The organism is Acidithiobacillus acidisediminis (genome assembly GCF_023277115.1).
Classification (GTDB): Bacteria; Pseudomonadota; Gammaproteobacteria; order Acidithiobacillales; family Acidithiobacillaceae; genus Igneacidithiobacillus; species Igneacidithiobacillus acidisediminis.
On sequence record NZ_JALQCS010000001.1, the window covers coordinates 1,020,006 to 1,473,439 of the forward strand.

The 453,434-nt window shown below is 58.2% G+C and carries 434 protein-coding genes, 11 tRNA genes, 3 rRNA genes, 2 pseudogenes, 1 riboswitch and 1 other annotated feature (1 of these 452 only partly in view); of the genes and pseudogenes, 264 read left to right on the forward strand and 186 right to left on the reverse strand.

The genetic code is table 11. The annotated features are described in order from the left end of the window. Positions 1-245 precede the first annotated feature (245 nt). From rpmB to dcd, 10 genes are all read left to right on the forward strand, one after another. Entirely contained in the window at positions 246-482 is a 237-nt protein-coding gene (gene rpmB, locus M5D89_RS05235) for a 50S ribosomal protein L28 (RefSeq protein ID WP_248884792.1), read from the forward strand. Positions 483-493: 11 nt separating this feature from the next. Then, positions 494-649, forward strand: coding sequence for a 50S ribosomal protein L33 (rpmG, locus tag M5D89_RS05240; RefSeq protein ID WP_248884793.1), 156 nt, complete (start codon positions 494-496; stop codon positions 647-649). A 58-nt stretch (positions 650-707) separates the two neighbouring features. Further along, positions 708-1,763, forward strand: a complete 1,056-nt coding sequence (gene hrcA, locus M5D89_RS05245) for a heat-inducible transcriptional repressor HrcA (protein WP_248884794.1) — start codon at positions 708-710, stop codon at positions 1,761-1,763. 55 nt (positions 1,764-1,818) lie between these two features. Further along, the gene (locus tag M5D89_RS05250) at positions 1,819-2,343 is read left to right on the forward strand and encodes a nucleotide exchange factor GrpE (RefSeq protein WP_248884795.1); all 525 of its coding nucleotides are present in this window, start codon (positions 1,819-1,821) and stop codon (positions 2,341-2,343) included. Positions 2,344-2,387: 44 nt separating this feature from the next. Then, complete coding sequence (gene dnaK, locus M5D89_RS05255) at positions 2,388-4,295, forward strand: molecular chaperone DnaK (protein ID WP_248884796.1); 1,908 nt, start codon at positions 2,388-2,390, stop codon at positions 4,293-4,295. A gap of 66 nt (positions 4,296-4,361) precedes the next feature. Then, positions 4,362-5,486: a molecular chaperone DnaJ gene (gene dnaJ / locus M5D89_RS05260; RefSeq protein WP_248884797.1), complete on the forward strand. Its 1,125-nt coding sequence runs from the start codon at positions 4,362-4,364 to the stop codon at positions 5,484-5,486. 1 nt (position 5,487) lies between these two features. Then, the gene (gene dapB, locus M5D89_RS05265) at positions 5,488-6,312 is read left to right on the forward strand and encodes a 4-hydroxy-tetrahydrodipicolinate reductase (protein ID WP_248884798.1); all 825 of its coding nucleotides are present in this window, start codon (positions 5,488-5,490) and stop codon (positions 6,310-6,312) included. Positions 6,313-6,342: 30 nt separating this feature from the next. Next, entirely contained in the window at positions 6,343-6,648 is a 306-nt protein-coding gene (locus tag M5D89_RS05270) for an antibiotic biosynthesis monooxygenase family protein (protein ID WP_248884799.1), read from the forward strand. Between the two features lie 39 nt (positions 6,649-6,687). Continuing rightward, a complete protein-coding gene (apbC, locus tag M5D89_RS05275; protein WP_248884800.1) occupies positions 6,688-7,764 on the forward strand; it encodes an iron-sulfur cluster carrier protein ApbC in 1,077 nt (358 codons plus the stop codon). Between the two features lie 11 nt (positions 7,765-7,775). Continuing rightward, entirely contained in the window at positions 7,776-8,342 is a 567-nt protein-coding gene (gene dcd, locus M5D89_RS05280; protein ID WP_248884801.1) for a dCTP deaminase, read from the forward strand. A 73-nt stretch (positions 8,343-8,415) separates the two neighbouring features. On the opposite strand, the gene fic is transcribed toward dcd, so the two are convergent. The 4 genes from fic to coaBC all read right to left on the reverse strand — a co-directional run bounded on the left by fic (position 8,416) and on the right by coaBC (position 11,388). After that, a complete protein-coding gene (gene fic / locus M5D89_RS05285) occupies positions 8,416-9,021 on the reverse strand; it encodes a protein adenylyltransferase Fic (RefSeq protein ID WP_248884802.1) in 606 nt (201 codons plus the stop codon). 124 nt (positions 9,022-9,145) lie between these two features. Next, positions 9,146-9,715, reverse strand: coding sequence for a YqhA family protein (locus M5D89_RS05290; protein ID WP_248884803.1), 570 nt, complete (start codon positions 9,713-9,715; stop codon positions 9,146-9,148). 7 nt (positions 9,716-9,722) lie between these two features. Next, positions 9,723-10,175 (reverse strand): dUTP diphosphatase, encoded by a 453-nt coding sequence (gene dut / locus M5D89_RS05295; protein ID WP_248884804.1) that lies wholly within the window; start codon positions 10,173-10,175, stop codon positions 9,723-9,725. Then, the gene (coaBC, locus tag M5D89_RS05300; protein WP_248884805.1) at positions 10,168-11,388 is read right to left on the reverse strand and encodes a bifunctional phosphopantothenoylcysteine decarboxylase/phosphopantothenate--cysteine ligase CoaBC; all 1,221 of its coding nucleotides are present in this window, start codon (positions 11,386-11,388) and stop codon (positions 10,168-10,170) included. Before coaBC ends, dut begins: the two co-directional genes overlap by 8 nt. A 55-nt stretch (positions 11,389-11,443) precedes the next feature. Between coaBC and radC the strand changes: the two genes are divergently transcribed. The 7 genes from radC (at position 11,444) to M5D89_RS05335 (ending at position 15,168) form a co-directional block, all read left to right on the forward strand. Next, positions 11,444-12,118: a RadC family protein gene (radC, locus tag M5D89_RS05305; protein WP_248884806.1), complete on the forward strand. Its 675-nt coding sequence runs from the start codon at positions 11,444-11,446 to the stop codon at positions 12,116-12,118. Continuing rightward, complete coding sequence (locus M5D89_RS05310; RefSeq protein ID WP_248884807.1) at positions 12,115-12,498, forward strand: diacylglycerol kinase; 384 nt, start codon at positions 12,115-12,117, stop codon at positions 12,496-12,498. The genes radC and M5D89_RS05310 overlap by 4 nt, the downstream gene beginning before the upstream one ends. A 44-nt stretch (positions 12,499-12,542) precedes the next feature. Then, entirely contained in the window at positions 12,543-12,896 is a 354-nt protein-coding gene (locus tag M5D89_RS05315) for a hypothetical protein (protein WP_248884808.1), read from the forward strand. A 33-nt stretch (positions 12,897-12,929) separates the two neighbouring features. After that, on the forward strand, positions 12,930-13,295 hold the full coding sequence (locus tag M5D89_RS05320; protein ID WP_248884809.1) for a YtxH domain-containing protein: 366 nt from the start codon (positions 12,930-12,932) through the stop codon (positions 13,293-13,295). A 96-nt stretch (positions 13,296-13,391) separates the two neighbouring features. Continuing rightward, positions 13,392-13,769: a DsrE family protein gene (locus tag M5D89_RS05325; RefSeq protein ID WP_248884810.1), complete on the forward strand. Its 378-nt coding sequence runs from the start codon at positions 13,392-13,394 to the stop codon at positions 13,767-13,769. 9 nt (positions 13,770-13,778) lie between these two features. Next, entirely contained in the window at positions 13,779-14,336 is a 558-nt protein-coding gene (locus M5D89_RS05330) for a hypoxanthine-guanine phosphoribosyltransferase (RefSeq protein ID WP_248884811.1), read from the forward strand. Further along, positions 14,329-15,168, forward strand: coding sequence for an S-methyl-5'-thioinosine phosphorylase (locus tag M5D89_RS05335; protein ID WP_248884812.1), 840 nt, complete (start codon positions 14,329-14,331; stop codon positions 15,166-15,168). The genes M5D89_RS05330 and M5D89_RS05335 overlap by 8 nt, the downstream gene beginning before the upstream one ends. 36 nt (positions 15,169-15,204) lie before the next feature. Here the strand turns inward: M5D89_RS05335 and gorA are convergent, their stop codons facing one another. The 4 genes from gorA to mfd all read right to left on the reverse strand — a co-directional run bounded on the left by gorA (position 15,205) and on the right by mfd (position 22,007). Then, a complete protein-coding gene (gorA, locus tag M5D89_RS05340; protein ID WP_248884813.1) occupies positions 15,205-16,563 on the reverse strand; it encodes a glutathione-disulfide reductase in 1,359 nt (452 codons plus the stop codon). Between the two features lie 50 nt (positions 16,564-16,613). Beyond that, the gene (locus M5D89_RS05345) at positions 16,614-17,357 is read right to left on the reverse strand and encodes a glutathione peroxidase (RefSeq protein ID WP_248884814.1); all 744 of its coding nucleotides are present in this window, start codon (positions 17,355-17,357) and stop codon (positions 16,614-16,616) included. Between the two features lie 85 nt (positions 17,358-17,442). Further along, positions 17,443-18,555 carry a phosphoserine phosphatase SerB gene (gene serB, locus M5D89_RS05350; protein ID WP_248884815.1) on the reverse strand — a complete coding sequence of 371 codons (1,113 nt, stop codon included), beginning with the start codon at positions 18,553-18,555 and terminating at the stop codon, positions 17,443-17,445. 2 nt (positions 18,556-18,557) lie between these two features. Next, a complete protein-coding gene (gene mfd, locus M5D89_RS05355; protein WP_248886439.1) occupies positions 18,558-22,007 on the reverse strand; it encodes a transcription-repair coupling factor in 3,450 nt (1,149 codons plus the stop codon). Positions 22,008-22,120: 113 nt separating this feature from the next. On the opposite strand from mfd, the gene ispD reads away from it, so the two are divergent. From ispD to M5D89_RS05375, 4 genes are all read left to right on the forward strand, one after another. Continuing rightward, positions 22,121-22,828 carry a 2-C-methyl-D-erythritol 4-phosphate cytidylyltransferase gene (ispD, locus tag M5D89_RS05360; protein ID WP_248884816.1) on the forward strand — a complete coding sequence of 236 codons (708 nt, stop codon included), beginning with the start codon at positions 22,121-22,123 and terminating at the stop codon, positions 22,826-22,828. Positions 22,829-22,837: 9 nt separating this feature from the next. Beyond that, positions 22,838-23,317, forward strand: coding sequence for a 2-C-methyl-D-erythritol 2,4-cyclodiphosphate synthase (gene ispF / locus M5D89_RS05365; protein WP_248884817.1), 480 nt, complete (start codon positions 22,838-22,840; stop codon positions 23,315-23,317). Continuing rightward, positions 23,310-24,371, forward strand: a complete 1,062-nt coding sequence (gene truD / locus M5D89_RS05370) for a tRNA pseudouridine(13) synthase TruD (protein ID WP_248884818.1) — start codon at positions 23,310-23,312, stop codon at positions 24,369-24,371. Before ispF ends, truD begins: the two co-directional genes overlap by 8 nt. An 83-nt stretch (positions 24,372-24,454) precedes the next feature. Next, the gene (locus M5D89_RS05375) at positions 24,455-24,895 is read left to right on the forward strand and encodes a heavy metal-responsive transcriptional regulator (protein ID WP_248884819.1); all 441 of its coding nucleotides are present in this window, start codon (positions 24,455-24,457) and stop codon (positions 24,893-24,895) included. 6 nt (positions 24,896-24,901) lie between these two features. Here M5D89_RS05375 and M5D89_RS05380 read toward each other — a convergent pair whose 3' ends face one another. From M5D89_RS05380 to M5D89_RS05410, 8 genes are all read right to left on the reverse strand, one after another. Next, the gene (locus M5D89_RS05380) at positions 24,902-25,483 is read right to left on the reverse strand and encodes a Smr/MutS family protein (RefSeq protein WP_248884820.1); all 582 of its coding nucleotides are present in this window, start codon (positions 25,481-25,483) and stop codon (positions 24,902-24,904) included. A gap of 3 nt (positions 25,484-25,486) precedes the next feature. Continuing rightward, on the reverse strand, positions 25,487-26,437 hold the full coding sequence (gene trxB / locus M5D89_RS05385; protein ID WP_248884821.1) for a thioredoxin-disulfide reductase: 951 nt from the start codon (positions 26,435-26,437) through the stop codon (positions 25,487-25,489). Between the two features lie 114 nt (positions 26,438-26,551). After that, complete coding sequence (locus M5D89_RS05390; RefSeq protein ID WP_248884822.1) at positions 26,552-27,742, reverse strand: carbohydrate porin; 1,191 nt, start codon at positions 27,740-27,742, stop codon at positions 26,552-26,554. 79 nt (positions 27,743-27,821) lie between these two features. Next, positions 27,822-28,064, reverse strand: a complete 243-nt coding sequence (gene brnA, locus M5D89_RS05395) for a type II toxin-antitoxin system BrnA family antitoxin (protein ID WP_248884823.1) — start codon at positions 28,062-28,064, stop codon at positions 27,822-27,824. Further along, positions 28,054-28,317: a BrnT family toxin gene (locus M5D89_RS14415; protein WP_348550656.1), complete on the reverse strand. Its 264-nt coding sequence runs from the start codon at positions 28,315-28,317 to the stop codon at positions 28,054-28,056. Before M5D89_RS14415 ends, brnA begins: the two co-directional genes overlap by 11 nt. Positions 28,318-28,564: 247 nt before the next feature. After that, on the reverse strand, positions 28,565-28,753 hold the full coding sequence (locus M5D89_RS05400; RefSeq protein ID WP_248884824.1) for a PIN domain-containing protein: 189 nt from the start codon (positions 28,751-28,753) through the stop codon (positions 28,565-28,567). A 385-nt stretch (positions 28,754-29,138) separates the two neighbouring features. Next, a complete protein-coding gene (locus M5D89_RS05405) occupies positions 29,139-29,417 on the reverse strand; it encodes a type II toxin-antitoxin system PemK/MazF family toxin (RefSeq protein ID WP_248884825.1) in 279 nt (92 codons plus the stop codon). Between the two features lie 46 nt (positions 29,418-29,463). Continuing rightward, positions 29,464-29,700: a hypothetical protein gene (locus M5D89_RS05410; protein ID WP_248884826.1), complete on the reverse strand. Its 237-nt coding sequence runs from the start codon at positions 29,698-29,700 to the stop codon at positions 29,464-29,466. Positions 29,701-29,844: 144 nt separating this feature from the next. On the opposite strand from M5D89_RS05410, the gene M5D89_RS05415 reads away from it, so the two are divergent. Continuing rightward, positions 29,845-29,985, forward strand: a complete 141-nt coding sequence (locus M5D89_RS05415; RefSeq protein ID WP_248884827.1) for a hypothetical protein — start codon at positions 29,845-29,847, stop codon at positions 29,983-29,985. 692 nt (positions 29,986-30,677) lie between these two features. Here M5D89_RS05415 and M5D89_RS05420 read toward each other — a convergent pair. The 3 genes from M5D89_RS05420 to M5D89_RS05430 all read right to left on the reverse strand — a co-directional run bounded on the left by M5D89_RS05420 (position 30,678) and on the right by M5D89_RS05430 (position 33,225). Beyond that, positions 30,678-31,580 (reverse strand): hypothetical protein, encoded by a 903-nt coding sequence (locus M5D89_RS05420; protein ID WP_248884828.1) that lies wholly within the window; start codon positions 31,578-31,580, stop codon positions 30,678-30,680. 234 nt (positions 31,581-31,814) lie between these two features. Beyond that, on the reverse strand, positions 31,815-32,894 hold the full coding sequence (locus tag M5D89_RS05425) for an APC family permease (RefSeq protein ID WP_248884829.1): 1,080 nt from the start codon (positions 32,892-32,894) through the stop codon (positions 31,815-31,817). A 136-nt stretch (positions 32,895-33,030) separates the two neighbouring features. Continuing rightward, positions 33,031-33,225, reverse strand: coding sequence for a hypothetical protein (locus tag M5D89_RS05430; protein ID WP_248884830.1), 195 nt, complete (start codon positions 33,223-33,225; stop codon positions 33,031-33,033). A gap of 226 nt (positions 33,226-33,451) precedes the next feature. On the opposite strand from M5D89_RS05430, the gene M5D89_RS05435 reads away from it, so the two are divergent. From M5D89_RS05435 to M5D89_RS05535, 21 genes are all read left to right on the forward strand, one after another. Continuing rightward, entirely contained in the window at positions 33,452-35,716 is a 2,265-nt protein-coding gene (locus M5D89_RS05435) for a DNA translocase FtsK (RefSeq protein ID WP_283102961.1), read from the forward strand. Further along, a complete protein-coding gene (gene lolA / locus M5D89_RS05440; protein ID WP_248884832.1) occupies positions 35,709-36,368 on the forward strand; it encodes an outer membrane lipoprotein periplasmic chaperone LolA in 660 nt (219 codons plus the stop codon). Before M5D89_RS05435 ends, lolA begins: the two co-directional genes overlap by 8 nt. An 11-nt stretch (positions 36,369-36,379) precedes the next feature. Then, entirely contained in the window at positions 36,380-37,480 is a 1,101-nt protein-coding gene (locus M5D89_RS05445) for an OmpP1/FadL family transporter (RefSeq protein ID WP_248884833.1), read from the forward strand. 50 nt (positions 37,481-37,530) lie between these two features. Then, the gene (locus M5D89_RS05450; RefSeq protein ID WP_248884834.1) at positions 37,531-38,790 is read left to right on the forward strand and encodes a replication-associated recombination protein A; all 1,260 of its coding nucleotides are present in this window, start codon (positions 37,531-37,533) and stop codon (positions 38,788-38,790) included. A gap of 2 nt (positions 38,791-38,792) precedes the next feature. Next, a complete protein-coding gene (gene serS, locus M5D89_RS05455; RefSeq protein WP_248884835.1) occupies positions 38,793-40,067 on the forward strand; it encodes a serine--tRNA ligase in 1,275 nt (424 codons plus the stop codon). Then, positions 40,060-40,293, forward strand: a complete 234-nt coding sequence (locus M5D89_RS05460; RefSeq protein ID WP_248884836.1) for a Rho-binding antiterminator — start codon at positions 40,060-40,062, stop codon at positions 40,291-40,293. The genes serS and M5D89_RS05460 overlap by 8 nt, the downstream gene beginning before the upstream one ends. Then, entirely contained in the window at positions 40,277-41,299 is a 1,023-nt protein-coding gene (locus M5D89_RS05465; protein WP_248884837.1) for a L,D-transpeptidase family protein, read from the forward strand. Before M5D89_RS05460 ends, M5D89_RS05465 begins: the two co-directional genes overlap by 17 nt. A gap of 127 nt (positions 41,300-41,426) precedes the next feature. Next, a tRNA-Met gene (locus M5D89_RS05470) sits at positions 41,427-41,503 on the forward strand. A gap of 162 nt (positions 41,504-41,665) precedes the next feature. Further along, positions 41,666-43,201, forward strand: a 16S ribosomal RNA gene (locus tag M5D89_RS05475). 49 nt (positions 43,202-43,250) lie between these two features. After that, positions 43,251-43,327, forward strand: a tRNA-Ile gene (locus tag M5D89_RS05480). Positions 43,328-43,330: 3 nt separating this feature from the next. Beyond that, positions 43,331-43,406, forward strand: a tRNA-Ala gene (locus M5D89_RS05485). 217 nt (positions 43,407-43,623) lie between these two features. Continuing rightward, a 23S ribosomal RNA gene (locus M5D89_RS05490) occupies positions 43,624-46,508 on the forward strand. A 58-nt stretch (positions 46,509-46,566) separates the two neighbouring features. Next, positions 46,567-46,682: ribosomal RNA gene (gene rrf / locus M5D89_RS05495) — 5S ribosomal RNA — on the forward strand. The 16S, 23S and 5S rRNA genes sit together here with 3 tRNA genes alongside, the layout of an rRNA operon. A gap of 117 nt (positions 46,683-46,799) precedes the next feature. Beyond that, entirely contained in the window at positions 46,800-47,246 is a 447-nt protein-coding gene (gene rimP / locus M5D89_RS05500) for a ribosome maturation factor RimP (RefSeq protein WP_248884838.1), read from the forward strand. A 31-nt stretch (positions 47,247-47,277) separates the two neighbouring features. Further along, positions 47,278-48,759: a transcription termination factor NusA gene (gene nusA / locus M5D89_RS05505; protein ID WP_248884839.1), complete on the forward strand. Its 1,482-nt coding sequence runs from the start codon at positions 47,278-47,280 to the stop codon at positions 48,757-48,759. A 56-nt stretch (positions 48,760-48,815) separates the two neighbouring features. Beyond that, on the forward strand, positions 48,816-51,437 hold the full coding sequence (gene infB, locus M5D89_RS05510; RefSeq protein WP_248884840.1) for a translation initiation factor IF-2: 2,622 nt from the start codon (positions 48,816-48,818) through the stop codon (positions 51,435-51,437). Between the two features lie 16 nt (positions 51,438-51,453). Then, complete coding sequence (locus tag M5D89_RS05515; RefSeq protein WP_248884841.1) at positions 51,454-51,831, forward strand: ribosome-binding factor A; 378 nt, start codon at positions 51,454-51,456, stop codon at positions 51,829-51,831. Beyond that, positions 51,828-52,712 (forward strand): tRNA pseudouridine(55) synthase TruB, encoded by an 885-nt coding sequence (gene truB / locus M5D89_RS05520; RefSeq protein ID WP_248884842.1) that lies wholly within the window; start codon positions 51,828-51,830, stop codon positions 52,710-52,712. The genes M5D89_RS05515 and truB overlap by 4 nt, the downstream gene beginning before the upstream one ends. A gap of 38 nt (positions 52,713-52,750) precedes the next feature. Then, positions 52,751-53,020, forward strand: a complete 270-nt coding sequence (gene rpsO / locus M5D89_RS05525; protein ID WP_248884843.1) for a 30S ribosomal protein S15 — start codon at positions 52,751-52,753, stop codon at positions 53,018-53,020. A 35-nt stretch (positions 53,021-53,055) separates the two neighbouring features. Next, positions 53,056-55,128: a polyribonucleotide nucleotidyltransferase gene (gene pnp, locus M5D89_RS05530; RefSeq protein ID WP_248886440.1), complete on the forward strand. Its 2,073-nt coding sequence runs from the start codon at positions 53,056-53,058 to the stop codon at positions 55,126-55,128. Between the two features lie 49 nt (positions 55,129-55,177). Next, entirely contained in the window at positions 55,178-56,407 is a 1,230-nt protein-coding gene (locus M5D89_RS05535; protein ID WP_248884844.1) for a M16 family metallopeptidase, read from the forward strand. Position 56,408: 1 nt separating this feature from the next. Here M5D89_RS05535 and gloB read toward each other — a convergent pair whose 3' ends face one another. Beyond that, the gene (gloB, locus tag M5D89_RS05540; RefSeq protein ID WP_248884845.1) at positions 56,409-57,155 is read right to left on the reverse strand and encodes a hydroxyacylglutathione hydrolase; all 747 of its coding nucleotides are present in this window, start codon (positions 57,153-57,155) and stop codon (positions 56,409-56,411) included. Positions 57,156-57,218: 63 nt separating this feature from the next. Between gloB and M5D89_RS05545 the strand changes: the two genes are divergently transcribed. From M5D89_RS05545 to dnaQ, 3 genes are read left to right on the forward strand one after another with little or no spacing between them, the layout of a single operon-like run. After that, a complete protein-coding gene (locus tag M5D89_RS05545; RefSeq protein ID WP_248884846.1) occupies positions 57,219-57,989 on the forward strand; it encodes a class I SAM-dependent methyltransferase in 771 nt (256 codons plus the stop codon). Beyond that, the gene (rnhA, locus tag M5D89_RS05550) at positions 57,982-58,464 is read left to right on the forward strand and encodes a ribonuclease HI (protein ID WP_248884847.1); all 483 of its coding nucleotides are present in this window, start codon (positions 57,982-57,984) and stop codon (positions 58,462-58,464) included. Before M5D89_RS05545 ends, rnhA begins: the two co-directional genes overlap by 8 nt. Next, complete coding sequence (dnaQ, locus tag M5D89_RS05555) at positions 58,461-59,153, forward strand: DNA polymerase III subunit epsilon (protein WP_248884848.1); 693 nt, start codon at positions 58,461-58,463, stop codon at positions 59,151-59,153. Before rnhA ends, dnaQ begins: the two co-directional genes overlap by 4 nt. Here the strand turns inward: dnaQ and gloA are convergent. The 7 genes from gloA to M5D89_RS05590 all read right to left on the reverse strand — a co-directional run bounded on the left by gloA (position 59,150) and on the right by M5D89_RS05590 (position 65,434). Continuing rightward, positions 59,150-59,545, reverse strand: a complete 396-nt coding sequence (gloA, locus tag M5D89_RS05560; protein ID WP_248884849.1) for a lactoylglutathione lyase — start codon at positions 59,543-59,545, stop codon at positions 59,150-59,152. The genes dnaQ and gloA overlap by 4 nt on opposite strands. A 12-nt stretch (positions 59,546-59,557) precedes the next feature. Next, entirely contained in the window at positions 59,558-60,757 is a 1,200-nt protein-coding gene (locus tag M5D89_RS05565; RefSeq protein WP_248884850.1) for an argininosuccinate synthase, read from the reverse strand. 2 nt (positions 60,758-60,759) lie between these two features. Further along, complete coding sequence (argF, locus tag M5D89_RS05570; protein WP_248884851.1) at positions 60,760-61,695, reverse strand: ornithine carbamoyltransferase; 936 nt, start codon at positions 61,693-61,695, stop codon at positions 60,760-60,762. Continuing rightward, entirely contained in the window at positions 61,692-62,858 is a 1,167-nt protein-coding gene (locus tag M5D89_RS05575; RefSeq protein WP_248884852.1) for an aspartate aminotransferase family protein, read from the reverse strand. The genes argF and M5D89_RS05575 overlap by 4 nt, the downstream gene beginning before the upstream one ends. Beyond that, positions 62,858-64,081 carry an aspartate kinase gene (locus M5D89_RS05580; RefSeq protein ID WP_248884853.1) on the reverse strand — a complete coding sequence of 408 codons (1,224 nt, stop codon included), beginning with the start codon at positions 64,079-64,081 and terminating at the stop codon, positions 62,858-62,860. Before M5D89_RS05580 ends, M5D89_RS05575 begins: the two co-directional genes overlap by 1 nt. Before the next feature lie 74 nt (positions 64,082-64,155). Next, positions 64,156-64,932, reverse strand: a complete 777-nt coding sequence (locus M5D89_RS05585) for a UDP-2,3-diacylglucosamine diphosphatase (RefSeq protein WP_248884854.1) — start codon at positions 64,930-64,932, stop codon at positions 64,156-64,158. A 1-nt stretch (position 64,933) separates the two neighbouring features. Beyond that, entirely contained in the window at positions 64,934-65,434 is a 501-nt protein-coding gene (locus M5D89_RS05590) for a peptidylprolyl isomerase (protein ID WP_248884855.1), read from the reverse strand. 132 nt (positions 65,435-65,566) lie between these two features. Between M5D89_RS05590 and M5D89_RS05595 the strand changes: the two genes are divergently transcribed. Together M5D89_RS05595 and M5D89_RS05600 are read left to right on the forward strand one after the other, a co-directional pair. Further along, a complete protein-coding gene (locus M5D89_RS05595; RefSeq protein WP_248884856.1) occupies positions 65,567-65,839 on the forward strand; it encodes a hypothetical protein in 273 nt (90 codons plus the stop codon). 38 nt (positions 65,840-65,877) lie between these two features. Continuing rightward, positions 65,878-66,468, forward strand: coding sequence for a TonB-dependent receptor (locus tag M5D89_RS05600; protein ID WP_248884857.1), 591 nt, complete (start codon positions 65,878-65,880; stop codon positions 66,466-66,468). Positions 66,469-66,487: 19 nt separating this feature from the next. On the opposite strand, the gene M5D89_RS05605 is transcribed toward M5D89_RS05600, so the two are convergent. Continuing rightward, entirely contained in the window at positions 66,488-66,697 is a 210-nt protein-coding gene (locus M5D89_RS05605; RefSeq protein WP_248884858.1) for a YgaP family membrane protein, read from the reverse strand. 396 nt (positions 66,698-67,093) lie between these two features. Here M5D89_RS05605 and M5D89_RS05610 point away from each other — a divergent pair, with 396 nt between their 5' ends. Both M5D89_RS05610 and M5D89_RS05615 read left to right on the forward strand, forming a co-directional pair. Next, positions 67,094-67,339 carry a hypothetical protein gene (locus M5D89_RS05610; protein ID WP_248884859.1) on the forward strand — a complete coding sequence of 82 codons (246 nt, stop codon included), beginning with the start codon at positions 67,094-67,096 and terminating at the stop codon, positions 67,337-67,339. Between the two features lie 76 nt (positions 67,340-67,415). Next, complete coding sequence (locus tag M5D89_RS05615) at positions 67,416-67,574, forward strand: hypothetical protein (RefSeq protein WP_248884860.1); 159 nt, start codon at positions 67,416-67,418, stop codon at positions 67,572-67,574. A gap of 64 nt (positions 67,575-67,638) precedes the next feature. Here M5D89_RS05615 and M5D89_RS05620 read toward each other — a convergent pair whose 3' ends face one another. Both M5D89_RS05620 and M5D89_RS05625 read right to left on the reverse strand, forming a co-directional pair. Continuing rightward, on the reverse strand, positions 67,639-69,222 hold the full coding sequence (locus tag M5D89_RS05620; protein WP_248884861.1) for an APC family permease: 1,584 nt from the start codon (positions 69,220-69,222) through the stop codon (positions 67,639-67,641). A gap of 426 nt (positions 69,223-69,648) precedes the next feature. Next, positions 69,649-70,695, reverse strand: coding sequence for an IS630 family transposase (locus tag M5D89_RS05625; RefSeq protein ID WP_248884388.1), 1,047 nt, complete (start codon positions 70,693-70,695; stop codon positions 69,649-69,651). A gap of 83 nt (positions 70,696-70,778) precedes the next feature. Between M5D89_RS05625 and M5D89_RS05630 the strand changes: the two genes are divergently transcribed. Genes M5D89_RS05630 through M5D89_RS05715 form a run of 18 tightly spaced genes read left to right on the forward strand, consistent with a single transcriptional unit; the run spans position 70,779 to position 87,686 of the window. Beyond that, positions 70,779-71,426 carry a MotA/TolQ/ExbB proton channel family protein gene (locus M5D89_RS05630; RefSeq protein ID WP_248886441.1) on the forward strand — a complete coding sequence of 216 codons (648 nt, stop codon included), beginning with the start codon at positions 70,779-70,781 and terminating at the stop codon, positions 71,424-71,426. 11 nt (positions 71,427-71,437) lie between these two features. Then, positions 71,438-71,836, forward strand: coding sequence for an ExbD/TolR family protein (locus M5D89_RS05635; protein ID WP_248884191.1), 399 nt, complete (start codon positions 71,438-71,440; stop codon positions 71,834-71,836). Positions 71,837-71,868: 32 nt separating this feature from the next. After that, positions 71,869-72,624, forward strand: coding sequence for an energy transducer TonB family protein (locus M5D89_RS05640; protein WP_248884862.1), 756 nt, complete (start codon positions 71,869-71,871; stop codon positions 72,622-72,624). An 18-nt stretch (positions 72,625-72,642) separates the two neighbouring features. Beyond that, positions 72,643-74,031 (forward strand): purine-cytosine permease family protein, encoded by a 1,389-nt coding sequence (locus tag M5D89_RS05645; protein WP_248884863.1) that lies wholly within the window; start codon positions 72,643-72,645, stop codon positions 74,029-74,031. Then, positions 74,028-75,281 (forward strand): amidohydrolase family protein, encoded by a 1,254-nt coding sequence (locus tag M5D89_RS05650; protein ID WP_248884864.1) that lies wholly within the window; start codon positions 74,028-74,030, stop codon positions 75,279-75,281. The genes M5D89_RS05645 and M5D89_RS05650 overlap by 4 nt, the downstream gene beginning before the upstream one ends. Further along, on the forward strand, positions 75,278-76,288 hold the full coding sequence (locus M5D89_RS05655; protein WP_248884865.1) for an adenosine deaminase: 1,011 nt from the start codon (positions 75,278-75,280) through the stop codon (positions 76,286-76,288). The genes M5D89_RS05650 and M5D89_RS05655 overlap by 4 nt, the downstream gene beginning before the upstream one ends. Positions 76,289-76,313: 25 nt before the next feature. Further along, positions 76,314-77,312 carry a phosphorylase family protein gene (locus M5D89_RS05660; protein WP_248884866.1) on the forward strand — a complete coding sequence of 333 codons (999 nt, stop codon included), beginning with the start codon at positions 76,314-76,316 and terminating at the stop codon, positions 77,310-77,312. A gap of 8 nt (positions 77,313-77,320) precedes the next feature. Further along, positions 77,321-79,561 (forward strand): xanthine dehydrogenase family protein molybdopterin-binding subunit, encoded by a 2,241-nt coding sequence (locus tag M5D89_RS05665; protein WP_248884867.1) that lies wholly within the window; start codon positions 77,321-77,323, stop codon positions 79,559-79,561. After that, positions 79,558-80,010 carry a (2Fe-2S)-binding protein gene (locus M5D89_RS05670; RefSeq protein WP_248884868.1) on the forward strand — a complete coding sequence of 151 codons (453 nt, stop codon included), beginning with the start codon at positions 79,558-79,560 and terminating at the stop codon, positions 80,008-80,010. Before M5D89_RS05665 ends, M5D89_RS05670 begins: the two co-directional genes overlap by 4 nt. Next, on the forward strand, positions 80,010-80,867 hold the full coding sequence (locus M5D89_RS05675; protein ID WP_248884869.1) for an FAD binding domain-containing protein: 858 nt from the start codon (positions 80,010-80,012) through the stop codon (positions 80,865-80,867). Before M5D89_RS05670 ends, M5D89_RS05675 begins: the two co-directional genes overlap by 1 nt. Positions 80,868-80,870: 3 nt before the next feature. Then, positions 80,871-81,446 (forward strand): ureidoglycolate lyase, encoded by a 576-nt coding sequence (locus M5D89_RS05680; protein ID WP_248884870.1) that lies wholly within the window; start codon positions 80,871-80,873, stop codon positions 81,444-81,446. Between the two features lie 9 nt (positions 81,447-81,455). After that, a complete protein-coding gene (atzD, locus tag M5D89_RS05685) occupies positions 81,456-82,538 on the forward strand; it encodes a cyanuric acid amidohydrolase (RefSeq protein WP_248884871.1) in 1,083 nt (360 codons plus the stop codon). After that, positions 82,535-83,497 (forward strand): XdhC family protein, encoded by a 963-nt coding sequence (locus M5D89_RS05690; protein ID WP_248884872.1) that lies wholly within the window; start codon positions 82,535-82,537, stop codon positions 83,495-83,497. Before atzD ends, M5D89_RS05690 begins: the two co-directional genes overlap by 4 nt. After that, entirely contained in the window at positions 83,472-83,669 is a 198-nt protein-coding gene (locus M5D89_RS05695) for a DUF4089 domain-containing protein (RefSeq protein ID WP_248884873.1), read from the forward strand. The genes M5D89_RS05690 and M5D89_RS05695 overlap by 26 nt, the downstream gene beginning before the upstream one ends. An 11-nt stretch (positions 83,670-83,680) precedes the next feature. Further along, a complete protein-coding gene (locus M5D89_RS05700) occupies positions 83,681-85,057 on the forward strand; it encodes an AtzE family amidohydrolase (RefSeq protein WP_248884874.1) in 1,377 nt (458 codons plus the stop codon). Between the two features lie 10 nt (positions 85,058-85,067). Continuing rightward, positions 85,068-85,454: an oxalurate catabolism protein HpxZ gene (gene hpxZ, locus M5D89_RS05705; protein WP_248884875.1), complete on the forward strand. Its 387-nt coding sequence runs from the start codon at positions 85,068-85,070 to the stop codon at positions 85,452-85,454. Between the two features lie 16 nt (positions 85,455-85,470). Then, positions 85,471-86,067 carry an NTP transferase domain-containing protein gene (locus M5D89_RS05710; RefSeq protein ID WP_248886442.1) on the forward strand — a complete coding sequence of 199 codons (597 nt, stop codon included), beginning with the start codon at positions 85,471-85,473 and terminating at the stop codon, positions 86,065-86,067. After that, positions 86,064-87,686, forward strand: coding sequence for a gamma-glutamyltransferase family protein (locus M5D89_RS05715; protein WP_248884876.1), 1,623 nt, complete (start codon positions 86,064-86,066; stop codon positions 87,684-87,686). Before M5D89_RS05710 ends, M5D89_RS05715 begins: the two co-directional genes overlap by 4 nt. Here the strand turns inward: M5D89_RS05715 and M5D89_RS05720 are convergent. Beyond that, entirely contained in the window at positions 87,683-88,591 is a 909-nt protein-coding gene (locus M5D89_RS05720; RefSeq protein ID WP_248884877.1) for a LysR family transcriptional regulator, read from the reverse strand. The two genes, M5D89_RS05715 and M5D89_RS05720, sit on opposite strands and share 4 nt — an antisense overlap. 241 nt (positions 88,592-88,832) lie before the next feature. Here M5D89_RS05720 and M5D89_RS05725 point away from each other — a divergent pair, with 241 nt between their 5' ends. Continuing rightward, entirely contained in the window at positions 88,833-91,157 is a 2,325-nt protein-coding gene (locus M5D89_RS05725; RefSeq protein ID WP_248884878.1) for a TonB-dependent receptor, read from the forward strand. Between the two features lie 158 nt (positions 91,158-91,315). Here M5D89_RS05725 and aptA read toward each other — a convergent pair whose 3' ends face one another. Beyond that, positions 91,316-92,626: an omega-aminotransferase AptA gene (gene aptA / locus M5D89_RS05730; protein ID WP_248884879.1), complete on the reverse strand. Its 1,311-nt coding sequence runs from the start codon at positions 92,624-92,626 to the stop codon at positions 91,316-91,318. A gap of 248 nt (positions 92,627-92,874) precedes the next feature. Here aptA and M5D89_RS05735 point away from each other — a divergent pair, with 248 nt between their 5' ends. The 10 genes from M5D89_RS05735 (at position 92,875) to M5D89_RS05785 (ending at position 105,972) form a co-directional block, all read left to right on the forward strand. Further along, positions 92,875-93,840, forward strand: a complete 966-nt coding sequence (locus M5D89_RS05735; RefSeq protein ID WP_248884880.1) for a nitrilase-related carbon-nitrogen hydrolase — start codon at positions 92,875-92,877, stop codon at positions 93,838-93,840. A gap of 27 nt (positions 93,841-93,867) precedes the next feature. After that, entirely contained in the window at positions 93,868-95,181 is a 1,314-nt protein-coding gene (locus tag M5D89_RS05745; protein WP_283102963.1) for an FAD-dependent oxidoreductase, read from the forward strand. After that, positions 95,181-96,506: an NAD-dependent dihydropyrimidine dehydrogenase subunit PreA gene (gene preA, locus M5D89_RS05750; RefSeq protein WP_248884881.1), complete on the forward strand. Its 1,326-nt coding sequence runs from the start codon at positions 95,181-95,183 to the stop codon at positions 96,504-96,506. The genes M5D89_RS05745 and preA overlap by 1 nt, the downstream gene beginning before the upstream one ends. Before the next feature lie 3 nt (positions 96,507-96,509). After that, on the forward strand, positions 96,510-97,979 hold the full coding sequence (hydA, locus tag M5D89_RS05755) for a dihydropyrimidinase (protein WP_248884882.1): 1,470 nt from the start codon (positions 96,510-96,512) through the stop codon (positions 97,977-97,979). 2 nt (positions 97,980-97,981) lie between these two features. Continuing rightward, positions 97,982-99,496 carry an NCS1 family nucleobase:cation symporter-1 gene (locus M5D89_RS05760; protein WP_248884883.1) on the forward strand — a complete coding sequence of 505 codons (1,515 nt, stop codon included), beginning with the start codon at positions 97,982-97,984 and terminating at the stop codon, positions 99,494-99,496. Further along, positions 99,489-100,868: a purine-cytosine permease family protein gene (locus M5D89_RS05765; protein WP_248884884.1), complete on the forward strand. Its 1,380-nt coding sequence runs from the start codon at positions 99,489-99,491 to the stop codon at positions 100,866-100,868. Before M5D89_RS05760 ends, M5D89_RS05765 begins: the two co-directional genes overlap by 8 nt. Next, the gene (gene cdd / locus M5D89_RS05770; protein WP_248884885.1) at positions 100,865-101,329 is read left to right on the forward strand and encodes a cytidine deaminase; all 465 of its coding nucleotides are present in this window, start codon (positions 100,865-100,867) and stop codon (positions 101,327-101,329) included. The genes M5D89_RS05765 and cdd overlap by 4 nt, the downstream gene beginning before the upstream one ends. Continuing rightward, entirely contained in the window at positions 101,326-102,171 is an 846-nt protein-coding gene (locus tag M5D89_RS05775; RefSeq protein WP_248884886.1) for a CmcJ/NvfI family oxidoreductase, read from the forward strand. The genes cdd and M5D89_RS05775 overlap by 4 nt, the downstream gene beginning before the upstream one ends. A gap of 319 nt (positions 102,172-102,490) precedes the next feature. Further along, positions 102,491-104,827 (forward strand): TonB-dependent receptor, encoded by a 2,337-nt coding sequence (locus M5D89_RS05780; RefSeq protein ID WP_248884887.1) that lies wholly within the window; start codon positions 102,491-102,493, stop codon positions 104,825-104,827. A 44-nt stretch (positions 104,828-104,871) separates the two neighbouring features. Further along, positions 104,872-105,972: a phosphorylase family protein gene (locus M5D89_RS05785; RefSeq protein ID WP_248884888.1), complete on the forward strand. Its 1,101-nt coding sequence runs from the start codon at positions 104,872-104,874 to the stop codon at positions 105,970-105,972. A 93-nt stretch (positions 105,973-106,065) separates the two neighbouring features. Here M5D89_RS05785 and M5D89_RS05790 read toward each other — a convergent pair whose 3' ends face one another. After that, a complete protein-coding gene (locus M5D89_RS05790; RefSeq protein WP_248884889.1) occupies positions 106,066-108,852 on the reverse strand; it encodes a bifunctional YncE family protein/alkaline phosphatase family protein in 2,787 nt (928 codons plus the stop codon). A gap of 141 nt (positions 108,853-108,993) precedes the next feature. On the opposite strand from M5D89_RS05790, the gene M5D89_RS05795 reads away from it, so the two are divergent. Both M5D89_RS05795 and M5D89_RS05800 read left to right on the forward strand, forming a co-directional pair. Next, complete coding sequence (locus tag M5D89_RS05795) at positions 108,994-109,206, forward strand: hypothetical protein (protein ID WP_248884890.1); 213 nt, start codon at positions 108,994-108,996, stop codon at positions 109,204-109,206. A gap of 510 nt (positions 109,207-109,716) precedes the next feature. Next, a complete protein-coding gene (locus M5D89_RS05800) occupies positions 109,717-110,022 on the forward strand; it encodes an Lpp/OprI family alanine-zipper lipoprotein (RefSeq protein ID WP_248884891.1) in 306 nt (101 codons plus the stop codon). Positions 110,023-110,078: 56 nt separating this feature from the next. Here the strand turns inward: M5D89_RS05800 and M5D89_RS05805 are convergent, their stop codons facing one another. The 6 genes from M5D89_RS05805 to glgA form a co-directional block, all read right to left on the reverse strand. Then, positions 110,079-110,984, reverse strand: a complete 906-nt coding sequence (locus tag M5D89_RS05805; RefSeq protein WP_248884892.1) for a L,D-transpeptidase family protein — start codon at positions 110,982-110,984, stop codon at positions 110,079-110,081. Between the two features lie 57 nt (positions 110,985-111,041). Next, positions 111,042-112,073 carry a histidine kinase gene (locus tag M5D89_RS05810; protein WP_248884893.1) on the reverse strand — a complete coding sequence of 344 codons (1,032 nt, stop codon included), beginning with the start codon at positions 112,071-112,073 and terminating at the stop codon, positions 111,042-111,044. Continuing rightward, positions 112,066-112,701, reverse strand: coding sequence for an endonuclease III (nth, locus tag M5D89_RS05815; protein ID WP_248884894.1), 636 nt, complete (start codon positions 112,699-112,701; stop codon positions 112,066-112,068). The genes M5D89_RS05810 and nth overlap by 8 nt, the downstream gene beginning before the upstream one ends. A 31-nt stretch (positions 112,702-112,732) precedes the next feature. Next, positions 112,733-113,155: a hypothetical protein gene (locus M5D89_RS05820; RefSeq protein WP_248884895.1), complete on the reverse strand. Its 423-nt coding sequence runs from the start codon at positions 113,153-113,155 to the stop codon at positions 112,733-112,735. Positions 113,156-113,230: 75 nt separating this feature from the next. After that, positions 113,231-114,622 carry an MBL fold metallo-hydrolase RNA specificity domain-containing protein gene (locus M5D89_RS05825; RefSeq protein ID WP_248884896.1) on the reverse strand — a complete coding sequence of 464 codons (1,392 nt, stop codon included), beginning with the start codon at positions 114,620-114,622 and terminating at the stop codon, positions 113,231-113,233. 34 nt (positions 114,623-114,656) lie between these two features. Beyond that, positions 114,657-116,156, reverse strand: a complete 1,500-nt coding sequence (glgA, locus tag M5D89_RS05830; protein ID WP_248884897.1) for a glycogen synthase GlgA — start codon at positions 116,154-116,156, stop codon at positions 114,657-114,659. 67 nt (positions 116,157-116,223) lie between these two features. On the opposite strand from glgA, the gene M5D89_RS05835 reads away from it, so the two are divergent. Beyond that, positions 116,224-116,799, forward strand: coding sequence for a 3-deoxy-D-manno-octulosonic acid transferase (locus M5D89_RS05835; protein WP_248884898.1), 576 nt, complete (start codon positions 116,224-116,226; stop codon positions 116,797-116,799). 7 nt (positions 116,800-116,806) lie between these two features. Here M5D89_RS05835 and M5D89_RS05840 read toward each other — a convergent pair whose 3' ends face one another. From M5D89_RS05840 to M5D89_RS05870, 7 genes are all read right to left on the reverse strand, one after another. Next, positions 116,807-117,316, reverse strand: coding sequence for a hypothetical protein (locus M5D89_RS05840; RefSeq protein WP_248884899.1), 510 nt, complete (start codon positions 117,314-117,316; stop codon positions 116,807-116,809). Beyond that, entirely contained in the window at positions 117,316-117,651 is a 336-nt protein-coding gene (locus M5D89_RS05845; protein WP_248884900.1) for a DUF3579 domain-containing protein, read from the reverse strand. The genes M5D89_RS05840 and M5D89_RS05845 overlap by 1 nt, the downstream gene beginning before the upstream one ends. An 88-nt stretch (positions 117,652-117,739) precedes the next feature. Beyond that, positions 117,740-118,627 (reverse strand): UTP--glucose-1-phosphate uridylyltransferase GalU, encoded by an 888-nt coding sequence (gene galU, locus M5D89_RS05850; RefSeq protein ID WP_248884901.1) that lies wholly within the window; start codon positions 118,625-118,627, stop codon positions 117,740-117,742. 31 nt (positions 118,628-118,658) lie between these two features. Beyond that, positions 118,659-119,315, reverse strand: coding sequence for a DUF502 domain-containing protein (locus M5D89_RS05855; RefSeq protein ID WP_248884902.1), 657 nt, complete (start codon positions 119,313-119,315; stop codon positions 118,659-118,661). A gap of 64 nt (positions 119,316-119,379) precedes the next feature. Then, positions 119,380-120,786, reverse strand: a complete 1,407-nt coding sequence (locus M5D89_RS05860) for a sigma-54-dependent transcriptional regulator (protein ID WP_248884903.1) — start codon at positions 120,784-120,786, stop codon at positions 119,380-119,382. Next, positions 120,783-121,265: a hypothetical protein gene (locus M5D89_RS05865; RefSeq protein ID WP_248884904.1), complete on the reverse strand. Its 483-nt coding sequence runs from the start codon at positions 121,263-121,265 to the stop codon at positions 120,783-120,785. Before M5D89_RS05865 ends, M5D89_RS05860 begins: the two co-directional genes overlap by 4 nt. Continuing rightward, on the reverse strand, positions 121,265-122,701 hold the full coding sequence (locus M5D89_RS05870) for a sensor histidine kinase (protein WP_248884905.1): 1,437 nt from the start codon (positions 122,699-122,701) through the stop codon (positions 121,265-121,267). The genes M5D89_RS05865 and M5D89_RS05870 overlap by 1 nt, the downstream gene beginning before the upstream one ends. A gap of 201 nt (positions 122,702-122,902) precedes the next feature. On the opposite strand from M5D89_RS05870, the gene M5D89_RS05875 reads away from it, so the two are divergent. Beyond that, positions 122,903-123,415 carry a hypothetical protein gene (locus tag M5D89_RS05875; RefSeq protein ID WP_248884906.1) on the forward strand — a complete coding sequence of 171 codons (513 nt, stop codon included), beginning with the start codon at positions 122,903-122,905 and terminating at the stop codon, positions 123,413-123,415. Here the strand turns inward: M5D89_RS05875 and recN are convergent. Genes recN through M5D89_RS05890 form a run of 3 tightly spaced genes read right to left on the reverse strand, consistent with a single transcriptional unit; the run spans position 123,383 to position 126,347 of the window. Continuing rightward, positions 123,383-125,077 (reverse strand): DNA repair protein RecN, encoded by a 1,695-nt coding sequence (gene recN / locus M5D89_RS05880; protein WP_248884907.1) that lies wholly within the window; start codon positions 125,075-125,077, stop codon positions 123,383-123,385. The genes M5D89_RS05875 and recN overlap by 33 nt on opposite strands. Next, on the reverse strand, positions 125,077-125,952 hold the full coding sequence (locus tag M5D89_RS05885) for an NAD(+)/NADH kinase (RefSeq protein WP_248884908.1): 876 nt from the start codon (positions 125,950-125,952) through the stop codon (positions 125,077-125,079). The genes recN and M5D89_RS05885 overlap by 1 nt, the downstream gene beginning before the upstream one ends. Positions 125,953-125,975: 23 nt before the next feature. Then, a complete protein-coding gene (locus M5D89_RS05890) occupies positions 125,976-126,347 on the reverse strand; it encodes a superinfection immunity protein (RefSeq protein ID WP_248884909.1) in 372 nt (123 codons plus the stop codon). A gap of 162 nt (positions 126,348-126,509) precedes the next feature. On the opposite strand from M5D89_RS05890, the gene M5D89_RS05895 reads away from it, so the two are divergent. Further along, entirely contained in the window at positions 126,510-127,415 is a 906-nt protein-coding gene (locus M5D89_RS05895; RefSeq protein WP_248884910.1) for a uracil-DNA glycosylase, read from the forward strand. Here M5D89_RS05895 and M5D89_RS05900 read toward each other — a convergent pair. Further along, positions 127,364-128,305, reverse strand: a complete 942-nt coding sequence (locus M5D89_RS05900) for an NAD-dependent epimerase/dehydratase family protein (protein WP_248884911.1) — start codon at positions 128,303-128,305, stop codon at positions 127,364-127,366. The two genes, M5D89_RS05895 and M5D89_RS05900, sit on opposite strands and share 52 nt — an antisense overlap. Further along, entirely contained in the window at positions 128,302-129,387 is a 1,086-nt protein-coding gene (locus M5D89_RS05905) for an LLM class flavin-dependent oxidoreductase (RefSeq protein WP_248884912.1), read from the reverse strand. The genes M5D89_RS05900 and M5D89_RS05905 overlap by 4 nt, the downstream gene beginning before the upstream one ends. 15 nt (positions 129,388-129,402) lie before the next feature. Here M5D89_RS05905 and M5D89_RS05910 point away from each other — a divergent pair, with 15 nt between their 5' ends. Continuing rightward, positions 129,403-129,645 carry a hypothetical protein gene (locus tag M5D89_RS05910; protein WP_248884913.1) on the forward strand — a complete coding sequence of 81 codons (243 nt, stop codon included), beginning with the start codon at positions 129,403-129,405 and terminating at the stop codon, positions 129,643-129,645. 14 nt (positions 129,646-129,659) lie between these two features. Here the strand turns inward: M5D89_RS05910 and orn are convergent, their stop codons facing one another. Next, a complete protein-coding gene (orn, locus tag M5D89_RS05915) occupies positions 129,660-130,241 on the reverse strand; it encodes an oligoribonuclease (RefSeq protein WP_248884914.1) in 582 nt (193 codons plus the stop codon). A gap of 613 nt (positions 130,242-130,854) precedes the next feature. On the opposite strand from orn, the gene M5D89_RS05920 reads away from it, so the two are divergent. Continuing rightward, the gene (locus tag M5D89_RS05920; RefSeq protein ID WP_248884915.1) at positions 130,855-131,547 is read left to right on the forward strand and encodes a response regulator; all 693 of its coding nucleotides are present in this window, start codon (positions 130,855-130,857) and stop codon (positions 131,545-131,547) included. Here M5D89_RS05920 and M5D89_RS05925 read toward each other — a convergent pair. The 5 genes from M5D89_RS05925 to M5D89_RS05945 all read right to left on the reverse strand — a co-directional run bounded on the left by M5D89_RS05925 (position 131,532) and on the right by M5D89_RS05945 (position 137,014). Further along, on the reverse strand, positions 131,532-132,908 hold the full coding sequence (locus M5D89_RS05925) for an alkaline phosphatase D family protein (protein WP_248884916.1): 1,377 nt from the start codon (positions 132,906-132,908) through the stop codon (positions 131,532-131,534). The two genes, M5D89_RS05920 and M5D89_RS05925, sit on opposite strands and share 16 nt — an antisense overlap. Positions 132,909-132,940: 32 nt before the next feature. After that, complete coding sequence (locus M5D89_RS05930) at positions 132,941-133,669, reverse strand: TonB family protein (RefSeq protein WP_248884917.1); 729 nt, start codon at positions 133,667-133,669, stop codon at positions 132,941-132,943. After that, positions 133,666-134,064, reverse strand: a complete 399-nt coding sequence (locus M5D89_RS05935) for an ExbD/TolR family protein (RefSeq protein ID WP_248884918.1) — start codon at positions 134,062-134,064, stop codon at positions 133,666-133,668. The genes M5D89_RS05930 and M5D89_RS05935 overlap by 4 nt, the downstream gene beginning before the upstream one ends. A gap of 3 nt (positions 134,065-134,067) precedes the next feature. After that, positions 134,068-134,745: a MotA/TolQ/ExbB proton channel family protein gene (locus M5D89_RS05940; RefSeq protein WP_248884919.1), complete on the reverse strand. Its 678-nt coding sequence runs from the start codon at positions 134,743-134,745 to the stop codon at positions 134,068-134,070. A gap of 70 nt (positions 134,746-134,815) precedes the next feature. Continuing rightward, a complete protein-coding gene (locus M5D89_RS05945; protein WP_248884920.1) occupies positions 134,816-137,014 on the reverse strand; it encodes a TonB-dependent receptor in 2,199 nt (732 codons plus the stop codon). Between the two features lie 211 nt (positions 137,015-137,225). On the opposite strand from M5D89_RS05945, the gene M5D89_RS05950 reads away from it, so the two are divergent. The 9 genes from M5D89_RS05950 (at position 137,226) to M5D89_RS05990 (ending at position 145,459) form a co-directional block, all read left to right on the forward strand. Further along, the gene (locus M5D89_RS05950; RefSeq protein ID WP_248884921.1) at positions 137,226-137,768 is read left to right on the forward strand and encodes a Slp family lipoprotein; all 543 of its coding nucleotides are present in this window, start codon (positions 137,226-137,228) and stop codon (positions 137,766-137,768) included. A gap of 61 nt (positions 137,769-137,829) precedes the next feature. After that, on the forward strand, positions 137,830-138,690 hold the full coding sequence (locus tag M5D89_RS05955; protein WP_248884922.1) for a YicC/YloC family endoribonuclease: 861 nt from the start codon (positions 137,830-137,832) through the stop codon (positions 138,688-138,690). 2 nt (positions 138,691-138,692) lie between these two features. Then, on the forward strand, positions 138,693-139,325 hold the full coding sequence (gmk, locus tag M5D89_RS05960) for a guanylate kinase (RefSeq protein ID WP_248884923.1): 633 nt from the start codon (positions 138,693-138,695) through the stop codon (positions 139,323-139,325). Positions 139,326-139,352: 27 nt separating this feature from the next. Further along, positions 139,353-139,628, forward strand: coding sequence for a DNA-directed RNA polymerase subunit omega (rpoZ, locus tag M5D89_RS05965; protein WP_248884924.1), 276 nt, complete (start codon positions 139,353-139,355; stop codon positions 139,626-139,628). After that, positions 139,612-141,879 (forward strand): RelA/SpoT family protein, encoded by a 2,268-nt coding sequence (locus M5D89_RS05970; RefSeq protein ID WP_248884925.1) that lies wholly within the window; start codon positions 139,612-139,614, stop codon positions 141,877-141,879. The genes rpoZ and M5D89_RS05970 overlap by 17 nt, the downstream gene beginning before the upstream one ends. Positions 141,880-141,896: 17 nt before the next feature. Further along, positions 141,897-142,298: a Rid family detoxifying hydrolase gene (locus M5D89_RS05975; protein WP_248884926.1), complete on the forward strand. Its 402-nt coding sequence runs from the start codon at positions 141,897-141,899 to the stop codon at positions 142,296-142,298. Next, a complete protein-coding gene (locus tag M5D89_RS05980) occupies positions 142,285-142,497 on the forward strand; it encodes a DUF1858 domain-containing protein (RefSeq protein ID WP_248884927.1) in 213 nt (70 codons plus the stop codon). The genes M5D89_RS05975 and M5D89_RS05980 overlap by 14 nt, the downstream gene beginning before the upstream one ends. A 9-nt stretch (positions 142,498-142,506) precedes the next feature. After that, positions 142,507-144,570: an ATP-dependent DNA helicase RecG gene (gene recG / locus M5D89_RS05985; RefSeq protein WP_248884928.1), complete on the forward strand. Its 2,064-nt coding sequence runs from the start codon at positions 142,507-142,509 to the stop codon at positions 144,568-144,570. A 79-nt stretch (positions 144,571-144,649) separates the two neighbouring features. After that, the gene (locus tag M5D89_RS05990; RefSeq protein ID WP_248884929.1) at positions 144,650-145,459 is read left to right on the forward strand and encodes a L,D-transpeptidase family protein; all 810 of its coding nucleotides are present in this window, start codon (positions 144,650-144,652) and stop codon (positions 145,457-145,459) included. A gap of 5 nt (positions 145,460-145,464) precedes the next feature. On the opposite strand, the gene M5D89_RS05995 is transcribed toward M5D89_RS05990, so the two are convergent. From M5D89_RS05995 to M5D89_RS06010, 4 genes are all read right to left on the reverse strand, one after another. Further along, positions 145,465-146,766 (reverse strand): sensor domain-containing diguanylate cyclase, encoded by a 1,302-nt coding sequence (locus M5D89_RS05995; RefSeq protein ID WP_248884930.1) that lies wholly within the window; start codon positions 146,764-146,766, stop codon positions 145,465-145,467. A 111-nt stretch (positions 146,767-146,877) separates the two neighbouring features. Next, positions 146,878-148,185, reverse strand: a complete 1,308-nt coding sequence (gene hemG, locus M5D89_RS06000) for a protoporphyrinogen oxidase (RefSeq protein ID WP_248884931.1) — start codon at positions 148,183-148,185, stop codon at positions 146,878-146,880. Positions 148,186-148,188: 3 nt separating this feature from the next. Further along, positions 148,189-149,244, reverse strand: a complete 1,056-nt coding sequence (locus M5D89_RS06005) for an AI-2E family transporter (protein WP_248884932.1) — start codon at positions 149,242-149,244, stop codon at positions 148,189-148,191. A 52-nt stretch (positions 149,245-149,296) separates the two neighbouring features. Then, positions 149,297-150,022 carry a hypothetical protein gene (locus M5D89_RS06010; RefSeq protein ID WP_248884933.1) on the reverse strand — a complete coding sequence of 242 codons (726 nt, stop codon included), beginning with the start codon at positions 150,020-150,022 and terminating at the stop codon, positions 149,297-149,299. A gap of 84 nt (positions 150,023-150,106) precedes the next feature. Here M5D89_RS06010 and M5D89_RS06015 point away from each other — a divergent pair, with 84 nt between their 5' ends. From M5D89_RS06015 to rlmB, 4 genes are all read left to right on the forward strand, one after another. After that, the gene (locus M5D89_RS06015; RefSeq protein ID WP_248884934.1) at positions 150,107-150,982 is read left to right on the forward strand and encodes a PHP domain-containing protein; all 876 of its coding nucleotides are present in this window, start codon (positions 150,107-150,109) and stop codon (positions 150,980-150,982) included. Positions 150,983-150,989: 7 nt separating this feature from the next. After that, positions 150,990-152,060: an AI-2E family transporter gene (locus tag M5D89_RS06020; RefSeq protein WP_248884935.1), complete on the forward strand. Its 1,071-nt coding sequence runs from the start codon at positions 150,990-150,992 to the stop codon at positions 152,058-152,060. 17 nt (positions 152,061-152,077) lie between these two features. Continuing rightward, complete coding sequence (locus M5D89_RS06025; RefSeq protein ID WP_248884936.1) at positions 152,078-152,494, forward strand: hypothetical protein; 417 nt, start codon at positions 152,078-152,080, stop codon at positions 152,492-152,494. A 68-nt stretch (positions 152,495-152,562) separates the two neighbouring features. Then, positions 152,563-153,300 carry a 23S rRNA (guanosine(2251)-2'-O)-methyltransferase RlmB gene (rlmB, locus tag M5D89_RS06030; protein WP_248884937.1) on the forward strand — a complete coding sequence of 246 codons (738 nt, stop codon included), beginning with the start codon at positions 152,563-152,565 and terminating at the stop codon, positions 153,298-153,300. A gap of 10 nt (positions 153,301-153,310) precedes the next feature. Here the strand turns inward: rlmB and M5D89_RS06035 are convergent, their stop codons facing one another. Together M5D89_RS06035 and htpG are read right to left on the reverse strand one after the other, a co-directional pair. Beyond that, on the reverse strand, positions 153,311-153,823 hold the full coding sequence (locus tag M5D89_RS06035) for a hypothetical protein (protein WP_248884938.1): 513 nt from the start codon (positions 153,821-153,823) through the stop codon (positions 153,311-153,313). A gap of 15 nt (positions 153,824-153,838) precedes the next feature. Continuing rightward, positions 153,839-155,728 carry a molecular chaperone HtpG gene (gene htpG, locus M5D89_RS06040; RefSeq protein ID WP_248884939.1) on the reverse strand — a complete coding sequence of 630 codons (1,890 nt, stop codon included), beginning with the start codon at positions 155,726-155,728 and terminating at the stop codon, positions 153,839-153,841. Between the two features lie 375 nt (positions 155,729-156,103). Between htpG and M5D89_RS06045 the strand changes: the two genes are divergently transcribed. The 6 genes from M5D89_RS06045 (at position 156,104) to M5D89_RS06070 (ending at position 165,493) form a co-directional block, all read left to right on the forward strand. Continuing rightward, the gene (locus M5D89_RS06045) at positions 156,104-157,294 is read left to right on the forward strand and encodes an ammonium transporter (protein ID WP_248884940.1); all 1,191 of its coding nucleotides are present in this window, start codon (positions 156,104-156,106) and stop codon (positions 157,292-157,294) included. A 181-nt stretch (positions 157,295-157,475) separates the two neighbouring features. Then, on the forward strand, positions 157,476-158,648 hold the full coding sequence (locus tag M5D89_RS06050; protein ID WP_248884941.1) for an outer membrane beta-barrel protein: 1,173 nt from the start codon (positions 157,476-157,478) through the stop codon (positions 158,646-158,648). 125 nt (positions 158,649-158,773) lie between these two features. Then, positions 158,774-159,511: a proteasome-type protease gene (locus tag M5D89_RS06055; protein WP_248884942.1), complete on the forward strand. Its 738-nt coding sequence runs from the start codon at positions 158,774-158,776 to the stop codon at positions 159,509-159,511. Between the two features lie 161 nt (positions 159,512-159,672). Beyond that, positions 159,673-161,121, forward strand: coding sequence for a circularly permuted type 2 ATP-grasp protein (locus tag M5D89_RS06060; RefSeq protein ID WP_248884943.1), 1,449 nt, complete (start codon positions 159,673-159,675; stop codon positions 161,119-161,121). Further along, a complete protein-coding gene (locus M5D89_RS06065; RefSeq protein ID WP_248884944.1) occupies positions 161,121-162,113 on the forward strand; it encodes an alpha-E domain-containing protein in 993 nt (330 codons plus the stop codon). The genes M5D89_RS06060 and M5D89_RS06065 overlap by 1 nt, the downstream gene beginning before the upstream one ends. Before the next feature lie 11 nt (positions 162,114-162,124). After that, on the forward strand, positions 162,125-165,493 hold the full coding sequence (locus tag M5D89_RS06070) for a transglutaminase family protein (protein ID WP_248884945.1): 3,369 nt from the start codon (positions 162,125-162,127) through the stop codon (positions 165,491-165,493). A 23-nt stretch (positions 165,494-165,516) separates the two neighbouring features. On the opposite strand, the gene M5D89_RS06075 is transcribed toward M5D89_RS06070, so the two are convergent. After that, on the reverse strand, positions 165,517-166,491 hold the full coding sequence (locus M5D89_RS06075; RefSeq protein WP_248884946.1) for a PDC sensor domain-containing protein: 975 nt from the start codon (positions 166,489-166,491) through the stop codon (positions 165,517-165,519). Between the two features lie 273 nt (positions 166,492-166,764). On the opposite strand from M5D89_RS06075, the gene glnL reads away from it, so the two are divergent. Further along, on the forward strand, positions 166,765-167,856 hold the full coding sequence (glnL, locus tag M5D89_RS06080) for a nitrogen regulation protein NR(II) (RefSeq protein ID WP_248884947.1): 1,092 nt from the start codon (positions 166,765-166,767) through the stop codon (positions 167,854-167,856). Further along, positions 167,853-169,301 carry a nitrogen regulation protein NR(I) gene (ntrC, locus tag M5D89_RS06085; protein WP_248884948.1) on the forward strand — a complete coding sequence of 483 codons (1,449 nt, stop codon included), beginning with the start codon at positions 167,853-167,855 and terminating at the stop codon, positions 169,299-169,301. The genes glnL and ntrC overlap by 4 nt, the downstream gene beginning before the upstream one ends. Before the next feature lie 60 nt (positions 169,302-169,361). Here the strand turns inward: ntrC and glnA are convergent, their stop codons facing one another. After that, positions 169,362-170,777, reverse strand: coding sequence for a glutamate--ammonia ligase (glnA, locus tag M5D89_RS06090; protein ID WP_248884949.1), 1,416 nt, complete (start codon positions 170,775-170,777; stop codon positions 169,362-169,364). A gap of 469 nt (positions 170,778-171,246) precedes the next feature. Between glnA and glnK the strand changes: the two genes are divergently transcribed. From glnK to M5D89_RS06110, 4 genes are all read left to right on the forward strand, one after another. Beyond that, positions 171,247-171,585, forward strand: coding sequence for a P-II family nitrogen regulator (gene glnK / locus M5D89_RS06095; RefSeq protein WP_248884950.1), 339 nt, complete (start codon positions 171,247-171,249; stop codon positions 171,583-171,585). A 51-nt stretch (positions 171,586-171,636) separates the two neighbouring features. Then, positions 171,637-172,941, forward strand: coding sequence for an ammonium transporter (locus M5D89_RS06100; protein WP_248884951.1), 1,305 nt, complete (start codon positions 171,637-171,639; stop codon positions 172,939-172,941). A gap of 72 nt (positions 172,942-173,013) precedes the next feature. After that, positions 173,014-173,736: a type 1 glutamine amidotransferase gene (locus M5D89_RS06105; RefSeq protein WP_248884952.1), complete on the forward strand. Its 723-nt coding sequence runs from the start codon at positions 173,014-173,016 to the stop codon at positions 173,734-173,736. After that, entirely contained in the window at positions 173,733-174,077 is a 345-nt protein-coding gene (locus M5D89_RS06110; RefSeq protein ID WP_248884953.1) for a P-II family nitrogen regulator, read from the forward strand. The genes M5D89_RS06105 and M5D89_RS06110 overlap by 4 nt, the downstream gene beginning before the upstream one ends. Positions 174,078-174,081: 4 nt before the next feature. Here the strand turns inward: M5D89_RS06110 and M5D89_RS06115 are convergent, their stop codons facing one another. Together M5D89_RS06115 and pmbA are read right to left on the reverse strand one after the other, a co-directional pair. Then, positions 174,082-175,464, reverse strand: coding sequence for an APC family permease (locus tag M5D89_RS06115; protein ID WP_248884954.1), 1,383 nt, complete (start codon positions 175,462-175,464; stop codon positions 174,082-174,084). Positions 175,465-175,472: 8 nt separating this feature from the next. Further along, positions 175,473-176,801 (reverse strand): metalloprotease PmbA, encoded by a 1,329-nt coding sequence (gene pmbA, locus M5D89_RS06120; protein WP_248884955.1) that lies wholly within the window; start codon positions 176,799-176,801, stop codon positions 175,473-175,475. A 133-nt stretch (positions 176,802-176,934) separates the two neighbouring features. Between pmbA and leuC the strand changes: the two genes are divergently transcribed. The 4 genes from leuC to M5D89_RS06140 are packed head-to-tail and all read left to right on the forward strand — an operon-like array spanning position 176,935 to position 179,416. Then, positions 176,935-178,344, forward strand: coding sequence for a 3-isopropylmalate dehydratase large subunit (gene leuC, locus M5D89_RS06125; RefSeq protein WP_248884956.1), 1,410 nt, complete (start codon positions 176,935-176,937; stop codon positions 178,342-178,344). Beyond that, positions 178,341-178,490: a hypothetical protein gene (locus M5D89_RS06130; protein ID WP_248884957.1), complete on the forward strand. Its 150-nt coding sequence runs from the start codon at positions 178,341-178,343 to the stop codon at positions 178,488-178,490. Before leuC ends, M5D89_RS06130 begins: the two co-directional genes overlap by 4 nt. 1 nt (position 178,491) lies before the next feature. Further along, positions 178,492-179,121 carry a 3-isopropylmalate dehydratase small subunit gene (gene leuD, locus M5D89_RS06135; protein WP_248884958.1) on the forward strand — a complete coding sequence of 210 codons (630 nt, stop codon included), beginning with the start codon at positions 178,492-178,494 and terminating at the stop codon, positions 179,119-179,121. Beyond that, positions 179,114-179,416 (forward strand): hypothetical protein, encoded by a 303-nt coding sequence (locus M5D89_RS06140; RefSeq protein ID WP_248884959.1) that lies wholly within the window; start codon positions 179,114-179,116, stop codon positions 179,414-179,416. Before leuD ends, M5D89_RS06140 begins: the two co-directional genes overlap by 8 nt. 9 nt (positions 179,417-179,425) lie before the next feature. Here the strand turns inward: M5D89_RS06140 and pdxH are convergent, their stop codons facing one another. From pdxH to M5D89_RS06155, 3 genes are read right to left on the reverse strand one after another with little or no spacing between them, the layout of a single operon-like run. After that, positions 179,426-180,073: a pyridoxamine 5'-phosphate oxidase gene (pdxH, locus tag M5D89_RS06145; RefSeq protein ID WP_248884960.1), complete on the reverse strand. Its 648-nt coding sequence runs from the start codon at positions 180,071-180,073 to the stop codon at positions 179,426-179,428. Between the two features lie 9 nt (positions 180,074-180,082). Next, positions 180,083-180,751, reverse strand: coding sequence for a ribose-5-phosphate isomerase RpiA (gene rpiA, locus M5D89_RS06150; protein WP_248884961.1), 669 nt, complete (start codon positions 180,749-180,751; stop codon positions 180,083-180,085). Further along, positions 180,741-181,490 carry a DJ-1/PfpI family protein gene (locus M5D89_RS06155; RefSeq protein WP_248884962.1) on the reverse strand — a complete coding sequence of 250 codons (750 nt, stop codon included), beginning with the start codon at positions 181,488-181,490 and terminating at the stop codon, positions 180,741-180,743. Before M5D89_RS06155 ends, rpiA begins: the two co-directional genes overlap by 11 nt. 470 nt (positions 181,491-181,960) lie before the next feature. On the opposite strand from M5D89_RS06155, the gene M5D89_RS06160 reads away from it, so the two are divergent. From M5D89_RS06160 to M5D89_RS06190, 7 genes are read left to right on the forward strand one after another with little or no spacing between them, the layout of a single operon-like run. Beyond that, positions 181,961-182,920, forward strand: a complete 960-nt coding sequence (locus M5D89_RS06160) for a ubiquinol oxidase subunit II (RefSeq protein ID WP_248884963.1) — start codon at positions 181,961-181,963, stop codon at positions 182,918-182,920. Positions 182,921-182,942: 22 nt separating this feature from the next. Then, on the forward strand, positions 182,943-185,084 hold the full coding sequence (locus tag M5D89_RS06165; protein ID WP_248884964.1) for a cbb3-type cytochrome c oxidase subunit I: 2,142 nt from the start codon (positions 182,943-182,945) through the stop codon (positions 185,082-185,084). A gap of 52 nt (positions 185,085-185,136) precedes the next feature. Next, a complete protein-coding gene (locus M5D89_RS06170) occupies positions 185,137-185,769 on the forward strand; it encodes a cytochrome c oxidase subunit 3 (RefSeq protein ID WP_248884965.1) in 633 nt (210 codons plus the stop codon). Then, complete coding sequence (locus tag M5D89_RS06175; RefSeq protein WP_248884966.1) at positions 185,766-186,122, forward strand: cytochrome o ubiquinol oxidase subunit IV; 357 nt, start codon at positions 185,766-185,768, stop codon at positions 186,120-186,122. The genes M5D89_RS06170 and M5D89_RS06175 overlap by 4 nt, the downstream gene beginning before the upstream one ends. A gap of 19 nt (positions 186,123-186,141) precedes the next feature. After that, positions 186,142-187,086 (forward strand): cytochrome C oxidase assembly protein, encoded by a 945-nt coding sequence (locus tag M5D89_RS06180; protein WP_248884967.1) that lies wholly within the window; start codon positions 186,142-186,144, stop codon positions 187,084-187,086. Between the two features lie 12 nt (positions 187,087-187,098). Beyond that, a complete protein-coding gene (locus tag M5D89_RS06185; RefSeq protein ID WP_248884968.1) occupies positions 187,099-188,040 on the forward strand; it encodes a heme o synthase in 942 nt (313 codons plus the stop codon). 37 nt (positions 188,041-188,077) lie between these two features. Then, entirely contained in the window at positions 188,078-189,268 is a 1,191-nt protein-coding gene (locus tag M5D89_RS06190; protein ID WP_248884969.1) for an MFS transporter, read from the forward strand. 3 nt (positions 189,269-189,271) lie between these two features. Here the strand turns inward: M5D89_RS06190 and M5D89_RS06195 are convergent, their stop codons facing one another. Genes M5D89_RS06195 through carA form a run of 4 tightly spaced genes read right to left on the reverse strand, consistent with a single transcriptional unit; the run spans position 189,272 to position 194,962 of the window. Next, the gene (locus M5D89_RS06195; protein WP_248884970.1) at positions 189,272-190,111 is read right to left on the reverse strand and encodes an undecaprenyl-diphosphate phosphatase; all 840 of its coding nucleotides are present in this window, start codon (positions 190,109-190,111) and stop codon (positions 189,272-189,274) included. Positions 190,112-190,120: 9 nt separating this feature from the next. After that, a complete protein-coding gene (gene greA, locus M5D89_RS06200; RefSeq protein WP_248884971.1) occupies positions 190,121-190,597 on the reverse strand; it encodes a transcription elongation factor GreA in 477 nt (158 codons plus the stop codon). Further along, positions 190,597-193,830: a carbamoyl-phosphate synthase large subunit gene (carB, locus tag M5D89_RS06205; protein WP_248884972.1), complete on the reverse strand. Its 3,234-nt coding sequence runs from the start codon at positions 193,828-193,830 to the stop codon at positions 190,597-190,599. The genes greA and carB overlap by 1 nt, the downstream gene beginning before the upstream one ends. After that, the gene (gene carA, locus M5D89_RS06210) at positions 193,817-194,962 is read right to left on the reverse strand and encodes a glutamine-hydrolyzing carbamoyl-phosphate synthase small subunit (RefSeq protein ID WP_248884973.1); all 1,146 of its coding nucleotides are present in this window, start codon (positions 194,960-194,962) and stop codon (positions 193,817-193,819) included. Before carA ends, carB begins: the two co-directional genes overlap by 14 nt. 185 nt (positions 194,963-195,147) lie before the next feature. Here carA and M5D89_RS06215 point away from each other — a divergent pair, with 185 nt between their 5' ends. From M5D89_RS06215 to M5D89_RS06275, 13 genes are all read left to right on the forward strand, one after another. Then, positions 195,148-195,657: a YceD family protein gene (locus M5D89_RS06215; RefSeq protein WP_248884974.1), complete on the forward strand. Its 510-nt coding sequence runs from the start codon at positions 195,148-195,150 to the stop codon at positions 195,655-195,657. A gap of 22 nt (positions 195,658-195,679) precedes the next feature. After that, positions 195,680-195,823, forward strand: a complete 144-nt coding sequence (rpmF, locus tag M5D89_RS06220; protein ID WP_248886443.1) for a 50S ribosomal protein L32 — start codon at positions 195,680-195,682, stop codon at positions 195,821-195,823. Then, a complete protein-coding gene (gene plsX / locus M5D89_RS06225; RefSeq protein ID WP_346347707.1) occupies positions 195,772-196,872 on the forward strand; it encodes a phosphate acyltransferase PlsX in 1,101 nt (366 codons plus the stop codon). The genes rpmF and plsX overlap by 52 nt, the downstream gene beginning before the upstream one ends. Next, positions 196,872-197,807: a beta-ketoacyl-ACP synthase III gene (locus M5D89_RS06230; RefSeq protein WP_248884975.1), complete on the forward strand. Its 936-nt coding sequence runs from the start codon at positions 196,872-196,874 to the stop codon at positions 197,805-197,807. Before plsX ends, M5D89_RS06230 begins: the two co-directional genes overlap by 1 nt. 35 nt (positions 197,808-197,842) lie before the next feature. Next, positions 197,843-198,778 carry an ACP S-malonyltransferase gene (gene fabD, locus M5D89_RS06235; protein ID WP_248884976.1) on the forward strand — a complete coding sequence of 312 codons (936 nt, stop codon included), beginning with the start codon at positions 197,843-197,845 and terminating at the stop codon, positions 198,776-198,778. Continuing rightward, on the forward strand, positions 198,778-199,518 hold the full coding sequence (gene fabG, locus M5D89_RS06240) for a 3-oxoacyl-ACP reductase FabG (RefSeq protein WP_248884977.1): 741 nt from the start codon (positions 198,778-198,780) through the stop codon (positions 199,516-199,518). Before fabD ends, fabG begins: the two co-directional genes overlap by 1 nt. A gap of 81 nt (positions 199,519-199,599) precedes the next feature. Continuing rightward, entirely contained in the window at positions 199,600-199,848 is a 249-nt protein-coding gene (acpP, locus tag M5D89_RS06245; RefSeq protein WP_215873220.1) for an acyl carrier protein, read from the forward strand. Positions 199,849-199,881: 33 nt separating this feature from the next. Continuing rightward, positions 199,882-201,123: a beta-ketoacyl-ACP synthase II gene (gene fabF, locus M5D89_RS06250; RefSeq protein ID WP_248884978.1), complete on the forward strand. Its 1,242-nt coding sequence runs from the start codon at positions 199,882-199,884 to the stop codon at positions 201,121-201,123. A 6-nt stretch (positions 201,124-201,129) separates the two neighbouring features. Beyond that, positions 201,130-201,993, forward strand: coding sequence for an aminotransferase class IV (locus M5D89_RS06255; RefSeq protein WP_248884979.1), 864 nt, complete (start codon positions 201,130-201,132; stop codon positions 201,991-201,993). Next, entirely contained in the window at positions 201,990-202,994 is a 1,005-nt protein-coding gene (gene mltG / locus M5D89_RS06260) for an endolytic transglycosylase MltG (RefSeq protein ID WP_248884980.1), read from the forward strand. The genes M5D89_RS06255 and mltG overlap by 4 nt, the downstream gene beginning before the upstream one ends. Further along, on the forward strand, positions 202,991-203,635 hold the full coding sequence (gene tmk, locus M5D89_RS06265; protein ID WP_248884981.1) for a dTMP kinase: 645 nt from the start codon (positions 202,991-202,993) through the stop codon (positions 203,633-203,635). The genes mltG and tmk overlap by 4 nt, the downstream gene beginning before the upstream one ends. After that, entirely contained in the window at positions 203,628-204,593 is a 966-nt protein-coding gene (locus tag M5D89_RS06270) for a DNA polymerase III subunit delta' (protein WP_248884982.1), read from the forward strand. The genes tmk and M5D89_RS06270 overlap by 8 nt, the downstream gene beginning before the upstream one ends. After that, on the forward strand, positions 204,590-204,940 hold the full coding sequence (locus M5D89_RS06275; protein ID WP_248884983.1) for a PilZ domain-containing protein: 351 nt from the start codon (positions 204,590-204,592) through the stop codon (positions 204,938-204,940). The genes M5D89_RS06270 and M5D89_RS06275 overlap by 4 nt, the downstream gene beginning before the upstream one ends. 7 nt (positions 204,941-204,947) lie before the next feature. Here M5D89_RS06275 and M5D89_RS06280 read toward each other — a convergent pair whose 3' ends face one another. Both M5D89_RS06280 and M5D89_RS06285 read right to left on the reverse strand, forming a co-directional pair. Further along, a complete protein-coding gene (locus M5D89_RS06280) occupies positions 204,948-205,235 on the reverse strand; it encodes a type II toxin-antitoxin system RelE family toxin (protein ID WP_248884984.1) in 288 nt (95 codons plus the stop codon). Beyond that, positions 205,225-205,470 (reverse strand): type II toxin-antitoxin system Phd/YefM family antitoxin, encoded by a 246-nt coding sequence (locus M5D89_RS06285; protein WP_248884985.1) that lies wholly within the window; start codon positions 205,468-205,470, stop codon positions 205,225-205,227. Before M5D89_RS06285 ends, M5D89_RS06280 begins: the two co-directional genes overlap by 11 nt. Positions 205,471-205,669: 199 nt before the next feature. Between M5D89_RS06285 and M5D89_RS06290 the strand changes: the two genes are divergently transcribed. The 3 genes from M5D89_RS06290 (at position 205,670) to M5D89_RS06300 (ending at position 206,906) form a co-directional block, all read left to right on the forward strand. Continuing rightward, positions 205,670-205,760 (forward strand) — tRNA-Ser (locus M5D89_RS06290). After that, positions 205,733-206,440 carry a uracil-DNA glycosylase family protein gene (locus M5D89_RS06295; protein ID WP_248884986.1) on the forward strand — a complete coding sequence of 236 codons (708 nt, stop codon included), beginning with the start codon at positions 205,733-205,735 and terminating at the stop codon, positions 206,438-206,440. The genes M5D89_RS06290 and M5D89_RS06295 overlap by 28 nt, the downstream gene beginning before the upstream one ends. Positions 206,441-206,495: 55 nt before the next feature. Next, a complete protein-coding gene (locus M5D89_RS06300; protein WP_248884987.1) occupies positions 206,496-206,906 on the forward strand; it encodes a group III truncated hemoglobin in 411 nt (136 codons plus the stop codon). Here M5D89_RS06300 and ilvA read toward each other — a convergent pair. From ilvA to M5D89_RS06325, 5 genes are all read right to left on the reverse strand, one after another. Then, a complete protein-coding gene (gene ilvA, locus M5D89_RS06305) occupies positions 206,877-208,445 on the reverse strand; it encodes a threonine ammonia-lyase, biosynthetic (protein WP_248884988.1) in 1,569 nt (522 codons plus the stop codon). The genes M5D89_RS06300 and ilvA overlap by 30 nt on opposite strands. Further along, complete coding sequence (locus tag M5D89_RS06310) at positions 208,442-208,834, reverse strand: winged helix-turn-helix domain-containing protein (protein WP_248884989.1); 393 nt, start codon at positions 208,832-208,834, stop codon at positions 208,442-208,444. Before M5D89_RS06310 ends, ilvA begins: the two co-directional genes overlap by 4 nt. Then, complete coding sequence (locus tag M5D89_RS06315) at positions 208,821-209,777, reverse strand: YheT family hydrolase (protein ID WP_248884990.1); 957 nt, start codon at positions 209,775-209,777, stop codon at positions 208,821-208,823. Before M5D89_RS06315 ends, M5D89_RS06310 begins: the two co-directional genes overlap by 14 nt. Next, a complete protein-coding gene (locus M5D89_RS06320) occupies positions 209,774-209,983 on the reverse strand; it encodes a (2Fe-2S)-binding protein (RefSeq protein WP_248884991.1) in 210 nt (69 codons plus the stop codon). Before M5D89_RS06320 ends, M5D89_RS06315 begins: the two co-directional genes overlap by 4 nt. A gap of 27 nt (positions 209,984-210,010) precedes the next feature. Beyond that, a tRNA-Leu gene (locus tag M5D89_RS06325) sits at positions 210,011-210,095 on the reverse strand. 52 nt (positions 210,096-210,147) lie between these two features. On the opposite strand from M5D89_RS06325, the gene M5D89_RS06330 reads away from it, so the two are divergent. Then, the gene (locus M5D89_RS06330; protein WP_248884992.1) at positions 210,148-210,750 is read left to right on the forward strand and encodes a nucleotidyltransferase; all 603 of its coding nucleotides are present in this window, start codon (positions 210,148-210,150) and stop codon (positions 210,748-210,750) included. A 28-nt stretch (positions 210,751-210,778) separates the two neighbouring features. On the opposite strand, the gene M5D89_RS06335 is transcribed toward M5D89_RS06330, so the two are convergent. The 12 genes and pseudogenes from M5D89_RS06335 to M5D89_RS06390 all read right to left on the reverse strand — a co-directional run bounded on the left by M5D89_RS06335 (position 210,779) and on the right by M5D89_RS06390 (position 226,762). Further along, positions 210,779-211,849, reverse strand: a complete 1,071-nt coding sequence (locus M5D89_RS06335; RefSeq protein WP_248884993.1) for an alkene reductase — start codon at positions 211,847-211,849, stop codon at positions 210,779-210,781. Between the two features lie 137 nt (positions 211,850-211,986). Next, entirely contained in the window at positions 211,987-213,297 is a 1,311-nt protein-coding gene (locus M5D89_RS06340; protein WP_248884994.1) for a sensor domain-containing diguanylate cyclase, read from the reverse strand. A gap of 534 nt (positions 213,298-213,831) precedes the next feature. Continuing rightward, positions 213,832-214,059, reverse strand: a pseudogene (locus M5D89_RS06345) (transposase domain-containing protein); the annotation flags it as partial. A 92-nt stretch (positions 214,060-214,151) separates the two neighbouring features. Continuing rightward, positions 214,152-215,747, reverse strand: a complete 1,596-nt coding sequence (tnpC, locus tag M5D89_RS06350; RefSeq protein WP_248884013.1) for an IS66 family transposase — start codon at positions 215,745-215,747, stop codon at positions 214,152-214,154. A 50-nt stretch (positions 215,748-215,797) separates the two neighbouring features. Then, a complete protein-coding gene (gene tnpB, locus M5D89_RS06355; protein ID WP_248884014.1) occupies positions 215,798-216,151 on the reverse strand; it encodes an IS66 family insertion sequence element accessory protein TnpB in 354 nt (117 codons plus the stop codon). A gap of 3 nt (positions 216,152-216,154) precedes the next feature. Beyond that, a complete protein-coding gene (tnpA, locus tag M5D89_RS06360; protein ID WP_248884015.1) occupies positions 216,155-216,484 on the reverse strand; it encodes an IS66 family insertion sequence element accessory protein TnpA in 330 nt (109 codons plus the stop codon). 379 nt (positions 216,485-216,863) lie between these two features. Further along, positions 216,864-218,402, reverse strand: a complete 1,539-nt coding sequence (locus M5D89_RS06365; protein WP_248884995.1) for a hypothetical protein — start codon at positions 218,400-218,402, stop codon at positions 216,864-216,866. Positions 218,403-218,791: 389 nt separating this feature from the next. Continuing rightward, positions 218,792-219,082 (reverse strand): DUF2283 domain-containing protein, encoded by a 291-nt coding sequence (locus tag M5D89_RS06370; protein WP_248884996.1) that lies wholly within the window; start codon positions 219,080-219,082, stop codon positions 218,792-218,794. A gap of 167 nt (positions 219,083-219,249) precedes the next feature. Further along, positions 219,250-220,248 (reverse strand): hypothetical protein, encoded by a 999-nt coding sequence (locus M5D89_RS06375; RefSeq protein WP_248884997.1) that lies wholly within the window; start codon positions 220,246-220,248, stop codon positions 219,250-219,252. A 308-nt stretch (positions 220,249-220,556) separates the two neighbouring features. Beyond that, entirely contained in the window at positions 220,557-225,428 is a 4,872-nt protein-coding gene (locus M5D89_RS06380) for a DEAD/DEAH box helicase (protein ID WP_248884998.1), read from the reverse strand. A gap of 124 nt (positions 225,429-225,552) precedes the next feature. Further along, a complete protein-coding gene (locus M5D89_RS06385; protein WP_248884999.1) occupies positions 225,553-226,575 on the reverse strand; it encodes a site-specific integrase in 1,023 nt (340 codons plus the stop codon). Between the two features lie 111 nt (positions 226,576-226,686). Next, positions 226,687-226,762 (reverse strand) — tRNA-Asn (locus tag M5D89_RS06390). A 196-nt stretch (positions 226,763-226,958) separates the two neighbouring features. Here M5D89_RS06390 and dsbD point away from each other — a divergent pair. Further along, positions 226,959-228,812, forward strand: coding sequence for a protein-disulfide reductase DsbD (dsbD, locus tag M5D89_RS06395; protein ID WP_248885000.1), 1,854 nt, complete (start codon positions 226,959-226,961; stop codon positions 228,810-228,812). 12 nt (positions 228,813-228,824) lie between these two features. Here the strand turns inward: dsbD and M5D89_RS06400 are convergent, their stop codons facing one another. From M5D89_RS06400 to glnE, 3 genes are read right to left on the reverse strand one after another with little or no spacing between them, the layout of a single operon-like run. Continuing rightward, positions 228,825-229,061 (reverse strand): zinc-finger domain-containing protein, encoded by a 237-nt coding sequence (locus tag M5D89_RS06400; protein ID WP_248885001.1) that lies wholly within the window; start codon positions 229,059-229,061, stop codon positions 228,825-228,827. Then, on the reverse strand, positions 229,051-229,974 hold the full coding sequence (locus tag M5D89_RS06405; RefSeq protein WP_248885002.1) for a branched-chain amino acid transaminase: 924 nt from the start codon (positions 229,972-229,974) through the stop codon (positions 229,051-229,053). Before M5D89_RS06405 ends, M5D89_RS06400 begins: the two co-directional genes overlap by 11 nt. 3 nt (positions 229,975-229,977) lie before the next feature. Next, positions 229,978-232,794 (reverse strand): bifunctional [glutamate--ammonia ligase]-adenylyl-L-tyrosine phosphorylase/[glutamate--ammonia-ligase] adenylyltransferase, encoded by a 2,817-nt coding sequence (glnE, locus tag M5D89_RS06410; RefSeq protein WP_248885003.1) that lies wholly within the window; start codon positions 232,792-232,794, stop codon positions 229,978-229,980. 92 nt (positions 232,795-232,886) lie between these two features. On the opposite strand from glnE, the gene M5D89_RS06415 reads away from it, so the two are divergent. Both M5D89_RS06415 and M5D89_RS06420 read left to right on the forward strand, forming a co-directional pair. Then, a tRNA-Leu gene (locus M5D89_RS06415) sits at positions 232,887-232,973 on the forward strand. Between the two features lie 66 nt (positions 232,974-233,039). Next, positions 233,040-233,549, forward strand: coding sequence for a DUF3568 family protein (locus tag M5D89_RS06420; protein ID WP_248885004.1), 510 nt, complete (start codon positions 233,040-233,042; stop codon positions 233,547-233,549). A 9-nt stretch (positions 233,550-233,558) separates the two neighbouring features. Here M5D89_RS06420 and M5D89_RS06425 read toward each other — a convergent pair whose 3' ends face one another. From M5D89_RS06425 to M5D89_RS06450, 6 genes are all read right to left on the reverse strand, one after another. Then, a complete protein-coding gene (locus tag M5D89_RS06425) occupies positions 233,559-234,638 on the reverse strand; it encodes a quinone-dependent dihydroorotate dehydrogenase (RefSeq protein ID WP_248885005.1) in 1,080 nt (359 codons plus the stop codon). Beyond that, positions 234,635-235,525, reverse strand: a complete 891-nt coding sequence (hemF, locus tag M5D89_RS06430) for an oxygen-dependent coproporphyrinogen oxidase (RefSeq protein WP_248885006.1) — start codon at positions 235,523-235,525, stop codon at positions 234,635-234,637. Before hemF ends, M5D89_RS06425 begins: the two co-directional genes overlap by 4 nt. Further along, positions 235,525-236,088, reverse strand: a complete 564-nt coding sequence (locus M5D89_RS06435) for an L-threonylcarbamoyladenylate synthase (protein WP_248885007.1) — start codon at positions 236,086-236,088, stop codon at positions 235,525-235,527. Before M5D89_RS06435 ends, hemF begins: the two co-directional genes overlap by 1 nt. Positions 236,089-236,102: 14 nt before the next feature. After that, entirely contained in the window at positions 236,103-237,362 is a 1,260-nt protein-coding gene (gene purD / locus M5D89_RS06440; RefSeq protein WP_248885008.1) for a phosphoribosylamine--glycine ligase, read from the reverse strand. Positions 237,363-237,375: 13 nt separating this feature from the next. Continuing rightward, a complete protein-coding gene (purH, locus tag M5D89_RS06445) occupies positions 237,376-238,947 on the reverse strand; it encodes a bifunctional phosphoribosylaminoimidazolecarboxamide formyltransferase/IMP cyclohydrolase (RefSeq protein WP_248885009.1) in 1,572 nt (523 codons plus the stop codon). Between the two features lie 320 nt (positions 238,948-239,267). Beyond that, positions 239,268-240,533, reverse strand: coding sequence for an alpha/beta hydrolase family protein (locus M5D89_RS06450; protein ID WP_248885010.1), 1,266 nt, complete (start codon positions 240,531-240,533; stop codon positions 239,268-239,270). 172 nt (positions 240,534-240,705) lie between these two features. Between M5D89_RS06450 and M5D89_RS06455 the strand changes: the two genes are divergently transcribed. Genes M5D89_RS06455 through M5D89_RS06470 form a run of 4 tightly spaced genes read left to right on the forward strand, consistent with a single transcriptional unit; the run spans position 240,706 to position 244,924 of the window. After that, entirely contained in the window at positions 240,706-241,284 is a 579-nt protein-coding gene (locus M5D89_RS06455) for a phosphoribosyltransferase family protein (RefSeq protein WP_248885011.1), read from the forward strand. After that, the gene (sat, locus tag M5D89_RS06460) at positions 241,281-242,927 is read left to right on the forward strand and encodes a sulfate adenylyltransferase (protein WP_248885012.1); all 1,647 of its coding nucleotides are present in this window, start codon (positions 241,281-241,283) and stop codon (positions 242,925-242,927) included. The genes M5D89_RS06455 and sat overlap by 4 nt, the downstream gene beginning before the upstream one ends. Positions 242,928-242,930: 3 nt before the next feature. Beyond that, positions 242,931-244,424, forward strand: a complete 1,494-nt coding sequence (locus M5D89_RS06465) for an NFACT RNA binding domain-containing protein (protein ID WP_248885013.1) — start codon at positions 242,931-242,933, stop codon at positions 244,422-244,424. Then, positions 244,421-244,924, forward strand: coding sequence for a GNAT family N-acetyltransferase (locus tag M5D89_RS06470; protein ID WP_248885014.1), 504 nt, complete (start codon positions 244,421-244,423; stop codon positions 244,922-244,924). Before M5D89_RS06465 ends, M5D89_RS06470 begins: the two co-directional genes overlap by 4 nt. A 2-nt stretch (positions 244,925-244,926) precedes the next feature. On the opposite strand, the gene M5D89_RS06475 is transcribed toward M5D89_RS06470, so the two are convergent. Beyond that, positions 244,927-245,016 (reverse strand) — tRNA-Ser (locus tag M5D89_RS06475). A 131-nt stretch (positions 245,017-245,147) separates the two neighbouring features. Here M5D89_RS06475 and M5D89_RS06480 point away from each other — a divergent pair. After that, positions 245,148-245,420, forward strand: coding sequence for a hypothetical protein (locus tag M5D89_RS06480; protein WP_248885015.1), 273 nt, complete (start codon positions 245,148-245,150; stop codon positions 245,418-245,420). A gap of 3 nt (positions 245,421-245,423) precedes the next feature. Here M5D89_RS06480 and M5D89_RS06485 read toward each other — a convergent pair whose 3' ends face one another. The 11 genes from M5D89_RS06485 to M5D89_RS06535 all read right to left on the reverse strand — a co-directional run bounded on the left by M5D89_RS06485 (position 245,424) and on the right by M5D89_RS06535 (position 257,517). After that, a complete protein-coding gene (locus M5D89_RS06485; protein ID WP_248885016.1) occupies positions 245,424-246,035 on the reverse strand; it encodes a class II aldolase/adducin family protein in 612 nt (203 codons plus the stop codon). A 5-nt stretch (positions 246,036-246,040) separates the two neighbouring features. Continuing rightward, complete coding sequence (locus tag M5D89_RS06490) at positions 246,041-246,427, reverse strand: Smr/MutS family protein (protein ID WP_248885017.1); 387 nt, start codon at positions 246,425-246,427, stop codon at positions 246,041-246,043. Further along, complete coding sequence (locus M5D89_RS06495) at positions 246,411-247,085, reverse strand: DUF1275 family protein (protein ID WP_248885018.1); 675 nt, start codon at positions 247,083-247,085, stop codon at positions 246,411-246,413. Before M5D89_RS06495 ends, M5D89_RS06490 begins: the two co-directional genes overlap by 17 nt. Then, the gene (locus M5D89_RS06500; RefSeq protein WP_248885019.1) at positions 247,082-250,909 is read right to left on the reverse strand and encodes a DUF3683 domain-containing protein; all 3,828 of its coding nucleotides are present in this window, start codon (positions 250,907-250,909) and stop codon (positions 247,082-247,084) included. Before M5D89_RS06500 ends, M5D89_RS06495 begins: the two co-directional genes overlap by 4 nt. Beyond that, entirely contained in the window at positions 250,906-251,739 is an 834-nt protein-coding gene (gene panC, locus M5D89_RS06505; protein ID WP_248885020.1) for a pantoate--beta-alanine ligase, read from the reverse strand. The genes M5D89_RS06500 and panC overlap by 4 nt, the downstream gene beginning before the upstream one ends. After that, a complete protein-coding gene (gene panB, locus M5D89_RS06510; RefSeq protein WP_248885021.1) occupies positions 251,739-252,524 on the reverse strand; it encodes a 3-methyl-2-oxobutanoate hydroxymethyltransferase in 786 nt (261 codons plus the stop codon). Before panB ends, panC begins: the two co-directional genes overlap by 1 nt. Continuing rightward, positions 252,521-253,114, reverse strand: coding sequence for a deoxynucleoside kinase (locus tag M5D89_RS06515; RefSeq protein ID WP_248885022.1), 594 nt, complete (start codon positions 253,112-253,114; stop codon positions 252,521-252,523). Before M5D89_RS06515 ends, panB begins: the two co-directional genes overlap by 4 nt. Continuing rightward, positions 253,108-253,659: a 2-amino-4-hydroxy-6-hydroxymethyldihydropteridine diphosphokinase gene (folK, locus tag M5D89_RS06520; RefSeq protein ID WP_248885023.1), complete on the reverse strand. Its 552-nt coding sequence runs from the start codon at positions 253,657-253,659 to the stop codon at positions 253,108-253,110. Before folK ends, M5D89_RS06515 begins: the two co-directional genes overlap by 7 nt. Then, positions 253,629-254,903: a tRNA nucleotidyltransferase/poly(A) polymerase family protein gene (locus M5D89_RS06525; protein ID WP_248885024.1), complete on the reverse strand. Its 1,275-nt coding sequence runs from the start codon at positions 254,901-254,903 to the stop codon at positions 253,629-253,631. The genes folK and M5D89_RS06525 overlap by 31 nt, the downstream gene beginning before the upstream one ends. A 12-nt stretch (positions 254,904-254,915) precedes the next feature. Then, positions 254,916-256,361, reverse strand: a complete 1,446-nt coding sequence (gene pcnB, locus M5D89_RS06530; protein ID WP_248885025.1) for a polynucleotide adenylyltransferase PcnB — start codon at positions 256,359-256,361, stop codon at positions 254,916-254,918. Positions 256,362-256,446: 85 nt separating this feature from the next. Further along, complete coding sequence (locus tag M5D89_RS06535) at positions 256,447-257,517, reverse strand: AbrB family transcriptional regulator (protein WP_248885026.1); 1,071 nt, start codon at positions 257,515-257,517, stop codon at positions 256,447-256,449. Between the two features lie 164 nt (positions 257,518-257,681). On the opposite strand from M5D89_RS06535, the gene guaB reads away from it, so the two are divergent. From guaB to thiC, 3 genes are all read left to right on the forward strand, one after another. After that, complete coding sequence (gene guaB, locus M5D89_RS06540) at positions 257,682-259,142, forward strand: IMP dehydrogenase (protein ID WP_248885027.1); 1,461 nt, start codon at positions 257,682-257,684, stop codon at positions 259,140-259,142. Positions 259,143-259,148: 6 nt separating this feature from the next. Next, positions 259,149-260,756 carry a glutamine-hydrolyzing GMP synthase gene (guaA, locus tag M5D89_RS06545; RefSeq protein ID WP_248885028.1) on the forward strand — a complete coding sequence of 536 codons (1,608 nt, stop codon included), beginning with the start codon at positions 259,149-259,151 and terminating at the stop codon, positions 260,754-260,756. 506 nt (positions 260,757-261,262) lie between these two features. After that, positions 261,263-261,356, forward strand: a riboswitch (TPP riboswitch). 26 nt (positions 261,357-261,382) lie between these two features. Next, on the forward strand, positions 261,383-263,239 hold the full coding sequence (gene thiC / locus M5D89_RS06550) for a phosphomethylpyrimidine synthase ThiC (RefSeq protein ID WP_248885029.1): 1,857 nt from the start codon (positions 261,383-261,385) through the stop codon (positions 263,237-263,239). A gap of 7 nt (positions 263,240-263,246) precedes the next feature. Here the strand turns inward: thiC and M5D89_RS06555 are convergent, their stop codons facing one another. From M5D89_RS06555 to M5D89_RS06575, 5 genes are all read right to left on the reverse strand, one after another. Continuing rightward, the gene (locus tag M5D89_RS06555; RefSeq protein ID WP_248885030.1) at positions 263,247-263,708 is read right to left on the reverse strand and encodes a hypothetical protein; all 462 of its coding nucleotides are present in this window, start codon (positions 263,706-263,708) and stop codon (positions 263,247-263,249) included. A 173-nt stretch (positions 263,709-263,881) separates the two neighbouring features. Further along, positions 263,882-264,085: a hypothetical protein gene (locus tag M5D89_RS06560; RefSeq protein ID WP_248885031.1), complete on the reverse strand. Its 204-nt coding sequence runs from the start codon at positions 264,083-264,085 to the stop codon at positions 263,882-263,884. Between the two features lie 14 nt (positions 264,086-264,099). Then, complete coding sequence (cydB, locus tag M5D89_RS06565; protein WP_248885032.1) at positions 264,100-265,233, reverse strand: cytochrome d ubiquinol oxidase subunit II; 1,134 nt, start codon at positions 265,231-265,233, stop codon at positions 264,100-264,102. 45 nt (positions 265,234-265,278) lie between these two features. Continuing rightward, on the reverse strand, positions 265,279-266,910 hold the full coding sequence (locus tag M5D89_RS06570) for a cytochrome ubiquinol oxidase subunit I (RefSeq protein ID WP_248885033.1): 1,632 nt from the start codon (positions 266,908-266,910) through the stop codon (positions 265,279-265,281). Positions 266,911-266,920: 10 nt separating this feature from the next. Then, positions 266,921-267,673, reverse strand: coding sequence for an MBL fold metallo-hydrolase (locus tag M5D89_RS06575; RefSeq protein ID WP_248885034.1), 753 nt, complete (start codon positions 267,671-267,673; stop codon positions 266,921-266,923). Between the two features lie 172 nt (positions 267,674-267,845). On the opposite strand from M5D89_RS06575, the gene M5D89_RS06580 reads away from it, so the two are divergent. Then, complete coding sequence (locus M5D89_RS06580; protein WP_248885035.1) at positions 267,846-269,162, forward strand: sigma-54 interaction domain-containing protein; 1,317 nt, start codon at positions 267,846-267,848, stop codon at positions 269,160-269,162. Continuing rightward, complete coding sequence (locus M5D89_RS06585) at positions 269,155-269,847, forward strand: alpha/beta hydrolase (protein WP_248885036.1); 693 nt, start codon at positions 269,155-269,157, stop codon at positions 269,845-269,847. Before M5D89_RS06580 ends, M5D89_RS06585 begins: the two co-directional genes overlap by 8 nt. Here the strand turns inward: M5D89_RS06585 and M5D89_RS06590 are convergent. After that, the gene (locus M5D89_RS06590; RefSeq protein WP_248885037.1) at positions 269,844-271,250 is read right to left on the reverse strand and encodes a dihydrolipoyl dehydrogenase family protein; all 1,407 of its coding nucleotides are present in this window, start codon (positions 271,248-271,250) and stop codon (positions 269,844-269,846) included. The genes M5D89_RS06585 and M5D89_RS06590 overlap by 4 nt on opposite strands. Positions 271,251-271,395: 145 nt before the next feature. Here M5D89_RS06590 and M5D89_RS06595 point away from each other — a divergent pair, with 145 nt between their 5' ends. Genes M5D89_RS06595 through M5D89_RS06605 form a run of 3 tightly spaced genes read left to right on the forward strand, consistent with a single transcriptional unit; the run spans position 271,396 to position 273,616 of the window. Further along, a complete protein-coding gene (locus tag M5D89_RS06595; RefSeq protein WP_248885038.1) occupies positions 271,396-271,935 on the forward strand; it encodes a universal stress protein in 540 nt (179 codons plus the stop codon). A gap of 2 nt (positions 271,936-271,937) precedes the next feature. Beyond that, a complete protein-coding gene (locus tag M5D89_RS06600; RefSeq protein WP_248885039.1) occupies positions 271,938-272,846 on the forward strand; it encodes a sulfite exporter TauE/SafE family protein in 909 nt (302 codons plus the stop codon). Continuing rightward, a complete protein-coding gene (locus tag M5D89_RS06605) occupies positions 272,846-273,616 on the forward strand; it encodes a TIGR02186 family protein (RefSeq protein ID WP_248885040.1) in 771 nt (256 codons plus the stop codon). The genes M5D89_RS06600 and M5D89_RS06605 overlap by 1 nt, the downstream gene beginning before the upstream one ends. A gap of 56 nt (positions 273,617-273,672) precedes the next feature. Here the strand turns inward: M5D89_RS06605 and M5D89_RS06610 are convergent, their stop codons facing one another. From M5D89_RS06610 to M5D89_RS06630, 5 genes are all read right to left on the reverse strand, one after another. Continuing rightward, positions 273,673-274,761 carry a cytochrome d ubiquinol oxidase subunit II gene (locus tag M5D89_RS06610; RefSeq protein ID WP_248885041.1) on the reverse strand — a complete coding sequence of 363 codons (1,089 nt, stop codon included), beginning with the start codon at positions 274,759-274,761 and terminating at the stop codon, positions 273,673-273,675. 51 nt (positions 274,762-274,812) lie between these two features. Further along, positions 274,813-276,255, reverse strand: a complete 1,443-nt coding sequence (locus tag M5D89_RS06615) for a cytochrome ubiquinol oxidase subunit I (protein WP_248885042.1) — start codon at positions 276,253-276,255, stop codon at positions 274,813-274,815. 202 nt (positions 276,256-276,457) lie between these two features. Then, entirely contained in the window at positions 276,458-276,943 is a 486-nt protein-coding gene (locus M5D89_RS06620; protein WP_248885043.1) for a hypothetical protein, read from the reverse strand. Positions 276,944-277,003: 60 nt separating this feature from the next. Continuing rightward, positions 277,004-278,878 (reverse strand): chloride channel protein, encoded by a 1,875-nt coding sequence (locus M5D89_RS06625; protein WP_248885044.1) that lies wholly within the window; start codon positions 278,876-278,878, stop codon positions 277,004-277,006. 6 nt (positions 278,879-278,884) lie between these two features. Continuing rightward, on the reverse strand, positions 278,885-280,264 hold the full coding sequence (locus tag M5D89_RS06630) for an MFS transporter (RefSeq protein ID WP_248885045.1): 1,380 nt from the start codon (positions 280,262-280,264) through the stop codon (positions 278,885-278,887). A gap of 215 nt (positions 280,265-280,479) precedes the next feature. Between M5D89_RS06630 and M5D89_RS06635 the strand changes: the two genes are divergently transcribed. Beyond that, entirely contained in the window at positions 280,480-281,385 is a 906-nt protein-coding gene (locus M5D89_RS06635; protein WP_248885046.1) for a LysR substrate-binding domain-containing protein, read from the forward strand. Between the two features lie 21 nt (positions 281,386-281,406). Here M5D89_RS06635 and M5D89_RS06640 read toward each other — a convergent pair whose 3' ends face one another. The 5 genes from M5D89_RS06640 to M5D89_RS06660 form a co-directional block, all read right to left on the reverse strand. Then, positions 281,407-282,816 carry a chloride channel protein gene (locus tag M5D89_RS06640; RefSeq protein ID WP_248885047.1) on the reverse strand — a complete coding sequence of 470 codons (1,410 nt, stop codon included), beginning with the start codon at positions 282,814-282,816 and terminating at the stop codon, positions 281,407-281,409. A gap of 7 nt (positions 282,817-282,823) precedes the next feature. Continuing rightward, positions 282,824-283,597, reverse strand: coding sequence for a competence/damage-inducible protein A (locus M5D89_RS06645; protein ID WP_248885048.1), 774 nt, complete (start codon positions 283,595-283,597; stop codon positions 282,824-282,826). Further along, positions 283,594-284,253, reverse strand: a complete 660-nt coding sequence (gene purN, locus M5D89_RS06650) for a phosphoribosylglycinamide formyltransferase (protein WP_248885049.1) — start codon at positions 284,251-284,253, stop codon at positions 283,594-283,596. Before purN ends, M5D89_RS06645 begins: the two co-directional genes overlap by 4 nt. Then, positions 284,246-285,280 (reverse strand): phosphoribosylformylglycinamidine cyclo-ligase, encoded by a 1,035-nt coding sequence (purM, locus tag M5D89_RS06655; protein ID WP_248885050.1) that lies wholly within the window; start codon positions 285,278-285,280, stop codon positions 284,246-284,248. The genes purN and purM overlap by 8 nt, the downstream gene beginning before the upstream one ends. 111 nt (positions 285,281-285,391) lie before the next feature. Beyond that, entirely contained in the window at positions 285,392-286,009 is a 618-nt protein-coding gene (locus tag M5D89_RS06660; protein WP_248885051.1) for a superoxide dismutase, read from the reverse strand. Positions 286,010-286,179: 170 nt separating this feature from the next. Here M5D89_RS06660 and M5D89_RS06665 point away from each other — a divergent pair, with 170 nt between their 5' ends. The 3 genes from M5D89_RS06665 to M5D89_RS06675 are packed head-to-tail and all read left to right on the forward strand — an operon-like array spanning position 286,180 to position 288,450. Continuing rightward, positions 286,180-286,869, forward strand: coding sequence for a hypothetical protein (locus tag M5D89_RS06665; RefSeq protein WP_248885052.1), 690 nt, complete (start codon positions 286,180-286,182; stop codon positions 286,867-286,869). After that, complete coding sequence (locus M5D89_RS06670; protein ID WP_283102966.1) at positions 286,862-287,764, forward strand: YihY/virulence factor BrkB family protein; 903 nt, start codon at positions 286,862-286,864, stop codon at positions 287,762-287,764. Before M5D89_RS06665 ends, M5D89_RS06670 begins: the two co-directional genes overlap by 8 nt. A gap of 23 nt (positions 287,765-287,787) precedes the next feature. Further along, entirely contained in the window at positions 287,788-288,450 is a 663-nt protein-coding gene (locus M5D89_RS06675) for a hypothetical protein (RefSeq protein WP_248885054.1), read from the forward strand. A 44-nt stretch (positions 288,451-288,494) separates the two neighbouring features. On the opposite strand, the gene ccsB is transcribed toward M5D89_RS06675, so the two are convergent. From ccsB to M5D89_RS06745, 14 genes are all read right to left on the reverse strand, one after another. Next, entirely contained in the window at positions 288,495-289,673 is a 1,179-nt protein-coding gene (gene ccsB, locus M5D89_RS06680) for a c-type cytochrome biogenesis protein CcsB (RefSeq protein ID WP_248885055.1), read from the reverse strand. Positions 289,674-289,685: 12 nt separating this feature from the next. After that, a complete protein-coding gene (gene soxA / locus M5D89_RS06685) occupies positions 289,686-290,558 on the reverse strand; it encodes a sulfur oxidation c-type cytochrome SoxA (protein WP_248885056.1) in 873 nt (290 codons plus the stop codon). Positions 290,559-290,581: 23 nt separating this feature from the next. Beyond that, a complete protein-coding gene (gene soxX / locus M5D89_RS06690) occupies positions 290,582-290,947 on the reverse strand; it encodes a sulfur oxidation c-type cytochrome SoxX (RefSeq protein WP_248885057.1) in 366 nt (121 codons plus the stop codon). Positions 290,948-290,968: 21 nt separating this feature from the next. Further along, on the reverse strand, positions 290,969-292,783 hold the full coding sequence (locus M5D89_RS06695; protein WP_248885058.1) for a cytochrome c biogenesis protein ResB: 1,815 nt from the start codon (positions 292,781-292,783) through the stop codon (positions 290,969-290,971). Then, positions 292,752-293,498, reverse strand: a complete 747-nt coding sequence (locus tag M5D89_RS06700) for a DUF2339 domain-containing protein (protein ID WP_248885059.1) — start codon at positions 293,496-293,498, stop codon at positions 292,752-292,754. Before M5D89_RS06700 ends, M5D89_RS06695 begins: the two co-directional genes overlap by 32 nt. Positions 293,499-293,510: 12 nt before the next feature. Next, positions 293,511-295,247: a thiosulfohydrolase SoxB gene (soxB, locus tag M5D89_RS06705; RefSeq protein ID WP_248885060.1), complete on the reverse strand. Its 1,737-nt coding sequence runs from the start codon at positions 295,245-295,247 to the stop codon at positions 293,511-293,513. A gap of 72 nt (positions 295,248-295,319) precedes the next feature. Next, positions 295,320-295,838: a DUF302 domain-containing protein gene (locus M5D89_RS06710; protein WP_248885061.1), complete on the reverse strand. Its 519-nt coding sequence runs from the start codon at positions 295,836-295,838 to the stop codon at positions 295,320-295,322. Between the two features lie 246 nt (positions 295,839-296,084). Further along, positions 296,085-296,375, reverse strand: a complete 291-nt coding sequence (locus M5D89_RS06715; RefSeq protein ID WP_248885062.1) for a high-potential iron-sulfur protein — start codon at positions 296,373-296,375, stop codon at positions 296,085-296,087. Positions 296,376-296,449: 74 nt separating this feature from the next. Beyond that, positions 296,450-297,277 carry a carboxylating nicotinate-nucleotide diphosphorylase gene (gene nadC / locus M5D89_RS06720; RefSeq protein WP_248885063.1) on the reverse strand — a complete coding sequence of 276 codons (828 nt, stop codon included), beginning with the start codon at positions 297,275-297,277 and terminating at the stop codon, positions 296,450-296,452. Then, a complete protein-coding gene (gene nhaA / locus M5D89_RS06725; RefSeq protein WP_248885064.1) occupies positions 297,264-298,643 on the reverse strand; it encodes a Na+/H+ antiporter NhaA in 1,380 nt (459 codons plus the stop codon). The genes nadC and nhaA overlap by 14 nt, the downstream gene beginning before the upstream one ends. A 15-nt stretch (positions 298,644-298,658) precedes the next feature. After that, positions 298,659-301,478 carry a valine--tRNA ligase gene (locus M5D89_RS06730; RefSeq protein WP_248885065.1) on the reverse strand — a complete coding sequence of 940 codons (2,820 nt, stop codon included), beginning with the start codon at positions 301,476-301,478 and terminating at the stop codon, positions 298,659-298,661. A 10-nt stretch (positions 301,479-301,488) separates the two neighbouring features. Beyond that, entirely contained in the window at positions 301,489-302,490 is a 1,002-nt protein-coding gene (locus M5D89_RS06735; RefSeq protein WP_248885066.1) for a DUF2339 domain-containing protein, read from the reverse strand. A 12-nt stretch (positions 302,491-302,502) separates the two neighbouring features. Continuing rightward, complete coding sequence (locus M5D89_RS06740; RefSeq protein WP_248885067.1) at positions 302,503-302,937, reverse strand: DNA polymerase III subunit chi; 435 nt, start codon at positions 302,935-302,937, stop codon at positions 302,503-302,505. A 9-nt stretch (positions 302,938-302,946) separates the two neighbouring features. After that, positions 302,947-304,449: a leucyl aminopeptidase gene (locus M5D89_RS06745; protein WP_248885068.1), complete on the reverse strand. Its 1,503-nt coding sequence runs from the start codon at positions 304,447-304,449 to the stop codon at positions 302,947-302,949. A 95-nt stretch (positions 304,450-304,544) separates the two neighbouring features. Here M5D89_RS06745 and lptF point away from each other — a divergent pair, with 95 nt between their 5' ends. The 3 genes from lptF (at position 304,545) to M5D89_RS06760 (ending at position 308,805) form a co-directional block, all read left to right on the forward strand. Beyond that, positions 304,545-305,687, forward strand: coding sequence for an LPS export ABC transporter permease LptF (lptF, locus tag M5D89_RS06750; protein ID WP_248885069.1), 1,143 nt, complete (start codon positions 304,545-304,547; stop codon positions 305,685-305,687). Beyond that, positions 305,684-306,754: an LPS export ABC transporter permease LptG gene (lptG, locus tag M5D89_RS06755; RefSeq protein ID WP_248885070.1), complete on the forward strand. Its 1,071-nt coding sequence runs from the start codon at positions 305,684-305,686 to the stop codon at positions 306,752-306,754. The genes lptF and lptG overlap by 4 nt, the downstream gene beginning before the upstream one ends. A 95-nt stretch (positions 306,755-306,849) precedes the next feature. Beyond that, complete coding sequence (locus M5D89_RS06760; RefSeq protein ID WP_248885071.1) at positions 306,850-308,805, forward strand: dynamin family protein; 1,956 nt, start codon at positions 306,850-306,852, stop codon at positions 308,803-308,805. A gap of 25 nt (positions 308,806-308,830) precedes the next feature. Here M5D89_RS06760 and M5D89_RS06765 read toward each other — a convergent pair whose 3' ends face one another. Genes M5D89_RS06765 through M5D89_RS06800 form a run of 8 tightly spaced genes read right to left on the reverse strand, consistent with a single transcriptional unit; the run spans position 308,831 to position 314,234 of the window. Then, on the reverse strand, positions 308,831-309,166 hold the full coding sequence (locus M5D89_RS06765) for a hypothetical protein (protein ID WP_248885072.1): 336 nt from the start codon (positions 309,164-309,166) through the stop codon (positions 308,831-308,833). Between the two features lie 13 nt (positions 309,167-309,179). Continuing rightward, a complete protein-coding gene (locus M5D89_RS06770; RefSeq protein ID WP_248885073.1) occupies positions 309,180-309,854 on the reverse strand; it encodes a glutathione S-transferase family protein in 675 nt (224 codons plus the stop codon). Continuing rightward, on the reverse strand, positions 309,847-310,305 hold the full coding sequence (locus M5D89_RS06775; protein ID WP_248885074.1) for an EVE domain-containing protein: 459 nt from the start codon (positions 310,303-310,305) through the stop codon (positions 309,847-309,849). The genes M5D89_RS06770 and M5D89_RS06775 overlap by 8 nt, the downstream gene beginning before the upstream one ends. A gap of 3 nt (positions 310,306-310,308) precedes the next feature. Next, complete coding sequence (gene cyaY, locus M5D89_RS06780; protein ID WP_248885075.1) at positions 310,309-310,626, reverse strand: iron donor protein CyaY; 318 nt, start codon at positions 310,624-310,626, stop codon at positions 310,309-310,311. Positions 310,627-310,636: 10 nt separating this feature from the next. Beyond that, a complete protein-coding gene (recQ, locus tag M5D89_RS06785; RefSeq protein WP_248885076.1) occupies positions 310,637-312,172 on the reverse strand; it encodes a DNA helicase RecQ in 1,536 nt (511 codons plus the stop codon). Positions 312,173-312,200: 28 nt separating this feature from the next. Continuing rightward, positions 312,201-313,010 (reverse strand): hypothetical protein, encoded by an 810-nt coding sequence (locus M5D89_RS06790; protein WP_248885077.1) that lies wholly within the window; start codon positions 313,008-313,010, stop codon positions 312,201-312,203. Beyond that, positions 313,003-313,884 (reverse strand): symmetrical bis(5'-nucleosyl)-tetraphosphatase, encoded by an 882-nt coding sequence (locus tag M5D89_RS06795; RefSeq protein WP_248885078.1) that lies wholly within the window; start codon positions 313,882-313,884, stop codon positions 313,003-313,005. Before M5D89_RS06795 ends, M5D89_RS06790 begins: the two co-directional genes overlap by 8 nt. Further along, complete coding sequence (locus M5D89_RS06800) at positions 313,881-314,234, reverse strand: DsrE family protein (RefSeq protein WP_248885079.1); 354 nt, start codon at positions 314,232-314,234, stop codon at positions 313,881-313,883. Before M5D89_RS06800 ends, M5D89_RS06795 begins: the two co-directional genes overlap by 4 nt. 129 nt (positions 314,235-314,363) lie before the next feature. On the opposite strand from M5D89_RS06800, the gene secB reads away from it, so the two are divergent. The 20 genes from secB (at position 314,364) to gatB (ending at position 337,224) form a co-directional block, all read left to right on the forward strand. After that, a complete protein-coding gene (secB, locus tag M5D89_RS06805) occupies positions 314,364-314,813 on the forward strand; it encodes a protein-export chaperone SecB (protein ID WP_248886445.1) in 450 nt (149 codons plus the stop codon). A 6-nt stretch (positions 314,814-314,819) separates the two neighbouring features. Next, positions 314,820-315,806, forward strand: a complete 987-nt coding sequence (locus M5D89_RS06810; protein WP_248885080.1) for an NAD(P)H-dependent glycerol-3-phosphate dehydrogenase — start codon at positions 314,820-314,822, stop codon at positions 315,804-315,806. Positions 315,807-315,808: 2 nt separating this feature from the next. Further along, positions 315,809-317,269 carry a sensor histidine kinase gene (locus tag M5D89_RS06815; RefSeq protein WP_248885081.1) on the forward strand — a complete coding sequence of 487 codons (1,461 nt, stop codon included), beginning with the start codon at positions 315,809-315,811 and terminating at the stop codon, positions 317,267-317,269. Further along, positions 317,262-318,668 carry a sigma-54-dependent transcriptional regulator gene (locus M5D89_RS06820; RefSeq protein ID WP_248885082.1) on the forward strand — a complete coding sequence of 469 codons (1,407 nt, stop codon included), beginning with the start codon at positions 317,262-317,264 and terminating at the stop codon, positions 318,666-318,668. The genes M5D89_RS06815 and M5D89_RS06820 overlap by 8 nt, the downstream gene beginning before the upstream one ends. A 68-nt stretch (positions 318,669-318,736) precedes the next feature. Then, a complete protein-coding gene (locus M5D89_RS06825; protein WP_248885083.1) occupies positions 318,737-319,801 on the forward strand; it encodes a phytoene/squalene synthase family protein in 1,065 nt (354 codons plus the stop codon). After that, positions 319,795-321,717, forward strand: a complete 1,923-nt coding sequence (gene shc / locus M5D89_RS06830; RefSeq protein ID WP_248885084.1) for a squalene--hopene cyclase — start codon at positions 319,795-319,797, stop codon at positions 321,715-321,717. Before M5D89_RS06825 ends, shc begins: the two co-directional genes overlap by 7 nt. An 8-nt stretch (positions 321,718-321,725) precedes the next feature. Next, positions 321,726-322,403 (forward strand): phosphorylase family protein, encoded by a 678-nt coding sequence (locus M5D89_RS06835; protein ID WP_248885085.1) that lies wholly within the window; start codon positions 321,726-321,728, stop codon positions 322,401-322,403. Then, complete coding sequence (gene hpnA / locus M5D89_RS06840; protein ID WP_248885086.1) at positions 322,391-323,383, forward strand: hopanoid-associated sugar epimerase; 993 nt, start codon at positions 322,391-322,393, stop codon at positions 323,381-323,383. The genes M5D89_RS06835 and hpnA overlap by 13 nt, the downstream gene beginning before the upstream one ends. Then, positions 323,346-324,515 (forward strand): bacteriohopanetetrol glucosamine biosynthesis glycosyltransferase HpnI, encoded by a 1,170-nt coding sequence (gene hpnI, locus M5D89_RS06845; RefSeq protein ID WP_248885087.1) that lies wholly within the window; start codon positions 323,346-323,348, stop codon positions 324,513-324,515. The genes hpnA and hpnI overlap by 38 nt, the downstream gene beginning before the upstream one ends. Continuing rightward, complete coding sequence (gene hpnJ, locus M5D89_RS06850) at positions 324,512-325,939, forward strand: hopanoid biosynthesis associated radical SAM protein HpnJ (protein ID WP_248885088.1); 1,428 nt, start codon at positions 324,512-324,514, stop codon at positions 325,937-325,939. The genes hpnI and hpnJ overlap by 4 nt, the downstream gene beginning before the upstream one ends. Before the next feature lie 2 nt (positions 325,940-325,941). Next, positions 325,942-326,811: a hopanoid biosynthesis-associated protein HpnK gene (gene hpnK, locus M5D89_RS06855; RefSeq protein WP_248885089.1), complete on the forward strand. Its 870-nt coding sequence runs from the start codon at positions 325,942-325,944 to the stop codon at positions 326,809-326,811. Next, the gene (locus M5D89_RS06860; protein ID WP_248885090.1) at positions 326,792-329,488 is read left to right on the forward strand and encodes an MMPL family transporter; all 2,697 of its coding nucleotides are present in this window, start codon (positions 326,792-326,794) and stop codon (positions 329,486-329,488) included. The genes hpnK and M5D89_RS06860 overlap by 20 nt, the downstream gene beginning before the upstream one ends. Then, positions 329,475-330,518, forward strand: a complete 1,044-nt coding sequence (locus M5D89_RS06865; protein WP_248885091.1) for a lysylphosphatidylglycerol synthase domain-containing protein — start codon at positions 329,475-329,477, stop codon at positions 330,516-330,518. Before M5D89_RS06860 ends, M5D89_RS06865 begins: the two co-directional genes overlap by 14 nt. Further along, positions 330,515-331,357: a ferritin-like domain-containing protein gene (locus M5D89_RS06870; RefSeq protein ID WP_248885092.1), complete on the forward strand. Its 843-nt coding sequence runs from the start codon at positions 330,515-330,517 to the stop codon at positions 331,355-331,357. Before M5D89_RS06865 ends, M5D89_RS06870 begins: the two co-directional genes overlap by 4 nt. Positions 331,358-331,458: 101 nt before the next feature. After that, entirely contained in the window at positions 331,459-332,562 is a 1,104-nt protein-coding gene (gene hpnH / locus M5D89_RS06875) for an adenosyl-hopene transferase HpnH (protein WP_248885093.1), read from the forward strand. A 30-nt stretch (positions 332,563-332,592) separates the two neighbouring features. Further along, positions 332,593-333,249, forward strand: a complete 657-nt coding sequence (locus M5D89_RS06880; protein WP_248885094.1) for an ABC transporter substrate-binding protein — start codon at positions 332,593-332,595, stop codon at positions 333,247-333,249. Next, positions 333,246-334,019 (forward strand): MlaA family lipoprotein, encoded by a 774-nt coding sequence (locus tag M5D89_RS06885; protein WP_346347708.1) that lies wholly within the window; start codon positions 333,246-333,248, stop codon positions 334,017-334,019. Before M5D89_RS06880 ends, M5D89_RS06885 begins: the two co-directional genes overlap by 4 nt. Next, positions 334,016-334,315: an Asp-tRNA(Asn)/Glu-tRNA(Gln) amidotransferase subunit GatC gene (gene gatC / locus M5D89_RS06890; protein WP_248885095.1), complete on the forward strand. Its 300-nt coding sequence runs from the start codon at positions 334,016-334,018 to the stop codon at positions 334,313-334,315. Before M5D89_RS06885 ends, gatC begins: the two co-directional genes overlap by 4 nt. 9 nt (positions 334,316-334,324) lie before the next feature. Next, entirely contained in the window at positions 334,325-335,797 is a 1,473-nt protein-coding gene (gatA, locus tag M5D89_RS06895) for an Asp-tRNA(Asn)/Glu-tRNA(Gln) amidotransferase subunit GatA (protein ID WP_248885096.1), read from the forward strand. Next, positions 335,794-337,224 carry an Asp-tRNA(Asn)/Glu-tRNA(Gln) amidotransferase subunit GatB gene (gene gatB, locus M5D89_RS06900; protein ID WP_248885097.1) on the forward strand — a complete coding sequence of 477 codons (1,431 nt, stop codon included), beginning with the start codon at positions 335,794-335,796 and terminating at the stop codon, positions 337,222-337,224. The genes gatA and gatB overlap by 4 nt, the downstream gene beginning before the upstream one ends. A 64-nt stretch (positions 337,225-337,288) precedes the next feature. Here gatB and M5D89_RS06905 read toward each other — a convergent pair whose 3' ends face one another. From M5D89_RS06905 to pilM, 10 genes are all read right to left on the reverse strand, one after another. Continuing rightward, on the reverse strand, positions 337,289-337,792 hold the full coding sequence (locus tag M5D89_RS06905) for an SCP2 sterol-binding domain-containing protein (RefSeq protein WP_248885098.1): 504 nt from the start codon (positions 337,790-337,792) through the stop codon (positions 337,289-337,291). A gap of 137 nt (positions 337,793-337,929) precedes the next feature. Beyond that, positions 337,930-339,078 carry a deoxyguanosinetriphosphate triphosphohydrolase gene (locus M5D89_RS06910; RefSeq protein ID WP_248885099.1) on the reverse strand — a complete coding sequence of 383 codons (1,149 nt, stop codon included), beginning with the start codon at positions 339,076-339,078 and terminating at the stop codon, positions 337,930-337,932. 2 nt (positions 339,079-339,080) lie between these two features. Next, positions 339,081-339,887, reverse strand: coding sequence for an FAD-dependent thymidylate synthase (thyX, locus tag M5D89_RS06915; protein ID WP_248885100.1), 807 nt, complete (start codon positions 339,885-339,887; stop codon positions 339,081-339,083). Positions 339,888-339,890: 3 nt separating this feature from the next. Continuing rightward, the gene (gene aroB, locus M5D89_RS06920) at positions 339,891-340,973 is read right to left on the reverse strand and encodes a 3-dehydroquinate synthase (RefSeq protein ID WP_248885101.1); all 1,083 of its coding nucleotides are present in this window, start codon (positions 340,971-340,973) and stop codon (positions 339,891-339,893) included. Positions 340,974-341,045: 72 nt separating this feature from the next. Beyond that, positions 341,046-341,573: a shikimate kinase gene (locus M5D89_RS06925; RefSeq protein WP_248885102.1), complete on the reverse strand. Its 528-nt coding sequence runs from the start codon at positions 341,571-341,573 to the stop codon at positions 341,046-341,048. Beyond that, complete coding sequence (locus M5D89_RS06930) at positions 341,560-343,890, reverse strand: type IV pilus secretin PilQ (RefSeq protein WP_248885103.1); 2,331 nt, start codon at positions 343,888-343,890, stop codon at positions 341,560-341,562. The genes M5D89_RS06925 and M5D89_RS06930 overlap by 14 nt, the downstream gene beginning before the upstream one ends. A 5-nt stretch (positions 343,891-343,895) precedes the next feature. Then, positions 343,896-344,447: a pilus assembly protein PilP gene (locus tag M5D89_RS06935; protein ID WP_248885104.1), complete on the reverse strand. Its 552-nt coding sequence runs from the start codon at positions 344,445-344,447 to the stop codon at positions 343,896-343,898. Further along, positions 344,444-345,088 carry a type IV pilus inner membrane component PilO gene (locus M5D89_RS06940; RefSeq protein WP_248885105.1) on the reverse strand — a complete coding sequence of 215 codons (645 nt, stop codon included), beginning with the start codon at positions 345,086-345,088 and terminating at the stop codon, positions 344,444-344,446. The genes M5D89_RS06935 and M5D89_RS06940 overlap by 4 nt, the downstream gene beginning before the upstream one ends. 4 nt (positions 345,089-345,092) lie before the next feature. Continuing rightward, positions 345,093-345,650 carry a PilN domain-containing protein gene (locus M5D89_RS06945; RefSeq protein WP_248885106.1) on the reverse strand — a complete coding sequence of 186 codons (558 nt, stop codon included), beginning with the start codon at positions 345,648-345,650 and terminating at the stop codon, positions 345,093-345,095. Beyond that, the gene (gene pilM / locus M5D89_RS06950; protein ID WP_248885107.1) at positions 345,647-346,681 is read right to left on the reverse strand and encodes a type IV pilus assembly protein PilM; all 1,035 of its coding nucleotides are present in this window, start codon (positions 346,679-346,681) and stop codon (positions 345,647-345,649) included. The genes M5D89_RS06945 and pilM overlap by 4 nt, the downstream gene beginning before the upstream one ends. A 209-nt stretch (positions 346,682-346,890) precedes the next feature. Between pilM and tadA the strand changes: the two genes are divergently transcribed. From tadA to pssA, 9 genes are all read left to right on the forward strand, one after another. Next, on the forward strand, positions 346,891-347,367 hold the full coding sequence (tadA, locus tag M5D89_RS06955) for a tRNA adenosine(34) deaminase TadA (RefSeq protein ID WP_248885108.1): 477 nt from the start codon (positions 346,891-346,893) through the stop codon (positions 347,365-347,367). Further along, a complete protein-coding gene (locus M5D89_RS06960) occupies positions 347,364-347,795 on the forward strand; it encodes a secondary thiamine-phosphate synthase enzyme YjbQ (RefSeq protein ID WP_248885109.1) in 432 nt (143 codons plus the stop codon). The genes tadA and M5D89_RS06960 overlap by 4 nt, the downstream gene beginning before the upstream one ends. After that, entirely contained in the window at positions 347,792-348,232 is a 441-nt protein-coding gene (locus M5D89_RS06965) for a hypothetical protein (RefSeq protein WP_248885110.1), read from the forward strand. The genes M5D89_RS06960 and M5D89_RS06965 overlap by 4 nt, the downstream gene beginning before the upstream one ends. Beyond that, positions 348,232-349,770 carry an endonuclease MutS2 gene (locus M5D89_RS06970; protein WP_248885111.1) on the forward strand — a complete coding sequence of 513 codons (1,539 nt, stop codon included), beginning with the start codon at positions 348,232-348,234 and terminating at the stop codon, positions 349,768-349,770. Before M5D89_RS06965 ends, M5D89_RS06970 begins: the two co-directional genes overlap by 1 nt. 99 nt (positions 349,771-349,869) lie before the next feature. Next, the gene (gene ilvB / locus M5D89_RS06975; protein ID WP_248885112.1) at positions 349,870-351,615 is read left to right on the forward strand and encodes a biosynthetic-type acetolactate synthase large subunit; all 1,746 of its coding nucleotides are present in this window, start codon (positions 349,870-349,872) and stop codon (positions 351,613-351,615) included. 4 nt (positions 351,616-351,619) lie between these two features. Beyond that, positions 351,620-352,108, forward strand: a complete 489-nt coding sequence (gene ilvN, locus M5D89_RS06980) for an acetolactate synthase small subunit (RefSeq protein ID WP_248885113.1) — start codon at positions 351,620-351,622, stop codon at positions 352,106-352,108. Positions 352,109-352,135: 27 nt separating this feature from the next. After that, the gene (ilvC, locus tag M5D89_RS06985) at positions 352,136-353,152 is read left to right on the forward strand and encodes a ketol-acid reductoisomerase (protein ID WP_248885114.1); all 1,017 of its coding nucleotides are present in this window, start codon (positions 352,136-352,138) and stop codon (positions 353,150-353,152) included. A gap of 97 nt (positions 353,153-353,249) precedes the next feature. Further along, positions 353,250-353,912: a phosphatidylserine decarboxylase gene (locus tag M5D89_RS06990; RefSeq protein WP_248885115.1), complete on the forward strand. Its 663-nt coding sequence runs from the start codon at positions 353,250-353,252 to the stop codon at positions 353,910-353,912. Next, positions 353,909-354,652, forward strand: coding sequence for a CDP-diacylglycerol--serine O-phosphatidyltransferase (gene pssA / locus M5D89_RS06995; protein WP_248885116.1), 744 nt, complete (start codon positions 353,909-353,911; stop codon positions 354,650-354,652). Before M5D89_RS06990 ends, pssA begins: the two co-directional genes overlap by 4 nt. Here pssA and M5D89_RS07000 read toward each other — a convergent pair. The 6 genes from M5D89_RS07000 to M5D89_RS07025 are packed head-to-tail and all read right to left on the reverse strand — an operon-like array spanning position 354,649 to position 359,904. Continuing rightward, positions 354,649-355,302: a YidH family protein gene (locus M5D89_RS07000; protein ID WP_248885117.1), complete on the reverse strand. Its 654-nt coding sequence runs from the start codon at positions 355,300-355,302 to the stop codon at positions 354,649-354,651. The genes pssA and M5D89_RS07000 overlap by 4 nt on opposite strands. 17 nt (positions 355,303-355,319) lie before the next feature. After that, positions 355,320-356,834, reverse strand: coding sequence for a YifB family Mg chelatase-like AAA ATPase (locus M5D89_RS07005; RefSeq protein WP_248885118.1), 1,515 nt, complete (start codon positions 356,832-356,834; stop codon positions 355,320-355,322). Positions 356,835-356,837: 3 nt separating this feature from the next. Further along, positions 356,838-357,086 (reverse strand): accessory factor UbiK family protein, encoded by a 249-nt coding sequence (locus M5D89_RS07010; protein ID WP_248885119.1) that lies wholly within the window; start codon positions 357,084-357,086, stop codon positions 356,838-356,840. A gap of 10 nt (positions 357,087-357,096) precedes the next feature. Next, the gene (locus M5D89_RS07015; protein ID WP_248885120.1) at positions 357,097-358,278 is read right to left on the reverse strand and encodes an FAD-dependent monooxygenase; all 1,182 of its coding nucleotides are present in this window, start codon (positions 358,276-358,278) and stop codon (positions 357,097-357,099) included. Continuing rightward, positions 358,268-359,491: an FAD-dependent monooxygenase gene (locus tag M5D89_RS07020; protein ID WP_248885121.1), complete on the reverse strand. Its 1,224-nt coding sequence runs from the start codon at positions 359,489-359,491 to the stop codon at positions 358,268-358,270. Before M5D89_RS07020 ends, M5D89_RS07015 begins: the two co-directional genes overlap by 11 nt. 50 nt (positions 359,492-359,541) lie before the next feature. Next, complete coding sequence (locus M5D89_RS07025; RefSeq protein WP_248885122.1) at positions 359,542-359,904, reverse strand: DsrE family protein; 363 nt, start codon at positions 359,902-359,904, stop codon at positions 359,542-359,544. Positions 359,905-360,037: 133 nt separating this feature from the next. Here M5D89_RS07025 and M5D89_RS07030 point away from each other — a divergent pair, with 133 nt between their 5' ends. The 4 genes from M5D89_RS07030 to M5D89_RS07045 are packed head-to-tail and all read left to right on the forward strand — an operon-like array spanning position 360,038 to position 363,014. Continuing rightward, complete coding sequence (locus M5D89_RS07030; protein WP_248885123.1) at positions 360,038-360,640, forward strand: peroxiredoxin; 603 nt, start codon at positions 360,038-360,040, stop codon at positions 360,638-360,640. A 51-nt stretch (positions 360,641-360,691) separates the two neighbouring features. Then, the gene (locus M5D89_RS07035; RefSeq protein WP_248885124.1) at positions 360,692-361,354 is read left to right on the forward strand and encodes a YidH family protein; all 663 of its coding nucleotides are present in this window, start codon (positions 360,692-360,694) and stop codon (positions 361,352-361,354) included. A gap of 14 nt (positions 361,355-361,368) precedes the next feature. Further along, complete coding sequence (gene dusA / locus M5D89_RS07040; RefSeq protein ID WP_248885125.1) at positions 361,369-362,385, forward strand: tRNA dihydrouridine(20/20a) synthase DusA; 1,017 nt, start codon at positions 361,369-361,371, stop codon at positions 362,383-362,385. Beyond that, a complete protein-coding gene (locus M5D89_RS07045) occupies positions 362,382-363,014 on the forward strand; it encodes an HAD-IB family hydrolase (protein WP_248885126.1) in 633 nt (210 codons plus the stop codon). The genes dusA and M5D89_RS07045 overlap by 4 nt, the downstream gene beginning before the upstream one ends. A gap of 5 nt (positions 363,015-363,019) precedes the next feature. Here M5D89_RS07045 and M5D89_RS07050 read toward each other — a convergent pair whose 3' ends face one another. After that, the gene (locus tag M5D89_RS07050) at positions 363,020-363,922 is read right to left on the reverse strand and encodes a LysR family transcriptional regulator (protein WP_248885127.1); all 903 of its coding nucleotides are present in this window, start codon (positions 363,920-363,922) and stop codon (positions 363,020-363,022) included. Positions 363,923-364,046: 124 nt separating this feature from the next. On the opposite strand from M5D89_RS07050, the gene M5D89_RS07055 reads away from it, so the two are divergent. The 19 genes from M5D89_RS07055 to M5D89_RS07145 all read left to right on the forward strand — a co-directional run bounded on the left by M5D89_RS07055 (position 364,047) and on the right by M5D89_RS07145 (position 382,402). Beyond that, positions 364,047-365,465, forward strand: a complete 1,419-nt coding sequence (locus tag M5D89_RS07055; RefSeq protein WP_248885128.1) for a form I ribulose bisphosphate carboxylase large subunit — start codon at positions 364,047-364,049, stop codon at positions 365,463-365,465. A gap of 39 nt (positions 365,466-365,504) precedes the next feature. Then, positions 365,505-365,837, forward strand: coding sequence for a ribulose bisphosphate carboxylase small subunit (locus M5D89_RS07060; protein WP_248885129.1), 333 nt, complete (start codon positions 365,505-365,507; stop codon positions 365,835-365,837). Between the two features lie 61 nt (positions 365,838-365,898). After that, a complete protein-coding gene (locus M5D89_RS07065) occupies positions 365,899-368,391 on the forward strand; it encodes a CsoS2 family carboxysome shell protein (RefSeq protein WP_248885130.1) in 2,493 nt (830 codons plus the stop codon). 11 nt (positions 368,392-368,402) lie between these two features. After that, positions 368,403-369,965 carry a carboxysome shell carbonic anhydrase gene (locus tag M5D89_RS07070; protein WP_248885131.1) on the forward strand — a complete coding sequence of 521 codons (1,563 nt, stop codon included), beginning with the start codon at positions 368,403-368,405 and terminating at the stop codon, positions 369,963-369,965. Continuing rightward, a complete protein-coding gene (gene csoS4, locus M5D89_RS07075; RefSeq protein ID WP_248885132.1) occupies positions 369,962-370,213 on the forward strand; it encodes an alpha-carboxysome shell vertex protein CsoS4 in 252 nt (83 codons plus the stop codon). Before M5D89_RS07070 ends, csoS4 begins: the two co-directional genes overlap by 4 nt. 10 nt (positions 370,214-370,223) lie before the next feature. After that, positions 370,224-370,460, forward strand: a complete 237-nt coding sequence (locus M5D89_RS07080; protein WP_248885133.1) for a carboxysome peptide B — start codon at positions 370,224-370,226, stop codon at positions 370,458-370,460. Between the two features lie 36 nt (positions 370,461-370,496). After that, positions 370,497-370,793, forward strand: a complete 297-nt coding sequence (gene csoS1 / locus M5D89_RS07085; protein WP_004871256.1) for an alpha-carboxysome major shell protein CsoS1 — start codon at positions 370,497-370,499, stop codon at positions 370,791-370,793. A 58-nt stretch (positions 370,794-370,851) separates the two neighbouring features. Beyond that, the gene (gene csoS1 / locus M5D89_RS07090; RefSeq protein ID WP_004871256.1) at positions 370,852-371,148 is read left to right on the forward strand and encodes an alpha-carboxysome major shell protein CsoS1; all 297 of its coding nucleotides are present in this window, start codon (positions 370,852-370,854) and stop codon (positions 371,146-371,148) included. A 75-nt stretch (positions 371,149-371,223) separates the two neighbouring features. Further along, positions 371,224-371,562 carry an alpha-carboxysome major shell protein CsoS1 gene (gene csoS1 / locus M5D89_RS07095; protein WP_248885134.1) on the forward strand — a complete coding sequence of 113 codons (339 nt, stop codon included), beginning with the start codon at positions 371,224-371,226 and terminating at the stop codon, positions 371,560-371,562. A 15-nt stretch (positions 371,563-371,577) separates the two neighbouring features. Then, positions 371,578-372,024 (forward strand): ferritin-like domain-containing protein, encoded by a 447-nt coding sequence (locus tag M5D89_RS07100; protein WP_248885135.1) that lies wholly within the window; start codon positions 371,578-371,580, stop codon positions 372,022-372,024. Then, a complete protein-coding gene (locus tag M5D89_RS07105; RefSeq protein ID WP_248885136.1) occupies positions 372,014-372,292 on the forward strand; it encodes a 4a-hydroxytetrahydrobiopterin dehydratase family protein in 279 nt (92 codons plus the stop codon). Before M5D89_RS07100 ends, M5D89_RS07105 begins: the two co-directional genes overlap by 11 nt. 3 nt (positions 372,293-372,295) lie before the next feature. Beyond that, positions 372,296-372,919, forward strand: a complete 624-nt coding sequence (parA, locus tag M5D89_RS07110; protein WP_248885137.1) for a ParA family partition ATPase — start codon at positions 372,296-372,298, stop codon at positions 372,917-372,919. Continuing rightward, positions 372,916-373,137, forward strand: a complete 222-nt coding sequence (locus M5D89_RS07115; protein ID WP_248885138.1) for a hypothetical protein — start codon at positions 372,916-372,918, stop codon at positions 373,135-373,137. The genes parA and M5D89_RS07115 overlap by 4 nt, the downstream gene beginning before the upstream one ends. Before the next feature lie 84 nt (positions 373,138-373,221). Beyond that, positions 373,222-375,576 carry a nitric oxide reductase activation protein NorD gene (locus tag M5D89_RS07120; protein WP_248885139.1) on the forward strand — a complete coding sequence of 785 codons (2,355 nt, stop codon included), beginning with the start codon at positions 373,222-373,224 and terminating at the stop codon, positions 375,574-375,576. Positions 375,577-375,655: 79 nt separating this feature from the next. Next, positions 375,656-377,344, forward strand: a complete 1,689-nt coding sequence (locus tag M5D89_RS07125) for a proton-conducting transporter transmembrane domain-containing protein (RefSeq protein WP_248885140.1) — start codon at positions 375,656-375,658, stop codon at positions 377,342-377,344. Between the two features lie 4 nt (positions 377,345-377,348). Next, entirely contained in the window at positions 377,349-378,125 is a 777-nt protein-coding gene (locus M5D89_RS07130; RefSeq protein WP_248885141.1) for a hypothetical protein, read from the forward strand. Continuing rightward, positions 378,110-381,262: a putative inorganic carbon transporter subunit DabA gene (locus M5D89_RS07135; RefSeq protein WP_248885142.1), complete on the forward strand. Its 3,153-nt coding sequence runs from the start codon at positions 378,110-378,112 to the stop codon at positions 381,260-381,262. The genes M5D89_RS07130 and M5D89_RS07135 overlap by 16 nt, the downstream gene beginning before the upstream one ends. Further along, positions 381,259-381,585 (forward strand): P-II family nitrogen regulator, encoded by a 327-nt coding sequence (locus tag M5D89_RS07140; protein ID WP_248885143.1) that lies wholly within the window; start codon positions 381,259-381,261, stop codon positions 381,583-381,585. Before M5D89_RS07135 ends, M5D89_RS07140 begins: the two co-directional genes overlap by 4 nt. 13 nt (positions 381,586-381,598) lie before the next feature. Continuing rightward, positions 381,599-382,402, forward strand: coding sequence for an AAA family ATPase (locus M5D89_RS07145; protein ID WP_248885144.1), 804 nt, complete (start codon positions 381,599-381,601; stop codon positions 382,400-382,402). 58 nt (positions 382,403-382,460) lie between these two features. Here the strand turns inward: M5D89_RS07145 and M5D89_RS07150 are convergent, their stop codons facing one another. The 4 genes from M5D89_RS07150 to M5D89_RS07165 all read right to left on the reverse strand — a co-directional run bounded on the left by M5D89_RS07150 (position 382,461) and on the right by M5D89_RS07165 (position 385,216). Beyond that, a complete protein-coding gene (locus tag M5D89_RS07150) occupies positions 382,461-383,024 on the reverse strand; it encodes an NUDIX hydrolase (protein WP_248885145.1) in 564 nt (187 codons plus the stop codon). A 2-nt stretch (positions 383,025-383,026) separates the two neighbouring features. Beyond that, positions 383,027-383,641, reverse strand: coding sequence for a BMC domain-containing protein (locus M5D89_RS07155; RefSeq protein ID WP_248885146.1), 615 nt, complete (start codon positions 383,639-383,641; stop codon positions 383,027-383,029). Positions 383,642-383,734: 93 nt separating this feature from the next. Further along, positions 383,735-384,337: an NAD(P)H:quinone oxidoreductase gene (wrbA, locus tag M5D89_RS07160; RefSeq protein ID WP_248885147.1), complete on the reverse strand. Its 603-nt coding sequence runs from the start codon at positions 384,335-384,337 to the stop codon at positions 383,735-383,737. Between the two features lie 27 nt (positions 384,338-384,364). Further along, positions 384,365-385,216 (reverse strand): pirin family protein, encoded by an 852-nt coding sequence (locus M5D89_RS07165; RefSeq protein WP_248885148.1) that lies wholly within the window; start codon positions 385,214-385,216, stop codon positions 384,365-384,367. 91 nt (positions 385,217-385,307) lie between these two features. On the opposite strand from M5D89_RS07165, the gene M5D89_RS07170 reads away from it, so the two are divergent. The 3 genes from M5D89_RS07170 to M5D89_RS07180 all read left to right on the forward strand — a co-directional run bounded on the left by M5D89_RS07170 (position 385,308) and on the right by M5D89_RS07180 (position 388,079). Continuing rightward, positions 385,308-385,652 (forward strand): winged helix-turn-helix transcriptional regulator, encoded by a 345-nt coding sequence (locus M5D89_RS07170; RefSeq protein ID WP_248885149.1) that lies wholly within the window; start codon positions 385,308-385,310, stop codon positions 385,650-385,652. Between the two features lie 98 nt (positions 385,653-385,750). Then, positions 385,751-386,419, forward strand: coding sequence for a putative quorum-sensing-regulated virulence factor (locus M5D89_RS07175; protein WP_248885150.1), 669 nt, complete (start codon positions 385,751-385,753; stop codon positions 386,417-386,419). Between the two features lie 31 nt (positions 386,420-386,450). Beyond that, positions 386,451-388,079, forward strand: a complete 1,629-nt coding sequence (locus tag M5D89_RS07180) for a cation:proton antiporter (protein ID WP_248885151.1) — start codon at positions 386,451-386,453, stop codon at positions 388,077-388,079. Positions 388,080-388,316: 237 nt separating this feature from the next. On the opposite strand, the gene M5D89_RS07185 is transcribed toward M5D89_RS07180, so the two are convergent. Further along, positions 388,317-389,786 (reverse strand): cytochrome ubiquinol oxidase subunit I, encoded by a 1,470-nt coding sequence (locus M5D89_RS07185; protein ID WP_248885152.1) that lies wholly within the window; start codon positions 389,784-389,786, stop codon positions 388,317-388,319. A 143-nt stretch (positions 389,787-389,929) separates the two neighbouring features. Here M5D89_RS07185 and M5D89_RS07190 point away from each other — a divergent pair, with 143 nt between their 5' ends. From M5D89_RS07190 to M5D89_RS07200, 3 genes are all read left to right on the forward strand, one after another. Continuing rightward, on the forward strand, positions 389,930-390,976 hold the full coding sequence (locus M5D89_RS07190) for an IS630 family transposase (RefSeq protein WP_248884388.1): 1,047 nt from the start codon (positions 389,930-389,932) through the stop codon (positions 390,974-390,976). 206 nt (positions 390,977-391,182) lie between these two features. Beyond that, positions 391,183-391,710 (forward strand): TlpA family protein disulfide reductase, encoded by a 528-nt coding sequence (locus tag M5D89_RS07195; protein WP_248885153.1) that lies wholly within the window; start codon positions 391,183-391,185, stop codon positions 391,708-391,710. Between the two features lie 12 nt (positions 391,711-391,722). After that, entirely contained in the window at positions 391,723-393,036 is a 1,314-nt protein-coding gene (locus tag M5D89_RS07200) for a sensor histidine kinase (RefSeq protein ID WP_248885154.1), read from the forward strand. Positions 393,037-393,044: 8 nt separating this feature from the next. Here M5D89_RS07200 and M5D89_RS07205 read toward each other — a convergent pair whose 3' ends face one another. The 3 genes from M5D89_RS07205 to gnd form a co-directional block, all read right to left on the reverse strand. Beyond that, entirely contained in the window at positions 393,045-393,338 is a 294-nt protein-coding gene (locus M5D89_RS07205; protein ID WP_248885155.1) for an ArsR/SmtB family transcription factor, read from the reverse strand. A gap of 200 nt (positions 393,339-393,538) precedes the next feature. Then, positions 393,539-395,005: a glucose-6-phosphate dehydrogenase gene (gene zwf, locus M5D89_RS07210; RefSeq protein ID WP_248885156.1), complete on the reverse strand. Its 1,467-nt coding sequence runs from the start codon at positions 395,003-395,005 to the stop codon at positions 393,539-393,541. Continuing rightward, positions 395,002-395,925, reverse strand: a complete 924-nt coding sequence (gene gnd / locus M5D89_RS07215; RefSeq protein WP_248885157.1) for a phosphogluconate dehydrogenase (NAD(+)-dependent, decarboxylating) — start codon at positions 395,923-395,925, stop codon at positions 395,002-395,004. Before gnd ends, zwf begins: the two co-directional genes overlap by 4 nt. 78 nt (positions 395,926-396,003) lie before the next feature. Between gnd and purT the strand changes: the two genes are divergently transcribed. Then, positions 396,004-397,200: a formate-dependent phosphoribosylglycinamide formyltransferase gene (purT, locus tag M5D89_RS07220; RefSeq protein WP_248885158.1), complete on the forward strand. Its 1,197-nt coding sequence runs from the start codon at positions 396,004-396,006 to the stop codon at positions 397,198-397,200. 22 nt (positions 397,201-397,222) lie between these two features. On the opposite strand, the gene fghA is transcribed toward purT, so the two are convergent. Together fghA and M5D89_RS07230 are read right to left on the reverse strand one after the other, a co-directional pair. Continuing rightward, complete coding sequence (gene fghA / locus M5D89_RS07225; protein WP_248885159.1) at positions 397,223-398,083, reverse strand: S-formylglutathione hydrolase; 861 nt, start codon at positions 398,081-398,083, stop codon at positions 397,223-397,225. An 8-nt stretch (positions 398,084-398,091) separates the two neighbouring features. Further along, positions 398,092-399,201, reverse strand: a complete 1,110-nt coding sequence (locus M5D89_RS07230; RefSeq protein ID WP_248885160.1) for an S-(hydroxymethyl)glutathione dehydrogenase/class III alcohol dehydrogenase — start codon at positions 399,199-399,201, stop codon at positions 398,092-398,094. A gap of 195 nt (positions 399,202-399,396) precedes the next feature. Here M5D89_RS07230 and M5D89_RS07235 point away from each other — a divergent pair, with 195 nt between their 5' ends. From M5D89_RS07235 to M5D89_RS07245, 3 genes are all read left to right on the forward strand, one after another. Next, complete coding sequence (locus tag M5D89_RS07235; RefSeq protein ID WP_248885161.1) at positions 399,397-400,413, forward strand: potassium channel beta subunit family protein; 1,017 nt, start codon at positions 399,397-399,399, stop codon at positions 400,411-400,413. 691 nt (positions 400,414-401,104) lie between these two features. Then, positions 401,105-401,374 (forward strand): BrnT family toxin, encoded by a 270-nt coding sequence (locus tag M5D89_RS07240; RefSeq protein ID WP_248885162.1) that lies wholly within the window; start codon positions 401,105-401,107, stop codon positions 401,372-401,374. Next, on the forward strand, positions 401,358-401,648 hold the full coding sequence (locus M5D89_RS07245; RefSeq protein WP_248885163.1) for a BrnA antitoxin family protein: 291 nt from the start codon (positions 401,358-401,360) through the stop codon (positions 401,646-401,648). The genes M5D89_RS07240 and M5D89_RS07245 overlap by 17 nt, the downstream gene beginning before the upstream one ends. Positions 401,649-401,877: 229 nt before the next feature. Here the strand turns inward: M5D89_RS07245 and M5D89_RS07250 are convergent. Next, positions 401,878-402,758 (reverse strand): annotated as a pseudogene (locus M5D89_RS07250) (IS3 family transposase); the annotation flags it as partial. After that, positions 402,358-402,474 (reverse strand) — a sequence feature (AL1L pseudoknot). It overlaps the preceding pseudogene by 117 nt. Here M5D89_RS07250 and M5D89_RS07255 point away from each other — a divergent pair. Next, a complete protein-coding gene (locus tag M5D89_RS07255) occupies positions 402,736-403,755 on the forward strand; it encodes a hypothetical protein (RefSeq protein WP_248885164.1) in 1,020 nt (339 codons plus the stop codon). The pseudogene M5D89_RS07250 and the gene M5D89_RS07255 sit on opposite strands and share 23 nt — an antisense overlap. A 58-nt stretch (positions 403,756-403,813) precedes the next feature. Here the strand turns inward: M5D89_RS07255 and M5D89_RS07260 are convergent, their stop codons facing one another. Further along, positions 403,814-404,080: a hypothetical protein gene (locus M5D89_RS07260; protein ID WP_248885165.1), complete on the reverse strand. Its 267-nt coding sequence runs from the start codon at positions 404,078-404,080 to the stop codon at positions 403,814-403,816. Between the two features lie 75 nt (positions 404,081-404,155). Here M5D89_RS07260 and M5D89_RS07265 point away from each other — a divergent pair, with 75 nt between their 5' ends. Further along, on the forward strand, positions 404,156-404,347 hold the full coding sequence (locus tag M5D89_RS07265; protein WP_248885166.1) for a hypothetical protein: 192 nt from the start codon (positions 404,156-404,158) through the stop codon (positions 404,345-404,347). A gap of 570 nt (positions 404,348-404,917) precedes the next feature. Here the strand turns inward: M5D89_RS07265 and M5D89_RS07270 are convergent. Both M5D89_RS07270 and M5D89_RS07275 read right to left on the reverse strand, forming a co-directional pair. Then, positions 404,918-404,993 (reverse strand) — tRNA-Thr (locus M5D89_RS07270). Positions 404,994-405,038: 45 nt separating this feature from the next. Next, positions 405,039-406,289, reverse strand: coding sequence for a class I SAM-dependent rRNA methyltransferase (locus tag M5D89_RS07275; protein ID WP_248885167.1), 1,251 nt, complete (start codon positions 406,287-406,289; stop codon positions 405,039-405,041). 93 nt (positions 406,290-406,382) lie between these two features. Here M5D89_RS07275 and mtnA point away from each other — a divergent pair, with 93 nt between their 5' ends. The 23 genes from mtnA to M5D89_RS07390 all read left to right on the forward strand — a co-directional run bounded on the left by mtnA (position 406,383) and on the right by M5D89_RS07390 (position 431,014). After that, on the forward strand, positions 406,383-407,414 hold the full coding sequence (gene mtnA, locus M5D89_RS07280) for an S-methyl-5-thioribose-1-phosphate isomerase (protein ID WP_248885168.1): 1,032 nt from the start codon (positions 406,383-406,385) through the stop codon (positions 407,412-407,414). Between the two features lie 66 nt (positions 407,415-407,480). After that, entirely contained in the window at positions 407,481-410,024 is a 2,544-nt protein-coding gene (gene gyrA, locus M5D89_RS07285; protein ID WP_248885169.1) for a DNA gyrase subunit A, read from the forward strand. Then, positions 410,024-411,109: a 3-phosphoserine/phosphohydroxythreonine transaminase gene (gene serC, locus M5D89_RS07290; RefSeq protein WP_248885170.1), complete on the forward strand. Its 1,086-nt coding sequence runs from the start codon at positions 410,024-410,026 to the stop codon at positions 411,107-411,109. Before gyrA ends, serC begins: the two co-directional genes overlap by 1 nt. Beyond that, on the forward strand, positions 411,063-412,187 hold the full coding sequence (pheA, locus tag M5D89_RS07295) for a prephenate dehydratase (RefSeq protein ID WP_248885171.1): 1,125 nt from the start codon (positions 411,063-411,065) through the stop codon (positions 412,185-412,187). The genes serC and pheA overlap by 47 nt, the downstream gene beginning before the upstream one ends. Further along, complete coding sequence (gene hisC / locus M5D89_RS07300) at positions 412,187-413,278, forward strand: histidinol-phosphate transaminase (protein ID WP_248885172.1); 1,092 nt, start codon at positions 412,187-412,189, stop codon at positions 413,276-413,278. The genes pheA and hisC overlap by 1 nt, the downstream gene beginning before the upstream one ends. Positions 413,279-413,281: 3 nt before the next feature. Next, on the forward strand, positions 413,282-414,298 hold the full coding sequence (gene aroF, locus M5D89_RS07305; protein ID WP_248885173.1) for a 3-deoxy-7-phosphoheptulonate synthase: 1,017 nt from the start codon (positions 413,282-413,284) through the stop codon (positions 414,296-414,298). Position 414,299: 1 nt separating this feature from the next. Further along, the gene (locus M5D89_RS07310; RefSeq protein ID WP_248885174.1) at positions 414,300-415,178 is read left to right on the forward strand and encodes a prephenate dehydrogenase; all 879 of its coding nucleotides are present in this window, start codon (positions 414,300-414,302) and stop codon (positions 415,176-415,178) included. An 8-nt stretch (positions 415,179-415,186) separates the two neighbouring features. Continuing rightward, positions 415,187-416,482: a 3-phosphoshikimate 1-carboxyvinyltransferase gene (gene aroA, locus M5D89_RS07315; protein WP_248885175.1), complete on the forward strand. Its 1,296-nt coding sequence runs from the start codon at positions 415,187-415,189 to the stop codon at positions 416,480-416,482. Continuing rightward, on the forward strand, positions 416,479-417,186 hold the full coding sequence (gene cmk / locus M5D89_RS07320) for a (d)CMP kinase (protein ID WP_248885176.1): 708 nt from the start codon (positions 416,479-416,481) through the stop codon (positions 417,184-417,186). Before aroA ends, cmk begins: the two co-directional genes overlap by 4 nt. Before the next feature lie 59 nt (positions 417,187-417,245). Next, the gene (gene rpsA / locus M5D89_RS07325) at positions 417,246-418,958 is read left to right on the forward strand and encodes a 30S ribosomal protein S1 (protein ID WP_248885177.1); all 1,713 of its coding nucleotides are present in this window, start codon (positions 417,246-417,248) and stop codon (positions 418,956-418,958) included. Between the two features lie 76 nt (positions 418,959-419,034). Then, positions 419,035-419,331, forward strand: coding sequence for an integration host factor subunit beta (locus tag M5D89_RS07330; protein ID WP_248885178.1), 297 nt, complete (start codon positions 419,035-419,037; stop codon positions 419,329-419,331). A 16-nt stretch (positions 419,332-419,347) separates the two neighbouring features. Further along, a complete protein-coding gene (locus M5D89_RS07335) occupies positions 419,348-420,484 on the forward strand; it encodes a tetratricopeptide repeat protein (RefSeq protein ID WP_248885179.1) in 1,137 nt (378 codons plus the stop codon). Then, positions 420,481-421,182, forward strand: coding sequence for an orotidine-5'-phosphate decarboxylase (gene pyrF, locus M5D89_RS07340; protein WP_248885180.1), 702 nt, complete (start codon positions 420,481-420,483; stop codon positions 421,180-421,182). Before M5D89_RS07335 ends, pyrF begins: the two co-directional genes overlap by 4 nt. Positions 421,183-421,210: 28 nt before the next feature. Continuing rightward, positions 421,211-421,816 (forward strand): orotate phosphoribosyltransferase, encoded by a 606-nt coding sequence (pyrE, locus tag M5D89_RS07345; RefSeq protein WP_248885181.1) that lies wholly within the window; start codon positions 421,211-421,213, stop codon positions 421,814-421,816. Positions 421,817-421,890: 74 nt separating this feature from the next. Continuing rightward, a complete protein-coding gene (tig, locus tag M5D89_RS07350; RefSeq protein ID WP_248885182.1) occupies positions 421,891-423,171 on the forward strand; it encodes a trigger factor in 1,281 nt (426 codons plus the stop codon). Between the two features lie 31 nt (positions 423,172-423,202). Beyond that, positions 423,203-423,847 carry an ATP-dependent Clp endopeptidase proteolytic subunit ClpP gene (gene clpP / locus M5D89_RS07355; protein WP_283102969.1) on the forward strand — a complete coding sequence of 215 codons (645 nt, stop codon included), beginning with the start codon at positions 423,203-423,205 and terminating at the stop codon, positions 423,845-423,847. Positions 423,848-423,867: 20 nt separating this feature from the next. Further along, the gene (gene clpX, locus M5D89_RS07360) at positions 423,868-425,142 is read left to right on the forward strand and encodes an ATP-dependent Clp protease ATP-binding subunit ClpX (protein WP_248885183.1); all 1,275 of its coding nucleotides are present in this window, start codon (positions 423,868-423,870) and stop codon (positions 425,140-425,142) included. Between the two features lie 127 nt (positions 425,143-425,269). Beyond that, positions 425,270-427,678 (forward strand): endopeptidase La, encoded by a 2,409-nt coding sequence (gene lon / locus M5D89_RS07365; RefSeq protein WP_248885184.1) that lies wholly within the window; start codon positions 425,270-425,272, stop codon positions 427,676-427,678. Positions 427,679-427,818: 140 nt separating this feature from the next. Beyond that, positions 427,819-428,091, forward strand: coding sequence for an HU family DNA-binding protein (locus M5D89_RS07370; protein WP_283102970.1), 273 nt, complete (start codon positions 427,819-427,821; stop codon positions 428,089-428,091). 11 nt (positions 428,092-428,102) lie between these two features. Continuing rightward, positions 428,103-428,178, forward strand: a tRNA-Val gene (locus M5D89_RS07375). 10 nt (positions 428,179-428,188) lie between these two features. Further along, a tRNA-Asp gene (locus M5D89_RS07380) sits at positions 428,189-428,265 on the forward strand. 83 nt (positions 428,266-428,348) lie between these two features. Continuing rightward, the gene (locus M5D89_RS07385) at positions 428,349-429,854 is read left to right on the forward strand and encodes a peptidylprolyl isomerase (protein ID WP_248885185.1); all 1,506 of its coding nucleotides are present in this window, start codon (positions 428,349-428,351) and stop codon (positions 429,852-429,854) included. Positions 429,855-429,964: 110 nt separating this feature from the next. Then, positions 429,965-431,014 carry an NAD(P)-dependent alcohol dehydrogenase gene (locus M5D89_RS07390; protein ID WP_346347709.1) on the forward strand — a complete coding sequence of 350 codons (1,050 nt, stop codon included), beginning with the start codon at positions 429,965-429,967 and terminating at the stop codon, positions 431,012-431,014. Between the two features lie 56 nt (positions 431,015-431,070). Here the strand turns inward: M5D89_RS07390 and M5D89_RS07395 are convergent, their stop codons facing one another. Then, the gene (locus tag M5D89_RS07395; protein WP_248885187.1) at positions 431,071-431,499 is read right to left on the reverse strand and encodes a DUF3617 domain-containing protein; all 429 of its coding nucleotides are present in this window, start codon (positions 431,497-431,499) and stop codon (positions 431,071-431,073) included. A gap of 133 nt (positions 431,500-431,632) precedes the next feature. Between M5D89_RS07395 and pyrG the strand changes: the two genes are divergently transcribed. From pyrG to M5D89_RS07415, 4 genes are read left to right on the forward strand one after another with little or no spacing between them, the layout of a single operon-like run. Then, positions 431,633-433,267, forward strand: a complete 1,635-nt coding sequence (gene pyrG, locus M5D89_RS07400; RefSeq protein ID WP_248885188.1) for a CTP synthase — start codon at positions 431,633-431,635, stop codon at positions 433,265-433,267. Continuing rightward, complete coding sequence (gene kdsA / locus M5D89_RS07405; RefSeq protein WP_248885189.1) at positions 433,267-434,115, forward strand: 3-deoxy-8-phosphooctulonate synthase; 849 nt, start codon at positions 433,267-433,269, stop codon at positions 434,113-434,115. The genes pyrG and kdsA overlap by 1 nt, the downstream gene beginning before the upstream one ends. Next, on the forward strand, positions 434,112-435,392 hold the full coding sequence (gene eno / locus M5D89_RS07410; protein WP_248885190.1) for a phosphopyruvate hydratase: 1,281 nt from the start codon (positions 434,112-434,114) through the stop codon (positions 435,390-435,392). The genes kdsA and eno overlap by 4 nt, the downstream gene beginning before the upstream one ends. 42 nt (positions 435,393-435,434) lie before the next feature. Next, positions 435,435-435,791 (forward strand): FtsB family cell division protein, encoded by a 357-nt coding sequence (locus M5D89_RS07415; RefSeq protein WP_248885191.1) that lies wholly within the window; start codon positions 435,435-435,437, stop codon positions 435,789-435,791. Positions 435,792-435,864: 73 nt separating this feature from the next. Here the strand turns inward: M5D89_RS07415 and efp are convergent, their stop codons facing one another. Further along, entirely contained in the window at positions 435,865-436,425 is a 561-nt protein-coding gene (gene efp, locus M5D89_RS07420) for an elongation factor P (protein WP_248885192.1), read from the reverse strand. Between the two features lie 101 nt (positions 436,426-436,526). Here efp and M5D89_RS07425 point away from each other — a divergent pair, with 101 nt between their 5' ends. The 11 genes from M5D89_RS07425 (at position 436,527) to M5D89_RS07475 (ending at position 453,357) form a co-directional block, all read left to right on the forward strand. After that, on the forward strand, positions 436,527-436,814 hold the full coding sequence (locus tag M5D89_RS07425) for a gamma-butyrobetaine hydroxylase family protein (RefSeq protein WP_248885193.1): 288 nt from the start codon (positions 436,527-436,529) through the stop codon (positions 436,812-436,814). Then, positions 436,795-438,672 (forward strand): excinuclease ABC subunit UvrC, encoded by a 1,878-nt coding sequence (uvrC, locus tag M5D89_RS07430; protein WP_248885194.1) that lies wholly within the window; start codon positions 436,795-436,797, stop codon positions 438,670-438,672. Before M5D89_RS07425 ends, uvrC begins: the two co-directional genes overlap by 20 nt. Further along, a complete protein-coding gene (pgsA, locus tag M5D89_RS07435) occupies positions 438,669-439,250 on the forward strand; it encodes a CDP-diacylglycerol--glycerol-3-phosphate 3-phosphatidyltransferase (protein WP_248885195.1) in 582 nt (193 codons plus the stop codon). Before uvrC ends, pgsA begins: the two co-directional genes overlap by 4 nt. Position 439,251: 1 nt before the next feature. After that, complete coding sequence (gene recC / locus M5D89_RS07440) at positions 439,252-442,641, forward strand: exodeoxyribonuclease V subunit gamma (protein WP_248885196.1); 3,390 nt, start codon at positions 439,252-439,254, stop codon at positions 442,639-442,641. Then, on the forward strand, positions 442,638-446,222 hold the full coding sequence (recB, locus tag M5D89_RS07445) for an exodeoxyribonuclease V subunit beta (RefSeq protein ID WP_248885197.1): 3,585 nt from the start codon (positions 442,638-442,640) through the stop codon (positions 446,220-446,222). Before recC ends, recB begins: the two co-directional genes overlap by 4 nt. Further along, positions 446,219-448,183 carry an exodeoxyribonuclease V subunit alpha gene (recD, locus tag M5D89_RS07450; RefSeq protein ID WP_248885198.1) on the forward strand — a complete coding sequence of 655 codons (1,965 nt, stop codon included), beginning with the start codon at positions 446,219-446,221 and terminating at the stop codon, positions 448,181-448,183. The genes recB and recD overlap by 4 nt, the downstream gene beginning before the upstream one ends. After that, positions 448,176-448,631 (forward strand): DUF3429 domain-containing protein, encoded by a 456-nt coding sequence (locus M5D89_RS07455; protein WP_248885199.1) that lies wholly within the window; start codon positions 448,176-448,178, stop codon positions 448,629-448,631. Before recD ends, M5D89_RS07455 begins: the two co-directional genes overlap by 8 nt. A gap of 247 nt (positions 448,632-448,878) precedes the next feature. Next, on the forward strand, positions 448,879-450,405 hold the full coding sequence (locus tag M5D89_RS07460; RefSeq protein ID WP_248885200.1) for an OpgD/OpgG family glucan biosynthesis protein: 1,527 nt from the start codon (positions 448,879-448,881) through the stop codon (positions 450,403-450,405). Between the two features lies 1 nt (position 450,406). Next, entirely contained in the window at positions 450,407-450,901 is a 495-nt protein-coding gene (locus M5D89_RS07465; protein ID WP_248885201.1) for a hypothetical protein, read from the forward strand. Further along, positions 450,898-452,943: a glucans biosynthesis glucosyltransferase MdoH gene (gene mdoH / locus M5D89_RS07470; protein WP_248885202.1), complete on the forward strand. Its 2,046-nt coding sequence runs from the start codon at positions 450,898-450,900 to the stop codon at positions 452,941-452,943. The genes M5D89_RS07465 and mdoH overlap by 4 nt, the downstream gene beginning before the upstream one ends. Before the next feature lie 12 nt (positions 452,944-452,955). Next, positions 452,956-453,357, forward strand: a complete 402-nt coding sequence (locus M5D89_RS07475) for a tetratricopeptide repeat protein (RefSeq protein ID WP_248885203.1) — start codon at positions 452,956-452,958, stop codon at positions 453,355-453,357. A gap of 23 nt (positions 453,358-453,380) precedes the next feature. Here the strand turns inward: M5D89_RS07475 and M5D89_RS07480 are convergent, their stop codons facing one another. Continuing rightward, on the reverse strand, positions 453,381-453,434 hold the end of the coding sequence (locus M5D89_RS07480) for a complex I NDUFA9 subunit family protein (RefSeq protein WP_248885204.1). Its footprint extends 993 nt past the window's final position; the window shows 54 of its 1,047 coding nt (coding positions 994-1,047); the start codon falls outside the window, past its right edge — the gene reads right to left on this strand; the stop codon is at positions 453,381-453,383.

The window sequence follows — 453,434 nt, forward strand, 5'->3', positions numbered from 1 at the left end:
CTTCTTCAATGCCAAGTACTACAGTTCGGCGGATCTCTACCCGGGTTCGGCGAGCCAAGGTGCGCATTTCGTTTTAGTGTTGCTCTGCCGGCCCAGCGTGACCTTGGCGAGCCCCCCGATAGCCCTGAGCACACCGCCAACCTCGGCGCCGCTGCTGATGCCTATCTGCATGGCTGCTGCCCAGCCCTGGCATTCCGCCATCAAATCATGGTATAAAGCGCCTCTTTTCGTAGGGGATGGTAGTCATGTCCAGAGTTTGCAAGGTGACGGGCAAGAAGCCCATGGCGGGGAACAATGTCTCCCACGCCAACAACAAGACGCGGCGGCGTTTTCTGCCGAATCTGCAGTATAAGCGTTTCTGGGTGGAGAGCGAGAAGCGTTGGGTGCGCCTGCGGGTGAGCACGCAAGGGATCCGCACCATCGACAAGAAAGGCATCGATGTGGTCCTGGCGGACCTGCGTGCCGCTGGCGAGAAAATCTGAGGGGTTGAGCGATGCGTGACAAAATCAAGCTGGTCTCGACGGCGGGTACGGGACACTTTTACACCACGACCAAGAACAAGAAGACGACCCCGGACAAGCTCGAGTTCGTCAAATACGATCCCAAGGCGCGCAAGCATGTCGCCTATCGGGAAGACAAAATCAAGTAATCCTCTGGCCTCTTGGCACTCTCTGCGCTAGAGTGCCAAGAAGACGCCCGGAGTGGGCGTGTCCTGGAGCGATCATACGATGGATGCGCGTGCCCGTCATTTACTGAAGTCCTTGATTGAGCAGCATATCAGCAGCGGCCAGCCCGTGGGCAGCCGCCAGCTGGCGCGAGATGCGGGTTTGGCAATCAGTCCGGCTACCGTGCGCAACGTGATTGCCGATCTTGAGGACGAGGGTTACGTCATCTCGCCGCACACCTCGGCAGGACGGATACCTACCTCCAGCGGTTACCGCTTTTTCGTCGACTCGCTGATTCATGTGGCACACCTATCCGGGGCCTCTCGGCGGGTACTCTTGCAGCGCATTGGCGCGCGGGCACCAGATGCCGAGGAGGTCCTCCATGCGGCAACCGAGGCCCTCTCGGAGATGACGCGCATGGTGGGCTTCATCCGGGTGCCCAAACGGGCGACACAGACGCTGCGCCATGTCGATTTCATCGCGTTACGTGAACGGGAAGTCCTTGCCATCTTTGTCACCGATAAAGGCGAGGTCGAAAACCGCCTGATCCGTGTGGAAGAACCCCTCAGCGCCTCTGCCCTGACGCAGGCTGCCAATCGCTTCAACGCCAGTTACGGCGGACGCCCCTTGCAGGAAGTCATGGCGCTGCTGGACGAAGACCTACGGCAGTCGCGCAAGGAAATGGACGAGATCTTGCGCAGTGCCATGGAGCTCGGGCGAGAGATGCTTGCTGCCGACCAGGAACGCATGCTCATCGAGGGCGAGCTGCAACTCTTGGATCTACCAGATTTTTCCGCCAGTGAGCGTCTGCGTGAATTGCTTTCCGTGGTGCGCCAGAAACGTGAGCTGGTCATGCTCCTGGATCAGAGTATGCGCGGCAGCGATGTGCGCCTGTTCATTGGTGGTGAATCGGGCTTTGCGCCATTGAGCGATTTCACCCTGATTTCTGCCCCCTATCAGATTGATGGCGAGCCGGTGGGGGTGATCGGCGTGCTCGGTCCCATGCGGATGCCCTATCAAGAGATCATCCCCTTGGTGGATGGCACCGCGCGCTTGCTTGGGCAGGCCCTGTCTCACAGCGAAATGCTTCCCTCTTGAAATGGCTCTGCCCCCGCCCCATCTATGGGTGGGACGAAGCTGGAGGAAGTGCCCCATGAGTGACGAAATAGAGCAGGATTCACAGGCTACGGAAGCTATGGCAGAAGAAGGTAAAAACGCTGAGGATACGGATTGGCAAGCTGAGGCGGAGAAATTTCGCAACGAGTATTTACGTTCGCTGGCCGACATGGAAAACCTGCGCAAGCGCATGGAAAAACAGATGGATGATGCCCGCAATTACGCCGTAGAGCGATTTGCCCGCGAGCTATTGCCAGTTGTTGATAGTCTGGAAATGGCGCTGGCGACGCCGAGTGGTGATGACGATGCGATGGTGCAGTTTCGGCAGGGTATCGAAAACACGTTGCATCTCTTCAGCGGCGCCCTGAGCAAGGCAGGGGTGCGTGAGGTGGAGGTTGAAAATGGGCGCTTTGATCCCAATCTGCATCAGGCGATCGCCATGGTCGAGCAGGACGGCGAGGCCAACCGCATCCTCGCGGTACACCAGAAAGGATATTTGATTCACGATCGTTTGTTGCGACCGAGCATGGTCTCGGTTTCCAAGGCCGCCAAGTCGCAATGAACGGTGCGAGAAACGAACGTTTTGATAATTCAGGAGATTGAACAATGGCAAAAGTGATTGGTATCGATTTGGGAACCACCAATTCCTGTGTCGCGGTGATGGAAGGGGACAAGGTCAAGGTGATCGAAAACAGCGAAGGCAAGCGCACTACGCCTTCCATCATTGCCTTCAGCGAGGACGGTGAGGTTTTGGTCGGCGAGTCCGCAAAGCGGCAGGCGGTTACCAATCCAGAAAACACCATTTACGAGGTCAAGCGGCTGATTGGGCGCAAGTTTGACGATGCGGAAGTACAGAAGGACATGAAACACGTCCCCTATAAAATCGTCAAATCCGACAATGGCGACGCTTGGGTGGAAGCGCGCGGCAAGACCTATTCGCCGCAACAGATTTCTGCCTACATCCTGCAGAAGATGAAAAAGACTGCGGAAGATTATCTCGGCGAGACGGTCAGCGAAGCGGTAATTACCGTGCCAGCCTACTTCAACGACGCGCAACGGCAGGCAACCAAGGATGCCGGACGTATCGCTGGTCTGGAAGTGAAGCGCATCATCAACGAGCCGACAGCGGCAGCGCTCGCCTTCGGTGAGGACAAAAATCCTGGCGACAGCAAGATTGCGGTCTATGATCTCGGTGGAGGGACCTTTGATATTTCGATCATCGAGATTGCCGAAATGGACGGCGAGCATCAGTTTGAGGTGCTCTCCACCAACGGCGACACCTTCCTCGGTGGTGGTGATTTCGACAACCGGGTGATCAATTACCTGGCGGATTCCTTCAAGGCCGAGGCCGGAATCGACCTGCGCAATGATCGACTGGCCATGCAGCGCCTAAAGGAAGCCGCGGAGAAGGCGAAGATCGAACTGTCTTCTTCCGCGCAGACCGATGTCAATCTGCCCTTCATCACGGCGGATCAGTCTGGTCCGAAGCATCTCAACATGAAGCTGACCCGGGCCAAGCTGGAGTCCTTGGTTGAGGATCTGATCGATCGCAGCATGACGCCCTGCAAGGTGGCGATGAAGGATGCTGATCTTTCTTCCAGCCAGATCACGGACGTGATTTTGGTGGGTGGTCAGACCCGCATGCCCAAGGTGCAGGACAAGGTCAAGGATTTCTTCAGCAAGGAGCCACGCAAGGACGTCAACCCCGACGAGGCGGTGGCCATTGGCGCTGCGGTGCAGGGCGCGGTGCTGTCCGGCGACAAGAAAGACGTCCTGCTCATGGACGTGACCCCCTTGTCCCTTGGCATCGAAACCTTGGGCGGCGTGATGACCAAGCTGATCGAGAAGAACACCACGATCCCGACGCGCAAGTCGCAGGTCTTCTCTACGGCAGAAGATAACCAGTCGGCAGTAACGGTGCATGTGCTACAGGGCGAGCGGGAGCTGGCGCGAGACAACAAGTCTCTTGCACGCTTCGACTTGGCGGATATCCGTCCGGCCCCCCGTGGCATGCCCCAGATCGAAGTCACCTTCGACATCGATGCCAACGGGATCCTGCATGTTTCGGCCAAGGACAAGGAGACCAACAAGGAGCAGTCGATCAAGATTACGGCTAGCTCCGGTCTCTCCGAAGCAGAGATCCAACGCATGATCAAGGAGGCCGAGGCGAATGCCGCCGACGACAAGAAGGCGCGAGCCTTGATCGAGGCGCGGAACGAAGCCGATGGCAGTATACACGGTGCACGTAAGGCCCTGAGCGAACACAGTTCCGCGCCAGCGGAGATACGCAGTAAGGTGGAAGGCGCCGTAACTGCGGCGGAGGAAGCCGTGAAAGGCGAGGATGCCGAGGCCATCAAGGGCGCCGTGGCGACTCTGATGGCAGCCATGTCGGAGTTGCTGCAGCATGCCGGTCCTGCGGGGCAGGGTGGCCCCGGTGAGGCTGCCGGTCCTGGCGCGCAGAGCAAGGACGATGACGTGGTCGAGGCCGAGTTCGAAGAGGTCGACAAGAAGTAAGGCAACGATCGGTATGGGAGGGCAGGGGTAACCCCCTGCCCTTGCCTGTTTCTGGAAATGGAAGCAATGAGCAAACGTGATTACTACGAAATTCTAGAGGTTTCCCGCAGCGTCGATGATGGGGAGTTGAAGAAATCCTATCGGCGTCTGGCTATGCGCTATCACCCGGATCGGAATCCTGATGACAGTTCTGCGGAAGAGCGCTTCAAGGAGATCAGTGAGGCCTATGAGGTTCTTTCTGATCCGCAGAAGCGCCGCGCCTACGACCAGTTTGGTCATGCCGGCGTGCAGGGCGGTGGCGGTGGTGGTGCGGGCTTCGGTGGGGCCGGCGGTTTTGGGGATATCTTCGGCGATATCTTCGAGCAGTTCACCCGCGGTGGGTTTGGCTTTCAACAGGATCCCGGCCGTGGCAGCGATTTGCGCTATCGCCTCGAACTCAGCCTAGAAGAAGCCGCAGCCGGTAAGGCGGTAGAGCTCGAGATCCCCAGTTCGGTGGTCTGTGAGTCCTGCCAGGGCACTGGCGCGGAACCAGGCAGTGAGGTCGAAGACTGCCGCACCTGCGGCGGCCACGGTCAGGTGCGGATGGCGCAGGGCTTCTTCTCTGTGACTCGTCCCTGCCCCAACTGCGGCGGCAGTGGTAAAGTGGTGAAAAGCCCCTGCAAGTCCTGTAAGGGACAGGGGCGAGTGCGTAAGAACCGCCTTGTCGAAGTAAAAATCCCGGCGGGTGTCGATACCGGTGATCGTATTCGTCTGAGTGGCGAAGGTGAGGCCGGTGAGCGCGGTGCCCCGCCGGGAGACCTTTACGTCGAAATCCAGGTACGGCCGCACAGTCTCTTTGAACGGGACGGGGACGATCTCCACTGTGCCGTACCCGTCAGCTTTACGACCCTGGCTCTGGGTGGCGAGCTCGAGGTACCAACCCTGACGGGTCGCGTCAAGGTGCAGATCCCTGCCGGTACCCAGTCGGGCAAGGTATTTCTTCTGCGTGGCAAGGGAATCCAGGGAGTCCGCAGTCGTATGGCTGGTGATCTCCATTGTCGGGTACAGGTCGAGGTGCCGATCAAGCTCAATGAACGACAGCGGGAACTGCTCCAGGAGTTTGCCGCCGAAACTGGCGAGGCTGCCCAGCATCCGCAGCAGGAAAGCTGGTGGGCCAAGGCCAAGGATTTCTTTGAGCGCATGGGGAATTGAGATGACGATTCGGGTGGCGGTGGCGGCAGCGGCGGGCAAGATGGGTAAGGCGATTATTGCCGCCCTGGCGGAGCAAAGCGATCTGCAACTGGTTGCCGCCCTGGGTCGACCGGGCGCGCCTTATCTGGGCGAGGACGCAGGTCGCCTCGCGGGAATCGCGGATCTTGGCGTGCCCCTCAGCGAACAGCTGCTCGAAGCACTCACCCAGGCAGATGTCCTCATTGATTTCAGTCCGGCCGATGCCGCCTTGTGCTATTTGCGCGCTGCGGCACAATCGGGTTGCCCGGTCGTTCTCGGCAGTACTGGATTCAGCGCCGATCAGGAGCGAGAGATCCGGGAACTCAGTACCAAAATCCCGCTGCTTGTCGCCCCAAATATGAGTGTTGGGATTAACGTCCTGCTCGCCATTCTGCCCAAGGTGGTCGCTACCCTCGGTGAAGAATACGATATCGAGATCCTGGAGGCGCACCATAGTCAAAAGCGGGATGCGCCCTCGGGTACGGCCCTTGCCCTGGGTCGAGCGGTAGCAGCTGGTCGCAACACCGATCTCGAGGCGTTGGCCTGTTGGGATCGCAATGGTGTCTCAGGGCCGCGCGGCAAGGGTACTATTGGTTTTGCCAGCCTGCGCGCTGCCGATGTCGTGGGAGAGCATAGCGTCTGGCTGGCTGGCGCCGGAGAGCGGCTGGAACTCACCCACCGCGCCAGCAGTCGGCGCAACTTTGCCGAGGGCGCCTTGCGGGCCGCGCGCTGGGTGCAGGGGCGCACACCGGGATGGTATGACATGCAGGATGTCCTTGGTCTGCGCAGCGCTGCTGCCGTAGAATAGGCATATTATCGCAAGCTACTGGAGGCGAAGATGCAATACGTGGTAGCCAACCGAGTGCCGGTGAAACCCGATTTTCGCAGCGAGTTTGAAGAGCGCTTTCGCCGCCGGGCCGGAGAGGTCGAGAAGCAGGCTGGGTTCGTGCGCATGGAAATCCTGCGCCCCGTGAATGAGGACGGCTTGTACGTGGTTCTCACCCACTGGGAAAACAAGGCTGCTTTCGAGGCCTGGGTACGGAGTGACGATTTCAAGGCAGCACACCAAAATCCCCTACCCAAAGAAGCCTTTGGTGAAGGTGGTGGTCTGGAGCAGCACGAGGTAATCATCGCCGCTGGTTGATGCCTGCGGCGCGCGCGAGAACGGAGGGGGCGAAGTCCCATGGCAGAGTTACAGAAGCAACAGGTCGAGCAGGCCCTTGCGCAGATTCAGGATCCCTATCTGGGCAAGGATCTCGCCAGCGCCGGGGTGCTCAAGTCCGTTGAAGGGCAGCAGATCCGGATCGAATTGCCCTATCCCGCTCAAGGCGTCGCAAAGCAGGTCGCTGAGGAAATTGCGGCAGCGGTGCAGAAGCTTGCTGGTCAGCGGCCGCAAGTGGAAGTTGGACAGCATATTCGTACCCACCAGGCCCAGCGGGGCGTGAAATTGCTGGACGGCATCAAGAACATCATTGCCGTGGCCTCGGGCAAGGGCGGTGTCGGAAAGTCCACGACCTCGGTCAATCTGGCTTTGGCCTTGGCCCAGGAAGGGGCCACGGTTGGGATGCTCGACGCCGACATCTACGGCCCCAGCCAGCCGCGCATGCTCGGCATTGAAGGCAAGCCCACCAGCAAAGACGGCAAGAAGATGGAGCCCATGGAAGGCCATGGCATTAAGGCGATGTCCATCGGCTTCTTGATCGATGAAGAGACGCCCATGGTCTGGCGCGGCCCCATGGTCATGCAGGCCTTGGAGCAATTGCTGTCGGATACCCGTTGGGGCGAGCTGGATTATCTGGTTATCGACCTGCCCCCGGGCACCGGTGACACCCAGCTCACCCTAGCCCAGAAGGTGCCGGTCTCGGGCGCGGTCATTGTCACCACACCCCAGGATATTGCCTTGTTGGATGCCCGCAAAGGCCTGAAGATGTTCGAGAAGGTGGGCGTACCCATCCTCGGGGTCATCGAAAATATGAGCTTCTACATCTGCCCCAAGTGTGGCAACGAGGATGATATTTTTGGCCATGGGGGGGGGGCTGCCATGGCCGAGCAGTATGGCGTGGAGTTCCTGGGTGCGGTGCCCCTGGATCGGCGTATCCGCGACGAGGCCGACAATGGTGCGCCGACCGTGGTGGCAGCGCCCGATTCGCAACTGGCCAAGATCTATCGGGAGCTGGCCCGGCATGTGGCCGGACGCATTGCCTTGCAGGCGGTGGACCACAGCCACAAGTTCCCCAAGATCGTCATCGAAAACCGCTAGGAGAGCCCAGCATGGCCATCAAGTCCGACCGCTGGATCCGGCGCATGGCCGAAGAGCAGGGGATGATCGAACCGTTCTCATCGCAGCAGGTGCGGCAGGCGGAAGGGCATCCCATCATTTCCTATGGGCTCTCTTCCTATGGGTACGACATCCGTTGTGCGGGGGAATTCAAGGTCTTTACCAATGTGCGCAGTGCCATTGTTGACCCCAAGAACTTCAGCGAGGATTCCTTTGTAGAGTTCACCGGCGACACCTGCGTCATCCCCCCCAATTCCTTCGCCCTGGCGCGCACGGTGGAATATTTCCGCATTCCCCGGAATGTGCTCACCATCTGCCTGGGCAAGTCCACCTACGCCCGTTGCGGCATCATCGTCAATGTCACCCCCTTTGAACCGGAGTGGGAAGGCTACGTGACCCTGGAGTTCTCCAATACCACTCCGCTACCGGCCAAGATCTACGCCAATGAGGGAGTTGCCCAGGTGCTCTTCTTCGAATCGGATGAGGTCTGCGAGGTGTCCTACGCCGACCGCAAGGGCAAATACCAAGGCCAGCATGGGGTGACCTTGCCCCGGGCGTAAGGGGCGCTTCGGGTTGTTTTATCGAACTGCAAGGGGTTGGTTTTAGGGCAGTTCCGCGCGCCCTCTCGGCATCCTACAAGTCCTCCACCCGGTATTTGCTATAGCCCTCGTAGTAATAGCTGATGTCGATGCCTTTCATGAACAATTCCCGGTCATGGATTTTGTCCGTCAGGGCGGCCTTGAGCAGGTGCTTGATTTCCACATCCTTGACCACGCTGCGCTCCATGGCCGAAAGGTAGTCCGCCTTGTCCACGGCGTTCCAGTCGATCACGCGCTGGATTTCTTTCTTGAGGATCAGGTCCAGCCAGATGCGGGTGGCGCGGCCATTGCCCTCGCGGAACGGGTGGGCGATGTTCATCTCAACATATTTTTCGATGACCTGCTCAAAGCTGCTTTGGGGCATGGCGCTGATGTGTTCCAGCGCTTGCGGCAAGTACATGCGCGGGGCAAAGCGAAAATTGCCTTTGGCGAGGTTCACGTCGCGCATTTCCCCCGCAAATGCGTAAATGTCGCCGAACAGATAGGCATGAATCTGTGCCAGCCCTTGGAAGGTGCCGACTTCGATGCGCTCAATGTCGCCGCTTTCAAATAGCTGCTTGGCCTTTTGTTTGCTGATTTTTTCTTCGGCTTTGTTCAGTGCGATCTGGTCGATGAGGTTTAGTTTGTTGGGCAAGACCATGTTGCGCTCCTTACTGTGCCTGCTCACACGCACTCAACCCAGAAATCGCCCGCCATAGCATGTGGCCCGAAGGTGCATCATCGTGCCGCAAGGGAGGGGCTTGGCAAATACTTGCCCTCGCCGCTCAGTGCCTACCCTCTTCTTCCGAGGGCTCCGAGTGGCCTTCCTTGGCGTGGCTACCCCGGTGGGTGAGGTAAAGGGCCAGGGATACCAGCGCGATACCCAGGGCCAGATAGAGCAGGTCCAGAAAGTTGGCCACGTGCATGGACAGGGAGCGCTCGAAGAAACTCACCACCAGAATCATCAGGATGACTTTGGCGAGGCGGTCCTTGAGGTCATCCAGGCTGCGGATGAAGAGCACTCGGGAGCCCTTGCTCTGGCCGGCAATATCGATCTTGCTGATGAAGAGTTCGTACAGACCCAAGGAAAAGATCAGCAGGATGGTGGCCAGCAGGTATCCGTCCACAATGCTGACGGCGTGCGCCACCACTTCCAGATGATAGGCGTTGCGGGCCTCGCCGCTTAGGCTGGGGTCGGCATAGGCAAAGATGTGGGCCACCAGATGCCAGGCATCCACCGAGGTCATGAAGAAGACCGCAAAACCCACCAGCAGGCTGGCGACCACCGCCAGCAGCACCACGAACCGGCTGTTCCACAATAGCCACTCGAAGAGGTGCTCGATTTTTTCGCCCATTGTATCCTCAGTGTTTCCCGGTACTGCCAAAACCACCCTCACCCCGTTGCGAGGCCACGAATTGCTCCACCACCTGGATTGCAGGGCGGAAGACTGGCACCAGGATCATCTGGGCGATGCGCTCTCCCACAACAATCTGGAAGGGCGCAGTGCCCCGATTCCAGAGCGAGACCTTGAGGGGTCCTTGGTAGTCGGCATCGATCAAGCCCACCAGATTGCCTAAGACCAAGCCCTTGTGCCCCAAGCCTGAACGGGGCAGGAGCAGGGCAGTGACCCCGGGGTCGCCAATGTGCATGGCAAAGCCCGCCGAGATCAGGCTGGCCTCGCCGGGCGCAAGCTCCAGGGGGGCGTCGATACAGGCGCGCAGGTCCATGCCGGCGGCTGCAGCGCTGGCGTAATGGGGCAAGGGCCATTCCTGACCCAGGCGATGATCCAGGATGCGGATCTGGAGGCTATTCATGTGTTTGGGCTCCCGAGGGTTCCAGCCAGGTGACCAGATGATGCATGAGTCGCCGAGCCAGGTCGAGCTTGGGACCGCTTTCCAGCAGCACCTGACGATCTCCTCCGTGCAGGCTGCAGGCATTGTCGTCACCGCCCATGGCCCCTGCCCGCAAGTCATTGACGGCAGCCAGATCGGCCCCTTTGGCGTAGAGCTTGGTCACGGCCCTGACGCCGTCCCCATGGGTCTCGGCGGCAAAGGCGAGAATATGGCGGGGCCGATGGGGCGAGTGGGCGAGGGTGTGGACGATGTCGGGATTGGGTAGCAGGGCGAGTTGGTCGGGGAGGGTGGTCTTGCCCTGTTTCTCGGCCAAGGTCTCGGCAGGACGATGATCGGCGACCGCCGCGTTGGCGATGAAGAGATCCACGGGGCTGGTCATCACCACCTGCTCGCAGGCGGCCAGCATCTCCCGCGCGGAATCGACCCTGATCCGCTGCACACCCGTCGGGCAGGGCAGGGCGGTGGGGCCGCTCACCAGAATGACCGTGGCCCCTAGCTCGGCGGCTGCTTGGGCCAGGGCATAGCCTTGCTTGCCGCTCGCCCGATTGCTCAGACCACGCACCGGGTCCCAGGCCTCCCAGGTGGGCCCAGCGCTGACCAATACGCGCCAGCCTGCCCAGGGATGAGGGGCCAAGGCAAGGCGCAGCTGATCGACGATATCCGGCAGATCCAGAAGACGCCCGGCGCCGGTCTCGCCGCAAGCCAGATCACCACGATCCGGACCGAGAATCGTCGCCCCATCCTCCAGCAACTGCCGCACATGACGCTGGGTGGCGGGGTGTTCCCACATGGCGGTATTCATGGCCGGAGCCAGAAACAGGGGCGCACGATTGGCCAAGGCGATGGTGCTGGGTAGATCGTCAGCCAGCCCGAGTGCTAGACGCGCCAGGCCATTCGCCGAAATCGGGGCATAGAGCACCGCATCCGCCCAGCGCGCCAGGGCGATGTGATCCATTGCCGCCTCCTCACTGGGAGAGAAGAGCGACTGCCGCACCGGTTGTCCGCTCACGGCCTGCAGTGCCAGAGGCGCGACAAAGTCGCCGGCGTGTTGGCTGAGGGCAATGCGCAGTTCCGCCCCGCACTGGCGCAATTGACGCACCAGCTCCGGCGTCTTGTACGCGGCAATGCTGCCGCCAATGAGGAGAAGGATCTTTTTGCCCGCGAGTGGGTCCATGCTGCTTCGCTTTGCAGTACAATTCAGAGCGTAGAATACGAAAAAGAGGGAGCATATGGCTATTTCCGATTGGCCCGCAGCGGAACGGCCGCGGGAGCGTTTGTTGGCAAAGGGGGCGGAGAGTCTGTCCGATGCGGAATTGTTGGCCATCTTTTTGCGGGTAGGCGTGCGCGGAAAAAGTGCCGTCGAATTGGCGCGCGATCTGCTGCAGCGTTTTGGCGGCTTGCGCGGGCTGTTGACGGCGCGGCAATCGGTCTTTTGTGCGGAGCACGGTTTGGGTAATGCCAAATTCGCGCAGTTGCAGGCCGTCCTGGAAATGGCGCGTCGTCATCTCGCAGAGGGCTGGAGTCGCGGTGACGCGCTGGACTCGCCCCGCCGCGTGGCGGAATACCTGCGTTCCACGCTGCGCGACCGGGGGCGGGAGGTCTTTGCCGTGCTCTTCCTCGATCAACGGCACCGCGTACTGCGTTTTGAGGAAATGTTCCAGGGTACTATCGACAGTACCAGTGTCCATATCCGCGAGGTCGTCAAACGGGCGCTGGAACTCAATGCTGCGGCGCTGATCGTTGCCCACAATCATCCCTCGGGGGTGGCGGAGCCGAGTGTGGCCGATCGTCAGCTTACGCGCCGCCTGGAGGAAGCCTTAACACTGCTCGAACTCCGTCTCCTCGATCATTTCATCATTGGCGATGGCGAGCCCTTATCCCTGCGCGAGGCCGGGGGCTGGTGACGAAAAATGCGGCGCTTTGGCAGCGTGGGCGCTATGCCCTGGCGGGTCTGACCCGCGCCATTCGCGCCGAGGCGAGCTTTCGTACAGAACTCGGCGCGGTCTTGCTGGGGATCGCATTGCTGGTTTTTACCCAGGCGCCGGTGTTCTGGTGGGCGCTGTTGATCTTGCTGATGGCCGCGATCCTCGCCACGGAATTGCTGAATACCGCCATCGAAACCCTGGCTGACCGGGTCAATCCAGAGCTGGATCCCTTGATCGGACGGGCCAAGGACCTTGGGGCTGCGGCCGTTTTCGTGCTCAGTGTCGCAGCAATTTTGCTCGCCCTTTGTTTGCTTTGGGCCTACTTCCACGGGGCGGGCGGTTTTGCGCCTACTACCTGATCCGTTTATAGTGAAGAGAAAGTTTTTTGGGGACGACGCAAGGTATGGGTATCAACACCTCTCTGACCATCATTGCCATTGTGGCGGTCATCGCGTTATTGATCTTGGCGGCGGTCGCTGGGGTTGTCGTCCGTACCTTTCTGCGCTTGGAGCGCGTTCTTGCGCGAGTCGAGCAGGACATGGCGCCATTGCTCTTCGACGTCAAGGTGTTGCTCGGTGAGCTGCAGAAAATCGTGCGCAGTGGGGGGAAGGAGATGCAGCGCGTGGAAGCTACCCTACGTTATGTCGATCGGGAGCTACGCGACAGCATTGATACCCTCACCCTGCCGGTGCAGGAATTTGGACTTTGGGTGCGGGCGTTGCGCGCAGGATGGCGTTATTTCGTCCGGCGTCGGTAGGTTCCCCGTTTTCGCAACCGAGTGGAGGTGCAGATGAAAAATTCAGCGACAGGGTTTGTGATGGGTGTTTTGGTGGGAGCGGCGGCTGGGGTTTTGTTGGCGCCTGCCAGTGGCGCAGAGACGCGCGGCGACTTGCGGCGCCGCATGCAGCAGGGTAAAGAGCAATTGCGGGAGCTGGAAACCTTGGCGGAAGAACGTATCGTTCGCCTGCTCGACGAGATTCAGGAGAAAAGTCAGCAGCTGCTGGCCGCTGGTGGGGAGCTGATGGAGGCGAAGCGGCAAGACCTGCAAGAGGCCATCCAGGTAGCCAAACGCGCTTTGGCGGAAGAGCGCGAGATCATGTTGCGATCCCGCCGCGAGCGCCGGCTCGAAGAGGAAGTTGAGGATTCCGTGGATTGATCGTGCAGTTTTTTATGCGGTAATCAATCAAATCATGGTGCAAGGGGCGCTCAGCGTCGCTAAGATACCGCCAGTCTTCTGTCAAGGAGTAGTACAATGGCTGATAAATTGCTGATGGTTATGGTCAACACCGATCCTTCCAACCCGCAGGAGCTGGGTGCGCCTTTCTTCCAGGCTACAGTCGCGGCGGCGATGGACTTTGAGGTCGAGGTCGTTCTGACCGCTCGTGCCGGTGAACTGGCCAAGAAGGGTGTGGCCGAGAACATGCACGTCATGCCGGGTAGCCCCAAGAGTGTGCATGACTTCATCAAGGATGCCCACGAGGCTGGTGTGAAATTCTTCGTCTGCACCCCCACCCTGGAACTTTGGGATTGCACCAAGGAAGACCTGATCCCCGAGGTGTCTGACGTGGTCGGTGGCGCTTATGTTATCGAGCAGGCCATGGACGACGATGTCGTCACCTTCACCTACTAAGTTGAGATCATGACGCCGACCCATCTGGGCCCCGCTGAGCAGTTGTTCAGCGCGGAGGCGGTTCACGCGGCCATCCAACGGATGGCCGTTGCTATTAATGCCGACCTCGAACCCTTGGTGCCGCACCGGCCGGTCGTGGTACTCACGGTGCTTTCCGGTGCCATTGTGATCGTCGGCCAACTGCTTCCTCTGCTGCATTTTCCTCTGCACCTCGATTGTGTGCAGGTGAGCCGCTATGGCGACAAGACGCGTGGAGGCGACCTGCTGTGGCGTTTGACGCCGCGGGAAAATCTCCTGGATGCCACGGTGCTCATTGTCGATGACATCCTGGATGAGGGCGTGACCTTGCTTGCGTTGCAGGACTACTGCCTTAGCCAAGGGGCGGCGGCGGTGCATACGGCAGTGATGGTGCGCAAGGAGCGTGAACGTGCACGGGAAGTGCCGGTGGATTACGTCGGCCTCGAGGTTCCGGATCGCTTTGTCTTTGGCTTTGGACTGGATGCCCGCGGCCTGGGACGCAATGCCCCAGGGATCTTTGCTCTGATCGAGGAGGACGCCCATGGGTAGCGTCGGTATTATCGGCGGCAGCGGACTCACCAAACTGAAAAATCTGCAGATTCGTCACCGCCGGATCATTCGCACCCCTTTTGGTGAGGCGTCTGGTCCGCTCACTTTTGGTGTACTCAATGGTCAGGAGGTGGTCTTCCTCGCCCGCCATGGTTATGGCCACACCATTCCACCGCATCGAGTCAACTACCGTGCCAATATTTGGGCTCTGCACCACGTCGGTGTCAGTCATGTGATTGCAGTGACGGCCGTAGGCGGGATCACTGCAGCCATGCAGTCTGGCGTCTTGCTGGCCCCGGATCAGCTGATCGACTACACCCATGGCCGACCGAGCACCTTCTTCGAGGGAGGGGAGGCGCAGCAGGTGATCCATATCGATTTCTCTGCGCCCTATTGTGCAAATGTCCGCGCGCGTTTGCGGCAGGGCGCCGCGACCGCCGGCATTGCCCTCCATGACGGCGGTACCTATGCTGCCACGCAGGGGCCGCGTTTGGAGACTGCGGCAGAGATCCTTCGCATCGAGCGTGATGGTGGCGATGTGGTCGGCATGACTGGCTGTCCTGAAGCCGTGCTCGCGCGCGAGATCGGGCTTTGTTATGCCCCCTTGTCGCTGGTCGTGAACCCCGCTGCCGGCAAATCGGCTAAACCGATCACTATGGCGGGAATCGACGCGGTGATGCATGAGGGCATGGTGCGGGTGCGCAGTGTGCTGGCAGCGGCGGTCCCGCTCCTGCAGGACTGCCCTCCTTGCAATTGCACTACAGCCGTAGGCCCCGAGGCGGCCAAGGCCTTGCACAGAGCGCCGCTGGCTAAGGCGAGCGCACAATACTGAAGGGGGATCGGCGCCGCCCCGTTCGGGCGCGCCGACTCAGCGCATCGTCACCAACTCTTCTGCACTGGTGGGGTGGATAGCGATGGTGTCATCAAAGTCCCGCTTGCGTGCCCCCATCCGGATCGCCACGGCGAAGCCCTGCAGCATTTCATCCACGCCATCGCCAATGGCATGCAGGCCAACGATGCGTTCGTCATGACCGACCGTGATCAGTTTCATGGCCGTGCGTTCTGGTTCTGTCTGAAAGGCGCGCAGTAGTGGGACGAAACGGCTCTGGTAGCACTTCACCTGCTCATCTCCGTACTGCTCCCGCGCTTCGATCTCGCTGAGTCCCACGGTAGCGATGGGCGGATGACTGAAGATGACGGTGGGCGTGAGCTTACTGTCCAGATGACGCTCGGTCTGTCCCCCAAAAAGGCGGTCCGCCAGGCGTCGTCCCGCGGCAATGGCGACGGGCGTCAGGGCAGGGGCACGGGTAATGTCGCCCAGCGCATAGATATCCTCGACGGCGGTATTCTGATACTGGTCGACGGCAATATAGCCGTCGGTATCTCTTTCCAGCCCGACTAGGTCGAGTCCGAGGTCGTTGGTCTGGGGGCGGCGGCCGATAGCCCAGATCACCGCATCGAGACCGCCGAGGAAGTCGCCCTGGGCGAAATCCAGACGCAGATCGTTTTCGTCTCGGATCAGACGGGCGACCTGGCGCTGGGCAAGGAGGTTGATACCCTGCCCCTGCATGGATTCCATGAGATGCTCGCGCAGCATGGGCTCGAAGCCATGGAGAAAGTGATTGCGGCGCATCACCAACGACACGTCACTGCCCAGGGCGCGAAATACGCCGGCAAGCTCCACGGCGATATATCCAGCGCCAACCACGGCCACTCTGCGCGGCTGTTGCTCCAGGGCAAAGAAGCCGTCGGAGTCGAGCCCAAGTTCCGCGCCGGGAATTTCCGGCCAGATGGGCGCTCCGCCGGTGGCCAATAGAATCTTCGGCGCGCGGAGTACGGTTTCGCTATCCACGCTGACTTGCTTGGCGCCTAGCAGGCGTCCGTGTCCGCGAAAAAGCTGCACCTGATTGTGCTGCAAGCCCTCGGCATAGCGGCCATTGAGGCGCTGGATGTAGGCATCTCGTCGCTCTTTCAGTTGCGCCCAGGAGAAATCCCAGGCATCTCCGGCAAAACCATAGCCTTGGGCCAGCTCATGGCTCGCCGCCAGATTGGCAGCATTCCAGAAGAGTTTCTTGGGCACGCAGCCGACGTTGACACAGGTACCACCGAGCGGTCCTTTCGCCACCAGCGCGACGCGTGCGCCGTAGGAGGCGGCGCGATTGGCGCTGGCAATACCCCCGCTGCCGCCGCCAATGACAATCAGATCAAAATCTTGGGTTGCGATCATCGGTCTGTCTCCCGGCGGTGCCGGTATGGCACCGCCACAGTGGAAGGTTTTCAGTGGCCTGCAAGATGCTTGGCGAGATCATCGGCACCACCAATATGTTTGCCGCCAATGAAGACCTGCGGCACGGTGGAGCGCCCACTGACCGCACGTACCGTGCGCGAACTGATCCCTGTACCCATGCCGGTATGGACCTCTTCATAGGGAAGATTGCGTTCTTGCAGCAGGGCCTTGGCGCGGGCGCAATGCGGACAGCCTTCCCGGGTGAACAGGGTAATGAACTCCGGATCTCTGGCGTTGGGATTGATGTAGCGTAGCATGGTGTCAGCGTCGGAGACCTCGAAGGGGTCACCGGGCTTGTCGGGCTCGATGAACATCTTCTCGACCACACCATCCTTCACCAGCATCGAGTAACGCCAGGAGCGGCGACCAAAACCCAGGTCAGCCTTGTCCACCAACATGCCCATCCCAGCAGTAAACTCGGCATTGCCATCGGGAATCAGGCGCACGTTCTCCACCGCCAGCTCCTTTGCCCAGGCTTCCATAACGAAAGCATCATTCACAGAGACACACAGAATGCTGTCGACTCCATTTTCCCGTAGCACGGGTGCGAGTTCGTTGTAACGTGGCAGATGGCTGGAAGAGCAGGTTGGGGTAAAGGCCCCCGGCAGGGAGAAGACCACGACGGTCTTGCCGGCAAACAGTTCTTTCGTGCTGACGTCCTTCCATTGGTTGTTCTCGCGGGTGCGAAACGTGACTTGGGGTACGGCCTTTCCTTCCATATTGGAGAGTTTCATAGCGTTGTCCTTTCTGGCATCATCAACATTGATGATGCCTTAGTTTAGACATTGTCTAAAAAATGCGCAAGCACAGTCCTACTGCTCAGGCGATGCCGAGAAAACTTGCCGCCACTTCCAGCCCACCCTGACGAATCTGGTAATTGGCTTGGGCACGCACCGTCGCCTTGGCGTGATACGCGATACCGACACCGGCCTTGCGGATCATGGGCAGATCGTTGGCGCCGTCGCCGATAGCTACACAGTGGCTGGCGTCGGTGCCCGCCGCTATGGCGAGCAGGTCGAGGATATCGGCCTTGGCATTGGCATCGATGATATCGCCGATGACCTCGCCGGTGATCTTGCCGTCGCGAATATCGAGTTGATTGGCGAAGGCGTAATCCAAGTCTAACGCCTCTTGCACATGGCGGGTAAACTGGGTGAAGCCGCCGGAAACCACGGCGGTCTCCATGCCGGCGCGCTTTGCCGCGGCGACCAGTTCGCGGGCGCCCGGACTGAACTGCAGTCGTTCCCGAATCACGGCATCGATGGCGGTCACCGGTGTGCCGGCCAGCAGGCGTACCCGCTCCTTCAGGGAGCTGCGAAAATCCAGCTCGCCGGACATGGAGCGCTCGGTGATGGCGGCGATCTTATTTTTCAGTCCGAGATGTGCGCCGAGTTCATCAATGCATTCGATCGCAATGAGGGTAGAGTCCATGTCGCTGATCAATAAACGAAACTGGCCACTCTCCCAATTTGGGGTCAGAGCTACGTCGACGGGGAGTGCTTCGAGTGCTTCGATCAGCTCGTGATTGCTGAGGGCCAGGGTTCCGGATCCCCCCCAGATTTCCAGGACGAGTGCATTACCCTGGGCAAGCTGTACACGCCCTGGTAGGAAGCCGCGCAATTGCAGGCCGGTCAGCGCGCGACGCAAGGCAACGGCGCCTAGCTTGCCACGCAAGACCAGGCGCAGAGGCTCTTCCGCCTCTGCTGCCGGTCCCCAGAGGACCTCCCGCTCCTGTGCCACCCCCTGCCGCGCCAGTTCTTCGAGGAAGGGGTGCAGGGCGGCGAAATCTGCCGGCAGGCGCCAGGTCTGCAACCAGGTGCCAAGGATCTCCCGTTGTTCGATTTCGCCGCTGACAATTTGCCCCATGCTGGCAGGCAAGGGCATGCGCCCTTGGGCCGCGGGGCTGAGGATGGCAAGACGGGTAGCCGGCATAGTCACTCCCTGGTACTGCGGGCGGAAAGGTCATCAATCACGGCAAGCAGGGCTTCGCAACGCTGCTGCCCGGCAGGAAAATCACGACGAATGCGCAAGCGATCCTGCCCCTCCAACTGATAGGTCTGGGATTCCTTTTGAATCTTGGCGATCAGGCGTTCGACTGGCAGATGATGTTGTTGCGCCAAGGTCAGACGGGCACCTTGGGGGCCCGCATCGATGGCGGCAATGCCGAGCTGCGCAGCGATGATGCGTAGATGGGTCTGACAGAGCAGGGTCCGCACAGCATCGGGAACCGGACCAAAGCGGTCTACCATTTCCACCAGGATCTCGCCGATCCCCACCACCTGACGCAGATTGGCAAGACGCTTGTACAGCTGCAGCCGTAACTGCACGTCGGGTAGATAGTCGGCGGGAATGAGTGCTGGGGTATTGAGATGGATTTGCGGGCCTTCCGCCTGCTTCTCCGCCAAGCTGTGGGGGTCCTTGCCAGCGCGGATGGCCGCTACGGCATCATTCAGCCATTCCATGAAGAGGGTAAAGCCTACTTCATCCATGTGGCCACTTTGGGCATCACCCAGAAGCTCACCCGCGCCGCGAATCTCCAGGTCATGGCTCGCAAGAGCAAATCCTACCCCCAGCTCTTCCAGGGACTGGATGGCATCGAGACGACGCTTGGCGTCGTCGGTCATCGCCCGAGGATCGGGGGTGAAGAGGTAACAGTATGCGCGCTGATGCCCGCGGCCCACGCGCCCGCGCAACTGGTGCAACTGGGCCAGACCAAAGCGGTCGGCGCGATCGATGAGCATGGTATTGGCGTGCGGATTGTCGATACCCGACTCGATGATGGTGGTACAGAGCAGCAGATCGAAGCGCTGGTGATAAAAATCTAGCATCACCGCTTCGAGCTCCGCCTCCGCCATCTGTCCGTGGGCGATACGGATGCGCGCCTCGGGAAGCAGTCGTTGCAGGATCTTGGCACTACGCTCGATGTCGCGAACCTCATTGTGCAGATAATAAATCTGTCCGCCGCGATGGAGCTCGCGCTGACAGGCCTCGCGGGTGATTTCCTCGGCAAATTCCTGTACGAAGGTACGCACCGGCTGGCGCCGCTGCGGCGGTGTGGCGATCAGCGACAGGTCGCGCAGACCGGCCAGAGACAGATTCAGGGTGCGGGGAATGGGCGTGGCAGTCAGGGTCAGGACATCCACCGCGCTGCGCAGGGCCTTGATCTTTTCCTTGTGGCGCACGCCAAAACGATGTTCTTCATCGAGGATCAAGAGCCCCAGGTCGGCAAACCGTACGTCGCCCTGGAGGAGACGATGGGTGCCAATGAGGATCTGAATCTTTCCCGCCGCGCTGTCTTCCAGGATGGCGCTACGCTCCTTGCCCTTCTGAAAGCGCGAGAGCACGGCAACGCGAATGGGCAGACCGGCAAAGCGGTCGCGAAAGTTCTCGAAGTGTTGCTGGGCGAGGAGGGTGGTGGGTACGAGTACCGCCACCTGTGCGCCGGCATGGGCGACCAGGAATGCGGCGCGCAAGGCAACCTCCGTCTTGCCGAAGCCAACATCACCACAGACCAATCGATCCATGGGGTGCGGACGCTGTAGATCACTCAGTACCGCATCGATGGCGGCCTGCTGATCTGGCGTTTCCTCAAAGGGAAAGCGGGAGACGAAATCCCAATAAGCGTCATCGGGTGCGGGAAAGGCGCGACCGGCATGGGCGGCGCGGCGGGCGTAGAGATCCAGTAGTTCACTGGCGGCATCGATAGCCTTTTGCCGTGCCTTGGCCTTGGCCTTGCTCCAGCGGCTGTTGCCCAGGCGGGATAATTCCACCTCCTCGGAATTGCCAACAAAGCGACTGACGCGATCGAGTTGCTCGACGGGGACGTAAACCTTGGCATCCCCGGCGTAGGCAATGCTCATGTATTCGTTCACGTCCCCTTGCGCCGCAAAGGGGGTGTCCAAGGCCAGGAATCGACCGACGCCATAATCCTCGTGCACGACGACGTCGCCAGGCTGCAGTTCGCCCAGATCGCGGAGCAGATTCTCCATGCTGCGCTGTCGCGCGCGACCGCCACGGCGCTGGGCGAAGACCCGATCCCCAAAGATCTGCGCCTCGGAAATCAGCGCCAGGTCGATGCGTCCGCGCTGGCTATGCAGCAGGCCACGCTCTAGGGGTGCCACGGCGAGGCGCACTCGTGCTTCGCCACTACGGAGCTCTGACCAGTCTCGTATCCGCTGGTGCACAAAACCGAGCCGCTGCAAATGCTCGCCCAAGGCCTCGGCGCGTCCCGCAGACTCCGCCGCGACCACCACCCGCGCCTCCGCCGGCAAGTCCTGCAAAAACCGTTCGAGTCCGCGCAGGGGATTTTCGTTGCTGCCCTGCAAGGAGGGAGGTGCCAAGAAACCCTGGGCGCCTCCTTCTGCCTGGTCCTGGAGCACGATCTGCGGATAGGCCGCCATGCGCTCCTGCCAGCTCTGCGCATCCAGCAGCAGCTCATCCGGACCCAGGATGGGATGGGTCCGATCGCTGGAGCGTTCCGCAAAACGCTCCGCCCAATCCTCGCGCAAGCGCTGGGTCGCCGCGAGGAGTCCGCTACTCTGCACGACGATGGTATCGCGCGGCAGGTAATGGCTGAGGTCTCCACAGGCCTCGTAGAACAGGGGGAGATATTGTTCCGCACCGGCCGGGACCTGATTGCGGCTGGCCGCACGATAGACCTCCGCCTGCTGCGGGTCACCACTGAAACGGGCGCGGAACTGGGCGCGAAAGCGTTGTAGATCCTCATGGGAGGTGGGGATTTCCCGCGCCGGGAGCAATTCGACCCGCTCTACCTTATCCAGGCTGCGTTGCGACTCTGGATCGAAGGCGCGGATGCTGTCGATGCTGTCACCAAATAATTCAATGCGGTAGGGGAGGGGGCTGCCACTGGGAAAAATATCGATGATGCCGCCACGCCAGGCAATTTCCCCCGCCTCCGATACCTCGCTGACAGTTTGGTAGCCGGCGTCGATGGCGCGTTGCCGGAAGCTGTCCAAGTCCAGGCTTGCCCCAACGTGCAACCACAGGGCGTGGCGGTCGAGGTGACTCGGGGGGGGGAGGAGCTGCAAGGCAGCGGCCATGGGGGCGATGATCAAACTGCGCCATTGCGGCATGCTCGCCAGGGCAGCTAGCCGCGCGGTACTGATCTCCGCCGGTGGATTCATCCGATCGTAGGGCAGCACCTCACGGTCAGGAAAGACCAGGGGGCTGGGCAAATCCGCCGCAAAAAACTGCCATTCGCGCTGCCATTCTTCAATCTCTCGACTCGCGCCAACGAGCAAGAGTATTGGGCGCTGCCACTGGCGCTGTAGCGCTGCAAGCAGCAGCGTCTGGGCAGCGCCGGGAGTGGAAGGGAGAGCCGTTGTTTTTCCGGGTTGTGGGACCAGTGACCCGAGCCAATCCATCAGCAAGATGTGAGATCCTTGATTGCGGAAGCGCACAGTCTATGCAGGGGCGAAGAAAACTGCAAAAGTCGAGACGACTCAGGTATGCTCTGGCAGCAGCCAGGAGAAAGACTATGGAGCAAGTTTGGGCGTTGATCCCTGCCGGTGGCCGCGGGCAGCGCTTTGGTGGGGCAGTTGCCAAGCAATATTTGCAGCTACAGGGGCGCCCGGTCTTGGCGCATGCCCTGCAGCCTTTCTTGGGCGAAGCCCGTATTCGCGGCGTGCAGCTCGTTTTGCCCGGTGACGATCTGGCAACGGGGGCGTGGCACGAGTTGCTCGGGGCGCAAAGCGAGACCTTCTTGCCTCCCGTCGTTGGCGGCGCGGAGCGCCAGGACTCCGTGCGCAATGGCTTGCTCGCCTTACTCGAACAGGGCGCGCTGCCTGCCGATTGGGTTCTGGTCCACGATGCCGCACGCCCCTGTTTGCAACGGGCCGATCTGCACGCCCTCCTAGATGCCCTGCCAACAGCGAGTCAAGGGGCTTTGCTGGCCGTGCCGGTGGCGGATACCTTGAAGCGGGCAGAGGGTGATCACGCGGTGGCGACAGTGGATCGGCGCCAGCTCTGGCGCGCGCTCACCCCCCAGGCCTTCCCCATCGGTGCCCTGCTCGAGGCCCTCGATGCGGCGCGACAGCAGGCCATAACCATCACCGACGAAGCCTCGGCCCTGGAACGCCGCGGCTGGCGCCCGCGCCTAGTGCTGGGGCATGCCGACAACATCAAGATCACCTACCCTGAGGATCTGCCCCTGGCCGAGGCCATCCTCGCCGTCCGCAAGGCATAGGAGAAGAGCATGGATTTTCGCATTGGACAGGGTTTTGATGTGCATGCCTTGGTGGCGGACCGCCCCTTGATCCTTGGTGGCGTAGAGGTGCCTTACGCCCTGGGTCTGGCAGGACACTCCGATGCCGATGTCCTCATCCATGCCATTTGCGACGCCCTGTTGGGCGCTTTGGCCCTGGGCGACATTGGCAAGCATTTTCCCGATACCGATCCGCGCTACGCCGGTGCCGATTCCCGCGTCTTGTTGCGCCATTGTCGGACACTCGTGGGCAAGCAGGGGTATCGGATTGCGAATGTCGATAGCACCCTGATTTGTCAGCGGCCCAAATTGGCCCCCCATATTCCGCAAATGCGCGAATACCTGGCTGCCGATCTGGAACTCCCCATTGCCGCTATGAGTGTCAAGGCGACGACAACGGAACAGCTGGGCTTTGCCGGTCGGGGGGAAGGTATCGCCGCGCAAGCCATCTGCCTCGTGCAACGTGGCTGAGCTACCGGAACGCCTTTACCCGCCGCTTGGGCTAGAACGCCCCTCGGCCCGGTTCCACCCCTCTCCGAGCCATTTTTTCGTCGAAGAAGTCCTTCCCTTTGCCGCCGATGGGGAGGGAGACCATGCTTGGCTCTGGGTAGAGAAAACGCAGCGGAATACCGAAGAAGTGGCACGTCTGCTGGCGCGTTTTGCGGGTGTTGCGGCACGGGACGTGGGCTATGCCGGCTTGAAGGATTATCACGCCACTACGCGGCAAGCGTTCACCATCCCCCTGCTGGGTCAGCCAGAGCCGGATTGGGCGCGGTTTGATGACCGTGGCGTGTCTCTGCTCGCCGTCAGTCGCCATCGGCGAAAACTGCGCCGCGGCGTCCATCGTGGCAATCGCTTTCGCGTGCATCTGCAGGGCGCCGGGGATCCCTCGCATTGGGAGGCCGCATTCACGCTACTCCAGCGTCAGGGCTTCCCCAATTATTTTGGGTCACAACGCTTTGGTCGCGACAATTTGCAGGCGGCGGGGAGGATGCTCCGAAGCGGCCGCCGCGGGCGTATGCCCCATCATCTGCGCGCATTGTTCTGGTCTGCGGCGCGATCCGCATTGTTCAATCTTGTGTTGACGGAGCGGGTATGCCGCGGCGACTGGACACAGATCCTGCCGGGGGAGTTGGTCCAGCTGGCGGGAACCCATAGTCAGTTTCTTGCCCAGGCGGAGGAGCTGGCGTCTTTGCAGGAACGTGCCGATGCCTGGGATCTGCATCCTACCGGGCCGTTACCGGGTCGGGGTGGCAGTCAGCCGCAGGGGCAGGCCGCCGAGCTGGAGCAGCAGGTTTTGGACGCTTGGTCGGGTACCGAGGATTCTCCGGGCAACGGTAGCGCCTGGGCCGAAGCCTTGGCGGCGCAGGGGTTGGACGCCGCCCGTCGCGCCTTGCGCTGTCGCCCCGAGGAGGTCGTTGTGCAGGAGGCCCAGGAGAGGGAGATGGTGTTGGAGTTTTTTCTGCCCCAAGGTTCCTACGCCACCGTCCTGCTCGAGGCGATGGGGGTCGAGATCGTTTCGTGATCCAAAGCCCTTGTTCCGAATAAGTACATACTTTACGATAAACTACTACCGAAATGTAGAATGATCTGCTGGGAAGGGAGACTATGAAAAACCACGTGACCATTGGGCGTTTGGCGCGCGAGGCGGGGCTGGCAGCCGAGACCCTGCGCTATTATGAACGAATCGGCCTGATTCAGCCGATACAGCGTACACAATCCAACTATCGTCTCTATGACGATGAGGCGGAGGCGCGCCTGCGTTTTATCCGCCGGGCGCAGAACCTGGGCTTTTCCCTCGCGGAGGTGAAGGAATTGCTCGACATCAGCGGCCGGCCGGAGAACGACATGGGCGCGGTGAAGCAAATTGCCGAAGGCAAGATTGTGGATATCGAGGAAAAGATCGCCGACTTGCAGCGCATGCGCTCAGCTTTACAGCGTGTCAGTGAGCGTTGTCCTGGGCACGGCTCGGTCGAGGGTTGCCCGATTCTTGCCTCCCTTGCGGGCGTGGAGAACGACACCGCTGTGCTCCAAGCGCAAGCGCGCTAAGCCCAGCTAGTCGCGCGGCTCGCCGAGCAGGACGCGCAGAGCCCCCGAGCCCCCTTCGGTGGGGCGGGCCGGGGCAAACGCCAGCACTTCGCGGTGGCGCTGCAGCCAGTGCCCAACCAGGCGCTTCAGCACGGGTACCTGGCCCGGGGAACCATAGCCTTTGCCATGCACGATCCGTACACAGGTCCAGCGCTGGCGGCGCGCCTCCAGCAGGAATCCGCCAACCGCCGCACGGGCCTCGTCCGCTCGCAATCCGTGCAGATCGAGATCGGCCTGAATACGGATCTTGCCGCGGCGAAGATCGCGCAGCCGCCTTTCTGGCAGGCCAGGGCGCAAATAGATCCACTCGTCCCCGGTCCACCAATCGCTTTCCTCCTCATGGCCCCTGGCGAGATCAGCGAGCACCGCGAGATCGTCGGCCAAGGTAGATTGTGCTACCGGTCGCGGGGGGGGCGGGCGTGAAGGCGGTGCAGGCGCCGCAAGGGGATGAACATCCCCTACAGCGGCACGAAATTCAGCGCGCTCCTCTTCCCCCAGGAGTGGCCCAAGTGGCCCCTGCTGCTGCGAGTGCTTGCGACGCTGTGGCACGCATCAGTCGCTGGCCTGCTCCAGCCAGCGCTCCGCGTCGAGGGCTGCCATGCAGCCGGTACCGGCACTGGTCACCGCCTGCCGGTAGACGTGATCCTGCACATCACCCGCGGCAAACACGCCTTCTAGACTGGTCATGGTGGCAAAGCCTTCGCGGCCGCCCTTGGTGATCAGGTAGCCCGTCTCATCCATCTCCAATTGGCCTTGAAAGAGCTGGGTGTTGGGTTGATGACCAATGGCAATGAACACGCCCGTCAGGGCGATGTCCTGGGTGTTGTCATCGGTAGTGGAGCGCAGGCGCAGACCGGTGACCCCGGATTTGTCCCCCAGCACTTCTTCCACCGCATGATTCCACAGAATCTTGACGTTTTCCTTGGCAAAGAGCTTATCTTGCAGGATTTTTTCGGCGCGGAACTTGTCCCGTCGATGCACTACCGTCACGGTCTTGACGATATTGCTGAGGTAGAGGGCCTCTTCGACGGCAGTATTGCCACCGCCCACCACGGCCACATCCTGATTCCGATAGAAAAACCCATCACAGGTGGCGCAGGCCGAGACCCCCTTGCCGCGCAGCTGGGTTTCGCTCTCCAGGCCCAGATACTTGGCCGAGGCGCCCGTGGCGAGGATCAAGGCGTCACAGGTGTAGGTGGCCTGATCGCCACGCAGGCGGAATGGCCGCTGCTGGAGGTCTGCCTCCTGAATGTGATCGAAGACGATTTCCGTATCGAAGCGGCGTGCCTGTTTTTCCAATTCCGCCATCAAATCCGGGCCCATGACGCCATCGGCGGCACCCGGCCAATTGTCGACGTCTGTGGTGGTCATGAGCTGACCGCCGGGCTCCATGCCCTGGATCAAGACCGGATGAAGATTGGCGCGGGCGGCATAGATGGCGGCCGTGTAGCCCGCCGGACCGGACCCGAGAATCAACAGACGACTGTGTTTGGCTTCGGACATCCCTGCGCTCCTGCAATAGTTTGGCTGTTGTCTAGGATAGCAGCTTGCCTACCCGTCTGTCAGAGTCTCCTGTCAGAGTCCGACGGCGGAGAACGCCCCTTTGCTACGCGCCGATCAACCGCGCAGGGCGTAGCGCCAACTGAGACGAACGATGGCTACCAGGGCGTTGGGCAGCCTGCTGCTAGCGGCATTGGCGCCGGGGTTGACGATATATTGCAGGTCCGGGGCAATAGAGAGCCCGTACAGAAGCGGCTGCTTCCAGTTGATTTCCAAGCTGGTTTCTGCACCACTATCGCGCTGCCAGGCACGGGCCATGCCCAGGCTGAGGGTGCTGCCCGGAGAGGTGGGCAGAAAATGGCGCAGGCGTAGTCCGGCCCCCAAATAGGTATGGATGGGTGACACGGCGGCGGTGTTGGGGGCTGAGCCAGCCTGCACAAAGGCCCCCCAATCTGTCCCGGCGCTCTTCCAGCGGTACTCGCCAACGCCATAGAAGCCGCCTTGGCTGGGCGTAGCCCCGATGGCAATGTCCTGACTCAGATAGGGACCGTGCACCTGGCTGTAGTAGCCTCCGGCCTTCACGGTAAGCTGTCCTGGCCCAAGAGGCAGCGCCTCGTCCACTTCGCCATAGCTGATGACCCCATCACTCCCCCAGGGGCGTCGGAACGGATGCACCCCATCGGCACCAAAGACCCCTGCCAGGATGGTCGTCCCGCCCCAATGGCGAGCGACCATGAGCCCCAAGCTCGAGTACGGGTAGGTGGGGGTATAGGCAATATTGCCGGAGATGATGGGATTAATGCCCTGAGAAGGGTTAAACAGTTCCTCTGCCACGCCGATATCATCGAAATAATCATTGGGATTGATGAGGCCGATGCGCGCTGTGTAAGTGCCTAAGGTCTGGCGATAATAGGCTTTATACAAGCGGGTTACATGGGCGTAGGCGGTGGTAAGGTTGGAAACCCCCTGTACATCGCCCACATACAGGCCATCGGGGTTGCCACTGTTGGCCACCAAGCCTTCCACCAGGAAGAGCCCACCCGGCCACCAATCCGCCTTGCCCGTGTGCAGCGCCAAGGCGCCCTTCCACAGCCCCGCCGCCGTGCTGCCCTGAGCAAGGCCCCCGCTCAGGTTCGAGACGCTTTCCATATCCAGGTGATTGACGAGGGAGAGCCCCTGCTCCCAGGGTTGATGGGCGATCTCGGGGATGGAACGACCACTCGATGTTGCCCAGGCGTCATGGCTACCGAGCAGGCAGAGAAAAAGTGAGGCGGCGCGTAGTGCGGTGATCCGCGATGCATTGGGCATGGTCAGGCCTTTGGCGGTTTTCGCGAACAGTTGGCGGAGCGATGCTGGAGGACACCCTGGGTCTTCGGGCCGCTGATTTTCAACTTGAATGGGAGTTTGAGCGCAAACTTTCCAGCCGCTCGGCAAGCCACACCTTGATAATGGACTGTCGCGTTACGCCAAGCCTTCCGGCCTCACGATCCAGTGACTCAATCATCCAGGTAGGGAAATCCACATTAACGCGCCTCTGCTCCTGCATTACCCGTCTGCCCTTGGATAAATCCAGCGCAGAGGTAATATCCATTCCCTCGTCAAACTGCTCATCAAATAGTTTAGCTTTCATAGAGTGCAACCTCCTCGGTGCGTGAGCGGCGAACAGAAATGATTCGAATATTTGTCCCTCTATAGGTAATTACGGCTGACCAATGCTTTTCATGAATCAGTCCAATCACGAGGTATCTCGGCTCATCCTCTGTCTTTGCTGGAATCTCCAAAAGTCTTGGGTCATCCCATAAGACCTGAGCATCGTCAAAGCTGATGCCATGCTTAAGAAGATTGACCTGACTTTTCGTCTCGTCAAATTCAAAGGTGATCATGGTATAAAAAATATACCATGACTAACGGGGAGGCAAGCTGGGAGGGCCAAAATCGTGCAAGGATGCAGGCTATCAGCGGGCAAGCATCGTGCGTTGATGGGGCGCCACAGCCCGAGCACAAAGCGCAAATCTTCCTCCACCCGTTGCATTGCTGGCTAGGGCAGTGCCTTTTCGCGCATGCTACTCGTCGTGCGTCCACATACAGAGCACCTTGACGACATGCTCAGGCTCCAGACTGCATAGACAACTAATCCGGGCTTAGGCATTCAACACTGGTCAGTTGCTCGATGGTGGCCTGCCGGAACCATGGTAACTCGGAAAACGGCAAAGCGAGCAGCGCATCGAGGAACGCAACCGCATCTTCGACGGGCGTAGGCACCTGGATGATCTTGGGACTGGTCACCAGCCGCAGAAAGCTGGCGAGCACTATGGGCATCAGTGTGAAAAGTGCGCCCGTGCTTGCGCTTCCCAGTGACTCTTCAAGCCATTTGCGCGCGGTCAGATGATGCGGTTAATCGGTACGCGACGCCGCCCCCAAGACGTTGACGTCAGGCGCCATCGTCCAGGGCCTTGAGTAGGGAATTATTGCTTAGTGGATCCACCCCTACCACCAAGCCGCCGCGGCCTTTGAAGACAGGCAAACGGACTCTTTCGGGTTTCACCGCCCCCGATCTGGCGCGCAAATGACCCAAGCACTCTTGGCGCGCTGGGCATTCACTGGCGGGGACACCGCCGAGCAGTTTGGTTCTGATGCCTAAAGTCCAAGTTCAGGGGCGGCTCCGCCGATGGCAGAGTCGTCCCCTGGAACTTGTCGTTGGGGGTCACAGGCCAAGTACCAGCCTCAAGCCCTCTTCAACTTGGCGCATAGCCTGCCCCGGAAGGGCGCGCACACGCTCAGTGAGAAAAGAGCGATCAATGGTCAACAACTGAGACACATTGACGACGGATGGCTTGGAGAGGCCGGAGTCTGACTTGCCAATCCGGACATTGCCCGGCGCTTCAGCCAGCGCGAGGTTCGACGTGACCACTGCCACGATGACCGTGGCAATACGGCTCTCATTAAACGGGTTGGATTGAATGACAAGTACCGGACGACGCATGCCCGGCCCGGAACCCGCTGGCGCGGGTAAGGATGCCCACCAGACCTCACCACGCTTCATGGCTGATGGACTGAATCTGCGCCTGAGCTAAATCACTGTCCACTTGTGAGGACTCTGAGCCATAGACCGCGTTCAGCTTGGCCGTAACAGCGGTAGCTCCCCGAGAACCCAGGTACGCCGAAAGCGCCTCGGCATAAAGCTGACTGCGCGACATCTTCAACTGGTGAGCAAGTTGCTCAGCGGCATTGAAGACCGTGTCTGGGAGAGAGATCGCAACCTTCATACTGCAACGGTATCACTAAAGTATGACCGCCACAACAATGACACCCAACGCTTGAGTTAAGCGGCGTGCGGTACGCGCGTCCGCTTGGACGAGTAGTTAGGTTCCTTGCCGGCTGATGGGCGAGGGCGAACTGACTTTGCCTTGATGGATGTTGGCACAGTCACTGGCGTTACCGAAGTAGAGGAAGCGATTTCCGCTCGTAAGTTCGAAGAGGTAGTCGCCTTCCTGCGCGTACTGCGCCGGCGGAATGATCTGCTGGGCCTGCGACAAAGTAACGTCGGCTAGTCGCGTGATTCTCTCCGCATCCGATGCCGAGATGAGCTGAGGATGGGAGGGCGTGCCGTACGACCAGCCCAAATATCCGTTGTGGACGAAGAAGTCTGCCATTGAGACCTAACGTTTGACGTTGGGGGCGGCCGAAGCCGCAAGCGAAGGGAACCGCAAGTGCAGCTTGCGGACGTCCCTCTCGACGGAATTTTGGGCGGCGCGACACTAAAAGCACGCAATATAAACATAGCATTCGAGGCCCGATGCATCTTTGCCGCCAGAGCTACGTAAGTAGCTTTTATCCCTCTTCTCGGGGTGGTACTTTTCGTATCGTCTGGATTTTTTGTCAGAAACACAGAGCTCAAACAACCCTTGCTCAACTTCAAGTGCAGTTGTGTAGTCGAGCTCGGCTGCGATTACAAAGACGTGTGGAATCTCAATGCCAATATAGCTTCTTCTACGGTTTTCAAGCGTGCTAGTATAGCCAACTAAAAACGTCGTTACCTGCGGAGAAGAAATAACTATATCAATATCCGCCAGGCACCTTTGAATCAAATTTGATGTACGTCTGTTCATAGGTTATTAGGACAGGGGCCTTTGTTTTGAATGTGATGCCCAACGTTCGCGGTTACCGGCGGGCTTGGGAGACGCGCCATAATCACGTTGACCAAGACCGTCCGTGTTGAGCGCGTTGTTATGTGCTTCTATGTTCACAAACCCAACTCGTTGGCGATGACTGTGATTTCATTCTTGAAATAGCCGTCTAGCACAATGTTTTGTTTCGACGGTCGCTCTTTTTGTGCCCAGGTTGTGAACTCAGCTCCCGCAGTTTTTCCACTGCAATAGACGACACGCGCGCCAGTCTTGGCCAACGGCTCCCAGATATGTTGGTCGTGTGGGCGCACACGGATTCCGACGACCACAACGGTTGCGGCAGAATTAATCAAATCACGATAGCGCTGCCGTTGAGACGCGATGAAATTGGCCCCACTCGTGGTCGCTTTACTTGGCTCAAAGTAACTCATTACCGGAGGAAACGCGTCCTGTGTAATCCGTTTTTGAAATTCATGGGGATTCGAGATAGCACGAACGGGACCGTTCGTAGTTACGTTCATTCCGGCAAATGATACTGCGCCAGCAGCCCCCGTGACTGAGTCGCAAAACAAGTGGCAGCACCCGTGAGGAAAACAAATTTCCAGATCGTATCCCGGCTTTGAGGGCGAACCGACAACCGGCCGCAAGCCAACATTGGAGACACACTGCTCGAGAAGTCTTTCATAATTTAACGTGCAGATTGCTCCGCTCCAGCCTGCCGCCTTAATTTTTTGTGCAAGGCCGACATATGTATTGGTGTTTCTTGCTTGCCAGTTAAAAAAGAAAGCAGCCATTGCGCGTTGCAGCACAGGCAATGAGTGGCTACGAGTCTTATTGAGCTCAACCATTCCTGCCTCGAAATCGCCGCTAAATAAGCTATGCAATGCCATAGGCAGCGTCCCCCACCCATGAGGATTGAATTTTCTCAATTCGTCAAAGAGTGCTCCTCCTAAAGGAGGTGTGTCACTCGTATCTGATCCGTAACTGGCGCCCGCTCCCAACACCAATAGTGTGCTCATTCGCGATCTCCAGTTTTCGGCACATAACGTCAATTATACTGTACCATAAAGCCATGTAACATCATTTTAAGCGGTCTATCAAGAGAGAGCGAGCATGACAACAAGCCGGTTGCGCGTCAAAGATCTGGATTTTGAGCGTCGTGAAATTGTGATCGGTAAGCAAAACCCAACAGGGATACTCTCACCGCTATCCCCGCCGCCCCCGCCTGCATTACAGCGGGAATAAGATGCCCCTTACCCCCTATCCGCCGTCCCCAACTCCCGCGCCCGCTCAGGCGTAATCTGCCGTGCCCGGATCCAGGCGTAGACCACTGCGGGTACCAGGGCGAGCAGCCACAGGGCCACGGACCAATCCAGCGGATACACAAAAGGCAGCAAGGACTCCCAGAGTACCCACCAGAAGAGCAGGGTGGCGATGATGGGCAAAACAAAATGGAAGAATGGGCGCGGGGCGAACTTTTCCTTGCCGCGGGGCAGGCGCATCAGGGCGATGTTCATCAGGGTGTGGACGGTCACCAGGCCAATGAGTACGGCGGTGGTCATCACGTTGAAGCCATTGCTGGCACCAAAGCAGCCCCCAAAGACCAGGGCCAGGGCCAGAGCGAGGAGGGCCAGGGCATTGATGGCGCTTTGGGGTGCACGTTGGCCGTTTACCTGGGCAAAGCGGGTGTGTAAAAGCTGATCGCGGCCGATGGCAAAAAGCACCCGCGCAGAAGAATTGAGCAGGACGATGCCGTCGGCCATGGCGCTGTTCAGGGCCAGGATCACCAGCGCCGCTGCCCCCCACAGGCCCAGATAGCGATGAAAGACCACCACCCCGGGGGCGCCATTCTGGGCAAAGGCGTGCATGTCATTCATTCCCCAGCCCACGGTCAGGGCATAAGCCGAAAGGATCAGCGCTGCCCCGACCAGGGTCAGGGAGGCCAACGCCGCCTTGCCGATCACCCGTCCTTGCTGGGTGCGCACACCCCGCGCCTCTTCCCCCAAGGGGGTATGACTGCCCACGCCAGTGAAACTGGTGATCGCAAAGATCATCCCCATGGCTACCCCCTTGAAGCCCACATCCCCTGGGCTGAAGGGCAACCAGGGATGGACGGGTGCCGCCTTGGCGATAATGAATAAAGAACTGCCGACCAAAAACAGGATTTCCATCAGGCTGGTGAGGGCGACGGTGCGAATGCTCGGACGAATCCCCGCCACACTCAGCAACCACGGCACCCCAATGAAAAAGAGGATGCTGGCTACCCAAAACCAGGCGGGCAGGGCAAAACCCAGGCTGCGCACCAGGCCCGGCAGGAACACGCCCCCCAACATAGACCGGGATCGCCCCCACGCTCAGGGTCTGATAGAAAATGACCAAAAAACCCGTAGTGATGGCCGCCCGTGGCCCCAGGCCCGCCGCCACGAAGCTGTAATAGCCCCCCGCCGAGTCGCGATGCTTGGTCAGGTGTTAGATGGTATTCACCTCGATGAACATCAGCAGAAAGGCCGCCACGTAAGACAGGGGCATGGCGACCAGGGCAAAGGCGGCACCAGCGGTCATGAAGGCCACCACGTCGCAGGTGGGGGCCACGCCTGAAATGCTCTGTCCGACGAGGCCCCAGAAACTTACCACATCCGTTTTCAACTGGTGTGCTTGCGGCATGATTTATCTCAATATGCAACTTTGTTGCATCAATTCTCGCGGCATCCATAAACAATGTCAGATGCTGTGTGACCATGCCCTATATGTTCATAAAAACGAAATAAGATGAAGGAGTTCCATGGTTTTTCTGGTTTATTTTCTTGACAGGGTGTCAGCGCTCCTTTAGCGTGCGCCTATGGCTAGAACTGCTGCTCCCTCGCGTCCCGCCAAAGTGGCTGGGCCACAGTTGAAACGATCACTGCCCTGGAAAAGCGAGATTGCCCTCGTACTCCTCCTGGTCTTTGCCTTGTTCGCAGCGATTTCTGTCATCAGCTTTCATCCCTTGGATCCGAGTTGGTTCAACAGTGGTCGTGGAGAGCCCGTAAAAAATTGGGGCGGCGAACTTGGGGCAGAGCTGGCGGCTTTCCTGGTGCAGATCATGGGGATTGCGGCTTGGCTCTTCCCCTTCGCACTGCTCGGATTCTGTTGGACCTGGTTGCGTCGTCTTCATTTTCAGCACCCTCTACCGCGTTTGCGCATCCTGGGGGGTGCGCTATTCCTACCGATTTTCAGTGTGCTGCTGGCTTTTCTTTGGCCCCTGTTTTGGTGGCCGATCAAGGGGCAAAGCCCCGGCGGCATCATTGGTGCCGGCCTGTCACAGCTTCTGGCGCCGCTGATTGGTTCCGTGGGCAGCGTTCTTGTCTTCCTTGCGCTGCTGCTATTCAGCATCGCGCTGCTCACCCGCTCCAGTCCTAGACAATGGCTCAGTGCCCTGGGAAATGCCCGTTTGCCGCATGTGTCGATGCCACGCATTCCCTCCTGGCGCCGCACCCGACCTACCTCTCCGCTGGGGAAACCTGCGCCGGCTCCCCAGCTGGACCCCGCTGCCTCTGCGCCTGCTGTCCCCCTGGTGACGGAAGCGCCTACAGCTCCTCCGCCAGCACCCAAAAAAGGCAACCCCTCGCCCGCCAAAGGCATGGCAAAAACGAACAAGGACCAGTTGTCGTTTCCTGCGCCCGTCGGCCCGCCCCGTGCCGATGGCCTGCCGGATCTTGGTTTGCTCGATGCTCCAGAACTGGATGATCCGGCCCTGACGCCCTCCGCGGAGGAACTTGCTGCTCGCTCTCGCTTTCTCGAAGAAAAATTTGCCGATTTCGGTGTCAGTGCGCAGGTAGTTGCGGCCCACCCGGGACCGGTCATCACCCGCTACGAGATCGAGCCTGCGGCTGGCGTCAAGGTGAGTCAGGTGGCAGGCTTGAGCAAGGATCTGGCGCGGGTGCTCACGGCGCGGGTACGCGTGGTGGAGGCCATCCCAGGCAAGGCAACCATGGGCATCGAGGTGCCCAATCCCAAGCGCCGGGTCGTGCGGTTGTCGGAAATTCTTGGCAGTAGCGCTTTTGCGCACAGCAAGAGCCTTCTCACCCTGGCCCTGGGGCAGGACATTGGTGGGCAACCCATCGTCGCAGATCTGGCGCGCATGCCGCATCTTCTGGTGGCGGGAACCACCGGCGCTGGCAAGTCTGTTGGCGTCAATGCCATGATTCTCAGTGTTCTTTATAAGGCCACGGCACAGGAGGTCCGCCTCATCCTGGTGGACCCGAAGATGCTCGAACTCTCGGTCTACGAGGGGATCCCGCATCTTCTCGCCCCTGTCGTTACCGACATGCAGGAAGCGGCCAATGCCCTGCGCTGGTGCGTTGCGGAAATGGAGCGACGCTACAAGTGGATGGCCCATGCCGGGGTGCGCAACCTAGCTGGCTACAATCAAAAGATCCGCGAGGCCGACGCGCGCGGCGAGACCCTTCCCGGCCCGGACAAGGATTTCAATGACGAACCCATCGCCATGCGTCCACTTCCGGCTATTGTGGTGGTCATCGACGAATTTGCCGATCTGATGATGGTGGTGGGAAAGCAGGTCGAGACCCTGATCACCCGTCTCGCCCAGAAGGCACGCGCGGCGGGGCTACACTTGATCATGGCGACCCAGCGCCCCTCGGTAGATGTAATCACGGGGCTGATCAAGGCCAATATTCCCACCCGCATCGCCTTCCAGGTCTCCTCCCGCATTGATTCCCGCACCATTCTCGACCAAATGGGCGCGGAAACCTTGCTGGGGCAGGGGGATATGCTGTACCTGCCCCCAGGTAGCGGTTACCCACTGCGCGTGCATGGGGCGTATGTGAGTGACGACGAGGTGCATCGGGTGGTCGAAAGCCTGCGGCAGTTGGGGGCACCAGAGTATGACGAAGATATTCTTGCCGGTGTTGGGGACGATGTGGGTTCGGGCGAGAATGGGGATAGCGATGCGGAAAGCGATCCCCTCTACGATCAAGCCGTGGCTATCGTAACCACTAGTCGCAAGGCGAGCATCTCTTATGTGCAGCGCCAGCTCAAAGTTGGTTATAATCGGGCAGCTCGAATGATCGAGGAAATGGAGAGGGTAGGCATCGTTGGCCCCTTGCAAAGTAATGGTAGTCGAGAGGTATACGCCGCTGCGCCGCCGCGTGACTAAGCTGCTGAAGCATGGCTGTGCCGCATTGGCGTTGCTTGGTCTTGGCAGTCTCGGGGCGGTGACGCCAGCCTGGGCAGCCACTGCGACCAGCGCCGCCGCCGTGATGCAGAAGTTTTTCCAGACCAGCAAGACCATCAGCGCCGATTTCCAGCAAGAGGTCGTCAATCACGGCGGCGTTGTGATGCAGCGTGCCCAGGGGCAGCTGTGGATCGAACGGCCCGGACGCTTCCGCTGGAACTATGCCGGCAAAAACGGGCAAATGATCGTGTCGGATGGCCAGCAAGTTTGGCTCTACGAACCGGCGCTGCAGCAAGTCACGGTGCAGCCCCTGGGCAAAGTTTTGGGCAGTACGCCAGCAGCCCTGATTGCCGGGCGTGATGTGCTGCCTGCCGATTTTCAAATCAGTTCCCTGCCAGCCAAGGATGGCCTGCAATGGGTCCTGCTCACCCCCAAGAAAGGGCAGAGCCAAGGCTTCACGTCGATCCGGATGGGTTTCGACGCCGCAGGGCAGTTGCGTGACATGCGCATGGAAGATGCCTTCCAGCAGGAAACCGTGCTGCACTTCGATCATGTGCGCGTCAATGTGCCCATTGCCAGCAAGACCTTTCATTTTACTCCGCCTGCCGGGGTAGACGTTCTTAAAAACCCCTGAGTGGAGTTCTCATGCGTAAGACCGCCCTGTTTCTGAGTCTGACCGGTATCCTTGCTTGTACGGCCAGCGTTCCGGCCCTTGCTAATGCCTTCTCTGTGCCTACTGGCGCTGCGGCCTTGTCCGAGGCGCAAGCGGTAGTTGCCGATGCCCAGCCGGTGAGCAACTACTCCTACAACCCCGCTGGCATGGCATTTTTTGCTGGCAATCGCGCCGCCTTTGAGGTGCTGGCGCAGCGACCCTCCTATAACTACTCTGGTCCGGACGGCAGTACTGGCGGCGAAACAAAGACCAATATTCTGGCGGATCTGTACTTCACCCATCGCTTTGACAGCGTGCCCCTGGCCCTGGGGATTGGTATTACCTCGCCCTATATCCTCCACAACGCCTGGGCGCCCAACACCCTTTCTCCGACCAATCCATATCTCCAGAGCCAGTTACGCATCATCGACATCAACCCCAGTGTGGCCTATCTGGTGCTGCCGGATCTCAGCGTTGCCGTTGGTCTGGATTATTACCAAAGCACTGGCGGACATTTTGGGCCGATTTCAGCAGATGGCGGTGGGGTAGGTGGACGTGTTGGTCTGCTCTACAGCACCGAGGGTTACAATATTGGCCTGAGCTATATTTCCCCCGCCAGCATCAGCGCCGGGGGCGGCAAGATCGAGTTGCCGGGCAAGGTTCAGGCGGGATTCCGCTATCGTTGGACGCCCTCCTTTGCGACCGAGCTCGATGTTGACTGGACGGACTGGAAAAATGCCCAGCTCCCTTACTACGGCAATCTTGGCTGGAAATCGGCGCTAGCCTACCGTGTAGGCTTGAGTTATCACCTCAACCAGGATCTGGAGATTCGTGGCGGTATTGCCCATGAAGACAGCCCTGCGGGCACCCAGGCGGTGCAGCTTGCGGCGCCAGCCACCGCTTCCAATCTCGCCTCCTTTGGTCTGGGAATCGGTCTTGGACCTTGGCACTACGATATCGGCGCTGCCTACGCGTTATCTGGTTCTGCCTCGGGCGCGGCATTCTCCATTCCGGATACCAGCACTGTGGTTCCAGCAGGTAGCTACAAGGCGAGCAACTTCACCTTCGGCGTGGCCATCGCCCGCAGTTTCTGAGGACTCATCCAACAACAGCCATGAGCCAGCGGCGTCCTTTGGCTGCGCGTATGCGGCCAAGCAGGCTCCAAGATTTCGTTGGTCAACCGGCGTTATTGGGTCCACAGGGTAGCCTGCGTGCCATTCTGGATGGTGGTGCCTTACCGTCGCTGATCCTGTGGGGACCGCCCGGCTGCGGCAAGACAACTCTGGCCAGGCTTCTGGCGGAGCAGGAAGATGCCCAATTTCTCACCCTCTCCGCCGTCGAGAGTGGAGTCAAGGACTTGCGCGCCGTGGCGGAACAGGCGCGACGGCTACGCGACCGGGGGCAGGGAACGGTCCTGTTCGTCGACGAAATCCATCGTTTCAATCGGGCCCAGCAGGATGCCTTGCTCCCCTATGTGGAGGAGGGGCTTTTCACCTTGATCGGTGCGACCACGGAGAACCCCAGCTTTGCCTTGGCCTCGGCACTGTTGTCGCGGGCCCGGGTGCAGGTACTCCAACCCCTGGATACGGCCGCCTTGACTGAAATTCTCGACCACGCGCTGACGGATGTGGAGAATGGCGTCGGCGCCCAAAAGCTCCCCCTCGCTCCGGATGCGCGGAGCTTGCTCCTGGCAGCGGCGGATGGTGATGCCAGGCGCTTGCTCGGCATGCTCGAAATGGCCGTTGACGCCTGTAAGGAAAAAGAAATTACCGTTGCGCACGTGCAACAGGCTATCGGACAAAGCTGGCGCCAATTCGACAAAGGCGGTGAGCAGTTCTACGACCAGATCTCCGCCTTTCACAAATCCCTGCGCGGTTCCGACCCCAATGCGGCCCTGTACTGGCTGGCACGGATGATTGATGGTGGCGCCGATCCCCTCTACCTGGCCCGCCGCATGGTGCGCATGGCCAGCGAAGACGTTGGCCTCGCGGACCCCCGTGCCCTGCAGATCGCCATTGCGGCGCGGGATGCCTACCAGTTCCTCGGCAGCCCCGAGGGAGAGTTGGCCCTGGCCGAGGCGGCGGTCTATCTCGCCAGCGCTCCCAAGAGCAATCGCATCGAGCTGGCCTGGAATGGGGTGCGGGCGCAGGTGCGTCGGGAAGGCAGTCGCCCCGTCCCCCTGCATCTGCGCAATGCCCCGACCAAGCTCATGAAAGCGCTGGATTACGGCAAGGAATATCAATACGATCACGATTTTCCCGACGCTATCGCGCCGATGCAGAGTTATCTGCCTACGGGGATGGCAGCGGAACCCTGGTATACCCCAGCAGATCGGGGCTTTGAACAGACCATGACGGAGCGCCTGCGCTGGATCGCGGCGCACCGCAAGCAGCGCGGAGACTGAAGATGCTCGACCCCAATTGGCTACGCACCCAGACCGTAGAGGTCGCCAATCGCTTGGCGCGACGGGGCTATGAGCTGGACGCGAATCGCTTGTATCAGCTCGACCAGCGGCGCAAGGCCCTGCAGGTGGAACTCGAAGACCTCCGTAACCAGCGCAATACCGTGTCCAAGGAAATCGGCCTCGCTCGCCGCGAGCAGCGCGATACCACCGCGGAGCAGGCCCGCGCCAGCGAGATTGGCCAACGGGTGAGCGAGGCAGAGACAGCGCTCGCTGAGGTTCTTGCCGATTGGGACACCTGGGTACGTAGCCTGCCCAACGTCCCCGCCGACGACGTGCCCGACGGGCGCGACGAAAGCGACAATGTCTGTCAGCGGACCTGGGGATCGCAAACGGTCTTTCCCTTCCCCGTCCAAGACCATGTGGATATCGGCAGCCGCCTGGGCATCCTGGATTTTGCTGCCGGTGCCAAGCTCGCTGGTGCCCGATTTGTGGTCCTGCGCGGCGACGGTGCGCGTCTGGAACGGGCCCTTGCCCAGTTCATGCTCGATCTGCACACCCGGGAGCATGGCTATGAAGAAATCGCGCCGCCCTATCTAGCCAACCCCCAGTCCCTTTTCGGCACCGGACAGTTGCCCAAATTCGAGGAAGACCTGTTTGCCCTGCGCAATGATGACTACTACCTGATCCCCACCGCTGAGGTTCCCCTCACCAACCTCCTGCGCGACGAGATCGTCAGCGATCTGCCGCGCAAGTTTTGCGCCCATACCCCCTGTTTTCGCCGCGAAGCCGGCTCGGCAGGGCGGGATACCCGCGGTATGATCCGCCAGCACCAGTTCGATAAAGTCGAACTCGTTCAAATTGTGCGCCCCGAGGACGCCGTCCAGGCCCACGAGGAACTCACCGCCCAAGCCGAAAAGGTGCTGCAGTTATTAGAGCTGCCCTATCGGGTCATGCTTCTCTGTGCCGGTGACATGGGCTTTTCCGCGACCAAGACCTACGACCTTGAAGTCTGGTTGCCGAGTCAAAACTGTTATCGCGAAATCAGCTCCTGCAGCAACTTCGGTGCCTTTCAGGCGCGTCGCCTGCAGTTGCGCTATCGCGATGCCGACGGTAAGCCGCAGCTGGCCCACACCCTGAATGGCTCTGCCCTGGCGGTGGGCCGTACCCTGGTGGCCTTGCTGGAAAACCATCAACAGGCCGATGGCCGGGTGCGGATCCCTGAGGCCCTGCGCCCCTATCTGGGCGGGCAAGCCTATCTTGAGCCCCGGAGTGTATGATTCCCCTTATGTGCCGGTCAGCTGTGCTTTGCATAGCGAGCTGGAACTCGCGGCCCTGCGTCGTCGGCCGATCACTCTGCGCCTGCGGGACGGTAGCTCGCGGCGGGGGACCATTGCCGATGTCTGGACGGAGGCGGGCCGGGAATGGTTACGCCTGCATAGCGCAGGCGCGGAAGAAATTCTGGATTTGACGATGGTGGAGCGTGTCGATGCAGTGGAAAACTAAGATCATCCTGGCGGCAACCATGCTGCTGGGGGCCAGCGGTCCCGCTTGGGCGGCGGAATTCCCCCTCCCCCCTGCCGGCAGCAACATGGTGGGCCAGATCCAAGTGGTCTTGGCGCGGCATCAGGACACCCTTCTCGATATCGCCCGCCACTATGACGTGGGCTATAACGAAATCCGCGCCGCGAACCCTGGGGTGGATCCCTGGTTGCCGGGTGCCGGCACTCGGGTGGTCATACCGACCCAATATATTCTGCCATCCGTGCCGTGGAAGGGCATCGTCATCGATATCCCCGCCCGTCGCCTTTATTACTTTCCCACCGATCAGAAGGTCGTTTACACCTTCCCCATTGGCATCTTCCGTCCCAAATGGCCTGATCCCCTGGGGACGACCAAGATTATCGCCAGGGTCAAGAATCCGAGCTGGACCGTACCCAAAAACATCCAGGAGGAGCACGCCAAGGCTGGCGAGCCAATCCCCGCCTACTTCCCGCCCGGACCAGACAACCCCATGGGAGAGCTGGCTCTGGAAACAGGTTGGTCGCAGATCTACATTCACGGCACCAACAAGCCTTGGGGGGTGGGCATGCGGGTAAGCCATGGTTGCTTCCATGTCTACCCCGAAAACGAGGTCCAGCTCTTCCAGATGGTCAAGGTGGGCACCCCAGTCACCAGTATCGATGCACCGTATCTGGTTGGCAGCAGCGGCAACGGCCACCTCTATCTACAGAGTTTTGCGCCCATCGAAGCCTACGCAAGCAAGGACTCGCCACAGCAGCGGGCAGTGAACGCCATCGTGCAGTACCAGAAAAGCATGACAAGCCCGGTGGTCGTCAATTGGCAACGGGTCATCGACCTCGTGCAAAAGCCGGATACGATTCCCACGCCTATTGATGTCTCCGCCCCCAGCTTGAGCCAAGTAATAGCCGGCTTGCCGGCAAAGCCTTACGCCTTTGCGCCCTATGGCGACAACGCCAATCAGGCCACACCACCGGGGGCGTTAAAATAGGGCTTGCAAAGGGGGGGCGAGGTCAGTATAGTTCGCCTCCTCGGCAGCAAATAAGCGCTGACGAGGTCGGAACCAGGGAGTGAAGATTGACTTCTGATTCTGAGTCGAAGTAGGATATAGGACCCGGTGCGGGGTGGAGCAGCCAGGCAGCTCGTCGGGCTCATAACCCGAAGGTCGTAGGTTCAAATCCTACCCCCGCTACCAATATTTGCGGTACACAGTTTTGTTCTTTCCCAACCGAGTGGAGATGTGTGGGGTTTAGGCCCTAAGCGTTGTGCGGATTTTTGATTTGGGAGTATCGAGTGTGAGCTTGGTGCGATCTGATCAGGGGTTTGCATGGCGTGAAGTTTTGAGAATTGTTGGATTGAACGTAAGAGTTTGATCCTGGCTCAGATTGAACGCTGGCGGCATGCCTAACACATGCAAGTCGAACGGCAGCACGGGCTTCGGCCTGGTGGCGAGTGGCGGACGGGTGAGTAAAGCGTAGGAACCTATCCTTTTGTGGGGGACAACCCAGGGAAACTTGGGCTAATACCGCATAAGTCCTGAGGGAGAAAGCGGGGGATCTTCGGACCTCGTGCTGAGGGAGGGGCCTACGTCCGATTAGCTAGTTGGTAGGGTAAAGGCCTACCAAGGCGACGATCGGTAGCTGGTCTGAGAGGACGATCAGCCACACTGGGACTGAGACACGGCCCAGACTCCTACGGGAGGCAGCAGTGGGGAATTTTTCGCAATGGGGGCAACCCTGACGAAGCAATGCCGCGTGAATGAAGAAGGCCTTCGGGTTGTAAAGTTCTTTCGTGGGAGACGAAAAGGCAAGCGCTAATATCGTTTGCTGTTGACGTGAACCCAAGAAGAAGCACCGGCTAACTCCGTGCCAGCAGCCGCGGTAATACGGAGGGTGCGAGCGTTAATCGGAATCACTGGGCGTAAAGGGCGCGTAGGCGGTTAGTTACGTCTGCCGTGAAATCCCCGGGCTCAACCTGGGAATGGCGGTGGAAACGGGCTGACTAGAGTATGGGAGAGGGTGATGGAATTCCAGGTGTAGCGGTGAAATGCGTAGAGATCTGGAGGAACATCAGTGGCGAAGGCGGTCACCTGGCCCAATACTGACGCTGAGGCGCGAAAGCGTGGGGAGCAAACAGGATTAGATACCCTGGTAGTCCACGCCCTAAACGATGGATACTAGATGTTTGGTGCCTTAGGTGCTGAGTGTCGTAGCTAACGTGATAAGTATCCCGCCTGGGAAGTACGGCCGCAAGGTTAAAACTCAAAGGAATTGACGGGGGCCCGCACAAGCGGTGGAGCATGTGGTTTAATTCGATGCAACGCGCAGAACCTTACCTGGGCTTGACATGGTAGGAATCCTGCAGAGATGCGGGAGTGCCTTCGGGAACCTACACACAGGTGCTGCATGGCTGTCGTCAGCTCGTGTCGTGAGATGTTGGGTTAAGTCCCGCAACGAGCGCAACCCTTGTTCCTAGTTGCCAGCGGTTCGGCCGGGCACTCTAGGGAGACTGCCGGTGACAAACCGGAGGAAGGTGGGGATGACGTCAAGTCCTCATGGCCTTTATGTCCAGGGCTACACACGTGCTACAATGGCGCGTACAGAGGGAAGCGAGACCGCGAGGTGGAGCAGACCCCAGAAAGCGCGCCGTAGTTCGGATTGCAGTCTGCAACTCGACTGCATGAAGTCGGAATCGCTAGTAATCGCGGATCAGCATGCCGCGGTGAATACGTTCCCGGGCCTTGTACACACCGCCCGTCACACCATGGGAGTGGATTGTACCAGAAGCAGCTAGCCTAACCTTCGGGGGGGCGGTTACCACGGTATGGTTCATGACTGGGGTGAAGTCGTAACAAGGTAGCCGTAGGGGAACCTGCGGCTGGATCACCTCCTTTAAAGAGACAGGGTACTAGACCCCACACACGCCACTCGGTAGAGAGACTTGGGCCTATAGCTCAGCTGGCTAGAGCACACGACTGATAATCGTGAGGTCAGTGGTTCGAGTCCACTTGGGCCCACCAAATGGGGCTGTAGCTCAGCTGGGAGAGCACCTGCTTTGCAAGCAGGGGGTCACCGGTTCGATCCCGGTCAGCTCCACCAGATTGCTGGTGGGGAGATCTATCCCGAGAGGGGTAGATAGGAGTAGGGAAGGGTAGAGGGAGAGAAGTAGGGTAGGTAGTGGAGAAGAGATGGATTGTCTCTTGTGCACTGCGTACCGGAAGGTGCGAAGTATTGTTCTTTTACAACAGAAGAAGGGAAGGCCCGTTGCCAGGTTCTGGGACTTGGTAGCGATTCTGCAAGGTATTGCGGGATATATGGTCAAGTGAATAAGGGCATACGGTGGATGCCTTGGCGGAAACAGGCGATGAAGGACGTGGATACCTGCGAAAAGCCTCGGGGAGTTGGTAAACGAGCTGTGATCCGAGGATGTCCGAATGGGGAAACCCGGCCCGTAAGGGTCATTGCTGATGGAATACATAGAGTCAGCAAAGCGAACGCGGTGAACTGAAACATCTCAGTAGCTGCAGGAACAGAAATCAACCGAGATTCCCGTAGTAGCGGCGAGCGAACCGGGAGCAGCCATCATGATTTAGCAAGAGGCCTAGGAGAACGACCTGGAAAGGTTGGCCGTAGTGGGTGATAGCCCCGTATCCGAAAGGTTTTTTGTGGAACTAGGCATGAGAGAAGTAGGGCGGGACACGTGGAATCCTGTCTGAAGATGGGGGGACCATCCTCCAAGGCTAAATACTCGTTTCCGACCGATAGTGAACCAGTACCGTGAGGGAAAGGCGAAAAGAACCCCGGAGAGGGGAGTGAAATAGATCCTGAAACCGTATGCCTACAAGCAGTGGGAGCCCCTTAGGGGGTGACTGCGTACCTTTTGTATCATGGGTCAGCGACTTACTTTCTGTGGCGAGCTTAACCGAAGAGGGGAGGCGTAGGGAAACCGAGTCTGAATAGGGCGACAGTCGCAGGGAGTAGACCCGAAACCGGACGATCTATCCATGGTCAGGATGAAGGTGGGGTAATACCTACTGGAGGTCCGAACCCACGCCCGTTGAAAAGGTCGGGGATGAACTGTGGATAGGAGTGAAAGGCTAAACAAGTCCGGAGATAGCTGGTTCTCCTCGAAAGCTATTGAGGTAGCGCGTCGCATATAACTGCCGGGGGTAGAGCACTGTTACGGCTAGGGGGCTGTCACGGCTTACCAAACCGTTGCAAACTCCGAATACCGGCAAGTTGAGTGCGGCAGACAGACGGCGGGTGCTAACGTCCGTCGTCAAGAGGGATGAAAACCCAGACCGCCAGCTAAGGTCCCCAAATATGGCTCAGTGGGAAACGATGTGGGAAGGCACAGACAGCTAGGAGGTTGGCTTAGAAGCAGCCACCCTTTAAAGAAAGCGTAATAGCTCACTAGTCGAGTCGGCCTGCGCGGAAGATTTACCGGGGCTCAAGCCATATACCGAAGCTGCGGGTGCACTTTTAGGAGTGCGCGGTAGAGGAGCGTTCGGTAAGCCAGTGAAGGTGCATCGGAAGGTGTGCTGGAGGTATCCGAAGTGCGAATGCTGACATGAGTAGCGATAAAGGGTGTGAAAACCACCCTCGCCGTAAGCCCAAGGGTTCCTGCGTCAAGTCAATCTGCGCAGGGTGAGTCGGCCCCTAAGGCGAGGCCGAGAGGCGTAGCTGATGGGAGATCGGTTAATATTCCGATACTGTGGTTCGATGCGATGGGAGGACGGAGAAAGGTAGCGTATCCGGGTGTTGGACGTCCCGGTGTAAGCGTGTAGGCAGGCTCTTTAGGCAAATCCGGAGAGTCAATGCCAAGGCGTGATGCCGATCTTCTACGGAAGAGAAGTACGTGAACCTACGCTTCCAGGAAAAGTCTCTAAGCTTCAGTCGAATCATAACCGTACCCCAAACCGACACAGGTGGGCAGGAAGAAAATTCCCAGGCGCTTGAGAGACCTCGGGTGAAGGAACTCGGCAAATTGACACCGTAACTTCGGAAGAAGGTGTGCCCTGGTAGGTTGTAGTCCCTTGCGGACGAAGGCCGAGAGGGTCGCAGAGAATCGGTGGCTGCAACTGTTTAACAAAAACACAGGGCTCTGCAAAGACGAAAGTCGACGTATAGGGTCTGACGCCTGCCCGGTGCCGGAAGGTTAAGTGAGGGGGTGCAAGCTCTTGATCGAAGCCCCGGTAAACGGCGGCCGTAACTATAACGGTCCTAAGGTAGCGAAATTCCTTGTCGGGTAAGTTCCGACCTGCACGAATGGCGTAATGATGGCCACACTGTCTCCACCCGAGACTCAGCGAAGTTGAAATCGCTGTGAAGATACAGCGTTCCCGTGGCAAGACGGAAAGACCCCGTGCACCTTTACTACAGCTTAGCATGGGATTTTGAGATGACTTGTGTAGGATAGGTGGGAGGCGTTGAAGCGCGGACGCTAGTTTGCGTGGAGCCGACCTTGAAATACCACCCTGGTGATCTTGGGATTCTAACCTCGATCCGTGATCCGGATCAGGGACAGTGTTTGGTGGGTAGTTTGACTGGGGCGGTCTCCTCCCAAAGAGTAACGGAGGAGTACGAAGGTACCCTCAGCGCGGTCGGAAATCGCGCAGTGAGTGCAAAGGCACAAGGGTGCTTGACTGCGAGACAGACAAGTCGAGCAGGTGCGAAAGCAGGTCTTAGTGATCCGGTGGTTCTGTATGGAAGGGCCATCGCTCAACGGATAAAAGGTACGCCGGGGATAACAGGCTGATTCCCCCCAAGAGTTCACATCGACGGGGGAGTTTGGCACCTCGATGTCGGCTCATCGCATCCTGGGGCTGTAGCCGGTCCCAAGGGTATGGCTGTTCGCCATTTAAAGCGGTACGCGAGCTGGGTTCAGAACGTCGTGAGACAGTTCGGTCCCTATCTGCCATGGGCGTTGGAGATTTGCGGGGAGCTGCTCCTAGTACGAGAGGACCGGAGTGGACGTACCTCTGGTGTTCCGGTTGTTCTGCCAAGGGCATTGCCGGGTAGCTATGTACGGACGGGATAACCGCTGAAAGCATCTAAGCGGGAAGCCCACCCCAAGATGAGATCTCCCGGGGCATAAGCCCCCTGAAGGGCCGTCGCAGACGACGACGTTGATAGGCAGGGTGTGTACGCACAGCAATGTGTTCAGCTAACCTGTACTAATCGCCCGTGTGGCTTGACCATATATCACCCCAATACCTTCCCTTCCCTTCTTCTCGCCCACAAGGCAAAGTTCCCTTTGTCTGGCGGCCATAGCGCAGTGGTACCACCCCTTCCCATCCCGAACAGGACCGTGAAACGCTGCAGCGCCTATGATAGTGGGGGGCCTCCCCCCGCGAAAGTCGGTCACCGCCAGACGCCTATACCCAACAACCCCAGCTCCGCTAGCTGGGGTTGTCTTTTTGCAGCGCGCTGCGTACAATCGCGCAAAAAGTGGGCCAGGTGCCCACTTTTTGTTTCTGGAAGGTTGCTGTCTTGGATAATCGACTCGCGGAAGGTATTGAAATGCAGGTAAGCGCGATGGGCTGTGAGCTCGTCGACGTGCGTTTGCTGCGTTCTGGGCGGCAGATCACGCTGCAGATCTTTATCGATAAAGAGGGCGGCGTAGACATTGACGATTGTGCGGCGGTTAGCCGCCAAGTCAGCGTCTGGCTCGATGTGGAAAATCCAATTCAAGGTGCCTATCGACTCGAGGTTTCCAGTCCGGGGCTTGATCGACCGTTGATCAAGATGACCGATTATCAGCGCTTTCTGGGTTCGGAAGCAGAATTGGAGTTGCACTCCCTGGTAGAGGGGCGACGGCGTTGGCGCGGCATTTTACTTGCCGCGACTCCCGAGTCGGTGCAATTGGCGACGGAGTTTGGCGAACGGACGTTTTCATACAGTGCCATACACCGTGCCAAATTGGTGCCGCAATGGTAATGGCAAGAGTGTTGCGTGAGGGAATCACAGGATGAGTCGGGAACTTCTATATCTGGCTGACGCCGTTGCACATGAAAAGGAAGTGGATCGGGAGGTGATCTTCCAGGCCCTGGAGGCCTCGTTGGTGTCCGCGTCCAAGAAAAAATACGGCCAGGATTGGGATATCAGTGTGGAACTGGACCGCAAGACCGGAGATTACCTGACCAAGCGTTGGTGGATGGTGCTGGCCGATGAGGAAGAAAAGGACATTCCGGACCAGCAGCTGCATTTGCAAGAGGCGCTCGCCAAGGACCCCGCGGCTCAGGTTGGGGAAAAGATCTGTGAGGAGCTTCCCGCGGTAGAGTTTGGCCGTATCGCAGCGCAGAGTGCGAAGCAGGTGATCTTTCAGCGGGTACGCGATGCAGAGCGGGATCGGATCGTGGCCGATTATGCGTTCCGCCAAGGGGAGATCATCAGCGGATTGGTCAAGCGGATGGACAAGGGCAATGCCATTGTCGATATGGGCCGCGCTGAGGCAATTTTGCCCCGTGATGAAATGATTCCGCGCGAGGCGATACGGCCAGGTGATCGGATTCGTGCTTATTTGAAGGAAGTGCGGCGGGTACAGAAAGGCCCACAGCTTTTTCTGTCGCGCACCGCACCGGAGCTGCTGCTGAAACTCTTCGCACAGGAGGTGCCGGAGATCGCCAATGGCATGATCGACCTCATGGGGGCGGCGCGTGACCCAGGACTGCGTGCCAAGATGGCAGTGCGTTCCAATGAGCCGCGCGTGGATCCGGTCGGCGCCTGTGTGGGCATGCGGGGCAATCGGGTGCAAACCGTAGTCAACGAATTGCGCGGGGAGCGGGTCGATATCATCGTCTGGTCGGCGGATCCGGCCACTTTCGTGATCAACGCGCTATCCCCTGCCGAGGTGTCGAGCATCATCGTTGATGAAAACACCCACAGCATGGATGTGGTCGTGGACGAAGAACAGCTGTCTCTGGCCATTGGCCGAGGTGGGCAAAATGTCCGTTTGGCCAGTCAGCTCACGGGCTGGACGATCAATATCCTGACCCAGGATGAGGCACGGCAAAAACGCGAAGAGGAAGACTCACGTTTTCAGCAGGAGTTCGTCAACGAGCTGGATATCGAGGCGGATTTGGCATTGCTCTTGGTGGAAGAGGGATTTACCTCGCTGGAAGAAATTGCCTATGTACCTGCGGCAGAGATGCTCGAGATTGAAGGCTTGGACGAAGAATTGGTGACGGAATTGCGGCGGCGCGCCCGTGATCGCTTGCTGAGCAAGGCGATTGCACAGGAAGAACAGGTGCATTTGAGCGAGCCGGCAGAGGACCTCCTGCAGCTTCCTGGCATGGATGATGCCCTGGCCCATCAATTGGCCGCCAAGGGAATTGCGACAGCCGAAGATTTGGCAGAATTGGCAGTAGACGAACTGGAGGAAATGGTGGCGGTCGGCAGCGAGCGCGCCAAATCCCTGATCATGGCGGCGCGTGCGCCTTGGTTTTCTTGAGTAACCGCAGAATGAGACCAGGGCAGGCGCGGCAGCAAGTGGAGGGATGACAGAATATGACGGTTACAGTTGCGGGTTTTGCGAAGGAGCTGCATTTAACCAGTGAACGGTTATTGGAGCAGTTTCAGGCGGCAGGGATTGCCAAAAATACGGCGCAGGATAAGGTGACGGAAGACGACAAGCAAAAATTGCTTGGTTTTCTGCGCGGCTCGGCAGACAAGGCCACCCCGCAACGGATCACTCTCAACCGTACCAGCACCAGCGAGATCAAGCAGAATGTCGGTGCGGGCAAGTCGCGTACCGTGCAGGTGGAAGTGCGGCGGAAGCGCACCTATGTGAAGCGGGAGACGGTGGCGACAGAGCTTGGAGAGGAGGCGGCGGAGGTCGCCACAAATCTTCCTGAGGTGTCCGCGCCCGAAGTTGCAACGCCTGGTAGGGTGGAAGAACTGCCCGTCAGCGCTGTGGAGCCGAGTGCTGAGCCGGTAGCCCTGGCATCGGAAACAGGGGTGACGGAGCCAGAACCAGCGGAGCAGAACGCGGCTGCCGAGACTTCGGCCGGTACGCCGGAGCCTGCTTCGAGTGAGCGGGCGCCAGTGCCGCCGCGCGTGCCCACCGGCGCGGCTGCGGAGCGCGAGTCGGTCAAGCGATCAGCGGTGCCGCGCGATACGGGAGGGGAGCGTCGTCGGCCGATGGCGGAAAGAGGCAGTGCTGCACCGACGCGCCCCGCTCCTGCCCCTGCCCCCAGTGCTGTTCCGGCAGGCAAGAAAAAGGCCGCCCCAGGTCGACGCGATGAAGAGGATTGGCGGAGTCGACGTTCTGGCGGGCGACGCGATGAGCGTAGCGCCGATGCTGCCTTGCGGCGCCGTCGCAACGAGAAGAAATCGAGCGCCAGCGCAGCCGGGGATTTCAACGCAGCACCGGTCATTCGCGAGGTAGCCATCCCGGAAACCATTACGGTTGGAGAGCTCGCCAGCCGCATGGCGGTAAAGGCCAGTGAACTGATCAAGGTCATGTTCAAAATGGGGGTGGTGGCGACCATCAACCAGGTCATCGACCAGGACACCGCGGCCATTGTCGTCGAGGAGATGGGGCACAAGGTCAAGATGGTGACAGTCTCCAGTCCGGAAGCACTTCTCACGGAGGAGGTATCACCGGAAGAGGCGGTGATGGTGCGGCGTCCGCCGGTAGTCACGGTCATGGGGCACGTCGACCATGGCAAGACCTCGTTGCTGGATCGGATTCGTTCCACCCAGGTGGCCAGCGGCGAAGCGGGTGGCATCACCCAGCATATTGGCGCCTACCACGTCCAGACGCCCAAGGGGATGATTACGTTCCTCGATACTCCTGGGCATGAGGCATTTACGGCCATGCGTGCCCGGGGGGCGCAGGCTACCGATGTGGTGGTGCTGGTCGTGGCTGCAGATGACGGTGTCATGCCGCAGACGGTTGAGGCGATCCATCATGCCAAGGCGGCAAATGTCCCCATGGTGGTGGCCGTAAACAAGATCGACAAGCCGGGGGTCGACCCGGATCGGATTCGTCAGGAACTGTCGCAACACGATGTGCTCCCCGAGGAGTGGGGTGGCGAAACCCAGTTCATCAATGTCTCGGCAAAGCAGGGATTGCATATCGACACGCTGCTGGACGCGATTCTTCTGCAGGCGGAAATGCTCGATCTCGAGGTGCAGAGCAATGGCCCGGCCAAGGGCCTGGTCATCGAGTCTCGCCTTGATCGTGGCCGAGGCGCCGTGGCCACGGTATTGGTGCGCCAGGGCACGCTGCATGCTGGTGATATCGTTCTGGCCGGGGCGCAGTATGGGCGTGTACGCGCCCTGGTCGATGACAGTGGCGCCCAGGTGGAGGCGGTCGGACCGGGCCTGCCCGCAGAGATACTCGGTTTGAGCGATGTGCCGCAGGCAGGCGATGAAGTGCTGGTGATGGCGGACGAACGCAAGGCGCGAGAAGTGGCCCTGTTTCGCCAAGGCAAGTTCCGCGATGTACGACTGGCAAAGAGTGCGAAGGGTAGTCTGGAAAGTCTTTTCGAGGCCGCCAGCGAAGGCGAGGTGCAGCAGCTCAACCTGCTGATCAAGACCGACGTGCAAGGGTCCGCTGAAGCATTGCGTTCTACCCTGGAAGGTCTCAGCACCAACGATGTGCGGGTGCAGGTGATCCATTCCGGTGTGGGTGGCATCACGGAGTCCGATGTGAATCTGGCCAATGCCTCGGGGGCGGTAATCATTGGCTTCAACGTGCGGGCAGAGGCGCAGGCGCGGCGCTTGATCGAGCAAAGTGGCGTCGATGTGCGCTACCACAGTGTCATCTACGATGCGGTGGATGAGGTCAAGGCGGCCATGACGGGCATGTTGGCGCCAGAGATTCGGGAGCAGATTCTGGGGCATGCCGAGGTGCGCGAAACCTTCCGCGTACCCCGGGTGGGTACCATTGCAGGTTGTATGATTACCGACGGCATTGTACGGCGTAATGCGAAGGTCCGGGTGATTCGTCAATCGGTGGTCATCCACACCGGTGACATGGACTCGTTGCGCCGTTTCAAAGACGATGCACGCGAGGTGCGCGAGGGATTCGAGTGTGGTATCGGGGTGCGTAACTACAATGACATCAAGGTCGGAGACGTGATCGAAGCTTTTGAAACCGTTGAAGTCGCGCGTACCCTCTGAGTCGAGATCTTTGTCGATGCAGCCGCAACGCAGTTATCCCCGCAGCGACCGGATCGCACAGCTCTTGCAAACAGAGATCGCTGCGTTGCTGCCGCGCTTGCATGGGCTGGCCGGAATCGGGTTGCTGCCGAGCATTACCGAACTCCGTCTGGCGCCAGACCTGCGCCAGGCGACGGTGCTCTTCTCGTTGATGGATGGTCCCAGCCGCGCCGAGGCAGTCCGCCAACGCTTGCAGGAAGAGGCAGGGGAGATGCGCCAGATTCTCGGGAAAAAGCTGCACTTGCGGCGGATTCCACCGTTGCATTTTGTCTACGACGTGCGTTTTGACCGCGATGCGGAGATGGCAGATTTGCTCGCCCATCTACCACCAGCCCCACCCGAGGTGGACGCGTGAGCCCTTGCGTAGATGGAATACTTCTGCTCGACAAGGCAGAGGGGATCAGCTCCAACGCGGCGTTGCAGCGTGCGAAGAGAATCCTTGGCGTCCGCAAGGCCGGACACGCTGGTACCCTGGATCCCTTTGCAACGGGCCTGCTGATTTTGCTTTTTGGACAGGCCACCAAGGTGTCGAACTATCTGCTGAATGCGGATAAGCAGTACCGTGCAACCCTGCGCTTGGGGGAAGAGACCAATACCGGTGATCGGGAGGGGGAGATCGTCTTTCGTGCGCCGGTCCAATTTGATCAACAACAGCTGGACGCGGCGCTGACGCAATTTCGTGGCCGCATCTCGCAGATTCCGCCGATGTTCTCGGCCATCAAGCGGGATGGCCAGCCGCTTTATCGTCTGGCCCGCAAGGGGCTGGAGGTAGAGCGTGAAGCGCGCAGTGTCGAGATCTTTTCTCTGGAGCTCGTTGCCTGGCGCGGGAAGGAGTTGATCCTCGACATCCATTGTTCCAAGGGTACCTATGTACGAAGTCTGGCGCAGGATCTGGGGCGGGTGCTGGGCTGTGGCGCGCACATTCGCGCATTGCGCCGTACCCGCTCCGGCAGCTTTTCCATCGCCGCAGCACATACCCTGGAGGGACTGGCTACCCTGCACGAGGCGAGAGAGTGCCCGTTGCAGGCGATGGATCTGGCGTTACAGGATTTACCGGCGGTGACCTTGACGGAAAACACCGCCTATTATGTGCGACAAGGCCAGGGGGTGGTGATTGCCCATGCTCCTCCCCCTGGCCAGATTCGCCTCTATGGACCGCAGGCACAGTTTCTGGGTCTGGGAGAGGTGATGGAAGACGGGAAGGTGGCGCCACGTCGCCTGATGGGCGTAAACTAGGAATATTTTCCAGATTGCTTGCGTAGGAGAAGTACAAGATGTCCCTGACTCGTGAAGTGAAGTCCGAGGTGGTCAAATCATACGCCACCCACCCCAGCGATACCGGTTCGCCGGAGGTACAAGTTGCATTGCTGACCACCCGCATTGAAGGGCTCTCCGAGCACTTCAAGGCGCATCATCATGATCACCATTCCCGTCAGGGTTTGTTGAAGATGGTTGGGCAGCGTCGCAAGCTTTTGGATTATCTCAAGAAGAATGACTATGAGCGCTACCGCTCTTTGATTGAGCGATTGGGCCTGCGGAAGTAATCCATTAGCGTCGAGGAGAGAGTCTCTTGAGCATCGTGCGGAAGGAAGTGCAGTACGGGGGCCGTATACTGGTCCTGGAAACGGGACGGATGGCTCGCCAAGCCGATGGTGCGGTGTTGGTCAGCAGTGGTGACAGCGTGGTTTTGGTCACGGCAGTGGGACGACGAGAGCTCAAACCCGGACAGGATTTCTTTCCGCTCACGGTCAACTATCAAGAAAAGACGTATGCAGCCGGCAAGATCCCTGGTGGTTTTTTCAAACGGGAGGGACGGCCGTCAGAGAAGGAGACACTGACCTCCCGCTTGATTGACCGCCCCATTCGGCCGCTCTTCCCCAAGGGCTTCATGCACGAGGTGCAGGTCATTGCCACGGTGCTGTCCGTGGATGGCGAGCAGGATCCGGACATCCTTGCCATGATCGGTGCTTCAGCGTCTTTGGCCATTTCTGGCATCCCCTTCGACGGTCCGATCGGTGCGGCGCGGGTGGGATACCATAGTGGGGAATATCTGTTGAACCCGAGCTTCGCCGAACTCGAGTCCTCGGAGCTTGATCTGGTGGTGGCGGGGACCGAATCCGCGGTGCTGATGGTGGAGTCCGAAGCCAAGGGGTTGTCGGAAGCGACGATGCTGGAAGCGGTGATGTTCGGTCATCGCAGTTTTCAGCCCGTGATTGCCGCGATCAACGACTTGGCGGCAGCCGCCGGGAAGCCGCGTTGGGATTGGCAGGCGCCGGCCAAGGACGCAGCATTGCATGCTGCGGTCGTCGAGAAGGCGCAGGAAGGTCTGCAGGCAGCCTATCAGCTGATGGAAAAGCAGGCGCGCAGCAAGCGCTTGGACGAGGTTCGAGCCGCTGTGGTCCAGGACTTGGCGGCTGAGGATGCGGAGCGCGCTGACGCGGTGCGGCGAGCCTTGAAGTCCATCGAGACCGAGATCGTCCGTGGACGCGTGCTGGATGGCGCACCGCGGATCGACGGTCGCGATCGCTTCACGGTGCGCCCAATCAGCATCGAAGTCGGCGTGTTGCCGCGGACCCACGGTTCAGCGCTCTTTACGCGTGGCGAAACGCAGGCACTGGTGACCGCGACTCTGGGGACCAAGAGTGACGAACAGATTATCGACGCCCTGCAGGGCGAAAGCCGTGATCGTTTCCTGTTGCATTACAATTTCCCCCCCTTTTCTACTGGCGAAACGGGCATGGTGGGTTCGCCCAAGCGGCGCGAGGTTGGCCATGGGCGCTTGGCCAAACGGGCAATTGCTGCGGTCTTGCCGGCGGATTCCGAATTTCCCTACAGCTTGCGCGTGGTCTCGGAAATCCTGGAATCGAATGGCTCCTCCAGTATGGCCTCGGTCTGTGGCGCGTCTCTGGCGCTGATGGATGCTGGCGTGCCGCTGCGCGCTCCCGTTGCGGGTGTCGCCATGGGACTCATTAAAGAAGGAGAGCGCTTTGCGGTTCTGACCGATATTCTGGGTGATGAAGATCATCTGGGTGATATGGACTTCAAGGTGGCGGGCAGCGAAACTGGGGTCACTGCCCTGCAGATGGATATCAAGATTCAGGGGATCACCCGGGAAATCATGGCGCAGGCCTTGGAGCAAGCCAAGGCCGGACGCTTGCATATTCTGGGTTTGATGAAGTCGATTCTCGATCATGGTCGCGAAACACTGTCGCAGCATGCCCCGCGCATCATTACCATCCACATCAACCCCGACCGTATCCGCGACGTCATTGGGCCGGGGGGCAAGATCATTCGCGCCTTGACGGAAGAGACGGGTGCTACCATCGATATTCAGGATGATGGTGTGGTGACCATCGCCTCTGTGGATGGTGCGTCCGGGGAAGCTGCCAAGCGTCGCATCGAATTGCTGACCGCCGATGTCGAAGTCGGGATGATCTACGATGGTAAGGTGGCAAAGATCATGGACTTTGGTGCCTTTGTCACCATTTTGCCAGGGCGCGACGGCTTACTGCATATCTCCCAGATCAGCTCTGAGCGGGTCAATGATGTCCACGATTATGTCAAGGAAGGACAGACGGTGCGGGTTAAGGTGCTGGAGGTCGATCGCCAGGGCAAGATCAAGCTCAGCATGAAGGATATTCCCCAATCCTGAGCCTTCTTTCCTTTCTCCCGCTGTGCGGCTTCAGCGGGAATATTGCTTGATGGCCAGCGAACCTATTGTCCTCGGCGCACTCGGCAACGGTGTCCGCTTCGTCAGCGAGCGGGTGCCGGGGCGTCAACAGGTCGCTTTGTCCATCACCCTGCTGCGCGGTAGTCGTCAGCAGCAGGTGGATGAAAACGGCCTGGCCCATCTCCTCGAACATATGCTCTTCAAGGGCTCCGCGTCTTACTCGGCAGCGGAGATCAATCGTCAGGGAGAGCGTCTGGGCGGCACGCTCAATGCGTTCACCGATCGGGAGTCCATTACCCTGCATCTGACGGTCCTCGCTGAGGATCTCGAGGCCGCTTTCCTCCTGCTGGTCGAACTCCTGCTACGGCCCACCTTGGTCGCGGCGGAACTCGCCCTGGAGCGGGCAGTGGTGGCGCAAGAAGCAGCCATGGCGGCGGAGGACCTGGAAGATTGGCTGCAGGAAACGGTGACCGCTGCATTCTGGGGCGAGCACCCCCTGGCCTGGCCGGTCCTCGGTAAGCCGGGCCTGATCCGTCGTGTCAGTGCGCGTCGCCTACGCGCTTTCCATGCCGAGTACTTGGCAGCGGCCCCTATCCTGATTGCAGCGGTAGGGGCGGTCGATGCGCGATGCTTTGAAGACTTGGTAAAACGATATTTTGCGGATCTACCAGAGCGGCGGGAAAATCCCCTTGCGCCACCGCCTAGCCCCCACTATGGACAAAAGAAACGCCGCCATTCTCAGGCACGTCAGACCCATCTGCTGTGGATGACGCGGGCGAGTGCCTTTGCTGATGCGGAACACCTCACAGAGCTTTTTGCCAATCACATCCTTGGCGCCGGAATGGCGTCACGCTTGTTTCAGGAACTGCGCGAAAGTCGTGGGCTGGCGTATCAGACCTATTCGCAACTTGAGGCCCTCAGTGATACCGGGGAATGGAGCCTCTATGCTGCAGTCCCAGCAGAAAGGCAAAGGGAAGCGCAGACAGCCATTGCCGCTATTCTGCAAGAATTGGCAGAACAGGGACCGAGTGCGGAGGAGATGCAGTGGGGCCGCGATGGTTTGCGCAAACAATGGTTGCTGGGGCAGGAGGATCTCGAGACGCGCATGGCGCGTCTGGTGCGGCAGCTCGGCCAAGCTGGACGTTTGCGCCCGGAGGCAGAGATGCTAACGCGCTTGGCGGAAATATCTGCGGATGATCTACGCAGAACCTTCGCACGGGTATGGCAGGAGCGTCTGGAGTGGACGCTGTTGCCCGCCTGAGTCAATGAAATCCATCTTTCCAACGCCGCAGGGCCGCAAACACCGCAACGGGTAATTCATCGCGAGCACCGTGGGCGCGGGCGCTCGCGATGACCTGCGACTGATCGCAGCGCAGAAAGGGATTGCTGACGCGCTCATCGGCGAGGCTGCTGGGCAGGCTGGGTTGTCCGGTACTACGGATTTGATCGACCTTGGCGATGCGTTGGGCCAGGGCAGGGTTGTCTGGCTCCACGGCAGCCGCGAAGCGCAGATTGCTCTGGGTGTACTCATGGGCACAGCAGACCTGAGTAGCGTCGGGGAGGGCCGCAAGTTTTTGCAGGCTGTGGTACATCATCTCTGGATCGCCTTCAAAGATTCGGCCGCAGCCCCCGGCAAAGAGGGTGTCGCCGCAGAAGAGGGTGCTCTGCCAAAGATAGGCGATGTGGTCCAGGGTATGTCCCGGCACTTCGAGCACCCCCACCCTTTCCCCATCGATGGTGTACTCGCCCTCACCCAGGGGATGACTGAGCTCCGGAATCTGCTTGCCATGCCCGTAGACCGGCACGGCATACTCCTGCACCAAGCGACGTACGCCGCCTACATGATCGGCATGGTGATGAGTGCACAGGATGGCGGTGGGACGGAGTTGTTCTTGCTGTAAATGGGCGAGCACGGGTTCGGCGTCGCCGGGATCGATAATCCAGACGGCACGACCGGTCTGTAGCAGGTAAATGTAATTGTTCTGAAAGGCGGATATGAGGGTCAGCAAACTGGGCTCCGGTCCCATCTCGGGGTAACATGGCTCCCATGATCAAAGCACAGCTCGGTCCTCATGCCTAGGGGGGCTCTTCGCTCTTCCCTGCGCCAGCGGCGGGCAGCACTCTGGTGGACGGGGCGCAGCGGACGCCTCCTGCTGGAGCGGGCGGCGGGTATCTTGCCCCCTTGGCTTGGGCGCCTCCATGCCGATGCGGTGTTGCAGTTGGGGCAGCCAGTGTTCTGGAGTCCGGCGCCGTCGGATAATACCTGGGTGCTCTTGAATGACGGCTTTGTCTGCGCCGCTGAAGGCTATCTGCAGGTCTATGGCCGTTGCGATACCCTGCCTTTTGCCAACCTCCGTTTTGACCTGATTATTGTCCCTTTCTGTTTGACGCGAATGCCGGATACCCGGCAGATTTTGGAGGAATGCTGGCGGGTGTTGCGTCCCGAGGGGCACATCCTGATCATGGACTTCAACCCCAGTGGCAGTTTGGGGATGTTGCGGCGTTGGCATATCTGGCGTCGCGATCGCAGCTGGCCCTGGCGCCAGCCCTTTTTGCCGGTGACTCAATTACGCCGTTTGCTGGAAGGCATAGGTTTTACGCTCCGCCAAGGGCGCTATTTCCAATATACCTTCCCTGGCCTCGGCCATAGCGCTCAATGGATGGAGTTGGTGGGCGATCGCTGGTGGCCGGCGGGGGCGAATGCCTATATCCTCCTGGCGCAGAAACGGGAGCAAAGCCCGACCTTGGTCGGTGCGCTACCAGCGCGCAAGAAAAAGTCCTTGCGCAAGCTGGCGACGGCCCCGGCGAACCTGCACCTGGTCAAGGAATCCCGGCATGACTGAAACATTAGCGCCTTTGCGATTGATTACCGATGGTGCCTGTCGTGGCAATCCGGGCCCGGGCGCCTGGGGCGCTTGGTTGCGGCTGGGGGAGCGGGAGCGGGTGCTGTGGGGGTATACCCCACAGACTACCAATAATCGCATGGAACTGGGGGCCGCTCTGCAGGGCTTGGCGGCCCTGAAACGATCCAGTGCGATCCTGGTACGCTCGGACTCGCAATACCTCATCAAGGGCATGACCGAATGGTTGCCGGGCTGGCAAAAGCGTGCTTGGCGATCGGCGGGTGGGGCGGCCGTCAAAAATATAGAGATCTGGCAGGCCTTGGCGCAGCTTGCGCAGCAGCACGAGATTCGCTGGGAATGGGTACGGGGGCATGCGGGTGATCCCGAAAATGAGGCGGTCGATGCCCTGATCAATCGCGTCTTGGATCGCTACGCCGGCAATCGCGAGGAGCAGCAAGGGGAGGGATGGTTATGAGGCAGATCGTGCTGGATACGGAAACCACGGGACTGGATCCCGGCAAGGGACATCGTATCATTGAAATCGGTGCGGTAGAGATCGTGGATCGGCGCCTCACGGGCAACAATTATCACGTCTACCTCAACCCCGAACGTCCCTGCGACCCGGATGCCGTGCGGATTCACGGCTTGACCGACGAATTCCTCCAGGACAAGCCCTTATTCGCGGATTTGATGGAGGAGTTTCTGGGCTATGTGGGGAACGACGAACTGATCATCCACAATGCCCCTTTCGATCTGGGCTTCTTTGCCGCTGAGCTGCGACTTCAGCAACGGGATCAGCTGAAGAATCCCGTTTATGACTCCCTGGTGGAGGCACGTCGCCGCTTTCCCGGGCAGAAAAATGACCTGAATAGCCTGTGCCGGCGCTTTGCCGTGGATAACAGTCAACGCGCCTTGCACGGCGCGCTCCTGGACTGCGAGCTCTTGGCGGATGTCTATCTGGCGATGACTGGGGGGCAGGTCGATATGGGCTTGTCGGACGCCCCGGAGCGGGTGACTGCGCGCCCAGGTGCCGTGGTCAACCTACCGCAACGGCCAGCGGGACGGCTGCGGGTGATTTCTGCTACCGCCGAGGAGATGGCGGCGCACACGGCCTATCTGCAGCAGATGGGCAATGCGCTGTGGCAAGAAGGTGCGGAGACCTAAGCGCTGCGGGTCTTGTGCTCGATGAGTTCGATGCGGTAGCCGTCGGGGTCTTCGACAAAGGCGATGACGGTGCTGCCGTGCTTCATGGGGCCGGCCTCGCGCACCACCCGGCCGCCGCGCTCGCGGATCTGGGCACAGGCAGCAGCGGCATCGTCCACCTCGATGGCGATGTGCCCGAAGGCCTCGCCCAGATCATAGTGATCGACGCCCCAATTGTAGGTCAGCTCGATGACCGCGCCGCGATCTTCCTCCTCGTATCCCACGAAGGCGAGGGTAAACTTGCCTTCGGGATAGTCCTTGCGACGCAGGACGCGCATCCCCAGCACTTCGGTGTAAAAGGCGAGGGAACGGTCAAGATTCCCCACCCGGAGCATAGTATGTAAAATTCGCATGAAGTTGACCTCCTAGCCTTGCAGGCGTTTCTCGATGCGTAGGCGCAGGGCGTTGAGCTTGATGAAGCCTTCGGCATCCTGCTGATGATAAGCGCCGGCATCGTCTTCAAAGGTGGCGATGCGCGGGTCAAAAAGGCTTTCTTCGGACTTGCGCCCGACAACGCTGCAGGTCCCCTTGTACAACTTGAGACGCACCACACCGTTGACCAGGCGCTGGGTCTGGTCGATCAGGCTCTGCAGGGCGCGGCGCTCGGGGCTCCACCAGTAGCCGTTATAGATGATGCTGGCATAGCGCGGCATGAGTTCGTCTTTGAGATGGGCGGCCTCACGGTCGAGGGTAATGGATTCGATGGCGCGGTGCGCGCGGAGCAGGATGGTCCCGCCGGGGGTCTCATAGCAACCGCGGGATTTCATGCCCACGTAGCGATTCTCGACGATGTCCAGACGACCGATGCCGTGTTCGCCGCCGATGGTATTGAGGTGGGCGAGGAGGGCGGCGGGGGGCAAGGCCTCCCCATCGATGGCAATGGGATCGCCATGGGCAAACTGGATTTCGATGTAGCGTGCTTGATTCGGGGCTTGTTCCGGGGCCGTCGTCCAGCGCCACATGGCGTCTTCGGCCTCGGCCCAGGGGTCCTCCAGAATGCCGCCTTCATAGGAAATATGCAGTAGATTGGCATCCATGGAGTAGGGCGATTTCTTGCCGTGGCGTTCGATGGGGATGCCATGTTGCTCGGCATAGGCCAGGAGTTTTTCCCGCGAAGTGAGATCCCACTCCCGCCAGGGGGCAATGACCTGAATCTTCGGGTCCAAGGCATAGGCACCGAGCTCAAAACGCACCTGATCATTGCCCTTGCCCGTCGCGCCGTGGGCGACGGCATCGGCACCCACCTCGGCGGCAATCTCCACCATGCGCTTGGCAATCAAGGGCCGCGCAATGGAGGTCCCGAGCAAGTACTCCCCTTCATATAGGGTATTGGCACGGAACATGGGGAAGACGTAATCGCGCACGAATTCCTGGCGCAGGTCGTCGATGAAGATTTCCTTGGCACCGAGTTGGGTCGCCTTGCGTCGCGCTGGCTCTAGTTCCTCCCCTTGGCCGATGTCGGCAGTGAAGGTGACCACGTCACACTGGTATTGGTCCTGCAACCACTTGAGGATGACCGAGGTATCCAATCCGCCGGAATAGGCGAGTACGACTTTCTTGACCATATTCAGACTCCTTGCTGGGTGAGGGGCCCATAGCCCGCCAGGAATTCCATGAGTGCCTTTTGGGCGTGCAAACGATTTTCCGCCTCTTCCCATACCAGGGAGTGAGGCCCGTCGATGATTTCCGCCGTGACCTCTTCACCCCGATGGGCGGGCAGGCAATGCATGAAGACTGCGCCGGTCTTGGCCTGGGACATGAGCTTCGCATTCACCTGGAAGGAGGCGAAGCGGGCCCGTCGCTCGGCATTCTCTGCCTCTTGTCCCATGCTGGTCCAGACGTCTGTGACGACAAGATCCACCCCGTCGACTGCTGCCTCTGCGTCGCTGAAGACGGTGCTATGGCTACCATTTTCCTCCCATGCCTGGTGGCTGGGTTGGAAGCCCTCCGGCGCCGCGATTCGCAGCTCAAAATCGAGAATTTGCGCTGCTTCCATCCAGGATCTGGCCATGTTATTGGCGCCATCTCCAACAAAAGCCACCTTGCGCCCCTGCAGACCGCCCCAGAGCTCCAGCGCCGTCATCAGATCGGCAAGGAGCTGGCAGGGGTGATGATCATCACTCAGGCCATTGATGACGGGTGCGCGGCTGGCGCTGGCGAAGCTTTCCAATCCGGCATGGGAAAAGGTGCGGATCATGATGAGATCGACCATACGCGACAGGACCCGTGCGGTATCCTCGATGCTTTCCCCACGCCCCAGCTGGGTATCGCGCGGGGAGAGAAAAAGGGCGTGCCCTCCCAGTTGGGCCATGCCGGTTTCGAAGGAGACGCGGGTACGGGTCGAGGATTTCTCGAAGATCATCGCCAGGGTGCGTTGGACGAGGGGAACGTAGTGCTCACCCGCGCGCAGCATGCGTTTGAGTTCGATGGCCCGCGCTAGGAGTGCCTCGAGTTCGCTGCGGGAGAGATCCTGCAGACGCAGAAAATGACGCACGAGCTTCATGCTTCCTCCCGCAACAGATCGACCAGAGTATCGACCAAGAGCTCGACATCTGCAGCAGAGAAAATCAGGGGCGGCAGCAAACGGATGACTCGCCCTGCGGTAACATTTAGCAGTACGCCAGCATGCAGGGCACGACGCACAAAATCCTGCGGCTCCTCGCGCAAGACCACGCCGACCATCAGGCCAAGTCCGCGGACCTCTTCGACCGCCGGGTTCCCGGCCAAGCGCTCGCGCAAGCGCTGTTGCAGCAGATTGCCCATGGCCGCTGCCTGCGCCGGAATCTTCTCGGCCTCCATGGTCTGTAGCACGGCCCGGGCAGCGGCACAAACCAGGGGACCGCCGCCAAAGGTGCTGCCATGTTTGCCGGGGCCGAAGAGCTCGGCAGCGGTCTGGCGGGCGACGATCGCCCCAATGGGAACGCCGTTGCCGAGGCCTTTGGCGAGGCAAAGCACATCGGGGAGAAGTCCTTCCTCGTGCTGATAGGCAAAGAACTGCCCAGTACGCCCAACACCGGTCTGTACCTCATCACAAATCAATAGCGCTCGATGCGTGTCGCAGAGCGCTCGGAGCCCGCGCAGAAAGCCGACGGGCGCTGGTCGAACCCCGCCCTCTCCCTGTACCGGCTCGACGAGCACGGCGACAATATCCGGGTCGGCCGCAAGCATCCCGGTGACGGTGTCCAGGTCACCATAGGGAGCGCGGACAAAACCCGGCAACAGGGGCGCAAAGCCCTCCTGGATCTTGCGGTTGGCTGTGGCCGTGAGTGCGGCCAGGGTACGACCATGAAAGGCCTGAGTGAAAACCAGAATCTTGGGCTCGGCGATACCCTGGGCATGACCATGCAGACGGGCCATTTTGATCGCTGCCTCGTTGGCCTCGGCACCACTGTTGCAAAAGAAAGCGGCATCCAGGCCACTCAGGCGACAAAGGTCGTCGCTCAGGGCAAGCTGTTCGGGGACTTGATAGAGGTTGGAAGTATGCAAGAGCTTGCCCGCCTGTTCCTGCAGGGCAAGCGTTACAGCAGGATGGCAGTGGCCCAAACCACAAACGGCAATGCCTGCGAGGGCATCGAGATATTTGCGTCCCTGCTCGTCATACAACCAAACGCCCTCGCCGCGCACAAAGGCAACGGGCAGGCGCGCGTAATTGTTCATCAGCGCCATCAGGAATCCGCCTCTTCCAGACCGAAGGTGGCATGCAGGGCACGCACGGCCAGCTCCAGATATTTCTCGGCAATGACCACGGAGATCTTGATTTCCGAGGTGGAGATCATCTGAATGTTGATGTTTTCCTGGGCCAGCGCAGCGAACATGCTGCTGGCAATGCCGGCGTGGGATCGCATGCCCACCCCCACCGCCGAGACCTTGACGATGCCGGTATCGCCGCGCACGTCCTCGGCCCCGAGGTCCCGCGCCACGCCGCGCAGGATGTCCATGGCGCGCGCGAAGTCGTTGCGCTCTACGGTAAAGGTAAAGTCGGTTTTGCCAGCCTCGGAAATGTTCTGCAGGATCACGTCCACGTTGATGTTGGCCGCCGAGATCGGGCCAAGAATGGCATGGGCAATGCCAGGCTTGTCTGGGACACCAACAACGGTCACTTTGGCTTCATTGCGGGAGAAGGCGATGCCTGAGACGCGGGGAGCTTCCATACAGTTTTCCTCACTGGTAACGAGGGTGCCCGGTCCATCCTGAAAGGAGGACAGAACGCGTACCGGCACCCGGTAATTCATGGCAAATTCCACCGAACGAGTCTGCAGGACCTTGGCCCCGAGACTCGCCATCTCTAGCATCTCCTCATAGGTGATGCGATTGAGGCGGCGGGCCTTGCCTTCTACCCGTGGATCGGTGGTGTAAATACCATCGACATCGGTATAAATGGCGCACTCATCAGCTTGCAGCGCCGCGGCCAGGGCAACAGCCGTGGTGTCGGAGCCGCCGCGACCGAGGGTGGTAATGTCGCCATTGGCGGTGACGCCTTGAAATCCCGCAACGATGACGACCTGCCCGGCAGCCAGAGCGGTACGCAGCCGACGACCATCAATGCGCTCGATACGTGCCTTATTGTGCGCCGTGTCGGTCTCGATGGGTACCTGTGTTCCGGTCAGGGACAACGCCGCTTGGCCGCGGCTGTGCAGCGCCATGGCCAGGAGGGCGATGGTAACCTGTTCGCCAGTGCTGAGCAGCGTGTCGAGCTCGCGCGGGTGGGGTTGCGCATCGATCGCTTGCGCCAACTTGAGCAAGCGGTCGGTCTCGCCGGACATGGCGGAGACCACCACCACCACCTCGTGGCCTGCTGCCCGGGTTGCCAGAACCCGCTCTGCTACCGCCTGAATTCGTTCGATAGTGCCGACGGAAGTGCCGCCAAATTTCTGTACGATGAGCGCCATATGCTGTGGAATGCCGTCAAAGAGCGAATGATAAAGGGAGAAAACCGGACTGTATAGGCCGAGGCTGCGCTCGTTCAGCTTGCAACGGGATAATGCCAGAGCCGACAACTCCCTGCAGGGGAACAGCGCAGAAGTGTCGCACCGCTCTCTTGCCAATCGCTGAGAACAAAGCGGTGGGCGTGGAGTTCCGGGATCTCCTCGTCGATGGGCTGGTGGGTGTGACCATGAATCAAAATGCGGTAAGGGGCGCTGGTGCTGGCGAAAAGGCCTTCGCCGCGCAGGGCCGCTCGGATCCCTGCCGTCGTCGCCTGGGTAATTGCTGCTGATTTCTTGCGCAGTTCGCGGTGGCTACCCTGGCGGAGTTGGCGCCCCAGGGTCAGCAGCGCGCCATAGGGAAGCATGCGCAAGAAGGACAGCACAAAGGGGTTACGGATGACTCGCCGAAAGCGCAGATAGCGTACATCGTTGGTACAGAGCAGGTCGCCATGGGTGAGCACCATGCCGCCGGGCAAGATCATCGGGTCGGCTAGAGGCCGAAGATCAAAAGCCCGCAATGTGGCCGGTGCCAGGGCAAAATCACGATTGCCGGTCATGACCCAGACGCGGATACCCCTTCGGGTCAGGGCGCGCAGCGCCGTGAGTACCTGAAGTTGCGGCTCTTCCTGGGCCTGCTGCCGATGCACCCAAAAATCGAAGAGATCGCCCAGAATACAGAGGTCCGTGACCTCTGCCGGGATGTCCTGGCAAAAGCGCAGAAAAAGTGCGGTAAGCTCTGGCCGTTGCGGACCGAGATGGAGGTCGGAGAGGCAAAGCAAGTCGCCTTGCCGCTCTGCCAGCGCTTGCGGGGTCAACTCAGGCGATGCGCTCTGCGCTTTCGATGATAACGGCTTCCTTGGGTACATCTTGATGCATCCCGTGGTTGCCGGTGGCGACTTTGGCGATCGCATCGACCACGTCCATACCTGCAGTCACCTTGCCAAAGACGGCATAACCCCAACCGCTGCCCGACGGGGAACGGAAATTGAGAAAATCATTGTCGACCAGATTGATAAAAAATTGGGCCGTGGCGGAGTGAGGATCGTTGGTCCGCGCCATGGCCAGGGTGCCGCGCTCATTTTTCAAACCATTGTCCGCTTCATTTTGAATGTTGTCCGCAGTGGGCTTCTGCTGCATCTTCTCGGTGAAGCCACCGCCCTGAATCATGAAACCGGGAATCACGCGATGAAAGATGGTGCCATTGAAGAAACCGTCGTCCACGTAATGCAAGAAGTTGGCGACGGTCTTTGGTGCCTTCTCTGAGTCCAATTCGATTTGGATATCGCCATGATTGGTATGCAGTACCACCTGTTCCATGATCAGCTCCTGACGTTGGTGAAATTGCTACTCAGGGTAGGCGGCTCCCAAAGATTTGTCGAGCACCTCTTGCGGATATGGCCCCTGCCCATTAATATTTGCAACAAAGTTGCAAATATGGGGGCGAAATTCGTGCTACGGAAAGGGCAAAAATGGCGGTGGACATCTTTGGCAGGGTTCTGCCTCGCGATTTCCGCGCAGGCCGAAGACCTGGGCAGTGTGCATGCCCACGCGACAAGCAATACCGGGGTGGACGCCCTCGGTATGCCCCTGGCGAATGGCACGAGCAGCGCCTGGCAGCTCAGTGCCGAGCAGGTTGCTCGGCTCGCCGGTCCCGGTGGGGCAAACCCGGAAGCAGCGCTCGGGTTTTTGCCTGGGGTCAGCTACAACGCCCCTGATGCTTGAATCTTGCGAATATCCAATCACCAAACAAAGGGCTACGGGTGCGTGGCGAGAGCGCTCAGCATGCCGCTGGCGACCTGGTCGAGGGCTTGCCCCTAGCGGCTGGGCTCTCTGGTCCGGGGCAGTGGCTCGTCGATCAGGAAGACATCCGCAGGGTAAATTTTTATGCGGGTGCCGTGCCTGCAGCTGTCCCGGCGCCGGGCAGTATCGCAGGGGTGGTCGATAGTCAGATACGCTGGCCCCGGGGAGAAAGCCAATGGCAGGTACAGCAGAGTGTGGGTAGCCAGTACTTCAGCCGCAGCTTTCTGCGCTGGGACAGCCCACGCCTGCCCGGCGCTTCCTCCTTGTTTCTCTCCGGCAGTTTTACCCGTGCGAATCTCTGGCGCAGCTGGGGCGAAGCTCCTGCAGGCCGAAAAAATTTTGCGTTGGGCTGGGAGCAACCCTATTCCAGCGGCCTAGTGCGCCTGTTTTATACCCATGGCGACTACCAGAGCGACAACTACCGGCCCCTTACCTGGTCCCAGACGCGGGATTTGGTCCGATATGGGCGCTTTGGCTACGATCGCACTCCGAGTGCCGCCTTACGATCGATACTGGTACGAACTTTTATCCCCTGGCACTGCGCACCGTAGTGCTGACGCTGAACTGGCGTTATAGCTGAGAGCCGCGTTTTTCCTTGCGTTTTCGCAGAAAGGTGTAGACGGGGCAGTAGCCAGTTGCGGCGGTAGCGATCAGGAGCAGGCCAGAAAACGTCCACTCCTTGTAGGGGAAAGGATTGAAGAAGTAGATGGCGACGATGATGACGCCAAAGTACAGGCGCAGCCAGCGCTCAATGGGCTGCATGTTCGGCTGGATCCACATGGCATGCCTCTCAATAAGGACCTGTGTATGGGATAATATAAAATCTCGCGATGGCAAACGCAATGCCTTTGCGGAAAATTTTTGAACTATCTTTATTTCATATATATTTTTTATCAAAAAAATTAATACAATTAAAATATTTTATCTTTTTATCATAATAAAATCATAAAATTTTAATAATACTGTAACACATTCGTTTTAGCGTAGATTGTACAACTATTGATCCCTCGGAGAGGGTTTTGCAAAATTATTTTTATAAAAAAATTTCCTCGGGGGATAATTTGCCAATTTTTCGCATAGAATAGGAAAATATCATGCTGCGCAACCAACGTTATCACCCATTATATTTCGCGCTTTTGACCAGTAGCGTTTGCTTCTTGCCCCCAGCGCTCGCGCATGCTGCACCACGCTACCTGCCATGATTTCGTAGCGATTCAGCCTACGGCCAAGCCCAGTGCCAGCGTCGGCATCAGCTACGGCAGCAACAGTTTCAAAAACGTTCGCTTTGATCTGCGCACGGGGAATGTGGACGGTTTCAGCGCGGTATTGGCTGGGGGCGTCAGCTCTCTGGCAACGATTTCATTGGCTGCCTGCGGATGCCACCCTACTCAGCCCCACTGGCACGGTTCTGCAGAGCGATAGCTACGCCTGATACTTCAAGCTACGCAAGCATTTCCACCACGGTGATGACAGTTTTGGTGCCTATCTGGTCAAGGGAGTGGCCTACAAGCCCTGCGACATCCCCGTATTCGTCACAGTCAGGCGACCATTAACGGTAGCAGTAGCGGATACCTATGGGCCCAGCACCAAGGGCGATCTGATTGGCCTGCCCGGCGCGCCGCGTACGGTCTATGCCAGCCTGACGGCTAATTTTTAACGGACAGGCATAGTGCAAAATTGCCCACGAAAACTTTCGTGGGCAGTTTTTTGTTGTCAGCTTCTTAGAGCTGAATCCCTTCTTCCGCCATGGTACTGAAGTAATCCGCCACACGCCCATCGGGGACCGTGACCTTCAGCGCCCAGACCATGCTGACCAAGGCGAGGATCGCCACCCAAAGCATCGACCAGAAGAACCCAATGTCTCCCGTACCCCCGAGCACCTTGGGGCCAAAATACGATAAGAGCCACAGCCCAATAAAATAAGGGAAGATCCAGGTGATGTTATAAAAACCAGACATTCCCGACTCGGAACCGCGAACTAGGCGCACGATTCCGTAAACGATCAGCACCGCAAAAAGCACGGCAAAAATATACGTCAGAGCCTGGAATCCGCCCCAATATGCAACCAAGGACGAGAGCACAAAAGCGACGGGCGCGATGACTTGGGCACCCCATAAACGGAATGGGCGCTGGAGATCTGGCACCGAACGACGCAGCTGCAAGAGCACGATGGGTCCAATACCATAGGTGATGACCGAAATGGTGGTAATGAAGCCCACCAGTTTCTGCCAGGATGGGAAGGGTAGAAAATACAGACAGCCAATGACATAGGCGACAATGACGCCTACCCAAGGAACGCCCGTTGGACTGATGCGGGTAAAGATCTTGGGCCCCGCCTTCACCTCACCGTTGGCAACGACTGCGCGGGCTGCCGAGGTGGCATAGACCAGCGCTGTACCCCCAGGGGAGATCAAGGCATCAGCGTAGATCAGCACCGCCAACCAGCCGATCCCCAGGAGCATGGCGATGGCCGCGAAGGGTCCGAAGAGTCCAGCGAAATTGAGCTTCTGCCAACCCTGCGCAACCTGATCTGGTGGCATGGCAACGAGAAACGCCCATTGCAAGCCCACATAAATGATGGCGCCAACAACGATAGCGCCGATTACTGCGGCAGGAATGTGGCGTCCCGGATGCTTTGCCTCACCGCCCAGTTCAATGGCCTGACGAAATCCAAGGTAACTGAAGACAATGCCCGAGGAGGCCACGGCTACGAACATACCGTGGAAACTGCTGGTCCAGTGCAATATGTGGAGGTTTTCCGGGTGGTAGCTCTGGCTCACCAAGACAATGATGGTGAGGATGGGGATGGCGAGCTTCCACCAGCCAAGGCCGGAAAAAATCGTAGCCACCCGACGAATACCGAGAAAGTTCAGCAGGAACATGACGCCGAGCAGCAAAACCGCGGCAATCAGCCCCCAACCGCTGAGCAGGCCCGTGTTGCCGCGCAGAAGGCCAGGAATATAGTTGTTCGCGTAGGTCAGTACCGCCACCACCTCCACGGGAGCGATGGCGATGTAGAACATGAACAGCAACCACGCCCAGATCTTCCCCAACAAATTGCCATGGACGACATTGGCGATGTGCGCCGCCGCCCCGGCACGGGGAAAGAGCGGCCCCACCTCGGCGTAGGTGAGGCCGAGGAGCAGGATGGTTAATGCGCCAATTGCCCAAGAACCAATACTCAAAGGTCCCGCCACGCGTGCTGCATCCAAGGGTCCAAATAGCCAGCCTGAGCCGATGATGCCGCCCAAACTGGCAAAGATGAGTCCAGAAAAACCGACTTCCCGTTTTAACCTTGAGGACATGGACAATTCTTCCTTACCGTAGCGCCCGCGACTCGTGCCTGTGAAAGCCTTCTTGGGATAGATTTTCCGATTGCCGCTTGTGTCAGCAAGCAGATACAGAAAGGATGCAAGGAGGAGATAGTGCCAGTCAACAACAAGCGCAGAGATTCAGTAGGTTCAATAGCGTTGATAAAAACTGAACATTTATCCAATAAAAAAGCACTTTTCTTGCAACGCTATACGGCTATTATAGGCCCATCTGCTACTCAACGTTCATTTTTGGTTCAATGACGCACCTAATTGGTGCATGAAGTAAGGGATGGTTGCGAGGATTGCTGGCAGGCGTGGTGGCACGGTGATTGCTCAACGGAAAGCGGTACGGCCTGATTCGACATGGAAGGGAATCGCATGACATTTGCGTACATTGTTCATTTATTAACCAGGCCCTTAAATATCCAACATAGCGTAACGAGCGGCAGGGTGATGGAAATAGCGAGAGACCTTCTCCGGCAGGAGACAGAGACCATTCATGAAGGCCATGGCCTTTGCCAAGAGGGTGGTTTTGTCTGTGCTCATAGGCCCGTTGCGTAGGGCCGTTTTGAAATCCCGGTTGAGGTATTCATCCGGGTTGGACTCTGGCGCATAAGGCGGCAGAAACACGAGCTCAATGCGGTCCTTCTTATCGGCCAGCCAGGCCGTTACCACCTTGGCGTGATGCACCCGTAAGTTGTCGACGATCAGGAAGATCTTCTGTTCGGCATGGCGGATCAGCTTTTCCAGGAAGGCGATGAAACGCTCGGTGTTGATGCTGCCCTCCACCATCTCAAAGGCAAGTTCTCCGCGCGGTGAGATCGCCGATATCATGGACAGACTGGTCCATCGTGCTGGATGTTCGAGGAGCGGCGTCTGGCCTTGGGGCGCATATCCACGCACCCAATGGGCGTCCTCTTTGACGGCCGTTTCGTCGCCCCAGTACAGCACTGCACCCTCGCGCAGGGCGCGCGCTCGGACTTGGGGATAATCCACTTCCAGCCATTGGCGCACTGCTTCTGGGTTCTGCTCCATCGCTCGCTTGACCGGACGCTGGGGCGTAAAACCCCAGCGCTTGAGGTACTTGCCTACCAGGCGCACCTGCAGATCTATCCCAAAGCGATCCCGGATCAATTGCCGGATGGCCGGCCGGGTCCAGAGGGCAAAAGGCATTTGCAACTGCCGCGGATCCCGTTGCACGATCTGATCCCGAACCCAGGCTTCCGCAGCCAACGTCAATCTGCGACAGGCCCCTACAGGACGCCCTCGCGGCCGTTCATCAAGGCTTTTGCCCCCCTCTCGTTTGGCTTGCGCCAACCACCCGCGAATGGTCGAGGGATGGGCGCCAGAGACCTTGGCCAGGTCTTCCACCCGCATACCAGACTGCTGGCGTAGCCGCAGCACCATCTGCCGAAGCAGATTCCGCCCCTCTACCGTCAACTTGCGCACATCTATCCGTTCCATACTCGCTATTCTACCATAGATAAGTCGGATATTTATGGGCCTGGTTAATAGCAAACTACTCGGACGGAGTTTTGTATCTTCTGATGGCCCTGCTCGCCATTGAGCTTGCGGTGATCTTTGATCGCTTCTGGTTTTTGCGCAACGCAATGGCGAAGGGAAGAAAGATCTTATGGTTGGTCTCGAACCGGGGTAAGCTGCGGCGGCCCGATCTGGAAGAGCTTGCCGATATGGCAAAGGGTTTACCGGAAGAGTCCTTGGTTGGCGTAGCACTGCGTCACTTCAATCTGGTTCATCATTATGGCAGCGCGCGCGGTGAGGCCTTTGCCAATCGTTTGGACGAAGCCATCTTCCTGACCACCCCCAGTCTGGATAAGCGCCTGTGGGTACTGGATACGATTGTTACCTTGGCACCGCTGCTGGGACTCTTTGGCACGATTCTGGGAATGTTTCATGCTTTCAGTATCTTGGCTACACCGGATCACGCGCCAAGCTCTGTTACCGGGGGTGTGGCGGATGCATTGATTGCGACAGCATCAGGGCTTGCCATCGCCATGATTGGATTGATCAGCTTCAATGCCTTCAACAACGCTATCGATAAGACGATCTTTCAGTTGGAGTCGCTCAAAGTCGTGTTGATGAACCGTCTGGATGGTGCCCCGGTCGTGTTGGAAGAGTCAGCGCCCAGTTCAGCGAATGCGCACCCCATCGCAGAAACGGCTGCGCACGCGTAAGGAGAGATCGTATGCTTCCGACCCGTCGACCCCGCAAGAAAGGCCGGGTAGAAATTATCCCGATGATCGACGTCATGCTGTTTTTGCTGGTGTTCTTCATCATGATCACGCTCCAGATGATCACCGATAAGGGGCTCAAATTACAGCTTCCCAGCTCCAGCCAGGCGAAGGAGCTGCCGCATCCCCACTTTGTACTGAATATCCTCAAAGATGGGGCGGTAGAGGTAAAGGGTAAGAAAATGGATTTGTCGGGATTGACTGGTTTCCTATCCGCGGATGGAGACGTGGCCCATACCCAGGTCACCATTGCCGCTGACAAATTGGTGCCCTTCAAAGACTTTGTGCATGTGATGGATGCCTGTCAGAAGGCGGGCGTAACGGCCATCGGCATCGCCACGAAAGAAACGTGATCCGATCCCAGGCCCTTGAGGAGAATCACGCAATGGCTAGTGCAGTCGTGAACACCATTCTGCCGCCGGATCCCGAGCAAGGGAGTCATCGTTTTGCTACCGCCCTGATTGCTGGGGTTATCGTCGAGATGGCTTTGATTGGTGCCTTGGTCTGGTATGGAGAGACCCATCCCGCGCATCCTGTTCCGCCGCCTAAGAAACACGTCATGGCGGTACAAATGGTGACGCTTCCCCCGCCTCCGAAGGTGGTTCCGAAGCCGGTCGTCAAACCGACCCCACCGAAACCGATACCTCCCAAGCCGGTTATCCATCATACCCCTCCGCCCCCACCGGCCCCGCACCCCAAGATGGTGGTACCCCCGAAGCCAGTACCGACCCCGCCAGCGCCACCGGTGAAGATGGCTCCACCGCCTAAACCGGTGCTGCCACCCAAGCTGGCAACCCCTCCGGCGCCGCCACCGCCACCGCCGTTATCGGCGGCAGAGCGGGTGGACCTGATGGGGCAGTATGTAGCGGAACTGCGTCCGCTCATTCAGAACCAGCTGCATGTCCCTGCCGAATTGCGCGCCATGGGACTCTCTGGGACAGCGACGGTGGAGTTTGAGGTATCACCCAGCGGTCAGGTGTTGTGGGCCAAGGTGATCAAGCCGAGCCCGTTGAGTGCGGTGAACCGGGCTGCCGTGGCAGCGGTCAAGAGCGGAAACTTCCCGGCGTTTCTGAAAAAGATGCCGAAACAGAATACGGTATTCGAGATCCCTATCGAGGTCGGCGCAGACTCGGGGTCGTAACCTGCCAAGAGGTGATGTATGACAGATGTCCATTCGCTGTCTCCGACGCTAGATGACGAAAGAACAGCATTACCTGGTGGAGTAGGCCTGATCTGGCTCGCAGCAACCATGACCGCATCAACTCTACCGTTGGGAGCTCTCATCATTGCTCTGTTTCCGCGCGCGGATTTTCTGTTGGTACTGATCTTGGCGTCACTGTTTTTTGTGACGGTTGGTCTCATCAGTTTGCCGGGATTCCAATTGGGAATTCCCACCATGGCGATATCTGCACGATTGTTCGGTTCATCTTTTAACCGATTGATATCAATCAGTAATTGGTTCTCCCAAGTAGGATGGCAGGCTGTGGTATTAGTCTTGGTGGTTTTCGTGATTCGTAGCCTGTTGGAGTATCTCCATCTCGCTCAGGGAACGACGGCATTAGCCCTGGCAATTGTGTTGAGTGTTCTAGCCAACTTTGTCATTCCAGTGATTGGCTATTCGGCAATCGTCAAGGTGCAAAGTTTTTCAGCCGTCATCATGGGTTGCTTTGCTCTCTATATACTTTGGCACCTACATGGCTTTTCCCTGCTGTGGACAGAATCGTATGCGTCCCATCATGGCTCTTGGCTACAGACGTTTGCGGCACTCTCCTTAGCCCTGATGGGAGGGGCACTTTCGTGGACTATGTTCGCTGCTGATTATTCCCGCTACCTTGCCCGCAGCAGTAAGCCCGTAGCCGTGTTTCTTTGGCCCGCCTTGGGTGGCGGAGTTGGTGGGGCGCTGATTCTTTGGTTGGCGTTTTCCCTGTACTTTACGGGTGGGATAAAGATAAATGCTGGCGGACTCTCCATAGCAGCAAAGGGCATGGCTTCTCCAGTGCTATATCTGGCCTTCTGTATTTTTGCCATTCTTGGATTGTTGGCTTCTAATTTTTTGAATTCCTATAGTTCTGCCTTTAGTTTGGCGGTAACTTTGGGAAGGGATTTGAACCGTAAATATGTGACGTTACTGGACGCCGTACTTGCCTCACTGCTGGCTTTTTATGTTCTATTTGTGGCGCCATCCTTCTTCGACGCATTCCAGACCTTCCTGGATCTGTTGATCATCATTGCCGCACCTTGGACTGGCGTCGTCTGTAGTGCAATTGTTCTGCGCGCGGATTCAAGCTTGGTCGAGGGGATTAAGTCTCCAGCGTATGGGAGGATTGCCATTTTGCTCCTAGGTGTGATGGCGACCATTCTGTTCTCCAATAATCCCTTATGGGAAGGCTGGGGGGCGCGGATTCTTGCCAATAATGATATTTCACCGCTGATCGGCTTCGGATTGGGTTTGCTGCTTGAGACAGTGCACCAGCTCGCAGTTCGCCGTAAATTGGTGAAAATGACAGGGAAGATTGCTGTTGCTGATGCGCTAGTGGAGCACCCATGACTGGCGACCGCGCCATCACGATATACCGGGCAGCGATTCTTAATCCGCAAGATTCTCAATCCTGGGAATATTGGCGAGACGGCGCCTGTGTAGTGCAGAATGCTCACATAATCGCTTGTGGTAACGCGCCGGCAATATTACAGCGCTACCCTAATGCGCAGATTGAAGAGCTGGAAGGTGTTCTGGTGCCGGGATTTGTCGATCTCCATTGTCACTGGGTTCAGCACGCTGTGCAGGGTGCCTACAGCGGAGAATTGCTGCAGTGGTTACAGGAGCATATCTGGCCAGAGGAAGGGCGTTTTACCGATGAAAATCGGGCACGCAACCATGCGAGAACTTTCTATGCAGATATGCTCCGTGCAGGGACAGTGATGGGGATGAGCTTCTCCAGCGTGCATATTGGCGCAACGAAAATTGCGATTACAGAGATGCGTGGTGATTGGATCATTGGAAACGCACTGATGGCGGTGAATGCGCCAGAGTATCTTACTAAGCACAGTGGGCACGAGCAGAACGTCCTGCAGAATGTCATGGGTGAAATTGACAGGAAACATTATGCAGTAACTCCGCGCTTTGCACCAAATATGCGCGAGAAAGACTTGCAGGTAGCAGGAAAAATCGCATATGACCATGGACTATTTGTGCAAACACATCTCGCAGAAAGTCGCGCGGAAACGCGCTGGGTGAAAGAGCTCTTTCCCGAGGCAGAGAGCTATACGGATGTTTATGATCGGGCAGGATTGCTTGGACCTCGTAGTATTCTCGCCCATGCTATAGAAATGACGGATGCCGAGTGGCGGTGTCTTGCCAGTCGCGGCGCGTGGGTAGCGCATTGCCCCAGCAGTAACGAAGCACTGGATAATGCGAGGATGCCTCTCGAAAAGTTGCGCCAATTTACTATTCCCTGGGCGCTTGCCTCCGATATCGGCGGCGGTCCTAGTCACAGTATGTTACATGTGCTGCAACGTTTTTTCGCCCTGCATGAGAAAGCGGGTGTGCGGGTAAGCCCAGAAGAAGGGCTATTCCGTGCCACTCTTGCTGGCGCTCATGCCATGGGTCGGATGGACGTTGCCGGAAACTTCATGCCAGGGAAACGGGCAGATTTCATCTTGATGCCAGAAAAGCCTCATCCAGGTCACGTTGAAGCGTGGTTTCGAGATCTTTGCCGTGGTGAGCCAGCTGATTTGGAAGTGCGGCCATTGGCTACCTGGCTCGGTGGAGAGCGAATTCAGATGTTGGGAGAGTTATGAACGCTATAGAAAAAGAGAAATTTCTGAAGATGCCAAAGGTGGAACTGCACCTGCACTTGGAAGGCACTCTGGAACCTGAGATGTTGCTCGCTCTGGCGAAAAAAAATCATGTTGACCTGCCCTATAAGACTACAGAGTCGATACGTGCAGCATATCAATTTTCTGATCTGCAAAGTTTTCTTGATCTCTACTATTTTGCTACTCAATGTTTGCGGACAGAGGAAGACTTTTACGATCTGGCCCTGGCCTATCTACATCGGTGCAAAGAGGAAAATATCCTGTATACAGAGATGTTCTTCGACCCGCAAACACATCTGGCGCATGGTGTGCCTCTGCCTGTGGTAATGGCTGGGATCTCCTCTGCACGGGCACATGCAGAGCGAGAATGGGGGGTCGGTTCGGCGCTTATTCTTTGTTTTGAACGCGATCGACCTGCTGCGGATACGGTATCGATTCTAGAGGAGGCGGAAAAAATTGGTGGGATCGTTGGTATTGGGCTGGATTCTGCGGAGAAAAATAATCCTCCGGTAAAGTTCAAGGAGACGTTTTCAGCGGCGCGTTGTTTGGGGTTGCACAGGGTGGCTCATGCGGGAGAGGAAGGGCCACCGGCTTATATTGTTGAGGCCCTTGATATCCTTGATGTCGAGAGAATTGATCATGGCGTACGCGCCTTGGAGTCTCCTGGGTTGGTGGCGCGGTTGGTCGACGAGCAGATTCCGCTGACGGTCTGTCCATTTTCGAACGTTTCCTTGGGAGGATTTCCTGCGCTCTCCAATCACAATGTCGGGAAGTTGCTGGGTGAGGGGTTGAAGGTCACTATTAACTCTGATGATCCGGCATATTTTGGTGGCTATCTCACGTCTAATATTGTGGATACGTGGAGTGCGCTGGATCTCAGTTGGGAACAGGCAGTGCTAGTGCAGAAAAATGCGATCGACGCCAGTTTTACAACACCGCAAGAGAAGCGGCGTATGCAGCAAAAACTTGAAGAATATCTCACTTTCTAAAGAATGTATTGATACAAGGACCATAATGATGAAGAAAAGAGCGATTATGTTGTGCACGTCGGTTATTGTCGCTGCACTGATTCCTGCTTTTGCGGTTGCGCGGGAAACAGTGGTATATTCGCCAAAAGTGATTGTGTTAACAGCATTTCCACCAGAATGGCACGCCTGGACAAAGCTGAGCCCGTATCATTATCGTACGATGCAGGTGGCTGGGTTGATACGCCCGCTTATTTGTAGCAAGGATCGCGTCTGCGTTACCGAAACTGGCGAAGGAGAAATTAACGCTGCGGTGTCAGTTACCAGTATTGTCAAAGACGCCCAGCTTGATGTTCGCAAGACCATCTTTATCCGCAGCGGAATTGCCGGCGGAGTGGATCAACCCGATTCTCCCCTGGGTAGTGTATATATCAATGATTGGATCATTTCCTGGGCATTTGGTCATCATTATCTATCGGACCAGAAAAAATTGGCGTGGTCACCTCCAGGTTGCAATAATTACGCGAAGGAATATAGCAAACCATCTGATTGTACAAACTACTCTCAGAATTCTCTGGAAAACCTCGCCTATCGGATCAATCCCCGGCTTTTGGCAATGGCAGTGGGCGCTGCGAGCGCAGTTAAACTAGGCAATGATTCTGCTGCAATTGGTTTGGATGATAGATTTCACTTGCAAAAGCAGCCAAAAGTGCTGGTGGGTGCGACGATCACCGGAGATGACTTCTGGATAGGAAAGGAGAATCAGGAAATTGCGCAGAAAATCGTGAAAATGTATACGCAGGGCACTGGAAGATATACCAACACGGCGATGGAAGATCTTGGCGATATTTCTGCCTTATCGCGCTTTGGGTTGGCTAAAAATTATCTTTCTGTTCGTGGGATATCTGACATCGATGTGCCGCCTCCAGGGGAAACGGAGGAGAGCATCTGGGCGAAAGGTGATCTCTACGCTGGTGAGCTAGCAGAGAAGAACGCGGTAATTGTTACGCAGGCGATCATTACTAAAATCTTGCTACAGAAAGATTGAGCTGAGCCATGACGAAGAAATGCGAGCCTGCCCGCCGCGACGCGCGGGAAAAGATCTTGGGGCAAGCGATCTACGTGGATGATCTGCAGCCTGCAGAGGCCTTATACGGTGCGACGATTCGGACGCGCTTGCCGGGAGGCTTGGTGGAAGCGGTGCATTTTGCGAAGGATTGGGATTGGTCGGAATACCTTATTGTCAGGGCCAGCGACATCCCAGGAAAAAACGCCGTGAAATTCATCGAGGATGATCAACCAATCCTGGTGGATAAGCAGTATCGACATGCTGGAGAGCCCGTTTTGTTGCTGGCGCATCCGGATCGGGAACGGTTGCATGCAGCGTTGTCCCAGATTCACCTAGACGAGCGCGCCGGCCCGGAACCCGTCTGGGATATCGATGCAGCCTTGATGACTGACAGGCCGGTCATTCCCCAGAATACCTACACGGACTATCTACTGCAGAAAGGGGATCTGGCCGCGGGTGACGAAGAGTGTGACTGTGTCATAGAACTGCGCGCTGAGACGCCGGCGCAGGAGCAGTTGTACATCGAACCGCAAGGGATGATTGCGAAGGTCATGTCCGATGGGCGGATGCGCGTAGAGGGCTCGATGCAGTGCCCCTATTATGTGCTTGACGCCCTGCGCCAGTGCCTCGGATGGGAGGAGAAGCGAGTCCAGGTCGTGCAGACGACTACTGGCGGTGCCTTCGGCGGTAAGGAAGATTATCCATCGGTCATTGCCTGTCATGCCGCTCTGTTGGCGCTCAAGGCGCAAGGTCGACCGGTGAAACTGGTCTATGAGCGCGGCGAGGATCTACGGGTCACCCCTAAGCGGCATCCGTCGCGCACTCTGATCCGCCTGGGCGCCACCCGAGATGGCGAGTTACGTTTGATTGATATGGATTTTGCCATTGATGGCGGGTCCTACCGTACCCTGAGTCCGGTGGTCTTATCCCGTGGGGTGATCCATGCCGCCGGACCCTACCATTGCCCGAACATCCGCGTGCGAGGACGGGCGGTGTTCACTAATCATCCGCCTTTTGGCGCCTTCCGCGGGTTTGGTGCGCCCCAGAGCATCTTTGCCATCGAGATCGCCATGGATCGTCTCGCGGCAAAACTGGGAATGGATCCCGCCGTGTTGCGACGGAAGAATCTTCTCCGGCCAGGGCTTACCAGTGCCACCAGTGATCGGCAGAGTCACGATTGTTTTGCCGAAGAGGTGCTCGACATTGCCTTGCTGCGCAGTCGATATCAGGAGAAGAAAACCGCCTACGAAACATGGAACGCAGGTGCTGGCAACACGCGTCGGGGCATTGGCTTGGCTTGTTTTGCCCACGGCGCAGGTTTTACGGGTAATGGAGAGCTGTACCTTGCCTCTCGACTCAGTCTCGCCCTGCAGCCTGATGGGACGGTGGAGATTCTCTGCTCCAATACTGAAATGGGGCAAGGCGCTGCTACGACGCTGTGCCAAGTCGCAGCGGAGGCCCTCGGCGTTCCGTTGGATTTTATTCACTTTCCTGCCGTAGATACGAGTCGGGTTCCCAATTCTGGACCAACGGTAGCCTCACGGACCTGTATGGTGGTGGGTGGCTTGGTTTCGGCCGCTGCCCAGAAACTCCGGCATGCCTTGGAGGACCGTGGGCTGGATCTTGCGCATTTCGCAGCAGAGCCGTATGTCGAGAGTTGTGCCGCACTCTGCGCCGAGCATGGTGGAGAATGGCGTATCACCGAGACCTATCAGGCTCCCACCGGGATGGTCTGGGACGAGAAGCACTTCCAGGGTCGTGCCTATGCCAGTTTTGCCTGGGCCTGTTATGTGGCGGAAATCGAGGTGGACGTGACGACGCTGGAAACCCGCTTGTTACATTTCACGGCGGTGCAAGAAATTGGCAAGGCGGTACATGCACAGATCGCACAGGGACAGATTGAAGGGGGTGTGGTGCAGGGGATTGGTTGGGCCCTGTTCGAGGACATAGTCTGGAACGATAAGGGGATCATGGCTAATGATCGCCTGACAAACTACATCATTCCGACCTCTGCAGACATTCCGGAAATCGACGTCGTTTTTTTGGAAAAGGGATTGGGTGCCGGGCCCGATGGTGCCAAGGGCATTGGTGAATTGCCTATGGATGGCCCCGCGCCGGCCATTGTCAATGCGCTGCATCATGCCTTGGGTGTGGCACCCTCCCGGATTCCTGCGTCACCAGAGCGACTGCTCGAAGCTTTGGAGATCGCGGCGGAGGAACAATCATGAGTATCGAATTTATCTTGAACGGGAAGCCCGTTTGCTCCCAGTCTCCGGCACCAACTCGCCTACTGGATGTGCTCCGCGAAGAATTTGCTCTGACCGGCAGCAAGGAGGGATGCGGCGAGGGGGAGTGTGGTGCCTGCGCCGTGCGCATTGACGGCGAATTGGTGAACAGCTGTTTGGTGCCCATTGGTCAATTACCTGGTGCCAGGGTGCAAACGATTGAAGGGGTGTCCGCAGAATCGCCCCTGGTGCGCAGTTTCGCTCGCTGTGGAGCCACGCAGTGTGGCATATGCACGCCAGGGATGATGTTGGCGGCACAAGCCCTGTTGGAGACCTGTCCCACCCCGACCTTACCAGAGATTCGTTGGGCGCTTAGCGGTAATCTTTGCCGCTGCACCGGCTATGGGCGTATCTACGAAGCCGTGGCGGAAGCCGCGCAGGAGATGGCCTGATGGGTGACTGGTATCGTCCCAGTAGTCTTGCGGCTGCAGTTGAATTTCTCCGCCAACATCCAGGGCAGCCGCAGATCATCCAGGGTGGCACCGACGTCATGGTCGGGCGCGGTAGTGGCTTGGATGGTGCAGAAGATTGGCTGGATCTCAGTGGTATCGCAGAGTTGCGGGAATACTGTGAAGCTAGCGATGGCAGTTTGCGTATTGGTGCGGGTGTCTCGCTCTCCCAATTACAGGCGGACGCGCGGGTACGGAGGAAATGGCCCAATCTCGCATCTTCGGCGTCCCAAACTGGTGCGCCGGCAATTCAGAATCGTGCCACCTTGGGGGGGAATGTCTGTAATGCGTCACCAGCGGCAGATAACGCTCCCGCGTTGCTGGCCTATGATGCCGAATTGGAAATTATTGGTCCGCAAGGGCGCCGAAGTTTGCCCTACCGGGACTTTCATCTGGATTACCGGCGCACGGCCTTGGGGCCCGCGGAACTGCTTGCCCGAATTCGACTACATCCCATACCCGCGGATTTCTGTCATTACTATCGTAAGGTAGGCACTCGTGCTGCCCAGGCCATTGCCAAGGTGGGGCTGGCTGCGGTGATTCAATGGACAGAAGCCGGTGTTATCGCCGAAGCCCGTTTTGCTTTTTCCAGCGTTTCTGCCACGCCAAAGTTGGCGGTGCATCTTGCGCACGCATTGGCTGGAAAAACTAGAGAGCAGATCTCGATGCAGAGCATTCAGAATGCATTGATCCAGGATATTGCGCCGTTATCGGATATCCGTTCCAGCGATACCTATCGCCGGGAAATTGCCGGGCGCTTGGTTTGGGAGGCGTTGCATACGCCCATTACGCAGGAGTGAATCATGGAAGTCATGGAGCAGCAAATCGTTAATGTGCCTTTGGTGGATGCCAGCGAGGATGCGTTGAAGGATTATGGGGTGATGATTTCGGAAAAGGTCTTTTCCCCTGGGCTGACCATCCCCTTTTATCAGGGAAGCGTAGAGGAAGGACAAAATCTCGATTTTGTCTATACCGGACGCGCAGTGGTGCGGACGGCACGCATTTCCCATCGTAGTCCCGAAATTACCTGGTTAGAGCGGCATCAGGCCATGAGCCAAATCTTTGTTGGCTTGGGGGCTTCTCCTTTTGTCATGGTGCTTGGCAAGCCTAATCACTTGCAGGGAGAGTCTGTTCCGCAACTGGAGAGTGTGAAGGCTTTCCGTATCCCCGCCGGGCATGGCGTGATGATACACGTGGGGACGTGGCACGATTTCCCTATGGCCTTTGATGGTCAGCCGGTGACCGTGCTTACCATGAACTCCGACGAGGTGGTGACCGCGTTAGCCTCTGCAGAATCCGCCGATGAAATGGACACTGGGGATGTCTACAAAATCGACATCCAGCGGCGCACGGGTAAGGTACTGCGGGTTCCTTTCTGAGGTTCATCCATGCGTAGCCAGGTTCATCGTTTCTTCCCCACCAATCCTGCGGATGTCAGCGGTCTCGCGATCGCGATTGCCGCAGGGGAAGTCCGGCCACAGCAGATCGTCGCTATCCTGGGCAAGACCGAGGGCAATGGTGCCATCAACGATTTCAGTCGGGGATTGGCGATCATGGCCTTGGGTCGCTTGCTTGGACCGCTTCTGGACTGCCCGGCTGAAGAAATAGAAGACCGCATTGTCCTCTCCTTCTCCGGTGGCACGGAAGGGGTGACCTGTCCGCATTACCTAGTGTTGACTGTGGATGAAACCCCCGCTTCGGCTGGGGAAAAGGGCCTGGCTCTGGCAGTGGGGCATACCCGTTCATTCGCCCCGGAAGAGGCAGGCCGTCTGCCGATGATTCTTGAAACCGCCCGGGTAGTGCGGGCATTGCAAGCACAACTTGAGGTTGATGCCGAGGATGTGCATCTGGTGCAGATCAAGGGGGCCATTCCGCCGCTGCCGGCTGATGTGGAGCAGCGTGGGCCGCGAGAGTGGCGTTGCGACATGGCTTGGTCACGGGGGGCATCAGCACTGGGGGTAGCGTTGGCTCTCGGCGAACTGTCTGGCGATGCCCTGCACGACGATATGATCAATCGGGATTGGTCGCAGTATTCGACTCGCGCGAGTGTGTCTGCGAAGCCAGCACTGCTGCGCTCGGAAATCTGCCTCTTTGCGAATGCCCCAGGCTGGGTTGCGGATCTGCAGATTGCGCACGGGGTGATGCGCGACATTCTGGATGTCGGCGCGATCTACCCGATATTGGCAGAGTTGGGCCTGGAGCCTGTCCATGGCCAGTTGCCCTCAGACGCTAGCGCCCGTGTCCTGGGCGCCTTTGCCAAGTCCGATGCCGATCCACGCGGCGTTGTCCGTGGTCGCCGGCATACCATGTGGACCGACGGAGATATCTCTGACATGCGTCATTCCCGCAGTGTCGTTTCCAGCCTCTTGGCTGGGGTGTTGGGGGAATCGGCGATCTATGTCTCCACCCGTGCCGAGCACCAGGGTCCGTTAGGTGGTGGCCCTGTTGCCATCATTGCGAGAACGTCATGAGCTCCGACGCACAATCCGTTATGCCCGTCGTCGTTTGGGAGGCACTGGTCACCGAGGTCTATGGTTCGGCACCGACACGGGTGGGTGCGCAACTACTGCTGCACCGGGATGGACGAATTGCTGGCAATCTCGGTGGAGGTCATTTGGAACATAGCGTTCGGCAAGCGCTGGAAAGGACGCGGTCTGTGCCGCCTTGGTGGCAACAGCGCTTTGTTCTTGGCGGTGAGAATGACCAATGCTGTGGGGGCGTGGTCGATGTCGCTCTGGTACAGGTGCCGGGGGAGCTTGCGCCCTTGTACCGGCCAGGAGCGAGCCGTTGGTATCAGCGGCAAGAAGGCCGATTGCAGCTTCGTGGCGGTGAGAGTGATGATGCGGTGTTGGGATCACCACAGCCAGTAAAAGCGATTTCCAGTTCGCCGACGTGGAGTATGGAAACCGAAATATTCCTGATGCCCAGTCCACAGCGACAGGCGCTGTGGATTTTTGGGGCAGGCCATGTCGGGCGTGCCATCGCGGCGCTCGCCCCGGGGCTCGACTTCGCCGTAACGGTGTTCGATGAGCGGGAAGAATGGCTGGACCCAAGTGTCTTTCCACGCGATGTAGGCTTGTGCCGGGACTGGGAACTGACGAGTTTGCCCAAGCCCAGAAAAGAGACGGCAGTCCTGATCTTGACCTACAGCCATGCTCTGGACTTCGCCTTATTGCGACACTTTTCTTGTATGCGCCTGGCCTATCTCGGGGTGATTGCCAGCAAATCCAAGGCGGCACGTTTTCGTCATGCCGCCCAGCGCGAGGGTTGGGCCTTGTCTCCCGTATTACATATGCCTATGGGCTTGCCCGGCATGGGTAAGGCACCCGCAGAGATCGCCGTTAGCGTGCTTGGAGAGCTATTGCAGCTCCGTCACCACACTCGACAGAAAAAGGAAAAGGAACATGTCCGATTACAAGATCCCGCCTGAAGAACTGGACCGTTACTTGCAGGAGATGGGTGCCGTCGTGGGTTTATCAATTGCAGAAGAGTATATGGCCGGAGTGAAAAAATACCTGCAGATATCCTTGCGGATGGCAGAAGCTCTGCAAGCTGCACCGTTACAGATGGAAGATGATTTCGCTCCCATCTTCCGCGCTTGAAGGAGCTTGCTATGGACTGGACAAGTGCCGCGGAAATTGCGGAGAAGGTGCGTGCTGGTATCTGGAGCGCAAGTGCTGTTGTCGAAGAAACTCTGGCGCGGATTGCCCGAAAGAATCCTGAGCTCAACGCGTTTACTTTGGTAACCGCAGAAAGGGCGCGTGAGGAAGCAGCGCGGATCGATCAGTTGCTAGCCTCAGGAAAAAACCCCGGACCATTGGCGGGGGTCCCCTTTGCCGTAAAAAACCTCTTCGACATCCAAGGGAAAGTAACCTTGGCCGGCTCCAAAATCAATCGCGATCTTCCGCCAGCAGTCGCGGATGCTACCCTGATTCAACGGTTGTCCTCAGCGGGGGCGATCCTGGTGGGAGCCCTGAATATGGGCGAGTATGCCTACGACTTTACCGGTGAAAACCTGCATTATGGCCCTTCACGCAACCCGCACGACTTACGTCGCATGAGTGGGGGTTCCAGTGGTGGCAGTGGTTCTGCCGTTGGTGGCAGACTGGTACCTCTAGCGCTAGGTTCGGACACCAACGGCTCTATCCGTGTGCCTTCCTCCCTGTGTGGCGTCTTTGGCCTCAAGCCCACCTACGGGCGTTTATCGCGTGGCGGTAGTTTTCCTTTTTGCCCTAGTCTGGACCACGTCGGGCCTATGGCGCGCACCGCGCAAGATTTGGCGCTGGCCTACGATGCCCTGCAAGGTTCTGACGATCGGGATTCCGCCCAAGTAGATCGTCCAGTCGAACCGGTGGGCACGTTGGCAACGGAACTGGCGCCTGATCTGCGCATTGCCATGTTGGGTGGGTATTTTGTGCAGCAAGGGACGGATGCCTCGCGGGAGGCCTTGGGACAGGTGGCGGATGCATTGGGCGTTCAGACATCCATCGAGATTCCAGAGGTGGCAATGGCCCGTGCAGCGGCATACGTGATTACCAATGCCGAAAGCAGCACGCTGCACCTGCCCAATCTGCGAACCCGTCCTGCGGATTACGACCCGGACGTGCGCGACCGCATGCTCGCTGGCGCACTATTACCTGCGACGGCCTACCTGCAGGCACAACGGGTGCGAGCCCGTTTCCAGAAGATCGTCGGGGAGATCTTTACCCAGTACGACATCCTTCTTGCCCCCTCAACCCCGATGACCGCTCCGCTGGTTGGGCAGAAAACCATGCAGCTTGATGGCGAAGAAATGCTGGTGCGCCCGCACTTGGGACTCTATACGCAACCGTTTTCGTTCGTGGGGTTACCAGTGGTCAGTGTGCCGGTGTCGGGATCGTTGCCCATCGGGGTGCAAATCATTGCCGCGCCCTGGCAGGAAGCCAAGGCGTTACAGGTGGCCCAGGTATTGGAGGACCGTGGTTTTGTCAGTGCTGTACCGCAATTCTAAGGAGAATGTCATGCAATCGCTAAAAATCAATCTTCCGAATGTGCATGCCGAGGTACTGGCGGCTTTTGAGCGCTATGAGAGAGCGCTGGTAGAGAATGATGTGGAAGTGCTGGACGAGATCTTTTGGGATTCTGAGCATACCCTGCGCTATGGAATCGCCGAGAATCTGTATGGCTATCCCGCCATTGCAGCGTTTCGGGCGAGTCGGCCGGGACAGGCGTTACAGCGACGATTGGTAAATACGGTGATTACCACCTATGGCGAAGATTTTGCTACCGCTAATACGGAATTCCTGCGAGACGCGGTACATGGGCGGCAGAGTCAAACCTGGATGCGTACCCCCGTGGGCTGGCGGGTGGTGGCAGCCCACGTTAGTCTGATGCCAAAGGGTTCGTGATCTGCTTCCCGCAGTCATCCTTGCTGCCGGGCGTTCCCAGCGCTCCGGGCGCGTCCATAAGTCCTGCCGTCGGGTTCCCGGTAGCCGTTGGACCTGGTTGGAGGACCAGGTGCGGCGGTTGCACTGGGCAGGCTTTGCACCTATACGGGTGATTGCTGGCCAAAGATCTCGGCGTTTATGGCGTTGCTGCCGATTGCGGGTACACCGCCGGGTGAACTTCCAAGCGGCACGGCTTGGGCCGTTTTCTTCGGTACGCCTGGCGGCTGATACTGCAGCGACCGCAGTACTGTTAGTACAGAGTGATACCCAGCTGCCAGCAAATACCGAATTACGACGCTTGCGCAGGGCCTTGCATATTTCTTCCGTCATGGCAGCGCGCTTGGTGGATCAGCATGGGCACGGCGGGCATCCGGTACTGATCGCAAAGGTTTTGGCCCAACAAATACGTGCCGCTGGGGAGGGTGAGCGCTTGGACAAGTTGTTGCAGTCTTTGCCGGGTGCCGCCTTGGCCAATCTTCCCACTCGACGCTTTCGTAGTTTTCCGCGTCTGAATGACGCGCAGGGGTGGAATAAGGCGAGAGCGCAATTGCGGGTGTGGGCGCGGCGCTCATGATGCTTTTGGCACAGGGAAGGCAGGGGCTGGTTACGGCGCCCCATGCCCTGGCGGCAGAGGCTGGTGCACAGGCTTTGGCGGGGGGTGCCAACGCCATAGAAGCGGCGATCGTCGTGTCTGCAACGTTGTCCGTTGTCTATCCGCACATGACGGGTTTGGGCGGCGATGCGTTCTGGCTGGTTTCCGATGGCAGGATGTCCTTTGTACGAGGCTTGCTTGCCGCCGGTCCGTCAGGTCTCGCCTACGACGCGAAGGTCTTTCATGCGCACGGGCTGCGTAACATTCCCTTTCGCGGGGCCCTATCCGCAATGACCGTGCCCGGTATGTTGCGTGGCTGGGAGATGGCACAGACCTTTTCCCAGACCCATTGGGATGGTTCTCTCGATTGGTCTGCACTCCTGGCGCCTGCACATGATCTTGCAGCACGAGGGTTTCCTGTCAGCCCAAATCAGGATCGAACCCTGCGGCAGTATCGTCATGATCTCGAGGCCGATGCGGAGTTCTGTGCGCAATATCTTCCCCAAGGAAGGCTGCCGCGAGCGGGGGAGATCTTCTGTCAGCCTGCCTTGGCGCGGACCCTCACGCGCCTGATGGATGAGGGGCCGGCCAGTTTTTATGCCGGAGAGTTGGCCCAAGAAATGATAGCGGGCTTGCGCGCCAAAGGGAGCCTGTTAGATCTGCAAGATCTGGAGCATTTCCGTGCCGAATGGGTAGAGCCATTGCAATTACCCTTTGCCGACGGGATTTTATACAACCTTCCACCGCCTAGCCAGGGCATTGCCTCGTTGATGATTGCGGGGATCATGGAGCGATTGGGTTTGGCGGCCGTCGACCCCTTGGGTGCGGAACTGGTGCATGGCGCGGTGGAGGCCACGCGGCGTGTTTTTCCCGTGCGGGATCAAGTGGTACATGATCCTCGCCGAGCTTCAGCATCCTCTTGGCATGAACTGTTAGAGGGCAATTATCTAGATCTACAAGCGGAGGAAATCCGCAATGGACTTATCCCCCTATTGCCTGCCTGGCAGCCTGGGTTGGGGGATACGACTTGGTTTGCCGTCGTCGATGGCCAAGGTCGTGTAGCGAGCGTTATCCAGAGTCTCTATCACGAGTTTGGTAGTGGGATCGTGGCCGGCAAATCTGGTGTACTGTGGAATAATCGTGGCTGCGCTTTTACGCTCGATCCCGATAGCCCACGCGCTTTGCTGCCGGGTATGCGGCCCTTTCATACGCTAAACCCTGCGCTTTATGGCCGCGCTGGGCGGGTGCACATGGCTTATGGGAGCATGGGGGGGGATGGTCAGCCGCAGACCCAAGCGGCGCTCCTATTCCGGCATCTGCACCAGGGGCTAACGCCAGCAGAGGCCGTAGATGCGCCCCGCTGGCTCTTGGGACGCACCTGGGGGAATCCCGTCACCGCGCTGCGGCTCGAGTCGCGCTATGATCAAAATGTTTGCAAACGCCTGGAACAATGGGGGCACACCCTGCAGCTCGTGCCCAATTATAGCGATTTGATGGGGCATGCCGGCATTTTACGTGCTCTGCAGGATGGCAGCTGGATAGGGGCCGCGGACCCACGCAGTGATGGTGGTGTCGCTGGGCCAGGGGCAATCCCCACCTAGTCTTCCATATACATACTTTCCATTTCCTGAATGACCAAATGCGAAAACTGCGCTGCGGGAACCGAAAGCCCCCGATTGCGAAGTTGTGCGCAGATGATGGGCACGGGATGAATCTCCCGTGCATTGATTGGACGAAAGAGCAGGGAGTTCGAATTTTCTCTTTGATACCGTCCTGTGGAAAGCACAAAGCCAATTTGATCGGTCCCGTGGAGTAATCCCCGCATTACCTCATAGGAGTTGGTTTCTGCAGCAATCCTGACGTCTCTCCCCAAGTGATGCAGGGCGCCTTCCAGCATCTCGCGCGTGGTCAAGCCAGTTGACGGAAGCACTAGAGGATACTGTAGGCAATCGCTAAGACGTATTGAGCCTATCTTTGCCAACGGATGATTTTTGTCCATGGCCGCGAGCAATGGCTGTTTCACCACTGCCAAATCAAATACATCCGGATGTTTGGGGGGCGCGATAATGATGGCGAGATCGACGTCAAAGCTGAGTAGATGTTGCATGGCAACTTCATGCTGAGCCACTCTGATCAAGAAGGAGATCCCCGGATGCCGCGCACGAAACAGGCGCACCACGCTGGGGACGAAATCTGTCGCCAACGCAGGGCTCACAGCGATAGCCACCTGACCCTGCTGCATTCCCTGTAAACGGTGGATCTCGGATTGGACGCGCTGACTCTCCGCAATATGGTGGCGGATGTAGTTGACATAGATCTCACCGGCAGCCGTCAACCGCATTCCTCGCGCGTGGCGCTCGAAGATCGGGGTGCCCAGTTCTTCTTCCAGGTCCTGTAGACGCCGATCCAGGGCAGAAGCCGTGACGTAGAGCTTGTCTGCGGCCCGCCGCACAGAACCCTCGCGGACGATCGCATCAATGTACTGAAAGAGTCGAAGATGGCGCATGCGTAAACCGTTCGATAAGTTGCAACAGATGGGAACAAAAATAGCACTTTTTGTCCATTCTACCTAATTGTATCGTTACCATAAGTAAATGATCGATGCACGATAATAGTGCGTATAGTTTTTGTGCGCACATTTATGGTGCGAAAAATAGTTTGCCAGGGATAGATAAAGGGCTTGTTTCCAGTATGTTTTCGGCATGAATATTGCTAAGCCTAGAAATATGAAAAACAGGAGAAGACTGATGTGTAAAAATCGCCAGTTTACATTGAGGCTGAGTGTGTTAGCAGCTCTCTCGATAACTACTGTGTTACCACAATTAGCATTGGCAACGGTTGACGGGAAAGGTGTTGGTAAGGTTTACGAAATTCAAGGCGTAAAAAAGAATCTGTTGCGTATGGTCGATAAGGCAGCCTTGACCCATGTCAAGCCCGTTTATGGTGCTGAAACGGCGCTGATCCCCAAAGAGTTCATCAAGGGGCAGGAATCTACACAGAACGCGTCGACGATACTGAGTTTTGTACCAGGTATCAACGCAACTAGCACCAATCCGATTGGCGTCAAGACCCACATCTCGGTCCGCGGCTTTTCGCAGACCCAGGTCGGTTATACCTTTGATAATTTGCCGATTGCCGATCTATTCAATGGTGGGTTGTCGGGCGGCAATAATAACTATGCGGATTTGACCAACTTGATCCCGGTGACCTTGGGCGAGACTTCTGGCATCCGAGTCACCTACGGTACACCAGCCCCTGACATCAACTCGGTAGGTGCCATTGGCGGCAACATCGATTATCTGCCGCGGATGCCGGGCAAAGAGCTTTACGGCATGGTCTTTGGTGGCTATGGATCCTTTGCAACCTTGAACTATGGCGCGGAGGTCAACACGGGGGCTAAGGCAGGATACGGGAACCTCTTCGCCCGCTTCTCGTCACGACAGACCGATGGCTACCTGCACGGCGCCCACGATCGTCAATACTCCTACTATGCTGCCTATGATCTGCCGGAAATCTCTCCCACATCGAAATGGTCGCTGATTTTTCTGCTGAACAAGAATCAGGGCGCGACGCCGGCCCGAATGCCCACAGCGCTTCTGGACCAATATGGTCGCTATTATCAATGGCCGAGCAGTTTTACCTATTCCAATAGCAAGACTGAACACATGATGGCGGTGTTACAGAACAAAACCTTGCTCTCAGCAGACACTGTTCTAGGGGTGAAGGCCTTCTATGCGTTTTCCAATTCTGATCGCCTGGAGTATGTCAATCCCAATGCGAGCTCGCCCTACAATAGCTTTGTGACTTTTTACCTCAATCCAGCACAAACGGTCTGTCAGTATTCGGGTAATGATTTCATGGGTAACAGCTCGGCAGCTTGCCAAGCGCAAACCATCAATGGCGATAATTACCATAGCTATACTTATGAAACCAACACGTTCGGTGTGAATCCCTCGGTGCATTGGTTTCAGCACTATGTGGACCTCAAAGCCGGTGGTTTGGCCATGATTTCGACCTATCATTCTCAGGACTTTGTATACGGCTCTCCCGACGTGCCAAAGATATCTGGCTATAATGATCTTTGGAATGAGCATGGTTGGCGCATGTATAGCAAGTTATATGCGCAGGCAAAGATCAAGCCAGTATCCTCGGTGGCAATTACGCCAGGATTGAAATATGAAACAATGTATACGCATCTCAATGATGTTCCTGGATACTACTATTCGGTTGGCGCAAGCAGCGGGCGTAGCTATAGTGAACTGAGTCCCTATCTGGGAGTAGAATATAAACCCATACCCTCGGTAAAGCTGTTTGCTGATTATGCTGTCGGCTACAAATATCCGAATATTACCGCGTTCTATTCTGCCGACAGTAATGCTACTACGACTAGCCCTTCCACCCCAGTAACCATTAAACCAGAGCGGGTGAACACCTATCAGTTTGGTGCCCAATATCATCATGGTCCGGTGGAAGTAAGCGTTTCATTCTATCGCTCGGACTTTGTGCACACGTTTAGCTCATACTATGACACGACGACCGGACTGACTTATGAATACAACATTGGCTCGTCACAATATCAGGGCATCAATATCGCGACCCAGGTGGCCTTGGATCGCTATGTTTCTCTCTATGGCAACTACTCCCTGCAAAACGCCCAATACACCAGTAATTCTTCCAGTCAGTACGGGGTATCGACGAGCATTGGTGAGCCGCGTCCCAACACGCCCACCTACTTGGCGGGTATGGGGGTTCTGGCGCACTATGCTGGTACCAAGGGACGGCTTTATGCGAATCTGGTTGGGCCACAATATATTGAGGCGAGTACTGGTGCACCAACTGGGTATAGTATGCCCGCCTACGCAACCATGAGCTTCAACCTATCACACGAGTTTCCGGTGCATGAGGACGGCATTGACGACGTGACCCTGAGCCTCACTGGGGTGAATCTCTTGAATTCTGATGCGTATGTCATGGAAAAGCAGTTTGCTTACACCACCGGCACGGGAAATTATATTGAGGCCGAACCGATGATGCCAAGATCCTTCTTCGGCACTGTGCAAGTGAAATTCTAAAGGAAATTTACGCATACCCATTTGCCCTGGTTGTACAATGCGGCCAGGGCTACCCTCTTAGCTAGCGTGAGGCAGTGAAATTTCTCTGGCATCTGCTTTGTGGCTGCCCCAAGGTTTCTCACGGAGCTATGCATGGCGCGACGATGGAAATGCCTCCGTCAGTCGATGGTTTTCAGGACCTGCCGGAGCGTGGTTTGTATCCTGTCCAAATGCCCCGATTCGAGAATGAGCGGGGGAGATAGGGCAATGGTGTCTCCGGTCGCCCGGATCAGCAAGCCGGCGTCAAAGGCTTGCACTAACGCCGCATGGCCGCGTTCCCCTGGTTTCCCTGATCGCGGTTCTAGTTCGATGGCGGCCATGAGACCTAGGTTGCGGATATCTACCACATGGGGGAGCCCGGCTAGACTATGCACCATCGCTGCAAAGGATGGTGCCATTTGTGCGCCGCGAGTGAAGAGTCCCTCATTCTCATAGATGTCTAGGGTAGCCAAGCCTGCTGCGCAGGCGAGAGGATGCCCGGAATACGTATAGCCGTGAAAGAACTCTATTTGTTCGGCTGGCCCAGTCATCATGGTGTCGTGAATGGCGTTGCTGACAAAGACGGCACCCATGGGTACGGCGGCATTCGTCAATCCCTTGGCCGTCGTGAAGATATCAGGCACCACGTCAAAGAACTGGCTCGCGAATGGGGTTCCCAGACGCCCAAAGCCGGTAATGACTTCATCAAAGATGAGCAGAATGCCGTGCGCTGTGCAAATCTCCCGCAGGCGTTGTAGGTAGCCTGCGGGCGGGACGATGACCCCGACAGACCCTGCTACCGGCTCAATGATAACTGCGGCAATCCGTTCGGCGCCATGGTGACGGATCAGGGACTCCAAGGCGTCGGCCTGCTCCACACTATACGGTGGCATTCCTCGGCAGAAACGGTTGCGCTCTTGATCCAGGGTATGCGGCAGGTGGTCGACCCGCAGCAGGTTTCCAAAGGCGCGGCGGTTGTTGGGTAATCCGCCAACCGAAATTCCGCCAAAACCTACGCCATGGTAGGCCTTATCCCGGCCAATGAGTAGGGTTCGGTCTCCCTCTCCTCGCGCGTAGTGATAGGCGAGGGCGATCTTGAGAGCGGTATCGGCAGACTCAGACCCCGAATTGGTGAAAAAGACATGGTCAAGCCCCGCTGGAGTTTGCTGAATCAATCGCTCCGCAAAAGCGAAGGGGAGGGGATGTCCGATCTGGAAGGTGGGCGCAAAATCCATCTCTCTGCTTTGCTTGATGATGGCCTGCTGAATTTCCTGTCTACAGTGACCCGCGTTGACACACCAGAGGCCGGAGGTTGCGTCAAGAATTTCGCGCCCCTCGGTGTCCCAATAGAACATCCCTTTGGCACGTGCCAAGAGTCGGGGTTCTGCCTTGAACTGGCGGTTGGCGGTAAAAGGCATCCAGAAGGCATCGAACTGGGTTTCGGCAGTCATGGGTAAACGTGAGGTAGTGAGGATATTAAAAGGACGCAAGTAGTGTGCCTAAGTGATCCCGGTATTCTGATTACCGGCGAAATCTATGTCCGCACCAATTATGTGCATTCAATTTGGTGCAGATGCATTATTGTCGTGCGCGTCACCGTGAGGATCCGTATAAAAAATGTTCACACTATTACCAGTTTTATGAAACGGATAACTTCTGATTGTTGAGCCTATTCCTGTAACCTGTCACTGATTCCTATATGTGTTTGTATCTGGTCCCTGATATTTTTGATGGCATGAAGCTTGCCTGTTTGAACTTCAAAACAGATTATGAATTTCATTGCAAGGAAATCTCTATGGGTAGAGTAGTCAAAGCAGCTCTGATACAGGCCGCGCAGCCTGCAAACGCAGCAGAAATGACGCCTGCAGCGATCAAAGCAGAAATGGTGGGTCGGCATTTGCAGCATATAGAGGCAGCGGCTGCTCAGGGTGCGCAGGTGCTGTGCATGCAGGAGCTCTTTTATGGCCCATACTTCTGTCCCAGTCAGGATATTGCATGGTACTCGTTGACGGAGCTAGTTCCTGATGGACCTACCATAAAACTCATGCAGGAATATGCCAAAAAATATTCTATGGTTCTGGTGGTTCCGGTGTATGAATGGGAAATGGCCGGCGTTTACTATAATACGGCGGCAGTGATTGATGCGGATGGGAGTTATCTTGGGAAATATCGCAAGACCCATATCCCTCAAGTGCAAGGTTTTTGGGAAAAATTCTTTTTTCGGCCCGGGAACTTGGGATATCCCGTATTTCAGACGGCTTACGGAAAAGTTGGAGTGTACATTTGTTATGACCGACACTTTCCCGAAGGCGCGCGAGCACTGGGTCTGCACGGGGCGGAGATGGTGTTCAACCCTTCAGCGACGGTCGCAGGGCTGTCGGAGTATCTCTGGAAGCTGGAACAGCCTGCCCATGCGGCAGCAAATGGTTATTTTGTGGGTGCGATCAACCGGATTGGTACGGAAGCACCATGGAATATTGGGGAATTTTATGGACAAAGTTATTTCGCGAATCCCCGTGGACAGATTTTTTCCCAAGCCAGTCGAGACCAGGAAGAAGTGCTCGTGGCAGAGCTAGATTTGGACCAAATCAGAGAGGTACGTGATCTCTGGCAATTCTATCGCGACCGGCGCCCAGACCTGTATGGCCCATTGTGCGAACCTTGAGGACTAGATGGTATGGAGTGGAGTGCATTGACCGATCAGGCTGTAGCAGAGCGCCTTCGCGGAATGGAGCAAGTCCTGAGTCAGGAAGACTTGCCGGTGGAGGCGGAGCGGTGTTTTTACTGCTACGATGCTCCTTGTACGCAAGCGTGTCCGGCCGAGATCGATATTCCTGCCTTTATTCGCGCGTTGGCTGTCGAGCAGCCCGAGCGAGCCGCCGACATCATTCTGCGCGAAAACCCGCTGGGGATGAGTTGTGCTCGTGTTTGTCCGGTGGAGACGCTCTGTGAAAATGTGTGCGTGCGCTTGACTGATGCGGGGGGCGCGGTACGTATCGGTCTTTTGCAGCGTGCAGCAATGGCGGCATGGACGCCAAGGGCTAAAGAACGTCCACATCCTCTAGGTCAGCGGGTTGCGGTGGTAGGTGCTGGACCCGCCGGAATGACAGCTGCCAGGCTACTTGCTGAAGCGGGGGTGCAGGTCACCGTGTCGGATGCTGCGGGCCACCCGGGAGGTTTGAATGAGACCGGTATCGCGGCCTATAAAATGCTCGATGATGCCGCGCAGAAAGAAGCATCCTGGTTGCTGGACCATCCATCTATCGAATTTGTACGAGGGATCGCGTTGGGTTCGGATTTCACCTTGGCCTCCCTGCGTCAGCAATACCGAGCGGTGATTTTGGCGATTGGTCTGGCAGGGCAGCGACAATTGCGGATCCCTGGGGAGGACCTCCCCGGCGTATTGGCAGCAGTCCCGTTCATCGCTGCGATGCGGCGAGGTGAGGCCGTTCCGGTTGGTAAGAAAGTGGCGGTAATCGGAGGAGGGATGACGGCCATCGATATCGCTATCCAGATCCGACTCCTTGGTGCGGAAGAGGTGCATATCTGCTACCGGCGCGGCATCGAAGATATGGGAGCGAGCGCCCATGAGCGACAATTGGCGCAGGCACAGGGTGTGCTGATCCATCCGGGTCTACGGCCTTTGGAGGTTCGGCAGGCAGCAGATGGGGGCCTAGAGTTGATCATGGAGCCCCTGCGTGCAGGGGCCGAGGGTGCTTGGATTCCTGCGGGTAAGCCGGAGTGTTGGCAGGTCGATCAAATCTTCACCGCCATAGGCCAGTGCCTGGATCGCGGCGCCTGGGTGGAGGATGCAGAGCTCATGTCTCTGGCCTTGGACGCGCATGGTAAGATTGCTGTCGATGACGCAGGGCGTAGCAGTCTTCCCGATGTCTGGGCAGTAGGCGACTGCGCCGGGCGCAGCAGCGACCTCACCGTGCAGGCCGTCGCTGATGCCAAGAGAGCCGTGGTTTCCATACTGTCCGACTGGAAGCAGGAGGCCGCCTGATGGTATCCCTGCAGAGCACCTTCGCGGGCATTTCCTCCCTGAACCCCTTTTGGCTTGCTTCGGCTCCGCCGACCGATCGTGAGGTGAATGTCGAACGTGCCTTTGCCGCGGGCTGGGGCGGGGTGGTCTGGAAAACCTTGGGTATCGATCCACCCGTCGTCAACGTCAACGGCCCTCGGTATGGTTTTTGGCGCGGTGACAATCAGCGCGTGCAGGGGTTCAACAACATTGAACTGATCAGCGATCGGGCAATCGGTATCAATCTGGAAGAAATTGCCCGCGTCAAGGCGCGTTGGCCAGATCGCGCCTTGGTCGTGTCGGTGATGTTTCCCCTGGAGGAAGCGCATTGGGCGCGCTGGTTACCGGAAATCGAGGCCACAGGCGCGGACGGGATCGAATTGAATCTCGGCTGCCCGCACGGCATGTCAGAACGTGGCATGGGGTCGGCGATGGGGCAAGCACCACAATTGGTAGAGTCGGTGACCCGCATGGCCAAGCGGCACACCTCGCTGCCGGTGATTGTGAAGCTGACGCCCAATGTCACCGATATCACCTGGAGCGCAGCCGCAGCGAAGTCTGCCGGGGCAGACGCTGTGTCCTTGATCAACACCGTCAATTCTTTGATGGGCGTAGATCTGGATACCTTGGCGCCAACCCCCACGATTGACGGCAAGGGTACGCATGGAGGCTATTGTGGGCCGGGAGTAAAGCCTATTGCCCTGCACATGGTCGCCGAGATTGCCAGCTCTCCGAACCTGAGCGACCTGCCGATTTCCGGTATCGGTGGCGTAAGCAATTGGTCTGACGCAGCTGAGTTCCTTGTTCTTGGCGCTGGGAATGTGCAGGTTTGTACGGCAGCCATGCTCTATGGCTTCCGCATCATCGAGGACCTAGCGGAAGGCTTGGCAACGTGGATGGAGGGGAAGGGATATGGCACTTTGGCAGAGGTACAGGGGCGGGCGGTAGCCAATGTCAGTGACTGGAACCGTCTAAATCTGAACTATGTGACCAAGGCCGAGATTGATGCAGATCGTTGCATTGGCTGTGGCCGCTGCTTCATTGCCTGTGAGGACACTTCCCATCAGGCCATTATGCGTTCACCGCGTGCAAAGAATTATCAGGTCAAGCCAGAGGACTGTGTAGGCTGCAATCTTTGTGTTGCGGTTTGTCCAGTCCCGGGCTGTATCAGTATGTTGCCAATGCGCGCGGGGGTGGTGGACCCACGCACGGGATCGCTGGTATCTCTAGAGCCGTTGAACTGGACAGAGCACCCCAATAATCCTCTTCGGGGCAGTAGTGTCTCTCCTTTTCGGCTGGAGGAATAGCTGATGTCTCTGTTGATCAAAAATGGCACAGTAGTCAATGCGGACCGCAGTTTCAGCGCGGACGTGCTGTGTGAGGGTGGGAGAATCGTGGCCGTAGAGCCAGGCTTATCGACGCTGGGTATAGAGACCGTCATCGACGCTCGGGGACAGTTGGTCATGCCGGGCGGAATCGATCCCCACACCCATATGCAGCTGCCCTTCATGGGCACAGTAGCGAGTGAAGATTTCTACTCTGGCACGGCCGCGGCCTTGGCAGGCGGCACGACGATGATCATCGATTTTGTCATTCCCAGCCCGGGCGAACGCCTGCTCGATGCCTACCATAAGTGGCGGCAATGGGCGGAAAAAAGTTGCTGCGATTATTCCTTTCACGTCGCGGTAACGTGGTGGGATGAATCCGTGTACGACGATATGGGCACCCTGGTTCGCGACTGGGGGGTCAATAGCTTCAAGCATTTTATGGCCTATAAGGGCGCCATCATGGCCGATGATGGCGTGCTCACCCAAAGTTTCCCCCGTGCCCTGGAATTGGGGGCCTTGCCCACGGTCCATGCGGAAAATGGCGAACTGGTGGACTATCTACAAAAATTGCTCTTGAAGAAGGGCATCGTGGGCCCTGAGGGACATCCCCAATCCCGCCCACCCAAAGTGGAAGGCGAAGCGGCGCAGCGGGTCATCCAGATCGCCAGCATTCTGGGGGTGCCCCTGTATCTGGTGCATAATTCCGTCATAGAGTCCGTGGACGCCATAGCTGCTGCAAGGCGTCAGGGACAACGGGTATTTGGCGAATGCCTCACCCAACATCTCCTGATCGATGAGTCCGTCTATTACGATCGGGACTGGGGCCGCGCTGCCGCCCACGTCATGAGCCCGCCATTCCGCCCGCGGGCGCACCAAGAGGCACTCTGGGACGCCCTGTCCGGCGGTGTGCTGCAGACCACGGCAACGGACCACTGTTGCTTTTGTGGCGAGCAAAAGGCCATGGGGCGAGAGGACTTTGCCAAAATCCCCAACGGCACGGGGGGGGTAGAGGACCGCATGGCGGTGCTGTGGCACCACGGCGTCAACATGGGTCGTCTATCGCCGAATGACTTTGTGGCCCTCACATCCAGCAACGCAGCGCGGATTTTTAATCTCTATCCCCGCAAAGGGGTAGTGCAGCCAGGCGCGGATGCCGATCTGGTCGTCTGGGATCCGAGCCTACGACGCACGATTCGCGCCGAGACCCAACACCAGCGGGTCGATTTCAATGTCTTTGAGGGCATGGAAGTCACCGGTGGCCCAGCGTACACCGTGAGCAATGGTCAAATGGCCTGTGCCGACGGAAAGCTATTGGCAACCGCAGGTGCCGGTAGGTACGTGGATCGGCCCGCGTTTCCGGCCTATATGGAAGCCCAACGGCGCCAGAATGAACGGCATCCCATGCGTTCCGTGGCGCGTTCAACTGCTGCCAGTTCGGCATGGAGACCATGACCATGGCTACGGATACGCCGGCAACCCAGGGGGCGATCGCCGTTCCCGAGGGGGCAGATTGGGAGGCTTTGTGCGCGGAGGCGGAACAGTCGCCTTTGTACAATGGGGACTTGGCGCCGATTCCCCAGTCGCGGCGTAGCTGGGGCACCTGGAACTACACGGCCCTCTGGATCAGTATGTCCGCAGCCTTGACCAATTACACCCTGGCCTCGGGTTTGATGGCAGCGGGTATGCTTTGGTGGCAGGCGCTGATCACCATCACCTTGGGCAATCTGATTGTATTGGTCCCGATGTTGTTGAACGCCTGGGTGGGGGTGCGCTTTGGCATCCCTTTCCCGGTGTTTGTGCGCGCTGCCTTTGGCACCGAGGGCGCCAAGGTCGCGGCCATGGCCCGCGGGCTGGTGGGCTGTGGCTGGTTTGGTATCCAGACCTGGCTCGGTGGTTTGGCATTGTCCACGCTCCTGGGGCATTTCTGGGCGGCGTGGGGAGGCGTTGCGGGCCATGAATTTCTGGCCTTTGGGGCATTTTGGCTGGTGCAGATGGCCATCGTTTCCCGTGGCATGGGGGCGATCAAGCGCTTTGAAAGTGGTGCAGCGCCGATTCTTCTGTTTTTGTTGTTGGCCTTGATGATTTGGGCGCTCAGTGTTGGACCTGGCTTTCTCGCCACGCTTCAGGCATCCACCCAATTATCTGCGCCGTCGTCTTACACGTTTTGGGAGCTGTTCTGGCCAGGCCTCGCCGCCAACGTGGGGAATTGGGCGACTCTGAGTCTGAACATTCCCGATTTTACCCGCTACGCCACCTCCCAGCGCGCCCAGTTGATTGGCCAGTCTATTGGCTTGCCCCTAGGAATGATGGGCACGAGTTTTGTCGGATTGTTTGTCACTGCGGCTGCCCTTGGCGTTTTTCATCAGGCCTTGTGGAACCCCATCGAACTGATTCCCCATATCACCCATAACGGACTGCTCTTGCTCCTCGCCCTTGGTGTCATCCTGCTGGCTCAGACCAGCATCAACATGGGCGCCAATGTAGTTTCCCCTTCTAACGACTTTTCCAACCTGGCGCCGCGCTGGATCAGTTTCCGCATGGGCGGATGGATGACGGGTATCGTGGGAATCTTGATGTGCCCATGGCTTTTGATGGAGCATGCGGGCGCCTACATTTTTACTTGGCTGGCGGGATATGGGAGTTTACTGGGCGCGATTGCTGGGGTGATGATTGCGGACTATTGGTTATGGCGTAGGCAGGATCTGATGCTTAGAGAACTGTACCGGGTGCAGAGCTCCTACGGCCGGTGGAACTGGCCAGCGTTCGTCGCCATGGCGGTGGCCATTTTGCCCTTGATCCCCGGATTCCTGACCGCAGCCGGGACCCCCGGCGGTATCGTCAAAAACCCCGATTTTCTGGATCGTATCTATACCTATGGCTGGTTATGGACCTTTGGGGTAGCGGGAGTAGGCTACCTTATCCTGCAGCTGGGCCGCCGCCGTCGGGCACCACGGAGGCAGTATGCCTGATTCCGTGCACAGGACTCCGCCTCCGGTAGAAATCACCCAAGTAGAGAGTTTCGGCGTCGCACCCGTGCCCGATGCATACCGCAACATGGGCCCGGGGATGCTCTTCCTCATCTGGGCACTGGCTTCCGCCTCGGCAACCACGCCAGTGATCGGGCTCCTCCTCAAAAATGTGGGTTTAACCCATTTTGTCTATTTGGTCCTTCTCGCAACGGCGGTGGGTTTTCTGCCGGGGTTGCTGCTAGCCCACATGGGACGCCAGGTGCCCATCATCTCCATGATCATGGCCCGGCGCACCTTTGGCATGGCCGGTGCTACCCTCATGGCGCTCCTGTATACCGTTGTTGGTGCCGGGTGGTTTGGCTTGAATACCGATGTGGGCGGCCGGATTCTGGATAGTCTGTTTCCGGGGTACGGTCTCACCTGGTACCTGTTGCTAGGGGCGCTACAGATCGGTCTGGTTTTTTTTGGTATGGAAGTCCTGGAAAAGTTTTATAAATATACGGCAGTACTGTTTTTGCTCTGCTACGCCGTGCTCACCTGGTATCTGTTTTCTCGCTACGCGTTTACCTTGCCCGTAGCCGACGGCGCGGTCCCTTGGGGCCGAGACATTGATCTGATTCTCAGTTTCAGTCTATTGGCGTGGGCCTACGACTTCCCTACGGTCACTCGATTCTGTACGCCTTGGGTTCCTGGCGAGGCCATGTCTCGCTCTCTACAGTATGCGGCCATGCCCGCTTTGGGCGTCATGTCCGCGGTCTTGTTCATGGGCATTTTGGGTCTGGTGGCCTTAGAGATGACCGGTGATTGGAATATCGCTTTGCTGGGCAAAGAGTTGCCCGTGTGGGGAGAAATCTCGGCGGTGGGCGTTATCCTCGCCATTGCCCACACCAACGCCATGAACCTCTACCCGGCAGTGACCAAACTCTTGGCCGTCGTCAATGTTGCCGAACGCCAGAGCCCGGCGTGGCTGCAGCCCCTAGTAGTGATCAGTTTGGGATGTTTTTCTACCTTGCTGGCCATACTTGGTATTCTGAATGTTATCGAGGGGTTCCTGAACGTCTTGGGCGAATTATTGTTTCCCTTTACCTTCATCTTGGTGGTTGATTGGTTTCATGGGCGTTACTACCGCATGCCTGCAGCCCAGTTTTATCCCGGTGGGAGGGGCGCACCCAAGGTCTGGTCCTGGCCGGCCTTGTGGGCCCTATTCGCCCTGCTGTTGGCCATTGGCATGGATCAGATGGTGGGAGCCTGGATTCCGGCATCCTGGCAGCCTGCCTTGCCCTGGCAAGTATTGTCTGCCCTATTGGCGGCGTTGCTCTATGGTGCAGGATTGCTCTTGTGGGGTAAAACGTGGACTTGGGAGGTAGCATGACGCGAGCGCCATCTCCTGCGGGGCCATTATCACCTGTGGCACCCGAACAATTGATCGCACTGCGCCGAGCCGCCTCACAGGCACTGGAACGCGCCTATGCGCCTTATTCCCGTTACCGAGTGGGTGCCGCGCTACTCACCAAAACCGGAGACATTGTCCCTGGCGCTAATGTGGAAAATGCCGCCTATCCCTCCGGCCTCTGTGCTGAGGCCTCCGCTATTGGTCACCTGGTCGCAACTTTGGGGGTCATGCCCTTGCGTGCTGCTTTCATCGTCTGCCAAGGCGACAAACCCGCCTGGCCTTGTGGTAGCTGCCGTCAGCGCCTCAACGAGTTCGCTCTCCCGGAGCTATGGATTTTTACCGCTACCTGGGAAGGGCCAGTGGAAGGGGCTGCCTTTTCGAGCTTGTTCCCCCATAGTTTCGGTCCCCAGAATCTGGGTCGGGCGGAACTCGGTCAATGATCAAGACGCTTGCGGCCCCTATTCGAGGTTACCTACCCTCGGATTATCCTCATGATGTCTACCAGTCTCCCACCGACAATTTTCATTGCACAGAAATGCTGAGCGTGCCGTGCCGGGTGCGCGACGCCCGCGAAGATCTCCACCGCTCCTCCACATCCTCGCTCCTTGAGCAATCGGGCTTTACCTTGGCATCGGGCAGACGGGTAGAGTATGGGCAGGCGGACTTCCAGGCAAAGACCTTCCGTGATGCCTGTGAGGTGGTGGAATCCCTGCTACCGAGCACGATGCACACCCTGTTTGCACAGTCCCAATATATGACCCTGCGGCGGTCCCAGGAGGGCGGCGTTGTGCCGTGCCTGCATGCAGATTACAGCCGATCCGCCGAAGAGTACTGGCGTACCCTGGCGTGTTTCACCAGCCTCGATAACGCCAATGCATGGAAGGAGCGTTTTGCCTGTGCTGACGTTCGCGCCTATCAGGTCTTCAATGTGTGGAGGGTATTGCAGCCGGATTACGACGACTTCATGCCCTTGGGGATGGTAAGCAGGGAGAGCGTCGTCTCGCGGGATATTGTCCTTGGGCGGGAAGCATTGCCGGGCAGTCCAGATGGTCAACTCAGCAATTTTTTACGCCTGCGTTATTCCGCGGACCATGACTGGTGCTATTTTTCGTCTATGCGGGACGATGAAATGATCGTCTTTCAATCCTTTTCTCTCGATAAGGACCCCTCCGTCCCGGTCACCGCAGGCTGCTTTCACGCTGCGGTGGATAATTCTGAGGCATCTTTCCGCCGCCCGAGCCGGATCAGCTGCGAATATCGGATTGGGGTTTTTCTGAGCTAGGGGTCATAGACTGTCATGGCTAAGGCCTGATGCCTGGGTTGTGGGAACAGTTCTTCGATCCATCAAAAGTCAAGATCCAAAATAAACACGCCCATGTACTATATGATATAGACTTTCTGGTTCTCGGCTATTGCAGTTACTGTTGCACTTTTTGAATCTCTAATAGGAAAAAAAAGCACTTTAATTCCATCCTTCTATTGTTGTTTACTGGCCACAGTAAAAGTAGCGCGGGTACCGATGTAGGAGAATGTGATATCTCCGGGGCCAGAGCGGTCCTTTGAATATGGGAGTTTATTGTGAACTATTGGAGGGAGACGAAATGAAAAGAAGTGCTCGGAAGTGTGGGCGTAGACTGCGACAGAACTATTTATTAACGGCGCTGTGGTCGGCGCTTCCCTTGGTCTATGTAGGCCAGGTAATGGCAGCCGACGTAGCCCCGGTGGTGCCAGTGACGGCAACTGCAGAAAGTACTGCGGTGGTAACGAATATCCAAGGGGTAAAGCGTATTGCTCCGCCGGAGAAAGCAGTCACCTCAGTCAACAAGAAAACGGTAGAACATGCCTCTCCAGCACAGAACTTTCAGTCAGTATTGAAGCATGTGCCAGGAATGAATGTCATCTCCCAGGGGCCGGGAAATCTTTCTGCCACTGATAACGAATTTACGTACCAAGGGTTCACCAGCAGTCAGATGGCCTCTAACTTTGACGGGGTACCGATCATCAATACCTTTCGTGGTGGTGCGGGGGGCACTGGTAGTGACCACGCCTACACGCCGCTGACCATGGGCCAGATCTCTACGGTCAAGGTCTACAGCGGTGCCAATCAGCCATCACAAAATGGTATCAATTCACTTGGCGGAACGATTTCTTATGAGCCGGCACTGCCGACCGAAGACTTCTATGTGGACATGAACGCCTCGGGTGGAAAGTATGGATATCGCGGAGGAAACTATACTTCTGGATTCGCGGTGAATTCTGGTGCATTGCCGGGCACTGGAACGGAAATGTTGTTCAAGTACTCCTATACCCATGCCCCCAGTTTTCTGAATAATATTTACGCGGATATTAATTCCTACTATGCTGCTGTCGTACAGCCCTATAACAATGGCTTGTCGCAGATCAAGTTGGTAGCGGTATACAACAATGAACAGGCACGTCAACCGTCTTTGGTGCCGCTCGCACTGATCAGCAAATATGGTCGCTCCTATCAGGCGCCGCTGGGTGTGGCATACAGTGCTACGCACACCCACGCACTGAATGTAATTATGTCCTGGAAGAGTCTCCTTAACGAATACATGATGGCCAAAACCAAAGTGTTCATTCAGCAACAGGCAGCAAATCGGACTTCATTCACCAATGCTGCCTACTATAATCCGAGCCATTACGGCTATGCCTTCTATCAAGGCTACCCAGTAGGAACCAATCTGGAGCCTTGGGCCTCCCCGCCATCACAGAACAATAGCTACGATCCTGCTGCATTGTTTGGCTCTGGCATCAATGGTACTCAGTACCATAATTATATTGACGATATTCAGAGTGTCGGCTTCCTGCCTTCCGTATCAATATTTGCGCCGCACAATACGGTAGAGTTGGGTGCTATGGTAGACTATAGTCAAGATCATAGCGCTGAATATTGGTATGGCAGTAGTCCAGTGCCCAACATCGATGGATATAACAATGCTTGGGACGAGCACGATACCAGAAATTACAATTATGTCTATCTGCAGGATAACATTGACCTCCTTGACGGCAAGTTGCATGTTTATCCTGGGGTGAAGTATAACATCGTCAGCACTGGTTGTGATGATGTGACTGGCTATTACTATACCTATGGTGGCCATGTGGACAACACCTACTACTTTTGGGAGCCGTCTCTTGGCTTTTCATATACGCCCATCCATGACGTCAACCTATTCTTTAGTGTAGGTAAGACCAATAAAGTCCCCAACATCAGCGCGTATTACTCGGCGATTGGTGTCAGTCCCACTCCAGCCGCGATTAGTGTAAAGCCGGAAGGGGATATCAGCTATGACTTCGGTGCGCGATATTCAGGACCCTACTTCTCCGGCAGTCTGTCCTTCTTTCGTAGAAACTTCAGTAACATCTTCAGCGAGTATTATGACTCGGCGACGGGCCAAACCTTTGAATACAATAATGGCTCTGCCCTGTATCAAGGTGTGACCTTGGGGTTGGATATTCCTGTAGAAGATCATGTGGGGTTGTTTGGTTCGTATAACTATACCAGCGCCAAATATGCCACATTATCCGTGGGCACCAATGGCACCTCGTATCCAGGGGAGTATCGCCCCTACGTGCCTACTTACACGGCGTCGGCGGGAGTGAAGTATCAGAGTGGTGGTCTGTATGCAGCGCTTACCGGGCACTTTGTTGGTCGCCAATATATGGCCACCAACAAGGGCCAGACCATTGGGCTGACGTTGCCAGCCTATGACACCTTGGACTTTTCTGCATCTTATGAGTTACCAGTGCATTGGCAAATGATCAAATCGGTCAAATTGGGGCTGTATGCGGATAATATCCTCAATAACAATTATCTGGTCTACGCCGAGCAGGTGCTGAAGCCATTCTCTTACCTCCAGGGTCAGGCAGGGGCACCCGTTTTTGTTGGTGGGAATGTCAGCGTGCGTTTTGATTGAGCCTGGGCATACCGCGGTGATCTACTAGTAGGTAGGGAGAGGAGATGGTCCTCTCCCTTTTTTCGGAGCGCGCGATGATTAAAAAATGGTTGGTGATTGGAGTGCGTGTTGGCGTTGGGGTGGGACTTGTCTGTGGGGTAGTGGATTCTGCGCTAGCAAAGGATGGGGTAGCGAATGTTGCCGCAGTGAATCTTCCGATCAGATCATTCTCTTCACCCACTGTCGGGATCATGCTCCCGAGCAGTCCTGACACCTATTCCCAGTATGTCCAGGTGATGAAGGGCACGCAATACTATAAAATCGGCCTATTCACTTATGCAACAGGAAAAATAGACGGCGTCGCGGTTGTGCTATCGTCACCGCCTCCGATTGGCAGTTTTAGCATGACGGCTATAGACACCTACTTGATGGAAACAACGTTTCGTCCAAAGATGCTCATCGATCCAGGCACGGCAGGTTCCCATCTACCGATGCTGACCATGGGCGATGTGGTCATTGGCGCCAGGGTAGTGAATTTCAGTAATTACATGACTACAGCGGCGGGTAAGGTCGTCCCAGGGCAGTTTACAGCGTTGGTTAGCGATAAAGAGGGATACAAAGACGGTAATCCTAACCCGGAATATCTATATAGCGCGCCACGATTAGTCGCCATGGCGTACCGGGCGGCGAACTCGGTTGCACAATTTACGCCATCTGCCATCTTACACGCCAAAGACGGACGCCGTCCCTGGATCATGGAATATGGCACTCAGGGATCGGGCGCCGCGTGGTTGCGGAACGTGGATGCTATCAGGGCAAGTACGGAGGTATTTCATGAGGTGGATGAGGCCGGGAATTATCCCATCGCATTGGTGTCGTCGTTGACGAAGACGCCTTTTGTGGAGATCCATACCATATCCGATGCGGCAATGAATGTACCGACAAAGATGGATGGCTATTTTCATCGTTGTTCCGTTTATGCCCAGGAGCGTTCCAATCGCATTGTGTTGCAGATGATAAAGGAAATGGCGCATGACAAAGCGGAGACCCAAGGAGGGGACATTGGCGGATACGCTAATCCGTACCCCCGTGGGGTCTTCAAACAAGCCGTGGTGGCGCCCAAGGAAGTACAGGACTGGACCAAAAAGAATGGCGTCCTTCGTTGACGTTCGCCACGGCCTTCCGGCAAGACGCCGTTAGCTCGCACGCTGTTTGCCGCCCGGGAATGCAGCGCACATGGCGCTAGCATTCCCGATGGATTACTCCACTTCTCCCGCCTGATAAGCCGCCAATGGTGCATGATGCGCCTTGGCGAGCTTGTGCAGATACGTCATCACGTGATGGTAGCTCTTGTCCCCCTCACTGCCAATCCATTCCTGACGCATCTGCTCAGGCCCAGGCACCTTGAGTAAGGCGGTTGGGGAATAGCTCTCGCCCTTCGCTGGAGGGGGAAGACTCGCTCCCGTTTGGGTTTGATGCTCCACAAACCAGTGCTTTACCCAGTTGGGGGAAAGATAGTGACCAGTGGCACCGGCCTCTCGACGCATGAGGGTGTAGTTGTCACAGGTCCCTGGATTGAAAGCCAGGGGAACTTGCATGGGCAGCATGGGGACCTCTGCATCATCGGGATGCCGGCGCCAAATGCCTGCAAACACCGAGGCATTCTGATCCCACTGAGACATGGGCGGGAGCCCAAAGATTGCTTCTGTCGTTTTCAGAATATTGACCTGGGAGTAGCGGCGGGTTTCCAGATGGCCGCGCTTGACCCAGGGCCCCAGTGCCACGGCAAAGGTGCGATGGGCGTTGATGTGATCCGCACCCGATTGCGCGTCATCTTCGGTGAGGAACACCACCATATGTTTCCACTCTGGAGTGGTGGAGAGATAGTGCACGAACTCTGCCGTAGCATGATCGTTGTTGGCGACATAATAATCCGGCGTGTAGTAGCAGGGCTGCCGACCCGCTGTATGGTCATCGGGTAGCCAGATGTAGACAAAATGTGGGAAGGCCTTGCCCGGATGGGCCTTGAGCCAGGAGATTGCCTTTTTCGCGCGATAGGTATCGAGAATCATGCGGTCCCAGCCGGGGAAGCTGGTAGCCAAGTGGGTCTTCATGGCAGCGGAGATATTGCCCGCCTCAGAGCGTGACACAAATTCCCCAAAGTCTTCAAAGGGGATATGGTGCTGCAGCAGGTCATTGAAAATGAATAGTCTCCCTGGATAGCTGATCCACGGGTTCGACCACTTACCCAGGGCCGACAGATTGTCGTAGATGGCATAGGGATTATCCACCCCTTGAGGTATGCCCCCAGTCCCTGTAGCGCCCCCAGGTACCAGGGATTGTGTCCAGCCAGGATTGGCCACCAGACCTCGGCCGGAATAGTACTCTGGCCAGGTCCGCTGGACGAAGTCGGAATCTGAGGCCGCCGTGGTCCACTGATGACCTTGTGCTGTTACTTCACCATCCGCCATGAAGTTCACGAACAAGGTGTCATGTTTTGCCCAGGAGAAGAGATTGGGCAGTTCCTTGGGATGATAGAGCGCTAACTGCGGATCGGCGCGCGCGCCGGCGGGTTGGTAGTCTCCCAGGTCCTCGTCAAAGGTCTTATTCTCGCGCAAGATGAAGACCACATAGCGAATGTGCTGACGCAAGAAATGGGTGACTTTGACGTCGGCTTCATGACGCGCAGTGCGTTGTGCCGTGGTAAATCCATCATTATGCAGCGCGGTTTCTGTCCATGCGGGTAGGTGTGCAGAAAGATCCTGCAGCGATACCTGTTGGATGAGCCCATCCATCATATCGCCCACCCACTGGTGTTCCACATTGGGCCCAGACCCCAGGCCTTTGGCGGCCGCAATATATAGTGTCCCCTGATGTTCAGTGAGCGCCGTGGGATACCAACCCGTGGGGATCAAGCCGAGTGGCTTGCCACTATGCAAATCGAAGACCGCAACATCATCATTGCCGGCGTTTGCCACGAAGACTCGGTCATGCCAAACCATCACGTCGTCGGGATAACTTCCGGGAGGGGCATCGGGGTAGGGGCTGTCGTTCAGATAGCCGGTGGTTTTCAGCGTCTGAGTATCTACGCGTGCCACACGGTCCACGTTGGCAAGCGCGACGAGTACGTCTGGCGTACCTGGAACCGCCGCCAATGCCGTGGGATGCACACCCGCCCCACGGTTATTCGGGCCCGTATCCGGCCCCACCGACACCGTACCGACCAGCTTCCAGGCCGCTCGATCAATGACCGCGACCGCATTGCCTCCCCAGAGACTGACCACCAACCTGCTTCCACCGTCTGCCAGGCATACGGCAAATGGGTAGGGACCGACGTTCAAATAGGTGGTCTGTCCCGTGACCAGATCAATCCTGGCCAGGCTGTTGGCCAGCATGCCGGTCACATACGCATAGTGCTCGTGCGGACTCAGCACCACCGCGTCCGGGTAGAAGAGCTTTGGCTTTCCGTTGTCATGACTCTGATACTCATAGGGGTATTGGTCTTTGGGGAAAGACTGCCACTCGAGTGGATAGCGATGGATGACGGTGAAGTGTTTCCCCCGCTCTTGCAAGGCCAATACATCGTCGCTGAAGCCTCCGGCTACGTACACTCGCCCATCCTTCCCCGTGGCCAAGCCCTGGAAAAAGCTTTGATGACCAATGCTGGTGGTACCGGGTAAAGCCGTTTTCTTATCGACATCGCCTTTGAAGCCCACCGCCTGTCCGAGCTTTTTCAGGGTCTGCCCATCATACAGGGTGACCGCTTGGGTCCGGGTGGCGCCATTGTTCAAGGTAAGTACATCATGCCCTAGGGCCTGAATGTCGGTGACAAAGTTGGGCGCGCCATTGATGCTTCCCACTGGCGACACAATCCGGCCCGTGGGTAGGACGTGAGTATAGTCGCCTTCGTTGGCAGCGGTCAGCTCTACCGCGGCGGTCACATCGCGGGTGTTTTCTGCAGCCGTGTAGGCATGGGCACTCTGTGGCAAGATCCACGGCAGTGCGGCAAACAGGGATAGCCAAAGAGTACGTGTTCTAAATTTCATAGTTATATTTGTCCTCTATGTTGTGAAGGTATCCATTCTACTTGATGCCGCCCAGCATCGAGCAGATTGTCGTTTTATAAATGGCTCAAAAGCGTTCCCAATCAGAGGCGAAGCTCATCCGGACAGTCCATGCAGAGTGACATGGGCTACACTACATGGGAAGCGCCTCAGCGTGAAGGGTACAGCATGGCTATGAACCGCATCCAATTTCAGCTGAGTCTGGTGATGACGGAGTTTTTTGAGGATTACAGCACTGGGGCAAAGCCGCTCTGCGGTACCATGGGTTGCTCGCTGATTCAAGGAGTTTTGTGCGGGGCCTGCTGGCACTGGACCTCCCTGATGGCGGGCATCTAAATGCAAGCCATATCCGAACGAGAGGACCGCAATACGCTTAGCGGTCAGTGGCGAAAGATGTGCCCACTAAGCGACGCTTATCACCGTGTACAAGCTGTATCTACCTATTCGGAGTCCTGATGGTGAGTTCCTGAGTTATTCTCGTGCGCCGTGGTAATGGCCGATGACCAGAAGACGCTCCACCACACCCTCATCCGACAGACCAGCAGGGGAATCTATAGGACGCCCAGCGGCGAAAAACTTGCAGAGATTATGCCCAAAACTAGAGCAAGGCATCAGGATTATCATTGGCTTATAGGATTCTCGCGCACGACTCGGTATCAAGTGAAGGCTTTGTCGTGAGATGATTCCGTACTTAGTTGAGCTTTGTGACATTTTTCGCATAAAATGTCGGCACGGAATGTCTTGGCAGGCTCTGTGGGTCCGTAAGGACGCGCGCGGGGGCAGTCCAGGCGCCGGTGTTTTGGATTTATTTTTGCTCGTTATTCCACCCGAAATGAGGAGACCGTTATGAGCAAGCTGACCACCACGTTGAAAGTTGCTGCCCTGATTCTGCCATTAGGTCTGGCTGGTTGTGCCACCAATTCTGATTTGGCCAAGGTTTCTGCCAAGGCAGATGCGGCACAGTCTACCGCCAACGAGGCCCTGGCCAAGGCCAATGCCGCTCAGAATACTGCCAATGATGCCCTGAGCAAGGCGAATGCCGCGCAGAGCACCGCTGACCAGGCGATGAGCACCGCCAATGCCGCCAACCAGAAGGCTGAAGAGGCCAATGAGAAGGTGGAGCGGATGTTCAAGAAGGCGATGATGAAGTAAGGCTTTCCCCTGCGGAAAAGCAAAGTAACCCCGCCAACGCGGGGTTTTTTCATGTCTTATCCCGGATTCGGCGAAGCGATGGCGACCAGGGTAGGCACGCCATCAGCCGTTTCGTAGATCTTTGCAGCCTGTTCCCAAGACACCTGTAAGCCCGCCGGGACCGTCTTCTCCAACCAGGTATGAAATTTGGTCAGCTGAGCCGCGCCGTTGGGCTGGAGCGCCGGGAACACTTGCAAATAGTAGTGCCCATCTCGATGTCCCCACAACCAGGGTTGGTCGACAACCTGGACCCGAGTGCCTGGATGCACCTGCGCAAACAAGACTTTGATATCTTGTGGCAATAGGCGAATGCAGCCGTGGCTGACGCGCATCCCCACGCCAAAGGGCTTATTGGTTCCGTGGATCAGATATCCCGGCCAAGCCAATCGTAGTGCATACTGTCCGAGGGGATTATCGGGGCCCGCCGCTACCACAGCGGGTAGGGGATCACCCGCTTCCGCGTGCTCTGCGCGCACGCTCGCCGGCGGTGTCCAGGTGGGATTGGGTACTTTGGCGACAATCTGCGTGCTCCCCACAGGCGTATTCCAACCCTCGCGGCCAACGCCAATCGGGAAAGTCTGTACCTCTTTGCCGTTTGGAGGATAGTAAAAGAGGCGCATGGCGGGAAGATTGATGACGATGCCCTGTCGGCGTGCGTCCGGCAAGATGTACTCGCTGGGCAAGAGTACGCTAGCGCCAGCCTGCGGCAACCAAGCATCTACGTGAGGATTGGCAAGACGCAGGGCGTCATAACCGATATCATTGTTCCGCGCGATCTCTGCCAGGGTATCTTCGCGATTGGCGGTAGTGTAACGGATGACGCCGACGAGAGTATTGCTGCCCGTCGGCAGGGGATAGATAACCGCACGCGCAAGACCCGCGTAGCCAACCAGCAGAAGTAATAAGCACCCACCCAGTCGCATTTTTCCTCCAGCATGATCGGTAGTTTGCCATCATCAGGTGCTGGTACAAAGCGCAGTTCACGATTGCTGATAGAACAGATCAAAGACGGTGCTGAAGCGGTTTAGGTGAGCCTTTCCTGTCCCATGAGAGACTTCCGCCTGGCCATAACTACCCAGAACGGGACAGCGGGGAAACTGTTCTTTCCACAAAAACCAATCGCTTTCGGCTGGCGCGAAAAAGCCATCGCCACGCCCGACCGAGCTGCTGATCCAGGCGAAGGCAGGTTCATCCGCGTCTGCCAGTAGCGCTCTGGTATCACGTCGGGCCGCCTCGGGATTGCGCCAGGCGAGAAAGATCTGTGCTGCTGGGTGCAGTGGACGTTCGAGCCATAAACCGCTGCGGTTGACGTCGGTGGCGACGATCTGCAGATAGCGTCGACCGTTCTTGGCATCCTCCTCACCAATCAAGAGGCGGTCCAGGGGGAGGCGACGGAATTCACGCAAAGCGAAAGGGATATGGCGTGCGAGGAGAGGAAGCGCAGAGTAGCGCTCCAGTTGCAACAGCAGGGCCCCTTCTTGACGATAGTGCGGGAACAGGGGAGTCAAAGGGCTGATTCCGGACGAACAGAATTGGCGATGTTGTAGCGGGCCGAGAAAGGTGCTGCGCAGGAAGGGAACGCTTTTCCGGTACTGCCAGAACCAGGAATTATTGACCGCGACGCTCCCGAGGTCCGCGCTAGCGCTGTGCAGCTCCCCATCTTCCAGGAGGCGCGGTATGGTCCAAAGCAGCTCAGCGACCCCGCGCCTGCCCAGTCCGCTCGGTGGGCTCAGTAGGAGGACGGCACAGCCTGGCTGGCCGAGACAATGACCGGCGTCACTGAGGATCCCCGGGAAAGAGCCTGCACAAATCTGCACGCAAGACAGACGCAGTGCCAGCCGTTCCAGCGCCGCTGATGGTGCCGGTAGCTGCGCCGGACTGAAGGCAATCAGCGCAGCACTGATCGGTCTGCCCGCCGCCTTTTTCTGGGCCTGTGATAGCGCCGCATCGAGAAGTTGTTCTGCAGTCCGATTTCCTGTCGCAAAGCCGGACCAAGCCAAGGCTTCAGGCAATGGTCTTTTCCGGCCAGGTGCAGCAATGTCGCAAGACACAATCGGTACAGTGCGGCCGGCGCGCGGTACAGGTATAGCGCCCATGCAGAATCAGCAAATGGTGCGCATCCTGTAGGTATGTTTCCGGTACGACCTGCACGAGGCGATCCTCGACCGCGCGGGGGGTCTTCCCAGGAGCAATGCCGGTTCGGTTGGCGACGCGAAAGATGTGGGTATCGACGGCAATGGTTGGCTCGGCAAAAATTGTATTGAGAACGACATTTGCCGTCTTGCGGCCTACCCCGGGTAATGATTCCAATGCTGCCCGATCGTGCGGAACCTCCCCCCCATACTCGCGCAACAGAATTCCCGCCAAGGCATGGACGTTCCGCGCCTTGGTGTTGAAAAGCCCAAGATGACGAATATGTTCGCGAATTTTTTCTTCGCCCAGGTCCCACAGGCTTTGGGCATCGGGTGCCGCCGAAAAGAGACTTGCGGTACAGAGATTTACGGTTCGATCCGTGCTCTGCGCCGAGAGGACGACGGCGACCAGGAGTTGAAAAGGGGAATTGTAGTGCAATTCTGTGCGTGGCTCGGGAATCGCTGCCCGCAAGGCAGAAAAGCAACGCTCGATCGTCTCCTGGTCCATGGAAAATCCCGCGTGAGCGGGACGACCGCCATCAGACGTGCCGGTAGCGGCCGATTTCTGGGGCCTCAGGGCGAGGGTGTTGAGCACAGACAGCGTCGGCTGCCTTCACCCACTCGTGATGTTCCTCCTCCAGGGCATGCAGGGCATCATGGTCCATTTTGGGGAAGATCGCGCCTTTGATGAATTCGCCGAGATCCAGCAGTCGGGTGGCGATGGCATAGCCATGCAGATGGAAATCATGATCTGCATGGGTGCCGAAGTGGAAATGTTCACCGGTGAACAACACCCCCTTGCTGGCTTTCAGATCGGGATCGTTAAGAACGTAGTTCTTGGTCCATTCGTACCACGCTTCAAAGTATTTTTCTTGCGCCTCCAGACTCCAGTCATGCGCCTCGAAAAAGGCATAGACGGAAACGCGGTTGGCTTTGCCGGAGAACGGAAAATGACCTGCCATGGACTGCTCCTGTGTGCGAGGAAAAACTGCGCCAGTATAGACGCGAAGACCCTTTGTCGGATAGTCAAGGTTTTTTTAGAGGGAATAATGATCTCCAATGACCGGGCAGTGATAAGGCAAGTCGCGCTCGCGCAGGATTTTGGCGATACCCTCGCGGCCATTGTCCTCGCCATGGACCAAAAACGTGTGTCTGGGGCGTTGTTCCGCCCCATACCAGTGCAATAATTCGTCGTGGTCGGCATGGGCGGAAAAGCCACCAATGGTATGGATCTTGGCGCGCACCTGAATTTCTTCGCCGAAGATATGCACCGTCTTGGCGCCGTCGATGATGCGTCGCGCCAGGGTCCCCTGGGCGGCGTAACCAACGAAGATGACACTGCTGTCGGCCCGCCACAGATTGTGCTTGAGATGGTGGGTGACGCGCCCGCCACTGGCCATGCCCGAGCCCGCCATGATCACCGCTCCCCCATGAATCTGGTTGATCTGCATGGATTCTGCGGTCTCACGGGTGAAGTGGAGATTGGGTAGGGCAAAGGGATCCGTGCCATGATGCAAAATCTGCCCCGTACTGTCGTTGAAACACTCCGGATGGCGGCGAAAGATCTCCGTCGCAGAGATTGCCATGGGGGAGTCGAGAAACACCGGCAATTGTTTGGGAAGTTCTCCGGCTTCGGTCATCTCGCGCAGGAAATAGAGCAGGTCTTGGGCCCGTTCCAGGGCGAAAGTGGGGATGATGGCATTCCCACCACGTTGTAGCGTATCCAGAATGGCGTCACGCAGTTCTCCGATGGAGGGCTGCATGGCCTTGTGCAGTCGATCACCATAGGTGCACTCCATCACCACGACATCTGCCATCGGCGCGGGGCTGGGGCTACGGATGATCGGCTTGCCGACATTGCCAAGATCGCCGGAAAAGACGAAGCGCTGGTGCTTGCCATTTTCTTCCGCATCGATAAAGACCCAGGCAGAACCGAGGATGTGTCCGGCATCGCCAAAGCGGACCCGGATGCCTGGGCAGAGCTCGATCTCCTTATCGTACTGGGCGAGGCGTCCAAAGTGATCCATCGCATCGAGGACATCCTGCATCTCGTATAAAGGAACTTGCTCTGCCTCGCCGTGCCGGGCGCCCCGGCGATTGGCGCGTTTTGCCTCTTCCGCAGCTAGACCGGCGGAGTCCAGCATGACCAGTCGCGCGAGATCGCGGGTGGCGGAAGTGCACAGGATTTCGCCGCGAAAGCCCCGATTGACGAGAAGGGGGATACGGCCACAGTGATCCAAGTGGGCGTGGGTGAGGAGCAGGAAGTCTATGGCGGCGGGATCGAATCCGAAATCCGCAGCATTTTCCTTGCCGATATCCCCTTCCCCTTGAAAAATACCGCAATCGACCAAGATTTGGCGGGCGCCTATTTGTAGGTGATGGCAGGAACCCGTGACGCCCCCCGCCGCGCCGTGAAAGGATATTTCCATGATCCGTACTCCTCGTTGTTGTCGTATATTTTGATCATGCGCTCGGCTGGAGTTGTCTGTAAAGGGCCGCATATTCCTGCGCTGCGCGCTGCCAGCCATAGTCGCCGGTGATACCGCGACGTTGCAGCTCCTGCCAATGCCCGCGGTGCTGAAAATGACGCAGGGCACGGTATACAGCATCACGCAGGGCGCCAAGTTCGGCAGGTGCAAAGACGAAGCCATTGCCCCTGCGCGCATCCTGGTCAACGTCGCGCACGGTGTCGGTCAACCCGCCGGTCGCGTGCACAATAGGTGGACTCCCATAGCGTAGGCTGAACATCTGGTTGAGGCCGCAGGGCTCAAAACGCGATGGCATGAGAAAGGCATCGATACCGGCTTCGATCCGGTGCGCCAGTCCTTCATCAAAGCCGATGTGGACAGCAAACTGGCCTGGATGTGCATGGGCCAGTCGCCTCGCTTCGTCTTGATAGTGTATCTCCCCACTGCCGAGCAGGACGACCTGGATGCGTTCCCGTAGGAGTTCCGGGAGGAGTTGCAGGATCAGATCCGTACCTTTCTGATCCACCAATCGGCTGATTACCCCCAACAAAAATACGTCTGAATCTGGATAAAGGCCGAGTTGGCTCTGCAATGCACTTTTGCAGCGCGCCTTACCGCCAAGATTTTCTGCGTCATAGTGGGCGATCAGATAGGGATCGGCGGCAGGATTCCAGCGCCGATCATCAATCCCGTTGAGAATGCCGGTCAATACGCCACTACGTGCTTGCAGTAGGCCGGTGAGTCCCATGCCAAAGGCTTCCGTCTGAATTTCCTGCGCGTAGCGCGGGCTCACCGTGCTCAGCGCATCGGCATAAACGAGACCGGCCTTGAGGAAGGAGAAGCTGCCATAGAGTTCGGTACCCTCCGGATGGAAGTCGGCCGCGGGCAGGTGCAAGGAACCCAGGAGGGTGGGTGGGAAACGCCCTTGATAGGCCAAATTGTGGATACTGAGCAAGGTTGCTGGTCGCGGCGCACCGATGCGACCTTCCAGTGCCAATAAGTACGGCGCGAGAGCAGCCTGCCAGTCGTGAGCGTGCAGCAGATCCATCCGACCTGGCAAAAAGCTGATCCGCCCCTGTGCCAGCTCGACGCCCATGCGGTTGAGGTAGGCATAGCGCATGGCATTGTCGGGCCAATCCTGACCATAAACATCCTGATAGATGCCGCCCCGCTCATAGAAGCCCGGCTCCCGCAGAAATAGGGTCTGCGGCTCACCCCGCAAACTCCACAGCTCACCCTGACGGTCGGTATAGGGTGGCGTGAAGCTGCCGAGATATTGCAATTGCTGCAGTTCCGGTTTGCCGTAGTAGGGCTGCAAGACCCAGGTTTCGATGCCGAGCGCTCGCAACTGTCCCGGAAGAGCACCGATAACGTCGCCGAGCCCCCCGGTCTTCGAGTAGGGAGACATTTCCGACGCAAGAAAGAGAACCCGCACGTTGCGCTCCTGGACCACAAAAATTGTGGTAAAAATAACACCACCGGCGACGCGCGCCAATTTTGAAAGTTCCCGATGCCTGCCGTAGTATGCCGGAAACCCATGCTCGACTGCGGAGAAGATGGCAATGGAAGTCTGTGAGCGCTTCAAGGAGTTTCGTGAGAGAAATCGTTGTGTCGTGTACTTCCCCAACACGCACAACGAGGAAGAGCCGGAGGCCTACAGTACCTTTCTTGCGCTGATGCGCGTGCAGATGGGGATCATGATCCTCGCTCCCGATCGCGAAGAGCGCTTCGAGCCGGTCTATCGTGACGCCCTCAAATACCATTTGCAGACGATCCGCCACAGTCGTTTGTTCACCAGCTACGTTCCGATCAAGACTCGGGTGTATTTTGTCGAGACGATTGCAATGCGCGATGCATTTTACGCCTGCGCAGATTTTTGTGTTCCCGGAGGTACGTTGATGGGGGGCGCGGTAGATTTAGAAAGCCCCATCCGGGCCGGTTGTCCCCTGCTTCTCGGGCCGAGGATGCCCGATACCGCAGAGCGGCGCGGTCTTTTGGAGGCAGGCGCAGCGCGGTATGCCAAAACCAGTGAAGAGATGGTCGAGCAGGCACGCGATTGGCTCAAGGATCCGGCAAGCGCCCGCGAGGTGGCTGCCAAGGCACAAAGCTGGTGGCGCGCCCAAGGCCGTGCCCTATAGTGCTTGCTTAACGGGTTGGGTTGCTGTCGACCTGAAACGGATACAACGACTCATAAAAATTGTCCATCGCCGCGCCCTGGGTATCGTAGCCGGTCACCTGAATGCGACCATCTTTGACTTGCAGGTAGACGTGGCAGGCCCGCGCGCTGGCATTGCTGGGCGCCGCACCGAAGAGAAAAGCCGGACCCCCAGCCCCACAGGCGGGCGCTACGGCAGCGCGGTTCCACTCGCGCAATAAGGCTTGGCTCCACCGTTCTGCATTGCTGCCTACCCAGAGGGCGCGGTAGTTTGCCCAGGCCGAGCGGGTATCTCCACGGATGGCGGGATCCGCTTGCAGCTCCATCTGCCGTTGATGCAGAAAATCCATGGCGCGCAGCGCAAGGCTGAGGTTGTTCCGTACGCTGTCCTGAGCCCGAATGACCTTCCAGCTCAGCACCGCGGCAAAGAGCCCATAGAGGCCAATGATGGCGAAGAGCAATAGTGCGAAGCGACGGCGAGCGACGATGCCGGGTATCATCAGACCGGGCGCCGGGAATCGTTCTTCTCGCGCTTGGCGGCATTTTCAGCAGCGCGGCGCTCGGCCAAGGTGCCCAGCTCGTAATGAATCATCAGGCGATTTTCCTTGGCAAAATGGAGAATTTCCTTGTATGCCTCTGGACGGAGCTGCTCCAAGGCCTCATCCATGATGATCGCGGCATTGCCATTGATGGTGGCTGGCTCGATCATCGGCAAATAGTGGATCTTGTGGTCACTGCCAAAGTGGGCGAGCCCCACACCCTCGATGAGCATCTGTGCCCAAGCCGAGGGGCGGAACTTGCCACCCTGGTCATTGACTCCCTCGATGATGATCATGGCGCCCCCTTTCTCTTCAGCGCGCCATAGCATAACCCAAGAGCTGCCGGAGCGGAAAAGACGAGCACGGACATGGATTCCGAGGATCTCAATCCTCGCCGTCCGGCCCTTTGCCGTAGCTGCTGAGGTACTGCGCGAAGGCCGTGCCAATTTCTGGGTGGCACAGGGCAAAATTCACCGTCGCCTGCAAATATCCCAGTTTGTCTCCACAATCGAAGCGCTGGCCGCTGAAGCGATAGGCCAGGACCTGACGCTCGCTGAGCAGTTTGGCGATGCCATCGGTGAGCTGGATCTCACCGCCCGCCCCGGTCGCAGTATTTTCGAGAAAGTGGAAGATCCGCGCCGGCAAGATATAGCGCCCGACGACACCGAGATTCGATGGCGCCTCCTCCGGTTTGGGCTTCTCCACGATACGACTGACCTGGTAGATCTGCTCGTCCCAGGCGCGGGCTTCGACTACACCATAGCGGGTACTGTGTTCATAAGGGATTTCCTCGACCCCGAGGATGCCAGCCTGGTACCGGTCATGCTGTTCCACCATCTGTGCCAGCACCGGTTGATCGGCCAGCATGAGATCGTCAGCCAACAGCACGGCAAAGGGCTCGTCCCCCACCACTGGACGCGCCATGGAGACGGCATGACCCAGCCCCAGAGGATAGGGCTGACGCAGGTGAATGATGCTGACATTGCTGGGAACAATGGCGCGAACCTGCTCAAGCAGTGCGTTTTTGCCCTTCTTCTCCAGCTCGACCTCGAGCTCATAGGAAACGTCGAAGTGGTCGGCAATGGCGCGTTTGCCACGTCCGGTGATGAAGATCATCTGATCACAGCCGGCAGCAATCGCTTCTTCTACCGCATACTGGATCAGCGGCTTATCGACTACCGGTAACATTTCTTTGGGGCTGGCCTTGGTGGCAGGTAGAAATCGCGTGCCCAGGCCCGCTACTGGAAAGACCGCCTTACGTACACGATCCATGTTTCTGCACTCCCATTGGTTGAGAAATTAGTTACCCGAGCTCTGAGTGGCCTGGGTTAAGGGATTTTTCGCGGCTCGCGCGACCGCTGCCAACCCCCCCCGCCATGGCAAAGCGGAGCGCTTGCTGTGGGCTGAGGTCAGGCAGCGGAATGATCTTGCTGCGCGGCACTACACAGGTAAACCCACCAACGCCATAGCTCATCGGAATGAATACCGCGACACAGTCCTCGCCCGCAATTGTCGGCAGTTCCGGCAGATGATCCCGAGTGATCAGGCCCACCAGATAGCCCATGTCGCCTTCCTGACGCAGTAGCACGGCGCTGCGAAACCCCCGCTCTTTTCCACCGAAAAGGAGTTCGACGGTTTCCTGTATGGTGCTGTAGATGCTGTGCAGGACGGGAATCCGTTCCAGCAGCGCGTTCAGGCGCTCAAAGATCCATGCGGTAAGCACATGGGAGGCGAGAAACCCAACCGCAAAGATACAAAGCAAGGTCAAGACAATCCCGAGTCCCGGGATGTCCATGCCAAAGATGGCCTGAATAGGGGCGGCAAAGATGCTATCCACCCAGCCGCCAACCATCAACACGACATAGATGGTAAGACCAATGGGCAAGGAGATGAGCAGACCCTGAATGAACCAGCGGCGAGGGTGCCAGTGCCGCTGCGGGGTCAGCTTCGGTTTGGGCATTGGCAGCATAGCGTTGATGTGGCCTCAGTCAGCAACATAGAAAGAAGTATACGCGCGACCGCCCCTAAAGATCACCCTCGGCGATGCCTCGGCTTTCCTCATCCCCCTTGAAGTCCTCCGGGCGCAACTGATGTTTGCGCATCAGTTTGTACAAATCAGTGCGATGACGCCCGGCAATCCTCGCGGCACGAGAGATGTTGCCAGCCGTACTGCGCAGTAACTGTTGCAAATAATCACGCTCAAAATTGGCCTTCGCATCCTGCAGTTGTGCGAAAGTGGGAGGGGTCGCAGCGCGTCCGGTACCGGGGATGCTCGCGGCGGAAATCCAGTCCGTGGTGCTTAATGCAATGGCTTGAATAACGGCATTTTCCAGCTCGCGCACATTGCCCGGCCAGGCGCGTTGCAACAGTTTGTCCAGGGCTTCGGAGGTAAAACCCTGAATATCTCGACCCAGGCGGGCTGCTTCGCGGTCGAGGAAATGCTGTGCGAGGAGCAGGATATCCTCGGGTCTTTCCGCGAGGCTGGGTACCCGAAGGGGAATGACGTGCAAGCGATAGTAGAGATCTTCGCGGAATTGCCCTGCCGCGAGGAGGGCGTGAATGTCCTGATGGGTAGCGCTGATGATCCTTAGGTCGACCGGGTATTCCTCGCGTCCGCCCACCGGACGTACCTTGGCCTCCTGCAGCACCCGCAGCAATTTGACCTGGAGAGGAAGCGGCAGGTCCGCCACTTCATCGAGAAAGAGGGTTCCGCCGTGCGCGCTCCGTAACAAACCGGGGTGGTCAGAGATCGCCCCGGTGAAGGACCCCTTTACATGACCGAAGAGCTCACTTTCGGCGACATCGGCGGCAATCGCGCCACAGTTGATCGCCATAAATGGCCCGTCCTTGCGTAAGCTGGCCGCATGGATGGCGCGTGCTACGCGCTCTTTGCCGGCGCCGCTCTCGCCAGATAGAAAGATACTGGCTGGGGTCGCGGCAACGCGTGCCACATCGTCCATCAGCGCAGCCATGGCGCGACTTCGATAGAGAAGAGAGCGGCTTGCTTGCTGCCGCAGTGTTTCCCGCAGCTGTCGGCTTTCCTGCTTGCTTTGCCATTGCTCCAGGGCTGCCTGCACCAGCTCCTGCAATTCCTCATGCCGAAACGGCTTGGCAAGGTAGCCGAAGGCATTGGCGCGCATGGCGGCAACAGCATTGGGGATGCTACCGTGCGCGGTCAGCAGCAAAACCGGTAGTTCTGGATCCAGCTCCCGAACCCGCTCGAGGAGTTCCATCCCGTCAATCTCTGGCATGCGCAGGTCGGTAATCAGCAAATCCGGCAGGCTGATTTCAAGCTGCTCCAAAAGGGCTGCTGGGTGAGCAAAGCTTTGCACCTGATGCCCCTCGCTTTCCAGCCATAATCCCAGGACGCGCAAAAAATCTGGATCATCATCTACCACGTAGATCGTGGCCAAGGGCGGCTCTTCCCTCATGGTGCTTTCTCTCCCAGACTTTTTTTGGCTTCGGAGTGCAAGAGGGAGTTCAGCTGCGCAAGCTTCTCCTGGTGTGCTGCATTTTCCGCCTTTAGCTGCTGTAGTTGTGCCCGGAGTGTAGCGGTACTGGCGCTATGCTGTCCGTTTGGAGAGGATGGGCGTGCCGCGAGCTTGAGCCAGGAGGCGGTCAATCTGCGCCAGGGTTCGATTTGCGTGGCCAACGCCGGATTTTGCGCTGCCAGATTCAACTCGGAATTTGCCGCCGCAACGCTCGTGCGCGTCAGGATGGGTTGCTCTAGATACTGACGCGCCAAGGCCAGGTGAATCTTCCCGCAGGCGAGTGAGCCTGCCGCACCGCAGTCAGCGAGGGCCTGCAATAAGGGTTGTGCCTTGCGGGGCTGCGTTGCGGGCAAACGCTGTACACACCCGCTTAGCAACAGACTGAAACAGAGGAGATAGAGCGCATGGCGTCTGAGCATCAGGTATCACCATAAGGCAGCCAGAATTCTGCCACTAGGCCAGGGTTGCTGTTGCGTACAAAAATTTTGCCCCCTTGCGCCTCGACCAGTTCGCGTGCGATGGGCAGGCCCAGGCCCGTACCCTTGCTCAGGTAGCCCTTTTCCTGCACCTGAAAAAATTCCTCGAATACCCTTTCCAGCAATGGCTCGGGAATCCCCTTGCCATAGTCGCGCACGGAAAAGTGTACGCCGTTTGTGCCATCCTCGACAGAAATCTGAATGGGCCCTGCTCCTGGCGCATACTTGCAGGCATTGGTAACCAGATTGCTGAAAATCTGGAGGAGGCGCTGCGGGTCGGCCCGTACTTTTCGCTGCGTGTGGCAGCGGATCTCGAGCTGCTGGTTTTTCTGCGCCAGGTAACTGCGAAAGCGTAGTTCAAATTCTCGTAACAAGGCATCGGGATCAAGCGCCTCTATATGACAATCGAGGTTGCGTGCACGCAAGGCATGCAGATCGAGCATTTCCTGAATGGCGAGGAACAGCTCCTGCATTTGCCGGGTAATGATTTCGAGGATTTCCTTTTGGCGCTGATCCAGCGTTCCAAATCGTTCACTGAGGAGCAGATCTGCGCCGGAACGGGCGGAGGCCAGTGGGGTCTTTAGCTCATGGGAAATCTGACTGAGAAAGACGTGACGTGATTTTTCCTCTTCCTCCAGGCGCTCCTGCATCAGGGAAATGCTCTTCGCCATGGCGCGCAATTCTGGTGGTCCCCTTTCGGCAACCAAGGCGCTTTTCCCGGCAGCGATGTCGTCCAAGGCCGCGCGTATGGCCAGCATGGGACGGGTGAGACTGACCTTTACGCGCCAGCTTACCAGTGCGGCAAGGATTGCGCTCAGTAAGACCAAGGCCAACATGAGCCAGGTAGCCTGTTGTCGAGCGATCTCGACCTGCTTCGCTTCGTGTTGAAAGAGCTGTTGTAAGTCGTCGTTCAGCTTGTCCAGTTGGGTATCGAGCACGCCCTGCTGCGGCTGGAGCGGTTTCGGGCTGGCTTGCAGAAGTGCCTGTAGTTGCCCTTGCACAGCGCGAACATCGGCCTCGATCTGGGGATACGGTCCCAGTTTTGGTTGCAGACGATTGAGCTGACTGAGCTCCTGCTGCAGCAGATGCAGGGCGGCTTCTCGATACCCTTGTTGTGGCAATACCTCGGCCAAACGTTCATAAAATTCGGCTTGCTGCTGCAACGCGCTGATCTGCAGCGCATCCCGTTGTAGCGGAATGGCTACTTGGAGCAGGGTGTCACTACTTTTCTGCAGGGTATGTACCGCGTGGAGCGCAAAAATACTGATTGCCGTCACCCCGATGACGATGAGGAGTGCGAACCAGAGCACTCGCCGCAGCAAGGAACCGCGCGGCAGGTTACCATCGTCAATCGCTGCCGATGGGAAGGGGCTAGACATCCGACGGATGTCATGGATGGCTGCAAAAGGTCGCATGCCTGACAGTCTATCGCGTCGCGGCATTTTCGCTACTGTAGCCATTTGACCACGGTGGGCGCGACGTTCGGAGGGCTAAGCTGCCGATTTGGCGAGCCCCGCGCTTTTGGCATGTCGATTGCATTAGAAAAAACGAATATTCTGATACACGCCAGGAGCTCTGCCATGCATTTATTGGTTCTTCAGAAACCGGGATATCCTCACCGCTATGCATTGATTTCCCGTGAGGGCGAGCTGCTGTTGCTCGATTTCCATCAGGAGACCTTGGAAGAGGATTTGGATACGGCTTTAGCTGTCGTCGCGGAACCAGGTCGAGTGTTGATTCTGCAGACGCACTCGGACCCCGCCTTGCAAGAGGCACGGGAGCGTCTACATCTGCTTTTGCCAGAGGCTGACAGTCTTGTGCCAGAGGATGATCTGTCTGCCTTGGCACCACGTCGCTTTGGCCGGCATGGGCTCCAGATCCTGCCGATGGGCTTTGGTTTCTGGGGCTACGCACTGGGGAATTACCTTTTCCTGGGGAGTGTGCGGGATCGAACTGGGCGCTGGCGCGGCGATGCGGAGGGCAGCAAGCTGGTCGCGCAGCACGGGGCAGAGCGACAGCGTCTATGGGCTTTCCCTGCTACTGCGGAAAAGGTGATCGACTTAGCGCTTCTGCGTGCTCGCCGCGCTGCCTGAGCTGTGGGCGGCATCGTCGAGGAGCTTGCGTGCCGCGCTACGCAGCCGGGCATCGATTTCGCTTCCTCCCAACATGCGGGCAATCTCGTTCGTCCGCTCGTCTGGGGGTAGGAGGCGTAGTTGGCTTTCGGTCTGCCCATCACGCACGATTTTTTCCACATGCAGATGCTGGTGTCCTTGCGCCGCGACCTGGGGCAAGTGGGTTACGCACAAGACCTGATGGGTTTTGCCCAATTGGCGCAAGAGCTTGCCGATGCGCTCGGCTACCGCACCGCCGACGCCCACATCGACCTCGTCAAAGATCAAGGTCTCGACCTCATCGAGCTTGAGCAACACTTGCAGGGCGAGGCTGATGCGCGCCAGTTCACCGCCGGAGGCCACCATGGTCAAAGGCTGCGCCGGATGCCCTGGATTCACGGAGATCCAGATTTCCAGGTGATCCCATCCGCTGCTTGACCAGTGCCTTTCCTCCGCCTGGGTACGCAGGCGTAGTTCGACGATTGCATGTTGCATACCCAGGGCGCGTACCTGTTCCTGCACGGCTGCAGCCAATCGCGGAGCTGCGTCTTGGCGTGCCCTACTAAGGATTTCGGCCTGCTGCTGATATTGCGCCAGACAATGACGCAGGAGTTCAGCGGCGGCGGCCAGGGGATCTCCGGCGCCACGGTCCGAGCCAAATTCTGCTGCCAGTTGCGCCTGCAAGGCGAGGAGGCCGTCCATGTCGGTGCGATGTTTGCGTTGCAGATCCTGTAGTTCCTGCAGACGGCGCGCGACTTGCGCAAGGCGTTCTGGTTCTGCCTCCAAATGGTGCAGATAGTTGCGTAGTTCTTCGATCGCCTCGCTCATCTGGATTTCCGCGGCTTGGAGGAGCTCCATGCTGTTCGTTAGCTGAGGATCCTTCTGTGCTGCTTGGCCAACGCCTCGCTGTGCCTCCCCCAGACGCAGCAAAGCACCGCCTTCTTCATCCAAAGCTACGAGGGCGGTGTCCACCCCCGCACGAATCTGTTCAACCGCCGCAAGGCGACGCTCTTCCTCTTGCAGTTCTTCCCATTCTCCCGGACGCAGAGCGACACGTTGCAATTCCTGGTGGAGAAATTCCCGCCACTCGCGCTGCGCGGCGTGGTCGGCTTGTGCACTACGGCGCTGCTCCCAATCCTGCCGTGCCTCCCGCCAAGCACGCCAATGCTGCCCTACGACAGCAAGCTGTTCTCCACTGTTGGCAAAGCGGTCGAGAAGGGCGAGCTGCCGCTCGGGTTTGAGCAACTGCAGGTGGGCATGCTGGCCAAGGATGTCGAGTAATAGCGTGCCCAGCTCGCGCGCCTGCTGACTGCTGATGGCGCGACCATTCAGGAAGAGGCGACTGCGCCCCTGGAGTGGGAGAAGGCGACGAACAATGATCTGCTCCTCCATCTCGAAACCTTGTTTGTTCAGCCACTGCTCTGTTTGAACCGTCCCTGCAAAGATGCCTATGATTTCTGCCTGCTCGGCACCATGCCGCACCATCTGTGGCGTGCCCTTATCCCCCATGAGCAAGGAAATCGCATCGATGAGGATGGATTTCCCCGCACCGGTTTCTCCGGTAAGCACGGTGAGCCCTTCATGAAACGCAATGTCGAGCTGACGAATCAGCGCAAAGTCCCGTATCTGTAGGTCTAGTAACATCAATCCTCGCCGGGGGGTTCGGCCCAATGCAGTTTGCCACGGAGTATGGCAAAGAAGTCCTGTTCCTGAGGATGAATGAACAGCGCCTCGCAATCGGCGCGATGCACATGGATTTCGTCGCCCGTAACCATGGGAAAGGAGCTGTGGCTATCGAGACTGAGGGCAGCGGGGTAACGGGCAGTGATCAATTTGAAACGCAGCGGTAAGTGATCCGGAAGTACGATTGGTCGCGTGCTCAAGGTGTGGGGGCAGATCGGGACGAGCAGTAAGGCGCGTAGCTCGGGCGTAAGAATCGGGCCGCCAGCGGAGAGGGCGTAAGCGGTGGAACCCGTGGGAGTGGAAAGGATCAGGCCATCTGCTCGCTCGGTATACAGTTGGCGGCCATCCAGTTGTACGCCGAGTTCAATCATGCTCTCGCCGCAGCCCTTGTGGACGAAGACCTCGTTCAATGCCAGGCCGGCACCGACCAAGCTTCCCTCGCGCCACAGCTCGGCGTGCAGAACGCTGCGTCGATCCTCCACGTAGGCACCCTGGAGAATGGGCGGGAGCGTCTTGATGATGTCCTGCAAAGAGATGTCCGCCAGGAACCCGAGACGTCCCATATTAATGCCCAGGATGGGTACGTTGCGCCCCGCAAGCTCCCGCGCCGTGCTGAGCAGTGTGCCGTCACCCCCCAGAGTGATTACCAGATCACCCGGCAATGCTTCATCCAGGGAACAAAAGGCGGGAGTCTCGAGAAAATCCTGCTGATGGCGGACGTCGACTCGTAGATCGCAGCCCCAGTGCTGCAGCTGAGTGGCCAGCTGGCGCAGGGCGGGAACCACCCCACTATCGCGATATTTTCCCAGCAAAAAGATGCGCGCGAAAGACGCCATGGGGTTCCTCTTGGTGTGTGCTGCTATGGTAACCCATGGCCGCAATGCGCGCAGTAGCGATCATCGGGAGCGACGGTCTGACCACAACGGGAGCAATAGGCTACCACAGTAGTCGCCGTCGTCGGTGGGCTCGGCAGGGGAGCCGCTACCGGGGCGGACGGCGCAACGGACCCTTGCTGGGACCCTCTTTTTTCATCAAGCAGCGCCCAGATGAGCGAGCCCAGCCAGCCCAAGAGACTCCAACCCAAAAACAGGTTCAGCAAGAAGATGGCCAGAAAATTACGCGCGGAACGAGAATAGGCGATGACACTAGGAATGAAATAAATGGCCACGCCTACGGTGATTGCGGCGATTACCGCAATCATCATCATGGATCCGAAGAATAGGTGGTCCATATGTCCTCCACGCCACATGCCTTGATTATTTCACAAGCGGAGGGATCCGGCGACACAGCAGAACGACACACGCAATGGGCAGGGATTCCCGGATCTTGGGGTGCAGACCGGAGGACATCCGGGGGCCTTCTTCGGAATCCCCAGAGCGACTATCATCGGACAATGGCCAACAAAATTCTTACCCCCGCACAGATTGCCTATCTGCAGCTCCTGGATGTGCCTGTCCCGGAGGGACTCGCGACTCGGGCCTTGCCCGCCACCCTGCAGCAGAAAGAGGCAGCAGCGACCAGGAAGCGCAGCGCAGATCTATCGTCGGTAGATTTCATGGCAGACATCCCAGTGCTCTCGGCGGAGGCGCCACTGGCGGAGGAGCCCTCCCGGCATAACGATCTAACGAAAGGTAAATCCTCATCTGAAATTCTGGTGCCACCATCCCCCGGCGAATCGTCACAGCAGGAGCGAGCGGAACGCATTTCGCGCATGGACTGGCCTCTGCTCGAGGCCAGTATTCACGCCTGTCGAGCCTGTAGTTTGGGCGAAAGTCGTCAGCATGCCGTTGTCGGGGCGGGGACGCGCCCCGGCCCGTGGCTCTTCGTCGGAGAGGCGCCTGGGGCGGAAGAAGACCGCCGCGGCGAGGCCTTTGTGGGGCGTGGGGGACAGTTGCTCGACGCCATGTTGGGGGCTATGGGCCTCAGCCGGCAAGAGCAGGTCTACATCGCCAATGTACTGAAATGCCGTCCGCCGCAGAATCGTGATCCGCTGGGACCCGAGGTGCACGCCTGCCTCCCTTTTTTGCAACGGCAGATCGCCTTGTTGCAGCCACGGATCATTGTTGCTCTGGGGCGTTTCGCCGCACAAAGCCTGTTACAGAACGCGGAGCCCTTGGCGAATCTGCGTGGTACCGTCCAACGCTATGATTCGATTCCGCTGATTGTGACCTACCATCCCGCTTATCTCCTGCGCAATCCCATCGAAAAACGCAAGGTGTGGGAGGATCTGAAGCTTGCCCTGCAAACTTATGCCGATTTGCCGCAGGGTAGAGAGGCCAGCGCCTCGGCCACGGAGTAGCGCGGCTGCCAAGCAAGCTCTTCCTTTGCCCGGCTGCAGTCCACCAGCAAAGGGTATTCGAGGCCAAGAAGCCAGCCAGGGTCACCCAATCGCCGGGTGAAGGGACGCAGGCGCTGGTGTAGCCAATGGATTTGCCGCGGGCTAATCGGGAGTTGTCTTCGGCGCGGAATCTGTGACCAGGGTATGGGGTCATCCGCAGCAATATTGAAGCTGCCAGTGGCGCGCTTCTCCCAAGCTGTCAGTATCGCCGTGGCTGCATCGTCCTCGTGCAGACATTGGATCAGCAGATCGGGATCGCGCAACCGCAGTCCCCAGGGGGCGCAGGCAATGGCATTGACCAAAGGTTGGGCTTGTGACCCGACAATGGCGTGTAGCCGTAATCGGCTCAGATGCATCCTTGGGTTAGCCGTCGCAAATTGCTGCATCAGCCGTTCCACTGCCGCCTTGTCTTCGGCGTAGGCAAAGCCTGGCGGAGGACGCAGCGGTTGCTCCTCTCGGATCACCCTTGGATTGTCTGGCCAGGCCCCATACGCGGCAACGCTGCTGCTATAGACAAAGGTCTTGACCTGAGCGTGCGCGGCCGCAACCAGGAGACGTTGCGTACCGTGGCGATTGATCGCCGCCATCTCCTGGCGCCAGCGTCTTTCTGGACCCAATCGTGGGCTGAGTACGACAAAGGCAAGGTGAATGACGCTGTCGACACCGGCCAGTAACTCGCCCCAATTGCAGTCCCGTAGATCGCCCTGTCGCCAATGCAGACGTGGATGTTGCGTGGTGCCGGTCACGCGATCGAAGGCAAGGACCTCTGGTGCCGATGGATGGGCGAGGAGTTTGGGCAGCACAACGCTGGCAGTATGCCCGGCAGCGCCCGTGAGCAAGACGCGGCTCATGCTGCGTCGGCGCGATGCTCTGCCAAGCTGGGCAAGACCTCCTCGGCCAAGAGTTGTAGCGAACGCCGGGTGACGACAGAGGAAACCATACCCGCGCCTACTGCCAAGAGGAGACGATCCACCCCGGCGCGGGCATAGCGCGCCAGGCCTTTGCGGCATTGCTCTGGGTTGCCGACCACCACCATGCCCATGCTCTCCAGGAGGCGCAGACTGAGTCCGCGGCGCAGCAAGGGCTCAAGAAAAGCGAGGCGATGGTAGTATTCGTAGCTTTCACGAAGTTGCGCCAGTACCGGTCGGGTCTGGTCCAGCAGGCGCTGGTAGTACCAGGTGAATCCCTCGGCCAGATGACGGGCCTCGGCGGCATCTTCCAGGCAGAGGCAGCCAATGGTCATGGCGAAACGCGGATTGAAGCTCGAGCTCTGGGCCTGTGGGCTTTCCCGAACAGCGCGCCGATAGGCCTTCAGATCCTGTTTGATCAGGAACCAGGGTTTGAAGGGCCCGCTCAAGACGCCAATACCTTCTTGCGCGGCCCAGCGAAAGGTTTGTGGGCTGACTGCAGCAACCCAGAGCGGCGGGTGTGGTCGTTGCACGGGTTTGGGCAGGATGTCGATGTCATCGAGCTGGTAGAGGGTACCTTGATGCTGGACGGGCCCCGACCCGGCAGCGCGCAAAATCGCCAATCCCTCCTGCAGATGCAGACGACTGTCGGCCATCTCGGCGCCGAAGATCTGGTATTCCCGTGGTGAAAAACCGCGACCGATGCCCACGTCCAGGCGGCCATTGCTTAGCAGGTCCAGCACGGCAACGCGCTCGGCAACCCGCACCGCATGGTTATAAGGGAGAGCGATCACTGCGTGGCCGAGGCGCAGGCGCTGAGTGCGCTGGCTGGCTGCGGCAAGAAACAGTTCCGGTGCACTGGAATGGGAGTATTCCCGCATGAAATGATGTTCCACCAGCCAGGCACCATGAAAGCCGAGCTCGTCCGCCAGAGCGAGTTCATCCAGGGTTTCGTGGTATACTTGCGCCTCGCTACGAGGAAGGTGGGCGGGTACCGCCAATTCGTAGAAGAGATCCACCTGCATGATTCGGGAGACTCCATGTCTGCACACACGCCACGGCAAATTGTCGAGCGCCTGGAAATTGCCATCCTAACATCAGAGCAGATGCGCCTGCACTGGGTCGATGAGCGGGATCAAACCCACTACATGAGTGTTGTCTTGCCCCTGAGCTTTGAAGAAGGCGAGCACGCCGACTTCCTGCACTGCCGAGTGCTGGAGGATAACGTAGAGCTGCGCGTGCGCGTAGATCTCATCCAGAATCTTCCGACACCCGTCAAGTAAAGTCTTTCGTGCTCTCACACGAAATCTGTACTTCCTTCGTCTTCTTCCCACTCCGGTCCGCGCAAAAGGACCTGACGATAGTGACGCAGTTCCGCAAGCGATTCACGAATATCACTCAAAGCTTCGTGGCGTTCTGATTTCTGGAATCGTGCAAGCTTGGGATACCAGCGCGCACTCAGTTCCTTCAAGGTTGAGACATCGATCAGCCGATAGTGGAAAAATCGCTCCAAGCGCGGCATGTGCTGCGCGAGAAAGCGACGATCCTGGCAGACACTGTTACCACACAGGGGGGAAGTTCCGGGTGTGACGTGGGCCTGAAGGAAATCTAAGGTTTGGGTTTCCACGGCGGCAAGATCCAGGCGACTGGCGCGGACACGCTCGATCAATCCAGAGGCCCCATGGGTGCGCTGATTCCAGTCATCCATCGCGCGTAGCACGGTTTCGTCATGGTGTACTGCTAGGACTGGACCTTCACAGATAACCCGTAAGTCGTTATCGGTAACGATACTCGCAATTTCGAGGATGTGATCCTGTTGGGGGTGGAGACCCGTCATCTCGAGGTCAATCCAGACTAAGCGTTGACTCTTGGGATCCATCAGCTCTCCTCATTGGCGATGCTATATGGTAGCATGAGGATGCGCGGACAAAAAAAGACGGGCGAGTGCCCGTCTAATAGCCGCAAAACAACCGCTACAAACTTTTTGGCTTGCAGGTCTGTGCCTGTTTGCCGTGATTCTTACGCTCCGTCATCATCGTGAGGCTTGGGTAGATCGCCTTCCTTGTTGGTTAGATTGCCAGAGTAATGTTTCCAGAATATTTCCGGTTGTAGGGTCCTGGAAACCGGCTAGAGCCGACAAAAAAAGACGGGCGAATGCCCGTCTAATAGCCGCAAAACAACCGCTACAAACTTTTTGGCTTGCAGGTCTAGGCCTGTTTGCCGTGATTCTTACGCTCCGTCATCATCGTGAGGCTTGGGTAGATCGCCTTCGTTGTTGAGAAGGTTGCCAGAGTAATGTTTCCAGAATATTTCCATTTGAAGTGTCTTGGATACCGGCGTGGAGCTGAAAAAAAAAGACGGGTGAAGACCCGTCTAATAGCCGCAAAACAAGCAATTGGAGAGGCTGACAAGCATCTGTCGGCGCGTCCACTGGTCTGGATTCTACAAGACAATTGTTTCAAAATTGTTTCCAGGGCTTCTTGGGGCGGATTATGGCGGTTGTGCTTATCGTTGATGACGATCTGCGATTGGCGCAGATGTTGAAGGACTTTCTGGAGAAAGAGGGGTTTGCTGTCCAACTGGCCGGTAACGGTGCTGAAATGTGGCGGCAGCTGGCTCACGGTGAGATCGACCTCATTGTGCTGGATTGGATGCTTCCGGGCGGCAAGGATGGCATAGCGCTCATCAAAGAACTTCGCGCCAAGAAAGCGCCGCCGGTGTTGATGCTATCGGCGCGAGGGGATGACGATGATCGCATTGTCGGGCTGGAGAGTGGGGTGGATGATTACCTTCCCAAGCCGTTCAATGCTCGCGAACTGTTGGCTCGCTTACGGGCGCTCTTGCGTCGCCAGGGGCGGGAGGAGCCAAGCCCCTCTCAGCAATTTGGCCGTTTTCGCCTGGATTTTACCAAGCGACGCTTATTTGCCGATGGTCAGGAAATGGAGCTCAATCCTGCCGAGATGGAGCTTTTGCTCGTTTTTGCCCAACGACCACGGCGTATCTTGAGTCGTGATACCCTGTTGCAAGTTCTAGGTGGTGAAGAAGATGGTCGTTTTGATCGCAGTATTGATGTGCGTGTCACCCGTCTGCGCAAGATCATAGAAGATAATCCCAAGCAGCCCCGCTTCCTACTTACGGAACGCGGGGCGGGGTATCGCTTTGAACCGGATCAGACAGTCCCGTAACCCAAGTCTTGGCCAGTGATGCGCTGCGTCCACAGCACCTGACCGCGGGTATTCTTGCAGGTTACGAGCAGGTCCCGGTCCCGGCCATGCCCCTGAAAATCGAGACTGCAATAGTTTCTTTGTTCTACCAGGGTGCCCGGCACCCGCCAAGGATTGTGATCGCCTTTGGCGGGGCCGGAGTTGAGGGGGGAACTGGTGATTTCCCACAGAGGGTAATCATGCTTGCCGCTGTAGCGCGGACGTTCCCGTCGCATGAGTTCACTGATGTGGCGATCCCCTGACAGAAAGAGAACGCCGGGGATGCGGGTATTCTGCAGCCAGTCGAGAAACTCCTGACGCTCTTCAGTATAGAGGTTCCATCCTTCGTAGGCGTCATCATCATTGAGCATCTGGCCCCCGGCGGCGATGATCTTGAAGCGCGCATGGGAGTCGAGTAGGGCGTTTTTTAACCACGCCATCTGAGCGGGGCCAAACATGACCTTTTGGGCCGACTCTGGGCTGGCGTCGGCACTTCGATACCAGCGATCGTCGAGCAGGAAGAAATCGGCGTCATACAGGCTGTACTGAGTGAACACGCCGGGTGTGCCGGGCAGGCCGAAACTGGGATTGGGCCAGTAGTGCTGGAACAACTGCCGGGCCGCTGCCTTGAAAACAAAGCTGCTGTCACTGTCGTTGGGGCCGTAGTCGTGATCGTCCCAGATGGCGATCTGCGCGGTGCTGTTGAGAAAGCCCTGCAAAGGCGCAAAGGCCCGGTCAGACCAGTAGCGCAGGGCCATCCCGGCGGGGCTATCTAGGTCGCCCTCGCGGAAATACAGATTGTCCCCCAACCAGACCATGAGTGCGGCCTGCTCAGCAGTCATGGCTTGGTAGATCTCGTAGCCACCGCCGTAGGCCTTACCGGGACGGTCATAGGGTGCGTCGTTGATGTAGGCGCAGGAGCCCGTCAGGACTTTGAAGTCCGGGGCGGGTTTGCGCCAGCGCCATAGTTCTGGGGTCCAGACCACTGGTCCGGGTTCCGGAAGGGCTGTGCCGTCCAGCAAGACCTGAGTGTGATAGCGTGTTCCTGGCTTCAGGTTGTTCAAGCTCAGGGTGGCGGTGAAGAAGTCCTCGGCCAGGGTCTGTACCGGCGTGGTCAGTTGACGTGCGGAGTCCCCCTCGGCGTAGTAGGCGATCTGTACCTGGGCCGGACCTTGGGTCTGTAGCCAGACCGTACCAGAACGACCCGTCGGATAGCCCATCATGGGGCCGGCGTGGAGTGACTTGGTCTTGCCTTGGGCCAGCAGGACCTCGGGCCAACTGACCCCGGCCAGACCGCCCAGGAGAGCGGACTGCTGTAGAAATCGGCGACGAGTAATGGACATGGGTGCTCCCTCTAGTTGTTGATATGTGGGTATTACGAGTCGTGGAGTACGAATGCGACCCAGACTTGCAGGTCGAAACTTTTGCCTTGCAGGCCCGCCGGTACGGGGGGCAACTTGGCTTGGCGCACGGCGGCGAGGGCCGCAGCATTGAAGTCATCGAGGCTGCCTTTCTGGACGATGCTCACCCGGGAGACCCGTCCGTCTTGTAAATAAAAGCGCACCAGGACCTTGCCACTCTGTCCCAGCATCCGCGCGGCCTCCGGGAAGTGGACTGCCGCCTGGATGGCGCCTTTGACTTGAACCAGGTAATCCGCCTTGACCGCAGCACTCACCGGCGGCGGGCTGGGTGGTGGCGTTTCCTTGACCGGAGGTGGTGGTGGGGCTTGTACCGGACTGGGCAGGGGGCTCGGCGGTGTCACCGTCTTGATCGGTGCCAGCGTGGGCCGTGGAACCGGGCGCACTATGGGTCTCGAGGTAGGCTTGGGCGCCACCTGCCGTGGCGGTGTCGGGGTCGGCTTGGGCTTGGGGGGTGCTGGCGGCAAAGGTTTGGGAGGCTCTGGCTGCACCAGCTGTAGGGTCATGGGCGGCAGCGCCGGTGGCGGAGGCGGAGTGCTCCGGTTGCTCTCCCAGAGCAAGAGGCCAATCAGGGCCGCCTCGGCCACCAGCGCCAGCATCAAGGCAGGTTTCCCCTTGCTGGGCTGGCGACCATCCTGGATCAGTTGCCCCAAGTCCTGAAGGGGCAGGGGAGGGACGGCGTTCATGGTTGGGCTTCTGCTTTGGCAGCCAAACCGATGGCCGTGACCCCTGCAGCGCGGCAGGCGTCCATGACCTTGACCAGGGCTTGGATGTCGGCGTTCTTGCTGGCAGCGATGGTGACCTGGGTATTCGCCGGATCTTGGGCATGCAGTGTTGCCGTGAGGGCGCTGAGGCTGATGGCTTTGCCATCCAGATCTACCTCCCCAGCCCCATGGAGGTTGAGGACGACTTTGGGCTTGGGCAGGGCCTGGGCGGTGCCGGAGCCTGGCATGTTGGCGGGTAGGCCGCGATCGGGGATCATGTGGATCGTGATCATGATAAAGAAGATCAACAGGAACAGCATGATATCGATCATGGGAATGATCTCTACCCGTCCCTTGCGCACTTCCAGATACTGCATGGCTCAGGCCTCCTGGGCGGCGTGGTAGACCGGCTTGGCCGAACTAATTTCTAGGGCCTGCTGATGGCTCAGTCCTTCCAGACGATTCACCAGCATGGTCCGTAGGGTTTCCATCTGATGCACCACCAGGCGCATACGATTGTGCAGACCGTTGAAAGTGACCAGGCCGATGATGGCAATGACCAGACCCGCTGCGGTGGCCAAGAGGGCCTCGGCCACGTTACCGGTGATCGCAGTCGGGTTGTTACTGACGTTGTTCAACACCTGGAAGGCATGGAACATGCCGACGATCGTGCCCAGGAGCCCGAGAAGGGGCGCCAAGGTGATGGTGGTGTCGAGGATCCAGAGGCCACGGTCCAAGGTAGGCACCTGTCGCATGACGACTTCCTGCAGGACTTCCGACAAGCGGCCGCTGTCCTGAATCTGGGGGTAGCGCAGGGGCACCTCCAGCAACGGTTTGAAGGGGGCGGGGGTGCTCTCGGCCAGGGGGCTCAGGCTGGATGGACGCAGATCCGGCAGACTATCCAAGGCTTGGGCCGTTTGTTCGCCCAGATGGGTCATGCGGTTCAGGTACAGAAAGCGCTCAAAGCTGACCCAGAGCACAATGAGCAAGAGAATGGGCATGATGAACAGGATGCCCCCGGAATGAGCGGCAATTTGGGCGAGTTGGGAAAAATTCATGAGCAGACCTCAAATGTTGGGACCGCCCGAAGGCGGCCAATGTGCCAAAGGTGTAGATAACGGCCAGGGATCAGAAGGTCGCATCCAGGCTGGCGTAGACGTTGAAGGGAAGGTTCAGCTTTTGGTACGGATTGCTACTGCTACCGGAGTAGCTGACGATGTAGCTCCGATCAAACAGGTTGTTCAGGTTCAGGGCCGTCGTCACCTTCTTGAAGCCCAGGGTGTTGCTGAGGGGGGCATTGTTGAAGGTGTAGCGCAGGCTCATGTTGCTGTAGAAGCGACTGCCCAGGGGCAGGAAGCTACTCCCAAGGCTATAGTAGGAATTACCCATTTCGTGGAAGGAAATGGTGCCCTGGAATCCATGGTACCGGCCGATAAACCCTAGCGCTTCCGTGTGGTGTGGTGCATAGGGGAAGGGCTGGCCCGCCGAAGTCAGCCGGGCATCCAAGATGCCAACGTTGGCGTACGCGCTGAAGATATCATTCAGTACCACGTTATTCTGCCAGCTAATGCCCTGGTTGATGGCCTTGCCCGCATTGGCCAGCACGCTCTGGTTGAAAGATCCCACCTGAATTGTGGTGCTGAGAATGTAGTTGCTAAAGTCCACCCGGAAGGCCTGGAGCTGGGAAGACCACGGGCCAAGTTCCCAGTTGGTGCCCACACTGTAGGTTTTGGCCCGTTGGGGCTGGAGATTGGCGTTGTAGGTGCCAGTGTAGAACTGATTGTATCCGGGTGGATTGCTGTTCTCACTATAATTCACATAGGCATGCCAATTGGGCAGGATACGCAGGTTGGCGCCCACGGAGGGCAGAACCGAGCTGAAATTGACGTCGAATTGTCCTGGTCTGCCCCGCGCCAGGGCCACGTCATCGACAAAGCTTCGGCTTACATAGAGATACTTGAGGCCAGCAGTCAGTTTCAGCGCATCGATCGGTTTGTAGTTCAGCACCAAGAAAGGTTCATAGGTGTTGGTGACCACCGGCTCGTAGTAGCTGGAACCCAAGTACACGTTGCTCATGCTGAGATAGCGAGAATCGTGCAAGGTGTTGTTGTGGTTGAACCAGAAACCGATCTCGCTGTCTACCGGCCCCAAGGGCACCAAGATCTTGGCAATATTTCCCCAGCGATGGGTATTGTTGACGCTGTTGCGCAACAGCACTTGGCCGCTGGCCGGACGCACCGTAGCGATGGTGTCATTGGGCGTCAGAACCGTCTGGCTGTAGGTGGTCGCACCGGCGCCAAAGCCGTTACCGTAGTAGTAGTAGAATTGATCAGAAAAGTGGACGCGCCCCAGGTGGCCCTCATATTTGGCATAGCCCAGCCAGTTCAGATAATTGTTGTAGTTGAAGCCCGAATAGTTAGTGTTCACCGTGCCATTCGGGTTATACAGGTTGCTGGTATAGCTGTTGTAATCCCGACCAAACTGATCGATCTGCTGCGCCGTAGCGCCGTTGTAGTAATTGAAGCGCTGATTGTTCTGGGTGAAGAACAGGGTCAGGTTACCGGGGCCAACCTGGGTAATGGACTTGAAAAGAAACTGTGACTGAATGGCGCCGTTGTTTTGAAAATACCCGTCCCGCTGGGTCTGATTGACGTAGATCCAGGCCGAAGTGGGGGCGAAATTCTTGGCAAAGAGGCCGGTGTTGATCAGGCCGCCATAATTGTATTTACCAAAGGATCCTGCTCCGACAATGGGCCGGACGATGGGGAAGGGCGAAGGCTTGAGACTGTAGGTGGCGAAGGCACCACCAAAGGCCGCCAACCCCGGCAGGGCCGCCGATTCCGCACCCGGGTAGTACTTGGCCCCAGACACCAGCACCGAGGGGATGAACTCGTTGGTGTAATAGGTGTAGCTGTCGTTGTCGTTGAGGGGAATGCCATCCAGAGTAAAATTGATCAGGGACTTACTGAAACCATTGATGTAGACGTCATCGCCGTCCATGCTGTCGCCGCTGCTGACCACCACGGCGTTGGGCAGGGTGTTGAGTACCTGGGTGTAGGAGTCCGTCGGGCTGATCATCTGGAACTGGCCCTTGGTGATTTCCGTCTCCTGATTGGTGGCGGTCTTGTTAAACTTCTGTACCCGTTGGATGTCTTCCTTGGGTGTGTGGCCGACGTTGAGATTGGGCGCGCTACCAAAGAAGCCGGTGCTGCTGCTGGCGCTGCCCGTTACGGTACCAAGAGATTGCGTGTCCGCGTGGGCACTGAGCTGGGATAACGCGCTGAGGGCTGCTGCTAGAGATAACAGCAAGGGTTTGTTACTTCTCATCGATACGCTCCTATCAAAAATGGGCCGGGCTGTTTGCGGCTCCTGGGCGGCCTGCTTTGGGCGAACCCTCATCAGAGCAGAATATTAGCAAAGATTTGTTACACTTTTATGAACATTTGGTTACGATTTCGTGACATTGTGGAGTCGTGTCCATGCTCTGGGACCTGAGTTATACTATTGATGTTCTTGGTTTCTGCAGGTTGGAGGCGATATGCGATTCGCGAAACTGACGTTTGCACTGGTCTTTCCATTTGGTCTTTCTGCTTGTGCCACCATGTCTCCCGTTGCTGGTACCTTCCCCCCCATCACTCCGCGTCAGGCGCAGACTGGGGCAGAAAACGGGAAACTCGTGCGTTGGGGTGGGGAGCTGATCCAGACAGAGCCGGAAGCGCAGCAAACCTGTTTTACGGTACTCGGCTTTCCATTGCGCAAGGATGGTCGCCCGATCTTGGGGCGCGAAGCGGCAGATGTGGGGCGCTTCATTGCCTGTGCGCCGGGTTTCTACGATCCAACGCTGTATGCGGCAGGGCGAGAAATGACATTCATTGGCACGATCCAGGGTACCGTGCGCAAAAAAATAGGCGGCTTCACTTATCCTTACCCGCGTCTCAGTGCCAGTCAGGCGTATCTGTGGCCCTTGCCTGAGCCCGAGCCGCAGAGGAGTACGGTCGTCATCGGTGGGGGCTGGGGCTGGGGCTGGCCAGGTTATTACGGCCCGTTCGGGCCTCGCTTCGGCTGGGCTTATCCCTGGTAAACTGGTCCGTGTTGCGCATCTCGCCTCGTGCTAAACTGAATTTTTTGTGGTCGGAGCGAGAATGATTCGGAGCATGACCGGCTATGCCCAAGTCGCGGGAAGCGGGGCGAATACCGACAGGATTTGGGAGCTTCGGGCAGTAAATCACCGCCATCTCGAGGTGGTTTTGCATATTCCCGATAGCATCCTGGCCATCGAAGGTGAGATCCGTCGGCGGGTCAGCCAGGTGATCAAACGCGGGCGGGTGGAACTTTGGTTGCGGCAAAATTCCTCGGAAGAAGACGCCGGCATCTCTGCGAATCTTGCCTTGCTGCAGCAACTGCGCGGCACCATGGAAACGGTTTCGGAAATTTGGGGTAGCCCTCTCGCGCAACTGAGTCCGCTTGATCTGCTGCGGTGGCCTGGAGTACTGCAGGCCAGTAGGCAAGAGCTGCAGCCAGAGCCACTTTTGGCGCTCCTCGATCAGGGATTGAGGGTGCTGCAAGAATCGCGGGAACGGGAAGGAAGCGCTCTGGCGGAAATCTTGCTACAGAAGATCCAAGCGATGGAGAAGATTCTCGCCTCGCTACGCGCGCGGTTACCTGCCCTAGAGGGCAAGCTGGTGGAACGTTTGGACCGGCGGCTGAGCGAATTGCAGCAGCAGGTAGATCCCGGACGTTGGGAGCAGGAACTGGTGTTTTATCTGCACCGCCAAGACATTGCGGAAGAAATGGAGCGTCTCAGTACGCATTTGGTGGAACTGCGCCAGGTATTGCAGCGAGACGAACCAGTGGGTCGGCGCCTCGATTTTCTGGTGCAGGAGTGCAATCGTGAGGCGAATACCTTGGGTTCCAAGGCGGGCGACCAAGAAGTCAGTCAGGCGGCCATCGAGCTCAAAGTTCTGGTTGAGCAGATTCGCGAACAGGTTCAGAACGTGGAGTGATCATGACGGAACGCGCCCATCATGCTGGTATTTTGTGGATTGTTTCGGCGCCCAGTGGCGCTGGCAAAACGAGTCTTTCGCATGCCTTGGTGCGGGAAACGGCCACACTACGCAGCTCGGTGTCTTTCACTACCCGCCCGCCACGCCCAGGGGAGGTGGATGGACAGGATTATCATTTTATTTCCGAGGCACAATTTGTTGCCATGGCGGAACGGGGGGAGTTTCTGGAGCACGCCCAGGTGCACGGCAATCGCTATGGTACGGGCGAATCCTGGGTCAAAAAACAGTTGTTTGCCGGAACCGACTGCCTCTTGGAAATTGACTGGCAAGGCGCGCGTTTGGTGCGCGAGCGCCTGCCCGAGCACACTGTGAGCATCTTCATTCTGCCTCCTTCGTTGCAAGCGCTGTCGGAACGGCTGCGGGGAAGAGGGCAGGATAGCGATGCAGTGATCGCCAAACGACTGGCGGCGGCGCGGGAAGAACTGCTACATTACGACGAGTTCGACTACTTGGTAGTGAATGAAGACTTTCCGTGCGCCTTGGCGGATTTGCGCTCTGTTGTCCGTGCCGAACACCTGCGGCGTAACCGTCAGCAGCATACCGAGCACGCACGTCTGCGCGAGCTTCTGGCGTGATCATGTTTTGCAGAGAGGAAGTGCCGTATGGCCCGTATTACCGTAGAAGATTGTTTGTCCCAAGTCGACAATCGTTTTGAGTTGACCCTGGTGGCAGCGCGTCGCGCACGTCAATTGGCTGGCGGTGCGCAACCATCGTTGCCAGTGGGACGGGATAAGAATACCGTACTCGCGCTGCGTGAGATTGCCGCGGGTAATGTGACGCGCGCGATTCTGGATGAGCCGGTCCCGCCGCCGCTGGCCAGTTTCCCTGGCGCTTCGCGTCGTGAGCTCACAGGTGTTGAGGATGTCGGCAGCGACTGAGCTCAGTGCTCGTGCTGACTCCGTAGTACTTGCGGAGGCGGCGGAGGTTCTGCACCTGTCACCAGTGGCGCCGTCTCTCGGCGATCCTTGCGCGCCCCTGCGTCTGTTACTGCAGCGATACCTACCGCCGGAAGATGTAGAGAAGGCTCGGGAAGCGTATGAGCTGGCGGCGGCGGCACATCGCGGACAGAAACGGCGCAGTGGCGAGCCTTATATCCACCACCCCGTTGCGGTGGCTTGTATCCTGGCGGAGCTGCAACTGGACGTGGCGACGATTCAGGCGGCGTTGCTCCATGATGTCATTGAAGATTGTGGCATCAGTAAGGAGGAACTGACCGAACATTTCGGTGCCGAAGTTACGGAAATGGTCGATGGGGTCAGCAAGCTCGGCCAGGTGCGTTTCGAGACTCGGGAAGAGGCGCAGGCGGAGAATTTTCGCAAGATGTTTCTTGCGATGTCGCGGGACATTCGTGTGGTCCTCATCAAGCTCGCCGACCGCTTGCACAACATGCGTACCATGGGCGTTATGGCGGCCGACAAGCGGCGGCGCATCTCCCGCGAAACGCTGGATATCTATGCCCCAATTGCGCAACGGTTGGGTATTCACGCAATCCGCATCGAGTTGGAGGAGTTGGCCTTCTCCCATCTCTATCCCAAGCGCTGGCATGCCCTAAACCAGGCGATCAAGGCCGCACGTGGTCATCGCAAGGAGGCAGTGCAAAAAATTGGGCAGTTGATTGCCGAGCGTTTACGTCAAGAGGCCATCCACGCCGAGGTAAGTGGGCGCGAGAAACACGTTTACAGCATTTATCGCAAAATGCAGCGCAAGGGCTTGCCCTTCTCTGCCATCCACGATCTCCATGCCTTTCGCATCATCGTTGACGATGTCGATACCTGTTACCGGGTCTTGGGCATTGTGCATAGTTTGTTCCGACCGATTCCAGGACGCTTCAAGGATTATATTGCTATTCCCAAATCCAACGGCTATCAGTCTCTGCACACCATTCTGCTGGGGCCCTTTGGGCATCCGGTAGAAGTACAGATTCGGACGGAGGACATGCATCGGGTGGCCGAGGCGGGGGTTGCGGCACACTGGCTCTACAAAAGCGGCATTCAGAAGGCTCATGCGGAAGCGCAAGCGCGGGCCTGGATCCAACGTTTGTTGGAGTTGCAGGCGCAAGGCGGGGATTCCCAGGAATTTCTGGAGAGCCTGAAAATGGATCTCTTCCCCGACGAGGTCTATGTTTTCACCCCCAAAGGAAAAATTTTGGGCTTGCCGCGTGGGGCAACGGCAATCGATTTTGCCTATGCCGTGCATAGTGATATCGGCAATCGCGCCGTGGCGGCAAAAATCAACGAGATTTATGTGCCGCTGCGCAGCATTCTCGATAATGGGGACAAAGTCGAGGTCATCACCGCCGAGTCTGCCCACCCCCAGGCCGGTTGGCTGGAAGTGGTGGTTACCGCCAAGGCACGTGCCAACATTCGCTCGTATCTCAAGACCATACAGCGCGGGGATGCAGAACAGTTGGGCCAAAATCTCCTCGACAAGGCCTTGCACAGCCTAGGCACATCCATCGACGCATTGACGGAGGAGCAATTTCACCGGGTATATGCCACTTTTCAGGTCGAGGATCGCGCTGCGCTCCTAGTGGCCATTGGCATTGGCCAGGTGATTCCCCTGGTCGTGGCGCAAAAGCTTGTCCCCGAAGAAGAGCGTGGGCGCCTGGCACAAACGGCGCGGCGCCTGGGTCAGGCGGTCAGTTCTCTGCTGCCGGGGCGTCCTGGACGCGAGGGCGAGCACATTCAGCCATTGCTGATTCGTGGTACCGAGGGCATGCCGGTAACCCTCGCCCGTTGTTGCCGTCCTATCCCCGGCGACCCGATCCTGGGTTTCATCACCGCAGGCAAGGGCATCGTGGTGCATACCCACGACTGTCACAACATCCGCGAGTGGCGCAAGCGCCGAGATCGCTGGGTGGACGTCCAGTGGGATCCCGATGTCCACGCGGAGTTTCCCGTCCTGGTGCGGGTGGTGGCGGAGAGTGGGCGCGGGGTTCTGGCACGCGTTGCAACCCATATAGCCCAGGCCGATGCCAATATCGATCATGTCGATATCGAGCCCCAGGATGGACTCTACACCGGCATCACTTTTACCATCAGCGTGCGGGATCGGGACCATCTGGCACAGGTGGTACGTAGCTTGCGCTCCCTGCCTTCGGTATCGCGAGTGCAGCGTGTAAAAGGATGATCAGTCAGGAGAGTCTTATGCCAAGAGCAGTGCACAGCGCCGACGCCCCCCAGGCCATTGGGGCGTATAGTCAAGCCATGATCCATGGGGATCTTTTATATCTCTCGGGCCAGATTCCCATCGACCCAAGCACGGGCGATTTGGTGGAAGGAGATTTTGCGGCGCAGATGCAGCAGGTGCTCGACAACCTGCAGGCGGTTTGTGTTGCTGCCGGCACGGATCTGCGCCGGGCCGTGAAATTGCAGGTCTACCTGAGTGATCTACGTAATTTTGCCACCGTGAATGCGCTCATGGAGCAGTTTTTTACGCCGCCCTATCCGGCGCGGGCGGCGCTGCAGGTGGCGGCGCTACCGCGTGCTGCAGCCGTCGAGATCGATGGCATTGTCGCGCTGCGCGAGACGGGAAATGCTACCGACTGATTTACACCAGCCCATACGCGTGCTGTTGGCACAATACCCAGAGCTACGCAGCTTGCTGGAGGAGCGCGGCATTCACTGCAGTGAATGCTTCATTGCCGAGCGGGAAACTTTGCTCGGCGTGGCTACCATGCATCACATCGATTTACAGGCCTTGCTCAGGGACTGGGACGCGCGCCGTACTGCCGAGACCAGCCACTAGTCCTTGCGCATGGCTGCTGGGTCGAGATCCGTAAAACCGGTACGCCTGCAGGACCCCCTTACTGCCTTGCCCGGTATCGGGCCTGCCCTTGCCACATGCATGGGCGCGCTGGGCTTGGAGCGAATAGAAGACCTGCTCTTTCATCTCCCCTTGCGTTTTCAGGATCGACGCCACTTGCTGCCCCTGAACGCCCTGCGGCCCGGAATGGAGTGCGCGACGGTCGGTGAGATCGTCGATCTACAACGTCAGCAAGGGCGGCGAGAACAATGGTTGCTGCTGCTGGGGGATGGTGTCGCAGCACCGTTGACCTTGCGCTTCTTCCATCTGAGCCCGGCGCTCCGGCAGCAATGGCAGCGAGGACGTCGACTCTGGTGTTTCGGGGAGTTGCGCGCGGGCGCACGCGGTGTAGAGATGGTGCATCCAGAGTGGCAACTTGCGGATCGCAACGATTTTCGTCTCCCCGAGCATCTCACGCCGTTTTATCCCAGCACGCAGGGCATGAACCAACAACAATGGCGGCGTTTTGCGGGAATGGCGTTAGCGCTCGTTGAAGAATTGCGCGATCCGCTGCAAGAATTGCTACCCGGCTGGCCGACGCTGGCGGATAGCATTCGCTATCTCCATCAGGGTGGGCAGCGGGCGCCTGCAGCGAGCGATCGGGAATGGCAACGCGTTGCCCTTGATGAACTGCTGGCTCATCATCTGGCCTTGCGGCGCGAGCGCCATCGTCTTGATGTCCAACGAGGGATCTCTTGCCATCCCGATCCGGTTCTTTGGCAGCGTTTGCGTGGACATCTACCGTTTACCCCCACGGCGGCGCAGGAGCGAGTCATTGCCGAGGCCGTTCATGATCTCGCCGGCACCCGTCCCATGCGACGCCTGCTGCAGGGAGATGTCGGGTCGGGCAAGACCCTGGTTGCTGCCGCAGTCCTCTTGCACGCGGTGGCCGCTGGCATGCAGGTGGCAGTGATGGCACCGACGGAGATTCTCGCCCTGCAGTTACATGAGCGCTTGAGCAGCTGGATGCAGTTGCTGGATCTGCCAGTAGGCTTGTTGCTGGGCAGCCAGGGGGCGCGGCAGCGACGGGAAGTTTTGACGGCGCTGCGGGACGGCAGCATGACCATTGTCTGTGGTACGCAGGCACTCTTTCAGGAAGGGGTGGAGTTCTCCCATTTGGGGCTGGTCATTGTCGATGAGCAACATCGATTTGGGGTTGAGCAGCGGCGGCGACTTCTGGAGAAGGGGATTGTGCCCCATCTGCTGGTGATGACGGCTACACCGATCCCGCGTACCTTGGCGATGACCTTGCATGCCGATCTCGATCTTTCCACGATCGACTCCCTTCCGCCCGGCCGCCAGCCGATCGAGACTCTAGTCTTGGCGGATGAGCGGCGAGAAGAACTCATTGGGCGTTTGCATCATTTGCTGGAGGCGGGCCGTCAGATCTACTGGGTGTGTCCGCTCATCGAAGAGTCTGAGCTGCTGCAGCTTCAGGCAGCGGAGGCGAGCTATGCGGAGCTGCAGGTCGCGCTCCCTGCTACGGCTATTGCCCTGTTGCACGGGCGTCAGCGAAGTGAAGAAAAGGCGGAGATCATGGCAGCCTTTCGTCGTGGCGACGTGCGAGTTCTGGTGGCGACGACGGTGATCGAGGTTGGTGTGGATGTGCCGAACGCCTCGGTGATGGTGATCGAAAACGCCGAACGCCTCGGGCTGGCGCAGTTGCATCAGTTGCGCGGTAGGGTAGGGCGCGGAGCGGAGGCTAGCCTTTGCATTCTCCTCTATCACGGGCCGCTCTCGGTCAAGGCGCGGGAAAGACTACAGATCCTGCGGGAGTCGCAGGATGGCTTCGTGATTGCCCGCAAAGACCTGGAAATGCGTGGGCCGGGTGAGTTTCTGGGTATACGGCAAAGCGGCGAGCGACAATTGCGCGTTGCGGACTTTCTCCGCGATGAGGCGCTGATGGCGATGCTTCCTGAACTGGCAGCCACATTGGAGCGCTCCTCTCCGACCATGTGCGAGATCTTAGTGCAGCGCTGGTTGGGTAGCGCCAGCGCCTATGCGGGCGTGGCATAAAAGTCGCCCAGAAATCATGGATCTCTAGTAATATATTAGGGTATTATGCGAGCCATTACGGCATGGTGAGGAAGTCGGTGTGAAATATTGGCAGCCCTGGCTTGCGGCCCTGATCGGCGTTGCGTTATTGGGTGGTTGTGCTGCCCCTATGCCACCCAGCCAAGTCCATTCAGTAGCGTATTACGCCGCGAGAATTCCGCCACCACCTGCATATGCCCCCGCCGCAACAACGGCACCCACGCAATCTGCCGTGCCGCAAAACACTACCATACACATTGTGATCAATGCCGATCAACGTACCTTGAGTCTATATCGAGGTTCTACCCTGTTGACTGCGTATCCAGTAGCCATTGGTTTCGGTGGATCGGCTCCACGTCGCATTCGCGGTGACGACAAAACTCCCCTCGGTCATTATCATATTGGTTACGTGCGCTGGGGGACGCAGTATGGTCCATTCATGCTGCTGACCTATCCCAATCGCCAAGATGCGGAATGGGGCTTGCAGCAAGGGATCATTACCCATCTACAATACCAGAAAATTATCCAGGCAATCGATCATGGCGAAGTGCCGCCGCAGAATACCCCATTGGGTGGATATATCGGTATTCACGGTATGGGACCAAGCTTTTCTTTCGATCGTTCGGCTAAGGTTTTCCCCGGTCGCTGGACGGCGGGTTGTGTCGCTCTATCTAACCATGATGCGCAAAATATTGCGGAATTGGTCGAGCCTGGAACACCCGTAGAGATTGTCGGCAAAGTGGCGAGCTATGCCGAGCAGATTGGGCAAAGCCGACGTCTTGCCTTTCAATATCGACATGTAGCTGATCATGGGTGGGAATCTGCTGCCCCTCTCCAGGGGAAGGTGGCCAAGGGATCCCCCGCCGAGTAAGTCGTCTACGGTTCGCTGAGAGTCGCGATTTCCTGAAACCAGCAAATGCGGTTCCGTCCCGCGGTTTTCGCACGGTATAGTGCTTCATCGGCACGAGACAGGATCGCTGATCCCGATTCGTCGTTGGTATCCATTAAGGTCGCACCAATGCTGACGGTTACCTGCGTCATGGTTTGAGGATTGATGCGCACAGGATTGCTCGCCACTTTTTCGAGGATCCGCTGTGCCAGTAGGCTGGTATTCGTTGCCGAGGAATCTTCACAAATCAACAGAAATTCCTCTCCACCCAAACGACCAAAATGATCGGTGTTGCGCAACTCACTCTGCACGACGTGGGCGAACTCTCGTAGTACCTGGTCTCCAGCCAAATGACCATGCTGATCGTTGATGCGTTTGAAATGATCCAGATCCAGGATACATACCGCAGTATCACGCCCGTGGCGCTGATGGCGTGAAATTCTTTTATCCAACTCTTCCAGGCTATAACGGCGATTCGAGATACCCGTGAGTTCGTCGCGACTGGCCAATTGCTCGAGTTTCCGTTCTAGTTGCCGACGTTGGGTAATATCCCGCCAGATTCCTTCGAGACCAGCATATTGTCCGGTTTCATCCAGGAGAATGGTGCTGCTGATGGAGATATCGATGATCCGTCCGTCTCGACAACGCATTTGTCCCGGGAAGTCGCGCACATATCCCTGTTTTTTGATGGTCTCGATAAGGGCATCGCGATCCGTCTGATCGGGATAGAAGGCCGAGGCAAGTTGACCGACAATCTCACTTTGCTGATAGCCCAGAACATTGACCACCGACGGGCTGACGTAGCGCGTAATGCCTTCTACATCGGTACGGTAAAAAACGTCCTGCATGGTGTGCATCAGATGCTGAAATTGCTCATCGCTCTGCCGTAGCCGTTCTTCCATGGCACAACGTTCGGTCATGTCGAGGAAGGTCGCGATCAGGCCGATTTGTCCTTCTACCCGCACGGTTCGGCTGGTGAGCGCAATCACCCGCACCTGATGGCGCTGGGTGTAGATGCGAAACTCGGTGGGCGGATTGATGACATTGCCTGCCTCTGCTCGTCGGATGCGGGCTACGACTCGCTCTTGATCGAGCGGATAGATGAATTCATGGACAGAGTGTCCCAATACTCGCTCGGGATGATCGGCTTCAAAAATTCCCAAAGCGACGGCATTAGCATAAAGAATGAGATCTGCGGCGAAGATCACCACGGCCGTGGGCAGAGAATCAAATGCTTCGCACTCTTCCGGCGTGAGTGATGGAATCGGTGTGGGAATGATCTCTCCCATGGCTTTGCACAGCCCTCCCCCCAGTTAGCCGGCCTCTCGGACCAGATCGATCGTATTTTTCGAGATTATCGTGGTCTCGCTTAATCAGCGTCAATAGGTATGCATAATTTGCTAATATGCTGATTGTGCTGTATCCAATCCATTGCGGATGCAGTCTCCCAAGGCGATGCCACCGCGCCAATTTCCCAATAGAGAGACTCCGGGCCAATCGCGCGCGGTTACAGCATCGATTGCAGCAATGCGGTCTGCATGGCCGAGATGATACTGTGGAATGGCGCGGGGCCAGATTTGCACTCGTTGGAACGTGGGTTCGCCATCAATACCAAGGATAGGGGAGAGATCGTTCAAGGCTTGGGCAACGAGCTGATCTTCCCTCGGGAGTTTTTCCTGTGCTCCCCCCAGGAATACCGTGAGCAACACCTGCCCCGAGGGCGCGCGCGCAGGAAAGAGCGTGGAAGAAAAGAGGGCGCCCAGGGTAGGGATCTGTAAACGGCGGGGAATGAGGAGGCCGAAACCATCCAGGGGATGTTGAATCTGCTGTCGCGCGAAGCCCAGCGCCAAGGTGGCTACCTGCGGATAGGCAATTTCCGCAAGCCGAGCGTGCAAATCTCGCGCATCCGCCGGTGTGATGCGCAGAATGGCGTCAGTTGGCAGGCAAAGGAATAGACGCTGCGTTTCCCACCCGCCGGTCGTACTCGTGACATGCCAGCCATTCGCTGTTCGCTGAATCGCCGTAACGGCGCTGTTACAGTGCAGATTCCCGCCCAGCTCTTTGGCAATGGCGCGCGGGAGATCCTGCATGCCGCCAGCAAAGGAGATCAGTCGACTCTTCAGTGACGCCTTTTTGCGTCGCAGACCGGCAAGCAGCAGTGATCCGTGCTCTTGCTCCATTTGTGCCAGGCGGGGAAGGCTGGCTGGCAGAGATAATTGCTCGGGATCCCCGGCAAAAACGCCGGAAACAAAGGGGTCGACCATCCAGTCGAGTACTTCCGGACCCAGGCGACGGCGCACGAATGTCGCAACGGACTCCTCTGTTTGCGCGCGGGCGCGAAATGGTTCACCGAGCAGACGCAGGCGTGCGCGTGCTGACAAAAGACTGCCGCCGAGCAGGGCTTTAGGGCCAAGCGCTACCGGCTGATGCCGTCGGTTGAGAACAAAACGACGGCGTGCAAGCGGGTTGGCGCGGATTTCTTCGAGTGGAAGTGTCTGTAGCAGTGCGTCTACTTGCGCGTCGCGGACCAGCAGCGTGTTTGGGCCGAGGTCATACAGGAACCCCTCTTCTCTGCGACTGCGGATATTTCCACCGGCTTCGTCGCGCGCCTCCAGAACTCGATAGTCCTTCCCTTGTTCTTGTAAACGGAGGGCCAGACTGAGGCCAGTAATGCCGGCCCCGACGATGAGGTTTTTCACGGATTCCATGGCTTAGTTCTCCACAGGCATCTCTGCGCCGTAGGAGCGACTGCGGAGATACCAACGATGGGCATGACGCAGCAGGGCAAGGAGGATGGCCGTGACCGGAAGCGCAATAAGCAGGCCAACAAAGCCAAAAAGCTGTCCGCCGGCAAGCACGGCAAAAATGACCAGCACCGGGTGCAAACCAATGCGATCACCAACCAGGATGGGAATGAAGAGGGTGCTCTCGAGGATTTGCCCGATGCCGTATACCACCCAGACTTCCACGATGGATAGGAAAGCGCCGCCCTGAATGTACATGGCCAGACTGGCAATCAGGATGCCGCTAGCGAAGCCCAGATAGGGAACAAAGCTCAGTAGGCCGGAAAGCAGCCCGATGAGTAGTGCAGTCTTCAAGCCGACAACGCTGAGGCCGATGGCGTAGGTGCTGCCCAGGGCAAGCATGTCGAGGAGTTGCCCGCGCAGGAAGGCCATCAGCATCTGATTGGAATCTGCGGCCAACTGGCGGACCAGAACGAGGCGCTGGCGTGGGATAAGCTCGTCGATACGGCGCAACAGATGTGGCCAGTCGCGCATCAGGTAGAAGGTGATCACGGGAATCAATAAAAAATTCATCAGGATCGACAGGACGCCAGACCCAGAAATGAGGGCTACCTGCAGGCTGTTGCTGGCCCAATGGGTAAGTTTGCTGGCATTCTTACTGGCATAGGCGGTGAGCGTCTGGGTATCGAGAGGAATACCAAAACGCTGGGAGATCTCTGGTAGCCATTGGCTTTGCAATAGCTCGGCATACTGCCGGATATAATTGATGGCAATGAGGGTCTGGGCGCGTACGACGGGTAGTAGGGCGATGACGATGGCGGCGACCAGAAATATGGCCAGGAGAAAGACCAGGGTCGTGCCCACGCTGCGCCCGATGTGCCAGCGTTGCAGCCGGGTGACCAGTGGATTACCCAGGTAGGCGAGAACCCCCGCAATCAGGAAGGGAGAGAGAATGGGTCCCAGAAGGTAGAGTAGCCAGAGCAGGAAGGCGAGGCCAAGCCAGGGGAGGAAACGTTGCGCCACGCCTTAGTCGCTCCGGGAGACAGGGGTTTGCAGACGATAGTGGCCGCAGGATTCAGTGCAGATTATGGGCACTGCCTTCTGCCGCCTCCAGCATCACCTGACGAACCTCCGGGCTATAGTCGCCCTGCAGGACCTGTTGCCGACCCTCCTGAAAGAATAGCTGCGCGTCCGCGGGCAAAAACCTTTGCATTGCCGCGAAGGCCTTGCGCATGAGCTCGGGGTCCTGTGCGCGGGTAGCGGTGATGCCCCAGTTGAACAAGAGAATACGCCAGGGCCGCTGTGGGTCGTTGCTCTCCAGATCCGCGCCGTAATCGCCTTCGGCAGCCTCTACGACCGCACCCATTAGACGCGCCAGGTTGGCGAGCGCGGTCGGCTCGCGTTCTCCATTGGCGAGCACCGCGAGGCCATTGACCACCGGGTCGAGGGTATGAATGGGCTGTTGCTCCTGCACCAGCCAGGCGGCAATGCTGACGCTGACCACCTCCAACGCCGCCTTGCTTTTTCGCTCGCCCAAGCGATCGGCCCAAGTCGCCAAATCCATCAGCAGGCCAATGGTCAAATCGCCAATGCGCTCTGCCTCGTCTTCGGGCAGCGAGGGATCCCAGTCGGCCGTATCTTTTTCCAATACGGCAAAGAGCTGGCGCAGGGCGTCGACGAGCTGGGGCGGAGTGACCTGTTCGCCCGTGGCAATGTTGCTTTCCGCAAAACGGACGAGGAGCGACTGCACCTGTTGTTCAAAGCGGGCTTTGGCGCTGCTGATATCGGCGAGGGATGCCAAGGCGAATTTCCTTGAAGTGCCAAAATTGGCCTTTGATGGTATCATGAAAACTTTGCCGAGCAAGGCAGAGTGTTGGGAGTTTCCATGCCACAGTCCACCCCCCCGCGATCGTTGGTTGATCTGCACATGCATTCCCTGCACTCCGATGGCAGTATGCCGGTGAAAGAGTTGGTGGCGCGGGTTGCGCGGCGGGGCGTGGCACTTATGGCGCTGACGGATCATGACAATACCGCCGGCATTGCGAGTGCGGCGCAGGAAGCGGACCGACACGGAATCGATTTCATTCCTGGGGTAGAAATATCGAGCGAATGGAACGGCATCGGTATCCACATCGTTGGCCTGGGCATCGACATCGAGAATGCAAATCTACAAGCCGGCTTGGACAAGATCATGGAGTTTCGTGACTGGCGTGCGGCGGAGATCAGCCGCTTGCTGGAGACGGCAGGAATTCCGGGGGCCGAGCAGGGTGCCCGCGAACTGGCGGGTAGCCGCATGGTGGGGCGTACCCATTTTGCGCGTTGGCTGAAGGATTCCGGCCATTGCCGTGACAACGGCGAAGCCTTTCAGCGTTGGCTGGGACGAGGACAGGTTGCCTATGTGCCGAGTGACTGGATTCCCATGGTCGAGGCCGTATCCTGGATACGTCAAGCGGGGGGCATTGCGGTGGTTGCCCATCCTGGTCGCTACAAATTGAGTGCAGACCGTCTACGCACGCTATTTACAGAGTTTCGTGCGGCGGGGGGAGGGGCCATCGAGGTCAGTTCTGGCTCACAGGCGGCGGCAGACCGTGAGCATCTCGGAAAGTTGGCCCAACAATTGGACCTGGCCGCTTCTTTGGGTTCTGATTTTCACGGGCCAGATATTGGGCACGCCGAGATTGGGCAGCTCGCCCCCCTGCCCGATGCCGTGCAACCGGTTTGGGAGTGCCTTGGGCACTCTATCCCGCACGACAAGCACTAGTTCGCCCATGCCCCCGATGCGGGAAAAGATCCGTTTTGCCAACTGGGGGACGATCGTTCTGCTTGTCGTCTACCTTGGGGCGTTGTATACCCTGAGCCCTTATGCTGGCCCCCTGCTCATGGGTGCGGTGCTCGCTACGGTCGGGTGGCCTTGGCAGCTGCGTCTGGAACGCTCCTTGCACCTACCGCGGTGGTTGGCCTCCCTCCTTCATGCCTTGGCCTGGATGGCGGTCATCATCATCCCTGCGGTTCTGGTGGTGGAGTCCATCCTCCCTGAGTTGTTGCGCGTCGTCGCCCGCTGGCAATCCGGCGCACCGCTTTTGGGGGTGCCGCGGGAATTGCAGGCCATTCCCTACCTGGGAAAATGGCTGGCGGATCATTTGCGGGTGTTGAATGGAGCGCATCTCGCTCATTTCCTGAGCGATCATGAGGCGATGATCACCAGCTCTCTGGGTCAGCTCTGGTTTTTTGTTCTGCACACGTTCTTTGTTGCCCTGACCGTTTTTGCTATCAGTCTGCACGGGCGGCGTTTGGGGGAGGTGCTGCATCTCAGCGCGAGTCAGCTCTGGGGCGCGGAGCGCGGTGATCGCTTTCTCTTGGCGGCGCGTGAGGCGACGCGATCGGTCCTCATTGGGCTGATTGGGGTGGGCGTCATCGAAGGCTTGCTGATCGGTGTCGCTTACGCGATTGCTGGCCTCAGCACCTGGCCGCTGTGGATGGTGGTGACGGCTTTGTTGTCCCCTATCCCTTTTGGTGCGACGGTGGTAGTCGCCGCCGCAACCTTGTGGTTGATTTTTGGTGGCCATTGGTTGGCGGGTCTGGTGGTATTGGGCTGGGGGTTTTTCGTCATCACCCTTGCGGACCTCGTCATTCGTCCATTGCTGACGGGATCACAGAGTCAGGCGCCGTTCTTCCTGGTATTTTTCAGTATTCTTGGCGGGGCTGCGGCCTTTGGCTTGATTGGATTGATCATCGGCCCTATCTTGGTACTGTTGGCGCGCGGGGTATGGCTGGCGTGGGAACGCCGGGTGTTGCTCGAGCGCGGAACTGGGGGTGGGGCGGTGCGTTCTAAGTCTTGAACTTGTGGAGGTGCGGAATGGATTACCAGATGTTTGATCAGCAGTACAATCAGATTGCCCAGGCGACCCAGAACAATATTCAGGGTCTGCAGCAGGTGGCGCAAAAGGTCCAGGCGACGGTTCCGGACTCTACGCAAGCGCGCGATCTGATTCTGGAATTGCGGAATATGGCGATGAATCTACAGGGCCAGCAGCAAAATGTGAATTTCCTGTTGCAGCAGATGGGGCAGCGTATTCAGCAGCTGGAGATGCAGATGCAACAGATGGGTGGGCAGCCAGGGATGAACCCCAATATGGCGCAGCGCCCCTGGAATGCGCCGGCGCAAGGCGGCATGGGCGGCGGTTTCATGGGCAACGTCATGACGGGTCTGGGGTTGGGCGCGGGCTTTGCGGTGGCAGACAATATTGTTGACGATATCTTCAATATGTTCTGACCGACTGCATTGTGATCGGAGTGCGGCGGCCTGATCGGGCCGCCGTTTTTGTTGGCCCGGGAGGTAAAGTGGCAGAGGAATGGATCTATGGGTTCCACGCAGTCGAAGCGGCGCTAAACGCGGGGGAAGTAGAGCGTCTGTGGTTGGCGCAGGAACGTGCGAATGATGTCCGTCTGCAAAGCATCCGCCATCTTGCGGAGAGGCGGGGGATTGTACTGGAAATCGAGCCCGCGCAAGCTCTGGCACGGCGTTGTCGCAGCGAGCAGCATCAAGGGGTGCTGGCGCGCGCCTTGCCGGCCTCGCCGCGAGACTGGCAGGCCTTTGCAGCGCAGTTGCCGGCGGATGCCCTTCTCCTCATGCTCGATGGGGTTACCGATCCGCACAACTTGGGGGCCTGTTTGCGCAGCGCCGAGGCCGCCGGCGTGAATGCAGTCCTTCTGCCTAAAGACAATGCCTGTGCTATTACCGCGGCGGTACGCAAAGCGGCAGCAGGTGCGGCTTCACGGGTGCCGGTGTTCTTCCTGACCAATCTTGCCCGCAGCCTAGCAGACTTACAGAAGCGAAATTTTTGGGTGGCCGGGTTGGCTGGAGAGAGTGAGCAGAGCGTCTATGCAGCAGATCTGCGCGGTCCCCTGGTACTGGTGCTGGGGAGTGAAGAAAAAGGGATGCGCCGCTTGATCCGGGAGCATTGTGACTATCTCCTGCGCATCCCCATGCAGGGACAGATCGAAAGCCTGAATGTCTCTGTCGCTACGGCGATCGTGCTCTTCGAAGCTCGGCGTCAGCGGGACAACAGGGTGCAATAAGGCGAGAGGCTCAGCGTCTCTGAGGAATTGGCGTGTCGGTAAGCGCTGCGGCGAGTTGGGTGTCATAATCGGGAACCCGCTCCCTAGCCCAGTTCTCGATATGCTGCCTGCCATCCGCACGGGCCTTTTCGGTATTTAGGCTGCGGAATTGCCAAATGGCCATCCAGAAACAGAGGGTGGCAATTCCTGCATCGGCCAAACGCAGCGTTGATGGAAGACGCAGCCGAATCAACGCGATGTCGAACAGTAAACAAAGGAGCAGAGCGATGGCGGTAATCCACCATCGCTTTCTGCGCTTGGGCATGCTCGCCTTGCCCAGCTCCCGTGCCAAAATTGCCCGGCGTTGCCCGATAGGTTGTCGCGCCAGTTCGGGAGAAAGCAGTACCGCGCCGGTAAGTGGTTCCTGCAAGCCGAGAGCGTTTTCCGCTAGGGTGCTATACCACACGGGAGTGTGCGTGTCCCCGAGGCTGTCACGCAAGGCCAACAGCGGTGGATCGCGGTAGAGAAGTTCCCGTGGCAGCATGTCAGCACCCCAATCTCAATTCGCCAGGGCCAGCATCAGCTGGTTCAGGCGGGCGACGAAACTGGCGGGATCTTCGAGCTGCCCGCCCTCGGCGAGGATGGCCTGGTCCAGCAAGAGTGCGGACCATTCGCCAAAACGGGTATCATCTGCCTCTTTTTCGATCCGTGCCAACATCGGATGCCGTGGGTTGATCTCCAGAGTCGGTTTGCTGCTCGGCATCTCATGCCCGGCTTGTTTAAGCAACTGCTGCATGTACAGCGCCATGTCGCGCTCGCCCAAGACGATACACGAAGGGGAGTTGGTCAGTCGCTGCGAAACGCGCACGGTATCTACCCGATCGCCCAGCGCCTTCTTGATCCGCTCAACCACACCTTCAGCCGCTTTCTCCGTCTCTGCCTGCTCCTTCTTCTCTTCCTCGCTTTCAATCTGGCCGAGGTCGAGGTCGCCCTTTGCTGCGGAAACCAGACTCTTCCCATCGAATTCATGGAGATGACTGGTGAGCCATTCGTCCACCCGATCGCTGAGCAGGAGCACTTCGATACCTTTTTTGCGCAGGAGTTCGAGCTGTGGGCTGTTTTTGGCTGCCAGGAAAGAATCGGCGGTAATGTAATAAATCTTGTCCTGGCCCTCTTTCATACGGCTGACATAATCCGTCAACGAAACGTTTTGCACGTCGGTATCACTGTGGGTACTGGCAAAGCGTAGCAATTTGGCGATCTGCTCGCGGTTGCCGAAGTCCTCGCCCGGCCCTTCCTTCAAGACTCGGCCGAATTCTGTCCAGAATGTCTGATATTTTTCGGGCTCCTTCGCCGCGATGTCTTCCAGCAGCCCGAGAACGCGTTTGCTGGCACCCGAGCGCATCTGCTCGATGGTGCGGTTGCCCTGCAGGATCTCTCGCGACACGTTCAACGGTAGGTCGCTGGAATCGATCACGCCGCGCACGAAGCGCAGATAGCGCGGCATCAGCTGCTCGGCATCATCCATGATGAAGACCCGCTGTACATACAGCTTGATGCCGTGGGTCTGCTTCTGGTCCCAGAGATCGAAGGGCGCCTTGCTCGGGATATAGAGCAGGGAGGTGTATTCCAGCCGTCCCTCGACGCGGTTGTGTACCCACGCCAGGGGTTCACCAAAATCGTGGCTGACGTGCTGATAAAATTCCTGGTATTCCTCGTTACTGATTTCGCCTTTCGGACGTTGCCAGAGCGCCGAGGCCTTGTTGACGGTCTCCCACTCATCGCCGGGCTTGCCATCGTCACCGAGCTTGCGCATGCGGATCGGTAGCGGAATATGGTCAGAATATTTGCTGATAATGGAGCGTAGCCGCCAGGAGTTGAGCAGATCTTGCCGTTCCTCTTCGCGCAGATGGAGAACAATCTCTGTGCCGCGCCCCGGGAGCTCGATGGTTTCGAGGGTATAGGCGCCGGTGCCATCGGATTCCCAACGCACGCCATGCTCCTTGCCCATGCCGGCGCGGCGGGTACTCAGGGTAACACGTTCGGCGACGATGAAAGCGGAATAGAAGCCCACACCAAACTGGCCAATCAGCTGCGCATCCTTGGCTTGGTCGCCGCTCAGGCGGGAAAAAAATTCCCGCGTCCCCGACTTGGCAATAGTGCCGATGTTGGCGATGACCTCATCACGATCCATGCCGATGCCGTTGTCGCGGACAGTGATCGTGCTGGCATCCTGATCGAACGTCACATCAACCTGCAGATCGCTCCCGCCCTCCAGCAGGGCAGGGTCGGAAAGGGCCTCGAAGCGCAGTTTGTCGCAGGCATCCGAGGCGTTGGAAAGGAGTTCGCGGAGGAAGATTTCCTTGTTGGAATAGAGGGAGTGGATCATCAGCTGCAGAAGCTGGTTCACTTCCGCTTGGAATTGCATTGTTTCTTTTGAGGTAGTCATGCCTTCTCCTGAATTTGGTACACGCCGCATCGTGACCTTACGCAGGGCGAAGATGGGGATAGTAGAGAAAAAAATCAAGAATAGGCGGAAAGGTCTTCCCTTCCGTTTCGCACTGTTTTGGTGCGTGCGCGGGTGATCAGGTTCCCGAACCGCCGCGCGCTTGGCCATCTGCATTGGGCCCGTTCTTTGCTTATAAGTTTCCATCCAGTTGGGAGCTAGGCCAACTGGACAATCCAATACATAGTTTAAGGAGCGTATATGACACGAAAGGGAGCCATGAGGGCAGCGGCATTGACTGCCTCTCTTACATTTTTTGCCAGTCCCTGGGCCTGGGCGGATGCTGCACCCCCTTTCAAAGGCGGGGATACGGCCTGGATGCTGACCTCTACCGCGCTAGTCCTCCTGATGACCATCCCGGGTTTGGCCCTATTTTACGGTGGCATGGTTCGGCGCAAAAACGTTTTGGCGACAGCGGCACAAAGCTTTGCAGTAACCGCATTGATCTCGGTATTGTGGATGTTCTTTGGCTACTCACTAGCCTTCACGCCGGGGAATGCCTTTATTGGTGGCACCAGTCGATTCTTTTTGCAGGGCTTGGGGTTAGACAGCTTCAATCCACTTGCACCGACAATCCCGGAATCGGTCTACATGACCTTTCAGATGACCTTTGCCATCATTACCCCAGCCCTCATCGTCGGCGCCTTTGCGGAGCGGATGAAGTTCTCTGCCTTGCTGTGGTTCACGGGTCTATGGTCGCTACTGGTCTATGCTCCCATTGCGCACATGGTCTGGGGGCCGGGCGGCTGGCTCGGCGGCGACGGCGTCCTCGATTATGCCGGTGGCACGGTGGTGCACATCAATGCCGGTATTGCGGGTCTGGTCGCGGCCTTGGTGATCGGCAAGCGCGTTGGTTATCGGCATGATGTGATGCATCCGAGCAATCTTCTTTTCACCTTGATGGGGGCAGCGATGCTCTGGGTCGGTTGGTTTGGCTTCAATGCCGGTTCTGCGGTGGCAGCGAGTGATCGTGCGGGTATGGCGATGGCGGTGACGCAGATCGCAACAGCGGCAGCGGCGCTTGCTTGGACCTTTGTCGAGTGGTGGGCGCGCGGCAAGCCGACGGTGCTCGGGATGAGCTCGGGCGCGGTGGCGGGTCTGGTGGCTATCACCCCCGCCTCAGGCTTTGTCGGGCCCGTGGGCAGCTTGTGGATCGGCATTGCGGCTGGCGTCGGTTGTTTCTGGGCCTCGGTGTATGTGAAGAACTGGCTGAATTACGATGACTCTTTGGATGCCTTTGGCGTCCATGCGGTAGGCGGCATAATTGGGGCGCTGCTGACGGGGGTCTTTGCCGTGGCGGCGATCGGTGGCACGGCAGGGGTGCTGGAAGGCAATCTGCACCAGTTGTGGATTCAGGCAACGGGTGTCGGGATCACGATCGCCTATGATGCGGTGGTGAGCTGGATTCTGCTGAAGTTGATCGACTGGACCGTCGGCCTGCGCGTGAGCGAGGACGCGGAACGCGAGGGCTTGGATGTCAGCCAGCACGGGGAGCAGCTCTATATGTAAGCATCAGAGGAGTTTCTCGTGGCCCCGGCAAGTCCGGGGCTTTTTGCACCATTATAATGCAATGGGAGATAAAATGGTGCAGATCATGAGGCGATGTGGCAGGTATATCCCAATATTTCCAGGCACGATTTCTGCAGAGGGCAGATTGCAGTCTCACAATATCGTATCTGGAGCGTATGCAATGAATCAAAATCCTTCTTCTGTGAAGAAATCACTGACTTCCGCGGTGGTGGCTCTGACTGGAATTTTCGCTGCTGAAGAATTACAGGCGGCGCCGCTCAGTCTGCCCGCAGCACTGCAAATTGATGCGGGTCCGATCGGCAAGCTCAACTTGCAGGGCGCAGCGAGTGCCTACGGAATGTGGCAAGACAACGCCTTTCCCGGTTCTGGAACGCCGGGCAACAAAGCCGCCTCTGCGGACATCAGCAATGGTTTGGTGATGCTGTCCAAGACAGACGGGATGCTCCAATTTGCCGTGCAGGCCGGGGCCTATAATGTGATCACCCTGGGGGCCCCATTTGCTTCTACGGGTACCTTTACCCAGAACACCTTTGGGGCGCTGCCCACGGCCTATGTCGAGTTTGCACCGACGGATCATTTTAACATCCAAGTGGGTAAGCTTTTTACCCTGATTGGAGCGGAATATACCTTCTCCTATCAGAACTGGAATATCAACCGCGGGCTCCTATGGGGACAGGAGAATGCTGTCAATAAGGGCGTACAGTTGAACTATACGGCTGGGCCGGTGACGGCAGCTCTGTCGTGGAATGATGGCTTCTATTCCAACCGCTTCAACTGGGTAACGGGCATGTTGACTTGGGCAGTCAACAAGAAAAATAGCGTATTTCTGCAAGCAGGGGGAAATCTCGGCCATACCGACTACGTGCACGAGAGCCTTGCCACGGCGCCTCTGCAGAACAATGAGACCATCGCCGTTGCGGGTTACACCTACACGGGCGACACCTTGGTGCTCACCCCCTATCTGCAATATACCTCGGTTCCTGCCAGTGCCATTCAGGCGCTGGGGGCAGGCAGCAAGCGCACGAGCACCCTTGGTGCGGCGGTGCTGGCTGACTACAGCTTCAGCGATACGATGTCCCTCGCTGGTCGGGTAGAGTACATCAGCAACTCCGGCAATCTTACCGATGGGTCCGCCAATCTCACCGGCTTTGGTCCTGGATCGCACGCCTGGTCGTTGACGGTAACGCCCACCTACCAAAAGGGGAGCTATTTTGCTCGTGCCGAGCTGGCCTATGTGGCTGCCAGCATGGCGGCGGATACCGGAATTTTCGGGCGCAGTGGCCTGAATCAAAGCCAGCTTCGTGGAATGGTGGAGACCGGCTTCTTGTTCTAGGCCGCTTCAGAAAATGCCGCCCCCCGTGTTTGGGGGGTCGGCACGCATCATCGGCAGGCTTCCCACGCGGCGGCAACTACGCCACTATTAGGCACCACCGATGCTTGAGCCGAGGGGACCGCGAGATGACCTACTGTCTGGCCATCCATGTAGACGAAGGGCTGGTGTTTTGTTCCGATTCGCGGACCAACGCCGGCACCGATCACGTCAATGTTTATTCCAAGATGCACGACTTTATCAAGGCGGGCGAACGTTACTTTTGTCTGCTATCGTCCGGGAATTTGGCCACCACCCAGGTGGTGGTGCAGCGGCTGCGTCAGGATCTCGAGACGCCCGCGGCACGGAGCCTGTGGACGGTACAGAATCTGGCGGAAGCGGCGGATTATGTGGGATGGGTGAATGCCGATACACAACGGGTACAGTCCAGCCGGGATACCGCCAATACCATTTTTGAGGCCAGCTTCATTCTTGGCGGACAGATTGCGGGCGAGGAGCCGGGGATCTATCTCATCTATCCCCAGGGGAACTATATCCACGAGTCTGCGGATCACCCCTTTTTGCAGGTTGGCGAGATCAAGTATGGCAAGCCGATCCTGGATCGGGTGGTGCAGTCGGGTATTTCTCTCGAAGTGGCCGCGCGTTGCGCCTTGGTTTCCATGAACTCGACCATTCGCAGCAATCTGACCGTGGGGCCGCCGGTGCAGTTGGCGCTCTATCGCAATCATGCTCTCGACAAGGGAGAGTGTCTCAGTTTGGCCGAAGACGACCCCTTCTATCGCGGTATTGCGGATGGTTGGAGTGCTGGTTTGGCGCGTGCCCTAGACGAACTACCGCATTTTGATTGGGAGCAATCGCCCCCCTGAGTGATGCACCAAATTGGTTCCTGATCGCCCAATAATCGTGCATAACGTCTGGGGTTCTGTGGTGTTTCCCGAGGACCGCGCTCGGCATGGGCCTTGCTACGGTTTTTCCAAGGGTTGGATAACAACCTCGCGACGGAGCAAAACCCGTAAGGGAGACAGGCATGCAGAAGATACTCTATGCGTACCCGAAAGGAAGCTCATACGATGAGCTTTTGACGGCAGCAGGAAAACCGCGCCCGGTAGCCCGCGCGGTCTTGGAGCATTTGGAAAAGCTCGGTCCCGAGGCCCTTCGACAGCGGCAAGAGACAGCGGATGCAGGCATCCGCGCCATGGGGATCACCTTCACCGTGTACAGCGAAGCGGGCAACATCGACCGCTCCTGGCCCTTCGATATCGTGCCGCGCACCATGTCGGCGCGGGAATGGGCGCGAATCGACGCTGGATTACGACAGCGTTTGCAGGCGCTCAACCATTTCATCGACGACATCTACAACGAGCAACGCATTCTCACAGATGGCGTGTTTCCGCGGGAGATCCTGGAAGGATCGCGCAATTTCCGCGCTGCTTGCCGTGGCGTTCATCCGCCTTTCGGGGCGTGGGCCAACATTTGTGGTAGCGATTTGGTGCGCGATGCGGATGGCACGGTCTATGTCTTGGAAGACAACCTGCGCGTTCCGTCTGGCGTGTCCTACATGCTGGAGAATCGGGAAATCATGAAGCGGCTCTTCCCGGAAATCTTTGCCCTGTGCTCCATTCTGCCCGTGGATGACTATCCCGCCCAATTGGCCAGTATGCTCGGCGACCTGAGTCCGCGAGCGGGGGATCGTCCAGTCATTGCGGTGTTGACGCCGGGCATCTACAACTCTGCCTATTTTGAACACAGTTATTTGGCACAACAGATGGGCGCTTATCTGGCGGAAGGCACAGACTTTTTCGTGGATTCGGAAGATCGGGTGTTCTTGCGTACCATCTCCGGATTATTACAGGTGGACGTGATCTATCGCCGGGTGGATGACGACTTCCTGGATCCCGAGGTGTTTCGCGATGACTCGGTGATCGGCGTTCCTGGTCTGATGCGTGCCTGGAAGCGCGGCAACGTGGCTATTGCCAATGCCCCGGGTACCGGGGTGGCCGATGATAAGGTCGTTTATGCCTTTGTGCCGGATTTCATCCGTTATTACCTCAAGGAAGAGCCCATTCTGCCGAATGTCCCGACCTACCTGTGCATGCGGGAAACCGACCGGGAATATGTCCTCGCCCATCTCGATGAGTTGGTGGTGAAGCCAGCGAATGAATCGGGCGGCTACGGCATGCTCATCGGTCCGCGCGCCAGCACTGAGGAGCGGCAACGCTTTGCTGAGCGCATTTGCGACGATCCACGCAATTACATCGCCCAGCCCACCCTTTCCCTGTCCACGGCCCCGACCTTGATCGGAGACCATCTGGAACCGCGTCATCTCGACCTGCGCCCATTCATTTTGCAGGGCAAGGAGAGCTATGTGACGACGGGTGGGCTGACCCGAGTTGCCATGAATGCGGGTTCGTTGGTTGTCAACAGCTCGCAGGGCGGTGGCAGTAAGGATACCTGGATTGTCGAGGAGGATGACTGATGCTCTCGCGTGTCGCAGAAAATTTGTACTGGATGGCTCGTTACCTGGAGCGGGCTGAGGATTTGGGGCGCTTCATCAATTCCGCCACTTTGTTATTGCTCGACTTGCCCTTGGGTACGCGTTTTGGCTGGGATATTCTCCTGCAGGTCACGGGTGAAGCGGAGCGCTTTCAAAAGTACCATGGGCAGCCAGCAGAAGCATCGATCATGCGTTTTCTGATTTCGGATAGTCGCAATCCTAGTTCGCTGCTCTCTTGTGTGCATCAGGCTCGGGAAAACTGTCGTACCTTTCGCGATCTCTTGCCGGGAGAGTTTTGGGAGCGCATCAACTCGCTCTTTCTCTATGTGCAGGACGGTCTGGAAAAGGACGATATTGCCGGTGACCGGCGCGCCCGTCTGGATTTTCTCGGACAGGTCATCGCCCGTCGCCATGCCTTGGTAGGATTGCTGGTGGGCAGCATGAGCCAAAATGCGGCGTATCAGTTCATCAAGCTGGGACGCAATATTGAGCGTGCGGATATGGGCTCGCGTATCATCGATGTCGTCAGTGCGGTAATTCCTCCCGAGGATCAGGGAATGCGCAAAACGGTGTACCAAAGTCTCTGGGTGGGTGTGTTGCGTGCCATGAGCGCCCTGGAGATGTACCGGCAGCATGTGGGCGTGCAGATTCGTTCCGGGCGTGCAGTGGAGTTTTTGCTGCGCGACAGCAAATGTCCGCGGAGTGTGCGTAGTTGCCTAGCGGATATGGAATTGGGACTGGCCTACCTGCCGAATGCCGGAATCCCCGCCGAGGCCTTGCGGCGTACCCGTCGGCGTCTCGATCAGTTGCAGCTCAAGGAGTTGTCGCCGGCAGTGCTGCATGAGTACTTGGATCAGGTACAAAAGGATTTGGGCGTGCTCCATAGCAGTATCGAAAATGCCTATTTCCGCATTCGCGAAGATAAGGCACCTTATCCGCATCCCTCGTCGCACCGCTTTGCCATGCAGGCCTGAGGAGCGCACTGATGGCCATCCAGGTTGCCCTGTCGCATATCACGGAATATCACTTTGACCGCCGTGTCGGGATGGCCCCGCACCTGATTCGTTTACGTCCAGCACCCCATTGTCGTACACCGATTCTGGCGTACTCGCTGCAGATCGAGCCCGAACCCCATTTTTTGCATTGGCAACAAGATCCCTTCGGCAATTACCTGGCCCGCTTGACCTTTCCCGAGCCGGCGCGGCATTTTCGGGTTGCGGTAGAACTCATTGCCGAAATGGTGGCCATCAACCCCTTCGACTTCTTTCTCGAGGAGTCGGCAGAGCACTACCCGTTTCAGTACGACGCCGAAACTTTGGCTTCTCTGCGCCCCTATCTGGAACGCGAGCAGGCCGGCCCCCAGTTGCGCAACTGGTTGGCAGAAGTGCCACGGACGCGGCGCCATACCGTCGATTTTTTGGTGGATCTGAATCAACGGGTGCAGCGCGATATCGGCTACCGAATTCGCATGGAGCCAGGAATACAGGCTTGCGACGAAACCTTGGAGCTGGCCTCGGGCTCATGCCGGGATAGTGCCTGGCTCCTGGTACAAATCCTGCGCCACCTGGGTTTGGCGGCACGCTTCGTATCGGGGTATCTGGTGCAACTCGTTGCCGATGAGAAGCCGATCGAGGGACCGGCTGGACCCAGTACGGACTTCACCGACCTGCATGCCTGGGCGGAAGTCTATCTTCCTGGTGCTGGCTGGGTGGGTCTCGATCCCACCTCCGGCCTCTTCGCTGGGGAAGGACACATTCCTCTTGCCTGCACGCCAAGCCCCAGCGATGCGGCGCCCATTACTGGGGCCGTCGATCCCTGCGAAGTGGAATTTTCCTTTCGGAATGAAGTGCGGCGGATTCACGAAGATCCACGTGTCACCTTACCGTACGACGAGGCGACTTGGGCGGATATTGTTGCACTCGGACACAAGGTCGATGCGGATTTGCAGCGCCTCGATATGCGCCTGACCCAAGGCGGGGAACCGACCTTCGTTGCGGTGGATGACATGGATGCACCGGAATGGAACACCGCTGCGCTCGGACGAGAAAAGCGGGCACGCGCCGAGGAACTTTTACAGCGCCTGGCGAACGCCTTCGCGCCTGGGGCACTGTTTCACACCGGGCAGGGCAAGTGGTACCCCGGGGAACCCTTGCCACGCTGGGCATTGAGTTGTTTTTGGCGGGTGGATGGCGCGCCGATCTGGCGGCGACCGCAGTTGCAGTGGCAGCCGGGGAGCAAGTCTACGGGACACCCTGGCGATGCAGGGCGGTTTGCGGAAGTCCTGACCCAGCGCCTGGGCTTGTCCGCGGAAGTACTGAGTCCTGCGTATGAGGATCCCTTATACCAGCTCTGGCGCGAGGCACAACAACCTACTGATGTCGATTGGTTGCAGGTAGAGGGCCTCGATGACCCCGCGGCGCGCAACGAATTGGCGATTGCCCTGTCACGGGGTTTACGCTCACCAGCAGGTTTTGTCTTGCCGCTGGCCTGGGATTGGCGCAAAAACGCCTGGCATAGTGCCCCTTGGGTCTTTCGCCGCGGCGCCCTGTTCTTGCTTCCCGGCAATTCTCCTCTGGGCTTGCGTCTTCCCTTGCAAGGGTTGCCGTGGACTGCGGAACAGGAAATTCAACCAGAGCCAGACCCATTTGCAGAGCATCCTCCCTTGTCTGCCGATATTCATGGCGAAGTCGAGGCACGCTATTCCAGCTGGACGCAGGCCCAAGTGCCGCAACCAGCACCCGCCGATTTGCCGATGCCCAGCAAAGTCTGGGTCGAAGTACCCCATACGGCCCTGGCCATCGAGTGGCGGGACGGCGGACTGAATGTATTCCTACCCCCCTTGGTTGTTCTCGAACACTATCTCGAACTGGTGGCGGCGATCGAGGGGACGGCAGCAGAATTGGACTTGTCCGTGCGCATCGAGGGTTATCCGCCGCCCAAGGATGCCCGTCTGCGCAGCTTTGCCGTCACGCCAGACCCGGGGGTAATCGAGGTCAACATCCATCCCTCGGCGAGCTGGGACGAACTACAGGAGAAAACAGAACGCCTTTTTGCGGAGGCACGGCTGTGTCGTCTCAGCGCAGAAAAATTCATGCTCGACGGTCGCCATACCGGTACCGGTGGCGGCAATCACATGACCTTGGGGGCCGCGCGGGCCGAGGATAGCCCTTTCCTGCGGCGTCCGGACCTGTTGGGCTCCATGCTACGCTACTGGCAGAACCACCCGACCCTGTCCTACTTCTTCAGCGGCCTCTTCATTGGCCCGACTTCTCAGGCGCCGCGGGTGGACGAAGGGCGAGATACGGCTCTGTATGAACTGGAGATTGCCCTGTCACAGCTCCCTACCGGAGAGAGCCTCGCGCCTTGGCGAGTGGATCGCTTGCTGCGTAATTTTCTGGTGGACCTCACCGGTAACACCCACCGCGCCGAGTTTTGTATCGACAAACTCTATTCCCCAGATTCGGCCTCTGGTCGTCTCGGACTTTTGGAGCTGCGTGCCTTTGAAATGCCGCCGCACCCGCGCATGGCATTGCTGCAGAGTCTGCTGGTTCGCGCCCTGCTTGCCCGCTTTTGGCAGATCCCCTATCGCGGGCGTCTACAACGCTGGGGCACCAGCTTGTATGACCGCTGGATGTTGCCGCATTTTCTCTGGGAAGATCTGCGCGAGGTCTGCGAGGAGTTAGGAGAAGCTGGATACCCCTTGGCTTCGGAATGGTTCGCCCCCTTTTTGGAGTTCCGTTTCCCGGTATTGGGCCGGGTACGTATTCGTGGTGTGGAGATCGAGTTGCGCATGGCGTTGGAACCCTGGCCGGTCCTGGGCGAAGAGACAACGGGGCAAGGCACGGCGCGCTTCGTGGATGCTTCGCTGGAGCGCCTGCAGGTGCGGGTTACGGGGCTGGCGCGGGAGCGCTTTGTATTGCTCTGCAACGGACGTCGGATACCACTACAGGACACCGGCACCCAAGGAGAGGCCGTGGCCGGGGTGCGCTATCGAGCCTGGCAGCCGGCCTCAGCCTTGCACCCGGAGTTGCCCACCCATGTGCCACTGGTCTTTGACCTGGTCGATACCTGGAACGGGCGCTCTATCGGTGGCTGTACCTACCGTGTCTCGCATCCTGGCGGGCGAAATTACGAGCGCTTCCCGGTGAATGCCTATGAGGCCGAGGGGCGGCGCATCGTCCGTTTTGAGCCCATGGGCTTCACCCAGGGTCCCTTGTTGCCGCCACCAGAGCGCGGTGGTCTGCGCGAATTTTATCCCCATGGTAGTCCCCTCGGGCCTCTGCAACCGCCTCCAGAAGCCCCCAACCCCGAGTATCCCTGCACCCTGGACCTGCGTCGTTCCTTATCCCGATAGGGCGCGCAGAGCGGGGCGACAAGTCATTGTCCCTGCTTGCGCCTATCGGTATTCGATCTCTCGATAAAATTTTGACGCCGTTGGTCCAGCAGGATGCTTTCGGCGCGTGCACCTAGGTAGACGTAGCCACCCAGGGCAGTGATCAGGGCTGCGGTGGCAAGGAGCAGCAGCACTGGCAACCAGAGCTGCTGCGGGCGATCGAGGACAAACTTGAATACCAGCATTAAGCCCTCGATAGATACAGCAATGACGATGGCAGCAATAAAGCGGGTGAGGGTACGACGTGTACTGCTGTGGCGACGCACATCCTTGCGCAGCAAGACCTCCTCTTCGAGGATCGTTTTGGCGAGATCAAAGACGGCCAGTGCCAGGGTAAACAGAATCGTGGCCTGAAAGGGTGCGGCAAAGTCGCTGAGGGGATTTTGCCACTGCCATAGCCCACGTAACGCGACCAAACCATGCAGGCCCAGGGATGCACTGACGAATAGCAGGCCGCACGAAAAAAGTGCATAAAAGGCCTTGAAAAAGGGCTCAAAGATGCGCCGGGTATCGTCCTCCTGCAAAAGAGACAGGGCCCGATCCAATTCGCTGTCGGCAACCACGATGCCCAATAACTCTCCATCACCGTCGTAAACCGGTATCGCGACGGTGATGCACAGACGATTGGTAGCCAGAGACAGATAGGGCTCAGTCATAATCGGGCCATTGGCGCTGCGGGCCAGACGATAGTAGGGGCGATGGCTCCGATCACTGCCATCGCCGCTGCGGGCGCTCCGCAGGCGGCTGCAAACGACATTGTCACCGAGCTGCACGCCATCGGCATCAAGAAGATACAGGAGGTCGAGGAAGCGGTGCCGGTGCATGAGATGTGCCAACGTTTGCCGTTGATGGGCAGCGTTTTGTCGAAAAAGTTCCGGGCTGGCTATGGTTTCTACTGCTCCCACGAGAAGAATGTGCAGCTCACGCTGCGATTCATGGAACTGTTCAAAACGATTCATGGCGAGGACCTCTTTCCACGGACCCAAAACGAGTAAGCAATGCGCGCGCCGTTCTTTGGCACAATATCTGCTAGATATACACTGATCATAGTCATGGTCACTCCTCCTCGAATGACTCGGCGGCCTAGGCCGCCATTTTTATGGGCAATCTGCCATCAGGCTCCGGTTTGCCCTATCATGGTGCGCGAGAAGCCCCTAGAATGTGCAAAAATCCGATAGCTTTATTGGCATAGGCTTTGCTCGAGTCCAGTAAACAGGAAATGGGAAGACCTTGTGATTCCGATCAAACGTTCGAAAAAAAAACCTGCGGCTCCAGATCTGCTGGCCACTCTGGATGGGCTGGATGCGGCCGTATTACTTTTGTCGCTGGAGGGAGAGATTGTCTACCTCAATTCCAGCGCCGAAAATCTGCTGCAAATCAGTGCCAGTGTTTGTCTTGGAGAGCGCCTGGAATCCTTCTGTGCAACCCTGGCGGACGAAAGTCTGGCGACCATTCTCCAGGACGCTCGCCGTGCCGGGACGGTGGTGAGCCGTCATGCCCTGGCTCTCCGTGTGGCAGATGGTGGTCGCGTGGTCGTGGACCTGCTCTGCAATGGCCTGAATACGGGGAGTCATTGGGTGCTGGAACTGCGACCCGTGGAGGCCTCCCTGCGTCGGGTAGAAGAGGAAATGCAAGACCGAGTCTTTGAAGCGGCGCAAGAAATGCTTGCTGGCCTGGCGCACGAAATCAAGAATCCTCTGGGAGGCTTGCGTGGTGCAGCGCAACTGTTAGAGAGAGAACTACCCACGCCGGAGCTGCAGGAATACACCCGTATCATTTTGCATGAAGTGGATCGCCTGCGGCGTCTGGTCGACCGCTTGCGGGGTGACAAGGCAGCACCACAAAGGCGCATGGTGAATATTCATGAAGTACTGGAACATGTGCGCCGTCTACTACAGGTGAACTTGCCCACGGGAGTGGCGCTGCGCTTTGATTACGATCTATCGATACCGGAATTCCAGGCGGATCCAGAGCAACTGGTGCAAGTGTTTCTGAATCTTTTGCGGAATGCCCGTCAAGCCTTGGCCGGCCAGGGAAATATCCTCATCCGCACCCGTGTCGAGCGCTTTGTGAATCTGCAGCAGCGCCTGTATCGCCTGGTATTGCGCGTAGACATTGCCGATGACGGTCCGGGCATCCCCGAGGAGCTGTTACCGCGCATTTTCTTGCCCCTGGTGACCAGCCGTGCCGAGGGGATGGGGATGGGTTTGGCGATTGTCCAGAACCTGGTACGCGCCCACGGTGGTACGGTGCATTGTCGCTCCGTGCCGGGAGATACGGTCTTCTCCATACGCTTGCCTTTGTCTGATGGAGGTATCGCATGAATTCGGCAGTCTGGGTCATCGACGATGATCCTTCGATACGCTGGGTGTTGGAAAAGGCCTTGCAAAAGGCAGAGATTTCGGTGCGCAGTTTTGCTGACGCCGACCTCGCCCTGCGTGCCATGGGACGCGAACGGCCGGCCGCGGTAATCAGTGACTTGCGTATGCCCGGCCTCGATGGTCTGGGATTCTTGCAGGAGATTCAGCAGCGCCATCCGCAGCTACCTGTCATCATCATCACCGCGCATTCGGACCTGGAAAATGCCGTGGCCGCCTTTCAAGGTGGAGCCTTTGAGTACCTCGCCAAGCCCTTTGACATTGATGATGCGGTTGCTTTGGTGCAACGTGCCCTGACGGTGGAAGCGGCTCATGCCAGCGAACCGGATGCAGGATTTGACCGGCGCGATACGGAAATTATCGGGGAATCACCGGCGATGCAGGAGGTGTACCGGGCGATTGGGCGTCTCTCGCGCTCCAGCATCAATGTCCTGATCTTGGGGGAGTCGGGTTCCGGCAAGGAGCTGGTGGCCCGGGCGCTGCATCGCCATAGTCCCCGCGCCAGTGGCCCGTTCGTCGCCATCAATACCGCCGCGATTCCCGCAGAACTCCTGGAATCCGAGTTGTTCGGGCATGAAAAGGGCGCCTTCACGGGCGCGGTGCAGATGCGTAAGGGCCGTTTTGAGCAGGCCACGGGTGGTACCCTGTTTCTCGACGAAATTGGCGATATGCCTGCCGCCCTGCAAACCCGGCTGTTGCGGGTCTTATCTGATGGTACCTACTACCGGGTAGGTGGACACGCATCCATCCGCGCCGACGTCCGGATCCTGGCGGCGACGCACCAGGACTTGCCGGCCAAGGTGCGGGATGGCAGTTTCCGCGAGGATCTCTATCACCGCCTGAATGTGATTTCTGTCCATATTCCCCCCCTGCGGGAACGCCGTTCCGATATTCCGCGGCTGGCGCGCTATTTCCTTCATCGCGCCGCCGAAAATCTTGGGGTAGAAGTCCGTAGTTTGAGTCCCGAGGCCGATGCACGCATGCGCGCTTGGTCTTGGCCGGGGAATGTGCGGCAGCTGGAAAATACCTGCCGCTGGATTACTGTGATGGCGCCCAGTCAGCGCGTGGAGCTGGGCGATTTGCCGGCCGAACTTCTTGCCGACAGTGCTACGGACGAAGGAATTTCCGAGACGCATTCTCCGGCTGCGGAATCTAGTGCAGGGCCAGCAGTCGTGATGGCAGATTGGCGTCAACTGCTATTAAAGGAGGCAGAAGAACGCCTCCATGCTGGTGATAGTGGGGTGCTGGATGCCTTGTTGCCAGACTTCGAGCGTGTGCTGCTGCAAGCCGCCCTCAACGCGAGCCGTGGACATAAGCAAGTGGCGGCGGAACGCCTGGGTTGGGGGCGGAATACGATCGCCCGCAAGATGCGTTCTCTTGGGATGGAATGACTCCGTGCACAAAAAAGCCCGGGCGAACCCGGGCAATGACGACGGAGGTTAAAACACTGTTCAAAGACTGTAATACATCTGATATTCGACCGGGTGGGTGGTGACGCGCAGGGCCTGAACTTCGGCCCACTTCACCTCCAGATAGCCTGCCAGCCAGTCGGGGGTAAAGACCCCGCCCTTCATCAAGAACTCATGATCGGCCTCCAGGGCACGCAGGGCCTCTTCCAAGGAAGCGGCCACGCCGGGGATCTGCTCCTGCTCTTCCGCCGGTAGGTCATAGAGGTTCTTGTCCATGGCATCTCCAGGGTGGATCTTGTTCTGGATGCCATCCAGGCCCGCCATCATCATCGCCGCAAAGGCCAGATAGGGGTTGGCGGTGGAGTCGGGGAAACGCACCTCGATGCGCCGCGCCTTGGGATTGCTCACATAGGGGATGCGGATGGAGGCAGAGCGGTTCTTGGCCGAGTAGGCGAGCAGCACCGGGGCCTCGAAATGGGGCACCAAGCGCTTGTAGCTGTTGGTGCTGGGGTTGGTCAGGGCATTGATGGCCTTGGCGTGCTTGATGATGCCGCCGATGTAGTACAGGGCCAGCTCGGACAGGCCACCGTAGGCGTCACCGGTAAACAGGTTCTTGCCGTCCTTGGCCAGGGACTGATGCACGTGCATGCCGCTGCCGTTGTCACCAACAATGGGCTTGGGCATGAAGGTGGCGGTCTGCCCATAGGCGGCGGCGACGTTGTGGATTACGTATTTGAGGATCTGCACCTCATCGGCCTTGCGGGTGAGGGTGTTGAAGCTGACACCGATCTCATGCTGGCCAGCAGTGGCGACTTCGTGATGGTGCACCTCGACGGTCAGACCCATCTCTTCCAGGGCCAGGCACATGGCCGAACGCAGGTCTTGGGCGGAGTCGACGGGGGGCACGGGGAAGTAGCCGCCCTTGACGCCCGGGCGATGGCCCATGTTGCCGGACTCGTATTCCTTGCCCGAGTTCCAGGCAGCCTCTTCGGCATCCACCTTGTAGCCACAGCCACTCATATCGATGTGCCAGGTGACGGAATCAAAGACGAAGAATTCATTCTCGGGGCCAAAGTAGGCGGTATCGGCAATGCCCGTACTCTTCAGATAGGCCTCGGCACGCTTGGCCACGGAGCGGGGGTCGCGCTCATAGCCCTGGCCGGTGGCGGGCTCGATGACGTCGCAACGGATGTTGAGGGTGACCTCGTCGGTAAAGGGGTCCAGCACCGCGCTCTCCGCCTCGGGCATGAGGATCATGTCCGACTCGTTGATACCCTTCCAGCCGGTAATGGAGGAGCCATCGAACATCTTGCCTTCGACAAAGGTCTTTTCTTCGATGGTGTGGGCAGGCACCGAGACATGCTGCTCCTTGCCCTTGGTGTCCGTAAAACGGAAATCAATGAACTTTACGTCTTTGTCTTGAATGAGTTGTAAAACTTCTGCTGGGCTCAACCCCATGTGTCGCACTCCTCGGTTCTGTGGATTCTCCCTGTAGGAGCAAGCAGATTGTGTGCCATCCAAAGTGCGCAGCAATTTCGCGACGGACAGCCCTTTGATATCCCAAAATAGTGCAAAACAGGACATGATCGCATCATTATAGTGCATAGCTTGGAAAGAACGCTTATTTATTGAACATTATTGATTATTTAAGATATTGATTATAAAACATAAATTGTCATGGCATAAATTCTGCAATGGCGGCCTCAGCTTTCCACAACCTACTGACAGGAGGTAACCGCAATGAAAACCCGGAAAAAACGTGGAACCTCTCTGCAGCCATTGCTTGCAGCCCCGGTCGTTTCTGTCAGCTCGAACTCCTCCTCAGCGCTATCTGATGACTGGGCAGGGCGGCCTGACGACGAGTCAGCTGTGCGGTGTGTGGAAAATGGAGTTTCTTTTCTGAGGGCAATCACAAGGGAGTAGAGGTATGAAACTCGTCACGGCAATCATCAAGCCGTTCAAACTGGATGATGTTCGGGAGGCGCTTTCCGAGGTCGGTATCCAGGGATTGACGGTAACGGAAGTTAAAGGGTTTGGTCGCCAGAAGGGCCACACAGAGTTGTATCGTGGGGCAGAGTATGTGGTGGATTTTCTGCCCAAGGTAAAAATTGAAACGGTGATCAAGGACGAGTTTCTCGACATCGCGATCGAAGCCATCGCCAAGGGTGCCAAAACCGGCAAGATCGGTGACGGCAAGATCTTTGTCTCCGAGATCAGTCAGGCCATTCGCATTCGTACCGGTGAGACCGGCGACGAAGCCCTCTGATTTCCACAATACCAGTTTGCTTTCAAAACACCGTTACAAAGGAGAAGTCTTATGTCTGTGTCCTGGTTAAATACCGGTGACAATGCCTGGCAGCTTACGGCGGCAACCATCGTCGGCCTGCAGAGTGTTCCCGGGCTTGTCGTGCTCTATGCTGGCATTGTCAAGAAAAAATGGGCGGTAAATTCCGCGTTCATGGCATTTTATGCGTTCGCAGCGGTGCTGATTGCTTGGGTGCTCTGGGCCTACAATATGGGCTTTGGGCATGAATGGTTCCCCTTCGTGGGTCTGCCACATCCCATCATTAGTATGCAGGATGAACTCACCCAGGCGTTGTTGCCGACATCGAACACCACGGCTGCTTTTCCCATGTCTACCATGGTGTATTTTCAGTTCGTTTTTGCAGCGATCACCTTGGTGATCATGGCGGGTGCTTTTCTTGGGCGGATGAGCTTCAAGGCGTGGATGATTTTCGTGCCCCTATGGCTCACCTTTTCCTATACCGTGGGTGCCTTCAGCCTCTGGGGTGGTGGTTTTCTTTCCACCTTGGGAGTCATTGACTACTCCGGTGGTTATGTGATCCATCTCTCCGCGGGTATCGCTGGTTTTGTCGGTGCTGCAGTGATCGGTCCGCGTTTGGCTCGTGATCGGGAAAATTTTCAGCCCAACAACGTGCTGCTGATGTTGGTGGGTGCCGGTATCCTCTGGCTGGGCTGGAATGGTTTCAACGGCGGCGATCCCTATGCTGCTAGCCGTGACGCTGGTGCCGCGGTGCTCAATACCAATCTGACCACGGCAGTGAGTGTCATTGTCTGGACCATCATGGATATCTTCTACTTCAAGAAGCCTTCGGTAATCGGTGCGGTGCAGGGCATGATCACCGGCCTTGTCGCCATCACTCCGGCAGCGGGTGTAGTGGACGGCTGGGGCGCCATTGCCATCGGTATCGCTTCCGGTATCATCCCGTGGATCAGTATGAACATCGTCGGCAAGACGGCGTTATTCCGTAAGGTGGACGACACCCTGGGCGTATTCCACACCCACGCGGTGGCGGGCGTGCTCGGCGGTATCATGGTCGGCATCTTTGCAACTAAGGAGGGTTGCGCAGCCTTTGCGTTGACCACTCCTGGCGGAGCGATTGATGGAAACTGGCATCAGGTCTGGTTGCAGATCATCGGTGCGGCGTTCATTATCGGTTTGAACATCGTTGTTACCTACGTCCTGCTGAAGCTCATCAGCTTGGTAGTTCCGCTGCGCATGAGTGAGGAGGAGCTCATGGTGGGTGATGATGCGGTCCATGGTGAAGAGGCCTATGCCTTCTTTGGCGAAGGGGAACGTCATCCGGTGCTCGGCGACTAACGAGTCGTTTGCGGATAGTGGTTCCAACGGCGGCCTCCGGGCCGCCGTTTGTATTCCAGAGAGAGAAAACGCATGACAGCGATTTTGGTTTTGCAACATCATCCCGATGAGGGGCTTGCAACCCTGGCTACCTTGTTGGCGGCCCGTGGCCACGCGGTTGATCTGCGGAAACTCTATCAGGGCGATTCGCTGCCAGGCAGCATGATTGCTCATGCAGCATTGATTCTGATGGGCGGCCCGATGAGTGTGTATGACGAAGCGGAGTATCCCTGGTTAGCCAGAGAGAAGAGCTTGATTCGTGCCGCCGCTCGGGATGGATGCCCTATTTTGGGGCATTGTCTTGGCGCGCAACTCATCACTGTTGCCCTCGGTGGAAAGGTGGAAAGCAATCCTTCGGGATTGGAGCTGGGTTGGTGGCCGGTGTCCTTGACCGCAGCGGGGCAGATTTATTGGCCGGAGATGCGGCGGGAATTCCCCCTATTTCATTGGCATGGCGAACACTGCGTGACGCTTCCCGCCGGTGCAGATGTCTTGGCGCTGAATGATGCAACGCCAGTCCAGGCCTTTGCGATTGGTAGCCAGATTCTTGCCCTGCAGGCGCACCCGGAGGTGACGGCGGAACAGGTGCGGCAATGGAGCAGCGATAACGCCGCTGATCTGACAGCCGGAGGAGAGTATGTGCAAACAGTGCCAACCATGCTGCATGCCCTCGATCAGGCTTGCGCCCAACTTGCAGTCACGGCGACGGCGTTGTACGGTCCCTGGCTAAAGCAGATCGAGAGACAAGATGGATGAGTAGCGCAAGCTCTTGGGTACGAATCACGGCGATCATTCGTCCACAGCGCATGGATCAGGTCTGTGACGCTCTTGCTGTGCTCGGAGTGAGTGGCGTGACGGTAATCGATGTAGACGGGATTGGCCAACAACTGGGCTATTCCACCTTACGCAGTGGCGCCTGGTATCAGTCGCGGAGCCATCCCAAGGTGCAGATTGAAACCGTCGTGGCAGAGGGGCAAGCCGGGCAGGTGCTTGCGCTGATTCGGGAGCAGGCCGCGACTGGCGAAATGGGCGATGGCAAGATGTGGATGGAGCCCGTTGTGGGTATTGTCGGGATTCGCGCGGAAGAAGAGGGCTGATTTCCTACTCTACCGATGGCTGGAGCTGGTCGCTGATGATGGCCTGTAGCCGCGCCGGCTGAAAACGCGCCCAATATAGCCCCAAAGCCGTGCTGAACAGCACCATCGCCAGGAAGAAAACGATCGTTGCCCCAATTCTGCCGCTCGGGAAGGGAACCACGGTTCCGTAAAATACTGCACCCAACAACGGTAGACTGATGAGTGTGATGACTAAGCTGAGCCAGCGCAAGCTGACCCTGCTGCGGAAGAGATAGCGCAGAGCGGCGAGATTGCTCAAGGCGTAGAGTAGGACAAAGCCCAGCGCGGTGAAGGTGCCGAAGATATCGATCAGATCCAGAACCGAGGCGTGGGTCAACCAGAACAGCAGAATGCTCGCCAGCACCAAGGTGGCGAGTAAGCGCAATGCGGCAATGGGCGTGCCATAGCGCGGATGCTGCCGGGCCAGCGTTACCGGCAAGACGCGGTGGGCAGCCATGCTCAACAGAATACGGGAGATGCTGTTGAAAGTCGCAATACTCGCCGAGAAAGCGGCGGTCGCCATGGCGAGATCCACCAGGATGCCCAGCCAAGGTTCTCCCATCGCGCTCGCGATGGCATTCAGGGGTGTCGAAGCGTTGCCCAAGGGTTGTCCCAAACGTTGGAATGCTAGGGTCTCGGTGTAGGCCAGAAAAACGAAAAAGACGGCGACGAGAATCACTGCCCAGCGCATCATGCCCGGGATGGCTTCGGGTTTCTTTGCCTCCGCTGCCAAATTTCCGGCCGTCTCGAACCCGCCATAGGCGAGCAAGGACAGTACCAGGGCGCTGAGTAGGGAAGGGGGTTGCAGGTGTTGAAACTGCCATTGCTGCGGATCGCTGATGCCAAAATGGGCCAGGGTAAGGATGGCAATGAGGAGAATGCAAGCGATGGAGAACCACTCCACCCACAGTCCCCAGCGCGCCGAAATCTCCACCCCGCGCCGCGCCAACGAGAAGGCAATCGCCAGGGTAGCTAGGGCAAAGAGATCAAGCAGATGCGCGCTGCCAGACCAGATGCTGTGCACGGCAGTATCGAGGAAGAGACCACAGAGCAGTGGGGCACCGAGCAGGGCACCACCGTAACCCAGAATCATGGTGAAGCCCGCTACCAAGCCGGCGACCGGATGCAGTGCCTTGGCAAGATAAAAGAATAGTGAGCCGGGGGAAGGAAAATGCCGCGCCAGGATACCCAGTTGGATCGCGACCAGCCACATGACGATCCCGACCAGGGCATAAGCCAGCCAAGTGAAGGGGCCACCATGCGCGGCGACCAAGGCAATGGTCACGGCGGGCATGGCCGAGGGGGTGATATTGGCCACGGCATGGCCCCACACCTCGCGGGTGTCTACCCGCCGGGAAGCGCTGGTCATTAAAGGTCTTAGTTGCCGGCGATGGTCATGTTATCGATGAGGATAGAGGGGCTACCGGTCCCGCCTTGAATCAGGAGATCACTGCCAATGGCAGCGAAGCCCTGAAACATCTCGCGCAGATTGCCGGCAATCGTGATTTCCTCCACCGGATATTGAATCTCTCCGTTTTCCACCCAGAACCCAGCGGCGCCACGGGAGTAATCCCCCGTCACGCCATTGACACCAAAACCGATCAGCTCGGTGACAAAGAGTCCGCGTCCCATCTGCCGGAGCAGAGCGTCGAGATCGTCCGATCCCGGTGCAAGGGTGAGATTGTGCGCACCGCCGGCATTGCCGGTGCTTTGCAGTCCCAACTTGCGGGCGCTGTACACATCCAGCAGGTACGATTGCAGGACCCCATCGCGGATCAGGTCCCGATTCTGCGTGGCAACCCCATCGCCATCAAAGCTGGCGCTGGACAGTCCACGGCGCCGCAACGGCTCTTCGTAAATGTGCACCTGTTTGGGGAAGAGAGTTTGCCCAAGGCTGTCCTGAAGAAAGCTTGCCTTTCGATAGAGGCTGCCACCGCTGATAGCTTGCGCAAAATGCCCCAGCAAGCTGGAGGCGATCTGGTTTTCGAACAGAACCGGCGCCGTGCAAGTGCCAATTTTTCGCGCACCAAGGCGACGCACGGTACGTTCGGCACAGATTCGGCCAATTTCCTCCGCGCTGGCGAGATCCTCATGCCGGCGGGCCACATCATACCAGTAGTCTCGTTGCATGCCCTGTACGTCTTCGGCAATGACCGAGCAGGATAGGCTGTGGCGTGAACCCTGACTGCGTCCAAGGAAGCCCAGACTATTGGCATAGACACTGAGGCCCTCGCCGGTGCCGATGCTGGCGCCCTCGGAATTGGTGATGCGGGGATCGGCAGCTCGCGCCACCTCTTCACAGCGGCGCGCGAGTGCTGCCGCTGCATCGGGATCAATGTCCCAGGGATGGTAGAGGTCGAGATCCGGAAATTCCTTGGCCAACAGAGCAGGATCTGCGAGCCCGGCATAGGAGTCCGGTGCGGTATGGCGAGCAATGTTCAAGGCGGCCTCGACGGTCTCGGTCAGCGCCGTGGGGGAAAAATCTGAACTGGAGGCTGAGCCCTTGCGATCTCCCAGATACACGGTGACACCGACACTCTTGTCGCGATGATATTCTACCGACTCCACCTCGCCGAGACGCACGCTCAGGGACAAGCCCTTGCCACTGCTTGCGCCCACTTCTGCGGCACTTGCGCCGCGCGCCTTGGCGATCTCCAGACATTGCTGCGCAACGTTACTGAGTTCTTGCGCTTCGCTGCTGCTCATGGGCTGTCCTTTTCTGTCACTCTGCGATCCTACCATCTTAAACGCTGCGGCAGCTGCGGGGAAAGCCGTGCCTTTTCGCCCGCAGCCAAAACGGCGTAGTATGTCGTCGGAAATCGGTAAAGGCTAGGCAGACATGGCAGGACAAACCCTCTACGACAAGCTCTGGGAACAGCACCGCATCCTTAGTGAAGAGGACGGGCGTACGTTGCTCTACATCGATCGACAGCTGCTGCACGAAGTCACCAGTCCGCAGGCCTTTGCTGGCCTGCGTGCCGCGGGGCGCAAGGTCTGGCGCGTGGACGCGAACATCGCCACTGCCGACCATAACGTGCCGACTACCGACCGGGCGGCTGGAATCGCCGATGAAACCTCTCGTCTGCAGGTCGAGACCCTGGATCGCAACTGCGCGGAGTTCGGAATCGAAGAGTTTGGCATGCTCGATCGACGCCAGGGGATCGTCCACGTGATTGCGCCGGAGCAGGGGCTGACCTTGCCCGGTATGACCGTGGTGTGTGGGGATTCCCATACCGCTACCCACGGTGCTCTGGGGGCACTGGCCTTTGGTATCGGTACCACCGAGGTTGAGCATGTGCTCGCCACCCAGTGCCTGTGGGCGCGCAAGTCGAAGAATATGCGGATCTGGGTTGATGGAACGTTGCCCGTGGGGGTGAGCGCCAAGGATCTGGTGCTGGCCATTATCGGCAAGATGGGCACCGCGGGAGGCACGGGTCATGCCATCGAGTTTGCCGGTCCGGTGGTCGAGGCGCTCAGTGTCGAAGGGCGGATGACCGTCTGCAACATGGCCATCGAAGCTGGCGCACGGTCGGGAATGGTCGCCCCTGACGAGGTGACTTTCGCCTATCTGCAGGGTCGGCCTTATGCCCCAGAGGGCGAAGATTGGCAGCGTGCCGTAGCCTTCTGGCGTAGCCTGCACACGGATGCCGACGCGGTTTTTGATCGCGAGCTGCGTATCGACGCTAGTACCCTCGTGCCGCAGGTGAGCTGGGGCACCAGCCCAGAGATGGTGCTCGGGATTGATGCCCGTGTTCCCGATCCGGTCAATGCCCCAGATCCCGTGCGTCAGGAGGCCTGGACTCGTGCCTTGGCCTATATGGATCTGCGTCCCGGCACGGCCATCAGCGAGATCCCCATCGACAAGGTATTCATTGGCTCCTGCACCAATGCGCGCATCGAGGACCTGCGGGCAGCTGCGGCGGTGTTGCGCGGCAAGCGCAAGGCAGACTCCGTCAAGGCAGTATTGGTGGTCCCGGGTTCGGGCCTGGTGAAACAACAGGCCGAGGCCGAAGGGCTGGATCAGGTTTTTCTCGCTGCGGGCTTTGAGTGGCGGGAACCGGGCTGCTCCATGTGCTTGGCCATGAACGCCGATCGCCTGGAGCCGGGGGAGCGCTGTGCCGCGACCTCCAACCGCAATTTCGAGGGCCGCCAGGGAGCGGGTGGGCGCACCCATCTGGTCAGTCCGGCCATGGCCGCAGCGGCCGCCGTGGCAGGGCATTTCGTCGACGTACGGCAGTGGGACGCGTGAACACCCGTCTCCTCCTTTTGCGAGCCGCCTTGCTGCTCTTCAGTTGTGGGCTGACGGAGTTGGGTGCCCTTGCTGCGACGCGGGCCGCCGCCAATGAAGTCGCTGGCGTCGAGTATGTCGTTCTCAAGCGTTTGGAGAAGTCCTGAGATGCAAGCTTTTACTGTGGTCGATTCGCTTTTGATCCCCCTTGATCGGGCCAATGTCGATACCGATGCCATCATCCCCAAACAATTCCTGAAGACCATCGAGCGCCAGGGTTTGGGCAAGTTTCTTTTTTTCGACTGGCGCTATCGCAATGGCGACCTCCTCGATCCGAACCCCGATTTTGTCCTGAATGACCCCCAGTTGCAGGGTGCCCAGGTTCTTCTGGCACAGCAGAATTTTGGCTGTGGCTCGAGCCGCGAGCATGCGCCTTGGGCGTTGGCGGACTATGGGATTCGCGCGGTGATTGCGCCGAGTTTTGCCGACATCTTCGCCAATAATTGCGTACAAAATGGGATCCTGCTCATTAGCCTGGAGCAGGCCCAGATCGACGCCCTTTTTGCGGCTACGCAGCGGACACCTTTGCGGGTACATATCGACCTTGCGGCGCAGGAGCTACGCAGCGACGATGGGCAGCGCTACGCTTTTACGATTGCGCCGGGGGCTAAACACAAACTCCTGCATGGCCTTGATGATATTCAGATGACACTGGCGCACGCTGCTGCCATTCGCGATTACGAAGCGCAACGCCAACAAGAAATGCCGTGGTTGTTTCGCGAGGTACACCATGGCTGAGCATGAGGATTCTGGGCTGCCGCCCTTGGCACCGAATGCGCAGATTATCGAAGGGCGGACGCGTCGTGGAAAGGCGTGTCGGGTCGTGGACAATACCGGCACCGTGGCTCTAGAAGAGTTGCAAAATCTGTTACAGGATCTGATTGAACAAGACCAGTTCCAGCCACTGGGTTTGAGTATGACCGGCGGCAATACCATTCAGATCGGTGCGCCGCAGACCGCCCACGTGCAGTTGGGCAGCGATCTTTATCGCCTGATTGTGGTCGATTATGAGGCCCGCATCGAAGGCTTTTGAGACTTTGTCTCAAGGCATCAGGCGTTGGATGTGCCAGGTATGTCCGGCTGCCACATAGGCAAAGCGGTCGTGCAGACGATTGCTGCGGCCTTGCCAGAATTCAAAGCGAATAGGGGATAGACGATAACCGCACCATGCCGGATTGCGGGGCACGTACCCGTCGGCATAGCGGGTAGCGAGATCTGCGACGCGCGCCTCCAGGCTCGCGCGATCGGCAATTTCCTGACTCTGTTCCGACGCCGCCGCAGCCAGGCGGCTGCCGACCGGGCGCTGGCGAAAGTAGCTCTCCGCGTCCTCGTCTGGGAGACGGCTCACGGCCCCCTCCAGACGGAGCTGGCGATCGAGTTCCGGCCAGTAAAAGACCACCGCGGCATGGGGATTTTCATCCAGCTGATGGCCCTTTTGGCTGCGGCTATCGCTGTACCAACAGATTCCGCGGGAATCGAAGTGCTTCAGCAGTACAAAACGGACACTGGGGTGGCCATCGGCGCCCGCCGTCGCCAGGGCCATGGCGGTGGGATCGAAGTTGCCGGCCGCCGCGGCCTGTTCCAGCCAGATCTGCATTTGCTGCCAGGGATCGGCGGCGAGATCCGTGCGCGTCAGGATACCGGCACGAAAATCTCGGCGGGTGGCGCGATGGTCGATCTCGCCGTCCATGTCTGTCTCCTACTGCTGCGCGTTACTACGGCGAATGACGCCGTCCGGACTGCCCAGGATCACCACATCGGCGCGCCGCCAGGCGAAGATGCCATTGTCGAGAACCCCAGGGATGCTATTGATTTTGCTCTCCATGGCCGCTGGGTCGGTCAGGTCCAGACCAACAACATCAAGAATCACATTGCCGTTGTCGCTGGTGAAGCCCATCCGCAGGCTGGGATTGCCACCCAGTTTTACCAACTGCCGGGCCACGAAGCTCCGCGCAAAGGGCAGGACCTCGACAGGCAGAGGAAAGCTTCCCAGTTTGCCGTGATCCTTGGAATGATCGGCAATGCAGATGAAACGCCGCGCCGCGGAAGCAACGATCTTTTCCCGGGTAAGGGCGCCACCGCCACCCTTGATGAGTCGGAAGTGCGGGTCGATTTCATCAGCACCATCCACATACACCGGAATGTCGCCGGTGTCGTTCAGATCGAGCACCCGCAGCCCCAAAGTTTTGAGCCGTTCTGCCGTGCCCAGGCTGGAGGGTACGTAGCCCTCAACAGCGATCTTGGCGCGCCCCAGAGCATCTATGAAGTGGTTGCTGGTTGAACCGGTGCCAACACCAACAACCATGCCGGGTTGGATGTAATCGAGTGCCGCCTCGGCAGCCATGCGCTTCAGTGCATCAGTATCCATGTCTACTTCCTCTATGACGACGATTTTCTTCCAGGCTCTCGAGAAACGCCCGCGCCAGAGGAAGGGCAGAGGCAGGATTCTGACCACTGAAAAGGGTGCGATCCTTACAGACCTGCGCCTGCCAAGGTTCACCGTGTAGCACCTGAAAGGCATTGGCACGCAACCGTTCTTCCAAGTGGTAGGGCCAGCGTCCCGCAAGACTGGTCTGCTCTTCCTCCAGCTTCTGAAAGCAGCTTACCTGAAAGCCAGCAAAAGGGCGATCCTGGCTTGCTGCGGGGCGGGCGAGAAGGGCAGCCGCGCCATGGCAGAGGGTGGCCACGGGAATCTGTCGATCGCGACAATGCTGCAGCAGGGTGCCAACCGTCTCGGATTCGGGCAGGTCCATCAAAGGTCCATTGCCGCCGGGCACGAACACCCCGCGCAGGGCTGGCAGCAGAGGGGCAATCTTGTGCAGTGAAATGGGGCTGTCCAAGGGGATGGCGGCGGACTCTAGCGCTAAGTGCCGTTGCTTTTCGGAATCACCCTGGAGGTTTTCCAGGTCGAGACTTTGCGGATCAATGCTGGCCGGGGCACCTTCGGGGCTAAGGAAAAGAACAGGCCAGCCAGCGGCGCGGAATTCCGTCCACGGAATCAACAATTCCTCCGCCCAGATGCCAGTGGCAATGGCGGTGCCATCGGCAAGGCGCAACGATGTTGCGCTGCTCAGGAGGATGGCGAGAAAGGGTTGCGTTGCTAGCATAACTCCAGTATACCAAAATTATGGATATTAAAAAATACAATGTTGTATTTTTTCCTAAAATAAATATTGTTGTAAGGATAATGTTTTTCCTACTGATTCTTTCGTTCTACCTATTCGCCCAGAAAAATAGAAAAATTACATATTAGAAAGTACTAACGTAATTATATAGTGTTTTTAGAAAATTCAGTCCTCTAATAGATACTGCGTATTCCCAAAAATATTTGAAGTCTCTATCTATTGCTTCCGGCTTTGCCCTGGCATACCTTTAACGCCGGTGAAAAGAATCTGTTAAAAATACAATATTGTATGAATACCGGCTTGAATCGCTCGCAGTTGCTGTTTTGGTCAGAGCAGATCCGTTTTTCGGCAGGGGCGAAAAGGGGAGTGCCTCTCCGAAGGTTTGGGTGTCGTCCGCTATTGCGGTGACAGAAAGAATGCGGAACTAGGAATCCGTCAGGGAGAAAGTAGTCATGTTCAATAAACAAGCAAAACAACTGGCATTATGGGGAGGTGGCACGCTGGCAGCTCTGTGGGCTGGCATTGCCAATGCCGGTATTTTTTGGATCTTTGATCCGCAGGGCAAGATGGCCGCTACCAATCTGCGCTATATGGTCATCGACGTGGTGGTCATGGGGGCCATCGTGGGTCTTACCGCGCTGTTGGTGATTTGGTTCATGTGGAAATACTCCAAGGGCAAGAATCGGGGCAAGTATGATGCTCATTGGTCACACTCCAACACCCTGGAGGTGGTGGTGTGGGGGATCCCGATCATCGCGGTGGGCTTTCTATCCTACTTTGCGGTCAAGGGAACCTTTGAGATCAATCCCTACAACCCGACGGTCATCACCAAGCATATGGCGCCCAAGGGTGATCCAGTGGATGTTGATGTGATCGCCACCGATTGGCAGTGGCTCTTTGTCTATCCGCAGTATCACATGGCCGTTGCCAACGAGTTGGTCTTGCCGGTGCACACGCCGGTGTTTTTTCGTTTGACATCGACGGCCGTAACCTCGGGTTTCTTCATTCCGCAGTTGGTGGGGATGATCGACGTGATGCCTGGAATGCGCACGAAAAATGCCCTGGAGAGCGACCGCATTGGCGTCTATCAGGGTATTGCCTCCGATTACGCTGGCGCTGGTACTTCCTGGATGACCTTCCCCACCAAGATGGTCAGCAAAGGAGATTTCCAAAGCTGGGTGAGCAAGGTACAGGCTTCGCCGAAGACCATGACCTATGCCAGTTTCAACCGCTTTGCCGAGCCCTATATCAACGTACATCACCGCATTGTGTATTTCTCGCATGTGGAAGATGGGATCTTTGATCATCTGATGATGGAAGTGATGGATGGCAAGACTTGGCCGTTGCCGCCGGCAATGACGGAAAACATGGTGGCTTACCTGCAAAAGCAAGCCGCAGAGCAGCGCGACTAGGAAAAAAGGAGAGGTGACGCAAATGCTCGTTCAAGTGCCTGGGGGCTGGAACCCCATACTGGGGAGACTGGCCATAGACCAGATCCCCTATACGAACCCGATTATCGCGCCACTCTTTGTGGCCGTGGTCATCGGTGGAATCATCATCTTGGGACTCATCACCTATTACCAGAAATGGGGATATCTCTGGAAAGAGTGGTTGACCACCGTCGATCACAAAAAGCTCGGGGTGATGTATATCATCCTCGGTTTGGTGATGCTGTTCCGTGGCTTTGTTGACGGACTCATGATTCGTACCCAGCAAGTCTGGGCCAACGGGCCGCAGTCCTCCGGTGTTTTTGGTGCCGTGCATGGTTACCTGACGCCATTCCATTTTGGACAGGTCTACAGTGCCCATGGCCTGATCATGATCCTGCTCGCGGCCACGCCGTTGCTGGTCGGCTTCATGAATATCATCGTGCCGATTCAGATTGGTGCGCGGGATATGGCCTATCCCTATCTCAATGCCTTAGGTCTGTGGATCACCGCGGCAGCCGTCGGCTTGATCATGATCTCTCTCTTCGTCGGTGACTTTGCGCACAACGGTTGGTTTGGTTACGCACCGATCTTTGAACTGCAATACAGTCCCGGTGTGGGGGTTGATTACTGGATCTGGACCCTGGAACTGACCGCCTTGGGTACGACGCTGGGTGGTATCAACCTGATTGCCACCATCGTCAAGATGCGTGCCCCTGGTATGACCTGGTTCAAGCTGCCAATTTTCACCTGGGCCAGCCTGTCCGCCAACATCATTGCCTTGACTTCCTTTCCGGCTTTGCAGGTAGCGCTTTTTCTGGTTGCCTGTGACCGCTACTTTGGCTCGCATTTCTTTACGGCGGGCTTTGGCGGCAACTTGATGTTGTACACCAATCTATTCTGGATCTGGGGTCACCCGGAGGTGTACTTCGTGATTCTGCCGGCCTTCGGCATGATGTCGGAAATCTTCCCTGCCTTCAGTGAGAAGCCGCTGTTCGGTTACATCACGATGGTGGCGGCGAGCTTCGCCATTGCCGGCGTATCGTGGCTGGTATGGTTGCACCACTTCTTTACCATGGGTGCCGGTCCCGACGTCAACAGTGCCTTCAGTGTGGCAACCATGCTGGTGGGCATTCCTACTGGTGTGAAGGTCTTCAACTGGGCCTTTACCATGTACCGCGGCCGCATCACTTATACCGCCGCCATGCTCTGGGCCATCGGTGCGTTGTTCCTGCTCTTGATTGGTGGCTTGACCGGTATGATGTTGGCGATTCCTGCCATCAACTACATGGTGCACAACAGCGTCTTTGTGATTGCGCACTTCCACTGCATGTTGCTGACGATCGTCTATGCCATCTTTGGCGCAGTGATCTTCTGGTTTCCCAAGGTCTTTGGTTTCAAGCTCGATGAGTTCTGGGCTAAGACCATGTTCTGGCTCTTCACTGGTGGCACGGCGCTGGTTTTCGTGCCGATGTACATGCTCGGCTTCATGGGCGAGACGCGGCGCCTCGATTACGTCTTCAACACCGCGTGGCATCCCTATCTGCTCACGGAAGAGATCGGTATCGCCGTCTACTGTCTGTCGGTGGTGGCCTTTTTCGTGCTGCTTTACGTGAGTATTCGCGATCGGGTGAAGAACCGTGTGGGCCAGGATGCCTGGGGAACTTCGCGTTCTCTGGAATGGGTGACCCATTCGCCGGTGCCGTTCTACAACTTTGCCGTGACGCCGCATGTCAATGCGCGTGATGAATTGGCTTGGCGCCGTCACAACGGCATCAATGAAGCGCAACCGACGCAATATGTCGACATCCACATGCCGAACAACACTGGCGTGGCAATCTATATTGGCGCTTTGACCTTCGTCTTGGGCTTTGCCCTGACTTGGCGGGTCTGGTGGCTCTGCCTGTTGAGCCTGCTGGCCATCATCGTGCTGATGATCGTCCGTTCCTGGCGTGGTGATCCGGGGTACATCGTCACCGCTGCAGAGTTGGAGCAGATGGAGCGCAAGGCCATGCAGCGCCAGCAGCAGGTGGAGGGACATCTTCCCCATGCTGGTGGACAGCATGCAATACCCGGCGGGGCAATGGCCTATGAGGGGCAATCCGTTCGCCCCCTGGGTACGCCACCGAGTACTGGGGATCAGCACTGAGAGGATTGTGGGCGTGGCCCATGCCACGCCCCTGACAAGAGGATTTGCTAAGATGAGTGCACACAATTCACCCGATCCAAAGACAGCGGTGCTGTGGGATACCCACTATCACGGTCATGACGTGATCTCTACGCGGAGCTTTGGCTATTTTCTGTATCTATTGAGCGACGGCATGCTTTTTGCGACCTTGTTCGCGGCGTACGGCGTGCTGAGCTATTCCCACAGTTATTTCAATGGCCCGACACCAGCGGATTTTGTTCATCCCTGGTACACCTTTACCCAGACCGTGGCGCTCTTCCTGAGCGTGTTGGCTTATGGCATGGGCATGAGCGCAGTCAAAAAGGGGAACAAGGCTGGTCTCATGAACGGTTTGGTTGCTGCCTTCGTACTGGGGGCGATTTTTCTGGGTCTCGACATTCACGACATGATGGACCTTGCCGCCCATGGCATCACCGTGCAAACCAGTGGCGGTACCTCGGCCTTCATCGTTCTGACGCAAGTCCATGCTGCCCACATCTTTTTTGGCTTGATATGGATTCTGGTGATGATGACCCAGATCGTGGGTAAAGGTTTTACCATCGAAACGGTGGGGCGTTTGCTGAGCTTGCGCATGTTCTGGCATCTGCAGGCCATCATCTGGGTCTTTGTCTATGTCTTCGTATATCTGTGGGGATACATGTCATGAGTCATGGTCACGACAATCCGATCTTGCACCCGGAAGTACAGATGTCGAGTACGCGGGGATATTTTACCGGCTTCCTGATTTCCTTGTTGTTGATGCTGGCGGCGACGGCAATGGTCTCTTCCCACGCCTTTCCGCCGTTTGGTCTCCTTTTGGTGATTACGGTTTGCGCCGCCATTGCCATCATCGCGCAGATCTACTTTTTGCTGCATCTTGATGTCTCGGAGCACAACATCTGGAATACGGTGTCGTTGGTGCTCTTTATTCCGTTATTCATCATTACCATTGGCTTGACCTGGTGGATGTTCTCGCAGCTGTACCTGCGCACCATGCCAATGATGCCAGGAATGCACTAGAGGTATTCGGGAGGGATTGATGTCTACTGCTATTGAGAATGGTCGGGTCGGGTCGCTGGGGCAGGAGAATATCCCGCACGCGGTAGAACCGGAGATGACCCCCTTCGTACGGGTCATTGGCAAGCTGATTGGGCTGGCCCTATTGGCAGCCATCGTGGCTGGGGTAATTGAAGGGATGCGCAGCAGCGGCGGCGTGGTTGACGCCCTGGTGCGCGCCCTCTCTACCACCGAGGTCGGTTTTGCCATGGTGCTCATTCTCCTAGGGAGTCTGGTCGAAGGCTTTGGCTATGGCCTGTCTCTCGGGACCAAATGGCCCTACACGCGGAACATCGTCATTCTGATGTTACGCAGCGATCCCGAGGCTGCGCATCGGGTGGTCGCCACCTTGGTGGGTTTGCTAGCCTTGGCCTTGGCGATTCTGGCACCGGGCGTGAACACCCTTTCCGGCCTGGGACTCATTGTCGTGACTGCGCTGTTTGGCATGGGCACGCTCTATGTCCTAGCCGGCAAGGCCCCTTCCCTGGTTCATGGAACCCATGGGCTGCTCGCCTACGGGGTCTTTTTGATTTATCTCGTCAATCTGGCCTATCCGGGCATGAATTTCTGGACTTATCTCGGTTCCATAGGGGCATTGCATGCGCTTTTACTGGCGGTCTTCCTGGGTGGAATGACCACGGGCCAGCGTGGTTTCGGTCAGGCTATTGGCGCGTTTGTGAGTCCGCAGAAGGCCTCGCAGTGGACCGTTGCGGCACATGTTTCTGCGGCACTACTGTTGGTCGCGACTTTGGGCTGGTATATGCCGGCTTTCCCCGTCGCGTTTTATCTGGCGGTGATCCAGGTCGCCGTTGGCTTCCTGTTGTTCCATTCGGTCAATCTCAAGCCCAAGGATCCAGGGATCCTGGTGGCCTTCCATCAAGGCATGGTGCTCTCCATGAGCCTCGCCATCGTCTTGGTCTGGCGTTAAGGAATTACAGTCATGGCGAAATCTCTCGGTGAGTCCTCCCCCCTTCTATTGCCCAGCCCGGGTTCCGCGCTGCAATTGCTGCGCGATCTTTGGGTCCTGGCCAAGGCGCGGGTAGTCTCCTTGTTGGTCTTTACCGCCGCGGTGGGAGAACTGCTCGCGCCGGGAGGTATCCAGCACTGGCCGGCGGCCATTGCCGGGCTGGTCGGCATCGCCCTCGCCGGTGGCGCTGGCGGGGTCTTGAATCAGATCGTCGAACCCGAACTCGACCAGCACATGCGGCGCACCCATCGGCGTCCCCTGGCGGAAGGTCGAATTGGTCGCCACGGTGCCATCCTTTATGCCCTGCTTCTGCTGGCCGTGGCGGTGACGGTGTTGTGGATTTGGACCAACCCGCTGACACTGGCCCTTACGCTGTTGGGTACGGTCGGCTACGGTGTGGTCTATACCCTCTACCTCAAACCAAGCACTCCGTGGAATATCGTTTGGGGGGGGCTCGCCGGTGCCTTGCCTCCCCTGATCGGGTGGACGGCAGTCACCGGTTCCATGGCCGCCTTGCCCCTGCTTCTGGTGGCGCTGATCTTTGTCTGGACTCCAGCCCACTTCTGGCCACTGGCCATCTACTGCCGTCGTGACTACGCCAAGGCCTGCATCCCCATGCTGCCGGTAACGCACGGTGTGGACCGTACGCGTCGAGAAGTTCTCCTCTACGCCGTGGCAACCTGGATCGTCAGTCTGGTGCCTGCCTTTCTGAATCACGACTGGATCTATGGCGGTATCGCCTGGATAGCCGGTGCCTGGTTCGTCGGCATGGCCCTACGCCTGCGCAAGCTACCCGAAGGGACGGAGATGGATCTGTACGCGCGAAAGATGTTTGCCTTCTCCATCACCTATCTCTTCTTGCTCTTCACCGCCCTGCTGCTGGGCAAGGTCGTGATGGCGTATGGCCTCCTCTAAAGCCTCCGGTCGGCGTGCCCGCCCTGCGGGCCCGCCAATGACCAGCCGTGAAAAGAAAGCCGTTTTTGGCTTGAGCTTTATTTATATGACGCGAATGCTCGGGCTATTCATGTTGATGCCCGTGCTTGCCCTCGATGCCCACGCCATGCGCGACAGCACACCGTTTTTGCTGGGACTGGCAGTAGGAATTTATGGCTTGGCGCAGGCGATGTTACAGTTTCCCTTTGGGAGCGCCTCGGATCGCTTTGGTCGCAAACCCGTACTGATTTTCGGTCTTCTGCTCTTTATCCTCGGTTCCGTACTTGGCGCAGTCACGGATAACATCTGGGGTGTGGTGCTGGCCCGTGTGCTGCAAGGAGCCGGGGCCGTGTCCTCGGTCTTATTGGCCACAGCGGGAGATCTCACCGATGATGCCCATCGCACCAAGGCAATGGCAGCGATTGGCGGGAGTATTTCCGTTGCCTACGTGCTGGGCATGGCGTTGGGACCAATCATCTATGGCATCGCCGGCCTTGCGGCAGTGTTTTGGGGGGCCGCAGTCCTCGGCGCACTGGCATTTCTACCGTTACTGTTGGTGATTCCGCAGATCCCGGAGGGACAGCAGCGGCGCATGGGCTCCTTCCGTGATGCCTTGCGCATATTCGCGCATCCGGCGGTGCAGGCAGCGAGTGTTGGTATTTTTATCCTGCAAATGGTTCTGGGCGCGAGCTTTGTGGTGCTTTCGCCGGAACTGCTGCGGGCCATGGGGGTGACCCAGGGTGCCATTTGGGAGGTCTATCTCCCCGTCATGTTCGGCGGCATTGTGGTCATGCTCTACCCTGTTATCTATGCCGAAAAACACAAGCAACATCGGCGCATGCTCGCTATTAGTGGGGTGACGATTGCCATTGGTGCCCTGCTGATGGGACTCTTTGCAGGTTTTTTTTGGCCAGTTGGCATCGCTGCCATTATCTTTTTTGGCGGCTATAACATAGCCTCCGCCATCCTGCCCTCCATGATGAGCCGATCTACCGCTCCAGAGCAGCGTGGGGCAGCCAGCGGTGTCTATTCCCTGATGCAGTTTCTCGGCATTTTCGCTGGCGGGGTAGTGGGCGGATGGGGTTTGGGCTGGATTGGGGTACAGGGGGTTTTCTATATCCTGGCAGTGGTTGGAATCGCCCTGGCTCTCCAAAGCACGATGGCTGGGGGTGCAGTAGGAAAATTGCTGGCGGCGGAAGAACGTTCCTGAGCGTTACAGGCCACCATTGCCCACAATCAGTGCAAAGATGCCAAAGAGAATACAGTAGATTCCGAAAGGCCGTAGTGCCTTGATTTCGTGTTGATGAAAATAGCGCATCAGGAACCAAACGGAAAACCAGGCAAAGATGGCGGAGATGACGCCGGCGATGATAATGACGCCCAAAAGTCCATGCTGCAGATGTTGATGCACCAATTTAGGAACTTCGAGTAGGCCAGCAGCGCCGATGATTGGGGTTGCCAGCAAGAAGGAAAAGCGCGCTGAATTGGCGTAGTCGAGCCCTACGCCAATACCGGCAACGAGGGTTGCGCCAGAGCGGGAAAAGCCAGGAATCAGCGCCAAAGATTGTGCGAAACCGATGACCAAGGCGCGCTGCCAGCTCAGTTTTTCGAGGTTGTGGCTCGGTTCCCGGGCACGCAGACGATCCCCCCAGATGAGCAGAATGCCATTGACCATCAGGGCCACGGCAGCAAAGCTGAAGCCACCGAAGAGGTCCTTGATTCGATGCGCAAGGGCAAGACCCAGGAGTCCAGCGGGAATGCTTGCCAGTACCAGGAGCCAGAGCAGCCTAGTCTCAGCGCTGCGTGGCCGTCCCCGATCGCGCAGAAAGGCACCAAGCAGTGAAACCCAGTCGCGCCAAAAAAAGCTGAGTAATGCCGCCAACGTACCGAGGTGTAAGACAACGATAAAGGGCAAAAACCAGGAGGCATCGCGATTGATGGGCCAGCGGAAGATGGCCGGCACGAGAATGCTATGCCCGAGACTGGAGATCGGGAAAAGCTCGGTAACGCCTTGCAACGCCGCAAGGAAAAACAGATAAAAATGATGGACCATGGATGCGGCTCAGAGATAGCGAACGCTGAGAATGCTATATTCTCTGGTTCCGCCGGGGGCGTTGACTTCGATGCTGTCGCCTTCGTGTTTACCGATCAGGGCACGGGCGACAGGAGAGCTGATGGAGATCTTGTTTTCCTTGATGTCCGCCTCCGCATCACCGACGATCTGATAGGTAATGGCCTGCCCTTCCTCATCCTCGAGCTCTACCGTGGCCCCAAAGACGATGCGATCGCCAGCATTGAGAGACTTGGGATCAATGATTTGCGCGCGCGCGATGAAGTCCTCGATCTCCCGAATCCGTCCCTCGATAAAACCCTGTTGTTCCTTCGCCGCGTCATATTCGGCGTTTTCGGAGAGGTCGCCCTTGGCCCTTGCTTCGGCAATGGCCTCGATCACCGCAGGACGATCTTTGCTTTTGAGGCGTTGTAACTCTTCACGCAAACGTTGGGCGCCGACGACGGTCATCGGGATTTTATCACTCATTACACTGATCTCCGGGAAGGGGACTGGCTAGCCAGATCCTGCAAACAAACAACGCTACGTTCTTGGCTCAGCAGTACACTCAGAGCCGCGGCACCCGCCGTGGCGCCGGCCAAGGTGGTGTAGTAGGTGAGCCCCATCTGCAGGGCGGCACGACGGATGCTGAAGGAGTCGCGCACCGACTGCCGCTCATCGACGGTATTGATGATGATCTGTACTTTGCCATTCTTGATGGCATCGACGATGTGGGGGCGGCCTTCCGTCACCTTGTTGACTGCCGCGACCTCCAGGCCGGCTTGCTCGAGGTACTTGGCAGTGCCGCGCGTGGCGATCAAGGTAAAGCCCAGGCGATGCAGCTCTCGTGCTACGGTGATGATGCCTTCCTTGTCCGCATCGCGCACGCTCAAAAAGACCGTGCCTTGGCGCGGAAGGTGCTCCCCTGCAGCAATCTGTGCCTTGAGGAAGGCCTCGCCAAAACTGCTGCCGATGCCCATGACCTCGCCAGTGGATTTCATCTCTGGACCCAACAGCACATCAACACCGGGAAATTTGAGGAAAGGAAAGACCGCTTCCTTGACGCTGAAGTGCTGACCCAAGGTGATTTCTTCCACGCCCTGTTCTGCCAGGGTTTTGCCCGCCATGCAGCGCGCGGCAATCTTCGCCAACGGAATGCCCGCCGCCTTGGAGACGAAGGGCACCGTGCGAGACGCACGCGGGTTCACTTCCAGTACAAAAATATCTGCTCCCTGGACAGCGAATTGGCAGTTCATCAGACCCACTACGCCGAGCGCCTTGCCCAATGCCTCGGTTTGCTGCCGCAGTCGGGTCTGTATCTCCATGGGTAGGGAGTAGGGGGGTAAGCAGCAGGCAGAGTCACCACTATGGACGCCGGCTTGCTCAATGTGCTCCATGATGCCCGCAACGAGCACGCGCTGCCCATCGGCCACGGCGTCGATATCCACTTCCAAGGCATTGTTCAGGAAACGATCGAGCAGCACCGGCTGATCCTCGGAAACGCGCACGGCTTCCTGCATGTAGCGCTCCAGATCATCCTCAGCATAGACGATCCGCATGGCGCGGCCACCGAGTACGTAGGAGGGACGCACGACCAGCGGATAACCCAGGGCGCGGGCGTGTTGCAGGGCCTCGCTGCCACTCCGGGCAATGGCGTTTTCTGGCTGGCGCAGTTGCAGGCGCTGCAACAACTGCTGAAAGCGTTCTCGGTCCTCGGCCAGATCGATGGAGTCGGGGCTGGTACCAATGATCGGCACCCCCGCCGCAGCGAGGTCGTTGGCGAGCTTGAGTGGGGTTTGGCCCCCAAACTGGACGATGACCCCCTCGGGACGCTCGACGTGGATGATTTCCAGCACATCCTCCAAGGTGAGCGGCTCGAAATAGAGTCGATCGGAGGTGTCATAGTCCGTCGATACCGTTTCCGGATTGCAGTTGACCATGATGCTTTCGTAGCCATCCTCACGCATGGCCATAGCCGCATGCACACAACAATAATCGAACTCGATCCCTTGGCCGATGCGGTTGGGTCCACCCCCAAGAATCACGATTTTCTTGCGGGTGCTGGGCTTCGCCTCGCACTCGTCTTCATAGGTAGAGTAGAGGTAGGGGGTAGGCGAGTGAAACTCTGCTGCACAGGTGTCCACCCGCTTGTATACGGGGCGGATGCCGAGTTTCTGGCGATGCTCTCGTAGCGCCGACTCGCGGCAGCCAAGCAGTTGCGCCAGGCGTCGATCGGAGAAGCCCAGGCGCTTGAGGCGACGTAGCGTGAGTTTGTCGAGACTGGCGAGGGCGAGGCCACGCAAGCCATTTTCGGTTTCCACCAGCTCGGCAATCTGTTCGAGAAACCAGGGATCGATCTGGGTCAATTCCTGTACCTGGGCGAGGCTCCAACCGCGGCGGAACGCATCGGCAACTTGCCAGAGGCGCTCGGGGCCAGGGTTGCGCAAGGCCTGCTCCATCTGCGCCGCATCCAGGTCCTTACTGCTGTCCAGCTCATTCAGGCCATCCATCCCCGTTTCCAGCCCGCGCAGGGCTTTCTGCAGGGACTCTTGGAAGCTGCGGCCCATAGCCATGACCTCACCCACCGATTTCATCTGGGTAGTGAGATGGGCGTCGGCATCGGGAAATTTCTCGAAGGCAAAGCGGGGAATCTTCGTCACCACATAGTCGATGCTGGGTTCGAAGCTGGCAGGTGTTGCCTGGGTGATGTCGTTGCGCAGTTCATCGAGGGTGTAGCCCAGCGCCAGTTTGGCCGCTACCTTGGCGATGGGAAAACCCGTCGCCTTGGAGGCCAGCGCGGAGGAACGGGACACCCGTGGATTCATTTCGATGACCAGTTGCCGCCCGTTGCGCGGGTTGACGGCAAACTGCACATTCGAGCCCCCGGTGTCGACGCCGATGCGCCGCAACACGGCAATGGAAGCGTCGCGCATGACCTGATATTCGCGATCCGTCAGGGTCTGAGCCGGTGCCACGGTGATGGAGTCACCGGTATGAACCCCCATGGGATCCAGGTTTTCGATCGAGCAGATGATGATGCAGTTGTCGGCACGGTCACGCACCACTTCCATCTCGAACTCTTTCCAGCCGATCACCGACTCTTCGATCAAGACTTCGTGGGTGGGGCTGGCATCCAGCCCGCGGGTGACGATTTCTTCAAACTCTTCGCGATTATAGGCGACGCCTCCACCGGTGCCGCCGAGGGTGAAAGAGGGGCGAATGATCACTGGGTAGCCAATGTTTTCAGCAATTTCCCGCGCCTCGTCGAGGTGGTGGGCAAAGGCGGAGCGCGCGACCTCCAGGCCAATCTCTTCCATGGCCTTTTTGAACAGACCGCGATCTTCGGCCTCGCGGATGGCGGCGATACTGGCGCCAATCAGCTGCACGCCGAAACGATCGAGCACCCCTTCACGATGCAAGTCCAACGCGCAGTTCAGGGCAGTCTGGCCTCCCATGGTGGGGAGGATGGCGTCGGGTCGTTCCCGTTCGATGATGCGGGCAACGGTCTCCCATTCCACCGGCTCGATGTAGACCGCATCTGCAGTCTGTGGATCGGTCATGATGGTGGCGGGATTCGAGTTGACCAGGATGACCCGGCACCCTTCCTCGCGCAGGGCCTTGCATGCCTGCACACCGGAATAATCGAACTCGCAGGCCTGGCCAATGACAATGGGGCCGGCACCGATGATCAGCACACTCCGTAGATCTTCACGCCGAGGCATGGGTTTCCCTCCTGGCGAAATGGGCAACGAACTCATCAAATATGACACTGGCGTCATGTGGACCCGGCCCGGCTTCCGGATGTCCCTGAAAAGAGAATGCCGGAAGCTGGCGATGGCGCATCCCCTGCAAACTGCCGTCGAAGAGAGATACATGGGTGACTTCGACACTGTCTGGCAGACTCTCTGCACGAACGGCAAAACCATGATTCTGACTGGTGATCAGTACGCGACCACTGCGCAGATCTCGTACCGGATGATTGGCGCCGTGGTGACCAAACTTCATTTTTTGCGTCTCGCCACCGAGGGCAAGTCCGAGTAGTTGATGGCCGAGGCAGAGCCCAAAGGTGGGCATCCCCGACTCGACCACCGTACGCAGGGTATCTTGTGCCTGCGTCAAGGCGGCGGGATCGCCGGGGCCATTGCTGAACAATACACCATCGGCATCCAGCGCCAGGATTTCGGCTGCGCTGCTGTTCGGCGGCAACACGGTGACGCGGCAGCCCCGATCGGCCAGGAGGCGCAGGATGTTGCGCTTGGCACCAAAATCCATGACCAGCACATGATGCTTCTTCTCTGTTGCTGGCTCTTGGCTGATGTAGCCGTGCTCGGGGGCTGGGCTGCCTTGTCGCCATTCCTGTTGCTGACCGTCGGTCACCTCGGCGATGAGATCGGCGCCCTCCAAGCCGGGAAAGGCGCGAGCCGCGGCCAGCACAGTGTCGACGCAGATGGATGTACCGACCGCAAGGGCGCCATTCTGTGCGCCATGTTCGCGCAAGTGCCGCGTGAGGGCTCGGGTGTCGAATTCCGCCATGCCGGGTATGCCATGCCGTTGTAGATAGTCGTTGAGGTCTTCCTGGGCGCGCCAACAGCTGGCAGCCCGGGGTAGAGTGCGTACGAGCAGCCCGGCGCAGAATATTTCTCGCCCCTCCGCATCTTCTGCATTGACGCCAACATTGCCGATATGGGGATAGGTCAGGGTAACGATCTGCCCGCGGTAGGAGGGATCGGTCAAGATTTCCTGGTATCCCGACATTGCCGTGTTGAAGCAAACCTCACCCGCCCGTAAGCCGGCGGCGCCAAAGCCTGCACCATGAAAGATACGGCCATCGGCCAATGCCAGGACTGCGTCCAAAATCCACCTCGAAATTGCCAGAGAGAAGATGCAAAAAATGGGAGGGCAGAGGCCTCCCATCTACTTTTTCTATTCTAGATAACCCGGCATAATCGGGTCAAACGCAGCGAGTTCCGATCCATCCAAGGCGACTATGCGATGATATACTTTACTCTCGCCGCCGGGCTCGGTAATATGCCGCCCTCATGACTGCGGCGCGCGCTTCCACCTTATTGATTTCCCGAGTGTCTACCACGGGAGAGCGATTGCATGGAGAGCCGGATTTTGGCGCCTGGCTGCGCTTGCAGCAGGCCGTGCAGCGGCTGGATTCGGTAACGGTCGATCTGCAATTGGAACGCCGCGGGCGGGTCGTGCTCGCAGATGGAGTACTGCGTATTCGGGGACTCTTGCGCTGTGAGCGCTGTCTGGGTGCCATGCCCTGGGAGCTTCGGCAAGACATCCAGGTGGGGATCGCCGAAGTGGAAGCGACCTTGGCAGCCGTAGATGCGCAGCGGGAAGTGGTGCTGGCGCCGGGAGGTACCCTGGCCCTGCAGGAATGGTTGGAAGAAGAGGCGCTGTTGGCACTGCCGCTCCTGCCGCGTTGTGCGGAGTGGACCTCCGGCGCTTGCCCGGTTTCGGGGGTCGAGGTGCCGAGCCTCGATACAAGTCCGTATTTGTTGATGGAGAAGCGAGATCATGGCAGTTCCCCAGAGTAAAACATCCAAATCTAAGCGCGACATGCGTCGGGCCCACGATTTTCTGACAGCGACCAACCGGTCGACCTGTGATCATTGCGGAGCGAGCAAGCTGCCGCATCACGTCTGTCCGGAGTGCGGCTACTACAAGGGCCGCGAAATGGTACGGAAGTCCGTCGACGCCTGAAGCGCTTTCCGGACGCCAACAAGTTGCCGCAGATTGCCGTCGATGCCATGAGTGGCGACTCAGGACCGCGCACGGTCCTGCGTGCCCTCGTTGGCCTCATCAAGGACTATCCCGATGTGCAGTTCCGCCTCGTTGGTGACGAGGCCGTTCTGCGTTCGGAGCTGCAGCGCAGCCGTTTGAAAGGATCCGCACAGATCCAGATCCAGCACGCCAGTCAGGTGGTGGCGATGGACGAGGCGCCCTCGCAGGCGCTGCGCGGCAAGCGCGATTCCTCCATGCACGTGGCCATCGGTCTGTTGCGGGATGGTCACGTGGACGCCGTGGTCAGCGCTGGCAATACCGGCGCGCTAATGGCCATGGGCAAGGTCTTCCTGCGCACCATCCCGGGGATCGATCGGCCGGCTATTGCGGCCTTTCTACCTACCCAGCACGGTCGGGTCCTGGTCCTGGATTTGGGCGCAAATGTAGATTGTCACCCGGAACATCTCCTCCAGTTTGCCGTCATGGGCGCGATCCTTTTTGCCCAGGTGACGGGCACGGCTAAGCCGCGGGTGGGTCTGCTCAATATTGGCTCTGAGGAAATCAAGGGCAACGAACTGGTGAAGGCGGCCAACGTTCTGCTGCGCCAGAGTCACCTGAATTTTGTCGGTAACGTCGAGGGCTCGCAGGTATACCAAGGCGGCTGTGACGTGCTGGTCTGTGATGGCTTTGTTGGCAATGTCTTTCTCAAGACCTCCGAGGGCTTGGCGGCAATGGTGCGCCAGGAACTGCGCGCCAGCTACACGCGCAGCACCTACGGGCGTCTGGCCTATCTCATCAATCGTCCTATTTTGCAGCAGCTCCGCCGTCGCCTCGATTCACGGCAGTATAATGGTGCCACCCTGCTCGGTCTCAACGGGATCATCATCAAAAGTCACGGCAACGCCGATCGCTTGGCTTTCGCTCGCGCTGTGGAAGTAGCCATTGCCGAGGCACGCCATCGCCTTACCTTGGAGATTGCTAAGGTAGTGCAAGACGATCTGGCCCAAGTGATTCGCAACAGCGCCTGATGCCAAAATATAGTCAACTCATCGCTACCGGCTCCTACTTGCCGGAGAGGGTGCTCGATAACCACGAATTGAGTGGCTGGGTCGACACCAGCGACGAGTGGATCGTTGCCCGAACGGGTATTCATCAGCGGCATCTGGCGGCAGAAGGGCAGGGCAGCGTCGATATGGCCACCCGGGCGGCGGAACGTGCCCTTTTGGCCGCAGGACTCAAGGCTTCAGACATCGATCTCATCATTGTCGCGACGACGACACCGGATCAGATTTTCCCCAGTACCGCGTGTCTGGTGCAGGCGCGCCTGGGGAATCAGGGCGCGGCCGCCTTTGATGTGCAAGCGGTGTGTACGGGGTTCATTTATGCCCTCGCCACTGCCGATCAGTTTTTGCGCAATGGGTCGGCGAAAAAGGCCTTGGTGATCGGGGTCGAGACCATGTCCCGCATTGTCGACTGGCAGGACCGCAGCACCTGTATCCTCTTCGGCGATGGCGCGGGCGCAGTTATTCTCAGTGCAGGAGAGAGCCCAGGGATCCTTTCTACGCACCTGCATGCGGATGGGCGGTACGCCGAGCTTCTGCAGGTACCGGAGGCCGAGAGTCATCTGCAGATGCAGGGAAATGCCGTCTTTCGCATGGCGGTGCGTACTTTAGGGGAAATCGTGCAGGAAACCTTGCTTGCCAATGGCCTGCAGGGTAGTGATATTGACTGGCTGGTGCCGCATCAGGCCAACATTCGCATCATTCAGGCGACGGCAGAAAAATTGGGTCTGCCGATGGATCGGGTTGTGCTAACTGTCGGTGAGCATGGCAATGTCTCCGCGGCGTCTGTGCCGTTGGCCTTGGATAGTGCCGTGCAACGTTTCCGCCCTGGGCAGTTGCTCCTGCTCGAGGCCTTCGGCGGTGGTTTTACCTGGGGCTCGGCCCTGCTACGCTGGGTCTGAGCGCCAAGCCAACTAATGAATGCAAGGAGATTGCAGTGCAGGGTTCCATAGCCTTTGTTTTTCCGGGTCAAGGGTCACAATCGATCGGGATGCTCGCTGCCATCAGCGCCAGTCGTCCGGTACTGCGCGAGGTGTTTACCGAGGCCTCGGATCTGCTGCACCGGGATCTCTGGCAACTGGCGCAGGAAGGCCCCGTCGAGGAACTGAATCAGACCCGATGGACACAACCCCTCATGCTTACGGCAGGTTACGCAGTGTTCCGCGCCTGGGAGGAAGAGGGCGGTTCCGCCCCGGACTTCGTCGCCGGTCACTCCTTGGGTGAGTATACCGCGCTGGTGGTGGCAGGCAGTCTGGATTTTTCCGATGCCTTACACCTCGTTGCCCGTCGCGGTGCGCTGATGCAGGATGCTGTCCCCGAGGGCGCTGGGGCGATGGCCGCCGTCCTTGGCATTGCCGAGGAAGATCTGCGTGCCCTGTGCCAGCGCGAGGCGCAGGGAGAGGTACTGGAGCTGGCCAATCTCAACGCCCCGGGACAGATCGTCGTGGCCGGCCAGCGCGCCGCAGTCGAGCGACTCAGTGAGCGGGCCAAGGATGCCGGTGCCAAGAAGGTGGTTCTGCTACCGGTCAGTGTGCCCAGTCACTGTTCCCTGATGACCGAGGCGGCAGAAGCCTTTGCTGCCGATCTTGCCCAGGTAGAGATTCGCAGTCCCAATATGCTCCTGGTACAGAATGTCGATGCACAAAGTCATCGCGACCCTGCCGCCATTCGTGAGGCTTTGCGACGGCAGATATTCTCGCCCGTGCGCTGGACCGAAAGCATTCGCTTCCTCGCCCGTCAGGGCGCCACTACCTTTGTCGAAATGGGGCCGGGTAAGGTCTTGTCCGGGCTCGGAAAACGGATTGAGCCCAGTCTGCGTATGCTGTCCTTGGATGACGAAAAGAGCTTCGTCATGGCCCTGGAAGATCTCTAATGCGTTCGGCAATGGATGGTCAGGTGGTGTTGATAACCGGTGGCAGCCGCGGGATTGGTGCGGCTCTTGTCGAGGAATTTCTCTCCCGTGGGGCCCGGGTAGCGGCCACTGCAACCAGTGAGTCGGGTGCTGCGGCATTATCTGCCAAGATTGCTGCGCAGGGGCGGGGTTATGTCTTGGACGTCACCGACGATGCGGCCATGGACGCGACGCTGGCGCAGATTCGTGGCGATCTGGGTGCGCCCAGTATCCTGATCAACAACGCTGGCATCACCCGCGATCAGTTGCTGCTGCGGATGAAGGATGAAGATTGGGATCGCGTGCTGCATACCAACTTGCGCGCCGTCTATCGCCTCAGTCGGCTTTGTGTGCGGGATATGATCAAAGCACAGTATGGGCGTATCGTCAGCATCACTTCGGTGGTAGGAATGATGGGCAATGCCGGGCAGAGCAATTACGCAGCGGCCAAGGCCGGCGTCATGGGCTTCAGTCGCGCCCTGGCGCGCGAAGTGGCGGGGCGTGGAGTGACCGTCAATTGTGTGGCGCCGGGCTTCATCGCCACGGATATGACCGCCGCCTTGAGCGACAGCCAGCGCGAGCACCTGCTGGCGCAAATCCCCGCCGCGCGCTTGGGCACAGGGCAGGATGTGGCGGCCGCCGTGGCCTTCCTGGCATCCGCCGAGGCTGGCTATATTACCGGTGAGACCCTGCAGGTGAATGGTGGTTTGTGGATGGGCTGAGTCTCTTTACCTTTACAGGACCGCGCTAGCTGTGGTCCAATTCCGCCGAAAATAATTTTTACCAACTGAGGAGTTTCTCCCATGGATGATATCGCAGCACGTGTGAAAAAAGTGGTCGTCGAGCAGTTGGGTGTGAACGAAGACGAAGTCACCAATGAGGCTTCCTTTGCCGATGATCTGGGTGCCGATTCCTTGGATAATGTTGAATTGGTAATGGCTCTGGAAGAAGAGTTCGACTGCGAAATCCCAGACGAAGAAGCAGAAAAGATTTCCACGGTGCAGCAGGCGATCGATTACGTCAGTGCGCACCTGCCCAAGCAGGATGCCTAAGATTATCCGATCGTTGGGTGTGGAGTATCTTCTTTGAAAAGACGCGTTGTAGTGACCGGCCTGGGAATTGTTTCTCCCGTCGGGATTGGTGTACCCAGCTCCTGGGACAGCATCGTTCATGGCCGGAGCGGTATTGCTCGGGTTACGCGCATCGACCCAGAGCCCTATGCCTCGCAAATTGCTGGTGAGGTGAAAGGCTTTGATGTCGGCCAATATTTGCCGGTCAAAGAAGCGCGCAAGATGGAGCCGTTCATTCATTACGGCCTTGCCGCTGCCATGGAAGCGATGGAAGATTCGGGGCTCAAAATCACGCCAGAAATCGCCGAACGCGTTGGTGTCTCCATTGGCAGTGGCATTGGTGGATTGCCGGGAATCGAAGCCGAGCACTCGGTGGTTATGGAAAGTGGGCCACGACGGATCTCCCCCTTCTTCATTCCTCGTTGTATCGTCAACATGGTTTCCGGCCATGTGTCGATCCTCTACGGCGCGAAAGGCCCGAATATTGCTATGGCGACGGCCTGTTCTACGGCAACGCATTCCATTGGCGATGCGGCACGGCTCATCGAGTACGGCGATGCCGATGTGATGATTGCAGGCGGTGCCGAGGCTGCCATCAGCCCGTTGGGCCTGGGCGGTTTTTCTGCGGCGCGCGCCCTGTCGACCCGCAATGATTCACCGGAGCAGGCCAGTCGGCCCTGGGACGCAGAGCGGGACGGCTTCGTGTTGGCCGAGGGTGCTGGCATTCTCGTCCTGGAAGAGCTCGATTTTGCCCGCCGTCGTGGTGCCAAGATCTACGCCGAGGTGGTTGGGTATGGCATGAGTGCCGACGCCTATCATATGACCCAACCAGCCAATGGTGGGGAAGGTGCTGCACGCTGCATGCAGGTAGCCCTGCGCAATGCGGGTTTGCCTACCGATGCAGTGGACTATATCAATGCGCATGGTACCTCCACACCGCTCGGCGATCTTGCAGAGACGGAGGCGGTGAAGGCTGTTTTTGGACCCCATGCCAAGCGCATCGCCATGAGTTCCACCAAGTCCATGACGGGCCATTTGCTTGGGGCAGCTGGGGGTATCGAGGCAGTCTTTACGACCTTGGCGATGCATCAGGGCATCCTGCCACCCACCATCAATCTGGAGCAGCCTGGTGAGGGCTGTGATCTGGATTATGTCCCCAATGTGGCGCGCCATCAGGCCATCGATGTGGCGTTGAGCAACTCTTTCGGTTTCGGCGGTACCAACAGCACCCTCGTGTTTCGCAAGTTCCACGACTGAGGGCCCGTGGCGGTCCTTGCTTGCAGCGTCGACGGTATTCTGCAGGACCCTGCGGCTGTCGACTCCCTGGCACGGGCAACCCAATACGGCGATGGTCTCTTCGAAACCATCGCCGTCATTGCTTTACGGCCCCTCTTTTGGGCAGAACATTTGCGGCGTTTGCGGCAGGGAGCAACTGCCCTGGGGATGGCCCTACCAGACGATCATTCCTTGACCTGCCTGTGGCAGGACCTGCTTGCGAGCCTTCCCGCAACCAACCCCCATCAGCGGCTCGTGTTGAAAATTTTGTGCGTGCGAAGCGAGGGACAGGGCTATGCGACGCCGCAGCGGAGCGCCGCAACGCTGTTATTCCTCCTGCAGGATTGGCCATTGCGCCCCAAGCGTTATTGGCAGGAAGGTGTCTGTGCCGGCCTTTCTGCGGTCCCGCTGCAGTGTGGAGAGGAGTATCTGACCGTAAAGACCCTTAACCGTCTCAATCAGATCATGGCATGGCGTGCCCTACCGGAAGAGTGGCAGGAGGCCGTGCTCTGTGACCAGGCTGGCAATTTGCGCGAAGGCATCCAGAGTAATCTGTGCTGGCGCATTGGCGACCGGTTGCTGACCCCGGATTTACAGGACGGCGGGATTGCCGGCATTCAGTTGGGCGCTATCCTGCAACAGGCCCGGTCCTGGGGCCTGACGGTGGAAGTGGTACGAGAGCCTGCCGAGGCGCTAGAGCGAGCGGAAGAGATCCTTTTTTGCAATAGCCTGATTTGCTCCTGGCCAGTGCGGCGGTGGCAGGAGCGTGATCTTCCCGGCGCGCAGGGTAGTCTGGCGCAGCGTCTGGCTGGGTGGGGACAGCAACTCGGGCTGTTTCCGGAGATGGCGTGAGAAGATGGCTGTTGCGGGGCATCTTGCTCCTGCTGTTTACCGTCCTGGCATTGCTCGGCTGGGCGTTGTGGGCATTGTATTATCCCATCTCCCTGCCCGCCGCTGGAGTCACGGTTCCCATCCGCTTGGGTGCGAGCGTCGACGTCAGTATGCGTGCCCTGCAGCGCGAGGGGCTGCTGCCCTCTCCGATGCTATTTCGCTTGCTGTGGCAGATCGATGGACGCCCGCCACTGCGGGCAGGCCTGTATGTATTCCGCGGTCGGGTCGGTATGGCCGCTGTGCTCTCGGTCCTGCGTTCGGGCAAATCCCAACCTCTCACCTTTACCATCATCCCCGGGATGGATTTGCAGCAGGTCTACCAACGACTGCGCAGCTCCCCATATCTGGAGCACGGGGGCTTGCCGCCACCAGCGCAGTTGCCCCACTTTCTGGGTGGCTTGGCAGATGCCCACGGTAGCGCCGAAGGTTGTCTTTTGCCGCAAAGTTACCGCTATGTTCCTGGCGAACCCGCTATCACCTTGTTGCGGCAAGCGGCCCAGGGGATGACTCTGGAATTGACCCGGGCGTGGCAGGGCCGCGCCGCAGATTTACCGTTACGGAATGTCTACCAGGCACTGATTCTCGCCTCCATCGTGCAGCGAGAGGGGGCACCGTTGGCGCAGCAAGAGCGTATCGCCGCCGTGTTTCTGAATCGCCTGCAGGCGGGCATGCCCCTGCAATCCGACCCCACCGTCATCTACGCCCTGGGGAAAGCCTACACAGGCCACCTGCAGCCGCAGCAAATGCAAGTACCAAGCCCCTACAATACGTACCTGCATGCGGGTTTGCCGCCCACGCCCATCGCCATGCCTTCGCTCCAGGCGCTGCAGGCGGTTCTCCATCCCGCCCCCAGCAGTGACCTGTACTTCATCGCCAAAGGCAGCGAATATCATTACTCTAAGGGCTTTACCGAGCATCAGCAGCAGATTCAGCGCTATCTCCAGCCGAGTACGAAACAATGACCACAGAAACGGGATATTTCATTACCCTCGAGGGGATCGAGGGGGCCGGAAAAAGTACCGTCTTGCCCTACTTGGCAGAGCAGATCCACGCCCTCGGTTACCAGGTGGAGCGCAGTCGGGAGCCGGGTGGTGGCCCTCTGGGGGAGGCCCTGCGCAGTATCTTTCTCGACCCGGACCTGCAGCTTGATGTCGAAGAAGAGCTGCTCCTACTTTATGCGGGGCGCCGCAATCACTTGCGCCAACGGATCTTGCCGACCTTGGCGGCAGGTAAGGTATTGCTCTGTGATCGCTTTGAAGATTCTACCATTGCCTACCAGGGCGGTGGCCGAGGATTCCCCCTCAGTCGCATCGTTGAACTCTCGCGTTGGGCGGAGATTTCTCGCCAACCGGATCTGACCTTTTGGCTCGATCTCGCCCCCGAACTGGCTGCAGAGCGCATCCGGGAGAGGCGTCCCGACCGCCTGGAACGGGAAAGCATCGATTTTTTTCGCCGCGCGCAGGCAGCCTTTGCCGCCCGTGCCGCAGAGGAGCCGCAGCGTTTTTATCGTGTCGACGCGAGTCTGCCGCTGCCTCAAGTGGAGATGCAGCTGCGCCAAGGACTGCGAGATCGAATTCCAGCCATCAATGGGAAAGATGGATAGCAACGCCAGACAATATTTTCGTCCGCCGCCTTGGCTTGCCGCGAGTCGCGCGCAGGGGCTGTCGCAATCCGTGCTCGTGGAAGGCAGCGCCGATAGCTTGAGCGCGCTGTGGACAGCGCAACTCGTACGCTTATGGTTGTGTCATGAGAGTGGTGCGCAGTCCTGTGGTCACTGTCTCTCCTGCCATCTGCTCGAGGCCGGAAATCATCCTGACTACCTCGAACTGGTAGCCAAAAATGGCAAGACCTTGGGTATCGAACAGGTCCGCGAAGGTATCGATTTTCTTGCGTACACCCCTCAGTCGGGGCCGTTGCGCGTGCTGCGTGTCCTCGCTGCCGAGCAGATGAGTACAGCGGCGGCGAATGCCCTGCTCAAGGGTTTGGAGGAGCCACCGCCACGTGCGCGGATCCTGTTGTTGAGTGGCAGCCCATCTCGACTGCTACCGACGATTCGCTCGCGTTGCCAACGCCTTGGCGCGCCGATCGCCGATGTCGCCGCTTGTGCCGATTATCTGCGCAATAGGGGGGTCAAGGAAGAAGATGTTTCCCTGCTTGCCCAGCACTACGCAGATCGGCCGGCGCGTGCCCTGGAGCTCGCTGGCAGCGAGATCTGGGGCGAAGTTCCGGGGTTGCAGCGGGTCTTGCTCCCTGCTGTCCCGCGTACGGAACAGATTTGGCCGTTGGTGGCAAAGTGGGGCAAGGAGGAAGAGCGGATTCTATGGCTCCGCGACACCATGCTGGACTTGTATCGAGACATTTTTCGACTACAACAAGGACTGACGGCGCAATATTTTCCGACTGGCTTGCCGGCCTGGATTGCGGCACGTGCGGCTGGGGAGTTGTGGCTAGACTATCAGGCGTGGCTACAGCTGGCGACGGATCTCAGACAGAATCTGCAGATCCCCATGCGGTTGGAACGCCTGCTGTGGCGCTGGTATTTTGGAGGCAAAGATCAATGAGTACGATGGATCCTGCAGCTCGTGCACTCTCGGTCGTATTGCGCGATGCCGAATCGGTGCAACGCTATTTCCTGCCGCAGGTGCGCGGCGGCGGCATTCTGGTGGAGACGCCCAATCTGTTGCCCATGGGCGCGGACGTGCTGCTCATGATCACTTTGCCCGACAACGGTCAGCGTACCCCGTTGCAGGGCAAGGTGATCTGGATCATGCCCAAGGACAACCGCGATGGTCATCCGCCGTCCATGGGCATTCGTTTCACCAATGACCGCTCCGGTGTGCTTACGCGGATCCAGAGTATTGTCAGCAGCCTTCCCAAAGGGCAAAAACGCGAAATCCTGGCTTTTTGAGACACGTTCACTTCATCCGCCCCTTGGCTTTGCGATATACCGCGCTGTCTTCCCGCTTGCCCACGGCCACGACGGCCACCACGACTCGCTCGTCGAATACCCGATACACTAGCCGGTAGCCGGCGGCGCGCAGTTTGATCTTGTAGCAGTCAGGCATGCCCGAGAGACGGGCAGATTCGACGCGGGGGTTTTCCAGCCGCTCCCGTAGTTTGACCTTGAATTGCTCGTGCAGGGTGTGGTCGAGCTTCTTCCATTCCTTCCAGGCGGTTTCCTGAAATTCGAGGCTATAGCTCATCGAGGCTGACTCGGACGGTGGGCTCGCTCTCGCGTTCCTTCACTAGCATGGCCAGTTCGATGTCGTCGAGCCTCTCCATCATGGCCTCAAAAGCGGCGGCGGGTACCAGATAGGCGGCAGGCCGGTTATGGTTGAGGACGGCGACGGGAAAGCCATCTGCCTCTTCAATGACAGCTGTGGGATTCCTCTTGAGTTCACTGATGCTGACGGATGCGTTGGTGTAAAGTAGTTCCATGGAGCGCTCCTACGTAAGAAAGCTTTAATTAGTGCTTATTTCTGGTCATTATTTGTATCATGCCGCAAGGTGCTGGTTCAACTTATCGATGAAAATTCTGCTCCGTGCTGCGGGTGGTAGATATTCAAGTATGTGCAGCATAATCGCCAACCTGTTTTGATTGCCTGCAATGGGCAACTGGGCTACACTTCAGCCCTCCGGAGAGGTGACCGAGCGGCCGAAGGTGCAGCACTGGAAATGCTGTGTACTCCAAAAGGGTACCGTGGGTTCGAATCCCACTCTCTCCGCCAGTTCCAGCCACATCGGCCAATGTCTGCATATGAACAATCCCCTTTTTGTTGTCCAAGACCAGTACCTGCAAGATGATGCCTTTGCCAGTCTTCTGCAGGAGCGTGGCATTACGATGCTGCGGGAGTTTCTGCCGTATCGGCCCATAGCGGAGCAATTCTGGCAGCAATATGTTCCCGAGCCTCTGCCCCAAACCGTGATCGTAGGACTCAACCCGGGACGCCTGGGCGCGGGCTTGACGGGCATTCCTCTGCTGGATTTTCGTAGCCTGGCGAATTTGCTCCCGGATACCCAGCTGCCGCGCAACGAGACGGAGCCCTCGGCCAATTTTTTTCATCGCGTGGTACAGAACATTGGTGCCGAAAAGTTCTATCGCGAATTCTATGTCAGCAACGTCTCTGCCGTGGGCTATGTGCGGGACAACAAAAACTGCAACTATCCCGACCTGCCGGATGCCGCCCAGCGGATTATCGAGCAGCGCTTTCTCGATGAAATGGCCGTACTGGCTCCCAAGCGTATCATCGCCCTGGGGCGTGAGGTCGAGGCCACGGTTCGGCGATTATTTTCCGGTGGATCGGTAACCATCTCCCATCTCCCGCATCCATCCTGGATCATGACTTATCGCCTGCGTGAGGCGCAGTCCTGGGTGCGCCGTTACACGCAGATGCTCACGCAAGGCTAGGTGGCAGCGCCCTAGCGGGGTATCATCTGCTTTTCTGATGAAGTGAGAGGCCGTCATGGCTGACGAATTGCCCGTCCTTCCTGCCAAGCGCAAACTGGAGCCTCTTTGCCAAAAGATCGGCCTCCCCACCATCCGCGTGGTGGTGGATGATTTTTATGATCGTATTCAACGGCATCCTACCTTGGCCGAGCCCTTTGGCATTGTGGGCGATTGGACCCTGCACAAGGAACGTCTCACCCATTATTGGTGGACCGTGATGGGCGGTTTGCCCTACCAGGATTTTCGCTACGCCCTGGGTGACAAGCATGCGCCAGTTGGGGTGACGAACGCCTTGGTGGATGACTGGCTGCAGCTCTTTCACGAAACCTTGCTCGATCATCTCGACGCTGATTTGGCACAGCGCTGGCATGGCCTGGCACGCGGTATCGGGGAGTCGCTACGCCTGATGTTCGCCCGCGACATGTAGGCGCGGCTCACGCTCTTCTCCGGGTTCGAGAAAGAAACGATAGGCGGGGTTTTCCGTCTCTTCGGCATAGGGAAGCCCCAGGCCTTGTAGCATCGCTTCAAACTCCCGCGCGTCGCTGTTGGGCACCTCGAAGCCAGCAAGGACGCGATCGAAGTCGACGCCATTATTGCGATAATGGAAGAGACTGATGTTCCAGCGCCCACCAATCTTGGCGAGAAACTCCATCAGGGCGCCCGGGCGCTCGGGAAACTCAAAGCGGAAGATGCGCTCATGACGGGCGAGCAGGGCATGACCACCCACCATGTGGCGGATATGCAATTTGCCCATCTCATCGTCGCTGAGGTCGAGGGCGGTGTGGCCCAGCTGTTGTAGGCCGTGCAAGAGCCGTTTGGCATCTTCTCGATCCTGCACCGCTACTCCGACAAAGATTTGTGCCTCGTCACGCCGATGCAAACGATAGTTGAATTCGGTGATGACCCGCTGGCCACCGATTGCGGCACAAAAGGCCTGAAATGCGCCAGGACGCTCAGGTATGGTGACGGCAAAGAGGGCCTCCCGCGCCTCGCCAATTTCGGCCCGTTCCGCAATGAAGCGCAAGCGGTCGAAATTCATGTTGGCACCTGACAGAATGGCGGCCCAGGCCCCGTGTTTCTCCTGCGTCGACTCTTCCATCGCCAGGCGTTTCAATCCGGCTACGGCCAGCGCCCCGGCAGGCTCCATTACTGTGCGGGTTTCGTCAAAGACGTCCTTGATGGCGGCGCAGATTTCATCGTTGCTTACCCGTACAACCTGATCGACATATTTTCGACACAGGGCGAAGGTATGCTCGCCTACGCGCCGCACCGCGACCCCATCGGCAAAGATCCCCACTTGCTCGAGTTCGATGCGTTCGTCTGCCTGTAAAGATTGGTACATGGCGTCTGCTTCAAAGGGCTCGACGCCAATGATGCGGATTTCTGGAACGATGCTTTTGAGATAGGCGGCTACGCCAGCAATCAGTCCGCCTCCCCCCACGGGCACGAAGACGGCACCCAGTCCCGTTCCGCGCTGACGCAACAGCTCGGCCCCTACGGTGCCCTGACCGGCAATCACCAGGGGGTCGTCAAAGGGATGGATGAAAACCATCCCTGTCTCGGCTATGAGCTGCTGGCAATGGGCCTGGGCATCGGAGTAGCTGTCGCCATGCAAAATGACTTCCGCGCCTAAGGCACGCACCGCCCGCACCTTGATTTCGGGAGTCGTGCGGGGCATGACGATCACCGCCTGAATTCCCAAGAACTGGGCGCTGCGGGCCACGCCCTGGGCATGGTTGCCAGCACTGGCAGCGATCACGCCCCGCTGACGTTCCTCGGCGCTGAGCTGGGCAATACGGTTGTAAGCACCGCGGATCTTAAAGCTGAATACTGGCTGCAGGTCCTCGCGTTTGAACAGCACCTCTCTTCCAAGCCGCGCGCTCAGCTTGGGTGCAGCCTCTAGAGGAGTCTCTCGAGCGACGTCATAGACTCGGCTACAGAGAATCTCGCGTAGGAGGCCCTTCATTCTGGCGTGCCGTGGCTGGGGGGAAGGGGGCCATCAGGGCGCAACCACTGGCGGAATCGGGCGATATCCTCGGCCAGCGCGGTGTTGGCCTTTTCTTCCATGGCTTCGTAATGGGCGAGGACTTCCTTGCCCAGCTCCGTCAGATAGGCGCCACCGCCACGGGTGCCGCCGGTCGCGGTGCCCACCAAAGGGCCAACGAAGGATCGATTCATGGTGTCCACCAGGAGCCAAGCCCGGCGATAGCTCATGTTCATTGCCCGCGCTGCTGCGGAAATCGAGCCTTTCTCCGCAATGCGTTGCAACAGTTCTGCCTTACCGGGTCCAATGGCAATGGCCTCTGCAAGCAAGATCCGCAGGCGCGGCGCGATGACGTGACTATGCTTCTGCATGGGGTTCTTCTCCCTGAAAAAATCGCAGGATCTGTGCTGGTAACCAGCGCGTTCGTCCGGGAAACCTGCCCTGCACATAGGCAACATGACCACCATACTGGGTAAAGCAGGCATGCACTGCCTTACTTCGCGGCCATTTCTCGACTGCGTCTATGGGTACGATAGGATCATTGCGACTATTGATCAACAAGGAGCGTACGGTGATGCGCTGTAGACCGGGCCCGGAGGAACTCTGTTGCCAGTAACTCATGGCATCAGAAAAGCCATGCACTGGTGCGGTGAAGGCATCGTCGAAGGCCCGCAGGGTCTTGGCGCGATGCACCGCAGACCAGTCTACGAGCTGTGGAAAGCGGCGCGCGTAGCGTCCCATTTGGCGTTGCAGGGTGTGAACGAAATACCAGTCATAGAAACGTTGTTGGGCAATGTGAGCAGCCGTGGCGATGAGATCCACGGGTGCGCAGACTGCTGCCGCACCGGTCAGCAGCGGTGGGCGGTCTTCCCCCAGATACTTGAGGAGGGCATTCCCGCCCAGGGATACCCCGACGGCATAGAGTGGGCGGGCGGGGGAGGCAAGGCGCTCGATGATCCAGGCAATTTCATCGCTGTCGCCGGCGTGGTAGGCGCGCGGAAGCAGATTATCAATGCCGCCACAGCCACGAAAATTGACAAAACAGCCGCCCCAGCCACGGTGTTGGAGCGCGGCGCCAAGCGACAGGGCGTAATGTCCGCGGCTGCTACTCCCGAGACCGTGGAATAACACGAGTAGCGGGGCTTCAGGATTGGCGTCGATCCAATCAACGGCAATCCGATCCTGATCTGGTGTGGACCAGATTTCCCGCCGCAGAGAAACCTTTTCGCGCAGAGAAAAGAATGGGGCCCAGAGGGTTTCCGCGTCGCCGCTAGGCAGCCAAACCGGGGACGCGAAAGAGCAGGGGAGGCTCAATCTTCGATATAGGCGTCATGCGCCCGGAGGTATTGCTCCAATTCCTCTATACAGCTGCCACAGCCGCTACCGCAGCCAGCATGTACCATCAGAAGTTCCATGAACGGCAATGGTTGCGCCTGCTGGCGCTCGAGAATTTCCTGGAAGGTGGCCGCCGAACAGCAACAATAGGGGCTGTCATCGACTTCCTGAGCTTCAGCTGACATTCTGCACGCTTACCTCAAACAATAAAGTGGTGCGAAGAGGGAGACTCGAACTCCCACGCCTTGCGGCGCTGGAACCTAAATCCAGTGCGTCTACCAATTCCGCCATCCTCGCGTCTGCGGTATCTTATCGCCTAGGGGCTTTCCGGACAACGACGGAGTCAAGCATGGCCAAGTCTCCACAACGCCTGCGGCGCCTGCTGGCAGTAGAAGCAGCCAGAATCATGGTCGATGAGGCCGTAGGGGATTTTCGTAGTGCCAAGGAGAAGGCCGCACGGCGTCTGGGGGTAGAGGCGCAGCAGCACTGGCCCAGCAATACGGAAATTCATGATGAACTTCAGGCCCGTCTGCAGTTGTTCCATGCTGATACTCAGCCTTTGGCCCTGCGCCGCTTGCGGGAACTCGCCTTGCAGGCGATGCAGTGGCTGCAAGAATTTCAGCCTAGGCTCGTCGGCCCGGTGTGGGAGGGTGACGCGACTGAGCATAGCAAGATCACCCTGCATTTATTTGCGGATGCGCCGGAATCGGTGCTGTTCTTTCTGTTGGATGCGCAGGTCGAATACGAGGAGGGCTGGCAGCGGTTGCGATTTGGCGATGCGCAGCCGCAGGACTACCCCAGCTTTCAGTTAGAATACGAAGGGGTTCCCTTGCGTCTTGTCGTCTTTGCCTTGGATGAGGATCGTCGCAGTCCCGCCTCACCCCGGGATGGCAAGCCTTTGCCGCGGGGTGGAATCACGCAGCTACGGCGCCTCTTGGCAGAGACGCCCTAACTGGTGAAGTCCCTATCGAGGGGCGGCCTCAAATCGCTAGAGTAGGATAGTCCGTGTAGCCCTCTGGCCCAGGCGTATAAAAAGTGGCCGGGTTGGGCTCATTGAGCGCCGACCCCTTGCGGATGCGCGCGGGTAGATCGGGATTGGCCAAAAAGGAGGTACCAAAGGCGACGGCATCGACTAAGCCTTCTGCGACAGCCGTTTCGGCCTCCGCCGGGCTGTAGCCCATGTTGGCGATGAGATTGCCTTGATAGTGCTTACGCACCGGGCCCAACACATCCGCCTGCTGCTTGCCATAGAAATCGGCACGCATCAGATGCACAAAGGCCAGATGCCGATCATTGAGCGTCTCGGCCAACCAAGTGTAGAGCCCGACGGGATCACTATCCTGCATGTCGTTGAAACTGTTGAGGGGCGAGAAGCGCACACCCACCCGATCCGCGCCGATGGCCGCGCTGACCGCGTCCAAGACCTCAAAAAGGAAGCGGGCCCGGGCCTCGCGATTGCCGCCGTACGGGGCTTGCCGCTGGTTACTGCCGTCGCGCAAAAACTCATCGATGAGATAACCGTTGGCGGCATGTACTTCGACCATATCGAAGCCTGCCTCCCTGGCATTGCGCGCAGCCTGCGCAAAGCCAGCAACGATGGCGGGAATTTCGGCATCCTGCAAAGCTCGCGGCACGGTATATGACTGCTTCCCTTTGGGGGTGTGGACTTCTTCGCCGGAGATAGCAATGGCGCTGGGAGCGACGGGGATCGCGCCGTCATTGAGGTCAGGATGGCAGGCCCGCCCACCGTGCCAGATCTGCAAGGCGATTTTGCCGCCAGCGGCATGCACGGCATCGGTGGTTAGGCGCCAACCGGCAATCTGTGCAGGGGAATAGATGCCCGGCTCGTGCCAAAAGGCCGAGTTGCCCGGCAGGATCATGGTCGCCTCAGCGATGATCAGGCCTGCGCTCGCGCGTTGGGCATAGTACTCTGCCATCAGAGGCGTGGGCACATGCTCTCCCTCGGCGCGGCAACGAGTGAGGGGGGCCATCAGAACGCGGTTGTTGATCTCTACGGCACCGAGGCGTAGGGGAGTAAATAAGTCGGTCACGGTCGCTCCTTTGCATGTCCAGAATGTCGCGAATGAGAATACCGACCGGTCAGTCGGTTTGCAACCGGTTCACTCTGATCCTGTATCGAGTGATCCTAAGTTTGACGACGAAAGCTGGCAATTTTGTGATCGTCTGCTCAGTCGTATATCACAAGACAAGAACCGCCATGTTTCTTTGCTTGATATAAAGCCTGATCTGCTCTTGCCAGGGCGGTATTCAAGGGGTGATCTTCGGACGTTAAAAATGTGGCACCAATGCTGGCGGAGATATTTATTTGTACGTCGCCTCTGAGCCGTAAGCTTTTCGATCTAAGCTCGCTTAACATTCTTTCAAGGAGAGGCTGAGCTGTAGATTTATCAATACTTTGCAATATGATAGAGAATTCGTCTCCTCCTAAGCGACCAAATATATCTGTTTCTCGTAGATTACGCTTAAAAATCTCAGTAAAAATTTTTAGAATTTTGTCTCCGCTTAAATGCCCAAAATCATCGTTAATTTGCTTGAATTTGTCGAGGTCTACTATCGCTAGTATGGAGGTTTCAGGGTGTCTTTTTAACTTCTTTACGCACATTTCTGCATTGCGGAGAAACTCCCTACGATTGAATATCCCAGTAAGCTCGTCTGTTGCAGCAAGAAGCTGTAAATTTTCCTTCATTGAATTCTGTTCTGTTACATCGCGGAAGACACCCTCCACGCCAATGACATTATTTTCGCTGTCATAAATTGCCCTGCTTGATATTTCTACCGAAACCGGATAACCGGATTTATGTTTGAGGTCAACTTGGAAATCTTTTATTTCTCCATCTCGAGCTATTCGTGCAACTACTTCTTCTCTTTTGTTGGGGTCAACATAAAAACTTGCTGCAGGAAGACCCAGGACATCCTCTGGCTTGTATCCCAGCATTTTAGTTACAGCTGGACCGACGAGAGTGAGTCGTTTTTCTTTGTCTGTTCGATAGAATACATCGAGCATGTTTTCGAAAAGACTCTGGTAGTTGCGGTCTGATTCGAGCTCTGATCGGTGTATGCCGTTAGTGATATCTGTTCCGCTCGCAATGGCAAATTCTTGACCATTTACTGTGATGAGCATGCTTGTGGATAGAATTCTCTTGGATCTTTTCTTTAGGGTAGTTATGCGTGTCAGGGATGGAGGATTTGCCAGTTTATTCGGTCCAAGAATTTCTAGTCTCGTCAGCACACGTCCATGGTCCAAAGGGTGGATGAACGTGGTAATATCCTGCCCCAATAAATCCATGGTCGTCTCGGCATCGAATAGCCCTACTGCGGCAGGGTTCACGTAGATAAATCTTCTTTTGTAGGTCACTACATGGGGCAGAGGATGTTGATCGAGTAGATTAACCATGGTGATCTGGGCTACCAGGTCTTGTATTTCTGCTTGCGAAAGGAGGGCTGGGATTACATCATTATCATTGTGTTCTTTAAACATCTGATGTTTTCCTCTACAAGCCTATTGCAGTTACTGGCGTGATCACCAAAAGTCTGGTTTAAAGGTAAGACAAATTGTGCCCACTTCTCCGTGAGCATTTGAGATGTCTAAGTGTTTCTGTACAGAGGACGCCTTCGCCAATCATGCTGAGCTTGCTCCTATCGTCATGAGTCCCTCCTACCTTTGGGCGACTGCCGCCTGTGAAGTTGCCTTCACAGTTTTTCCTTATACGTGTTGATAGCAGCTTTTCGGCGCTCGGTAAACCCTTGCGTCAGGTTCACGCAGCGTCGCGAAATTAAAAATAAAAGCGTTTAGAATATTCTTCTAACCATCTGATTTATCGTGATCACTAGGGCGTGGTTGAAGCTCGTGCTCAGTGATCAATGGTGCGGAAATGAGAAACAAAAAAAGGTTCGGGAATCATCCCAAACCTTTGGTGTTTTGTAACCGGTCTCTCAGCGGCGTTCTTCCCCCCTCCATTGGCATGAGGCAGGATGGCTTATTGCCTGGTCGGGATTGAGGTGGGCGGTGGAATCAGCGGTGTTGCTGGAAGCGGTGCAGATCGGAGCGCAGGGGTGCCTGGGCAAAGTGCTCTTTCCACAGACGAGGGGTGAGTTGGGCCACGTCCTTGGCCGGATGCTGACCGACCCGCTGCAGGACGTCTACGAGATAATCGTAGGGATCGATCCCCTGCAGGCGGCAGGTACTGAGCAGACTCTGGATGATACCGAGATGCTCTGCACCAAGTTCAGTCCAGCAGAAGGTAACCGGTCTCTCAGCGGCGTTCTTCCCCCCTCCATTGGCATGAGGCAGGATGGCTTATTGCCTGGTCGGGATTGAGGTGGGCGGTGGAATCAGCGGTGTTGCTGGAAGCGGTGCAGATCGGAGCGCAGGGGTGCCTGGGCAAAGTGCTCTTTCCACAGACGAGGGGTGAGTTGGGCCACGTCCTTGGCCGGATGCTGACCGACCCGCTGCAGGACGTCTACGAGATAATCGTAGGGATCGATCCCCTGCAGGCGGCAGGTACTGAGCAGACTCTGGATGATACCGAGATGCTCTGCACCAAGTTCAGTCCAGCAGAAGAGCCAGTTTTTTCTCCCCAAGGGAATGGGTCGGATCTGGCACTCGATGTGGTTGGTGTCGATGGGCACGTCAGGTTCTTCCAGAAAGACCTGCAGCGGCCCCTTGCGACTGTGGACGTAGGCGAGGGCCTTGGTGAAGGGATTGCTGGGTAGCAAGGCCGTATCCGTCAGCTGCTGTTCGACCCAAGTGAAGAACTGGGCGACCCGGGGGCGGCTATGGGTATAGCGATAGTGCCGCTTGTCCGCACCGCTCAATCCTTGGCTGCGAATCTCATCTTCGACGCGATAGAACGCCCGGATCTGCTCCAGGGCCTCGGCCACCCTTTCCGGGGCGTGGGCCTCGGCACGCACGAACTCCCGTCGGCTGTGGGCCCAGCACTGGGCATGGATCAGCCCCGCGTTTTCTTTCTGGAAGCGGGCATAAGCGGCATAGCCATCGCTCAGGAGCACCGTACCCGGCGCCAAGGGGCCCAAGAGCTCCCGGATGTGGATGGTGCCCCGGCTTTCGGCATAGGGAAAGCAGATCTCCTGGGCATCGCCAAAGACCGGCCAGAAGTACCCTTGGTGCATCTTGCCCTTTTCCCGGCGTCCCGCCTTGATGGGGGTCTCGTCCATAGTCAGCACGCGAGACTGGCGAATGCTCTCAAACTGGGCCGTATAGATGGGGGACAGGAGCAGAATGGACCGTTGCACGAGATCGGTGAGCCAAGAGCGACTGACCCGCAGGCCTTGGGCCACCATCCGCTGATGCTGCCGATAGAGCGGCAAGTGGTACAGGAACTTATCCGTCAGGATTCCCGCCAGCAGGCTGACATCGGCCCGGCTGCCGTCCAGAACCCCCATGGGAGCCGGGGCGGTGTGCAGGGTCTCCGATTCCCGGAGCTTGACCACCGGCCGCTCGTATTTGAGGACGACATAGCTGCCTGGCCGCTGGGCCAGGCGGTAGCTGACCTTGGTATCGATGATCTCGCAGGCGTCGGGATCGAGGCCTGCGATCTCGGGAGCCGGGAGGGTGATGGTTTCGGTAGGTACCCGGCTCTCATCGAAGAAGGGCAGGCTTTCGGCCCGATCTTCCGGCCGTTTGGGCGCGGCGCGAGTATGGGCGGCGACGATACGAAGAGGCGCAGGTGCGACTTCCGCCGGAGAAAACTCCTGACCGAGACTCAGCTGCTCGACCGGAGGCGGAGGGACGCGCCGTTCGCTCTTCTGGCCGAAGAACTGCTGGCGGAACCAATCGAGCTGGCTTTGGAGCCCTTGGATTTGGGCTTCAAATTTCTTGTGGATGGTGGCATTGATCTCGACCTGCAGCTGCCAGGCAGCGAGGGCTTCGGGGTAGTTTCTGGGGGTGGGAGATTCTGCCAAATCCATAGCAGAATCATAACACTAACTGCTTAATATCGCAAGCATTTCAGCGGGTTTCAGGAGAATTTTTCTCCGTTTTGGTGCCGATAACGGCGCCTTTTTTGGACGCCATCGATGCCCTCCAACAGGAGTTTGAGACCGGTCCAGTCGATCTCCGCTTTGGGGGGATGCCGCCACGACCAAAAGCCACCCCGCTCCAGGCGCTTGGCCCAGAGACAGTATCCCGTTCGATCCCAATACAGCACCTTCATCTGGGTCGCCCTGCGATTCACGAAGACGAAGCAATGCCCGGACAGGGGATCCTGGGCGAAGGTCGGATGCACCAAGGCCGAGAGCCCGTCGAAGGACTTACGCATGTCCACCGGCACCCGGCAAAGAAAGACCCGGATGCGTCCTTCCGGAAAGAACATCCCTCAGCCTCGCCGAATCGAGAGGACGCAGCCACCCCCCAGGTCGAGGCGAATCTCCAGGGGCAGCGCCCGCGCTGCAGATGGTGGCACAGCACCCAGGCCCAATTCCACGAAGGCAGGAGCCATCGCCTCCCCATCATCCCCGGGAGCTACCACGCCACCGCTCTCCAGGCGCAGGCGACGCCGCCAATAATAAAACTGCGGCAGGGACAGTCCGTGTTCTGCGCAGAACTGTCGGGCAGAAAGGCCACAAGCCTCGTATTCCTGCATCCGTTGCTGCCAGACCTCCGTCCGGGCCTGAACCTTGCCGCTATCTTCTGGGGTGTTTTCCATGACGCCAATCCTTTACAAGAACGATGGCGCCATGCTGGGCAATGCCTGCTCAGAAGGGAAGAACGCCGGTCAGAGATCGCTTACGCCCGTCGGATGATGCAGTGGTGGCGGTCCTGGCGTTTTGTCTGGCAAGAGATCGAGGCGGGCTTGTGTCCGTAAACTCATCTTTTTTGGATTTTGTCCGGAAACCTCAGATCGCCCCCTGCAAACACTGGGCGCGCAGGCCTCTGTTTCCGTGTCCGGCAAACGGTCGTTTGGGGGACCAACGTTGGTGTTGCGCTTGATTCCTGAGCCGGCCAAGGAATTAAAAATAGACTAACAATATACTTGCTTGGGCGCTAATTATGTCGCACCGTACAGATTAAAAGTTTGTAACTGTCTACAACAGACCTGCTGGCGGGATCTTGTCGAGTAAGTGTTTCAGATTAGGAAACATATCAGCCCAAGTCTCCTGAAATAGCAGACGGTATGGGATTTTGACATTCGGAAATTCTTCAAAAGCCAATCTGCTTAGCTTAAATAACCTATATTTATTGACATTATTGCTTGTACAGAAACACCTGATGCCAAGATGCGAAATTGCTTGTCCAGCCTTCTCAAACTCTGCTATCGATACAATGAAAAATGGGGTGCTCTCTATTAGTTTAGTAGACATCTGAAAACTCAGAAGTTTTTCTTTCACGGACTCTATAAGATACATTTCAACAACAGGCGTTGAAATATACCAATCTTCGTAGGTGATAATAAAAGGATAGTTTTGAAGATGATTAAAATTCCATTTTGTTTTCCCTGAGATGGCATCATCAATATTCCTATATAATTGAACAACTGCATCTGCAAGCTCTTCGAAAGACTTTTTTACCGCATTCCCGTTAGCGAGTTCTTTAGCCTCATGGCGGAGACGGCGTGTTTTACACTCGATGAATAAATTGCCCGTGTCGTCGCTAATAATCCAGTCGACACCATGCTTTATCTGCCCTTTCACGTTGTAAGGATGCTCACCCGAAACTCGAAATTTGTCTTTTGGAAAAATATTAGTTATTACCTTGCCGACATAATGCTCAAATGCTTTCCCATACTGTGCGCCGGTAGACCCATTACCAATTCTTAGATCATAAAAAAGGCCCTCTGTAATTCTCCTTGAGAGCAATTCCGGAAGCGGACACCAAAGTGTATTGCCATTATCTAATTGAAGATCAATTAAAGGATATGCCTCCAAAGGATTCCATGTATAAGGCCAGCCTTGGTCATATCTTTGCACTCTAGTTATTTCATTTCTAATTTCCTTAATAGTCTTTGATGTCATTTTGAAAAAATTGTCGCGCACTTCAGGCCTAATACCAAGCACCGAATAGTCTTGTTTGCTATTTATATCTATTCGATCCTTTGTAATTCCGCCTACCGTTAGGGCGATGGCGGTCATATCAGTCATTGATATCCCTGTTTCTTTATAAAAGGTATTGCATAGATCGTGATCGCTGTAGATATGGTACGCACGAAAAATGCGCGCTTGATCTAAGCTATGTTGCCAACGGGCCTGTTGGTGCGCTAGCAGGAAAAGTTCTTGCATTGCCCTATCGGCAGATTTTATTGTGCGCGCTGATATTCCTTCTGTGCACTTTCTAAGCTTGTTAATATATTTTACGAGGCCATCTGCAGTTGATAGTGTATTTTTGGTTCCATTTGCATGGAGCAGTATTTCGCGACAAAGAATGTGAAGTTCCCATATATAAATCTCAAAAGAGGGGCGTCCTGGTCCAAAAACTGTCGACAGCTTTATAACTCCAGAGACATCTGCATACTTTTGGTATTCCCAACAGCTTTTTAGAGATGAAGGCAGCGCCAGTTCTCGGATCGCATTTCTAAATGGCTTGTATAGATCGAATATATCGATCGCTTGGCTGGGCTGGATATCCATGACTTCTTGGGGCTACGATGTAACGCATCTATGTGAACGTATTTATATAATCATAGTCCTCTCAGGGATGCAACCAAAGATTCTCTTCCATTGCAAAAACGCCCCCGACCATGTGCTTCGAATCCCCGAGTTGGCTCTAGAGTGGAAAAAGACCTATGTTGCAAAAAAATGATGCCTAATTCGAACGTTAGATTAGGAACATTTTCAAGCTTGAAGTGCATTACCGGATAATGCAAGACAAAATGTACTATTTTGTCTCGTGGGCCGCAGCCCGTCTCCCGCTAATCTACTGATTATCCTACCCCCCGGCAAGGCCAAAAGCTGAGGAAGATGAGACATTACGGTGAAGGCGCTCATTTTCTGCAGCTCCCCTGGCATGATATCCGTCATCATCCGTATGTGTATTCTATGGACTGTGGCATGGCTCCAGACTTCGAGGCTTGCAGGATCTCAATGCCGCTGGCATTTCCTTCTTTGTCATAGTCCAGGATGACGCCTGGGTGGGCCTCATCACCTTCCATGACCTTCTGGTCACTGAGGCGCATAGTCAGGGTGTCGGTCTCTGGGTCGTAACGCACTTTCATGATGGCCTCCAGCACTTGGCGATTTTGCTCGTCCTGTATACGGTGATACTGCATCACCAAGTCCAGGACCTCTTCTGTGATGCCGCGCTCTTCCATCTCTTCATCGATGTTTGCAAAGTCATATGGTGGTCGGCCCGCCCGCAACCTCTCGAAAGATATCTTTTATTAGTGCCCCCCCCAGAGCCCAAGCCAAGGAAGGCCAAAGCGGCAGCAAAACGGCCACAATCAACAGCGCCTTTCTCACCTTGGCAAACGAGTGCATTTCACCCTCCGGCGACGGTTAGTGGCTTGGGTTCTGGATACAGATGGGTTTTTCCCTCTTTCCAGACAGCGGCCTGATTCTTTTGGTGGTAAATCACCATCCAGCCTTGTAGCTGAGCCTGGTGTGCCTGAATCCAGGCGGGTGCATTGAATTCAGGAGAGATCTTGTACTCGATCGTGGCAAGAGCCATGAACGGGTACTTTGGATCCTCGTTGTTTACCACATAGAACGGATCATCGGGTTTCTTCCAGGGCTGAACCGTCCAGTTCAGCCAATAGGGTGCAATCTTGGGTTTGTCAGCGATGTTCTGCCAATTCGGGAGCCAAACCAGCATGGCGTCTGCTCCATCGTTCCATAGCCCGTCCTTGATTCGGTAGGTGGATCCATCAAAGGTTCCACGGTCCCAGCCAACCAAGTGCAGGTCGGAGAGTTCAACAGACTTTCTGGCCAAATGGACGACCTGCAAGTACGAGTTATGCTTCACCTTGTAGTATCTGGCAATCCACAATATCTGGCCGTCATTGAACCGCTTGGCAAGATGATCGTAATCTCCTGGGACCGGATTGATCTTGGGCGCGTTATTCCCAGATCCGAGGCTAAATAACATCCCAACGCCGAACAACGCTGGAGATCCGGCGCCTATCAGCGCGTTTTCTCCGGCCCACATCCCAAGGCTGGACCACTGTTTCATCGCATCCTGCACGGTTGCATTGACCGACACGTTCGTCGATTGATGATGTTCCTGCATGTCATAGGCATACAATGCTGCCGGCCCAGAAAAGCGCAAGTCAAAGACAGGAGCACAGGCGTTCAGGCTATCTTTCGGGCAATCGTGGGCCGTGACAGTTCCGTGGTACAAAATCTTCTTGAGCTTTGCGGACTCAATAGGGGTCTTTGAGTGATACTGTACCGGACCTAGCTGCTCCGTAGACATGCAGCCGGACAATCCCGGCAAAATAGCCAAGGACAGTGCCACAAATAAAATTCTTTTTCGATTCATGATTCTTGCTCATTCCCATTATGGCGGCGTACTCGTAGCCATAGTCGAATCTATCGCCTCTGGTGTCAAGTTAGAGTTTGTCAGGCCTGTCGGATGATCAATCTGCCCAGGGGTATACATGGCCGTTCCAGCGGTATTTCAACCAGCGATATTGGGTTGGTCAATCTTGATTTATGACACGATAATTCGACCAAGAATGGCTATGGCAAAAAGACGATTATATTCAAGCTAGGTTTGTAAAGTTCTGCTTTCTAATCCAAACAACTCTTACCAGAGAGATCAACTAAAATCGAAACATCCGGTCTGTCCTAGACAGTCTGCAAATCTCCGCTGGCTGAAACTGATACTGAAGGTGGTGGCAGATGCTTCACAACCTGCATGGTTTCCACACTTACCCGCACTATCCGCTTGATTAGATCCACGATATAGCGCGGGTTCCCGATCTCTTCCAGCATGAGATTGGGATCGTTGACGATTCCGCTGGCTTTGTCCACGCGCACGGAAAAGCGCTCCATGATCCATTCCAGGGCGCTTTTGCCGTTCACTATGTAGCGGTAGGCTTCTTCTGGAATGCCAGCGAGGGTCAGTGCGTCACTATAGACGATCCGGTCCCGCTCGCCCTTCTTGGGAAAGTGGATCTTCTCTACCGTGTAATCACCGTCTTTCCCCTTGGCCCAGACTTCTTCCAACGGCCACGGCTCTGCCTGCTCATAGCCCAAGTGCAGATCCATGAGCGTCTTGCCCGCGGTGCTGAAGGCCCAGAAGTCCGGTGTAAACGGAATCCGGGGGATCATCTTTTTCAGGTCATTGGCATACTGTTCCCGGTACCCCGGCGAGTGCAGCAGGCCATAGACGTAGGTGAATAGGTCCAGCTTTGTTATGGACTGGTCCTGATAGTGCTCCTGGAAGGTCTGTAGCGCCCAATCGGTGATTGCGTCGCGACGAATGTATCCGTCGGCGTCTGGCTCACCCAAATCTACGGGCGCATCTTCGTCAAAAAGGCCATGCTGCCCCTTCTGAACGGGCTGAAGTCGCTTGCGAGCTTCCTCTACCGTTTCGTACCAGTAGAGGGGGAAGCATTGGACGTTTGCAAATAACTGATATTCAGGGATAAATTTGATGGAAAGGCAAGAAAAATCCTTGCTTACTCCCGTTCCAGTCAAGGAAATAACTACGTTTTCCTGCCGTTCGTTGGGAAAAATTCGGGGAATCTGGAGAACTCTCTCGTTGAAAGAGCGATTGAAATATAACCATTGCCGACTAAATGGACGATACATTCCCATTCGCAATGAATCTTCTTCAAATACGTGACGCTTTCTGCGAGACAAATCAGTTTTAAGATTCACGGACCAACTAATCTTTTCTGGATCGTCGCAAATGATCTCTTCGACCTTTGGCCATGACACCTTCGGAAGACCATTGCATGCCTTGGTATAACGTGCCACATCTGCATTATAGACCTCAATCATGTCCTGCATATTTTCAGCAAGCTGCGCGCGGCTTTGATTATATGCCCATGCGTCACGATTCGTAACCAAGCCTCTGGAATAAATAGAAAATACCGCTTTTTCGGTCAGCGTTTTATCTCCCAAGGGAATGAAATCACCAAAGCTGTCACTACGTTGGCCTACCCAGTCACCCTGCTCATTGGGCACCAGTTGTTGCCAGTCCAATCGCTGGATACTGACCGCACGCCGGAGACTGTCGAGTTTGGCTTCCCGGCTCTGGTAGTCGCCAATGTCGTGATACCGTAACTCACAAGGCCCTTGGTGCTGGGGATCCTTGATCAGCAACGTAATGGCAACGGGGGTGCGGGAGCCTATACCAAAAATCCCGTCCCCTTCCATGCGGCGCTGCTCTCCTGAAGTCCTCGCATTCCCACGCAGATTGCAGACATAGATGGTGCTGTATTCACCCGTCAGGCACTTGCGCATCCCGTCCATACTGTTCGCATCAATGAATGATCCGTTGGTAACAAAGGCTACAACGCCCCGATCCCCGATCCGGTCACTGGCCCATCGCATCGCCCGGATATAGCTGTCGTACAGACTATTCACCAGTTTCGCAGAGGACTGCTTGGCGTAAGTTGTTGTAATTCGGTCATCCAACACGGGATAGTCCAAATTCTGGTTATTATCATTCTCACTTTTCTGCCCAGATGAGTAGGGCGGATTCCCCACAATCACCCGAATGGGTAGCTTCTTTTGCCGCTCCACTCGTTCGGAATTGCGCCGGAAATACTCACTGTCCAACAGGTTGCCATGCTCCGGTTCTCCCATCTGAAAGGTGTCCGTGAGCACTATGCCGTCAAAGGGCTGGTATTGCCCGGTTCGCGCATGGTAGGCGCTTTCAATGTTGATTGCGGCAATGTAGTAGGCCAGTAGTACCAGTTCATTCGCGTGGATCTCTCCCGCGTACTTGCGGGCCAGGTTTTCTTGATTGATCAGGTCCGTTTGCAGCAGGCGGCTGATAAAGGTGCCAGTGCCGGTGAAGGGGTCGAGAATCTGCACATCATCACTGTTCAGGTCTTCGTCAAAATGCTCTTGTAGAGCCACCTTGACGCTGTGGAGAATGAAGTCCACCACCTCGACGGGGGTGTAAACAATTCCCAGGCGGTCAGCAATGCGCGGAAAGGCCGCCTTGAAAAAGGTGTCGTACAAATTGCGGATCAGGTCCTGGCGGGACTCGTCACTCTTGGCGAGCGATACCCGCTTTGCCACATCCTTGTAGAAACGATCCAGCTTGTCGGCCTCGCTGTCTACCTCGTGCTTGTCCAGCACCTCAAGGATCCGCTGCATGGCCTGAGATACCGGATTCTCCTGCGAAAAGGACTGGTCCCCAAAGAGTGCGTCGAAAATGGGCCGCGTCAGCAGGTGCTGGGCCAGCATGTCGACCGCCTCCGACTCCGAAATGCCGCTATTCAGGTTCTTGCGAATGGCCTTGAGGAAGGCATTGAACGCTGTCCGCCCCTCACGTTTCTCGATCAGCAGCTCAATCCGCAAAGTGATCTGCTCGGCAATCTTGGCAACATCCTGCGCCCAACTGGCCCAATACTCCGTATCGCCCAGGTGTTTGGGTACCACGGCATAGAGCGAATCGCGGATCTGGTCCACGGGCAGAGCGGGCAGCTCAATCTCCCCCTGTCCGTCGCCCAGGTTGCTGTCTCGTTTTTTGCGCTCCTTACGCGAGCCGCCGCTGCCGTCCATTATCGTCATACGCTTTTGGTATTCGGACTTGTCTACCAGTCTTTCGTCATGGGCACGCAACGCCTTCAGAATCTTCCAGACCGACTTGAAACGGGGATCCTTGTCGATATAGGCGTCATAACTGGCAATGTTCTCTGCCGGGATCGCAATGGGCAAAATGACGTAGCCAAATTCCTTCCCTTCGGCCTTGCGCATGACGCGGCCTACGGCCTGCACAATGTCCACCATCGAGTCTCGGGCGTCGAAGAAAATCACGGCGTCCAGTGCGGGCACGTCCACGCCTTCGGACAGGCAACGGGCGTTGGTCAGCACATGGCAGGCGCCTTCTTCGGGTTCTGCCTTGAGCCAGTCCAGCAACTCCAACCGCTTGCCCATTCCCATGCCACCGTCCACATGGCGCAGTTGGGCATCCAGCACACCCTGTTCATCCTCGTCCGCTGCCAGCGATACCACAGAGGAAAAGGCGTCCCGCAGTTGTTCAGATGCCTTGATACTCTGAGAGAATGCCACTGCGCGCTTCATAGCCGTTCCCGCCACGGGCTCTGCCATTTCGGTGCCGTCGATCACCCGGATATCCTGATTCGCCAGCCCTTTCCAGGCACCAATGATTCGCGTCGCAAACTCGGTCTTGATCGCCTTTTTGTCGTCGAGTTTATAGGCCGCATTGTACTCATTGGCGACATCGGCCATGGCTTCCTCGCGCACTGCCACCAGTACCACCTTGTATTCCGCAAGAATCCCCCGGCTGGCCGCTTCCCCAAAGCTCAAGACGTGAAACTCTGGGCCATAGATCTGTTCGTCATCCATGGAGTAGAGGACTGCTTCGTGCTTGTCGGCCTTGCTCTTGGTTTTCTCGGTGTAAATCCTGGGAGTGGCCGTCATGTAGAGCCGCTTGCTGGCTCGTAGCAGATCATTCCGGTGTACCTTGACGAAATCGGACGCCTGACTTTCCTTTCCTTTCTCCGTCAGGCCCGTAGTGCGGTGCGCTTCGTCGCAGACCACCAGGTCAAAGTCCGGGAGCCCGGCCAGTTGCTGGGCCTCGATCACCTTTTGAATTGACTGATAGGTGGAGAAGATCACCCGCCGGCGATCCGCGCGCGTACCCAAGACCGCCTGTGCAATCTTTTTGGGGTCCGTGGTGGCGGGATAAGCCAGATCCGCCGTGCGGATATCTTCTTCTTCCTGGCCGACCTGACTGTCCGAGCACACCACAAAGGCGGTGATCGAGGGATTGGCCTGGACGCACCACTCCCGCAGCGTCTGGGATACCAGCGTGATGGAGGGCGCGAGGAACAACACCAGTCCTGTCTCTGGCACCATTTGCTGCATGATCTGCAAGCTGGTGAAGGTCTTGCCCGTCCCACAAGCCATAATGAGCTTGCCTCGATCATTCTTCTGGAAGCCCTGCAAAACATCCTGAATGGCCTCCCGCTGGTGTGACCGTGCAGACTTGCCCGACACCCGCGTCAGCGTGCCCGGTTCTTCCCAGGTGAATTGGCTCCAGTCAATCGGTGCCAATTCCAGGTCGCGTAGATACAGCACACCCAAGTTTGGCAGGTCGGTCAGGGCTTCCTCTGCCTGCTTCCCAAGTACGTCCTGGGTGGCAACAAAGAGCCGATACACAAAGGACTTTTCCTCACCATCCACCGAAAAGGTGCGCTGGGAGTCGTGGGTAAACTTGGCGATTTCTTCCTTATGGATTCGGGAATCTGCGTCATAAAACTTGCACTGCACCGCCCAATAGTCCCCGTCGAAGGTCTTGGCGACCAGATCTATGCCAATATTGTCCGTGGGCCAGTGCTCAGGACGATCAGGCCAGTCGGGATAGCGCCAAACCTGCTCTAGCTGGTCCGCATAGAGGGGATCGGTCTGCAGGTAGGCCACCATGAATCGCTCGAAAAGGACGCCCTTGTGGTGCTCGTTGAGAGCGTGAGATTTAAGGGAGACCAGCCATTCATGGACGGTGTTGGGCATTTTTAATTGCTCCTATAGATATATACAGAAGATTTGTCCGCCAAAGATGCTGCTGAACCAACCAATTCTGCCATTTCGCACTCCAGCCAGATTGTACAGGTAACGGAATAGCAAAATGGCGACTTCAACCCAGCAACTTGGCCAAGTCCTCCGCCTTCAGATGCGTGTACCGCTTGAGCATCTGCAAGGTCTTGTGTCCAGTGATGGCCGCAACCTGCATGGGGTTGAGACCCTTCTCAAAGAACCGGCTGGTGGCCTCGTGGCGCAGGTCGTGAAAGGTCAGGCCCTCGATGCCGGCGCGTTCGCGGGCTCGGGTGTAGGCGAGTTTCACGCAAGCATTATAGTTGGTTGGGAACACACGCCCATCCACGGAGCGGGGCAAGTCCTTGAGCACAGCCACGGCAGCAGGTGACAGAGGCACGTCCCGCGCCGATCCGTTTTTGGTTTCCGGCAGGTGTGCAACGCGCTTACTTAGATCCACATGCTTCCAGAGCAGACCGGGGCTATCCTCCGTCGCAACAATCTCCCCGGCGCGCATGGCGGTCTCAAGGGCAAAGCGCACCACGGGCGAGAGCCACTGGTTGCGGGATTGGACACAGGCTTCCAGTAGCCGCGCCTCTTCATTTCCGACCAACCGACGATCCCGACCCTGAGGCAGTTTGGGCTTGCGCACAAATTCAACGGGATTGGATAGGTTGCTCATGCCCCACTCAGTCCGGGCGATATTATAAAGATGAGAGAGCACGGCCAGGTGCAGGCGGATGGTGTTGGCGCTTTTGCCTTCCGCTTCCATATCCTTGATGGCGGCCGCAACTTCTTTGCCACCAATCCGCGAGAGAGAGATGCGGGCAAGAGCACGAGACTGCCACTGATGAATTTTCGCGAGTTCTGACCCCTGTTCTTTTTTGGTAATGGTCACTTCATCAGCATACTTCTGAAACGCTTCGCCCAGGGTGGTGCGGTCTGAGTCGCTAGTGTCGCGCCAACTGCCGCGCTCCATATCAGACTCGGTTGCTTTGGCCCATGCCTGAGCTTCGGCCTTGGCCCGGAATGTTTTGATCTGTTGTGGGTAGCCCTGCTTGCGGATCCGCACTTGCCAGCCAATGCGGACGCCCTGATCGTCTTTGCGCTCTGAGATCGTTGCCATGCGGCACTCCCTGCGACACTGGAAAGTGGGCTCAGTGTCGCGCCAGTGGAGCGATAAATCAACTTGGCAAAGAAAAAGGCCCTAGACTTTCGCCTAAGACCTTGATTTTTCTGGCTCCCCGGGACAGGCTCGAACTGCCGACCTAGTGATTAACAGTCACCCGCTCTACCGACTGAGCTACCGGGGAAAAGTCGGCGTAGCATACCGACGCCCGCGGTGGGCGTCAACTTTTGTTCATACACATTTTCCGTCTTGATGGTGCAGTTCCCCTGCAGTCTGGAGGGGCGATCTGCTACGCTCTTCGCCCACAGATGCTGGGTAGTTGGTCCGAGTATTGCTGGGTTATGGTCATGGATGATGCAGATAGGCAGCGGGGGAAGGATATGAGTCACACAGGATCAGATGCTTACGGACGTTTGCGGCAGGGCATCGATCGCCATCTCCTGTTTGTTGCGCTGTGCCTATTGGCGCTGTGCTGGCTTTCGCTGGGCAGCGCTTGGGCAAGCTCTTTCCTGCCCGCGGATCAAGCGTTTCAATTTTCTGCCCAAAGTGGCGGTCCTGGCCGCCTGGCGCTGCAATGGAAGGTTGCGCCGGGATATCATTTGTATCGCTCAATGGTCCATGTGCAGTTGGCCCCAAGCAATGTGCAAATGGGCAAATTGCAGTTGCCTGCGGGTACGCTGCTGGATGACCCGGCCTTTGGCAAGGTGCAGGTGTTGGAGGGAGATAATCGGATCCTCCTGCCGTATACCGTGCAGGGCAAGATGCCGCAGAAGATCGAGGTGACCAGCACGTTTCAGGGCTGTGCAAATGCCGGCGTCTGCTATCCACAACAGAAAAAGACCATTGCTGTTTCCCTCGCCGCACAGCCTCTGGTAGAGCGCGCGCCTCTGGCTTCGACGAGTACCGCGGCGTCGCCCGCGCCATCCTCGCCGCAGCCGAGCCTGCTGCCGCCTGCGAGCAATGCCGCATCCCTGGCCCATGGGCTGCAGGAGCGCTTCGGCTGGACCTTGGTCCTCTTCTTTATCTCCGGCTTGGGGTTGGCTTTTACCCCCTGCGTTTTTCCGATGATCCCGATTTTGTCGGGAATCATCGTCGGGCAGAAGGAGCGTCCCAATCGTAGCCGCGCTTTTGCGCTGTCCCTGGCGTATGTTCTCGGGATGGCCTTGACCTATACCATTGCCGGTATTGCAGCCGCCCTGACCGGGGCTTACCTGCAGGCCTTCTTCCAGAGCCCCTGGGTCATCGGCGCCTTCGCCCTGATTTTTGTTCTTCTCGCCTTGTCGATGTTTGGTTTTTATGAGTTGCAGGTTCCGAGCGCGATACAAACCCGCTTGTCGCGCCTGGGCAAAGGTGGACATCTCTTCAGTAGCTTTGTAATGGGGATTCTTTCTGCCCTGATCGTGGGCCCCTGCGTCGCTGCCCCCCTAGCGGGAGGGCTACTCTTTGTGTCCCAAACCGGCAATGTCTTGCTGGGTGCCCTGGCGCTATTCGCATTGAGTATGGGGATGGGTGTGCCGCTGTTATTGATTGGGACCTCTGCCGGCCAGTTTTTGCCCAAAGCTGGGCCATGGATGGACGGCATCAAGGCGATCTTTGGGGTCCTCATGTTGGGCGTGGCGATCTGGTTTTTGAGCCGTATTCTACCCGGATCCGTTACCCTGCTGCTCTGGGCCTTGCTCGCAATTTTTTCCGGTATCTATCTGCGTGCCCTGGAACCGGCGGGCAATAGCGGCTGGACGTTGTTTCGCAAGGCCCTGGGGGTCGCCCTGCTGGCCTACGGTTTGGTGATGGGGGTGGGGGCTTTGCAAGGGCAGGAATACCCGCTCCATCCATTACCCACTCTGAATCTGAGCGGAGCTGCGCCGGCGCAGCAGGCCACTTTGTCGTTTCAGGTCGTAAAAACCCCGGCGGCTCTGGCTGCTGCCTTGCAGGCGGCGCAGGGCAAGCCAGTGCTCATAGACTATTGGGCGAAGTGGTGCGTGGAATGTGCGCGCATGGATCAGATCGCCTTCCGTGATCCGCGCGTGCAAAAGGCCCTGGGCGATTATGTGCTGATTCGGGTGGATGTGACCGCCAGCGACGCGGATAGTCAGAAGCTTTTGAAGCGCTATCACTTGGCTGGACCGCCAGCCTTCATCCATATTCGTAAGGATGGGAAGGTGGCCGCGGTGCAGGAAGGTTATCTGGGACCCGATGCCTTCCTACACTGGTTGGCAGTAGACTCCGCTACCTGACGGTAGCGGTGCTCAGTGCCCGCCCGTTTTTACTAGCGGGCCGCCCTTCAAGAGATAGAGCGTGCCGCAATAGGGGCAGCGCGCTTCACCGGTTTCCTCGATCTTCAAGAACACCCGCGGGTGCCCGTTCCAAGCCCCGCCATGGGGGCGGGGGCACGCTAGCGGCAATTCCTTGGGATCGATTTCCACGTAGCTCTGGGCGCAGCAATGAATGCTGTGGGAATCATCGCTCGCGGCTTTAGTCGACATAGTGCAGCCATTCGGGGTGATCATCGCGGCGTCCGGCCACGGTATCGAAGTAGCGTTGTTGCAATGCCTCGGTGATGGGGCCGCGACGACCGTTGCCGATCTTGCGGTCATCGATCTCGCGGATGGGCGTAACCTCTGCGGCCGTGCCGGTAAAAAAGGCCTCGTCGGCGATATAGAACTCATCGCGGGTCAGTTGTTTCTCGACGATGGGAATTCCGGCATCGCGGGCAAAGCGCAGGATGGTATCGCGGGTGATTCCCTCCAGGGCGCTGGTCAAGGTCGGCGTGTAGAGAGTCCCGTCGCGTACCATGAAGACGTTTTCTCCCGAGCCTTCAGCGACATAGCCCTCGCGATCCAGGAGCAGGGCCTCGTCATAGCCGCCATTGTGCGCCTCGCGGTGGGCGAGCATGGAGTTCATGTAGTTGCCGCTGGCTTTGGCCTTGCACAAATGGATGTTGACATGATGGCGGCTGAAGGAGCTGACCTTGACGCGAATGCCGCGTTCCAGGGCTTCTTGCCCCAGATAACTGCCCCAGGGCCAGGCGGCGATCAAGCCATGGACCTTGAGGCCCTTGGCCGCCAGGCCCATGCCCTCAGAGCCGTAAAAGAACAGCGGGCGAATATAGGCGGATTCGAGGCCGTTGGCCCGGATAACTTCCTTGGTCGCGGCGTTGATTTCCTCAATCGTAAAGGGCACGTCCATTTGCAGGATCTTAGCGCTGTTGAAGAGGCGCTTGGTATGTTCAGGCAGTCGGAAGATTGCCGCTCCGCGCTCGGTGGCGTAGGCGCGCTCCCCTTCAAAACAGCCCAGACCATAATGCAGGCTGTGGGTAAGGCCATGCACCGTGGCCTCGCGCCAAGGAACGAGCTTGCCATCCAGCCAAATGAAACCATCGCGATCTGCCATCGACATCGTTTACTCCTCAATGGGCCCCAGGCCCAGTCGTGTTGTCCATTTCTGCACCTGCAGGGCGGCTCGGTGTAGTGCTGCAGCTTGCGGATCTTGCTTCTCCACCACGGGCGCTTGCAAGCGCAACCAGCGTCGATTCTCGACAGCGCGCAACAAACGCCAGGCACTCTCCAACTGCTCCACTGCAGATGCATCCCATAGGCCCAGTCGTCCCAGTGCCAAGATTCCTTCCCGCGTGCCCTGATGCTGCAGTAGCGCAGGATTCTCCGCAGAAAGAGAAAGAATAGCAAACTGGACGAGAAATTCGATATCCACCAAGGCGCCAGGGCTCTGTTTGAGATGGAACTGATCTTTCGCTACGGGCTTGTCGCGTAGGATGCGCTGGCGCATGGTGCGAACTTCCTCGACAAGGGTTTCGCGATTGCGGCGGCGGCAGAGGATTTCCTGCCGGAGCTGGGAAAACGCCTGTCCCAAGGCCGCGCTACCGGCAAGAAAGCGGGCGCGGGTAAGGGCCTGATGCTCCCAGGTCCAGGCCGAATCGCGCTGATAGCTGCGAAATGCGGAGAGCGAGCTGACCAGCGGCCCGGACTGTCCGCTCGGGCGCAGACGCATATCGATCTCGTACAGGGTCCCGGCGCGGGTGAGTACACTCAGAATGTGAATCAATTTTTGACCCAAACGGGCAAACCAGGCGGGTGCGGAGAGCGGAATGCGCCCGTTGCTCTCGAGTTCTGCAGGCGCATCATACAGAAAGACCAGATCGAGGTCCGAGGCCAATCCCATTTCCCGTCCCCCAAGCTTGCCGTAGGCAATGACCGCAAAGGGTGGCTCGGCAAAACCGGGCAGGGCGCCATGTTGCGGGAGCATGGCGGCGATGGCCCAGGGGAGGGCGCGTTGCAGGCAAAAGCTGGCCAGGTCGCTGAGTTCTGGCAATAGTTCGGTTACTTCTCTTTTGCCGGCCCAGAATTCACTGGCCAAGAGCAATAATTCGGTATTCTTGAAGCGGCGCAACAAGTCCATCCGCTCTTCGAGATCGTGCTCGTGGTCCTCCTCGCTGCTGAAGATCTGCGGCCAGTCGCGCGCGGCGGCGGAACGCTGGCAGAGGAGATCCTCGAGCAGGGAAGGGAAGCGGATGAGCTCTTGCGTCAGCCAGGGGCTTTCCAGGTACTCTTCGAGGCGACTGAGCCAATGCGGGTTTTCGGCCAGCAGCGCGAGATATTGCGCTTGGCCGAGGAGGGCATCGAGCAGATGCAGGTAATGCTGCAGCAGCTCTGCGGCGGAGGCCTGGGCCAGTCGTCGCAGAATGGCGGGCATCAGAACATCGAGCCGCGCCTGTCCGCGTCGCGAAAGCTGCAGGACTCTTCGGCTGCGGGCAAAACTCCGCAGGTTGCGCCAGTTTTCCTCGGGATCTCTCTTGCCAATGAGCCGTGACCAGCCCTCTGGCATCTTCTCGTCGATGGCATCGCGGGCGGTCAGCCAGGCAATTTGCGCTGGGTCTTTCGCTTCTGCTGTGGATGGTGTCGGAAGCACATGCTGAAAGAGCGCATGTACCTGCGCCCGGCCCCGTTTGATTTCTTCCTGCAAGTCCTCGGGGCTTGCGTACTCCAGGGCGCAGGTCAAACGCAGCCAGCCCAGAGCGTCCTGGGGCAAGATCTGGGTTTGCCGATCCTCCACCATTTGCAGCGCATGCTCCACCCGCCGCCAGAGGCGGTAATAGTGTCGCAGCGTCTCCACCTGTTCCTCCTCCAGGAGACCCGCTGCCGCGATCTGATCGAGGGTACATAGGGTGTTGCGCTCGCGCAGCAGAGGCAGGCGACCGCCGTGGATCAGCTGTAGGGATTGGACGATGAACTCGATTTCGCGGATCCCGCCCAATCCCTTCTTGATATCCTGACTGGCTTGACCCTGCTCGGCGTCCATCAGGGCCTTGACGCGACGTAAGCCAGCGAGGGCGGTGAAGTCGAGATAGCGACGATATAAAAAGGGTTGCAGGCGTTCCCATAGGGCCTCGCCAAAGGCAATATCGCCAACGACGGTGCGCGCCTTGAGCAGGGCATAGCGCTCCCAGCTGCGGCCATGGCGATGATAATACTGTTCCAGTGCCTCCGCCGTGACGCAGAGGGGGCCAGCGTCGCCAAAGGGGCGTAACCGCATGTCGACGCGAAAGACAAAACCTTCGGCGCGCAGCTCTGCCAGGGCACGAATCAACCATTGCCCAAGACGCTGGAAGTAGCTGCCATTGTCGAGGGGTAGGGGGCCATCGGTATCGCCGGCGGCACCGTAGACGAAGAGCAGGTCGATGTCCGACGAGAGATTGAGTTCTTTCCCGCCCAGCTTGCCCATCGCAAACACCACGAAAGGAACTTCCTTTCCCTGCTCATCCCGCGGGTGGCCATGACGTTTACTCAACCTTTCCTGCCCATAGGCGAGGGCCGCCGTAAGGGTCTCTTCGGCCAGTTGGGTGAGATACTGCAGGGTATCGTCCAAGGCAGCGGGCCCGCGCAGATCTTGCCAGACGATCTGCAACCATCGGTCCTGGCGGTAGCGGCGCAGCGAGATCAGAAAATCCTCTTCGCCCATTTCGATGTCCCAGCGGAGAGGGGTGGCTGGTGCGATCATCTTGCCCAGCATGCGGGTGTCCTGCTGCAAACAGCGTCGGGCAAAGGGGCTGGCAACGAGTAGGCGCCACAGTCGCCGTTGTTCTGCCTGCCCCATATCTTGTCCCTGCGCTGCGAGCTGCGCATGGGATTGAGTGACTTGTGCCGCCTCTTCTGGAAACGCGTCTAGCTGGGCGAGACAATGCGGGCGAACGACGTTGGGCATGAGCGGTCTCCGCAGCTTGGGCTACCTGCAATGATACGCAGATGTTTTGCGCTTGTAAGGTTTGGGCTGCTCTTGTTAGAATCGAAGAATTAGCCGGGATGGCGGAATTGGTAGACGCGCCGGACTCAAAATCCGGTGGTGGTGACACCGTGTCGGTTCGACTCCGACTCTCGGTACCATCAGTGTAAAGAACCCGGGCTTCCGGGTTTTTTTGCGGCGGCTCGGCCGTCAATGGAGAAGGAATCTTGCAAACACGGATACCGTATCGTTGGCTGGCCCTGGCTTCCTTGTTGGCAGCCGCCCCTCTCAGTGGTTGTGTAGCATTGCTTGGTGCCGGCGCAGGAGCTGGCGGCGTCGCCTACGTAGAGAATGGCGGGGTAGCCAACTATTACGCCTATTATCCGGTGAGTGTGGCGCGCGCCAGTTCGGCTGCCCAGGCAGCCTTTTCTCAGGTGGGGATCCGCTATGAGGGCATGATCCAGAAAAGTCCACAGGAGATCCTGATCGAGGGCAGCGATGCCCAGGGACAGCGCGTCAAGGTGACCATCCACTCGATGGCTACGGATGTTAGTAAGGTCAATATTCGTGTCGGCACCCTTGGTGATCGCAAGGTCTCTCTGGCCTTCCAGCAGGCCCTTTCCAACCAGCTCGGCATACAGCCGAGCAGTCAGGAACCCGCCGCGGTGCAGCCGCCGGCGCCCACAGCTCCTGCGCCCGCCGCAGCGCCAGAGCAACAGACCATTCCGTTGCAGTAGACTCCGCGCTCAGGCGGAGCCTTGACCGATGGCGGCGCCCAGGTCGGTAAATCCATCGCGCCGCAGCAAGTTCGCGAGCTGCTCGGGGAAATCGCGTAACAGCGCGCTGCCACCCCAGATCCAACCGCTATACAGCTGCACCAAGCTGGCTCCCGCCAGGATCTTGGCATAGGCATCCGCAGCCGAGAAAATGCCGCCGACCCCGATGATGGGTAAGGCACCTGCGCTGGCGCGAAACAGTTCGCTCACGATGCGGGTGGACAGATCGCGCAAGGGGGCACCACTCAGGCCGCCACTTTCCTGCGGATGCGGCCAGCCGGCTGGACGGGAGAGGGTGGTATTCCCGGCGATGAAGCCATCGAGCAATCCTGGCTTGGCTTGGGCAAGTTCGCCCAGGGCAACGACTTCCTCGCCCTCCAGGTCGGGGGCAATCTTGAGCAGCAAGGGAAGATGATCGGCGTTGTTCTGCTGCTGTAGCGCGCGCAGCTGCTGGAGCAGCGGACGTAGAACCTCAAGCTGTTGCAGGCGTCGAAGCCCCGGCGTGTTGGGCGAGCTGACGTTGACCACTAAATAATCGGCATAGGGTGCCAGACAGCGCAGGACCGCCGCGTAGTCCTGCGCGGCATCCTCCATGGGCGTGTCCTTGTTCTTGCCAAGGTTGATGCCGACGGGGATCGATTGAGAACCCGCGCGGCGGAGATTCTCCGCGACCTGCTCCATGCCCGCACTGGGAAAGCCCAGGCGATTGATTACCGCCTTTTCGTGCGGATAGCGAAACAGCCGCGGTTGCGGGTTGCCGGGCTGGGCGCGGGGGGTGACTGTGCCAATCTCGACGAAGGCGAAGCCCATTGCTGAGAGGGTGGGCAGGGCACGGGCGTCCTTGTCAAAGCCCGCGGCAAGACCGAGGGGGTGGTGAAAGCGTAATCCCCAAATTTCTTGCTGGAGCATGGGATCAATAGGCCGTGCAGGCCACAGATGGCTGCGTGTGCGCGGCATGCGTGCCAGGACTTCGAGGTTATGTAAAGTCCATTCATGCGCCCGCTCGGGATCCGTTTGGAACAGAACCCTGCGTAGCAGTGTCTCGATCATGCCCAGTCTCTTGGGGTCAGAAATTCTTCTTTCAGTCTCGCTTCCGGGCTGCCTGGTTCGCCCTGCCAGTCATATTCCCAGGCGGCAAGGGGGGGCAGGGACATGAGAATGCTCTCGGTGCGTCCCCCGGACTGCAGGCCAAAAAGGGTACCGCGATCGTAGACCAGGTTGAATTCGACATAGCGTCCGCGCCGCAGCAACTGAAACTGACGCTCTCGCCCACCATAGGGCAGGTCGCGGCGGCGCGCCGCGATGGGCAGATAGCTGGGCAAAAAGCTCTGCGCTACATCTTCCCAGAAGGCCTGGAGTGCCTTGCCGTCTCCCTGTAGGTCGTCGAAAAAGATCCCGCCCACACCGCGCATTTCGTTGCGGTGACGAATGGTGAAATAGGTATCGCACCAGTCCTTGAAGCGCGGGTAATATGCTGGATCGTGGCGGTCACAGGCGCTTTTCAGTGTGCTATGGAAGTGCTGGGCATCCTCAGCAAAGCCGTAGATCGGCGTCAGGTCGGCGCCACCGCCAAACCACCAGACTTCACCCGCCTGAAAAAAACGATAATTCATGTGCACGATGGGTACGTAGGGATTGCGAGGATGCAGGACCAGAGACACCCCCAGGGCGTGAAAGGGCTTCCCCGCAATCTGGGGACGGGTGGCGGTGGCGGAGGCCGGTAGTTGGGTGCCTTGAACACGGGAGAAATTGACCCCGCCTTTCTCGAAAAGATCCCCCTCGGCGATCACCCGGGTGCGGCCACCACCTCCCTCAGTGCGTTCCCAGCGGTCTTCGTGAAACTGCGCGACACCATCTGCGGCGGCAAGTTGGTCACAGATCTGGTCTTGTAGTTGCAGTAAAAAATGTTCCAATTCATCCAGCTTTGGCACAGTCATCAGCCACTCCTGAGTAATTTGCCGCTGCGAGCATCGAGAATGCGGCTTGGACGCCGTTGTCCACCCAATCGAGCTGGGAGTACGGTCACCCGGCCACCAAAATATCTTAGCACTTGGCGCAGAGAGCGCGCCGGTTTTTTCCCCGCCGGATTGGCGCTGGTAGAGACGATGGCAGCGCCAAAACCGGCACTGAGGCGGCATACCCCGGGATGGGCGCTGACGCGCATGGCAATGCCGCGGTGCCGGCCGCGAATCCAGCTCGGGCAGCGCGCCCGCGCGGGCAGGACCAAGGTCGTACCGGGCCAGTACTGTGCCGGATCGAGGCATAGGGGAATGTCACGCTGCCAATAGTCGTAGGTATGTCGCTGGTGGCCCGTGATGAGCAGAACGCCCTTTTTTTGTGGGCGTCTTTTCAGGCGCAGGATCTTGCGGAAGGCACGTCGCTGTCGTGGATCGCAGCCTAGACCCCAGACCCCTTCCGTGGGATAGGCCAGAACCCCGCCCCGCCGTAGGCAGGAGACGGCTCGACGCAGGGCGCGGCGGCGTGGCTGGCGCGGCAACATGTCCCCGCGTCCTCCTAGCTACGACTCCGCGCCCGCCAGCCGATGTCCTTGCGCAGCTGCTGGCCCGGCCAGTGAATACCCGCTGCCAAGTCATAGGCGCGCTGCTGGGCATGGGCAACACTGGCTCCCAGCGCAGTCACACCCAGCACGCGCCCTCCCGCCGTAACGATGTCGCCATCGCGAGTGGCGGTGCCGGCATGGAAAATCTTGGTGTGTTCCGCTTCGTGGACAGGAAGACCGAGAATAGGGCTACCACTGCGCACGGCTTCGGGATAGCCAGGTGCGGCGAGCACAACACACAGCGCGGTGCGAGGATCCCAGTCGAGGGTGGTTGGTAAGGGATCCGCCAGGGCTGCCGCCCGTAGGACCGGGTACAGGTCGGAGCGTAACCGCAACAGCAGCGGCTGGGTCTCCGGGTCACCCAGTCGGCAGTTGAATTCCAGAACCTTTGGCCCGTCTCGGGTGATCATCAGGCCGGCGTAGAGAAAACCGCGAAAACTCAGCCCCTCCGCCTGTAGCGCGCGTGCCATGGGTTGCATCACTTCCCGCCGCACTCGCTCGTTCATGGCGGTGTCGAGAATAGGGGCGGGCGAATAGGCACCCATGCCACCGGTATTTGGTCCTTGATCACCGTCACCCAAGCGCTTGTGATCCTGAGAACCGGCCAGGGGCAGCACCTGTCCCTCACTGAGGATGGCAATGAAACTGGCCTCTTCCCCTTCGAGAAACTCCTCCAGTAGTACGGGGCCCCAGGCAAGGAAGCGGGCGAGGGCCTCCTCGGCCTCCGCACGGGTAGCAGCGATTACGACGCCCTTGCCACTGGCAAGTCCGTCTGCTTTGACGACAATGGGTAGAGCGCAGCTCTGGAGAAACTGGCGCCCGGCCTCAAGGGAGGTGAAACGACCATAGGCGGCAGTGGGAATGCCGTGGCGCTCCATGAATTCCTTGGCAAAGGCCTTGCTGCCTTCCAGGCGTGCCGCCGCCGCGTTCGGCCCAAAAACGGAAATACCACTGCGTCGTAAGGCATCGGACACGCCGGTCACGAGGGGGGCCTCCGGTCCGATCACGACCAAGGCAATCCGTTCTGCGTGGGCGGCGCTGATCAGCGTCGAGCTATCCAGAGGGGAAAGGGGCAAATTGCGACATTTGTCTTCCTGGGCCGTACCCGGATTGCCCGGCACACAGAGCACTTCTTCTATCGCAGGGGATTGCGCAAGTTTCCAAGCGATAGCGTGTTCCCGCCCGCCGCTACCGAGCACCATGACCTTACTCATCCTTTGCGTCTCCCTACCCATGACGGAAATGCCGGACTCCGGTGAAGATCATGGCAATGCCTTGCTCATTGGCACTGGCAATGACCTCCTCGTCACGAATCGAGCCGCCGGGTTGAATGATGGCCTTGACCCCAGTGGCTCCTGCCGCATCGACACCGTCGCGAAAAGGAAAGAAGGCATCGGAGGCGAGGGCCGCACCCTGCAGGGAAAAGCCCAGTTCTTCCGCCTTCGCTGCACCACAGCGGGCGGCGTCAACGCGGCTCATTTGTCCGGCGCCCACCCCTAGGGTGCGGCCTGCGGCAGCATAGACAATGGCGTTAGAACGGACATGTTTGGCCACTTTCCAGGCAAAGCGTAGATCCCGGCGCTCTTCTGCCGTGGGCTGCCGTTCGCTGACCACGCGCCAGAGTGTTTCGTCTTCCACCAGATCATCAAAATCCTGCAGCAGGAGCCCGCCGCGGACGCGCTTGAGATCCCACCCTGCTGCCTGCTGCTGCGTTTCCAACCCGCCGTAGGCCAGAACCCGTAGGTTCTTTTTCCGCGCCAGGGTAGTGGCAGCCTCGGCTTCTACCTGCGGTGCCAGAATGACCTCGATGAACGACTCGCTCATCACTTGCGCCAGTGCCGCAGTGATCGGGCGGTTGCAGGCAATCACGCTGCCAAAGGCCGAAACCGGATCGGCAGACCACGCTCGGGCAAAGGCATCGGCAATGTCCTGGCCGATAGCGGTGCCGCACGGATTCCCATGTTTGATGATGGCACAGGCGGGTTCGGCAAACTCCCGCACGAGATTGATCGCCGCATCACTGTCGCTGAGGTTGTTGTAGGAAAGTTCTTTGCCCTGCAGTTGCTGTGCCTGTGCCAGGCCCGACGGACTTGCATCGGCATAGAAAGCGGCGCGCTGATGAGGATTCTCGCCATAGCGCAGGGTCTGTTGCTGTTCCAGTTGCAAGGTCAGGATGCGCGGGAAATCATCGGGCTCTTCCAGATTGTCCAGATGGCGCGACAGGTGATTCGCGATCAGGCCATCGTAGCGCGCCGTGTGGGCGAAGACTTTGGCTGCCAACTGAAAGCGTAGCTTGGCGCCGACGCCGCCGCGACTCTGTTCCATCTCTCGTAGCACGGCTTCGTAGTCTGCGGGGTCAACCACGACGGTGACTCCTTGCCAGTTTTTCGCCCCGGCACGCAGCATCGTCGGCCCGCCGATATCGATCTGTTCGATGGCGTCCTCCAGACGCACGTCCGGCTGCGCGATCGTCGCCTCGAAGGGGTAGAGATTCACGCAGAGAAGATCGATCGGAGGGATTCCTTGTTGCCGCATGTCTTCTTCGTGTTTGGGATCGTCGCGGCGGGCCAGCAGTCCGCCGTGGATCTTCGGATGCAGGGTTTTCAGGCGCCCTTCGAGCATCTCCGGGAAACCCGTGTAGTCAGCGACTTCGATCACCGCCAACCCCGCTTCGCGCAGCAGGCGCGCCGTACCGCCGGTAGACAGCAGTTCGACATGATGATGCGCAAGTCCTTGCGCAAACGCGATCACGCCTTCTTTATCGGAAACGCTGATGAGAGCTCGCCTGATGCCGCCCATATGACCTCTTGCCTATCGAATAGCCCCCGGGGCTGAAATAAAAAAGGTACGATCAGGAATTCCTGTCGTACCCAAACCTCCTGATGGAGGGAGCGTTACGTCTACGTTGCCGGCAGCAACGTAATGGACGAATGTTATACCCATTGCACAAGATCTGCAACAGCGTTTGGCGGCGTGCTGCCATTTAGCGGATCTGATGGCGCCTTTGCCGAATCGAGAGAGCGCTGTCCCCGTCTGGGTCCAACCTCACGAACGCGGGCGAGCGGTTCCTCTACCCAACTCCCAACGCTACTCGGCGATGGCTGCTAGAGGGGAGGAATCTAGCTGTCCAATTCATCAAACCACTCGCTCCAACCCTTCGCTGCACGGGCAAAGGTTCCTCGATGAGTGGCATCTGGTCCCGCTGAAACCGCCGTGACCTGGTTGTTACCCATCCCCGTCTGATAAAAACTGGCCAGTTTGCCCAGACCAACTGGGATAGCCTCATCAGCCTCGCCGTAATAGTTTCGTGTCGGGGTTTCTATTACCCAACGATAGACCTGATTCTGGTGAATCAGACGGCCAAATTCGGAGCGGAGGAAATAATTGGGATTGAAATATTCTGGGCGGATCAGGCGATGTAAGTCTGTCGGTATGTCATGCACGCTGAAGGGCTTTCTCTCGTAGGCTTTTCTGCACACCTCAATATACTGAGGGTTCAAGAACGACTCTGCGAGCCCTGGCGCACTGTAGTAATTCTCGTACGCGAAGGCCGACAAAATGAAGATGGAGTTGAGCCAGAATGCATCGTTGGGTCGCGGAAAATCCAGAAATCCGCTCATGGCCATGAACAAATCCACTGGGGCGCTAGCCGTGGATGCTGCCCTCACGGCGACGCCATCGCTCTGCAAGCGTTCCAATAGTCCCATGGTCACAAAGCCCCCCTCTGACCAGCCGGTCAGGTATAGTCCAGTGGTGTTGGTCTGCAGCTGTTCCAAAACTGCCCGGGCAGCATGAATCATGTCCACCGTTGCCTGCTGTTGACTGCCCAGTACCAGAAAACTCTCGGGCGCATCAGATAAGCCCATCCCAAAATAATCGGCACCGATCAGCACATCACCGCGTCCCGCAAAAGCGGCGATCATCAATTGAGTTTCTGGTGATTCATCAGGAAAGGAGGGGACCTGATGTTTGCCATACACAGTACCGTGCTGGTAGGAGATTAGTCGTCTTTTGCCATGGACATCTTGCGGAATCGCAATCAGCCCAGAAGCCATTATAGGCCTGTTGTTTTGCTCAGGTATTACAGAAGGATATTGTATGCGGAAGAGATCCACCCCATTCCGGGCGGCTGGGTAGTCCACAGGAAAGCCAGTGAAAGCTGGCGTATCAACCTTGAGGATATGATTCAATCGGCTCACGTCCCAGTGGTCGATGTGCTGGAATTGCACCTGGCGCAGAATATGAGCGTGCGCATTGCTACTGTCTTTGGCGGAAGCGTATGCGGAAGGGATGAGGCTGGTGGCAACCGTCGCACCCACAAGGGCGGATATTTTAGTTAAAAATGAGCGCCGACTGAAGCGTTGTTGTGTGAGAGGAATGTTCATGATCTGATCCTTTGAGGGTGTGAGATTTTATGCGTAGAAATAGCCAGGTTCGTAATCTGGGTATTTGCAGATAGTTGAATCTTTCCTGCAGTCAAGACAACCGTGCCGGAAATCTTGGGAACTGCGTGGAACCGTGGCACACTATTGCCCCTTCGAAGAGGACGGTCTAGTTATGCAGAAGCAGAGTTCCTTGGTGCAGACAACACATCCCCTGCGGATTGGCGCAGTGCAACGCGATTTGCCGCTCTTCGCGGTCGCTCCAGATCTGGCCATTGCGGTGCTGAATATCCTGGGTGATACGGAGCTTTGCGAGGCGGCAGCCGATGCCTTGGCGGAGGAGCTCCGGGCGCACGACTTCACCGCCCTGGTGACCGCCGAAGCGAAGAGTATCCCCCTGGCCTATGCCCTTTCCCTGCGGGTCAAGAAGCCCTATGTAGTGTTGCGTAAGAACTATAAGTCGTACATGGGGGAGGCTTTGCAGGCCTCGACCCTCTCCATTACCACGGGAAAGCCGCAGACCCTATATCTCGACGCCAAGGATCGAGTTCTGCTCGAGGGCAATTCGGTGATTCTGGTCGATGACGTAATCAGTACCGGCTCCACGCTGGGCGCCATGCGCAGTCTGATGCAGGAAGCGCAGGCCCGCATTGCGGCCGTGGCCACCATTTGCACGGAAGGGGAGCAGCCTGATCTGCCGGAACCCTTGCTGAGCCTGGCGCATCTACCGCTGTTTCCTCTGCAATCGTCATGAGCACCGCTGCTGTGGTCCATCTAATGTCGGCGCGGCAGCGCTGTGACCTGGAGCTGCTGCTTAGTGGCGCCTTTGCCCCGCTCACGGGTTTCATGGATCAGGCCACCTGGCAGTCGGTACTCAGTCAAATGCGCCTGCCCAATGGCACGCTCTGGCCGATGCCCATCACCTTGGAAGTCGGCGAGGATTTGGCCCAACGCCTGCAAGTGGGTGATGAATTGCGCCTGGACCGGGAGGATGGCACACCCCTGGCGCGCTTGTGCGTGGCCGAGTGCTACCGTCCAGATCGGCGGCAGGAGGCGTTATTGGTCTATGGCAGTGATGACCGGCGTCATCCTGGGGTGGCACAAATTCTTGACCTGCCAGCATGGAATGTTGCCGGTACGGTACAGGTCTGGGAGGAGGGCGCACTGCGGCGGGCGGCGGCGGTAGAGTTTCCGCCGGAGTATCGTTACCCGGAAGAATTGCGCGCCTTTGCCGCCGGGCGGCCCTTGCTCGCCTTCCAAACCCGGAATCCCCTGCATCACGCCCATATTGCCATTACCCGAGCGGCAATGTCCGAGTTGGGGGAAGAGGCGCGCTTGTTGCTGCATCCCGCCATCGGCCCGACCAAGCCGGGGGATGTGGACGCGGCGGCCAGGATGCGTGCCTATCGTGCGGTGTTGCCGCAGTATCCCGAAGGGCGAGTGTTGCTCGCGCCCCTGCCGTTGGCCATGCGCATGGCCGGTCCGCGTGAGGCGCTGTGGCATGCCTTGATTCGTCGCAATCATGGCGCGACGCATTTTGTGGTGGGTCGTGCCCATGCCGATCCTGGGCATCCGGAGCATGGTAGCTGGTACTCTCCCTTTGCCGCCCAAGAGTTACTGGAAGAAAAGCGGGATGAACTGGGGATCACGCCGGTGCTTCTGCCCGAGTATGCCTATTCACCCCAACGACGCGCCTACGTACCGCGGGCGCAGGCCAATGGCGAGCGCCTATCCGATCTATCAGGCACGGAACTGCGCCGCCGTTTGGCCGCCAACGAAGAAATTCCTGATTGGTTTTCCCCGCCCGAGGTAGTACATATTCTGCGCCAAGCCTATCGGGGTGCGGATCGCCGCGGACTGGTGGTCTGGTTCACCGGGCTTTCTGCCAGTGGCAAGAGCACCTTGGCAGGGATGTTGGCGCGGCGTCTGGAAAGCAAAGACTCCCGCGCGGTAACCCTGCTCGACGGGGACGTCGTGCGGCGTTTTCTATCCAAGGGCCTGGGTTTCAGTCGCGAGGACCGTGACGAGAACATTCGCCGTATCGGTTTTGTCGCGAGTCTGGTCGCTCGGCATGGCGGTATCGCCCTGGTCGCAGCTATCTCGCCTTATCGCGGTGCGCGCGCTGAGGCCAGACGTTTGGTGGAGGAAGCCGGCGGTCTCTTTGTGGAAGTGCATGTGGCAACGCCGCTAACGGTTTGTGCGGAACGTGACCCCAAAGGGCTCTATGCCCGGGCACAGCGCGGCGAGATCGCACACTTTACTGGAGTTAGTGATCCCTACGAAGAGCCAGAGACCCCGGAGCTACGACTGGATACCAGCCAGATTGTTGATGCTGAAGCTTTGGCTACCCTCTGGAACTATCTGTTGACGGCTGGGGTGTTGCGCAGCGAGGGCTGATCGGTGGATAGCCTACAGCTATATTCCGTTGCACGTTGCCTGGAAGAAAGCTTCGCTGGGCAAATGCTCCGCGGTACGGAAGTTCAGCAAGGCGTAGCGGTCCTCTATTTCCCTCGCGGCCGCTTGTATCTTGCGTACCAACACACGCCGGTGGGTCTGTTCTGGGCCGATGCGCTTGCGCAGGTGCCCAAACCTGCCGGATCGGCTGCGATTCTCGGGCAGAAACTCCGGGGTTTTCGTCTCGTTTCCCTGGAGCTTCCTTGGGCTGACCGCATTCTGCGTCTACGCTTTGCCCAAACGGGTCTGGACCGGCAGGAAAAGAGCTGGAGCTTACTGGCAGAGTGTTTTGGCGCTCGTGCCGCGATTCTTCTGCTGGACGATGAGGAGCGGATTCACTGGGCATCGCGCTGGGATACGCTGGAACAGGATCCAGCGCGGATCTTGCCCCAGGCATCCTACCAGCCACCGCCCAAAACGCAGTCCTGGGAGGATCTTCCTAATCTTCTGCTATTGCTCCATCCCAAACAGCGTGAACGCTTTGGAGACGGCGCGCTGGAACAGATCGCGGCGCTTCTGCAGGGCCCCTCCTGCCAGCCCTGGTGGCAGGGTGGTGTGGGAGCAGAGCCCTATCCGCTGCGGTTCGATGTGGGTGCCGTGGTGATTCCGATCGCCGAGGCAGTGCGCTGGCGAGCGCCAGTGGCTAGAGTGCCACGAGGGCAGCAAACGGCCTCTGCCGTTGGGGCGCGAGAGCAGGAGGCGCAACGCCTGCGCCGACGCCAACAGCGCCTGTGGGAAGATTTGGCCAAGTGGCAGGATGCGCAGACCGAGGAGGCACGCCGGTATGCCGCTGCCCTTTTTGCGTCACCCGATCGGGTGCACTCTGGCGGAATACTGCTTCTGCCGGAATATCGCAGCGATGGCGTGGGAGAGATCGAATTGGCCATTCCCGCAGGCAAATATCTGCACGCCTATGCGCAGGAGTTGATGAGGCGAGCGCAGCGCGCAGAGCGGGCGCGACAGCGGATAGGGGACGAATTGGCGAGGGTGGATGCGGCTCTGAGGCATTTGCCGGAGCAGGACATTGCGCCTGGGGTTGCGACGGAATCGAGTGGCAAGCCGAGGAGTCGCAGGCCAGTAGGGATCGAAGAACGCGAAGTGGATGGTTTTAACATTCTCTGGGGCAAGAATGCCCGCGCCAATGATTATCTGAGTTTTCGCCTGGGGCAGCCCCATGATCTGTGGCTGCATGTACAGGATCTGCACGGCAGTCACGTACTGATTCGGCGACAGAATCCCCAGCAGGACGTGCCTGCCGAGGTCCTGCGCCAAGCGGCAGAAATTGCCCTGCAGCATAGCGCGTCGCAGTCCTTGAGCGCCGAGGTGGATTGGACAGAACTGCGTAATGTCAGTCGCCATCCGCAAGGGGGCGCAGGTCGGGTACTATACCGTCGATTTCAGACGCTGCGTGTGCGGCGACCCGGGAGCACAAGGAATTGAGTCAGCATCGGTTACGTTTGGCTGTCGCGGAGGATCTGGCGCAAATTGTCGCAATCTATAACTCCACCATCGCCTCCGGCGTCGTGACGGCGGATACAGAGTCCGTCTCCGTAGCGAGCCGGAGGGCTTGGCTGGAAGGACACGATGCAGCGCGCCGACCGGTGTGGGTAATGGAAGAGGAAGAGCGTATTTGTGCTTGGATGAGCTTTTCCGATTTCTATGGTCGGCCGGCCTACCGTCACACGGTGGAACTGGCCATTTATGTCCGTGAAGACCAGCGGGGGAAGGGTTTGGGATCGGCGTTGCTGCAATACGCCATGGAGCGCGCGCCGCATTTCGCGGTCACGACCTTGCTCGCGTTTGTTTTTGCCGAGAACCGCGCGAGTGTGCGCCTCTTTGAGAAATTTGGTTTCTCGCGGTGGGGACATTTGCCCGCCGTTGCCGAGATCCAAGCCCAATCCAGAGACTTATTGATCTTGGGGCGAAAGATACCGGCGTAATCTGGCGGAGGCGGTGAGATTCGAACTCACGAGGGGCGTGAACCCCTGCCGGTTTTCAAGACCGGTGCATTCAACCGCTCTGCCACACCTCCGGGGCGCCCAGTGTACGAAAAATCTCGCTGCCGGGGAATCTCGTCTTCTGGTCTTATGGCGGGGATCCTGGATTCCGCGGATGCTTCCTGCGTATGATTGCGCAATTCCCATGCTTACCGCCGGAGGCCCTGTGTTTATTGTCAAGGTGTTGTTTTCCAGTGCCAATGAGATGCAACAGGCACTGCAGAAGATCGAACAGGAACTGGCCGAGTTGCAGTCGGCGCCGGAAGAAATGCAATCGGCGCTGCAGCTGTTGCTGAGTGAAAAGCCCCGGATGGAAGCCGCAGAGTTTGCAGAAAAGCCTGCCATTGCCGCCATCTACGGCGGTTTTGATCCGCGGGCCGCGGCGATCGCCGAGGCGGCGTTATTGGAAGCTGGCGCCCTGGAAGTGATCCAGGAATAAGGACTAGCTGGCCGGCGCGCGGGCGATCGCACGCAGTAGGGCTTCGCCACACGAATTTGCGTTCTGGCCGGCTGCCAGAATCCCATCCTCGTGACCGGTCATGCAGAGTACTAGGGGGAGTGGGGCATTGCTGGCGAGATCCTGCACCGCCAACGCCATCTCCGGCGTCCCATACTCGACGCCCGCGGGAGTGCGCGGCAGATCCTGTGCGGCCGCGCGTCGCCAGAGTTCTGGGATGTGGACGTGGAATACCCAGTGAATATCGGGGCGCCTGTCGTAGAGGGCAGCATGGCTCATGGACTCCGAAGAAGGAGCGACGGGTCCGCGTGCCCAGACCGTGTTGGCGGCAATGTCCCAGCGCTCCACCAGACTGTAGTGCTCTCTCCCGAGCTGTTGTAACTCCCCCGTCTGGGTGCCACTGATCCAGAACCCCTCGGCACAACGTCGACTCAAGTTGCCAAAGCCAATTCCACCATAGCGCCGGGGATCGGCGCCGATGCCGCCAATGGCGCGCAGGCGCGTTCGCCAGAGTTCGAGCTCGCGGAAGGTCTCTGGCAGGGCGGGATCACTCGCCTGCCAGTGGAGTTGAAACTTGATGACGCCTTCTTCTTCCATGGCACTCACTTGCGTACAAAGATGGATTGTAACAGGCGATACCAGAATGGCGGACGCGCCTGCGCCGTTACCGTTTGCCGGGGAAGCCGTTTCGCCGGGGGGGTGACATCTGCCGGATACAAGTCAACCCAGGTTGCTCCCCAGCTGCTGCGGTCCTGCGCCAGCCCGAAGGCACGTACCATGGGCTCTACCGCGAGAAGATCATGCACTCGCCGACGGAGGACACCTTTGCCCTTGCCGTGGATGATGCGCAGCTGCAGGATACCGGCGGCGCGGCAGCTGCGCAGATATTCCCTCACCAAATCGTTGACTTCGGCAGGGCGGAATTGATGCAGATCCAGGACCCCGTCGAGGACTACAGGCAATGCCCGATCCTCAGGTGGTGTTTTCATGCCGGCCAAGTATCCAGACCACGATCAGGGTGAGCCAGGGCAAATTGACCGCCCAGGCCGGGCTGAGCCAGAGCAGCGTGGCAATGAGGACAGCGCCACCTGCATAGGCCAGAAGAGCCGCGACCTGTTGCAGGGTCATCCAGCTGGGGCGTTGCCGCTGCTGTGCGGCCCGGGTCAGACTGATCAGAATGCTGGTAAGGGTGTTGGTGAATACGACCGATGGCACGCCAGCCACATTGATGTGCCGCGCCAGGACGCTCTGTACGCCCATAGCCGCAGCAGAGGCCAAGATCATCACCGCCAGCTGCCCACCTGCCGTGGGAAAACCCCAAAGCCACCAGCCTCCGGCAAAAATCAGGAGCCCAACCAGTTCCAGGAGGAGGATGCGCTCGCCCTGCCAGAAGGGACGTTCTGCTAAGGCGCTGGCGACGATAGCGCCAAGCATGAAACCGAGGAGGGCAAAGAGGGAATGGGTAGCCAGAGCGAGGTGTCCCTGCCCCAAGGCAAGCCCCAAGAGCGCAAGATTGCCCGTCATGGCCGAGGTAAAGACGTCGTGGAAACGCAGAAATGCCATCACATCTGCCGCGGCGGCGATGGCGGAAAGCAACTGAATACGAAGATCGGCGCGCACAAAACTGGCAGGCACGGCGCTATTCACAGCAGGACACGCTCGATGCCGCCATGGCGGGCCTCTTCCGCGAATTGCCGCGCCCAGTCATCCCCCATTTGCGCCTTGGCCAGCTCGACCACGATATAGTCGGTATCCAGGCCAGTATCCAGACGATAGCGCTCCAGACCCTGCTGGCAGGCTGGGCAGGAAGTCAGCAGCTTGACGTTGCCGTCCCTGGCTTTGCTGTCTCCGGTCAAGGCCTGGATGTCGCTGTGCAGCACCTCTTCCTTGCGTGCACGCAACTGCGTGGCGATGTCTGGACGGCTGCTGGCCAGGGTGCCGGCCTCGCCGCAACAGCGTTCCGAGCCGCGTACCGGCTGCCCCAGCAAGGTTTCGGCAACGGTCAAGGGTTTGTAGGTTTTCATCGGGCTGTGGCAGGGATCATGGTAGAGATACTGCACTCCCGAAACGCCTTCCATGCGCACGCCCTTTTCCAGCAGGAACTCATGGATATCGAGCAAGCGGCAGCCCGGAAAGATCTGCTCGAACTGATATTTGAGTAGCTGATCCATGCAGGTGCCGCAGGATAGGATTACGGTCTTGATATCCAGGTAATTCAATGTGTTGGCAACGCGATGGAAGAGTACCTGATTGCGTACCGAGATCTCCTGCCCCTTATCCTCCTGCCCAGCGGCGGTCTGCGGGTAGCCGCAGCAGAGATAGCCCGGGGGAAGCACGGTCTGTACCCCCACGCGGTAGAGCATGGCCAGGGTGGCGAGGCCAATCTGGCTGAACAAGCGCTCACTGCCGCAACCCGGAAAGTAGAACACCGCCTCACTATCGGGTGCGCATTGCGGATCGCGCAGGATGGGCACGGTTTCGTGATCGACGATACCGAGGATTTGCCGCATGGTCTGCGCGCCCATGTCTGTGGGCAGCGGCTTGCGCAGAAAGTGAATCACCTCGGCACGGATATCGGCCTTGCCGGTGCTGGCGGGTGCCTCCCCTTTGGGCAAGAGGGGCTTGGCCAGACGGTGGGCAAGGGCCTGGGCTTGATAGGCTGGCTGCAACACCCCGCGACGGAGAAAATGCACCGTCTGCGGCTCTGTGGCATTGAGGTAACGCAGGGCCAGACGAGTTCCGGCACTGAAGGTCTTTTCTCCGCGCGCGCGCAGCAGATTCCGGATATGGACCGAGACCTCACCAAAATCAATATCCACCGGACAGGGGGTCTGGCATTTGTGGCAGGTCGTGCAGTGGTCCGCAACATCCTCTAGTGCCTGAAAATGCTGCTGCGATACCCCGCGCCGCGTCTGCTCTTCATAGAGGAAGGCCTCGATCAGAAGACCCGTGGCGAGGATCTTGTTGCGCGGCGAGTAGAGGAGATTGGCCCGCGGTACGTGGGTCATACAAACCGGCTTGCATTTGCCACAACGCAGGCAATCCTTGATTTCGCGATTCAGAGCATCGAGCTCGCTGGCCTCCAGAATGAGCGCCTCCTGCTCCACCAGTTGCAGGGAAGGAGTGTAGGCCCGGTCGAGTCCAGAACCGGGCAAGAGCTTGCCGGGGTTGAAGATTTCATCGGGATCAACGTCTTGCTTGTACTGGGCAAAAGCCGCGATTTTTTCCGGCTCCAGCCAGCGCATCTTGGTAATACCAATGCCATGCTCGCCGGAAATCACCCCTCCGAGTTCCTTCGCCACATCCATGATGCGATCGACAACGCGGTCGGCCTCCTGCAGCATCTCGCGATCCGACGACAGCACCGGAATGTTGGTGTGAATATTGCCATCGCCAGCATGCATATGCAGCGCGACAAAGATGCGCGTGCGCCGCACGCCCTCGTGAATGCGACGAATTTCGCTAAGCACGCCGGTAAAGCGCTCGCCGGCAAAAAGCTCTTCCAAGGGTTTGCCAATGGCTTCGCGGTAGCTGATGCGCAGATCCCGGCGCAAGAGCAACTGCAGCAAACTTTGCTGCAAATCCAGGCCAGCCTGTTCCTCCGCTGGCAGGGCGGATAGCAGCGCCGTAGCGGGCTGGTCCAGGTGCGCAAGATAGCCTTGCCAGCGGTGTTCCACCATCTCCAGCAGGTTCAGGGCCGCTTGTCGTTTGCTCTCGACAATGGCGCGTTCTTCCTCGGTATCCGCAAAATCCTTGACCCGCCGCAGTTCCGGCAAATCCCCGCGCAGATACTGCGCCAAGGCAGCGATAATGTGCAGCTTGTTGGAAATGGACTGTTCGATATTGAGGCGTTCTACCGCGCGCGTATATTCCCCCAGGCGATCGAGGGGGATGACCACGTCTTCATTGATTTTGAAGGCATTGGTGTGAGCAGCGATGGCGGCAGTGCGGCTGCGATCGGCCCAAAAGCGGCGTCGCGACTCTGCTGTGGTGGCAATGAAACCCTCGGCACCACGGATATTCGCTAGGCGTACCACCGCCGAGGCCGCTGCCCCGACGGCATCGCTGTCGTCACTCGCAAGGTCGGCCAGCAGCAACATCCGTGGCCGCTCGCGGCGTGGCGCCTTGTTGCTGTACTTCACCGCCTTGATATAGCGCTCGTCCAGATGCTCCAAGCCGGTCAATAGAACATTGGGCAGGGACTCGACGTAATTTTTGACCTCGACAATGGCGGCAACAGCCGGCTCCAGATCTTTACCATAAAACTCCAGACAGACAGTACGGATCTGCTTGGGCAGGCGATGGAGCAGGAACCGCCCCGAGGTGATGATGCCGTCGCAACCTTCTTTCTGAATGCCCGGCAGGCCACCCAGGGCCTTATCGGTGACATCTTTTCCCAGCCCAATTTTCCGAAAGGACTGTCCCGGAAGTTCGAGGAGTTCCGGCTCTCCCAGTATCGTTTTCCCATCCTGCTGGTAGCGAGTAATGCGAAAGCGGACCCGTTCCTGATCGTGAATCTTGCCCAGGTTGTGCTCCAGTCGCTCCACCTCCAGCCAGTTGCCGTCGGGCATGACCATGCGCCAGGAGAGTAGGTTGTCGAGGGCGGTTCCCCAGAGCACGGCCTTCTTGCCGCCCGCATTCATGGCGATGTTGCCGCCAATGGTGGAGGCATCCATCGAGGTGGGGTCAACGGCAAAGACGAGTCCGGCACTATCGGCAAGGTCGGCGACGGCTTTGGTCACCACCCCGGCGCCCGCTTCCACGGCAGAGACCGGAACGGCACACCCGGGGGGAGTGACTTCGGTAATGGCGGACAGTTGATCCAGTTTCTCGGTATTGATGACGGCGCTCAGTGGAGTCAAAGGAATGGCCCCGCCGGTATAACCGGTACCGCCACCGCGCGGAATGATGGCCAGTCGCAGCTCGCGGCAGATACGGACTTGGGCCGCCAGTTCTGCCTCTGTTGCCGGATACAGAACGACCAGAGGCAATTCCACCCGCCAGTCCGAGGCATCGGTCACATGGGCGACGCGGGCATAAGGGCTGAAATCGACATGGTCTTTGGGACTGACCTTGGCGAAGGCTTTGGCCGCCCGCTTGCGTAGATCGGCTTCGGCGGCAAGGTCGCGAATGAATCGTTCCTTCGCCCCGCGACACCGGTCCAGGAGCTGCAGGACCAGGGGATTCTCCTCCGCGCGGTTGGCAATTTCGTCCAGACGATGATCCAGCGCCTGCCACAGGGCCTTACGTCGCTTGCTGTCGGAGGCCAGATCTTCCTGCAGATACGGGTTGCGCGCCACGACCCAGAGATCGCCCAGGACTTCAAACAACATCCGCGCCGAACGCCCGGTGACCCGCTGCTCACGCAGCTTTTCCAGGGTGACCCAGGCATCGGGGCCAAGAAAACGGGCAACGATTTCCTGATCGGAGAACGAGGTGTAGTTGTAGGGAATTTCCCGCCGTTCACTCATGGAATCACCATGTTGTCGATGAGGCGCACGGGCCCCAGGCGTGCTGCAGCGAACCAGCGTGCGCCGGGCTGGGTGTGGGAGAGGGGCTGTAGCGTCTCACTATCGCGCAGCTCCAGATAATCCAGGGCAAAACCTGCCTGGCGCAGACGTTCAGCAGATGCCTCGGCGCTGCTCTCTGCGGCGTTGTTGGCTGGGAGTCGGCAGAGCTGGCGCAGTTCGGCCGCCAGGGCTGGCGCGATGGCCCGTTGTTCCGGTGACAGCCGGGTGTTGCGCGAACTCATCGCCAGACCATCAGGCTCCCGTTGCGTGGGCCCACAGAGCAGTTGTGTGGACAGGTTCAGATCGACCAGCATCTGCTGCACGATGCGGTATTGCTGGTAGTCCTTTTCCCCTAGCACAAGCATGTCTGGCGCTACCAGGTGCAACAGCTTGAGGACAATGGTTGCGACGCCACGGAAATGCCCCGGGCGTTGCACGCCACAGAGGATATCGCTGAGTCGTGCCGGCGGCTCGACCTGGGTCTGTGCGAGCGGTCCATTGGGGTAGAGGTCCTGATCCGTTGGTACGAACACTGCCGTACACCCGGCTTCGCCAAGCTTGTGCAAGTCCTCATCCAGGCTGCGCGGATAGCTGTCAAAATCTTCACCGGGCCCAAACTGCAAAGGATTGACATAAATGCTGACGAGGACCTGTTCGGCGCGCGCCTGCGCCAAGCGAAACAAGGCCAGGTGCCCGGCATGGAGATGCCCCATGGTGGGCACGAAGGCCAAGCTGCCTTGCAGTTGCTGTCGCCACTTGCGCAGGCTGCTGGGATCGCGCAGCAGAGGCATCAGCGTTTTCTCGTCGCAGTGGGAAAGTGTTGCTCGCGCACTGCTTGCGCGTAGTCTGCCAGTCCCCTACGCAGCAGGTCTGCCCCGTCGACGAAGGCGCGGGCAAAGGGCGGGGCCTTGCCGAAACCGAGAACATCATGCAGGACCAGAACCTGGGCGTCGGTACTGGGACCGGCGCCGATGCCAATGACCGGAATGGGGCTTTCGGCACTGATCTGGGCGGCAAGATCGGCCGGTACGGCCTCGAGCAAGAGAAAACGCGCTCCGGATTGCGCTAGGGTCAGGGCCTCTTTCGCTAAGCGGTCGGCGGCTTCCGGGGTTGTCCCCTGACGCTGAAAGCCGCCCCACTGGCGCAGGCGTTGTGGGGTGAGACCAAGATGCACACAAACATTCAGACCACGGGCAGCGCAAAATTCCAAATGCTCGCGGAACTCCAAGCCGCCCTCCCATTTGATAACCTCGGCACCAGCACGCAGCAGGGTGCTGGCAGAACGCCAGCACTGCGCCGGGCTTTCTTCGTAGCTGCCTAACGGGAGATCGGCAAAAACCAAGGTATGGCTGCAGGCGCGCGCCACCATTTCGGTATGGTAGGCCATTTGCTCCAGCGTCACTTGCAGCGTATCGCGATGTCCCTGTACCACCATGCCCAGGGAATCACCCACCAGCACGCCATCGATTCCCGCCTCTTCTGCCAGGCGGGCGAAGGGATAATCGTAAGCGGTGACCAATACCCGCTTTTCCCCGCGTAGCTTTGCCGACGTCCAGCTGTCGATCCGTTTGCTCACTGCCGCCACCCCAGTTCGTGTAATTTATTCCCGACTAAATCGGTCAAGATTGTAGCATCTTTCGCGCGGGCAACGAAGTCCAGATCCTGTCCGCGCAGGTCCAGACAGTTGCCGGCGTATTGGGAAAAATAGTCATCATAGCGTGCCCGAATCTGGGCCAGATAATCCCGCGTGAGCGCCTGATCCCATTGATCGCCGCGCGCGGCAATGCGGGCATACAGCGTGTCCACCGGGGCGTCGAGAAAGATCATCAGTGCAATGTTGGGCGTTTGGGGCAAGATCTCGGCGCGAATGCGCAGATAGAGCTCGCGCTCCTGCGCATCCAGGGTTTGCGCACTGAAGAGCAGATCCTTGTCTGGGCCATGATCGCTGAAACACAGGGTTGCTGGCAGTGTCTGCCATTGTTGTTGGCGTTGGAGCAAAAAATGCAATTCCGTAGCCAGCGCGTGCCGGTGGCCGCGATAGAGCTCCGCCAAAAAAGGGTTGTCACCCGGAGTTTCCAGGCATTGGCTCGCCTGAAAATGTTGCGCAAGTATGCGGGTAAGGCTGGTTTTGCCAGCGCCCATGGGGCCTTCGCAGACAATCAACATGACTGCCGCAGGCCTCTCGTACTGTCGTCTGCCTCGGCTGGCAGGGGCCAGAGCTTTTGTTCGGCCACCGCCGGGAGCAGCTCGGCGATGGTGCCCAAGCCGGGAATGGCCATTTGTGCGTCATAGTCCGCCAATGGCCGCAAGACGAACGCACGGTGCGCAATTTCTGGATGGGGTAAGCGCAGGCCGCTGTCCTGGCTTTGCAATTCACCGTAGAGGAGGAGATCCAGGTCCAGAACCCGCGGCCCCCAGACCAGTTCCACCGCGCGCCGTCGTCCCGCCCCTTCTTCGATCTGATGCAGGGCGCGCAGCAATTCGGCAGCACTCAGGCGGGTTTCGAGGCGGGCCACAGCATTGACGAACGGGGCTTGGGCGACACCGCCAATAGGTTCCGAGAGGTAGTCTTGGGAGACCCAAGCCAAACGGGTTTCTGGCAGGCCATTTAAAGCGCTACGCGCCCGCGCAACCTGGAAGCGAGGTTCTTGCTGATTGCTGCCCATGCCTACCCAGGCAATTACGGCAATAGGTTCTGTTGTGTCAGCCAACGCCGGGCTCCGTCCTTGTCGTCAAAGGCACCATTCCAGACGGCGTTTTGCAGCGTGGTAAGCAGTGAGCCAAGTTCCGGTCCCGGAGCAATTCCCCAAGCCAGTAAATCCCGTCCATCCACCGGTACTTTCTGCCAGCGCCATCTGCGCAGGTACTGCCACGCCGATGCGGTCAACTCTGGCTCCTCCTGCAGAGCCAAGGCGCACAGAATACCCGCGGGCGCCCATTTCTGCCAATAGCGGGCCTGTGCTGCGGCATCGGGGCCAGGCAGTTTTGCGGGCAGCGATGCGAGGTCGCGCTGCCAGCGCTTGTCACCTCGCCATTGCCAATGCTGCCAGCACTCCTCGCGCAGGGGCGGCGGGCTGAGGGCGGCGAGCAGAAGGAGAACCGCCTCCGGTTGCGGCAACGATTCGCTAAAGGCTTGTTGGTATTGCTCCAGCGCCGCCTCCAAGCGCTGCAAGGCGGGCCAGAGATCACCAGGAGGGCTTTGCAATGGGGGTAGGAGGGTAGCCAGTCCCCAGCACGCCATTTGCTGCAAATTGAATGCAAGGTTTGGGAGAGCCAACAGCATCTGGATTTCCCGGAACAATCGAGTTCCGCTGACGTTGGCGAAACCATCCGCCGCCAGCAGAACCTGCAGTTGTTTCTTCGCGTCCGTGCCCAGGGAGAAGTTGAAACGCAGGGAGAAGCGCAGACCCCGGAGTACTCGGGTGGGGTCGTCCTGAAAAGACTTTGCGTGTAATACTTCCAGAACACCCCGGTCAATATCGTCCAAACCGCCAAATGGATCGAGCAAAGTACCGAAGCTCTCGGGGGAAAGCGCCAGAGCCATGGCGTTACAGCGGAAATCCCGGCGATACAAATCGCTGTGAATGTCGGCAGGGAAGACTTCTGGTAGGGCCCCGGGTCGGGCATAACGTTCGCCGCGACAGTGCGCCAAGTCCCAGCGCAGACCCTCTGCGTCTACCAGGCTCGCGGTGCCGAACAGGGAGCGTTTGCGGAGTCGATACCCGAGCCGTTCCAGGGTGTCCAGAAAAAGTTCTAGATCGCCATCCAGCGCCAAGTCCCAGTCCTCGCTGGGACGGGCTAGAAACAGGTCGCGCACGACTCCACCAACAAGATATAACTCGGCACCCTGCGCCGCCGCTTGCTCGCCAAGCACCTGTAAGGATTGAATACGCGAGAGGGGCCAGACGGTCTCGATGCGCTGCAGGATGTCCTTTTTGCCGACACTGCAGGTCAATGGTGAACCCTGCTAGTTGGCTTCTGCAGTGACGGCAGATTCCGATTTTTGTCTGGGGCCACGCCGTCGCCGTCGCCGTTTGCCGCGTTTGGCTTCCGAAGCCGGCAGAGGGCCAAGGGAAAGTTCTGCCCCCCGATCCTCTTGATGTGCTGCTTCTATCAGCTGTTTGCGGCCATCGTTATCGGCACTCTGAAACTGTTGCCACCAGTCCGCGAGTAGTGCGAGATTAGCGCCGGCATTGCGGCGTAGCACGAGGAAATCGAAGGCCGCCCGGAAGCGTTCGTGGGCCAGCAGGGCATAAGGCCGTCGCCCGCCACGGCGATGAAAGCGTGCCTGAAGATCCCAGATTTCCCGAATCGTCAGGGTGAAGCGGCGAGGAATGGCAATCTGCCCGCGATTTTCCTCCAGCACCAGACTCGCCGCTTGTTGCATTGCTACAAGTTCCGGCTTGTCTTCGCTCATCAAGCGCTCTTGCTCTAGCAGCAGGACGGGCCACAGCAGGGCAGCAAAGAGAAAGGCGGGATGTACCGATTTTCCGGCGGCTACGCGTGCGTCGGTGTTGTCCAGGGAAAGACGGACCAATTCCCGCGCTTCACCCTGATCTTCTCGGCCTAGTGCGTCGTCAAGCTGCGGGAAAAGGGCCGAGAACAGACCGTGGCGTTGCAAGGTGGCAAGACTCTGCTGCGCGAAGCCGGCTAGGAAGAGCTTGCCGACTTCCTCATACAGACGCGCGGGAGGAACCTCGCGCAGGAGTTCGCGGCAACGGGGTATGGCTGCCTCGATGGCTGGATCAAGCTGAAAACCCAGTTTGGCGGCAAAACGCGCGGCCCGCAACATACGCACAGGATCTTCGTGAAAGCGCTCTTCCGCCTCGCCAATCATACGTAAACGCTGCGCCTCGATATCCTCCCAGGCGCCCCAAAAGTCGATGATGCTGCGATCGGCGATATTGTAGTACAGGGCATTGGCCGTGAAGTCGCGCCGTTGGGCGTCCTCTTCCAGGCTGCCGTAGACATTGTCTGCAAGAATCCTGCCGCTGGCACTGCGCGCCTGCTCATCCTTGCCGCTGCCGCGAAAGGTGGCGACCTCGATGATTTCTCGGCCAAATTGCACATGCGCGAGGATGAAGCGTCGGCCAATCAGGCGGGCATTGCGGCGAAAGAGTTTGCGTACTTCCTCGGGGCGGGCATTCGTGCACACGTCGAAATCTTTGGGCTCTCGACCCAGGAGCAGATCGCGCACACTGCCACCGACCAGGTAGGCCTGATAACCCGCTTGATGAAGGCCGTTCAGCACTTGCAGTGCGGCATCACTGATCTGTCGTCGCGAGATCCGATGCTGCTCGCGGGAAATGACGCGTGCGCCAGCGGGGAGCGCCGGCGTTGGTGACTGCACTGCAGGCGGGGCAACCGGTTCTTCGGCGAGTTGCAACGCAATAAAGTGTTTCAGAGAAACCAAAGTGTTCTTCCAGCCCTTGGGCAAATGGCGCGCACAGTGTAACCGAAAAATGCACCAGGATCGAAGTGAGGGATCGGCACGATCGTCATTCCTTGGCAATGGCTCTGCTGCGCAATCGTTGCACCAATGTGGGCATGATGAGAAGCATGAGCAATAAACGCAATAGATGGGTGCCCAGGACAAAAAGTACATTACCGTGGGCGGCCATGCTGACGGCCACCGCCGCATACAGTGCTCCTGGCGCGGTGGCGAGATAACCGTCCAGGTCGCTGACGCCAACCAGTTGGGCCAATACGACCCCAAGGACGGCGCAGAGCAGATTCAAGATCAGAATCAGGATGATGGCTTGGGGTAATAGCCGCAAATGACTGCGCAGTCGATCCAGGGAAAGCTGCAGTCCGGCCTGCCAGCCTATCAGCAAATAGGCCAAGAACAGCAGGCTGTGGGGCAGGGCGGGAGTGGGGCTATGTTGCGATGCGGTCAGGGCAATGCTCACCAGAAGCGGGCCCAGGAGATAAGGGGCAGTGAGGCGGACGCGCAGGGCAACCCGCACGGCGAGCCAGGCGAGCAAGAGCAAAAGCACGGTGCCCAGCCAGTTTGCATGCGCCTCAGCCAGGGAAACTGGCGTGTGCATGGGTTGGGCAAATACCCAGAGTACGACGGCCGGTAACGACAGCATGACGAGAATTACGCGCAGATATTGGAGGATGGCCACCAGCCCCATGTCGGCGCCGAGTTCCTGAGCAATGGCGGTGATTCCCGCGGCGCCACCCGCGGTCATCGATAGTAAGCCTGTGCCGGTCGTGACCTTCGCCCAGCGACCGAAGATCAGCCCCGCAGCCAGACTGAGGAGCAAGGTGCCAGCGCTGACCGCGAGAATGGGGAGCCAGTGTCGCAAAATGACTATCAGCGCCTGATGGCTAAAGAGCAGCCCGATTTCCAGTCCAAGAATCGCTTGTCCGCTTCGCGGCAACATCCGTGCGTAGGGCACGCTGTCCCAGAGATTGAGGAGCACAGCGCAGAGCAGGGCGGCGAACAGGGGGGCAGCGGGAATATGCAGGTTCGAGAAGGGCCAGGAGGCGAGCAGACTTCCAAACAGCAGCAATGTCCAGCGAAGCCAAGTGCCAGGTTGACCGCTGATGCCGCGCAGGACCATCGTTTTTCTCCCTGAGCAAGAGGGCCGAGACTCTATCAGTATCAAATCCTGCATACCAGCGCTCTGGAGTGGCATTTTTTCTACCGCATGGCTATCATCTGTCATGCCTGTCGGGGCTGGGTGTGCGAAAATTGCCCGGCCCCTTTTCGTTTTGAGGAGCTCGGATGCAACTGATTGGCGAAGCCCTGACCTTTGATGATGTCCTGCTTATCCCCGCCCATTCCGCTGTCTTGCCCCGCGATGTGCACATTGGCACCCGCCTGAGTCGTCGCCTGACCATCAACATTCCCCTGCTCTCGGCCGCCATGGACACCGTCACCGAGGCAGCCATGGCGATCTGCATGGCCCAGGAAGGGGGCATCGGCATCATCCACAAGAACATGAGCCCCGAGCAGCAGGCGGCCCAGGTGCGGCGGGTCAAGAAGTTCGAAGCGGGGGTCATCAAGGACCCCATCACCGCCCGCCCTGAAGCCAGTATTCGCGAAGTTCTGCAGCTCATGGCGCTGCATGGGATCTCCGGCGTGCCGGTGGTGGGAGAACGTCTGGAAGGGATCGTCACCAATCGCGATCTCCGTTTCGAGACGCGTATGGATGCCCCGGTGAGCAGCGTCATGACCCCGCGTGAGAGACTCGTGACCGTGGCGGAGGGTAGCAGTCTCGATGCCACCAAGGATCTGCTGCACCAACATCGAATCGAAAAGATTCTGGTCGTGAACGATCAATTCGAGCTGCGCGGCCTGATCACGGTCAAGGATATCAGCAAGGCGACGGAACACCCCTTTGCCTGCCGTGATGTCCAGGGACGCTTGCTGGTTGGGGCAGCGGTGGGTGTGGGCGCTGGCACCGAAGAGCGGGTAGAGCGTCTGGTGGATGCGGGGGTGGACTTGATCATCGTCGATACCGCCCACGGCCATAGTCAGGGGGTGCTCGACCGGGTCGCCTGGATCAAAAAACAATTTGCGGCGGTGGAAGTGATCGGCGGGAATATCGCCACGGGTGATGCGGCCCGCGCCTTGGTAGATGCTGGCGCCGATGGGGTCAAGGTGGGGATTGGACCAGGCTCCATCTGCACGACGCGCATGGTGGCAGGCGTGGGGGTGCCGCAGGTCACGGCCATCAACTTTGTGGCCGAGGCCTTGGCAGGTTCTGACGTGCCCCTCATTGCCGACGGGGGGGTACGCTTTTCCGGTGATTTTGCGAAGGCCTTGGCAGCCGGTGCGCACAGCGTGATGGTGGGCGGGCTTTTGGCGGGCACCGATGAAGCCCCCGGCGAGATCGAGCTCTATCAGGGGCGTAGCTTCAAGGCCTACCGCGGCATGGGCTCCTTGGGGGCCATGCAGCAGGGTTCGGCGGATCGGTATTTCCAGGATGCCAGCAGTCCCGAGGCGCCCAAGTTGGTGCCCGAAGGGGTGGAAGGGCGGGTGCCCTACAAGGGGCCAGCGGGGCAGGTCATCCAGCAATTGATCGGCGGCTTGCGCTCGAGCATGGGCTACCTGGGTGCGGCAGATCTGCAGCGGCTGCGAGAGCGGGCCCAGTTCATCAAGATTACCCAGGCTGGGGTGCGCGAGAGTCACGTGCACGATGTCCACATTACCAAAGAAGCCCCTAACTACCGGGTGGAGTAAGCATCCATGAGTGCGGAACGCATCCTGATCCTGGATTTTGGTTCCCAGGTCACCCAGCTCATCGCCCGGCGTGTGCGCGAGGCCCATGTCTACTGCGAGATTCATCCCTGCGACGTGAGTGACGACGTGGTCCGCGCTTTCGCGCCCCGGGGTATCATCCTCTCGGGGAGTCACGGCAGTACCTATGAGGACCACGACCTACGCGCGCCCCGGACCGTCTGGGATCTGGGGGTGCCGGTGCTGGGGATCTGCTATGGCATGCAGACCATGGCGGCGCAGTTGGGCGGCGCGGTGAGCTGGACCGACCATCAGGAATTTGGCTACGCCGAGGTGCGTGCCCGCGGCCACACCCGCCTTTTGCAAGATCTTCAGGATTTTCAGACCCCTGAGGGCTACGGTATGCTTCAGGTCTGGATGAGTCATGGCGATCAGGTGACCGCCCTGCCGCCGGGCTTCAAGCTCATGGCCAGCACCGACAGCTGTCCCATCGCCGGGATGGCGGATGAAGCGCGCGGCTATTATGGAGTGCAATTCCATCCGGAAGTGACCCACACCCGGCAGGGCAAGGCCCTGCTCCATCGCTTCGTGCACCAGATCTGCGGCTGCAGCGGCGATTGGATCATGGGGGACTATGTCAGCGAGGCCGTGGAGCGCATCCGCGCCCAAGTGGGAGACGCGGAGGTGATCCTCGGGCTCTCGGGTGGGGTGGACTCCAGTGTCGCCGCCGCCCTCATCCACCGCGCCATTGGCGATCAGCTCACCTGCGTTTTTGTGGATCACGGCCTGCTGCGATTGAACGAAGGCGACATGGTTATGGAGATGTTTGCGGGCAAGCTCCAGGCCCGGGTCATCCGTGTCGATGCCAGCGCACTCTTTTTGCGTGAGCTCGCTGGGATCAGTGATCCTGAGCAGAAACGGAAGATCATCGGTCGTCTTTTCGTCGAGGTCTTTCGCGCGGAAGCTGAAGAACTCCAGGCCGGCCGGCCGGGGCACCCGGGCGCCACTTTCCTCGCGCAAGGCACCATCTACCCCGACGTCATCGAGTCGGGTGGTGCCAAGAGCAAGAAAGCCGTCACCATCAAGAGCCACCACAATGTGGGTGGGCTGCCGGAACAACTGGGCCTGCAGCTCTTGGAACCCCTGCGCGAACTGTTCAAGGATGAGGTGCGCGAGCTGGGGGTGGCCTTGGGGCTGCCGCGGGAGATGGTCTATCGCCATCCCTTTCCCGGCCCCGGCCTGGGCGTCCGCATCCTGGGCGAGGTCAAACAGGAATACGCCGATCTGCTGCGCCGCGCCGATGCGATCTTCATTGACGAACTGCGCGCCGCCATCGATCCCGACACCGGCGAAAGTTGGTATGACCAGACCAGCCAGGCCTTTGCCGTCTTTCTGCCGGTAAAGAGCGTTGGGGTGATGGGCGATGGGCGTACCTACGACTATGTAGTTGCCCTGCGCGCGGTACAGACCAGTGACTTCATGACTGCCGATTGGGCCGAGCTGCCATACAGCCTTCTGAAAAAGGTCAGTAGCCGAATCATCAACGAGGTGCGCGGCATCAACCGGGTCACCTACGATATTTCCTCCAAGCCGCCAGCGACGATTGAGTGGGAATGATTCCACGTCTGGTAATGCCTGGAGTGGCCTGAATCGCACGGAACTCCTTGATAACAATGTAGACAGACTCGTCTATTATAGGGCTGTGCTTTCTTCGACCCCCTCTCTGCGCAAGCGCATACTGCGCAGCGCGAATGAACGGTTCTACCTGAATGGCTTGCGTGCCACCGGGATTGACCGAATCATCGCGGAGTCTGGTTGGGCGAGGCCCACGTTCTACGATGACGCGGTGTCAAAAGAATGCGTTGATCGACGCATTGCCTCTACGCCCCACGGAATGGCCTTTTCGGCCACTTTTGATCCTCACCCATTGGATGTCCCCTCATCTATAGAAAATATTGACCCTATCAGGCAACTAATGCTGATTCAGCGGCAGGAGCAACTGCCGGATTTAGGATTATTTTTGTAACTTCGTAGGGGGTGCGGCTACACCCGAGTGTCGTTCTGCCATCGAAGGTGCCCCTCGCTCTTGATTTTCCTCAGCCATCGAGACTATGCTCCAAGGCAATGAACGCTAGGGGCGTCCCGTTTGGGGGCTGAGAAGTACCCTTGGAACCTGATCCGGTTCAGACCGGCGTAGGGAAGCGGCCAATCTCTGGCGTTCGCTCTGACTACAGGAGAACGTCATGGCAACTCGTCCCCAAGATCTTTCTATCCTCCCCAGTGAACATGAGATCACTACGGGTCCCATCGCGGGCTCGCGCAAAGGCTACAGTGCCGGAACGCTGTTTCCAGACTTGCGTGTTCCGCACCGGGAGATTGCGCAGACCCCTACGCGTCAGCGGGACGGATCGCTGCTGGAAAATCCTGTCATCCCTGTTTATGACGTGAGTGGGCCTTATACCGATCCCGAAGCAGAGATCAACATTCATGCAGGTTTGCCGGCATTGCGCTGGCGCTGGCCCTGGGTCTTGCCGACGACCATCGTACACAGTCTCGAACCGTCCTCGGCCTATGGTCGGCAACGTCAGGAAGATCCGCAAACGGCGCAGATTCGCTTTCAGCGCCGAAGTGAGATTCGTCGTGCCGCCCCCGGCCGAAATGTGAGCCAGATGCATGCCGCCCGCCGCGGTATCGTCACGCCGGAGATGGAATTCGTGGCCATTCGCGAGAATGAGGCCAGGGACGCCTTGCGCGAGAGTCATCCGGAACTGTTCCGAGCTCATGCCGGGGAAGGGTTTGGTGCGCGTCTGCCGGAGCGCTTCACGCCGGACTTCGTGCGCGATGAAGTGGCGAGTGGACGGGCTATCATTCCGGCCAATATCAATCATCCTGAGCTGGAGCCGATGGCCATTGGGCGCAATTTCCGCGTCAAGATCAACGCCAATATCGGCAATTCGGCGGTGACGAGTTCCATTGCCGAAGAGGTGGAGAAGATGGTTTGGGCCATCCGCTGGGGTGCGGATACGGTCATGGATCTCTCTACGGGTAAGCACATCCACGAGACACGGGAGTGGATCCTGCGCAATTCTCCGGTGCCCATCGGTACGGTGCCCATCTATCAGGCCCTGGAAAAGGTCGATGGCAAGGCTGAAGAGCTGACTTGGGAGCTGTTCCGCGACACCCTCATCGAACAGGCCGAGCAGGGGGTGGATTATTTCACCATCCATGCGGGGGTGCTCCTGCGTTATGTACCCCTGACGGCCAACCGCCTCACCGGTATCGTTTCCCGTGGCGGCTCGATCATGGCCAAATGGTGCCTGGCGCATCATCAAGAGAACTTCCTCTATACCCATTTCGCCGAGATCTGCGAGATCATGCAGGCCTATGATGTAAGTTTTTCCCTAGGGGATGGTCTGCGTCCCGGTTCCATTGCCGATGCCAATGATGAAGCGCAATTCGCCGAGCTGCATACCCTTGGGGAGCTGACCAAGATTGCTTGGGAGCAGGATGTGCAGGTAATGATCGAAGGGCCGGGGCACGTACCCATGCAGCGCATTCGCGCCAATATGGATGAGGAATTACAGCATTGTTTTGAGGCGCCTTTCTACACCTTGGGCCCGTTGACTACCGACATTGCTCCTGGTTATGACCACATCACCAGCGCCATTGGGGCTGCGCAGATCGGTTGGTATGGCACCGCCATGCTCTGCTACGTGACGCCAAAGGAGCATCTTGGCTTGCCCGACAAGAATGACGTGCGCGAGGGGGTGATGGCATACAAACTCGCCGCGCACGCGGCCGACCTTGCCAAGGGTTATCCCGGCGCGCAGGTGCGGGATAACGCCCTATCCAAGGCGCGTTTTGAATTCCGCTGGGCAGATCAGTTTCATCTCGGCCTTGACCCCGAAAAGGCCCAGGCCTTCCACGATGAAACTCTACCCCAGGAGGGGGCCAAGCTGGCGCACTTTTGCTCCATGTGCGGACCGCATTTCTGCTCGATGAAAATTACCCAGGACCTGCAGGAATACGCTCAGCGCGGAATGCAGGAAAAATCGGCCGATTTTCAGCGCCTAGGGCAGAATATCTACCTCAAATCCTAAGCTGCGTTCAAAGATATACGCCCAGGACGCCGACGAAGGTCAAAATCAACGCAAGGGCGGCGAGAAAGCGGGCAAAGCGCCCGTAGCTCGCCAGTGCCTTTGCGGCGCTCGCCCAGTCCTGTCCGTTCAGGGCGCGGCGCAGGCGTTTCATCGGCGCAAAATTGAGGTGGAAGGCGCCGAGGGCCGCGATGGTTCCCAGCACCACCATGATCCACACGGCCGGCCCCAGGTGCGCAAAACCGCCGATGCTCATGACCATTGCGTAGCCACTCAGCAATAGGAGCAGGGCGGCAAAGATGCCTCCCAGGGAGAATGCCTGTATAGCCTGCTGCAAGAGCAGCCAGGACTCGACTCGGTGCTCTTGCCGTGTCCAGCGGGGCAAGAGATAAAAGCCGAGGAAGACCAGACCGCCAATCCAGTAAAAGAGCGCGATCAGGTGAAAAAACTGCCAAATGGCAAGCTGTGGCATCATTTCCTCCAAAAAAAGGGGCCCGAAGGCCCCCAAGGATACGCTACCGATGGAACTTGTTGCTACTTGAAGCGTTTGCGGGTGTAGAGATACATGATCCCGACAATGCCCAGATACAAAACAGGCAAGAAAAAGATCAGGTCTTCCAAGTCGGTGTAGTGCATGGTCGCCTCCTAGCGCGATGAGATGCCTTTCTGATCCAGCTCTTCGTCCTGGCGGTCGAACATGGCGGCGCCAGCAGCAGAGATCAGCACGATCATGGTGGTACCCACGAGCCAGGCGAAGTACCAGGGGCCATAGTCACCGGTAATCACTGCCAGAAAGAGGGCAAAGGCGATGAGCACCGCGCCAACGATAAAGGTAAGAAAGCCTTTCATGATAGTTCCTCCTCTCAGTAGGCGTGATCGTCATGGGCAGAAGGTGCCTTGACCTTGCCGCGCATGACGTTGAAGCACCAGGTGGTGTAAGCCAGGATGGTGGGGACGAAGATCGCTGTGAAGATGGTCATCCAGATCAGGTTGTACTGGCTGCCGGTACCATTCCAGATGGTAATGCTCTGGGCCGGGTTATCGCTGGAAGGCATCAGGAAGGGGAACATCGATACCCCCACGGTGCCGAGAATCCCAATCCAGGCGAGGGCGCCCAACCACCAGGCGAGGACAGCCTTTTTGGCGCGCATGGCGAACGATCCCGCGAGCATGGCGATAATGCCGATCAACGGAACGACCCAGAGGATAGGCGTGCTGTGGTAGTTGTTCAACCAAGCGCCTATCTCCCGCGTGACATTCTGCGCCGCCGAGATATTGGCTGGCGCACCCGGAGTAGCGTCGTGCAGTGCATAGCCGGTCATGGTGCTGATCCAGACCCCACCAATGATGAAGAGCGCGACGCTGACCAGCCCCGCAATGGAGCCGATATTCTTCGCGCGGCTGTAGATCGGGTCCACGCCGCGAATCATCAGCATGGCCGACCCTTGATATAGGGCCATGCTGAGCGCCAGCACGCCACACAGGATGGCAAAGGGATTGAGCAGATACCAAATAAAGGATTCCGTCTGGTAGTACTGCCCGTCCCAGCCAAAGTGGAAGCCTACCCCTTCGAGAATATTCCCGATGGCTGCGCCGTAAATGATCATGGGCAAGGCACCGGAAATCAGAAACACCCAATCCCAGGTTGCGCGCCACTTCTGCGTCGGTACCTTGGACCGGTATTCGAAGGCCACCGGGCGCATGATCATGCTGAACAGGAGCAGAATCATGACAATGTAGAAGACGGAGAAGGATGTGGCATAGAGGCTTGGGAAAGCAGCAAAGATCGCGCCACCGCCCAGAATGAACCAGACCTGATTGCCATCCCAGTGCGGCCCGACGATGTTCAGCGCCTCACGACGCTCGCTATCGGTCTTGCCGACAAAGCGCATCAATGCGCCTACCCCCATATCCATGCCGACCATGATGGCCAAGCCCATGAGCAAGACGCCGAGGAGCAACCACCACAACACTTTTAGAAAAACATATGCATCCATATTTGGCTCCTAGTGTGGCGAGGCTTGTCGCCTCGCCAGCGGTTATCAGGATCGATCCAAGCTCGCTTTGGCAAAGGCGGGCTGTCCCGCCATGCCACCACCGGCTACGGGTTCTTCGCCATGATGGCTGTCCTGTGGCCCCAAGCGCGCGTACTTGAACATCAGGTACAGCTCGACCGCGATGAAGGTGCTGTAGAGCAGTGCGAAGCCGATCAGTGAGAAGATCATGTAAGCGACACTATGACTGGAGGCGGACACGAAGGTGGGCAGCCAGCCGTAGACAGTCCAGGGTTGCCGCCCATTCTCGGCCGTAATCCAGCCGAATTCACAGGCAATCCAGGGTAGGGGCACGCTCCACAGGGCGATTTTGAGGAACAGGGGATGTTTCTCGATTTCGTTCTTCAGGCTGTAGTACGCAGCGAAGGCGAAGAGCACCAGCATGAAGAAGCCGGCGGCCACCATCAGGCGGAAGGCCCAGAATTCTACCCAGACATTGGGAATCGTCGCCTTGGCCGTTTTGTCCAAGACACTGGGCAGGTTGCTGGCATTGACGTTGGCGAGATCCTGATCCGGCGCAAATTCCTTGGCTAGAAAGCCATAACCCATGTCCTTCTCATACTGCTTGAAGGTGGCCAGGGCGGCTGTATCACTGTGGTCGGCATTATAGGCCTTGAGGGCAATCATCGCCTTGATGCCATTCTCAACTTTAGGCTTGGCATCCTGCTCCAGTTGCTTGATCCCCGGGATGACGGTGTCCTCACTATGTGTCAATAGGGGGGTCAACACGTAAGGGATACCAATTTCAAACAGATTTTTCTGCTCTGTGCGGCTGGGAAAGGCGATCAGATTCCAAGATGCAGAAACGGGGTGTGGATCTGTTTGCCAGATGGCTTCCATGGCCGCCAATTTGGCTGGTTGTGCGTGGGCGTCAATATAGCCCAAGGCATCTCCCAGGGTGATCACGCCCACGGTGGAAATCACACCAAAGATCGCTGCTAATCGAAACGAGCGCAAGGCAATATCGCGCCGCTTTTTGGTTAGCAGGTAGTAGGCCGACACGGCCATGACGAACATCGCGCCGGTCACAAAACCAGCGATGGAGGTGTGTACGAACTTCGCCTGGGCATCCGGGTTGAAGATCAGACCCACGAAGCTGGTGAACTGCATGCGCATGGTGTTGGGATCAAAGGTGCCACCCTGCGGGTCCTGCATGAAGCCATTGGCAATCAGAATCCACAGTGCAGAAAGGTTAGAACCCAGGGCCACGAGGTAGGTAACCACGAGGTGTGCCTTGGGAGACATGCGGTCCCAGCCGAAAAACATGACGCCCACGAACGTGGATTCCATGAAGAAGGCCATGAGTCCTTCGATAGCCAGCGGAGTACCGAAGATGTCACCAACGAAGTGCGAATACATTGACCAGTTGGTGCCGAATTCGAATTCCATGGTCAGGCCGGTGGCAACACCGAGGGCGAAGTTGATGGCGAAGAGTTTGCCCCAGAATTGGGTCATCTCCCTGTAGATTTGTTTTCCTGTCACCACATACACCGTTTCCATGGTGGCCAGGATGAAAGTGAGTCCCAGGGTGAGGGGGACGAAGAGAAAGTGATACAAGGCCGTCAACGCGAACTGCATGCGCGACAGCTCCACTACCGTCGGATTGATGAGCATATCCATGAACTACCTCCTACAGAAACGCCGGCAGATTTTGCCCCGGCACATAACGATGCAGATCCTTTTCTGCCCGTCCTTTTTTCACTGGTTTTGCGGTGGGTTGTAATAACTGGTTGTAACGATGCAGCAGGCCGGTGGAACCTCCGCCGGAGTTGCTTTGTACCAGGCGACGATACTCCTCAATGCTGCTGAGACGGCGGCCCCGATATTCCCGTCCAGGGTAGAGCAGGGTTTCTTCCGCAAAGCGGTCGAGGAGGGTGTTCATTCTGGCGAGTAGGTCGCCCCGCGCTTTGCCGTGCAGCTTGGGAGGTAAACCGCGAACGAGCAGAGTATTCCCGGTGAAGAGACGATCGTTCCAGGCATACATCAGGGCACAGGCGGTGAGGCCTGGGGTGTGAAACACGCGCAGGGATTCTTCGCCGAAATAGAGGATGTCTTCATCGCGAATGCGCATGTCAACGCTGGCTGCGCTGATGCTTTCGTGGGCAGCCAGTCTGGCGCCCCAGTGCTCGCGCAAAATCCCGGCGGCCTTCTCATGGCTGGCGTTCCAGTGTGTCACGAGCAGCAGTCGCAACTGCAGTCCGCGGCGCCTCAAGAAATCCTCCACTGCGCTCAGCTGGCTATCGACAACATCGATCGCTACCGCCTCGCGGGTGATGGAGTCGCCGAGGACATAGGCGAGGGATCCCTCTTTTTCGGAACAGATCTGACGGAAAATCATGCGACAGCCCTCTCTATGCAACGCAAACAAATCAGCAAATGCCATGCCAATATCCGTTTTTTCTTGCCGATCTCTGCAATCCCTGATTTACTGTGTTTCCGCTGCCGCGGAAGACGCCTTGCGACGATGATGGGGGAGAAAACTGCCAAATGTGGCAGAAAATTTTTGGCAGCCCTGCTATAATTGACACTGGGCAGACTGATGCTGGGGGAAGGCAATGCTCAAGCAATTGCGTCCAGAGTTGACCTCATTACTCGACTGCTTTTCTTTGCCTGCGGTGCTTCTTGAGCTAGATCACACGGTGTTGGCGGCAAATCAGGCCTATCGCAAGCAATTTGGCGATGGCAAACCATTGCAGGGGCGTCATTGCGACGAGATTCTGCAGAGTGCGGGCATGCCCTGCGGTGGCGCTGGAAACGAATGTCCGCTGGACCGCTGTCTGCAGAGTGGCAGTGTCCAACATGTGCTTCATCTGCATGATGGACGCGCCTTGCAGATTGATCTATTCCCCATCCGCAATTCCAGCGGCAAGCCGGAGTATTTTCTCGAATTGCTTGCTCCCATGCCAAATCAGGACACTCCCCCGCCAGGGCTGGTTGGCCAAACACCCCTGATGCAGCAGTTGGAACATCTGCTGCACCGCGCCGCCCCGAGCGAAGTGCCGGTCTTGCTACTCGGTGAGTCCGGCACCGGCAAGGAGCTTGCGGCGGCGATGATCCATCGCGCCAGCCGGCGAGCCCAGGGTCCTTTTGTGGTGCTGGATTGTTCCGGTCTCTCAGAAACCCTTTTTGAAAGTGAGCTTTTTGGCCATGAGCGAGGCGCCTTTACCGGCGCGCAAAGCCGGAAAATCGGCCTTGCCGAGGCGGCGAATGGCGGCACGCTCTTTCTCGATGAGGTTGGCGATATTCCGCTGCCCTTGCAGGTGAAGCTCCTGCGCCTGCTGGAAACGGGCACGTTTCGGCGGGTTGGTGGGATCGAAGCCATCCGCTCCGAATTTCGCCTGATCTCGGCCACGCATCGGAATCTGGAAGCCATGGTGCGGGAAGAGAAATTCCGTCAGGATCTCTACTATCGAATCAGTGCCTTTCCCATCACCCTGCCGTCCCTGCGCGAGCGGCGGGAAGATATTCCGCAGATTGCGGGGTATCTGCTGCAACGCCTGGGCTATCCCCGTTTACGCCTGAGTCCCGAGGCATTGCAGGCACTTCTGGCGCATGACTATCCAGGCAATGTGCGGGAGTTGCGCAATATTCTGAACCGCGCTGCCTTACTGGCCGACGATGTCTGGATTTTGCCGGAACATCTGCCCAGCAATCTGCGCTCTGCACCGGAACCAGAGTCTGCGGCTGGCAGCCCGGGTTTCGCTAACTTGGTGCCGCTGGCAGAAATGGAAGAAAGGTACTTGCGCTGGGCGCGCCAGATCCATCTGGGTGATCGCCGCAGTCTGGCGCACTCCCTGGGTATCAGCGAACGCACCTTGTACCGGAAACTGGAGAGTATCAGCGGCCTCCCGGAACAGGTCGAGCATGCCTAATTCTCCGATGGATGATGAGCCGCTGGACTGGTCTCCCGGCTCTTGGCAGCGCCCTGCGGCGCGGAAGGCGGCGCCGATTCTCTTACTGCTGCATGGCCTGGGTGCAAGCCAGGAGGATATGCAGGGGCTGGCAGAGCGTCTCGATCCGCAGCAGCAAGTGCACCTGCTTACCCTGAATGCACCGCAGCGCCCGGTAACCTTGAATCGCGGCTATGTCATGCCAGCCTGGTATGACCTTTTGGGTCTCGGGCCGGACTCCGCTGAGGACCGCGCCGGCATGGAGGAGATGGCTGCGGCCTTGCGCCGTGCATTGGCGCCGGTATTGAGGGGCCGCGAACTGATCTTGGGAGGGTTCTCCCAAGGCGCGGCACTGTCCTTGTACTTACATCTGCATGCCGGTTTTGCCGCCCGCACTTTGTTGATCTTCAGTGGTTATTTGCCGCTGCGACACGAAACGCCATCGGCACACGCAAATTCCGCCCCCATTTTTTGGGGGCATGGACGCGAGGACGATATTCTCCCCCTCAGCTACGCCCAGTGGGGCGAGGAGATTTTGCTGCGGCAGGGCTACTCTGTCACGCGCGAAGACTATCCCATGGCGCACAGCGTCATCGCCGAAGAAATCTCTGCCGCGCGCTCCTTCCTGGAGCAACACGGTATGTATAGGGGAGTGCCTACTCGTTAGTCCGCGAAAATGAACTCCCCCAGGCCCCAGCGGGCCGCCAGGGTTTCCGTCGCATTGAGCAACTCCTCGGCGCGACTGGGATGGTTGACGGGGGATTGGGCAATGCGCCGCAGGAGGGTGTCCCGCTCTCCGCCCGCCGCCAACAAGTGGATCAGTTCTCCGGCATCGCGCCCGACAATCTCTCCGCCCAGTAGTTCTCCGCTATCCATATCTGCGAGGATGCGCGCAAAACCGCGGGTATCGTCCTGACCCAGGGCCCGCGGCGAGCTTTCGAAAGCAGCAAAGCCCACCGCTGGTTCTAAGCCCTCATCTTCCGCCTGCTCATCATCCATGCCAATGCGTGCCAGCTCTACAGCGGAATATACGAGCTCTGGCACCCAAAGAGGTGCGCGGCTCTGTTCATTGCCTTTGAGGATATTATCGATGACCAGCGTGGCGTCGGCGAGGGCCTGGTTGGCGTTCATGTACGGGCCGACCACGTCGCCAATGGCATAGATTCCTGGCTCTGCGGTTTCCAGATGCGCATTGGTGATGACGAATCCGTGTGCGTCGAGAACGACGGCGGTATTCTCTAAACCAAGGGCCTCGGTGTGGGCTTGGCGTCCTGTGGCAAAGAGTACCCAGTCAGCGGATTCCTTTTCCCCCTCCGCATTGGCGACCCATGCCCGCGCAGCGTCTATGCCAGAATCGGTCACGGCGAATTTGTTGCGCGGCACGATCTGCAATTCCTTGAGCGCATCCATCAAGGCATCTTTGGCCTGTGGCGAGTAACGCAGGTGATGGAGAGGTGCGGAATTCACTAACCAGCGGACCTGCTTGCCGAGCTGGGTAAAAATATAGGCAAACTCGGTACCGATCACGCCGCCACCGACGATGACTACGGTATCCCCTGCGGGCACGCCATCATCGAAGAGCATATCGCTATGCAGGATCTTGCCGGGTTGTAAATACGCGCCTTTTGGCAGCCGGGGTGTGGAGCCAGTGGCGATGATGCTGTACTGTGCCTGAATGGTTTCTTCGCCTTGCGCATCGCGAATGCTAATTTCGCGCGCGCTGCGGTAGCTGCCTATCCCACTATACATCTGCACACCCAGGCGTTTGAGGTAGTCGACATAGCTCTCGCGTACGGTTTCCACCACTTTGCGCTGGTGCTCCCAGGCTTGCGCCATATCGCCGCGTAAGGATTCCCCAAGAATGCCGCGCGCCGCGAAATGGCGACTGTTTTCGATCCACTTGGCGGTCTCGTGCCAATCCTTCTTGGGGACGCAGCCGCGATTGAGGCAGGTTCCGCCCCAGATCCCCTTTTCGATGATCGCGACCTTTTTCCCCCGCAATGCGCCGAGCACCGCCGCCCGGTAGCCGCCCGGCCCACTACCAATGATGACAATGTCGAACTCTTTCATAGGCTCCTCGCTCGGTTTTCCGTAGTGTAGCTGTTTTTGCGCCGCAACTCAGCTTGGGCTGAGGCCATTCCCACCCGACCTTTCCTGTCGACAGGCACGACAGGGCTTGGGTATGATTCGCAAAACCTTTTGTGGGGGCGTGATCATGGCGGAACATCTCATACTGACAGCGGTCGACGGCTCGCAAAATGCGCTGGTGGCGGCAGGGGTGGCAGCAAAATTTGCCAGCTTGCTCTCGGGACGTCTGGGCCTGGTGACGGTGCTACAGGTACCGCGGGTGCCGTTGGGCTTCGGTAGCGGACTGTTCTCCGATGGGCTGCGCGATCGGTTGATGGAAGAGGCGCGCGCCGAGGCAGAAAAAACCTTGCAAGGGGTGGCTGAGCGCATCCATGAGGCCTGCGGCTTGCAAATGCCGGAGTATTTCATTGCCACGGGGATTCCCGAGGTCGAGATACCCAAAATCGTTGTTGCTGATCCGCAGATCATGATGGTGGTCGTCGGTCGTCAGGGGTTTGGTACCGAGAGTAAACCGCGAGGTTTGCCCCATGCTTTGGGGGATCTTGGGGCAAAACTCAGCTTGAGTTTGAAGGTGCCCGTGCTGACAGTACCCAGCGATGCCCTGGACGGCCAGATCTGTGCCGGGATCGATAAACTGCGTTCACAAGCCGAAAGCGAGGAGGGCTGAGGGTGGAGATTTACCTGCCCATTGCCCACATGGACATCAATATCGCGATGATCGTGGGTTTTGGTCTGATCGTGGGTTTTCTTTCCGGGCTTACCGGAGTGGGTGGGGGATTTTTGATTACTCCCCTACTGATCTTTGTTGGGGTCCCGCCCTTGATTGCCGTGGGTACGGGGGCAGCGCAGATCGTTGGCGCGTCAGCGGTGGGAAGCTACGCCCACTGGCGTCTGGGCAACGTGGATATGCGCATGGCGATTGTCTTGCTCATTGGGAGCTGGACGGGCGGTCTGATTGGTGTACGCGTCGCCAGAATTTTGGAGCAGAGCGGGCATTTTGGCCTGGTTGTCTCTTTTCTCTATGTTGGTCTGCTCGGATTCATCGGCGTTTCCATGCTGATCGAAGCCCTCATGGCGGTGCGCGGCAAGAAGAAAAGCAAGCCAGTGCAAGACAAGAAATCAAGCTGGGTAGATCGTTTACCCTGGCAAATGGATTTTCCCGTATCCGGCCTGCGCACAACCATCTTGTTGCCTTTGGGACTCGGGGTTGCCGTTGGTGTGCTGACGGCATTGATGGGTGTTGGTGGTGGTTTTGTCATGGTTCCCATCATGCTCTACGTGCTCAAGATGCCGACCAAGGTCGTGGTTGGCACCTCCCTGTTCCAGTTGCTTTTTACCACCGCGGAGGTGGGCATTTTGCAGGCGGGTATGAATCACGCGGTTGATCCCTACCTGGCCCTGGCCCTGGTGGTCGGTTCCATTTTTGGTACCCAGTTTGGTGCCCGCTTGGGAGCGCGCATGCCGGGTGAGCAACTACGCCTTGTCTTGGCCTTGGTCGTCGTCGCCGTGGCAGTGAAGATGGGGCTGGGCTTGGTCATCCCCCCTACTGATGTCTTCCAAGTCACGCAGGTGCTCTGATGCGAAAGCTGATCCTTCGTAGCCTGCTGCTTTCCACTCTTGTCAGTCTGCCTCTTAGCATCCCGGTCTGGGCGCAGGCATCGACAGTTGCGCCCAATGTCGTACTGGGTACCGGCACCGATAAGGTCGACGTGACCAGCCGGTTCCGCGGCCGCGACATCCTGGTTTTTGGCGCCTTGTCGCATCCGGGGCAGGTAATCGTCGCATTGCGTTCTCCTGATAGTGCCGTGGCGGTCACGCGCAAAACGCAAATGGGACCCATCTGGGTGACGGGAAAGAAGGTGACCGTGAGCCACTTCCCCGGTGTCCTGCAAATTCTATCCTCTGCTCCCGTCGATCAGATTCTCTCCCCGGCGCGTCTGGACGCTCTGGGGCTGGATCCGCGCGGTATTCTGGCCCACGCAACGTATGAACCAGAGCCTGCGGACCCGGGCTCTTGGCAGCAGGCCGTGTTGCATAACAAGGAAAAGCAGGGGGCCTATCGCATCAATCCCCATGGGGTACGGGTACAAGATGGTCGGCTGTTTTCCGCCCATCTACTCCTGCCCGCATCCCTGCCCTTGGGGGCTTATGAGTTAGACGTCTACCTGGTACATAACGGGCGTGTCCTGGCGCAGAGTGCGCAAAAAATTGATGTGCTACAGGTAGGTCTGGAGGAGTGGGTCGCCAGATTTGCGGATCAGAAGCCGTGGCTCTTTGGGATCGTGCTGACCCTCTTTCTCGCGACTTTGGGTCTGGGGCTGGGCATCATCATGCAGCGCAAGAACTGAGTCCGAAGCGTACGAAAAAAAGGCCCCGCGAAGGGGCCCGCTGCAAGCAGCAAGTACTAATGACTCTCATAGCCTGCCATATGGGTGATCCGATGACGGAACACCCAGATCTGATAGGCGTTGTACATGATCATGACTGGCACAAACCCGGTCATGAACAGGGTGAGGATGGCTAGATCGTTGGCCGGATTGCCGCCGGCGCTGATGGTCCAGGTGTTGGGTACGATGTAGGGAAAGTTCGTGGCCCACATACCACCCCACATCAGGACGACGATCGCGCCACACCACAGCAGGGCAGGGAAATCCCGGTGCGCAGCATGGGCACTCATCATCTTGTATGCCGCTATGAGAATGGCCACGAGCAGGATGAGCCAGCCAAACCAGCCATTCCCGGTCCACTTGGCAGCGTCGGGCATAATGGCGTAGGACCAAATCAACGTGATCACGACGGCCGCCAGCGCCAGAAAGGAAAAAGTGGTCGCCCAGGCATGGGCCTTTTTATAAATGGGATCCTCCTGCTTGAAGCGGGCACAGAGGTAGAGTGTGCCGGCGAGGCCACCTGCAATTACGGCTGCGATGCCCGTCCAGATGCTGAAGGCACTAATAAAGCTCACGGCGCTGCCGGAAAAATGCGGGATCGTATTGGCAAATGGATCCGCGGCGTTGGTAATTCCCTGGGCATTTTCCTTGCTCATGGAAAAGCCCAGCAAGGTGGCACCCAGGGCAATGCCAGCGAAAAGGGCGGCAATCAAGCTACCCAAACCAAACATGGTACCCCAGAACTTTTTCGAGCTTTTGGCGTGGACATGGAACTCAAAGGCTACGGCGCGGGAGATGATGCCCCACAGAGCGAACATCAGGGGAATCATCAGGTAATTGAATGTGGCGCCATAGACCAAGGGAAAGGCCCCAAAAATCACCCCGCCAGCGACCACCAACCAGGTTTCATTGGCATCCCAGGTGCCGGCCATGGAGGCCATGACCGCAGCGCGATCATTTTCCTCCTTGAGGAGCAGAGAAAACACCCCCGCCCCCAAGTCCGCACCGTCAAGGATGATGTAAATGACGAAGAACAGCCCTAATAAAATCCACCAAAAAGTGCTCAATGCACTGTGGATACGTAGTATTTGATCGAGTTGATCCATTTTTTTGGTCCTCCACGAGAGGCAGGAGGCCTCCTGCCCCCTGCCTGTTGTTTAGCGGCTCTTGTCGAGACTGGGTTTGGCAAAGCTCGCTTGCGCCAATCCCCCACCAGCACTGGGGTTTGCTTCACTGCCGATCACTGGGCTGCTGAGGTCTGGGCCTTTCTTGACAATGCGGGAGAAGAAATACCAAGCACCCCCCCAGACCATGAACTCAAAGCAGATATAGCCGATGAACCAGATCGATTCGGCTGCCACGCCCATGTGGCTGACCCCCTGCCAAGTGCGCATCAGGCCGTACACTACCCAGGGTTGCCGACCGATTTCCCGCGTCCACCAGCCGGTCCACACCGCCAGGTAGGGCAAGAACCCGCTGAACACCATCAAGCGCAAGAAGGTGGGATGACGCCGTAGATTGTCTGCACTGAGCTGCCCGCGTAAGCGCAGCCAGTTCCCCCACAGGGCCATCAAGAAGAGAAAGAAGCCAATGCTTACCATGATGCGGAAGGCATAGAACGGCACCCAGACGTCCGGACGGTCATTGGCGGCAAACTGATCCATACCCGCCACCTTGCCATTGAGGGTGTGGGTTTCCAGTAAGCTCAAGACATGGGGAATGGTGATGGAAAAGACATTGCCATCGTTTTTGCTGTTGGGAATGGCGATCACATGCCAGCCACTGTTGACCTGACCATTGGGCAGATCGGTGTGATAGTGCCCTTCCATGGCGGCCAAAGAGGTGGGTTGATCCACTGCCACCTCGTGACCGAGTTCATCGCCAATGAAAATCTGGAGCGGGGTGATGACGATCAGCGCCAACAGGGTTGGCTTGAGCAGGGTGGTGAACAGATCCGCATGACGATTCTTGAGGATGAACCAGGCGCTGACCGCGGCAAAGAAGAACAGTGACAGCTCAATGGTTGCGATCCACATGTGGGGAAAACCAATATCAAAATTTGGGTTGAAGATGGCATTCCACCAGTTGGTCACCTGAAACAGACCGTCCTTCAGGACGATTCCTCGCGGTGACTGCATCCAACCGTTGGCAACCAGGATCCACATGGCCGAAAGGCTGGAGGAAAGTGCCACGTTGAAGGTGGAGAAGAGATGCATGCCTTTGCCGATCTTGCCCCAGCCAAAAATCATGAGGCCGATGAAGCCCGCCTCATACATGAAGGCGGTGATGGTCTCGAAGCCCAGGATGTTACCGAAAAACGGCCCAACGGCCTGGGAAAAGGGTCCGTAGAGAATGCCAAAGGCCATCTCCATGGTAACGCCGGTAGCGACACCGGCACCAAAGTTGACGATGAAGAGCTTTTCGAAAAAACGTTGCAAGCGGTACCACTTCTCGTTTCCCGAGCGTAGCCAAGCTACTTCCAAAAAGAAGAGCAGCCAGGACATGCCGATGGTCACCGGCGTCCACAGAATATGCATGGACGTGATGAAGGCAAAGTCCAGACGGCTAAGCAGAATCGGGAGGGAGTTCTCGATGATCATGATGTTGCCCTCGTTGATGAAAACCGTTGTTTTGCGTAATGCGAGGGGAGGGAGGCATCTTCCATACCAGAGCAATTCACTAAAGTTTAGTAGTAATATAATTATGTGCTTATCTGATTATCCTTTGTTCTTGGGAGTGATGAGCGGTTCATATCAACCGGCATGACTAGTTGTTAACAACCACCACGGTTGAAAACACCCGTTATTCGTTGGGGATTGGCCCGAGACTGGGATGGAGTTGTAGAGAATGAATCTTCCAGGGGGAATGCTGCGCGGCAAGTTGGGCGTTCAATTGCGAGCGAATCTGGCTGGCGAGGCGTTCTTGTACGGTAATATTTTCTGCGACTTGGTCTAGTTGCGGAAAACGCAGAAAGAGGTTGGCGATGATCTCCTGTTCTCGGGGGCTGTCCAGACGCGGCAACGCCATATCGCGCGGACCTTGCAGCTCGGCTACGGGATGAATCTGTAGGGCAAGTTCCTGGCCGTTGCGTCGCAGTGCCGAGCCGTAACTACCCAATGCTACCGGTAGAAGATATTTTTCTGCGGAGCGCGGTTGCTTGGCAATGGGTTTGCTGACGCTCGGGGGAGGCTTGGGCGCTTTCTGCACCGTTAGGTACAACAAAGCTGCGGCGGCGATTGCCGCCGCTGCAATGCCAAGCCCCCAACTCCTGGTCTTTTTCTTCGCCATGTGCAGCAGTGTAGGGCCGGTTGCGGTGCTGCAGCAAGCCAGCGCAAGCCATTCCTTGACCTATTTTTCTGGTCTCATCTCTGGGTGTAGCAGGAGTACCGGCAGACTGGTGTCGGCGAGGATGTCTTCGCTGGTGACGATGGCAGTGACATCGTCATAGTGCTGCGGCATTTCTCCGTCCTTACAGAGCAGCGCAATTTCTGCGCCGCTGCGGCGGAATTCTGCCACCAGCTCGTAGAGTTGCACATCCCGACGCAGGAGAATCCAGTCCGTGCTCGCGAGTTCCAGCAGCGGTGTCTCCCCAGGCAGATTACGGCGCGCAAGGATCTCCCGCACGCGATGCGAGGCAATGGCCGCCATCGGCTTGCCATCGCGGATCAGCAAGATATGGGGTAGACGCGGATAGCGGCGGAGCAAGCGATGCAGGTCTTGGAGTAGACGATGATCATGCAGCCGTAGCATGGGTGTTTCCACCAGACTGCTCGCAGAGCGCATCAGGTAAAGGTTGCTGTGGCGCGCCTCTGGAATATAGTGCCCGCGCCGTAGCAGTTTGAGGGTATAGATGCTGTCGCGGGTGACCATGCGCCGAATACCAAAGGCAATGGAAGCGACAAGAATCAAGGGAATGATGATGTGATAGTCATTCGTCATCTCAAAAATCATCACCGCACCGGTTACGGCGGCACCGGTGGAGGAGGCGACCATGCCTGCCATACCCAGGGCGGCACCCGTGGCGAGATGCATGTGCAGACTCGGGAACAGCCAGTTCAGCACCAGAATGAATGCTGCGCCCAGTAGCGCACCAACGTACAAGGAGGGCGAAAAGACCCCGCCCGATCCTCCCGCTGCCAGCGTGGTGCTGAAACTGAGGATCTTGAGCAGCACCAGAATCAGCAAAAAGCCAGGATTCAGCAATACCCCATCCAAGGCGTCCTGCACGCTGGCGTATCCGACGCCTTCCACATAGTAGTGGCCAGTGAAGGAGAATATCAGCCAGATGGTAATGCCGACGGCACCCATGCCCACCATGGCGCGGAGGTAAGCGTTGGGCAGCCAACGTTCAAGAAAGTCTTCGGTCCAATACAGCATGCGTGTAAAGAATAGGCCTACCGCACCGATGAGGATCCCCAGTAAGGCAAAAACCAGATAGTTGGGGATGTCCATATGCGCCGTCTCGGCGATGATATCGGGCGGGATGATGAAGGAGGGGAAATTACCCAGTAGCAGGCGGGAAACCAGGGTTGCCGTTCCTGTTGCGATCATCACCGGTACCAGGGTGCGGGCACTGATTTCGACCAGCATCAGCTCGATAGCGAAGAGCACGCCGCCGACAGGGGTGTTGAACGTGGCCGCAATGCCGGCACCGGCGCCCGCTGCAATCAGCCCCAGACGTTGCCACTCGGGCAAGCGTATCCACTGTGCGAGGCTGGAGCCAAAGGCTGCGCCAATCTGAATGATGGGGCCTTCGCGCCCGACTGAGCCGCCACAGCCAATGGTGATGGCAGATGCAAGGGCCTTGACCACTACCACCACGGGACGAATCACCCCGGCCTTGTAGTAGATGGCATCCATCACTTCCGGTACCCCGTGTCCCTTGGCCTCGGGGGCAAATTGGCGTACCAGCCAGACAACGATCAGGCCGCCGACCACCGGGGCGAGAATGATTCCTGCGCCCCAGCGGCTGGCGTCGGCATGTTTCAGCGCGTTGAAAACGAAACTGAGCTGACCATAGAAGAAAAGGTTGTGCATCAGGCCGATGAGGCGGCGAAAGACTACTGCCCCCAGACCGGCCACGATGCCAACAAAGATTGCCAGGAGAAAGTGAAAGAAGGGATTGCGGCGTACCTTGCGCCAGCGCGCCCGTAGCTTACCGCTCTCGCTGCTGCTCCCCTCTAGGGATACCGCACCTACAACGGTGCTGGTGAGCTCACTCATGTCGGCCTACGCGGGCTGCAGCATGGCCCGCGCCTGCTCTTCGACAAAGATCTTGCTGTCCACTTTACAATAAATGGCCTCTTCGTCAGGAAATACAGCAACTTCAGCTACCCCAGGAAGGGCCAGTAATCTTTGCTCCAGTCCACTGTCGGAGTTTGCAGGCAGGCTGAATATGCGCGTAGCCAAGTAGCGCGGACGCTGCATACTCAGTGCTACGCCCATCCAGACCACAAATATGCCGGTAACCACCCAAAAAATAACACTATAATTGCGGGATTCCGGGAGATAGAGCAAGCCACCCAGCAAGCCACCGCAGAAGGCGCCGAAAAACTCGGAAGAGGTATATACCCCCGTTGCCGTGCCCTTGGCGCCGGGGTGGCTGAATTTGGCAATCAAGGAAGGCAGGCTGGCCTCCAAGACATTGAAGCCAACAAAAAACAGGAAGAGGGCGATGGCGATGGTGGTGAGGCTATGGTACGAGACCGCCATGAGTATCCCAGCAATGATCAGTAATGCGATAGCGACGAGAAAAACTTCCTTCAGTTTGCGTTTGGCCTCACCCACGATGATGAGAGGTATCATGAACAAGAAAGAGAGCAGCACGACGGGTAAATACAAGATCCATTGATCGGATAGGGCCAGCAAGGGATGGCGCGGATCGACCAGCACCAGAGGCAACACCACAAAGATTGCGGTGAGACCGGTATGGAGGGCAAAGATACCAAAGTCCAGGCGCAGCAGATTGGGATCGCGCAAGACGGTGCGCAGCATAGCCGGATTCAGTTCTGCATCGCGGTGAAACTTGGCCGGACTGCTGGGGATCACCAGATACAGCACCGCAATCGCCAACAAAGCCAGCAGAGCGGTCAACCAAAAGATTCCCGACACGCCGATGAAATGTGCCAGCGGTGCGGACAGTACCAAGGAGGCACTGAAACTGATCCCAATGGTAATGCCAATGACCGCCATGGCCTTGGTCCATCGTTCTTCACGCACCAGATCCGCAGTCAGCGCAATGATCGCTGCAGCGACGGCGCCCGCGCCTTGAATGATTCGTCCGATCAATAAGCCATCGATGCTACTGGCGAGGGCGGCGATGACGCTACCTATGGCAAAGATCAATAGGCCGATGGCGATGACCGGTTTGCGACCGATACGATCCGAGAGTTTGCCGAAGGGAATCTGCAGGACTGCCTGGGTAAGACCGTAGGCGCCGAGAGCAATGCCGATCAGGGCGGGATGGTCTGCTGCACCGCGAAGGCCGTGGGCATAAACCGAGAAGACGGGCAGAACGAGGAACAAACCCAGCAACCGGAGTCCGAATATCCCTGCCAAAGAAAAGACGGCCCGCTTTTCGCGGTGATCGAGGACAGCTTCTACGGACACGGAGATTCTCCTGTAACGATTGCGGGGCTTGTTTTGATCATAAAGCGGATATTAAATCGTAACAGTCCGACAGTGAAATCGAATTCATCGAATCAAATATCATTGAAAATGATAGACCCTCCGAGTATCCTGTTCCCTTGCGTATCAAGGCTAAAGCCGCCCCGGTTGGAGGGCTGCGCTGCAGCAATGCAGAGGACTCCGATGGAGGGTTGTCTATGGCGCTGGACTCGGAACAGCTACTGACTTTTTTGGTCCTTGCAGAAACTGGCAGTGTCAGCGAAACCGCCCGTCGCTTGCATCGCGGACAGCCTGCTATTTCTGGACGTCTGCGCAAATTGACCGAGAGCGTGGGTGAGCCACTTTATGTGCATGATGGCGGAAAGATACGACTGACTGACATGGGGTTGGCCTTGTTGCCAGAAATTCAGCGTTTGCGTACCAATATGCAGGTGCTGGAGGAGTTTGTCGGAAAAAAACAAAACCTAGAGCTGGGAACCCTGCGTTTGGTAGCCACCAGCTTGATCGTGAATTACCACCTGCCACAGGTGCTGCACCAGTTTCGTCAACAATATCCGCATATCAACTTGCTAATTCATGGTGGTGAGCGTTACTGGCAAGGTTCATTGGTGGAAAGAGTCGACGGAATTTTTTTTGAAAACAGAGGAGATGCCGCGCAGCTGTCCACATCTTATGATATATACCTGTGGCATCGGGATGACATTCTGGCAATTATGCCCAAAGAGCATCCGCTGGCTGATCAGCCATATGTCACTCTGGAGCAGTTGCGAGATTACCCTCTGGTTTGGCGAGAGCCATCCTCAGGAACGCGGCGGATACTGGAAAAGGCCTTCTTAGCCAGGGATGTTCAACCAACACATTTTATCGAAGTTGCCGATGTAGAGTCCGTTGGCGCTTTGGTGGAAGCCGGATTAGGTATCGGTTTTGTACCTCGCAGCGTCATTGAGCGGCGCCGTGACTGGCAAGTGCAAAAAGTACCAGCTATCCCCAGTATGAAGTTGGAAACCTATCTCGCTGTTCCTGCCAAAGAGCAGCGTTCGCGAGTTTTGCATGCATTTCTTGAGTTGCTACAGTTTTCTGCAGCGGAAAATATTGAGCAATGAGTGATGCAGTACAGCTGACAGCTATTTCTGTGTTCCGGGCTGCTCGACGACGTAATGATTTTCCGGGATGTCGAGGCCATACCGACGTAAGGGCAAGGTATAGATGCTGGCCGAGAGAAGCATGCGGCGGACCGCAAAGGCCGTGACGGACGTGAGCATGGCCGGAAGCAGTGCTTCATAGCTGCCAGTCAACTCTACCGCCATCACCGGTGCACTGAGGAGGGCGCCGGTACTGGAGGCAACCATCCCGGCCATGCCGCACAGGGCCAATAGGCCGATAAGGTTTGCCGGGATAATCTGCCAATGCAATAGCCATAGGCCATAGATTGCGCCCGTACTGGCACCAATGAAGAGGGAAGGGGAAAAAATCCCACCGGAGCCACCGGAGCCAATAGTCAGGCTGGTGGCGAGCAGTTTGAGTGCAAGCAATAGGAGCAAAACATCCCAGGCGGTAATTTGACCCCGCAAAATATCACCGATTCCGGCATAGCTGCCCCCAATCAGGTAATAGTGTCCGGTGAGCCAAAAGCAGAGAAGTAGCAAAAGACCCACCAGAAACATGCCCAAGGCATGACGCAGATAGGGATTGAGGAGAAGCTTTTCGCTGTATTGCGTAACAATGCTCAAACTGCCGATGAACAAAATGGCGGCGATGGCATTGACGGCGCCGAGAATGACAAAGAGGGGAAGTTCCGCCGCCCTGTTCACCAACGCACTGGTGACATTAGGCAAGAGATGGAAATTGCCGAAGACGAGTTCGGTAACCTGGCTGGCGCCGATGGTGGCGACCAGGGTGGAGAGAATGGTCCACGGTCGCCAGTCGGGGACAATGATTTCCATTGCCAGAAACCAGCCCCCGAGGGGTGCATTGAACACCGCGGCAATACCGGCACCGACGCCACAGCCCAAGAGATGAATGCGGCGATGGGCGGGCATGCTAAAGATGGCATCCAGCCAGGCGGTAATGGCTGCACCAAATTGCATCGCGGGTCCTTCGCGTCCCGCCGACCCACCGGTGCCGATGGTGATCGCGGTGGCCAAGGGGCGCAAGAGGGCAATGCTGCGGGCCATGCGTCCTTCTTGCGTATACGCAGCCTCAATCACTTGGCTTACACCAGCTCCCTGCACTGCGGAACCGTAGTGACGCGCGAGGAATATCACCAGCAAGCCCCCCAGGGTGGGCACCAGGGGCAAAGCCCAACCCCAGGGCGAGTGAGGACTATGTTGGTGCAGGCGATCGTGGACATCCCAGATGCCCAAGAGGGCTACGTTGTGGATCAGGGCAACGAGGTAATGAAAGACTATGGCGCCAGCGCCGGTCAAGACACCAATCAAAGCCCCGAGGACTGCAAGGAGAGGACCCTCGCCGAAGGGCCCGTGCTCGGGGTGCCAGAAATGCCAGTCGCTGTAGGTCTTCTTCTCCTCGTTCATGGATCAATCAGGTCATCGCTTCGTCGGTTCGGAGCGGTCCTTCCATCCATTCCCAGCGCACCTTGCGCCGCTCCAGCTCTTGGCGCAAAGAGGTCCACGCCTGCTCCAGCTCTGTCTCTTCGCCGCGCAAACCAATTTCGATCTGGGTGTGGCCGTCAGCGAGAAAACTGGGCAGGCTGGAAAATTCGATTTCGCGGTGTGCGGCGCAGAACTGCTCCATGAAGACGACCCAATCACTTTCCCTTTGATCACGGAGAATCAATCGCAATTGCACCGCTGGATTGCACAACGGAAAGTCCCGTTCCAAAACCCAGGCCGTCATGGGCTCTGCCATTTGCGGAAAACCGGGAAAGAAATAGCCGTTCTGTAACTGAAAGCCGGGGATCTGATTGATCGGGTTGGGAATGATGTCGCTTCCCTTGGGGAGATCGGCCATACGGATACGAATGGGTTCGGCCTCGTCGCCAAAGCGTTCGCGTATCCGGGCCTCAGCCTCAGGATGGCGTTGCAAGGGCAGATCTAAGGCGGCCGCTGCTGCGGCCCGGGTCAGATCGTCGGGGGTCGCCCCCAGGCCACCAAAGGAAAAGAAGGAACCGTCTTGGGCAAAGGCCCAACGATACTGCGCTACCAGGTCCTGCCAGGAATCTGCCAGCACTAGGCTCCATGCGAGCTCGTAGCCGCGTGCATGGACTTGCGCACGACTGCGCGCAAAGTGTTTGTCCTCCCGTTTGCCCAGCAGGATCTCAGAACCGACGATGATGATGCCAAGTCGTGTCGTCATCGCAGCAGCTCGGGGTTGATGGCCTGCATTTGTGGGCTGCGATAGGGTTGGCGCCAAAGGGTCTGGCCGTTTTCCCAGCGGCAGTCACCGCGCAGAAGGTGCCCGAGGGCTTGCGGATAGAGGCTATGCTCCAGTTCCAAGACCCGCGCCGCGAGGGTCTCCGGATTATCACCAGCGAGAACCGGCACGATGCCTTGGGCAATGATCGGACCAGCATCCAGTTCGGGGGTGACGAAATGCACCGTCGCGCCATGCCAGCGCACCCCCGCCGTGAGGGCACACTGATGTGTTTGCAGCCCAGGAAAGGCGGGGAGCAGGGAGGGGTGGATATTGACGAGCCGTCCCAGGTAGCGAGCGACGAAACCTTCCGTCAGTTGGCGCATGAAGCCCGCTAAAAGCACCCAGTCGGGAGCGTAGGCATCAATGGCCATGGCCAGGGCGTGGTCGAAGTGCTCGCGGTCTGGAAAGTCCTGATGAGCTATGATCTGAGTCGGCAGATGGGACTCCTGGCACCAGCGCAGTCCAAGGGTATTTGCACGATTGCTGATGACGCCGACGATCTGGGCCGGAAGATCGTCGCTGGTGCAGGCCTGGTGGATAGCGCGTAAATTGCTGCCCCGTCCCGATATCAGCACCACCAGCCGTTGCTCAGTCAAGATAGACAATCTCCGCAGATTTCCGCGCCTCCAGGCGGCCGATGCAATAGGCTGCATGCCCACTGGCGCCTAGGTGGTGAATGGCGTTTTCGCGCTGGTCCCAAGGGACGATGGCGACCATGCCGATGCCCAGATTGAAGACGCGACGCATCTCGGCGTCATCCACTTCGCCTTGCTGCTGGAGCCACGCAAAAATCGGGGGTAGAGGCCAGCTGTGCGGATCGATGACGGCGGCCAGCCCTATGGGGAGGGAGCGTGGCAGGTTTTCGCTCAAACCACCGCCAGTGATATGCGCCAGGGCGTGGACCTCCACTTCCCGGCGCAGAGACTGAATGGCGTGGACGTAGATCTGTGTCGGCCGCAGCAAGAGATCGATGAGGGGCTCACCCTCCAGTTGCAGATGTTGATGTGCCCCGGCGCGCACCAGAATCTTGCGGATGAGGGAATAGCCATTGCTGTGGGGACCGGAGGAGGCGATGCCGATGAGGGCGTCGCCGGCTTGGCAGCTTCTGCCATCGAGAATGGCATCGCGTTCGACGATGCCGACAGCAAATCCCGCCAGGTCGTAATGATCATTCGGATACATGCCTGGCATCTCGGCAGTTTCGCCACCCAGCAGGGCGCAACCCGCCTGCCGACAGCCCTCCGCGATACCGGCAATGACGTGCTCGGCGACGTCGACATCGAGCTTGCTGCAGGCGTAGTAATCCAGAAACCACAAGGGCTCCGCCCCGGACACGAGGATATCGTTGACACACATCGCCACCAGGTCGATGCCGATACCGTCATGTTTTTTTGCCTCCAGGGCGAGGAGGAGCTTGGTTCCCACCCCGTCGGTCCCGGAAACCAGTACAGGTTGACGATAGCCCTCGGGGAGCGCAAAAAGGCCGCCAAAACCACCGAGACCTCCCAGTACCTCGGGACGTTGCGTGGCAGTGGCCAGCGGCTTGATGCGCTCCACCAGCCGATTGCCAGCGTCGATGTCGACACCAGCCTGTTGATAGGTGAGGGGGTCTTTAGGGTTCACGGTAGGTTCCTCCTGCATGAGGAACCGATGGTACGAAGCCGCCACGTCCTCGGCAAGCGAAAAAAAACCCGCAGAGGCCTGCGGGCACTTTCGTCGTCTCGTTGTTGATGCCTAGAATCGCTTGAAAACCTGGCCGCTCTTCGCCGCCTGGAAACGGGCCTCGACCAACGCCCAATTCATGTTTTTATGCAGCGCTGCGAGATAGTCCGCCCGCCCCATGGCTTTCCAGTCCACCATATAGGCATGCTCCCAAACATCGACTACCACCAGAGGACTGAAGCCACCAATGTTGCCATCCTCATGCAGTTGCACGAAGTGGTTGTTGATCTGACCGGTGCTGGCGTCGTAGTAGCAGATGCCCCAGCCAATGGCACGGCTCTTGGCCGCCGCCATGAGGTCTTCATGCCATGCCTCGGCACTCCCGAACTGTTCGTTCACTGCGGCCTTGAATCCAGGGGCCTGGTCCAGGCTGCTACCGGGCTTTAGTTGCGCAAAGTAGTATTCGTGCAAGACCATGCCGTTGTATTCAAAACCGAGGCGGCGCCGACGATCGGCATAGGTCAGCGAACTGCCTTTGCCCGCAGCGCGCATCTCCTCTAGTTCCTTGCGCAGGGCATTGCTCTGCGCGACATACCCCTTGTACAAACCCCAATGATCATCGATCTGCGCGTCGCTGATGCCGTCCAGGCCGCTGGGCTTGAGTTCTTCCCGTACTGTGTATTCAGACATTGCTGCTCTCCTGTAGCTGGGTGTGAACGTATGCACTCCTAAAATTGTAGTCGGGCAGTTGTACTGCCTGCAAACGATAGGGAGGTCCGTTGGGTGGCGGGGATTGGTTTCGAGCCGGGAAGAACATTGCTACACTGCTCTATCGATCTGTTCGCGAGTGTCTTGTCACCATGCCGCTATCTATCGCTGCTGGTCAGCAACTCTTGCCTTTGCAGGCGCGGCAGCCGAGTCAACTCAGCAATCTTCCCGGTTTGCACGAGGAAGTGCTGGCGGCCGTGCAGAAACTCCGTTCTGGGACGGGTGCGCTGTGTGTCTATGGCGAACCGGGCGTGGGTAAGACGCACCTCTTGCTCTGGGCTGCCTTTGCCCATGGCCAGTGGGCGCCCTACCTGGATTGCCGGGCAATGCAAAGCGTAGACGACAGTGTCCTGGATCTTTCTGACGCGCCCTTCCTTTGCCTGGATAATATCGATGCTTGGGCAGGAACCCGGCTGCGGGAGGAACAGCTTTTCTGCCTCTTCAATGAGCGCATGAGCAAGGGGCTGCCGTGGCTGGTAAGCTGTGCTATGCCCCGTCCGGGCTGGTTGCTTGCCGACTGGGATAGCCGTCTATCCGCCTTTACCAGCTATCGTCTGGAACGCCCGCACGAGTCGCAACTCGACCCCTTGATCCACAGTATTTCGGCGCGCTTTGGGCCGCCTTTCAACGATGCCTTGCGGCGTCACTTGTTACGCTGGGAGACGCGTAACCTGGGTGAACTCAGTCAGCAGATTGAGGAGTTTCAGCACTGGCTGTGGCAAAGACATGCCGCCCCGAGTGTGGTGCAGTGGCGCTTGTTTCGGCAACAGGCACATGGCTGATTTGTTGAATAACGGGCCAAAGCGGTTGCTTGCTCGGCGTTGGCATCCACACCCACAACTACCCTGGTGGCGACACCTCTTTTTTCGCTTTATCCGGGCAGGAATAGGATTCTGGCATGATGGTTGTGTCGACCGTGCCTCTCTGCTTGCGTACACTACGCTGTTGGCGATCGTGCCTCTGTTGGCCGTGATTTTTAGTTTGTGGAATCTCATTGGTTTCGCCCAGGAAAAACGGCAACTGTTTGATCGCTATGTTTTCCAAAGCTTTGTTCCGCAAGTCGGGGATACAATCATCCACTGGCTGAACATGCTCGCGACCCGCGGTGATAGTTTGGGTTGGTATGGGGTGATTGGCTTGTTGATTACTGCCCTATTACTGATCCATGAGATTGAGCGGCATTTCAATGCCATTTGGGGGGTGCAAGTTCTGGTTCATTGGTTACGCCCGCTTCGTTATCTTTTTCTCATCATTTTGGGCCCGATCGCGAGTGCAGTGTTGGTTCTTTCCCTTGGTCCTGTACAAAAATGGCTATCCCATTTTGGTGCCTTGCCGGTGCTCCCGGATCAGCTCAATTTCCTAATTTCCTTTGTTTTAGAGACCATCATATTTTTGGTTCTCTACCGGGTGCTTCCAGCGGCGCAGGTGAAGATATCCGATGCGTTTCTGGGCGCAATTACTGCGGCGGTATTATTGAGTTTGGCAAAAACTCTTCTGGCTCTTTACATTCAATACTCTATTATGGAAACATTATATGGAGCCTTAGGAGTCTTGCCGGTGTTTTTGCTCTGGCTGTACCTGGTCTGGATTTCGGTGTTGTTTGGCGCGGAAACCGCAGCGGCAATCCCGGTTCGTGTGCCGGAGCCGGCGGTGACACCGCAGCAGACGGTGCCATGAATTTTTAGAGAAAGGATATGACGATGAAAGGTGCCCCTTATCTGGGTCTCGCAATTCTTGCTGGGGCCTTAGCTGGATGTGCCTCGGCAACGAGCAACGGCCTTCCCCCGTCCGCACCGGCCATGCCACCATTGCCGGAGCCGACGCCAATGCCACGGGTATCGCCAGTCACCCCAACCCCTCCCCGGCTTGCCCTGCCCAAGACAACGCAACAGCCATCCGCGCCCAGCATCCAGGAAGAAGATCTGCCAATGCAGACCCTCGAGACGAAGCCGAACCCCTCCCAGCTCACCAATTCTCCGGTGCAGACAGTCACTCAATCGCCAAGCAGTGCCGGTGCGATTACCAGTGGCAATTTTGCCCAGTCCTGGAGCCAGGATCTCGGCAGTGCGCGTCAACAGAGCACGGTCTGCGTGGGAGAGAGTGGTAGTCAGCGTTCCGCCTGCTGGCAAGGCGTGGCTCGTTGGTCGCAGGCCCGCGCAGCCGAATACAGCCAAGCCGCACGGCTCCTGGGTGGGGCACAGAAAGAGCAGGCAAACGCGGCGCAGAAGTTTTTTCAGACTACCAGCCAGTGGGCCAGCGCCTGTAGCAGTCTGTCCGCTACAGACTGTGCGCACTCGCCGCTGATTGCCAAGATGCAACAATGGAAGTCTTCGGTGGGTATCAGCGCAACGAACAGCAATTGAGAGGAGTTGCGCACCCCAAGGATGGCGGGGTGCGCCAGAGATGCCTACAACTTGGCGTAGGAATGCAGTCCACCAAGGAACAGATCGACGCCAATGAAGCAAAAGGTGACCGTCAGAAGACTGATGACCGACCACCATGCCAGGGTTTTTCCGCTCGGACGATGTTGTGGGCTACGACCACGCAGGTGCAGATACGCGGCATAATTGAGCCAAACGATTAGTGCCCAAGTCTCCTTGGGATCCCAGGACCAGAATCCACCCCAGGCCTTGGCTGCCCAGACTGCGCCCAGAATGGTGGCAGCGGTAAAAAGGAGGAAGCCAAAGGTTACCATTGCCGCCATGATCCGTTCTAGCTTGGGAAGATCGGGTAGGCGTTCCGTCAGGTGACTGCCTATGCGTTCGGCGCGCTGCCGCAGCAAATAGGCTAGACCTACCATCGCCGCTAGGTAGAAGTTCGCATAGGCAATGAATTCGCAAGGTACGTGCAATTTGATCCAGAAACTGTTCAGCGCCGGTACAATAGGCTGGATCTGGTTTTGGTGATAGGCCACCCCGACCCAAATCAAGAAGATATCCGCCGCCAAAATCATCGGCATGGCGAAGGCGCCCAGGCCGCGCCGTTTGCCCTGTGACTCATAATAGAGATAGAAGAGGGCGGTAATGGTGCAGAGCAGTACCATGGCGTCGTACATATTGGTGACGGGGATGTGTCCCCAGGAGGGGTGCCCCACGTAGGTCTGCTTCCAGCGGATGGCCAAGCCGGCAAAACCCAAGACCGTCGCTAACCAGGCGAAGCGATGCCCACGATCTCCCGCGCTTTGCGAGCCAGCGTAGAGGTACCAATAATAGCTGACCGCGCTAACGAGAATCGCAGCACTCATCCAGTAGAACATGGAGGTGCTTTGGAAGATGTAGCGCAGTAAGAGGCTATTGGCGGCTGTGTAGCCTGCCATGTACAGGCCTACTCCTGGCGCCGCGACGATCAGAATGGCAAAAAATAAACGCCGAAAGGCTGGCCAATGCCAACCGAACCAGAGCAAGGCCGCATACCAGATGCCGAGGGTAATGTACTGCCACATCCAAAAGTCGGCGCGAAAAATTGCCCAGACAGCAATTGCCCCAGCGCTAAGAAAAACGGCCCACAGACGCTGCCAGAGGCGCTGTTCTCTCGCCCCCTGTGGAAAAGCGAACCATTGGCGAAAATCACTGACATCTACAGACATCGTCACGCCTCCTCAAGGCCGATAGCCCGGCACATTGATTTTGACCCCATTGTCGATATAGGTCATGAAGTAGTCCAGATCGCGATATTCCGAACTCTGCAATTTCTGCGGCGCAGCGCCGACCTTTTTGTCACATCCCATGAAGCGCTTTTGAAAAGTGTTGACTGCACCCCACGCAGATCTGTAGGTAGGATAATGGGCATTTTGTCCAAGCAGCGGGGAAATGATTTGCGCGCGGAGATATTTTCCAGCGTAAGCAATATGACAACTGGCACAACTGAAATTCAGTTGTCCACGACGCATGAAGTAATAGGCCTTCCCCTCTTCGAAGGCGGCCACCGCGCCTGGCCCAGCAACTTTCACATCGGTAGGCATGCCATTGGACAGAGAACCAAAATAGGTTTGCAGGGCGATGAGCGGCGAGCTGCCATATTTTAATGGTGCCAGATGATTTTCTACGCGACAGGCATTGATACGCATCGCGGATGTTACAACCTGGTGCGTCTTATTATCATAGTAGGGAAATCCAGCAGCCACACCTTTGCCACCATTCGCAAAACAAGAGGAATAGGTCTTACCATCGGGAAATTTTTTGTTCCATAAAGCCTTTCCTTGCGATAAGGTTAGGTCGCCAGGATTGAACTGTATTGCCTCTTGATACTGTTGATAGGCCTGCTTGTTGAAGGCATAGCTGCCCAAGGCGTATTGTGCGAGGGTCATCTTCGGGAATTGTTCTTTGAAATATTGGTGAACTTCCTGGAGGGTTTTTTGTGGGCCTACTTTGGTGTTCCCCAGTTGCCACCAATCGATGGCATTGGCGGATATCGCTGCGCTGCTCAGAGCTAGGCCAAGGCTGATTGTCAATATGCGTTTTGTGTATTTCATGTGGTTTCTCCTTCTGGGTTGATTTATTTCTGTAGAGACCAGAGATAATCCGCAACCAACTCGATCTGGTGATGACTGAGCACCTTGTTCTTGCCAAATTGTGGCATATTGATGTGCGGAATTGCCTTTTCCGGATCATAAATAAAATTCACCAGTTTTTGCCGAGTATGGAAAACGACTGTATAGGGAAAGTGACTCAAATCCGGCCCCACGTCACCCGCCATCGTGCCACCGGGCAGGACGTGGCAGGCGAGGCAATTGCCCTCGCTACGATTGAAGGCAATGGATTTTCCGGCGGCGATATCGGCGGCGCTGGGTGCGGCAAAGGCTGCCGTTGGGAGAGCAATGGCCCCCAATAAGAGCAAGATGCGAGCGTTGTGACGGTACATGGTGATCTCCTTTTGCTACGGTCAGGGCTGGAGCTCCTCGGCGATGCCGAGAAATTCCTGATGAAAATCCTCTTGGTTGCGTGAACTGTCGCCACTGATTTGAAATTGCTGATTTCCCTGTTTCCGAATCCACAAACGTTTCCGCGGTACATAAAAGAGAATAAAGATGCCACCTACTAGTAAGAAACAGGACCCATAGACAATTTGCATGCCGGGATACTTGGTCATTTCCAGCCCAGCAGACCAGCGCAGATCGAGATGATGCAAGGTGACCAGAAATGGGAGCGGGTAATCATGCAGGCTGTGGAGCGCAATCAGGCTGGCGTGCAGAAAACGGTCTTTCTGCACTGTGGTCAGACTTGTGCCTTGGTCCGTGGTGACCCGCGTCAGGATCTGGCGAAATATGCGGGGGCTGGCCTCGGCACCCTGCGCCGCTGCAGTTTCCAGGGCACCCAGATAATGGACAAAGAGGCTGATATTGCCATGCGGCCCCTCCGGGATAGCAAGGTACTGTTCAGTCCTCGTGCCCTGTCGATGGTAGGCAAGAAGCAGGAAATCCTCACCGTGACGACGAAGGGCGCGAAGATAACTTTTGTAGATCCAAATTTCGCCGGTTTTGCGATCCGTTACCTGGTAGCGGACGATGGGGCCAACGTTGATCATGCTGTGGCCCGGCTGCTCTGGAATTCCAAGATCGGTACGAGGAATCGTATTATTTATTTTTAATTTTTCTACCGTCAATTGATAATTGCTACTGCCGGCTTGCAAGTTCTGGCCGACCCGTGCGGTGAAGGCGTTGGCAGCAAGGCCCGGATCCACCAAGGAACGACTTTGAAAAACCAGCTGCGATTCTGCATCGCTATAGGAAGTCTGGTAGATGCTAACGCCATCGTAAGTTAGCGGATGATTGGGATAGGCGATGCCGCGATGCAAGAGTTTCCCGTGGTCGTTATACAGCGAAATTCGGGAAATGAAACTCTTGGCGATGCCATTGCGATAATGGGTAATGGTGAAGTGGTCGAGGTGTAGCGTAAAAGGCAATCGTTGTACCAGAAAGCCGTCGCCGACCAACTCGAACATGGCATTCACACTTTGTCCAACCGGGATACTGATGATGCCACGAAAGGCGCTATCGTCAGCGGGCAGCCAATGTCTCTGCGGGATTTTTTCCAAGGGTCGGGAAAAATTATGTAGGGGTCGAACGCTGCCTAGCCACTCCCGTATCTTTAACGGTAGATTGGCATTGTACAATGCGCCGGCACAAAACAGGATGATCGCAAAATGGGTAAACAGATAGCCAAAGCGATAGAATCGTCCCTTCTGTGCAAACAGCAACACACCGGAATCCTTCTGGGGTAACTGCTGGGTGTGATAGCCGCGCTCGCGTAAGATCTTCTCCCAATGGTTGATCGAAGCAGAGTCCTCAGAAACTGTCAGGGCGGCTTGCTCCTGTCGACCCTGCAAAAATTTGTCGCCTGGAGCGCGCTTCGGCGCCGCCATGTCGCGCAGCATGGTCGGGGTGTTGCGGGTGACGCACGAGGCGGTGGAAAGTACCAAGAATGCGACCAGACCGATGTACCAACCGCAACGATACACATCGTAAAGATCCAGATCGGCAAAGACCCGATACCAGAACGGCCCAAATTGCGCCACATACTGATGATAACTGACCTGTTGCTGCAAAATGGTGCCGATGATGGAGGTAATGGCCACAAAAAGCAGCAGATGGACTGCCAGACGCATGGAAACCAACGCCTGCCAGATCAGGCGGGCGCTGGCGCTCCACGGACGTCGGCGGTAGCGCTCAGGGAGTGAGGGGCTGTGTTCGATCGCCATGCTCAGAACCTTTAAGGAGCCAGATTTGATAGAGGCTGATGGCCATACCGAGCAATACTACGGGGCACGAAAAAATCCCGCCAATCAGTACCAGCCAGACAAAATCTGGACTCTGTTTGGTGAGAAACCAACCAGCGAAGTCGATAAAAAATGCGAGAAAGGGAATAGCAACAAAAAATATCTTTACTCCTTTGGACGATCGGGTTCTGAGAAAGATCCATCCGGCAAGCAGAAAAATTACTCCGAGAGTCGTCAAATGGATCATTCCATTCATCAGCATGGCGGAGTAAGGCATCCCCATATCGACCTTGGCCTGAGTTTTTAGAAGATCGAAGGTGCCAATATTCGGCATGCCTATGGTATGACATTTGAGGCAAGAAGCATTGATCAATGGGCGCACATTCTTTTCGTAATCGCTACGGCTTTCGCCATTGGCAATCCAGTGATTGACTGCGGCAACCATTTTTGGCTTTTCCTGGGCTGGAACCTGTGCCATCGACATCATCGTCGGAAGCATGGATTGCAGTTTGCTCGAACTCCGGTTGCCATAGTAATGCACGACCAGATCCTGCATGGAGATGCCCGGTTTTCCATCTACACCTTGAATGGTAAAGTAGGTATAGGCCTCGGCAGAAAGGAGACCCAGCCCTACGAGAAAAATAAAGCCGGTGTATAGTAGCTTTTCGATGACCGGCAGATCGGGTAGGAGTTTCATGCAAGGTCTCCGTCAGAGGTCATATTCCTTGGGAAAGGCGATGCCCGGATTGCCCGTCATATTTTTGGTGAGCACGGGTAAATCGCGATGATCCACACGCACGGTCTTCTTGGCCTTGAGCCAGCGGGCAAAGATATCCCATACCGGTGTACCCTCAACTTTCTGCATGGCTGCCCAACCAGCAACCTTGTATTTCTTGCTCGCGTGGACGAGTTTTCCGCCAACCCGCAGATCAGAGATGCGTTTGTCAATTGTTTCTGCGGGGTTAAAGGTATATTGGATGTTTCCTACCCGGATCATGTCGCCACCCTGAATGTAGTAGGGATCCGGATTGAAGAGATTGTCGGCCACCTGCTCCATGACATTCTTCAGTTCCGCACCGGTGTACTCGGTCACGGTGACCTGTGGGTAGGTGATTGCCGTTTGGCCCATGACGTCTTCCATGGTGATGGTCTCGCCGGGAAGTTTGGTGTAGCCCCAGCGGAATCCTGGCGAGAACGCTGCCTCACAATCCATTTCTTCACGCAACGCATTACAGATCAATTGATCGAAGGAGCCATTGAAATTGTCCCGCCGGTACAGCAGGCTCTCCGTAACTGCCATTGGCTCGGCCAGTTTTTCTGCGTAGGGTGCACGAACTTTCTCGATATAATCGCTCATTTCCTTGTCGGCAGGAATCATGTTCGACAGGATGGGCAGATAATAAAAACGCCAGCCGCGCAGACGCCCCTTGGCGACGTCTAAATCAAAGCGGGCCATGAACTTACCGTTGGTGCTGGTATTGACGATGATGGTCTTGTTCACCATCACCGGCTTCGGGCCCATGATTTCGTGGGTATGTCCACCTAGAATGATGTCAATGCCATGCACCTGGGATGCCATTTTCTTGTCGACATCGGCACCATTGTGCGAGAGCACCACAACAACATCGGCATGATGCTTTTCTCGGCATTCATTCACCATTTTTTGCATATGTTCTGGATGAATGCCAAAGGCCCACTTGGGAGTGAAATAGGCCGGATTGGCAATCGGCGTAAAAGGGAAGGACTGGCCAATCACCGCGACCTTCACACCATTGATTTCACGGATGTCATAAGGGTCAAAGACCGGTTCATCCCAAGGAGTCGTGAAGACATTTTGCGAGAGAAATTTTGCCTTCAACTTGTGCTTGAGGAGATATTCCACCCGTTCCGCCCCGTAGGTGAATTCCCAGTGCCCAACAAAATAGTCTTCCTTAAGCAGATTCTGCGCTCCGACCATATCTTCCCCGCGGGTCCAGAGGCTGGTCGCCGAGCCTTGCCACGCATCGCCACCATCAAAGAGTAAGGTACGATCAGCGCCAACCTGCTCGCGGTAGCGCTTTACCAGCGTGGCAATATGGGCGTAGCCACCGATCTTGCCGTATTTGTGCGCCATGGTGTCGAAGTCCAGGCAGGACAGGGCGTAGCCCTCCGGCGTTCCCGCCTTGATTCCATAGTAGTCCAACTTGAAATTGCCTACTCGATGCGGCGTGACACCCCATTCATGTTGTTGCCGGGTGCCGATGTTGGTACCCGGTTCGCGCCACCAGACCGGCAGAAGCTGAGCGTGGGTGTCGGTGATGTGCAATAGGGTAACGTTGCCATATTTGGGGATGTCGTAGGGGTCTTTACCATCCCCCCAGCTGGAGGCGAGGGCTGTCGGTGCCAGAAATCCGCTGGCACCGGCGATACCCATGATGGACATGAAATCTCTGCGGCTAAGGTTCATTAATGGAGACTCCTCTTCATGATTTGATAAACTCGCCTGTCTGAGGCGGCGAGGGAAGGTTCTCAGCCCAAATTACGTTGCTGGTGCAACCCAATCCGGAATTTTGTGTAGCACCCGAGACATGGGAATTTGTTGCAAGGCCTTGATGACTCCCTGGTCAACACTGGTCGTGACCTTTTTGTTGGCAGCAGAATTGCCGGCGTAGGCGATTCGTTCACCATAGACGATATAGCTGCTCTGTCCGCGTCCAAATACCGTCAGATTCAAGGGGCAGGCGGCTGCACTGGGCCAGTAGGTGTTGAGTAATTTGCTGAAGTCATAAGGGTTACAAAAGACCAACGCACGGACATCGGTGAAATGCACCGCATCAAAATCCGGTATTTTTAACGTTTTTTGTTGCGCCCGGACGAGCTTGAGAATGTTGAGCTTGAGGACGATCTTATAACCGGCAGCATGAAGGTTGCTGTTGATCTCCGACATGGTGCTTTGGACGGGTAGGTCCACCTTCTCGACGTAGAGGGGAGCGGCATAGGCCTGGACCGCCGCAAAGACAGTGCACAGTGCGGGAAGAAGGATGGGGATTTTCTTCATAATGACTCCAAACGGGCTAACGCAAAGTCTGTAGCAATATGTATGCCGTAAAGAGTTAGGTGTGAACGAACCTTCTCTGCGCGGTGGTAACCTGCAGAAAAATTAGAAAGACAGGGTTGGCAAGCAGAAAAGTCCGAAGAAGGGGGGTGCTGGAGAAGACGGAGTTTTCGGGTAGGGGATGGGCAAAATGGAACAGTAGGGACCAGCGGGGGGAACAATTGGGCCGCAGTTTGCGGCCCAACGGGTTCAGGCTTTGGGGACGTAGATGTCGCACCAGCCCTTGGGATCGATCTTGCCAGCAACGGCCTTGCACGCACCGTCGGCGGTGGGTGTTGGGCCAGGGAGGAAGAGTTTGCAGTTACTACACATTTCCGAACCCTTGGGCTTAGCGCGGTAGTTGACGGCGCTTTTGGCCATTTTGTCTGCCGCTTCCGCCGGACTGGTAAACACCAGAGGGGCGACACTTGCAGCACCAATGAAGAGTGCGCTCTTGCGCAGCCAGTCGCGGCGATTCATCTTTGGGGTTTCCGTACTCATACGTATCTCCTGTTGTGGGTGAACAAGGCAATCCGACTATACCCAAAGTCGGTAGCAATTTGTATACCTTGCTGTCAGAGATAGCGGAGCGACAGATCCAAGCTTTGGACGTTGCGGGTGATGCTGCCCACCGAAAGATAATCGACCCCAGTCGCCGCGACGCTGGCCACTGTCGCCAGCGAGATATTCCCCGATGCCTCGAGGGGAATGCGCCCGGCGACCCATTGCACCGCCTCACGCAAGGTGGCCAGGGAAAAATTGTCGAGAAGCACCATATCCGCGCCAGCGCTCACGGCTTCTTCCAGTTGCTCCAGGGTTTCCACTTCGACTTCGATACGCGTAAGCACCGGCGCCAGGGTTCGTGCTCGGGTAATCGCAGCGCGGATCCCGCCAATGGCGGCAATATGATTTTCCTTGATCAGAATACCATCGAAAAGGCCGAGACGATGGTTGTTCCCGCCCCCGACGCGAACCGCGTATTTTTGCGCCAAGCGCAGACCAGGCAAGGTTTTCCGGGTATCCAGGAGGCGCGTTGTACTGCCCTGCATGGCTTCCACGAAGGCCTGGGTCTGGGTTGCTGTCGCAGAGAGTAACTGCAGGAAATTCAATGCGCTGCGCTCGCCACTGAGAAGCGCTGCGGCGGGGCCATGGAGGCTGCACAATTCTTGATTGGCGGAGATTCGTTCACCCTCTCCGATACGCCAGTGGATCTGCAGCCCGCTGCAGAGCTGTGCAAAGACCGCCTCGGCATAGGGCTGTCCGCAGAGGATTCCGTTGTCGCGGCTGATGATCCGCGCTTGGAGTTCTCGGCCCGGATCGATGAGCGCAGCACTCAGATCGCCACTGCCCAGGTCCTCGCTCAGGGCCCGCGCAACCGTCGCATCGAGATCAGCAGGGAGCATGTTCTTTCCTTTCACTTGCGATCCATAGCCAGACAAGACCGATGATACCAGCCAGCAGCGAGGCAAGCAGAATGCCGACCTTGGCCTCTTCCCGCAGTGCCGCTTGGGTAAACGCCAGTTGGCTGATGAACAACGACATGGTAAAGCCGATGCCGCCCAGCCAGGCGGCGCCGAGTAGATGACGCCATGCTACCCCGTGCGGAAGCTGGGCGATGCGCAGCCGAATGGCCAGCCAACTACTGAGGCTGATGCCAAGGAATTTGCCGATGACCAGGCCCAGGCTGATGCCCAGCGTCACCGAACTCCAGAGCATATCCCCGCTGAGCGCGGAAAAATCGACGCCGGCGTTGGCGAGGGCGAACAGAGGTAACACGCCAAACGTAACCCACGGGCTGATGGTTTCTTCCAGTCTTTGCTGCGGTGCGATCATTTCCCGGCTGTGGCGACGCAGTTCGTTGGCCAGATGTAGGAGTTTGGGATTGACCATGGGATCAAAGGATTTCTCCTCCTGTAACAGGCTGGCCAGGTCTTCTCCTTGCTCCCGTAACGTGGCGCGTAATTGTTCTGGACTGACACAGCCACGAGCGGGGAGGGTGAGGGCCAGCAAAATCCCAGCGACCGCCGCGTGGACGCCAGAAACCAGCAGGAAGTACCACAGGACTGCGCCGAGCAAAAGGTAGGGGAGAGGACGACGAATCCCACTTTGGTTGAGCAAGAGGAGGGAAAGGAATACGACCCCCGCCATGGCGAGCGCCCACCAATCCAGATGCGCGGTATAAAATACGGCAATGACCAGCACTGCGCCGAGATCATCGGCAATGGCCAGGGCGGTGAGGAAGATGATCAGATTGCGCGGTATGCGCCACGCCAGAAGCACCAGGATGCCGATGGCGAAGGCGATGTCCGTGGCCATGGGTATGCCCCATCCCGCATGCCCACTGCCATGGAAATTCAAGGCGGAATAGAGGAGTGCCGGCGCGAGCATCCCACCTGCAGCGGCGACGATGGGCAGTATCGCATCGCGCAGCTGCGCCAGTTCGCCGACCAACAGTTCGCGCTTGAGCTCCAGGCCGACGACGAAGAAAAAGATCGCCATAAAGGCATCGTTGACCCATTCCTGTAGGTCGTGATCCAGGCGCCAGGCACCGAGTTGCACAACAAAATGCTGGTGCCAGAAATGCTGGTATGCACCCTGGAGAGCCGAGTTGCTGAGGATCAGGGTCAGGATGGTGACGCCAATGAGCACCATTCCCCCCGCCGTCGCCCGGCGCAGAAATTGCTCGAAGGGGGTCAGGAGTTTGCCGAAGAGAATTTCCAGAGGATAAGGACGATCCTGAGGAAAAGGTGTTCTGCGCTGCGCACCCATGTTCGGCCTGCTGCCTCAGGCGATCTCGGCCAGGCGTGTGCGCTGCTTGGCCAGTTCTTCCAACGCAGAGCGCAATTCCTCGACCCTTGCCTCCTCGCGGGCTACCACCTCTGCGGGCGCCCGCTCGCGGAAGCTGGCTTGGCCGAGACGCGCCGTAACCTTTTCCTGTTCTGCCCGCAGGCGGGCCTCTTCCTTGGCGAGGCGTTGGCGCTCCGCCTCGACATCAATCAGGCCCGCCAGGGGCACGAGGATCTGCAGATCCCCCAGTAATTGCAGAGCCGCCGGCGGTGCATCCTGCTCCGGCGCCAACCAGGTCGGCTCGTCACAACGGGCCAACTGTTGCAGCCAGGGAAGCAGGTGAGACAGACGCTCCCGGTCGGCACGGCTGCCTCCCTGTAAAAGCACCGGGAGCGTGCGGTTGGGCGCGATGTCCATCTCACCGCGGATGGACCGCAGGGCACCGACAAAACCCATCAGCCAGGCCAGATCTGCATCCGCCTCTGCGTCGCAACGGCTGGGGTCGGCAATGGGGTAGGGCGCCAGGGCGATGCTGTCCCCGGCCTTGCCCAAGCGCGGCGCTACACGCTGCCACAGGGTTTCGCTGAGGAAGGGCAGGAAGGGGTGCGCCAGTCGCAAAGCCGCCTCGAGGACAGCCAACAGGGTATGGCGGCTGCCGCGAATTTCCACCGCAGAAAAGCCCGAGTCCGGACGCAGTACCGTCTTGCTGAGTTCGATATACCAGTCGCAGTAATCGTCCCAGAAGAAGTGGTAGATCGCCTGCGCGGCATCGGCAAAGCGGTATTGGTCGATGGCCTCGTTAACGTTCGCCTCTGCCTCCTGCAAACGGCCAATGATCCAACGCTCGGGAGGCAGGAGCTGCCGTTCTCCGCTCAGCTCGGCATCGTCGGGCACCTGCATCAGGGCAAAGCGGGTGGCATTCCAGATCTTGTTGCAGAAATTGCGGTTGCCCTCCACGCGCTTGAGGTCAAAGCGCAGGTCGCGGCCCTGGGTGGCGACGCTGGCGAAGCTGAAGCGCAGGGCATCGGTGCCGTAGGCGGGGATGCCGGTGGGAAAGTCCTTGCGCGTTGCCTTGGCGATCTTTTCCGCCATCTGCGGCTGCATCAGCCCCTGGGTACGCTTGCTGACCAAGGCTTCCGCCTCAATGCCGTCGATCAGATCGATCGGGTCGAGGACATTGCCCTTGGACTTGCTCATTTTCTGCCCTTCCCCATCGAGGATGAGGCCATGTACGTAGACCTCGCGAAAGGGGACCTCACCGGTGAAGTGCAGGCCCATCATGATCATCCGGGCTACCCAGAAGAAGATGATGTCGAAGCCGGTGACCAGTACGGAGGTCGGGTAGAACGTCTGCAATTCAGGGGTTTCGTCCGGCCATCCAAGGGTAGTGAAGGGCCACAATGCGGAGCTGAACCAAGTGTCGAGGACGTCGGGATCACGCTCAAGGGAGACCGGCATGCCATAGTGGGCCGCCGCTGCCCGATGTGCCTCTTCGTCGCTGCGGGCAACGAAGATTTTGCCATCCGGGCCGTACCAGGCCGGAATCTGATGTCCCCACCAAAGCTGGCGTGAGATACACCAGTCCTCGATGCGTTCCATCCAGTCGTAATAGGTGCGTGTCCAGTTCTCAGGCAAGAAGCGGATCTTGCCCGCGCGCACGACCTGGGTTGCCTTCTCTGCCAAGGGCGCGACGCGAACGTACCACTGATCCGTCAGATAGGGTTCGATTACCGCTTGGGAGCGATCGCCACGGGGAATCATGAGACGATGATCCTCCGTGCGCACCAGGCTACCCTGCGCCTCCAGCAGCGCGATAAGCCGCTTGCGTGCGGCGTAGCGGTCCAGACCGCGCAGCTCGGCGGGGATTTGCGTGTCATTGATTGCCCCGCTTACCACCTCGATATCGTCCCGAATATGCGCATCGGGGGTAAAAATGTTGAGCAGAGGCAGATGGTGGCGTTGCCCTACCTGATAATCGTTGAAATCGTGGGCCGGGGTGATCTTGACGCAGCCGGAGCCGAAATCCTTCTCCACATAGTCATCGGCGATGATGGGAATTTCCCGTCCGGTGAGAGGCAGACGCAAGGTTTTGCCGATCAGGCCTTGATAGCGTTCATCTTCTGGATGCACCGCTACCGCCACGTCACCGAGCAGGGTTTCTGGCCGAGTGGTGGCGACCACCAGACTGCTGGAGCCATCGCTCAGCGCGTAGCGGATGTGCCAAAGATGCCCGGCCTCCTCAGTGCTCAACACTTCGAGATCGGAGACCGCCGTTTGCAGGACGGGGTCCCAGTTGACCAGGCGTTTGCCACGATAGATCAAGCCATCCTCATGCAGGCGCACAAAGACTTCCGTTACCGCGTGGGAGAGCCCTTCATCCAGCGTAAACCGTTCCCGCGACCAGTCGCAGGAGGCGCCGAGGCGCCGCATCTGCTGGCTGATCTTGCCCCCGGACTCCTCCTTCCACTGCCAGACCTTGGTCAGGAAGGAGCTGCGTCCCAGTTCGTGCCGCTTCTGTCCTTCTGCCTCCAGGCGGCGCTCCACCAACATCTGGGTGGCAATCCCGGCGTGGTCCGTGCCGGGTTGCCACAAGGTCCTCTTACCCTGCATCCGGGCGCGCCGGATGAGGATATCCATGAGGGTATCCTGAAAGGCATGTCCCATGTGCAAGGTGCCGGTGACGTTGGGGGGAGGCAACATGATGCAGTAGGGGGCGCCGTCGCCGCGGGGAGGAAAGATGCTGAGTTCTTCCCAGCGTTGGTAACAGGCAGTTTCTATATCGGCCGGCGCGTAGGGGCGGTCGAGAGAGTCAGACATCGGGGCTTCCTTACGGGGCGGTCGAGGGAGGAGCATCCCCCGGGAGATTACTGGTCAGCGCTTCGTCCAGCCCTTCATGGAGAACGCGCGCAAGGATTTCCGGTACCGCCATCTGGATTTCGCGCGCTACCGTCTCGCGTAGGCGAATACCTTCCAGGGCCAGGCTGCGCATGATCGCCAAGCTTACCTGCTCTTTCCAGGCCTTTTGCAGATGCTGGGTAATTTTCTCTTCCAGTTCGATGATGATTCGACGTTCGACCTCTTGAAACAGCAGGGTCTCGAATTCGCGCAGGAACTCGCCATCGAGCAGCGATGGCGTGGCGCTGGGTGCGCCACTCGCCGGGGTTGCAGTTGCTTGTCTGGCCTCTGGCTGCGGGTTGTCCTTCGGCCTGGGCTCTGTCTCGGGCACGTCCTGAGTGACGGCCGGCGTTTCTGCGTGAGCTGCAGGATATTGTGTCGTTTCCTGATCAGCCGCCAGGGATGAAATCGGCGCGTGGGATTCGACCGCCGCCGCCTCGTCATGAGCCATATTTTCTGGCGCAGATGGAGCAAGGGGAGGCTCTGGCCGTTGGTCATCGGCCTGCTCTTCCTTTTCCTCTTCGGCGGGATAGTGAAAGGAGATCTTGCGGATTTTCTCCAAGGCCTTCGCCAATTCCGTCTCTTCCATGCTTTTCTCTGCTTCCAACTCCTCTACGCCAGAGACCGTGGCGGAAGCAACGGGAATCACTGCGGGGTTTGGGTCTGAATCAGCTGGGAGCGGAGGCAGATCCTCAACTTTTGTCATGCTGCCAGTGAACACCATGTCAGAAGTGATTGCGGGCACGGGATCGGGCGGGGAAGGAGGGAACTCCTCTTCCTTTGCCGTCGCTTCCTCCTCTCTAACTTTTGTTGAGCGTCGCCACAAGGGTGGGGGTAAACCCTCGCGTACCAGATCTTGCAGGAGGAGAGGCTCCACCCCGTCGGGGATCTCCTGCTCATCCAATATGGGCTCACGGCGATCTTGCGCGGTCATGGAGATTTTTCCTCAAGCTTCCAAAGGGAACATCTGGATACTGTAACCCGCTTGCTTACACTGGCGGTAGCGTTTCCGCGCCGCTTCGCGATCTGCCTCGGCCGCGGGAATAAAGTCGATGAGACGCTCTACCGTATCCGCTATTGCGGGGAGTTCTCCAGGCCATTCCAGCAGGACCAGGGCGCGGGCCTCCGGGCGCCGCTGCTGTGGATCGGAGAACAGATAGACGGGCTCCTGAATCGTGCTGCCGTGGGGGAGAAAGGCCCCAGCATGGAAGGTCCAGAGCAGGTCATCATAGTTCTTCTGCAGCTCGGGGCTAGCGGCGAGGACGTCGACACGGCCCAGGACCTGCCACGCCTTGGCAATGACCCGACAAATCGCGCGCCGACTCTCCACCACGGACAGGGGCAGGGCAGGAAGCTGATAAAAGTTGACCGTCCCCGACATGATGTCGGCTCAGACCGCCTTGGCGCGCTGACGCAGGAAATGCACCAGGAGCGGTACGGGGCGACCGGTTGCACCCTTGTTCTCCCCGCTTTGCCAAGCGACGCCGGCGATATCCAGATGCGCCCAGCGGTAGTCCTCCGTAAAACGGGAAAGAAAACAGGCGGCCGTAATGGTGCCAGCGGGTCGTCCACCCACATTGCTAAGGTCGGCGAAGGGGCTTTTCAGCTGTTCCTGGTAGTCCTCGAAGAGGGGTAACTCCCAGGCACGATCCTGACTGCTCCGACCGGCGTGCAGGAGCTCGGCCACCAGGCCCTCGTGATTGCCCAGTACCGCAGCGGTTTGATGACCAAGGGCAATGATGCAAGCACCGGTGAGCGTGGCCATGTCGATGACCACGTCGGGATGAAAGCGTTTGGCATAGGTCAGGGCATCAGCCAGAATCAGGCGCCCCTCGGCATCGGTGTTGATGATTTCGACGCTGAGGCCGGCCATGCTGCGATGAATGTCGCCAGGTTTGGTCGCCTGCCCGTCGGGGAGATTTTCCGAGGCGGGTACGATCACCGTGATATTGAGCGGCAGAGCAAGATCGGCAGCGGCCTGGATGGCGGCCAGGGCCGCGGCGCCACCGCACATGTCGTATTTCATCTCATCCATCTTGTCTGCTGGCTTGAGAGAGATCCCTCCGGCATCGAAGGTCAGCCCTTTGCCCACCAGCACGATGGGCGCTGCATCTGCAGCGCCGCCGCGGTAGTGCAGGACGATCAGGCGCGGCTCCTGGCGGGAGCCTTGCGCCACCCCCAGAAGGAGGTGCATGCCCAGTTCCTCCATCTCCACTGGGCCGAGGACTTCGGATTCGATTCCCCGTTGCGCCGCCATATTTACGGCTTGTTCGGCCAGCCAGCTGGGAGTACAGATGTTGCCTGGCTGGTTGGCGAGGTCGCGGGCCCAATCATTCGCTTGGCTGATTGCCAGTGCCGTAGCTATGGCATCTTGCATTTCTTGCTGGTTTGTCGCGCTGTTTTCCGGAGCTGGCAGGACATGGATCTGCTCCAGGCTGCGCCGCGGGTGTTTTGCGGGCTTCTTGTGTTGATCGAAGCGGTACTGCGCATCGAGGATGCCGCGCAGCCAGATCTCCATCGCCTCTGACATGCTGCGGTGGGCGATGGATACGTCGCAAAGGGCGAGACTGACATTGGTAAGCTGGGCCTTGGCGATGGTTTGCCCCAGGGCGCGGGCCGCTTTCTGCAGTTTGCCATCGGCCAGTTTTTCCCCACTGCCAACGCCGACCAGCAGGAGTCGCTCGGCGCCAATGCCGGGGACACCATAAAGAAGCTGACATTGTCCCGGCTCCGCCGTAAAATCGCCGGAGGCAAGGAAGCGGCTGAGGAAGCCGCCGCTGCTTTCCTCTATTTTTTGGGCGTTCGCCGTGCGTTGTCCTTGTTCATGACAGGCGATTACCAGACAGGCGCATGGATCCATTATGGTGATGTTCTGTTCCAAGCTAATTTTCATTGTCAGCCTCCGGTCGTTGTCATAGGGCGAAATATGAATTTCCATAGGGTACACCAGGGCCGCGCCTGCAGGCCAATGCCGCGGCAGGGGATTTGATGCATATTCGCTTACCTCTGTGGTCGCGCGAACAGATCACCAGTCATATCCGCCATTCTGTCTTGCTCTACTTTGGGATTGCCTGTGCTGTGGTGCTGTCCCTGCTCGCCATTGGTCAGCTGAGTCAGATCTTGCAACAGGTGGCTTCGGGACAGCTGCCGCTGCGGGTCGTGCTGCAGTTGTTGGGCCTGAGCGTTCCTACCCTGTTGGTGACTGTGCTGCCATTGGCACTCTTTTTTGCCGTGTACTTGGTCTTTGCCAATCTCTATCGACACAACGAGATGATGGCCATTCACGGTGCGGGTATTGGCTTGCAGAAGCTGCTGCTCGGCCTTTTGCCCAGCGTTCTGGTGCTCGTTCTCCTGGAGGCTGGTCTGGCGCTCTGGTGGGCTCCTGCCTCGCAACAACATTTACAGGACGAAAGTGCGCGTTTGGCGGCGGCGGCTGCACAAGCCCTGATTCAACCGGGTAGCTTTGCTCATCTTCCAGATGGACGGGTAATTTACGTGGGTCAGGAGGCTGGGAACAAAGATCGGTATCAGGAAATCTTTATCGATCTATCGCATGTGGGGGCGCCGGACTACGCAACGGCCGCCTATGGCAAGGTGCAGATCGACAAGAAGGCGGGGGTCTCGTTGCTGCTGATTGATGGTCAGCGCTATCTCGGCCAACCCGGTCAGCCGGGATACAAGATTTGGAGCTTCGCGCGCTACCGGGTCGACTTGGCCGCACCGCAACAAAGTGCGGCCGGTGGGCAGTCCTGGAGCGCAATGCCGCTGGTGCAGTTGTTTGCCGAGCTGGCGCGCCCAAATACGCATATGCACGCCATGGCCGAGCTGGAATGGCGATTTTTCTGGCCATTATTCCTTCCGGTCATCGTGCTTCTCGCGATTCCGCTGGCCTATGCTGAGCCGCGGCATCCTGGACGCGCGGGAGGGATTCTCGTGGGGATACTGTTGCTCCTGGGCGCAAACAATCTTCTGGTGGCGCTCAAGGAAAATCTGATTCAGGGCAAGATTGCACCAGTGCCCGGACTCTTCTGGACCTGGATTCTACTTGCAGTGTTGGCGGGCTATCTGTTCTACCGCCGGCAGGCCGACCTGCCGCTACTGCCAGCCTGGTTGCGTGGGGTTTTGCCATGAGACGTGCCGACTCCCTGCTCTTTCGTGGCATGCTCTTCTATAGCAATTTGGTGCTCTTTGTCCTGCTCGCCATGGTTTTTGTCGCACAAATCATTGCCAAGGCATCCGGACCAGGGCATGGGCACTGGACAACGGGCTTGTTGTTTCGCTATGTGGCGTTACAGATGCCGGAGACTGCCTACACCGTTATCCCTCTGGCGTTGTTGATTGGTGCGCTGATCTGGATCAGTCTGTTGAATACCCATTCCGAGATCACCGCGTTGCGCATGGCCGGTTGGTCTCTCGGTCGCTTGCAACGTCCCTTGTTCGGTGTTGGCCTGCTGGCTGCGGTGTTCATGTTCGTCCTGGGTGAATGGATCGTGCCGTATAGCTCCCTCGCTTCGGAAATGCTATGGGCCAATGCGGGAACGCATAGCTTCCAGGAGTTTGGCAGCGGGGGGTTATGGCTACGTCAAGGACAAATGCTGTTGCACATTCAGTCCGTAAGCGGCAATGGCAAGCAGTTACGACAGATTCACGTCTACTATCCGCGGCCAGGCATGAGCGGTATGGAGGAGGAAATCGAAGCGCAGACGGCAGAATACCGGCAGGGGCACTGGGTATTGCAGGATCTCCGCGAATATCACATCGGCAATCAGTCGATACGCTCGTTTGCGGAGACCGAACGCCCCTGGCACGTGCAGTTGGACCCAGAGACGCTACGCAGTTTTACCCATCACACCCGTACCATGACTTTGCAGACCCTATGGCGGAACGATCGCGATTTGCAAGGTGGGGTTCTGGCCATGAATCGCTTCGCCTTGGCCTTCTGGCAGCGCATTACCTATCCTTGGGTGGGATTGATCATGATCGCTTTGGTGGTACCGATGGTCATCCGTAATCCGCGTACTGGTGGCGCATATTATTGGATTGCCGCAGGCTTGGCGCTGGGTATCTCGTTTCACTTCCTCACCCAGATGTCTGGTTTTATCAGCGTTGCCGGTGGCATACCCCCTTCGCTTGCCACCCTGGTGCCGATAGCGCTTTTCGCCGCTTTGGCGTGGTGGCTGCAAGTCCGCCACCAGTGACCGTCGCCACCTCGTAGAGGTGGGGCTGCACTTGCCTCGGATAGGATTGTTGCAGCACACTACAAATTGACACCTCGTACTCTTGGGGAACGCCTGTGAACGATTCGGGACTGGTTGTGGCGCTGCAGAATTTTGCCAATTGGCGCAATGATTTGGCAGCTCTTGTCGAGCAAATTTCCGGGTTTTCCCATCGCCTTGATCTCTTGCCTAGTGGCACTATGCTGCGCCTAGAAATACTGGCGCGAGAAATCCGTGAAGAAAGAGTCACTATCTCTTTTTATGGTGAATTTGCGCGTGGTAAATCGGAACTGATCAATGCGCTCTTTTTTTACAATCAGGCATATCGCTTTCTTCCGTCGGGAGTGGGACAAACCACCATGTGCCCGGTGGAAATTTGCGCGGCAGAGGAAGATCGGATTGATCTTTTGCCCATGCAACCTAGCAGCCTGCATAAAAATATTGGGGATTTGAAGAAAAGCGCAGAGCACTGGCAGCGTATACCTATGGTTTTGACGGATGCGGAAAAAACGCAAAGTGTATTGCGACAGATTCAGGAGACGCAATGTGTTCCGCTTACCGAGGCCAGACGTTTCGGACTTTGTCCGCCGTTGGATAGTGCCCGTCCGCATCTTACCCATTGCCCTTCCTGTGGGGAAGGACGGGTAAAAATCTCGCGTTGGCGTTACGCGTTATTACGCTTGTCCCACCCATTATTGGCTGCTGGCCTGGTCGTTATTGATACCCCCGGGCTGAATTCCCTGGGTAGTGAGGCGGATTTGGGTCTGGATGCGACGAGATCTGCTGATGCCTCTATCTTCGTATTGGCAGCAGACGCGGGAGTGACGCAAAGCGATTTGCAGATCTGGGAACAATCCCTGGCAATTCTCAGCCGCCAGCGTCAATTGGTGGTGTTGAACAAATGCGATTTACTGTGTGACGAGATGGATTCGCCAGAATCTCGCGCTGAGAAGATTGCGGAGCAAAGGAAAAATACCGCCGACCGCCTGCAGGTTTCTTTGGATCAAGTGATTGCCATATCTGCGCGAGAGGCACTGATTGGTCGCCTGCGCCAAAAAGAGGACCGTGTTCTCGAAAGTGGAGTCGAAGACCTCGAAAGTGGCATTGCAAATGTTCTGATTCCGGAGAAGCGCAAGGATATCGCAAACAATACTCAAGCAATCTTGCAGCGGGCAATTACGGATCAACGGTTTGTTCTGGAAGAACAGTCGCAATCGGTTGCCGTAGAGATGGAAAGCATGCGCAGGCTGGAGGCCCAAGCGGGAGATCAGGTGCTGTCCCTGCTGGATAGACAAAGAAAAATCATTGACAATCTTGCCTTGGATAGAGATCAATTTTTTCGACTCCAGGAAGATATGAAACAGGAAGCCAATCGCGATCTTCTCGCCCCCCTTTCTCTGGAAGACCTGAATGATCTCATAGAGCGCGCGAAGAGTGATATTCTCGCCGTCTGGACGACTTTTGGTATTTATGAGCGGTTCAGTAATTTCTTTGTCAATACGATTGCCGGTTTTGACGAGGCACTTGCTCGCGCCAACCGTTTATCGGATAAAATGACGAGTGCCTATAGGGCCTTGGAGCAACAGTATGCACTTCCCAAGTTGGATACCTTGCCCTATGTTCTGCTGCCTAGAAGGGCAGAATTACTCGCTTTGTCCGATTACTATGAGCGCTTTGGAAAACGCCTAGAGATCGCCGCCTATCCGCAGGGCATGGTAGTGCGCAAGGCATTTCTGAACCTAGCCAGGCAAGTGCAAAACTTTGTTCTTGAGACGCGTCGCGATCTTCTCAGCTGGGTGGAAGAAAGTTTTGAGCTGATGAATGCGCACCTGCAGCGTTGCAGTGCCCAGGCGCAAGAAAAATTGCTTGCTTTGACCGCCATCGCTGAGTCCTCGGCCAGCATTCAGCAAAGAATTGACGCGCTGCGAATGAAGGAGGCGCGTATTCAGTACGAAATGGATGAGTTGGCCGCGCTACAGGCGGAACTGGATCGGTACTTTCAGACTCCGCTGGAGACGCCAAGCGCTGCGTGATAGCCGCAGCTCTGTGGCATGTCAGTCAGGAAGTTTTGCTGCGCAGCGTCTCTTCGTCAAAAGCCTGATCCAGGGTTTGTGATAGCTGTAACACCTGCCGGAATAATTTGGCATCTGCATCATCTGCCTGACTGCGTAAGCGCAGCGGCGCTAGTCCAGAAAAGCTGTTGGCGCGGTTGACCTCGGCATTGACTGCGCTGCAGTCGTTGCTGCGGTAAATGCTCAACAGCACTTCACGCGCGATAGGATCGTCCAATGCGCCTGACTCCGCAGCGTGGAGGGCTGCAGCGACGTCTTTGCCCTGCAGCAAGGAAAAGTTCACATGGTTTTCGAGAAATTCGATCAGCTCCGCATAGGTCATGGATAGACTCCTGTTAGGTAGGGCGCATGCCGCTGTTCAGAGATACCTGACAATGTTCGGCAACGCGTTGAAAATAATATTGTAAGTCGAGCGGCAGGGTAACGCCATCCAGCAGTCGCAGCAGATGGAAGTCCGCACACAGAACTAGGTCGATAATGGAGGGCCGACCCAGATAGAAACGTTGTTTGGCCAATAGCTTGGCCAGCGTACTGAGACGGGCGCGTTGGGCCAGCTGCTGATACGCGCCGTAGCGATCATTTGCCAGGGCTTCCAAACTCTGACCCAGGCGACGCTCGTTTTCCTGGCGGAAATATTGTAGATCCTCTGGGTCATCGGCAATCTCGGCAAAGGCGGGTTGCACGGGCACGATCAGGCGTTGCAGCAAAGCGTCGAGATCCTGGCGCCACTGGCAGAAGGCCTGCCACTCTCTTGGGTCAACGAAGCCTGCACCAAGAGACTCACCGCCAAGCTCCGCTTCCAGCCCGGGCAACTCGTCAAGCGCGCCGCTCCAGCAGCGCTCGCTCGTCTGCAATACCGGTAGGCCAGCATGACCCAGATCGAATGCGGTCTCTAGATCCTGTAAGGGTCTTGTCTCTTGCCGGTAGGCAATCCGCTTGGCGCCCAGGAGTAGACGGAGACGTAGGGCTTGGGGGTCCGACCAATGAAAATAGAGCACTGGCTCAGACAATGTTGGCCCGCCCCAATACGCTATCCCATTGCGCCGCTGTGATTGGCAGGATCGACAGGCGATTACCTTTGCGCAGCAACGGGCTATCGGCAAATTCCGGGATCTGACGCAATTCTTCCAAGGTGATGGCGGCTGCAAAGCGGGCGCGAAAACCCACATCCACGAGATCCCAGCGCGGCGCTTCGGGTCGCGATTGCGGGTCGTAATATTTACTGCTGGGGTCGAATTGCGTTGGATCTGGATGGGCGCGACTACGGACCTCTGCTAGCCCCACGATTCCTGGAGCGGCCACCCGGGAATGGTAAATAAAAACGCCATCGTCAGGACGCATTGCGCGCAGGAAGTTACGCGCCTGATAATTGCGAATGCCATCCCAGGGTTCCTGACCCCGCGCAGCGAGATCGTCGAGGGAAAAGGCTTCCGGTTCCGTTTTCATTAGCCAGTATGCCATCGCTTAGGCCCCCAAATCGATGCTTTGTCCCAAACGCGCTTGCAAAATGCTTCCCAAATACACGGGCAAAGTCCGACCGGAACGGCTATCTACCCAGGCACCTCCGGGGTCACGATCGAAACGCGCCGGTCCGTCGCTGCAGGCAAGCCAGATCTGGCCCACCGCCTCTTGGCGATTGAGGATGATTTCGCTGTCATCCGGTAAGTGCAGAGAGAGCACACTGTCGATGAGATCGGCCTCCACCTCCGGGGCTTGCGCCTCGATCTGCGAGAGAAGTCCTTGCAAACATTCCTCAACTGCTGCGGCAAAGCTTTGTGACATCGCACCCTCCTTAGCTCCATGATCGCTTTCTCGGCTTTGCGGAGCAAGAGCTGACTGCCTCGACCGCACGCAACCAGATCCGTTGTTCCTTGCGTAAGATGGGGCGGCTGCTGCCATGCAGCACGAGTCCCCCTTGCGGATGGGGCTGCAAATAGCCGCGCGCGAGCAGGTGGCGAAATACTTGTTGCCAGTCGCGCGGTGGCAGCTTGTGCCCAATGCCAAAGACCGGAAGACGATGGTGTTGCGCCTGGCGCACGCGCGAGGTATCACGGCCAAGCAGGATATCGATCAGATGCTGTACACCACAGCGTTGACCGCTGCGATAGGCGGCGGAGAGGGCCATCTGTGCCGCTTCGCTCGCGTCCCAAAGAGGCGGCGGTCGGAGACAATTGTCGCAGTTGCCACAGGGGTGTGCGAGGGTTTCGCCGAAGTAGCCCAGGAGCCGCTGGCGGCGACAGCCGACTTCTTCCGTTAGGTCGAGCATGGCCTGGAGCCGTTCCTCTTCGGACTGCTGTTGCTCAGGAGCGGCACCCGATTGCTGGATCATTTGCCGGAGCAGGAGCAGATCCTGCAGGCCATAGTGCAGCCAGGCCTCCGCTGCTTGCCCGTCGCGCCCGGCCCGCCCAGTTTCCTGATAATAGGCCTCGATGCTCTTAGGTAAATTGAGGTGCGCGACGAAGCGCACATCGGCTTTATCGATCCCCATGCCGAAGGCAATGGTGGCCACCATGATCTGGGCGCGGTTGCTCAAGAAATCCCGTTGATGCGCACTCCGTAGCTCTGCGCTCAGGCCCGCATGATAGGGCAGCGCCCGATAGCCTAAGCCCTGTAGCCAGCTGGCCGTATCCTCGACTTTGCGGCGGGACAAGCAATACACGATGCCTGAACCGCGTTGCTGACGGAGAAACTCGGCGAGCGCCTCGCGTCCGCTGCTACCTTGTTGCATGCGATAGCGGATGTTGGGTCGATCAAAGGACTGAACAAAGATTTGTGCCTCTGCAAGAGCCAAAGACTCGCGGATTTCTTGGCGGCTGGCGAGATCGGCGGTTGCCGTCAGGGCAACGCGCGGTACCCTGGGAAACAGGGTGCGCAGGCGTCCCATTTGCCGATATTCTGGGCGAAAATGAGGCCCCCATTGCGCCACGCAATGGGCCTCATCGATCGCCAGCAAACTGATGGGAACGGTGCGCAGAAGGCGTAGGGTACGTTCCTGCAGAATGCGCTCCGGCGCGCAGTAGAGAATGCGTAGTTCCCCGGCGCCCAAGGCCCGCTCTATTTCCTCCTGCTGCGCGGGAGATGCCGCGGAATGTAAGGCTGCCGCCGGAATTTTTCGTCGGCGCAGCGCCTGCACCTGATCGTCCATGAGGGCGATGAGCGGCGAGATGATGACGGCGGTGCCCGGCAGAGTCAGGGCCGGAATCTGATAGCAGAGGGACTTGCCACCCCCGGTAGGCATCAGTACCAAGGCGTCCTTGCCGGCCAGCAGGTGGGCGATGATGATGTCTTGCGGCGGGCGAAAATCGGAGTAGCCGAAGACCTTGTGCAAAATTTCTCGCGCCTGCGCGAGGGTGGGTCTAGGGGAGGAAACGGGTATCACGGGAGCTATGGGCGAGGTTCGCAGCGGCGAGCAGGGTACAACTGCTCGCCCAGATCAGTGCTGGAAACAAGCAGATCAGCAATAGCAAAGTAAGAATGCCGGTGACCATGGGCGATTGGGCCGCATGGGTGCCGGCGGCAAACAAGCCGACGATGACGACGATCAGGATAAGAACGGAAGCGAGTATCAGCCCGACCAGAAGAGGGAAAAATAGCCAGCCCAGACGATCGCCAAAAAGGCGCATGGCGCTGCGCATGGCGTCCCGGGTACTCAGGCCGTAGGCGGCATAGAGGGCGTATCCATATTGGAAAAAGGTGCCAACGAAATACGAGATGACAATACTGATCCAAAAGATCGGTTGTTGCGCTACGACGAGGGCCGCAGCGGGATCCGAATGCCCTTGCAGGGCTAGGTAGCCCGAGTTCTGCAGCAGCAACACATTGATGACGGCGGGCGGTAGCGCCAATAACCAAGCCTCTTGTTCGCGCAGGCTCCAGAAGGGTGCCAAGGCGGAGTAGGGGCGTCCTGCACTGCTCAGCGCGATGGCGCGAAAAAAGCCGATCAACAAGACATTGGTCCAGAGGCTCTCCAGTATCGTCCACAGTAGCCGCAGGGACATCATCTGCGCGGTCGCAATACTCAAAAGAGCAAAGCCAAACACCGCTAACAGACCGAGTAAGAGGAGGTTGAGGGCAAGTCGCCAAAAATGCGTGCGCAGGATCTGCCATGCGCCGGAGAGGACCTCGCCAACACCAAGAGTGGAAGCCGTGTATAATGGTTCAGGCATGGGCGGCATGCTCCAATCTTTTGCTTGCGAGAGGGGATGAAGCTTGCGCGTAGGGCGCACAGTGGACCTGCAGAATGCGGATCGGTGTTATATCTATACGCGCCGCACTGAGTTGTCGTCCCCAGACACAACCGCTATCGAGGGCCAGAAGGCGCTCTTGCACCAGCAGACCTTGGGTCGCCCAGTGGCCGCAGATGATACTCCCCTCGGGTTGTGCGGCGAAAAACCGTTGATGCCACGGAAGGAAGCTAGAGTCCGGTGGCTCGTTAGTCCAGGCATACAAACCATCTTCCCGTACCCAACGGGCGCGGGTAAGGACGGCCACGCGAAAGCGCTGGGCATCCTCTTCCGTACGGCAATCGCGCCAACGCTGTGGTGCATCGCGCTCCCACAGGTTGCGCAGGAAGCGTTTCCAATTCTTCCCGCGCAAGGCGCGCTGCACCATTTCTGCATGTCCGGCAGCCTCTGCCAAGCTCCATTCCGCGTCCATAGCGGCATGCACCATCGCCCAGGAGTCTGACTGCTCCTGATAAACCAAGGGCTGTTGGCGTAACCAATGAAAATAATCAGCGGCCTTCCCGTCGTCGAGGAGCGCGGCCAAGGTGTCGCTTTTCTTCGCCTTGACGAGGCCCGCCCAGCGGCTGATGGCGTAGAGATCATGGTTGCCTAGCACAAGTCGAATGCGGTCCTGTTCGGCAAAGGCCCATGCCAAGGTTTCGCGGCTTTGTGGTCCACGATTGATCAGATCCCCGGCGAGCCAGAGGGTGGAATAGCTGCCGATCGCCGATAAAAGCTCCCTCAGCGCTGCAAAACAGCCCTGTAGATCGCCAATTGCATAGACTCCAGGCACGGCGCTGGGAGCATCGTCACTCAAAAACTGATCACCTGATCACTCGCTTTCATGTTGCGCACGAGAGTCGCCATATTGCCAATCTTCACGCCCGGGAGGAAGGGGCTGGCGCTGTCCTCGGGTAAGGTGACGGCATGTAGCTGGCCACCCAGTTCCTTGATTTCCTCAAGTAGGTCGCAATGCGCAGGATGAACGGTCCGCGCCTCTTCGCGCAGGACGGCAACCGCCTCTTCTAAAAAGAACACATTCACTTTGATGTCGTCGGCAAGTGCAGCGATCGCCGTGCGCAAGGCATGCAATACCGGAGTACCTTCGCTGCCAGGGGTAGAGCGGACCAGGACTGTCCACTGTATGGTATCGTCGTCTTGCTGCATTGCCACTGTTCTCCGTCTCGATCTTTTGATTGTAGCAAAGGTTGACGGTGGCGTGGCAGTTTCGACTGAAAATCGCTACACTTTGGCAGAATTGTACCGCAACTACGAAAGGCAAGACTCATGACGGATATGGCAGCGCAAGAACCGGTGTTTATGATCGAGCGGATTTACATCAAGGACCTCTCCTTTGAATCGCCCAATGCCCCGCAGAGCTTTACCATGGCAGAGGCGCCCTCGGTCGATGTTGGACTGAACACGGAAACCCATGAAGTGCCTGGAACACCGGAACTGGTTGAGGTGGTCTTGACGGTAACGGTCAATGCCAAGAGCTCTGACAGCACCTACTTTGCTGTCGAGGTACAGCAGGGGGGGCTTTTCCGTTTGCAGAATATCCCGGAAGAGCATCAACCGGTTCTGTTGGCGGTACATTGCCCGACCATCCTCTTCCCCTACGCGCGCGAGGCTGTGGCGGATCTGGTGGGCCGAGGTGGTTTCCAGCCGCTGCATCTGCATCCAGTGAATTTCGAAGCGCTCTATCAGCAGGCGCAGATCGAACAAGCGCAGCACACCACCCAATAAAGTTAGATGGCGGTACGAACGGTGCTTGGGGCGGGTCATTGGGGCACCGCCCTCGCCGTGGCGCTGACGCGTCGGGGCGACGCCGTATTGCTCTGGGGCCGTTCCCTGCCGGATGCATCAGCCCATTCCGGCTGCCCCTTGCCACACTTTCCCCAGAGTCAGTGGCCGCATGCCCTGCGCTTGCTGTCCGGCTGGGAGGTGGCGCTGCAAGATGTCCATGAGGTCATTATCGCCGTGCCCAGCCATGGGGTACGCGCCATTGCTCGACGTTTGGCCCATTCTCTTCCCAGTGCAGTAGCCATTACGCTGACCAGCAAGGGGCTGGAACGGGATACCCAGCAACGTCTCGATCAAGTCATTGCCGAAGAATTGCCGCATCATCGTTGGGGGGTTTTATCCGGCCCAAGCTTTGCCAGTGATCTCATCGCTGGTCGTCCCTTGGCCATGACCCTGGCCAGTCATTCGTCCGAGTATCTGGATGCCCAGGCCTCGGCATGGCGTTCCGAGCAGCTACGAATCTATCCCAGTGCGGATGTTGCGGGAGTTTGTCTGGCGGGGGCCATCAAGAATGTCCTGGCGATTGCAGCCGGCATCTCGGATGGGTTGGGCTATGGCGAGAGTGCCCGGGCAGCCCTGATTACTCGCGGTCTGGCTGAGCTGCAACGACTGGGGATTGCGCTTGGCGGACGGGCAGATACCTTCATTGGCCTAGCCGGCGCTGGCGATCTCATCCTCACCGCCAGCAGCGATCTTTCGCGCAATCGGCGCCTTGGTCTGGGCATCGGTGCCGGAGCTGCGCCGGAACAGGTTCTGCGCGGGCTTGGGGAGGAGGTGGAAGGGTGGCGTAGTAGCCATGCCCTCTATCATTTAGCGCGAGAGCGGCAGATTGAGATGCCTATTGTCGCTGCGGTGTACCGCGTGCTGTATGAGGGGCATTCCGCAGCCGATGCATCGCGTTCCCTCATGCAACGAGGACTGTCGGTGGAGGGCTGATTTTGGCTTTGCTCCGTTTGCCTGGAGGGGATGACGCACGGCGACGGATTCCCTTCGCGCCTTTTCGCACGATTGGCATTCTTCTCGTGCAATTCGTGGTATTTGCCTTGCTGTTGCTCGGGGTCTTGCTGGTGCATACCAATCAAGACTTGAGTACGCTGAAGCACTATACGGCAAGCATGATCTGGATTGCTGAGATCAACCGTGACTGTAGTCAGGCTTGGCAGGAGCACGGCGCATCGGCTGCAATGCAGGTACTCTCTATCGATCTGCGACAATTGCCGTCGGGATTTACGACGCGGGAGGAAGGACCACAACTGCGCCAGCTGCGCGCACTCGCAGCGCAGGGGAATCCGGCCGATCTGCCACAGGTATTTGCGGATCTGAGTGCCTGGAATCTTGCCGCGCACCTGCATGGCCGTGGTTTGGTCCTCGCCGCTGGTCATGATTCCCGCTACACCCTGATCGGATCGGTGATTGCCCTGGCGGCCTTCATGATCTTCGTCATCGTCACCCTGATCTTTTTTCGGACTCGCATTCTGAGTCCGCTCCGTCGCCTGCAAGAAGCCATGCATTCCCTCGAACTGGGTGCGTTTCAACGCGTGGGGGAGGATCATGCGGATCCCGGAATCATTCCTCTGCTGCGCTATTACAATCAGATGGTGGGGCGCCTTCAGGAGCTGGAGCGGCAACGGCGTCAATATCTGCAGGACCTGCAGCAGGAAGTCCACGAGGCGGCGAGTACTTTGATGGCACAGCAGGCGGCCATGACCCGCTCCGAGCGCATGGCTGCCGTTGGCGAGGCTGCGGCTGCATTTGCCCATGAGCTGCGCAACCCTCTCGCAGGCTTGCAGGTGGGATGTGCCAATATTCGGCGCGAAATTCAGGATACCGAGCTCGACGCGCGCTTGGCCCTCATGGAGGACGAGTTACGTCGCGTGAGTCGACTCCTCGATCAGCAGCTGCGTGGTGCGCGTCAGGCGCGGGAGTCGGGGCAATGGGTGCGTCCGGACGAAGTGGCGGAAGCGTTGCTGAATCTGATACGGTACCAGCTCCCGCCCAATATCCGTTTAGGTCTGAAGCTCGGTGATGCGCTGGGCTGTTGTCTGCTCCCCGTGGATCAATTTCGACAGGCACTGCTCAATCTTGTGCTGAACGCGCAACAGGCATTAGAGGAGCGTAGCGGGGAAATTTCGGTGGAACTGCAGCGCGATGGTGATGGTCGGATACGCCTGGTGGTGGCCGATAGTGGTCCCGGTTTCCCGGCGGCGTTGTTGCGCGAGGGTATTCGACCCTTTGCCAGTGCCCGTGAACAAGGTACGGGCTTGGGACTGGCGATGGTGCGCCGCTTTGTACGTAGCCTGGGCGGAGAGGTGAAACTTACCAATCGTCCGCAAGGGGGCGCCGAGGTTGTCCTGATCATTCCCTGTCCAGAGCAGGTCGAGGAGTCCGAGCGTGGCTGATCCCTTATTGATCATCGAAGATGAGATCTTTCTCGGGCGGGAGATGCGTCGTTATTTTGAGAAAGAGGGCTGGCAGGTGTTCTGGGCCGAGCGCCTTGGCGATGCGGAGCAGCTCCTCGCAGATGATCTCAGTCCCTTGGTTACCCTGGCCGATCTGAATCTCCCGGATGGGAATGGTCTGGACTTGCTGGAACGCTCGCGGGAGCGGGGTATCCAAGGAGAATGGATCTTCCTTACCGCCTATGGCAGCGTGCCCGATTCCGTGCGTGCCCTGCGTCTGGGCGCCTACGATTTTCTCGAAAAACCGTGTGAAATGGAACGCTTGGCCATGGTAGTCCGCTCCGCTGGGCGAGCCGCCAGGGCGCAACGGCGGGTGGCAGATGACACCAGCCAGCACAGCCGGCGCTACAGCGCGACGGCTTTTCTCGGCACCAGTCCAGCGGCGCAACGAGTGCGCGAGATTCTGCAACGCCTAGCTCAGGTGCCCTATAGTGGTCTGATCATTTCCGGCGAGACGGGAACGGGTAAGGGGCTGGCGGCGCGGATTCTGCATTATAGCGGTTTACGGCGCGATGGACCGATGGTGGAGATCAACTGCGCCGCCTTACCGCGGGAGCTTCTGGAATCCGAGCTTTTTGGTTACGAAGCCGGGGCCTTTACGGGAGCCACCTCTCGCCATCGCGGTCTAGTAGAACAAGCGAACGGCGGTAGCCTATTTCTCGATGAAATCTCGGAGATGGACCTTGATCTGCAGGCCAAACTCTTGAAGGTGATCGAAGATCGTAGCTTACGTCGCTTGGGGGGAGACCGCACGATCGAAGTCGACGTCCGCTTTCTCGCTGCCAGTAACCGCGACCTCGATGCCTTGGTGGCCGACGGACGTTTTCGCGCCGATCTCTACCATCGTCTCAGTGTCGTGCGCCTTCTTTTACCTGCCCTGCGCGAGCGCAAAGAAGACCTCCAGGAGCTGGTGCCGCATTTTGTGGCGGAATTCAATGCCCAGGCGGGAAAGCGAGTACGACACATCAGCCCCGCCGTCTGGACGGCCCTAGAGAGCTATGACTGGCCTGGGAATGTCCGCGAACTGCGCAATGTGGTTGAACGTGGTGTGTTGTTCTCCGAGGGCGAGGAATTACCGTTGGAGTGGCTGCAATTGCCGGGGATGGAACCTGCCAGCGCGTGCCCGGCACCGGGTGCTTGCCCATTCGATGATCAGCGGCAGGTCATCCTGCCCATCGATGGCAGTATGGATCTGGATAGCATGGAACGTGAAATTTTATCGCGGGTCCTGCAATCCACGGATTACAACGTTACCCAGGCAGCGCGGATTCTTGGCACCACGCGGGAAACGTTGCGCTACCGCGTGCGTAAGTATGGTTTGCTGAGCGAGGATGGCTAGCAGAAGGCTTGCGCGAAAGGCCGGCGGCGTTTACAGTCCCGCCTTAATTCCTTCGGCATGGACGTAGAATGACCGATAATATTGCCTCGGAGCAGGCCCCAGGAAGCATGGATCGGGATGCCGCCCTGCGCTATCAGACAGCGAGTTTGCAGCGAGTTTCGCGTACTTTTGCCCTTACGATTCCGCAACTACCCCCGGGTTTGCGGGAAGCGGTGGGGAACGGCTATCTACTCTGCCGTATCGCCGACACCATCGAAGACGATCCCCACCTGACTTGGGAGGCCAAGGCGCATTGGCAGCAGGTATTCCTGTCGGTTTTGCGCCAGGAAATCGCGCCAACGGATTTCGCAACCGGCTTCGCGGCGGTCATGGCGGCAGAAATGCCAGAGGGAGAACATGACCTGATTGCCCATAGCGCTGCGGTTGTCGCTCTGACGCACAGCTTCGATCCGGTGCAGCAGTCGGCCCTGATACGTTGTGTGCAGATCATGGGCGCGGGCATGGCAGAGTTTCAGCGGCGCGCCTCTCGGGCGGGATTGCGTGATCAGGCCGACATGGATCACTACTGCTACGTCGTCGCCGGTGTGGTTGGCGAAATGCTCACGGCCCTGTTCGTAAACCAGGAACCTCGCATGTTGGCAGGTGGTGTGGATCTGCAGGCGCTCGCCGTGTCTTTTGGGCAGGGTCTGCAAATGACCAATATTCTCAAGGATCTCTGGACGGATTGGGAGCGGGGCGTGCTGTGGTTGCCCCAGGATCGCATCCGCGCCCATGGATTGGAGCCAGTGGATCTGCATCCGGGAATGAACCATCCAGGCTTTTCTGCCCTATTGGCCGAGATGTTGGCTTTGGCAGCCCGCCATTTGCGTAATGCCATGACCTTTACCTTGCAAATCCCGGCGGAGCAGGCCGGTATGCGGGATTTTTGCCTGTGGGCTATTGCCATGGCCGTGCTGACCTTGCGTCGTATCGCCGAAAATCCTGGCTTTCGCAGTGGTGAAGAGGTCAAGATCAGTCGCGACAGTGTGCGTAATGTGGTCTTGCTGTCCCGTCTGCTGCATCGTTTTGACCCCCTGCTGGACCTCGCTTTTCGAGTGGGTATCAAGCCGTTGCCGCGGGGTTCCCTATGCTGATGCCGACAGCGCGCTATGCGTTGCCGACGTTTTCCCGCAGCGCACTGCAGCAGAGCATCGCGGCCGCACAACAGGCGCTACGGCAACATCAAGCGCAGGATGGGCATTGGTGCTTTGAGTTTGAAGCCGATTGTACGATCCCGGCGGAATACATCCTGATGATGCACTACATGGATGATCGGGATGCCGATCTGCAGGCCAAGATTGCGGTGTATTTGCGTCGCCATCAGGGCGATCATGGCGGCTGGCCCCTGTATCATGGTGGTCAATTCGATATGAGTGCATCCGTAAAGGCCTATTATGCCCTCAAGCTCGCGGGCGATGCGCCGGAGGCGTCGCATATGCAGCGTGCCCGAGCCGCAATTCTGGCGCATGGCGGTGCGGAGCGGGCAAATGTCTTTACCCGGATCACCCTGGCCCTGTTTCGTCAGGTACCTTGGCGCGCGGTTCCCTTCATTCCCGTGGAAATCATGTTTCTCCCGCGCTGGTTTCCCATGCACATCGATAAGGTGGCGTCCTGGTCGCGCACGGTCATGGTCCCGCTGTTCATCTTGTGCAGTCGGAAAGCGCAGGCGAAAAACCCCACCGGCGTGGGTATACCGGAGTTGTTTCGGCAGGCACCAGACGAAATTCATGACTACTTTGTTTGTGCTCGCAAGGGCATCGTGGCGCGGACATTTCTCGCGTTGGATCGCTTGGGGCGAACACTGGAACCCCTCATTCCCGCCTGGATTCGCAATCGTGCGATTCGCCGTGCCGAGGCTTGGTTTATTGCCCGTTTGAATGGCGTGCATGGTATCAACGGGATCTTTCCGGCCATGGTCAATGCGCATGAAGCCTTGGCCTTGCTCGGTTATCCCAAGGAGCATCCCTATCGTCAGCAGACTCGCCAGGCATTGCAAAATCTCCTGGTCGAGCGCGCGCAGGAGGCCTACTGTCAGCCCTGCGTTTCGCCCGTCTGGGACACCTGCTGGGGCCTGCGTGCGCTACTCGAGATTGCGCCCGAGCCGGAGGAGGATGCCCTGGCGGCCATGCATTGGCTCTTGCAGCGACAAATTACGGATGCTCCAGGAGACTGGCAACACCTTCGTCCGCATCTGCGCGGTGGCGGCTGGGCCTTTCAGTACGAAAATTCGTATTACCCCGATTTGGATGACACTGCCGCGGTGGCTTGGACTCTGCATCGGGCCGGACGGCCAGAGGATCGCCCCGCCTTGGAGCGAGCGGCGGATTGGCTGGTTGGAATGCAGTCCCGCAATGGTGGCTTTGGCGCCTATGATGTCGACAATACCCATTATTACCTGAACGAAATCCCGTTTGCTGATCACAAGGCCCTGCTCGACCCACCCACGGCGGATGTGAGTGGCCGGGTCCTGACCTTTCTTGCGGCTCTGAATCGTCCGCAGGATCGCCCGGCGATCGATCGCCTGGTCAAATATCTACTCGATCAGCAAGAATCCAATGGTTCCTGGTTTGGGCGCTGGGGAAGCAATTACATTTATGGGACCTGGTCGGTATTGATTGCCTTTGCGGAACTTGGAGATCCGACCGTGCGGCCGGCGATGGAACGGGCTGCCGCTTGGTTGCGCGCGGTGCAGCAGGAGGACGGTGGTTGGGGCGAAAGTAATGACTCCTACCTGGATCCTGGCCTTGCTGGTCAAGGGCAGCCTGCGACCGCCGCGCACACGGCTTGGGCGTGTCTGGCCCTGATGGCTGCGGGAGACCGTGACACTGACGCCCTGCGGCGCGGAATCGCCTGGCTCCAGGAGCATCAGGCAGCCGATGGCGAATGGCACGATCCATGGTTCAATGCTCCAGGGTTTCCGCGCGTGTTCTATATCACCTACCACGGTTACAAACTATATTTTCCCTTATGGGCGCTCAGCCAGTATCAGAATCTCCAGGCCCGCGCTTAGGTCTGGTCGTGGCCCTGGCGGCGGAGGCCAAGGCCCTCGGCGTAGCTACGCTATGCCCGGAATCGGTGCACGATTATGGTCGCGACGATCTTCTGGTGGTCTCTGGGATGGGCGCTGATGCTGCACGCCGCGCGGGCCAGACGCTCCTGACGGCGGGCGCCGAAGCCTTGGTCAGCGTTGGTACAGCTGGGGCACTGCAGCCTGATCTACAGCCAGGGGATCTCTGTATCCCGGAGCAGATCCTTTGGCAGAGCCAGAATTTTCCCACAGCCCCGGTCTTGGTTGAGTCATTTCAGCGGCGTTTTCCCACAGCCAGGGCTGGGGCTCTACTTTCCCTCCCCCAGGTTTTGTCTGACCCCCAGGAAAAGGCGAAATATGCCGAGCAGGCGTTGGCTGTCGATATGGAAAGTGGCGTCCTCGCCGCTTTGGCTGCGCAGCAGGGGGTACCGGTTTTGGCGTTGCGGGTCGTCATCGATACCCACGATACTCGTCTTCCGGACGCGGTGCGCTACGGTGTGGATGCCTATGGGCGCCCGCAGCCGCTGCGGTTTTTGCGCTATCTGCTGCGACGCCCGCAAGATCTGCCCCAACTCTTGCGCCTAGGTCAGCAAATGCAGAAGGCGCAAGCGACGCTGCGACAGTTGCGGAGGGCAATACAGATGGAAGAGTGTGCATGCGCGCGCTGATCACCGGCGCTTCGGGTTTCGTCGGCGCGGCGGTGCTGCGGCGGCTGGTGCTGGAGGGCGTGCCAGTGCGCGTCTTGGCCCGACCGGGTGCGGATGATGCGGCGTGGAAAGACCTGCCGGATATTGAAGTGGTAGAAGGAGATCTCTGCGATCCCGCTAGCTTGGAGCGCGCAGTGCTGGGCTGCCGTTGGGTCTTTCATGTGGCCGCCGATTACCGCCTGTGGGTTCCAGATCCGGAAATAATGTACCGCGCCAATGTCGATGGCAGCGAAACGCTGCTGCGGGCGGCGTTGGTGGCAGGTGTCGAGCGTATCGTATATACCAGCAGTGTGGCGGTGCTCGGCTTGCGTAGCGATGGGCAGCCGAGTACGGAAGAAACTCCCTCGTCCATCGATGATATGATTGGACATTACAAACGCTCCAAATTCCTCGCCGAGGAACGCGTGCGGGTCCTATGTCGCGAGCAGGGGGCGCCGATTGTCATCGTCAATCCGTCCACACCCATCGGCCCCGCTGATCGCAAACCGACCCCTACCGGACGCATGGTATTGGAGGCTGCGGCGGGACGTATGCCGGCCTATGTCGATACGGGCCTGAATGTCGTACATGTGGATGATGTCGCCATGGGGCATTGGCTGGCCCTGCAATATGGAAAACCTGGAGAGCGATACATCCTCGGTGGTGACAATCTCTCCCTGCGCGCCATCCTGACGCGGATCAGCGGGTTGACGGGGCGACCTTCGCCCCGCTTTCGGGTACCGCGACGCTTACTCTACCCCATTGCCTGGGTCTCAGAGGCTTGGGTGCGCTGGCGTGGCAGCGGTCTTCCGCTGGTGAGCGTCGACGAATTACGGATGGCCGCGCATCATATGTATTTCGACTCCCGCAAGGCGGAACAAGAACTCGGCTATACCCATCGACCCGCCGAAGAGGCCTTGCGCGATGCGGTCGCTTGGTTTGCTGAACATCACTACTTCTGACGTGGTGATCGCCTGGATCTTTGCATTTCTGGCGCTTCTGTCCTGTCTGTACTGGGGGCTCGCCTGGTTGCGCATCGCGCGTTGGCGGCCGCGATTGCCCGAGTTCGCGCCGGGGGAGCCCGTGACCTGCGCTGCGGGAATCAGTGTGCTCAAGCCTCTACACGGTGTAGAGCCGCAGCTGCCAGAGAATTTGCGCAGCTTCATCGCGCAACACTATTCTCCGTTTGAATTGCTCTGCGGGGTCCAGGACGCGCAAGATCCCGTTCTGCCCTTGCTGGAACCGTTGCAGGGACAGAACGGTCTGCGTATTGTGCGTCATACGGTTCAGCTGGGTAGTAATCCGAAAGTCAATAACCTGGCAGGGATCTATCCGCACGCGCGCTACCCGATTCTGGTGTTGGCGGATGCGGATATTCGCGTCGGTCCAGACTATCTTGCGCAACTCGCGCAAGAACTGGATCGCCCCGGAGTTGGGCTAAGCAGTTGCCTCTATCGGGCGCGGACACTCCCCGGGCTGTGGTCGCAAGTGCTGGGGGTGCAGATTCAGGAGCATTTCCTACCTTCGGTGTTGGCGGCAGCAGCGCTTGGCCCCAATCTCTACTGTGGTGGCGCCACCATCGCTCTGCGCCGGGATGTGTTCGAGCGCTGTGGCGGATTTGCCGCGCTGGCGGATGAATTGGCTGACGATTACGCCATTGGCGCCCATGTCCGGGCCCTCGGTTACCGTAGCATCGTTAGTGATGTGCTGGTCGAAACACTGGTGGCGGAGGACAGTTTTCGCAGTTTTTACGCCCACGCCTTACGCTGGGCGCGGACCACCCGGGCCGTGCAACCCTGGGGGCATGCCTTCTCCTTTCTGACCTACCCGTTACCCCTGGTCCTGATCGCCGCATTATGCTGGCAAGGTTGGGCTTTTGCTCCCCTGGTGCTGGTCCTAGCCTTGCGCCTCGTGTACCATTGGCAGATTGGACGAAAATTGCACTCGCCTCTAATGGTGCTGGCGGTTGGTCTGGCTGATTTCCTCGGGCTATCGATTTGGGCACATGCGCAAATTGCCGGGAAGGTCCACTGGCGTGGGCGCAATTTTTCCATCGATGCCCATGGGCAAATGCATGACGGAGTAGAGCGATGACGATGAAAACCTTGTTCCTGCAGGCCCCTTCCTTTGAGGGTTTTGATGGCGGGGCCGGCTCTCGCTACCAGGCCAAGCGCGAAATTCGCTCTTTCTGGTTTCCGACCTGGCTAGCGCAGCCAGCGGCCATGATCCCGGGCAGTCGCCTGCTTGATGCGCCGCCCGCAGACATCACCGTAGAGGAAACGCTACGGGTGGCAGCGAGCTACGAGTTGTGCATCATCCATACCAGTACGCCCTCGTTTCCCTCCGATGTGCGCATGGCAGAAATGCTCAAGGCCCATTATCCAAAGATGCTGATTGGCCTGGTTGGGGCGAAAGTCGCCGTGGAGCCGGAGGAATCCTTGCAGGCTTCCCCTGCCATCGATTTCGTGGCGCGAGAAGAATTTGATTACACCCTGAAAGAGATTGCCGAAGGCCGGCCCTTTGCCGAGGTAGATGGCATCAACTATCGCGATGCCAACGGTCTGCTGGTGCGCACGCCAGATCGCGCCATGATCGAAGATATGGATGCCTTACCGTTTGTCTCCGAGGTCTACAAGCGGGACTTACATATCGAGGATTATTTCATTGGCTATCTGAAACACCCGTACATTTCTTTCTATACCGGCCGTGGTTGTCGTTCCCAGTGTACATTCTGCCTCTGGCCGCAGACCGTAGGAGGCCACCGCTACCGGACTCGCAGCGCGGCCAGTGTCATCGAAGAGGTGAAATACATTCAGAAAGCCTTCCCGCAAGTACAGGAAGTCTTCTTTGACGATGACACTTTCACTGATGATCGCCCGCGTGCCGAAGAGATTGCCCGCGGCCTGGGCAAGCTGGGAGTGACTTGGTCCTGCAATGCCAAGGCCAATGTACCCTATGAAACCCTCAAGGTGCTGCGCGACAACGGTCTGCGCCTTTTGCTCGTTGGCTATGAGTCGGGCAATCAGCAGATTCTCAACAATATCAAGAAGGGTCTGAAGGTCGAGGCGGCGCGCAAATTTACCGCTGATTGCCACAAGCTTGGCATTGCCATTCATGGCACCTTTATTCTCGGTCTGCCTGGTGAGACGAAAGAGACTATTCAGCAAACCATTAATTTTGCTAAAGAAATCAATCCACACACCATTCAGGTATCTCTTGCTGCGCCGTATCCTGGCACCTATTTGTACAATCAGGCGAAGGAGCAGGGCTGGCTCACGGAAGAGGATGAGGCGCATCTGGTGAATGATCGTGGTGTGCAGATCAGTCCGATGAGCTACCCGCATCTCAATCACACAGAGATTTTTGATTCCGTTGAGGTGATGTACAAGAAATTCTACTTTCGTGCGGGTAAGATTGCCGAGATCACCGGTGAGATGCTGCGCAGTTCGCAGATGATGAAGCGTCGTCTGCGTGAGGGGGTGGAGTTTGTACGCTTTCTGCGGCAGCGTCATGGTTAAGTGTGGCGGGCGAACGCAGAATCATTTTCAATGCTGATGATTTTGGGCTGGACCCGGCGGTAAATGCCGCGGTCGTCTCAGCCCATCGGCGAGGAATCCTCAATAGCGCAAGCCTGATGGTGTCTGCCACCGCAGCAGCGGAGGCGATCACCTTGGCGCGTAAATTGCCAGAACTTGGAGTGGGTTTGCATTTAACCCTGGTGGATGGTGTTCCCATATTGCCTGCGGCCCAGGTCCCCGACCTCGTGGACGGGCATGGGCGTTTCGCAGCTGACCTCTGGAAACGGGGGTTCCGCTATTTTTTTCTGCCCCGGGTGCGGCGTCAGCTCGCAGCAGAAATTTCCGCCCAGTATGCTGCCTTTGCCGATTCTGGTCTGTCCCTCGATCATGTCAACGCCCATAAACATCTCCATGCGCATCCGACGGTGCTGCGCTTGCTCATCGAGATCGGCAAGCGGTTTTCCTTGCGCGCTGTGCGTGTCCCCCGTGAGCCCCTGGGTCTGGCACGGCAGCTGGCGCCGGTCAGCGCTGGAACAGCTTTGGGCGCGCGTCTCCTCTCGACCTGGGCAGGGGGTATGCGCCGCGTGATCCGTGCGCATGGCCTCCTGTGCAATGATCTCCTGCTTGGTCTGCAATCTACCGGGCAGATGGACGTCCGGCGCGTTCGCCGCGCCTTGGCCATTGCGCCCGCGGGACAATTGACGGAATTATATTTTCATCCTGCTGAAGAGCAGACTGCAGCTTTGCGCGAGCTCATGCCGGATTATCGTCCCGTAGTAGAGTGGCAAGCGCTATGCGATTCCGCCCTCGTCGAGGAACTGTGCGCGCAGGGTATCCGTACCGGAAGCTATCGTGATTTCGCCCGCGGCTGAGCGTTTTCTTGCCCGCATTGGCGAGCGCTATATGCGTAGCATTTGTCGGTTTATGTCGTTTTGCGTGCAGCACGCACACGCCACACTGGTTTTCTTTTCCCTGCTGCTCGTATTGGCAGTTGTCTATATCGCTGGCCATTTTGCGATGAATACCAACACCAGTGATGTGCTCTCCCGCGATCTGCCTTTTCAGCAGCGCGAAATTGCCTATAAAAAGGTATTTCCTCAGGATCGGGACAGCATTGTCGTCGTCCTGCAGGGGCAGAACGCCAGCGCTACGGGTAATGCCGTCGATCGGTTGGAGACTTGGGTAAGGGCGCATCCGAAGTATTTTCATAGCGTCTACGTTCCCGGTGGTGGAAAATTTTTCCAGCAGAATGGGTTACTCTATCTGCCGGTACAACAGGTGCATGAATTTGCGCAGCGAATCACCGCGGCGCAACCACTCATTGCCAGCCTCTCTGGTAATCCCAGTTTAGCGGGGTTGAGTGATCTGCTCAGCGAGGCCGTAGATCAACGTCTGCATGGTGGTGTGCAGGTGCAGGGGCTGACGCCTGTCTATAATGCCTTTACCCGGAGCATCGATGCGCAGTTGGCTGGGCATCCAGAGGAGATCTCCTGGGCCAGTTTGATGGGTGGCAGTCTGGCGCATTTAGGGCCCGAGCAAAGATTTGTGCTCATCGAGCCCACCCTGAACTATCATAGTCTGCAACCTGCAGAGGCATCCATCCAGTTTTTGCACCGCGGTCTGGAGCAGTTGCATATTGATGCCGCGCATGGACTTTCCGTGGGAATTACTGGACAAGCGGTGCTAGATGCTGAGCAGCTCAAGACGGTCAGCGAAGGTGCTTTTACTTCTTTGGCGTTGACTCTGGGGTTGGAGATTTTGCTCCTGATTATTGCCCTGCGTAGCCCCCGCTTGGTCATCGGGGTATTGGTGAATCTAATTGCCGGCATTATTTTGACGACGGCTTGGGCGTTACTCGTGATTGGGCCATTCAATCTCATTTCGGTTTCCTTTGCTATCCTGTTCATTGGTCTTGGGGTTGATTTTGGTATCCAATTCAGCCTGCGTTTTCGCGAAGAACTGTTTAATGGCGCCAGCCACGAGGAGGCGATGCGGCGTGTATCGCGAGGTCTGGGGGCGGCCCTGTCCTTGGCTGCCGTAGCGGCGGCGATCAGTTTTTTTGCATTCGTGCCGACCAGTTATGCGGGAATTGTCGACCTCGGTCTGGTTTCTGGCGCCAGTATGCTCATTGGCCTCCTGCTCACCATTACCTTGCTGCCTGCCTTTCTGACCACTTGGCCGCTTTCCGCCAAGGCCCGGCAGCGCGTTGATTTCCCTCATTTTCATCGGGTGCCTACCCTGGCGCGTTACCCCATCCATCGCTACGCCTGGGGCGTGCTGGTGCTCGTGGCCGCGCTTGCTATTGCGGCGGTGCCAGCGGCATTGCAGGTACGTTTTGATTTCAATCCCTTGCACATGATCGATCAGCATGCCGAGGGCGTAAAAGTCTTCGAATCGTTACTGGCCAACCCCGACACGGCACCCTACCGCATTGAGGTGTTGGCAAAAAATCTCGATCAGGCCAAGGAAATTGCCCGGCGCGTCAAACAGGTACCGACGGTGGCACGGGCGCTGACCATTGCCGACTATGTACCAACGGATCAGGCTCCCAAGCTCTCTATTTTGAACAACTTACAGATTCTGGTGCCACCCTTCTCTTTGCTCATGCCGGCGGCGTTGACGCCACCAGCAGCCAACACGGTGGAAAAATTACGGCAGTTACAGAAAAAGTTACAATCGTTGGCGGCCAAGGATCGTGGTGAAGAGGGGAGGGCTGCGGCGCGCCTCGCGCTGGCGCTGGGGCGGTTTTTACAGGCAGACGCGCAGAAGCCGCGGGCAATAGATGCGCTGCAGCATTCCCTCTTGGGCACCTTGCCCAGCGAGTTGAAACAACTTGGGGAAGCTTTGCTCGCCGCACCAGTGACGATTAATTCCCTGCCAGGGGACTTACGTAGCCGCTACCTTGCCGCAGATGGTCAAGCGCGGGTCGAGGTCTTTCCCAAGGCGGATCTGACAAACAATCAAAAGATGTTACATTTTGTCAGCTCGGTCCTGCAGGTGGAACCAACTGCGGTCGGCACCCCGGTCATGCTAGTCGAGGGCGGCGAAGCGGTGCTCGGGGCCTTTCAGGAAGCCACCTATATCGCGATTGCTGGTATCGCCCTGCTCCTGCTCTTATCGCTTCGGCGCTATCGTGATATGTTGCTGATCATATTGCCGTTATTGTTGGCAGCGCTGTTCACGGTAGCGGCGATGTCCCTCTTGGGGGTAAGTTTCAACCTGGGCAATATCATCGTCCTTCCGCTTCTCATTGGTCTCGGCGTAGCCTTCGGTATTTACATCGTCTTGCGCTGGCGCAGCGGAGTGGATGCTGCCCACTTGCTGCAGACCTCCACGCCGATGGCAGTTTTCTTTAGCGGGCTGACCACGTTGAGCGCCTTTGGTAGCATGGCGCTGTCCGTTGATCCGGGTATGGCCAGTTTGGGGGATGCGTTGAGTATCGCCTTGGCGATCGTGCTGCTCTGTATTCTCGTTGTGCTGCCTGCGCTTCTTCTGCTTTGTACCAATTCTCCTCATGAAGAAGGGATTGTTCAGGATGAAGGTAGCTGATTTCGCCGCCGCGGTGCGGCGGCAACTCGGGAGTGCGGTACTGCTCCTGGGTGGGCTGTTATTCATGGGCTATCTCATCTGGGATGAGGGTGCGGGAGGCATTTTCGCGATACTGCGTGATGGTTCCTGGCTATTGTTGATTCTTCTTCCAGTACATATGCTGGTCATTGCCCTGGATGCCACGAGCTGGCGCTGGATTTTGGCGGACGTTCCCAAGCGACCAGCGTTGGCGCGACTGACCTGGTTGGCCCTGCTGCGGGAAGCCGTGAATGGACTCCTGCCCGTCGCCCGAGTGGGCGGCGAATTTGTCGGTATTCGCGGATTGGCGCAGATGGGGGTATCGCTCTACCAAGCGGCGGCTAGCGTCGTGGTCGAAGTGAGTCTGACGCTGTTGAGCCAGTTTTTCTTCACGCTGCTGGGTCTTGTACTCCTGTTGCATTGGGCAAGCGATGTCCATCTTCGCGATGCCGTGCTGTATGGATTGGCGCTAAGTTTACCGATACTGGCACTGTTGTTCTGGTTGCAGGGTCGTGTCGGTCTTTTCCATCTGTTCCAAAGAATCCTGCGTCGACTGAGCGGGGGGCGGGATTGGATTGCGCTGCGTGGTGATCCACGGCAACTGGATGCGGAAATCGCCCGCCTATATCGCCGGCGCTGGGCCTTACTCTGGGCGAATTTTTGGCAATTGCTGGGCCTCTTTGCCGGTGCGGGAGAGTTGTGGCTGAGCTTTGTCTTTTTGCACCACTCGATTTCCGCGCCTGCGGCCCTTCTGCTGGAAAGCCTGGGGCAAGCGCTACGCAGTGCCGCATTCTTTGTGCCGTCAGCGTTAGGCGTGCAGGAGGGTGGTTTTATGTTATTCGGGACAGTGCTGGGAATCGGCCCCGATCTGGCCTTGGCCTATTCCTTGCTCCGGCGCTTTCGTGAGCTGGCATTAGGTCTGCCGTTGTTGCTGTCCTGGTATTTGCTGGAAGGGCGACGCCTTCGTCAAAATTGGTCCAAAAAAGTACTGGCTTGGGAGGAAACCGCATGAGTGTTGTGGCGACTGAGATGGCAAGGCAAAGTCATCGAGAGCTATTCTGTCAATTTTTTCACGATACCCACGTGGATTTCGATCCGAAGACTATCGACTGGCCGGACCTGGATGCGGCGGCCGAGCAGCGACTCAAATCTCTGCCGTTCTGGGGTGAGGCGGTGGCAACGGAAAGTGTCACGGCGCGCATGGTGCAGCACATGGCGGACACGGAAACCGATCCCTTGGTCAAGGCTGCAGTGGCCCTCGATGGCTACGAAGAGCGCCGCCACGCCGAGCTCTTGCAGGCCCTGGTCACGCACTATGGAATCGTGATTCCGCCGCTACCGGCGCCGCCGCCGATTCGGGACCCGCACTGGGAGTTTCTTTTTACTGGCTACGGCGAGTGCCTCGACTCCTATTTTGCGTTTGGTCTCTTTGCTGCAGCGCGAGATTCCGGATTTTTCCCTGAGGCCCTGGTGCAGATCTTCGATCCGATCATGCAGGAAGAGGCGCGGCATATCATTTTCTTCGTCAATTGGTTGCATTGGTATCGCCAACAACTGCCGTGGTGGAAGAAGCTGCAGCTCGAATACCGACGCTTGCAGGTGATCGCTTTGCAGGCCTGGGCACGGATCCAGACGGCGCGTGGCATGGGAGGGGAGGGGGAAGAAAACTTTACCATGACCGGTCATGAGCAGGTCAGCCAGGATATGAGTCTCACCAAATTGCTGGCACTGTGCAGAAGCGAAAATGAGCGTCGCTTTGCGCCTTACGACGCCCGATTACTACGCCCCAAGCTTGCCCCAAGAATTGCCAATTTCTTGTTTTTCTTTCTTTCTCGGAGAAAAACGGCGTAACCATTCTGCATTTGGGTAACATACGCAGTGGTATGTTATACTTACAGGCATGTTCGCAATCACTGGGGGGTTGAGATCCCTGGAAAAGGAGAATTCAGACCATGGCAGTGCCACTGATACAAAGCTATCGGGTAGGTCGATATATCATCGGCCAAAAATTGCGCGGAAACCGCCGTTATCCTTTGGTGCTGATGCTCGAGCCACTTTTTCGCTGTAACTTGGCCTGCGCAGGTTGTGGAAAAATCGATTACCCTGATGAGGTTCTCGATAAACGCCTGTCGGTAGAAGAGTGTATTGGCGCTGCCGAGGAGTGCGGTGCGCCGATTGTCTCTATCGCAGGGGGTGAACCCCTGATTCACAAGGATATGCCAGAGATCGTTGCTGGGCTGATAGAGCGCAAGCGCTTCGTCTATCTGTGTACCAATGCGTTGCTCCTGAAAAAGCGTATGGGTGACTACCAACCTTCTCCCTATTTGACGTTCTCGGTGCATCTCGACGGGAATGAGCATCGTCATGATGATTCTGTCTGTCAGCCTGGCACCTACAAGCGCGCAGCAATGGCGATTCGTGAGGCGGTAGAAAATGGCTTTCGCGTCACCGTCAACTGCACCCTGTTTCAGGGGGAAGGTGCGGAAGAGGTGGCAGGTTTCCTTGATGATTGCAAGGCGATGGGTGTGGAAGGAGTGACGATCTCGCCGGGTTTCAACTATGAGCGGGCGCCGCAGCAAGAGGTGTTCATCAAGCGCCAGGCGTCCCGCCAGCTCTTCCGTGACATTTTTCGCCTGGGCAAGGAGCGCAAGGCGAAATGGAAATTCAACCAGTCGAGTTTGTTTCTGGATTTTCTGGCTGGTAACCAGACCTACCAATGCACGCCCTGGGGCAATCCCACGCGCAATATCTTTGGTTGGCAAAAACCTTGCTACCTGCTGGTGAGTGAGGGCTATGCACCAAGTTTTCGCGCTTTGATGGAGGAAACTCCCTGGGAACGCTATGGCGTGGGTAACAACAGCAAATGTGACCAGTGTCAGGTGCACTCTGGTTTTGAGCCAACAGCGGTGAACGATACCTTCGCTCACCCCCTCAAGGCGCTGAAGGTATCGCTCTTCGGGCCGAGAACGCGGGGGCCGATGGCTCCCGACATGCCCGCAAGCCCTCCGGGTCCGGGCAGCGAGCGGCCGGTGTTCCCCTTGCGGGTGGAACGTTGAACCCGTCTGCCTAATATAAGGAGCTACGGCATGTCTTATAAGTCAAGGGTTTTGCTTCCGGTTCTCTCTCTCGCTTGCTTCTTTGCCATAAGTCCGATGGCATGGGCGGATTCCTCGCCCTCCAGTACAGTGACGGCAGAGAGCAGTAGTGCTGAGACGACGATTCAAACTCTCGATCAGGCGATCTTGTCCACGATGCAGGCGGGAGAGAAGGCGGGCTACCAGGGGCGGTACAAGATCATTGCACCGGTTCTGAACAAGACGTTTGATTTTCGCGGCATTGCGCAAATCGCTTTGGGTTCTGATTGGCCAAAGTTGAGCGCCGCACAGCAAAAGCAGTTTGTCAGCGTGCTGGCAGAATACACCGCCGCCACCTACGCTGGCCGCTTCGATAGTTACAATGGCGAGCATCTCGCTGTGATTCAAACACAGCAGCTACGCCCGGGTACGATGGGGGTTTTTACTACCCTTACCCTGAAGAATGGTCGGGTGCATCGTTTTGACTATCTTCTGACCCAAGACAAAGGGGCTGGATGGCGCGTTATCAATGTGGTTGCTGATGGCGTCAGCGACCTGTCCATGAAACGCTCAGAATACACCCAGATGATCAAAAACAAGGGCTTCTCTGCACTGATTGCGCATCTACAGCAACAAATTAACGACTACGCGACGGGCAAGAAATCGTGAAATTTGCGCGCTGGTCTATGCTGCTCGGTCTTGTTGGCCTCCTATCCTTGGGCGGCTGTGCCACCATGCAGGGGCCGGCCACAAAATCCTCGGGAGACAATGATCCGTTTGAGCCAGTCAATAAACCCATCTTTCATGCCAATCTCTGGTTGTTCCGTAATGTGCTTAGCCCGGTCAACCAAGGTTACGAGGCAGTCACACCGAAATTTTTTCGTAGCAGTGTGAGCAATGTGTTTGCCAATGCAGATATGCCCTACATTTTCGTCAATGATTTTCTCCAAGGCCGAGTGCAGCCTGGGATGGAGGGTTTGAGCCGCTTTCTCGTCAATACTATTTTTGGCTTGGGGGGCATATTTGATGTGGCAAACAAACTGGATTTGCCCAAGCAAGATAATAGCTTTGGCGTGACTCTCGGGGTCTGGGGCGTGCCGCAGGGGCCGTATCTGGTGCTGCCGTTCTATGGTCCCAGTTCGCTGCGCAACCTACCGGGTATGGCACTGGCGATTTTTGTATCGCCCCCGTATTATTTCCCTACCAGCAATGCTCAATGGGCGTGGTCAGGCATGAGCGTGATCAATACGGGTCATGTGGATGCACCGCAGGTAAAGATGGTGGAAGATGCGGTCAATCCGTATATTTTCGCGCGTAATGCCTGGGAACAGCACGAGCAGTTCTTGATTGATGGCGGAAAGGTCAGTAAAGAGCAGTTGTTGCAGGGATTGGATCTGCCGCCAACTGCCGCGACTGCATCCGGAGCTGCTGTACCGTGAAGGAAGAGAATTTGGATACGGAAATCGTCAAACGCATCGCACTATTGAGTCGTATCGCCTTGCCCGAGGCGGAACTGCCACAGGTTGCGACACAACTAGAGCGGATTTTTTCTTTGGTCGCAGAGATGCAGGCGGTGCCTACCGAGGGGATCGAACCTATGGCCCACCCTCTGGACTTGCAACAGCCATTGCGTCCGGACGCGTTACGCCCACAGAATTTGCCCCGTGAGGAACTGATGGCCTCCGCGCCGCGCGCGCAGGATGGGTTGTTTCTGGTTCCCAAAGTCATCGAATAAGGTACGATCATGGAACTCCACCAGATGGATGTGGCGGAGCTCGCCGCTGGCCTGCGCGAGAAAAATTTTTCCGCAGTTGAGCTCACAACAGCACTCCTTGCCCGTATCCCCGCCTCGCAAGAGCGCATCAATGCGTTCATCACGGTCAGTGAAGAATCGGCGCTGGAACAGGCCCGCGAGGCTGACCAGCGCCGGGCAGGGGGAGAGACGGGCGCCTTGCTCGGCATTCCGCTCGCGCACAAGGACATCTTTTGTACCCGGGGCGAACGCACGACTTGCGGCTCGAAGATGTTGGCGGATTTCTTATCACCCTATGACGCAACGGTGGTGCAGCGGCTACGGGAGGCCGGGGTGATCACCCTGGGCAAGCTCAACATGGATGAGTTTGCCATGGGCTCCTCAAACGAAACTAGTCACTTTGGCGCGGTACATAATCCGTGGGCTTTGGAACGCGTGCCGGGAGGATCCTCTGGAGGATCAGCGGCATCCTTGGCGGCGCGACTGGTCCCCCTCGCTACGGGAACGGATACTGGCGGATCGATTCGCCAGCCCGCGGCCTTCTGCGGGGTTACCGGACTCAAGCCCACCTACGGTAGGGTTTCGCGCTACGGGATGATTGCCTTCGCTTCGAGTCTCGATCAGGGTGGTCCGATGGCGCGCACGGCGGCGGATTGCGCCTTGCTGATGGATGCAATGGCGGGCCACGATCCCCGCGACTCCACCAGCCACCCGCAAGGGGGAGGGCGATTCTCTGCGGCGCTGGGCCGTAGCCTGCAGGGGCTGCGCATTGGCGTGCCGGAAGAATTCTTTGGCGCCGGCCTCGATCCGGAGGTGGAGCAGGCGGTACGGGATGCCATCCAATGGTACGCCGCCCAGGGCGCTGAAATTCGTCCCGTCCATCTGCCGAATAATGTCCATGCGGTCAGTACCTATTATGTGCTGGCACCGGCGGAGGCCTCCAGTAACTTGTCGCGTTTTGACGGGGTGCGCTATAGCCATCGCAGCAACGCGCCGGCGGATTTGTTGGAGCTGTATCAGCAGTCTCGCTATGAAGGCTTTGGTGCCGAGGTGCGCCGGCGGATTCTGATCGGTAGCTACGTCCTTTCCGCGGGCTACTATGATGCGTACTATCGTAAGGCACAGCAGGTCCGTTCCCTGATTCGCGAGGATTTCCGCCGCGCCTTCGCCGAGGTGGACGTGATCATGGGGCCGACGACGCCTACCCCAGCCTTTGCTTTGGGTGCCAAGAGTGCGGATCCCGTAGCGATGTATCTCGCCGACATCTATACCATTGCCGTCAATCTGGCGGGGATTCCGGCCCTGAGCTTGCCTTGTGGTTTTAGCAAGGAAGGGTTGCCGATTGGCTTGCAGATCATGGGCGATTACTTTGCCGATGAGTTGATTTTGGGCCTTGGTGATGCCTACCAGCGGGATACCGACTGGCACCGCCGTGAACCCCGTTGGGAGGAGCAGTGCGCATGACCTGGGAAGTCGTCATTGGTCTCGAAGTTCATGTGCAGCTCAACACCCAGAGCAAGATCTTTTGTGCCTGTTCCACCGCCTTTGGGGCTGAGCCCAACGCCCATACCTGTCCGGTCTGTCTCGCTATGCCGGGAGCACTGCCGGTATTGAACGAAGCGGCAGTGAACAAGGCCATCGCCTTTGGTTTGGCGATTGGTGCCGAGCTCAACCGGCGCAGCATCTTTGCGCGTAAGAATTATTTCTACCCGGACCTGCCTAAAGGGTATCAGATCAGCCAGTACGAGATTCCGGTGGTTGGCCGCGGACACCTCGATATCCTCCTGGCAAATGGAGAAGAAAAGCGGATTGGTATCACCCGCGCACATCTGGAGGAGGATGCCGGTAAGTCCTTGCATGAGGCCTACGACGGAGAGTCCGGGATCGATCTGAATCGAGCCGGAACGCCGCTGCTGGAGATTGTCTCCGAGCCCGACCTGCGCTCTGCGAGCGACGCAGTGGCCTATCTGAAAAAGTTGCACGCCCTGGTTCGCTACCTCGATATATCCGATGGTAACATGCAGGAAGGCTCCTTTCGCTGTGACGCGAACGTCTCTCTGCGGCGGCCCGGTGAACCATACGGCACGCGCGCCGAAATCAAGAACCTCAATTCTTTTCGCTTTCTGGAAAAAGCGATTGGATTTGAGATTGCACGGCAGGCCGATATCCTCGAGTCTGGAGGGAAGGTGGTGCAGGAAACCCGTCTCTATGATGCCAATCAAGGCGAGACGCGTTCCATGCGCAGCAAGGAAGAGGCAAACGACTACCGCTACTTCCCCGACCCCGACCTGTTGCCCTTGCAGCTCAATGACAAACGGATCGAGCAGGTGCGCAAGGCATTGCCTGAGCTGCCTGATGCGCGCAAGGCGCGGTTTATGGAGCAGCATGGACTGCCGGCCTATGACGCTGCGGTGCTGACGGCAGCACGGGAGCTGGCGGACTATTTCGAAGTGGTGGCGCTTGGTCAGGATGCCAAGGTCGCTGCCAACTGGGTTATGGGTGAGTTATTGGGTGCCCTGAACAAAACCAATCTCGAGATCGAAAACTGTCCCGTAACGGCGGAAGAGTTGCGTCAACTCCTCGCCCGTATTGCCGATCAGACCATTTCTGGGAAAATTGCCAAGGAAATCTTTGAAATCCTCTTTCACGAAGGCGGTACGGTGGATGCCATCATCGATGCGCGGGGCTTACGGCAGATTACCGATACCAGTGCCATCGTTGCCATGATCGACGACATCATTGCAAAAAATCCACAGCAGGCCGCAGATTACCGGTCTGGGAAGGAAAAACTTTTTGGTTTCTTCGTGGGTCAGGTGATGAAGGCGAGCCAGGGAAAGGCCAATCCAGATCAGGTCAATGCGTTACTCCGAGAACGTTTGCAGTCGGAATAATGGGTCAATCGAATAGCAGGAATTGAAAACGCCCGATACGTTATCGGGCGTTTTGCGTCTTTGCTCAGGAAGCGGGGACCGTCGCTGGTACTTCTTTTACCAGCTTCAAAAATTCGGAAAATGGCCCCATGTTTTCCATAGCTTCCATTTTTGGTCCCTTGAAATTCAGGCGGCCAAACATCATCGCCATCATCGGGGAGCCCATGTGATGCCAGTCATGGGTGGTGGCCCACATTTTGTAGTCGTAGTTGTAATTCAGGTCAGTGACCTTTATCGGACCGCCATAGATGCACTCCGCCTTGCCATCCTTGGGGGCAATTTCGAGCTGCACGGGCGGCGTCGATTTCATACTGGAATCGGAAATCTCCATGACTTTATAGCCCTTGCCCCCATTGTTCTTGATCCACGAGCCCGCTAACTTTGTCGTCAAGGTGTCGTTTTGGTTCCAGGCGCTGCAGAGATCCTTGGCCCATTCTGGCGACATGAAATCGGGTGCTGCGGCGAAGGCCAGGGCCGGGGCCGCTACTACCGAGCCAACTACCGCAGACAGCAACAGTTTTTTGATCATCATCCTTCTCCTCATCCCGCGTGTCAGTTGTATCCTTCCGAAGTATATAGCGTGAGAAGAGCGCGGGACAGCAATAGATTTTTATTTTGTAATAAAGCAGAAAGATTAAGAATATCAGGGGATTCTGGAAACACTTCTTATGCACCAGCACGCGGATTGAATAAATGCTCGTATTCCGCGATGGCAAAGCGGTCCGTCATGCCGGCAATATAGTCAGCCACGATCCGCGCGCGCCGGCGCAGGTCACCCGCCTCACCAAGACGCTGTTGATGTTTGCGTGGCAGCAGCTGGGGATCGGCAAAGAGCAGGGCAAAGATTTGGCGTACGGTCCTTTTGGCCTTTTCGGCTTGGCGATGTACCCGCGGATGGCGATATAGATTGGCCATGAGAAAGGCCTTGAGCTTGCGAATGGCGTGAACCATCTCTGGACTGTGCGCCGCCAATGCCTCAGGGTGTTGCCGAACGTCGGCGAGACTGCGAATCCCAGCGGCGGCAATACGCGCGGAACTGTACTCGACGAGGTCGGTGATAAGTAGATTGATCAGGCGGCGTCCTGCCTCGTGCCGCAAGACACTGCGCGCTGCCGTGGGATAGCGGCGCTGCACCTCGCGGTAAATCGACCCGAACATGGTTTCCTCGCAGAGGGCCTCAAGATCGATCAGCCCGGCACGCAGGCCATCGTCGATGTCATGATTGTTGTAGGCAATCTCGTCCGCCAGATTGGTGATCTGCGCCTCGAGGCTGGCCTGCTCTCCCTTCAGAAATCGCTCGCCGACATCCCCCAATTTTTCCGCACGGCTGCGACTGCAGTGCTTGAGTATTCCTTCTCGAGTCTCGAAGGTGAGGTTGAGACCGGGAAAATCCCCATACCGGGCTTCCAACACGTCGACAACCCGCAGCGACTGAATGTTGTGCTCGAATCCTCCGTATTCAGTCATGCAGGCATTCAGTGCATCCTGGCCGGCATGACCAAAGGGCGTATGTCCGAGGTCATGGGCAAGGGCGATGGCTTCCACGAGGTCTTCGTCCAGACCCAATTGCCGGGCAATGGAACGGGCTACCTGACCCACCTCCAGACTATGGGTGAGGCGAGTACGATAGAGATCACCCTCATGATTGACGAAGACCTGGGTCTTGTATTCGAGGCGGCGAAAGGCCGTGGAGTGAATGACCCGATCGCGATCGCGCTGGTGCGCGCTGCGTCCTCCCGTGGGTTCCTCCTCTGGATGGCGCCGCCCGCGCGTCTGCTGCGGGTGCGCAGCGTAGTCCGCCAAGGCGTGTTCCATGCTCAGCTGTGGCTCTCGGCCAAGACCTGCTCCATGGTGCTTGCGAGCAACGGTAGGCGGCGGGAAAAGAGTAGGTAGGCCGCGTCGGCGTATTGGCGAATCTCATACTGGGCATCAGCCTTGCGCCGCAGGCGGAAAAAATTCATCAGACTGCGAAAATTCACGGTCCAGTAGACATCGGAATATGCGGCTACCGGCATGACATTGCGCAACAATTCGCGCGCTCGGCCACGATAGGGATCACGCCCACCGCTTTTGGCCGGCAGCGTACCATCCGCGCGAGCGGCATCGATCCGGGTGCAGGCAGCGCTGTATTGTTCCTCGTACCAGGCAAACAAACTGGCCATCAGCGCTTCATATTCTGCCATGCTGTCATCATCCAATACGGCGTAGCCATCCACCGTGCGTGCCGCGAGATCCGGCACGTAGGCCTCAGAGATAGGCTTACGATAACGCATGGAAAACTCATTCCAACTGGAGATGCGGTGCTTGACCCACTGTCGGAGAACGAAAATGGGTGCCACGAAACGAAAGCGAAAATAGACCGTCTCGAAGGGGGTGCCGTGCTGATCGTGAAGTAGCTGGTAGAGCAGACTGCGATCGCGCTCACTGAAGGATTCGGCATTGGCGAGACGATTGTTGGTGGTGCTGATGCGGGCGGTATTGATGATCGTGGCCTCATCCCCCCAGCTATCTTCCAGCTCGATGAAGCCAAAATTGCCGATTCGCAGGCAGGCGTCGGGGTGCTGCCGAAGGCGCGCAGCAATCTCCTCTTCCAGCTCGTTGGTGGCCTTGTTGTGTTCTGCCATAGCTTACTCCATGAAGGCGTTGAGGGTCTGTCGTATGGCAGCCTCGGGTACATCGCCGGTAATGATCGATTCACCGATGCCACGCAGCAGGATGAAGCGAATCTGTCCCCCGGAGGCCTTTTTATCGACCCGCATGTAGCGCAGATATTCTTCTACGGGCAGGCGCGGTGCATGGGTCGGTAGCCCAGCGGCTTGAATGAGGCGAAAAATGCGCGCCTGTTCACTCTCGCGCAGAAGGTCGAGGCGGCGCGAGAGATCGGCGGCCATGACCATACCAATGGCTACCGCCTCGCCATGCAGATAGCTGCCATAGCCTGTTGCGGCCTCGATGGCGTGGCCAAAGGTGTGTCCATAATTGAGAATGGCGCGCAGGCCACCCTCCAATTCATCGCGCGCCACGACCTCGGCCTTGTCGGCGCAGGAATCATGAATGACACGCGCCAGGGCCTCGGCATCTTCAGCCAGAATGGCATCCAGATGGTCTTCGAGCCAAACAAAGAACCCTGGGTCATTGATCAGCCCGTACTTGATCACCTCAGCCAGACCGGAGCGAAATTCTCGCTCTGGCAGACTATCCAGGGTATCGACATCGGCGATGACAGCGCGGGGCTGATAAAAGGCACCAATCATGTTTTTGCCCAACGCGTGATTGACCCCGGTTTTTCCTCCCACCGAGGAATCCACCATGGCCAGCAGTGTGGTGGGGACTTGCAGAAAGGGAATGCCCCGTTGGTAGATGGCGGCGACGAACCCCCCCAAGTCGCCGATGACGCCGCCACCCAGGGCGCAGAGGCAGGAATCTCGACCGAGCCCGGCAGCCAGCATTTGCCCACAAACCTCCTCAACCTGGGTCAGGGTTTTGCTGCCTTCGCCGTGGGGAACAATGATCTCTACCAGGGGGCACTGGGCCCGCGCCAGGGTATCGCGTAGTGCCGGCAAGTAGAGGGGGGCGACGAGGTCATCGGACAGGACCGCGACTCCACCTGGACTCAGGTGCGGCAGGAAAAGCTGGGCATCGTGCAGTAACCCGGAGCCAATGTGTATGGGGTAGGAACGTGCACCGAGTTGGACCTGGAGGCTGGGCATGAGAAACATCTCTTCTAAGTGCTTCGCCCCATTGTAGGGGGCTGACGCTCTCCTGCAAAGTTTTTTGCGCGGCTAGCCGGAGCAGAGATTACGCAAATGGCGCAGAATCTGGCGCAATACCTGATCGGATCGTTGCATATCACCGCGCACGCGCCAATGTGCCGTCTGTCGATATAGGGCCGTGCGTTGCCCTGCCAGGTCCTCCAGACGTTGGCGCAGATTGTCCACTTGCAGTAAGGGGCGTTGTCGATCATGACGCAGGCGTTTGAGCTGTTCTGCGACGCTGACCTCCAGATAGATGACTTCCCCCATGCTGCGCAGAAGCGGCCGATTGCGTGGGTCGAGGATGGCACCGCCGCCCGTGGCCAAGACGATATCCTCCTCTTCATTTGCAATCTCTTGTAAGGCGCGATGTTCTCGTTCCCGAAACCCTGCTTCTCCCTCAATGGCAAAGATGGTTGGAATATCTACCCCCGTCGTGGCAACGATGCGCGTATCCGCATCGACAAATTGCCAACGCAAACGGGCCGCCAAAAGGCGGCCGATGGTGCTTTTCCCTGACCCCATGGGGCCAATGAGGATAATCCTAGCCAGCGTCATCTCCTGAGTCCGCGCCGCCCCCCACCACCTTGGGGGTGATGAAGACAAGTAGTTCGGTCTGGGCGGTATTGTACTCCTTGGCCTTGAACAGCCAGCCGAGGAGAGGGATATCCTTCAATAACGGAACACCAGACTGGCTGGTGCTATTGGTTTCGGTGTAGATACCACCGATCACGACCGTCTGTCCATTGTTTACCAAGAGCTTAGTCTTGACTTCCTGGGTATTGATAGGGACGCCACCCGCCGTCACCTGGGCATAGTTCGGTTGATTGTTGGTGGCATCCACATCCATGGTGACCTTGCCATTGGGCGCAATATGCGGTGTCACCTTCAACGCCAGTTCGGCCTTCTTGAAGGTCACTGCGGTAGCGCCACTGCTGGAGGCCTGCTGGTAAGGGATTTCCGTACCCTGGGCGATAGTGGCGGTTTCGTTGTCCTCCGTCAGCACCTTCGGGCTGGAGATGATCTTCGCCTTGTTGGCTGCCTGTAGCGCCTGTAATTGCAGGTTGAGGATGCGACTACCCGAGGCGTTGCCCAGGGCAAAGCCGAGAGAAGCAGGATTGAGGCCGGTAAGGGGGCTGCCGCTCGGTGCATAGGCTGGTAGATTCACAATGGCCGGCACGCCACCGCTGGTGCTGCCAGTGGTAGTACTACTGCCCCCAGAACCACCACCACCGAAGCTACCAATGGGGTAATTGCCGCCTTGGGTACTTGTACTGTTGGAAGCGCCGGTACCGGAGAGGTTGATGATGCCACCGCCAGCGCCGGAGGTGTAGGTTCCGCCCCACTGAATACCTAGCGATTGTGCGGCATTGGTGGTGATCTGCACGATCCGCGCTTCAATCAATACTTGGGGTACAGGCTTGTCAATCTGGGCAACGAGCTTTTTAATGTTGTCAATGTCTTGGGGGGTGTCGCGCACCAGAAGGCTATTCGTGCGCGTGACCACCGAAACAGAACCACGGGATCCGAGCAAAGAGTTGCCAATTAGATTTTCCGAGGGAATGCCCAGGGCAGAAGCGAGAGCATGGCTCTGTTGTAAGTTCAGACCATTCCCAGAATTATTATCGTTGACCTGCTGGGAAAATCCACGCAGCAGATCGGCGATCTGGCTGGCGCGGGCATATTTGAGCGGAATGAGTTCGGTGACCAATGGTTCCAGCTTGCGCTTGCTGGCCTCGGCCTTCAGTTCGGCCTCTTCCTGGCTAGTAATCTGATTTGCCGGTGCCACCCAGAGGATGTTGCCAATGTGCTTCACGGCCAGGCCCTGGGATTCCAGTATGACCTTGAAGGCCTCTTCCCACGGCTCGTTCTTTAGGCGAATCGAGACCGTTCCCGTAACGCTGTTGGAAACCACGATATTCTGATGTGTGAAATCGGCGATGACCTGTAATGCATCCCGCACACTAATGTTTTGAAAGTCCATGCTCAAGCGTTTGCTTTGCATTGGATTCTCTGCGACGGCATTGGCTGCTTCGTGACGCACCGAGATCATCGTTTGACTGCCAAGCTGGTAGGCAGAGTATTGGAATGGTCCGCCGATATGAAAGATGAGACGGGTATCGCTACCAATCGGGTAGACATCCACATATTGTACCGGGGTCCCGAATTGGTCTGTGCCAAAGCGATGCGTCAGGCTGGTGGGTACTTGGGTGTCGTGCAGGGTGACCACCAGACGCCCCGGCTCGCGACTGACATCCATCCGCGGCTGCATCCCATGGATATCGAGAGAGAGCATGCCAGCGCCATTTTTTTCGCGGTGGAACGCCAGATTGTCGATGCTGGTGCCGCTATAGGCGGGCACAGTTGCGGTAACCGGAGTGGCGATATTGCCGCTGTCGCTCGGGACGGGCGCGGCTGGCTGCGGCGCTGGTGTCGCGGCCTCATGCAGGGCAGCAAAGCGCAGGCGATACCCCGCAGCGGCAGGTTCTACCATCACTGCCTGGGGTGATTTCAGGAGGAGATCAATGCGCGCATTGTGTCCATCATTCTCCGTCAGGATGTTTTCGATGACGCCGCCGCCTGCCACATTGGCTGCCTGGGGGAGAAAATGGGCATCCTGAAAGTCGATGCGCACGCGGTAGCCATGATTGGAGGTGTTCACATCATAGGCTGGACGGGAGTCACTCTGAATATTGAGGATGGTCCCCTTGGCACCCGTCTGGACCTGCAGACCCTGGATCAAGCTTTCTGCCCAACTAACGCTGCTGACTGTCATGCAGGCAAGGGCGGACAGCAGGGCTACGCGCAATGCAGCAGAGCGTTTTCCACGGCTATGATGGGTCGGGAGAACTGCAAAAGAATCATTTGGGTTCATGTGCTTCATCCTTGCTCAGATCCATTGCTCTGAAAGTGCAGCGTGGTGTTTTGTTTTTGATAACCCCCAAAGGCATTTGGGAGATATTGGGTAATGATGACCTCGTGGCGTTTTGGATCGATGGCGACAATGTGTCCATTCTTGTCGCCGATACCAGAGCCTACCGCTGCCCGATACACTTTGCTGTCTGGGGTCAGGAAAACCGCCCACTCTTGCCCCTCTGCCTGGAGGATGCCGGTCAAGGTCAGACTGCCCACTGCGTATTTTTCGAGAGGTTGCAGCGGGCCTTTGCGCTTGGGTGCAGCCCCCTGACTCTGGGTCTCTGCTTCCTGACGTAGCGCCAACGCGGAAAAACTGGTGAAGGGGTCGCGATCTTGCGGGTTGCTATACGCGGTTGCCGTGTAATGCGGAATGGGTGGAAGCGCTTCAATCTTGGGATGGAGATCTGGCCCTTGCGCGACAAATGCACGGAGCTTGTCTAGGTTATTGTTCTGGGAGCAGGCGCTCAGGAGAATCGCCATAGTCAATAACATACCGATTTGGCTGCTGCGCTTCATTTTTCAGCCTCCGTTTTCCCCTCTACCTTGGTCTGAATGTAGCGGTACGTCGTGGCGACGCAGGACATTTGCAATTTCTGCGCTGCCAGCGCCTTGGCAAGAGGTGCAGCATTGGCTTCTCCGGCGGCAGGCACGATATTGATCTCGTCAATGGTCACGATGCGCGGCATGGCTGCGACCGCAGCAGCAAAACGTCCAATATCGCCGTAGGTTCCCACCACATTGATCTTTACTGGAATTTTGGCATAAAAGTTTTTGTTGACCTCAGGGAGCGGTTGGAAGAGCGTAAACTCCAGGCCGCGGCTACGCCCGGCTAGGGTAACATCGTCGAGCAAGGAGGGAATCTGAGCGCGATCCGGCAGTTGTTGCAAGAAGCGCTGGAAACGCTGTTTCATCTCCTTGATCTGCGCCTGATAAGCGGGCAGATCTGCTGCGAGCATCTGCTTTTGACGGACCTGCTCCTTCATGCTTTGGACTTGTGCCCGCAGGTCACCATATTTCTCATTTTCTGGCGAAATGAACCAGAACCAGGCGACGATTCCCAACAGGATGATGATGATGAGAGCAATGATCGCCTTGGTCTTGACCGGAAGGCGCATGAGATCATCGAGCTGCAGGTTGTTGATTTCATCCCAGGTCATATTGTTACTCCGGCTTTGCCGTGGGCAATTGGGTTTGCATTTGCAAGGTGAACTGGTTCACTTCTTCTCCCCCCAATTGCGCCTTGCTGATGATGTCCAGGGTCGGTTTGTTGAATACCCCGCTGTGTTCAATTTGGCGCATGAATGCGGCGACCTGATCATTGCCTTCCGCATAACCGGAAAGGGTAATGGTGTTGCCCTGTTGTTGTAGCTTGGTCAGGAACACTCCGGATGGCGTAATGGAGGACAGCGTATTGAATATGCGTACACTCAGGTCACGGCGATCCTGTAACACTCCGATAATCTTCTCCCGCGCGAGAAGCGCATCCCGTTTCTTGCGCAGATCCGCAATGGAAGCGATTTTCACATCCAGTTGCTGCGTTACCCCTTGTAAATAGGTTATTTTCTGCTGCTCAGACTGCACGCGAGCAACGAAGATCTGATAGACGCCATAATAGATCACTCCCGCAACGATCAGGATCAAAAGGAGTCCGACTAGGAAAAATTGCTGTTGCTGCGCTCTCTTGCTTTCTCGATGCGGAAGCAGGTTGATCAGTATCATTCCGCAAACCTCCGTAAAGCTAGACCGCAAGCTACCGCCATGGAAGAGCCCTCGCTGCGCAAGAAGCGTTCATTGACCTTCGGCCCAGCAAGCATGCCGCGAAAGGGATCGGGGGCTTCCACCGTAAAACCGGGAAGTTGCTGGGCAATATTAGGCAAGTTGGCGCCCGCGCCAAAAAGAACGACCTTACGAAAGCTGACGTCCGGCAGGCTGGCCTGGAAAAAATCCAGGGCGCGCAGCATTTCCCGACCGAGGTCGGCGACGAACGGGATAAGTACCTCTTTCTCGTACTCCGCAGGAAGGCCACCAAAACGCTGCATTCGCAGAGCGTCCTCTGGACTCAACCCAAAATGCTGGGAAATTCTTTCGATCAATCTGGCGGTGCCGAAATTATGATCACGAGAATAAATGGGTTGGGAGTTCTCGAATACATGCACGCCGGTGGTGTTGGCGCCGATTTCAATCATCACGACCCCGCCTTTCTCCGAATGGATTTGCGGATCCAGGTGATGGAGAAGCGTCCACAGGGAGAATTGACGCACGTCAAGAATGCTGGGCTTGAGGCCGGCATCCTCCAATATCGCTGAGATATCTTCTACCTGATCTTTTTTGCTGGCAACCAGAAGGACCTGCTGATATCCCTTACGTTCTGCATCAGGTCCCAGGGGAGAAAAATCGAAATTGACCTGATCCATGGGAAAGGGGATATATTGTTGTCCTTCGTAACGAATCTGTTCTTCGATGATGTCGTCACGCATGCCCGCCGGCAGCGAAATGATTTTGACGATCGCGTTATTGGATGGTAACGCAGTCGCGGCTCTTTTGGTGCGAATGCGCGATCGTTGCAGAATGCTGCGTATGGCAGTGCTGGTCGGTTCGAGATCGTGCCCGTCCTGTTCGTTCCCAGGGTGCTGCAGTATCGTCTCACTATCGACGTGCGTGACGGAAAGCTGTCCGCGTGCGGAAGACAGTTCTACAAGTTTCACTGCTTCGGGTCCAATATCGAGACCAAGCAGTGGGGGACGGGGCATGCGTAGCATGTTTTCCTCACCTTAGTGCGTAATGAACCGCTGTGCTGTTCCCAAGCAAGCGTCTGCTTTTTGCAACTCGACCGGGAAATTAGCAGCATTCCGGTTCCTGTCAAGGCAGACCGGCAAAAATCTGCGCTCTGAGCCAGTCGGATTTGGTGCGCCAGAACATTCTGGATAGACTGCTATTCAACTTCGCTGTGGATATTTCTGTGGGATTGCGGCAATCGACGGATGAATGGTGGATGCGCATCGCGCTGGACTGCGCACATCAAGCGGCGGCCCTGGGCGAGGTACCGGTTGGGGCGGTGTTGGTGGATGGAGAAGGTCGATTGCTGGCCAGTGTCCACAACGCGCCTATCACCGCCACCGATCCAACGGCCCATGCAGAGATCGTGGCGCTGCGGCAGGGGGCGCAACGCCTGGGAAATTATCGCCTGGCTGGGTGTACGCTCTATGTCACCCTGGAACCTTGTGTTATGTGCTTTGGCGCCATTATTCATGCACGCATGGCGCGGGTGGTCTATGCGGCAGCCGACCCGAAGGCGGGGGTGGTCGAGAGCCATTTGCAGCTGCCCAGTGTGGCGCCCAGCAATCATCGGCTCGAATGGCAAGGGGGGGTGCTCGCAGATGAGGCGTCTCGCCTACTCAAGGATTTTTTTCGGGCGCGACGAACGACTACACTATGACGATGAAACAATGGGATGAAGAATGGTCTCTGCCGACGCAGGGGCGACGTTTCTATGAAATCACCAGTCCCTTGTGTGACTGGTTGCAGACGATCGCGGCGCAACATGGCTGGGTGCAGCTGTTCCTACCGCACACCTCGGCAAGCCTCGCACTGCAGGAAAATGCCGACAGCGACGTGCAAGCGGATATCCTCGATTTTCTTGCGCGCCTGGTCCCTGATGATGACCTGCGGTATCGCCATCGCAATGAGGGACCGGATGACATGTCGGCGCATATCCGTACCTTGCTCGGTACCCAGAGTCTGCAGATTCCGGTGCGCGGCGGACGCTTGTGTCTTGGCACCTGGCAAGGCGTCTACCTGCTGGAGCATCGTGAACGAGCGCAGCAGCGTCGGCTGCTGCTCAGTTTTATCGGAGAAGGAAAATGAGCGATTTTTTGGATGTCTATGGCGGGATGTTGTGGGCGATCCGCGACTGGGAGCAGTGGGCGGATTTGGTCGCCAGGCTCCAGGCGCAGGCAGAGGAGGGCTGGTATGTGTATTTCGTCGGCCAGGAGCCACCCGTACAGCCGCTGTCTGCGGCCACGTTTTGCCGAGTGCTGGCGGAGATCGATCTGCTCTTGCGCCGCGATCATCGCGAAAAATACCTGGGCATCGTCTATGTGGATGATCGCAGCGCCCCGCAACTGGTGAAGATCTACGACCCCAACAATCTTGGTGCCTCTTGTGGCAGCAGCGGCAAACAGATTCCACCTGGGTGGATTGTGTCGCGGCTGCGCCCGGAAGTGGTGCCCGGTCCGGTGGTTATCCCAGAGGGACGGCTGCGTTGGTGGCGAAACCTATTGCAAGCAGAGCGAGGTGATTGATGGAAGGCGACTGGAAGCTGTTGGATTTCGAGGGCATTCGTCGCCTGCTCGAAAAGCTTTCTGCTACCCCGATGGGTGCCGATGCGGCCCGCAATCTAGGTCCAGCGCCGACGCTGGCATCTGCCCGGCAACTGCAAGAGGCGATTACCGCAGCGCGCTTCGGCCTGGAGTCTGGTGCCGGTCCCGTTCTCCCCGAACTTCCCGACCCGCGGCCAGCCTTGCGCCAGGCGGCTGCGCCCGGTGCCGCGCTCTCCGGACAAGCCCTGCGCAATCTTCATCGGATCTTGCGCGTGGGACAGGAGTTACGCCCCTATGCCGAGTCGCGTCCGGCGCTCCTGCCCCTGGGCGCAGAGGTTCTCGATGCGCCTGCGGTGCTGATTGACGCAATCGACGCCGTACTCCTGCCCAATGGTTCGGTACGCGAGGATGGCAATAGCGCTTTGCGAGCCCTGCATGCCGAACTCAAGCAAGAGCGGGAAGCAGCGCAAAGGCAGATTCAGTCGCATTTGCGGGGTGGGGGCAAGGCACACTGGGCCGGCCAGCGGTTATCGGTGCATCTGCCAGATGGTTCGCGGGAAGAAATCCGCGGGGTGCGGCGGGGCAGTGGTCCCGGGGGGCATGGCACGGTGGTGGAGCCCATGGAGCTGGTGGCCGCCAACAATCGCCTGGAAAAAATCTCCGGCAACATCGAACAGGAGAATCAGTCGCTCCTGCGTAGTCTCACTGATCAGGTGCGCGAGCTCCTGCCAGCACTGCAGAAATTAGTGGATGCCCTGACCTGGCTCGATCTGGCCATCGCCGGCGCGCAGCTCTCTCTCCATCTGCGTGCGCAAGCGGCGGAGTTGGTAGAGGAGCCGATCTTAGTCTTGGAGGGCGCGGTGCACCCGCAGTTGTGGCTCGCCCATGTCGATCATCGCGGGCCGGCGCCAAAGCCACTCAGTGTGCGCATTGATGCAGCGAATCCCATTCTGGTGGTGACGGGACCGAATACCGGGGGCAAAAGTGTGTCGCTGAAGACCGTTGGTCTCCTGGCGTTAATGGCGCAATGTGGGCTGCATGTGCCGGTTTCCGGCCGTGCCGTGGTTGGGCGCTTCGCCAAGATCTTCGTGGATATGGGGGACCCGCAGAGTATGGCCTTTGCCCTCTCCACCTTTTCTGGTCACGTCGCCATGCTGAAAAAGCTGCTGGCAGAGGCGGATGACCGTACCTTGATCTTGCTCGACGAACTGGGTACGGGAACGGACCCAGAAGAAGGTGCGGCCATGGCTATGGCGGTCCTGGATGAGCTTGCGGGGCGTGGGGTGCGGGGCATGGTGACCACACATCTGACCCCGATCAAGATCTTCGCCGCTGAACACCCGGCATTGCAAAACGCCTCCATGCGCTTCGATCATGAGCGTTTGGAGCCCACCTATGAGCTGGAAATTGGCGTGCCGGGAAAGTCCCTTGGCCTGCTCATTGCCGAAAAATCCGGTTTGCCCGAGTCACTGGTGCGTGCGGCGCGCGCCCATCTCCAACGCCTCCATCAAGGTGCATAGAGGAAGGTACGGTTTCGCCAAGGCATTTTTATTTGACGCTGTGGTCAAAACTGCATAGCGTTGGCCGCTAGATCCTGATTGTGTGAGGAGTCTCTAATCATGTCTGCCCCCAACGATACCCGCGAACGCGCCAAGCAAGCCATGGCTGCGGAAGAGCTGACGGGCGCCGAGATTGTCGTGCGGGCGCTGCGCGACGAGGGCGTGGAGACCGTATTTGGTTACCCCGGCGGTGCCGTGCTCTATATTTACGATGAGCTCGACAAGCAGGATGCCGTACAACATGTGCTGGTTCGGCATGAGCAGGCGGCGGTGCATGCAGCCGACGCCTACTCGCGCAGCACCGGCAAGGTAGGGGTGGCGCTGGTAACCAGTGGTCCCGGTGCCACCAATGCGGTGACGGGTATTGCCACGGCGTACATGGATTCTATCCCATTGGTGGTGATCAGCGGTCAGGTCCCGGTTGCTCTGATCGGCAACGACGCCTTCCAGGAAGTCGATACGGTGGGCATCACCCGACCGTGCACCAAACACAATTTTTTGGTGCGCGACGTACGGGATCTCGCCCAGACCATCAAAACGGCATTCTATTTGGCGGCTTCTGGACGTCCAGGGCCAGTGCTCGTCGATATCCCGAAGGATGTGACGGCCAAGCGCTGTGCTTATGAATATCCCGAAAAGGTACAGTTGCGCTCCTACCGGCCGACGGTGAAGGGGCATGCCGGTCAGTTACGCAAGGCCTTGCAGCTCATTGCGACGGCGGAACGGCCGCTATTCTATACCGGTGGAGGTGTCATCCTCTCCGACAGCGCTGCGGAGCTCACGCAATTGGTGCGCCGTTTTGATGCCCCCATTACCAATACGCTCATGGGCTTGGGCGGCTACCCTGCCGCGGATCGCCAGTTTGTGGGGATGCTGGGCATGCACGGCACCTACGAGGCCAACATGGCGGTACAGCACTGTGACGTGTTGATTGCCTTGGGGGCGCGTTTCGACGATCGGGTAACGGGAAATCTGAGCCACTTTGCCCCCCACGCCAAGATTGTTCATGTGGATGTCGATCCGGCCTCTATTTCCAAGAATGTCAAGGTGGATGTGCCGGTAGTGGGCGATCTGCGGGCCGTGCTGCGGGAAATGAATGAGCTCTCGGAAGAACTGCAGTTGCCGCAGGATTCCGTCGCTCGCCAGCGCTGGTGGGCGCAGATCGAGGAATGGCGGCAGCGGAATTGCCTCCATTATGATCAGGGCGAGTCCATCATCAAACCGCAGTTTGTCATCCAGAAACTTTTCGAACTCACGGGTGGCGACGCCTTCGTCAGCTCCGATGTTGGACAGCATCAGATGTGGGCGGCGCAGTTTTATGGCTTTGATCATCCACGGCGCTGGATCAACAGTGGCGGCCTAGGCACCATGGGCTTCGGCCTGCCGGCAGCGATGGGTGCGCAGATGGCCCATCCCGAAGCAACGGTGCTGTGTGTGACTGGCGAGGGAAGCATCCAGATGAATATCCAGGAATTGTCCACCTGCCAGCAATATAAACTGCCGGTGAAGATCGCCTGCCTGAATAATGGCTACCTTGGCATGGTACGACAATGGCAGGAGTTCTTTTACGAAGAGCGCTATGCATCGAGCTACATGGATGCCTTGCCAGATTTCGTCAAGCTGGCCGAGGCCTATGGTCACGTGGGCCTGCGGGCCGAAAAGCCAAGCGATGTCGAGCCCGTAATCCGCGAGGCACTGCGTCTGCGTGATCGCACAGTATTCATGGATTTTCTCGTGGATCGTCTGGAGAATGTCTATCCCATGGTACCTGCGGGTGCTGCGCTTTCTGACATGATTCTGGTGTAACACCATGCGTCGACACATCATCTCTGTCTTGCTGGAAAATGAGGCTGGTGCCTTGTCGCGGGTCGCGGGCCTATTTTCGGCGCGCGGTTACAATATCGAGGCCATGACGGTCGCACCTACCCACGAGGCCAGTGTCTCGCGCATGACCATCCTCACCCAGGGCTCGGAAGAGATCATGGAGCAGGTCCTGAAACAGTTGAATAAACTGGTAGAGGTCATCCGTGTGCATGATCTGAGTGAGGGGCCGCACATCGAGCGCGAGCTGATGCTGATCAAGGTACACGCGGTAGGCCCGGATCGGGAAGAAGTGAAGCGTCTGTCCGACATCTTTCGCGGGCGCATTATTGATGTCACCGACCGGAGCTACACCATCGAGCTCACCGGTACAGGAGAAAAACTCGATGCCTTCCTCCATGCTCTCGATCCGGGTATGGTCATAGAAGTGGTACGCAGTGGCGCCAGTGCCATCAGTCGTGGCGCCAAGAGTATTTGATGTTTTTTTCGTTCTCTCGAGGATTTCATGAAAGTTTATTACGATAACGACGCCGACCTTTCCCTGATCCAGAAGAAGAAGGTGGCCATTCTGGGCTATGGTTCCCAGGGTCATGCCCATGCTCTCAACCTGAAAGAGTCCGGCGTGCAGGTGGTGGTTGGACTGCGGGAAGGCTCACCCTCTTGGGACAAGGCGAAAAATGCTGGCCTGGAGGCCAAGACGGTCGCGCAGGCCGTTGCCGATGCGGATCTGGTCATGATCCTGACCCCAGACGAGGGTCAGGCGGCACTGTACCGGGAGGAGATTGCTCCGCATATCAAAGAAGGGGCGGCGCTGCTTTTTGCCCATGGATTCAACGTCCACTTCGGGCAGATTCACCCCCGCGCGGATCTGGATTGTTTTTTGGTCGCCCCCAAGGGGCCAGGCCATCTGGTGCGTTCCACCTATACCCAGGGTGGCGGTGTGCCGTGTCTGATCGCCGTGCACCAGGATGCCTCGGGGAACGCCCACAATCTTGCCCTATCCTACGCCAAGGCCATCGGGGGCGCCCGCGCCGGTGTCATCGAGACCAGCTTCCGGGAAGAGACCGAGACAGATCTCTTTGGTGAGCAGGCCGTCCTTTGTGGTGGCGTCAGCGCCCTGGTACAGGCAGGTTTCGAGACCCTGACCGAGGCAGGATACGCCCCGGAGATGGCCTACTTTGAATGTCTGCATGAGCTCAAGCTCATTGTCGACCTGATGTACGAGGGTGGTATCGCCAACATGCGTTACTCCATCTCCAATACCGCCGAGTACGGCGACTTTACCCGCGGCCCGCGGGTAGTGGATGCGCGTGCCAAGGAAGAGATGAAGAAGATTTTGCAGGAGATTCAGACGGGCGAGTTTGCCCGCGAATTCATCCTGGAAAACCAGGCTGGCAAGGCGAAAATGCAGGCTATGCGCCGCTTGGCCGCCGAACATCCGTTGGAAGTGGTCGGACAGAAGCTGCGCTCGATGATGACCTGGATCGGTCAGAATCGGATTGTCGACCGGTCTCGCAACTGATTCCCAGGGGATATGCCTCGATCCGCTTCCGGATCGGGGCAGGGCCTGTCTGGCGTTTTATCTTTCTCTTGTGCTAGCGCCCTGTTAGGCTTGCGCCATGCGAAATTCATCTTACCCCTATCCTCTTCTGGCGCGAGAAGGCTGGCCCTTTCTGGCGCTCTTTTTTTTGTTGACCCTAGTGCTGGCGTTTTTTGGCTTCTGGTACCTGGCGTTGCCATTCTTTTTGTTGTTGCTCTTCAGCCTGCAATTTTTTCGCGACCCGGCGCGTGCTCTGCCGACAGCGTTGTCGGGTGGAGTTCTCTGTCCGGCGGATGGCCGCGTCATCGCCATTGAGGAGGTAGAGGATCCGTACCTGCAGCGTCAGGCCCTAAAAATCAGTATTTTTATGAACGTCTTCGATGTTCATGTTAATCGCCTACCGGTCAGCGGGACCTTGCAGCAACGCTGGTATGTCCCGGGACGTTTTTTCAATGCCGCCCTCGACAAGGCCTCGCAGGAGAACGAACGCAATGCGCTCTGGGTGCACACCGAAGGCGGGCAGGACGTGACGGTGGTACAGGTGGCGGGATTGGTGGCGCGGCGCATCCTCTGCTATGTGCAGCCGCCGGAATCCGTCCGATGCGGTCAACGCTTTGGCTTTATTCGCTTCGGGTCGCGGGTTGATACCTACCTACCCGTCGGCACCGAACCCTTGGTCTCCCTAGGACAGCGGGTGCGCTCCGGAGCGGAGTGGATCGCCCGCCTGGAATCGCTCAGGTGAACCAGCGCTATCCGCGTCGTGGAGTCTATCTGCTCCCCAATCTCTTTACCACGGCCAGTCTCTTTGGCGGCTTTTATTCGATTGTCGCGTCGATCCATGGCCACTATCGGGTCGCAGCCATCGTCATTTTCATTGCCATGATCCTCGATGGCCTCGATGGGCGGGTGGCGCGCATGACCGGTACCCAAAGCGCCTTTGGTGCCGAATATGATTCCTTGGCGGATGTGATCGCCTTTGGTATTGCCCCATCGCTGCTGGTGCTGCTCTGGGGCTTGCAGTCCTTTGGTAAATTCGGCTGGCTCGGAGCGTTTGTTTTTACGGCCTGCGGAGCACTGCGCCTGGCGCGATTCAATAGTCAAGCGCACAGCAGTTCCAAACGCTATTTTCAGGGCTTACCCATCCCTACTGCAGCCACGGTCCTGGCCAGTCTGGTGTGGGTGGCAGTGGGGGAGGGCTATCCGTGGTTGACGCAGATTGCGCAATACCTTGCCTTGGCCTTGGTGTATTTTCTCGGTCTGCTGATGGTGAGCAATATTCGCTACCGCAGTTTCAAGGATATTGATTTGCACGGGCGCATGCCTTTCGCCCTCGCCATCGCGGTGGTACTCGTCCTTGCCGCGATTGCCGTGCACCCACCTTTGGTCCTATTTCTTCTGTCCTTGATCTATGTCCTCATCGGCGTATTGAGCACGCTCTGGCAACTCAGCCAGCGCCGCCGTCAACGCCGTGATCCCCATTAAGGGGAAACGCGCACGATCATATAAGCGAGCAGAGCAGTAACGGAAAACAAGATGAATCCGTAAATACCGTACAGCCACTTGTGTATATGGTATTCGCCCTGATCAACCTTTTTTACCGTGCGTACGAAATTGATCCCACCGATGACGAGATTGCTGACACCGAGGACGATAAAGACAATGCCCATGCCGGAAAAGCCTTCGCCGGTGCTGAGCTTGGTATGCAGCATGGCGGAGAGTTGTTCGAGGAAAAAATCAAATTTTTCGATGACGAAACCGAAAGCAATCAGTCCGATGCCCGTACGTACCCATGCCAGAAAGGTGCGTTCGGCGGCCATGTAGATGCGGGGATCAATGACTTCTTTGGCAGACACGGTGATTCCTTGAGCGATATGGTGGAGGTCGGCAAAAAACCAGATGCCAACGACAAAAATCAGGGCGATGGGTGGCCAGATCAGAAGACGGTGCAATTCAGTAAAGAGTCGCGCGAAGTGCGCATCACCGAGGGCGGTGAAGAGGATCTGTAGACGGTAGGCCAAAAGGCCCGTGCCGATGGTGAAGAACAGCAACTTGAAATAGCTCAGGTAGGTGCGTTCCAGAGCCATATATAGACGTGGTTCGCGGGCTGTGGGGAGATGGCGGAGCAGGATCATTGCGTGTACCCTCGCTCTCAGACCGTTGCCAAGCTATTGGCAAGGCGCCGGTACTGAATGGCCTCAGCGAGGTGCTCCTGGCGAATGCTTTCGACCTCTTCCAGATCAGCGATGCTGCGGGCGATACGGAGCAAGCGATGATAGGTCCGGGCCGAAAACCCCAGGCGTTCCGCAGCCACACGCAAAAACTGTTGACTCTGCTGATCCACCGCACAGTGGCGGTCCAGGGCCTTCCCCTGCAGCTGCGCATTATAGCAACCCTGGCGTTGCCATTGTTGTTCGCGCGCAGTATGCACGCGCGCACGCCAAAACGCGCTACTTGCGCCGCTGGAGGCGCTTTGCAGATAGTCTGGCGACAGAGCGGGTACCTCTACCTGCAAGTCGATGCGGTCGAGGAGGGGGCCGGAAAGGCGATTACGATACTGGGCGATTTGGCCTGGGTTACAGCGACAGGCTTGTATTGGATTACCAAGATTGCCACAGGGACAGGGATTCATCGCTGCCACGAGTTGGAATTGCGCCGGAAAATGGGCGCGCTGACGCGCCCGCGCAATATGGATTTCCCCGGTTTCCAGAGGTTCGCGCAGCACTTCGAGCACGCTACGCGAAAACTCTGGTAACTCGTCCAAAAACAGCACGCCATGATGGGCAAGGCTGATCTCCCCGGGTCGGGGTTGCGAACCACCGCCCACCAAGGCTGCGGCCGATACGCTGTGATGCGGGGCGCGATACGGGCGGCGACGCCAGTGTTGTGGGTCGAAGAGGCCATGCAGACTCTGAATGGCGGCGACTTCCAGTGCTTCGGCGTCACGCAGCGGCGGGAGGAGACCCGGTAAGCGGGCGGCGAGCATGCTCTTGCCGGTGCCCGGAGGGCCGGAAAACAGCAAGTGGTGACCGCCCACTGCAGCGACGATCAGCGCACGTTTGGCCTGTTCCTGGCCGCGCACATCGGCGAGGTCCAGGGTAATGCCATTATCGCCCGTGGATTCTGGCAGGGTGGGCGTGACTGGCGGGCGTGCTTCACCGCGCAGGATGGCGACAAGCTGCGCCAAGTTCGCGGCGGGATAGAGGCGGCAACCTGCCGCGAGCTGCGCCTCTCCGGCGCAGGACAAGGGCAGGGCCAGGGCATGACCAGCCGCCTGTGCCGCCAAGGCGCAGGCGAGTATCCCCGGTACCTTACGTAAGGTGCCGTCGAGAGCGAGCTCGCCGATGCACTCCAGCCCTTCCTCTACCGCAATCAGCGGAATTTGCCCACTAGCGACGAGAATGCCCAGGGCGATCGGCAAATCGAAGCGACCGCCCTCCTTGGGTAGGTCCGCCGGTGCAAGATTGACGACAATACGCCGCGCCGGAAACTCCAAGCCACTGTTATGGATAGCGGCGCGCACCCGGTCGCGGGATTCCTTTACCGCCGCCTCAGGCAGACCGACAATGGCAAAAGTCGGCAAGCCGGGGCCAAGGTCGCATTCAACCATGACCTCGGCAGCCTGAATGCCTACTGGCGCACGGCTCCGCAGTAGGGCGAGGGCCATGTCTCAGTCCTGTTTTTTGTCTTCCCCGGCCAGTTTCGCCAACCGCTCCTCCAGGGCTGCTACCCTTGCTGCCAGGCGGGTGTTCAGTTCCTGCTGGATTTCGAATTCTTCGCGGGTGACCAAATCCAGTCGATCCAGGGCGTTGCTGATCACGGTTTTGAGTTGTTTGTCCAAGTCCTCTTTCACAGACCCAAAACGGGCCACGGCGTCGCCAATGGCGGCGGCAATTTCATCGGCAATACGGCGTTGCATAGCACTCTCCTTACAGACCCATGGCTTGGCGAATGAAAAAACGTTTAAGTGGTGGGGTCATGCTGGTACCCCAAAGACCGAAATCGCGTAGGCGCGCGAGGGGGGCGCTGCGATTGGAAAAGAGATGATTGAGACCGCCGCAGGCCAACACAGTAAGAAGATTATCAGGACGCCGTTGCCGCTGATAGGAGAGCAGTGCCTCGCGTCGCCCGTAGTCCAGGCGTTTTTCCAGACTCTGCTGAATGACGGTATTGAGGGCCGCCACGTCGCGGAAACCCAGATTTACCCCCAGGCCCGCCAAGGGATGCACCCCATGGGCGCTGTCACCCAATAGCACAACACGATCCTGGACATACCGATTTACGTGCAGTGCCGAGAGCGGATATTTGCCGCGTTTGCCAATGTCTTGAAGACGCCCAAGCTGAGGGCCGAAGGCGTTCTGTAAGCGCTGCAGAAACTCATCATCGCGCAGTTCAAAGAGCTGGCGCGCCTGGAGAGACCGTGTGCTCCATACCAGACTGGCCTGTGCAGACCCCTGTGCATCATCGGCAAAGGGAAGCAGGGCGATGGGGCCGGTGGGCAGAAAGCGTTGATAAGCGATGCCATGATGCGGACGTTCAATCTGCACGGTTGCCACAATGGCCTCTTGCCCGTAGTCCTCACGGAAAATACTGCTCTGGATGAGTTGCCGGCGCAGCAGAGACTGTCTTCCCTCGGCGATGGCGAGTAATGGCGCAGTGTAGACCTCGCCCTGCTGGTCCTCCAGCGCAATTCTGGTGGAATCGCCAAAGCCCTGTTGCCACTGGCAGTTGTAGAGCAATTTGCCACCGGCAGCAGAGAACGCGTGGCGCAGACTCTGCTCAATGCGCTGATTTTCGCAAATATAGCCGAGAGCGGGCGCTGCCACGTCGGCGGCATCCAGCTGGATACTGCCTGCCTGTTCGGCGTCCCAGACGCGCATCCCGATCACTTCCGTGCCGAGGCGGGGAATATCAATGCCCTGGGCGCCAAGAAATGCGCTGGCACCGGCATTGATGAGACTGCTGCGCTGCAGAGGATCGGCTGTGCCGCATTGCTCGGCACTACGGCGCTCGGCTATGGCGACTTGCAAGCCTTGCCGTTGCAAGGCCAGCCCCAGCGCAGCCCCAACCATCCCCGCTCCGGAAATGAGGATGTCAAAGTTATGTGCCATGGCGGACATTCTCTAGGGTGGGAATGGTACTTGCAAAGGGCAGTTCAATCCCTGCCAGTCGTGCGGCAAGGTGTTTTTTCAGCCAGGGATTATGTTCCAAGGCCTGCAATGCCAGTTCACGGCCGAGACGCCAGGGCAGGGGCGGAAGAGCGAAGAGTCGGTTCATTCCTTCGGTGAATGCGATGGTCTCCAAGCGATCCCGTTGGCGAATCCGCTGAAATTCCCGTGGCAGGGTTGCGTCACCGATGTCGACTGCCTTTTTCTCCGCTTCTAGCAATAATGCTGCCAGGGTAACGACATCACGCAGACCCAGATTATATCCTTGACCGGCCAAGGGGTGCAGGGTCTGTGCCGCATTCCCGAGGGGCAACACCCGGCTGGTATCGGTTGCGGAGAATTGCTGAAAATGAAGCGGATAGAGTGCTCGCCCCTGCACCTGATGAAAGCCGGCAACGCCGGCAGGTAGCTCTGCATTGAGGCGTTGCAGGAAAGTGGCATCGGATGCGCCCATCAGACGGCTTGCTGCGCCGGGCAATAGGCTCCAGACCAAGGAGAAGAGTCCATCGGCACGCGGTAGCAGGGCCAGAGGACCACTCTCGAGAAAGTGTTCATACGCCACCCCTGCGGGGCCGGAGATTGGCCCCACACGTGCCGTGCAGGCATAGCGGTTGTGATCCCAGCCGCGCCGTTGCAGAGACAGCAAACGCTGGAGCTTGCCATGTCCACCATCCGCCAACACCAGTAAGCGGGCCGACAAGGTGCGCTCTTCTCCCCACTGGACCTGAATCCGATCGGGAAACCAGGAGAAATCCTCCAGCGGCCCCCAGGAGTAGCGCCGAAAGCGTTGCGACTCCGCTGGCAGTTGTTCTTGAAGAGCAGAGCGCAGGTTGTCCAGGGGCAGTAGCGCACCCAACACTCCCTCGGGTGCCTGCAACAATGTCTGGGATAATTGCACGCGCACCGGGCTACGTGCCTGGGAAATCTGCACTTGACGGATTTCTCCCAGAGATTCTGCAGGGATCTGCACGCCAAAGGAACGTAGGATACGGAGGGAGGACAGCGCCAGAGCTACGCTCCTCTCGCTATCTCCCTGGGGGCTGGTGCGATTGGGGTTGGTATCCACCACGCAAACACGCAGAGAAGACGCGCCAAGAGCCAGCACCAGACTGTGGGCAATGGGGCCATCGCCAAGGATGAGCAAGTCGCAATCCATGCCCCATACTCTAGGGGTTCCCGCTTGGACCGGCAAGCGGGAACCGCTTATCAGTAGTACACGGGTACCACGCCAGAGGCCATGGTCTTGATGGCCTCGCCAGCGCTGGCCATGGTGGCTTCGGGAATGAAATGGGCCTCCTCCAGTCCACGCTTTTTGTAGCAGCCGGCGCAGATCCAGAATTTTGCACCGTTCTGGACCAGGAAGTCGCGTAGTTCCAGGAGCGGCGGAAAGGTGGGTTCCTGCAGTCCGTGCAGGTAGCTATCCGAGCGTGCCAGATGCACGCCATCCAGGGAGAGGAAGAGGGTGACTTCATGGCCCTCGACCAAGGCATTCTTGGCGAGAACCAGGCCAACGGTGGCGCGATCGAGGTCGTTGCCGGCATGGGTGATGTTGACAAAAAAATGGGCCATTTGCTGGTGCTCCTTCAATCAGGTGTGAGACATTTGAAGTTTAGTACAAGTACAGATTCTGATGAAATAGAGACAGATCGGTGCTCCTGGGCTATGCTTGCCACTTACGTTCCATCAGCTCAGGAGGTGAGTCATGGCTGTACTCGTTGGTAAGAAAGCCCCGGATTTTGTTGCCCCCGCAGTGATGCCCAACAATAGCATCAATGAAAAATTCCAGTTTTCCCAGCACATCAAAGGCAAGTACGCCGTGCTGTTTTTCTACCCTCTCGACTTCACCTTCGTTTGCCCATCCGAGATTATTGCCTTCAATCACCGCTTGTCTGAGTTTCACGCGCGCAAAACAGAAGTCATCGCCTGTAGCGTCGACTCTCACTTCACGCACCTGGCGTGGAAGAATACGCCAGAGAACAAGGGCGGTATCGGCAACATCCAGTTGCCCATGGTCGCCGACTTGACCAAGCAGATCGCGCGTGACTATGACGTCCTGCTCGACGAATCCGTTGCTCTGCGTGGCTCATTCTTGATCGACCGGGATGGATTGGTGCGTCATCAGGTGGTGAATGATCTGCCCTTGGGACGGAATATCGACGAAATGATCCGTATGGTCGATGCCCTGCAGTTCTTTGAGGAGCATGGTGAGGTTTGCCCAGCGCAGTGGGAGAAGGGCAAGGCCGGAATGAAGGCGAATCCCGAGGGGGTCGCCGCCTACCTCGGTGAGCACGCCAAGGACCTCTGAGCCGAGAGCGGTTGCGTCGATCCTGGGCTCCCAGGATCGACCATAAGTGCCATGCTGCTGCGCAAGAAATTGCTGGCCCTGCGAGAGCCGCGCCTCTATCTGAGCATGGAGCGCAGCTACCTGGCCGCCATCAAATTCATCATCATTGCTTTTGGCGCTGGCTTGTTGGCACGCAAGGCTATGGTGGCATTGGTGTTTTTTCATGATCAGCGCCTGCGGCCCTTTTTCTTGGCCTTGTACCACGTTCTGACCATCCCCGCGGTGCTCGCGCTCTTTGTCTTGATCCCCATTTTCTGGCGCGATTTGCTTGCGCTTTCGCAAGGGCCTTCTGTCGCGGCGAAGGAAATGCACGACCCACGGGTATACTTTTCGGCGGAGCGGACTTTTCTATCCTGGACGCGCACAGCGCTGAGCAGCCTCGCTCTTGCCTTTGTTTTGGCAAAATTCGATTTCTTTCTGCGCAAATTCTCCCTCCTCCTGCACCAACCGGTGCCGCTCTTGCACCGCTTGCAAGGGAGTAACGGTCTCTTTCTCGCCTTTGCCGGCATTCTTCTCATGCTGGGCTTTTGGGGCCTCGCGGCGACACTCCACGATATTCGTCAAGGGCAGTGTGCTGTGCATCACTGGCGTTATACCGTGTTTTTGCTGACGCTTTTCCTGCTGGGCATAGGGATGCTGCGCCTGCTGTGGATTCTGGCTGAGGCCAAGGCGTGATGGACGACAATTGGATGACACCAACCCTCTCCGTTGCCCCCATGATGGACTGGACCGACCGCCATTGCCGGGTCTTTTTGCGCCTGATCTGCCCCAGTTGCCTGCTGTACACCGAAATGGTCACCACGCCGGCCATTCTCTTGGGGAAAACCCCAGAGCGATACCTGGGCTTCAGCGCGCCGGAGCTCCCCCTGATCTTGCAGCTCGGTGGGGATAATCCCGAGTCCATGGCCCGCGCTGCGCGCGTGGCGTGTGATTACGGTTATACGGGACTCAACCTCAACGTCGGTTGCCCCTCGCCACGGGTACAGAAAGGTCGATTTGGAGCCTGCCTGATGCACAGTCCGGCGCTGGTTCGCGAGTTGCTTGATGCCCTGGCCAGTAGTGGCCTGCCGGTCAGTGTGAAGCATCGCCTGGGCCTGGACCGAGTGGAGGACTATGAGCGCTTGGCCGATTTTGTAAGAACGGTCGCGGCCGGGGCTTGTCAGCACTTCATCGTGCATGCACGCAATGCCTGGTTGAAGGGGCTCAATCCCGCCGAGAACCGAGAAGTCCCGCCCCTGCGTTGGGACTGGGTGGCCCAGCTGAAGCAGGATTTTCCGCAGCTACGCATCGAACTCAATGGGGGACTGCGTAGCGTCGAGGAAATCATGGAACAGTGGCCGTGGGTGGATGGAATCATGCTCGGCCGGATAGCCTACCACCAGCCCATGATATTGGCGGAAGTGGAACGGGCCTTGGGCCGTCGTGGGACTCTCCCGCAGCCCCATGCCGTGCGCGAGGGTTTGCAGGCATATGCGGCGTCCTGGGGGGGCGCCTTGCCGGCCCCGCGTTTGGCTCGCCATCTCCATGGTCTCTATGCTGGCCATCCCGGGGCCAAGGCTTGGCGGCGCCTCCTGGGTACCGCCCGCGCCGAGGAATCCGCCGCAGGCTTCCTGCGCCGGATTGAGAACTGGCAGCCTGAGGGAGAACTTCTGCCCCCCAGCAGGACTGAAGCTACCCCGCTCTCCTCGGCGAGCCCGGCGCCATGAGCAGCGGCGGCCCCTGGGTAGCCTTTGATCTGGATGGCACCCTGACTCGGAGCGAGACCCTCGCCCATTTTCTCTACCATGCCCTGGGCACCCGGCAGGCCAGTCTGCTCCTCCTTCGTTCCTTACCTGACCTCCTGGCCTATGGCCTCCATCGGCAGAGCAATGCCGAGACCAAAGAACGGGTTTTGGCGCGGTGTCTGGGGGGGAGGAGCTACGCCAGTGTTCAGGCTGAGGGACAGCATTTTGCCGCCCAAGGCATGACGCCCCTGCTCCTGCCTGGGGTCTGGCAGCGTTTCTTGGCACACCGGGAGCGGGGCGATCGACTGGTGCTGGTGACCGCAACTCTCGGCGTCTACGCCCGCCCCTGGGCCTTGTCCGTGGGCTTTGCCCAGGTCATCGCCACGGAGCTGGCGCGAGATGGGGAGGATCGGGTGACGGGCAAGCTGGCGGGTGCCAATTGCTTTGGTCCGGAAAAGGCCCGGCGTCTGCGGGAAGAGCTGGGCATCGAGCAGCTGGACTATGCCTATGGCAATAGCCGTGGCGATCGGGAGATGCTGCAGATGGCGCGACACCCAGTCTGCATCTGCAAGGGCAATGCCTTCGGCAGGGCGCTTCCCCCCCTGGATTGAGCCTTTCAGCCCAGGGCCTGTGCCTGCAATAGAAAGGCGCGGAAGCGTTGTGCCACCGCAGACAACTGCTTGTTCTTGCGGTGTACCGCATGCCAGTTGCGGAGGATGGGAAAGCCCGCCACATCGAGGATAATGATATCTCCGGCCGCCGCCTCCGCCGCCACGGTATTGCGCGATAGGACCGCGAGCCCCAAGCCCCCGGCCACCAACTGCTTCACTGCCTCATTGCTGCTCATGGTCATGCGCACGCGCAGCTGAATCTGCCGTTCGGCGAAAAAGTTTTCCGCCGTCAGGCGAGTGCCAGAGCCCTCTTCCCGCAGGATGAAGGGCTCCTGGGCGAGGCGGGTCGGGGAAATCTGCGCTTCTGTCGCCAAGGGATGGTCCGCCGGGGCCACCACCACAATGGGGTTATCCATAAAAGGCTCCGCCACCCCGTCAATGTCCTCGGGCACCTGGCCCATGATGTAGATGTCATCGAGATTCTGTTTCAGGCGAAGGAGGATGGCGTCGCGATTGACGATTTCCAAGCGGACCTCGATCCCTGGGTGGCTCTGGCAAAAGCTGCCGATGAGACGTGGGGCAAAGTACTGGGCGGTAGAGATGATGGAGAGACGGAGCAGGCCACGATCAAGATTGCGCTGGGCATCCAGCTCCTGCATCAGGTTCTCCAGGCGTCGCTGAATGTCCTGTCCCGCCTGTTCCACCGCCTCGCCGGTGGGGGTCAAATATAATTTTTTGCCAATTTGCTCATACAATGGTGACCCAATATTCTCTGATAACTGTTTGATTTGCAGAGATAATGCCGAGGGTGTCTGATGTAATTCCGCTGCCGCTCGGGTCATGTTAAGATGCCGGCCCAACACCGTGAATATTCGTAACTGGTGTAGTGTGATGTGGCGAATAGACAACTTTTGCTTCTCCAAAAGGTAACGTTAATTATCTTTTACTTTACCCTACAGTAGCGGCTCTGTACATTCGCCCATGGACAAATATCTGCAGCTTGGGTTGGTTTGACATTTCTAGGAGGGATCTATGGCTGGTAAATATGAAGCCGGCGTCAAGGAGTACCGCCACACGTATTGGGCTCCGGACTACGTGCCGTTGGACTCTGATTTGTTGGCGTGTTTCAAGATCGTCCCGCAGGCCGGGGTGGATCGGGAAGAGGCGGCGGCTGCGGTAGCGGCAGAATCCTCCACCGGCACCTGGACCACGGTGTGGACCGATCTCTTGACCGATATGGACTACTACAAGGGTCGCGCCTATCGGATCGAGGACGTGCCGGGTGACGATACGGCATTCTATGCCTTCATTGCCTACCCCATCGATCTCTTCGAAGAAGGCTCTGTGGTCAACGTCTTTACCTCGTTGGTGGGTAACGTCTTTGGCTTCAAGGCTGTGCGCTCCTTGCGTCTGGAAGACGTGCGTTTCCCGCTCGCCTATGTGATGACCTGTAACGGTCCCTCCCACGGCATCCAGGTGGAGCGTGACAAGCTCGACAAGTACGGTCGCCCCATGCTGGGTTGTACCATCAAGCCCAAGCTCGGCCTCTCGGCCAAGAACTACGGTCGTGCCGTGTACGAAGCCCTGCGTGGCGGTCTGGACTTCACCAAGGATGACGAAAACGTCAACTCCCAGCCCTTCATGCGCTGGCGTGACCGTTTCCTCTTCGTGGCCGACGCCATTCACAACGCCGAGGCCCAGACGGGTGAGCGCAAGGGTCACTACCTGAACGTCACCGCCCCGTCTCCCGAAGAGATGTATGAGCGCGCCGAGTTCGCCAAGGAACTGGGCATGCCCATCATCATGCACGACTTCCTCACCGGCGGCTTCTGCGCCAACACCGGTCTGGCCCGTTGGTGCCGCAAGAATGGGGTGCTGCTGCACATCCACCGCGCCATGCACGCCGTGATCGACCGTAACCCCCATCATGGTATCCATTTCCGAGTGCTGACCAAGGCCCTGCGTCTGTCGGGTGGCGATCACCTGCATACGGGTACCGTCGTCGGCAAGCTGGAAGGCGACCGGGCCTCTACCCTGGGCTGGATCGACCTGCTGCGCGAGTCCTACGTCCCTGAAGACCGCAACCGCGGTATCTTCTTCGATCAGGATTGGGGCGCGATGCCGGGTGCCTTTGCGGTGGCCTCGGGTGGTATCCACGTGTGGCACATGCCGGCGTTGGTCAACATCTTTGGCGATGACTCCGTGTTGCAGTTTGGCGGTGGCACCTTGGGTCACCCCTGGGGCAATGCTGCGGGTGCGGCGGCCAACCGCGTGGCCCTGGAGGCCTGTGTCGAGGCCCGCAACCGGGGCGTCGAGCTGGAGCGGGAAGGAAAGGAAATCCTGACCAATGCTGCTCGTCACTCGCCTGAGCTCAAAATCGCTCTGGAAACCTGGAAGGAAATCAAGTTCGAGTTCGATACCGTCGACAAGCTCGACGTGCAGAACCGTTGATCTCCCGGCAACCTCATTCGCTTCAGGAAGGAGTCTATTATGGCTGAAGTTCAAGATTACAAGCAGACGCGGCGCTATGAGACGTTCTCGTACCTGCCGCCCATGTCCGCTGAGCAGATTCGGGCTCAGATCCAGTACATCGTCGCCCAGGGCTGGAACCCGGCGGTGGAGCACGTGGAGCCCGAAAATTCCTTCAACCACTACTGGTTCATGTGGAAGCTCCCCATGTTTGGTGAGCGGAACGTGGACACGGTGCTGGCGGAACTGGAAGCCTGCCGGCGTGAATACCCCAAGCACCTGGTCCGTTTGATCGGATACGACAACTACACCCAGAGCCAAGGTCTGGCCTTTGTGGTGTATCGCGGTTCCTGAACGGGCTCGTCGTCGATGCCGCCGTTGCCTAGGGTGACGGCGGTACTAAAGGGGGACAGTTATGTCTGAAGTATCTGCATCCGGTCACTTGCGTGGTCGGGCTTTGGCGCAGGAGAAACGGCGCCAGCAGGCCGTGCGCAAGCAAGACGGCAAGATCAGTAGAACGGCGTCCGTGCCTACTGCGCCAAAGTCTGATACTCCGGTGGCGAAGGCTGCAACGGCAGTCGTCGCGCCCGAGGTGCATCCAGAAAATCAGGTCCAACGCAGTCGCGGCCGCGAGGCCGCCTTGGCCCATCGGGCCATGCGTTGTTCCGGTGCCCAGTGTTGGTCAGATCCCGAGCAGCGCCGTCCGCGGCGCCGTGGCCAGCGCCCCAGTGATGGCATTACGCCATCTTCCGCCCAGTCGGTCAGTTCGTCCGCCGCGGAGCAGGCCCCAGCCTTGATTCCCGGGGTGGAAGAGGAATTCCTCGATTCTGTATGTGATATCGCAGAAACCCAACCCGAGGCCTTTGCCTGGCGGGGTTCTTCGGTGCGGCGCCTGTGTCAGGCGCGGCGTCAGACCCTGGCCCAAAAGGGCAAGTCGGCCCTGACGGTCATGCGCGGTTTGAGTTCAGCAGCGGCCCGGTTGCGCTATATGGAAAATGGCAGTACCCGGGAATTCGCTCGCCTGCGTCGCGAAGAGCAGGCCCAACAGGGGCGTGGGCGTTTGCCTGCGGCCAAGGGGGCTGGTCAGGCACGGGCTGAGAAGCATCGGGTGCCACAAAAGGTCGAAGCGGGAACGACCCTCGCTGGGTCGACGGTCACCGGTACCCAGGTAGAGCGGCAAAAGGCAGTGACCGGGAATGAGGCGGGCAGTTGCCGAGCCATCACTGGCACCGAGTATGTGGGCAGTGAGCAGTTTGATCGCTTCTGCGGCACCCGGCCCGAGGCCAATGCGCCCAAGGTGGCGGTAACTAGTACCTCTGGGCGTCAGGCAGTCTCCGGAACCCAGGTGGGTCGCTCGACTTCCGTGACCGGAGATGAAGCTGGGTCCTGTAGTGCTGTTACCGGAACCGAATACCTCAGCAGTGAAGGTTTCCAAAGTTTCTGTAATACGGCACTGACCCAGCGCCCTGCCAAGGTGGTGACGGGCAGCACTCAGAAGAATGCCTTGCCCGTGACTGGTAGCGACGAATCCCGTACCAATCGGGTGACTGGCTACGAAGCGGGCGCCCAGCGCAGCATCACGGGTTCCCAGTACTGGGACGCTGGGGTGGCCAAGATGACCATCAATGGGGCACCGAGCAAGGTGGCAGAAACCCATACCTTTGCCGGACGCATGGTGTCCGGCATGGCGGTGGATAGCAGTATGAAGATCACCGGTCTCGAAGCCGGAGAGTGCCGCCAGTTGACGGGCACGGAATACCTGAGCCTCGAGAACTATCAGGGTATGTGCAACGCCAAGCCCGCAGCGGCACCAGCCAAGGTGGGTGTAGTAGCGACGGATCGCGGCCAGCGGGTAACGGGCAATCTGGTGGATCGTTCGGAAAAGGTGACCGGTAACGAGCCCGGCTCCTGCCAGCGGGTAACGGGTACCGGGTACAACAGCGCTGGCCTGTGCGGTGGCGGTGTCGACAAGGTGCAAAGCATGAGCAGTTTGGCCGGTTCGGTCATTACGGGCACGGGGATGGATCACCGCCCAAAAATGACCGGTGACGAGCACGGAGGGTGCTGGCCCGTCACCGGAATTGAATATCATGGGCAGGAGCACTATGCCCACTGCGCGAGCACCCCGCAGCCAGAAGCAGCCAAAGTCGCGGTCAGTCGGACGGCAAAAGGGCAGTGGGTCAGTGGCCCTCCCATGGAGCCAGCCGATCACGTCACCGGTAATGAAGCGGGAGCGGACCTGGCAGTCTCGGGAACGCCCTACGCGGGAGAGGTGATGGAGGCTGCGCCAGCAGCACCTGCTGTCCAGCAGGGCAACTCATGTGCCTGTGACAGCTGTGCCTATAAGCAGCAGGCCCTGGCCAAGGAGGCCGCGACGGCAGCCAGCCAACGGTTCGTACCGGTCGCTCCCGTGGCTCCGTCCGTGCTGGCGCCCGTTGCACCCCACGACTTCAGTATTGTGCCGCCCGCACGGCAGGGGCGTGGTCGAATCACGGGCAATGCCTTTGACCAAGGCGGTCGCGTCACTGGGCCCGTCAACCTGGCACGTGGCCTGATTACCGGCACACCGGAGTTCCGCAGCCGCGACGTGCAGCCGGCGGCGGCCATGCCGATGCCCGTAGCAGCAGCCTCAGAGGAAGGGGCAGAAACGCTTGCTCCGGAGCGTGGCGCATGGCAGATCACCGGGGATGACTGGAGTCGCAATGAGCGCGTCACAGGTACCGAAGGGGCCTGGGCCCAGGGGCGTAATCCGACCCAGCGGGGAGCGGTTCGCTCTTGCGTCATGAGTGCCGCTCAGAATCGCAATCAGGCTCTGGCGGCACCGGTGGGCGATTCCAAGGTAACGGGTAGCAGCGGGAGTGCTCGTAAGGGCGCGGCTGTGACCTACTCTGGCGGCGCGCGGGGCTGAGGCGGGCGAGCATGGACACACGCAAAAAGACGCGATACTTGCGGCAAAGCGCTCCGCCTGCGGTGGCGGCGATGCCCATGGCGCAACGTTTTTCTGCCCATGCCGGGGTGCAAGCACCCCTCAACGCCGCCGGTGAAGCGGCAGTGCACCCAGCGTGTAGTACCTTGCCGTATCGCTCTTGCCATCATGCGCTGAGCAACCGGCAGGAGAATGATCGTCTGGCTCAGTGCGAAGAGGGTATCAAGAGTCGCTTCGATGCCATCATCCCGCTCTTGCAGGATCTGGCGGCGCGGGGGCTGGGGCCGGGCTACGTCGAGGAGGCACAGCGTCTGGCCCAAGAACGGCTCGGCTTTGTGCTGCCGGAAGCACTGCTGGAAAACGCCTGGGTACGGGGGTTGGACATGCGGGCGTTGTTCGCCCACGCGACCTTCTCGGCCCTGGAGCTGGGGGTGGAACGCTTCGCACGGCGCATCCGTGAGGAGTTGCAGGCCGGCGAGAATATCGATGCGACACTCGTGGAATGTGGTTTCCATGCGGTCAATATTTCGGCCTGCGCCGATGGTCGTTTGAAAGGCTTGTTTCCCTATATCTTGCGTCTCCCGGCGGGGGATTTGCTGCGGCGTAGCGCCTTCGCCGGCACGCTCTTTGATATCGAGAAAGATGTGGAGGACTGGCAAGCGACGGAGTTGCGGCGCTTTCGGGAGGGTTTTCCGACCACAGCTGACGTCCCCAGCCGCTATCTGAAGGTGGCGGTGTACCACGGCAGTTCTCTGGACCCGACCCATCAAGGTTGTGCAGCCCACGGGAGTAACGAGAGTCAGGCCCTGGAGGCCGCGCTGCAACGCCTGCAGGACTTCCGAGACGCCATCGAAAATGCGTTTTGTTGTGGAGCCAGTACCGATATTCTCTTGATTGGTGTCGATACAGATACGGATGCGATCCGCATCCATGTGCCCGATGCCAAAGGCAATCTCAGCGCGTATCGCTATGTCGACAATGCCCAATTATATCGGCAGACCCTGGAAATGGATGGGGATCGCGCCCGTTTGGCGGTCTACGAAGCCATCCGGTCCGCCGCCGAGACCAGCGGCTGGGGGCAAGGGGAGGGAATGCCCCATGACGGCATGCGCCGGCTGATCGCCACCCTGCTGATCAAGAATCTGAGCCAGATCGAGTACGTTGCTGAGAGGGTGGGTGGTTGGCATCCGGATCGAGGGCACGGAGAGCGCTTCATCAGCGCCGGAGACGGCTTTCAGGAATTGCAGGTGCGTAACCTGGCCTACTACGCCCGCCTGGATACGGTGGAGGAGGGCGCCGCTGACCTCGACGTGGGGATCAAGATTTTCAAGCACCTCAATATAGAGCGGCAGTTGCCCATTCCTATGGCTCTGCATTATCGCTATGACTCCCGGGTACCCGGCAATCGCGAGCGCGTTGTGGCTAAGTTACAGCGTGTTGCGGCGGCGATCAGGCAGCGCTATGCGCAACTGGATCAGGGCGGTTGGTTGTATCTACATGGCAGTGTACAGGACATGCCTCTGGGTAGTGTGTTGGAGGAGGTGGTTTTGACATGAGAATCATGCGGGTGGAAAAGACATTGGTTTCTACCAATCGGATTGCCGAAATGGGGCATCGTCCCTTGCTCGTGGTGCAGGAAAAGGAAGGTGGTACCCGCTCGGTGGCGGTTGATTCGGTGGGCTGTATCCCGGGCGATTGGGTGATCTGTGTGGGGTCATCGGCGGCGCGGGAGGCCGCGGGATCGAAAGACTATCCCTCGGATCTCACCATCATCGGCATCATCGATAACTGGAACCCAGCCTGAGATGGAGATCATGCGCGTACAGGCCGATCTGGTGACCACGCGGAGGATCCCGGGGCTCAAGCAGGCCTCCCTGCGTGTCCTCCAGGATGCGACGGGAAGGACCGTCGTTGCGACAGATCCGGTGGGGGTCCCGGAGGGGAAGTGGGTCTTTACGGTTTCTGGCTCTGCGGCGCGGTATGCCCAGGGCGATTTCGAGGTCCTCACCGACCTCACCATTGGTGGCATCATCGATTTTTGGGAACCTTGACGGGTTCGGGTTTTATCTCTGTTAGGAGGGGTGACAATGGCAGACGTAACGGGTATTGCTCTGGGAATGATCGAAACGCGGGGGTTGGTGCCGGCGATTGAAGCGGCGGACGCCATGACCAAGGCCGCAGAAGTGCGCTTGATTGGCCGTCAGTTCGTGGGTGGTGGTTATGTGACCGTCCTCGTCCGTGGCGAGACGGGTGCCGTCAACGCGGCGGTGCGTGCCGGTGCGGACGCCTGCGAGCGGGTGGGTGACGGCCTGGTAGCCGCGCACATCATCGCGCGCGTGCATTCGGAAGTGGAAAACATCCTGCCCAAGGCCCCCACCGCCTAAAGTGGCGGGTGTGGGCAGTCGGGTTCCCAAAGATTTTTGGATTGTTTAGGAGACAACAATGGCAGATGTAACGGGTATTGCGTTGGGGATGATCGAAACGCGGGGTTTGGTGCCGGCGATTGAAGCGGCAGACGCCATGACCAAGGCCGCAGAAGTGCGCCTGATCGGCCGTCAGTTCGTGGGCGGTGGTTACGTGACGGTGTTGGTGCGCGGTGAGACGGGCGCCGTCAACGCAGCGGTACGTGCCGGTGCGGACGCCTGCGAGCGGGTGGGTGACGGTCTGGTTGCCGCCCACATCATCGCCCGGGTGCACTCCGAGGTAGAGAACATCCTGCCCAAGGCCCCCACGGCCTGATCTGGTCTTGCGGATGTGGCGCGGCGATGATCCATCGCCGTGTCCCTCTCCCTCGAAGATGGAAGGAGGTAGATGATGGCAGCAGTAACAGGTATTGCGTTGGGGATGATCGAGACCCGGGGTCTAGTGCCAGCCATTGAAGCGGCGGACGCCATGACCAAGGCCGCAGAAGTGCGCCTGATCGGCCGGCAGTTCGTGGGCGGTGGTTACGTGACGGTGTTGGTGCGCGGTGAGACGGGCGCCGTCAACGCAGCGGTACGTGCCGGTGCGGACGCCTGCGAGCGGGTTGGGGACGGCTTGGTCGCCGCCCATATCATTGCCCGGGTGCACTCTGAGGTAGAGAACATCCTGCCAACGGCCCCCACGGCAGATGGCGGTGGTCGCGATGGCGAAGTCAGTACGGTACAGAGCTAAGGGCGGGACGGCGTCTTGCGACCTCATCCCCGCGTCGTTGGCTTCCTCGGTCAAGCGCTGAATCACGAGTTCCTGGCAGTACAGCAGTATCTCGTGCAGTCCCGCCTCTGTCGTCTTTGGGGTTGGCAGGACTGGGCGGACAGCTTTGCCAAGGAGTCCCGGGAGGAACTCGAGCATGCAGGCATGTTGAGCGATCAACTGCTGCGTTCTGGGGTGGCGCCCAGTGCCGGGAGTCTGCGCCCGTCGCGGCCGGGCAGGGATTTGCGGGAGATGCTCGAGCAAGACCTGGCGATCGAGTGGTCGGCGGTGGAACTCTATGCTGAGGCCCTCGGTTTCAGCCGCAGGGTGCGGGACGATCAGGCGGCAGGGCTCTTCGCGCAGTTACTCGAAGATGAGCAAGGCCATCTAGCACATCTGCAGGAAACCATCGCCTCCATGACCGGAGCGGCCCATGGCGGATGACGCGACACTCTCCTGCCCCGAAGGCTGGGAAGAGCGGAAACGGCCCTTGGCTTGGAGCCGACGCTTCCGCTTTGCGGACTACGCCGCGACGCGGGCGTTTTTGGATCGCCTGAGCGAGCTGTCGGAGGCGACGGGGTATTATCCTGATCTCAATTTTGCCCGGGATTACGCGGTGGTTGCGGTGCAGTTTGAGGGCGATCTCGTCGATCCGCGACTCGCCGCCTTCGCCCACGCCGCCCAGGCGGCCTACGCGGCAACGGTCGAGTAACCCATGGCCTCGCGGCGCATCGTGCTGTTCAATGCCAAGGGCGGTTGCGGTAAGACCACTTTGGCCTGGAACCTGGCTGCTGGACTGGCGCAGCGGGGCAGTACCCTGCTGCTGGACGCCGATCCCCAGGGTAGCCTGGGGCGCTGGGCCGAATGGAGTGAGGCCGAGGGCGAGGGGATGACGGTGGCCGGATCCCACTTGCTCGACGGCGATCTGGCCACCCTCAAGCAGCCCTACGTGGTAGTGGATTGCCCCCCGGCGCTTGAGGCGCAGGAGACCCAGAAGGCCCTTGTCCAGGCCCATATGGTGCTGGTGCCCGTGCTGCCGTCGCCCTTGGATCTCTGGGCCAGCCAGCGGAGTGTCGAGGCCATTCAGGCGATCCTGCAGCAGCGCAAGTCCGTGCGGGCGGCGCTGGTGCTGAATCAGGCCGAGGGACGCAGTGCCCTGTCTCGGGCGGCGGAACATGCCATTGCCACCCTGGGCCTGCCGGTGCTTTCGGTGCAGGTTGCCCGTCGGGCGATCTATCGGAATGCGGCGGTCGAGGGCAAGAGTGTCTATCAGATGGGCAAGCGGGGCACGGCGGCGGTTGCGGAAATCGAGGAACTCATCGAGGAGGTGCTGAAATGACCAGTACATTGGAAAATAAGCTCAACGCGAGCATGCAGAGTCCACGGCGGCGGAGCACGACGGCCAAGAGCCCTGTGGCGGCGGAGTCAGAATCCACCAGCAAGACCGCGGCGAGCCTGTCCAGCAAGGCGCGCGTAGCAAAGACGGCGGAGGCGAGCAGCGACCTCAACGCGGGTGGCGGTCGAGAGCTCAATCCCCAGCGTATCTGGCCGGACTGACCCACCTCCCATCATCATCGTGGGTCTTGGACGATCGCCACAGCGGTCGCGCTCCCATTTACCCGGAGGATTGCCAGCGCCCCTATGGCTATATTGCTGACAGACTATCCCGACGTACTCGAAGCGCTTGGCGAGGATGCCAGCCAAGTGCTCGAGGCGAACTGGCATGAGGCTGCGCGGATCTTCAGCAAGCGCGGGCTCGAGGCCTATCTGGAAGGGGCGCGCAGCCTGAAGTCCCTGGGGCGGGGCGTGGACCTCGTGCTCAGCTTCATCGAGGCAGGGCCCCATGTGGCACGGGAGATTGGTGAGCAGGCGGTATTCGAGATGCTCTCCACAGCCATCCGCATGTTTTCCAAGACCAGTGCCGAGGTCCTGGACCTATTCTTTTCCACTGCCCCTACCGTCGCCCAGCGCTTGGGCGAGATCGACCTGTTTCGCGGTTATCTCCTCCTCATTGACCAACTGCTGGCCCAGGCACCCCGCGGTGTGCGCCCCATGCTGGGCAAGATCGAGGTATTGCTGGAACAGATGACCCTGGGTGGTCTGCGTCGCTGGGCGGCGTGGGGGATTTCTGCCTACCGCAATGACTTTGTCGCCCAGGCAGAGTTTTTTGGCCTGGAAACCCCTCAGGCCCTGGCGGTTCTGCAGCAAGAGCACCGTGGTGTCCTCTTCGTCGATGTGCAACGCCGCCTCAATATGTATCTGCGCGCCCTGTGGGGGCGAGATTTCTTCTTGCGCCCCACCTCGGGGGATTACGAGAGCCGCACCGGCTATCAACCGTACATCGAAGACTATTTCCTCTTCGTACCCGATGCCTACGATGATGTGGTCGTTGACGAGACGGACAAGGTGCCGGCCCTCGAGGTCTATCGCGCGGCGGTGGCCCACGCGGCGGCCCATGTGGCGGAATCCCAGTTTGACCTGCGTTTTGAGCTCGCGACGCCGCTGAAAAAACTGTGGATCGGCGTGCTGGAAGACGCCCGGATCGAGGCTTTGGCGGGCAAGAAATTCCCTGGATTGCTGCCCCTCTGGCAGCGTCTGAGCCGCAGCGAGGCGGTGCGTAATCCCCAGACAGAGGTCCGCCTCGGTGAACTGGCCGAGCGCGCCGCCTACGCCCTGATGGAAGAGGGGTACAGCGATGCCCATCCCTTGGTCGCCCAGGCGCGGGCCCTCTTTCCGCCCGTGCTGGCGGCCGAGGAGGATACCTACGGTGTCCTCCTGAGCGCAGCAGAGACCCTGGCCGAGCTGAGTAAGGAGCTCGGGCTGGAGTTTTCGGCCCAGAAGGATCAGCCGCGCAGCCCCTATCGCGATGATAATCGCTATCTGTGGACGCCTGCTGCCGGGGCGGGCAACGTCGACATCCTCAGCGGTGGTCAGCCCCAAGTACGCAAGTACGTGAACCTGATGGAGATGATCAACGCCGTGGATGTGGAGTTTGCCGGCGATGACGCCCAGGAAATCTGGATCCTTGCGACGGAGCTCTATGATGATGACGGCAAGACCTTCAACGAAAAGGAAGGCAAGGAGCCCGTCGCCCAACCCGTGAGTTATTCCGAGTGGGACTATCAGACCCAGTTGGAGCGCCCTCTCTGGACCACGGTCTACGAAAAGCGCCCGAAGATGGGCGACCCGGCCGAAATCGACGAGATGCTGCTACGCAACAAACCCTTGGTACAGAAGATCGGCAAGATGATCGAGGCGATCCAGCCCCAGGGGGTAGTACGCACGCGCAAGGTGGAGGACGGCGATGACATCGATATCAACGCCGCCATCCTCGCCATGACTGATATCCGCATGGGACAGCAGCCGGACCCGCGCATTGGCATCCGCACCCGCCTGCATATCCGGGATCTGTCGGTGATGTTGCTCATTGATCTCTCAGAATCCACCAATGACAAACTGCGCTCCCGCAGCGAGGGGGATGTCACGGTCCTGCAGTTGGCGCGGGAAGCGGCGGTATTGCTGGCCGGTGCCCTGGATCGGATTGGTGATCCCTTTATGCTCTGCGGGTTCGACTCCAACGGCCGTCATGATGTGGAGTTCTATACCTTCAAGGCCTTTGAGGCGGAATATGACGAGAAGGTGAAAGGGCGCCTGGCGGGCATGAGCGGCAAGCTCTCTACCCGGATGGGCGCGGCCCTGCGCCACGCCGGCCACTTGCTGGATCAGCACCCCAGTCAGAAAAAATTATTGATCCTGCTCACCGATGGCGAGCCGGCGGATAACGACGTGCGCGATCCTCAGTACCTGCGCTTCGATACCAAACGCGCGGTGGAGGAACTGGCCCGCAAGGGCATCCGTACCTTCTGTCTGTCCCTCGATCCCTATGCCGACGAATATGTCAGCAGGATTTTTGGCCAGCGTAATTATCTGGTATTGGATCATGTGGATAGCCTGCCCCAGAAACTGCCACAGCTGTACATTTCGATGACGAAATAATGCAGAAAAGGATGGCTGTTACAGATTCAGTCCGTGGACTGCGTGATGATGACCGGATTTTTCCCTTGAGGAGTTGGTGATGGACATCCTGGCGATGGTTCTCCCTTTCGTGCCAGTCCTGTCGGCCTTGTTGATCTTCGTCTTCCTGCGCCGGAACAAGCCCATGGCGGCACGGCTGAGCGTTTTTGCGACCCTGCTCACCTTCCTGCTCTCCCTGGTCCTACTGGGCGAGTATGTGTCCTCGGGCATTCCCAGCGTCGAGCAGATTGGCACCCTGTGGGGCAGTGTTTGGCTTGATCCCCTGGCCCTGATCATGTGGTCCTTTGTGTCGGGGATCAGCCTGCTGGTCCACATGTACTCGGTGCGCTACATGATCGAGGAGCCGAACTATCCGCGCTTTTTTGCCTTGCTGGATCTCATGACCGCAACGATTTTCTTCATGGTCTCGGCGGCGGATCTCATTACCTTGCTGGTCGCCTGGTTTCTGGTGGGCGTTATCCTCTATTTCCTCTTGGGCCACGATACGGACCGTGCCGCGTCGGGTCGCTATGCCTTCTGGACCCAGATTACCTATCGGGTAGGAGACCTGCCCCTGTGGTTGGCCGCCTTCATCCTCTACAAGAGCTATGACAGTCTATCTTTACCGGTGATCTTCGCGCGGATTGCCGAGGCGCCTCAGGCGGTACAGCTCTGGGGGATGTCGGCCATCGCCTGGGTCGGTATTCTCATTGCCCTAGCGGCCTTTGCCCGTTCGGCGCAGTTTCTCCTCCATGGTTGGCTGCCCTACACCATGGATGGTCCTACCCCCGTCTCCGCCCTGATGCACGCGGGCATCGTCAATGCCGGGGGCTTCCTATTCAACCGCTTCGCCCCGGTCTTTGAATACACCAGCCTCGCCTTGCATATCGCCTTCGTGGTTGGCTTGATTACCGCCGTACTGGGATCGGCACTGATGCTGATCCAGAACGATATCAAGCGCTCCCTGGGGTACTCCACCATGGGCCAGATGGGTTTCATGGTCATGGAATGTGGCTTGGGAGCGTTTCCCCTGGCCGTCTTCCACCTCATTGCCCACGGCTTTTTCAAGGCCTCCCTGTTTTTGGGTGCCGGCAATGCCATTGGCGAGGCCCGCGCGGCAGATGGCGTGCCGCCGGATCCGGTCTATGTCTCGGTGGTGGAACGGCGTCCCGCCAAGCCCTCACGACTGCCTTGGCTGACGGCGGCGGCTCTGACGATCCTGGTGCCGGTCCTGGTCCTCAGCCTTTCCCATTTCTTTGTCGCCTCCCATCTCTTTTTTGAGCAGGGTGTGATCATCCTCCTCTTCTTTGCCTGGGTCACCGGCGCGCAGGCCCTGTTTGCCGCCCACAAGATGACCCACAGCAACCCCTGGCAAGTCATGGGGGGCATTCTCGCTTCCTTTGTCCTAGTGGTGGTCGGCTATACCCTGATCAGCCATTACTTTGGCAATTTTCTCTACCCTGAGCACGGTGCCAGTGCCCGGCTCTTTGCCTCGGCCAGCATTGGCGTGCTGTCCTACGATGTGTTGATGATCGTCTTGGCGCTGCTCTTTGTGGGCGGTTGGGCCCTGACCTTCTTTGCGGATGCCCAGGATTGGGGGCAACGCATCGGCCAGCGCTGGCACGGGACTTATGTGGCGCTCTATGCCCTGCTGACCCGGGAACTCTATCTGAACGACCTCTACGTGCGGATGACCCAACTGCTGCTCGCCGGGTCGCGCCGTCTCAACGTCTGGTTACGCTGGAGCTGAGCCTATGGAATGGATCATTCTGATCGTGGCCGGGGTATTGGTCCCTGTTTTCCCCCTGAGCTGGATCTTCAATCGTTTGGTCGACTCCGCCCCCAGCTTTTGGGGCCGAGCCATGGCCATCCTGGTCTTGCCACAACTGGGCATTCTCCTGCTCTACGATGCTGCCCCCTTGCAACATCCCCTGCCCGCCGGTGTGCAACGCGCCTGGCTGATGCTGGCCCTGTTTACGGCGGTTTTTTATGCCTATCGTGCCGTCAGTGCCCGTGAAATCAGTATCTGGGCACGCTTGACTGCGAGCTCTGGCCTCACCCTGACTTGGCTCTTGGTGGCAGGCGGCGTCTCGAAGCATGGGGTAGAACTCTTTGCCCTCGCCTGGTCCCTGCCGGCGGCCTTGCTGATGATCTGGGCCGGCATACTCGCTCAGCGCATGGGCGGGGCCTACCTGGGTCTGCGGGGTGGGCTGGCGACGGCGTTGCCGCGCCTGACCGGCCTGATCACCCTGAGCGCCTTGGCACTGGTGGCGACCCCCGTATTCCCAGGATTTTTTGCCTTGCTGCACGTATTCAAGCTGCTTAGTTTGTCCTGGCTCTGGCCGCTGCTGATCCTGTTGATGATCTGGGGCTGGTCCATTGGCACCCTCTTGCAGGATTTGCTCTTTGGGTTGTACGAGGGTGAACCCATGACCGATATCGGTCCCGTCACCACCGTGGCTGGCGTGGCTGTACTCTTCCTTTTTGCCCTGTTTGGACTGATCTGGAGTGGCGCATGGATAGGAATTTGACCCTGGGTGACCGGCTCAAAGTCCGGTCGATGATCTATGTCGCCAGCGAGCCGATCCCGCGCTTCTGGCCCATGCGTACCTTCATTCATCACAATCCGCTCTTTGGCTTGGAGCATCTGCCCTTTCCCCAAGCGGTAGAGGAGGGTAGCCGGCTCTTTCACGGGCGCGGCTACCTGACGCGACAGCAGTATCAGGGCTATCGTCAGGAAGGCAAGATCGACGATGGGGCGTTGCGGCGCTATTTGCGGGATTTTCTGGCGCGCGAGTCCGACCTGGATCTGCCCGGTGTGGATCTGGAGGCCTGGCTCTGGACGGTGATGACCGAGTGCAGCCGTGAGCGCCTCCTCCACGGCGGAGATTGGTTGGATGGTGAGGCGGTACGTGCGGCCCTGCACGGTGAGCCAGTGCCGGATTTGGACGATGAGGATCTGCAACGGCAGCTAGACGTTCTGCTGCGGCGCAAGGTAGCCAGTGATGGCCCGTTCTATGCCAATATCGATCGCCTGTTTGGAACCAAGATCGGCGCCACCCTGGATGACCTGCTGGTCAAGAGCTGTCTCGATTTCTTTGACGAAGGGCAATCCGCCTGGCAGGCGCCCAGCCGGGAAAAGGGGTTTTTTGCCTCCTGGAAGGACGTGGCGCAACACAATCTGCGCTTTGCCCTGCTGGGCTTGCACTTGCGTGAACTGCTGGCCTCCAGCGAGAGCCCCGAGGGGGTCATTGCCCGGATCCTCCTGGAACTCAAGGTCCCCGAGGAGCACTGGCAGAAATACATCACTCGCCAACTCACCCGCCTGCATGGCTGGGCAGGTTTCATTCGTTTCCGCAGTATGGCCAAGCATTACTACTGGGCACAGCAATACCCCGCTGATCTCACGGATTTTCTGGCGGTACGCATGGTGCTGGGCCTGGCCCTGGTGCGCGAGGCCGAGCGCCACCATCGTTGCCCCGGTGATGTGGAGGCGCTCCAGACCTTCGTCCATGGAGACCCCTATGCCGCCTATCTGCGCCTGGAACTCCATGGTGGGACGATTCTTCCGGCCTGGGCACAGCAGATTGATGATGCCCTGGCGCGGCGCGCCCGACGCGGTTACCAGGGCCTGGCCAGCCGCTACATTGCGGCCAAGCGGCAGCACGAGGCCCAGCGTCAGGCCCATGCTTTGCGTGCGCTGGCCGAGCGCATCGGCGCTGACACCCAGGCCAAGCTCTTGGCCCTCTCCCCCAGCCAAGTCGCCGCGTTTCTTGGCGTGCTGCAGCGCTGGGAGGCGGGTGAGGGCTTTGTGTGGCTGCGGGCTATGGAATACCACTACATCACCGACTTGGTGCGCAAGGTCCAACTCCCCCACGATCTGCCTCAAAAGCGTCCCTTCGCCCAGGCGTTTTTCTGCATCGACGTGCGTTCCGAGCCCATGCGCCGGCAACTGGAGGCCCTGGGCGACTACCAGACCTTTGGCATTGCCGGATTCTTCGGGGTGCCTATCGGTTACCTGGAGTACGGCAAGGGGAGTGAGGTCCATCTCTGCCCAGCGGTGCAGACGCCGCGCAATCTCATTGTCGAGATCCCGGCTGAGCTGGAGCTGGAGGAAGAGCCCCTGTATGGCGCCCTGGAGCACGTACTCCATGACATCAAGTCTTCCGTGCTTTCACCCTTCGTGGCCGTCGAGGCCGTGGGGTTGATCTTCAGCCTGGGACTGATTGGCAAGACCGTAGCCCCAGTCACCTATCACCGCTTGCACGGGCGTTTGCATGCCGAAAAGCCCGTCACCCGGCTCTTGGTCGACAAACTTAGTAGCGAGCAGGCCGACTCCATCATTCGCGCCGTGCAGCGGGCAATGATCGTACGTGCCCTGCATAAGGAATGGGAGCTGAGTCGCGACCAGGTCACCGACGATGAGGTGCGGGAGTTACGCGAGATCGCCCTGGGCCATGCCCAGGCGCCCAGCTCTCTGGCCCAGCGTCTGGGCAAGTCGGCGGCGGACGAGGAGGGCCTGGTGGAGATCCTGCGCAAGGTCTACCGAGTCAGCCGGCAGGAGACTAGTCTGCAAATGGAGCGGATTGGCCGCCTGGGTTTCAGTATCGATGAGCAGGTGCGCTATGTCTCCAATGCCTTGTTGTCGACGGGATTGCACAAGAATTTCTCCCGTTTTGTGTTGATGGTTGGGCATGAGAGTCAGACTCAGAATAATCCCTATGAGTCCGCCCTGGACTGTGGTGCCTGTGGCGGCGGGCGGGGCCTGCCTAACGCGCGGGTGATCTGTGCCATGGCCAATCAGCCCGAGGTGCGGCGTTTGCTGCGCGAGAACAAGGGCATCGACATTCCGGAAGATACTTGGTTCATTGCGGCGGTGCACAATACCACTACGGACGAGATTAGCTTGCACGATCTCGATCTCTTGCCGGCGCGCCACCTTCTGTACCTGGAACGTCTGCGCAATGGCCTGGCGGCGGCAACGCGGCGAACCGCAGCGGAGCGCATGCCGACCCTGGGCGGCAGCACGGCATTGGCGTCAGACCCCTATGGGGCGGCGGCCATGGCGCGGCGCCATGCCCACGACTGGTCCCAGGTGCGGCCAGAGTGGGGCCTGTCCCGCAACCTCTATGGCATCATCGGTGGGCGTCATCTGACCGAGGGCGTGAATCTGGAGGGACGATCATTTCTGCAGTCCTACGACTACCGCTTGGATCCCAAGGGACGTTTCTTGGAAAATATCCTCTCGGCACCCGTGGTGGTGGGGGAATGGATCAATCTGGAGCACTATTTCTCCACCACCGACGTGCATCACTATGGCAGTGGCAGCAAGGCCTATCACAATGTGGCTGGCCGCTTTGGAGTGATGACCGGCAATCAGAGCGATCTGCGCACGGGTTTGCCGGTGCAGTCCATGTACAAGGAAGGCCAGCCGTATCACGAGCCCGTGCGCCTGATTGCCCTGGTGGAGGCGCCGGCGCCCTTTGTCCTGGCCGCGGTGGGGCGTCTGCCCAAGGTGAAGGAACTCATCATGGGCGGCTGGCTGCGGGTGATCGTCATGGATCCCGAGGATGATTATCGCTGTTTGGTCCTGGAAGAAGGTGAATTTCAGGTCCACCCGGAATCGGGTAGAACCTATCGGCAAGGCTTACTGGAGGCTAGTGCATGAATACCCTCAATCTCCATCCCCTGAAAAAGATCGAGATCATTCTCGAAGGCGCCCATCGCGATTTTGCCACGGATCTACTCGACCGTGCCGGGGTGAAGGGTTACACCATCGTCGGCAATCTCTCCGGCAAGGGTAGCCACGGCATCTATGAGAGCCACCTGATGTTCAACGAGGATGACGTGCTGATCATGATCATCGTCGCCGTGCCAGAGGACCTGTTGGCGCCCATCCTCGAGGGCTTCACCCCCTTCTTCGAGAAGCATCAGGGGGTGATGTTCGTGTCCGATATCCAGGTCAGCCGCTTGGTCAAATTTAAGAATTGAGAGGGAAATTGCCGTGAGTATCGATGCCAGTCAGTATCAGATCAGTCAGGAGCCCTACTACAAGGAGGTCCACGACGAAATCTCCTTGTTTGAGGCCGCCTATGCCGCCCGCTTGCCCATGATGGTCAAGGGACCGACAGGTTGTGGCAAATCGCGCTTCATCGAATACATGGCCTGGCGTCTGCAGCGCCCGCTGATCAGCGTCGCCTGCAATGAGGACATGACCGCCTCGGACCTGGTGGGTCGTTTTCTGCTCGACAAGGACGGTACCAAGTGGCAGGACGGGCCCCTGACCACGGCGGCACGGATGGGTGCCATCTGCTACCTCGATGAAGTGGTTGAGGCGCGGCAGGACACCACCGTGGTCATCCATCCGCTGACGGATCACCGCCGTACCCTGCCCCTGGACAAGAAGGGCGAGCTGCTGCACGCCCACCCCGACTTCCTCCTGGTGATTTCCTACAATCCCGGCTATCAGTCGTCCATGAAGGACCTCAAGCAGTCCACCAAGCAGCGCTTTGGTGCCCTGGACTTTTCCTACCCGGATCGGGACCTGGAGATCGAGATCGTGGCCCATGAATCGGGTGCATCCACGGATATGGCGGGCAAGTTGGTTTCCATTGCCGAGCGGTCGCGCAACCTAAAGGGTCACGGCCTGGATGAGGGGCTATCCACCCGTATGCTGATTTATGCCGGTTCCCTCATCCAAAAGGGCATCGAGCCTTTGGCAGCCTGCAGTGTTGCCCTGGTGCGGCCAATCACGGACGACCCGGATATGCGCGACGCCCTGGACGCGGCGGTAACTACCTTCTTTTGAGTACCAGGCGGGATCCTTCCCGCCTTTTTAGGATGTGCCTTGCTTTGGCGCGGGCGTTTCAGCGACGCTGCTGGCGCAACCACTCTTGGCTTTTCACCAGTAGCCGGTGGATGGACAGCTCGCGATTGTAGGCGTGGACCTCGTGCAGTGGCACCCAGCGCAGTTCGTGGGATTCGCTGTTGCCGATCAAGGGCAGGCGATCGTCGATCTGCATCAGGAAGCGGATATCCAGATGCTCATGCTCGGGCTCCTGGAGGCGCGCTGGGATGCGGTGGATATCGATGTCGAAGATGTCCCGGCTCAGAAAGTGGATCTGCTCAGCAGGCAAGCCCGTTTCTTCACTACATTCCTTCAGGGCAACGCGCTGGACGTCCTCGTCCCCATCACTGTGGCCGCCGGGCTGAAACCAGCGCCCGAGCTTGCGGTGTAACATCAGCAAGACTTGATCACCAGCGGGATTGAGCACCCAGGACGAGGCGGTGACGTGTAGCCCGGGGCCGCTGCGCAAAAAACAGTCCGGCGCGTTGGCGAGGAGGGCGCAGCCCCGGCGCGCGTAGGCGGCCTCTTCGGGGTAGCGACTGCGGTATTGGCAGAGGGCTTGGCGCAGGGTCTCGCGGTCCATCCTCAACTCCAGGAGGGGTTCTCGACGGCATGGATGGCCGCCGCCGCCGCCTCATCCACGTCCGCTTCCTTGCCGGCAATGGTCAGTCGCCCATAGGCGCCCACCGCGCGCACATCGATGAGGGTGATGTTGGCGGCCTTTTCCGCTTGATTGGCGGCATAGATGACGTAGCCCGCCGGTTCGGTTTCAAGGATGAACATGCTCTGTTCCGGCAGGATCATGGAGCCGCGACGACTCTGTCGATTGATGAGCACCGTATGGTCCGGCATCATGCCGCGAATGATCTCATTCCAGGTGACGCGACAGACCTTGCGATCGCTTTGGGTGGCACCCATGCGTTGTAAGACCACCCGCCCGGCCTCACGCACGTCGCTCTGATCGCGATGATGCACGACCATGGTACCGAATTCGCGCTCCACCACCTGCTGCGACAGATGCACCCGGGTCGCCTTGAGGGCAATATCCGTCAGGCGATGCACCGCCATGCCAGGCGAGACCTCGATCCACAGCGCCGCATCCCCAGGCACCGGCAAGAAGCCTTGGGAGACCGAGGCCATGTACGCGGCAAGCTGGGGCTGCAGGGAATCGATGTAAACGTAAGTGCGAAGGTGGATCATGAATTGAAGGTCAACATTTCTCCCAAGTATAAGGGAAATGTCAGTGCATTTACAGCGTTCTGCCCACCCTGCGCACGGTTGCGAGTCGGTCGGCTAGCCTGGGAACAGTCGTTGCGTAATCTCTGCTACATGGCGCCCTTGGAAGCGTGCAATGGCCAGTTCGTTGGCCGAGGGCTGACGACTGCCATCGCTCTTCGCTAAGGTGCTGGCGCCATAAGGCGTACCCCCACTGATTTCTTCCATGTTGCTTAGCTCAGGGCAGGTGTAGGGGACGCCAACTACGATCATCCCCTGGTGGAACAGAAAGGGATGAAAGCTCAGAATGGTGCTCTCCTGCCCACCATGCTGGGTGGCAGTGCTCACGAAGACGCTGCCGACCTTGCCCGCGAGGGCGCCCTGTTGCCAGAGACCTCCGGTGCGGTCAAGGAAATTGCGCATCTGCCCACTCATGTTGCCAAAGCGGGTCGGGGTGCCAAAGAGAATGCCATCATAGTCGCCCAGCTCGTGGGGATGAGCCTCAGGAGCAGGTTGGGCCTTGACGTGCATGGCTGTCTGCTTTTCCGCATCCATCGTCTCCGGCACGCGCTTGACGATCACCTGGACCCCCGGAACCGAGCGAGCACCTTCGGCCTCAGCCTCCGCAAGCTGTTCCACGTGCCCCCAAAGGCTGTGATACAACACCAGTATTTTGCTCATAACGGTTCTCCCCTCTGAAAAATAACCTCAGGCCAATCGCCCGGCGCGATAGTCTTCCATGGCTTGCTGCAGTTGCTCCTCGTTGTTCATCACGAAGGGCCCATACTGGGCGATGGGCTCGCCCAGGGGGCGTCCAGCGACCAAGAGCAGGCGGCTCGCCGCATGGGCATGAATTCGCACCCCCGCCCCGGCTTGGTCAAGAAGGGCGAGATGGAAGAGGGGAATTTCGTGTTTTCCAATCCGAACATCGCCCTCATAGGGTACGACAAAGGCATGGTGGGTTGGCGGCAGCTCCTGCCAGAACGTACTGCCCGCCGGAAGCGTCAAGTCCACGATCAAGGGCTCGGTTTGGGGGCGCTGCACTGCACCTTTCACGCCATGACTTTCGCCCGCCAGTACGGTCCAGCGCCGACCCTCCGCGTCTGCCCCTTGCGGTAGATCCTGGGCCTGGAAATCTTGGTACCAGGGCGGGCATAACTTGTCTGTTGCCGGTAGGTTCAGCCAGAGCTGGAATCCCGCCATGCGACCCTCCTGCTGCTGGGGAATCTCCGAATGAATGACTCCCCTGCCGGTGGTCATCCACTGCATCCCCCCAGTTTCCAGGAGACCCTCGTGCCCGGCACTATCGCGGTGCAGCATGCGGCCGGCGAGCATATAGGTGATGGTCTCGAAGCCGCGGTGCGGATGATCCGGAAAGCCCGCGATGTAGTCGTCAGGCTGATCGCTACCAAAGGCGTCGAGCATGAGAAAGGGGTCCAGGCGTTTTTGCAGGGAACGCTCGAACAGCCGGGTCAATTTTACTCCCGCCCCATCGGATGTCACGCGGCCGGGTACGATGCTCTCCACCCCGCGCTCTTGCTCGTTCATCTGTGCACTCATTCTGGCCTCTCCTTGCGCAGCTTGTGCGCGTTGTAGTTTCCCCATAGTATGGCTTACGATATTTTTGTAAAGTAGGTACTGATTCGTAACTATGAGAAAGACGATTCAAGAAAGCCCCTGTCCGATGGATGCTCTTTTGCGGCTGTTGATGGGCCCATGGACGACGTACATCCTTTGGGTACTCCGTAATCAGGGGCCATTGCGTTTTGGTGCCTTGCAACGAGCGGTCGGCAAGATTTCTGCGCGCATGCTCACCGAGCGTCTGCGTTTGCTTGAGGAAGCGGACGTGGTCTACCGCGATTATCGTCCCACGGTTCCGCCCGAGGTGAGCTATGGCCTGACCGAGCGCGGGCGCGAGTTGGGTAGCGTTCTGGATGGGCTCGATGCTCTGGCGAAGAAGTGGGCGGGAGAGGGTTTCCCCGGCACTTCCAGCTAGTGGGCAAAGCGTAAATTTTGGCTGAGGGATCGATATTCCTCTTGCGGGGGGTGCAGGGAGCCGATACCCTGCTTGCTGATTTTTTGAGGGCAATGGCAATGGCAGCATTGATTTTTGACACGGAAACGACTGGGCGAAACGAGCCACAATTGATCGAAGCCGCCTGGTTGCGCGTGAATGACCTGCGCTCTCTCGAGGTAGAAGAGCAGTTTGTGCAGCGGTACCGCCCCGAGAAGAAGATCGAGCTGGGCGCGATTGCCGTGCACCACATTCTGGATGAAGATCTCGCTGATTGCCCCCCGGCAAATACGTTTCATCTCCCCAGCGAGACGGAATATCTGGTTGGGCATAGTATTGATTTTGATTGGGAAGTTATTGGTCGGCCGGAGGTCAAGCGGATCTGTACCTACGCCATGAGCCGCAGGCTATGGCCAGAGGTTGACAGCTTTTCCCAATCGGCCCTGCTATATCATTTCAGCAAGGATCGAAAAAAAACGCGGGAAAACCTCAAAAATGCCCACTCCGCGCTGGCGGACGTCAAATTTTGTCGGGTGATTCTGAATCGCGTCGTACTGGCCGTGCGGCCGGCCAGTTGGGAGGCTCTATGGGAGTTCAGCGAGCGTGCACGAATTCCTGAAACGATGCCTTTCGGTAAGCACAAAGGGATAAAAATCTGTGACCTGCCGGACGATTATCGGCGCTGGGCGCTGAACAATCTCACCGATATGGATCCCTATCTGCGCAAAGCCTTAGAGGGGAGCGTCTAGCTACCGATTTTTCTGCACTGGAGAGCTGAGCATGATACCGGAGACTGCGCTGCTGCTTCTCTTTGTGGCAGCGTCCCTGCTGGCGGTCATCGCCAATCGCTTGCGGCTCCCCTATACCGTTGCGCTGGTTCTGGGCGGGCTGCTGCTCGGTAGCCTACACCTCTTCCAGACCCCGGTCCTCACCCACAATCTGGTCTTCAACATATTCCTCCCCGGGCTGATCTTCGAATCGGCCTATCACCTTTCCGCAAGTACCCTGTGGCGCGACCGGATAGCGATTTTCGGGCTGGCGGTGCCCGGCGTTTTTCTCTCCATGATCGTTACCGCCTACGTCTTCTTGGCGCTTTACCCCTATCTGCCGCATTTGGCCGGTATTACCCTGACCCTAGGGGTAGCGCTGGTCTTCGGCGCGACGGTGGCGGCGACGGACCCGATATCGGTGGTGTCCATCTTTCGCCAGTTGGGTGCGCCATCCCGCCTGACCTTTCTAATTGAGAGCGAAAGCCTGCTCAATGATGGAACGGCGATTGTGTTCTTTACCCTTTTTCTGGGCATCGCAATGGGGAAGGCGATTTCGCTTCCAGCCCTCGGACTGGAGTTTGTCAGCATGGTGGGGGGCGGGGCCCTGCTTGGGCTGATCATTGGCTGGCTCAGTTCGGAGGTGATCAAGCGCGTCAATGATGGGATGGTGGAAATTACCATCACCATATTGGCCGCCTACAGCAGCTTTTTGCTGGCGACACAGCTGAACTTTTCTGGGGTGATCGCCACTGTTGTCGCTGGCCTGCTCTGCGGCAACTATGCCGCTCGACGAGGAATGAGTGCCTCCGTGCGAATGGCCGTGAATACCTTTTGGGAATATCTCGGCTTTGTCCTGAACTCGCTGATTTTCCTTTTGGTGGGCTTGACCATTCACCTGCAGGATCTGATCCGCATCTGGGTCCTGATTCTCGCGGCCTATTTGGCGGTGACCGTTGCCCGCGCCGTGGTCGTCTACGGAATGGGTCTGCTCCTGCGCACGACCCGCGCGCGCATTCCTCTGAATTGGAATTTCATCCTGTTGTGGGGTGGTATACGCGGCGCGCTGTCGATGGTTTTGGCGCTCAGTCTACCGATGGATTTCCCAGCCCGAGATTTGCTCATCAATCTGGTCTTTGGCGTGGTACTGCTGACCATTCTGGTGCAAGGTCTGAGTATTGCCCCTCTTGGTCGTCTTTTTGGTGTCTTGGCAGGGAAGAATGATGACGGAAATTTCGAGAGGAATCGTCTCCGTCTTGCCCTGGCTGAGCATGATCTCAGGGAGTTACAGTCTCTCGAGAGCAGAGCTCTGCGCGATCCTCAGGTGCTGCAGCTCTTGCAGAAGCAGATCACGGAAGAACGCGATCGAGCACAGGAACACCTGGCGGCGGGGAATCTCGATCAGGACTGGATACGCCAGAGTGATTATCTGCGCCTGGTTCGGCGCTTGCTTGTGCAGCGCAAGCAAAGGATTCTAGATGCCCGCCAGGAAGGCCTACTGGATGAGAGCGGGGCAGAAGAGTTGCTGGCGGACCTGGATACCCAGCTCCTGGAACTGGAGTCGGCACCGGCCCAGGTATTTCAGCGGGCTAACGAGCTTCACTCCGGACCAGGAACCGATCAACGCAATGCCGATGTCTAAGGCAGAGCGTGGGACTGATGCAGGAAACGTCTAAATCATTGCCGACTACCGCGCTATGCTAGTTCGCCCACTCCTTTGCGCCGGGCTCGAAGAAAGGGACCTTGAGAATGTGAAAGAAGCGTCGATAGTTGCGTAATTCTCGATCGAGAATGAGGACTTGGTCCATGACCTCGTCCGGGTGCGCACGATCTGAGAAATCTCCTTGGCTGGCCGGGGGTTCACCCCCGGCTCATGAATTTACCGCGTCTTATCGAGCATCGGCTTACTGGCAAACGTTGGCTTGGCAAAGCCTCCACCAGCATGTTCTTCTTCATGAACTTCCTCTTCGTGATGCGCGAAAAGCGTATCGGACGGCGGAATGGAATCCACGCCCTTAGCAATCACACGGCTGAAGAAGTACCACGCGCCTGACCATACGATCAGTTCGAAGAGGATGTAGCCGACGAACCAGAAGATCTCCATGCCAATGGACATATGACTCACACCTTGATAGGTGCGCATCAGGTTGAAGACCACCCAGGGCTGGCGGCCAATCTCGCGCGTCCACCAACCGCACCAGATAGCGAGGTAGGGCAGAAAGCCGGAAAAGACTACGGCACGCAGGAACCACGGATGTTTGCGCAAGGATTCCGCATTGAGCTTGCCACGCAGACGCAGCCAGTTGCCCCAGAGTGCCACGAAGAACAAGAAGAAACCGATCGCTACCATGACTCGGAAACTATAGAAGGGCACCCAAACATCAGGGCGATCTTTAGCAGGGAAACTGTCCAACCCTGTGACCTTACCGTTCAGAGTGTGGGTTTCCAGCAAACTCAGGACGTGTGGGATCGTGATGGCAAATGAGTTGCCGTCATTCTTGGCGTTGGGGAAGGCGATGAGATGCCAGCCCGTATTCACCTTACCGTCAGATAGGTAGGTGTGGTAATGCCCTTCCATGGCCGCCAGAGAGGTCGGCTGGGTCATTGCCACATCGCGCCCCACGCTGTCCCCAATGAAGATTTGAGCGGGCGCGACAATCAGCAGCGCCAACAAGGTCGGCTTCAACAGCTTGGTGAAGAGATCGGCATTCCGATTCTTGAGGATAAACCAAGCACTCACGCTGGCGAAGACGAACAGGGCAAGTTCAACACAGGCTACCCACATGTGCGGAAAGCCCCAGATAAAATTGTCGTTCAGAATGGCATTCCACCAATTGGTTACCTGAAAGAGACCATTCTTCAGCACCACCCCGTCTGGGGTCTGCATCCAGGAGTTCGCAACCAGGATCCACATGGCCGAAAGCGTGGAAGAGAGACCAACATTGAAGGTGGCAAAAAGATGCATCCCTTTACTGATCTTGCCCCAGCCGAAAATCATCAGCCCAATGAACCCGGCCTCATACATGAAGGCGGTGATGGTCTCGAAGCCCAGGATATTGCCGAAGAACGGCCCAACGGCCTGGGAGAAGGGTCCGTAAAGGATCCCGAAGGCCATCTCCATGGTCACGCCAGTAGCTACGCCAGCGCCGAAATTGATGATGAGGATTTTCTCAAAAAAGCGTTCCAGCTTGTACCAGCGCTCGTCGCCTGTGCGCAGCCACGCGACCTCGAGGAAAAATAGCAACCACGACATGCCAATGGTCATTGGAGTCCAAAGGATGTGCATGGAAGTAATCCAAGCGAAGTCGATACGGCTGAGGAGCACAGGTAGGGTATTCTCTAAAACCATGACTCACTCCTTATCAGATCTGGTCTATGTGTACAGTCCACAACAATGTACGCTGTTATATAAGCAAGTGCTGTACCACGAGAAAAGCATGGCTATTAACCAGGCCCATAAATATCCGACTTATCTATGGTAGAATAGCGAGTATGGAACGGATAGATGTGCGCAAGTTGACGGTAGAGGGGCGGAATCTGCTTCGGCAGATGGTGCTGCGGCTACGCCAGCAGTCTGGTATGCGGGTGGAAGACCTGGCCAAGGTCTCTGGCGCCCATCCCTCGACCATTCGCGGGTGGTTGGCGCAAGCCAAACGAGAGGGGGGCAAAAGCCTTGATGAACGGCCGCGAGGGCGTCCTGTAGGGGCCTGTCGCAGATTGACGTTGGCTGCGGAAGCCTGGGTTCGGGATCAGATCGTGCAACGGGATCCGCGGCAGTTGCAAATGCCTTTTGCCCTCTGGACCCGGCCGGCCATCCGGCAATTGATCCGGGATCGCTTTGGGATAGATCTGCAGGTGCGCCTGGTAGGCAAGTACCTCAAGCGCTGGGGTTTTACGCCCCAGCGTCCGGTCAAGCGAGCGATGGAGCAGAACCCAGAAGCAGTGCGCCAATGGCTGGAAGTGGATTATCCCCAAGTCCGAGCGCGCGCCCTGCGCGAGGGTGCAGTGCTGTACTGGGGCGACGAAACGGCCGTCAAAGAGGACGCCCATTGGGTGCGTGGATATGCGCCCCAAGGCCAGACGCCGCTCCTCGAACATCCAGCACGATGGACCAGTCTGTCCATGATATCGGCGATCTCACCGCGCGGAGAACTTGCCTTTGAGATGGTGGAGGGCAGCATCAACACCGAGCGTTTCATCGCCTTCCTGGAAAAGCTGATCCGCCATGCCGAACAGAAGATCTTCCTGATCGTCGACAACTTACGGGTGCATCACGCCAAGGTGGTAACGGCCTGGCTGGCCGATAAGAAGGACCGCATTGAGCTCGTGTTTCTGCCGCCTTATGCGCCAGAGTCCAACCCGGATGAATACCTCAACCGGGATTTCAAAACGGCCCTACGCAACGGGCCTATGAGCACAGACAAAACCACCCTCTTGGCAAAGGCCATGGCCTTCATGAATGGTCTCTGTCTCCTGCCGGAGAAGGTCTCTCGCTATTTCCATCACCCTGCCGCTCGTTACGCTATGTTGGATATTTAAGGGCCTGGTTAATAACTTGTTGGTACCTGCCCTCGATCGCTTTGCGAGTGGGGTATATCCACCAAAGCGGCGGTGCATATCAACAATCTGAGTTTATTGATAAAAATATATTGTTGTAGACAGTTTCCTGCTGTTGGGGGCGTATTTTCTGCTTGCGTGCGGCGGTCTCTCATGCCATTTTCTCGGCAGTTCAGCGAGGTGGATCGGTGCCGATATTCCTGCGAAAAAGACGGTTTTGGGTGGAGCTGGTGGTCTGGGTACTATTGCTCGGTGCCGTCTATGCCTTTACCCAGTGGCGTGGTGCCGGCACTGCGGTGCCCCGGCAAATGCCGCCTCTGACCGTTCAAACCCTTGCTGGACATCGCCTGGAGCTGCCGGCCGTGCCGGATAAGATCCTGCTCCTCAATTTCTGGGCGCCCGACTGTCCGCCCTGCCTAGCGGAAACGCCTCTGCTCGTTCAACTGGAACACTGGTTTGGGGGTAAGGATTTTGGCATCGTTGGCATCGCTGTGGATGGCAGCACGGCAGGCGCAGTGCATGCGCGGATGCAGGAGCTGGGGATTGACTATCCCGTCTATCTGGCCGCGGGGCAGGGGGCAAGTCAGGCCGTGGGTGGGATACTGCTCACACCCACCAGCTTGCTGATCAACGAAAAGGGGCAAGTCGTGGGACATTTCGTTGGCGCCATCGCCTTACCGATGATCCTTTGGAAACTCTTCTGGATGTGGGTATAGGAGAGGATGGCCATGCAGCGTGCGAGCCTCTTTCGTCAGACGGCTGGAACCTTGGCTTTAGGAATCATTGCATTACAGGTTTTTTCCCTGTTGACGATCATTTTGACGGTGCTCTACCCACTTGGGCAAAGGTCGGCAGAGGATCTGGCAGGGCTGCTCATCATGACGGCGCAGACCTACGCGCAGCTGCCGAAGGACCAACGTCCGGCCTTTTTGCAGCGCGTGGCGCGAGACAATGGCATCCATCTCGGGCCTCCCCCGCGCGATTTTGACCTGAGCAGCAATCGCAGCCATCTATATGGGAAGATATTGGCGGTGGAGTTGCGCCGCCGCCTGGATCGTACGGTGCCGGTATTCACCGCCCATGACCCCAAGGGCACGCTCTGGGTTGCGATCCCGGTGGAGGGGCAGGCGGTATGGATGCATTTCGCCCGCCGCCGCCTGACCGGAACCTTGCCTCTGGGCCTGATTTTCATTCTTGGTGTATCCACGCTGGCGTTGTTGGTATTGACCATCATCCTGGTGCGACGGGTTTTGCGACCCCTGGCGGTCTTGGCCGATGCGCTGCGGCGCAAGTGGAATGCCCCATTGCCAACCCTGCCCGCCAGTGGCGCCAAGGAGTTTTACGATCTGCTCGATGCCTTTGAGCGGATGCGCACACGCCTGCAGGCAATGATTGATCATCAGTCTCTGCTCTTGGTAGGCATTTCTCACGATCTCCGTTCGCCCCTGGCGCGAATCCAGATGGCCCTGGAGCTTTTGCCCGAAGATACCCCCCAGGAACTACGCGAGGGGATGGCGGAAGACACTCAGCGGATGACAGATCTCCTGGCACAATCCCTGGCGATTGGACGTGGCAGTTCGGCGCGCATAGCCGATCTCGATCTGGTTGCATTGCTGCGGGTCGTCGGCGATGCGTATACCCGCGCGGGCGGCGACTGGCACGCGCAACTCCCGCGTCGCTATCCCTTTCGGGGGGATTATGAGGCATTGCGCCGTCTCTTCGATAATCTACTGGATAATGTGCGTCGCTACGCAGGTGAGCGGGTCGATGTTCGCCTGTACAAACGAGATGGCCGTGGAATCTTGCAGTTTTGTGATGCGGGTCCTGGCATCCCGGAAGACCGCCTGGAGGCCCTTCTCGAGCCATTCAGCCGTGGTGACAGTGCGCGTGGGCACAGTGAAGGGAGTGGGCTAGGACTAGCTATTGCTCGGCAGATTGCAGAGGCGCAGGGCTTGCAGTTGCGCCTGTATAACCGTGGGGACCCTTCCGGGCTCTGCGCGGAACTCTCTTGGGAGTTGCGTGCAGAGCCCCGCTCGCGATGACTTGATGCTCAGGCCAGTAATTGGCGGCTCTCGGCGAGCAGCGCCAGGGTGCGCCGATCCGCCAAGCGATAATAGACCTTGGTGGCGGCCTTGCGCATTTGTACCAACCCTTGCGCGCGCAACAGGGCCAAGTGCTGAGCCGCATTGCTGTGGCTGGTGTGTACGCCACGCGCAAGGTGCTGCAGGTTCATTTCCCCGCGGCTCAGCAGGCAGAGCATGTGGTAGCGCAAAGGGTGGGCAAGGGCGCGTAAGGCATCTGCCAAACGGCACATTTCCGTTTCGTTAAGAAGTCTTTCGGTCATGATGGTAGCCTCAATGGGGAATACGCAATAGCTCAAATGCAAAATCCATGCCCAAAATAAGGTATGCGTTATCCCATTGATTTTTCATTTTTGTTTGTTGCCGGGGGCGCTCCCTCTGTCGACCCACGGCTACAGTTTTGTCGCGTACCATGACCTTGCCAAGGGTCCGGAGTGCTGTGCACGTCGTGTTGCAGCGACAGCTACAGCTGGTTGCGCCAATATTGGTCCTCCTTGTCCATGATCCGAGTCGCCTCTTCCGGCCCCCAGCTTCCTGCTGGGTAGGTGATGATGTAATCGAGCTCCCGCGCCCAGGTTTTGATGACGGGGTCGACGGCGCGCCACGCCCATTCCACTTCGTCGAAGCGGATGAACAGCGCCTTATCGCCCTCCAACACATCCAGCAAAAGCGCCTCATAGGCGTCGAGCTCCTTTTCGCCGTCGCGGCGATAGCTCGCATTGAGCTGGGTGGGGCGAATGCGCATTTCCAGGCCCGGCTCCTTCACATGCAGTTCGATCTTGAGACTCTCTGGCTCCAGGGAGAGCAGGATCCAGTTGGGTTCGATGCGATCAATGGGGGTTTCCCGAAAGAGCTGCTGCGGGGTATGCCGAAAGCGAATCGCGACGCTGGAGGTCTTGCAGGGCATCCGCTTACCTGTGCGCAGATAGAAGGGCACACCGCGCCAGCGCCAGTTATCCACATAAAACTTCGCAGCAACGAAGGTTTCGGTGATGGAACTCGGCGCCACTCCTGGCTCGTCGGCATAGCCCGGTACATGCTGATGGTCTACTACGCCTGGACCATATTGGGCACGAATGGCGTGGGCATGGATCGCCGTTTTGGGAATCGGCCGGATAGAGCGTAATACCTTCACCTTTTCGTCGCGCAAGGCATCCGCCTCCAATGAGGGCGGGGGCTCCATGGCAACGAGGGTGAGAATCTGCATCAAGTGATTTTGCACCATGTCCCGCAGCGCACCGGCTTGATCATAATAGCCTGCCCGGTTTTCTACCCCAAGTTCTTCGGCTACGGTAATCTGCACGTGATCGATAAAATTACGATTCCAGACGGCCTCGATGGGGAGATTGGCAAAGCGAAACACCATCAGATTCTGTACGATTTCTTTGCCAAGATAATGGTCGATGCGATAGATCTGTTCTTCGCGAAAGTGACGGTGTAACTGCTCATTCAGCTGAATAGCACTTTCCAGATCGTGGCCAAAGGGCTTTTCGATGACGATACGATAGTCGCCATCGCGATGAAAGCCTGCTGCTGAAAGATTCTGGACGACGGGGAAAAAATCCTGCGGGCGGATAGCCAGATAGAAGATGCTGCGCTCCGGTTGTTGAGCGCCATCGCGGGTGAGGGTTTTGGCTAGATTGGCGTAGAGCTCTTGCTCGTGTAATTCGCCGCGCAGATAGTGAAATCGGTCCGCGAACTTATCGAAATCTTCTGCATGAAAATCACCAGCAAAAGATTCCAGTTGCTCGCGCAGAAATTCTCGCCATCCTTGGTCGTCCCATGGGCGCCGACCGACGGCATGAATTTGGAGTTCCTCTGGTAATAAACCGGCACACTGCAGATGATAGAGGGAGGGCAGAAGCTTGCGCGAGGCGAGATCTCCTGTTGCGCCGAAGATGACAAACTGACAGATGCAATCGTCGCTCATTTTTCTTCCTTTACCACGGCATGGCCGCCGAATTGATTCCGCATCATGGCCAATAGCTTGGCAGCATAGTCGTCCTTTCCTTGGCTGGCCCAGCGCATTTGCAGTGCCAGGGTGATGACCGGTGCTGGTATCTTTTGTGCCAGTGCCGCCTGGGCAGTCCATAACCCCTCACCCGAATCAGCCACAACCGGCGCAATGTCCTCTAGTTTCTGATCCTTGCTCAGGGTATCGGCGGTCAGGTCCAGCAGCCAGGAGCGGACGACGCTTCCATAGCGCCACATTTCCGCTACCGCAGCGAGATCAAGGCCGAATTCGCTCTTTCCCTGCAGTATGGCAAAACCCTCCGCCAAGGCCTGCATCATGCCGTATTCAATACCGTTGTGGACCATCTTCACAAAATGTCCGCTGCCTACCGGTCCGCAATGGAGCCAGCCCTTGTCTGCCCCGGGCGCCAAGATCTTCAGAAAGGGCTCGACCTTGGCGACCGCCTCCGGGCTGCCGCCCACCATCAGGGCGTACCCCTCCTGCAGGCCCCATACGCCGCCGGAAACCCCTGCGTCGACGTAGTGTATCCCTTGTTCTTCGAGCTCCTGCGCTTGCGCCATGGAGTCGCCGAAGAAGGCGTTGGCACCATTCACCAAAACATCCCCTTTGCTGAGTAGGGGCAACAACTCGGCAATATGTTCCGCAGTGGCATTTCCTGCCGGCAACATCAGCCAGAGCACGCGCGGTGCAGGCAATTGCTGCACCAGCTCCGCGAGCGTCGCTGCGGCCTGCATCCCAGTTTCTTGCGCAAGTTCCCGCGCCTTCTCCGCATGCCGGTTGTAGGCCACCACTTCTGCGCCATCCCGCTGCAGACGTCGCGCCATATTTCCACCCATGCGTCCCAGACCTACCATTCCGATCTTTCCGACTGCCATGTTCTATCTCCTGACGATTGCCCAGATCACTGGTATCCTCTCAGTATAGTTGGGTACAGCCAGAAAGGACCTTGAAGAATGGAAAACTCCTTGGGCACGCCTCTTGCCGCGGGGGCGACGCGGATCCTCCTGCTGGGTGCAGGAGAGTTGGGTAAAGAATTTCTGATAGCCGCACAACGTCTTGGCATGGAAACGATTGCCGTCGATCGCTATGCCGATGCACCGGCCATGCAAGTGGCCCACCGCTGCCATGTACTCGATATGACCGACGCACAGGCGCTGTTGGCCTTGGTGGAACGCGAGCGGCCTGACTTTGTGGTCCCGGAAATCGAGGCCATTGCGACCCAGGCGCTGGCGCAGATCGAGGAACGTGGGGTCGCGACGGTCATCCCCAATGCGCGGGCGGTACGCTTGACCATGGACCGGGAGGGAATTCGCCGCCTGGCCGCCGAAGAGCTCGGCTTGCGCACTTCTCCCTATGCCTTTGCTGGCACCCTGGCAGAGTTGGAGGCGGCCAGCAAAACGATCGGCTTTCCTTGCGTGATCAAACCGGTGATGTCTTCCAGTGGTAAAGGGCAGTCCCTGCTGCGCCGCGCCGAGGATTTGCCGCGTGCCTGGGAGGAGGCGCAAAACGCCGGACGGGTGACGGGGCAGCGTGTGATTATCGAAGGCTTTGTCGATTTCGACTTCGAGATTACCCTGCTGACCGTGCGTGGCAGCGCGGGGACGGTATTCTGTGAACCGATCGGACATCGTCAGGAAGCGGGTGACTATGTGGAATCCTGGCAGCCGCAAGCAATGTCCAGTGCAGCTCTGCGCACGGCGCAAGAGATGGCGCACAAGGTAACCACCGCTCTGGGTGGTAGGGGAATCTTTGGGGTGGAATTTTTCGTGCGGGGATCCGAGGTATATTTCAGTGAACTGTCGCCCCGCCCCCACGACACCGGAATGGTGACGCTGATCAGTCAACGCCAAAATGAATTTGAGTTGCACTTGCGCGCCATTCTGGGCCTGCCCATTGATCCGGGATTTTTGCGTCCTTCGGCCTCTGCGGTATTGCGCGCCGGAGGGGTAGGCTGGGCGCCCACGTACCATCACCTGGCGAAGGCTTTGACGGTGCCCGAAAGCGATCTACGCCTTTTTGGCAAACCGCAGGCCACCAAATTACGCCGTCTTGGCGTCGCCCTGGCTAGTGCGGATACGGCAGAGGAAGCGCGGCAACGGGCGACAGAGGTCGCGGCGTCGATTCAGATTTTGTCTCGGTCTCCGGGCTGAGCGAGCCATGCGACATTTGAGCTCAGCATCGTAGCCTTATTTCATCGGTCAGGGCCGCCGCGTGCATGCGCAGATGCTCCTCCACAAAACTGCTGATGAAGTAGTAGCTGTGGTCGTAGCCCGCATGCTCACGATAGCGAAGTTTCTGCCCTGCCTGAGTGCAGGCGGCAGAAAAGATCTCGGGGCAGAGTTGCGCGGTCAGGAAGGGGTCATCCAGGCCCTGATCGATCCATATTTCACCGGGAAACTGCTGGCGGAGCACCAGTTGGCTGGCATCCCACGGGGCCCAGGTGTCCGTATCGCCCCCAAGGAAATTCGTGAACGCCTTTTTCCCCCAGGGGGACTGGCTCGGTGCCGAAACGGGAGCAAAGGCAGAGACCGAGCGGTAGCGGCTTGGTTCGCGTAGGGCGCAGATCAGTGCCCCATGCCCCCCCATGGAATGGCCCATGATACTGGCCCGGCTGGTATCGGCACCAAACTGTTCTGCCACTAGCTGGGGCAGTTCCTCGGTCACGTAATCGTACATCTGATAATGCTGCGCCCAAGGTGCTTGGGTACTGCGTAGATAGAAGCCGGCACCGATGCCAAAATCCCAGTCCGCATCGTCGTTGGGCAGGCGCGCCTCCCGTGGACTGGTATCCGGCGCCACGAGGATGATGCCCAATTCTGCCGCGAGGCGCTCTGCCCCCGCCTTGATCAGAAAGGTCTCTTCCGTACAAGTGAGGCCCGCCAAATAGTACAGCACTGGCAGGGATTGCCTTTTTGCCTGGTCTGGCAGATACACCGCAAAGCGCATGGGCGTCTGACAGACCCGGGACACATGCCGATAGCGCGCTACTGTTCCTGCAAAGCAGCGTTGCTCGGCCACACATTCTATTTCCACGGCGGCCCTCAAAAGGTGATCACGCTGCGGATGGATTTGCCTTCGTGCATCAAATCAAAGGCGTCATTGATCTTTTCCAAGGGCATGACGTGGGTGATCAGCTCGTCGATATGGATCTTGCCCTCCATGTACCAGTCGACAATCTTGGGCACGTCCGTCCGTCCGCGGGCACCGCCAAAGGCCGAACCGCGCCAGTTCCGGCCCGTGACCAGCTGAAAGGGGCGAGTGCTGATCTCTTCCCCTGCGCCAGCCACCCCAATGATCACCGAAGTGCCCCAACCCTTGTGGGCGCATTCCAGGGCTTGGCGCATCAGGGTGGTGTTGCCGACGCACTCAAAGGTGTAGTCGGCACCGCCTCCGGTCAGATCAACGAGATACGGCACCAGGTCGCCCTCCAACTCTCGAGGATTCACAAAGTGGGTCATCCCAAATTGCTCCGCCAAGGCGCGCTTATCCGGATTGACATCGACACCGACGATCATGTCCGCGCCCACCATGCGCGCCCCTTGGATCACATTCAGACCGATCCCCCCGAGCCCAAAGACCACCACCTTGCTACCCGCTTCGACCTTGGCGGTGAAGACCACCGCACCGATTCCCGTGGTGACCCCACAGCCGATGTAGCAGACTTTCTCAAAGGGGGCATCGGGACGGATCTTCGCTACCGCAATCTCGGGCAATACCGTGTAGTTGGCAAAGGTCGAGGTGCCCATGTAATGGTGCAGCATCTGGCCATTCAGGGAAAAACGACTGCTGCCATCGGGCATGAGTCCTTTGCCCTGGGTAGAGCGGATCGCTTGGCAGAGATTGGTTTTGGGGTTGAGACAGTATTCGCACTCCCGGCATTCAGGGGTGTAGAGGGGAATCACATGATCACCGGGCCGCAAAGAGCGGACCCCAGGACCAACCTCGACGACCACGCCCGCCCCCTCGTGCCCCAGGATGGCCGGAAACAGACCCTCGGGATCCGCGCCAGACAGGGTGTAGGCATCGGTGTGGCAGACCCCCGTCGCCTTGATTTCGACCAAGACCTCACCGGCCTTGGGGCCCTCCAACTGTACAGTCTCGATGACCAGGGGCTGATTGGGGGCCAGGGCTACTGCTGCACGTACGTCCATGAGGGCTCCAGGGCTGAAATGTGAGCTTCAAGATACCACTTGGTATGTAGGCCAATCAACGATGAACCTTACTACGTGGTTTCGGCGTGATTGCCTGCTCGCAGCGGAAGATATGATTCGCAGTTGGGGATATTCTGCATCAGACGCAGCCGATATCTGCTATGCTGACGACACTACTTTTTGGAGGTTTTTCTCATGGCAAAAGATTCGCAGAACACCCCTATGATCTACCGAAGACTGGGTCGCAGTGGGTTGCAAGTTAGCCTGTTCTCCATGGGCTCTTGGGTCACTTTTCATAATCAAGTCGATGTGAAAGGGGTCAGAGAGATGATGGAGATTGCATGGGAAGCGGGCGTAAATTTTTTCGATAACGCCGAGGTCTATGCCAACGGGGAGAGTGAGATACTTATGGGTCAGGCCCTAAAAAAGCTTGGCTGGAATCGTCTGCATTATGTCGTTTCAAGCAAGTTTTATTGGGGTTTGCAAAGTGCGGATCAACCACAGGCGAGAGTGAACTCGCGGAATACGCTCAACCGTAAATATTTGCTCCAAGCGGTCGATGGCAGCCTGCGAAGAATGCAGCTGGATCATCTGGATCTCATTTTTTGCCATCGCGCCGATAAGCAGACCCCAATCGAAGAAACAGTCTGGGCAATGCATAACATCATTGAGCAGGGGAAGGCTCTATACTGGGGCACCAGCGAGTGGGATGCAGATGAAATTCTTGCTGCTTGGGAAATTGCGGAGCGTCATCACTTGCATAAACCCGTCATGGAGCAGCCAGAATATCATCTGTTTCATCGTCATCGGGTAGAGAAGGAATATGCTCGGCTATACGACTACATGGGCTTGGGGCTGACTACTTGGAGTCCTCTCGCCTCGGGGCTGCTGACGGGTAAATATATTGACGGCGTACCCGAAGGTAGTCGGGCTGCCTTACAGTCCATGGCATTTCTACGCGGTGGACTACTGGATAGCGGTAAGAATCAGGCAGTAAAAGAATTACAGGAAATTGCTGTGTCGATGGAGTGTAGTGTGGCGCAGCTTGCCCTGGCTTGGGTGGCACACAATCCACACGTTAGCACAGTCATTTTGGGAGCGTCTCGAGCAGAACAGCTGCGGGAAAATTTGGCCGCACTCGATGTTTTGAATGTTCTGACGCCAGAGCGGGTCGAGCAAATTCAAGCAGTAACGGAGAAATATGCCCATTGATGTATGCGATCGGCCTGCGCTCCAGCCTCTCGCTCTTATTCTGAATCGCTCCCGGCCTATGGGGCTAGAGAATTCCTTAGGTTATTGGTGCCGTTGAGGGGAATCGAACCTCTGACCTAGTGATTACGAATCAGTCTATGGTTGATCATTCTTCAAAAGCTATCGGCTATCTTTTCTAGCTAATGGTGCAGGAGTACTGGTTCTCCTGACAATTGCAGAACATATAATGGCTCTGAAGAAAATTGGAGATGTTTCCGTTGGAGAGTATTGGGCAGCGTTTTGCTTCCTGTTATTTGGTGTTATTTCTTCTGTCCTAGCTGCCGCGTTTTCCTACTATACACAGTATGAAATATTCAGGCATGACCGAGGTGGTTGGTTCTTCTCCGTAGCCAAATGGTCTGCGATAATGAGTGTTATCATGTTTATTGCTGGATCAATATCGGGAGCCATATTCATAGGCCAGTTCATGTAGAAGCTGCTGCAGGAGTCTACATTGTTGTGACACCAATGTTGGAGGCCGTTATGACCCCGAAACATCACATCTATCATCTCCAGGTAGTGCTGGAAGGTATCGATCCCGGATCTGGGGTGGCATCTGGATCTGATGAGGTGCTTTTCGCTCCCCCGGAGGAGTAGAGGGATAGTATGCAACGTGAATTGCCTTTTCTACTTTCTGTCCATACAATAAATTATGCAGATTACTTTTGACCCGGCAAAAGATCAGCGTAACACCAACAAGCATGGGTTAAGCCTGAGTCTCGCTAGCCGGTTGGAATGGGATCTGCTTCTGGCCACAGTGGACGACCGAAAGGCATATGGAGAGCTTCGTATGATCGGCTATGCCCCTATCGGCACCCGGGTCTACTGCGTAGTGTTCACGGACCGGGGCGAGGAACGACGGATCATCAGCCTGCGCAAGGCGAACAGTCGAGAGGTGAAACAGTATGCAAGTCAAATCTAAATCGGGGCGGAGTTTTGATCTTCCCAGCCCAGAAGAGGACGAGGCCATCCAGCGGGGTATCGAAGCAGACCCGGACACCCAGGAACTGAGTCCTATGCAGTTCCGTCAGCTCAAGCTCAAAGGGCGCCCCCCAGCGGCGGTCACCAAGGAAAAAATCAGTATCCGCCTATCCCCCCACGTCGTGGAGCGTTTTCGGGCCTCTGGTCCGGGCTGGCAGGGGCGGATGGATGCCGCTTTGCAGGAATGGCTGGCTACCCACGGAGATCCCAAATAAAGCTCGTAGCCCCATCCACGAAACCGTCATAGCCTATAGGTTTCCCTTCATGGCCATCCATAACGAAATTGTCCACGAAGCCGAAATCTGCAGCGACTTGGCTTCCCAAGGCTGGCTCTACACACCACCTCAAGGCAGTACCATCAGCCCAGATGATCATCGCTATGACCGAGAGCGAGCCCTCTTCCCGCCGGATCTGCTGGACTGGATCCAAGAGACCAAACCCCAAAGCTGGGAGCGCCTGCTCCAGTGCGTCCAGCACGAAGTCCGTCGTCATGCTTCGACTCACTCGCCAGCCAACGATGCGCCGGGCGAACACGTTGATCACGAAGGCCACATACAACCAGCCCTGCCAGGTCGAAACATAGGTGAAATCCGAGACCCAGAGCTGGTTCGGCCGATCCGCCTTGAACTGGCGATTCACCCGATCCAGCGGGCACGGTTGTTTGGAGTCGGGTACCGTCGTGCGCACGCTTTTACCCCGCACCGCGCCACGCAATCCTAGGCGGTTCATCAGGCGCTCCACGGTGCAGCGCGCGACCTCAGTGCCTTCGCGCTTCATCTGCCGCCAGACCTTGTCCGCGCCGTAGACTTGAAGATTGGCCTGCCAGACGCGCTCGATCTTGGGTATCAATACTTCGTCGCGTTGCGCACGCGCACAACGCAGCGCGGGATTGCGCTGGCGTGTGGCATGAAGCCGGTAGCCCGACGGGGCGATCTTCAAGACACGGCAGATCGGCTCGACCCCAAAAGCATCGCGATACGTATCGACGAAGGTATTCATGACTTCAGACGGCGGTCGAGCTCCGCCTGGGCAAAAAACGTACTTGCCAGCTTCAGGATTTCATTGGCACGGCGCAATTCCTTGACCTCACGCTCCAGCGCCTTGATACGTTCACACTCTTCGCTGGTGACGCCGTCGCGCAATCCGGTATCGACTTCATGCCGTTTAACCCATTCATGCAAGGTATGAGGCGAACAGCCGATCTTAGGAGCAATAGACTCCACCGCCGCCCAGGGCGAGGAATACTCGCCGCGGTGTTCCTGCACCATGCGCACCGCGCGTTCGCGAACTTCAGGGGAATATTTGGGTGCTTTAGCTTTGTTCATCATGGCTCCATTCTCTTGGAAAAAGGAGCCTCCACGAAACCCGGGGCGGTTCAAAGAGATCCTCAAAGCCTTCCGTACCTACTACGAGACAGCGGAGCTCGAGAATGTCACGGACCCCAACCTGATCTTTGATCTACGAGTGAAGCTGGACACCCAGGACTGGTACACGGAAGACGATGTGAATGCCGTGGCCCGTCTGGTCCACGAGGGGGGCAAGCAGTCTGCCTTGGATAAGATCCTGGTGCCCATTGCCAGCAATATCCTGAGCAGGTATCGCGAGGCCAAGCGTCGCTTTCAAGAGGCCGAGGCCAGCAGTGCCAGCCAGGCAGCGGCCAAGGATGAGATGGAAAGCCTGCAGCTCTTCAAGAAAGACATGGGCAGCTACGTCCGTCTCTACGGCTTCCTGAGCCAGATTTTTCCCTATGGCAACACGGCCTTGGAGAAACGGGCCTTGCTCTACCGTCTACTGGAGCGTCTACTCACCTTTGATCGAGAGATAGAGAGCGTGGACCTCTCGGCTTTGGAGTTGACCCACCATACCCTGAAAAGCCTGCAGCCCCCCAAGATGAGTTTGGGCTATGGTGCTCCCCTCAAGCCGAGTGGCCCGGGAGAGGGCATGGTACGAGATCGTCACAAGGAAACCCTGGAAGCCATCCTACGGGCCATCAACGAGGTCTTTGCCGGGGAGATCGACCCCAAGGATCAACTGGTCTATGTGAATGACGTCATCAAGGGCAAGCTGCTGGACTGTGAGATCCTGGTGCAGCAGGCCATTGCCAACACCAAGGAACAATTTGCTGCCTCCCCCGACCTGGACCGGCTCCTCAAGGATGCCATTCTGGATGCTCTATCGAGCTTTACCGACATGAGCAAGCAGGCCTTGGAGTCTGCCCAGGTCTTTGAGGACCTCAAAAGCGTATTGCTGGGACCCGCGAGCCTGTATGAGGCACTGCGGGGCAGGGCGGAACAACAGACCGGTGGTGACGTAGAAGGATAATGATAAACACCAGAAAAGGCCGTTGACGATACTTCGCAACGGCCAGGTTCAGGAAAAATTATTTTCCGTTAGGGGTGTGGTGGCCCGCCATGGGGACCGCCAGGCCCTCCAGGGCCGCCATGATGAGGACCGTGGAAGCCTCCGGGGCCACCAGGATGAGGTCCATGGGGACCACCAGGCCCTCCAGGGCCACCGGGATGAGGGCCATGGAAGCCACCGGGGCCGCCATGATGAGGACCGTGGAAGCCACCAGGGCCCCCAGGGCCACCTGGATGAGGACCATGGAAACCACGAGGACCACCTGGACCACCAGGGTGAGGGCCATAGAAAGCTGCCCCTTGGTCTCGCGGACCTCGGTATTGCGGCCCTCTAAATCGCGCAGCCCACAGCCATCTCCCAGGTGCAGCTCGGATTTGGCCTGGTGGTGGCGGTGGGGGTGGTGCCATACCCAAAACTCGGTAATAAGCCCCTGGTGGCGGCGGTGGTGGTGCTCCAGGTGGAGGCGGCAATGGTGGCGGTGCACCATAGGGTGGAGGCGGAGGTGGAGCAGAGTAATATTCGTAGTAAATCTGTGGGTAGTATTGCCACATAACATACTGGGAATACAGGGTTGGTGTGTAGTAGGGCTCATAATAGGAGGGTGGGGCCAGATAGGTGTACTGGGGGACATTGGAGAAACCAATGTCATAGCCTGGCCCTCCCAGATTGAGGCTAAAGTCAAGCTGAGCGAGTGCTGGTGTTGCTACGCCAAAGGCGGACAGCGCTGCGGCTATGATCCACATCTTTTTGGTCAGACGTTTCATCTTGTCGACTCCTTGACCGTTATCGTGTGACAGGGGAGTTGCGCCCTGCAATAAAAAATAAGCAGCATCTGTGCCACCCAACCAAATCATGTAGTTCACTCTGCCGGGGCGGCCAGAGCTGTAGAGTTTTGGCTACACACAAACAGATACAGCTGACTTGTGATCTGCAATCTCCCGAAATCCCAGGATAACGCTAATGGAGTCAGGTCGTGGGAGAACGACATGGTGGGAGGGTGGTTGCTGGTGAGCCAGTATCTTGTCTTGCACACCGATAGACCGAGTTGGACGCCAAGCGTCTACTATATGTCTACTGGGTAGAAAAATGGCCTAGACGCAATTATCGAACATATTGTTTTTATTGGTGCCGTTGAGGGGAATCGAACCTCTGACCTACTGATTACGAATCAGTTGCTCTACCGACTGAGCTACAACGGCGGGGAATGAAGCAGCGCTGATAGTAGCGATTCGGCGCGGGGATTGTCAAAATCTCCGCTCACAGCGTACTTCGTGCGCGGCCTCGCCGCTCTCATCGCCTTCCTCTCCACAATCTGTCCGCTGCAGCAGGAATGCCTTGAGATATCGACTCTCCGGCACCGCTGGAACAACGGGATGATCCATGTCCTGATTGCCCTCGGCGACGATGACGCTGGGACTGCGCAGTGTCGCCTGACGGATTTCCTGCAGGAGCATTTCGCGTTGCATATGGAAAGAGCAGGAGGCAGAGAACAATAGGCCACCTGGCCGCAGCAGCCGCAGGGCGAGGTCGTTGAGGCGACGATACGCCTGAATGCCGTCCTTGAGATCTTTGCGGCTTTTGATCAGGGCAGGCGGATCCAGGACGATCAGGTCAAAGCTTTCCCCGCGATCGCGCAGTAGTCGCAGGCTTTCTAGGGCATCACTCTGTTGCGTCTGAATTTGTGTCAGTCCATTCAATACGGCATTGCGCTGCAACAGCTCGAGGGCACTCTTCGAAGAGTCTACCGCCAGTACCTCTGCCGCGCCCGCTTGGGCGAGGGGTAGGGCAAAGGCGCCACTGTAACTGAACAGATCCAGCACCCGCCTTCCAGCGGCAAAGCGTTGTAAAAGCTGGCGATTGGCCCGGTGGTCGTAAAACCACCCTGTCTTTTGGCCAGCGTAGGGATCGATCCAAAAACGGCAGCCATTTTCTTCGATCTGGATCTCGGCGGGCACATCGCCTGTTAGCAACTCCACGCGCTCCGCCAGGCCCTCTAGCTTGCGCGGTGTGCCCGTTGCCTTGAGGAGGATGCCAGTATGCGGGATTTCCGCCCGGATGGCGTCGACAATCAGGGGAAGGTCGCGCTCCATACCCTGACTACCGATCTGCACTACCAACGATTCCCCGTGGCGGTCGATGATCAAACCCGGCAGGCCGTCACCTTCGCCGTGCACGAGGCGATGAAATGGCGTATCCAGGAGGCGTTCGCGCAGTACGCGCGCGCCGGCAAGGCGGCGGCGATAAAAATGCCGGTCGATGCTTTCCGTTACGTCCCGAGACAGCAGGCGTCCACAGAGTAAGGAGTGGGGACTAACGTGCGCCAGGCCAATGGCATGCCCCTGATGATCCTCCACCCGCACGACAGTGCCGGGCTCCATATCAGCCAGAGGCGTCCGCGCGATATCGACCTCGTTGCTGTACAACCAGAGGTGTCCTGCACGCAGGCGGCGTTCTTCATTACGGCGTAGGCGTAGCGGGGGATAGTTGGAGGTCATGAAAGTTTCCGAATCGTTGTTGTCAGTGGGAATTTTACAGCCTCCCCGCCGCTTCGTATATTGGCGCGTCTTTATCGCCCCAGGAGAACGCCCATGAGCGCCCCGATTCGCCCCATTCACTGGCAAGATAACACTCTGTATTTATTGGATCAGCGGCGTTTACCGGCGGAGGAGAACACCCTCGCGCTGCGCGATTATCGTGCCGTAGGCCAGGCGATCACGGATATGGTGGTGCGCGGTGCGCCAGCTATTGGGATCACCGCCGCCTATGCCATGGTGCTGGCCCTGGATAGGGTCCTTGCCGAGGCGAATTGGCAGACTGCTCTCGTGGCAGCAGCGGAAGAATTGCGGGCGGCACGGCCGACGGCGGTGAATCTGGCCTGGGCCATTGATCGCCAGCTCGGCCTCGCACAGAGCAAGGCGAGTGCCGAGGACGCCCGCGCTGCCCTGCTTGCGGCGGCGGAAGCCCTCCTGCAGCAGGATATTGCCGACAATCAGCGGATGGGACGTTATGGTGTAGAGGCCCTGCCGGAACGCGGCGGTATCCTGACCCATTGCAACACGGGTAGTCTGGCTACTGGCGGGTACGGTACGGCACTCGGCGTGATCCGGGCCGGGATCGCCGCCGGTCGCGATTGGCAGATCTATGCGGATGAGACGCGACCTTGGTTGCAGGGTGCGCGTTTGACGGCCTGGGAGCTGCAGAAAGAGGGTATTCCTTTCTTCTTGAATGTGGATGCCGCTGCCGGGCATTTGATGGCAACGGGAAAGATCCACGCGGTGATCGTTGGTGCGGACCGTATCGCCGCCAATGGCGACACCGCCAACAAGATCGGTACGTATAGCCTTGCCGTGCTGGCGCACTATCATCACATCCCATTTTTTGTTGCCGCCCCTCTCAGCACCGTGGATTTCGCAATGCCCGACGGCAGCCAGATCGTCATTGAAGAGCGCGCCGCTGACGAAGTCAGGCGTTGCGCGGGGCAGGAGATGGCGCCGGCAGGGGTTGCCGTGCGCAATCCCGCCTTCGACGTCACACCTTCCAGCTTGATTGCCGGTATTATCACCGAGCGCGGGGTAGCGCGGGCACCTTTCCTGGACGCGCTGGCCAAGCTGAATGCATGAGCGAGTGCGCGGTAGCGCGAATGCTGGCATAATCCCGCGATGTTTTAGCCGTTGGATGAGCGCTACATGGTAGATTTCGCCAAGGAAACCATTCCCGTCAGCCTTGAGCAGGAGATGCGGCAGTCCTATTTGGACTATGCCATGAGCGTCATCGTCGGGCGTGCCTTGCCCGATGCCCGCGATGGACTCAAGCCTGTGCATCGGCGTGTTCTCTATGCCATGCACGAGATGAACAACGACTGGAACAAGCCGTACAAAAAATCCGCCCGTGTCGTGGGGGATGTGATCGGCAAGTACCATCCGCATGGGGACACGGCGGTCTACGATACCATCGTGCGTATGGCGCAGGATTTTTCCATGCGCTACCCCCTCATCGACGGACAGGGTAACTTCGGCTCGGTGGATGGCGACAGCCCTGCAGCCATGCGTTACACGGAAGTACGCATGGCCCGTATTGCCCATGAGATGCTCGCCGATATCGACAAGGAAACGGTCGATTTTGGTCCCAATTACGACGAGAAAGAGGTCGAGCCACTGGTCCTGCCGGCCCGTATTCCCAATCTGCTGATCAATGGTTCTGCGGGCATTGCCGTGGGCATGGCCACCAACATCCCGCCGCACAATCTCAGTGAGGTCATGAATGCTTGTGTGGCCCTGGTGGATGACTCCGACCTTGCCGATGAGCAGCTCTTCGCACTGGTACCGGCGCCGGACTTTCCCACTGCGGGGATTATCCTGGGTCGTGAGGGTGCACTCGAGGCGTATCGCAGTGGACGGGGTCGGGTAGTGATGCGTGCCCGGGCGGAATTTGAGACCGATAAAAAATCCGGGCGGCAGAGCATCATTGTCAGTGAACTGCCGTATCAGGTGAACAAGGCCCGCCTCATCGAGCGAATCGCCGATATGGTGAAGGAAAAGCGCCTCGATGGCATTTCGGATTTGCGCGACGAATCTGACAAATCCGGCATGCGTATTGCCATCGAGCTCAAGCGCGATGCCAATGCCGATGTGGTACTGAATAATCTCTATCAGCACAGCGCCATGCAGAGCGTGTTCAATATCAACATGGTGGCCTTGTTGGATGGGGCGCCACGTACCCTGGGTTTGCGGGATTTACTGCAGGCCTTTCTGCGCCATCGGCGTGAAGTGGTTACCCGGCGCAGCATCTTCGAGCTGCGCAAGGCGCGGGATCGCGCGCACATCCTAGAAGGGCTGGCGGTGGCCCTGGCCAATATCGATCCGCTCATTGCCCTGATTCGTGCAGCCGCGAGCCCCGCCGAGGCCAAGGCGCAGATGCTGGCGCGGGCGTGGGAGCCGGGCTTGGTTGCTGCCCTGCTGCGCGAGCGTAACGAACCCTCGGCCGGCTTGCAGCCGGACGGTTATCACCTCTCTGAGGCCCAGGCCCAGGCCATCCTGGACCTGCGTTTACATCGCCTTACCGGTCTGGAGCAGGACAAGATCCGCGACGAATATCTGAGCTTGCTCGAGCGCATCGCCGAGCTTTTGGCGATTTTGGGTTCCGATGCGCGCCTGATGGCGGTGGTGCGCGAAGAGCTGGTGGCCATTCGCGATCAATATGGCGATGCCCGGCGCAGTGAAATCGTCGCCGATACCGGCAATATCAGTAATGAGGATCTCATTGCTGAGGAAGATATGGTCGTCACCTTTACCCATGCGGGCTACATCAAAGCCCAACCGGTTACGGCCTTCAATGCGCAGCGCCGCGGTGGGCGGGGCAAGGTCGCGACCACGACTAAAGAAGAGGATTTTGTCGAGCGCATGTTTGTGGCTTCGACCCACGCCTATGTGCTCTTCTTCAGTAATCTCGGCAAGGTCTTCTGGGAGAAGGTCTATCAATTGCCGCAGGCTGGACGTGGCGCGCGCGGCAAGCCCATCGTCAATCTTCTTTCCCTCGCGCCAACGGAGCGCATCACCACCGTGCTGCCGGTCCGCGAGTTCCTCGAGGGCTACTACGTCTGCATGGTCACGGCGCAGGGCGTGGTAAAGAAAACCCCGTTGATGGACTATTCCCGTCCGCGCAGTCAAGGGATCAACGCCATCAATCTCGATCCTGGCGATCGTCTGGTGGCCGTGTGCCTCTCCGATGGGCAACGCGAGTTCATGCTCTTTACCCGCGATGGCATGGCGGTGCGCTTCCCCGAAGACAAGGTTCGTCCCATGGGCCGTACGGCACGAGGGGTGCGCGGTATCTCTCTGGCGGAGGAGGATCGCGTCATTTCTGCCCAGTTGGTGGACGAACAGCAGGTCATCCTCACTGCCACTGCCAATGGCTATGGCAAGCTCACCCCGGTGGCGAACTACCGTCGCACCAACCGCGGCGGCAAGGGCGTCATCGCGATCCAGAGCAATGCGCGCAATGGCAAGGTGGTAGGGGCGTTGGCGGTGCAGGACAGCGATGAGCTGATGTTGGTATCGGACGGGGGCACCCTGATTCGGATGGCGGTGCAGGAAATTCGCCGTACCGGCCGCAATGCCCAGGGAGTGCGCCTAATCAATCTGGGAGAAGGCGAACATCTGGCGGGTCTGGCGCTGATTGCGGACACGGAAGAGGATGAGGAGGGGCAGGGCGAGCTGCCGATCGACGCGTGATGAAGAGCGAGATCTATAACTTCAGTGCGGGCCCAGCAGTATTGCCCAAAGCAGTTTTGGCGCAGGTCCAGGAAGAACTCCCTGACTGGCACGGCAGTGGCATGTCGGTGATGGAGATGAGTCATCGCGGCCCCGAGTACAGCGGCATTATCGCCGAGGCGGAGGCGGATCTGCGCCAGCTCCTCGCGATCCCGGAAAATTATCGGGTGCTCTTTCTGCAAGGGGGCGCGAGTCAGCAGTTTGCCATGGTGCCCATGAATCTGTTGGCTGGAGGCCGAGCCGCTTATGTCGAAACCGGCATCTGGTCGCGCAAGGCGAGTGCCGAGGCACGGCGTTTCGGCGCGGTCGATGTGGTGGCGACGAATACCGGCAGCCTGGACCATGCTGTGCCGCGGAAGGAGACTTGGACGGTCCAGCCGGAGCATCGCTATTGCCATATTGCCGATAATGAGACCGTTGACGGCATCGAGTTCGATTTTGTGCCCGATTTAGGTTCCGTTCCCCTGGTCAGTGATGCCTCCTCCAATATCCTGTCCAAGCCGCTGGATGTCCGTCGTTTCGGCCTCATCTATGCGGGCGCCCAGAAGAATATTGGGCCGGCCGGTCTCACTCTGGTCATTGTGCGGGAGGATCTCCTCGGCCAGGCTGGGGCTGCCGTGCCCACTATGCTCGATTACGCGGTGCATGCACGCGAGCATTCCATGTACAACACCCCGCCCACCTTCGCCATCTATGTCGCCGGTTTGGTCTTTCGCTGGTTGCAGCAGCAGGGTGGTCTGGTTGCTATGGCAAAACAGAACGCGCGCAAGGCGGCCCTGCTCTATGATGCGATTGATCAGTCCGCTGGCTTTTATCGTAACGATGTTGCCCGAGCGAACCGCTCGCGCATGAATGTGCCGTTTTTTCTGCAGGACGATCGCCTCGATGCCGTATTCCTTCGGGAAGCGGCGGAGCGGGGACTGCTGCAGCTCAAGGGACATCGTCTGCTCGGTGGCATGCGCGCCTCGATCTACAACGCCATGCCCGAGGTAGGAGTGCGTGTCCTGGTCGATTTTCTGGCGGATTTCGCCCGTCGCCATGGCTGAACTAGAAAAGGATCGCCTCCTGACCTTGCGTCAGGAAATCGACCGGATCGATACCGAGATTCTCCGTCTGCTGTCCGAGCGCGGTCGCTTGACCCAGGCCGTTGCGGAGTGCAAGGAGGCGGCGGGTAGCACGCAGTTCTATCATCCCGACCGGGAGGCGGAGATTCTGCGGCGCGTCATGGCGGAAAATCCCGGCCCCTTTTCTGCCGCCCACGTAGGCATGATCTTTCGCGAAATCATTTCGGCGGGGCTGGCCTTGGAGCAGCCGTTACAGGTAGCCTATCTCGGCCCAGCCGGCACGTTCTCGCAACTCGCCGCCGAAAAACATTTCGGGCATGCCGCCTGTTTTCAGCCAACGAGCAATATCGCAGAGATTTTTCGCCAGACCGATAGTGGAGCGACCCAATTTGGTGTCGTGCCGGTGGAGAACAGTACCGAGGGGGCCGTCAATCAGACCCTCGATTTGATGCTTGATTATCCGCTGCAGATCTGCGGCGAGGTCGAATTGCGGATCGTACACAATCTGGTGGCCAGCATCCCACGCAGCGCCATTCGCCGCGTGCATGTGCATTACCAGACCCGTGCCCAGTGTCGTCAGTGGTTGGCACAAAATCTTCCGACCGTCGAGCTCTGTGATGCCCCGAGCAACGCTGAGGCGGCGCAGCGGGCAGCGGCAGACCCGGAGGGCGCAGCCATATCGACATTAGCGGCGGCGGCACACGCCGGTCTGCAGGTGTTGGTCAAAGGGATTGAAGATAACCCCGAAAATAGCACGCGTTTCTGGGTAATTGGGAAGATTTCGACGCGCAGCACCGGGGCGGACAAGACCAGCATCGTGGTTGGCGGTGCCCATCGCGCTGGTAGCTTGCACGCCTTGCTGGCACCCTTTGCCGCAGCGGGCATCAGCCTAACGCGCATAGAATCGCGACCGGCGCGCAGTGCCCGTTGGCAATATGTGTTCTACCTGGATTTCCTGGGCCATCAGCAGGATTCTGGTGTGCAGGATGCCCTACAGATCCTGCAAGAACAGGCAGCGTTCCTGCGTGTTCTCGGCAGCTATCCCAAGGCGGTGTATTGATGTCCTTCTCCGTGCAGACGATGCCCTGGATCCAGGGCTTGCAGCCCTATCAACCCGGTAAGCCCCTCGCCGCTTTGGAGCGTGAGCTGGGCATTCGTGATGCCATTAAACTCGCCTCCAATGAAAATCCCCTCGGCACGAGTGCGGCGGTGCAGGCTGCCATCCGCGCCGCGAGCGGCGATCTCGGGCGCTATCCCGAGGGGGCTGCAGCGGAGCTGCGTTCCGCCCTTGCGCGACAGCTTGAGGTTGATGAAGCGCAGATCCTGTTCGGCAATGGTTCCGACGAGATCATCACCCTGCTGTGCCGCGGTTTTGTCGGGCCGGGTAAGGAGGTGATCGTTTCGCAATATGCCTTTGCTGCCTATGGCATTGCTGCACGCTCGGTAGGCGCTGAGCTCGCAGTGGTTCCAGCAAAGGACTATGGCCATGACCTGGATGCCATGCTGGCCCGGGTCACGCCAGCAACGCGCTTGATCTTTCTGGCGAATCCCAACAACCCGACGGGTACCTATTTTTCTGCGGCGACCCTGGATGCCTTTCTGGCACGGGTGCCGGCGCAAGTTTTGGTGGTCCTCGACGAGGCCTATGCGGAGCTGATGTCGGCTGGCGAGTATCCGAATGGTTTGCACCGACTGGGCCGTTATCCAAATTTGTTCGTCACCCGGACTTTCAGCAAGGCTTACGGGCTTGCTGGTTTGCGTTGTGGCTATGGCATTGGCCATCCGGACCTGGTTGCCCTCCTCGAACGCCTGCGACTGCCTTTTAATATCAATAGTCTGGCGCAGGTCGCGGCGCGTGCTGCCCTGGCGGATGCTGCGCATCTGCAGGCCACGCTGGACAACAATCGTGTGGGTCTCACTGCGCTGCACGAGGGCTTGCAGGCGTTAGGATTGACAACGCTGCCGGCCGCGGGCAACTTTATCACCTTTTTTACCCCAGGTGCGGCGCAGCCGATCTATGAGGCTTTGCTGCAGCGTGGGGTGATCGTCCGACCGTTGGCACCGTATGGCTTGTTCTCCCAGCTCCGGGTGAGCGTCGGCAAGCCAGAGGAAAACCAGCGCTTTTTACAGACTTTGGGTGAGGTACTCTGAATCATGATCGTCATCGTCAAACCCCAGGCAACTGAGGAGCAACGGGAACAGTTGTTGCGGCGCATCCGCGAGTTGGGTCTGCAGCCCATGGTGAGCAACGGGTCGGAACGTACCGTGGTAGGTCTCATCGGTGACGAGCGCTTGATTGCCGAAGGGATGTTGGAGTCCTTGCCCGCCGTGGAACAGGTCATGCCCATACTTAAACCCTACAAACTCGTCAGCCGCGAATTCAAGGCCACCGACAGCATCGTCGAGGTGCGTGGTATTCCTTTCGGCGGCCAACAGATCCAGATCATTGCCGGGCCCTGCTCGGTGGAGACGCCCGAGCAGATGCGCCAGGCCGCCGCCGCCGTGCGTGCCGCGGGCTGTCGTCTGATGCGCGGCGGTGCCTTCAAACCGCGTACCAGTCCCTATACCTTCCAAGGCGTCGGAGACGAGGGGCTCGATTATTTCCGTGATGCCGCCGACGCCTATGATCTGCCTATCGTCACCGAGCTGATGGATGTGCGCAAGATCGACCTGTTTCTCGAAAAAGGCGTGGACGTCATTCAGATCGGCACCCGCAACATGCAGAACTTCGACCTGCTCAAGGAAGTCGGGCGTCTGCAGGTGCCGGTCATCCTCAAGCGCGGCATGAGTGCGACAGTGAAGGAATGGCTGATGGCGGCAGAATACATCGCTGCGCATGGCAACCATCGCATCATCTTTGCCGAGCGTGGGATACGCAGCTTCGAAACCAGTTATCGCAATATCCTGGACGTCACAGCGATTCCTTTCCTCAAAAAGGAGACGCATCTGCCCGTCATCGTTGATCCCAGCCATGCCGGTGGCAAAACCTGGCTGGTACCCGCCTTGGCTAAGGCAGCGATTGCCGCCGGCGCCGATGGCCTGCTGATCGAGTCTCATCCTTGCCCGGAAGAGGCCTGGTGCGATGCCGACCAGGCCTTGAGCCCCGAGCAATTGCAGACGTTGATGGGGGATTTGCGCAAACTTGCCGAGGCCGTCGGGCGCAGTCTCTGACATGAGTCGGTTTCCCTTCCAGCGCATTGCCATCATCGGTTTGGGCTTGATGGGAGGGAGTCTCGCCCTGGCCTTGCGCCAGAGCGGCTTTGACGGGTCTCTGTTCGGTGCCGACCAGTCCGCCGCAAATCTGGCCTTGGCGGATTCTGCGCAAACTTCCGCGTCGCCCGTGTTTGACGCGCTGGTTGCGGACGCGGCGGCATTGCCTTGGTCAGAAATCGACCTGCTCGTTCTCGCCGTTCCCCCGGCCGCTTTGCCTTCCTACTATGCCCTGGCAGCGGGGCAACTCTCCGCCGCGGCCATCGTCACGGACCTTGCGAGTGTCAAAGGCGAGCATGTGGCTCAGGCAGAGGCACTGCTGGGATCTCGCTTTTTTTCTTCGCACCCCCTGATCGGCGCTGAGCGGCAGGGTTTTGCTGCCGCACGCGCGGAGCTCTACACCGATTATCGCTGTGTGCTCTGCCCAGGTACCGAGAGCGATGGTGCTGTGGAAGAGGCATTGCGACAATTTTGGCAGGCCCTGGGCGCACAGGTCATCGTCCTGAGCAGCACAGATCACGATCAAGCCCTGGCGGCCACCAGTCACCTTCCGCACCTTCTCGCCTCGACTTATCTCGCTCTGCTTGCCGATGACGCGTCCTTGGGAGAACTCGCCGGCAGCGGTTTGCGCGATTTCAGTCGCATCGCCGCCAGCGATCCACCACTTTGGGCAGAGATCCTGGGCCAGAATCGCGTTGCGGTATTGCACTGGTTGCGCCGCCTGCAGGGGCAGTTGGCCTTGGTCGAGGCAGAACTGGCCAAGAATGATCAGGCGGCGCTCCGCTCGACCTTGGCGCGCGGCCAGGCGGCACGAGCACGCTTTCATTTTCCTGCGGGATGAGGGAATCCATGCATTATCTTGTTCAAGCCGGAGGTTTGTTGCGTGGACGCGTGCGCGTCCCAGGCGATAAATCCATTTCCCATCGCGCGGTGATCCTGGGCGCCCTGAGCGACGGCCAGACCGAGGTCACGGGCCTGCTGGAGGGTGCTGATGTCCTCGCCACCATCGCGGCCTTTCGCTCCATGGGGGTGCGTATCCACGGGCCTGAAGCGGGGCAACTGCGTATCGAGGGGGTAGGGCTGCATGGTCTGCAGGCCCCTACGGCGCCTCTGGATTGCGGTAATTCTGGCACGGCGATGCGGCTCCTGGCGGGCGTTCTGGCAGGCCAGAAATTTTCCAGCACCTTGGTCGGGGATACGAGCCTACAACGGCGTCCGATGGGGCGAGTGATGACGCCTCTGGCGGCCATGGGTGCGAGGATCCAGGCCGAGGAAGGGAGGGCGCCGCTGCATCTGCAAGGGACGAACCTGCACGGCATCGACTACACCCTGCCCATGGCCAGTGCACAAGTGAAGTCGGCGATTCTCCTCGCCGGTCTGTATGCCGAGGGGCGTACCTGCGTGCGGGAACCTGCACCCACCCGCGACCACAGCGAACGCATGCTGCGCGGTTTCGGCTATGCAGTAGAGCAGGAACCCTTGCGTGCCTGTATGATGGGCGGCGGGCGTCTGCAGGGGCAGATCATTGACGTGCCGGGCGATATCTCCTCGGCGACCTTCTTCCTGCTCGGCGCCAGCATCGCGCCGGACTCCGACCTGACGCTGGAAAATGTTGGAATCAACCCTACCCGCACTGGCGTGATCGAAATCCTCACGCGCATGGGCGCACGCATCGACCTCATCAACTTACGCAGCGTGGGTGGTGAGCCGGTGGCGGATGTTCGTGTGCGTTCCGCGACCCTGCGCGGCATCGACATCCCTCCGCGCCTGGTGCCGCTGGCGATTGATGAATTCCCCGCCATTTTTGTTGCCGCTGCCTGTGCCGAGGGGCGGACGCGCATCCGCGAGGCGGAAGAGTTACGGGTCAAGGAAAGCGACCGGATTGCCGTCGCTGCCGCGGGTTTGCGCCAGCTTGGCATTGCTGTGGAAGAGAGCAGTGATGGAGCGCTCATCGAAGGCGGCACGCTACAGGGTGGCGAGATTGAGAGTCACGGTGATCATCGCATCGCCATGGCCTTTGCGATGGCAGCCCTGCGTGCCGAAGGCCCCATTCATATTCTGGATTGTGCCAATGTCGCCACTTCCTTCCCCAATTTTCCAGAACTTGCGCAATCCGCTGGGCTGCAACTCCAGGTGATGGAATGACCGCCATCCCGGTCATTACCATCGATGGCCCGGGAGGGGTCGGCAAGGGCACCCTGAGTCGCCTCCTGGCTGTGCGCTTGGGTTGGCACTTGCTCGATAGTGGCGCGATCTACCGCGCCTTGGGGCTGGCAGCGGACCGTGCGGGTCTGTTTGCGGAGAACGGCGAGCTGCGTGATCCTGGGGCACTGACGGAGCTGGCCCGCAGCTTACCGCTGCGCTTTGCGGAGCAGGGGAGAGAGACCCGAGCCTTCTTGGCAGAGCAAGATGTTACGGTGCTTCTGCGCAGCGCCGAAGCCGGTCGCTTTGCTTCCTTGGTGGCGGTAGTTCCGCCCGTGCGGAGCGCACTTCTGCAACGTCAGCGTGACTTTCGCCAAGCCCCTGGTCTGGTAGCCGATGGGCGAGATATGGGCACGGTGGTGTTTCCGGATGCGCCGCTGAAGATCTTTCTGACGGCGAGTGTCGAAGAACGATCCAAGAGGCGGCTAAAACAGTTGCTGGAACAGGGGGATAGTGTTAGTCTCTCGCGAATCCAAGCGGAGATCGAGGAACGAGATCGCCGCGATCGCGAGCGTAGTGTGGCACCTCTGCAGCCAGCTCCGGACGCAAGGTTGCTCGACAACAGCGGTCAGGATATTGAAGAGACTTTTCGGGTCCTCGAGGGGTGGGTACAGGACACCTCCGGGGAGTTTTTTTGTCGCCATTGAATGGCATATGCAGATGGTTGAAGCGCAATTCCGCTTCATGACGAGGTTTAGCAAATTTTATGACCACCCCACACAGTGAAATCCATTCTGAGCCCAGTTTTGCCGAACTCTTTGCCGAAAGCGAAAGCTCTCAGGGTCTAAAGCCCGGAGATCTGCTCGTTGGTACGGTAACACGTGTCGATAATGACTTCGTCATGGTTGATGTCGGACTCAAATCCGAGGGACCCATCCCGGCCGAGCAATTCCGTAATGCCGAAGGCGCCCTCGAAGTTCAGGTGGGTGACCAGGTAGAAGTCTGTCTGGAGTCCGTGGAAGACGGCATGGGGGAGACCAAACTCTCCCGTGAGAAGGCGCGGCGCGCCAAGACTTGGGAAGAATTGGAAGCGGCATTTGCCGATAATGCCGTGGTTCGCGGATTCCTTACGGGGAAGGTCAAGGGCGGCTTTACGGTCAGCATTGATGGTGTGCGTGCCTTCCTGCCCGGCTCTTTGGTCGACGTGCGGCCGGTACGTGATGTGGCATATCTCGAGGGCAAGGAACTCGAGATGAAGATCATCAAGCTCGATCGCAAACGCAACAACGTTGTTGTATCGCGACGCGCCGTCGTCGAGCAGGAGCAGAGTGCCGAGCGCGGCCAGCTACTGGAAAGCATTCAGGAAGGCGCAGTGCTGCAGGGTGTGGTCAAGAACCTCACCGATTATGGCGCCTTTATCGACCTCGGTGGAATCGATGGCTTGCTGCACATCACCGACATGGGTTGGCGTCGCGTCAAGCATCCCAGCGAGGTCGTCAATGCGGGTGACGAGGTTCGCGTGATGGTGCTCAAATTCGACCGTGAACGCGGGCGGATTTCCCTCGGCATGAAGCAGCTGGGTGCGGATCCCTGGCAGGATATTGCACGGCGCTATCCGGAACATACGCGCATCTTTGGCAAGGTCACCAATATTACCGATTATGGTGCCTTTGTGGAGATCGAGGACGGTGTTGAAGGGCTCGTGCATGTGTCGGAGGTCGATTGGACCAATAAGAATGTCAATCCTGCCAAAGCCTTGCATTTGGGTCAGGAAGTGGAAGTGATGGTGCTCGATATTGATGAAGAGCGACGCCGCATCTCCCTGGGCATCAAGCAGTGTCTCCCCAATCCTTGGGAAGATTTCTCCGACAATTTCCAGAAGGGTGATCGGGTATCCGGGCAGATCAAGAGCATCACCGACTTTGGCGTGTTCATCGGACTTGATGGTGGCATCGATGGCTTGATTCATCTCTCCGACCTGTCTTGGGATCGTCCCGGCGAGGAAGCGGTCCGTGACTTCAAGAAGGGCGACTCTGTTGATGCCGTGGTACTCAGTATCGATCCAGAACGGGAGCGGATCAGTCTGGGCATCAAGCAGCTCGAGAATGACCCGTTCTTGCATTTTGTCGCGGCCAACGACAAGGGCGAGCTGATCGATGGCGAAGTGCTATCTGTGGATGGTAAAGGCGCTGTCGTGCGCTTGGCCGAGGGTGTCGAAGGTTTTCTCCCGAGCCGAGAGATTGCCAAGGGCGCAATCCTGGAGGAGGGCAGCGCGGTGCGGGTTGCAATCGCCATGGTGGATCGGAAAAACCGCAGCCTGACTCTGGGCAGTAAAGCGCGCGAGGCGGCCCACAGCGCGTCCGCCGAGGATCAGGCTGTCCTCACGCAGCAGTATTCGCGCAGTGCGGCCACGGGCACGACCAGCCTCGGCGATCTGATCAAGGAGCAGCTCAAGCGTAAGCAGGAAGAAGAGGGCTGAGCACCTCCTCGTGCGGCCATCCAGCGCCTGACGTTGGGTGGCCGCTATTTTTCCTGCAATTGGAAGGGTGAATTCAATGACCAAGTCTGAATTGATTAAATATATCTGTGCACAACACCCCCTATTGCCGCCACGTGATATCGAGAATGCCACGCGTCATATATTGGATTATTTGAGCGATGCGCTACAGCAAGACGAACGGATTGAAATTCGTGGCTTTGGCAGTTTTTCGCTACATATCCGTCCCGAGAAAATGGGGCGAAATCCCCGTACAGGCGAATCAGTCATGGTTCCGGAAAAGCGCGTTCCCCATTTCAAGGCGGGAAAAGAGCTGCGCGAGCAAGTGGATTACCGTTCTGAGTCGGTAAATTAGGGGCAATATCGCTACCATGGGCTATCTCAGTGCGGCCCTGGTTCTGCTCGCATTTTTCGGCGGTTGGCTGGCCTCCGCACTTTTTCGCCGGCGTCGTGCGTATGTGCCGATTCCGCGCATATATGTGCAGGGCCTGGGCCATCTCCTCGGTGAGCGTAATGATGAGGCAGTGCAAGCGTTTCTGGACGCGCTGCGACAATACCCGGAGAGTGCTGAGCTGTTGCTGGCCTTGGGGCGCCTCTTTCGTCGGCGCGGTGAGCTCGAGCGTGCCCTGAGCATCCACCAACACCTGTTGGAGCAGCAGGAACTCGACTTGTCCGGTAAGCAGGAAGTCTTGCTGGAGATTGCGCGGGATTATCTCAAGGCCGGCATTCTGAATCGCGCAGAGTCCATTTTGCAGGATCTGTTGCATAGAGATCCCGGCTCCATGAGTGGTCGAGAACTCTTGGCGGAACTGTACGAATTGGGTGCTGATTGGCGGCAGGCCATTCGTGTGCGGCAAGAACTGCGGGAGCGGGGAAGGGCGGGACAGGAGGCAGTAATCGCGCTCCTGTTCTGCCAGCTTGCGGAAGAAAGCCTGCGACATGGCGACGCATTGGAGGCGCAAAAATGTTTGCTGCAGGCAGAACGCGCCGATAGGGCATCGTTGCGTCTTGCCTTGCTGCGAGGTCGCCTGGCGTATCAGCAACAGGATTGGGAAGGCGCAGCGCGATCCTGGTCAGCGTTACTGGCCATCGACCATGCGGCGATTCTTGCCCAGGTCTTCGAGGAATTTCTGGAGAGCTTGGCTCGGTGCAAGCACCCCGATTGCTCTGCCTGGTATGCCCAACTGTTGGCGCATGGTACCAGCCCGGCATTGCTGCCTCGCCTGGTGGCCGCGATCGGCAAGGTAGAGGGAGACGCGGTTGCCGTTCGCTATTTGCAGGGGCGGATACAGCAAAGCGCGGATCTGCAATTGCTGCAATTATACCTGCGCGCGGGGGGTGATCCCGTGCAGGTACTGACGGAGATACAGCGTGCAGTGGCGGAACTGCCCCTGTCGGAAATTGCCTTTCAGTGTCATCATTGTGGGTATCAGACCGCGGAATTTTATTGGCGCTGTCCCAGTTGTCGCCATTGGGGCAGCTTTCGCAGTGGAGGACTGGCCGTTTGACTCCCCTTATCGTAGCACTGGACTTCCCGCGCGCGGAATTGGCGTTGGCTATGGCTGCACGCCTCGACCCGCAGCAGTGTCGCCTGAAGGTCGGTAAGGAATTGTTCACCAGTGCTGGACCGGCATTGGTGGAGGCTTTGCAGAAGCGCGGCTTCCAGGTGTTTCTGGATCTGAAATTCCATGATATCCCGGCGACCGTGGCGGGTGCCTGTCGCGCTGCGGCGTCGCTGGGGGTGTGGATGCTCAACGTGCATGCGAGTGGTGGGCGGGCGATGTTGGAAGCAGCGCGAGCGGCGGTTGATCAGAGCCCTGGGCCGAAACCGCTGCTCATTGCCGTGACCGTGCTGACCAGTCTTGCCAGCCAGGATTTGCGCGAGATCGGTTGCAACGCCGATCCTGCCGCACAGGTGATGCGGCTGGCCTCCCTCGCTGCGGAAGCAGGGCTGGATGGCGTTGTCTGTTCGGCGCAAGAAGCTGGAGCCTTGCGTCAGAAGTGGCCGGACTTGCTGCGCATCACGCCAGGGATCCGCCCGGCAGGGGCGAGTCTTGACGATCAGCGTCGCGTTCTGACTCCCACTGCAGCTTTGGCCGAGGGCGCAGACTATCTGGTCGTGGGACGTCCGGTTACCGCCGCCCCGGATCCTGCCACAGCATTGGCTGGACTGATCGCCGAAATCGAATCTGTCCACCCGTATTGATATCTACGCAAATCTGGAGAATCGGATCATGTCGACGGTAATGCTCAGTGCAGACCAAGTCGTTCATTTGTACGAGGAGGACGGGGCCCTGCTGCATGGGCACTTCCTGCTTTCCTCTGGTCTACACAGCGATACCTATCTGCAATCAGCCAAGGTATTGCAATATCCCCAGCATGCCGCACAGATCGCGGCGGCAATGGTGGCGGGGATTCCCCCGGCGCTGCGGGGAAAAATCACCGCCGTGGTTGGCCCAGCGATGGGTGCTGTGATCGTGTCACATGAATGCGGACGGGCCCTTGGGGTACGCGCATTTTTTACCGAGCGCGAGAATGGGCAGATGACCTTGCGGCGCGGCTTCCGTTTGGATCCCGACGACGTGGTGCTGGTCGTCGAGGACATCACGACTACGGGTGGTTCCACCCGCGAGTGCATTGCGGTCGTGCAGGCGAGCGGTGCGACGGTGGCGGTGGTATCGGCAATCATTGACCGCAGTAGTGCGGGCATTTCCGATTTCGACGGAGTGCCGTATCATCCCCTTCTTCGTCTGCCGGTACAAACCTGGGAGGCCAGTTCCTGCCCTCTTTGTGCCGCAGGCTCGCAGGCCATCAAACCTGGTAGCCGTGGCTTGCGTTGAGCTTGAGCAAATGGGGTCGAGGTCTTAGGATGACCTCATGACCGTGTCAAAATGTATAGATTAAGGAATCCGTCATGGAGTTGAATATTCCCGCCGAAGCGCCGCTGGAGCGGCATATGCGCTTTACTGTGCCCGCAGCCGATGTTGAGACCCACTATCGTGCGTCTCTTCGGCACAAAGCCAAGCACGCTCGCCTGCCCGGCTTTCGCCCGGGAAAGGTGCCGATGCAGGTGGTCGAGCGACAGTTTGGTCGTGATGCCTTGCTCGAAACCTTCGACGAATTGATCAATGAGCAATACGCTAGTGCCCTGCGCAGCAATGATCTGCGTCCGGTGGCGCGGCCTGAGGTCAACATCGAGCAGGGTGTGCCGGGACAGGATCTGGTCTTCACCGCAGTCGTCGAGGTCTATCCCGAGTTCACTCCCCAGGTGCCCAGCACGACGCTTACGCGCAAGCGCGTAGAGATCACGGACGAGGATGTAGATCGCACCTTGACAGTGATGCGGCAGCAGCGGCAGGACTATGTCACCGTAGCGCGCGCCGCCCAGTCTGGGGATCGTGTGGTCCTGAATTTTCAGGGCAAGATCGATGGCGAGCCCTTCGCCGGTGGTAGCATGGACGACTATCCCGTGCTTGTGGGCGCCGGGCGCCTGCTGCCGGAAATGGAGAATGCCCTCATTGGCATGCTCGCCGGCGAGGAAAAGCAGGTCGCTGTGCCCTTTCCGCAGGACTATCCTGTAGCGGAGCTGGCGGGCAAGACGGCGGATTTTCTGGTGCACATGAAGGAAGTAGCGGAGCCCAGGTTGCCCGAGTTGGATAGCGCATTTGCCCACTCTTTGGGCATCGAGGATGGCGATGTTGCAACCCTGCGTGAGGAGGTGCGTGCTAATCTCGAACGGGAGGCGGAGCGCCTCAGTCGTCAACACATCAAGGCGGACCTGATGCGGGAAATACTGGCTGCGAATCCGCTCGAGCTGCCCAAGGCACTCCTGCAGCAGGAGGAAGAGCGGCAGAAGCAGGGGCGAGAAGGGAGCGTTAGTGGCGAGCAGAAGGAGGAGTCAGAAAGGCGCGTACGCTTGGGCTTGATTCTTTCGGAAATTGCTCGCCAGCAGCAGCTCCGTGCTGCCCCTGCACAGATGGAGCTGGCCTTGCAGGAAATGGCCGAGCAGTACGAAGATCCGCGGGAATTCATCGGTTGGTACCGTAAGGATCGCGAGCGCATGGAGACCTTGGAGTCGATGGTTCTGGAAGATGCAGTAGTGGATTGGTTGCTGGAGCGTGTTACAGTGGAGGAGCAGCGAATCGGCTTTCAGGATCTGATTGCTGGCCGTGTTGCGGCTGGTACTGAGGACTGAACCGAAAACATTTAGAGAAAGGATGGTGGTGATGAACTGGGATACGCAGGACGAACGGTTACAAGAAACGCGTGCTTTGGGTTATGTGCCCATGGTCATCGAACAGACCGGGCGTGGCGAGCGGGCCTTCGATATCTATTCCCGCCTTCTGAAAGAGCGGGTCATCTTTCTCGTGGGGCCGGTCGAAGACATGATGGCCAACCTCGTCGTTGCCCAGCTGCTCTTTTTGGAGGCGGAAAATCCGGAGAAAGATATCGCGCTCTACATCAATAGCCCCGGCGGTTCGGTCACGGCAGGTTTGGCGATCTACGACACCATGCAGTTCATCCGTCCGGCAGTGAGCACGGTCTGTATCGGTCAGGCAGCCAGCATGGGTGCAGTACTTTTGGCTGCCGGTGCGGAAGGGAAACGCTATGCGCTACCCAACGCCCGCATCATGCTGCATCAGCCCTCAGGAGGGTTCCAAGGGGTTGCTCATGATATCGATATTCACGCCAAGGAAATTCTGCGTATTCGCGAACGCTTGAACGAGATTCTGGTGCATCATACCGGCCAGGAAAAGGATCGGATCGAGCGCGATCTGGACCGGGATTTCTTCATGTCTTCCAGCGAAGCAAAGGATTATCGTTTGGTTGATGCCGTCATCACCCATCGTGGTGATGACGAAAGCGCCTGAGCGCAGGCAGGAGTGTAGCTATGTCTGGTAAAAATGAGAGCGGTGGTGACAAGAACCTCTGTTGTTCCTTTTGTGGCAAAACGCAACACGAAGTGCGCAAGCTGATTGCCGGCCCAAATGTCTTTATCTGCGACGAATGTATCGAGTTGTGTAACGATATCGTCAAAGACGAATCTTTGGACGAAAATGCCGGTACTCAGGAGCACAAGCTGCCCAAGCCCATGGAGATTCGTCAGATTCTCGACGATTATGTGATTGGTCAGGAAATCGCGAAAAAGGTCCTCTCGGTAGCCGTCTACAACCACTACAAGCGCTTGGAGCATGGTGGGGCGGGAGCTGATGTAGAACTCGACAAGAGTAATATCCTGCTCATTGGTCCCACGGGTTCCGGCAAAACCTTGCTCGCCCAGACCTTGGCGCGCCTGCTCAATGTCCCCTTTGCCATGGCCGATGCCACGACCCTGACCGAGGCGGGATATGTCGGTGAGGATGTCGAGAACATCATCCAGAAGCTACTGCAGAAGTGCGATTATGACGTAGAAAAGGCGCAGACCGGCATTGTCTACATCGATGAAATCGACAAGATCTCGCGCAAGTCCGAGAATCCGTCGATTACCCGCGATGTCTCTGGCGAGGGGGTGCAGCAGGCACTGCTCAAATTGATCGAAGGCACGGTTGCCTCCGTTCCGCCTCAGGGTGGTCGTAAGCATCCACAGCAGGAGTTTCTGCAGGTGGATACGCGCAATATCCTCTTCATCTGTGGGGGTGCCTTTGCTGGTCTGGAAAAGGCCGTGGCCAGCCGTCTCGAGAAGGGCGGCATTGGTTTCGGTGCCAAGATCAAAAAGGGAAAAGAGAGCCTGGCTACGGCAACGATGATGGAAAACCTCGAGCCCGAGGACCTCGTTCGCTATGGGTTGATCCCAGAGTTTGTCGGCCGCTTGCCCATTCTCGCCCTCTTGGAAGAGCTGGATGAAGACGCCCTGGTAACGATCCTGACCGAGCCAAAGAATGCCTTGGTCAAGCAATATCAGAAGCTCTTTGCCCTGGAGGGTATCCAGCTCGAGATCCGACCCGAGGCCTTGCGGGCGATTGCCAAGAAGGCGCTCACCCGCAAGACTGGCGCGCGTGGTCTGCGCTCCATCCTTGAGCAGATCCTTCTGGATACCATGTATGAGTTACCCTCCATGACCGGGATCAAGAAAGTGGTGGTCGATACGGGGGTAGTCGAAAATGCCAACAAACCGCTGCTGGTGTATGACGAGGCGGTCAAGGCGGACGTCTCCCATCCGGCCTGAAGTTCTTCCCGTCCGACGTCGTTGAAAAAAGCGGCGTCGGTCCCCATTTCCTCCTCACAGGGGAGAGATTCTTTTCCCCCCGTTACCCGTGGAGTGAAGCGTGGCTGAATCCAAACCGAGTTCTCTCATGAGCGAAGAATCTATCATCGTCCCCGTCCTGCCGCTGCGCGACGTGGTCGTTTTTCCTTTCATGGTCATTCCCCTCTTTGTTGGGCGACCGAAGTCTATCCGTGCCTTGGAAGATGCAATGGCCGGCGACAAGCAGATCCTACTCGTCGCCCAGCGCAACGCGGCGGATGACGACCCCGAGCCGGAGCGCATCTTCCGTATCGGGACCGTGGCGACCATCCTGCAGCTTCTGAAATTGCCAGACGGTACGGTCAAGGTTCTGGTCGAAGGCACCGACCGTGCCCGCATCCAGACCTTTTTGCCGGTAGATGAGGCGCTCCGGGCACAGATTGTCTTGGTGCGTTCGGGTACCGAGAGTGACCGCGAACTGGAGGCTCTGTTGCGCTCCGTGCAGGCGCAATTTGAGGCATACGTCAAGCTCAACAAAAAGATCCCGCCAGAGATTCTGCAAACCTTGGCCAGCATCGACGATCCAGCACGCCTGGCGGATACGGTCGCGGCGCATCTCAATCTCAAGCTGGAAGAAAAGCAGGAGATTCTGGAAAAGGCGGATACCCGGGCCCGCCTCGAACACTTGCTGGGCATGATGGAATCGGAGATTGACCTGCTGCAGGTAGAGAAACGCATCCGGGGTCGAGTGAAACGGCAGATGGAGAAAAGCCAGCGCGAGTACTACCTGAATGAGCAGATGAAGGCCATCCAGAAAGAGCTCGGGGACCTCTCGGAAGAGGGGGGCAGTGAGACGGATGAGCTGGCGCGCAAGATTCAAAAGGCGGGCATGCCCAAGGACGTACGTGCCAAGGCTGAGGCGGAGCTGAAGAAGCTGCGGATGATGAGCCCGATGTCGGCAGAGGCCACCGTCGTGCGCAATTACATCGATTGGCTAGTGGCCGTTCCTTGGAAGAAGCGCAGCAAAATTACCCAGGATCTGGTGCGGGCAAAGGAAATCCTGGATGCCGACCACTATGGTCTGGAAGATGTGAAAGAACGCATTCTCGAGTACCTAGCGGTACAGCAGCGGGTCGGCAACAGTCATGGGCCGATCCTCTGTCTGGTTGGGCCGCCGGGTGTAGGAAAGACCAGTCTGGGCCGCTCCATTGCGCAGGCGACGGGACGGAAGTTCGTGCGCATGTCCCTGGGTGGGGTAAGGGATGAGGCAGAAATCCGTGGGCATCGGCGCACTTACATCGGCGCTTTGCCCGGCAAGATCGTGCAAAGCCTATCCAAGGTGGCAACGCGCAACCCACTCATGTTGCTCGACGAAGTCGACAAGATGGCGATGGATTTTCGTGGCGATCCGGCCTCTGCTCTGCTCGAAGTCCTGGATCCTGAGCAGAACAATACCTTCAACGACCACTACCTAGAGGTGGATTTCAACCTCTCCGAGGTGATGTTCGTGACGACGGCGAATACCCTGAATATTCCAGCGCCGTTGATGGACCGTATGGAGGTCATCCGTATCTCGGGCTATACCGAGGACGAGAAGATCCATATTGCCAATCAGTACCTGTTACCCAAGCAAATGGAAAAGGCAGGGTTGCGCAAGGAGGAGATCAGCATCTCGACGGCGGTCGTTCGCGACATTATTCGGCATTATACTCGGGAGGCTGGGGTAAGAAATCTGGAACGCGAACTTGCCCGTCTCTGTCGTAAGGTGGTGAAGGAACTCCTGCTCGATAAAAAGCGACAAAAAGTTCAGATCAGCGAGCGTAATCTCGATAAATATCTCGGGGTGCAGCGCTTCGATTTCGGCAAGGCAGAAAAGGAAAATCGCGTTGGTGAAGTTACCGGATTGGCTTGGACGGAAGTCGGCGGAGAGTTGCTCAGTATCGAGGCCGTCGTTGTTCCGGGTCGCGGCAAGTTGTTGATTACCGGGAAATTGGGTGATGTGATGCAGGAGTCGATCCAGGCTGCAATGAGTGTGGTCCGGGCACGTTCCAGCATTTTGGGTATTGCCGCCGATTTCTATCAGACCAAGGATGTGCATATCCATGTGCCGGAAGGGGCGACGCCCAAAGATGGTCCCAGCGCGGGCATTGGTATGGTGACAGCTCTGGTATCGGCGCTCACCGGTATTCCCGTGCATGCCAGCGTGGCCATGACAGGCGAAATCACCTTGCGTGGCGAGGTTCTGCCCATCGGTGGCTTGAAAGAAAAACTGCTGGCCGCACATCGCGGTGGAATCAGTACGGTATTGATTCCGGCGGAGAATGAAAAAGACTTGCAGGATATCCCCAAAAACGTGCGTGATGCCCTTACCATCAAGCCGGTGCGTTGGATTGACGAGGTCTTTGCCATCGCTCTGGAACGGTTGCCAGAGCCACGGTCGGACAGCGAAGAAAGCGCCGTTGCGCCAACTGCTGTCACGGCCGAGGAGAGCCCCGGCAAACGAGGGGCGGCACATTAAGTAAAATCCTGGCCTCGAAAAGGTATTTCGAGGCCATTTTTTGGTAAAACCGTCCTTGACAGTACTTTTTTTGTCCTGCTATAAAACTCGGGCCTTGGCAGTACTCTGGTATACCGCACACACTCAGGAGATAAGGAATCATGAACAAGTCTGAATTGATCGAAAAAATTGCAGAAGAAGCCGATGTCTCGCGCGCGGCGGCTGGTCGCACCCTGGATGCCGCGATCAAGGTCGTTACCGAGGCGCTACAGGCTGGCGATCAGGTGACCTTGGTAGGTTTTGGCTCCTTTGTGGTTGCGGAACGTGAAGCGCGGAAGGGCCGGAATCCTGCCACCGGTGCGGAAATCATGATTCCCGCCAGTCGTTCGCCCAAGTTCAAGGCTGGCAAAGCGCTGCGGGATGCAGTAAACTAAGTCTTCTGGTCGGGCGGTTAGCTCAGTTGGTAGAGCGTCGGCTTTACACGCCGAATGTCGGGGGTTCGAGCCCCTCACCGCCCACCATAGCCCTAGCGGGGTGGTAGTTCAGTTGGTCAGAATGCCGGCCTGTCACGCCGGAGGTCGCGGGTTCGAGCCCCGTCCACCCCGCCATCATCGCAGGCGACCCCGCTGGGGTCGCCTTTTTTATTTTTCGCCGGGTTGTAGTCTTTGCCCCGTAAACTTGAGGTTCCTGAATGCTTGACGTGTTTCGTGGTCTCGCCCAATCGTGGGTAGCGAAAATTGGCATGCTCCTGATTGGGCTCTCTTTTGTACTTTGGGGTGTGAGTGGCTATCTATTTGATCAGGGAGATTCGTCCCAGATTGTCGCCAAAGTGGATGGTGAGAAGATCAGTGGCAGCGTCTTCCAACATCGACTGCAGCAGGCCACAGAGCAATACACCCATGTCTTTGGTAGCGAGGCGGCAAGCAAGATCACGAAAACTCCTGCCTTTGCGCAGCAGGTGCTCGACGGCATGATCGACGATCTCTTGCTTGCCCATGAGGCGAACCGGTTGCACCTGCAGGTTCCTGATACCGCCCTGCGCGCCAAGATCGTAGCGATGCCAGTATTCGCTGAAAACGGAAAATTTTCGCGAGCTCGCTACAATCAGCTCCTGCATGAAAATGGGCTGACGCCGGCACAATTTGAGGCGCAATTGCGGCAGGGTATGCTGCTCGAGCAATTGCAGTCCCTACCTCAGATTCTTGCCAGTGCTTCGCCGCAAGAGGCGCAAGCGGTTTGGCAGTGGTCTCAGGAATATCGCAATGTCTATGTCCTGACGCTGGACAATAGCCAGTTTCTGCCCCAGGCCCATCCAAGCCCGGCAGAGATTCGCGCCTATTACCAGTCACATCAGGGACAGTTTCAGTTGCCGGCCGAGATACAAGTGCAGTATGTCGTTTTTGGCAAGCAGGATTTTGCCAGTGCCTCCTCTGCCAGCGGAAGTTCTCCCGAGCTGCAGTTCGAGGCGCAGGTAGATAATTTCAAGAATGTCTTATTCAGTAGTGCAAATTTGGACGCCGTGGCCAAGCAGTACCACCTGCAGGTGCAAAAAAGCACCAGCTTGCGGCAGGGTAAAACGGGAACGGGTGTTTTCGCCGATCCCAAAGCCGTTGCCTTGGCCTTCAGTGCGGCAGTGCGGGCAGGGAAAAACAGTAGCGCCCTGCGCCTTGCCAATGGCGATCTGCTAGCGGTCCATCTCGTGCACTATCAGCCCGCGCGCGCCCAAGATTTGTCGGCGGTGGAGGATCAGGTTCGTGGGATTTTGGCGCAGCAACAGGCGGAGCAGTTGCGGCAAAAGGCAGCCGCGCAACTGTTGCAGGCCGTGCAGAGGCAGCAGAGCATACAGTCCTGGCAAGCCCAGGATGCTGCGTATCTGGTGCATTATCCTGAGCTCTCCCGCCGCGCAGCGAACGGTCTGCCCTCGGCGTTGCTTGAGAAGATCTTTTTTGCCCCCGCTCCGGCGAGGGGGAAAATCAGTTCCGGATCGGTGGAAGACGCGACCGGCAGCACCCTGTATGCGGTTACCGGGGTGGTGTTACCGAGCCCAGACTTGCTGAATCCCTCGGTTCGCAGCGAGATTCAGCGATCCCTTGCCGAGCAACGCGTACGCTTGCTGAGCAGCGCCTATTTGCAAGCCTTGCGGGAGCATGCCAAGGTCAAAATTTATCAGGGGAATCTGCGCCGGGCGAGCGCCTGAGCAAGGCGCAGCCATTGAGGAACGAGCACGCCTCTTTGGCTGAGGTTTGGCAGACAGCTGGCGGCTGCACTATAATGAACCGACTGGTTGGTATTTATAAGGAGGTGTCCGTGAGTTCCGTCAAAGCCTATGCCGCACAAGCCGCCGATGTACCTTTGGCGCCCTTTCACATCGATCGCCGCGAGCCGCGCCCGGACGATGTGCAGATCGATATCCTGTACTGCGGGGTGTGCCACTCTGACCTGCATACCGCGCGGAATGAATGGCATAACACCCTATATCCTGCTGTACCCGGACATGAGATTGTTGGACGAGTGACTGCAGTGGGTAGCGCGGTAACGAAATTCCAGGTGGGAGATCTTGCTGGCGTTGGTTGTATGGTCGATAGCTGTGGGCATTGTTCTTCCTGCCACGAGGGGGAAGAGCAATACTGCGAGAACGGCTTCACCGGTACCTACAACGGCCCGGTTTTTGGCGGTGAGAATACTTTTGGTGGGTACTCGCAACAGATTGTGGTCAAGGAGTCTTTTGTCCTAAAGATCACCCATGGGGAAAAAGATCTGGCCCGCGTTGCGCCGCTGCTCTGCGCTGGAATTACCACTTACTCCCCACTACGACATTGGCGCGTAGGGCCGGGCATGACCGTTGGTATTGTGGGGCTCGGCGGTTTGGGACATATGGGGGTAAAACTGGCCCATGCCATGGGGGCGCACGTGGTGCTGTTCACGACGTCGCCAGGCAAGGCGGAGGATGGCAAGCGTCTCGGCGCAGATGAGGTCTGCATCTCCAAGGATCCGCAGCAGATGGCCAAGCAGGTCGGTCGTTTTGATTTCATTCTGAATACCGTGGCCGCTCCCCACGACATCAATGCCCTCCTGCAATTATTGAAGCGGGATGGAACGATGACTTTGGTTGGAGCGCCGGAAACACCGCATCCCTCTCCAGAGGTGTTCAGCTTGATCTTCAAGCGTCGCAGCTTGGCCGGTTCCCTGATCGGCGGCATTGCAGAAACGCAGGAAATGCTCGATTTTTGTGCCCAACATGGTATCGGCTCAGATATTGAAATCATCCCCATGGATTACATCAATACCGCGTACGAGCGGATGTTGAAGAGCGATGTGAAGTATCGTTTCGTTATCGACATGGCGACCCTGAAGTAAGGTGCCCGATACCACCCCCGCTCGCTCGTAGGGCGGGGATGGCGTCTCGCTAGAGTTTAGCGGCAGGCGCCTTGGTAGGTTCCTGTCAGGGTTTCTTGTATCGGAACCGTTTCCCCCGCGACCTGCATCGTGCCGTGCAGGGTTCCCTGATAGCTGCGGCCATCTGACCCGATGTGGAGGGTGATCTCGGCCTGCAGGTGATAGGGATCAGTCGTGCCTGTACAGATCTCCTGCAGACGGATGGAGTTGGGGCCCGTGTGCTCCAGGGCCGTACGCCGGCATACCGAGCCGGGGCGCGCATGGAGGAATTGTGCAAAGGGATCGGAGCGGTGTAGGCAGAACTGGAGTTGGTCGTGCATTCCGCCGTCCATGAGCACGTTTTCCTGCCACTGGCCAGGTAACAACTGGGTAGCGGCAAAACTTGGGGCGGCGCACAGGGTCGCTGCCATGGCAAGCAGTATGCAAAGAGCAGATGGTTTGTGCATTTTCCCTCCTTCATAGGGTTTCTTTCTGACGCAGCATAAAGCAGCGGAGGGTCTGGCTGCTACTACCTCCATTGTTTGCATGGTCTGAATTGGCTACCATGCAGGCGTTTTCCGGGAGATCTTGAGGGGCGCGATGACCAAGTACATTTTTGTCACCGGCGGAGTCGTCTCCTCTCTCGGTAAAGGCGCTGCCGGCGCCGCCTTGGGCGCACTGCTCGAGGCACGTGGCCTGCGGGTGACGATGCTCAAGCTGGATCCTTACATCAACGTCGATCCAGGCACCATGAGCCCATTTCAACATGGCGAGGTCTTCGTGACCGCCGATGGCGCGGAAACCGACCTCGACCTCGGGCACTACGAGCGGTTTCTGTCGGCGCGCATGAGCCAGCGCAACAACTTCACCACCGGTCTGGTCTACCAGACCGTGATCGAGAAAGAGCGTCGCGGCGATTACTTGGGGCGCACAGTGCAAGTCATCCCCCATATCACCGATGAGATCAAGCGGCGGATCCGCTTGGGTGCCGGTGATGCAGATGTGGCGATGGTGGAAATTGGCGGTACCGTCGGCGATATCGAATCCCAACCATTCCTGGAGGCCATTCGCCAGATGGCGGTGGACGAGGGGCGGGGCAACACCATCTTTTTGCATCTCACCTTGGTGCCCTACCTGCCCTCGGCGGGGGAGATGAAAACCAAGCCCACGCAGCATTCCGTGCGGGAGTTGCGTGCCATTGGTATCCAGCCTGATGTTCTGCTCTGTCGTGCCGACCGGCCGATTCCCGAGGATCATCGGGCCAAGATCGCGCTCTTTTCCAACCTGCCGGATCGTGCCGTGATTTCGGCCATTGATACCGATAGCATCTATCGCATTCCTTTGCTGTTCCATGCCCAAGGCCTGGATGACTTGGTTGTGGAAGATTTACAGCTGCAGTCAAAGGCCCCGGATCTCTCTGTGTGGCAAGGTATCATCGATGCCCTGGAGCATCCCCAAGGGGAACTGTGCATCGCATTGGTGGGCAAATATGTGGGTCTGACCGAGTCCTACAAGTCGCTTTCTGAGGCACTCCTGCATGCTGGATTGCGGGCGCGGCGCAAGATTCGCTTCCTCTATGTCGATGCGGAGGAGATCGAGGAGCATGGACCGGAGTGTCTGGCTGCAGCCGATGCGATCCTGGTGCCCGGCGGCTTTGGTGGTCGAGGAACGGAAGGAAAAATCCGGGCCATCCGCCATGCGCGCGAACAGCGCATCCCGTATCTGGGAATCTGTCTCGGAATGCAATTGGCGGTCGTCGAGTTTGCTCGCCACTGCGCGAGCCTCGTCGCTGCGAACAGCACCGAGCTCGATCCCGATACCCCAGAGCCGGTCATCACCCTGATGCAGCGCTGGACCGATCCGAGTGGCAAGGTAGCCTACCGAGAGGAGGGGGGTAATCTGGGCGGGACGATGCGTCTTGGGGCGCAGACCTGCATTCTCGAACCCGGCAGTTTGGCGGAACGCGCCTATGGCCAGCGAGAGATCGAGGAGCGTCATCGACATCGTTTCGAGTTCAATAATCGCTATCTGGAACCCCTGGCGCAGGCCGGGCTGCGCTTTTCCGGGCGATCCGCCGATGCTGCCCTGGTCGAGGTGATCGAGTTGCCGGGGCACCCCTGGTTTCTCGGCTGCCAGTTTCATCCCGAATTCACCAGTAATCCGCGCCAAGGTCATCCGCTCTTTGATGCCTTTATTGCTGCGGCCGAGAACTATCGCAGTCAGGAGGGGCGTTGATGGATTTGTTGGGTTTTCCTGTTGCTTTGCGCGCCCCCTTTTTCCTGATCGCTGGTCCCTGCGCCATCGAGAGTGAAGACCTCGCCCTGCGTAGTGCCGCCACCTTGCGGGACATCTGCGCGCGCCTGCAGATTCCCTTCATCTATAAAAGTTCTTACGACAAGGCCAATCGCTCTTCTGGTGGTAGTTTTCGTGGGCCGGGGATGGACGAAGGGCTGCGTATCCTTGCCAAGGTGCGTCAGGAAATCGGTGTGCCTGTGCTCACCGACGTCCATGAAAAGGAGGATGTGACGGCGGTGGCCGAGGTGGTGGATGTGCTGCAGACCCCCGCCTTTCTGTGTCGGCAGACCGACTTCATCCAAGCCGTGGCCGCCACCGGCAAGCCGGTGAATATCAAGAAGGGACAGTTTCTGGCCCCCTGGGACATGGTGCATGTGGTGGCCAAGGCCAAGGCAACGGGTAACGAGCAGATTCTTGTCTGTGAGCGTGGCGTGAGCTTTGGTTACAATAATTTGGTTTCCGATATGCGCTCTCTGGCGGTGATGCGGCAGACCGGTTGTCCGGTGGTCTTCGACGCTACCCACTCGGTGCAACTGCCCGGTGGGCAAGGTGACCGCTCTGGCGGGCAGCGGGAATTCGTCCCGGTATTGGCTCGGGCCGCCGTTGCCGCAGGTGTTTCGGGGCTGTTCATGGAAACCCATCCGGATCCGCGTTGTGCCCTTTCTGATGGTCCCAATGCCTGGCCTCTCGGTCAGATGGAAGCGTTGCTCCAAGTACTGCAAGCCATTGACGCTGCCGTAAAGTCACAAGATTTTCCTGAAAACCATCCAGAGGAGTTGCTACCATGACTGCCATCGTCCAGATCCATGCCCGGGAAGTGCTCGACTCCCGTGGTAATCCCACTGTCGAAGCCGAAGTGACTCTCGAGAATGGTGCCATGGGCCGGGCCATCGTCCCCAGTGGCGCCTCCACCGGCGAGCGCGAAGCGATGGAATTGCGTGACGGTGATGAACGCTATGGCGGTAAGGGCGTGCGCCGAGCAGTGGAAAACGTCAATGGGGAAATCCAGGATGCTCTGCTGGGAATGGAGGTGGAGCAGCAGCAGGAAATCGATGCCGAGCTCTGTGCCCTCGACGGCACCCCCAACAAATCACGTTTGGGTGCCAACGCCATTCTCAGCGTGTCCCTCGCCTCTGCCCATGCCGCGGCTCGTTCCCTGGGACTGCCGCTATATCGGTACATGGGGGGGCTTGGGCCAATCCAGCTTCCGGTGCCGATGATGAACGTCATCAACGGCGGTGCGCATGCAGACAATGCTATCGACATGCAGGAATTCATGATCATTCCGGCCGGTGCGGAGTCCTTCTCCGAGGCTTTGCAAATGGGAGTGGAGGTCTTCCATCGCTTGAAGGCGGTACTGCATGGTCAAGGTCTGACGACCACAGTGGGGGATGAGGGTGGTTTTGCGCCCAATCTACCGTCCAACGAGGCGGCGCTCGAGCTGTTGGTCGAGGCGATCACCCAGGCCGGCTATACCCCAGGCGAAGACATCTGGTTGGGCATGGATGCGGCATCGAGCGAGTTTTTCCAGGAAGGGAAATATCACCTGCACAGCGAGGGTCGATCCCTGGATAGCGGCCAGTTTGTCGAATATCTTAACGACCTGGTCGACCGCTATCCGATTCTCAGTATCGAGGATGGGATGGATCAAAACGACTGGGAGGGTTGGGTACAGCTCACCGACCGTCTAGGGGATCGACTGCAACTCGTGGGCGATGACATTTTTGTCACCAACACCCGCATTCTGCGTGAGGGCATTGATCGCGGTGTGGGGAACAGCATTCTCATCAAGCTGAATCAGATCGGCACGCTGAGCGAGACCCTGGCGGCGATCGAGATGGCGAAGACGCATAGTTATACCGCCATTGTTTCGCATCGCTCTGGGGAGACGGAAGATACGACGCTGGCCGATTTGGCCGTGGCCACGGGCTGTGGTCAGATCAAGACCGGTTCCCTTTCGCGTACGGATCGGGTGGCAAAATATAACCGCTTGTTGCGTATTGAAGAGGAATTGGCGGATGCTGCACGCTTCCCGGGGCTTGCAGCCTTTTACAATTTGGACTAATACTGTCTAACAGCATTTCAAGGTTATTCGGATAGAAATTCTATGGCGGTTGTGTGGGACAACTCTTTGTACTCTGCGCGCGCTGCGGTGTCCCGCATCGCCGGGTTGAGTCGCGCAGATCTTGTCCTGCTCGCCGCCTTGATTGCGCTGCAATATTTTCTCTGGTTCGGGGCGGGAAGTTGGTGGACGGTGGCACAGTTGCATGCGCAGGTGGAGCATCGGAACACTACCGTGCAGGGCCTGCAGAAGCGTAATGATAAACTCGCAGCCGAAGTCTTGAGTCTGCAGAGGGATTCTGGTGCCGTGGCTGGTCTGGCGCGGCGCAACTTGGGGCTGATCGGTAAAAACGAGATTTTTGTTTGGGTGATCCCGAAATCGACTCCCAGTAACGCCTCCTGAAGCTTGTTCTCGTCGTGCCAGATCATAAAGCCCGCTCGTGGCGGGCTTCTTTGGAAAGCGGAAGGCGCTGCCGCTAGGCGCGATCGATGTAGCTACCATCCACGGTGTTGACGCGAATTTTTTCGCCATTATTGACGAACTGGGGAACCTGCACCGTAATCCCGGTCTCCATGCGCGCGGGCTTGTAGGAACCAGTCGCGGTTTGTCCCTTGATCGATGGTTCGGCTTCCACGACTTCGAGGATGACCACAGGGGGCAGTTCGACGCCGATCGGGCGATCATTATGCAGATTGACCTGGATTTCGGTATTCGGTAACAAATAGCCCGTTTGCCCTTCCAGCAGATCCTCACCCAAGGTCAATTGCTCAAAATTCTCGTTGTCCATGAAGATGTAGCCGGTACCGTCGTTGTAGAGGAACTGCATCTTGCGCGGCTCCACCACTGCCTTTTCCATTTTCTCTTCCGAGCGGAAGCGCTGGTTGGTCTTGGTTCCGGTCTCGATGTTCTTCATTTCCACCTGCATGAAGGCGCCGCCCTTACCCGGTTTGACAAAATCGGTTTTGAGTACGCGCCAAAGGCCCTTCTCATATTCCAGAATGTTGCCGGGCCGAATATCGAAAGCGGAGATTTTCATGTGCAGTCCTGTAGAAGCATTCCCTTTGCTGGGCGCGGATTGTACCCTAGAGCCCTTACCCTGACCAGCGAGGCGAAAGGATGTCAGCACGGAACCAACCGATGGAGATACGTCCTCTCATGCTCAGTAAGGTGCTGGAAGTTGAGTGGGGGGATGGGCATACCAGTCGCCTGACCTTCGAACACCTGCGGGTGGAATGTCCTTGCGCGGAATGCAAAGGGCACACGCCGGATCAGGCGCAGACCATTATCGGCAAGGAGGAGGTGCAGCTGGTGGACATCCAACCCGTCGGTAATTATGCAGTACAGCTACACTTCAGTGATGGACATGGAACAGGCATCTACACTTGGGATTACCTGCGTCGCCTCGATGACCTCCAAGCCGGTTGAGGCGCCGCTGCAGGAAGTTTTGCCGGAGTCGGAGCAGGTCTTCGTCCTTGCGGATTTTTTGCGTCAGCTGAGTGTGGGGCCCGGTGTTTACCAGATGTTTGCCGCTGCCGGGCAGATTCTGTACGTTGGCAAGGCCCGCAACCTCAAGCGCCGGGTAAGCTCGTACTTTCACAAGAACCGCCACAGCCCGAAGACACTCGCCATGTTGCAACAAGTGCAGCGGGTGGAGGTGATTCATACCCATACCGAAACCGAGGCCCTGGTGTTGGAGGCGCAGCTCATCAAGCGTCATCATCCCCCATACAACATCCTGCTTCGGGATGATAAGAGCTACCCCTACCTGTTCATCGAAACCAGTAGTACTTTCCCCCGTATGAGTTTTCACCGCGGTGCGCAACGACGCAAAGGGCAATACTTTGGCCCGTATCCAGCGGTCACCTCGTTGCGCGAGAGCATGGTGTTATTGCAAAAGGCCTTTCGCTTGCGTACCTGCGAAGACAGCGTGTTTCGCAATCGGAGTCGCGCCTGTTTGCATTATCAGATTCGCCGCTGTAGCGGTCCTTGCGTGGGGCACATCAGCGCGCAGGACTACGCTGCTGACGTCAAATCCACCATACAGTTTCTCCAGGGGCGCAGTGATGAGGTACTCCAGGATCTGCAAGAACGGATGCAGAGCGCGGCAGAAAATCTGGCTTTTGAAGAAGCGGCGCGCCTACGTGACCAAGTGGCGGCCTTGTCCAAGATTCAGGAGCGCCAATATGTTGCGCAGTCGGGCGGCGGTGATTTCGATGTGCTGGCGGCGGTGGAGGAGGAAGGGCAATGGTGCGTCTATCTGAGTCTTCTGCGTCACGGTCGTCAGCTTGGCGGTCGGGCGATTTTCCCGCGCCATAGCGAGGGCGTGCGCGGGGCCGAGATGATGGCCGCGTTTCTCAGTCAGTTTTATGCCGATCGGGAAATTCCCGGGAACCTCCTGGTCAACGTCCTCCCTCGTGCCGCCGCTACTCTGCAAGCAGCGTTGACGGATCTGTCAGGGCATAAGGTGTTGCTGGATCAAGCGCAGCGTGGTCCGCGCCGGCGCTGGATGCAGTTGGCGGAAACCAATGCCCGCATGGCCCTGCGCACACGCCAGCAGGGCGCCAGCCAGTCGCGGCGACGCATGCAAAGGTTACAGGAGCTATTCGACCTGGACGAGTTGCCCCAACGCATGGAGTGTTTCGACATCAGCCATACCCAGGGTGAAGCCGCGACGGCCTCCTGCGTGGTCTTCGACGCCGATGGTGCGCGCAAGGAGGCCTATCGGCGCTTCAATATGCGCGACATCACGCCGGGAGATGACTATGCCGCCATGGAACAGGCTGTTTTGCGCCGCTATGCGCGCCTGCAGGACGAAGGTCAGGCACTACCAGAAATTGTGTTTATTGACGGTGGAGCGGCCCAACTGGCGCGTGCAGCTGCCGCTCTGCGCAGCTTGGGCATTGACGGTATCCAGCTCTGCGGGGTAGCCAAAGGGAGTAGCCGGCGTCCCGGCCTGGAATGGCTACATGCGCCGCAATGGTCCAGCCCGCGACAGCTGGCGGCGGACGATCCCGCCTTGCTGATCATTCAGGAAATTCGTGATGAAGCCCATCGCTTTGCCATTACCGGCCACCGGGCACGGCGACAGAAGGCACGGCAGGAGTCGGATCTCGATGCCATCTCCGGTATCGGTCCCAAACGTCGCAGTGCGCTATTGCGCCGCTTTGGTGGCTTGCGCGGGGTGCGCGATGCGGGGGTCGATGACCTGCAACGAGTAGAGGGCATACGCCGTGAGCTGGCGCAGCGGATCTATGATTACTTTCATTCCGGAGCCCGAACATGATGGCGCGTCTTCCTAATTTTCTGACGATGCTGCGCATTCTATTGATTCCGGTATTCGTGTTGCTGTTTTTCCTTGGTGGCGTGGAGAGGAGTTATGGGGCAACGGCCATTTTTGCCCTGGCTGCCCTGACCGATTGGGCCGATGGATATCTGGCCCGACGCTACAACGGGGTTTCTCCCTTCGGGACCTTTCTGGATCCGGTGGCCGATAAGCTCATGGTGGCTACTGCGCTGGTGCTGATTTGCGCGACGGGAGAGATGCCAGCCGTTCTCGCCGGGATTCTGACCAGCATCATCGTCGGACGGGAGATTACCGTTTCGGCACTGCGGGAGTGGATGGCAGAGATCGGAGAGCGCAAAAAAGTCTCCGTCTCTTGGTTGGGCAAGATCAAGGCTACCTTGCAGATGTTGGCCATTCTTTTTCTGGTTTATTCCGGTCCCTTGGCTGGCGGCATTGCCGCCCGTGATATCGGCATTGTTCTGCTGCTGTTGGCGGCGGCCATGACCCTGTGGAGCATGGTCGATTATTTGCGCGCCGCCTGGCCGAGCCTGATGGGTAGACAGGCCCCTGGACACTGAGATGGCGGCGGGCGGACTGACCCTGGTGCACAGTCAACGGGCTGAGGATCTGCGCGAGCTTCTCCTGCGCCACTGCATCCAGCATCCGCTGCCGCTCCTGCGTAAGGAAACCATTCTGGTGCAGAGCAATGGTGTGGCGGAATGGTTGAAAATCGGTTTTGCCGAAAAAGGCATTGCAGCGGGTCTGGAATTTCTCCTTCCGGCGCAATTTTTGTGGCGCGCGTATCGAGGGGTTCTCGGGCGGAGCGCGGTACCGGAGAGCTCACCCCTCGATAAGGAGCGTCTGCGCTGGCACCTCTTTCGTCTGTTGGAACATCTGCCCGGTGCAGTCTATGCGCCGTTGCGGCAATTTTTGCGCGAGGATCCGCAGGGGCGACGACGCTTTCAGTTGGCTGAACGCATTGCCGATCTCTATGACCAGTATCAGGTCTATCGTGCGGATTGGCTGCTGGCCTGGGAAGAGGGGCGTGACACCCTACCCGGTTTGGATGGGCGAGAGGGCAGATTGCTACCGGTCGAACAACGCTGGCAAGCGCAGCTCTGGAGAACGGTACGTGCGGATTTGCGAGAGCTTGAGCCTTACGGAAGCTCGCGTGCCGAAATTCATCGCCAATTTCTCGATGCATTGCGCGGCGGCGCTTTCCCGCAAGTCTTACCGCCTCGTCTTCTGGTCTTTGGCATCTCGTCCTTACCGCAGCAGACCTTGATGGCATTGGCGGAACTCGCAAAACATCTACCAGTCCTCATCCTGGTGCAGGATCCCTCTTCTTACTATTGGGGGGACATTGTCAGTGGCTACGATCTGTTGCGCACCGAGGCGCGCGGACGAAAGCAGGCGCGACCGCAAGGGGATCCCACCGCCTTGCCGGAGCATGGTCATCCCTTGCTCGCCGCTTGGGGCAGGACGGGTCGGGATTATCTTGCCGCCTTGGAGAGTGCTGCAACAGAGAGGGATCAGGCGTATGCGTCACAACGTATTGAGCTGTTTACCCCTGGGGAGACGCGCACCTTGCTGCAGCAATTGCAGGACGACATCCTGCACCTGCGTCCCAGCAGCGAGAGTCGGGAAATTTGGCCAGCCGTGGATCTGGCGCGGGATTACTCCTTGCGCTTTCACGTGGCCCATGGCCCATTGCGGGAGTTAGAGATTCTGCAGGATCAGATTTTGGAGGCGTTGCGTCTCGACGAGAATCTCCGTCCCCGCGACATCCTGATCATGCTGCCTACCCTGGAAGGCTACGCAGCCCATATCGACGCAGTCTTCGGACGCTATCCGACGTCTGACCCGCGCTCGCTATCCTACCGGTTGGTAGATGCCCCAGTGCTGCAGGAAAATCCTTTGCTACGCGCCCTGGACGTGCTCCTGGCATTGCCGCAATCCCGCTTCCCGGCGAGTATGCTCTGGGATCTCCTCGATATTCCGGCGCTGCGGCGACGCTTCGGTATCCGCGCTGAAGACTTGCCGCTCTTGCAATCTTGGCTGCAGCAGGCTGGCGCCCGTTGGGGCCTGAGCAGCGGGCAGCGCCAGGAGCTTGGCCTGGTACGGGAAGAGTCTGCCTCCCACACCTGGGTTTTTGCCCTACAACGCCTGCTGCTCGGCTACGCCGTCGGCAATGGCGCTGCGTCCTGGGAGATCGAGCCCAGTTATTTGCCGCTGGATGGCGGGGTGCGACTGATGCCCTTCATCCAGTTGTTGCAATTCCTCGCCCAATGGCAAAAACGTTTGCGCGGGGTCAGGTCCGCAGCGGCCTGGAGAGGACTGTTGGGGCAACTGCTTGAAGATTTTTTCCTAACCCAGGATGACGGAGAGGAAGCGATCGTTCTGATGCTGCGCGAGGCTCTGCAACAATGGTCGGAAGAATGCGAAGCTGCAACACCGAGGGAAGCATTATCCCTGGATATTGTGGCGCAAGCCTGGCGGGGGGCGATCGAAATACAGACGCGGCAAAGTGCGGCGTTTTTTTCTGGCGGGCTCACCTTTGCCACCCTGATGCCGATGCGTGCGATTCCCTTCCGGCATATCTACCTGCTGGGGTTGAACGAGAAGGATTATCCCCGGCGGCAGATCGCACCAGAGTTTGATCTGCTGCGATCCGACTATCGTCCTGGCGACCGCTCACGGCGGGAGGATGATCGTTATCTCTTCCTTGAGGCTCTGCTTTCCGCGCGGGACTCCCTACAGATTTTCTGGAGTGGGCGCAGCCCACGGGATGACAGCGAGGAGCCACCCTCGGTTCTGGTGGCGCAGTTGCGCGATCATCTCAGCCGCGTGTGGGGTGGCGAGCAGGACGGTAGAGTTCTGCGCGGAGAGGCATTTCTTGCCGCATTGACAACAAATTATCCCCTTCAGGCGTTCAGTCGCCAATACGCCGCCGCTGGGGGCGCACACTTTACCTACGCGCGGGAGTGGTGGAGCAGGAGTACCGATGCGGCGCTACCCCTGGAGGAGGCTGCCATTTCTGCCGCGGATCCGCCCGTCCTGAGCCTGCTGGACCTGGCCAATTTTGGCAAGAATCCGGCGCGCTACTTTCTCCAGCAAGGGCTGGATATCCACTTTCCCAAGAGAGAACAGGTACTGGCAGAAGATCTGGAGCCCTTTGCCCTGGATGGTCTGCAAAGCTGGCGCCTGGGGGACGAACGTATTGCGGCGGCGCAGAGCGAGATATCCGCCGATCCCGAGCTTGCTCTACAGGCGCAGGCTCAGTGCCAGTTGCGCCGTGGGGAATTCCCGGCCGGTGACTGGGGACAACTCCTGTCCGAGGAATTGCAAGCAGGGCTAGAGCAACCTTTGGCGCAAATGCTGCTCCTGCGCCAACAGTATCCGGAAGAAATGACGCTTCTCGCCTTGGACCTTTCCTGGAAGGAAGGGCAGCTTTGGGGAGAAATCGGTGGCTTGCGACGCAACGCAGCAGGAGAGCACGCCTTGCTGCACTGGTCCGCCAGCAAGCTCGGTTCGAGTAAGGATCCGCGCCTGGAAATGATCTGGCCCTATTGGATCGAACACCTGGCCGTGCAGGCGCTGGGCTATCCCGCTCGCAGCTACCTGCTGGGCCGCGATCATTTGCACATTCTGGGAGGGCTGGAGAAGGAGGCAGCGGAGGCGTATCTGCGTTCCCTGTGCAATACGGCTTGGGCTGGGCGCCAGGTGCCCATCCCTTTACTCCTGTCCCCCCTCGCGGTTTGGCAGGAGGACGAGGAGACCGAGAATGGAGAAGGGCTTCACAAGACCTACGGGAAGCTCCAGGACAAGGACCTGTACCTGCAGCGGGTGTGGCCGGACTTTGCGACCCTGCTCGCCGAGCGTCGCGGTGAAATGCGCGCCCTGCGGGAGGATTTCGTTCTGCCCTTGCAGGATGCCTTACGGCGCGGCCAGGAGGGCGGCCAGTCATGACGATTTCGGCAACTGGCCTGGACATCCTGCGTTTTCCTCTGAGCCCAGGGCGACGCCTGATCGAGGCTAGCGCTGGTACGGGCAAGACCTACACCATTGCCGCCCTGTATCTCCGCCTGGTCCTCGGACATGGCGGTGATCGACCCTATCTACCGGAAGAAATCCTGGTCATGACCTTTACCAACGCCGCCACCATGGAGCTGCGCTCGCGCATTCGCCAGCGTCTGCAGGAGGCGGCAGCGTTTTTTGCACAGCACGACAACAGCTGCGAACCCTTTCTGCAGGATCTACGCGCTGCGTATCCCGAAACCGATTGGCTGCGGCTGGCGCGGCGCCTGGACTGGGCGGCCGCAGGTATGGATCAGGCGGCGATCTATACCATCCATGCCTGGGCACAGCGGGTGTTACAGGAGTATGCCTTTGCTGCGGGTGCGGATCTCGATCTGCAGCTCTTGCCCGATACCCAAGTAGCGGAGAGCGAGTGGGTGCACGATTATCTGCGTCTGCATCTCCATACCCTGCCCCGATCCGCACTGCTGGAGTTGCGGCGTTGGGGCGCGGATCTTCTCCTTCCCGAGCAGCTCCTGCGCGAAGTCCGTAGTTATGCCGACGAGGCTGGGAAGCTCGCCAAGAGCGAAGCGCCCGCGCAAATCCTCGCTGTGCTGCTGGAAAATGTCGCGGAGTCCCTGGCGCAGCGGCGCAGCGCCCTCGCGGCGCAAGTCGATTCCTTGCAGGATTGGCTGACCGGCCTATTGCAGCGGAAATTGATGCAGGGAAAAAAATTACAGGAGCGATGGGTTCGGTCCTGGTTGCAGAGCCTGCGCGAATGGGCGGACGGGGAGGATTTGCGGGGTCCAGACTGGACGAACGCTGCTTGGCACCGATTGAGCCTTGTCGGCATGGCAGAGGCGAGCCGCGCTGGGGAAGCGCTCTCCCATCCGGCATTGTTGTTGATTGAGGAGTTGCGGACCTACCTGGAGCAGGTACAGGAACAGCGTGAACATGCCCGCGCCGCGCTGCTCCAGCATGCCTTGCTTGACTTCAGTGCGCGCAAACAGAAACAGCGCGAGGAACGGGGAGAGTATGATTTTGCCGGTGTGCTGCGGCAACTGCAGGAAGTCCTCAAGAACGATTCGTCTGGTAACTTGGCAGCGCGACTGGCGGCCCAGTACCCTTTGGCCTTGGTCGATGAGTTTCAGGATACCGATCCAGTGCAGTATGCCATTCTCGAGGCAGTCTATGGAGGAGGGCAGGCGGGAACGGGCCTCCTCCTCATTGGGGATCCGAAGCAGGCCATTTATGCGTTCCGCGGCGCGGACCTGCCGACTTATCTACGGGCACAGCAGGATTGCGCCGGGGAAATCTATCGCCTCAGCCATAATTACCGCTCCAGCCGTGCCCTGATGCGGGCACTGAACCGATTCTTCGCTAGCATCGAGATGCAACGCCCCGCGGGCGTTTTCGGGCTGCGGACTCACGATCAGGATCCCATGCCCTATGTGCCGGTGGAGTCCGCAGGGCCGGAGGAGGAATTCTGTGTCGACAATGTGCCCCAGAAACCCCTGCACTTTGCCATACTGCCCGAGACGCATTGTGCGGGAAGCAAGGAGGAGTTCACCCGCGCCCTTGCCGATGCCTGCGCCGAACGTATTGTCGCACTCTTGCGCGGCGGAAGGGCCGGGAGCGTCGGCTTTTGCCGGAATGAGCAATTCCGTGCGGTCTCCTCGCGGGATATTGCGGTTTTGGTGAATAATGCCGAGGAAGCGAGAGTTTTGCGCGCTGCCCTCGGGCGCCGCGGGGTGGCCAGCACCTACCTGTCGGAGCGCCAGTCCGTCTACCAGACAGCAGAGGCGGCAGATCTGGAATTCTTGCTCCGCGCCTGCCTCAGCCCAGAAGATATGCAGGTTCTCGGCGCCGCTCTCGCAACGTCCCTGTTGCGATTGGATTGGGAGGAGCTCGCCGCCTTGCGCAGGGAAGAGCGCATCCGTGAACTGCGCCTCGAGCAATTTCAACAATACGGCCGAATCTGGCGCGAGCGCGGTGTCCTACCCATGCTCTTGCGGCTTGCCCAGGATTTTTCTTTGCCTGCGCGGCTGTTACAAGGCGATTTGCTGGGTGGTGAACGGATCCTGACCAATTTTCTACACCTGGCGGAATTGTTGCAAAAGGCCAGTCAAGCCTTGGAGGGCGAACATGCCTTGCTGCGCTATCTCGCGGAACAGCGTGAGATGGACGGTGAGACGAGCGATGAGCTGTTATTACGCCTGGAAAGTGACGCCGATCTAGTGCGCGTGGTGACCATCCACAAATCCAAGGGGCTGCAGTACCCCGTTGTCTTCCTCCCCTTTCTTCTCCATGCCCGCCTCCACAAAGGAACGGGTTTGCGCTTGGTGGAAGACGGAGATCGGCGTGCACTCCGGCCTGCCAGTTCGGAAAGCCAGGTCCAAGCGGAAAGAGAACGTTTGCAGGAGGATGTCCGGAAACTCTATGTCGCCCTGACGCGGGCCCAGTTTGCAGTCTGGGTAGGGGTCGGCAAACGCAAGGGCGCGGCGCAATCGGCCCTGGGTCATCTACTCTGCGCAGATCCGGTTGAGGCGGGTGATCTGCCCGCGGCCTTGCAGGAGAACTATGGCGCGGCCGCGGACATCACGTTGGAGCTCGTGGCGCTGCCGGCCAGAGCAACACTGCTGCCGTCGCAGACAGATCAGCGGGCGGCGCCGTTGTTGTGTCAGGCCCGAGCGCAGGAGAATGACTGGTGGATTGCCAGTTATTCTGCTCTCCACCGTGTTCATCAGGCCCTGGAAAGACTGGCAGAATCTGCGGATGACGCGGCAGTGCCGGAAGAAGGCCGCGCTGCCCAATATCTTGCCTTTGCGCCGGGGGCAGCTACCGGCATTTTGCTCCATGACCTGCTGCGCTGGATGGCGGAGTACGGTTTCGCTGATCTCGCCGCAGACCCGCAGCCATTGGCGCAGGAGCTGGAGCGTCGGAGCGGCGGTCAAATCTGGGCGGAACACCGCAGCGTCCTGCTGGACTGGTTGCTGGGCTGTATCTCCCTGCCGATGGCGTTACCCAATGGCGAGACCTGCCGCCTCCAGGATTTGCGAGACTATCTCGCCGAGTTCGAGTTTTGGCTGCCGGTACAGCAGGTGGAGAGCCAAGAGCTGGACCAGATCATCCAGACACATTTCTTCCCCGACCAGCCTCGGCCAGCCCTCGATCCACGGCATCTGGGAGGCATGCTGAAGGGGTTTATTGACCTCGTTTTCTTTTGGCGAGGGCGCTATTACCTGCTGGATTACAAGTCGAATTTTCTGGGGCACGGATTGTCTGCCTATGCCCCCGAGGCGCTACAGCATACGCTTCTGGCGCAACGCTATGACCTCCAGCTTGGTCTCTATCTGGTCGCGCTGCGCCGCTGGCTGCAGAGCCGCGCCGTGCAAGACGAGCCCGGCGGTGCTGTGGCGGTCTTTCTGCGTGGGATAGAGCAGGGTGCTTCTGCCGGTCTCCCAATGCAGCCAACCGCAGAATTTTATGCGGCCTGCGAGTCCATTTTTTGCCCAGCGGCGCCTACCCCATGAGACTCGGTCTCGACTGCAAGAACCCCAACACATTGCATGATGAGCTCACGCGCGCACTGTGCCGCGGAGTGGAGCGCGGCCTGCTGCGCCCCTGGGACGCACAACTCGCCCTGTTCTTCGCTCAACAGGCACCGGCCGCGCCTTGGGCGTCGCTCCTGGCAGCTGCTATGTGCAGCCAGGAGGCCGCGCGCGGGCAGGTCTACCTCGATCTTGACACCCTCGCGGAGTGCGATGATCCGTTGCTGGCGGAGTGGTCACGGCATTTTGCCCATTGGCACGCCTGGCCGCAGCAAGCGCCGGATCTCTTTGGCATAGGGGAAGGTGCCACGCCCCTGGTGGTGGCGGATGGCTGTCTCTATCTGCGCCGTTTTTGGCGCGATGAGCGATGCATCGCCGAGGGCATCGCGGCGCGCCTGACGCTGCTGCCCTTGCCGGCGGCGGATAAGGTCAGAGAACTGCTGGACCAGCTTTTCCCCGTTCGCCAGATTGCCCCGGACTGGCAGCGCATCGCCTGCACCTTGATGCTGCCACGTCGCTTTGGGGTGATCAGTGGTGGACCCGGAACCGGCAAGACCACCACTGTGCTGCGCCTCTTGCTCTTGCTGCAGGGCCTGGCCATGCAAGACGCCATTCCCGGGCAATGTGGCCCCCTGCGGGTCCGGCTCGCCGCTCCCACCGGCAAGGCCGCAGCACGGCTTGGTCAGAGCCTGCACCAGGCGCTGCAGCGGGAGGAAGCAAAAAAACTCTTGCCGAAGGAAGCGCTTCGCCAGATCCCGTCGGAGGTGGAAACCGTGCATCGACTGCTGGGCTTGCGCGACGATGGGAAAGCACGCTACCACCGCGCACGTCCGCTGGCGGTGGATGTCCTGGTCATCGATGAAGCCTCCATGCTCAGTCAGGAACTCATGGCGCGGGTCCTCGACGCCTTGCCACCAGCGGCGCGTCTGATCCTTCTGGGAGACAAGGACCAGCTTGCTTCGGTAGAGGCTGGCGCGGTCCTCGCCGAGCTCTGCGTGCAGGCAGAGGCAGCGCGCTACCGCGACGAGACACGAGCATGGATTGCCGCGACCTGCGCTTATGAGTTGCCGGCACCCGCTACGGTCGGTAGCGAGCGAGAGCAGTGCCTAGCCTTGTTGCGTCACAGTTATCGTTTTGGGGCTGAGAGCGGCATTGGTCGCCTGGCAGAAAAGATTCGTCAAGGCGACAGCGAAGGGTTGCCCGCGTTGTTCTCCGCAGCCGAGTCGGACCTCCGGAATTTTTCTCTGGAGGACCAGGAACGGCTCGATCAACTGCTCTTGCATGGCTGGCCGGGTGACCCCGAGGCACCAGGATACCTTTTCTATCTGCAGCAGTTGCGTGCCGGGCTGCGGCAAGGGCTCGATGCGGATCTCCTGGCACAGCAATCCCTGAGCGCCTTCGGCAACTTTCAGTTGCTTTGTGCCCGGCGTGAGGGGCCCTTGGGGGTGCAGGGGATGAATGAGCGAATCGTACGTTTGTTGCAGGCAAAAGCTGGCGTGCCGCGCGGACGAGAATGGTTTGCCGGACGGCCGGTCATGGTTACGCGCAACCTCTATTCATTGCAGCTCATGAACGGCGAGGTGGGCATGACACTACCGGTACGATTCCCAGATGGCCGGCTGGAATTACGAGTGGCCTTCAGCGGCTCCCGTGGCGAAGTCCGCTGGTTTTCACCCGCCCGCTTGCGCGACATCGAGACCGTCTTTGCCCTGACCGTGCATAAATCCCAGGGCTCCGAATATCAACATTGTGCCTTTCTGGCTGCTGCGGACGAAGCTGAAGTCTTGTATCGAGAATTACTCTACACTGCGGTAACCCGGGCGCGTTCACGTCTCAGTCTGATTGTCTCCGGAGAACTTACCCTCCTGGACGAGATGATTCGCCGGCCCTTGCGCCGCCAGCAGCGCATTTTCACCGAAGTGGAGGAGAAACGTCATGGATGAACGAAATAGTAGTATGCGTTTGGCGCAGATTTTGGGTGCTGCGGGCTTGCTTCCGCTGATTCTTGCCGATATCGGAGCCGTCCAGGGCTACGGGGTGCTCGCGGTCAGTCTTGGTAACATCTACGCAGCGATCATTCTCGGCTTTCTCGGAGCTATTCACTGGGGGCTGGCCCTGGATCGTGTCGATCATCCTGATCAGGCTGGTCCCATGTTACTCTGGAGTGTTATCCCGGCACTGTGGGGCTTTTTTGCACTCTGGTGGTCACCGTTTCTCGCCACCCTGTTGCTGATGCTGGGTTTCATCGGCCAATGGTTGGCGGATTTTCGCCTGCAGCGTCGCGGTATTTCCTGGCCGCGCTGGTTTTTTCCTCTGCGCGGTGCCCTGACTGCCGGTATCCTCATTTTGCTCGGAGTCTTGGCGGCGGAGATTTGGTTCGTCTTGGCTTAAGATCTGTCGCCCTATGGCGACAATGGCTATTCAGAGAGGGTCTCGTAACGCGCTGATTTGAATCATTGCAAGCATCTTATCTGGTGTTTGTCTGAGACTTTTTCGCACGTCTATCAGAAATTCGTCGAATTTAACGAAAATTCGCCGAGTTTGTCGGGAGATGGCGACGCATCCCCGCCTGCGTTTTGAGAGATATCAATTTAAACAATGCGTTATATGTTGGCATGCCCCTTGCTTTGTATGGAGCATGAGTACATTGTCCTTTTTTGTATCCCGCCAAGTTCTTTTTGGCTTAGCTTTGCTTGTCTTCGGTACTGCAGTTGCGCAGGCCGATGGCTTCGGCTTTGCGCAGGTGGAAGCCCGTGCACGTAGTCTTGCGCATGCGCCCTACGACGCCACGCCGCCGGCACTGCCTTCCTTTTTGAAAGACCTGGATCCAGCGCAGTATGCGCAGATTCAGGATATCCATCCGTATTGGTCCGACAGTGACAGTCCGTTCCAGGTGCAATTTTATGTGCCCGGTTCCTATTTCCCTCGGCCGGAAAAAATTTCCGTGGCAGATCAGGGCGCGGTGGCAGCCATTCCGTTCCAGTTACAGGACTTCAGCTTTGGTACTCTGCATCCGCAGGATTTGCCGCGCGATTTGGGTTACGCGGGCTTTCGCCTGTTGTACCCGTTGAATACCCCGCCCAATGACAACGAATTCATCTCCTTCCTGGGGGCGACGTATTTTCGTGCGGTGGGCAAGGATGCAATTTATGGCACCTCGGCACGGGGCATTGGCATCGATACCGCGCAGCCTTCGGGCGAGATCTTTCCGTATTACCGTCACATCTGGTTGGTAAAGCCAGCCCCCGGTGCAACCGACATGACCGTCTATGCCCTGATGGACAGTTCGGTGGTTACCGGTGCTTACCGCTTCATTATTCATCCTGGAACTGATTGCGTGGTGGATGTTCAGGCCACGATCTATTTGCGTAAGCCAGTTCAGGTCCTCGAGCTTGCACCCCTGACCAGCATGTTCTGGCATGGGCACGGGCGGGGAGTGCGGGCAGGGGATTGGCATCCGGCACAGCATGACTCCAGCGAGCTGGTTCTGGCCAATGGCAATGGCGAGTGGATCAGCCGCCCCCTGGACAATCCGCTGCAGATCCAGACCACCAGTTACGAGATGCAGCAACCGCAGGGCTTTGGTCTGATCCAGCAGCCGCGTGATTTTGCCGCTTATCAAGGAATCGAAACGCAGTATCAGCGCCGCCCTAGTGTGTGGGTGAGCCCGGTGGGAGACTGGGGCAAAGGACAGGTACGTCTGGTGGAGCTGCCCACCAATAATCCCGATATGGATAACATCGACGTGTTCTGGGTGCCAGCGACCCAGCCCCAACCCGGAACCGCCTACCATTACGCATATCAGGTGCGCTTTTTTAACCAGCAGCACGGCCTGATCCCTTTGGCACATCCCACCGCGACCTACCTCGGTTACGACGAAAAAGATCCGAAATGGCAACACGTAGTCGTTGATTTTTCGGGTGGGGCGCTCACCCGTCTGCCCGGAACTATGACTTTGCAGGCGCATTTTAGTGCAGCGGATGGAGCGCAAGTGCGCGATCAACACCTGGAATATTCCCAGGATGGGCATTTCTGGCGCCTGCTCGCTGAAGTTCAGACGGCACCCAATGTGCCGAGCAATTTGCGTGCTTTCCTTACCCTCAATGACCAGGTGATGACCGACACTTGGACTTTTCTCTTGCAACCCACCCAAGGAGGTCACTGATATGTACGTTGATCAATGGCAATCAGGTCCCGCCGTGGATTTTTCATCCACACCCGCGATCGATCCCATGGAGTCTGGGGATGTAGCCCTGCTGTCGCGCATGGACGCTTATCTCGCGCGGCTGCCCTTCGATGATGCGCAGCGGCTCTGGCTGCGCGCAGAGCTCGCGTTGCAGTTGCGCCAGTTACCGATGGACGACTCTGCCAACCGTAGTGCACGCGCTTTCGCTACCTTGCAGAACCGCATTGCGACGCTACATCGCGGCGACGAGTGGGAGGCGCGTTTGGCGTTGGTCATGCGTCCAATCCTACCGCTGGAGACGGAACAACCCAGTCGTTGGCTGCGTACCCAGCAGCTGCAGCCGCGCCGCAAAAGCATGGGTTCGGCGCCTATGCAACGATCATTGGGTGCCTTTCTGCAGCGGCAGACGCTGGCGCTGCGGAGCCTCTGGAACCGGGGATTGCGCCTCGTACCTTTTCTTGGGAATGCGCGATGAAAAGATATCCTCAGCGGACCTGGGAATTTCTCAGCCAAGGGCGTCGCCGCTGGTTAACCACGCTGATCGCCATTCCCGCAGCCGCATTGGGTATTCTGCTGCAGCATGAACTGTCCCTGTCGCAACCCATCTGGTTGGAAGTCCTGACGCTGGGCATTTTTGTTCTCCTCTTTGCGTGGATTTCCGCGGGATTCTGGACGGCATTGGTCGGCTTTCTGGTGTTGCTGCGCGGACGTGCTGGGGCCGCAAGCTTCGCGCCGGAGCATGCGCGGCAATTGCCCCGTCCCGAGGCGCGGGTCGCCATCATCATGCCCATCTACAACGAAGATGCCGCGCGCACCATTGCTGGCTTGCAGGCTTGCTATCGGTCGCTGCAACGGATCGGTAAACTGGAGCATTTTGATTTCTTTTTGCTCAGTGATAGCCGTAACCCGCAGTCCTGGGTCACCGAGGAGTTGGCTTGGGCCAGTCTTTGTGAGGAACTGAATGCCTTTGGGCGCATTCACTATCGCCGTCGTCCGATCAATAACCATGCAAAGAGTGGTAATGTTGCCGACTTTTGCCGGCGCTGGGGGCAACATTATGAGTATATGGTGGTGCTCGATGCCGACAGTGTGATGACGGGTGACACGCTCTATTCTCTCTTGGAGATCATGGAAGGAAACCCCCAGGTGGGTATCCTGCAAACACAGCCGATAGCGGTGAATCGCTCTACGCTGTACGCCCGCATCCAGCAATTTTCCCAACGTCTCTACGGTCCTCTTTTTAGCGCCGGATTGCGTTTCTGGCAGTTGGGTGATGGGCATTTCATCGGTCACAATGCCATGATTCGAATTGCACCTTTCACCGAACACTGCGCCCTGCCGATCTTGCCGGGTCGTGCGCCCTTGGGGGGGCAGTTTCTGAGTCATGATTTTGTCGAAGCGGCGCTGATGGCGCGTGCCGGATGGGAGGTTTGGTTTCTTCCGGAGCTGGGAGGTAGCTGGGAGGAATCGCCGCCCACATTGATTGATGATCTCAAGCGTGATCGGCGCTGGGCGCTGGGCAATCTGCAACACCTGCGCCTGTTGGCAGCGGATGGTCTGCGTTCCGCCCATCGCTTCCTATTCATCAACGGCGCGATGTCCTTTCTCGCCGCACCCCTCTGGGGCATCTTTCTCATCCTTGGAGCAATATCTGGCCTCTTGTTCTGGGAGGATGGCGGTTCCAGTAGCTCAGAGAGTCTGTTCCATTATGGTATGGACAATCCACTACCGATCTGGCTTTTTCTGGTCACCCTGACCTTTTTGTTGGGGCCAAAGTTGCTAGCAGTGCTCTGGGTGCATTGGTCGCGGCAGGCAAAATACTATGGTGGCACAATCGCTCTCTTGCTCGGGGTGTTTCTCGAAAGCATTGTAGCAATCATCCTTGCCCCCGTGCGTATGGTGTTCCATAGTCTATTCGTGATTCAGACGCTGGCGGGTCGGGGGGTGAAATGGGGGGCGCAAGTGCGTGCAGACCAAGAGACCCCCTGGTCGGTCGCAGTGCGGAATTTTGGCCTGTTGAGTGCCGTTGGCTTACTGTTTTTGTTTGGCGCGCAGTCGGTCCTGGGTTTCTGGCATTTTGCCTGGCTGATTCCGATTTTTCTGGGCCTAGCTCTGTCGGTGCCCATTGCGGTGTTCAGCAGTCGCAGCTCCTGGGGCTTGTGGGCCAGACGTCATCGTCTCTTTCTCATCCCGGAAGAGATACAAGTGCCGCGTGAACTGCGCGAGCTTAGCCCGGAGTATGTCGATTTTCTGCCGCAGTTGCAGGGGGATGCGTTTGTTGCGACGGTTGTTGATCCCCGCTTCAATGCCGTTCACGCTGCCTTACAGCGCGATCGTAGCGGTCTATGGGGGGTAACCGCGGCACTTTGCAACAAGGCGCTGACTCTTGGGCCGAGCGAACTCAATCAGCGTGAGAGGAATATCCTGCTCAGTGATCGGCAGGCGATGTTGACCTTGCACCGTGCGGTTTGGTCGCAGCATGAGCCAGAGAAGTTGGCGGCCTGGGGTTTGCTCTAGTATCTTTGTTCCATGGCAGACGATCATGTGGATTTGATGGCGATGGCGGGCTTGCGTGACGAGATGGAGTCGTTGCGCAAGTCGGCGCAGGATGGCGATCCCGTAGCGCAGTTCAATATGGGAGTGCGCTATACCCAGGGGCAGGGCGTGCCGCAGGATTTCCTCGAAGCCGCCCGCTGGTATAGCGCAGCCGCGGATCAGGGGGATGCCCCGGCGCAATTCAATCTCGGCTTGCTGTTTTATCAGGGGCAGGGAGTGGAGCGAAACCTGACCTATGCCTATGAATTGTTCCGCCTTGCTGCCCTGCAAGGGGATGCTCGCGCCCATGCCGGCCTCAATGCGGTAATCCTGGAACTGGACGAAGAAACGCGAGGGCGCTTGCTACAAGAGTTTCCTCTGCCCGCCGCGCACTGACGCAGGGGAAATAGTGACTACCCCTATCTTGCGGTAGGACGACGTTTGCGTACGTCGGATAACTGCCCTGCGCGCCC

What these genes read in the sequence shown, in the direction of transcription:
- rpmB (WP_248884792.1), top strand. Translation starts at nt 246, where the DNA reads ATGTCCAGAGTTTGCAAGGTGACGGGCAAGAAGCCCATGGCGGGGAAC.
- rpmG (WP_248884793.1), top strand. Translation starts at nt 494, where the DNA reads ATGCGTGACAAAATCAAGCTGGTCTCGACGGCGGGTACGGGACACTTT.
- M5D89_RS05250 (WP_248884795.1), top strand. Translation starts at nt 1,819, where the DNA reads ATGAGTGACGAAATAGAGCAGGATTCACAGGCTACGGAAGCTATGGCA.
- dnaK (WP_248884796.1), top strand. Translation starts at nt 2,388, where the DNA reads ATGGCAAAAGTGATTGGTATCGATTTGGGAACCACCAATTCCTGTGTC.
- dnaJ (WP_248884797.1), top strand. Translation starts at nt 4,362, where the DNA reads ATGAGCAAACGTGATTACTACGAAATTCTAGAGGTTTCCCGCAGCGTC.
- dapB (WP_248884798.1), top strand. Translation starts at nt 5,488, where the DNA reads ATGACGATTCGGGTGGCGGTGGCGGCAGCGGCGGGCAAGATGGGTAAG.
- M5D89_RS05270 (WP_248884799.1), top strand. Translation starts at nt 6,343, where the DNA reads ATGCAATACGTGGTAGCCAACCGAGTGCCGGTGAAACCCGATTTTCGC.
- apbC (WP_248884800.1), top strand. Translation starts at nt 6,688, where the DNA reads ATGGCAGAGTTACAGAAGCAACAGGTCGAGCAGGCCCTTGCGCAGATT.
- dcd (WP_248884801.1), top strand. Translation starts at nt 7,776, where the DNA reads ATGGCCATCAAGTCCGACCGCTGGATCCGGCGCATGGCCGAAGAGCAG.
- fic (WP_248884802.1), bottom strand. Translation starts at nt 9,021, where the DNA reads ATGGTCTTGCCCAACAAACTAAACCTCATCGACCAGATCGCACTGAAC.
- M5D89_RS05290 (WP_248884803.1), bottom strand. Translation starts at nt 9,715, where the DNA reads ATGGGCGAAAAAATCGAGCACCTCTTCGAGTGGCTATTGTGGAACAGC.
- dut (WP_248884804.1), bottom strand. Translation starts at nt 10,175, where the DNA reads ATGAATAGCCTCCAGATCCGCATCCTGGATCATCGCCTGGGTCAGGAA.
- coaBC (WP_248884805.1), bottom strand. Translation starts at nt 11,388, where the DNA reads ATGGACCCACTCGCGGGCAAAAAGATCCTTCTCCTCATTGGCGGCAGC.
- radC (WP_248884806.1), top strand. Translation starts at nt 11,444, where the DNA reads ATGGCTATTTCCGATTGGCCCGCAGCGGAACGGCCGCGGGAGCGTTTG.
- M5D89_RS05315 (WP_248884808.1), top strand. Translation starts at nt 12,543, where the DNA reads ATGGGTATCAACACCTCTCTGACCATCATTGCCATTGTGGCGGTCATC.
- M5D89_RS05320 (WP_248884809.1), top strand. Translation starts at nt 12,930, where the DNA reads ATGAAAAATTCAGCGACAGGGTTTGTGATGGGTGTTTTGGTGGGAGCG.
- M5D89_RS05325 (WP_248884810.1), top strand. Translation starts at nt 13,392, where the DNA reads ATGGCTGATAAATTGCTGATGGTTATGGTCAACACCGATCCTTCCAAC.
- M5D89_RS05330 (WP_248884811.1), top strand. Translation starts at nt 13,779, where the DNA reads ATGACGCCGACCCATCTGGGCCCCGCTGAGCAGTTGTTCAGCGCGGAG.
- M5D89_RS05335 (WP_248884812.1), top strand. Translation starts at nt 14,329, where the DNA reads ATGGGTAGCGTCGGTATTATCGGCGGCAGCGGACTCACCAAACTGAAA.
- gorA (WP_248884813.1), bottom strand. Translation starts at nt 16,563, where the DNA reads ATGATCGCAACCCAAGATTTTGATCTGATTGTCATTGGCGGCGGCAGC.
- M5D89_RS05345 (WP_248884814.1), bottom strand. Translation starts at nt 17,357, where the DNA reads ATGAAACTCTCCAATATGGAAGGAAAGGCCGTACCCCAAGTCACGTTT.
- serB (WP_248884815.1), bottom strand. Translation starts at nt 18,555, where the DNA reads ATGCCGGCTACCCGTCTTGCCATCCTCAGCCCCGCGGCCCAAGGGCGC.
- mfd (WP_248886439.1), bottom strand. Translation starts at nt 22,007, where the DNA reads ATGGATTGGCTCGGGTCACTGGTCCCACAACCCGGAAAAACAACGGCT.
- ispD (WP_248884816.1), top strand. Translation starts at nt 22,121, where the DNA reads ATGGAGCAAGTTTGGGCGTTGATCCCTGCCGGTGGCCGCGGGCAGCGC.
- ispF (WP_248884817.1), top strand. Translation starts at nt 22,838, where the DNA reads ATGGATTTTCGCATTGGACAGGGTTTTGATGTGCATGCCTTGGTGGCG.
- M5D89_RS05375 (WP_248884819.1), top strand. Translation starts at nt 24,455, where the DNA reads ATGAAAAACCACGTGACCATTGGGCGTTTGGCGCGCGAGGCGGGGCTG.
- trxB (WP_248884821.1), bottom strand. Translation starts at nt 26,437, where the DNA reads ATGTCCGAAGCCAAACACAGTCGTCTGTTGATTCTCGGGTCCGGTCCG.
- M5D89_RS05390 (WP_248884822.1), bottom strand. Translation starts at nt 27,742, where the DNA reads ATGCCCAATGCATCGCGGATCACCGCACTACGCGCCGCCTCACTTTTT.
- brnA (WP_248884823.1), bottom strand. Translation starts at nt 28,064, where the DNA reads ATGAAAGCTAAACTATTTGATGAGCAGTTTGACGAGGGAATGGATATT.
- M5D89_RS14415 (WP_348550656.1), bottom strand. Translation starts at nt 28,317, where the DNA reads ATGATCACCTTTGAATTTGACGAGACGAAAAGTCAGGTCAATCTTCTT.
- M5D89_RS05400 (WP_248884824.1), bottom strand. Translation starts at nt 28,753, where the DNA reads ATGCCCATAGTGCTCGCCAGCTTTCTGCGGCTGGTGACCAGTCCCAAG.
- M5D89_RS05405 (WP_248884825.1), bottom strand. Translation starts at nt 29,417, where the DNA reads ATGCGTCGTCCGGTACTTGTCATTCAATCCAACCCGTTTAATGAGAGC.
- M5D89_RS05410 (WP_248884826.1), bottom strand. Translation starts at nt 29,700, where the DNA reads ATGAAGGTTGCGATCTCTCTCCCAGACACGGTCTTCAATGCCGCTGAG.
- M5D89_RS05415 (WP_248884827.1), top strand. Translation starts at nt 29,845, where the DNA reads ATGGATGTTGGCACAGTCACTGGCGTTACCGAAGTAGAGGAAGCGATT.
- M5D89_RS05420 (WP_248884828.1), bottom strand. Translation starts at nt 31,580, where the DNA reads ATGAGCACACTATTGGTGTTGGGAGCGGGCGCCAGTTACGGATCAGAT.
- M5D89_RS05425 (WP_248884829.1), bottom strand. Translation starts at nt 32,894, where the DNA reads ATGTTGGGGGGCGTGTTCCTGCCGGGCCTGGTGCGCAGCCTGGGTTTT.
- M5D89_RS05430 (WP_248884830.1), bottom strand. Translation starts at nt 33,225, where the DNA reads ATGCCGCAAGCACACCAGTTGAAAACGGATGTGGTAAGTTTCTGGGGC.
- M5D89_RS05445 (WP_248884833.1), top strand. Translation starts at nt 36,380, where the DNA reads ATGCGTAAGACCGCCCTGTTTCTGAGTCTGACCGGTATCCTTGCTTGT.
- M5D89_RS05450 (WP_248884834.1), top strand. Translation starts at nt 37,531, where the DNA reads ATGCGGCCAAGCAGGCTCCAAGATTTCGTTGGTCAACCGGCGTTATTG.
- serS (WP_248884835.1), top strand. Translation starts at nt 38,793, where the DNA reads ATGCTCGACCCCAATTGGCTACGCACCCAGACCGTAGAGGTCGCCAAT.
- M5D89_RS05465 (WP_248884837.1), top strand. Translation starts at nt 40,277, where the DNA reads ATGCAGTGGAAAACTAAGATCATCCTGGCGGCAACCATGCTGCTGGGG.
- nusA (WP_248884839.1), top strand. Translation starts at nt 47,278, where the DNA reads ATGAGTCGGGAACTTCTATATCTGGCTGACGCCGTTGCACATGAAAAG.
- infB (WP_248884840.1), top strand. Translation starts at nt 48,816, where the DNA reads ATGACGGTTACAGTTGCGGGTTTTGCGAAGGAGCTGCATTTAACCAGT.
- M5D89_RS05515 (WP_248884841.1), top strand. Translation starts at nt 51,454, where the DNA reads ATGCAGCCGCAACGCAGTTATCCCCGCAGCGACCGGATCGCACAGCTC.
- rpsO (WP_248884843.1), top strand. Translation starts at nt 52,751, where the DNA reads ATGTCCCTGACTCGTGAAGTGAAGTCCGAGGTGGTCAAATCATACGCC.
- M5D89_RS05535 (WP_248884844.1), top strand. Translation starts at nt 55,178, where the DNA reads ATGGCCAGCGAACCTATTGTCCTCGGCGCACTCGGCAACGGTGTCCGC.
- M5D89_RS05545 (WP_248884846.1), top strand. Translation starts at nt 57,219, where the DNA reads ATGCCTAGGGGGGCTCTTCGCTCTTCCCTGCGCCAGCGGCGGGCAGCA.
- rnhA (WP_248884847.1), top strand. Translation starts at nt 57,982, where the DNA reads ATGACTGAAACATTAGCGCCTTTGCGATTGATTACCGATGGTGCCTGT.
- dnaQ (WP_248884848.1), top strand. Translation starts at nt 58,461, where the DNA reads ATGAGGCAGATCGTGCTGGATACGGAAACCACGGGACTGGATCCCGGC.
- gloA (WP_248884849.1), bottom strand. Translation starts at nt 59,545, where the DNA reads ATGCGAATTTTACATACTATGCTCCGGGTGGGGAATCTTGACCGTTCC.
- M5D89_RS05565 (WP_248884850.1), bottom strand. Translation starts at nt 60,757, where the DNA reads ATGGTCAAGAAAGTCGTACTCGCCTATTCCGGCGGATTGGATACCTCG.
- argF (WP_248884851.1), bottom strand. Translation starts at nt 61,695, where the DNA reads ATGAAGCTCGTGCGTCATTTTCTGCGTCTGCAGGATCTCTCCCGCAGC.
- M5D89_RS05575 (WP_248884852.1), bottom strand. Translation starts at nt 62,858, where the DNA reads ATGGCGCTGATGAACAATTACGCGCGCCTGCCCGTTGCCTTTGTGCGC.
- M5D89_RS05580 (WP_248884853.1), bottom strand. Translation starts at nt 64,081, where the DNA reads ATGGCGCTCATCGTACAGAAATTTGGCGGCACTTCCGTCGGCACTATC.
- M5D89_RS05590 (WP_248884855.1), bottom strand. Translation starts at nt 65,434, where the DNA reads ATGGAACAGGTGGTACTGCATACCAATCATGGCGATATCCAAATCGAA.
- M5D89_RS05605 (WP_248884858.1), bottom strand. Translation starts at nt 66,697, where the DNA reads ATGTGGATCCAGCCGAACATGCAGCCCATTGAGCGCTGGCTGCGCCTG.
- M5D89_RS05610 (WP_248884859.1), top strand. Translation starts at nt 67,094, where the DNA reads ATGCTGCACCACGCTACCTGCCATGATTTCGTAGCGATTCAGCCTACG.
- M5D89_RS05620 (WP_248884861.1), bottom strand. Translation starts at nt 69,222, where the DNA reads ATGTCCTCAAGGTTAAAACGGGAAGTCGGTTTTTCTGGACTCATCTTT.
- M5D89_RS05625 (WP_248884388.1), bottom strand. Translation starts at nt 70,695, where the DNA reads ATGGAACGGATAGATGTGCGCAAGTTGACGGTAGAGGGGCGGAATCTG.
- M5D89_RS05630 (WP_248886441.1), top strand. Translation starts at nt 70,779, where the DNA reads ATGGCCCTGCTCGCCATTGAGCTTGCGGTGATCTTTGATCGCTTCTGG.
- M5D89_RS05635 (WP_248884191.1), top strand. Translation starts at nt 71,438, where the DNA reads ATGCTTCCGACCCGTCGACCCCGCAAGAAAGGCCGGGTAGAAATTATC.
- M5D89_RS05640 (WP_248884862.1), top strand. Translation starts at nt 71,869, where the DNA reads ATGGCTAGTGCAGTCGTGAACACCATTCTGCCGCCGGATCCCGAGCAA.
- M5D89_RS05645 (WP_248884863.1), top strand. Translation starts at nt 72,643, where the DNA reads ATGACAGATGTCCATTCGCTGTCTCCGACGCTAGATGACGAAAGAACA.
- M5D89_RS05650 (WP_248884864.1), top strand. Translation starts at nt 74,028, where the DNA reads ATGACTGGCGACCGCGCCATCACGATATACCGGGCAGCGATTCTTAAT.
- M5D89_RS05655 (WP_248884865.1), top strand. Translation starts at nt 75,278, where the DNA reads ATGAACGCTATAGAAAAAGAGAAATTTCTGAAGATGCCAAAGGTGGAA.
- M5D89_RS05660 (WP_248884866.1), top strand. Translation starts at nt 76,314, where the DNA reads ATGATGAAGAAAAGAGCGATTATGTTGTGCACGTCGGTTATTGTCGCT.
- M5D89_RS05665 (WP_248884867.1), top strand. Translation starts at nt 77,321, where the DNA reads ATGACGAAGAAATGCGAGCCTGCCCGCCGCGACGCGCGGGAAAAGATC.
- M5D89_RS05670 (WP_248884868.1), top strand. Translation starts at nt 79,558, where the DNA reads ATGAGTATCGAATTTATCTTGAACGGGAAGCCCGTTTGCTCCCAGTCT.
- M5D89_RS05675 (WP_248884869.1), top strand. Translation starts at nt 80,010, where the DNA reads ATGGGTGACTGGTATCGTCCCAGTAGTCTTGCGGCTGCAGTTGAATTT.
- M5D89_RS05680 (WP_248884870.1), top strand. Translation starts at nt 80,871, where the DNA reads ATGGAAGTCATGGAGCAGCAAATCGTTAATGTGCCTTTGGTGGATGCC.
- atzD (WP_248884871.1), top strand. Translation starts at nt 81,456, where the DNA reads ATGCGTAGCCAGGTTCATCGTTTCTTCCCCACCAATCCTGCGGATGTC.
- M5D89_RS05690 (WP_248884872.1), top strand. Translation starts at nt 82,535, where the DNA reads ATGAGCTCCGACGCACAATCCGTTATGCCCGTCGTCGTTTGGGAGGCA.
- M5D89_RS05695 (WP_248884873.1), top strand. Translation starts at nt 83,472, where the DNA reads ATGTCCGATTACAAGATCCCGCCTGAAGAACTGGACCGTTACTTGCAG.
- M5D89_RS05700 (WP_248884874.1), top strand. Translation starts at nt 83,681, where the DNA reads ATGGACTGGACAAGTGCCGCGGAAATTGCGGAGAAGGTGCGTGCTGGT.
- hpxZ (WP_248884875.1), top strand. Translation starts at nt 85,068, where the DNA reads ATGCAATCGCTAAAAATCAATCTTCCGAATGTGCATGCCGAGGTACTG.
- M5D89_RS05715 (WP_248884876.1), top strand. Translation starts at nt 86,064, where the DNA reads ATGATGCTTTTGGCACAGGGAAGGCAGGGGCTGGTTACGGCGCCCCAT.
- M5D89_RS05720 (WP_248884877.1), bottom strand. Translation starts at nt 88,591, where the DNA reads ATGCGCCATCTTCGACTCTTTCAGTACATTGATGCGATCGTCCGCGAG.
- M5D89_RS05725 (WP_248884878.1), top strand. Translation starts at nt 88,833, where the DNA reads ATGTGTAAAAATCGCCAGTTTACATTGAGGCTGAGTGTGTTAGCAGCT.
- aptA (WP_248884879.1), bottom strand. Translation starts at nt 92,626, where the DNA reads ATGACTGCCGAAACCCAGTTCGATGCCTTCTGGATGCCTTTTACCGCC.
- M5D89_RS05735 (WP_248884880.1), top strand. Translation starts at nt 92,875, where the DNA reads ATGTGTTTGTATCTGGTCCCTGATATTTTTGATGGCATGAAGCTTGCC.
- preA (WP_248884881.1), top strand. Translation starts at nt 95,181, where the DNA reads ATGGTATCCCTGCAGAGCACCTTCGCGGGCATTTCCTCCCTGAACCCC.
- hydA (WP_248884882.1), top strand. Translation starts at nt 96,510, where the DNA reads ATGTCTCTGTTGATCAAAAATGGCACAGTAGTCAATGCGGACCGCAGT.
- M5D89_RS05760 (WP_248884883.1), top strand. Translation starts at nt 97,982, where the DNA reads ATGGCTACGGATACGCCGGCAACCCAGGGGGCGATCGCCGTTCCCGAG.
- M5D89_RS05765 (WP_248884884.1), top strand. Translation starts at nt 99,489, where the DNA reads ATGCCTGATTCCGTGCACAGGACTCCGCCTCCGGTAGAAATCACCCAA.
- cdd (WP_248884885.1), top strand. Translation starts at nt 100,865, where the DNA reads ATGACGCGAGCGCCATCTCCTGCGGGGCCATTATCACCTGTGGCACCC.
- M5D89_RS05775 (WP_248884886.1), top strand. Translation starts at nt 101,326, where the DNA reads ATGATCAAGACGCTTGCGGCCCCTATTCGAGGTTACCTACCCTCGGAT.
- M5D89_RS05780 (WP_248884887.1), top strand. Translation starts at nt 102,491, where the DNA reads ATGAAAAGAAGTGCTCGGAAGTGTGGGCGTAGACTGCGACAGAACTAT.
- M5D89_RS05785 (WP_248884888.1), top strand. Translation starts at nt 104,872, where the DNA reads ATGGTCCTCTCCCTTTTTTCGGAGCGCGCGATGATTAAAAAATGGTTG.
- M5D89_RS05790 (WP_248884889.1), bottom strand. Translation starts at nt 108,852, where the DNA reads ATGAAATTTAGAACACGTACTCTTTGGCTATCCCTGTTTGCCGCACTG.
- M5D89_RS05795 (WP_248884890.1), top strand. Translation starts at nt 108,994, where the DNA reads ATGGGCTACACTACATGGGAAGCGCCTCAGCGTGAAGGGTACAGCATG.
- M5D89_RS05800 (WP_248884891.1), top strand. Translation starts at nt 109,717, where the DNA reads ATGAGCAAGCTGACCACCACGTTGAAAGTTGCTGCCCTGATTCTGCCA.
- M5D89_RS05805 (WP_248884892.1), bottom strand. Translation starts at nt 110,984, where the DNA reads ATGCGACTGGGTGGGTGCTTATTACTTCTGCTGGTTGGCTACGCGGGT.
- nth (WP_248884894.1), bottom strand. Translation starts at nt 112,701, where the DNA reads ATGGACCAGGAGACGATCGAGCGTTGCTTTTCTGCCTTGCGGGCAGCG.
- M5D89_RS05820 (WP_248884895.1), bottom strand. Translation starts at nt 113,155, where the DNA reads ATGGCAGGTCATTTTCCGTTCTCCGGCAAAGCCAACCGCGTTTCCGTC.
- M5D89_RS05825 (WP_248884896.1), bottom strand. Translation starts at nt 114,622, where the DNA reads ATGGAAATATCCTTTCACGGCGCGGCGGGGGGCGTCACGGGTTCCTGC.
- M5D89_RS05835 (WP_248884898.1), top strand. Translation starts at nt 116,224, where the DNA reads ATGGAAGTCTGTGAGCGCTTCAAGGAGTTTCGTGAGAGAAATCGTTGT.
- M5D89_RS05840 (WP_248884899.1), bottom strand. Translation starts at nt 117,316, where the DNA reads ATGATACCCGGCATCGTCGCTCGCCGTCGCTTCGCACTATTGCTCTTC.
- M5D89_RS05845 (WP_248884900.1), bottom strand. Translation starts at nt 117,651, where the DNA reads ATGATCATCATCGAGGGAGTCAATGACCAGGGTGGCAAGTTCCGCCCC.
- galU (WP_248884901.1), bottom strand. Translation starts at nt 118,627, where the DNA reads ATGGATCGTGTACGTAAGGCGGTCTTTCCAGTAGCGGGCCTGGGCACG.
- M5D89_RS05855 (WP_248884902.1), bottom strand. Translation starts at nt 119,315, where the DNA reads ATGCCCAAACCGAAGCTGACCCCGCAGCGGCACTGGCACCCTCGCCGC.
- M5D89_RS05860 (WP_248884903.1), bottom strand. Translation starts at nt 120,786, where the DNA reads ATGAGGGAAGAGCCGCCCTTGGCCACGATCTACGTGGTAGATGATGAT.
- M5D89_RS05865 (WP_248884904.1), bottom strand. Translation starts at nt 121,265, where the DNA reads ATGCTCAGACGCCATGCGCTCTATCTCCTCTGTTTCAGTCTGTTGCTA.
- M5D89_RS05870 (WP_248884905.1), bottom strand. Translation starts at nt 122,701, where the DNA reads ATGTCTAGCCCCTTCCCATCGGCAGCGATTGACGATGGTAACCTGCCG.
- M5D89_RS05875 (WP_248884906.1), top strand. Translation starts at nt 122,903, where the DNA reads ATGCATTTATTGGTTCTTCAGAAACCGGGATATCCTCACCGCTATGCA.
- recN (WP_248884907.1), bottom strand. Translation starts at nt 125,077, where the DNA reads ATGTTACTAGACCTACAGATACGGGACTTTGCGCTGATTCGTCAGCTC.
- M5D89_RS05885 (WP_248884908.1), bottom strand. Translation starts at nt 125,952, where the DNA reads ATGGCGTCTTTCGCGCGCATCTTTTTGCTGGGAAAATATCGCGATAGT.
- M5D89_RS05890 (WP_248884909.1), bottom strand. Translation starts at nt 126,347, where the DNA reads ATGGACCACCTATTCTTCGGATCCATGATGATGATTGCGGTAATCGCC.
- M5D89_RS05895 (WP_248884910.1), top strand. Translation starts at nt 126,510, where the DNA reads ATGGCCAACAAAATTCTTACCCCCGCACAGATTGCCTATCTGCAGCTC.
- M5D89_RS05900 (WP_248884911.1), bottom strand. Translation starts at nt 128,305, where the DNA reads ATGAGCCGCGTCTTGCTCACGGGCGCTGCCGGGCATACTGCCAGCGTT.
- M5D89_RS05905 (WP_248884912.1), bottom strand. Translation starts at nt 129,387, where the DNA reads ATGCAGGTGGATCTCTTCTACGAATTGGCGGTACCCGCCCACCTTCCT.
- M5D89_RS05910 (WP_248884913.1), top strand. Translation starts at nt 129,403, where the DNA reads ATGTCTGCACACACGCCACGGCAAATTGTCGAGCGCCTGGAAATTGCC.
- orn (WP_248884914.1), bottom strand. Translation starts at nt 130,241, where the DNA reads ATGGATCCCAAGAGTCAACGCTTAGTCTGGATTGACCTCGAGATGACG.
- M5D89_RS05920 (WP_248884915.1), top strand. Translation starts at nt 130,855, where the DNA reads ATGGCGGTTGTGCTTATCGTTGATGACGATCTGCGATTGGCGCAGATG.
- M5D89_RS05925 (WP_248884916.1), bottom strand. Translation starts at nt 132,908, where the DNA reads ATGTCCATTACTCGTCGCCGATTTCTACAGCAGTCCGCTCTCCTGGGC.
- M5D89_RS05930 (WP_248884917.1), bottom strand. Translation starts at nt 133,669, where the DNA reads ATGAACGCCGTCCCTCCCCTGCCCCTTCAGGACTTGGGGCAACTGATC.
- M5D89_RS05935 (WP_248884918.1), bottom strand. Translation starts at nt 134,064, where the DNA reads ATGCAGTATCTGGAAGTGCGCAAGGGACGGGTAGAGATCATTCCCATG.
- M5D89_RS05940 (WP_248884919.1), bottom strand. Translation starts at nt 134,745, where the DNA reads ATGAATTTTTCCCAACTCGCCCAAATTGCCGCTCATTCCGGGGGCATC.
- M5D89_RS05945 (WP_248884920.1), bottom strand. Translation starts at nt 137,014, where the DNA reads ATGAGAAGTAACAAACCCTTGCTGTTATCTCTAGCAGCAGCCCTCAGC.
- M5D89_RS05950 (WP_248884921.1), top strand. Translation starts at nt 137,226, where the DNA reads ATGCGATTCGCGAAACTGACGTTTGCACTGGTCTTTCCATTTGGTCTT.
- M5D89_RS05955 (WP_248884922.1), top strand. Translation starts at nt 137,830, where the DNA reads ATGATTCGGAGCATGACCGGCTATGCCCAAGTCGCGGGAAGCGGGGCG.
- gmk (WP_248884923.1), top strand. Translation starts at nt 138,693, where the DNA reads ATGACGGAACGCGCCCATCATGCTGGTATTTTGTGGATTGTTTCGGCG.
- rpoZ (WP_248884924.1), top strand. Translation starts at nt 139,353, where the DNA reads ATGGCCCGTATTACCGTAGAAGATTGTTTGTCCCAAGTCGACAATCGT.
- M5D89_RS05970 (WP_248884925.1), top strand. Translation starts at nt 139,612, where the DNA reads ATGTCGGCAGCGACTGAGCTCAGTGCTCGTGCTGACTCCGTAGTACTT.
- M5D89_RS05975 (WP_248884926.1), top strand. Translation starts at nt 141,897, where the DNA reads ATGCCAAGAGCAGTGCACAGCGCCGACGCCCCCCAGGCCATTGGGGCG.
- M5D89_RS05980 (WP_248884927.1), top strand. Translation starts at nt 142,285, where the DNA reads ATGCTACCGACTGATTTACACCAGCCCATACGCGTGCTGTTGGCACAA.
- recG (WP_248884928.1), top strand. Translation starts at nt 142,507, where the DNA reads ATGGCTGCTGGGTCGAGATCCGTAAAACCGGTACGCCTGCAGGACCCC.
- M5D89_RS05995 (WP_248884930.1), bottom strand. Translation starts at nt 146,766, where the DNA reads ATGGGAGAGATCATTCCCACACCGATTCCATCACTCACGCCGGAAGAG.
- hemG (WP_248884931.1), bottom strand. Translation starts at nt 148,185, where the DNA reads ATGGAATCCGTGAAAAACCTCATCGTCGGGGCCGGCATTACTGGCCTC.
- M5D89_RS06015 (WP_248884934.1), top strand. Translation starts at nt 150,107, where the DNA reads ATGCCACAGTCCACCCCCCCGCGATCGTTGGTTGATCTGCACATGCAT.
- M5D89_RS06020 (WP_248884935.1), top strand. Translation starts at nt 150,990, where the DNA reads ATGCCCCCGATGCGGGAAAAGATCCGTTTTGCCAACTGGGGGACGATC.
- M5D89_RS06025 (WP_248884936.1), top strand. Translation starts at nt 152,078, where the DNA reads ATGGATTACCAGATGTTTGATCAGCAGTACAATCAGATTGCCCAGGCG.
- M5D89_RS06035 (WP_248884938.1), bottom strand. Translation starts at nt 153,823, where the DNA reads ATGCTGCCACGGGAACTTCTCTACCGCGATCCACCGCTGTTGGCCTTG.
- htpG (WP_248884939.1), bottom strand. Translation starts at nt 155,728, where the DNA reads ATGACTACCTCAAAAGAAACAATGCAATTCCAAGCGGAAGTGAACCAG.
- M5D89_RS06045 (WP_248884940.1), top strand. Translation starts at nt 156,104, where the DNA reads ATGCTGACCTCTACCGCGCTAGTCCTCCTGATGACCATCCCGGGTTTG.
- M5D89_RS06050 (WP_248884941.1), top strand. Translation starts at nt 157,476, where the DNA reads ATGAATCAAAATCCTTCTTCTGTGAAGAAATCACTGACTTCCGCGGTG.
- M5D89_RS06055 (WP_248884942.1), top strand. Translation starts at nt 158,774, where the DNA reads ATGACCTACTGTCTGGCCATCCATGTAGACGAAGGGCTGGTGTTTTGT.
- M5D89_RS06060 (WP_248884943.1), top strand. Translation starts at nt 159,673, where the DNA reads ATGCAGAAGATACTCTATGCGTACCCGAAAGGAAGCTCATACGATGAG.
- M5D89_RS06065 (WP_248884944.1), top strand. Translation starts at nt 161,121, where the DNA reads ATGCTCTCGCGTGTCGCAGAAAATTTGTACTGGATGGCTCGTTACCTG.
- M5D89_RS06070 (WP_248884945.1), top strand. Translation starts at nt 162,125, where the DNA reads ATGGCCATCCAGGTTGCCCTGTCGCATATCACGGAATATCACTTTGAC.
- M5D89_RS06075 (WP_248884946.1), bottom strand. Translation starts at nt 166,491, where the DNA reads ATGAATCGTTTTGAACAGTTCCATGAATCGCAGCGTGAGCTGCACATT.
- ntrC (WP_248884948.1), top strand. Translation starts at nt 167,853, where the DNA reads ATGAATTCGGCAGTCTGGGTCATCGACGATGATCCTTCGATACGCTGG.
- glnA (WP_248884949.1), bottom strand. Translation starts at nt 170,777, where the DNA reads ATGGGGTTGAGCCCAGCAGAAGTTTTACAACTCATTCAAGACAAAGAC.
- glnK (WP_248884950.1), top strand. Translation starts at nt 171,247, where the DNA reads ATGAAACTCGTCACGGCAATCATCAAGCCGTTCAAACTGGATGATGTT.
- M5D89_RS06100 (WP_248884951.1), top strand. Translation starts at nt 171,637, where the DNA reads ATGTCTGTGTCCTGGTTAAATACCGGTGACAATGCCTGGCAGCTTACG.
- M5D89_RS06105 (WP_248884952.1), top strand. Translation starts at nt 173,014, where the DNA reads ATGACAGCGATTTTGGTTTTGCAACATCATCCCGATGAGGGGCTTGCA.
- M5D89_RS06110 (WP_248884953.1), top strand. Translation starts at nt 173,733, where the DNA reads ATGAGTAGCGCAAGCTCTTGGGTACGAATCACGGCGATCATTCGTCCA.
- M5D89_RS06115 (WP_248884954.1), bottom strand. Translation starts at nt 175,464, where the DNA reads ATGACCAGCGCTTCCCGGCGGGTAGACACCCGCGAGGTGTGGGGCCAT.
- pmbA (WP_248884955.1), bottom strand. Translation starts at nt 176,801, where the DNA reads ATGAGCAGCAGCGAAGCGCAAGAACTCAGTAACGTTGCGCAGCAATGT.
- leuC (WP_248884956.1), top strand. Translation starts at nt 176,935, where the DNA reads ATGGCAGGACAAACCCTCTACGACAAGCTCTGGGAACAGCACCGCATC.
- leuD (WP_248884958.1), top strand. Translation starts at nt 178,492, where the DNA reads ATGCAAGCTTTTACTGTGGTCGATTCGCTTTTGATCCCCCTTGATCGG.
- M5D89_RS06140 (WP_248884959.1), top strand. Translation starts at nt 179,114, where the DNA reads ATGGCTGAGCATGAGGATTCTGGGCTGCCGCCCTTGGCACCGAATGCG.
- pdxH (WP_248884960.1), bottom strand. Translation starts at nt 180,073, where the DNA reads ATGGACGGCGAGATCGACCATCGCGCCACCCGCCGAGATTTTCGTGCC.
- rpiA (WP_248884961.1), bottom strand. Translation starts at nt 180,751, where the DNA reads ATGGATACTGATGCACTGAAGCGCATGGCTGCCGAGGCGGCACTCGAT.
- M5D89_RS06155 (WP_248884962.1), bottom strand. Translation starts at nt 181,490, where the DNA reads ATGCTAGCAACGCAACCCTTTCTCGCCATCCTCCTGAGCAGCGCAACA.
- M5D89_RS06160 (WP_248884963.1), top strand. Translation starts at nt 181,961, where the DNA reads ATGTTCAATAAACAAGCAAAACAACTGGCATTATGGGGAGGTGGCACG.
- M5D89_RS06165 (WP_248884964.1), top strand. Translation starts at nt 182,943, where the DNA reads ATGCTCGTTCAAGTGCCTGGGGGCTGGAACCCCATACTGGGGAGACTG.
- M5D89_RS06170 (WP_248884965.1), top strand. Translation starts at nt 185,137, where the DNA reads ATGAGTGCACACAATTCACCCGATCCAAAGACAGCGGTGCTGTGGGAT.
- M5D89_RS06175 (WP_248884966.1), top strand. Translation starts at nt 185,766, where the DNA reads ATGAGTCATGGTCACGACAATCCGATCTTGCACCCGGAAGTACAGATG.
- M5D89_RS06180 (WP_248884967.1), top strand. Translation starts at nt 186,142, where the DNA reads ATGTCTACTGCTATTGAGAATGGTCGGGTCGGGTCGCTGGGGCAGGAG.
- M5D89_RS06185 (WP_248884968.1), top strand. Translation starts at nt 187,099, where the DNA reads ATGGCGAAATCTCTCGGTGAGTCCTCCCCCCTTCTATTGCCCAGCCCG.
- M5D89_RS06190 (WP_248884969.1), top strand. Translation starts at nt 188,078, where the DNA reads ATGACCAGCCGTGAAAAGAAAGCCGTTTTTGGCTTGAGCTTTATTTAT.
- M5D89_RS06195 (WP_248884970.1), bottom strand. Translation starts at nt 190,111, where the DNA reads ATGGTCCATCATTTTTATCTGTTTTTCCTTGCGGCGTTGCAAGGCGTT.
- greA (WP_248884971.1), bottom strand. Translation starts at nt 190,597, where the DNA reads ATGAGTGATAAAATCCCGATGACCGTCGTCGGCGCCCAACGTTTGCGT.
- carB (WP_248884972.1), bottom strand. Translation starts at nt 193,830, where the DNA reads ATGCCTCGGCGTGAAGATCTACGGAGTGTGCTGATCATCGGTGCCGGC.
- M5D89_RS06215 (WP_248884974.1), top strand. Translation starts at nt 195,148, where the DNA reads ATGACTGCGGCGCGCGCTTCCACCTTATTGATTTCCCGAGTGTCTACC.
- rpmF (WP_248886443.1), top strand. Translation starts at nt 195,680, where the DNA reads ATGCGTCGGGCCCACGATTTTCTGACAGCGACCAACCGGTCGACCTGT.
- M5D89_RS06230 (WP_248884975.1), top strand. Translation starts at nt 196,872, where the DNA reads ATGCCAAAATATAGTCAACTCATCGCTACCGGCTCCTACTTGCCGGAG.
- fabG (WP_248884977.1), top strand. Translation starts at nt 198,778, where the DNA reads ATGCGTTCGGCAATGGATGGTCAGGTGGTGTTGATAACCGGTGGCAGC.
- acpP (WP_215873220.1), top strand. Translation starts at nt 199,600, where the DNA reads ATGGATGATATCGCAGCACGTGTGAAAAAAGTGGTCGTCGAGCAGTTG.
- tmk (WP_248884981.1), top strand. Translation starts at nt 202,991, where the DNA reads ATGACCACAGAAACGGGATATTTCATTACCCTCGAGGGGATCGAGGGG.
- M5D89_RS06270 (WP_248884982.1), top strand. Translation starts at nt 203,628, where the DNA reads ATGGATAGCAACGCCAGACAATATTTTCGTCCGCCGCCTTGGCTTGCC.
- M5D89_RS06275 (WP_248884983.1), top strand. Translation starts at nt 204,590, where the DNA reads ATGAGTACGATGGATCCTGCAGCTCGTGCACTCTCGGTCGTATTGCGC.
- M5D89_RS06280 (WP_248884984.1), bottom strand. Translation starts at nt 205,235, where the DNA reads ATGAGCTATAGCCTCGAATTTCAGGAAACCGCCTGGAAGGAATGGAAG.
- M5D89_RS06285 (WP_248884985.1), bottom strand. Translation starts at nt 205,470, where the DNA reads ATGGAACTACTTTACACCAACGCATCCGTCAGCATCAGTGAACTCAAG.
- M5D89_RS06300 (WP_248884987.1), top strand. Translation starts at nt 206,496, where the DNA reads ATGGCTGACGAATTGCCCGTCCTTCCTGCCAAGCGCAAACTGGAGCCT.
- ilvA (WP_248884988.1), bottom strand. Translation starts at nt 208,445, where the DNA reads ATGAAGGGCCTCCTACGCGAGATTCTCTGTAGCCGAGTCTATGACGTC.
- M5D89_RS06310 (WP_248884989.1), bottom strand. Translation starts at nt 208,834, where the DNA reads ATGCAGAAGCATAGTCACGTCATCGCGCCGCGCCTGCGGATCTTGCTT.
- M5D89_RS06320 (WP_248884991.1), bottom strand. Translation starts at nt 209,983, where the DNA reads ATGTCAGCTGAAGCTCAGGAAGTCGATGACAGCCCCTATTGTTGCTGT.
- M5D89_RS06330 (WP_248884992.1), top strand. Translation starts at nt 210,148, where the DNA reads ATGGCCAAGTCTCCACAACGCCTGCGGCGCCTGCTGGCAGTAGAAGCA.
- M5D89_RS06340 (WP_248884994.1), bottom strand. Translation starts at nt 213,297, where the DNA reads ATGTTTAAAGAACACAATGATAATGATGTAATCCCAGCCCTCCTTTCG.
- tnpC (WP_248884013.1), bottom strand. Translation starts at nt 215,747, where the DNA reads ATGGATTTGGCAGAATCTCCCACCCCCAGAAACTACCCCGAAGCCCTC.
- tnpB (WP_248884014.1), bottom strand. Translation starts at nt 216,151, where the DNA reads ATGTTCTTTCCGGAAGGACGCATCCGGGTCTTTCTTTGCCGGGTGCCG.
- tnpA (WP_248884015.1), bottom strand. Translation starts at nt 216,484, where the DNA reads ATGGAAAACACCCCAGAAGATAGCGGCAAGGTTCAGGCCCGGACGGAG.
- M5D89_RS06365 (WP_248884995.1), bottom strand. Translation starts at nt 218,402, where the DNA reads ATGGATATCCAGCCCAGCCAAGCGATCGATATATTCGATCTATACAAG.
- M5D89_RS06370 (WP_248884996.1), bottom strand. Translation starts at nt 219,082, where the DNA reads ATGGAAGAGCGCGGCATCACAGAAGAGGTCCTGGACTTGGTGATGCAG.
- M5D89_RS06375 (WP_248884997.1), bottom strand. Translation starts at nt 220,248, where the DNA reads ATGAATCGAAAAAGAATTTTATTTGTGGCACTGTCCTTGGCTATTTTG.
- M5D89_RS06380 (WP_248884998.1), bottom strand. Translation starts at nt 225,428, where the DNA reads ATGCCCAACACCGTCCATGAATGGCTGGTCTCCCTTAAATCTCACGCT.
- M5D89_RS06385 (WP_248884999.1), bottom strand. Translation starts at nt 226,575, where the DNA reads ATGGCAACGATCTCAGAGCGCAAAGACGATCAGGGCGTCCGCATTGGC.
- dsbD (WP_248885000.1), top strand. Translation starts at nt 226,959, where the DNA reads ATGAGTCACACAGGATCAGATGCTTACGGACGTTTGCGGCAGGGCATC.
- M5D89_RS06400 (WP_248885001.1), bottom strand. Translation starts at nt 229,061, where the DNA reads ATGTCGACTAAAGCCGCGAGCGATGATTCCCACAGCATTCATTGCTGC.
- M5D89_RS06405 (WP_248885002.1), bottom strand. Translation starts at nt 229,974, where the DNA reads ATGTCGATGGCAGATCGCGATGGTTTCATTTGGCTGGATGGCAAGCTC.
- glnE (WP_248885003.1), bottom strand. Translation starts at nt 232,794, where the DNA reads ATGCCCAACGTCGTTCGCCCGCATTGTCTCGCCCAGCTAGACGCGTTT.
- M5D89_RS06425 (WP_248885005.1), bottom strand. Translation starts at nt 234,638, where the DNA reads ATGATCGAGACACTGCTACGCAGGGTTCTGTTCCAAACGGATCCCGAG.
- hemF (WP_248885006.1), bottom strand. Translation starts at nt 235,525, where the DNA reads ATGACTGTGCCAAAGCTGGATGAATTGGAACATTTTTTACTGCAACTA.
- M5D89_RS06435 (WP_248885007.1), bottom strand. Translation starts at nt 236,088, where the DNA reads ATGTTGCCGCGCCAGCCACGCCGCCGCGCCCTGCGTCGAGCCGTCTCC.
- purD (WP_248885008.1), bottom strand. Translation starts at nt 237,362, where the DNA reads ATGAGTAAGGTCATGGTGCTCGGTAGCGGCGGGCGGGAACACGCTATC.
- purH (WP_248885009.1), bottom strand. Translation starts at nt 238,947, where the DNA reads ATGGGCGGCATCAGGCGAGCTCTCATCAGCGTTTCCGATAAAGAAGGC.
- M5D89_RS06450 (WP_248885010.1), bottom strand. Translation starts at nt 240,533, where the DNA reads ATGAACATTCCTCTCACACAACAACGCTTCAGTCGGCGCTCATTTTTA.
- M5D89_RS06455 (WP_248885011.1), top strand. Translation starts at nt 240,706, where the DNA reads ATGCAGAAGCAGAGTTCCTTGGTGCAGACAACACATCCCCTGCGGATT.
- sat (WP_248885012.1), top strand. Translation starts at nt 241,281, where the DNA reads ATGAGCACCGCTGCTGTGGTCCATCTAATGTCGGCGCGGCAGCGCTGT.
- M5D89_RS06485 (WP_248885016.1), bottom strand. Translation starts at nt 246,035, where the DNA reads ATGGAAGAAGAAGGCGTCATCAAGTTTCAACTCCACTGGCAGGCGAGT.
- M5D89_RS06490 (WP_248885017.1), bottom strand. Translation starts at nt 246,427, where the DNA reads ATGAAAACACCACCTGAGGATCGGGCATTGCCTGTAGTCCTCGACGGG.
- M5D89_RS06500 (WP_248885019.1), bottom strand. Translation starts at nt 250,909, where the DNA reads ATGAGTGAACGGCGGGAAATTCCCTACAACTACACCTCGTTCTCCGAT.
- panC (WP_248885020.1), bottom strand. Translation starts at nt 251,739, where the DNA reads ATGCCTCTGCTGCGCGATCCCAGCAGCCTGCGCAAGTGGCGACAGCAA.
- M5D89_RS06515 (WP_248885022.1), bottom strand. Translation starts at nt 253,114, where the DNA reads ATGTTGATTGTCTGCGAAGGCCCCATGGGCGCTGGCAAAACCAGCCTT.
- M5D89_RS06535 (WP_248885026.1), bottom strand. Translation starts at nt 257,517, where the DNA reads ATGGTCCTGCGCGGCATCAGCGGTCAACCTGGCACTTGGCTTCGCTGG.
- guaB (WP_248885027.1), top strand. Translation starts at nt 257,682, where the DNA reads ATGCAACTGATTGGCGAAGCCCTGACCTTTGATGATGTCCTGCTTATC.
- guaA (WP_248885028.1), top strand. Translation starts at nt 259,149, where the DNA reads ATGAGTGCGGAACGCATCCTGATCCTGGATTTTGGTTCCCAGGTCACC.
- thiC (WP_248885029.1), top strand. Translation starts at nt 261,383, where the DNA reads ATGGCAACTCGTCCCCAAGATCTTTCTATCCTCCCCAGTGAACATGAG.
- M5D89_RS06555 (WP_248885030.1), bottom strand. Translation starts at nt 263,708, where the DNA reads ATGCCACAGCTTGCCATTTGGCAGTTTTTTCACCTGATCGCGCTCTTT.
- M5D89_RS06560 (WP_248885031.1), bottom strand. Translation starts at nt 264,085, where the DNA reads ATGAAAGGCTTTCTTACCTTTATCGTTGGCGCGGTGCTCATCGCCTTT.
- cydB (WP_248885032.1), bottom strand. Translation starts at nt 265,233, where the DNA reads ATGGATGCATATGTTTTTCTAAAAGTGTTGTGGTGGTTGCTCCTCGGC.
- M5D89_RS06570 (WP_248885033.1), bottom strand. Translation starts at nt 266,910, where the DNA reads ATGGATATGCTCATCAATCCGACGGTAGTGGAGCTGTCGCGCATGCAG.
- M5D89_RS06575 (WP_248885034.1), bottom strand. Translation starts at nt 267,673, where the DNA reads ATGGCATTTGCTGATTTGTTTGCGTTGCATAGAGAGGGCTGTCGCATG.
- M5D89_RS06580 (WP_248885035.1), top strand. Translation starts at nt 267,846, where the DNA reads ATGCTCAAGCAATTGCGTCCAGAGTTGACCTCATTACTCGACTGCTTT.
- M5D89_RS06585 (WP_248885036.1), top strand. Translation starts at nt 269,155, where the DNA reads ATGCCTAATTCTCCGATGGATGATGAGCCGCTGGACTGGTCTCCCGGC.
- M5D89_RS06590 (WP_248885037.1), bottom strand. Translation starts at nt 271,250, where the DNA reads ATGAAAGAGTTCGACATTGTCATCATTGGTAGTGGGCCGGGCGGCTAC.
- M5D89_RS06595 (WP_248885038.1), top strand. Translation starts at nt 271,396, where the DNA reads ATGGCGGAACATCTCATACTGACAGCGGTCGACGGCTCGCAAAATGCG.
- M5D89_RS06605 (WP_248885040.1), top strand. Translation starts at nt 272,846, where the DNA reads ATGCGAAAGCTGATCCTTCGTAGCCTGCTGCTTTCCACTCTTGTCAGT.
- M5D89_RS06610 (WP_248885041.1), bottom strand. Translation starts at nt 274,761, where the DNA reads ATGGATCAACTCGATCAAATACTACGTATCCACAGTGCATTGAGCACT.
- M5D89_RS06615 (WP_248885042.1), bottom strand. Translation starts at nt 276,255, where the DNA reads ATGATCATCGAGAACTCCCTCCCGATTCTGCTTAGCCGTCTGGACTTT.
- M5D89_RS06620 (WP_248885043.1), bottom strand. Translation starts at nt 276,943, where the DNA reads ATGGCGAAGAAAAAGACCAGGAGTTGGGGGCTTGGCATTGCAGCGGCG.
- M5D89_RS06625 (WP_248885044.1), bottom strand. Translation starts at nt 278,878, where the DNA reads ATGAGTGAGCTCACCAGCACCGTTGTAGGTGCGGTATCCCTAGAGGGG.
- M5D89_RS06635 (WP_248885046.1), top strand. Translation starts at nt 280,480, where the DNA reads ATGGCGCTGGACTCGGAACAGCTACTGACTTTTTTGGTCCTTGCAGAA.
- M5D89_RS06640 (WP_248885047.1), bottom strand. Translation starts at nt 282,816, where the DNA reads ATGAACGAGGAGAAGAAGACCTACAGCGACTGGCATTTCTGGCACCCC.
- M5D89_RS06645 (WP_248885048.1), bottom strand. Translation starts at nt 283,597, where the DNA reads ATGACGACACGACTTGGCATCATCATCGTCGGTTCTGAGATCCTGCTG.
- M5D89_RS06660 (WP_248885051.1), bottom strand. Translation starts at nt 286,009, where the DNA reads ATGTCTGAATACACAGTACGGGAAGAACTCAAGCCCAGCGGCCTGGAC.
- M5D89_RS06665 (WP_248885052.1), top strand. Translation starts at nt 286,180, where the DNA reads ATGCCGCTATCTATCGCTGCTGGTCAGCAACTCTTGCCTTTGCAGGCG.
- M5D89_RS06670 (WP_283102966.1), top strand. Translation starts at nt 286,862, where the DNA reads ATGGCTGATTTGTTGAATAACGGGCCAAAGCGGTTGCTTGCTCGGCGT.
- M5D89_RS06675 (WP_248885054.1), top strand. Translation starts at nt 287,788, where the DNA reads ATGAAAGGTGCCCCTTATCTGGGTCTCGCAATTCTTGCTGGGGCCTTA.
- ccsB (WP_248885055.1), bottom strand. Translation starts at nt 289,673, where the DNA reads ATGTCTGTAGATGTCAGTGATTTTCGCCAATGGTTCGCTTTTCCACAG.
- soxA (WP_248885056.1), bottom strand. Translation starts at nt 290,558, where the DNA reads ATGAAATACACAAAACGCATATTGACAATCAGCCTTGGCCTAGCTCTG.
- soxX (WP_248885057.1), bottom strand. Translation starts at nt 290,947, where the DNA reads ATGTACCGTCACAACGCTCGCATCTTGCTCTTATTGGGGGCCATTGCT.
- M5D89_RS06695 (WP_248885058.1), bottom strand. Translation starts at nt 292,783, where the DNA reads ATGGCGATCGAACACAGCCCCTCACTCCCTGAGCGCTACCGCCGACGT.
- M5D89_RS06700 (WP_248885059.1), bottom strand. Translation starts at nt 293,498, where the DNA reads ATGAAACTCCTACCCGATCTGCCGGTCATCGAAAAGCTACTATACACC.
- soxB (WP_248885060.1), bottom strand. Translation starts at nt 295,247, where the DNA reads ATGAACCTTAGCCGCAGAGATTTCATGTCCATCATGGGTATCGCCGGT.
- M5D89_RS06710 (WP_248885061.1), bottom strand. Translation starts at nt 295,838, where the DNA reads ATGAAGAAAATCCCCATCCTTCTTCCCGCACTGTGCACTGTCTTTGCG.
- M5D89_RS06715 (WP_248885062.1), bottom strand. Translation starts at nt 296,375, where the DNA reads ATGAGTACGGAAACCCCAAAGATGAATCGCCGCGACTGGCTGCGCAAG.
- nadC (WP_248885063.1), bottom strand. Translation starts at nt 297,277, where the DNA reads ATGCTCCCTGCTGATCTCGATGCGACGGTTGCGCGGGCCCTGAGCGAG.
- nhaA (WP_248885064.1), bottom strand. Translation starts at nt 298,643, where the DNA reads ATGGGTGCGCAGCGCAGAACACCTTTTCCTCAGGATCGTCCTTATCCT.
- M5D89_RS06730 (WP_248885065.1), bottom strand. Translation starts at nt 301,478, where the DNA reads ATGTCTGACTCTCTCGACCGCCCCTACGCGCCGGCCGATATAGAAACT.
- M5D89_RS06735 (WP_248885066.1), bottom strand. Translation starts at nt 302,490, where the DNA reads ATGACCGCGCAAGATCGCCGTGAGCCCATATTGGATGAGCAGGAGATC.
- M5D89_RS06740 (WP_248885067.1), bottom strand. Translation starts at nt 302,937, where the DNA reads ATGTCGGGGACGGTCAACTTTTATCAGCTTCCTGCCCTGCCCCTGTCC.
- M5D89_RS06745 (WP_248885068.1), bottom strand. Translation starts at nt 304,449, where the DNA reads ATGAAAATTAGCTTGGAACAGAACATCACCATAATGGATCCATGCGCC.
- lptF (WP_248885069.1), top strand. Translation starts at nt 304,545, where the DNA reads ATGCATATTCGCTTACCTCTGTGGTCGCGCGAACAGATCACCAGTCAT.
- lptG (WP_248885070.1), top strand. Translation starts at nt 305,684, where the DNA reads ATGAGACGTGCCGACTCCCTGCTCTTTCGTGGCATGCTCTTCTATAGC.
- M5D89_RS06765 (WP_248885072.1), bottom strand. Translation starts at nt 309,166, where the DNA reads ATGACCTATGCGGAGCTGATCGAATTTCTCGAAAACCATGTGAACTTT.
- M5D89_RS06775 (WP_248885074.1), bottom strand. Translation starts at nt 310,305, where the DNA reads ATGGCATACTGGCTAATGAAAACGGAACCGGAAGCCTTTTCCCTCGAC.
- cyaY (WP_248885075.1), bottom strand. Translation starts at nt 310,626, where the DNA reads ATGTCACAAAGCTTTGCCGCAGCAGTTGAGGAATGTTTGCAAGGACTT.
- M5D89_RS06790 (WP_248885077.1), bottom strand. Translation starts at nt 313,010, where the DNA reads ATGCCTGAACCATTATACACGGCTTCCACTCTTGGTGTTGGCGAGGTC.
- M5D89_RS06800 (WP_248885079.1), bottom strand. Translation starts at nt 314,234, where the DNA reads ATGCAGCAAGACGACGATACCATACAGTGGACAGTCCTGGTCCGCTCT.
- secB (WP_248886445.1), top strand. Translation starts at nt 314,364, where the DNA reads ATGGCAGCGCAAGAACCGGTGTTTATGATCGAGCGGATTTACATCAAG.
- M5D89_RS06810 (WP_248885080.1), top strand. Translation starts at nt 314,820, where the DNA reads ATGGCGGTACGAACGGTGCTTGGGGCGGGTCATTGGGGCACCGCCCTC.
- M5D89_RS06825 (WP_248885083.1), top strand. Translation starts at nt 318,737, where the DNA reads ATGACCGATAATATTGCCTCGGAGCAGGCCCCAGGAAGCATGGATCGG.
- shc (WP_248885084.1), top strand. Translation starts at nt 319,795, where the DNA reads ATGCTGATGCCGACAGCGCGCTATGCGTTGCCGACGTTTTCCCGCAGC.
- hpnA (WP_248885086.1), top strand. Translation starts at nt 322,391, where the DNA reads ATGCGCGCGCTGATCACCGGCGCTTCGGGTTTCGTCGGCGCGGCGGTG.
- hpnI (WP_248885087.1), top strand. Translation starts at nt 323,346, where the DNA reads ATGCGGTCGCTTGGTTTGCTGAACATCACTACTTCTGACGTGGTGATC.
- hpnJ (WP_248885088.1), top strand. Translation starts at nt 324,512, where the DNA reads ATGACGATGAAAACCTTGTTCCTGCAGGCCCCTTCCTTTGAGGGTTTT.
- M5D89_RS06865 (WP_248885091.1), top strand. Translation starts at nt 329,475, where the DNA reads ATGAAGGTAGCTGATTTCGCCGCCGCGGTGCGGCGGCAACTCGGGAGT.
- M5D89_RS06870 (WP_248885092.1), top strand. Translation starts at nt 330,515, where the DNA reads ATGAGTGTTGTGGCGACTGAGATGGCAAGGCAAAGTCATCGAGAGCTA.
- hpnH (WP_248885093.1), top strand. Translation starts at nt 331,459, where the DNA reads ATGGCAGTGCCACTGATACAAAGCTATCGGGTAGGTCGATATATCATC.
- M5D89_RS06880 (WP_248885094.1), top strand. Translation starts at nt 332,593, where the DNA reads ATGTCTTATAAGTCAAGGGTTTTGCTTCCGGTTCTCTCTCTCGCTTGC.
- gatA (WP_248885096.1), top strand. Translation starts at nt 334,325, where the DNA reads ATGGAACTCCACCAGATGGATGTGGCGGAGCTCGCCGCTGGCCTGCGC.
- gatB (WP_248885097.1), top strand. Translation starts at nt 335,794, where the DNA reads ATGACCTGGGAAGTCGTCATTGGTCTCGAAGTTCATGTGCAGCTCAAC.
- M5D89_RS06905 (WP_248885098.1), bottom strand. Translation starts at nt 337,792, where the DNA reads ATGATCAAAAAACTGTTGCTGTCTGCGGTAGTTGGCTCGGTAGTAGCG.
- M5D89_RS06910 (WP_248885099.1), bottom strand. Translation starts at nt 339,078, where the DNA reads ATGGAACACGCCTTGGCGGACTACGCTGCGCACCCGCAGCAGACGCGC.
- thyX (WP_248885100.1), bottom strand. Translation starts at nt 339,887, where the DNA reads ATGGCAGAACACAACAAGGCCACCAACGAGCTGGAAGAGGAGATTGCT.
- aroB (WP_248885101.1), bottom strand. Translation starts at nt 340,973, where the DNA reads ATGCCCAGCCTCCAGGTCCAACTCGGTGCACGTTCCTACCCCATACAC.
- M5D89_RS06925 (WP_248885102.1), bottom strand. Translation starts at nt 341,573, where the DNA reads ATGACGCTGGCTAGGATTATCCTCATTGGCCCCATGGGGTCAGGGAAA.
- M5D89_RS06930 (WP_248885103.1), bottom strand. Translation starts at nt 343,890, where the DNA reads ATGAACCCAAATGATTCTTTTGCAGTTCTCCCGACCCATCATAGCCGT.
- M5D89_RS06935 (WP_248885104.1), bottom strand. Translation starts at nt 344,447, where the DNA reads ATGAAGCGCAGCAGCCAAATCGGTATGTTATTGACTATGGCGATTCTC.
- M5D89_RS06940 (WP_248885105.1), bottom strand. Translation starts at nt 345,088, where the DNA reads ATGACCTGGGATGAAATCAACAACCTGCAGCTCGATGATCTCATGCGC.
- M5D89_RS06945 (WP_248885106.1), bottom strand. Translation starts at nt 345,650, where the DNA reads ATGATACTGATCAACCTGCTTCCGCATCGAGAAAGCAAGAGAGCGCAG.
- pilM (WP_248885107.1), bottom strand. Translation starts at nt 346,681, where the DNA reads ATGCCCCGTCCCCCACTGCTTGGTCTCGATATTGGACCCGAAGCAGTG.
- M5D89_RS06960 (WP_248885109.1), top strand. Translation starts at nt 347,364, where the DNA reads ATGACGATGAAACAATGGGATGAAGAATGGTCTCTGCCGACGCAGGGG.
- M5D89_RS06965 (WP_248885110.1), top strand. Translation starts at nt 347,792, where the DNA reads ATGAGCGATTTTTTGGATGTCTATGGCGGGATGTTGTGGGCGATCCGC.
- M5D89_RS06970 (WP_248885111.1), top strand. Translation starts at nt 348,232, where the DNA reads ATGGAAGGCGACTGGAAGCTGTTGGATTTCGAGGGCATTCGTCGCCTG.
- ilvB (WP_248885112.1), top strand. Translation starts at nt 349,870, where the DNA reads ATGTCTGCCCCCAACGATACCCGCGAACGCGCCAAGCAAGCCATGGCT.
- ilvN (WP_248885113.1), top strand. Translation starts at nt 351,620, where the DNA reads ATGCGTCGACACATCATCTCTGTCTTGCTGGAAAATGAGGCTGGTGCC.
- ilvC (WP_248885114.1), top strand. Translation starts at nt 352,136, where the DNA reads ATGAAAGTTTATTACGATAACGACGCCGACCTTTCCCTGATCCAGAAG.
- M5D89_RS06990 (WP_248885115.1), top strand. Translation starts at nt 353,250, where the DNA reads ATGCGAAATTCATCTTACCCCTATCCTCTTCTGGCGCGAGAAGGCTGG.
- M5D89_RS07000 (WP_248885117.1), bottom strand. Translation starts at nt 355,302, where the DNA reads ATGATCCTGCTCCGCCATCTCCCCACAGCCCGCGAACCACGTCTATAT.
- M5D89_RS07005 (WP_248885118.1), bottom strand. Translation starts at nt 356,834, where the DNA reads ATGGCCCTCGCCCTACTGCGGAGCCGTGCGCCAGTAGGCATTCAGGCT.
- M5D89_RS07010 (WP_248885119.1), bottom strand. Translation starts at nt 357,086, where the DNA reads ATGCAACGCCGTATTGCCGATGAAATTGCCGCCGCCATTGGCGACGCC.
- M5D89_RS07015 (WP_248885120.1), bottom strand. Translation starts at nt 358,278, where the DNA reads ATGGCACATAACTTTGACATCCTCATTTCCGGAGCGGGGATGGTTGGG.
- M5D89_RS07020 (WP_248885121.1), bottom strand. Translation starts at nt 359,491, where the DNA reads ATGGATTGCGACTTGCTCATCCTTGGCGATGGCCCCATTGCCCACAGT.
- M5D89_RS07025 (WP_248885122.1), bottom strand. Translation starts at nt 359,904, where the DNA reads ATGGCCCATTTTTTTGTCAACATCACCCATGCCGGCAACGACCTCGAT.
- M5D89_RS07030 (WP_248885123.1), top strand. Translation starts at nt 360,038, where the DNA reads ATGGCTGTACTCGTTGGTAAGAAAGCCCCGGATTTTGTTGCCCCCGCA.
- M5D89_RS07035 (WP_248885124.1), top strand. Translation starts at nt 360,692, where the DNA reads ATGCTGCTGCGCAAGAAATTGCTGGCCCTGCGAGAGCCGCGCCTCTAT.
- dusA (WP_248885125.1), top strand. Translation starts at nt 361,369, where the DNA reads ATGACACCAACCCTCTCCGTTGCCCCCATGATGGACTGGACCGACCGC.
- M5D89_RS07045 (WP_248885126.1), top strand. Translation starts at nt 362,382, where the DNA reads ATGAGCAGCGGCGGCCCCTGGGTAGCCTTTGATCTGGATGGCACCCTG.
- M5D89_RS07055 (WP_248885128.1), top strand. Translation starts at nt 364,047, where the DNA reads ATGGCTGGTAAATATGAAGCCGGCGTCAAGGAGTACCGCCACACGTAT.
- M5D89_RS07060 (WP_248885129.1), top strand. Translation starts at nt 365,505, where the DNA reads ATGGCTGAAGTTCAAGATTACAAGCAGACGCGGCGCTATGAGACGTTC.
- M5D89_RS07065 (WP_248885130.1), top strand. Translation starts at nt 365,899, where the DNA reads ATGTCTGAAGTATCTGCATCCGGTCACTTGCGTGGTCGGGCTTTGGCG.
- M5D89_RS07070 (WP_248885131.1), top strand. Translation starts at nt 368,403, where the DNA reads ATGGACACACGCAAAAAGACGCGATACTTGCGGCAAAGCGCTCCGCCT.
- csoS4 (WP_248885132.1), top strand. Translation starts at nt 369,962, where the DNA reads ATGAGAATCATGCGGGTGGAAAAGACATTGGTTTCTACCAATCGGATT.
- M5D89_RS07080 (WP_248885133.1), top strand. Translation starts at nt 370,224, where the DNA reads ATGCGCGTACAGGCCGATCTGGTGACCACGCGGAGGATCCCGGGGCTC.
- csoS1 (WP_004871256.1), top strand. Translation starts at nt 370,497, where the DNA reads ATGGCAGACGTAACGGGTATTGCTCTGGGAATGATCGAAACGCGGGGG.
- csoS1 (WP_004871256.1), top strand. Translation starts at nt 370,852, where the DNA reads ATGGCAGATGTAACGGGTATTGCGTTGGGGATGATCGAAACGCGGGGT.
- csoS1 (WP_248885134.1), top strand. Translation starts at nt 371,224, where the DNA reads ATGGCAGCAGTAACAGGTATTGCGTTGGGGATGATCGAGACCCGGGGT.
- M5D89_RS07105 (WP_248885136.1), top strand. Translation starts at nt 372,014, where the DNA reads ATGGCGGATGACGCGACACTCTCCTGCCCCGAAGGCTGGGAAGAGCGG.
- parA (WP_248885137.1), top strand. Translation starts at nt 372,296, where the DNA reads ATGGCCTCGCGGCGCATCGTGCTGTTCAATGCCAAGGGCGGTTGCGGT.
- M5D89_RS07115 (WP_248885138.1), top strand. Translation starts at nt 372,916, where the DNA reads ATGACCAGTACATTGGAAAATAAGCTCAACGCGAGCATGCAGAGTCCA.
- M5D89_RS07120 (WP_248885139.1), top strand. Translation starts at nt 373,222, where the DNA reads ATGGCTATATTGCTGACAGACTATCCCGACGTACTCGAAGCGCTTGGC.
- M5D89_RS07125 (WP_248885140.1), top strand. Translation starts at nt 375,656, where the DNA reads ATGGACATCCTGGCGATGGTTCTCCCTTTCGTGCCAGTCCTGTCGGCC.
- M5D89_RS07130 (WP_248885141.1), top strand. Translation starts at nt 377,349, where the DNA reads ATGGAATGGATCATTCTGATCGTGGCCGGGGTATTGGTCCCTGTTTTC.
- M5D89_RS07135 (WP_248885142.1), top strand. Translation starts at nt 378,110, where the DNA reads ATGGATAGGAATTTGACCCTGGGTGACCGGCTCAAAGTCCGGTCGATG.
- M5D89_RS07140 (WP_248885143.1), top strand. Translation starts at nt 381,259, where the DNA reads ATGAATACCCTCAATCTCCATCCCCTGAAAAAGATCGAGATCATTCTC.
- M5D89_RS07150 (WP_248885145.1), bottom strand. Translation starts at nt 383,024, where the DNA reads ATGGACCGCGAGACCCTGCGCCAAGCCCTCTGCCAATACCGCAGTCGC.
- M5D89_RS07155 (WP_248885146.1), bottom strand. Translation starts at nt 383,641, where the DNA reads ATGATCCACCTTCGCACTTACGTTTACATCGATTCCCTGCAGCCCCAG.
- wrbA (WP_248885147.1), bottom strand. Translation starts at nt 384,337, where the DNA reads ATGAGCAAAATACTGGTGTTGTATCACAGCCTTTGGGGGCACGTGGAA.
- M5D89_RS07165 (WP_248885148.1), bottom strand. Translation starts at nt 385,216, where the DNA reads ATGAGTGCACAGATGAACGAGCAAGAGCGCGGGGTGGAGAGCATCGTA.
- M5D89_RS07170 (WP_248885149.1), top strand. Translation starts at nt 385,308, where the DNA reads ATGAGAAAGACGATTCAAGAAAGCCCCTGTCCGATGGATGCTCTTTTG.
- M5D89_RS07175 (WP_248885150.1), top strand. Translation starts at nt 385,751, where the DNA reads ATGGCAGCATTGATTTTTGACACGGAAACGACTGGGCGAAACGAGCCA.
- M5D89_RS07180 (WP_248885151.1), top strand. Translation starts at nt 386,451, where the DNA reads ATGATACCGGAGACTGCGCTGCTGCTTCTCTTTGTGGCAGCGTCCCTG.
- M5D89_RS07185 (WP_248885152.1), bottom strand. Translation starts at nt 389,786, where the DNA reads ATGGTTTTAGAGAATACCCTACCTGTGCTCCTCAGCCGTATCGACTTC.
- M5D89_RS07190 (WP_248884388.1), top strand. Translation starts at nt 389,930, where the DNA reads ATGGAACGGATAGATGTGCGCAAGTTGACGGTAGAGGGGCGGAATCTG.
- M5D89_RS07200 (WP_248885154.1), top strand. Translation starts at nt 391,723, where the DNA reads ATGCAGCGTGCGAGCCTCTTTCGTCAGACGGCTGGAACCTTGGCTTTA.
- M5D89_RS07205 (WP_248885155.1), bottom strand. Translation starts at nt 393,338, where the DNA reads ATGACCGAAAGACTTCTTAACGAAACGGAAATGTGCCGTTTGGCAGAT.
- zwf (WP_248885156.1), bottom strand. Translation starts at nt 395,005, where the DNA reads ATGAGCGACGATTGCATCTGTCAGTTTGTCATCTTCGGCGCAACAGGA.
- gnd (WP_248885157.1), bottom strand. Translation starts at nt 395,925, where the DNA reads ATGGCAGTCGGAAAGATCGGAATGGTAGGTCTGGGACGCATGGGTGGA.
- purT (WP_248885158.1), top strand. Translation starts at nt 396,004, where the DNA reads ATGGAAAACTCCTTGGGCACGCCTCTTGCCGCGGGGGCGACGCGGATC.
- M5D89_RS07230 (WP_248885160.1), bottom strand. Translation starts at nt 399,201, where the DNA reads ATGGACGTACGTGCAGCAGTAGCCCTGGCCCCCAATCAGCCCCTGGTC.
- M5D89_RS07235 (WP_248885161.1), top strand. Translation starts at nt 399,397, where the DNA reads ATGGCAAAAGATTCGCAGAACACCCCTATGATCTACCGAAGACTGGGT.
- M5D89_RS07240 (WP_248885162.1), top strand. Translation starts at nt 401,105, where the DNA reads ATGCAGATTACTTTTGACCCGGCAAAAGATCAGCGTAACACCAACAAG.
- M5D89_RS07245 (WP_248885163.1), top strand. Translation starts at nt 401,358, where the DNA reads ATGCAAGTCAAATCTAAATCGGGGCGGAGTTTTGATCTTCCCAGCCCA.
- M5D89_RS07260 (WP_248885165.1), bottom strand. Translation starts at nt 404,080, where the DNA reads ATGGCCCTCACCCTGGTGGTCCAGGTGGTCCTCGTGGTTTCCATGGTC.
- M5D89_RS07275 (WP_248885167.1), bottom strand. Translation starts at nt 406,289, where the DNA reads ATGACCTCCAACTATCCCCCGCTACGCCTACGCCGTAATGAAGAACGC.
- mtnA (WP_248885168.1), top strand. Translation starts at nt 406,383, where the DNA reads ATGAGCGCCCCGATTCGCCCCATTCACTGGCAAGATAACACTCTGTAT.
- gyrA (WP_248885169.1), top strand. Translation starts at nt 407,481, where the DNA reads ATGGTAGATTTCGCCAAGGAAACCATTCCCGTCAGCCTTGAGCAGGAG.
- serC (WP_248885170.1), top strand. Translation starts at nt 410,024, where the DNA reads ATGAAGAGCGAGATCTATAACTTCAGTGCGGGCCCAGCAGTATTGCCC.
- hisC (WP_248885172.1), top strand. Translation starts at nt 412,187, where the DNA reads ATGTCCTTCTCCGTGCAGACGATGCCCTGGATCCAGGGCTTGCAGCCC.
- aroF (WP_248885173.1), top strand. Translation starts at nt 413,282, where the DNA reads ATGATCGTCATCGTCAAACCCCAGGCAACTGAGGAGCAACGGGAACAG.
- M5D89_RS07310 (WP_248885174.1), top strand. Translation starts at nt 414,300, where the DNA reads ATGAGTCGGTTTCCCTTCCAGCGCATTGCCATCATCGGTTTGGGCTTG.
- aroA (WP_248885175.1), top strand. Translation starts at nt 415,187, where the DNA reads ATGCATTATCTTGTTCAAGCCGGAGGTTTGTTGCGTGGACGCGTGCGC.
- cmk (WP_248885176.1), top strand. Translation starts at nt 416,479, where the DNA reads ATGACCGCCATCCCGGTCATTACCATCGATGGCCCGGGAGGGGTCGGC.
- rpsA (WP_248885177.1), top strand. Translation starts at nt 417,246, where the DNA reads ATGACCACCCCACACAGTGAAATCCATTCTGAGCCCAGTTTTGCCGAA.
- M5D89_RS07330 (WP_248885178.1), top strand. Translation starts at nt 419,035, where the DNA reads ATGACCAAGTCTGAATTGATTAAATATATCTGTGCACAACACCCCCTA.
- M5D89_RS07335 (WP_248885179.1), top strand. Translation starts at nt 419,348, where the DNA reads ATGGGCTATCTCAGTGCGGCCCTGGTTCTGCTCGCATTTTTCGGCGGT.
- pyrE (WP_248885181.1), top strand. Translation starts at nt 421,211, where the DNA reads ATGTCGACGGTAATGCTCAGTGCAGACCAAGTCGTTCATTTGTACGAG.
- tig (WP_248885182.1), top strand. Translation starts at nt 421,891, where the DNA reads ATGGAGTTGAATATTCCCGCCGAAGCGCCGCTGGAGCGGCATATGCGC.
- clpP (WP_283102969.1), top strand. Translation starts at nt 423,203, where the DNA reads ATGAACTGGGATACGCAGGACGAACGGTTACAAGAAACGCGTGCTTTG.
- clpX (WP_248885183.1), top strand. Translation starts at nt 423,868, where the DNA reads ATGTCTGGTAAAAATGAGAGCGGTGGTGACAAGAACCTCTGTTGTTCC.
- lon (WP_248885184.1), top strand. Translation starts at nt 425,270, where the DNA reads ATGAGCGAAGAATCTATCATCGTCCCCGTCCTGCCGCTGCGCGACGTG.
- M5D89_RS07370 (WP_283102970.1), top strand. Translation starts at nt 427,819, where the DNA reads ATGAACAAGTCTGAATTGATCGAAAAAATTGCAGAAGAAGCCGATGTC.
- M5D89_RS07385 (WP_248885185.1), top strand. Translation starts at nt 428,349, where the DNA reads ATGCTTGACGTGTTTCGTGGTCTCGCCCAATCGTGGGTAGCGAAAATT.
- M5D89_RS07395 (WP_248885187.1), bottom strand. Translation starts at nt 431,499, where the DNA reads ATGCACAAACCATCTGCTCTTTGCATACTGCTTGCCATGGCAGCGACC.
- pyrG (WP_248885188.1), top strand. Translation starts at nt 431,633, where the DNA reads ATGACCAAGTACATTTTTGTCACCGGCGGAGTCGTCTCCTCTCTCGGT.
- kdsA (WP_248885189.1), top strand. Translation starts at nt 433,267, where the DNA reads ATGGATTTGTTGGGTTTTCCTGTTGCTTTGCGCGCCCCCTTTTTCCTG.
- eno (WP_248885190.1), top strand. Translation starts at nt 434,112, where the DNA reads ATGACTGCCATCGTCCAGATCCATGCCCGGGAAGTGCTCGACTCCCGT.
- M5D89_RS07415 (WP_248885191.1), top strand. Translation starts at nt 435,435, where the DNA reads ATGGCGGTTGTGTGGGACAACTCTTTGTACTCTGCGCGCGCTGCGGTG.
- efp (WP_248885192.1), bottom strand. Translation starts at nt 436,425, where the DNA reads ATGAAAATCTCCGCTTTCGATATTCGGCCCGGCAACATTCTGGAATAT.
- M5D89_RS07425 (WP_248885193.1), top strand. Translation starts at nt 436,527, where the DNA reads ATGGAGATACGTCCTCTCATGCTCAGTAAGGTGCTGGAAGTTGAGTGG.
- uvrC (WP_248885194.1), top strand. Translation starts at nt 436,795, where the DNA reads ATGACCTCCAAGCCGGTTGAGGCGCCGCTGCAGGAAGTTTTGCCGGAG.
- pgsA (WP_248885195.1), top strand. Translation starts at nt 438,669, where the DNA reads ATGATGGCGCGTCTTCCTAATTTTCTGACGATGCTGCGCATTCTATTG.
- recC (WP_248885196.1), top strand. Translation starts at nt 439,252, where the DNA reads ATGGCGGCGGGCGGACTGACCCTGGTGCACAGTCAACGGGCTGAGGAT.
- recB (WP_248885197.1), top strand. Translation starts at nt 442,638, where the DNA reads ATGACGATTTCGGCAACTGGCCTGGACATCCTGCGTTTTCCTCTGAGC.
- recD (WP_248885198.1), top strand. Translation starts at nt 446,219, where the DNA reads ATGAGACTCGGTCTCGACTGCAAGAACCCCAACACATTGCATGATGAG.
- M5D89_RS07455 (WP_248885199.1), top strand. Translation starts at nt 448,176, where the DNA reads ATGGATGAACGAAATAGTAGTATGCGTTTGGCGCAGATTTTGGGTGCT.
- M5D89_RS07460 (WP_248885200.1), top strand. Translation starts at nt 448,879, where the DNA reads ATGAGTACATTGTCCTTTTTTGTATCCCGCCAAGTTCTTTTTGGCTTA.
- M5D89_RS07465 (WP_248885201.1), top strand. Translation starts at nt 450,407, where the DNA reads ATGTACGTTGATCAATGGCAATCAGGTCCCGCCGTGGATTTTTCATCC.
- mdoH (WP_248885202.1), top strand. Translation starts at nt 450,898, where the DNA reads ATGAAAAGATATCCTCAGCGGACCTGGGAATTTCTCAGCCAAGGGCGT.
- M5D89_RS07475 (WP_248885203.1), top strand. Translation starts at nt 452,956, where the DNA reads ATGGCAGACGATCATGTGGATTTGATGGCGATGGCGGGCTTGCGTGAC.